The sequence below is a fragment of the Mycolicibacterium madagascariense genome (assembly GCF_010729665.1).
GTDB lineage: Bacteria > Actinomycetota > Actinomycetes > Mycobacteriales > Mycobacteriaceae > Mycobacterium > Mycobacterium madagascariense.
Genome location: NZ_AP022610.1, coordinates 4,854,960 through 5,309,415, shown reverse-complemented (window position 1 = coordinate 5,309,415; position 454,456 = coordinate 4,854,960). Strand labels below are relative to the sequence as shown.

Here is a 454,456-nt window from a genome sequence, read left to right as displayed (position 1 = left end):
AGTCCCGTTGCGCCAGAGGCGATCACGTCGTCGAGGTGGGCGTCGATCGCGTCGAGGAAGTCCAGCGAGAAGCGGTTCTCGTCATCGCCGAGGTCGAGTACGGCGATGCCATCGGCGTGGCGCAGGGTGGGGGACACGGGTCACTCCTTGGTGGTGGTGGTGGGTGGGGGCGGACCGTCGGCGAGAGTCGCCCGCACCGCCGATCCGAGGCGGACGCGGGCCCACTCGTCGTCGATGCGGTGGCGCGACAGGAGGAACGCGGTGGGCAGGTCGACGACGCACAGCGTGATGGCGTCGACGGCCGCGGCGTCCCCACGGTTCCACAGCGTGCGTGCCAGTCGGACCAGGAGGGCGACCAGCTCGGCGTCGAGCGCGGCGAGTTCGGCGCCCACCGCGTCGGAGACGCCGTCGCCAAGCAGCTGAGTTCGGTTGACGCGCACCAGGAGTCGCGCGGACTGCGGGTGGCGGCGGTAGTAGACCGCGGGGGCGTCGGCCGCCGCGACGACGGCGTCGACGGGATCGGCGGCCGGGCCCGAAAGCGCAGCCTCGACGAGATCGCCCTGTACGCACAGGAATCCGCGCGCTGCGCGCAACCACGTCTGGGCGACGAGGTCCGCGCGGGAGCCGAAGCTGTGGTAGATCGCCCCGTTGGAGACGCCGGCCTTGCTCGCGACGGCGCGGGTGGTGACGCCCGCGGGCCCGGTCGCCACGGCCAGCGACTCGGCGGCGTCGAGCACCAGATCGCGATCGTAGAGGCGGGGCCGGGGCACCCGGGTACCGTAACAGAGCGATTGCTCTGTTACCAATGCGCCGCCAGCGGGCTAGGGGCAGGTGAAGTCCAGCTCGAAGGGCTTCTTCACCGGCTGCAGCGGGTTCGACATGTCGATGCCGACGGCGTTGCCGGTGATCTTGTAGCTCTTGTCCTGCTTCTGCGCGGTCGCATCACCCTGGCCGGCCGCCACCGCGAGCGTGACGCCGTTGACGTTGCCCAGTGCGACCGACGTGACCGACGGTGAGTCCCCGTCGCCGAGCACGGCGGCGATACCCGTCGTGCCCTGGCCGATCGCGACGTTGACGTGGCCGGCCGCCGTGGCGCACACGACGTCGCCGGCGATGTCCTTGGGCTGACCGTCGATCGTGACCTTGGTGCCACCCGAACTCGCCTGCGCCGAACTCGAACTGCTCGACGCCGACGACGACGCGGACGACGACGAACTCGAGCTCGACTGCGATGACGACTTCTCCCCCGACGAACACCCCGCCGCGGCGACGATGACGATCGCGGCACCTCCCGCGACGACCAGCAGACCTTGCCTCATAGTGCTCCCCTTCGTCGTGCGCCCTTCAAGATCAACGGGGCGTCCACCGCAGTATGGAGCGCGGTCCACCCGGGGGCGTGGGAATCACCGAATTGCCGCACGGCAGATCGCAAAGAGTAGCTTCACCACCATGGAGTCGTTGCGCACCCCCGACGCCCGCTTTGCCGGCCTGACGGACTTTCCCTACTCCCCGCGGTACTGCGAGGTCGACGACCAAGAGGGTGGGCGGCTGCGCGTCGCGTGGGTGGAGGACGGTCCCGCGGACGCCGACCCGGTGCTGCTCCTGCACGGCGAACCGTCGTGGTCGTACCTGTACCGCCGCATGATGCCGATCCTGGTGGCCGCCGGACACCGCGTCGTCTGCCCGGATCTGGTCGGGTTCGGCCGCTCGGACAAGCCCACCGCCATCGCCGACCACAGCTACGCGCGGCACGTCGAGTGGATGCGGGCCGTCGCCTTCGACGAGCTCGACCTGCAGCGGGCGACGCTCGTCGGTCAGGACTGGGGCGGTCTCATCGGATTGCGCCTCGCGGCCGAACACCCCGAACGGTTCGCGCGGATCGTGGTCGCCAACACCGGCCTGCCGACGGGCGACCTGCCGATGCCCGAGATCTGGTGGCAGTTCCGCAAGGCCATCCAGGAGCTGCCGCAGATCGAGGTGGGCCGGTTCGTGCAGTCCGGCTGCGCGCGCCCCATGAGCGACGAGGTGCGCGCCGCCTACGACGCGCCCTTCCCCGACGACTCCTACTGCGCGGGCCCCCGCGCGATGCCGGGGCTGGTGCCGACGTCGCCGGACGATCCCGCCAGCGCGGCGAATCGAGCGGCGTGGAAGACGTTGTCGGACAGCCCGACTCCGATGTTGGTGGCCTTCAGCGACGGTGATCCGATCACCGGCGCGATGGCGCCCATCTTCGTCGAGCAGATGCGCGGCGCGCGGGGCGTGGAGCATCCCACGATCCACGATGCCGGACACTTCCTGCAGGAGGACGCGGGGGAGGAGCTCGCCGAGGCGATCGTGCGCTTCCTGATGTGAGAATCTATCGCCGTGAGCACCCCGCCCCCGCAGTACTTCGACGTCGAGGCTGAGCTCCCGGGAACGTCCGGTAGGGCCGGTGTCATCCACACCCCGCACGGCGACATTCGCACCCCGGCGTTCATCGCCGTCGGCACGGCGGCGACCGTCAAGGCGGTGCTGCCCGAGTCGATGAAGAGCGTTGGGGCACAGGCGATTCTGTCGAATGCCTACCACCTCTACCTGCAGCCGGGGCCGGACGTCGTCGACGAGGCGGGGGGACTCGGGGCGTTCATGAACTGGCCGGGCCCCACGTTCACCGACAGCGGCGGCTTCCAGGTGCTGTCCCTGGGAGTCGGTTTCAAGAAGGTGCTGGCGATGGATGCCGGCCGCGTCCAGGCCGACGACGTGATCGCCGAGGGCAAGGAACGGCTGGCCCACGTCGACGACGACGGGGTGACGTTCCGGTCGCACACCGACGGCTCGCTGCACCGTTTCACCCCCGAGGTGTCGATCGGCATCCAGCATCAGCTCGGGGCGGACATCATCTTCGCGTTCGACGAACTGACCACGTTGATGAATACCCGCGGCTACCAAGAGGATTCGGTGCGGCGCACGCACGACTGGGCGGTTCGGTGCCTCGCCGAACACCGTCGCCTCGGCGTGGTGCGCGCCGACAAGCCGCCGCAGGCGCTGTTCGGCGTCGTGCAGGGCGCGCAGTACGAGGATCTGAGGAGGCAGGCGGCGCGCGGTCTGACCGAGATCGTCGACGCCGAGGGCCGCGGCTTCGACGGCTACGGCATCGGCGGCGCGCTGGAGAAGCAGAACCTCGCGACCATCGTCGGGTGGGTCACCGACGAGCTACCCGACGACAAGCCGCGGCACCTGCTCGGCATCAGCGAGCCCGACGACCTCTTCGCCGCCGTCGCCGCGGGGGCCGACACGTTCGACTGCGTGTCGCCGTCGCGGGTCGCCCGCAACGCCGCGGTGTACTCGCCGACGGGCCGGTTCAACATCACCGGCGCCCGCTACAAACGCGACTTCACCCCCATCGACGCCGACTGCGACTGCTACACCTGCGCCAACTACACGCGGGCCTACCTCCGCCACCTGTTCAAGGCCAAGGAGATGCTGTCCGCCACGCTCTGCACGATCCACAACGAGCGGTTCGTGATCAGGATGGTCGACCAGATCCGTGCGGCGATCATCGCCGGCGAATTCGACGAGCTGCGCGACCACGTGCTGGGTCGGTACTACTCGACGCGCGCACAATAGGAGCATGACGCAGACCGTCGACCCGCAGGCGCTCCTCGTACAGCTGCTGGACCCGGCCAACCGGGCCAACCCCTACCCGGTGTACCGCGAGGTGCTGGCGCGCGGCCCGCTGCCGCTGCCCAAGAACAACCTGGTGGTGTTCTCCTCGTTCGCCGACTGCGGCGACGTGCTGCGCCACCCGGAGTCGGCCAGCGACCGGCTCAAGTCGACGGTCGCGCAGCGCGAGATCGCCAAGGGCGCGACCCCGCGCCCGCTCGGGCAGCCGGGCTTCCTGTTCCTGGATCCGCCGGACCACACCCGGTTGCGCAAGCTCGCCCAGCAGGCGTTCGCGCCGAAGGTGGTCAGGTCACTGGAGCCCGACGTCGAGGGCATGGTCGCCGGGCTGCTCGACGCCGTGGCCGACGCGGACGGCTTCGACGCCGTCGCCGACCTCGCCCATCCGCTGCCGGTGGCCGTCATCTGCCGGATGCTCGGCGTGCCGCTCGCCGACGAGCCCGAGTTCAGCCGGGCATCGGCGCTGCTGGCGCAGGGTCTCGATCCGTTCAGCACGATCACCGGTGCGTTGCCCGAGGACTTCGCGGCCCGCCTCGAGGCCGGCCGCTGGCTGCGTGGCTACCTCGCCGACCTGATCGCCGAGCGGCGCGCCGCCCCGCGCGAGGACCTCATCTCGGCGTTGATCGCCGCCGAGGAGGACGGCGACCAGCTCACGACCGACGAGTTCGTCGCCACCTGCAACCTGCTCCTGATCGCGGGCCACGAGACCACCGTCAACCTCATCGCCAACGCGATGCTGGCGATGCTGCGACATCCGCGGTACTGGGCCGAGCTGGCGGCGGATCCGCAGCGGGCGTCGTCCATCGTGGAGGAGACGCTGCGGTGGGATCCGCCCGTGCAGTTGGCGGGGCGGATCGCCGCCGAGGACATGACGATCGGTGAGACGCCGGTGCCCAAGGGCGACACCATGATGCTGTTGTTCGCTGCGGCGCAACGGGATCCGGCGGCGTTCGAGCGGCCGGACGTGTTCGACCCCGATCGGGAGGGACTGCGGCACTTGGCTTTCGGCCACGGCGTGCACTTCTGCCTCGGCGCGCCGCTGGCCCGGTTGGAGGCCAGGATCGCGCTCTCCGCCGTGACGGCGCGCTTCCCGACGGCCCGGCTCGCCGCCGAGCCGACCTACCGCCCCAACGTCACGCTGCGCGGGCTGGCCACCCTCCCGATTTCTCCCGCGAGCAGACGTAAACGGCCCTGAAACGGCCCTATCGAGGGCCCTTTGCGTCTGCTCGCGAGGAGATACTGAGCACGACGGCGGCCGCGGCGCGCTCGCCCGCCTCGACGGCACCCTCCATGTAGGCGCTCCACCGCGTGGCGGTATCGGTAGAGGCCCAGTGGATGGCGCCGATGGGCGCGCTGAGCGCGGACCCGAAGTTCGTCCACACCAGCGGACCGTGGTTGGCGTTGTAGCAGCCGCGGGTCCACTGCCGTTCGGACCATTCGCCGTCGAGGTAGTGAGCGGGGCGCGCCGCCTTGGCGCCGAAGTGCTGCACCAACTCCGCGGTCAGCGCGGTGCGGCGCTGCTCCTGCGGCAGCCGTCCGAACGTGCGGGCCTGCTCGCCCTCCAAGAACAGCAGGAGCACGCCGCGCCCATCGCCGGGATGGCCGCTGTCGTTCGACATCCGGGCCGGGCCGACGTCGGAGATGAGCTGACCGTTGAAACCAGCTGTGCGCCAGAAGGGTTCGTCGTAGACGAAGAACGCCTTCATCGCCGAGCCGTTCGGTGACCGCTGAATGAGCTGGTCGCGGACGCCGGGCAGCGGCGGGTCGTACATGATGCGTCCCGCCAACGTCGGGGAGATCGCGACGATCACCCGGCGCGCCAGCACGACGAGCCCGCCGCGGCAATGCACGGTGACCCGGTCGGCGTCGTGCTCGATCAGCAGCACGGGCGAGTCGAGCACGAGGTGGTCGGCGATCAGCTCGGCGAGCCGTCTGGTGATCTCGCCGGTGCCGCCGACGAACCTCGTCGTCTGGGCGCCGCCCTCGGACTCGGCGAACAGTTCGGCCGTGACGCCGCACGTCTGAATCGTGAACAGCAGGTGCAGGAACGACAACTCGGCGGTCGGCACCGCCAGGATGCCGACGGTGCAGATCTCCAGCAGGGTCCTGGCCACCGGCGAGAGCCCCTGGGCGTCATACCAGGCGGCTGCGGTGATCGCATCCCATTCGTGGGCCCGCGGCGCCAGCCACGGCGCCTCGACCGGCACGTCGGCGGCGAGTTCGTCGAGGCGGCGCAGCACGCGTTGCAGGTCGGCCAGCTCGGCGGCATGGCGATCGTGAAAGTCGTTCTCGCCCAACACGTCCGGACTGCCGATCTGGTACGACGTCTCGCCCTCGTCGTACTGGGCGAAGGTGTCCACGCCCAGTTCGGCAGCCAGCCGGAACATCCGCTCGTGGGTGTCGCCGATCCACTGCGCGCCGAGATCCAGAGGCACCCCGTCGACCACCTCGGTCAGGATGCGTCCACCGACCCGCTCGTCGGCCTCGAGGACGACGGGCACCAGCCCGGCGGCGAGCACCCTTCTGGCGGCGATCATGCCCGAGAGGCCGGCGCCGACGATGACGACGTCGGCTTCGCGGGGCGGTGCCATGGCTTCACTCTCCCAGACCGCCGCGCGTACGTTGGCGGGATGGCCGCCGAACGCGCACGGTACGTCGTCATCGGCGGTGGTGTGGCGGGTCTCGCGTCGGCCGTGTGGCTGGCCGAAGCGGGCCACGACGTCACGCTCCTCGAACGGCGCGGACACCTCGGCGGGCGCACCCATGCGATGCGCGCCGAGCGGGTCGACGATCTGCCCGACAACGGTCAACACGTCATCGCCAGCGGCTACGAGCATCTCTTCCGCTACCTCACCAGCATCGGCACCCGGCAGTTCGTCGCCTTCCCCGCCACCTCGACGCTGCGGTGGCCGGACGGCCGCAAGGTCGTCGTCCGGACCACGGGGTTCGGCGCGGTACGCCAGCTGTTCGGCGTGCATCCCGACGCCGGGGTGCACGATCGGCTGCGGGCCGCGCGGGCGACCGTGCGCCTGGGCTGGCAGGCCCTGCACCCGCCCGCGGACCTCGGGGACCTGACCACCGAGCAGTGGTTCACCAGGGTGGGCATGCCTTCGCCTGCGCGTGAAGCGCTGTGGGATTGGTTGGCGCTCGGCATCGCCGCCGAGCCCGTGTCACAGGGGTCGGCGAAGGTGTTCGCCAAGGTGCTGGCCACCGGGTTCCGCATGGGTGTGCGGCATCGTCGCGCGATCACCATCGGCTACCCGACGGTGGACCTCGACACCCTCCTCGTCTCGGGTGCGCTGTCGTTCTTCGCCGCCCACGGGGTGCGGGTGCGCTACCGCGCGGTGGCGCGCCGCATCCGGATCGAGGGCGGCGCGGTCACCGGTGTGCAGCTGACCGACGGCACGGTCGTGCCCGCCGACGGCGTGGTCTGCGCCGTGCCCAACTCGAACGTCGGCGGACTGCTCGACGACCTGCCCGAGCATGCCGAAATCGATTCAGCGGCAGACACGTTGAGCTACACGCCCATCGTCAGCACCAACCTCTACCTGGACCGGCCACTGGGGACCGAGTCCGCCTTCGAGGGGCTCATCGGTGGCACGGGTGTCATCGACGAGGTGTTCGACCGACAGCTCATGCACGGCAGGAGCACCGAGCGCGGGTGGCTTTACTGCCTGACGACCAGCGGGGCCTACGAGCAGATCCACCGCACCAGTGACGCCATCGTCGCCGAGCAACTGGCATTGCTGCGCCGGTACTACCCGGCCGCCAGGGACGCCGAGGTGCTCGAGGCGCAGGTGGTCAAGATGCCGCGGGCCACCTTCTCACAGGTGGTCGGCATGGATTCGCTGCGTCCACCCCAGCGGACGTCGGTGCCGTCGCTGGTGCTGGCCGGGGACTGGACCGCCACCGACTGGTCGGCCACCATGGAGAGCGCGGCCCAAAGTGCCTCCGCCGCAGTGGAACTGCTCCTTGCGAGGAAATACGAGGCCTAGAGCGGGTTGAGGATCCGGTCGAGGAACTGGCGGGTGCGCTCCTCCTTCGGATCGCCGATCACCTCGTCGGGCGTGCCGCGTTCGAGGATGAGGCCGTCGTCGGTGAAGAGCACCTGCTGAGACACCTGCTTCGCGAACTGGATCTCGTGGGTGACGATCACCAGCGTCCACCCCTCGACGGCGAGATCCTTGATGACGGAGAGGACTTCGCCGACGAGCTCGGGATCCAGCGCGGAGGTCGGCTCGTCGAACAGCAGCAGCTGGGGTTTGAGCGCCACTGCCCGTGCGATGCCGACGCGCTGCTGCTGACCGCCGGACAACTGATAGGGGTAACGGTCCTGCTTGTCGGCCAGCCCGACCTGATCGAGCAGGGCGACGGCCTCGGCGACGGCTTCGTCCCTCGGCCGCTTCTGCACGAACACCGGGCCCTCGATCACGTTCTGCAGCACCGTCCGGTGCGGAAACAGGTTGTGGCCCTGGAACACGAAACCGCTGCGGGACTGGAACCTTCGCACGTCGGGCTTGGACACGGGTGTGCCGAAGTCGAGTTCGACGTCGTCGACCCTGATGACCCCGGCGTCGGCGCGGTCCAACGCATTCAGGGTGCGCAGCAGTGTCGTCTTGCCGGAACCGGACGGCCCGATGATGGCGGTCGCGGTGCCGCGCCGCACCGTGAACGAGACCCCCTTGAGCACCCGATTGGCGCCGAACGCCTTCTCGACGCCCGCGGCCACCACCCGATACTCGTCCTCGGCCGAACCGGTCATCGCGCCACGTACCTCTCCAGTCGGTGTTCCAGGCGGTTCTGGCCGAATGACAGCACCAGGCAGATCACCCAGTAGTACACGGCGGCCGTCCCGTAGAGCGCGAAGAACTCGAACGTCGGCGCCGCCGCGACCTGTGCGGTGCGCAGCAGTTCGGTGACCAGGATCGTCGACGCCAACGAGGTGTCCTTCACCAGCGAGATGAGGGTGTTGGACAGCGGCGGGACCGCCACCCTCGCGGCTTGCGGCAGGATGATGCGCCGCAGCGCGCCCGCGTAGTGGTAGCCGATGGTCTCGGCGGCCTCCCACTGACCCTTCGGAATGCTCTGGATCGCCGAACGGATGATCTCGGCGGCGTAGCCCCCGACGTTGATGCTGAACGCGATGACCGCGGCCGGGAACGGGTCGAGCTTGATGCCGGCCTGCGGCAGCGCGAAGAAGATGATGAAGAGCTGCACCAGCAGCGGGGTGCCGCGGATGATCGAGATGTAGAAGCGGGCGACGCTGGAGATCACCCGGTTCGACGACAGCCGACCGAGCGCCACGATCAGCGCGAGCACCAGGCCGATGACGAAGCTGATGACCGTCAGCGGGATCGTGACCGTGATCGCCGCCTTGGCCAGCGGCCACAGGTTGGCGCCGATGAGTTGCCACGCCGATCGGGTCGCGGGTTGCGCGCCGCCTGCCGCCGGGCCGCCGGACGCGTCCGCCTTGAGGTACTTCTGCGAGATCGACGCCAGTGTGCCGTCGGCCCGCAGTTCGTCGAGCGCTTTGTTCAGCTCGGGCAGCAGACCGCTGTTCTTGCGGGCCGCGAAGGCCTGCTCACTCCGCTGGGGAATCGTCGCCGCGATCTTCACCGACTGGTCGTTGGTCTCGGCCTGGTAGGCGTGGAAGGCGATGCTGTCGTTGACCACGGCGTCGACGCGACCCTGGTTGAGCAGGGTGATCGCCTGCGTGAATCCCTCGACGGGAGCCAGCGTCGCGCCGGCGTCACGGGACACCTGGGCCCAGTTGCTGGTGACGGTCGCGCCGACGGTCTTGCCCTTGAGGTCGGCCACCGACCTGATCGAGTCGTCGTTCGCGCGGGTGATGACGACGCCCTCCCCGACCGAGTAGGGCTCCGACAGGTCGTACTTGCTTGCGCGCTCCGGGGTGATCGTCACCTCGTTGGCGACGACGTCGAAGCGGTTGGCCTCGAGCGCGGCGAAGATGGAATCCCAAGGCGTCTGGACGAATTCGACCCTCTTGCCGAGCTTGGCGCCCACCGCGTTCGCGACGTCGACGTCGTAGCCGGCCAGTTTCCCGGTCGCGGGGTCCTGAAAACTGAACGGCGCGTAGGTGCCCTCGGTGCCCACTCGGAGCACTCCGGAGGACGGTGTGGTCTGCCCCGCGTGCTGGCTCGACCCGCACGCGGCGGCGGCGAGCGCGACGAGCAGCAGCAGCGCCGGCACAGCTCTGCGGAGGTGGTAGCTCACCGGCGGAACCTAGCAAGCAGCTGCCAGGAGGCCAATGGTTGCGCTCACCGGGGGACGAATGTCCAGGGCGCACGGGGCAGCCGCGCCGGATCGAATTCGGCCAGCATCCCCTCCGGCGTCGTGGCACTGAACCCCAGCGACGCGGCGATCTGCGCCATCGCCCGCGGCGCGCCGATCTCGCCGACGGTGACGGCGCCGTCGCGTTTGGCCAGTCGCCGGCCCTCGGCGTTGAGCACCAGCGGCACGTGGGCGTAGACCGGCTGCGGGTGGCCCAGCAGCGAGCCGAGGTAGGCCTGTCGTGGGGACGAGGGCAGCAGGTCGTCACCGCGGACCACCTGGTCGACGCCGGCGGCCGCGTCGTCCACCACCACGGCGAGGTTGTAGGCGGGCACGCCGTCACCGCGGCGCAGCACCATGTCGTCGACCACGCCCGTATACGTGCCGTGTAGCAGGTCGGTGACCGTGAATTCTGTTGTCTGCGAACGCAATCGCAGCGCCGGCGGTCGACCCTCGGCACGCCGTTCGGCGCGCTGGGCCGCGGTGAGGTCGCGGCAGGTGCCGGGGTAGGCGCCCTCGGGTGCGTGCGGTGCGCGGGGCGCCTGGGCGATGTCCCTTCTGCTGCAGAAGCATTCGTAGGTCAGCCCGCGATCGACGAGGTCGGCGATCACCGCGTCGTACCGATCGCGGTGCGCCGTCTGGTATTCCGGGTCCGCGTCCCAATCGAGGCCGACGGCGGCGAGGTCGCGCAGCTGCCTGGCGGCGACGTCGTGGGAGCTGCGGTCGTCGAGATCCTCGACGCGCATCAGGAAGCGCCGGCGGCTCGAACGGGCGAACAGCCACGCCAAAACCGCCGTCCGCACGTTGCCGATGTGCAGGTCCGCCGACGGGCTCGGTGCGAAGCGGCCGGCGGGGCTCATACGGGCAATCTAGGCGACGGCGTTGCTCTGCAGCGCGACGGTCGCGGTGGCGGCGGGGGACTGCACGCCGATGCCCTGGCCCTGGACCGTCACCGCGAGCCGGGTGCGGTCACCGCGGAACAGGTCGCGGGAGTACTCGCACGGCGCCCCGTCCTGGTCGTAGGCGATGCGGGTGATGAGCAGCAGCGCCGACCCGGGTTCGATGGCCAACAGGGACGCCTCGTCCGGCGTCGCGTTGACGGCCTCGATGCGCTCGTCGGCGTGCGAGGTGACCAGCCCGTAGTCGCGCTCCAGGATTTCGTAGAGCGATCCGCCGAGCTGCTTCTCGAGCAGGCCGGGAAAGGCCTCGGCGGGAAACTGGGCCAGCTCCAACGAGATTGGTGATCCGTCGGCCAGCCGGACGCGTTGGATCTCGACCACGAAGTCGTCCGGGCCGAGCCGCAGCGACGTCTGCGCGATGTGGTCGGGCGCAGTGATCTTCGTCGCCAGCACGCGGGTCCCGGCGACGTACCCCTGGTTGGCCAGGAACGCGGGGACGCCGACGACGTCGGACAGGCTGCGCTGCACCTGGGTGTGGCTGATGAAGATGCCGCCCGAACGGCCGATGGCGCGATGCACCAGGCCCGCCTCCTCCAGCGCTGCGAGCATCTGGCGCAGGCTCGAGCGGCTGGTCGAGTACCGCTCGGCGAGTTCGCGCTCGCTGCCCAGCTTCGCGCCGGGAACGCCCGCGTTGATGTCGGCGACGATGCGTCGCCGCAACTGCTCGGTCGGTTTGACCACGGAAGACCCCTACTGCTCGCCGATCGCTTCTTGGGACTCGGGCAGCACCTGGCCGCCGTCCACGACGAGCGACTGCCCGGTGATGAAGCCGGCCTCGTCGGTGGCGAAGAACAGCGCGGCATTGCCGATGTCGGCCACGCTACCCAGGCGCCCCGCGGGGATGGCCGCGGTCATCCCGTCCATGTACTCCTGGCCCATCTCGATGAGGCCCTCGGTGACGATGTTGCCGGGCAGCACGGCGTTGATGGTGATGTTCTTCGGCGCCAATTCCATTGCGGCGGTGCGGATGAAGCCGAGCTGGGCGGCCTTGCTGGCGCCGTAGTGCGACCAGCCGGGAAAGCCGGTGATGGGCCCGGTGATCGACGACGTCACGATGATCCGGCCGTGCCCGCTGTCGGTCAGTGCGGCCAGCGCCGCCTGCACGATGTACACGGTGCCCTTGAAGTTGACGCCGATGACCTCCTCGATGTCGTCGGGCGTGAGGTCCTCGATCCGGCCGGACGGGAAGATCCCGGCGTTGGCGCAGACGATGTCCAGTGCGCCATGGCGTTCCACGGCGGTGGCCACGACGCGGCGGCAGTCCTCCTGGCTCGTCACGTCGGCCTTCACCCCGCTCACCGCGCCGGGCTTGCCCGCCAGCGCGGCGACGCAGGCGTCGACGTCGGATTCGGTGCGGCCGGTGACGACGACGTTGACCCCGGCGTCGGCGAACGTCTCGGCGATGCCGCGCCCGATGCCCTTGCTTCCTCCGGTGACGATGGCCGTGCGGCCCTGCAGCGAGGTGAACATGTTCGGTGCCCTTCGGTTGGAGTCAGTGGGTGGTCAGATAACGTTCTGCGAGTTCGCAACTGCCCTTGGCGTAGGTGACCGAGATCGCTTGCGATTCCCGGGAGTGGCTGTGCGTCCCCATCCAGGCCAGCAGCAGCAGGCGGCGCAGCAGCACGAACGACGGCAGCATCGCCTCGTCGCGCGCAGACAGTTCCCGGCGGGTGCGGTACCCGGTGACCCAGGCGTCCTGCCATTCGGGCACGGCCGGGTCGTCCTCGAAGAAGGACACCGCGGTGCCGAAGTCGTAGAAGTACCAACCGAATCCGCAGTCGTCGAAGTCGATGACCGTGATGCGGTCCCCGTCGACGAGGAGGTTGGCCAGGCGCAGGTCCGCATGCACCAGGCCGTAGACGTCCGTTCCGGTGCCGTAGTCCTCCAGGCGGCGGCGCAACAGCTCGCTCGCGCGGCCCAGCACGTCGGCCTCGGCGTCGCCGACGCCGACGGCATCGCGCCACCGCCCCCAGCGGGGTTGGTCGCCGAGGCTGTGCTCCCAGTCCCACGCGAATCGCTCAAACTCGTTGGGGCGCTGCCAGTTCCGCGAATGGTCGTGCAGGGCGGCGGTGATCCGGCCGAGGGTGTGGAAGTCCTCGACGGTCAGCGTCGTCTCGTCGGGCTCGGCACCGGCGACCATCTCGAAGTGCACGACGTGGCGTGGCGTGCCGTCGTGGTCGACGGTGACCACGCGGCGCCCGTCGCGCGTCGCCAGCACGGTCGGCACGGCGACGTCGCAGTCGCGGCGCAGCGCGTCGAGCCAGGCGAGCTCGGACTCGATCTCGTGCTGGCGGTGGTAGCCCTTGCGGTGCACCCGCAGGATCGACCGCGCTCCGGTGCCGGCGTCGGTCAGCTCGTAGGTCGCGTTCTCCGACAGGTTGAGCAACCGCAGGGTCGAACCGGGGGCGACGTCGTAGGCGGCGAGTGCGTGCGCGGCGACCTCGACGTCGTCGGAGACGAACGGTTCCTCGTCGTCGGAGACGAACGGTTCCTCGTCGTCGGAGACGAACGGTTGCTCGGCCACCGCGTCACCCGACCGAAGCGGCGGTGGCTGCCGTGCTCACCGCGACGGCCAACCGTGCCAGGACGTCGTCGCACAGCTCCCTGGTGAGCAGCAGACCGGGCTTGAACTGCAGGACGCGGGGATCGAGCGTGGAGAAGATGGCCCACACGCCGTTCTCGTACAACTCGCGCATCACGAACTTGGCGCCCTCGGGATGGTCGAACTCCAGGCCGATCACCACGCCATTCTGCCGGATCCCGACGAACCAGTCCGGATGGTCGGCCTGTATGCGCGCGAGTCCGGTGGCGAACACGTCGGTGATCGCGTGGACGTTGGCCCGCACCTCGGGCCGGCTCGTGATCTCCAGCGTCTTGATCGCGGCGACGCAGCCGAGTTCGGCACCGCCGAACGTCGAGATGTGGCCGAAGCCGTCCTCGTCGAGCCACTGGGCCGCCCGGTCGCTCAGCATCGCCGCGGTGATCGGGTACATGCCGCCGGACAATCCCTTGCCCGCGACCATGATGTCGGGCTCGATGCCGTGCTTGGTGATGCCCCACATCTCGCCGGTGCGCATCAACCCGGTCTGCACCTCGTCGGCGATGTAGAGCGCGTCGTGGCGCTCGGTGAGCTCCTTGACGGCCTCGAGGTAACCCGTTGGGGGCAGCGGGAATCCGTAGGTGGCGGGGATGGTCTCCATGATGACGGCGGCGACGTCGCCACCGGAGAGCGCGCGCTCCATGGCGTCGACGTCGCCGAACGGCACCTGGACGAACTCGTCGGGTCGGTCGGAGAGGAACAGCTTGGCGAAGCGGTCGTCACCGGTCGCGACGGCCAGGCCGGTGTGCCCGTGGTAGGCCTTGATGACCGAGACGATCTTGCGCCGCTTGGTGGCGTGCCGGGCGCTCTTGAGCGCGATGTCGATGGCCTCGCCGCCGCCGGATCCGAAGGCCACCTTGGTGATCGACGCCGGAGCGGAGTCGACGAGACGCTGCGCGAGCGCGGTGCGGGCCACCGACGGGAAGTGGTGGTTGCCGATGTCGAAGTGCTGCATGCCCTCGATCAGTGCCGCCATGATCTCGGCGTTGCGGTGGCCGAGGTTGTAGGTGCCGCCGTTGAGGTGCATGTCGATGAGCCGGCGGCCGCCCATGTCCCAGAGGAAGTAGTCCTCCCTGCGGTCGATGACGAGGTCGACGCCGGCGTCGGTCCAGAACTGGGTCTTGTCCGGATTCCAGTACTTCTTGGACTGCTCGAGGACCTGCGCCTTGGATTCGAACGAGAAAGTGCCGTAGTCGTACACCGGGGCTCCCTGACTGAGACGGCCGGCGGTTTGGCCGCAGGAGTCGAGAATAAAAAGGTCAACCATTTATGTCAATTGGAGTGCCGAAACGGTTGCGCAGTCCGACCGGCGGTGTCACGATACGACTCGGCACGAGCCCCCCACTGCCTTCTGGAAGGTACTTCACAGATGACCGATCACGTCGTCACGCGAGACGAAGACACTGGTGACTCCATTCAACGGCTGAAGAGGAACGCCGTCGGCACGGTCGGCGTCATCTTCATGGCGGTCGCCACGGCTGCGCCCATCACGGCGATGGTCGGCAACGTGCCGATCGCGGTCGGGTTCGGAAATGGTTCACACGCACCCGCGGGTTACATCGTCGCCACGGTCGTGCTCGGACTGTTCGCGATCGGGTACGCCACGATGGCCAAGCACATCACCGCCACCGGCGCGTTCTACGGATACATCTCCCACGGTCTGGGCCGCATCATCGGCATGGCCAGCGGACTCCTGATCACCATGGCCTACATCGTGTTCGAGGCGTCGCTCATCGGCATCTTCTCGTTCTTCTTCCAGAACCTGTTCAAGTCCCAGTTCGACGTGAGCGTGCCGTGGCTGGCGCCCGCGCTGCTGATGATGGTGCTGAACTGCATCCTGACCTACTTCGACGTCAACCTCACGGCCAAGGTGCTGGGCGTCTTCCTGGTGACCGAGATCGTGATGCTGTCCCTCGGTGCGCTGGCCGTGGTGGTCAAGGGCGGCGGGCCCGACGGCTTCGCGGTCGCCGAGACGCTCAACCCCGTCGGCGCCTTCACCCCGGCCGCGGTCGCCGGAGCCAGCGCCGGGCTGGGCCTGTTCTTCGCGTTCTGGTCGTGGGTCGGCTTCGAGTCCACCGCGATGTACGGCGAGGAGTCCAAGGACCCGAAGCGAATCATCCCGCGCGCCACCATGATCAGCGTCCTCGGCGTCGGTCTCTTCTACGTCTTCGTGTCCTGGATGGCGATCGCGGGCACCGGCCCCCAGCGCGCCGTCGACCTGGCCCAGAACGCCGACACGTCCTCGGAGATCTTCTTCGGCACGGTGCGGTCGACCTACGGGGAATGGGCCATCACGCTGTTCAACATCCTGCTGGTGACCGGTTCGTTCGCCTGCGGCATGGCCTTCCACAACTGCGCGTCGCGGTACCTCTACGCGATGGGTCGCGAGGGTCTGTCCGGCGGACTCCAGAAGACCATCGGCGCAACGCATCCCACGCACGGGTCGCCCCACATCGCGTCGTTCGTCCAGACCGGCATCGCGCTGGTGCTCATCCTGGCGTTCTACTTCGCCGGCATGGATCCCTACATCCACATGTACACGCTGCTCGCGATCTTGGGCACCATGGCGATCCTCGTCGTGCAGTCGCTGTGTGCGTTCGCGGTCGTCGCCTACTTCCACTTCCACAAGAACCACCCGTCGAGCGCACACTGGTTCAAGACGTTCCTGGCACCGCTGCTCGGCGGGATCGGCATGCTGTACGTGGTGTACCTGCTGTGGGTGCACAAGGACGCCGCCGCGGGCGCTGCATCGGGCACGCTGCTGTTCCAGCTGACGCCGTGGATCGTGGTGGGTCTGTTCGTCCTCGGGGCGGCCATGGCGCTGTACTTCAAGCTCCGCGACCCGCGTCGTTACGAATTGATCGGTCGAATCGTGTACGAGGACAACGTCGTTCGCGACTGAGGCCACCCGAGCACCCGGTTCGGTGAGAGGATGACGGCGTGACTGACGACCCGGCTCGCGACGCCGACCTCGACCTGGGCCGGATGCGCGTGCTCGACGCGAAGCCGGTCAATCTGGACGGGTTCAGCGCCGCCGACCCCCACCTCGGGCTGGTGGCGATGCACAGCCCGTTCGACCCGGAGCCCTCCCTGGTGATGCGCGACGGTGCGGTCGTCGAACTGGACGGCAAGCCCGCCGCCGAGTTCGACGTCATCGACGAGTTCATCGCGCGCTACGGGCTCGATCTCGCGGTGGCCGAGGAGGCCATGGCGCTGCCCGACCGGGACCTGGCCTGCATGGCCGCCGACTTCACCGTCCCGCGGGCGGACGTGGTCCGCCTCGTCGGCGGCATCACGCCCGCGAAGCTGGCCCGTGTCGTCGCGCTGCTGACGCCGGTGGAGATGCAGGCGGCGATGGCGAAGATGCGCGCGCGGCGCACGCCGAGCAACCAGGCGCACGTCACCAACCAGCTCGACGACCCGCTACTGATCGCGGCCGACGCGGCCAGCGCCGTCGCCTACGGATTCCGGGAGGTCGAGACGACGGTGCCGGTGCTCGGCGACGCCCCGTCCAACGCGGTCGCACTGCTGATCGGCAGCCAGGTCGGCACGCCCGGCGCGATGGCGCAGTGCTCGATCGAGGAGGCGCTCGAGCTGCGGCTCGGCCTGAGGGGTCTGACCAGCTACGCCGAGACGATCTCCATCTACGGCACCGAGCAGGTGTTCGTCGATGGCGACGACACACCCTTCAGCAAGGCCATCCTGACGTCGGCCTACGCCTCGCGCGGCCTCAAGATGCGGGTGACGAGCGGTGGCGGCGCCGAGGTGCTCATGGGTGCGGCGGAGAAGTGCTCGATCCTCTACCTGGAGTCGCGCTGCGTCTCGCTGGCCCGGGCCCTGGGGTCGCAGGGCGTGCAGAACGGCGGCATCGACGGTGTCGGGGTGGTGGCGTCGGTGCCCGACGGCATGAAGGAACTGCTCGCCGAGAACCTCATGGTGATGATGCGCGATCTCGAATCCTGCGCCGGCAACGACAATCTCATCTCCGAGTCCGACATCCGCCGCAGCGCCCACACGCTGCCCGTCCTGCTGGCCGGTGCCGACTTCATCTTCTCCGGGTTCGGTTCGATCCCGCGCTACGACAACGCCTTCGCGCTGTCGAACTTCAACTCCGACGACATGGACGACTTCCTGGTGCTGCAGCGCGACTGGGGCGTCGACGGCGGGCTGCGCACGGTGTCGGTCGAACACCAGGCGCGGGTCCGGCGACGGGCCGCCACCGCGGTGCAGGCGGTCTACCGCGACCTCGGGTTGGCCGACTTCGACGACGAACGGGTCGATGCGGTGGTGGTGGCCAACGGATCCCGCGATCTGACGGTCGACGACCCGAAGGCGGTGGCCGAGGCGGCCACCGCGATCGAGGCCAAGCAGCTGACGGTCTTCGACGTCATCGCCTCGCTGCAGCGGACCGGCTTCGCCGAGGAGGCCGAGGCCATCACGCGGCTGACGCGCGAGCGGCTGCGCGGTGACCAGCTGCAGACCTCCGCGATCTTCGACGGCGAGTTCCGCGTGCTGTCGAAGATCACCGACCCGAACGACTACGCGGGCCCCGGCACCGGTTACGCCCCAACCTTCGAGCGCCGCAGCGAGATCGACGCGATCCGCCAGTCGCGCACGGCCGCGGAGTTGACGGCCGATCAGGCCGAGCACCACGGCCACGTCACGCTGACCGAGGTCGAGGACGCCCGGCAGGGCAGCGACCCGCGCGAGGTGTGCATCGGGTTGTCGCCGGCGCTCGGGCGCACGGTGTGGCTGTCGCTGTGCGGCCTCACCGTCGGCGAGGTGCTGCGGCAGCTCGCCGCGGGGCTCGAGGAGGAGGGCTGCGTGCCGCGCTGGGTGCGGGTGCGTTCGACCATCGACGTCGGGCTGATCGGACTGACCGCCGCGCGGCTGTCCGGCTCGGGCATCGGAATTGGCTTGCAGGGCAAGGGCACCGCGCTGATCCACCGGCGCGACCTGGCGCCGCTCGCGAATCTCGAACTGTTCAGCGTCGCGCCGCTGCTGACCGCGAAGATGTACCGCGAGCTGGGGAAGAATGCGGCCAGGCACGCCAAGGGGATGGCGCCGGTGCCGATCCTCACCGGCGGCACCGACGAGTCGATCTCGGCGCGCTACCACGCCCGTGCCGTCGCGCTGGTCGCACTCGAGCGCGAGGCCTGCGAGCCCGGCCGCCCGCCCGTCACCGTCCGGGTGCGGCGCCCGTGAGCGACGAACGGATCACGGTGCGGGCTGCGGTCGACGGCGAGCTGGGCCTGGCCGACCTGCGGATGGACCCGGCGACGCTGGCGCACCAGGCCGTCGTCGCGGAGGAGGGCGGCAACCCTCAGCTGGCCGAGAACTTCCTGCGCGCAGCCGAACTCGCGACGATCGACGACGAAGAGGTGATGCAGCTGTACGAGGCGCTGCGGCCGCACCGCTCGACGGCCGAGGAACTCGACGCGCTGCGCACCTCGCTCGAGACACGGGGTGCCGCGCGCTGCGCCGAACTGGTGCGCCAGGCCGCCGTCGTCTACGCGAGGCGGGGTCTGCTGCGGTGAGCGTCGTGGTGGCCGGTGTCGACGTCGGCAACCACACGACCGAGATCGTGCTGGCCAGAACGGGTCTGGGCGGGCCCGAGCAGATTACCCACGGGCAGGGTCCGACGCGTGGCAGGAAGGGTTCGCGGGAGTCGCTGGAGGGTGCGGCGGCCCTGCTGCACCAGCTGGAGGTCGAGTCGGGCGTCGTCGTCGACGAGGTGCTCCTGGCCGCCCTGCGGCCGGTGGACACCGCGACGGCACCGCTGCCGCCACCGGCGTCACCGCGCTCACCCGTGCGCAGCCTGCGCTCGGCGACGGCCAGCACGCCCGCGGGGACCGGCTTCGGAGTCGGTCGGCACGTGCCGCTGGCCGACCTCGACGGTGCCGTAATCGACCGTCCGACAATCGTTTCCGTCGACGCATCGACCGACTTCGAGGTGGCGGCGGCGGTCGTCTCGGCGGCGGCCGACCGCGGCTGGCAGATCGCCGGGGTGATCGCCGCGCAGGACGACGCCGTGCTCATCCGCAACCGCATCTCGATCGACGTGCCCGTCGTCGACGAGGTCGACCTCGACGGGCTGATGCCCGGGGCGCTCGTCGCGGTGGAGGTCGTCGCCGAGGGCCGCGCCTACCGCAGGATGGCCGACCCGATCGCGCTGTGCGTCGCACTGGCACTCGGTCACGACCGCCTACGGGACGTCGCGGAGTTCACCCGCGAGCTCGCGGACTCGCCCGCCATCGCGGTCACCGAGCGCACCGGGCCGCCCGACCCGCCGGCGGTCGACGACGACTACGTCGACTGCCTCGAGAACGGCCGCGAGGTGCGCTACACCGTGGCGCAGGCGCACAGCGTGCTGCGGCAGGCGCCGCCGGGCAACGTGGTGCGGGTCCGCCTGCGGGCGGTCCGGACGGCGCGCGACGGCATCGCGGTCGACGACGCCTACTTCACCGATCTGTCGTCGATCGACGACGGTGCGTGGCTACGCCGCGGGGTGGCCGACACCAGGGGCACCGTGGTGGCGCTGCTGGCCGCCGACCTCGTCGCCGACGCCGCAGAAACGTTGCAGCACTTGACCAATCGGCCGACCCGCACGCTCGCAGGCGAGCCCGAGGCGGCCGCGGTCGGCGCCATGACGACGCCGGGCCTGCCACCGGGCACCGTGGTCTGCGACATCGGCGGCGGCACCATCGACCTGATCGGCGCGGGCCGGGCCGTCACCGCGGCGGGCGCGGGCGAGGCGATCACCACGGCCGTGGCGCGGGTGCTCGGGGTTCCGCGCGCGCTCGCCGAACGGGTCAAGCGGACACCGGCGCTGCGGGTCGAGGGTCCGCACGTCGCGCACGAGGAGGACGGCCGCAGGCTGTTCCTGGACAGTCCGGCGTCGGCCGACGCGATCGGCCGGTTGTGCACGCGGGGCAGCGCAGGGCTGGTGCCGTTCTCGAACCGGCTGGCCGCCGAGGAGTGGCGGAGTCTGCGGCTCGCGATCAAACGGGAGACGGTCGCGACGAACATCGTGCGGTGCCTGCGCGCGTTCCCCGATCCGCCGCCCGCGCTGGTGCTGGCGGGCGGCGGGGCGCTCGACGACGAACTGCTGCGCACGGTCTCCGACGCCCTGCGCGCGACGTCGATCGTCGTGGGGCGGGCGGACATCGACGGTGTGCACGGCCCGCGGTACGCCGTGGCGTCGGGCCTGGTGCACCTGTACGGCTAGCCGAGGCCGGGCAGGATGTCGTCGAGCTTGAACGTGACGGGCTGCTCGAGCTGGTCGTAGGTGCACGAGCGGGGATCGCGATCGGGCCGCCAGCGGTTGAATTGCGCCATGTGCCGGAACCTTTCGCCCTCCATGTGCTCGTAGCGGACCTCGACGACGCGTTCGGGGCGCAGCGGCACGAACGACAGGTCCTTGCCCGCGTTCCACCGCGAGCCCGCGCTGCGGGGCGTCGTCCGTGCGCCCTGCTGCGCGCCCCAGTTCCACGGGTGGTCGTCGAATTTCGTGACCAGCGGCTGCAATTCGTCGAACAGCTCGCGCCGCCGCGCCATCGGGAAGGCGCCGATGACGCCGACCGACGCGAGTGTGTCGTCGTCCCGGTAGAGACCGAGCATCAGCGACCCGATGGCGTCGGCGCCCGACTTGTGCAGACGGTAGCCCGCGACGACGCAGTCAGCCGTCCGCTGGTGCTTGACCTTGAACATCACCCGCTTGTTCGGCTGATAGGTCCCCGCCAGCGGCTTGGCGACGACGCCGTCGAGGCCCGCCCCCTCGAACTCGTCGAACCATCGCCGTGCCACGGCCGCGTCGGTGGTCGCCGGCGTCACGTGCACGCCGCGGCCGGCGGGCACCGCCGCGACGAGGGCGGCGCGACGCTCGGCGAACGGTCGCGACGTGTAGTCGTCGTCGCCGAGTGCGAGCAGGTCGAACGCGATGAACGCCGCGGGGGTTCGCTCGGCCAGCAGGCGGACCCGCGACGCGGCGGGATGCAACCGCAGCTGCAGTGCGTCGAAGTCGAGCCCGCGTTCACCGGCGACCACGATCTCGCCGTCCACGACGCACCGCGGCGGGAGCGCCTCCCGTACGGCGTCGACCACCTCGGGGAAGTAGCGGGTCAGTGGCCGCTCGTTGCGGCTGCCCAGCTCGACCTCGTCACCGTCGCGAAAGCAGATCGACCGGAACCCGTCCCACTTCGGTTCGTACGACAGCGCCGGCGGTCCGGCGGGCAGGTCGGGAACCGACTTGGCCAGCATCGGGGCCACCGGCGGCATGACGGGCAGGTGCACCCGGCTCATTCTCCCGGCACGTCGACGTCGAACGCGTTGAGCAGCACCGAGACGAGGGTGTACGCCCCGACCAGATAGATCAGCTCGGCGGCCCCGTCGCGGCCGAACGCGTCGACCGCGGCCCGGTACGTGGCGTCGGGGAGGACCCCACCACGGTTGAGGGCGGCCGCCACGTCGTAGGCGACGCCTTCCTTGGCCGTCAGATCGGCAGGCCGTTCGCCCGCGCTGATGGTGGCGATCTTGGCGGCGTCCAGATCGGTCGACGCGGCGACGCGCTCGTGGGCGTAGAGCTCGTAGCGCGCACCCGCGGCGGCCCCGGTGACGAGGATCGCGACCTCGTGCGGGTCCTTGGGCAGCGTGGTGTGGTCGATCAACGACTTCGTGAACGCCCATGCCGGTCCGCCCCAGGCCGGGAAGTGCAACATGGCCGCGAACGGTCCGACCAGGGCGCCGTCGGGACGGTCGGACGTGAATCCCCGCAGGTGTTGGTGGATGACGCCGGTCATGTCGTCGTACAGCGCGCGCTGCTCGGCGGACAGGTCCTCGGGCGGGATCGGCGGCAGTCGCATCGGCGGGTCTCCTTGGGACGTGGTGGGGAGTTTCGGCGGTGCCGGGGATCGAAGGCACCGTCGACACGCTGAATGCCCAGGGCCGCACCGAACTAACACGCACGTTGCTCGCCGCCCCGGGTCTACGTGAGGATGGACCGCGTGGACCTCCCCGTCGTTCCGCCCGTCGAACCCATGCTGGCCAAGGCCGCGGCCGCGGTGCCCGAGGACCCCGGAGTGTGGTCCTACGAGCCGAAGTGGGACGGCTTCCTTCACTGAACTTGTCAACGTTTAGTTGGGCTCGTCAATCTTTGAACTCTCGTCGACGTGTTTAGCGGATGATCCCCGTGCAGTGGGTGCACTCAGCATGCACGACTAGAAAAAGAGATCGACTACGCGAGCGTAAGGAACAGCTTCTCGAGTTCGGCCTCTGTCATGGGTGCGGTGTTGCCGTTGCGGTCGGCGACGATGCATTCGCGTAACCCGGTGGCGACGATCTTGAACCCTGCTCGGTCGAGTGCGCGGGATACGGCGGCCAACTGGGTGACGACGTCCTTGCAGTCACGCCCTTGTTCGATCATGTTGATTACGCCGTTGAGCTGTCCCTGGGCGCGGCGCAGCCTCCTGAGGATCGCGTCGATGCTTTCTTGATCGTCGATCATGTGTTCCTCCGAAGTAGTCCGTTGATTTCAGCATACCCGCATGGGTATCGACCACGGTTTACGGCGCACTGGGCGAGACGGGCTCGCGAACCGAAGGGATCGGCCTTTTGCGGATGTTGAGGGCCACCAGAACCAGCGAGCGAGAAGCGCAGCGATGGAGGGGGTCATCAGCGAACGCACGATGAGGGTATCGAAGAGTAGCCCCAGGCCAATCGTGCTGCCCGCCTGTCCTATCGAGCTCAGATCGCTGGCGACCATCGACATCATGGTGAACGCAAAGACCAGCCCCGCCGCAGTGACCACGGCGCCGGTCTGACCCATGGAGCGGATGATCCCGGTCTTTAGCCCGGCTCCCATTTCCTCCTTGAAGCGGGAGACGAGAAGCAGGTTGTAGTCCGAGCCGACGGCTAGCAGGATGATCAGCCCGAAGACCGGGGCGATCCAGTTCAGGTCTAGACCGAACAGGTACTGCCACACCAGGACGGTGAGTCCGAAGGCGGCACCGAGCGAGAGCAGGACGGTGCCGACGATCACCAGGGACGCCACCAGTGCTCGGGTGATGATCACCATGACAGCGAATATCAGTGTCAAGGCTGCTATTCCGACGATGAGGAGGTCGTAGTGTGCGCCCGACTGGATGTCGCGGTAGATGGCGGCGGTGCCGGCGAGGTAGAACCGTGCATCGGTCAGCGCGGTGCCCTTGACCGCTTGGTGGGCGGCGTCGAGTTCGGAGGTGACCGACGCGATGCCGGCGGGGGTCGCCGGATCGTGATCGTGGGTGATGATGAAGCGGGCCGCTTTGCCATCGGGTGAGAGGAAGAGCTTCAGTCCGCGTTGAAAGTCCGGGTTCTGGAAGGCCTCTGGCGGTAGGTAGAAGTAGTCACCGCTCTTGGACGCGTCGAACGCCTGTCCCATCGCGCTGGCGGTGTCGGTCATCTGGGCCATCTGAGTAATGAGGCCCGAGAAGGTGCTGTGCATGGTCAGAAGGGAATTGCGCATCGACTGCGCGACACCGATGATCGGTCGAAACTGGGTGACCACGTCGGACACGCCACCGTCGGCATCGCCGATGTCGGTCATCAAAGCGGTCATGTCATCGCTGAACGTGTCGACCCCGTCGATGGCCTCGAATACCGACTTGGCGCCCGAGCAAATGGAAATGTCGAAGCAATGCGGTTCCCAGTAGAGGTAATTGCGCAACGGTCGCACCGTGTCGTCGAAATCGGCGAGGTGGTCTCGAATCTGGTCGAGGGTCGCCTTCATTTCGCCCGTGTCCCCGACCAGGCGGTGGGTGGCACCGCCGATGCGGGCCAGCGAGGTCTCGATCCGCTTCATGGAACTGATCATCGCGCCGAGGTCATCGCTCATCGCGAGCATGTCGGCGACCCTGTCCCGCACGAATTGCAGGTTCTGCTGGATCGGTATCGATTGGGCGCTGATTTGAAAGGGAATCGAGGTGTGCTCGATCGGCCCGCCCAGGGGGCGGGTGATGCTCTGCACCATGGCAATTCCCGGTGTCCGGAAGACCTCGGTGGCGATCTTGTCGAGGACGATCATGTCCGCACTGGTCCGCATGTCGTGATCGCTCTCGATCATCAGGATGTCGGGATTCATCGTCGCGGCGCTGAAATGCTTTTCCGCAGCCGCATATCCAACATTGGACGGAGCGTCGTCGGCGATGTAGAAGCGGTCGTTGTAGCTGATCTGCATGGTCGGCACGACGGCGATGCCGACGACGGCGATGGCCAGGGTGGCGGCAAGCACCGCGCCGGGCCATCGGACCGTCGCGGTGCCAATGCGATGCCACCGTCGGACGTTCGACTCCCGCTTGGCGTCGAGTAGGCCGAAGCGGCTGGCCACCGCCACGACGGCGGGAGCCGCGGTCAGCGCTCCCGCGACGACGACCAGCAGGCCTATCGCCGACGGCAGCCCGAGGGCCTTGAAGTAGGACAATCGGGCGGAGTGCAGGCACAGGGTCGCACCTGCGATGGTCAGTCCCGAGCCCAGGATGATGTGATGGGTGCCGCGAAACATGGTGTAGTACGCGGCTTCCCGGTCCTGGCCGGCTCGGCGTGCCTCCTGATAGCGGCCGACGAGGAATATCGCGTAGTCGGTTCCGCGGCGATCGCCAGCGTGGACAGCATGGCGACGACGAAGGTGGAGAAGCCCAGGACGTCGTGCGCGCCGAGCAGCGCGACGACTCCTCTGGCAGTGCCCATCTCGAAGCCCACCATGACCAGCACCAGCAGCATGGTGACCAGCGAGCGGTAGGTGATCAGCAGCATGATCATGATGACCAAGCCGGTCACGCCCATCATGATGAGCATGCTCTTGTCGGCAGCGTGGTTCATGTCCGTGGTCAGCGGTGCTGGCCCCGTGACGTACACCTTCAGACCCGCCGGTGGAGACGAACGAGCGACGATCTCTCGCAGCGCTTCGACGGAGGCGTTGCCTGCCGTGCTGCCCTGGTCCCCGGCGAGATTGAGCTGCACGTAGGCGGCTTTGCCGTCGCGACTCTGTACCCGGCCGCGGTGAGGGGATCTCCCCACACGTCTTGCACGTGCTGCACGTGTTCGGGGTCGGCGTGCAGCTCGCGAACGAGAGTGTCGTAGAAGCGACGCGCCTCATCACCCAGCTCGCGGTCACCTTCGAGGACGACCATCGCGATGCTGTCGGAGTCCGACTCGTGATAGGTCGCACCAATGCGCTTGGCCGCGATCATCGCCGGAGCATCCTGCGGTGACATCGTCACCGCATGGTCCCTGGCCACCGACTCGATGGGCGGGATCAGGACGTTGACGGCGACGGTCAGCAGCAGCCACGCCACCAGGATCGGTACCGCAAAGCGTCGAATGAACCGCATGAACGCCGGACGGGCCTCGGAGTCCTGGGTCACGCGGCCTTCGCCAAACAGGAGGTCTGGGCGTGGTGTCCGTCTGCCCGGCCTTCGTCCTTGACCTCACCGTTGACCGTGATTCGGCATCCGATGGAGTCACCGTCGCCTTGCGCCACCACACTTGCCAGTACCGCGGGCGCGGACGTCGAGACGGTGACGCTCCAGGGCAGTCCGGTGAAGTTCGCCTGGTGCGCTTGGGCGTTCGCGTCCAGATAGTTGACGCTTCCGATCATGTCACGAGATCCATAGAGGTCGTAGGTCACGTATTTGACGTGAGCCTGTTCAAGGGGTTCGGCGTCGGCACCCGAGGCGGAGAAGATCGCCTCGGAGCCGAACGCGCCGCGCAACCTGACCACGGTCACACCGCCGAGGACGACTGCCACCACGACGACCACCGGTACCCAGCCCTTGGCGAGCACGCTCACCGCTGACGTTCTCCGTGTCACGTCAGTGCGTGGTTGGCGCAGCCGCCAATTCCCAGAGCGCTCGCCAGTCCCGTTCTTCGTCCTGTTTGTCGTGATGGAGCTCGACCGACGGAGCGGCCAGGTGGATCGCGGGGTGGGGCAGGGTGAAGAAATCGCCCTGCCCTGGGCTGAGGCACCACCGCCGACGTCGACGTAGCAGAACCCCTCGCCGGACAGAGCGCTGGTGGCATCGGTGATACCGAGATGGTTGAGCACGTTGGCCGCCGCGGCCTTCGCACCGTTCTTGGCGAAGATCGCGGCCTTGGGCAGGGGGCGTCCCGACGGGGACGTGACGGCGGTGGTGTCACCAATCGCGTAGATGCCGGGATAGCGCGTCTGCATCGTCGCGTTGTCGACACCGATCCACCCGGGCTCGCCGAGCGTCAGGGCGGGCTCGTGGGGCGGCACGAACACCAAGAGGTCGTAGTCGGCGGTCGAACTGTCGGCGAAGTGGACCGTCCGGTGCTCGGCATCGACTCGGTCGACGGCATGTTCGGCGAAGAACGCGATGCCCTTGTCGTTGAGCAGAGCGACCAACTCCGGGCCGGCGAAGGGGCCCGCCGATGGCATCGGTTGCGGCTCCGGGCTGTGCACCGAGATCTGGGTGGCGGTCCGTACTCCGTTATCGTGCAACAAATCGGCTGCCAGCATCGCTCCCTCATAGGGCGCCACGGGACATCGGTACGGCAGCGCGGTGACCAGGAATACCAGTTTGCCGCCGGTGAACTCACTGAGCGCTCGGTTGGCGTCGGCGGCGGCGTCGGCGCTGTAGTAGTGCACGGCGGTGTGCGCGTCGACGGCGTCCTGCAGTCCCGGAACCCGTCCGATCGCGTTTCGCGCGCCGGTGGCGATGACCAGGGCATCGAAGGACACCAGTTCGCCCGTGGCCAGCGTCACCACACGCGCTTCGGGATCGACGTGTTGGACCGCTCCGGTGATGGTTTCGACGTCCGCCAACGCATCTGCGGTCGGACGGATCGCGACACTGTCGCGGTCACGCCAGCCACGCATGACCCAGGGCAGGGTAAATCCGAGGAAGTGTGAGAAGTCCTCGTCGATCACGGTGACGTCGAGGTCGGCGAGGTCGACCCCGGTTTCGACGAGTTCGTGGACAACGCTGAGGCCACCGATCCCGGCACCCAGAATCAATAGTTTCTTAGTCATGTTCATCGACCTTTCTTGAACGGGAATGATCTACGATGTGGCGGCGTCTCGTGCCCGTCACACCACTGTTCGGTTGGTACGGACTTCTTGACGGCTTCGACGTGTGCACCGCAGCCCGACCACGTCGTCTTCTGGCAGACTTTGCATCGGATGGCGTGACACATCTCAGTGCGATCCCTGGGACGCGCGGGGCCGTTCGAGTTGGCTGAATTGGGGCGTGTTCGCCAACGCGGTGATCGCGTCGAACAGCGCCCGATGCGTGTGGCGATCGGGGACCGAGGTGAGCACCGGACCGAAGAGTGTCCGTCCGCCGATCGTCACCATTGGGCTGCCACCGCTCATCCCCAACGCCTCCTGGCTGGCTTCATGCGATCGGCGGACCGTCGCGTCCAGGGAGGCATCCGACATGGACGACACCGTGGCCACCTGAGCCCCTGCGGTCTTCAACACCTGCGTGGCGAGGTGCTCGTCCACCGCCACGTCGTGGTCGAAGTAGGCCGTACCGAAGGCGAAATATGCTGCCGACAAACCGCTCTGGCCGAGTTCACCCTGGATGGCCGCCATCAGCCTGCCGATGCGACGTGAATCCTCCATCCGGGCCTGCGCAGGAGGCGGCAACGTCTGACCCTCATTGAGCACCGCGAGGCTCATCAAGTGCCACTCGATGTCGAACTCGCTGGCCTCGGCGACCTCGGCCAACCACCTCGCGGTGTTCCACGAGAACGGGCACACCGGATCGAGCCACAGTTCGACAGCGGGATCGAGCGTTCCGGCTTCACGTGTTGGTTGCATCTGATCTCCTCAGCCTGGTCTTCGAGGGAGGGCGCGGTTCGGTGTCCGTACGTCTCTGAAATACCATACCCCCTATAGTATCAATCGCACCAGCAGAATGCGGATTGCTGATACCTGACGGCGTTGCTCGTGCGCGAGTACAGCACGCGACGGTCTCGACCTAGGTGGCAAGCCCAGGGAGAATGTCGCCCAAGGCGAACGTCAGTGGTTGCTCGAGTTGGGCGTAGGTGCACGAGCGCGCATCGCGGTCGGTTCGCCAGCGATTGAATTGGGCCGTGTGGCGAAACCGTTCCCCTTCCATGTGGTCGTAGCGGACCTCGACCACCCGCTCGGGTCGCAACGGCACGAACGAGAGGTCCTTGCCCGCATTCCATCGGGAGGCTTCGTTCTTGCGAGGGGTGCGTTCGCCGGCGTCGTGCGCGGCCCAGTTCCACGGGTGGTCATCGAAATTGGTTACCAGCGGCTGCATTTCGGTGAACAACTGCCGCCGCTTGGCCATGGGGAACGCACCGATCACGCCGACCGAGGCGAGGGTGCCGTCATTCGTGTAGAGACCTAGCAGCAGTGAGCCGATCGCTTCGTCGCTGGACTTGTGCACGCGGTAGCCGGCTACGACGCAGTCGGCCGTCCGCTGATGCTTGACTTTGAACATGACGCGTTTGTCGGGCTGGTAGGTGATCGTCAGCGGTTTGGCGATCACTCCGTCGAGACCGGCTCCTTCGAATTCTTCGAACCACCGTCGGGCGGTCGTGAGGTCGGTGGTCGTTGGTGTGAGGTGGATTGAGGGACCGGAGTGGGCCAAGGCTTCGACGAGTGCGGCGCGGCGCTCGGTAAAGGGCCTTCGGGTGTAGTCCTCGTCGCCCAGGGCCAGGAGATCGAACGCGATGAACGATGCAGGAGTCTTCTTGGCGAGCATCCGCACCCGCGAATCGGCCGGGTGGATGCGTTGTTGCAGCGCCTCGAAGTCCAGCCCGTGGTTGGTGGGGATGATGATCTCGCCGTCGATGACGCAGCGCTCGGGCAGCTCGGCGGTGACCGCGGTGACCAGTTCGGGAAAGTACCGGGTCAGAGGCCGCTCGTTGCGGCTGCCCAGCTCGACGTCGTCGCCGTCGCGAAAGCAGATCGATCGGAAGCCGTCCCACTTGGGTTCGTATGACGCGTCGGGTGGAATCGTCGGGACCGACTTGGCCAGCATCGGCGGGACCGGCGGCATGACGGGCAGCTTCACCGACTCATTGTGGCTCCTGTGTGGTGAACAGGTTGCTTCCCTGCGAAAGTCGTTGATGCGCTTCGGCTTGTCGGATGCGGAGATGCTTGATGCTTTCCTCTAGCGCGGCGACCTCGCCGAGCCACGCACGGTCCTTGGCCTCGACGAGGCGCTGCTCGGCGTTCTCGGTCATCTCGTCGATGCGGCCCAACTGGGCGGGATCGACGCGCAGGAACCGGCATCGAGTGCAGGCGTGTTCGTGCACGCACGCCGTTCCGTACGGGCGGTGACATTCGCCGAGCGCCACTCGGCGCAGCAGGAAGTGGTTTTCGAACTCCGACCATTCGTCGTCCTCGGCGACCCGGTCTTCACCGCTCGGGCGCAACTGCCGTCGGCGTTCGATGAACGCCTGGTGAGCGGCGATGAGGTGCTCGGGGAACACCGCGGTGTATCCGCGGGTGGTGTCGAGGTCCAAGTGGCCCAGCAGTGCAGCGGCGATGTGCAGCGGCAAACCATTGTTGACCGCATCGGTGGCGAACAAGCGTCGAAAATCATGTGGCGTGAATCGGATTGGTTGACCGGCATCGCTGAGTCCGGCTACCACGGCTAGGTGGTTGAGGATGCTGCGCAGGTACTGCCCGGATAGCACTTCCTGACGCACTCCGACCTTGCGAGAGAACAAGTGCGGAAACGGTTGTCCGTGCATCTTCTCGGTGACGTCGTAGCGCACCGACAATGGCACGTGGTCGTGCCCGTCCTTGGCTCGCCGGAGCACCTCCAACAGGATTTGCACCAGCTCGGGAGTCATCGGGATGAGCCGCTCGCAGTCGGTCTTGCTGGGCACGATGTGCAGCAGCGGAACCAGCGTCCCTGTCGTCGATGCGGTGTAGTGGCGCAGGGACAGCTGCGTCAGCTCCATGAGTTCTTCGATTCGAATACCCGTGTGACGCAGTGTTTCCGCGACAGCCCAACACCAGAACCCGTCCTCCTCCACCGAGGTGACGTCGATGCGTTGCGCCACTCCGCGGATCCACAGCGGCCGTGGTTGACCCGGAGCGAGCCGGGCCCACACGCGAGCCCGTTCCAGGACGGCCAGTCGCTCCGGCGGCGAATCCCGCACGAACGTGAATCCGTCGACCACGAACTCATCGTGGTCGCCGGCTGCTCGAGCCTCCTGCAGGAACAGCGCACTGCGCTGCTTGTGTTTGTTAACCGCTGTCAGGAACGTCGGCAGCAACGGCGTGAGCATGCGGGTGCGACTCTGCATCTGACTTCTTTGGCGCCGTTTGTATTTGGCCGCTGCACGACTGAGTGACCGCGGGACTGGGCACGGCGCCACCCACACGCCCCAGCGCACGGGATCGTCGTGCGACCACTCGGCCAGATCGCGGTAAAAGCCACGGATGGCGAACAGGATCGAGTGGGTTTCCCGACGTTCACGCCCGTCAGTCGTCAGCGCCAGTCTCTCGCGCCACGTGGTGGTGACCTCTGCCGACAGCTGTAAATCGGCCTGCTGCGGGTTGATTTGCAGGACCTCCCACCAGAACAGACGCACCAGTCGGTAGGCCAGGCTGTCCAGTGAGCCGTAGTCCATGCCAGGGCGGATCTCTTCGAGATAGTCCACCAGCAGATCCCTCACGCCCGAGGGTGGGATTCCGTACCGGTCGACGAGGGTGGCGGCCGAATGCTGACGGGTGTTGCCCTTTGCCGACCACGCGGCTCGCAGCGTCGGAGCTTCCGCGGCCAGTGGCCCAAGTCGCACCAGCAATTCCCAAAGGAGGTGTTCGCGACGTGCGCGTCCGGAGGTCTGCACCACGTCGGCGTAGTACAACAGATCATCCCCGGTGATCTGCTCGATGGTCTGACCGGTGCGGATCATCACCCTGGCCAGCCCTGCTTCGGCGTCGCGCCGATGACGATGCATCGCTGCTTGGTACTCGGGTAGCTGCCGCAACTCGGCGAGGGCGCTGCCACCGTTGACGTCGAGGAATCGAGCGGTGTTGACCTTTGCTCTGGAGTCGAGCATCCAGCTGTAGGAAGGTCGTAGCACCCGGAGTTGCAGTAGCGAGTTCATTCCCATCAGCGTGGGTGACCAGTGGTCGTAATGCGGAAGGTCCTGATGGTCCATCCAGGTCCTTGGCGCGGCGTCCGAGCCGCTGGCCAGCCACCGTTGTTCCCACGTGTCACCGGAAAAGCTCATCAGTCGGGTTAGTAGCGCTCGCGTCCCACGAACGATTGTCTGTCGGCGCGGAGGTTTGGAGGAGCGATGGTGCCGATCGACCACTTCACACAATTCTTCGACGGTGTGCCGTTGCATCACGGACCCAGAGGCATCGTCAGGTAGATCGGGAGGCGGCTGACTTGCGTCGCATCCCTTCATGATTCGCAATTTGCCGGTCCGACCAAACCGATCGTCCGGCGGGATCGCTGCTAGGTGAGGGGAGTCGGGCCGTGACAGCAGTTGAATCGACGGGGCCGCCGCCGCACGGGTCGCGGCGGCCTGCCGCCGCGGCTGCGGTCGGGTGTCCTCGTCCTCGATGGTCACGACGGCGGAAGTCCCAACAATTCGCGGACCGCGGCCGCGTCATAGCTCGGTTCAATAGTCGGCGTCGATGTTGGCGGACGGGCGTAGTGCTCGAGCACCTTGCCGACCAAATCCTCCAGCCGCGGCTGGGCGTAGATCTGTGTGGTCGTGACGCTGGCATGCCGCAGCACCGTCTGTACGTCGACCAACGTGAACGCCGGGTCGGCGAGCAATCGCGCCGCCGCCGTGTGACGGAAATCGTGAAGCGACCAGTTCGTTCCCAACGCGTCATTCGCCCGGCGAAGCACCGCGCGCATAGCGTGATAGTTCAACGGTGCCGACTTGGATCGCCGTGTCCACCACACCGGACCGCCCGGACTCATTGGCGGCTGCTGCTCAGCGAGATAGAGCGCCAGCCACACGAAGGAGTCCACCGATGCCGGCACCACCTCCCGCGCCCGACTGCCCTTGCTGGTGACCGTGATCGTGTAACGGCCGGCATCGAGGTCGCCGTGACACAGTCCCAACAACTCCGAAGCCCGGACTCCCGACGACAGGTAGAAGCTGACCAGAGCCCGGTCGCGGTGGCTGCGCAACGCTGCGAACAACGTGGTGGCGGCCTCGTCCGGGATCCCCCGCCAGACGGGGCGCGGCGTCTTCTGCCGGTAGTTCGCACGCTTGTGAATCACGAAGTCCTGCATGGGATTGTGGTGCGCGTACGGACGTCCGCCTCCGCGAGTCCGTTGTGCTGGTACCGGGTTGACCAGAGGTCCCAGGTTGGCCGCGCAGGCGTGATCGTAGAACCCGAACAATACCGACAACTGATGATTGATCGTGCGTGCCGCGTACTTCACGGTCAGCTCGGACTTGCCGGTCACGGCATTGACGGAGCCGGGCAGAGGCCCGTCCGGTCGCCGGCGCAGACGCTGCGGATTCGGCGTCTCGCGCAGATACTCGACGAATGCGCGGACATCGACGCGCTCGGCTCGCTCCCACGAGATCAGACGCTCATGCAGGAACCGGAACCACCGCAGTAAATCGAACGCGTAACTTCGAATCGTGAGTGGACTGCAATCCGATGCCGCGAGCTCCCGCAGGTACGACGTCGCCCCACGGTGCTCCGCGTCGGGGAAGACCACCCGCCATGGCAATCCACTCGGCACTGACTCCACTCGACCCAAGGCCGTCACAATGCGATCCTCCGTCTGCAGCCCTCCTCGCATCGAGAGGCTCGCCGAAGTTCAGTCAACTAGACGCGCGCTGGTGTTCCGCGACGGCGACGACGTCGTGCTGCTGTCCCGCAGCGGGAAGGACCTCGGCCGGTACTTCCCGGAGCTGCTGACCTCCCTGCGGGACGGGGTGGCCCGGCGCTGCGTCCTGGACGGCGAGGTCGTCGTGCCGCGGGAGGTGGACGGCCGCGTCCGACTGGACTGGGAGTCGCTGAGCCAGCGCATCCACCCCGCGCAGAGTCGCATCACCAAGCTCGCCGAGGAGACTCCGGCCCACTTCATCGGATTCGATGCCCTCGCGACGGGGCAGGTGTCCCTGATGAAGGAATCGTTCCGTACGCGGCGCACGGCGCTGCTCGAACTCGTCGACCAGACGGCGTGGTGTCACGTCACCCGCACCACCGAGGACCCCGAGCTCGGCACCCAGTGGCTGACGACCTTCGAGGGCGCCGGTCTGGACGGGGTGATCGCCAAGCGGCTCGACGGGAACTACCTTCCCGGCAAGCGGGACATGATCAAGGTCAAGCACGCCCGTGACGCCGACTGCGTGGCCATCGGCTACCGCATCCACAAGAGCGGGGAGGGCATCGGGTCGGTTCTGCTCGGACTGTACCGAGACGACGGTGAGCTCCAGATGGTCGGCGGCGCAGCGTCTTTCACCGCCAAGGACCGGGTCACGATGCTCGCGGAACTCGAACCGCTGCGCGAGGGCGACCAGGTCAACGACGGAGAAGCGAGCCGATGGAACTCCGCGGCGGACAAGCGGTGGATTCCGGTGCGTCCGGAGCGGGTCGCCGAGGTGGCCTATGACCAGATGGAGGGCAACACCGTGGACGGTCGACGCTTCCGACACGCGGTGAAGTTTCGGCGCTGGCGACCCGACCGGGAACCGTCCAGCTGCACCTTCGCTCAGCTCGACGTACCGCTGAACTACGATCTGTCCGACGTGCTGGAGGGCTGACATGGCCGAGAAGTTCGGTGCGGCAACCGAAGTCGACGTCGACGGGGTGGCGGTGCGGCTGACCAGTCCCGACAAGGTGTACTTTCCCGAGCTCGGGTCGGCGGGGACCAAGCGCACGCTATTCGACTACTACCTCGCGGTCGCCGCGCCGATGGTGGCGGTGCTGCGCGACCGGCCCACGCATCTGCAGCGCTTCCCCGACGGCATCGACGGGGAGGAGATCTACCAGAAGCGGGTTCCCGCAAAGCATCCCGACTATCTGAAGACCTGCGAGGTGACCTTCCCCTCCGGCCGAACGGCCGACGCGCTGAAGGTGACGCATCCGTCGGCGATCGCCTGGGCCGTGCAGATGGGCACCGTGACGCTGCACCCGTGGCAGGTCCGCTGCCCGGACACCGAGCATCCCGACGAGCTGCGCGTCGATCTGGACCCGCAGCCGGGCACCGACTTCGAGGACGCCCGCGAGATCGCCGTCGACGTGCTGAAGCCGGTGCTCGAGGAACTCGGCCTCGTCGGTTACCCGAAGACGTCGGGGGGCCGCGGGGTGCACGTATTCATCCGCATCGCGCCGGAATGGGACTTCATCGAGGTTCGGCGGGCCGGCATCGCGCTGGCGCGGGAGGTCGAGCGTCGCGCACCGGATCGGGTGACGACGTCGTGGTGGAAGGAGGAGCGGGGTCAGCGGCTGTTCATCGACTACAACCAGAACGCCCGCGACCGCACGTTCGCCTCGGCGTACTCGGTGCGGCGCACCGCCATCGCGACGGTGTCGACACCGCTGACGTGGAAGGAGCTCGCGACGGCCGACCCCGACGACTACACCATCGCGACGGTGCCGAAACTCGTTGCCACGCGCGATGATCCGTGGGCCGAGATCGAATCGGTGGCCCACTCGATCGCGCCGCTGCTGGAGCTGGTCGCCGCCGACGAGGAGCGTGGCCTCGCCGATCTGCCCTACCCGCCGAGCTACCCGAAGATGCCGGGCGAACCGCCGCGCGTGCAGCCGAGCAAGAAGGTGGCCGCGCATTGGGACGACGACGGCAACCCCGTCGCCGACGGCTGATCCGTCAGCGCAGCGGAACGACGACGCCGTCGAAGGCGCCTGCCCCCAGCCACGAGTCGGGCACGCTGGAATCGTGGCGCCAAGACTTTGCCGCGGCGTACACGACGACGGAGCTGACCTCGACGACCCCGAGGATCATCAGCGGCCACACCAGCCCGGCGAGCAGGCTGAACGCGAACGTGCTGCGGGGGGTGGTGGGGCCGTCGGCAAGGCGACGGCTGGCCACGAAGGTCAACCCGGTGGTGACGATCCAGCCAACCAGGTAGACCAGCACGAAGGTCGTAAGCACGTCAGATCCCCTAGCCCGTCGAATCGGTATGTGACGCAATGTAACGCTGGTCACACGCACCTGACAAGCTGGGCGCGCCCTGGCCCGCCGGGCCGGTATCGCGACCGTTGTGCCTGGCAAGGTGGCACAAGTTAGCTGGCGGCGACGACGCCACGGGGCAGGATCAGCGGTAGGTCGGCGTAGGTGACGATGCCGGGCGGCGCGGCGACGACCGCGGGGATCGCGTTGAGCGGCGGGGTCGCGGTCATGATGTGCCCCAGCACCATGAACTCCTCGAGGGTCGTGGCCTCGAAGTCCGGCGGTGGCAGGAAACCGACCTTCATCGTCACCGTCGGGCGCCCGGCCACCTCGATGACCCAGCCGTCCTGCTCGATCTTCCAGTCGGGGACCAGCGTCTGGCCCTTGCGCCACCGGACGTTGATCTCGACGACCGACCGCCCGGCCACGATTCCCTGCCAACTGGCGAAGACGCCGGCGACGCAGCCGGCGGGGATCGTCCACGAGCCGAGATCGAGGTCCTCGGTCGTCTGGGCGTACTCGGCCTCGCAGCGCACCTCGTCCAGCTCGACGCCGAGCGCGTCGGCGACCATGCGCACCGCCTCGCCGAACACGCCGGTGCCGTGCGCGGTCATCGCCTGCAGGTCGGGATTGTCGATCGGCTGGCCGAAGCCGACGGGTTTCTCGGTCGCGGGCGAGTCGTAGAACGTGGTGTCGGCGGCCTCGTTGACGGTGATCTTGTCGACGCGATCGCAGATGCCCGCCGCCACGATCGACAGCTGATTGACGTAACCGGGGCTGATCCCGGACCCGAACATCGACACGCCACCCTGGGCGCAGGCCGCCGCGATCCGGTCGCGGCCGTCGCCCTGGTTGTGGCCGGTGATGAAGGACGCCGTCGCCACGACGTTGACCCCCGCCGAGAGGATCGTCACCAGCTCGTCGACGTCGATCCACATCGGGTTGTAGACCACGACGTCGGGCTTGAGCGCCAGCAGGGCGTCGACGTCGTTGGTCGCCGTGACGCCGAGCGGTGCGATGCCGACGAGCTCGCCGACGTCGCGGCCCACCTTGTCCGGCGACCAGGCGTAGCAGCCCACCAGATCCAGTGACGGGTTCTTGGCGATCGCCGCCACGGAGCTCTTGCCGACGTTGCCCGTCGTCCACTGCACGACGCGGTAGGAAGAAGTGTTTGGCACTCGCTCAGCATAGGGAGGGCCCGGCTGTGGCCAGGACCTTTTCGCCGAACTAGGACGACAGCGTCGCCTTCCCGGTCAGCTGCTGGCCGGCCCGGTTGATCCACACCAGATCGACGACGTCACCGGAGTAGTGGCGGTCCAGGACGTTGGTCAGCGCGGTCGCGGAGTTCAGCTGTTCGCCGTCGATGCTCAGCAGGACGTCGCCGTCGTGCAGCCCGGCCTGCTGGGCCGGACCACCCGGCAACACCTCGAAGATGATGACGCCCGGCAGGTTGTCGGGTTGGTTCTTGCCATTGACCCCCACGCCGAGCAGCGTCGGCGGCCCGATGTGCACGGTGTCGGTCGCCTGCCGCGACCGGATCTGGTTCGCGGTGGCCAGCGCATCGTTGATCGGGATCGCGAAGCCGGAGCCGCCCGGGTCCATCCGGAAGTTGACCGTGGCCGCCGTCGTCACGCCGACGACCTGGCCCGCACTGTCGACGACCGGACCACCGGAGTCACCGGCGCGCACGGGCGCGGCGAACTCGATCAACCCGGTCGCCTGGTTCGAGGCGCCCGTCAGCTCGTCCTTGGCGTTGATGGTGCGCCCGAACCCGACCACCTGGCCGGCCTCGCGGGTCAGCGGACTGCCCGACCCCCTGGCGTTGCCGAGCGCCACCACGGGATCGCCGACGGCCAGCCGAGAGGAGTCGCCGAGCTGGGCAACGGGCAGGCCGCCCGCACCGCGCAGCTGGATGACCGCGATGTCCCGGTTGCGGTCGTACCCCACCAGGTCGGCGGGGTAGGACCGCCCCTCGACCGTCCCGGTGATGGTGTCCGCACCCTGCACGACGTGGAAGTTGGTGAGCAGCGTCCCGCTCGGGTCGAGCACGATGCCCGTACCCGCGCCGATCGCGTGCTGGTAGTTGATCGTCGTGTCGATGCGCGCGACCGTGGGTTCGGTCTGCGTGGCCACGGCGGACAGGTCCTGCGGGGCGGCGAGGGCCGACGTGGGCGGAGCCACCAGAGCCGCCGAGGCGACCGTGGCCACCACCGCGACGACCATCCGCCACCTGGTGTGGAACCTGCGCATGGGCCGCCTTCCGACGCGTGTAGCTGGGGACTTACCCACAATTCTGACGTTGACACCGTGGGTTGTCGACGCACCGACGCGACGGGTCAGTCGTCGAGGGCTACTCCGCGGCGCGAACGCCCGAACAGCCGCGACGTCGACTTGCCCTCCGGACGCCGGTTGCGCAACGTGCTACCGGATGCATCGGCATCGGAGGCCTCGGCGTTACCGAGGTCGGGTTCCGCATCCTCTGCGGTGTCGCTGACCTCGGCCGATTCGGTCTTCCCGACACCGGCCGGCACGGGCGTCTCGTCGGCCTCGGTGGTCTCGGTGGTCTCGGTGGTCTCGGTGATCTCTGCGGTCTCGTCGGTGGCTGCGCCGTCTTCGGTGGTCTCGGTGATCTCGTCGGCGTCTTCGGTGTCGGTGGCCTCGTCGTCGGCAGCGGCGCCGCGACCCCGGCGACGGGTGCGGCCCTTGGGTCGCAGCGGCTTGGGCGGTGGTGGCGGCAGTTCGGCGGCGAAGGCCAGGTAGAACGCCAGCGCGCCCAGGATGGCGATGGCGGCCGCCGCTCCGTAGATGGCGAACAGGCTCTGGCCCGCCGTGTCGAGGCTCACCCAGATCTCGCTGATGGCGGCGCCGACCACCAGCGCGCCCGCCAGGACGTGCAGGACGATCGACCACAACCGCAGGGTCAGCGCGAGCCGGGGGGTTCCGAATTCGGGCCTGCGGGTGCGCAGCAGCGTGAACACGACGGGAAGGGCGGCCAGGCCGAGGAGTGCTCCGCACAGGATGCGCATCGCCAGGCCGAGGCTGCTCGACCATTCACCGGTCAGCTCGAACCAGCGGGGCAGGACGAAGAAGAAGTAGAGAGCCGCCGCGATGACGAAGAACGATGCGTGCCACAGGACCGCGATCCAGCGCCGCATACTCCTCCTCGAGTCAGTGGGCCACGACTCCTCGAGCCAGGGGACCGTCGTCGGACCGAACGCGACCAGGCCTCGACGGCCTGGTCGCACCCGGACCAGCGCGGAGGATAGGGGATTTGAACCCCTGAGGGCTATTAACCCAACCCGCGTTCCAGGCGAGCGCCATAGGCCACTAGGCGAATCCTCCGCGGGCCATGGTAGCCGACCGGAGCACCTGCTCCTCACGAGCTGCCGCGGTCGGCGGGGTACTACACTGCTCGTGGACCCCGCGCGGCGTCCATCCTGTGAACTCCCCCAGGGCCGGAAGGCAGCAAGGGTCAATGGGCTCTGGCGGGTGCGCGGGGTCCCCTTTCGTTCTTCCCTGATCTTCGGGTCGTCTGCCCCACGTTGAAAGGCACGCCGTGTCGTTCCCGTCCCTCGGCCGCGACGAACTCCAGGCGCAGCACGAGGCGCAACGTCGCAGCTACGCCGAGCTGCAGGCCAAGAAGCTGAGCCTGGACCTCACGCGCGGCAAGCCGTCCCCGGCCCAGCTCGACCTGTCCAACGAGCTCCTGGCGCTGCCCGGCACCGAGTACCGCGACGGTGACGGCACCGACACCCGCAACTACGGCGGGCTGCACGGACTGCCCGAACTGCGGGGCATCTTCTCCGAACTGCTCGGCATCCCGGTCCCCAATCTGATCGCCGGCAACAACGCGAGCCTCGAGATGATGCACGACGCCGTGGTGTTCTCCCTGTTGCACGGCGCCGTCGACTCGCCGCGGCCGTGGCGAGACGAGCCCGAGCTGAAGTTCCTCTGCCCGGCCCCTGGCTACGACCGACACTTCGCCATCACCGAGAGCTACGGCATCGAGATGGTGCCGGTGCCGATGCTCGAGGACGGTCCCGACGTCGGGCTGATCGAGGAGATCGTCGCCGAGGACCCGGCCGTCAAGGGCATGTGGTGCGTCCCGGTCTACTCCAACCCGACGGGCACGACCTACTCCTGGGAGAACGTTCGTCGCCTGGTCCAAATGCGCACGGCCGCAACAGATTTCCGACTGTTCTGGGACAACGCCTACGCCGTGCACACGCTCACCCACGACTTCGTCAAGAACGTCGACGTGCTGGGCCTGGCCGCCAAGGCGGGCAACCAGAACCGGCCCTACGTGTTCGCGTCGACGTCGAAGATCACCTTCGCCGGGGCGGGCGTCAGCTTCTTCGGCGGGTCGCTCGGCAACATCGCCTGGTACCTGCAGCACAACGGCAAGAAGACGATTGGCCCCGACAAGGTCAACCAGCTGCGGCACCTGCGCTTCTTCGGTGACGCCGACGGGGTGCGGTTGCACATGCGCAAGCATCAGCAACTCCTGGCGCCCAAGTTCGCCCTCGTCGCGCGGATCCTGGAGGACCGACTGGGCCCGTCGAAGATCGCGTCCTGGACCGATCCCAAGGGCGGGTACTTCGTGAGCCTCGACGTGTGGCCGGGGACCGCGCGCCGGACCGTGGCGCTGGCCAAGGATGCGGGTATCGCGGTCACCGAGGCGGGAGCGTCGTTCCCGTATCGAAAGGACCCGGAGGACAAGAACATTCGGATCGCACCGTCGTTCCCGTCGACACCGGATCTGACCGAGGCGATCGACGGTCTCGCGACGTGCGCGCTGCTGGCCGCGACCGAGGTTCTGCTCACGGGTGACTAGGCCGTCACGCGTCGGCCACCCTGGGTAGCCTGCATCCGTGGCTCTCTACCGGAAGTATCGACCCGCGTCCTTCGCCGAGGTGGTCGGCCAGGAGCACGTCACCGAGCCGCTGTCGACCGCGCTCGAGTCGGGCCGCATCAACCACGCCTATCTGTTCTCCGGGCCGCGCGGGTGCGGCAAGACGTCGTCGGCGCGCATCCTGGCCCGCTCGCTGAACTGCGAGAAGGGGCCGACGCCGACGCCGTGCGGGGTGTGTGACTCCTGTGTCGCGCTGGCCCCGAACGGCCCGGGCAACGTCGACGTCGTCGAACTCGACGCGGCCAGCCACGGTGGCGTCGACGACACACGCGAGCTGCGCGACCGCGCCTTCTATGCACCCGCCCAGTCGCGCTACCGCATCTTCATCGTCGACGAGGCGCACATGGTCACCACCGCGGGCTTCAACGCGCTGCTGAAGATCGTCGAGGAGCCGCCGGAGCACCTCATCTTCGTGTTCGCGACGACGGAGCCCGAGAAGGTGTTGCCGACGATCCGGTCGCGCACCCACCACTATCCGTTCCGGCTGCTCGCCCCCAAGACCATGCGGGGCCTGCTCGAACGCATCTGCGCGCAGGAGGACGTGCTCGTCGACGACGCGGTGTACCCGCTGGTCATCCGGGCCGGCGGCGGCTCGCCGCGAGACACCCTGTCGGTACTCGACCAGCTGCTGGCCGGTTCCGACGGCAATCGCGTGGTCTATGCGCGGGCGCTGGCCCTGCTGGGGGCGACCGACCTGGCGCTGATCGACGCGTCGGTGGACGCGTTGGCCGCCGGGGATGCCGCGGCGCTGTTCGGCGCCGTCGAATCGCTCATCGACGCGGGCCACGATCCCCGGCGCTTCGCCACCGACCTGCTCGAACGGTTCCGCGACCTCATCGTCCTGCAGGCCGTGCCCGACGCGGCGGCACGCGGCGTCGTCGACGCTCCGGACGACGTGCTCGAGCGGATGCGCGACCAGGCGGCCCGGCTGGGCCCGGCGACCCTGACGCGCTACGCCGAGGTGGTGCACGCCGGGCTCGGCGAGATGCGCGGCGCGACCGCACCGCGCCTGCTACTGGAGGTGGTGTGCGCGCGTCTGCTCCTGCCGTCGGCGAGTGACACCGAGGCGGCTTTGCTGCAACGCATCGAGCGCATCGAAACGCGGATGAACGTGTCGATCCCCGCGGGCGAGGCATCGCAGGCCGCGGCAGCCGTGCAGGCGGCCCCCGCCAAGCAGTTCACCCGCAGGAGCCACGCCGTCGAGCCGGCCGCCCCGGCCGGTCCCGTCGCACCTGCCCCACCCGCACCGGCCGAACCCGCGCCCGCCGTCACCGTCGCGGCCGCCGAACCCGCACCGGTCGCAGCGGCCCCGCCCGTCCCCGAGCCGGCGCCGGTGACACCCGCCCCGGTCGCGTCGGCCGCCTCCGGTCAGCCGGACGCGGCGGCCGTGCGCACCATGTGGCCGACGGTCCGGGAGAAGGTCCGCGAGCGCAGGCGACCCACCGACGTCATGCTCGACGGCGCCATCGTCGTCGCGGTCGAAGGCGACACCCTGGTGCTGAGCCACGTCTCCGCGCCGCTGGCGAAGCGCCTCAACGAGACCCGCAACGTCGAGATCATCAGGGACTCCCTGAAGGACGCGCTCGGGGTGAACTGGAACATCCGCTGTGAGGCCGGGTCGCCCACCGAGGCGGCGGCGCCGACACGCCCCCAGCAGCAACCGGTCGCCGCACCGCCCCCTCCGCCGGAGGAGGACGACGAGGAGAGCATGCTCGCTCAGGCCGTCCACGAGGAGACCGGACCGCGCCGCGACCCCGAGGAGGTCGCGCTGGAACTCCTACAGAGCGAGCTGGGCGCCCGCCGGATCGACGGCTAGGCGGACCACCACGGGCGCAGCGGCAGGCCGCCGTCGCCACCGTGATTGTCGAGCTTGACGGCCAGGATCTGGTGCAGCTGAACGACATTCGTCTCGAAGCCCAGCCGCGACCCGGCCATGTACAGGCCCCACACCTTCGCGGTGGGAAGCCCGACCTCGGCGACGGCCTCGTCCCAATGCTCGACGAGGTTCGCACACCAGTCGCGCAGCGTCATCGCGTAGTGGTGGCGCAGGTTCTCCTCGTGCACGACCTCGAGCCCGACGTCCTGCGCCTCGGTGATGATGCGCCCGGACCCCGTGAGCTCCCCGTCGGGGAAGACGTAGCGGTCGATGAAACCGCCTGCCGTGGCTCCCGCGCGGTTGTCCGGCCGGGTGATGCAGTGATTGAGAAGCAAAGCGCCCGTGCGCATCTTGGACTTCAGGAAGCGGAAGTACGACGGGTAGTTGTGCACGCCGATGTGTTCGGTGAGCCCGATCGAGGACACCGCGTCGAATCCCGACTCGCGCACGTCGCGGTAGTCGCCGTGGCGCACCTCGGCCAGGTGGGACAACCCCTCGTCGGCGATGGCCTTCTTGGCCCAGGCCGCCTGCTCCTTCGACAGCGTGACGCCGACGGCCTTGACGCCGTGACGCGCGGCGTAGCGCACCATGCTGCCCCAGCCGCAGCCCACGTCGAGCAACCGGTCACCCGGCTGTAGCTTCAGCTTCTCGAACACCAGGCGGTACTTGTTCTCCTGCGCCTCTTCGAGAGTCGCGTCGGCCTCGGGGTAGCAGGCGCAGGTGTAGGTCATCGACGGGCCAAGCACCCACTCGTAGAACGTATTCGAGACGTCGTAGTGGTGGTGGATGGCGTCGGCGTCACGAGTCTTGCTGTGTCGCAACCCTTCTGCAATACGACGCCAGCGGGGCAGCGCCTCCTGCGGCGGCGGGGCGATGGGCCGCAGGTGCTCGAAGCCGATCGAGCGGACGATGTTGGCGAGCAGCCGGGCCGGGGGCCGCTTGAAGTCGAGCTTGTCGGTCAGCGCGCGCAGCAGATCGTAGGGGTCACCCGGGTGCACGCCCAGCGGCTCGAGGTCACCGGACACGTACGCGCGCGCCAACCCGAGGTCACCGGGAGCGGTGGCGAGGTAGGTGGTGCCGCGCGGCGTCTTCAGGTCGAGTCCGAGCTGAGCGTCCTGCGGGCCCGTGGAGCTGCCGTCGTAGGCGGTGAACTTCAACGGCAGGGCATCGCCCGAGGTGAAGATCTCGAGGATCTCGGCCAGCGTGAGCTTGCCTGCGCCGGCATGCGCCGCGTCTTCCTTGTACGTCGTCATCGAGCTCTCCTCGTCATCGCCTCTGTACCGCCTTCGCATACAGATCGAGCAGCCGTGAATCCGGGTCGTAGGTCTTCTTGACCGTCGCGTAGGTCTCCCCGCCATAGAGTTCGCTGAACTCTTCGGGGGAGTAGTAGGCGTCGGAGTACAGAGACTTGTGACCATCCAATTCGCTGACCTTCTGCTCGATCAGACGATTGGTCTGGCCTTCGGTGGCAGTCGCCGGCACCGATGACCAGAAGCCTATGTTGACGTAGGTGTGATGGGCCGCAATGGGGTACAGCGGCCAACCCGCGTCGTCGCGCAGCCGCAGTGGGCACAGCCAGATCGGCTCGATCGGCACGTTCTGGAGGAACCAGTCGACGAACTCGGCCGTCCGGCCGATGGGCACCTCGATGTCCTGCACGACCCGCTCCAGCGGCGGCCTGCCCTGGCGCTTCTCGAGGCGGTCGGCGATGTCGAAGCGGCGGTCGTAGGCGATCAGCTTCCAGTAGAAGCTGCTGCGGCGGAAGCGCCGCGGCCAGAACCGGCGGATCGTCGGGTTCTGCGCGCCGAAGGCCCGCGAGCACCAGAACCAGTCGGTGTCCCAGCGCCACAGATAGTCGTGGATGGTGAGCCGGTCGTGCTTCTCGCCGCTCGCATGCTGGATCGACCGGTAGTAGACGTCCTGTCCGGTGTAGTCGCTGACCGGGCCCGGCGTCGACGTCTGCACGCCCACGCACAGGTAGGACTCGTCGGCGCTGAACACCACCCCGTCGAGGTAGTCGACTGGCGTGCCGTCCAGGCCGCCCGTCTCGACGATGCGCTCCATGGCGTCGACCAGGTCGGCCACCGACGTGAACCGCAGGTGCCGCAGGGCGACGAACGGCTTCACGGTCTCCAGCTCGATCTTGAGCCGAACCGAATAGCCAAGCGTCCCATAGGAATTGGGAAAGGCGCTGAAGAGGTCGGCGTGCTCATCCCGGCTCGCGGTGACGATCTCGCCACTGCCCACCAGGACGTCCATCTCCAGCACCGACTCGTGCGGCAGACCATTGCGGAACGACGCGGACTCGATGCCGAGCCCCGTCACCGCGCCGCCCAGGGTGATGGTCTTGAGCTGCGGGACCACCAGCGGCGACAACCCGTACGGCAGCGTCGCCGCGACGAGGTCCTCGTAGGTGCACATGCCGGCGACGTCCGCGGTGCGGGCATCCGGATCGACGGAGATGACACCCGTCAGGCCGGAGACGTCCAGACCCTTCGCGGTCGCCTTCTCCCGCGCACGGAACAGGTTCGAGGTGGGCTTCGCCAGCCGGACGGTGGCATTCTGGGGGATGGCGCGATAGCTCGCCAACAGTCTCTCCACGCCAGCTGCGTGGGCCGACTGCGCTTCTACGGATGCAACAGTCACACATATACGCTAGTCCCCGGCCGCACTCGATGCGACCGCACCGACCCCGGGGACCACCCCGTTCACCCCCACACCGAGGAGTCTTCACCGATGGGACAGGTCAGCGCCTCCAGCACCGTCTTGATCAAGGCCGAGCCCGACGCCGTGCTCGAGGCCGTCATGGACTACCGGACGGTGCGCCCCAAGATCCTGTCGTCGCACTACCGGGACTACGCGGTCCTCGAGGGTGGCCAGGGCGCGGGCACCGTCGCCACGTGGAAGCTGCACGCCACCGAGTCGCGGGTCCGTGACGTGAAGGCCAGCGTCGACATCGCTGGACACACGGTGATCGAGAAGGACGCAAACTCCACGATGGTCACCAACTACACCGTCGCGCCGGCCGGCGACCACAGCGCTTCGGTCACCGTGAAGACGTCGTGGCAAGGAGCGGGCGGCGTCAAGGGCTTCTTCGAGAAGACGTTCGCCCCGCTCGGTCTGCGCAAGATCCAGGCCGAGGTGCTGGGCAACCTGAAGACGCTGATCGAGAACGGCTAGCTGGGCTGCACCGCGGTCCGCGCGGGCCTGGTCGCCAGGAAGCTGGCGATGCCGCGTACTACCGCGTCGGCGTACTTCTGGCGGCCGTCGGGACTCTCGATGAGCGCCGCGTCGGCGGGGTTCTTCATGTTGCCGAGCTCGACGAGGACGGCCGGATACTGCGCGAGGTTCAACCCGGTCAGGTCCGAGCGCGGATACAGCCCGCCCTGGCCGATGTAGTTGGCGGGCATCAGGCCCGCGGCCTGCAACTGGTTGCGCATGGTCTGGGCCAGCTGCAGCGACGGGCCCGCCTGCGCGGCGTTGAGCGGCGGAGACGAGTAGTTGACGTGGAAGCCGCGCCCGGTGGGCGGTCCGCCGTCGGCGTGGATGGACACGATGGCGTCGGGCGCCAGCGCGTTGGCCATCGCGGCGCGTTGGTCCACGCAGGGGGCGACGCCGGTGTCGTCACCCCGCGACATGGCGGTGCGCACGCCCAGCTGGGTCAGCTCGGCGCGGATGCGCAGCACGGTCTCCCAGTTGAAGGTGTGCTCGGGGTAGCCGCTGTCGGTCGCCGTCCCGCTGGTCTGACAGTCCTTGGTGCCGCCGCGCCCCGTCGGGACCTGCGTGGTGAGGGACGCGTCGTTGGCGCCGTTGTGGCCCGGGTCGAGGAACACGATCATGCCGGCGATGTTCGAGGGGGCCGCCGCAGCGATCGGCGCCGACGAAGCGGCGACCAGCACGGTGGCGGCCAGAGCTGCGCCAACACGCAAGAAGGCAGGTACGTGCACGGCGCCAAGCTAGCTCGCGCGACGACTACGCTGGCGGCAGGAAACGCCGCGCGCGTACGACAGCAATCAGTCCGAGACCGATACGCAAGGGGATCGTCATGCAACCCGGCCAACAGCCAGACATGTCGGCGCTGCTTGCGCAGGCGCAGCAGATGCAGCAGCAGCTGATGGAGGCCCAGGAGTCGCTCGCGGTCGCCGAGGTTCAGGGGCAGGCGGGCGGCGGCCTGGTGCAGGTGACCATGAAGGGCAGCGGCGAGGTCACCGCCGTGACGATCGACCCCAAGGTCGTCGACCCCGACGACGTCGAGACGCTGCAGGATCTCGTCGTCGGCGCCGTGCGGGACGCCGCCCACCAGGTCACCGTGATGGCGCAGAGCAGGCTCGGCCCCCTCGCGGGTGGGCTTGGCGGCCTCGACATTCCGGGGCTCTGACTTGTTCGAGGGTCCGGTCCAGGATCTCATCGACGAACTGGGCAAGCTGCCGGGCATCGGCCCGAAGAGCGCGCAGCGCATCGCCTTTCACCTGCTGTCGGTCGAGCCGCCCGACATCGACCGGCTGACGGCCGTGCTCGCCAGGGTCCGCGACGGGGTGACGTTCTGCGCGGTGTGCGGCAACGTCTCCGACCACGAACGCTGCCGCATCTGCTCGGACACGCGACGGGACGCCTCCCTGGTGTGCGTCGTCGAGGAGCCCAAGGACGTGCAGGCCGTCGAGCGCACCCGGGAGTTCCGCGGGCGCTACCACGTGCTGGGCGGAGCGTTGGATCCCCTCTCCGGCGTGGGACCCGAACAACTGCGAATTCGCGAGCTGCTCAACAGGATTGGCGAACGGGTCGACGGCGTCGACGTCGCGGAGGTCATCATCGCAACCGACCCCAACACCGAGGGCGAAGCCACCGCGACCTACCTGGTGCGGATGCTGCGCGACATACCCGGGCTGACCGTCACCCGCATCGCGTCGGGCCTGCCGATGGGTGGTGACCTGGAGTTCGCCGACGAGCTGACGCTGGGACGCGCTCTCACCGGCCGTCGGTCGATGGCCTGATTCGCGGCTCCGCCGCGGTGGCCTGATTCGCGGCTCCGCCGCGGTGGCCTGATTCGCGGCTCCGCCGCGGTGGCCTGATTCGCGGCTCCGCCGCGGTGGCTTAGTGTGGCGATCATGTCCGACGAGGAGTTCAAGGTCGAGGTCGAACTCGGCGACGAGGCGCACCATCTGTCGTTCTGGGGCCGGCTGCGATCCCTCGACGTCGACGACGAAGCCAGGCAGCGGTTGGGCAGCCGGGTCACCGTGACGCGCGACGGCAACTTCATTCAGCTCTACACCCGCACGCTGCAGGACGCCCGCGAGGCCGAGCGCACGGTCCGCGAACTGGTGCAGGCCGACGACATCACCGCCGAATACACCATCACGCGCTGGGATGCGGACGCCCAGGCGTGGGTCGACCCCACCGACGGCGACGCCGTCCCCGACGACGCGCCCGACGCCCCCGTTCCCGACCCGAGCTACGTCATCCTCGAGGCCTACAAGCCGGAGTTCCTGCGCGACCTGGGGTTGTAGGGGCGTCGAGATTGCACTCAGTCGACGGAAGTGCGAGAGCGCCGTCGACTCACTGCAGTCTCGCGGGAATCAAGGCCGCCAACCGCGGGCCAGGAGCGCGCCGCGGACGCTGCGGATGATCTCGTCCGGCCGGTCCTCCTTGATCACGTACGTCACGTTCCATCGCAGCCGTGCGAGCTGGCGCTTGACGCGGACGTCCTTGGCGTACTGCCTGCGGTCGGTTCGGTGCTGGTCGCCGTCGTACTCGGCGCCGACGAGGTAGTCCTCCCAGCCCAGGTCGAGCACCTTCACCAGCGACTGCCCGTCGAAGATCCGGTATTGGCTGGAGGGCTGCGGCAGCCCGGCGTCGACGAGCAGCAAGCGCAACCACGTCTCCCGGGGCGACGCAGCACCGACGTCGACGAGCGGCAGGACGCTGCGCAGCGACCTGACGCCCCGCGCTCCCCGATACCGCTCGATCAGCGCCATCACGTCCGCCTCGTGGAAGGCCGTGGCGCGTTTCAGCGCGTCGAGCCGCGCGACGGCGTCGCCCCTGCCGAGATGCCTGCCGAGGTCGAAAGCCGTCCGCGTGCGCGTGGTGACGGGGAGGCCCGCGACGAGGGTGACCTCGTCGTCGGCGATCGTCTCGTTCCTGACGATCACGCCGGCGGGCGGGCGGCCACAGGTCCAGATGAGCTCGATGGGTTCGGTGGCGTCGACCCAGTCGGCGCCGTGCAGCGCGGCGGCGGCAAGGCCCGCGACGACGGCCCGCCGCTTGGACCACAGCCAGGCCGCGACCGTGCGATCGCGAAGCGTCGGGGTCCACGACGCGGGCGCGTAGACGTCGGGCAGCAGCCGCTGGTGACGGCGGGCCAATTCGTAGGGCGTCAGCCCGCTCTCGCTGCCGATGAAGACGGGGCTCCTCATGGCATGAACGTGCCACTGCCGTCCGACATCTCGCGAGATTGCGCTCAGTCGACGAAAGTGCGAGAGCGCCGTCGACTCACTGCAATCTCGGCGACGCGCTAGGCCCGGCGGGGCGCTGCCAGCCGTTCCCGCCGCAGCCGGTCGACCTCGTCGAGCTGCAGCGGGGCCAGCTCACCCACCACGCGCGCCAGCAGGTGGTCGGCCAGTTGCGGGTTGCGGGCCAGACACGGGCCGTGCAGATACGTGGCGACGATGCTGCCCTGCACCGCACCGTCGACACCGTCGCCGGCGCGATTGCCCGCGCCGCTGAGCACGGTGGCCAGCGGCCGGGCGTCAGGCCCCAAAGTCGTTCCGCCGCGGTGGTTCTCGAAGCCGGTCAGGCGTTGGTCGAGGCCGGGCAGCAGGGGCTGGGACACCACCTCGCCGATGGTCCGCTTCGGCTGCGGCGACGTCGTCACGTCGAGCACGCCCACCCCGTCGACCCGTTCGCCGGACGACGTCTCGTACCAGTGGCCGAGCACCTGGATCGCCGCGCAGATCGCGAGCACCGGCGCACCCCGCTCGATGGCCCGCTGCAGCCCGGGGTGGCGGACCAGATGCTTGGTCGCCAGCCGCTGGGCGTAGTCCTCGGCGCCGCCGAGGGTGTACAGGTCCAACGACTCGGGCACCGGGTCCGCCAAGTTGATCTCGACGACCTCGGCGTCGAAACCCCTGAGCCGCAAGCGTTGTCGAAGGACCACGGCGTTGCCGCCGTCGCCGTAGGTGCCCATGACGTCGGGCAGCACCAGCCCGATGCGGACGGTCGACTCACTCACGATCGTCCCCTCGCGCAGCGGGCAACCGTCGGTTCAGTTGCAGGAACGCCGTGTAGTTGGCGATCACCTCGACGTGACCGGGCGGACACGACGCGATGGCGGCCAGGGTGTCGTGCACCAGGGTGTGGTCGACGCCCGCGTAGCCGAGCCGTACCGCGAGGTCCGTCCCGCGCTCACCGGCCGCGACGACCGCGGTGTCCTCGAAGTGCTCGAAGGCGACGTCCCATAGCCAGGACAGATCCTCGCCGTCGGGCACCCGACCGTTGACGGCGATCACGACGCCCGCGCCGTGCTTGTCGACCATCGACAGCGCCTCCTGCCAGCCCGCCGGATTCTTGGCCAGCAGCACCCGGGCGGTGTGCGGCCCGAGTCGCACGGTGCGGTAGCGGCCGGCGACCTCGTCGACGCCGGACACCGCCGCGACCGCGGCGACGGGATCGGCGCCCAGCGCCACGGCGGCCGCGATCGCCTGGGTGGCGTTGCCACGGTTGACGGCGCCGGGCAGCGCGAGCGTCATGGGCAGCATCAGACCACCGGGTCCGTGGACGTGCGTCTCGTCGAACCACCAGTGCGGGGTGGGCCGCGCGAAGGTCGTGCCCGTCGAGTACCAGTGCGAGCCCTCGCGAACGATGACCTCGCCGCTGCGCGGGCAGCTCACCGAGTCGTTGGCCCAGCTGCCGCCGGCGGCCACCCACACCACGTTCGGGCTGTCGTAGGCCGCCGACGTCATGAGCACGTCGTCGCAGTTGGCCACCACGACGGCCTTCGGATGACGCGCGAGACCGCCGCGCAGCGTGCGCTCGATGTGGTTGATCTCACCGACGCGGTCGAGCTGGTCGCGGGAGAGGTTGAGCAGGACGATGACGGCCGGGTCGACGGCGTCCGCCACGTGCGGCACATGCATCTCGTCGACCTCGAGTGCGGCCAGCGTCGCCTTCGGCGCACCCGCCAGCGCCGCGATGAGGCCCGCGTCCATGTTCGCGCCCTCGGCGTTCGTGGCGACGGGGCCCAGGGTTGCCAGCGCGGCAGCGGTCATCCTGGTGGTCGTCGACTTGCCGTTGGTGCCGGTCACGACGACGGTTCGGCGGCCCGCGCCGAGCTGCCCGAGGATCGTCGGTTCCAGCGTCATCGAGACCAGACCGCCGATCATCGCCCCGGCTCCGCGGCCGGTCACGCGTGAGGCCCACCGCGCCGCGGATCCGGCGCTCAGGGCGAGACGCCCGCGTGCGGTGACCATCCGGGTGAGTCTAAGAGGGCGAAAGTCGGGCGGCGACACGCGGCGTCCCGGCCCGGGCTTGTCGGGCCTGCGTGCCATCCTCGAAACGTGACCCCGACGTTCGGCCGACCCGCCACCGAGCCCGGCACGGGCTGGGCGGTGGTCGACGTCGAGACGACGGGGTTCCATCCGCGTCAGGCGCGCGTCGTCAGCGTGGCCGCCCTCGCGGTGGGCGACGACGGAAACGTCGAGGGCAGCTTCTCGACGCTGCTGAATCCCGGCGTCGACCCGGGACCGACCCACGTCCACGGACTGACCGCGGACATGCTGGAGGGCCAACCCACCTTCGGCGACGTCGTGGATCAGCTCGCGGCAGTGCTCGCCGGACGCACGCTGGTCGCGCACAACGTGGGCTTCGACTACGCGTTCCTGGCCCACGAGGCCGAACTCGTCGGCGCCGAACTGCCCACCGACACCGTCATGTGCACCGTCGAGCTGGCCCGCCGGTTGGACCTCGGCATCGAGAACCTCCGGTTGGAGACGCTCGCCGCGCACTGGGGGGTCACCCAGATGCGGCCCCACGACGCACTCGACGACGCGCTGGTGCTCGCCCAGATCCTCAAGCCCGCGCTCGCGGGCGCCCACGACCGCAAGGCGTGGTTGCCGGTCCGTCCCGTGCACCGTCGCTGCTGGCCCAACGGGCACGTCACCCACGACGAGCTGCTGCCGCTGAAGGCGGTCGCGGCCCGACTGCCGTGCGACTTCCAGAACCCGGGCCGGTTCGTGGCGGGCCGACCGCTGGTGCAGGGCATGCGGGTGGCTCTGTCGGCCGAGGTGGCGCACACCTACGAGGAGCTCATCGAACGCATCCTGCACACCGGGCTGGCCTACACCGACACCGTCGATCAGCAAACGTCCGTCGTCATCTGCGACGAGGCCGCCCCCACCCAGGGACGAGGATTCCAAGCCCTCGAGATGGGGGTGCCCCTGCTGTCGGACGCTGACTTCATGGCCCTGCTCGACCGCGTCGTCGGTGGCACCGACGTCGAGGAGTTCACCGACGCCACCCTCAGCGGCGACCAGTTCGCGCTGTTCTAGCCGCGGGCCGCCCGGTTCACCGCGGAGACGACCGCCCGTAGCGACGCCGTCGTGATCGAGGTGGCGATCCCGACGCCCCACACCGTCTTGCCGCCGACCGAGGCCTCGACGTACGCGGCGGCCTGCGCCTCGACGTCCGCCGACAGCGTGTGCTCGGAGTAGTCGAGCAGGTTCACGTCGTAGCCGACGGTCGACAGCGCGTCGACGAACGCGGCCAACGGACCGTTGCCGGTGCCGACGATCTCGCGCTCCTCGCCGTCGACCTTCACCACCGCGGTGATCGTGTCGGTGCCGCCGTCCTCCTCGGCGGCGTCGACCCGCTGCCGCATGCGTTCCAGCGGACGGATCGGTGCCAGGTACTCCTCGGCGAAGACGTCCCACATCTCCTTCGGGGAGACCTCGCCGCCCTCGCCGTCGGTGATCTTCTGGATGGCCTGACTGAACTCGATCTGCAGCCGTCGCGGCAGCGACAGGCCGTGGTCGGCCTTCATGATGTAGGCGACGCCGCCCTTGCCGGACTGTGAGTTCACCCGGATGACGGCCTCGTAGGTGCGACCGACGTCCTTGGGGTCGATCGGCAGATACGGCACCTGCCACAGCATCTCGTCGACGTCGCTGCCTGCGGCGTCGGCGTCGACCTTCATCGCGTCGAGGCCCTTGTTGATGGCGTCCTGGTGGCTGCCCGAGAACGCGGTGTACACCAAATCGCCTCCGTACGGGTGCCTTTCGTGTACGGGCAGCTGGTTGCAGTACTCGACGGTGCGGCGGATCTCGTCGATGTTGGAGAAGTCGATCTGTGGGTCGACGCCGCGGCTGAACAGATTCAGCCCGAGTGTGACGAGGCAGACGTTGCCGGTCCGCTCGCCGTTGCCGAACAGGCAGCCCTCGATGCGGTCGGCGCCGGCCTGGTAGCCCAATTCGGCTGCGGCGACGGCAGTTCCGCGGTCGTTGTGCGGATGCAGGGACAGGATGATGGAGTCGCGGCGGGCCAGGTTGCGACTCATCCACTCGATCGAGTCGGCATAGACGTTGGGCGTGGCCATTTCGACGGTCGCGGGCAGGTTGACGATCAGCGGGCGCTCCGGCGTCGGCTCGACGATGTCGGCGACCGCATCGCACACCTCCTTGGCGTACTCCAGCTCGGTGCCGGTGTAGGACTCGGGGGAGTACTCGAAACGCCATTGCGTCCCAGGGTGTTTCGCTGCTTCGGCGACGCAGAGCCGGGCGCCCTCGGTCGCGATGGCCTTGACGGCATCGCGGTCGGCGCGGAACACCACGCGCCGCTGCAGGATCGACGTCGAGTTGTAGAAGTGGACGATCGCGCGCGGGGCGCCGGCGCACGCCTCGAAGGTCCGGGTGATCAGCTCGGGCCGGCACTGCGTCAGCACCTGGATCGTCACGTCGTCGGGGATCGCGCCCTGCTCGATGATCTCGCGCACGAAGTCGAAGTCGGTCTGCGAGGCCGAGGGGAAGCCGACCTCGATCTCCTTGTAGCCCATGCGGACCAACAGGTCGAACATGCGGCGCTTGCGTTCCGGGCTCATCGGATCGATGAGGGCCTGGTTGCCGTCGCGCAGGTCGACCGCGCACCACATCGGCGCGGTGCGAACGATCTGGTCCGGCCACGTGCGGTCGGCCAGCGTGATCGGCTCGACCTCTTCGGCGAAGGGACGGTAGCGGTTCACGGGCATCGACGTACCGCGCTGGGTGTTCCACGCGGGTTGGCCGGGATGCGGCGCGCCCGCGGGCATGCTGATCGTGCGCGCCGAGGTGTAGGCGTCGATCGAATGGGGGTTGGGGTTGTTCACGGTTCCTGCTCCGGATTCGTCTGTTGGGATTTCAGACCGGCGCATCACGAACCCCCGCGACGGAGAGCCAGTCTGGTTCAGACTCCGTCGCGGCGTCCGAGGAGGAGCACCCGCTGCACGCCGGTCACGTTACTCCCGACCCGCCACACCACCAAACGGGGGTCAGACCTGCGAATCGGGGAACGCGACGACCGACAGGAAGCGGATCGGCAGCTGCACCAGGTCGACCGGGCCGTGGGCGCCCTCCCCGTCGAGCTGCAGGGAATCACCAGGATGCAGCTGGTAGACCGACCGGCTGTGGCTGTAGTCCATGACGCCCTCGAGCATGTAGATGAACTCGGTGCCGGGGTGCTGGAACAGCGGGTAGGTCTGGCTCTTCTCGGTCAGCGTCACCTCGAGGCACTCCAGGCGCTTGTGCTCACCGCGCAGCGAACCGAGCAGCTGGTACTCGTGCCCCTCCCTGGTGCCGTTGCGGACGATGCGCGCACCGGTGCCCGCCTTGACGAACGCGGCGGGCCGCTCGACGTCGGCGCCACGGAACAGCGTCGTGACGGGCACGTCGAAACCCTTGGCCAACAGCGCGAGCGTCGACAGGCTGCAGGAGGTCTGGGCGTTCTCGATCTTGCTCATCATCGCCTTGGAGATGCCGACGCGGGCCGCCATGTCGGCGACCGTGAGGCCCTGCTGCTGGCGCAGCTGGCGCACGTTGCGTCCGATGGCGGCCTCGAACTCCAGGTCTTCTATCGCTTCGCTCGGATCGCGGTCGCGGGCGGTGCCGGACTCGTTGCGGAGCAGGGGAACGTCGGTCATCTATCGCATCTCACCAGCCCCCACGTACGGATAGGGCGTCTTCAGTAGATCACCCTCGGCGAATCGGGACAGCCGGAAGTCGGTGTCGGGGATGCGGGGGTCGGCGCTGCGTCCGTCGACCACCAGGTCGGCGACCAGGTTGCCGACCGCGGGTGCGATCTTGAAGCCGTGCCCACTGAACCCGGCCGCCACCAGCAACCCGTCGACGTCGGTGCGCGAGATCACCGGATTCCAGTCGGGGGTGACGTCGTAGCAACCGGCGTAACTGCCGGTGATGGTGGCCTCGCCGAAGCCGGGGAAGCGGGTCCCGACGCGGTCGATCGTGACGTCGACGAAGTCGTCGGTGGCGCGGTTGAGGTAGGCGTCGGGGTCGGCCTCCTCGCCGTGGGCGAGATCGCTGTTGCCGAAGAGCAGTTCACCGCCCGGCTCGGGCCGGATGTACTGCAGCGACACCAGATCGGAGAACACCGGCACGTCGCCGACGTCGACGCCGGGTGCGATCATGACGAGCTGCTCGCGGACGACCCGAATCGGTACGTCGATTCCGTAGCGGGACAACAGGTCTCGCGTCCACACGCCGGTGGCGACCACGACGGTGCCCGCGGAGATCTCGGTGCCGTCGGCGAGGCGGACGCCGGTGACCCGGCCGCCGTCGAGCAGCAGGTCCGTCATCTCGGTGCCCTGCCGGATGCGCACCCCGGCGCCGCGGGCCGAGACCGCGAACGCCTGCGCCGTCTGGTAGGCGTCGCCGAATCCGCCGCGCGGCTCGAAACCGAAGGCGGCGAACGGTTCCAGATCCGCGTGTGGCCACATCGTCGCGACGTCGGTGACGTCGATCTCCTCGGTCTGCACACCGACGGCGCGCTGGGCGGCGAGGCTCTTGCGCAGCGCGTCCACGTTCGGCTCGCCGACGCCGACGACGTAGCCGGTCTGGCGAAAGCCGATGTCGGTGCCGAACAGCTCCTCGGCGTTCTCGAACACCTCGAGCCCCACCGTCGCCATCGCGGCCAGCGAACTGACGCCGTAGTGGCAGCGGACGATGCCCGAGGACTTGCCCGTCATGCCCGATCCGACGGTGCCGCGCTCCACGACGAGCACGTCGGTCACCCCGCGCCGGGCCAACGCCCACGCGGCCGCGGCCCCTTCGATACCGCCTCCGACGATGACGACGTCGAACGTCTCGCTCACCGCGCGTCACCCCCGCGATTCGTGTCGGTGTGGGAGCGGCGACCGCGACGGAAGTGACACGAATCGAACGTCTCGCTCACCGGCCCGGGATCCAGTCGGTCCCGGCGAGCGGCACCCGCGCCATCGCGGCCGCCTCGATGCTGGTGGCGACGAGGTCCTCGGGTTCGAGATGCCGCACGTGGGCCTTGCCGCACGCGCGGGCGATGGTCTGCGCCTCCAGCGTCAGCACCCGCAGATAGTTGGCGAGCCTGCGGCCGCCCTCGACCGGATCGAACCGGGCGGCCAGCTCGGGATCCTGAGTGCTGATGCCGGCCGGGTCGGTGCCGTCCTGGTAGTCGTCGAAGAATCCGGCTGCGCTGCCGAGCCTTTCGTACTCCGCGGCGTAGCGCGGGTGGTTGTCGCCGAGCGCGATCAGCGCCGCGGTCCCGATCGCGACGCCGTCCGCGCCGAGCGCCATGGCCTTGGCGACGTCGGCGCCGTTGCGGATGCCGCCGGACACGATCAGCTGCACCTCGCCGTTGGCGGCGCCGGACCGGTGCACGCCCAACTCGGCCAGCGCCTGCACGGCCTGCGGGATGGCGGCGAGCGTGGGGATGCCGACGTTCTCGATGAATACCTCCTGGGTGGCCGCGGTGCCCCCCTGCATGCCGTCGACGACGACCACGTCCGCGCCGGCATGCACGGCCAGCTTGACGTCGTAGTACGTGCGCGACGCGCCGATCTTGACGTAGATCGGCTTCTCCCAGTCGGTGATCTCGCGCAGCTCGTTGATCTTGATGGTCAGGTCGTCCGGCCCGGTCCAGTCGGGATGGCGGCATGCCGACCGCTGGTCGATGCCCTCGGGCAGCGTACGCATTCCGGCCACGCGCTCGGAGATCTTCTGCCCCAACAGCATTCCGCCGCCACCTGGCTTGGCGCCCTGGCCGAGCACGATCTCGATGGCGTCGGCCCTGCGGAGGTCGTCGGGGTTCATGCCGTATCGCGACGGCAGGTACTGGTACACCAGGTGCTTGCTCTGGTCGCGTTCCTCTGGCGTCATGCCGCCGTCGCCCGTCGTGGTCGACGTGCCCACCTCGCTGGCCCCGCGGCCGAGCGCCTCCTTCGCCGGTCCAGAGAGCGCCCCAAACGACATGCCTGCGATCGTGACTGGAATGTCAAGGTGCAGAGGGTGTTTGGCACTGCGACTGCCGAACGTCACGTCGGTGTCGCAGCGCTCGCGGTACCCCTCCAGTGGATAGCGCGACATCGACGCGCCGAGGAACAGCAGATCGTCGAAGTGGGGCAGCGGACGTTTGGCGCCCCAGCCGCGGATGTCGTAGATGCCGGTCTCGGCCGCCCGCTGGATGGCCGCGATGGCGTGGCGGTCGAAGGTGGCGGACTCGCGCAGACCCCAGGTCGGATTCATCAGTAGCTCCCGGCGTTGTCGACGTGGAAGTGATAGAGACTGCGGGCGGACCCGTAGCGGGTGTAGGAGTGGGTGTCGTCGTCACCGAAGCCCGCGGCCTTGAGCAGGGCGCCCAGCTCGTCGTGGTGTTCGGGCCCCATCTCCTTGGCCACGCAGTCCGCGCCGAGCGACTTCGGGGTGCCGCGGACGTAGATGCGGGCCTCGTAGATCGAGTCACCGAGCGCATCGCCCGCGTCGCCGCGCACCACGAGCCTGCCCGCCTGGGCCATGAACGCGCTCATGTGGCCGATGTTGCCGCCCACCACGATGTCGACGCCCTTCATCGAGATGCCGCACCGCGCAGCGGCATCGCCGTCGATCACCAGCAGGCCGCCGTGGGCCGTCGCGCCCGCCGACTGCGAGGCATTGCCCTTGACCCAGACCGTGCCGCTCATCATGTTCTCGGCGACCCCGGTGCCGGCGTTGCCGTCGATGACGATCTCGGCGCGCTGGTTCATCCCCGCGGCGTAGTACCCGACGTGGCCGAGGACCGTGACCTTGACGTCGGCGTCGAGGCCCACGGCGACGTTGTGGGCGCCTGCGGGATTCTCGATGACGAACTCACCGCGCAGATCTGGCGTGTGCAGTGCCGAATTGACCTCGCGCAGTGGGGTATTGCGGAGATCGAACGTGGTCACCTGGTCCACGCGTACACCACCTCGGGCTCGGGTTCCCAGATCGCGGCCTTCTCGACGCCGGGCAGGCCCGACAGGGCGCGGTACTCGCTGCCCATCGCGACCCAGTCGGGGGTCTCGGCGATGACGGCCGGCTTGCACGCAATGGCGTCGCGGACCACGGCGAACGAATCGCGGTTGGAGACCAGCAGCGTGTAGAAGCCGTCGAACGTCGCGCACAGTTCCTTCAACGCGGTCTCGACGTCGCGGCCCTCGGCGAGGCGGCTGGCCACGAACCGGGCGCCGACCTCGGTGTCGTTCTCGCTGTCGAAATGCACTCCGGCAGCGCGCAGTTCGCGGCGGATGGCCGCATGGTTGGCGAAGGATCCGTTGTGCACCAGGCACTGCTCGGGGCCGACGGCGTAGGGGTGGGCGCCGCTGGGGGTGACGGCGGACTCGGTCGCCATCCGCGTGTGCCCCACGCCCTGCCAGCCCTGCGCATCGGTCAGCCCCCACGAGGCCGTGAGCGTCCGCGGGTCGCCAACGCCCTTGAGCACGGCCAGGTCTGCGCCGAAGCCGGCGACCAGGACACCCGGGTACGCCGCGCGGGCCGCCGCGAGCAGCGTCTCGGACCCGGCGTCGGCGCTCAGCTGAAACGTGTCGCCGATCATGGCGACCTCGACCTCGGCGCCGAGCTCGGCACCCACGCGGGTGGCGACGCCGTCACGGTCGTCCCCGACGTCGAGCAGGGAGACAGACCCGCGGCCCGGCGGACTCCAGCGGGGGTCGCCGTACACCGCGACTCCGGCCGAGTCGCTTCCGCGGTCGGACATCTCGCACAGCATCCCGGTGAGCAGCTCGCCCAGTCGCGGATAGAGGTCGGGTGTGCGTAGGTGCAGCCCTACGATTCCGCACATCGGTGGTCTCCCTTCGAGTTTCGATCAGAATGCGGTGAGGTACTGCTCGACCTCCCACGGGCTCACCGTGCCGTGGTAGGCGAAGAACTCCTCGCGTTTGAGGTCCCCGAAGTAGGCCGCCACTCCCTCGCCGACCGCGTCGAGCACGCCGGCGACCACGTCGTCGGCCGCCAGCTCGTCGACCGCGTGCAGCAGCGTCGGGGGCAGCGGACGACCCCCGTCGGCGACGGCGCCGATGGGGCCGGGATCGAGCTGGCGGGTGATTCCGTCGAGACCGGCGCCGAGTGCCGCGGCGATCGCGAGGTACGGGTTGGCCGAGCCGTCGCCGCCGCGCAGTTCGATCCGCTGATCATCGGGGACCCGGATGTAGTGGGTCCGGTCGTTGCCGCCGTAGGTGGGTTGCCGCGGCGCCCAGGACGCCCCCGAGGCAGTGGTCAGTGCGCCGGTTCGCTTGTAGGAGTTGACCGTTGGTGCGATGACGGCCTGCAGCGCGCACGCGTGCTCGAGGATGCCCGCGACGAATGAGTAGGCGACCGGGGACAGCCCCAGGCCGTGACCATCGGAGGCGGCGTCACCGGGGAACAGCGCCGCGCCACCCGCGGTCAGCGAGAGATGCAGGTGCAGGCCACTTCCCGTGCGGTCGCCGAACGGCTTGGGCATGAACGTCGCGATCATGCCGCGCTCGGCGGCGATCATCGACAGCAGGTAGCGCAGCGTGATGACGCGGTCCGCGGTGGTCAGCGCGTCGGCGAACTGGAAGTTCTGCTCGAACTGGCCGTTGCCGTCCTCGTGGTCGTTGGCGTAGTTGGACCAGCCGAGCTGGTTCATCGCCGACGAGATCGTCGTCAGGTGGTCGTACATCCTGGTCACGCCGCGGGCGTCGTAGCAGGGCCGAGCCGCGGTGTCAGCGCTGTCGGCGGTCGCCAGCGTGCCGTCGGGATCGCGCGTCAGGAGGAAGTATTCGACCTCGGCGCCGACCCACGGCTCGTACCCGGCGGCGGTGGCTCGCGCGACGAGCGACTTGAGGATGTTGCGCGGTGCGTACGGCCATGGTGCGCCCAGGACGTGCGGGTCGCAGTGGACGAGCGCCAGCCCCTCCTTGACGAAGGGCACGGGGGTGAAGGACGCCGGGTCCGGCATCGCCATCAGGTCGGGATCCTTGGGCTCCTGCCCGATGGCGCCGACGGCGTAGCCGGCGAAGCCGACGCCCTCCGTCGCGAGTTGCTCGACGGCCTCGATCGGGACGAGCTTGGCGCACGGTTTGCCCCGCAGGTCGACGAACAGCGCGAGGATGAACGTGGTGTCGGTGTCTCGCGCGAGATCGACGAGGTCGGTGCTGGCCATGGAACGCGTCCCTGTCTCTTGTCCGGAATCAATGTATCAGCTTGGGAAACCCGCCGTCACGCGAAGGGCCCCGGCCGGTGCGGGGCGAAGCGCACCGGCCGGGGCCAGTCTCTAGGCGGGCGACAGCTCGTAGGCCGCGTCGCGGTGCAGTACGGCGTCGATGCCGCTCTCCTCGTCCTCCGGCGCGACGCGGATGCCCATCGTCTTCTTGATCGCGATGGCGATGACGTACGCCACCACGAACGAATAGACGAGTACGGCGCCCGCTGCGACGGCCTGGCGCCACAGCTGGTCGAAGCTGCCGCCGTAGAACAGCCCGTTGACCTTGTTGGGCATGCTGTCGCTGGCGAGGAACCCGATGAGCAGGGTGCCGATGACGCCGCCGACGAGGTGCACGCCGACGACGTCGAGGCTGTCGTCATAGCCGAACTTGGACTTCAGCCCGACGGCGTAGGGGCAGATCGCGCCCGCGACGACGCCGAGGATGATCGCGCCGACGGGAGTGACGGCGCCGCAGGCCGGGGTGATCGCGACCAGGCCGGTGATCGCACCGGCCGCCGCGCCGACACCGGTGACGTGCCCGTCCTTGAACTTCTCCACGGCGAGCCACGCCAGGGTGGCCGCGCAGGTCGCGACGAACGTGGTGACCATGACGATCGCGGCCGAATTGCCCGCCGCGAGCGCCGATCCGCCGTTGAACGCGTACCAACCGGCCCACAGCAGACCCGCGCCCAGCAGGGTGAGCGGGACGTTGTGCGGCCTGCGCAGCTGGCCCCAGCTCGCGGACTTGCCGAGCACGATGGCAACGGCCAACGCCGCGGCGCCCGCGTTGATGTGCACGGCCGTTCCGCCGGCGAAGTCGATGGCCTTGAGGTTGTTGGCAATCCAGCCGCCGGTCGCGTCGGGGGTGACGGTGCCGTTGACCGCGAAGACCCAGTGCGCGACGGGGAAGTAGACCAGGACGGCCCAGAAACCGGCGAACACCATCCACGCGCTGAACTTCATCCGGTCGGCGGCAGCGCCGGAGACCAGTGCCACGGTGATGGCCGCGAACAGCGCCTGGAACAGTGCGAACAGGCTGACCTGCAGTCCGGAGATCGTGGTCTGGGAGGCCAGCAGGTCCTTCATGCCCGCGAATTCGGTGATGCTGCCGACGAACCCGCCGTAGGACGTCCCGAAGGCCATCGAGAACCCGAACAGCACCCACAGCACGCCGACGAGGGCGGCCGAGCCGAAGGTCATCATCATCATGTTCGTCGAGCTCTTGACCGAGACCATGCCGCCGTAGAACAGCGCGAGGCCGGGAATCATCAGCGTGAGGCCGATGATGCAACACAGCATGAAGGCCGTGGTTCCTGTGTCCATCGAATTTCCTCCAGTGGTGCGGCCCCACGTGGGCCGATCACTGGCAGTAACCTATGTTTCTGTTACGTAGACAGGATTGGCGTGTTGCGCGTGCGTTACGCCTCGTGTGAGGAACTCGTTACGAACCGTTCACGCCGGGAGACGGGTGGGTAATCCGTGCGCCGCACGGTATACGGCCATGGACACCGCGCAGACCGCCGTCGCCACCCACCACGAGTCGGGCCTCGGCGAGGAGTACGAACGAGAACCCGTTCCCGCGTCCGCGCGAAAGTCCCTGTTCTCGGTGTCCGCGGTGTGGGTGGGCTTCCCGATGATCATGACCTCGGCCGTGTTCTCCGGCATCGTCGTCTACGACCTCGGCTTCGTCACCGGACTGCTCGCGATCCTCGTCGGGGACGCCGTGCTGATGGGCTACGTCGGCACGCTGAGCTACCTCGCCGGACGGTCCGGAAAGAACTTCGCGCTGACCGCGGCAGACACGTTTGGCGCCAAAGGATTTCGCATCGTGTCGGCATTCCTGTCGACGTTGGTGATCGGCTGGTTCGCGTTCCAGACGGGGATGGTCGGCTCGACCCTGAACGTCTCGATGGGCTGGCCCGCCGGGTGGACGACGCTGGGCGCCGGGGTCCTGTTCGTCGCACTGACCTTCGTCGGCATCCGAGCGATCTCGTGGATCGGCGTCGTCGCGTCCGCACTGTTCCTGCCGCTCGGCATCGTCGCGGTCGTGATGGCGGCCGCAGGCAGCGGCGTCGGCTCGGCGTTCTCGTATCACGGGGGAGCCGGTGCCGGTGCGATCAGCTTCGGCGTCGCGGTCACGATGGTGATCGCCTGCTTCGCGGACTCGGGCACCATGACCGCCGACTTCACCCGCTGGGCCCGCACCGGCAGGCAGGGTGCCATGGCCGCATTCGCCGCCTTCCCAGTGGCCTACTTCATCGCGCAGTTGGTGGGCGCGTTCGTCGTCGCGCTCGGCGCCTCGGCCGACCCCGCGAAGACCGGTGGTGACTTCCTGCACGTGCTGGTCGGTCACGGCGGCATCCTCGTCCCGCTCGCCATTCTCTTCGTCTTCGTCAACCTCGGCAGCGTCTGCGCGCACTGCCTCTACAACGGCGCGGTGGGCTACGGCAACATCACCGGAAAGACCATGCGGCAGTTGACGATCGTGCTCGGCGCGATCGGCATCGCCGCCGCGGTGGCGGGCATCTGGTCCTACTTCGAGACGTGGCTCGACGTCCTCGGCGTGCTCGTCCCGCCGATCGGCATCGTCCTCATCCTCGACCAGGTGGTGTTCGCCCGTCGACGAGCCCGCACGGCCAGCGGGGTGTACTGGAAACCGTTCGCCGCGTGGGCAATCGGCGCCGCCGTCGCGCTCGGGACCCACTTCGGCGCACCGCAGCTGTCGGACGCCATCGTCGCGATGGTCACCGGGGGACTGGCCTTCACCGCGCTGTCCTACCTCCCCGCCCCCGCCGCGCGGCCCGCCATGGAGGGCGAGCCCGCATGAGCGTCACGATCGACGCCACGCCGTACGCCTGGCCCTACGACGGCGACATTCCGCGTGGCCGAACGGCGTTGATCAACATCGACTGGCAGGTGGACTTCTGCGGCAAGGGTGGCTACGTCGACGCCATGGGGTACGACCTGTCGCTGGTGCGGACGCCGCTCGGCCCGGCGCAGCAGATCCTCGCCGCCGCCCGCGACGCCGGACTGTTCGTCGTCCACACCAGGGAGGGCCACCGGCCGGACCTGTCCGACCTCCCCGCGAACAAGCGGTGGCGCTCCGCCCGGATCGGCGCCGAGATCGGCTCGCTGGGCCCCTGCGGCCGGATCCTCACCCACGGCGAGCCGGGATGGGAGATCGTGCCGGAGATGGCGCCGCTGCCCGGCGAACCCGTCATCGACAAGCCGGGCAAGGGCAGCTTCTACGCCACCGACCTCGAGCTGATCCTGCGCAGCAATGACATCACCCACATCGTCTTCACCGGCATCACCACCGACGTGTGCGTGCACACCACGATGCGCGACGCCAACGACCGCGGTTATGAATGCCTGGTCGTATCCGATGCCACCGGCGCCACCGACTACGCCAACCACGTCGCGGCGCTGCACATGATCACGATGCAGGGCGGCGTCTTCGGCGCCCATGCGACGAGCAGCGCCGTGCTGGCCGCGCTCGACGCCCTGCGGGTGCCTGGCGCGCCGCAACCCGCGACGGCGTGACGCTCGGGCCCCTCCCCGGCGGCTCGGTGACGTCCCGAACGCGGATGTGTCAGCATGAAGCGTGAGACGAGTGCGGCCGTTGACGACGGTGATCATGGTGGCGGCCCTGGCGATCGGCGCGGGCATCTGGTGGCTGTTCTTCAGGGGGCCGTCCTCGGCCGCCTGCGCGCCGGTGCGGGAGTTGTTGTCGTTCAACAAGACTCAGATCGACGCGATGAACGCCAAGACCCACGACCCCGCCCCGGGATCCTACGAGAAGGCGACCGAGCCCAGCGACCTCGACTACCAGGCGTGGTCCGACGGTCTCAACGACCGGGCGGCGAAGGTGACCGACAAGGACCTCAGCGGGCCCGCCAAGGACATGGCCAGGACCGCCGGCTGGCTGGTCGAGGCGCGACTGAACTTCAACGAGCAGGCCGCGCACACCGCGCCGGGCGCCCCGATGCCGCCCGCGGGCATGGCCGTCAAGGTGTTCAACGAGCAGTTCGACGCCCAGGCTAGACAGCTGGCGCAGACGTGCCCGCCGTGAACGGCGACCCCCAGCTGCCGCTGAACGCCACTTCCTCCAGCGGCAACCGTTCGCGCGGGCGCGTGTCCCGCTCGACGATCGACTCGTCGGCCGCGGCGTAGTCGCCCAGCGAACCCACCGCAAGCACCGCGACCGGCCGCACCCCGTCGGGGATCCCGAACGTCGCGCACGCCGCAGCGGCGTCGAAGCCGGCCATGGCGTGGGCGACCAGACCCCGGGCGACCGCCTCGATGCTGGCGTTCGCGATCGCTGCCCCCGCGTCGACCAGCGAATACATGGCGGTCTTCTCGTCGGGACCCTGATCCGCGCACACCAGGATCAGCGCGCCCGCGGCCAGCGCATAGGAGTTGCCGCGCTTCAGCGTCGCCCCGAGAGCGTCGAACGTCGCGTCGCCGCGCAGGCCCACCAGGAAGCGCACCGGCTGCCGACCGCCCCAGGTCGCAGCCCAGCGGGCCGCCTCGAGCAACGCCGTCACCGGCTCCGGACCGACCGTCGCCGCCGGGTCGAACGCCCGTGGACTCCAGCGGGCGGCAATCGGTTCGTGAATCGCCACGCGGGTGTCGGCCAGTCGGTTGGTCACGGTGGCTCACGCTACCGGCGGACGCGACGGGGAAGAACGGGTCCGCCGACCCCTTATCCTTGACGGGACTTCACTCAGGGCAGAAAGGCTAGAAGTGGCGCTCGTCGTGCAGAAATACGGCGGATCCTCGGTGTCGAACGCCGACCGCATCCGCCGCGTCGCCGAGCGCATCGTCGAGACCAAGAAGGCGGGCAACGACGTCGTCGTGGTCGTCTCCGCCATGGGTGACACCACCGACGACCTGCTCGACCTCGCCCGCCAGGTGAGCCCGGCGCCGCCGCCGCGCGAGATGGACATGCTGCTGACCTCGGGGGAACGCATCTCCAACGCCCTGGTGGCGATGGCGATCCATTCGCTCGGCGCCCAGGCGCGGTCGTTCAGCGGCTCGCAGGCCGGGGTGATCACGACCGGCACGCACGGCAACGCAAAGATCATCGACGTCACCCCGGGGCGGCTGCGCAGCGCGCTCGACGAGGGCCTCATCGTCCTGGTCGCCGGCTTCCAGGGCGTCAGCCAGGACAGCAAGGACGTCACCACGCTCGGGCGCGGCGGCTCCGACACCACCGCCGTCGCGCTGGCCGCGGCACTGGACGCCGACGTGTGCGAGATCTACACCGACGTCGACGGCATCTTCACCGCCGACCCGCGCATCGTGCCCAACGCCCGGCACCTGGACACCGTCAGCTTCGAGGAGATGCTCGAGATGGCGGCGGCGGGCGCCAAGGTGCTGATGCTGCGCTGCGTGGAATACGCCCGCCGTTACGACGTTCCGATACACGTCCGCTCGTCGTACTCCGACAAGCCGGGCACGCTCGTCAAAGGATCGATGGAGGACATCCCCATGGAAGACGCCATCCTCACCGGGGTCGCCCACGACCGCGGCGAGGCGAAGGTCACCGTCGTCGGGCTGCCCGACGTTCCCGGCTACGCCGCCAAGGTGTTTCGTGCCGTGGCCGACGCCGACGTCAACATCGACATGGTGCTGCAGAACGTCTCCAAGATCGAGGACGGCAAGACCGACATCACGTTCACGTGCTCGCGCGAGAGCGGCCCCGGCGCCGTCGAGAAGCTCAGCGCGCTGCAGCGCGAGATCGGCTTCAGCGCCGTGCTGTACGACGACCACATCGGCAAGGTGTCCCTGATCGGTGCGGGCATGCGCAGCCATCCCGGCGTCACCGCCACGTTCTGCGAGGCGCTGGCCGCGGTCGGCGTCAACATCGACCTCATCTCGACTTCGGAGATCCGAATCTCGGTGTTGGTCAAGGACACTGAGCTCGACAAGGCGGTCAGCGCGCTGCACGAGGCATTCCACCTCGGCGGGGACGAGGAAGCGATCGTGTATGCGGGGACGGGGATCTGACATGGTGAGCATCGGAGTGGTGGGAGCGACCGGTCAGGTCGGTCAGGTGATGCGCCGTCTGCTCGAGGAGCGCGACTTTCCGGCGACCAGCGTGCGGTTCTTCGCCTCCGCGCGGTCGCAGGGCAAGAAGTTGGAGTTCAAGGGCCAGCAGATCGCGGTCGAGGACGCCGCGACGGCCGACCCGTCGGGCCTCGACATCGCGCTGTTCTCGGCCGGGGCCACGATGTCTCGCGTCCAAGCGCCGCGGTTCGCGGCGGCGGGCGCCGTCGTCGTCGACAACTCCTCGGCCTGGCGCAAGGACCCCGACGTCCCACTCGTGGTGTCGGAGGTCAACTTCGAACGCGATGCGGCCAACCGACCCAAGGGCATCATCGCCAACCCGAACTGCACGACCATGGCCGCGATGCCGGTCCTCAAGGTGCTGCACGACGAGGCGGGCCTGGTCCGCATGATCGCCTCGACCTACCAGGCGGTCTCGGGCAGCGGGCTGGCCGGCGTCGAGGAGCTCTACGGTCAGGCCCGCGCCGTCGTGGAGGACAGCGAGCAGCTGGTGCACGACGGGTCCGCTTTGACGTTCCCCGCGCCCAACAAGTACGTCGCGCCGATCGCCTTCAACGTGGTGCCCTTGGCCGGATCGCTGGTCGACGACGGCTCCGGTGAGACCGACGAGGACCAGAAGCTGCGCAACGAGAGCCGCAAGATCCTCGGCATTCCCGATCTGTCCGTCAGCGGAACGTGTGTGCGGGTGCCGGTCTACACCGGCCACTCGCTGTCGCTGAACGTCGAATTCGCACAGCCACTGTCGCCGGAGCGGGCGAAGGAGCTCCTGGCGTCGGCGCCCGGCGTTCAGCTGGTCGACGTGCCGACGCCGTTGGCCGCCGCAGGCACGGACGACTCCCTCGTCGGACGCATCCGCACCGACCCCGGGGTGCCCGACGGGCGTGGGCTCGCCCTGTTCGTCTCGGGTGACAATCTCCGAAAGGGCGCGGCGCTCAACACGATTCAGATTGCCGAGCTGCTCGCCGCACAGTTGTGATCAGGGCGGTGGCCGTGGCGCTCTCCTGCGCCCTGGTCCTGCCGCTGCCCCTGCCCATGCCCGATGCGCACGCCGATCCGCCGGCGCCCGCACCGCAGCCCGTCCTCGCGCCGCTGGCGCCCGGGCAGGTGATGCTCATCGGAGCCTCCGCGGGAACGGGCACGGCGACGGGCGATTACGGCATCGGCGCCACGGATCTGTGCGAGTTCATGGAGTTTCCCAGCGGCCTACTGCAGGTCTGTGGGGACAGCTTCGCCGGACAGGGTGTGGCCTTCGGACCGCACTTCGCGCCGATCGCCCTGCACGTCGACATGGACTCCGTCGACGAGCCGACGGGCGTGCGGTACTACGGCGTCACCGGAACGGACGCACCGCTGCTCGCCGACCCCAGCCCACCGGGAGTCTCGCAACTGCCCGCAGGCATCGTGCAGATCAACCGCGAGAACTATCTGCTGGTGACGACCACCAAGGATCTGGTCCCCTCGACTTCCCGCCTGGTGAAAGCCTCTGCTGCACAGGGTAATTGGCCGACTGTACCAGGCTCGCAACGACCGGCGAGCTATGCGCATGGCAGGCAGTCGCAGATCAGTGGTTACTACGATCCGATTCCCACGCCGGACTCGCCGCGCGGATGGGTGTACGTGGTCGCCAACGACTTCGACCGCAGCGCACCGGTCGAGCTGTACCGCGCCACGCCGCAGCGGTTCACCGACCGGTCGAGCTGGCAGGCCTGGTCCGGCGACGGTGTCTGGGGCAAGGCGCCAAAGCCGTTGTGGGGAGACAAGATCGGCGAGATGAGCATCCGACAGGTCGACGGCAAGACCGTACTGTCGTACTTCAATGCGAGTACGGGCAACATGGAGGTGCGCGTCGCGAACGACCCGACGAGCCTCGGGACCGCGCCGGTCACCACGGTCGTGTTCGCGGGCGAGTGGCCCGAGGATGCCGACGCACTTCCGCCCCCCGACGACAACCAGCTTGCTCAGCCCTACGGCGGTTACCTCTCACCGGGGTCGACACTCGACGAGTTGCGGGTGTTCGTCAGCCAGTGGGACACGTCCCCGCAGGCCGACCACGCGCCCTACCGGGTGATTCAGTTCGCGGTGAATCCGTTCAAGCCGTAGGCGGGGGGTGACGGAACTAGCGGGAGGCCGCCGCTGGCCCGGATGACTTCGTCGACGTGCCGCCTGCGCCCGCCTGGACCGACTTGAAGAAACCGGCGGGATTCGTGCGGACCTCTTGGATGGCACGATCTTGTCGTGCTGGGCCGTTCGACTCGCGCTGTTGCTTGCTCATGCCAAGCCCTCCTGGATCCCGGTGTGCATCAAGCTACCACCCCTGATTACCCGAGAGCCTGCCCTAGGGCACCGACACCCGCGGGGCGGATGCGCAGATCAACGCTGGTCATAAGCCGCTGCGTAGGAGATCGCCGCGATCGTCGCAAGCACGCGGACGATGTTGATGTCCCGTTCCTCCGACAGGTCACCAGTGCGGGGCGCATCCACCGTGAGCACACCGTAGACGTGCGTGCCGTCGGTGATCGGATGCGTCAGGAAGGTCTCGTACGCCAGGCCTTGGTCGGGATCGACCTGATCGACGAACCGGTACTGAGCGGCGAGGGCCTTGTCCATGGTCGGGTCCCCGGGGCGAAACACCCGCTGCGATTTCTGGCCGCGGCCGTGGAACAGCTTGGGGCGCATGCAATGTCCGCCTGACTCGGGTTCGGTCTCGAAGAGGTTGGCGCGAACGTTGGCCGACCCGACGATGACGCTCGCCGCGACGACCACCGCACTACGCACCTCTCCCGCGGTCTCCCGGCGCTTGTCGGCGTCGACCGTGGCGACGAGTTCCGCCACCAACTGCAGAACGGGGCTCAGTTGACCGTCGATGACGCTCTGGCTCTCTTCGGCCTCTCGAAGCCGCTTGGCGTCCATCGCCTCGTCCATCTTCTCTCGGCGGTGCTCCCGAGCCAGGGAGAACAGCACTCCTCCAACCAGGGCGACGGCGGAGACGAGGTACCACGCCACCTTCTGCCCGTGGGAATCGACCAAGCCGCCGCCACCCGACGACAGCGTCGCCGCTGCGCCCAGAGCCAGCGGCCACCCCACTGAGGACCGCTCCATGAACCGTGGCCAGCGGCTCTCCTCGACCCCGTCGCCGCCGTCAGACACAGCCAGAGACCGTACCGCCGAGCCGCGACGACTATCGCCGTCGATCTGGTGAGCGGACTACGTGACGGAGATAGTTCGGGCAGTGGGACAGCGCCGACCCCTCAGGCCGGACGCTTCCGGTATTTCTGGTAGGCGTTGCCGCGCGCCATCCCGAGGTGGTCGCCGATGATGCCCCACGGGATGCCCGCCTCCCGGGCGGCGGCCACCGCGTCGCGCAACCCGTCGCCGGACACGTCGTCCGCGCCGCCCTCGCGGGCACGGACGATCGCCGCGTCGAGGACGGCCAGCACATCGTCGGCCGATCGGGGGGACGGTGCGGCAGCAGCCAGCCATGGCGCACGGGCATCGGCAATCTCGGTCATCTCGTGACCCCTTCGATCTCGGCGCGAAGCGGGTGGCAGGGCGCCGCGCTCCCTCAATTTAGCAATCAACGTAAGTAGTTGCTGGTCACGTCATCAATTTGTTATGACCTTGGCGATCGAGGGGATCGGGTTTTGCTACGTTTCGTCGGAAATTTGTCGATGCGTCTGCTGGCCGCCCGGTGCGCCGGGGTCTTCGTCCTTGCGGTCCAGCTCGTCTTGCAACTCGCGCTGCTCGGCCGTCGCCTTGGTCGCGTCCTTGGGTGTCGCCGGCGGAATGTTCTGCTGCTCCATGGGAGGAAGGTTTCCCTTTGACCGATCGGCAAACCCGCCGCGGCTCGCAGCCGATTCACGAGGAATTTGATGAGTCGCTCCCCGAGGGACGACAATCATTGACCTATGAGCGAAACAGTCGATTACCCCGGTGAAGCTCCCACGGGCCCGCAGACCGCGGTGCATCCAGAGGGTCCGTACTCGCAGATGCCGCCGCAGGGCTACGGCTATCCGCCCATGCAGCAGGGTCCGCCACCGCCGCGGCAGGACAGGCCCAGCCGGCTCAACAAGGTGGCGGCGTGGATGGGCATCGCCGCCGGCGCGCTCGTCATCATCGTCGTCCTGTTCGGTTCTGGGTTCTACTTCGGTCGGGAGACCGCACCCCAGCCGGTCGACCGCAGCGCGGCCGGCACCGGTCCCGACCAGCAGGGGCCGCTGATCTTCCCGGTGCCGCGCGGGCAGTTCGATCGCCCGGGCCCGGGCATCGTCATCCCGAGCATCCCGAACGGGCCGACGTTCCAATTGCCCAACATCTTCCCGCAGTTCCCACTGCAGCCGCAGGGTCCCTCGACCAGCCCGTCGTCACCCGGTTCGCCGCCGAGGTGAGCCGTCCGCGGTCATAGCCGATTCATAGCGAACTCATGATCACCGCATCAACAGCGCGCCGATCATCGACGTCATGAGTGAAACACCAGTAACCCCAGAACCAGCCACGGGCCCCATCGACACCACGACGGCGCCCGTGGTCCACGAGACTCATGAGGAGGACACCCGAGTCCGACGGCGCAGTCGGCTCAACGTCGTCGCTGCGTGGGTCGGCATCGTCGCCGGGACGGTCTTCGTCGTGGCCGTCATCTTCTTCAGCGGCTTCGTGCTCGGCGCTAGCGTCGGCGGCGGACACCATGGCCACCATCACCACCACGGTGGCGGTGGAAGCGGGCAGACCCACCACCAACACCACCACGACTGGCAGGGCGGCCCCGGCGGCGGCGGCTTCGGACCCGGCGGGCGCGACGGCGGTGGCGGCTTCGGTCCTGGCGGAGGCCCCGGCGGTGGCTTCGGTCCCGGCGGCGGCTTCGGTCCCGGTAACGGGCCCGGCTTCCAGGGTGGTCCCGCAGGCCCCGGCAACGGTGGCCAGAACCCGGCCGCTCCACCTGCGACACAACCCAATCGCTGACGACCAAGAATGGAACACGGTGCCCCGCTCGCCTCAGGCGTGCGGGGCACCGTCGTGGGGATAGAAACTCAGCTGCGTTGGGTAGACCCGAAGGGTGGGGTTGAGTGCGGCCCAGCCCAGAAGGCCGCGACCACGGAGAGATGAGTGACTACATGACGGAGAAAATCGCAACGACCGACGGCGGCGCTCCCGTACCAAGCGTCGAACACTCGCTGAGCGTCGGCCCCGACGGACCCCTGCTGCTCCAGGACCACTACCTGATCGAGCAGATGGCGAACTTCAACCGCGAGCGCATCCCGGAGCGTCAGCCCCACGCCAAGGGCGGTGGCGCGTTCGGCGTCTTCGAGGTGACCAACGACATCAGCCAGTACACGAAGGCGGCGTTCCTGCAGCCGGGCGTCAAGACCGAGATGGTGGCGAGGTTCTCCACCGTCGCGGGTGAGCGCGGCAGCCCAGACACGTGGCGGGACCCGCGCGGCTTCTCGCTGAAGTTCTATACGTCCGAGGGCAACTGGGACATGGTCGGCAACAACACGCCGGTGTTCTTCGTGCGCGACCCGATGAAGTTCCAGAACTTCATCCGCAGCCAGAAGCGGATGGCCGCCAACAACCTTCGCGACCACAACATGCAGTGGGATTTCTGGACGCTCGTACCGGAATCGGCGCACCAGGTCACCTACCTCATGGGCGACCGCGGCATCCCCAAGACGTGGCGTCACATGAACGGCTACTCCAGCCACACCTACAGCCTGGTGAACGAGGCCGGCGTGCTGTCCTGGGTGAAGTACCACTTCATCTCCGACCAGGGCGTCGACTACCTGACGCAGGAGGACGCCGACCGCATCGCCGGCGAGGACGGCGACTACCACCAGCGCGACCTCTTCGACTCCATCGAGGCGGGCAACCATCCCAGCTGGACGCTGAAGATCCAGGTCATGCCGTTCGACGACGCGAAGACCTACCGCATCAACCCGTTCGACCTGACGAAGGTGTGGCCGCACGGCGACTACCCGCTCATCGAGGTCGGCAAGATGACGCTCAACCGCAACGTGGTCGACTACCACGCGCAGGTCGAGCAGGTCGCGTTCGAACCGAACAACCTCGTCCCTGGCACCGGACTCAGCCCCGACAAGATGTTGCTCGCACGCGGGTTCTCCTACGCCGACGCGCACCGCGCCCGACTTGGGGTGAACTACAAGCAGATTCCGGTCAACGAGCCCAAGGTCGAGGTCAACGCCTACTCCAAGGACGGCGCGATGCGCATCAAGCTCGCGACCGACCCGGTCTATGCGCCGAACTCGATGGGCGGCCCCGTCGCCGAGGATCCGAAGAAGGTGGCCGAGGTGCACTGGGCCTCCGACGGCGACATGGTCCGCACGGCGTATGCGCTGCGCCCCGAGGACGACGACTGGAGCCAGGCGGGTTCACTGGTCCGCGACGTCTTCGACGACGACGCGCGGGAACGCCTGGTCGGCAACATCGTCGGCCACGTGCTCGACGGCGTGAAGGAACCGGTGCTGTCGCGGGTGTTCGAGTACTGGACCAACATCGATCCCGAGATCGGCAAGAAGGTCGAGGAGGGCGTGCGCGCCCAGTCGGGCAGCTAGGCCCGCACCCCGATCCGCGAAACTGCGGGGAGACGACGTTCTCCCCGCAGTTTCTGCGTTCGAGGGGCGCGACACGCCGAGGCGAATCCCATGGCTGTCATTTCCTTGGGGTCTGTGAGACCATTGAGAACTTTGGGGTTGGAGTGGTTTCACCCATCGATCCGTGACAGTGTCGCTAACCATGACGCGCATGTCCGTAGCCAGGGCGGTGGCGATCGCCGCCATGGGCGCGCTCCTGTTGGCCGGCTGCGCCACGCACGCCCCGGAGGCGCAACGGGGACTGGCGAAGGTGTTCTCCGTCGGTGACTGCGTCTCGATCCCGTCGGAGGCCCCCGCCACGCTGAGCGCGCACGAGGTGCCGTGCAGTGCCGATCCCAGCTACACCGTCGGCGCGGTCGCCGATGCGTCGGGCTCGTGCCCGAGCAACGAATATCAGCATCTACCAACGACATCCGCCGATCCGGCCACGTCGCGGCTGTGCCTGGTGCCGAACCTGGTGGCCGACCACTGCTACGTGATGGACATGCCGATCGGCATGCTGCAGCTGGCCAACTGCGCCGAACGGGGGCAGGAGGGGTTGCTCGTCCAGGTGACCCAGCGCCTCGACGTCCGCGACCAGCGGGCGTGCCCGTCGGCGGCCGGCCGGTACGCGTGGCCGTACCCCTCACCGCCCCGCACCTACTGCACGCTGACGATCTTCTGACGGACCGGTCGGTGTCGGCCGCAGCTGGCATGATCGAACGCATGAGCATCGAAGTCGTCTACACCGCAGAATCCACGGCCACCGGCGGCGGCCGCGACGGTCACGTCACCTCCGCCGACGGCAAGATCGATCTCGACACCCGGCCGCCCAAGGAGATGGGCGGCAGCGGTGAGGGAGTCAACCCGGAACTGCTGTTCTCGGCCGGCTGGTCGGCCTGTTTCCTCGGCGCGCTGCGCCTGGTGGCCAAGAACGAGAAGATCACCATCGACGACGCCACCGGCATCACCGCGCAGATCGGTTTCGGCAAGGACTCCGAGGGTGGCTACGGACTGACCGCCAACCTCATCGGGTACCTGCCCGGCCTCGAGCAGGAGGCTGCCGAGGAGCTCATGGAGAAGGCGCACGGCGTCTGCCCCTACTCCAAGGCCACCCGCGGCAACGTCGACGTCACGCTGTCGGCCAAGGTCTGACCGGAATGCGGGCGACCGTCGCCGCGCTCGGCGTCGGCGCGGTGCTCGCGGTCGGGGTCGCCCCGCAGGCGCAGGCCCGCCCGTCCGACCCGGGCGTGGTGTCCTACGCGGTGCTCGGCAAGGGGTCGGTGGGCAACATCGTGGGCGCGCCCATGACGTCGGGATCGTCGTTCACCGAACCCTTCCAGGCCTATTACGTCGACACGCCGGAGTGCAACAACTGGGCCGACATCGGGCTGCCCGAGGTGTACCTGGACCCGGATCTGGCGTCCTTCAACGGGGCCGTCGCCCAGCGGGCCGCCAACGACGACACCAACCTCGTCAAGCAGGCGGTGGGCGTCTTCGCCACGACCGACGCCGCCAATCGGGCGTTCCATCGCGTCACCGACCGCACGGTCGGCTGTGCGGGCCAGACCACCGCGATGCACCTGGAGGACTTCACGACCCAAGTGTGGACCTTCTCCGGCGCAGCGCCGACTGCCACCGACGCCGTGTGGGTGAAGCAGGAAGCGGGTACAGACCGGCGGTGCTTCATCCAGACCCGGTTGCGCGAGAACGTTCTGCTCCAAGCGAAAGTCTGCCAACCCGGCAACGGCGGACCCGCGGTGAACGTGCTGGCCGGGGCGATGCAGAACGCGTTGGGTCAGTAGCCGGGCGCACGATTGCGTTCCCGAGGGCGTTCTTCGGCGCGAATCCGCACGACTTTGTCGGTCCGCTCTGGAAGATGGAGAAGGCCCCACCCGTCGAGCGGGCCGGGAGAAGGGGATCGTTGGCATGACCACCACCGCGGACCTGTGCGGCACCCGTGGCGATGAGTCGCCGGGCGCCCTGCTCGACAGCGCCTCCGACGCCGCACGGCACATCGCCGGCGAATGCCTGCGGGACGGACCGATAGGGCAGGTCGGACTCGAGATCGAGGCGCACTGCTTCGACCTGGACGACCCGATGAAACGGCCGTCCTGGGATCGCATCACCGACGTCGTCGCCCAGGTGCCTGCGCTGCCGGGCGGCAGTGCGATCACGATCGAGCCAGGAGGCGCCGTCGAGCTGTCAGGCCCGCCCGCCGATTCGGCCGCGGCCGCCATCGCCGCGATGCAGACCGATCGCGCCGTACTCCGCGAAGCCTTCGCCGCCCACGGCCTCGGGCTGGTACTCCTCGGTGCCGACCCGCTGCGGCCGCCGAGGCGGGTCAACCCCGGCGACCGCTACCAGGCCATGGAGCAGTTCTTCACCGCGAGTGGCACGTCGGACGCCGGCGCGGCGATGATGACGTCCACGGCGTCGGTGCAGGTCAACCTGGACGCCGGCCCGCAGGAGGGGTGGGCGGACCGGGTGCGGCTCGCGCACGCCCTCGGGCCGACCATGGTCGCCATCTCGGCCAACTCTCCGTTGCTCGGCGCCGAGTTCTCCGGCTGGCGCAGCACCCGTCAGCGGGTGTGGAGCCGCCTGGACTCCGCGCGGTGCGGCCCCGTGCTCGGTGCCCGCGGTGACGACCCTGGCGACGACTGGGCCCAGTACGCGCTGAAGGCGCCGGTCATGCTGGTCCAGGGTGAGGTCACGGTGCCGATGACCGAGGTGGTCCCCTTCGCCGACTGGGCCGACGGGCGCGAGCTGCTCGGCGGTCGCCGACCCACGCGGGCCGACCTGGACTACCACCTGACGACGCTGTTCCCGCCGGTGCGGCCGCGCGGCTTCCTCGAGATCCGCTACCTCGACAGCACGCCCGACCACGTGTGGCCCGCCGTGGTCTTCACGCTCGCGACGCTGCTCGACGACCCCGAGGCCGCGGAGGTGGCCGCCGCGGCCACCGCGCCGGTGGCGACGGAGTGGGACCTCGCCGCGCGGACCGGACTGGACGACGAGCGCCTGCGCGCGGCCGCCGTCACGTGCGTGCAAGCCGCGGCCGAGCGTGCGCCCGCGGAAATATCCGAATCCATGCAGCAGTTGCTGACTCAGGTGCAGCGGGGCAGGAGTTCGGCCGACGACTTCACCGACGTGGTCGTGGGCGTCGGCGTCGAGCCCGCGGTCCGGCGGTTGGCGGCGGAGGGCGCGGCGTGAGCACACGGGAGGCGCTGGCCAGGGATCTGACCCTCGCGCGTGACCGCACTATGCGGCTGGTCGAGATCGATGACGCCGAACTGCTGCGCCAGTACGACCCGCTGATGAGCCCGCTGGTGTGGGACCTCGCCCACATCGGGTGGCAGGAGGAGATGTGGCTGCTGCGCGGCAACGATCCTCGCAGGCCGGGCTTGCTGTCGACCGACGTCGAGCGGCTGTACGACGCGTTCGAGCACTCGCGCGCCAGCCGCGCCGCCCTGCCGCTGCTGCCGCCCGGCGACGCACGCGCGTTCTGCGACACCGTGCGCGCCAAATCCCTTGACGCCCTTGATGTTCTGCCCGAAGAGGACGGCACCGGCGTCGACCCGGCCTTCGTCTTCGGGTTGGTGGTCAGCCACGAGAACCAGCACGACGAGACGATGCTGCAGGCGCTGAGCCTGCGCTCGGGCCCACCGATCCTCGGAACGGGCACGCCACTGCCCCCCGGCCGGGCGGGCGTGGCGGGCACCTCCGTTCTGGTGCCCGGCGGTCCGTTCGTGCTCGGCGTGACGGCGGCCGAAGAGCCGATGTCCCTGGACAACGAGCGCGACGCCCACGTGGTCGACGTGGCGTCGTTCCGGATCGGACGCGTGCCGGTCACCAACGGGGAGTGGCGTGAGTTCATCGCCGACGGTGGCTACCGCGAACCGCGCTGGTGGTCGGCGCGCGGTTGGGAGCACCGGCAGCAGGCCGACCTGGTCGCGCCGAAGTTCTGGAGCGCCCGCGCGGACACCAGGACGCGCTTCGGGCACGTCGAGGACATCCCCGCCGACGAGCCGGTCCAGCACGTCACGTACTTCGAGGCCGAGGCCTACGCCGCGTGGGCGGGTGCGCGGCTGCCCACGGAGATGGAGTGGGAGAAGGCCTGCGCATGGGACCCCGCGACGGGTTCGCGACGCCGATTCCCCTGGGGCGCTTCGGAGCCCACTGCGGCGCTGGCCAACCTGGGCGGCGAGGCGCTGCGGCCCGCGCCGGTGGGCGCCTACCCGGCGGGAGCCTCGGCCTATGGGGTCGAGCAGCTTCTCGGCGACGTGTGGGAATGGACGTCCTCACCACTGCGGCCATGGCCAGGGTTCACCCCGATGCTCTACGAGCAGTATTCCCAACCGTTCTTCGACGGTGACTACAAGATCCTGCGCGGCGGGGCGTGGTCGGTGGCTCCGAGCATCCTGCGCCCCAGCTTCCGCAACTGGGACCATCCCATCCGGCGGCAGATCTTCTCCGGGCTTCGGCTTGCGTGGGACGCCTAGGGCATGTGCCGTCACCTGGGCTGGCTGGGCAACCCGGTCTCGTTGTCCGCGCTGATGCTGGAGCCGGCACACGGCCTCGTCGTGCAGTCGTATGCGCCGCGCAGGCAGAAGCACGGGTTGGTGAACGCCGACGGCTGGGGCGCGGGTTTCTTCGACGGGGACACCCCGCGACGCTGGCGCAGTGCGGCACCGCTGTGGGGGGACGCGTCGTTCGCCTCGGTGGCGCCCGCGATCCGCAGCACGTGCGTCGTCGCGGCGGTGCGGTCGGCCAGCGTCGGGATGCCGGTCGAACCGTCCGCATCCGCGCCGTTCACCGACGGACGGTGGCTGCTGTCGCACAACGGTCTGGTGGACCGGTCGGTGCTGCCGGCGTCCTCGACGGCCGAGTCGGTCGTCGACAGCGCGGTGCTCGCCGCGCTGATCTTTCACCGTGGCCTCGACGCGCTCGGTGACACCGTCGCCGAGGTGGGCGCAGCCGATCCCGGTGCGCGGCTGAACATCTTGGCCGCCAACGGTTCTCGCGTGCTCGCCACGACGTGGGGCGACACCCTGTCGGTGCTGCGGACCGATGACGGCGTCGTGGTCGCCAGCGAACCCTATGACGACGACCCCCGCTGGGAGGACGTGCCCGACCGCCATCTGGTCGACGTCACCGACTCGTGCGTGAAGATGATTCCCCTGAAAGGATCTGCATGACCATCTCGATCGCCAACTACCTGGCCGCCGACTCCGCCGCCACGGCGCTGCGGCGCGACGTGCGCGAAGGACTCGCCGGTACCCCGAAGTCGTTGCCGCCCAAGTGGTTCTACGATTCGGTGGGCAGTGACCTGTTCGATCAGATCACCCGGCTCCCCGAGTACTACCCGACCCGGGCCGAAGCGCAGATCCTCCGGACGCACGCCGTCGACGTCGCTGCCGCGTCGGGCGCCGACACCCTGGTCGAGCTCGGCAGCGGCACGTCGGAGAAGACGCGGCTGCTGTTGGACGCCCTGCACCGGGCCGACTCGCTGCGCCGCTTCATTCCCTTCGACGTGGACGCGTCCATACTCCAGTCGGCAGGTGCGGCGATCTCCCAGGAGTACCCGGACGTCGAGATCGAGGCCGTCTGCGGCGACTTCGAGGAGCATCTCGGCAAGATTCCGCTGCAGGGCCGTCGGTTGGTGGTCTTCCTCGGGTCGACGATCGGCAACCTGACGTCCGGCCCACGGGCGACCTTCCTTAGCGCGCTGGCGGACAGCCTGCAGCCCGGTGACACCCTGCTGCTGGGCACCGATCTCGTCAAGGACGTCGACCGGCTCAAGCGTGCCTACGACGACGCCGCGGGCGTCACCGCGCGGTTCAACAAGAACGTCCTGACGGTGGTCAATCGGGAGCTCGGCGCCGACTTCGACCTCGACGCGTTCGAGCACGTGTGCAAGTGGAACGCCGACGAGGAACGCATCGAGATGTGGCTGCGCGCCAATACACTGCAGCGCGTGCACATCTCGGGCTTGGAGTTGGACGTCGAATACGCCGCCGGTGAGGAGATGCTCACCGAGGTGTCGTGCAAGTTCCGGCCCGAGGGCATCGCGGCCGAACTGGCGGCGGTGGGGCTGAACCGCACGCACTGGTGGACCGACGACGCCGGCGACTTCGGACTGTCGCTCGCGGTCAAGTGACCGCCGACCTCGAATCCTCCTGGCGCAACGCCAGACCGGCGATGGCCGGCGTGCACCTCGACAGTGCGGCGTGCTCGCGACAGTCCCATGCCGCGATCGACGCCGCCGCCGCGCACGCCAGACACGAGGCGGAGGTCGGCGGGTACGTCGCCGCCGAGGCCGCCGAGCCCGTGCTCGCGGCGGGTCGGTGCGCCGTCGCCGCACTCACCGGTTTCGACGCCGACGACGTCGCATTCACCACGGGCTCCAGCCACGGCTTGGACCTACTGCTCGCCGGGTGGCAGGGTGCCAGGACCGTGGCGTGCCTGCTCGGTGAATACGGGCCGAATCTGAAGGTGATGGCCCGGCACGGCTTTCAGGTCGCGGTACTCCCGGTCGATGCGGACGGTCGGCTCGACGTCGACGCCGCGGCCGCGACGCTGGCGGCCGACCCACCCGGGCTGGTCCACCTCGTGCTGCTCGGCAGTCACCGCGGCATCGTCCAGCCGGTGGCAGCACTGGCCGACGTGTGCCGCCCCCTCGGCATCCCGGTGATCGTGGACGCCGCCCAGGCGTTCGCCCACGTCGACTGCGCGCACCTCGGGGCCGACGCGGTGTACTCCTCGTCGCGCAAGTGGGCGGCGGGCCCGCGCGGGGTGGGCGTGCTGGCCGCGCGTCGGGGCCTGGTGAGCGACGAGACGCTCGCCGAACTCGCTCACATCGAGGCGAATGTCGCTGCGCGCGTAGGCTTCTCGGTGGCGATCGGACTGCACGTCGCCGCCGGACCGGAGCGGATCAGGGCCCGGCTCGCCGAGGTCGGGGCGCTGACGCGCGCCACGCTCGCGGAGCTGCCCGGGTGGCGGGTCGTCGAAGCCGTCGACGAGCCGAGTGCCATCACGACGGTCGTGCCGCCCGAGGGCGTCGATCCCGTTGCCCTGCGCAGCTGGTTGATCGCCGAGCACCGCATGGTCACGACGTGCGCGGGCGTCGAACGCGCACCGTGGGAGATGACGCGGCCCGCGCTACGGGTCTCGCCCCACGTCGACGTGACGGGCGAGGAGCTCGACGCGCTGGTCGCCGCCCTGCGCGCCCATCCGGTCGGGTGAGTCAGTCCGCCCGGTGCGCCGTCAGCAGGAACGCGGGCATCTTCATGCGGCCCTGATCGTCGTGATCGTGGGGTGGCAGCTGCATCGGCGCGTCGGGACCCTCGGGCATGTTGGCGTGGATGAACGCCGGCCGGACCTCGTCGATCTCCCAGTACTTGCCGACCGCGGCGCGCAGTTCGGCCTCGTCGACCTCGTTCGGCGTGTGCTGGGCCTCGGCGGGGAACGCGCCCTTGGCGAACACCAGGATGTAGTACCGCGCGCCGGGTGCGGCGGCGCGATGCACCGACTGCTGATACCCGTCGCGGCCCTCGACGGGCAGCGAATGGAACAGCGTCGAGTCGATGATCGTGTCGAAGCGGCCGTCGAACCCGGTGAACGACGTGATGTCGTCCTGCACGAACGTCGCGTTCGACAGCCCGCGGTCCTGCGCGGCCCTGGTGGCGGCGGCGACGGCGGCAGCCGTCAGTTCGATGCCGACCACGGTGTGGCCCCTGGCGGCCAGCGCCAGTGACAGCTCGGCGTGCCCGCAGCCGGCGTCGAGCACCGTGCCGTGCACCTCGCCCGCGGCGATGAGGGCAGCCAACTCGGGCTGGGGCTCACCGATGTTCCACGGTGGTGCGCCGTCGAAGTCGCCGTCCTCGCGGTAGGCGTCCTCCCAGTCGATGGCGTTGGAGGTCGAATCACTCATGCCGCCACGCTACGCCGGGCCGTCCCAGGTGTGGACCGGCTCGTTGGCGTGCATGCGCTCGCAGTAGAGGCGCACCATCTCGGCGAGGGCCTGCGGTCGCGCGAGGCCGCGCTGCTGCAGGCCCTGCACCGTCCGCACCTGCCACGCCGCACCGTTGCGGCCCGTCTTCGCGCGGCCCTCGATCACGCCGAGGTAGCGGTCGCGCACCTCGGCGGGCACACCCCAGCGCCGGAGTCCCTCGTGGGCCAGGGGCAACAGCTCGCGCAGGACCAACTCGTCGGGGGTGACCTCGCCGAAGCCCGGCCAGTACAGCCGGGCAGCCATGCCGTCGCGCGCCGCGGAGAGGAAATTGCGTTGTGCCGCAGCGAAACTCAGCTGCGTCCAGATGGGGCGGTCGTCCTCCGAGAGCGCGCGCAGGGCGCCGTAGTAGAACGCGGAATTGGCCAGCATGTCGATCACCGTCGGGCCCGCGGGCAGCACGCGGTTCTCGACCCGCAGGTGCGGGCGGCCGTCCACGACGTCGTAGACGGGACGGTTCCACCGGTAGATCGTGCCGTTGTGCAGTCGCAGCTCCGACAGCGCGGGTGCGCGGCCGGCCGCCAGCTCGGCGACGGGATCCTCGTCGGACACCTCGGGCAGCAACGACGGGAAATATCTGACGTTCTCCTCGAACAGATCGAAGATCGACGTTATCCATCGCTCTCCGAACCACACTCGCGGCCGCACGCCCTGCGTCTTGAGTTCCTCGGGCCGGGTGTCGGTCGCCTGCGCGAACAGCTCGATGCGGGTCTCGGCCCACAGGTGGTGACCGAAGAAGAACGGCGAGTTGGCGGCCAACGACAGCTGCGGACCGGCGAGCACCTGCGCCGCATTCCAGTTCTGGGCGAACTCCGCAGGCGAGACCTGCAGATGCAATTGCATACTGGTGCAAGCGGATTCGGGTGCGATCGACGCGGACTGCAGCGTCAGCCGTTCGGGGCCGGCGATGTCGATCATGATGTCCTCGCCGCGGGCGGTGAAGATCGAGTCGTTGAGGGCCTGGTAGCGCGTCGACTCGCTCATCCAGTTGTCCGACAGGTGCTCGGGCATCAGCGTGGGCAGGATGCCGATCATCACGATGTGCGCGCCGCTGGAGTTGGCCTTGGCCTCCGCGGCGTTCAGGCTGGCGCGGACGTCGCGCTCGAGCTCGAGGCCCGCCCGCCCGCCGAGCGGCCGGGGTGGAACGTTGAATTCGATGTTGTAGGCGCCCAATTCGGTCTGAAACGCCGGATCGGCGATCGACGCGAGCACCTCCCGGTTGTTCATCGCCGGCTGGTAGTCGCCGTCGACGAGGTTGCACTCGATCTCCATGCCCGTCAGCGGACGGTCGAACTCGAAACTCGCCTGGGCGAGCATCGTCTCGAAGACGTCGAGGCTGAGCTGGACCTTGCGCCGATACAGCAGCCGGTGTTCGCGGCTGAATTCGGTCTGCGTGACGTCGTCACCCATTAGTGGCACCCACGGGATGAGCCTACGGACGCGACGCCACCGCCACCTGCGGACCGAGCAGACCGACGCGCACGTCGATCTCGATGGCCGGGTCGGCATAGGCGGCCAGTGCCCGCAGCGCCGACGGGCTGTAGGTCCGCAGGGAACTGACCAGTCCGTCGTGGACGACCGGGAGGAACGGCACGAATGGGGCCATGGTCGCGAGCCGCAGTAGGTGCAGCGGAGCGGGTGGGCGCGGCAGGTCGATGAGGACGAGCCGGTCGGCGACCCGCGTGCCCTCCGCGATGACGCGTGCGGCCAGCGCGGGCGGCAGACGATGCAGAGCCAGCGCCAACACCGCGAGGTCGAACGTGCCGTCGGCGGCGTCGACGTCGGTGGCGTCCATGGTGCGGACGGTCACGCGCGGATCGCTGCCGAGCGGGCCCGCGGCCATGGCCGCCACCGATTCCGCGTCACCGTCGGCGACGGTGACGTGCGCCGTCGGGTGCATCTCCAGCAACGCGGACGATAGCTCGCCGCGGCCTGCCCCCAGGTGCAGGACGTGCGGATCGGGAACGTCGGCGATCTCGTCGAGCACCAGGTACGCGAACCGCTGGTGGTCGCCGAACCACCTGCCGTAGTCGCGGTCGACGTACTCCTGCCGGTCGGTCTCGAGCAACCGGTCCAGACACGACGCCCGCGGACCGCCCCGGGGCAGGCGGTCGATGGACCTCTCACCCATCGTGGCTCCGCCCCGCGATTCGTGGAGTCTGCGTTGCGGCGACCGCGACGCAGACTCCACTCATCGTCGCCGTCACGGCGCGAAGTCGGCGGGCAGCTCGATGTCGGCGACGGCGAGGTTCTCCTCGAGGTGGGCGACCGATGACGTGCCGGGGATCAGCAGCACGTTGGGGGCCACCGCCAGCGTCCACGCCAGCGCGATCTGCGCGGGCGTGCGGCCGAGGTCTGCGGCGGCCTGCTTGACCGCGGGGTTGCCCAGCACCGGATTGTCGGCGCTGAAGCCGGAGCCGAGCGGGAAGAACGGGACGAACGAGATGCCACGCTCGGTGCACATGTCGAGCAGCGGTTGCGCGCTCCGGTCGACGAGGTTGTAGGCGTTCTGCACCGTCACGATCTCGGTCCGGTCGAGCGCGTGCTTCAGGTGCTCGACGGTGATGCTGGACAGGCCGATGCCGCCGATCAGGCCCTCGTCGCGGGCGGCGATCATCGCGGTGAGCTGGCGGTCGAAGGTCTCGTGGTCGATCTCTGACGGCGCGCTGGGATCGTCGGAGTTGTGGATGCGCAGGTTGACCGCCGCGAGCTGATCGACGCCCAGTTCGCGCAGGTTGACCTCGATGTCCTCGCGCAGCTCGTCGGGCGCCCCGGCCGGGGTCCAATTGCCCTCGTCGTCGCGGCGGGCGCCGACCTTGCTGACCAGTGCCAGCCCGGCCGGGTAGGGATGCAACGCCTCGCGGATGAGGGCGTTCGCCACGTCGGGCCCGTAGAACTGCGCGGTGTCGATGTGGTCGACGCCCAACTCGACGGCCCGCTTGAGCACCGCGATCGCCTGGTCGTGGTCCTTGGGTGGGCCGAACACGCCGGGGCCGGGGAGCTGCATCGCGCCGAAGCCGATGCGGTTGACGGTGAACGTGCCGAGTTGGAAGGTGCTCATACTTACTCCCTACACCGATTCGGCGCGGTTTCATCCGCCGAGCGAACGAAACCGCGCCGAACTGGCGAATTACTCGGATTCGCCGAGGATGCCGTAGATCTCGCGGCGGGCATTGTTGACGATGTCGACGATGCGCTGCTGCTGCTCGGCAGAGCCCGCGAAGGCCGACTGCCGGACGGCGCCCATCAGGGCGACCACGGCGGTGCGCAGGTTGACGGCCGCGGGGTCGGCACCTTCGGTGATCTCGTCCCAGGGTGCGGTCTCGATCTTCTCGGCTGCGGCGCGACCGGCCTCGGTGAGCTCGAACAGCTTCTTGCTGCCGTCGCTCTCGGTGCCGGCGATCAGGTCTTCGTCGACGAGCAGCTGCAGGGTCGGGTACACCGAGCCGGGGCTCGGCTTCCACAGATCCTGGCTGCGCTCGGCGATCTCCTGGATCATCTCGTAGCCATGCATGGGGCGCTCGGCGAGCAGCGTCAGGATGGCGGCGCGGACGTCACCGCGGCGACCGCGACCGCGGCCACGGCCGCCGCCACGTGGGCCGCCGCGCCCGCCACGGCCGAAACCGGGGCCGCCGAAGCCGGGGCCACCGAAACCGGGACCACCGAAACCGGGACCGAAGCCTCGGCCGAAGCCGGGACCGAAGCCGCCGTCGAACGGGCCGCCGCCGTGTTCGCGAACCTCGTCGCGGAAGGCGCGCCTGGCGTGCCGGCGATGCTCGTGCAGCCGGTCCGCGGGGCCGAAGCCGAAGGGGCCGGTGGGGGGTGTGAATGGGGTGTTCATGTGAGTGTCTCCTCGGGGTAGGGAAACGCCTCGTGCGTTTCCGATACGTTGACGATATATCGGAAACTATCGCGATGCAACCACTCGATGCGTTCGAGTGTGTGGGTAGCCGTCGATGATCGGCCCGTTCGTCGACGTGTTACTGCACGGTCGACGTCTCCGTCTGGCGTTCGTCGAACGCGCTGACCAGCGATCGGGCCCAATCGCCCTCCATCTGGGCGATGCGGAGTCCGTAGTCCAGCGCCGCACCGCCGAAGAACTCCGCGGCGCTGTCGCCCCACGGCGTCAACGAGTCCCGCAGCTCGGTTAATCGGGCGAGTTCGGATTCGGCGTGGGCGGCGACCCCGACGAGGTGTTGGCGGGCCTTCTCGGGTGGGATCTCGCCGAGCAGGAATACGCGCAGCAGCGAGGCGCTCCGATGGGGCGGGTCGTCGCCCGGGTGGGTCATCCACCGCACCAGTTCGGTCCGGCCCGCGGCCGTGACCTGGTATTCCTTGCGCCCCCGCGGCCCGACGTCGGTGACCTCGATGAGACCGTCGGCGGCCAGCTTGTTCAGCTCGCCGTAGAGCTGGCTCTGGGTGGCGGGCCACACGTTGGCCATCGACTGCTCGAACCGCCGCAGCAGGTCATAGCCACTACCGGGATGCTGGGCGAGGAGGCCGAGGGCGGCGAAACGAAGACTCACGCGCACAGCGTACGGCCCGACATTCCAATTATGGAATGTCGGGCCGGGTGCTCAGGCGCTCTCGGAGTCCACCAGGGTGGCGCCCTCGGCGACCCGCAGCGCGGTCATCTTCCACGGGCCATTGGTGGCGAGTACGCGGTAGATGGCCAGCGCGACACCGCAGCCGATGAACCAGCTGTACTGCGCCGCGCCCGCCATGCCGACGATGACGCCACCGAAGAGCACCGGGATGACCGCGAGGACGGCGCCGACCAGGGTGGCGAGCACCGCGGCCGGGTTGTAGCCCTTCCGGTACCAGTAGTTGGCGGTCGGCGACATCGTGAACAGGTCGTCGACGACGATCTTCTGCTTGCGCACCAGATAGAAGTCGGCGAGCAGGACGCCGAACAGCGGCCCGATGAACGCGCCGAGCGTCTCGAGCGTGTAGTGGATGACTTCGGGATTGCTATAGAGGTTCCAGGGCGTCAGCAGGACCGAGCCGACGGCGGCGATCATGCCGCCCATCCGCCAGCTGATCCGCTGCGGGCTGACGTTGGAGAAGTCGAACGCGGGCGAGATGAAGTTGGCGACGATGTTGATGCCGATGGTCGCGATCGTAAACGTCAACGCGCCCAACACGATTGCGGTCACGCTGTCGATCCGCGCGACGGTGGCCACCGGATCGGTGAGCAGTTCCCCGAACACGGGCACGGTCGCCGCCGCGGTGACGACGACCAGCAGCGAGAACACCAGGAAGTTGACCGGCAGACCGAGGAAGTTGCCCTTCTTGACCGACTGGAAGCTCTTGCCGTAGCGGGCGAAGTCGCCGAAGTTCAGCATCGGACCCGAGAAGTAGGACACCACCAGGGCGATGGCGCCGAGCATGACGACGAGCGTGTTGCCCTTCTTCTCCCCGCCGAGATTCAGGCTGACGTGCCAGCCCGACTTCCACAGCAGGTACCCGCACAGGATGAACATGACGACGTAGACGGCGGGACCGCAGAAGTCGATGAACTTGCGGATGGACTCCATGCCGCGCCAGAACACTGCCGCCTGCAGGATCCACAGCAGCGTGAAGCTGCCCCAACCGAGCAGCGACAGACCGGTGAAGCCGTACTGGTCGACGTCGGCGTACGGCGCCAGTCCGGGGAACAGCTTGAGCAACACGACGTCCAGCGCCGCCGAGGCCAGGTAGGTCTGGATGCCGTACCACGCGACGGCGATCAGCCCGCGGATGATGGCCGGGATGTTGGCGCCGAGCACGCCGAACGGTCCGCGGCACACCACGGGGTAGGGGACGCCGGCCTGCTGGCTGGGCTTGGCGACCAGGTTGCAGAGGAAGTAGACGATGACGATGCCGACGAGCAGGGCGATGAGCACCTGCCAGCTGGCCAGGCCCAGTGCGAACAGGCTGCCCGCGGTGACGTAGCCGCCGACGCTGTGCACGTCGGACATCCAGAACGCGAAGATGTTGTACGACGACCACGACTGCTTGGCCAGCGGAGCCAGGTCCTCGTTGGTCAGCCGGGGGTCGTAGTGCTCCTTGATCAGGCCGCTGCCGACGGGGTGTCCCGCGGCTTCGACGATGTCGCCCGCGGCGATCACGGCGCTGGGTGGTGGTTCTTTGACGTCTGTCACGGCTGGCTCCTGATCTGCGTGCATTCAGCGGTGGAAACACGGTAGCGACGACGTATTGCCGAATCGTTGCGGTGAAGATATATCTTCGCCGCTTTCGGCGCGGCTCAGCCGTCGCCGACGATCAGTCCGGTGTCGGCGGGCAGGGTGGCGACGACCTCGTTCAACAGGCGGTGGTGGGCGGCGCTGCAGGCGAGCAGGCGCTCGGCGTCGCCGGTGAGGAAGGCGTCCAACATCTCTCCGTGATCCTCGTGCAAGCGAGCGCGGTGGACGGGCGCGACGTGCACCATCGCTTGAACGGGTTCGGTGACGTTCCAGGCGGATTCGAGCATGTGCATCAGCCGCAGCATCCCCGACGGCCGAGCCAACCCCATGTGGAAGACCCGGCTCTGCCGGTGGTAGGACTGCGAATCATCTTGGGACACAGCCAGTTCCAACAGTTGGTTGACGTGGATGACGTGCGCTCGGTCGGCGTCGGTGGCGCGCACGACCGCGGCCGCGAGGGCAGCCGACTCCAGGGTCTCGCGCACGACGTACATCTCGGCGAGCTCGGTGACCGTCAACCGTGCGACGGAGTAGCCGACGTTGCGCTGATGGGTGACGAGGCCCTCGCTGGTGAGGGTCATGAGGCTCTCGCGGACCGGAATGTGGCTGACGCCGAACAGGTCGGCCACCTCGCCGACCGGGATCGGGGTGCCGGGCGGCACGGCGCCGTCGAGGATGACGCGGCGCAATTCGTCGACGACGGTCTGTTGCGACGCAGCGCCGCCGCGGCGGATCGCGAGCCGGAAGGCCCAGGCAGAGTGGCGACGGTCCGGCATCCCGACATCTTCCTACTGTGCAACCGCTTAGAGAGCACATTCCCAGACATTCCACCATTGACATGTCATTGGTGGAGTGTCATGGTGGAAGCATGACCGACACCACCGAGTCCGAGATCCTTGGCACGGGCGAGTTCTTCCGGCGGGGCAACTTCGCGCCCGTTCCCGACGAGCTGAGCGACGTCGACCTGACCGTCACGGGCACCATCCCGGCCGAACTCGACGGCTGGTATCTACGCAACGGACCGAACCCGCGGCAGGCCGGCGGACACTGGTTCACCGGTGACGGCATGATCCACGGCGTGCGCATCGAGAACGGGCGCGCCGCGTGGTACCGCAACCGCTGGGTGCGCACCGACAGCTTCGAACACGACATCCCGCTCTACAACGAGGACGGCACGCGCAATCTGCGATCCGCCGTGGCGAACACCCACGTCGTCAACCACGCGGGGAAGACGCTGGCGCTGGTCGAGTCGTCGCTGCCCTACGAGGTGACCAACGACCTCGAAACCGTCGGCGCCTACGACTTCGGCGGCAAGCTGGTCGACTCCATGACCGCGCACCCGAAGATCTGCCCGACGACCGGGGAGATGCACTTCTTCGGCTACGGCAACCTGTTCGAGCCCTACGTCACCTACCACCGCGTGGACGCCGCCGGCGAGCTGACCGTGAACCGCCCGGTGGACGTGCCCGCGCTGACGATGATGCACGACTTCGCCCTGACCGCCCGACACGTCGTCTTCATGGATCTGCCGATCGTGTTCGACGTGGACGCGGCGGCCTCCGGCGACATGCCGTTCCGCTGGAGCGACACCTACGGCGCTCGGCTCGGCGTCCTGCGCCGCGACGACCCCCACGGTCCGATCCGCTGGTTCGACATCGACCCGTGCTACGTGTTCCACGTCGCCAACGCCTACGACGCGGGCGACTCCATCGTGCTGCAGGCCGCGCGCTATCCCGAATTGTGGCGCCACGACGGCGGTTTCGGCGCCAACGCGATGATGTGGACGTGGACCATCGACCTCGCCACCGGGGTCGTCCACGAAGCGCAGCTCGACGACAGATCGGTGGAGTTCCCCCGCATCGACGACCGGCTGGCGACCCTGGCCGCGCGCTACGCCGTCTCCGTGGGCAACGACGCGCTGGTCCGCCACGACCTCACCACCGGCTCCGCCGTCGAGCATCGGTTCGGCGAATCGGCGACGCCGGGAGTTCCCGGCGAGGCGGTGTTCGTGCCGTCCGACGGCCCGGCCGACGAATCCGCGGGCTACTACCTGGGCTACGTGTACGACCCCGCGCGCGACGGCAGCGACCTGGTGATCCTCGACGCCTCCGACTTCGCCGCGGACCCCCTGGCGACGATCGCGCTGCCGCGACGGGTGCCCTTCGGGTTCCACGGCAATTGGATTGGTGCGTAGGACAACGACTTTCACCACTCGGTGGTGTTACCTCACCAATCTCGCGCAGTTGCACGGTGGCACGTGAACGGACTGAATGTATGTCGGTCACGCGGGATAGCGTCGAATGATGATTGACGTGAGAACGCACCGGAGATCGCCGCTGTCGTGATTCGGCGAGAACAGCAAGGAAGACAGGAACTCCGGAAGGCGCAGCGGACGGCAGCGGCTGAAATCGCCTCGGAGCGAGGAAGCTACCGGCCACCGCGTCGCAACGCGTGCCGCGAACGATCATGGGAGTCCGCCGCCGACGACGCGAATACGGTTCGACTGGAGAATCGCACCTGGCACCTCGGCAAGCATCTCACCGAATTCGTCATCAACGCCCAAGTGCTCACGGCTGAGGGTTGGCGGACGATCGAATACGTGGATTGTTGCCATGGGTCGTGTCATCACCATCCGCAGAACGGTGCCGACCCACGGCACATCGCACGACTAGACGCGATTCAAGACGTGACGGAGGCGTTTCGCCTGGCACAGGATCTGATGTACGAGCGGCTACGCATCATTCGACGATGAGAGGACAATCGCAGCGTGACCAGAATCAGTCAGAAGCAACTCGACGCGTTCCGCATGGAGGTCGACTGGAATCTCGCCTGCGGCTGCCTCGCCGAATACGAGTTGCCCGTGACGAGCGACGAGGGTGGGCACCCGGTAGTCGTCGCGTTCGATTCTGAACGCCTGTCGGTGTTGCTCGGCCGCATCCGTGCCGTAGGCGGTTACGCCAACGTGTTCGTGCGCGGCCGCAGCGGGGTCCGAATGGCGTCGGTGATGAGCGACGCCTGTGCGATCGCCGAGCCCAATCAGATGACCGGTGACGAGGCCCCCGGGGCCGACGCGACCGTGGGAGCGTTCCTCGACTACGTCAGTCACCACCCCGAGGGCGTCGCGGTGTCGGCTGCGGTCGGACAACCGGCGCGTGCACGCGATGCGCGCGCGGTCGACTTCGCGGTCGCCATGTAGCCAGCGGACCTACGGATCGATGTGGTACTGCGGTTCGTGGATCGGGTATTCGCCGGGGCCGACCGTGTAGCAGCTGTAGGTCGTCGGGTAGATCATCTGTCCGAACGCGGTCTGCGCCCCGTAGGCCACCGAGCAGCGGTTCCATTTTCCGTCGTCGCCGATGGGTCCGTCGCAGAACCGGGCGTAGGTCTGTTTCTCGCAGCCGGCGCTGGCCGGCGCGGCGAGCGCGACGCCGGAGGCAGCGGCCAGCACGGCAGCGGCCAGCAGCGGCCTGGCCCAGCGAATGGTGCGCCCCATGGGTGCGGAGTCTACCCAGGGGAGCGACGGCACGTCAGACGGCCGGCGCCGCCGGTGGGGGTTTGCCGTGGCAACCTCTGAACCGGGCGCCGCTGCCGCGAAGCCTGGCTCGCGGCAGTACGTGGACGCGGTCTCCGCGGGCGCGATCGACGGCATCCGGCAACTGGATGCCTCCTGCCAGCCACCCCGTTTATCGTGTCTCGGATGGCAGTCAAGTGGCTCGACGCCCCCGAGGATCACGACTACGCCGCAGCAGCGGACTATCTCAGTCTGATCGGGGAGGACCACGCGGTCGGCACGACGGTCGCCGCGCTGCGCTCCGCGGACTCGACACTGCGCAAGGCCAAGGACATCCTGCGGGCCGCGCGTCTGGATCTGCTGCCAGCGACCAACGCGCGCGTCAAGGGCGACCTCTCGAAGATCGACTCCGGCAAGAAGCTCTCACCCATCCTGCTGGTGCGCGGCGACGGCGTCACCGGTGCCGCACTTCAGATCGCCGACGGATACCACCGCGTGTGCGCGAGCTACCTGACCGACGAGGACACCGACATCCCGTGCCGCTTGGTGTCGTGGCAGTCGTGACGACCTGACGTGTCGCACTTCGGGTTTCACACGCTGGCGCTGCTCGTCCTCGTCGGCATGGCGGGACCACTGCTGGTGGCCATCCCGCGACTGCGCATCCCCGTCATCATCGGCGAGCTGGCGGCCGGAATCGTCATCGGGAGAACGGGTTTCGGCATCGTCGACCCCGATGATCCGACGTTCGCGCTACTCGCCAACATCGGCTTCGCACTCGTCATGTTCGTCGTGGGCACGCACGTCCCGGTGCGCGATGCGTCCCTGCGGGCTGGCCTGCCCAGGGCGGTGCTGCGCGCCGCGGTGGTCGGCGTGGTCGCCGCGGTGCTGGGTGTCGTGCTCGCCCGGGTGTTCGGCACCGGTCACGCGGCGCTGTACGCGGTGCTCATGGCGTCCTCCTCGGCAGCGGTCGCACTGCCGATCATCGACGGGTTGAAACTCTCCGGACCGTCGGTGCTGTCGGTCAAGGCGCAGATCGCGATCGCCGATGCGGCGTCGATCGTGTTGTTGCCCTTGGTCATCGACCCATCGCGGGCACCCAAGGCGGCGCTCGGCGCCGTGGCGATCGCGGCGTGCGCCGGTGTGCTGTTCGTCGTGCTGCGACACTTCGAGCGCCGCGGCACCCACGAGCGGCTGCGAGAGTATTCGAAGCAGCACGATCTGGCCCTCGAGTTGCGTCTCAGTCTGCTGATGCTGTTCGCCCTCGCTGCCCTGGCGACCGCCACGCACGTGTCGATCATGCTGGCCGGCTTCGCACTGGGGTTGGTGGTCAACGGAATTGGTGAACCACGGCGCCTCGCGCGCCAACTCTTCGGCATCACCGAGGGGTTCTTCGGCCCACTGTTCTTCGTCTGGCTGGGCGCGTCCCTGCAGGTGCGCGAGTTGGGGGAGCGGCCGGAGTTCATCGGACTCGGGGTGGCGCTCGGCGTCGGAGCCGTCGTGGCGCACGGCGCGGGACGCGTGCTCGGGCAGCCTCTGACGCTCGGCGCCATGGCGGCGGCGCAGCTCGGCGTGCCCGTCGCCGCCGCCACCCTCGGCACCGAACTCAAGCTGCTCGGCCCGGGAGAGCCGTCGGCCCTGATCCTCGGCGCGCTCATCACGATCGCGGTGACGACCGTCGCCGGGGTGGTTTTCGGGAGGCACGCGCCTGCGCCGCAGGCGTAGGGCCCAACCCGGGTGCTACCCGGCCCGACGGAACGACCACGCGACGACGGCCGCCGCGAGCAGCACCAGCACGGCGGCGATGGTCGCCGTCGGGGCGATGCCCGCGTCGAACGCGGTTCGCGCGGAGTCCATCAGGCGACCGCTCATCGCCGGTGGCAGCGTGCCCGCGACCGACGCTGCGCCGCCGATGCTTTCGCGCGCGTCCGCGGTCTGCAGGTCGGTCAGCCCGCCGGGCAGTTCGACACTGGCGCGGTAGTACGCCGTGAAGATCGTGCCGAGTGTCGCGGTGCCGACCACCGCGCCGAGCTCGTACGCGGTCTCCGAGACAGCCGACGCCGCACCGGACTTGGCGGCCGGTACCGACGCCACGATGGTGTCGTTCGAGATGGTCTGCGACATGCCGACACCGATCTCCAGGATGGCGAAGGAGGCGATGATCGCGACGACGTCGAGGTCGTGGCGCACCAGCAGGATGGCCACGAAGCCTGCCGCGACGAGGATCAACCCGACGATCATCAGGACATGTGGCGCAACGCGTTTGGCCACCGGCACGACGGCGATGCCCGCGATCATCGACAGCACGGCACCGGGCAGCGTGACCAGGCCGGCGGCCAGCGGACTCAATCCCAGTACCAGCTGCAGGTGCTGCGAGACGAAGAAGATGAAGCCGATCAGTCCGACGATGGACAGGAAGTTGGCCAGGATCGACGACGTGAACGGCGCGCACCTGAAGAGTTCGACGTCGAGCATCGGTGTCGCGCTGCGTCTTTGACGACGCACGAACGACACGCCCGAGACGATCCCGACGAGCAGTGCGGCCACGGCGAGCCACGAGATTCCGTCGTGCGCAGCGGACTTGATGGCCCACACCACCGGAAGCATCGTCGTCAGGGTGAGCAGCACGCTGAGCGGATCGACGGGGCCGGGATGGGGGTCCCGCGACTCGGGCACCAGGCGCGGCGCCAGCACCAGCAGCGGCAACAGGATCGGTACGGCGATCAGGAACACCGCACCCCAGTGGAAGTGCTGCAGCAGGGCGCCCCCGACGATCGGCCCGAGCGCCGAGCCCGCGGTGAAGCACGAGGCCCACAGCGCGATCGCGAGGCGGCGGGCCGAGGCGTCGAGGAAGATGTTGCGGATCAGCGACAGCGTCGAGGGCATCAGCATCGCGCCGAACACGCCCAGCAGGGCGCGGGCTGCGACCAGATACTCCGCACTCGGTGCGAACGCCGCGGCGGCCGAGACCACCGCGAAGCCGCTCGCGCCGATCATCAGCAGCCGTCGCCTGCCGATGCGGTCGCCGAGACTGCCCATCGTCACCAGGAGGGCGGCCAGCACCAGCGAGTAGACGTCGACGATCCACAGCTGCGTGGTAGCGGCGGGACGGAAGTCCTCGGCGATGCTGGGCAGCGCGAAGGCGAGCACGGTGTTGTCGACGGCGATGAGCACCACCGGAAGCACGAGGACCGCGAGCGCGACCCACGCGCGGCGCGGTGTGGAGATGGACGCCGAGGGGACGTCCACGTGAAGAGACATTGGAGCTACTCCTGAGAACGACGTCGGGCGAACGCCCCTGACGTCACGGGTGGTGGGGATTGATGGTGCCGGTGGTAAGACTGGCCATGATGGCGTCGACCACCTGCACCCTCGGGGTGCCTTTGCGGGCGGCGTCGTAGCCGGCGGTGAGCAGTGCCCAGAACACCAGCCGGGGCCAACCGGGGGGTCCGGCCGAGCCCTGGGTGGCGGCCCGGTCGAGCACCTCGACGATGACCTCGTCACCCGTGTCGAGCTCGGCGGCGATCTGCGGATCCGCCAGGATCGTGGGCTCGTTGTAGACGAACGGCACGATGGGCCCGAGGTCCAGCTGGCACTCGACGACCCGGCGCAGCGCCTCGACGGGCGGCCCGCAGTTCGGCTCGGCCCGCGCGATCGCGGCGTTGCTGAGGGCGTGGACGTGCAGGGCGAGGGCCCGCAGCAGGTCGGTGCGCTCGGAGAAGTATCGGTGCAGCGTGCTGCGGCCGACCTCCGCAGCCGTGGCAACGTCGGCGAGCGAGGCGCCCGGGTCAGCAGCGAAGACGGTCATCGCGGCGTCGAGGATCGCCCGGCGCGTCCTCGAGCGCGAGCCGCCCTCGGCCGCTGACGGTGCATTCATGTCGTCTAATGTAGCACGCGTGGTCCACAGTGGGACATGGATGTCCCACTAGTCGGGGGCGATGAAGCCTCCGGGGGCGGCGACCGGCGGCGCCTGGGCCGACGGCGGCGCGTGGGTCGGCGGTGGCGCGGGGGTGAAGGGCGGCGCGTGGGGGAGTGGCGCCTGGGCCGGGGGCGGCGTGGCGGCCCGAAGCCGGGCCAGTTCGCGGCGGTGGCGCTCGGCGAGGACGGCCGCGAGCACCAGGGGCGGCGGCGCGTCGGCGGGAGGGGGTGGGGACACCTGCGCCAGGACGTCGACGTAGATGCGGTAGGCCATCTGGTCGCGGACGGTGGGCTCCAATTGGCTTGCGCGACTGAGGAACTGACGAGCCAGCTCGGCCTGCTGCGACCGCAGGCCAGACAGCTGAAGCGACGCCGCCCACCACGCCAGTGCCGGAGGCATGGGCACGGGCGCGGGCAGCTTGGGTGCGCGCTCGCTGATCACCATCGTGCCGGCGAACACGTCGCCGATGCGCTTGCCCCTCGCCGAGAGCATGCTGCAGATGACGGCGGGCCCACCGGTCAGCGTCCAGAGTTCGACGAAACCCGCCAGTGCTCGAAACAGGGCCTGGCGGAAGCGTTCTGGGCCACCGTCGTCGGACACGACGCGCAACCCGAGCGCCATCTTGCCCAGCGAGCGGCCCCGGGTCGTCGTCTCCATGACGACGGGATAGCCCAGGATCGTGACGACGGTGAAGACGACGAGCACCGCGGCCGACAGGGCCGAGTCGAACCCGGACAGCGTCAGGGCCCACAGCAGGACGCCGACGACGTAGCCGGTGCCCACCACCGCGAGGTCGATCAGAGCCGACAGCACGCGCACGGGCAACTGGGCGATCTGGACGTCCAGCGCCACGGCGTCACCCGTGACCATCGCCTCGGGTTGGGCCGCCACCCCGCCCACGCTACTAGGCTGCACCAGGTGGACGTCGACGCCTTCGTGCTGACCCACCGCCCGTCGTGGGACCGGTTGGAGCACTTGGTCAAGCGCCGCCGCAGGCTGACGGGCGCCGAGGTCGACGAGATGGTCGACCTCTATCAGCGGGTGTCCACGCACCTGTCGATGGTGCGCAGCGCCTCGGGTGACGGCGTGCTCGTCGGCAGGCTGTCGGGGCTCGTCGCGACGGCGCGCGCGGCGGTCACCGGCGCTCGGGCTCCGCTCTGGAGCGAGTTCGCCCGCTTCTGGACGGTGTCGTTCCCCGTCGTGGCCTACCGGTCGTGGCGCTGGTGGCTCGGCTCCGCGGTCGCGACCCTCGTCGTGGCGGTGGTGATGGGCGTCTGGGTCGCCGGCAGTCCCGAGGTGCAGGCGGCCGTCGGCACCCCCGCGGACATCGCGCACATCGTCGACCATGAATTCGCCGCGTACTACAGCGAGAACCCGGCGGGCTCGTTCGCTCTGCGGGTCTGGACCAACAACGCGTGGGTGGCCGCGCAGTGCATCGGCTACGCCGTCGTCCTCGGCCTGCCCATTCCGTACGTCCTGTTCCAGAACGCGGCGAACCTCGGCGTCGTCGGCGGGCTGATGTTCGACGCGGGTCGGGGTGACGTGTTCTTCGGCCTGCTCACCCCGCACGGGCTACTCGAGCTGACCGCGGTGTTCCTCGCGGCGGCGGCGGGGATGCGCCTGGGTTGGTCGGTGATCGCGCCGGGGGACCGACCGCGCGCCCAGGTGCTCGCCGAACAGGGCCGCGCCGTGGTGTCGGTCGCGGTCGGGCTGGTCGTCGTGTTGCTGGTGTCCGGGTTGATCGAAGCGCTCGTCACGCCCTCGGGATTGCCGACGTTCGTCCGCATCGCCATCGGCGTCACCGCCGAGGTCGGCTTCCTCACCTACGTGATCCACTTCGGCCGCAAGGCCGTTCGCGCCGGGGAGACCGGCGACCTCGACGACGCGCCCGACGTGCTTCCGACGGGCTGACGTTCCCCCCGCGAGCAGCCGCAAATCTGCGCGACACGCCGCAGAAAGTGGCATGTTTGCGTCTGCTCGCGGGGGAATTAGAGGCGGCCGGCGGCCTTCATCGCCAGGTAGCGGTCGGCCAGGGCGGGCGCCAGTTCCTCGGGCATCGCATCGACGACGTCGACCCCGTGACGGCGCAGTCGGGTCGCCACGTCGCCGCGATCGTTGCGGGCGCGCTCGGCCGCGGCGGCGTCGTACACCTGCGCGGCGTCGGAGCGGCCCGCCGCCAGCCGGTCCCATCGCGGGTCGCCGACCGCCGCGACGATCACGTGGTGTCTGGCCGACAGTTGGGGCAGCACGGCCATCAACCCCTCGTCGAGAGCGAACGGGTTGAGGTCGGTCAGCAATACGACGAGCGCCCGCTGCCGGACGCGACGCCGCACGGTCGCGACCATGGCCGCGGCGTCCGACTCGACGAGTGCGGGTTCGAGCGGTGCCATCGCCTCGACGAGTTGGGGCAGCAGTTCGTTGCGCGTCGCGCGGTGTACACCGGCGCGGGGGACCCTGTCGTGGGCGATGAAGTCGACGTGGTCACCGGCGCGAGAAGCCAACGCCGCCAACAGGAGTGCGGCGTCCATCGACCAGTCGAGCCGCGGCCACCCGCTCGGGTCGCCGGCCATGGGGTCGACGCCGACGCGGCCCGCCGACGTGCGGCCGGTGTCGAGGACGATGACCACCCGGCGATCGCGCTCCGGGCGCCAGGTGCGCACCACGACGTCGGATCGCCGTGCGGTCGCGCGCCAGTCGATCGAACGGACGTCGTCGCCCGCGACGTACTCGCGCAAAGAGTCGAACTCGGTGCCCTGCCCCCTGATGAGCACCGGGATGGCGCCGTCGAGCTCGCGCAGCTTCGCCAGCCGCGAGGGCAGGTGCTTGCGCGACAGGAACGGTGGCAGGATGCGCACCTGCCAGGGCACCCGGTGCGAGCTCTGTCTGCCCGCCAGCCCGAGCGGGCCCACCGACCGCGCGGTCACCAGCGCGGACCGCTGATCGCCCCGACGCACGGGACGCAGCACGGTGTCGAGGCGAACCCGTTGTCCCACGGCGAGATTCGTCTCATGGGTGCGCGGTGCGGCGCGCGCCGACGGTGCCCACGCGTCGCGCACGACGCCGCGGAACCGGCGCCGCCCCCGATTCTCGACGATGAGTCCGGCGGTGACGGACTCGCCGAGGCGGGCCGTGGCGTCACCCGCGCGGCTGAACCCGAGGTGCGCGGTGCTCGCCGCCAGTGCGGCATCGACGACGACCGCCAGCAGCAGCAGAGCGAGCAGGACTACGAAAGTCGTTGCGGGCCAGGGCGAGACGGCGATCGGCAGGACGCCGACGACGGCGATCTGACCGATGCGGCCGGTGAGGACCATCTAGCGCGGCACCGCAACCGCGGACAGGATGCCGTCGAGAACGCCATCGGGGGTGGCGCCCTCGAGCTCGGCCTCGGGCCGCAGGGCGATGCGGTGGCGCAGCGTCGGCCGGGCCATGGCCTTGACGTCGTCGGGGGTGACGTAGTTGCGGCCCGACAGCCACGCCCACGCCCGCGACGTCGCCAGGAGTGCCGTTGCACCGCGCGGCGAGACGCCGAGCTGCAGGGCGGGCGAGTGCCGCGTCGCGCCCGCGAGGTCGACGATGTACCCGGTGACCTCGTCGGCGACCAGGACGCGCCGGACGCCGTCACGACCCGCGGCCAGCTGGGCGGGACCGGCGACGGGCCGTATCCCCGAGAGGTCCTGAGGGTCGAAACCCCTTGCGTGCCTGGTGAGTATCGCGATCTCGTGCTCCCGCGGGGGCAGGGGCACGTTGAGCTTGAGGAGGAAGCGGTCGAGCTGCGCCTCGGGCAGCTGGTAGGTGCCCTCGTACTCGATGGGGTTCTGCGTGGCGGCGACGATGAAGGGGTCGGGCAGCGGCCGGGCCTCCCCGTCGACGCTGACCTGCCGTTCCTCCATGGCCTCCAGCAGCGCGGCCTGCGTCTTGGGCGGTGTCCGGTTGACTTCGTCGGCGAGCAGCAGGTTCGTGAACACCGGACCGGCGCGGAACTCGAACTCGCTGGTGCGGGCGTCATACACCAGGGACCCCGTCACGTCGCCGGGCATCAGGTCCGGCGTGAACTGCACCCGCTTGAAGTCCAGCTGCAGCGCCGCGGACAGCGTGCGCACCAACAGCGTCTTCGCTACGCCCGGAACCCCTTCCAGCAGGACGTGTCCGCGGCACAGGAGCGCGATCACCAACCCGCTGACGACGGCGTCCTGTCCGACGACCGCCTTTGCGATCTCGGTGCGCAACGCCAGCAGCGCAGCGCGGGCGTCGTCCTGGTCGGTCGGATTCGGTGCATCGATCACGAAGCTGAGACCTGCCTTTCGATGTCGTCGAGGAGTCGGGAGAGGTCGACGAGTTGGTCGTCGTCGGTGGGGATCGGACCGTAGAGGGCATACTGCACGGCTGCGGGGTCCGCGCCGGTGCGTTGCGCGATGGTCCCGACGACGGCGGCGGGATCCGACCGGTCGCCGAGGCCGAGCCGGGGGACGAGGCGTTGCAGCGCCGCGGTCCGCAACGCGGGCGCCGCGCGGTCACGGGCCCGGTGCGACCGGTACAGCCTGCCGCGTCCCTCGACGGTCTCCGAGGCGCGGACCACGACCGGCAGGTCCTCTGCGACGAGGGGACCGACGCGGCGGACGCGCCACAGCGCCACGCAGGCGACGGCCAGGACGAGCTGCAGGACGATCCAGCCGACGCGCGGCGGGATGAGGTCGGTGATCGACGTGGCGCCGTCGGACTCGCCCTCGATGCGCTTGGGGGTGTACCAGACGACCCTGGGCCGCTCACCGGCCAGGTTCATCGCCAGTGCGGCGTTACCCTCTTGCAGCAGAGCCGAATTCGTCATGAAGTCGGCGCTGCCGACGACGGTGACGGTGCGCCCGTCGGCGGTGTAGCGCACCAGGGCGCCGCCGTAGCACCGGGTGACCGTGGCACCGTCGACGGCCTCGAAGGTGTCGCTGCTGCCGAGTTGGATGCGCCCGGCCCTGGTGGCCGCGCGCAGATCGCAGTCCGGTTCGCCCCCGAAGCTGGACTCCGAGGCGGGACGGATCTTGGGCGCGAGTGACTCCCTGATCGCCGAGAGTGGCTCCACCAGCAGCACGTCACCGGGTAGCTGGTTCAGCCGGCGCAGGCCGGCGTCGTCGACGAGGTACGCCGTCGGGGCGACGAGCAGCAGCGCATCGGGACGCATCGACCGTTCGACGGACGCGACGTCGTCGGCGGGGATCACGTCCACGCCGCGCTCCCGCAGCAGCTGGACGAGCGCGTGCGCGCCCTCGGGCGAGGTCGCATCGGGGTCCATCCGGCCGCCCGTGGCCGGGGTGGTCAGCAGGGCGGCGACGATGGACACGGCGACGATCGCGGCGAGCGCGAGCAGCACCCAGCGCAGGCTGCGCCACCGCTGCACGACGGTGGGGCCGACGCGCGACTGGGTCGTGGTCACCGCACCTCGGCCCAGCCGTCGCGGGTTGCCCGGGCCGCGTCGTCCGGCGCGCTGCCGGCGGCGTGGGCGCACACGTGGTCGTCGAGGGCGGCGACGAGCCGGTAGCCGGGTTCGGTGCCGGGTAGTTCACCGTAGGTGACGTCGTTGAACGACGTTGCCGCACCGTGCAATTCGAGGGCCAACCCGGGCAGCTCGCGGCCGGCGTCGCGGGCCAGCTCCGACGCGGTGCGGCCGGGGATGGGGAGCAGGACGCCGGTCTCCTCGAGATGGCGTGCGATGCCGCGCACCCGGTGACGTATCGCCGCGGCCCAATCACCTTCTGCCGCAGCATGTTCGGCGGCCGACCGGTGCTGGGTCGAGCTCATCTCGGTCGTCCCGAACAGCGCGTCCTGATGGCCGCGGCGGGTGCGCATGGTGCGCCGCGTGATGCGGATCGCCGCGACGGCGGCCACCGTCAGGAGGAGGAGCAGGACTATGATCGTCAGCCATCCGCCGGGCACCGACGCCGCGCGGGAGACCAGGCGGGCCAATACGTCGTCCAGCCACTGGAGCACCAGGCTCGGCAGCGAACCGTGCGGGTAGATGGACTTGCTCAGCTCGTGCTGGGCGGCGTCGTGGGCGGCCTCGCGGTCGATGTCGATGGTGGCCACGTCAGCGTCGCGGGGTCAGCCACAGGTCGTCGGTGGAGTGCACCATCGGCGAGGCGCCGGTCTGCAGCACCAGATCGAACGCCTCGGCGCGAATGCGCCGGTCGGTGTAGAGCAGGACGACGACGCCCGCGGTGAAGGGGGCCGTGACGATCTGACCGACGGCGCTGCCGACGCCGGCCAGCACCACGGCGGCGACCGCGGCGCCGGTCGACTCGTCGACGAGCTGCAGGACCGAGCCGACGACGGCGAACGGCATCGTGACCGCGAAGGAGACGATGCCCGCGGCCACCGCCGCCAGCAGCCGAATGCCGAACACCCGCCAGAAGTCGTGCCGCACCAGGGCGATGGACCGGGCGAGGGCGGGCAGCACGCCAATGCGCTCCAGCACGACCAGGGCGGGCGCGAAGCTCAGCACGGTGTAGAGGTAGACGAGCAATGCGACGAGTGCCAGCGCGAGCACCGCGCCCACCGCGAAAGCCGCTGCGTCGCCGACGATTCGGTCGACCGCGGCGACGAGTCCGACCGCGACGGCGATCAGCAGGGCGGCCCCGGCCGCCTCCAGCACCGTGACCCCGAGCAGGGGCAGCAGACGTCCGCGGGCCCGTCGCCACGCCTCGCCCATGCCGATCGTCGCGCCGAACACCGCGCGCCCGACCACGACCGTCAGCAGACCGCTCAGGACGATGGCGGCCAGGACGCTGGTGACCACGCTCGCCGCCTCCGAGGCGAGCAACCCGACGAGCGCGGAGTCGGAGAACCCCGACTGACCGTCGCGTCCCTGCGCCAGCACGTCGGCGGACGTCAGCGGGCCGATCTGAAACAGGAGCGCGACCACCTGGGACGTCACGACCACGATGGCCGTCAGTCCGAGGGTGGCTCTCGGGTTGGCGCGGACGTAGGCGACCGCCCCGTTGAAGACGTCGGACAGCGTCAGCGGGCGCAGCGGAATGACGCCGGGGCGTACGACGGGCGTGGGCCACATCGGCGCGGAGTAGCCAGGCGGGTGAAACCCGGGGGGCGGGTAGTAGCCGCTCATGCCCACCATCCTGTCGATCGCCCGTGCGATTGTCGACGTCGACGGCCCCGGGTGCGGGCGTACCGTCTAGGCCATGGCGGAACTGAAGGACCGATTGCGGGCCGATCTGACGGCGGCGATGAAGGCCCGCGACAAGCTGACCACGGCCACCTTGCGGATGCTGATCGCGGCCATCCAGGAGGAGGAGGTCAAAGGCAGCCAGGTGCACGAGCTGTCCGACGACGAGGTCCTCAAGGTGCTGGCGCGCGAGTCGCGCAAGCGCGGTGAGGCCGCCGAGGTCTACGTGTCCAACGGCCGGGGCGATCTCGCCGCCAACGAGCGCGCCGAGGCCCAGGTGATCGACGACTACCTGCCCGTGCCGTTCAACGACGACGAGGTGGCCAACGTGGTGAACACCGCCATCGCCCAGGTCACCGAGGAGCTCGGCCATCAGCCGGGGATCAAGCAGATGGGCAAGGTCATGGCGGCCGCCACCGCGATCGCCGAGGGGAAGGCCGACGGCGCCCGTCTCTCCGCCGCGGTCAAGGAGCGTCTGTAGTCGGTTTTCGACTCGGTCACGCGCGGGTAGAACTCAGCCATGACACGATTCGGCTACACCCTCATGACCGAGCAGAGCGGTCCCAAACAGCTTGTGGAATACGCGGTTTCGGCCGAGCGGCTCGGTTTCGACTTCGAAGTGAGCAGTGACCACTACTCGCCGTGGCTCGCGGCGCAGGGCCACGCGCCCAATGCCTGGACGACTCTGGGCGCGGTGGCGCAGGCAACCGAGCGGGTCGAACTGATGACCTACGTGACGTGCCCGACCATCCGCTACCACCCCGCCGTGGTGGCCCAGCAGGCCGCGACGTTGCAGATCCTCGCCGACGGGCGGTTCACGCTCGGCGTCGGCAGCGGCGAGAACCTCAACGAGCACGTCGTCGGCCAGCGGTGGCCGACGGTGCTTCGCCGGCAGGACATGCTGCGCGAGGCCGTTCAGATCATCCGCGAGCTGTTCACCGGCGAGCTGGTCGACTGGAAGGGCGAGTACTTCGAGGTCGACTCGGCGCGCCTGTGGGATCTGCCGGACGTTCCGGTTGCCATCGCCGCGGCCGTGTCGGGCGAGCGCTCGGTCGAGACGTTCTCCCCGCTGGCGGATCACCTCATCGCCGTCGAACCCGATGCCGACCTTGTCAAGGGGTGGCACGGCGCGCGCAAGGCGACGGGGTTGCCGGGAGACTCACGGGTCATCGGGCAGATTCCCATCTGCTGGGACACCGACAGGGATGCGGCCGTCACCAGGGCCCACGAACAGTTCCGGTGGTTTGCCGGCGGCTGGAACGTCAACGCCGACCTGCCGACCACCGCCGGTTTCGCCGGAGCGACGCAGTTCGTCAAGCCCGACGACGTCGCCTCGTCCATCCCGTGCGGACCCGATCTCGACGCGATCGTCGAGGCGGTCAGCGAGTACTGGAAGGCGGGTTTCACCGACATTGCGCTGGTCCAGGTCGGTGACGAGGGCCAGGACCGCTTCCTGAAGGAGGCGGCTCAGCCGCTGTTGGAGAAGCTGCGCGCCGCCGCGGCCTGACCGCCTCGGATTGAAAGTGCGCTAACGTGGGAACTACGTTTGCCCGCAGCAAATCAACGAGGAGGCGCTCGTGACGTGGAACCTGATAGTGGGGTACCTAACGATGGCGCTCGTGGCGGCGGTCGTGGTGTTCGTGGTGAGCGCCCGGCTCGGTGACGAGCGGCGACCCCTGGGCCAGCGGACGTTCCTGAGCCTGGCGGCCGGACTCGTCTGGCCCGTTATCCTGCTCGGCGTGGCGGAGGTGAGTTCGTTCGCGGTCTATGCGAAGGCTCACGAGCACGACGACGAGGAGGAGCGGGTGCTGGTCGTCGCCTGACCCCGCAACCCCAACGACGAGGGCTCCGACCATTGCGGTCGGAGCCCTTGTCGTTGCCTACGCGGTCGGGGTAGCGGGATTCGAACCCACGACCTCTTCGTCCCGAACGAAGCGCGCTACCAAGCTGCGCCATACCCCGCGATGAGCCCGGCTAGCGTATCGCACCCGGCCCGGCGGAAGCCAAATGGCCCAGCCCGTCCCGGCGGCGTCGCGTGGGTCACGAACGTGATTAGTCCCGGAGCGGATGGGTAGACAACGCACAGGTTGACATGCTGACGCGGAATGCAATTGCCCGTCGGCGACGTTGTCCCCAGCACGACTTCGATTCGTTCGAGAGAGGCAGTCACCATGACGGTTCTGGGAGCCACCATCTACTTCGGGTTGTTCGCCATTGCTGCGCTGTGGCTGTTCGCAACCTCCGATCGCTTCCGCCGCGGCGCGTTCCAGAGCGGCGATCAGGTCCAGCGGCCCGAGCGCTCGAACTCTTGGAGCACCGCCTCCGACGACGAGGGCTCCAGCCCGCGGGTGCTCAGCCACTCCTCGTCGAAGTAGGTGTCGGCGTAGCGTTCGCCGCTGTCGGCGAGCAACGTCACCACCGAACCGCTGAGTCCCTGAGCGACCATCTCCGCTAGCAGTCCGAACGCACCCCACACGTTGGTGCCCGTCGACGGACCCACTCGTCGGCCCAGCACCCGGCTGATGTGGTGGGCGGCGGCAACCGAACCCGCGTCAGGCACCACCATCATGCGATCGATGACGTCGGGCAGGAATGACGGCTCGACCCGCGGTCGGCCAATGCCCTCGATGCGCGACGACTGACCCGCGACGTCGCGTGCGCCCTGCGCGTAGGACGGGAAGAACGCAGAGTTCTCCGGGTCCACGACGCACAGTTGGGTCGGCAGCCGCCGATAGCGCAGATAGCGACCGATCGTGGCGCTGGTGCCTCCGGTGCCCGCCCCGACGACGATCCACTCCGGGATGGGAAACGGCTCCTCCTGCATCTGCTCGAAGATCGATTCGGCGATGTTGTTGTTCCCACGCCAGTCGGTGGCCCGCTCGGCGTTGGTGAACTGGTCGAGGTAGTGGCCCCCGGTCTCCTCGGCGAGGCGCTCGGCCTCGGCGTACACCTGACCGGACTCGTCGACGAAATGGCAACGCCCGCCCTGAGATTCGATGAGAGCCACCTTCGCGGCACTCGTCGACGACGGCATCACCGCGACGAACGGCAGCCCGAGCATCGCGGCGAAGTACGCCTCGGACACCGCCGTCGAACCCGACGACGCCTCGATGATGGTCGTGCCCTCCCCGACCCAGCCGTTGCACAGCGCGTATAGGAACAGCGAGCGCGCGAGTCGGTGCTTGAGGCTGCCGGTGATGTGGGTGGTCTCGTCCTTCAGATAGAGACGAACGTCGACCGCACCGCCGGGCGAGCACCACGACATCGGCAGCGGATACCGCAGCAGGTGAGTGTCGGCACTGCGTCGGGCGTCTGCCTCGATGAGGCGGATCGCCTCGTCCACCCACCGGCGGGAGTGCCGTCGAACGGCAACCTCGGTGGGGTCGGTCAATGCGCCGAGACCGTGGGGTGGGACAGATCGGCGCGGCGTCCGAGGCTGCCGCCGCCGGTCGGAGAGGCCACCAGCGTCAACAGCGTCGCCTCGGGTCGGCAGCAGAAGCGGTACGGCGCGTACGGCGACGTGCCGAGCCCCGCCGACACGTGCAACTGCATGTGCGACCCCCATCGCGACGGACCCTTCGCGCGCGACGGGTCGAGGTCGCAATTGGTGACGACGGCGCCGTGGAACGGCAGGCACAGTTGGCCGCCGTGGGTGTGACCGGCCAGCACGAGCTGATACCCGTCGGCCGCGAAGCGATCCAGCACCCGCGTGTACGGCGCGTGCACCAGGCCGAGGGTGAGGTTGGCTGCGGGGCTCGCGGGCCCGGCGATGGTGTCGTAGCGGTCGCGCGAGAGGTGCGGGTCGTCGACGCCGGCGACGGAGATCAGCTGCCCCTTGACCTCGATCTCGCGGCGGGTGTGCGTGACGTCCAACCACCCGCGTTCGCTGAATGCGGCCCGCAAATCCTGCCACGGCAGCGGCTGACCGATGACGCGATGCGACGGCCGGAACAGGTAGTTGGCCGGGTTCTTCGGCTTGGGACCGAAGTAGTCGTTGCTGCCGAAGACGAACAGACCGGGTACCGCGAGCAGGTCGTTGAGGGCCTGGACCACCGACGGCACCGATCGCGGATGGGCCAGGTTGTCCCCGGTGTTGATGACCAGATCGGGTTCCAACCCCGCCAGTTCGCGAATCCACGCCTGTTTGCGGCGCTGGCCAGGCGTCATGTGGAAGTCGCTGAGGTGCAGCACCCGCAGCGGCAAGGACCCCGGCGTGAGCACCGGCATCGTGGTCTCTCGCACGACGAACGCATTGCGTTCGATGAGCGTGGCGTAGCCGATCCCCGCGGCCAACGAACCGGCGGCGACCGAACCGGCCAACCTGGCGGACTTATTCACAACCGTCGAACGGGCGAGCATGGTTGCAGCCTACTGCTACCGCCGGACACTCACCCGTCCCATTGCACGCAGTCCTCGACCGGACACCCGGTCTACGGAGGTGGCGGCCCCAGGATGGGGACCGTGATCGGCGGCAGCCCGGGGATGTTGATGACCGTCGAGCCGACCGGGGCCGGAACTGCGTTCGGGTCGTTGGGGTCGAACGGCAGCGCACCGGGCGGCGGCGGAGGCGGAGCCGGCGGGATGCCGTTGCTCGTCTGGATCGTGATGATCGACCCCGGGACCGTCTGACCCGACGGCGTGGTCCCCACCACGGCCCCGGCCGGGGCCGCGCTGTTGACCGGCGTCGGCTGGTCGGCGACCTGGAACCCGGCGTCCTTCAGCCGCTGCCGCGCCATGTCGGGGGTCATGCCCGCCACGCTGGGCACCTTGGAACCGGGCGCACCGTCGACGTACCGCGGATCGGTCGGGGGCAGCACGACGTCGTCCGGGGTGAACTGCTTCATCGCGGTGTACCACGTGCGCGCCGGCTCGTTACCGCCGTAGAGGTTGCCCGAACTGCACTGGCGCAGCGGCGAGGTGCACAGGTCCGACGGCGAGCTCGAGTCGTCGAAGATGTAGTTGGCGGCGGCGTAGGCGCTGGTGAAGCCGAGGAACCCGGCGGACCGGTGGGCTTCGGTGGTGCCCGTCTTGCCCGAGACCGGCAGGGTCCAGCCCGCCGCTCCCGCGGAACCGGCCGACGTGCCGCCGCCGGTGTCGTCCTTGCTGAGGGCGTTCGCCATGGTGTTGGCCAGGCCCTCGGGCACGACCTGCTCGCACGTCTCGGTGGTGACCGATACTTCCTTGCCGTTGCGGTCGTAGATCTTGTCGATCGGGTTCGGCGGGCACCACGTGCCGCCCGAGGCCAGCGTGGCCGCCACGTTGGACAACTCCAGCGGGTTGACCTCGATGGGGCCGAGCGTGAAGGACCCCAGATTCTGGCGCTTGACGAAGTCGGCCAGGCTCTCGTTGCTGTTGGGGTCGTAGTCGCGCGCGGTGCCGGGCAGGGCGTAGGAGCGCAACCCCAGCTTGACCGCCATGTCGACGGTGCGCTGCACGCCGACCTGCGAGATCAGCTTGGCGAAGGCCGTGTTCGGCGAGGTCGCGAGCGCGTCGGTGACGCTGAGCTGGCCGCGGTAGTTGCCGTCGTTCTGCACGCACCACGTCGCGGGCGGGCATCCCTTGGCGCCGCCGCTGCCGAGGCCCTTCGCCTCGAACCGCCCTGGCGCATCCAGCGTGGCGTTCACGCCCATGCCCATCTCGAGCGCGGCCGACGTCGTGAAGATCTTGAAGATCGATCCCGCGCCGTCGCCACCGAGGGAGAAGGGCTGCGGCTGCATCGTCTCACCCGAGTCGGTGTCCAACCCGTAGGTGCGATTGGACGCCATGGCCACGATGGGGTGGGAATCCTTGCCGGGCTTGATGACGCTCATCACGCTGGCCACACCGTTGAGGTCCGGCGCCGCGATGCCGTCGATCGACGACTTGACCTGGTTCTGGATGTCGGGGTCGAGCGTCGTCTTGATCAGGTAGCCGCCCTTGGCGACCTGCTCTTTGCTGATTCCGGCGCGGGCGAGGTAGTCGAGGACGTAGTCGCAGAAGAAGGCGCGGTCGCCGGCGGCGATGCAGCCGCGCGGCAGCTCATTGGGTTGCGGCAGCACGCCGAGCGGCTGCTGCTTGGCCGCCCGCAGCGCGTCGGCTTCCTGCGGGATGTTGTCGATCATGGTGTCCAGCACCACGTTTCGACGTTCCAGCGCACCCTCGGGGTTGGTGTAGGGGTTCAGCGTGCTGGTCGACTGGACCATGCCGGCCAGGAGCGCGGCCTGCTGCCAGTTCAAGTCGCTCGCGTTGATGCCGAAGTAGGTCTGCGCAGCGTCCTGCACGCCGAAGGCGCCGTTGCCGAAAGACACCAGGTTGAGGTAGCGGGTGAGGATCTCGGGCTTGGTGAACGTCTTGTCCAACGTCAGGGCCATGCGGATCTCGCGCAGCTTGCGAGCGGGGGTGGTCTCGACGGCGGCCCGCTTCTCGGCGTCCGTCTGGGCGATCACCAGCAACTGGTAGTTCTTCACGTACTGCTGCTCGATGGTCGAGCCGCCGCGGGTGTCGGGCGCACCGGACACGTAACCGGACAGCCCCGTCAGCGTGCCCTTCCAGTCGACGCCGTTGTGGTCGGCGAACCGCTTGTCCTCGATCGAGACGATCGCGAGCTTCATGGTGTTGGCGATCTGGTCGCTACGCACCTCGAAGCGGCGCTGGTTGTAGAGCCACGCGAGCGTGTTGCCCTTCGCGTCGACCATCGTCGACACCGCGGGGACCTCGCCCTCGACGAGCTGAGCCGACCCGTTGGCGACGACGTCGGAGGCGCGATTGGACACCAGGCCGAACCCGCCCACGAGCGGGAACATGATGCCGGCGGCGATGACGCTGGCGAGCAGGATGCACCAGGCGAGCTTGATCACGGTGACCGTGGGAGGCACTCGCCTCGGCGGCGGCGTCGCCTGCGGTCGGTCTGGCATGGCTACAGAGTAGCGACGTATCCACCCACCAGCGTCGCAGCCGCCCGTTTAGCCCAGGTGGGGGTCGTGCGCAACCGTTTCACGTGCACGAAGGCGGATCACGGCACGGTCGTCCCATAAATTTGCGCTCGGGCTGTTGCGCAAAACCCCCCTGACCACCTAGCTTTGACTGACATTGCGATCTAGGTAACACTCGCAAACGCAATGTGGCGTAGATCGCAGTGGCGATCTATACCGAAGACCGAGCCGTCGCAGGGGGCGGCTGGACGAAGGGATCGCTGGTGTCAGGAACACGGCCCGCGGCGCGCAGGACAATCACGAGTTCCCCGGTCAATGGTGTCGTAGTCCACGGCGCGGAGGCAGAAGCCCGCATCGCGTGGGTCTCCCAGGCACGGTGCCGCCAAGCCGACCCCGACGAGTTGTTCGTCCGCGGCGCCGCCCAGCGCAAGGCCGCGGTCATCTGCCGACACTGCCCGGTGATCACCGAGTGCGGGGCCGACGCCCTGGACAACCGCGTCGAGTTCGGCGTGTGGGGCGGCATGACCGAGCGTCAGCGCCGCGCCCTGCTCAAGCAGCACCCCGAGGTCGTGTCCTGGGCGGAGTTCTTCGCCGCCCAGCGCAAGCACCGCAGCGCCGTCTGATCTCAGGCCGCGTCGGAGTCGCCGGTGATCTGATCGGCGATCGCCCGCAGCGCCTCCAGATCCGACACGTCGAACGGCAACGACGGCACGCCGACGATCGCGACGTGCGGGTTGGCCCCGGTGAAGCGCGACAGCAACCTCACCTCGCGCTTGGCCGTCTGCGCCCGGTCGGCGTGGATCCGCAGCACGCCGGCCGCCACGGCGTTGCCGTCGCCGTCGGCGTCGAGATGGTCGGCCGCCTCCCTCGCCTTGTCCGACTGCAACTCGCACAGCGTCGGGTGGGTGCGGTTGAGGATCAGCCCGGCGAGCGGCATCCGCTCCTGTGACAGACGGTCGACGAAGAACGACGCCTCGCGCAGCGCATCGGGCTCGGCGGCCGACACCACGACGAACAGGGTGCCCGGACGCTTGAGCAATTCGTAGGTGCGATCGGCCTTTTCGCGGAACCCGCTGAACGTCGAGTCCAGCGCCTGTACGAAACCCGCTGCGTCGGAAAGCATTTGGGAACCGAGCACGGTCGACAGCGCCTTCATGGCCAGACCCACGGCGCCCGTGACGAGCTTGCCGATGCCCCGGCCTGGTGCGAGCAGCAGCCGCCACAGGCGACTGTCCATGAAGCTGCCGAGACGCTGTGGCGCATCGAGGAAGTCGAGCGCGTTGCGGGACGGGGGCGTGTCGACGACGACGAGATCCCACTTGTCCTCGGCGAGCAGCTGACCCAGCTTCTCCATCGCCATGTACTCCTGCGTGCCCGCGAGCGACGTGGCGACGGTTTGGTAGAACTGGTTCTCCAGGATGGCCTCGGCGCGGTCACCGCCCGAGTACTGGATCACCATCTCGTCGAACGTGCGGCGCATGTCGAGCATCATCGCGTGCAGCTCGCCGGTCACCTCGGGGGCGAGCGGCACCCGCTGCGGGGTGTTGCCGAGATCCTTGATGCCCAGCGCCTGCGCGAGCCGCTTGGCCGGGTCGATGGTCAGGACGACGACGGTGCGGCCGTACTCCGCCGCGCGCAGCGCCATCGCCGCCGCGGTCGTGGTCTTGCCGACACCGCCTGCGCCACAACACACGACGACGCGGTTGGCGCGATCGGTGAGGAGTGTCCCCATGTCGAGGGTCTTGGGTGCGGGGCTCATCTATCGAACTCCTTGCTGGCTCAGTGCTTCCGCGAGTTCGTACAGGCTGCCGAGGTCGACGCCGTCGGTGATGGCGGGGAGTTCGAGCCGCGGGATGTCCACGGCGTCGAGCTGCGCGGCGCTCTCCGCGCGGGCGGTGATCCGCGTCGCGTGCTCGATGGTCTCGGTGAGCAGGCCCGCGAAGTCGTCGTCGCTCAACGTGATTCCGGCCTCGGTCAGCCCGGCCCGGACCGCGTCGGCGTCGATGGCGCCCTCCGCGGCCTTGGCGACGTCACCCGCCCCGAGGTAGGCGGGGATGTTGCGGTTGACGATCACGCTGCCGATCGGCAGGCCCAACTCCTTGAGTTCGTCGATGGCCTCGACGGTTTCCTGGATGGGGAGCGCCTCCAGCAGCGTCACCAGGTGGATGGCGGTGTACTCGGAGTGCAGCAACTTCACGACGCCCTCGGCCTGGGAGTGCACCGGCCCGCCCTTCGCGAGGTCCGAGACGGCCTTGGTGACGTCGAGGAACCGGGCGATGCGGCCGGTCGGCGGCGAGTCGACGACCACGGCGTCGTACACGCCCTGCCCCGACGTGCCCCTGGCCTTCTCCTGCTGGGACCGCACGACGATCTCCTTGACCTTGCCGGTGAGGAGCACGTCGCGCAGCCCGGGCGCGATGGTCGTGGCGAATTCGATGGCACCGATGCGCCGCATCGCTCGACCGGCGATGCCGAGGTTGTAGAACATGTCGAGGTATTCGAGGAACGCGGCCTCGGTGTCGATGGCCAGCGCGTTGACCTGACCGCCGGCATCCGCCGTGGCGATCTTCACCTCGGAGTAGGGCAGCGGCGGCACGTCGAAGAGCTGCGCGATGCCCTGGCGCCCCTCCACCTCCACCAGCAACACCTTGCGGCCGCCGGCGGCGAGGGCGAGCGCCAGCGAGGCGGCGATCGTCGACTTGCCGGTTCCGCCCTTGCCGGTGACGAAGTGCAGGCGCGCCTTGCTGAGCCGGGACGGCCAGCCGACGGACGCGGCGCCAGCGTGGTCGGGAACGTCGGTGGTCACCACTGCATGCTATCCGCGGCGCGGGTCGTGCCCGATAAGCTCAGCCACATGAGCGAACCGACCCGTTGGGAATACGTGACCGTGGCACTCCTGACGCATGCGACCAAGCAGATCCTCGACCAGTGGGGCGAGGACGGCTGGGAGCTGGTCTCGGTGGTGCCCGGTCCGACCGGCGAGCAGCTGGTGGCCTACATGAAGCGGCCCCGGTGACGGTCTCCGCGCGGCTCGCGGAGCTCGGCATCGAGCTGCCCGAGGTCGTCGCCCCGCTGGCGGCCTACGTGCCCGCGGTGCAGACCGGCAACCTGGTCTACACCTCGGGCCAGCTGCCGATGGTCGGGGGCAAGCTGGCTGCGACGGGCAAGGTCGGCGACGGCGTCAGCCCGGAGGACGCCAAGGATCTCGCCAGGGTGTGTGGGCTCAACGCGCTGGCGGCCGTACACGCGCTCGTCGGGATCGAATCGGTGCGCCGCATCGTCAAGGTCGTCGGATTCGTCGCTTCCGCACCGGGTTTCACCGGTCAGCCCGGCGTCGTCAACGGCGCCTCCGAACTGTTCGGTGACGTCTTCGGCGACGCCGGGGTCCATGCCCGCTCCGCGGTCGGGGTGTTCGAGCTGCCGCTGGACGCCCCGGTCGAAGTGGAGATCGTCGTCGAGGTCGCGTGAGCTCGGGCGGGCCGCAGCAGGGGCCGGGCGCGGAGCACCCGGCCTACGGCCGACTGCGCCGCGTGACCGACACGGCGTCGGTGCTGTTGTGCGACAACCCCGGTCCGCTGACGTTGGACGGCACCAACACGTGGGTACTGCGCGGGCCGGGCAGCGACGAGCTGGTCGTCGTCGACCCTGGTCCCGACGACGACGCCCACGTCGACCGCATCGCGGCGCTGGGACGGATCGCGCTGGTGCTCATCAGCCACAAGCACGGCGACCACACCGACGCGATCGACCGACTGGTCGACCGTACGGGCGCCGTCGTGCGCGCGGTGGGCAGCGGCTTCCTGCGCGGTCTGGGCGGACCGCTGTCCGACGGCGAGGTCATCGACGCAGCGGGCCTGCGCATCAAGGTCCTTGCGACGCCGGGACATACGGCCGACTCGCTGTCGTTCCTGATCGATGGGGCGGTGCTCACCGCCGACACGGTGCTCGGCAGGGGCACGACCGTCATCGACAACGAGGACGGCAGCTTGCGGGACTATCTCGAGTCCCTGCGACGGCTGCACGGCTTGGGACCGTTGGCGGTGCTGCCGGGCCACGGCCCGGATCTCGCCGATCTCGAGGTGGTGACGCAGACCTACCTCGACCATCGCGAGGAGCGACTGAATCAGGTGCGCGACGCGCTACGGGTGCTTGGCGACGATGCCTCGGCCAGGCAGATCGTCGAACACGTCTACACCGACGTCGACGAGAAGCTGTGGCCGCACGCGGAGTGGAGCGTGCAGGCGCAACTGAACTATCTGCGGGAGTAGGCCGGTGGACGCTAGCGGGCTCGGCGGGCCAGCCGCTCGGAGTCGCTGATCAACACGCTCTTGCCCTCCAGGCGAATCCACCCGCGGTGGGCGAAGTCGGCCAGCGCCTTGTTGACGGTCTCGCGGGACGCGCCGACGAGCTGGGCGATCTCCTCCTGGGTCAGGTCGTGCGTCACGCGCAACGCCCCGCCCTCCTGGGTGCCGAACCGCTGGGCCAACTGCAGCAACTGCTTGGCGACGCGACCGGGGACGTCGGTGAAGATGAGGTCGGCCAGATTGTTGTTGGTCCGGCGGAGGCGACGGGCCAGGACGCGCAGGAGTTGCTCGGCGATCTCGGGCCGGTCGGCGATCCACGCGCGCAACGCATCGCGGTCCATCGAGACGGCGCGCACCTCGGTGATGGTGGTGGCGCTGGAGGTCCGGGGGCCCGGGTCGAAGATCGACAGCTCGCCGAACATGTCGGACGGTCCCATGATGGTGAGCAGGTTCTCGCGACCGTCGGGAGACCGCCTGCCGATCTTCACCTTGCCGGAGATGATGATGTAGAGCCGATCGCCGGGCTCGCCCTCGGCGAACACCGTGTGCCCACGCGGAAAGTCGACTGGCTGCAGCTGCTTCGTCAGCGCGGAGACCGCAGTCGGTTCGACGCCCTGGAAGATTCCGGCCCGCGCCAGGATCTCGTCCACGTTCACCCTCTCAAGCCGTCAGAGTCATTCACACACGCGAAGGCCACCCGGTCTGGACGGCGAAAATCAGTCTAAGCGTAGGCAGCTTCGCGACGTGCCAACGCTACACACGATGGGCGTGGCGGGTCGGCTGAAATTCGGTTTTGGATCCGTGGTGGACGAACACCCGCGTCGGCAAACCCGGAGCGGGCTCGGCGAGAACGGCTTCGGGGTAGTCGTCGAAGCCGTCGTCGAGCAGTTCGTAGGAGGGGGTCTGGGTGCGCGGCGCGGCCGGTTTGGCGCAGTCTGCCTTGGCCTGTTCGAGAAATGCGGTGACGTCGGCGGGGGACACGGCGTCGCCGTCGAGGCTGGCTTCGATGCGGTCGAGCCCGAAGGTTGCCAACATCAGCAACCCCGGGATGAACGCAACGAGCAACCAAGTCACACGGCGAAGTAAACACGCCGAAGGTCTCAGTGGGATCACAGAACGCCACCAGTCCGCGCGTACGCTTGTCAGTTTCGTCAGTAGTCTTGTGGCGTGGCCAAGAGTGCAGCGGCAGCCCCCCGTTCGACGAAGTTCGACGCCGAGACCCACACCGGTCTCGTCCGACGGGCGCGACGCATGAATCGCACGCTCTCCCAAGCCTTTCCGCACGTCTACTGCGAGCTGGACTTCACCAATCCGCTGGAGCTCACCGTGGCGACCATCCTGTCCGCCCAGAGCACCGACAAGGGCGTCAACCTGGCGACGCCCGCGCTGTTCGCGAAGTACCGCACCGCGGCCGACTACGCGGGGGCCGATCGCGAGGAACTCGAGGCCCTGGTCCGCACCACGGGCTTCTATCGGAACAAGGCCAATTCGCTGATGCGGCTTGGCGAGGAGCTCGTCGCCCGGTTCGGCGGCGAGGTGCCCAACACCCTCGACGAGCTCGTCACGCTGCCGGGCGTCGGTCGCAAGACCGCGAACGTCATCCTCGGCAACGCCTTCGGCATTCCGGGCCTGACGGTCGACACCCACTTCGGCAGGCTGGTCCGCCGGTGGCGCTGGACCGAGCTGGAAGATCCGGTCAAGGTCGAGTTCGCGGTCGCGGAGTTGATCCCCCGCAAGGAGTGGACCCTGCTGAGCCACCGCATCATCTTCCACGGGCGCCGCGTGTGCCACGCCAAGAAGCCGGCGTGCGGGGTGTGCGTGCTGGCGAAGGACTGCCCGTCCTACGGCCTCGGCCCTACCGATCCGCTGACCGCCGCGCCGTTGGTGAAGGGACCCGAGACCGAGCACCTGCTGGCGCTGGCCGGACTCTGAGCGTCGCCGCCGGCATGCGGACGTCGACCAGGTGGACCATCGCGGTCCTCGTGGTGATCGTCGCGCTCGCGGTGGCGCTGTGGCGCGAGGTCGGTTCCGACGATGCCGACGGCACCGGGGGTGGCGCGGACGTCGGCGCGGCTCGCGAACACCGCGACGCCGACGACCCGCAGGCGCTCGCGGGCCCCCGCGCCAAGGCCGACCTGCCGCCGTGCCCGGCGCCCGCTGCCGGCCCCGCGCCCGCCGCGCTCACCGGCGTGACGGTGCAGTGCGCGGCCGACGGGTCCCGCGTCGACGTGGGGCGCGCGGTTGCGGGACGCAACGTGGTGCTCAACCTGTGGGCCTACTGGTGTGGCCCGTGCGCCGACGAGCTGCCCGCGATGGCGGAGTACCAGCGGCGGATGGGCACGCAGGTCACCGTGCTGACCGTCCACCAGGACGAGAACGAGACCGCGGCGTTGCAGCGACTGAGCGAACTCGGCGTGCGGCTGCCGACCCTGCAGGACGGTCGGCGGCTCGTCGCGGCGGCGCTGCAGGTGCCCAACGTCATGCCCGCCACCGTCGTGCTGCGCGCGGACGGTACGGTGGCCCAGATCCTGCCGCGCTCGTTCACCAGCGCCGATGAGATCGCAGCGGCGGTGAATCCACGGATGGGAGTGCGGGGTTGAACGTCACCGGTGACGGGGCTGCGGCTCTCGACGTCTCGGTCGCCCCGGCCTGGCTCGAGCCCCTCCTGCAGAACGCCGCCGAGATTCCGCGCGCCTACCGCAGGCGGGTGCCCGACGACGTGCTCGCGGCGATCAGCGCGGCCAACAGCACCGCGACGCGCACCGGCGCCAAGCGCGACGCCGCCGTCCTGGTCCTGATCTCCGGACCGTCCGAGTCGCCCGCCGGTGGGCCGCCCGGCTCACCTCCTCCCGACGCCGACCTGCTGGTCACCGTGCGGGCGTCGACGTTGCGCCAGCACGCCGGGCAGGCCGCCTTCCCCGGTGGCGCGGCCGATCCGGGCGACGGCGGCCCCGTCGGCACGGCGCTGCGGGAGGCCCGCGAGGAGACCGGCATCGACACCGCGCGAATCCATCCGCTGCTGACTCTCGATCGGATGTTCATCCCGCCGTCGGGCTTCCACGTGGTGCCCGTCCTGGCCTACTCACCCGACCCCGGTCCCGTCTGCGTCGTCGACGAGAGCGAGACCGCGATCGTCGCCCGCGTGCCGCTGCGCGCGTTCATCAACCCGCAGAACCGGCTCATGGTGTACCGCGAGGACAACACCCGACGGTTCGCCGGACCCGCGTTCCTGCTCAACCAGATGCTGGTGTGGGGCTTCACGGGCCAGGTCATCTCCGCGATCCTCGACGTCGCGGGCTGGGCGCAGCGGTGGGACGGTGACGACGTGCGCGAATTGAGCGCGGCAATGGCGCTCGTCGGCGGCGGCAGCGATTACCGTGAGGGCCAACAATGACACCGTCGCAGTGGCTTGATCTGGCCGTCCTCGCCATCGCCTTCGTCGCCGCCATCTCTGGCTGGCGCTCCGGGGCGCTGGGCTCGCTGCTGTCCTTCGTCGGCGTCATCCTCGGTGCGGTGGCGGGCGTGCTGTTGGCGCCGCACGTGGTCGGACACGTCCAGGGCGCCCGGACCAAGCTGTTCGTCGCCCTGTTCCTAATCCTCGGGTTGGTGGTGATCGGCGAGATCGCCGGCGTCGTCCTCGGCAGGGCCGTGCGGGGGGCGATCCGCAACCGGGGGCTGCGCACCATCGACTCGGTCGTCGGCGTGGGACTGCAGCTCGTCGCGGTCCTGGTGGCGGCGTGGCTGCTGGCCACCCCGCTGACATCGTCGGATCAGCCGAATCTGGCTGCGGCAGTGCGTGGTTCGCGAGTGCTCTCCGCCGTCGACGGGGTGGCGCCGCCGTGGCTGAAGCGGGTGCCGACGCGACTGTCGTCCCTGCTGGACACCTCGGGCCTGCCCGACGTGCTGCAGCCGTTCGGCCGCACGCCCATCGTCAACGTCGACGTGCCGGACGCCGCCCTGGCGAACGATCCCGTGGTCGCGGCGACGCGGCCCAGCGTGCTCAAGATCCGCGGGGTGGCGACGAGCTGCCAGAAGGTGCTCGAGGGCAGTGGCTTCGTCGTCGCGCCCGACCGGGTCATGTCGAACGCCCACGTCGTCGCGGGGGCGGAGAGCGTGACGGTCGAGTCCGGCAGCAAGACCTACGACGCGACCGTGGTGTCGTACGACCCCGACGCGGACATCTCCATCCTCGACGTGCCCGGGCTGCCCGCCGCGCCGCTGCAGTTCGACATGCAGGAGGCGCCGACCGGCACCGACGCGGTCGTGATGGGCTACCCGGGCGGCGGCGAGTTCACCGCAACCCCCGGCCGGATCCGCGAGATCATTCAGCTCAACGGGCCGGACATCTACCACACCACGACGGTGACGCGCGAGGTCTACACCATCAGAGGCACTGTGCGACAAGGCAATTCGGGTGGTCCGCTGATCGACAAGGACGGCAAGGTGCTCGGCGTGGTGTTCGGGGCGGCCGTCGACGACGCCGACACCGGGTTCGTGCTGACCGCGAGCGAGGTGGCCAAGCAGATGGCGAAGGCCGGCAACACCCAACAGGTGTCGACCGACACCTGCATCTCCTAGGTCAGGCCCCCCGACCCGCCGGCGATGAACCTCGTCAGGTGTTCGTTGACGGCGGCGGGATTCTCCTCGTGCGCGAAGTGTCCCGCGCCCGCCACCGACACGTAACGGCCGTGCGGCGCGAAGCGCTGCGTGCGGTGCACCGGGTCGGCCAGCACGTACGGATCGGCGTCGCCGCGCATGTGCAGCACCGGCACCGCGACCGGGCGCCGCATCGACCGCATGAAGCGCCTGCCCTCGCCGCGCAGCTGGCTGCGCACGGCCCACCGCTGGTACTCCAGCGCCGAGTGTGCGGCCGACGGGATCTGGATGGCCCTGCGCAGGTGATGCATCGTCTCGGCGAAGTCTTCGGTGCCGATCCACCCGTTGCCCGCGCGGTCGCGGACCATGGCCTCCAGCGCGGCGCCGTCGTCGCGGGTCAGCGTCCGCTCGGGCCATCGCGGCGGCTGATACCGGAGCAGGCACGGCAGCAGCGCCAAGCCCTGATCGCGACGGGTCAGCGCCGAGGCCCGCAGCGCGACCGGGTGCGGTGAGCTGACCAGGCCGATGGCCCGCACCGCCCGTGGGTGCAGCACGGCCGTAGCCCAGCACACCAATCCACCGTCGGCGTGGCCGACGAGCGTCGCCGTCTCGTGGCCGAGCGCGCGCACCAGTCCCGCGACGTCACCGGCCAGCGTCCAGCCGTCGTAGCCGCGGGGCGGTTTGTCGCTACCGCCGTAGCCGCGCAGGTCGACAGCCACGACCCGGGCGTCGGACAGCCCGCGGAGCTGATGCCGCCAAGACCACCAGAAGGAGCCGAAGCCGTGCAGCAGGATCACCAGCGGCTGGTCGACCCCCACCGATGCGTCCGCGGTCGCGACGGGGGTGGCCTCGACGACGTGGAAGCGAATTCCGTTGGCGTGCACGTCCAGATGCCGCCACGGGCCGGAGATCCGGGTGGTCGACGGGTCCGGCGGGGGCCGTTTGGTGGCGCCGCGGGCACGGCGTGCGGCCATTACCAGCCGGAGGGATCCGTGGTCGACGGTGCGCCGTTGATCGAGAGCTTGTCACCGGGCTTGTCGCCGCCGGGCACCAGCGCCACCCTGGCCTCCTTGACGGACGCGATCGTCTGCTGCGGGCCCCTGATCTTCTTGACCTTGCGCCACCCCAGCAGGGCGAGCAGCGCCGTCGTCAGCACCATCAGGCCGAAGACGATGAGGATGCCGGACCACACGTAGAAGTGCAGCCACTCGTGCAGCAGGGCCGCGATGAACGCGAAGAAGAAGAACGTCGAGTAGAACAGCACGACGAGCGCCAGGATGAAGTAGACGCTGCCCGTCAGGCCCTTCTTGACGTCGCGGGTGATCTCGGCGCGCGCGAGTTCGACCTCGGCCCGCACCAGCGTCGACACTTGTGACGTCGCGTCCTTGACCAGGTCGCCGATGGACGGATCCGGCTTGGGCGCATGCGGATTCACCAGCGGAATCGAGGTCACCGTAGTCGGAACGCCGCTCTTGCGGTCGCCATTGCTCACGGACACGTCCTTCCCGCCGGATGTATTGGAGGCCCATGTTGCCATGTCGCGGCCGCCGCAACGATCCCGGCCGACGTTAGACTGACGCTCATCGATCGCGGGCCGGGGCTGTCACGAGGGGTTTTCTTGCTGGTACGACGGAGTCGGCGCGGTCAGGTCCCGTGGCCCCTCGCCTTGGGCGTTGCGCTCCTGCTCCTGTCAACGGCCCTGGCGGCACCGCTGACGGCGCACGCGCGGGCCGATGACCAGGTGATCCTCGGCGGCGGCTCGGGCATCGTCATCGACGGCGACACGTTCTGCACGTTGACCTCGATCGGCCACGACCGGTTCGGCAACCTCATCGGGTTCACCTCCGCACACTGCGGTGGGCCCGGCGCGCAGATCGCCTCCGAGCGCGCGCAGAGCGCGGGGATCGTCGGGACGATGGTGGCCGGCAACGAGAGCCTCGACTACGCGGTGATCCAGTTCGATCCCCGCAAGGTCCAACCGGTCAACAGCATCGACGGTTTCGAGATCGACGGCATCGGCCCCGATCCCTCGTTCGGCGACGTCGCCTGCAAGCTGGGGCGCACCACCGGGCAGTCGTGCGGCGTGACGTGGGGGCCCGGTGACAAGCCGGGCACGATCATCAACCAGGTGTGCGGCCAGCCGGGCGATTCCGGCGCCCCGGTGACCGTCAACAACCAGCTGGTCGGCATGATCCACGGCGCGTTCAGCGAAGACCTGCCGACGTGCGTGGTGAAGTTCGTGCCGCTGCACACCCCCGCGGTCACGATGTCCATCAACGCGATCCTCGGCGACATCGACGCCAAGAACCGGCCCGGCGCCGACTTCGTCCCGATCGGCGCCGCACCACCCGCTGCCTGACGGGCGCCTCGTCGAGATAGCGCCCACAGTCGCCGATCGGCGTCGCAGCGACTGTGCGCGCTACCTGAACGACCGGCCTAGAAGAAGCCCTGGGCCTTGTTGCTGTAGGACACCAGCAGGTTCTTGGTCTGCTGGTAGTGGTCGAGCATCATCTTGTGGTTCTCGCGACCGATGCCGGACTGCTTGTAGCCGCCGAACGCCGCGTGCGCCGGGTAGGCGTGGTAGCAGTTGGTCCAGACCCGGCCCGCCTTGATGTCGCGGCCCGCGCGGTAGGCGGTGTTGCCGTCGCGGCTCCACACGCCAGCCCCGAGGCCGTAGAGCGTGTCGTTGGCGATCGAGATGGCGTCGTCGTAGTCGGTGAACGACGTGACCGCGACGACGGGCCCGAAGATCTCCTCCTGGAACACCCGCATCTTGTTGTGGCCGGTGAAAATCGTTGGGGCGACGTAGTATCCGCCGTTGAGATCGCCACCGAGCTCGGCGCGCTCGCCGCCGCACAGCACCTTGGCACCCTCGTCCTTGCCGATTTCGATGTAGGACAGGATCTTCTCGAGCTGATCGTTGGATGCCTGCGCGCCGATCATGGTCTCGGTGTCCAGCGGGTCACCCTGCCGAACGGCCTTGGTGCGGATGGCCGCCTGCTCGAGGAACTCGTCGTAGATGTCGGCCTGAATCAGGCTGCGCGACGGGCAGGTACACACTTCACCCTGGTTGAGGGCGAACATCGTAAAGCCCTCCAGCGCCTTGTCCTGGTAGTCGTCGAGCGCCGCCATCACGTCGTTGAAGAAGATGTTGGGGCTCTTGCCGCCGAGCTCCAGGGTCACCGGGATCAGGTTCTGGGACGCGTACTGCATGATGAGGCGGCCGGTCGTGGTCTCGCCGGTGAACGCGATCTTCGCGATCCGGTTGCTCGACGCCAGCGGCTTGCCCGCTTCGACGCCAAATCCATTGACCACGTTGAGGACTCCGGCGGGCAGCAGGTCGCCGATCACCGAGAGCAGGTAGCAGATCGAGGCCGGGGTCTGCTCGGCGGGCTTCAGCACGACGGCGTTGCCGGCGGCCAGCGCGGGCGCCAGTTTCCACACGGCCATCAGGATCGGGAAGTTCCAGGGGATGATCTGTCCGACGACGCCCAGCGGTTCGTGGAAGTGGTAGGCGACGGTGTCGTCGTCGATCTGCGACAGCGAACCCTCCTGCGCGCGGATGGCGCCCGCGAAGTAGCGGAAGTGGTCGATCGCGAGCGGGATGTCGGCGTTGAGCGTCTCGCGGATGGGCTTGCCGTTGTCCCATGCCTCGGCGACGGCGATCGACTCGAGATTCGCCTCGATGCGGTCGGCGATCTTGTTGAGGATGACCGAACGCTCCGCCGGTGACGTCTTGCCCCAGGCGGGCGCCGCGGCGTGGGCGGCGTCGAGGGCCTTCTCGACGTCGGATTCGTCGGAACGGGCGACCTCGCAGAAGGTCTGGCCGGTGACGGGCGTCGGGTTCTCGAAGTAGCGGCCCTCGGTGGGCGGCACCCACTGACCGCCGATGTAGTTGTCGTAACGGGCCTCGAACGTCATCAACGAGCCCTCGGTGCCCGGCCGCGCGTAAACGGTCATGGTGTTCCTCTCCAGCGGTGGCGACAGAGTGTGTCGGTCGTCACCGAAGATAGGGCAGCAGACGTTGCATCACGGTTGCAATGGCAGGACCCGTCGCAGCTACTTGCTGGCGCGGATGGCCTCGAAGACGCTGGGGTCCACCAGGGTGGAGGTGTCGCCGAGTTCGCGGCCCTCGGCGACGTCGCGCAGCAGCCGGCGCATGATCTTGCCGCTGCGGGTCTTGGGCAGTTCGGGGACGACGTGGATCTCGCGCGGCCGGGCGATGGGGGAGATCTCGGTGGCGACCTGTTTGCGCAATTCGTCGACCATCTGGTCGCGGTCCTCGTTGGCGGCGCGGGCCTTGAGGATGACGAACGCGCAGATCGCCTGTCCGGTCTGCTCGTCGGTCGCGCCGACGACGGCGGCTTCGGCGACCCCGGAATGCCCGACGAGGGCGGATTCGACCTCGGCGGTGGAGATGCGGTGCCCGGAGACGTTCATGACGTCGTCGATGCGCCCGAGCACCCAGATCTCGCCGTCGCTGCCGTAGCGGGCGCCGTCGCCGGCGAAGTACCAGCCCCGCTCGGCGAACCGGGACCAGTAGGTCTCGGTGAACCGTTCGGGGTCACCCCAGATGCCGCGCAGCATCGACGGCCACGGCTTGTCCAGGACCAGGTAGCCGCTGACCTGTTCGCCGTGCCCGGTGCCGGGCTGCAGTTGGTTGCCCTCGTCGTCGACGATCATCGCCGAGATGCCCGGCAGCGGTGTCATCGCCGACCCCGGCTTGGTCGAGGTCACCCCGGGCAGTGGGGAGATCATGATCGACCCGGTCTCGGTCTGCCACCAGGTGTCGACGATGGGGGTGCGGTCGGCGCCGAACACGGTGCGGTACCAGCGCCACGCCTCGGGGTTGATGGGCTCACCGACCGAGCCGAGCAGCCGCAGGGAGGACAGGTCATGCTCGGCAGGGATCTGGCGACCAAGCTTCATGAACGTCCGGATCAGGGTCGGCGCCGTGTAATAGATTGTCACGCCATACTTTTCGATGATCTGGAAGTGGCGGTGCTCGTCGGGGGAGGTGGGGGTGCCCTCGTAGACGACCTGGGTGACGCCGTTGGACAAGGGCCCGTAGACGATGTAGGTGTGCCCGGTGACCCAGCCGATGTCGGCGGTGCACCAGAACACGTCGCGCTCGGGCTTGACGTCGAAGACGTTGACGTGGGTGTAGGAGCTCTGGGTGAGATAGCCGCCGGTGGTGTGCACGATGCCCTTGGGCTTGCCGGTGGTGCCGGAGGTGTAGAGCAGGAACAGCGGGTGCTCGGAGTCGAAGGCCTCCGGATCGTGCTGTGGCGACGCATCATTCACGACGTCGTGCCACCACAGGTCGCGCCCGTCGGTCCAGTCGACGTCGATGCCGGTGCGGCGCACCACCAGCACGTGCTCGACGCTGTCGGAGGCGGCGACGGCCTCGTCGACGGCGGCCTTGAGGGAGGCGGCCTTGCCGCGGCGGTACTGCCCGTCGGCGGTGATGACCAGCTTGGCCTGCGCGTCCTGGATGCGGGCGGTCAGCGCGGAGGCGGAGAATCCGGCGAACACCACCGAGTGCATCGCGCCCAGGCGCGCACACGCCAGCATCGCGACGATCGCCTCGGGGATCATCGGCAGGTAGATCGCCACGCGGTCGCCCGCGACGAGGCCGAGTTCGGTCAGCGCGTTCGCCGCGCGGGACACCTCGTCCTGGAGTTGGGCGTAGGTGATGGTGCGTTCGTCGTCGACGGGCTCACCGACCCAGTGAATCGCGACGCGGTCACCGTGGCCGGCCTCGACGTGGCGGTCCACGCAGTTGTAGGCGACGTTGAGCCGGCCGCCGACGAACCACTTCGCGACGGGCGCGTCCGACCAGTCCAGCACCTCGGTGAACGGCGTCGCCCAGTGCAGGCGTCGGGCCTGTTCGGCCCAGAACGCCAACCGATCCCGCTCGGCCTGCTCGTACAACTCGGCCGACGCGTTCGCCTGCTCGGCGAAACCAGCGGGAGGCGGAAAGGACGCGGCGACCTCGGCGGGGGTGTCAGGCATGGGTGTGAGCGTAGTCACCGCCGGGCCCGTCGGCGCTGAGGACTCCGCCGTCGCGTGCCGCCGCGTCGGAGGCGCGCACTAGCGTGTCCTCGTGACCGCTCCGGATCCTCTCGCACCCCTGGTGGAACTGCCCGGCGTGGCAGCTGCGGGCGAAGAGGCCCGGGAGTCGCTGGCCCTGGCCCACCGGCACAAGGCGAACCGTCGGGGCTGGCCGGCCACGGCAGCGGAGGCGGCGATGCGGGCCGCCCGCGCGTCCTCGGTGCTCGACGGCGGGTCCCTCGTGCTCGGTCCGGACGGCGAACCCGACGCCGTGCTGTCCGGCGCACTCCGCGTTGCCGAGGCCCTGGAGGGGGGCGCGACCACGCTGGTCGGCGTCTGGCAGCGCGCGCCGCTGCAGGCGATCGCCCGGCTGCACGCCCTGGCCGCGGCCGACCTCACCGACGACGACCGGCTCGGCAGGCCGCGCGCGGATCCCGGGGTCGGGCGGCGGCTGGAGATGTTGGCCGACGTCGTCACCGGCACGCGCGCGCCCGCGCCGATCGTCGCCGCGGTCGTACACGGCGAACTGCTCACCCTGGAGCCCTTCGGCGTCGCCGACGGGGTGGTGGCGCGCGGGGTCGCCCGGTTGGTCACGATCGCCAGCGGTTTGGACACGCACGGGCTCGGCGTGCCGGAGAAGTCCTGGATGCAGAAGCCTGGCGACTACCGTGCGGCCGCCCGTGGATTCGCGTCCGGGACGCGCGAGGGGCTGGCGGCGTGGTTGATTGCCTGCAGCAAGGCTTTGCGTGCGGGCGCAAGAGAAGCGTTGGCCATTGCCGAGGCGGCGGGCAAGTGACATCCAGCAAATGAAGCGGGCGGCGCTCCGAATGACTCGGCTCGCCGCCCGCTAGCACGGAACTCTGGATACCAAGCGTGCTCAGTAGGTTGCGTGGGTGGCCTCGGCGTCGTCGCGATGCGCTACGGCTGCCGATCCCACCCAAGGGATCCCGGCTTGGCGTTCGCTCTTCGCTATTACGCAGGCCCGCAACACTTCTGCCATTATCGCGGCGTGGGCTCCGCGTGGGTTCGCAGGTTCCGTGCTGGGACGTCTGGCTTGGGAGGACGAACCTTCTCTTCCGATTCGGCCTTGGCCTCACCCGACTTCCGTGACTCCTTTGTACTCCGTGACCGCTGTCACATCAAGGGTCAATTCGGTCGAGTCGTCAGATCGTTATTCGACGCGTCAGCAACGCGCGCCGGGTGATTAGAAGAAGAACCGGCGCAGCAGCGAGTACGTCACGGCGCCCGCCGCGAGCGCGCTGACGCCGACGGCCACCGACGTCGCGACCGCGGCACCGGACGGCGCGCCGATCCGGTCGCGCAGCGACACCGGCCGGGAGAACGTCAACACCGGCCACTCCCGGCCCGCCGCCTCCTTGCGCAGCGCGCGATCCGGATTGACGACGGTCGGGTGACCGACCGCCTCGAGCATCGGCAGGTCGGTGATCGAGTCGGAGTAGGCGTAGCAGTGGTCGAGTGAATAGCCCTCGCGCGCGGCCAGCTCGCGGATGGCCTCGACTTTGCCCTCGCCGTAGCAGTAGAACGCCACCTCGCCGGTGTACTTGCCGTCCTCCACGACCATGCGGGTCGCCATCGCGTGGGTGGCGCCCAGTGCCCTGGCGATGGGCGCCACGATCTCCTCGCCGGAGGCGGAGACCACGACGACGTCGCGACCGCACAGCTTGTGGTCGGCGATCAGGTTCGCCGCCTCGGCGAACACCAGTGGATCGACGATGTCGTGCAGCGTCTCGCCGACGATCGACTTGACCTGTTCGACGTTCCAGCCCTTGCACATCGTGGTGATGTAGGACCGCATCCGGTCCATCTGTTCGTGGTCGGCGCCCGACATCAGGAACAGGAACTGCGCGTAGGTCGACTTGAGGACGGCCTGCCGGTTGATGAGCCCCTGATCGAAGAAGGGTTTGCTAAAGGCCAGCGTGCTCGACTTCGCGATGACCGTCTTGTCGAGGTCGAAGAACGCCGCGGTCCGAATCAGCGGATCGGTGGCCGGCGCGATGCGCGGCTCTGCCGCGTCCGCCGACGCGGCGCCGGAAGCAGTCACGGGTCTCAGCATAGGCGTGGAGGGTGTCGGGCGGGTCGGCGCGCTCATCGAAGTGGCAGCGACGGTCACCTGACGGCGGCTGTAACTTTCCAGGTCACCGTGTTATTTCAGGGCGGTTGCACAGCAGGGCGAGCCCTTGCGCTGCTCATCGTCTTCGTGTGTATAGTGAGCATTACTCGGCTTATGGCCGGGTGTGGATCAGCCCGACCCCCCGGGGCTGATACACGACGACCTCCGCCTCCTCCCCCCTGGCGGGGGTCGTCCCTTTTTCCGGACCATTTCAGTCCCGTCCTTCCGGTCGGCGAACTGACGTGCGCCAGGGTTTGCGCAGACTCGGTCATCCACAGCCGCTCGTTCATCCACAGATCCCCGAATGGGGATGGCGTCCTGTCGGACCCGGCCCGCAGAGTCGAGGCGTGAACACGTCCCCACCGCGCTCCGGCGTCCTCGTGCTCGTCGGCGACGCCGATCTGCGCGGGCACGTCGATCGAGCGGCGGCCGCCGCCGGAGTCCGGGTGGTCGCTGCCGCCGAACCGTCGAGTACGAAGGTGTGGACGTCCGCATCGGCCGTCGTCGTCGACGTCGATGGCGCCCGACGATGCGCGCAGCGCGGGCTCCCGCGCCGCGACCGCGTCCTGGTCGTCGGCCCCACCGAGCCCACCGCCGAGGATTGGCAGACCGCTATTTCCGTTGGCGCGCAACGGGTTCTGTCGATACCCGAGGACGAGGGCCGGCTGGTCTCGGAGCTGACCGACGCGGCCGACGCCGCCGACGACGTGCGCCGCGGTGCGGTGCTCGCCGTCCTCGGCGGCTGCGGCGGCGCGGGCGCGACGGTGTTCGCGACCGCACTCGCCCTCGTCGCCCCCGACCCGCTGCTGGTGGACGTCGACCCGTGGGGCGGGGGAATCGAACTCGCGCTGGGCAGCGAGCGCGACGCCGGACTGCGCTGGCCTGATCTGGCCCTGGGCGGCGGGCGCGTCGGTCACGCCGCCCTGCGCGCGGCGCTGCCGTCACGGCACGGCGTGGCGGTGCTGTCGGCGAACGGTGAGACCCGCGACGTCGACCCGGTGGCTCTCGCGGCCGTGCTCGACGGCGGATGCCGCGGCGGCGGCACGGTCGTGTGCGACCTCCCGCGGCGTGCCACCGCCGCGGCCGGCGTCGTGCTCGACGCGGCGGACCTCGTCGTGCTGGTGACGCCTGCGGACGTGCGGTCGGCCGCCGCCGCGACGGCCGTCGCGCGCTGGGTGGTGCAGAACAATCCCAACGTGGGTCTCGTCGTGCGGGGTCCCGCCCCCGGCGGCCTGCGGGCGGCCGACGTCGCCCGCATCTGCGGCCTACCCCTGCTGGCGGCCGTCCGTCACCGGCCAGGGCTCGCAGCCGAACTCGAGCGCGGCGGCCTGCGGCCCCGGCGCCGATCGGCACTGACCTCGGGAGCGCGCCGCGTGCTCCGCGTGCTGCACCGCCAACCCGGTCAGACCGATGAGCGGGACGTCTCGTGAGCGCATCGCTGATCGACCGGGTCAGGGAACGGCTGGCGGCCGAGGCCGCGCCACTGCGGCCGAACGTGGTGGCCGAGGCGATACGCGCCGAATCCGCGGGCGTGCTCGGCGATACCGACGTCCTGAGCACGCTGCGGCTGCTGCAGACCGAGCTGACGGGCGCGGGCATCCTCGAACCGCTGCTGTGCGCGGACGGGGCCACCGACGTCCTGGTCTCGGCACCGGACTCGGTCTGGGTGGACGACGGGGACGGACTGCGGCGCACCACGATTCGATTCACCGACGAGGCCGCGGTCCGACGGTTGGCCCAGCGGCTGGCACTGGCGGCCGGACGCAGGCTCGACGACGCCCAGCCCTGGGTCGACGGTCAGCTGACGGGGCTGGGATCAGGGGGCTGCACCGTGCGGTTGCACGCGGTGCTGCCACCGCTCGCGCCCGCGGGCACGTGCCTGTCCCTGCGCGTATTGCGGCCCGCCACACAGGATCTCGCCGCCCTGGTCGCATCCGGTGCCATCGCCCCTGCGGCCGCCACCCTCGTCGGCGGCGTCATCGCGGCGCGCCAGGCGTTCCTGGTCTCGGGTGGCACCGGCGCGGGGAAGACGACGCTGCTGTCCGCGGCGCTCGGGGCGGTGGCCGCGGACGAGCGGATCATCTGCGTCGAGGACGCACCGGAACTGGCACCACGGCACCCGCACCTAATTCACCTCGTCGCCCGCTACCCCAACGTCGAGGGCGTGGGCGAGGTGACGGTGCGCGATCTGGTGCGCCAGGCACTGCGCATGCGTCCGGACCGGATCGTGGTCGGTGAGGTTCGCGGCGGTGAGGTCGTCGATCTGCTCGCCGCCCTCAACACCGGTCACGACGGGGGAGCGGGCACCGTGCACGCGAACAGCCCGGCCGAGGTGCCCGCCCGGCTCGAGGCGCTCGCCGCCGTCGGCGGCCTGCAGCGGGCGGCACTGCACAGCCAGTTGGCCGCCGCGGTCCGCGTCGTGCTGCACGTCGGGCGCAACCGGGCCGGGCGCCGACGGCTGGAGGAGATCGCGGTGTTGCGGCGGGGTGCCGACGGGCTGGTGTCGGCGCTGACCGCCTGGCACGTCGAGCGCGGATTCGGCTGTGGCCGCGAGCAATTGGATGCCATGCTGTCGACGGGCGGACTCCCGTGACCGCGGCGGCGCTGCTCCTGGCGGTGGCGGTGCTGGTGGCGCCCGGCGTCCCGCGTCACCGGATCCCGACGCGGCGTCCGGGCAGGCCGAGATCCCTCCGCGGCGCGGGCGCCTGCGCCGTGGTGGGAGCGGCGGCGCTGGCCGTGCTCGCCCCGCCGCCGGTGACGCTGGCCGTCGGGGTGGTGGCGGTGACGGTGGCGCTGCGCCGCCGCGACGGCCGCACGATGGCCAGGCGCACCGCGGAGGCCGTGGCGCTGCAGGGTGCGCTCGGCGTCCTGGTGGGCGAACTGCGGGTCGGCGTGCACCCGGTGCTCGCCTTCGAGACCGCGGCCGACGAGACCGGTGGCGTGGCCGCGGAATCGCTACGAGCGGTCGCCGCCCGCGCCCGGCTCGGCGGGGACGTGGTGGCGGGATTGCGCGCGGCCGCAACCCGATCGGCGGTGCCGGGGCACTGGGAGCGGCTGGCGGCGTGCTGGTCGCTCGCACAGACGCAGGGCCTCGCGATCGTCGCGCTGGTCCGGGCCGCCGAACGCGACATCGTCGAGCGCGAGCGGTTCGCCTCGCAGGTGACCGCGGGCATGGCGGGCGCGCGGGCGACCACGGCGATCCTGGCAGGACTGCCCGTGCTCGGCGTGGCGCTGGGTCATCTCATCGGTGCGCAACCCCTGCGCTTCCTGCTGGGCGACGCCGTCGGCCGGTGGCTGCTGCTGGTCGGCGTGACGCTGGCCTGTGCCGGACTGTGGTGGTCGGACCGCATCACCGGTCGGATACTGAGATGAGCCTGGCCGCAGTGCTTCTCGCGCTCGCCGTACTGCTCACCGGTGGCCGGACGCGCGCCGGAGTGCGGGTCGTTCGGACCGACGCGCCGGCGCCCCCGGCCGAGGACCCCCTGGCCGTGGCGTCGAGTCTGGGCGTGTTCGCTGCGTGTCTGTCCTCCGGCATGGCGGTGGCGGCTGCCGCCAGGGCGAGCGCCCCGCACTCGCCGCGTCCCCTGGCCGACGTGTTGGAACGGGCGGCCGACCTGCTGGCCCTCGGCGGCGATCCGGCCAGCGCCTGGTCGACCGCCGCGGGCACCGGCGACGAGCACGTCGACGCACTATGCCGGCTGGCGAGGCGCTCGGCGACGTCGGGAGTTGCTCTGGCGCAGGCAGTCTCGGAGTTGGCCGATCAGTCGCGGTTGGATGCTGCGGACGCGGCGCGGGCGTCCGCCGAGCGGGCGTCGGTGTTGATCGCAGGCCCACTCGGCGTCTGTCATCTGCCGGCGTTCGTGTGTCTCGGGGTCGTCCCGGTGGTGGTCGGGTTGGCGGGGGACGTCGTGAGATCCGGCGTCTGGTGAGCAAGGGCGCGTTCCGCGGAGAGTCCGCGGATGGTGAAGGTGAGGAGTTCGACGATGCAGATCACGCTGTGGGACAGAGTCTTTGGGTGGATGCGGGAGCGGGCGACGGTGCTCGCGGTCGACGAGTCGGGCATGTCGACCGTGGAGTACGCGATCGGGACGATTGCCGCCGCGGCGTTCGGGGCGATCCTGTACACGGTGGTGACGGGCGACTCGATCGTGACCGCGCTGACCAACATCATCACCCGGGCACTCGACACCAAGGTCTGAGCGGAGAGGAGGGTGGCGTCACGGTCGAGGCGGCGTTCGCCATCGCGGCGCTGGTCGTCGTCCTGGTGCTGTGCCTGGGCGGCCTCGGTGCGGTCGCGATGCAGGTGCGATGTGTCGACTCCGCCCGCGAGGCAGCACGATTGGCGGCTCGCGGAGACGAGGGCGCCGCCGCGGAGGCGGTCCGTCGCACGGGTCCCGCCGGCGCGCGACTGGCGCTGCACCGCGACGGTGAATTCGTCATCGCGCGGGTCAGCTCTCAGGCGGCGCGGTTCCTGCCGGTCACCGTCGCCGCGGAGTCGGTGGCGATGGTCGAACCCGGGGTCTGACCGCGGTTCGGCCAGCGTGCTCGCGGCCGCGATGATGAGCGTGCTGCTGGTGGTGACCGGCGGGGCCGCGGTGGTGGGCTCGGCCGTGATCGGCCGACACCGGGCGCAGGCGGTGGCCGATCTCGGTGCCCTGGCCGCGGCGAACCGGCTGGCGTCGGGCCCGGGGTCGGCGTGCGACTGGGCTGCGGCGGTGGCGTCGGCGTCGCGGGCCACGGTGGCGGGCTGTGTGGTCGACGGGCTCGACGTCGTGGTGACGGTGCAGGTTGGCGTCCGGCTCGGCAGGTGGGGCGTCGGGCTGGCCAGCGCGAGTGCCCGTGCGGGACCAGCGTGACGAGCGGCGGCCGGCGTGACTAGTGGCGGGCGGCGCGCTCCGCGCGGGCCCTGGCGCGCCGGGTGACCTTGCGCGGGCGGGGCTCGTCCTCGTCGGGGCGGGGCAGCCGCAGCGACAGCAACCCGGCCGGCGCGTCCTCGCCGACGTCGACGCGGTGCAGCGTCACGTGGATTGGCGTCCAGTCGCCGTCCTCAGTCCGCAACCGCAGCACCCGGGATGCCTCGCCGGTGTCGAAGTCGATCGTCATCGCGGCCATCTCGGGCCCGTCGTCGGGGTGCACGATGGGCTGCCCGTCGCGTTGGTCGCGCCAGTCGAAGAACGGGCACGGCTCGTCGAGCCACCTGATGAGCTTCCACGTCTGCAGGTCGACCAGCGCCCGGTGCACGCCGGGGCGGGGATGGTCGTCGAGCAGCGACTGGCCGCGGTCGCGCGGCGCTGCGGTGTCGGCGCGCACTCCGCGCCAGTTCATCGCCCGGCATATCAACCCGGTGCGGCCGCTGTCGTCGGGTTCCTCGAGCACACGGGCGACGAACCCGACGGTGATCGGCCTGCCCTTGAAGTCGGCAACGTCCCAGGTGGTGCAAAAGGCCCGTCCGGCAACGGGTTTGATGGCGGCCGACAGCACCTCGGCCTCCCGCGCGCTCAGCGGCCGCGCCGGCAGGTCCTCGGCGAAGGCGCGACCCTGGGTGGCCTCGGCCGAGGGGTCCAGGCCGCCGTTCATCAGCGACTCGGGGGTGTCGGTGGCGACGCGATTCGTCAGGTCCCACTTGAGAGGTCCGGGCAGCACCCGGTCGGGCGGATCCTCGTCGAGCGTGCCGATCCATACGTGCACGCCGTGGATGCGGCCGTCGGTCATCTGCACCACCTCGGTGCGGATGACCCGGTCGCTCTTGGGGGTGAGGCTGCTGAGCGGCTTGCCCGCCTGCACGGTCTCGTTGATCGCCGTCTGAATGGCCATCAGGTTGGGGTTGCGGCGAAGGAAGGCGCTCACGGGAACGAGGTCCTCGGTGTGCTGACCTTGCGCGACCACGGCCGGTTCGGCGCCGAGTGTCTCCACGAGGAGCCAGTCGTGGGTCATCCCGGCATTCTACCGTCGGGAAGCCGCCGAATTAGCCGATGCGGTCGATCGCGACGGCGTCCCGGCGGGCCGCCGCCGCGGCGGGCCGACCCGCAAACGGCCGGCGTCGCCGCAGGACAACGCACGATTCGTGCCGCGCCGCCGGGGACCGCGACCGCCGATCCTCGGAATCGTCTCCACGTGTGTGGTGGATTCACTGGAGGGGCTCAGGCGTGGGCGGACAACTCGTCGACGACCAGTCGCAGCACGGTGATGGCACCCGCCTTGTCGAGTGGATCGTTGCCGTTTCCGCACTTGGGTGACTGCACGCACGACGGGCAGCCCGCCGGGCACTCGCACGCCTCGATCGCCGCGGCCGTGGCGTCCCACCACGTGATGATCTGCTCGTGACCGCGCTCGGCGAAACCCGCACCCCCGGGGTGGCCGTCGTAGACGAAGATCGTGGGCGTACCCGTCTCGGGTCCCACGGCGGTGGACACCCCGCCGATGTCGCCGCGGTCGCAGCTGGCCACCAGGGGCAGCAGTCCGATCGCGGCGTGCTCGGCGGCATGCAGCGATCCGGGCACGCTGGTGTCGCCGATGCCCTTGTCCTGCAACGCCTCCGGCTCGATCGCGCACATCACCGCCATGGTCTGCAGGCTGTGGGTGGGCATGTCGAGGTCGACGAAGTCGATGACCTCGCCGTCGAGTCGCCTGCGCAGGAAGCCGACCACGGTGTGGCTGACGCAGACCGGCACGAAGCCCACCGTGACGGGTCCGATCGTGCGGCGCTCGCCGGGGCCGGTCACCGTGATGTCGGTCAGTTCGCGCGCCGAGGTGGAGTATCCGGGATCCTCGGCGTGCACGAAGGCGACGCCGTCCTCGAAGTCCAGCGCGTCGACCACGTAGCTCTCGCCCTGGTGCAGGTACACCGCGCCGGGATGCACCGACGAGGGGGCCTGGCCCGCACCCGTGCTGCCGAGCATCCGGCCGGTGCCGGTCTCCAGGATCGCGATCTGGCCACCCGTGGAGCCCCGAATGTCCACGGCGGCATGGGGATCGAGCCCCGGCGCGGGAAAGTAACCCGACGGTCGCCGCCGCAGCAGACCGTCGTCGACGAGTTCGTCGGCCACCGCCTCGGCGTCCCACGTCCGCACCTCGGCCTCGGTGAGCGGCAGCTCGGTTGCGGCGCAGAGTAATTGGGGCCCGAGCACGTACGGATTGGACGGGTCGATCACGACGCGCTCGATGGGACGCTCGAGCAGGGCCGCTGGATGGTGAACCAGGAAGGTGTCGAGCGGATCGTCCCTGGCGATCAGGATGATCAGTGCGCTCTGCCCGCGTCGGCCCGCGCGACCGGCCTGCTGCCAGAACGACGTCACGGTGCCGGGGAAGCCGGCCAGGACGACGGCGTCCAGACCGGCGATGTCGACGCCGAGTTCCAGCGCGTTGGTGGTGGCCAGGCCGCGCAGTTCGCCGTCCAGCAGGGCCCGCTCCAGTGCCCTGCGATCCTCGGCGAGGTAGCCCGCCCGGTAGGACGCCACCAGCTCGACGAGGTCGGGTGCGACGTCCTCGAGCCTGGCCCGTGCGCCGAGTGCGGTCAGCTCGGCTCCCCGTCGCGAGCGGACGAAGGTCAGGGTGCGGGCGCCCTCGGCCATCAGGTCGGCCATGACCCGTGCCGCCTCCGAGCCCGCGGACCGGCGCACCGGCGCCCCGTTTTCGCCCGTGACGTCCTGGCGCAGCGCGGGTTCCCAGAGGGCCACCGTCCGGCCGCCCTGCGGGGAGCCGTCGTCGGTCACCTCGGTCACGGTGTGCCCCAGCAGTTCCGATGCGGTGGCCGCGGGCGACGACGTCGTCGCACTGGCGAAGATCACGGTGGGGCCGACGCCGCCGGGGGCGTACCGGGCGCACAGCCGGACCAGCCTGCGCAACACCATGGCGACGTTCGACCCGAAGATGCCGCGGTAGTAGTGGCATTCGTCGACGACCACGAACTTCAGGTTGCGCAGGAACACCGCCCAGCGGGCATGGTTGCGCAGCAACGACAGATGGATCATGTCGGGGTTGGAGAAGATCCAGCGTGAGCGCTCCCTGGCGAACCGGCGCGCGTCGGTCGAACTGTCGCCGTCATACGAGCAGGGCGCGACGTCGGACAGCGATGCGACCGCGTCCGTCAACGACTGGGCAGCGCGCAGCTGATCGTGCCCGAGCGCCTTGGTCGGCGCGAGGTACAGCGCCCGAGCCCTGGGGTCCGCGGCGAGCGTGGTGAGGATCGGGAGTTGGTACCCGAGGGACTTGCCCGACGCGGTGCCGGTGCTGAGCACCACGTGGCGGCCCGAGTAGGCCAGGTCCGCGGCCTGCACCTGGTGCGTCCACGGCACGCCGATGCCGCGGTCGGTGAAGGCGCGCACGACGTCGGGATCGGCCCACTGCGGCCATGCCTGGGTGCGCGCGCGCCGGGCGGCCAGGTCCGACACGTGCCGCAGCGGGTGCTCGTCGGGGTCGGTGCCGTCGACGGCGCTGGCGAGCAGCTCGCGACCGAAGTCCGCGGGCCCGCCGGCGAGCGCGTTGCTCACGTCGTCCCCCTCCCGTCACCCATTCGATTCTCCGCACGTCCACGATCACCATGCCCGGTCGGTACGACGGCGGCCATCGGGACGGGTCGGACGCGCACGCGGCACGGTGCGCGGTGGGGCGGCGTCGCTGGCCTAGTGTCGGAACGTGACGAGCGCCCGGGTGAGGACCCCGGCGCTCTTGACGAGCGCGTGCGCGAGGAGCCAAGGATCATGAGTCAGCTGTCCTTCTTCTCTGCCGAGGCGGTGCCGCCCGCGGTCGCCGACCTCACCGGGATCCTCGCCGCGCCGGGACAGGTGGTGCTGGTGGGCCACGGCGACGAGCGCGCCGCCCGCCTGTCGGTCGTGGTCGACGGACTGTGGCGGGCCGAGGCGCTCGCCGAGATGATCGCCGAGGCCGGCCTGGAACCCGAGATCGGGCAGACCGACGAGCACAGTCCGCTGGTGCGCACGGCGCCCGATCGGCGGCTGTCGCCGATCGCGGCGAACTGGACGCGCGGCGCGGTCAAGACCGTGCCGCCGCAGTGGCTGCCCGGACCCCGCGAATTGCGGGCCTGGACGCTGGCCGCGGGCGTGCCTGAGGCCGACCGGTACCTGCTGGGCCTGGACCCGCACGCCCCCGATACGCATTCCGCACTCGCGTCCGCATTGATGAGGGTGGGAATCGCACCCACCCTGATCGGCACCCGCGGGATGCACCCCGCGCTCCGGATCAGCGGTCGCAGGAGGCTATCGCGGCTGGTAGAGAACGTGGGGGAACCTCCGGACCACGTCGAGGCGTTGCAGCTGTGGCCGCGTACCCAATGACGTCCGCGGGTTAGGCCAGTTTGCGTACGCTCGCCCGGAGTGCGAAATTGTCACTTGCCATGGGCCGGTGGGGCCGCTGATTCAGTGGTCCCGCGCTCACTGGCCAGGTATGGAGTGGAGCGTAGACACAGTTGGCTGACCGGAACGGTGGCAGCGGCAACGGCACGATCAGGCGACTCGTCATAGTCGAGTCGCCCACCAAGGCGCGCAAAATCGCTGGATACCTCGGCTCCAGCTACATCGTCGAATCCTCGCGCGGCCACATCCGCGACCTGCCGCGCGCCGCGGCCGACGTCCCCGCGAAGTACAAGTCGGAGCCGTGGGCCCGGCTCGGGGTCAACGTCGACGCCGACTTCGAGCCGCTCTACATCATCAGCCCCGAGAAGAAGAGCACGGTCACCGAACTCAAGGGCCTGCTCAAGGACGTCGACGAGCTGTACCTCGCGACGGACGGCGACCGCGAGGGCGAGGCCATCGCCTGGCACCTGCTCGAGACGCTCAAGCCGCGGATCCCGGTCAAGCGCATGGTGTTCCACGAGATCACCGAGTCGGCCATCCGCGCCGCCGCCGACGACCCCCGCGACCTCGACATCGACCTGGTCGACGCGCAGGAGACCCGGCGCATCCTCGACCGGCTCTACGGCTACGAGGTCAGCCCCGTGCTGTGGAAGAAGGTCGCCCCCAAGCTGTCGGCGGGCCGCGTGCAGTCGGTGGCCACCAGGATCATCGTCCAGCGCGAGCGCGAGCGGATGGCCTTCCGCAGCGCCGGCTACTGGGACGTCACGGCCGACCTCGACGCCAGCGTGTCCGACCCGTCGGCGTCGCCTCCGACGTTCACCGCCAAGCTCAACACCGTCGACGGCAAGCGGGTGGCCAGCGGTCGCGACTTCGACTCGCTCGGCGTCGTGCGCCGCCCCGACGAGGTCATGGTGCTCACCGAGAGTTCGGCGTCGGCGCTGGCGGGCGGGCTGCGGGGCGCCCAGCTCAGCGTGGCCTCGGTCGAGCAGAAGCCCTACACCCGCCGGCCGTACGCCCCGTTCATGACCTCGACGCTGCAGCAGGAGGCCGGTCGCAAGCTGCGGTTCAGCTCGGAGCGCACGATGAGCATCGCGCAGCGGCTGTACGAGAACGGCTACATCACCTATATGCGCACCGACTCCACGAACCTGTCGGAGACGGCCATCAACGCGGCGCGCAACCAGGCCAGACAGCTCTACGGCGACGAGTACGTCCACCCGACGGCCCGCCAGTACACCCGCAAGGTGAAGAACGCGCAGGAGGCGCACGAGGCCATCAGGCCCTCGGGCGACGTCTTCCAGACACCCGGTCAGCTGCACAGCAGGCTCGACAACGACGAGTTCCGGCTCTACGAGCTGATCTGGCAGCGGACCGTCGCCTCCCAGATGGCCGACGCCCGCGGCACCACGCTGAGCCTGCGGATCGCGGGCAGCGCCCGCACGGGCGAGCAAGTCGTCTTCAACGCCAGCGGCCGCACCATCACGTTCGCCGGCTTCCTGAAGGCCTACGTCGAGAGCCTCGACGACCAGGCCGGCGGCGAGGCCGACGACGCCGAGAGCCGCCTGCCCAATCTGACCCAGGGCCAGCGCGTCGACGCCACCGACCTGACCGCCGACGGGCACACCACCAGCCCGCCCGCGCGCTTCACCGAGGCGTCATTGATCAAGTCGCTCGAAGAGCTCGGCATCGGCAGGCCGTCGACCTACTCCTCGATCATCAAGACCATCCAGGACCGCGGCTACGTCCACAAGAAGGGCAGCGCGCTGGTCCCGTCGTGGGTGGCGTTCGCGGTGACCGGTCTGCTCGAACAGCACTTCGGCAGGCTCGTCGACTACGACTTCACCGCCGCCATGGAGGACGAGCTCGACGAGATCGCCTCGGGCAACGAGCGAAGGACCAACTGGCTCAACAACTTCTACTTCGGCGGCGAGCACGGGGTCGACGGGTCGATCGCCAGGTCCGGCGGGCTGAAGAAGCTCGTCGGCGGCAACCTCGAGGAGATCGACGCCCGAGAGATCAACTCCATCAAGCTGTTCGACGACGACCAGGGGCGTGCGATCAACGTCCGGGTCGGCCGCAACGGCCCCTACCTGGAGCGGATGATCGTCGGCGAGGACGGTGAGCTCACCCCGCAGCGCGCCAACCTCAAGGACGAGCTGACGCCCGACGAGCTCACCCTCGAACTCGCCGAGAAGTTGTTCTCCACCCCGCAGGAGGGCCGCTCGCTCGGCGTCGACCCCGAGACCGGCCACGAGATCCTGGCCAAGGACGGGCGATACGGGCCGTACGTCACCGAGGTGCTGCCCGCCCCGCCGGAGGACCCCGAGGACGGTGCGCCCGCGAAGCGGGGCAAGAAGCCGCCGACCGGACCCAAGCCGCGCACGGGCTCGCTGCTGCAGTCGATGGATCTGGAGACCGTCACGCTCGAGGATGCGCTGCGGCTGCTGTCGCTCCCGCGCGTCGTCGGCGTCGATCCCGCCAACGGCGAGGAGATCACCGCGCAGAATGGCCGCTACGGCCCATATCTCAAGCGCGGCACCGACTCTCGGTCACTGGCCAACGAAGAGCAGATGTTCACCATCACGCTGGACGAGGCGCTGAAGATCTACTCCGAGCCCAAGCGGCGCGGCAGGCAGGGCGCGGCGACGCCACCGTTGCGCGAGCTCGGCAACGACCCCGTCTCGGAGAAGCCGATGGTGATCAAGGACGGCCGCTTCGGTCCGTACGTCACCGACGGCGAGACCAACGCCAGCCTGCGCAAGGGCGACGACGTCATGTCGATCACCGATTCGCGAGCCTCCGAGCTGCTGGCCGACCGCCGCGCCCGCGGCCCGGTCAAGAAGAAGGCGCCGGCGAAGAAGGCGGCGACCAAGAAGGTCGCCGCGAAGAAGGCACCGGCGAAGAAGGCCGTCAAGAAGGCGGCGGCGAAGAAGGCCTAGCGCGGCCGGGTCAGCCCTGCACCTGGCTCGGAAACTGCCGCGGCGCAGCCAGATTCAGCGGTCGAGCCAACTGGGTCGGAAACGACCGGCCCCGCAGTTCGACGATCTCGCCGACGTCCCAGCAGAGCGCCTCGGCGTCCAGTGCACCGCTGACCGCGATCGCCGAGGCCAGTACGTGGCCGACTTCGAGCTTGGCCAGCTCGGTGAGACGGGCGGCCTCGTTGACCGGGTCGCCGATCACGGTGTACTCGAACCGGGCCTGGGCGCCGATGTGCCCGGCGATGGCCCGGCCCGCCGAGACGCCGATGCCGAACTCGGTCTGCCCCAACACTTCCAGCAGTTCGTCGTGCAGCTCGCGCGAGGCGGCCAGTGCGCCACCGGAGGCGTCGGGATGCTCGATGGGCGCGCCGAAGATGGCCAGGGCGGCGTCACCCTGGAACTTGTTGACGAACCCGCCGTGCCGGTTGACGGTGTCGACGATGACGCGGAAGAACTCGTTGAGCAGGCTCACGACCTCCGACGCCGGCCGCGTGGACGCCAGCTGCGTCGAACCGACCAGGTCGACGAACAGCACCGCGACGTCGCGTTCCTGGCCACCCAGCTCGGTGCCGCGCTCCAGCGCTCGGCGGGCGACGTCCTCGCCGACGTAGCGGCCGAACAGGTCGCGAAGCCGTTGCCGCTCCGCGAGATCGCGGACCATGTCGTTGAATCCGGCTTGCAGCAGCCCCAATTCGCTGGCGTCGTAGATCTGCATGTGGGCGTTGTAGTTGCCGCGCTGCACTTCGCCCAGCGCCCAGCGCAATTGGCGCAGCGGGTCGGCGATCGACATCGCGACGAGCACCGTGCCCGACAGGCCGATGACGAGTGCGGCGATCGCCAGCAGCAGGATGGGCGTGTTGAGCCGTGCCGCGGGCGCGGTGAGGATCTCGAACTTGCTGGCCACCAGCGCCAGCACGATGGCCAGGATGGGCACGCCCGTCGACAGCACCCAGGTGAGCACCTGACGCTGGATCACGCCGGGGGCCTTGAAGCTCTCGGGGATGCCGCCGCGCAGGGCCGCCACCGCGACGGGACGCAGCACCCGCTCGGACTGCAGGTAGCCGATGATGGCCGTCGCGGTGGCGCCGAGTGCGGTGGCGACCGCCACGACGGGCGCCGAGCGGCTGGCGACCGGCCAGCTGGCGACGATGAAGACGATCGAACCGAGGCACCAGTTCGAGACGCTGATCATGGTCCGGTAGTAGGGCATGCGGAGGGCCCGGACGCGGGCCACCGCGGTCACGCTCGGATCGCTGCCCCCGAGGAGGCTGTCGCGGCGCTGCCAGCGGATCACCGGCAGCAGCAGGCGCAGCGTCAGGTACGCGCCGACGGTGAACGCGACGAACAGGTAGCCCAGGAAGATGGCCAGGTTGAAGGCGGGCAGGTCCTGCAGTTGGACCCGGTCCTCGGACGGCAGCCCGAACCGGAGGAAGCCCAGCACGAACAGGGCGCCGATGATGTCGGCCTGCAGCATGCCGAGGGTGAAGACCGGCCAGGGGGTGCGCGCCGCCCACCGGACGAATGCGGTGATTCGCCCGATCGGTGCTGCTGCCTGCCCGGTCACCTCATAACCGTATCGGTCCGGGCGGACGGACATGGCGCTGTCGTTCGAGCATGCCCGGGGACGTGTCGCCGCGGAGCACTAGAGTCGGCGATCGATGAGCAGTGTTTTCTCGCGTCTGGTGGGTCAGGACGCCGTCGAGGCCGAACTGGTCGGGGCGGCGTGGGCGGCTCGCGGTGATTCGGCTCACAACACCCTGGCCACCGGGGCGGCCGGGGGCCGCATGACCCATGCCTGGCTGATCACCGGGCCGCCGGGGTCGGGCCGCTCGATCGCGGCGGTGTGCTTCGCCGCCGCGCTGCAGTGCACCTCCGACGGGCCGCCGGGGTGCGGTGAATGCCGGGCCTGCACGACGACGATGGCCGGCACGCACGCCGACGTCCGGCGGATCATTCCCGAGGGTCTGTCGATCGGCGTCCGGGAGATGCGCGACATCGTGCAGATCGCCTCCCGGCGGCCGGGGACCGGACGGTGGCAGGTCGTGGTGGTCGAGGACGCCGACCGGCTCACCGAGGGCGCGGCGAACGCGCTGCTGAAGGTGGTCGAGGAGCCGCCGGCGTCGACGGTGTTCCTGCTGTGCGCGCCATCGGTGGACCCCGAGGACATCGCGATCACGCTGCGCTCGCGCTGCCGCCACGTCGCCCTGGTGACCCCGCCGCTCGCGGCGATCGCCAAGGTGCTGATCGAGACCGACGGCATGGCCGAGGCCGACGCGCGATGGGCGGCGTCGGTCAGCGGCGGCCACGTCGGCAGGGCGCGGCGGCTCGCCACCGACGAGCAGGCCCGCAGCCGCCGGGAACGCGCGCTCGGCCTGGCCCGCGACGCGGCCACGCCGACGCGGGCCTACGCGGCCGCCGAGGAACTGGTGGCCACCGCCGAGGACGAGGCGAAGGCCCTCACCGGTGACCGCAACGAGGCCGAGACCGAGGAACTGCGCACGGCACTGGGCGCGGGTGGCACCGGCAAGGGCGCCGCCGGTGCGCTGCGGGGCGCCACCGGAGCGCTGAAGGACCTCGAGAAGCGGCAGAAGTCGCGGCAGACCCGGGCGTCGCGCGACGCCCTCGACCGTGCGCTGATCGACCTGGCCACCTACTTCCGGGACGCGTTGCTGGTGTCGTCGGGGGCCGGGGCCGTGCAGCCCAACCACCCGGACATGGCGGACAAGGTGGCCGGGATGGCGGGGCACGTGCCACCCGACCGGCTGCTGCGCTGCATCGAGGCCGTGCTCGAGTGTCGGGAGGCGCTGGCGGTGAACGTCAAGCCGAAGTTCGCCGTCGACGCCCTGGTGGCGACGGTCGGACAGGCGCTGCGCGGCTGATCCGACCGGCGAATTGGGTCCGCGCGGACGCCTGCCGTAGACTCGTCCCGCCCAGCGCGCACCGTGCGGGCATGCCGCCTTAGCTCAGTCGGTAGAGCGTCTCACTCGTAATGAGAAGGTCCCGGGTTCGATTCCCGGAGGCGGCCCCACGGAGGTCTGCGGTCTCCTGCGTTCGCCCCGGTGTCCCGCCTGTCTGGCAGGCATACCGCTTTGGTGGCCGTCAACGAATGATGACGTCAACAGATGATGACGCCTTTCGGCTCGGACCATACCGAAGACCCCAAGCCTGCGACCCCGCCTCACTCCTGCGCGAGCGCCTTCGTCGCCACGTTCTTGGCGGTGGCCGCGGCGGGGAACCCGGCGTAACCGCTGGCGTGGTAGATCACCTCGGCGAGTTCGTCGTCGGTCAGACCGTTGGTGCGGGCGATCCGGAAGTGGGCGCTCAGCTCGTCGGTGGCGCGCAGGGCGATGAGGATGCCGAGGGTGACCAGGCTGCGCTCGCGCCTGCTCAGCCCGTCGCGCGTCCACAGCTTGCCGAACACGCTCTCGACCCCGATGTCCAGCAGTTCGGGGGCGAAGCCGTCGGCGCCGAAGTCGACGTCCCCGTCGGGGAGCACGCCGGGAAGCATTTCTCGAAAGACCCGCAGGCCTTCGTCGCGCAAGTTCGTCATGGCCCGAGCCTACGGCGGGGCGACGTAGCCGACGGGGCCCGACGCCAGGCACACCGACAACGCCGACGTGTTGGCCCGCGCCAGCACGGCATCGCCTGCGCCGGACAGCCGGACGAACACGCGGTTCAACCCAGGATGCACCGGCACCCTGGTCTGGTCGCCGTCGGACAGGGCGAACGTCATCGAACCATCGCTGTTGGCAAGGTAATTGATCTCGGCGGTCCACTCGGTCGGCAGCATCGGACCGTCGAGCGGCATCCGGACGGGCTTGTCGGGCTGAACCAGGTAGCCGCACTGGGGATTCGGGCCCGGCAGCGTGTGTCTGACCCAGGTGACCTGGGCGTCGACCAGGTGGCCCTTGCGGTCGAAGGTTCGCAAATCGGTTGTGCTGGTGCTGAATTCGGGTCTGTCACGCACCAGGGCGAAGACGTGGCTGAAGAGGTCGTCGGGCCAGGCGAAGCGCTGCAGGATCAGCGGATCGACCTCCTGGTCGAGCAGTGGCGCCTTGGTGGTGGCGTTCGCGGTGGCGAGGCTGGCAAGCACGTTGTCCAGGTACGCCCGGGTCGGATTGGTGCGCCAGCTGGTCATGAACGTGGCCGTCGAGTAGCCACAGCTGACGAGGTACAGCACGACGCAAGCCACCACGGCGGCCGTCCTGGCCCGGCTCGCGTCCAGTCGGCGCGCGGTCACCCGGTTGGGTGCGCACAGGGCCACGGCCGCCAGCAGGGCCAGCACCACGGCCAGGTCGGGGAGGTAGCGCAGCGTCTGCGCGAGCACGATCGCGGTGAACCGCGACGACCGCATCAGGTAGATCGGCACCTGGCAGACGACGACGTAGCCGGCCGCCGCGAGCCACAGCAGCCGCGCGTGCTCCTTGCGCGCGAACGTCACCGCGACGACCGCCGCCAGCACCAGCCAGCCCACGACCATGACGGGCCACTGCGGTAGCGCCCACGGCGACGACGGCGCCCAGCGGTCCCACCGCCACGGGCCACCGACCAGGGCGGGCACGATGCCGTGGGTCACCGATCGAACCAGTAGCTCGCCGGTCATGCGCAGGTCCAGCGTCCAGCGGCCCTGGTCGACGACCACGAGGTACAGGGCGATCCAGGCCGCCGTCAGCGCTCCGGAGGCGAGCCACAGGCGACTACCGTTGCGCCACACGGTCTTCCATGCTCCGCGATCGCCGGTGACGTAGAGCAGCAGCGTGGTGATCGCGAAGGCGACGAACGGGATGACCGCGGCCTTCTCGAAGAACAGCAGCCCACCGAAGAAGACGAGCGTGCCGCTGATCGCGTACCGCTGGTTGCCGGTGCGCACCAGCAGGATCGCGTCGCCGCACACCCATGCCAGCGCCGCGACCATGGGCAGCGCGTTGAGCGCCGCGGCCCACCACGCGAAGGCGGGCAACCCGAGCGGGCTGAAGAGCGCGAACGTCAGCGGCACCAGCATCGTGGGCCGCCAGCCCAGGATGACGACCAGCGTCCGCAGCAGGGCCAGCGACGCGACGAGCTGCAGCACCACCAGGCTGATGGCGGGACCGGTCCAGTCGAACGGCGCGATCTTGGCGATCGCGCCCGCGACGAGGAAGGCGGCGGGCATCACGTGGCCGTCGTGATCGTCGAACAGATACGACGGCGACCACAGGGCGTGGGTGCCCGCGCGGGCGATGAGAATCAGGTCGTCCCAGTAGAAGTACCCGCCGAACGCCAGCGCCGCCCGAACGGCCAATTGCCCGGCGACGAGTGCAACTGCCGCCCAGATGACCCATCGCGCCCCAGGTCGCTGTGCTGCTGCCCGACGAATCACCGTTGCCGACTGTACGGGTCGGTATGGTGACCCCGTGCGCACACTCGTCACCGGGGCGGCAGGCTTCATCGGATCGACGCTGGCGGACCGACTGCTGGCAGACGGGCACGTCGTCATCGGCGTCGACGACCTGAGCTCGGGCAACAGCGTCAACATCGTCGGCGCGGAGCGCCACGACACCTACGAGTTGGCGAAGGCCGACATCGTCGACGCCGACCTCATCGGGCTGGTCGAGGAGACGCGGCCGGAGGTCATCTTCCACCTGGCCGCGCAGATCTCGGTCAGCCGTTCGGTCACCGACGCGCAGTTCGACTCGAGCGTCAACGTCGTCGGCACGGTGCGCCTCGCGGAGGCCGCCCGTCGCGGCGGGGTGCGCAAGATCGTGCACACCTCGTCGGGTGGGTCGGTGTACGGGACGCCTCCGGTCTTCCCGACCAACGAGGACGTTCCCGTGAACCCGGCGTCGCCCTATGCGGCCAGCAAGGTGTGCGGCGAGGTGTACCTCAACATGTTCCGCAACCTGTACGACCTCGACTGCTCGCACATCGCGCCCGCCAACGTCTATGGGCCGCGCCAGGATCCGCACGGCGAGGCCGGCGTCGTCGCGATCTTCTCGAAGTCCCTGCTGTCGGGCAGACCGACCAAGATCTTCGGCGACGGCTCCGACACCCGCGACTACGTGTTCGTCGACGACGTGGTCGACGCGTTCGTCCGCGCCGGCGGCGAGGCGGGCAGCGGGCAGCGGTTCAACGTCGGTACCGGGATCGAGACGTCGACGCGCCAGTTGCACACCGCGATCGCCGCGGCCGCGGGCGCCCCCGACGATCCGGAGCTGGCCCCGCCACGGCTGGGCGATCTGCGACGGTCGTGCCTGGACAACAGCCGGGCCCGCGACGTGCTGGGCTGGACGCCGCAGACCGGGTTGACCGGGGGCATCGCCCGCACGGTCGAGTTCTTCCGCGCCAACCCGTAGCGGCCGCTAGTCGTCGGCGGGGGTGCGGGCGCCCTCGAGGGCGACGGCGCGGGCCAGCTGCGCGTACCGCAGTTCGAGGTCCTTGAACCGCATGTAGGTGCTGATGGTGGTGAACAGGAACGCCACGATCAGGGCGTACTCGAGCAGGTCGGCGCCGCGGGCGACGCCCAGCCAGTTCGCCACGACCGTGGTGTCGTTGGGCCGCACGATCGCATAGATGGCGGCGACGACGAACAGTACGTAGCCGACCTTGACCCACGCCTTGGCCTGGGCGCTGCGCCGCGACCGCAGCAGGTAGACCATCAGCGTGACGATCGCGAGGATCAGCAGGACCTGAATCCAGTTCATCGGCGCATCCTCTTTCGCAGCAACCCGTCGAAGACGATGTTGACGCCGTTGACCAACGGTTGACCCTTCGACATCGAGTAGTCGGTGTAGAGGATCTCGACGGGTTCCTCGGCGACACGCCACCCGTGTTCGACGATCTCGGCGACGATCTCGCTCGCGTGGGCCATGCCGTTCATCGTGAGGTTGAGGCCGTCGGCGACGGTGCGGTTGAAGACGCGCAGGCCGTTGTGCGCGTCGGTCAGACCGAGTCGGCGACTGGCGGGGCTGAGCTTGGCGATCAGCGGGAACAGCAGCCGCCGCAGGACGGGCATGCCCACCGGCGCACTTTCGGCGAACCGGGTGCCCACCACGATGTCGAGGTCCTCGGTCACCAGTCGCTTGATCATTCGGACGACGTCCTGCACCCGGTGCTGCCCGTCGGCGTCGAACGTCGCGAATACCGCGGCGCCGGGGCGGCTGCGGGCGTACTCGACGCCGGTCTGGATCGCGGCGCCCTGGCCCAGATTGACGGGGTGGCGGACGACGTGGGCGCCGGCGCGCCACGCGCGGTCGGCGGTGTCGTCGCGGCTGCCGTCGTCGACGACGACGACGTTGGCGAACACGGACGTGACGTCGGCGACGACGTCGGAGATGACGGTCGCCTCGTTGAAGGCGGGGATGACGATCCACGCATCCTCGGAGCGGGTTCCCATGTCGATGCCGACAAGATACCCGGTCACGCCCCGGGCGCCCGGGCCAGCGCCACCACGTGGACGGCGATTCCGACGAGCGGGCCGCACAGCAGCGCCACCACGGTCCTGGTCTCCAGGGGTAGCGGCAGCAGAAGCAGCAACACCGACGCCGCCGTCGCGATGACCCAGCCCGCCGCGTACGCGCGGTGTCGGGCCGCGGCGACGGCGGCGGCACCGGTCAGCGTCAGCAGCGCGATCGCCACCGCGGCGAACGTGAACCAGGCCAGCAGCGCGCCACCGGCCTGGTACTCGGGTCCGAACGCGGTGCGCAGCAACCACGGCCCCGCGAGTCCCGCGACGAGCACGGCCGCCGCACCGAGTACGGCCAGCGCCGCGACCGGGGCGATCAGCGATCGCAGCCGTCGCTCGCGTTGGTCGACGAAGTGGGCGATGAGGTTGCCCTGCATCGCGGTCAGGGGCACCAGCAGCGGCGCCCGCGTCAGCGTCACCGCGAGGATCACCACCCCGCCCGTCGCGCCGAGATCGGCCGAGGTGGCCTTGAGGAGCACCGGGAAGCCCATGACGAGGATCGCGCTGGCGCCCGCCGCCGCGATGGAGTGCGAGGCTCCGCGCAGGAACGTCACCATGGTGCCCGGCGTCGCCAGCGCGACCGCGGCTCGCGCGGTGGGGGACGCCAGCAGGACGACGAGCCAGGCGATGGACCCCGCCACGGTCGCCCACAGGTATCCGACGAGCTGCCAGCCGACGAGGAACGTGGCCAGCGCGACGGACACCCGGCCGATCGCGTCGCCCATGATGAGCGCCCCGTACTGGCTCCACCCGTTCGCCCCGGCCAGCACGCCGAGCAGCGTGGCGTGCATGCAGAACCCGGCGATGCCCGCGCTGAGCAGGCCGACGCTGAGCCACCGGGCGTCGGCAAAGACGTGCCCCGACCACAGCGGAGCGCTCGCCGTGACGGCCACCGCGGCGAGCACGCCGACCAGCGCTGCCACCCACATCGGGTGGATGCGCGGGCCGTCGGCCGTCGGGGCGCGCAGTGCCTGCCTGACCTCGCGCGTCGACTCCTGCAGCAGCCCGTTCGATGCCCCGGCCAGCAGCCCGAAGGCGCCCCAGAACACGGCGAACACCGAGAAGCCCGCCGGCGCGAGATCGCGGGCGGCCAGGTAGAGCACCGCGTAGCCGCACAGCGCGCTGACCACGGTGGCCGCGCCGACCCGCACGACGCTGCCCCGGGTGACCGGTCCCTGACTGGGGACGGTCGACGCGTCGGTCACGGGTGGGGGACGTCCGTCGAGTACAGCCAGGCCCGCCACAGCGGCCGCAGGGACTCCTCGGCGTAGTTGGCGGCCAGCCCGGTGAAGTCGTCGGTGACGGCCGTCGCGTGCCGGTGCCGCGCGGTCCAGTCCCGCAGCAGGTCGAAGAACCGGTCGTCGCCGATGGTGCGGCGCAGCGCGTGCAGGGTGAGCGCGCCGCGCTTGTAGACCCGGTCGTCGAACATGTCGCGCGGCCCCGGGTCGGCCAGCAGCAGGTGCTGCGACGAGTGCCTCAGCCGCTGGTGGTAGTGCTTGGCCAACTCGTCGGCGGTGCGGCCGCCGGAGTCCTCCGACCACAGCCATTCGGCGTAGCAGGCGAACCCCTCGTGCAGCCAGATGTCGCGCCAGCGCCGCACGGTGACCGAGTTGCCGAACCACTGGTGCGCGAGTTCGTGCGCGATCAGTCGTTCGGCGCTGCGGTTGCCGCCGCAGTGGTTCGCTCCGAAGATCGAAATGCCTTGGGCCTCAAGGGGAATCTCGAGATCGTCGTCGGTCACCACGACGGTGTACCCGTTCGACAGCGGGTAGGGCCCGAACAGTTTGACGAACAGCTTCATCATCTGCGGCTGGCGCCCGAAGTCGTGATCGAAGTTCTGCCGGAGTCGTTGGGGCAGAACGGCATTCATGACGACCGGCGACTTCGTCAACCGGTGTTGCTGGTATTCGCCGATCTGCAGCGTGACGAGGTAGGTCGACGTGGGCTCGGGCTGCTCGTAGGTCCACGTCGTCATCGCGGCCCTGGTGCGGCGCGACACCAGCTCGCCGTTGGCCAGCGCGTAGTAGGGGTTCTCGGTGGCGATCGCGATGCGGTAGCTCGCCTTGCTGCTGGGATGGTCGTCGCACGGAAACCACGAGGCGGCGCCGTTGGGCTGGCCCGCGACGAGGGCGCCGCTGGTGAGCTCCTCGAAGCCGACGTCACCCCACAGCGACCGGATGGGCCTCGGGGTGCCCGCGTAGCGCACGGTGATCGTCAGCGCCGCCCCGGCAGGCAGCGCCGCGGACAGCGTGACGTCGAGTTTGCCCTTGCTGCGGGCGAAGTGGGCGGGCCTGCGGCCGTTGACCGACACCTTGGACACCGCGAGCGCGTCGGACAGGTCGAGGCTGAACGTCGAGAGCGACGCCAGCGTCACCGCGGTGATGGTCGCGGTCCCCGCCAGCCGGTTGATGTTCACCTTGTACTCGAGGTCGAGTTCGTAGCGCGACACCCGGTAGCCGAAGTTGCCGTTGCCGGGGAGGTAGGGGTCGATGACCGGTCGCTTCGAATCCCGGCTCACGCAGCGCTCTTGTTCTTCGCGTTCGAGCCGGCCCGCTTCTTGCGCTTGGGTCCCCACGGTGCGATGGGGTTGCCCTGCCAGCGCGACGATGCGGGCACCTCGTCGCCGCGCATGACCAGCGACGCGGGCCCGACGGTCGCGCCCGCCCCGATGCGGGCGGCGGGCAGCGCCACGCAGTGCGGCCCGAGCGTCGCGCCCTCGTCGATCGTCACGGTGTCCAGCCGCATGATGCGGTCGTGGAACAGGTGGGTCTGCACGACGCAGCCGCGGCTCACCGTCGCACCCGCGCCCACGGTGACGAGGTCGGCCTCGGGTAGCCAGTAGGTCTCGCACCAGACGCCGCGTCCGATCCTCGCGCCGAGCGCCCGCAGCCACAGGTTCATCACCGGGGTTCCGCTCGCGGCGCGCGCAAACCACGGGGCCGCAACGGTTTCCACGAAGGTGTCCGACACCTCGTTGCGCCAGACGAACGACGACCACAGCGGATGCTCCACCGCGCGGATGCGCCCCACCCATAGCCACTTCGCGATGACGGCGACCGTGCCCGCGACCGCGCCGGCGGCCAACAGCACCAGGCCGCCGAGCAGCGACGCGCCCAGCCAGCCGAGTTCGCGTGCCAGCGCCTCCAAGCTCGCCAGCACGCCGACCCCGATCGCGAACGTGATGATGAGCGGCAGCAGTCGGCACGTCTCGACGAGACCGCGCTTGACCTTCAGCTGGCGCGACGGATGGAACGTGCGCAGCGCGTCGGCCGCAGTCGGTTGCCTGCGCAGCCGGATCGGCGGACTGCCCAGCCACGACGAGCCCGCCTTGGCCTTGTGCGGCGTGGCGCTGAGCACCGCGACGAGACCGTCGTCGGGGACGCGCCGGCCCGGCTGGGTGATCCCCGAGTTGCCGAGGAACGCCCGCTTGCCGACGGTCGCGGTGGCGACGTGGATCCAGCCGCCACCCAGCTCGTAGGACGCGACCATGGTGTCGTCGGCGAGGAACGCGCCGTCCTCGACGACGGTGAACTTGGGCGTCAGCAACGCCGTCGAGATCTCGGTGCCCGCACCGACCCGCGCCCCCAGCAGCCGCAGCCAGGCCGGGGTCAGCAGGCTGGCGTAGATCGGGAACAGATAGTTGCGGGCGGCGTCCATGAGCCGTTCGGTCGCCCACAGCTGCCAGCCCACCCGGCTGCGGACCGGGTGGTAGCCCTCGCGCAGTCCCAGTGACAGCGCGCGCACCCCCAAGACCGTCAGCACCGCGTAGACGACCGCGGCGACGAGGGTCGCGACCGGCGTCCAGGCGAGCGCCGGCCCGACCGCACCGCCCAGCGTGGCGGTGCCGCGGACCGCCAGCCCGAGGACGGCGAGCCCGGCGCCGAGGGCGACCAGCGGCACCGCTCCGAGCGCGATGGACGTCAGGCCGTACATCGCCACCCAGACCGAGGCGCGGGCCGGCCGCTCGTCGGGCCACGGGTGCCTGGCCTTGCCGGACTTCACGGCGGGCGAGCCCTTCCAGTACTGGCCCGCCTTGACCTTGCCCACCACACCCGAGCCCGGCGCGACGTCGGCGTTCTTGCCGACCGAGGAGCCGGGCAGCAGCGTGGTCCGCGCGCCGATGGTGGCGTCGTTGCCGACGGTGATCTCACCGACGTGGAAGAGGTCGCCGTCGATCCAGTGCCCGGTGAGGTCGACCTCCGGTTCGATCGAGCAGCGGTGTCCCAGCGTCAGCATGCCCGTCACGGGCGGTGCCGAGTGCAGATCCACGCCCTTGCCGACGCGGTTGCCCAGCGCGCGGGCGTAGTAGACCAACCATGGTGCGCCAGCGAGGTTTTCGGCCCCGCTGGCCTCCCCGAGGCGCTCGGCGAGCCACACCCGCAGGTGCACGCCTCCGCCACGCCGGTACGTGCCCGGCTGGAGATTGCCGACGAGGATGCGGGCGCCGAACACCGCGATGGCCATGCGGCCCAGCGGGGAGACGAACAGGACGAACCCGGCGAGCAGCAGCCATCCGTTCACCGGGACGGCCCACGGCACGATCCCCGCCGCCAGGTAGTTCAGCAGCGCCAGCCAGACCACCCACTGCATGCCCGCCAGCGTGGCCAACGGGACGGACGCGAGGGTTTGCGCCAGCCCGGTCAACCGGGACACCGGGGCGACGGTCCTGGGCTCGACGGCCGGTGGTGGGTCGAGCTCGTCGAGGTAGCCGGCCAGCGAGCCGAGGCGGGGATGGTCGTACAGGTCGGCGACCGTCACCTCGGGGTAGCGGGTCCGCAGCGCGGCCACCAGCTGCGCCGCCGACAGCGAACCGCCGCCAAGGGCGAAGAAGTCCTCCTCGGGCCCACCGACCGGGGTGGCGAGGACGTCGCGCCAGAGACCGGCCAGCCACCCCGTGGTGCCGCCCAGCTCGGGACCGTCCTCGGTGGCGGAGTCCGGCAGGGGCCATGGCAGCGCGTCGCGGTCGACCTTGCCCGACGTCCGCGTCGGCAGCTCGTCGAGCAGCACCAACCGCGGCACCAGCGCGGCGGGCAGGGACTCGGCGAGATGCTTGCGGGCCGCGGCGAGGTCGAAGTCGGGGTCGGCGCTCGCGACGTATCCGACCAGCAGGGGGGTGCCGCTGGCGGTCCGGCGCACGGCCGCCGCGCCGCCGCTGACGCCGGGCAGGTGGACGAGCGCCGAGTCGACCTCGCCGAGCTCGATGCGCCTGCCGCCGACCTTCACCTGATCGTCGGCGCGGCCCTGGAAGTACAGCCCGTCGCGCTCCAGCCGGACGAGGTCGCCGCTGCGGTAGGCCCGCGACCAGCCCAAGGTCGGCATCGGCGCGTACTTCTCGGCGTCCTTGTCCGCGTCGAGGTAGCGGGCCAGCCCGACGCCGCCGATCACCAGCTCGCCGACGTCGCCCACCGGCACCGGGTGGCCCTCCTTGTCGACCACGGCGAGGTCCCACCCGGGCAGCGGCAGGCCGATGCTGACCGGCCCCCCGCGCAGCCGGGCCAGGCACGCCACGACGGTGGCCTCGGTGGGTCCGTAGGTGTTCCAGACTTCGCGACCCTCGACGGCGAGTCGCTCGGCGAGCTCGGGCGGGCAGGCCTCTCCGCCAAAGATCAAGAGCCGCACCGCTTCGAGCGCCTCGGCGGGCCACAGCGCCGCGAGCGTCGGCACCGTCGAGACCACCGTGATGTCGCGCGACACCAGCCACGGGCCCAGATCCATGCCGCTGCGCACCAGCGAGCGCGGAGCGGGCACCAGGCAGGCGCCGTGGCGCCATGCCAGCCACATCTCCTCACACGACGCGTCGAACGCCACCGACAGCCCGGCGAGGACTCGGTCGCCGGGCCCAATCGGGTTGTCCTGCAAGAAGATCTGAGCCTCGGCGTCGACGAAGGCGGCCGCGTTGCGATGGGTCACCGCCACGCCCTTCGGCGTGCCGGTGGACCCCGAGGTGAAGATGATCCACGCGTCGTCGCGGATCATCGGCGGCCCCGCGCGCCAGCCGCGCGACGAACCGGGCCCGCGGACGAGCCCGAGCTCGGTGATGATCGCCACGACCTGGGCCTCGCCGAACACCAGGTCGGCGCGCTCCTGCGGGTCGTCGGCGTCCACCGGGACGTAGGCCGCGCCGACGGCGAGCGCCGCCAGGATCGCGACGTAGAGGGCGTAGCTGCCCGACGGCATCCGGATGCCGATGCGGTCGCCGCGGCCGATGCCGCGGGCGGCCAGCCACGCCACGCTCTCGTCGATGTCGGCGATCAGCTCGGCGTAGGTCAGCTGCACCTCGCCGTCGTCGAGGGCGGGGGCGTCGGGGTAGCGCGCAGCGGTGGCCTGCAGGACGTCGATCAGCGTGCGCGCTGGTGGCGCGGACGGCGACGACAGGTACTGCGCGGGAATGTCCGGGCGTGGGTCCGTCGTCACGACTACAAACTACTAACCCGGCATCGGCCGCCCGGCAGCGCCGCACGGGGTTCATCGCCCTGGATTCCGCGTGATTGCAACCATCGCGGGTCGGCGTCGGCGCGCGTACCGTCCCCGGCGTGCGGCTATTCGTGGTGGACGGCGCTGACGGCGACTGGAGTGAACTGACCTCCGGGGGTGACGCCGGCGGTGATGCGGTGCGCCTGGTGGCCCCGGACCTGCAGCGCGCCCAGCGCGGGCGCCACCGGATTCGCTCCGAGCGGCCCGACGCCGAGGTGATCCTCGACGTCACGGTCGCGGTGGCGCCCGACTTCCACTCCGTGCGCGACCTCGCCGCGATCGACGACGGCACGCTGCGGTATGCGGGCACCGTCGACGGGCTGACCGGGTTGATCGCCGACATCGGTGCGGCGGGGGTCGCCGACGGGGTGACCCTGATCTCGGGCCCGGGTCGGGTGGACCTGCGCGGGCTGGGGTACGACGTGCTGGCGCGGTTGGCGCTGCGCGGGAGGAAGACGGCCTAGCTGGACGTCACGGCGAGCCGGGCGGCACGACGGGCGTCACCAGGCGTCCCGTGGCGAGGAATTCGTCGAGGTTGCGCAGCGTCAGCTCCTCCATGGCCGCCCGCGTCTCGACCGTGGCGCTCCCCACGTGCGGTAGCAGCACCACGTGGTCCATCGCGATCAATTCGGCGGGCACGTGGGGCTCGTCGGCGAACACGTCGAGCCCGGCCCCGGCCAGTCTGCCGTCGGACAGGGCGTCGATCAGCGCGGCCTGGTCGACGACGCTGCCGCGGGCGATGTTGACGAGGTAGCCCGACGGGCCGAGTGCGGCGATGACGTCGGCGTCGACCAGGTGCTCGGTGCCGCTGCCGCCGGCGGCCGCGATCACCAGGACGTCGACGCCGCGGGCCAGCTCGACGGGCGACTCGGCGTACTCATACGGCGCGTCGGGCTTGCGGTGGCGGTTGTGGTAGGAGATGACGCAGCCAAAGGCGTTGAGCCGCTTGGCAATCGCCGATCCGATGCGGCCGAGCCCGATGATGCCGACACGCCTGCCGCTCACCCGGTGGGTTAGTGGATAGTCGCCGTCGGTGACCCAGCGCCCGGCGCGGACGTAGCGGTCGGCGGCCGAGAATCCGCGCATCACGTCGATCAGCAGTCCCACCGCGGTGTCGGCCACGCAGTCGGTCAACACGTCGGGGGTGTTGCTGACGCCGACCCCCCTCGCCGCGGCGGCGTCGACGTCGGTGGTGTCGTAGCCCACCCCGAAGTTCACGATCGCCCCGAGATTCGGCAGCGCGGACAGCAGGGCGGCGTCGACCCCGGTGCGTCCCGACGTGACGGCCGCGGTGATCTCGGCGCCGTGCGACGCCAGGAACGCCTCGCGCTCGGCGGGCTCGGAGGGCAGGACGTAGGCGCCGTAGTCCTCGGCGAGGGTGCGTTCCAGCGAGTCCTTGAGCGGTCCGACTCGAAGGACGGTGCGACTGCGGGGTGGAGTGCTCATGATGTCGTCCACGCTACGACGGGTTTGTACAGTGCGAGGCAATGGAACGCTTCCGGTACTGCGTCATCGGGGCAGGCATCGTCGGCCTGTCGACGGCACACCACCTGCTGCTTGCCGAACCGGACGCGTCCGTCGTCGTGCTGGAGGGGGCCACGTCGCCGGCCGCGCACCAGACCGGCCACAACAGCGGCGTCATCCACTCCGGCATCTACTACGAGCCGGGCAGCCTCAAGGCGAGGTTCTGCCGGGCGGGGGAGCGTGCGACCAAGGAGTTCTGCGCGCAGCACGGCATCGCCTTCGACGAGTGCGGCAAACTGATCGTCGCGACGACGCCCGCCGAACTGGACCGCATGACCGCGCTACGGGAGCGCGCCGCGGTCAACGGCATCGAGTGCCGACGGCTGAGCCGCGCCGAACTGATCGAGTTCGAGCCGAACGTGACGGGCCTGGGCGCGCTGCATCTGCCGCGCACCGGCATCGTCGACTACCGGCAGGTGGCCCGTCGCCTCGCCGACCTGATCGTCGCGGCCGGGGGTGCGGTGCGCACCGGTCAGCGGGTGGTGGGGATCGTCGAAGACAGTGCGGGAGTGCGAGTTTCGACGTCATCGGCGACGGTGAGTTGCGACCGGCTGGTGGTGTGCGGTGGTCTGCAGGCCGACCGGCTGGCCGAGATGGCCGGTGTCCCCATCGACGTGCAGATCGTCCCCTTCCGCGGTGAGTACTTTCAATTACCCTCCACGCGTTCGGGTTTCGTGCGCAGACTGATCTATCCGGTACCCGATCCCGAGTTGCCGTTCCTCGGGGTGCACCTGAGCCCCACCATCGACGGCCGCATCACCGTGGGACCGAGTGCCGTGCTCGGGCTGGCCCGCGAGGGTTATCCGAAGTTCTCCGTCGACCCGCGGGACGTGGCGAGAATGGCGGCCTTTCCCGGGTTGTGGCGGGTGGCCAGGGCCAACGTCCGGCTCGGCGTCACCGAGATCGGCAACTCGCTCTTCAAGCGCCGCTACTTGCGCGAATGCCGCAAGTACGCACCGGCTTTGACGACGTCCGATCTGCTGCCGTATGAGGCGGGCATCCGGGCCCAGGCCGTGCGCAGGGACGGCACGCTGGTGCACGACTTCGTCATCGAACGCACCGCCAGGATGGTGCACGTGCTCAACTCACCGTCGCCCGCGGCGACCGCCGCCCTGCCCATCGGCGCGCATCTGGCCGGACTGGTGAGGACCTAGGTCCGCCAATCAGGCGCTGGCGTCCCAGCTCTCGCGGATGCCCTGCAGCCCGTCGGCGGTGAGGCTGCCGAACAACCGCAGCCGGGCCATGCCTCCGTCGGGGTGGATGTCGAGCCGGGCGTCGGTGATCGGGCGCTCGTCGCGGATCAGGAAGCGGTGCCGGGTGTCGGGCAGCAGGTCGGTCGGCGGCAGCAGCTCGAACCAGTCGCCATTGCCGTCGCGTCCGGAGAGGCGGCCGACGCCGGGGGCGTTGCCGACGAAGTAGGACGTGTCGAGTTCGGCGGCGTTCAGCGTGCCACGGCCCGCCAGATGCACCTCGACCCAGTCGTTTCCGGCGTCGCGGCGTCGCGAGGTCTCCCAGCCGTCACCCATCGTCCGCGCAGTCCCCGGCAGCAGGAGGTTGTTGGGCGAGCTGTAGAACATGTTGGAGCAGGCCGTGATTCGGCCTCCGTTCTCCAGTGCCGCCAGGTCGATCGTCATGCCGTCGGCGAAGTCCGGGTTCAGCACGCCCTCGCCGTGGACGCGGAAGCGTGCCACGCCGCCGTCGGGATAGATCGACAACCGCACGTGCGACCAGCGCCGCGGGGAGTCGACGGGGAACGGGTTGCGGGTGTCGCCGTTGACGCCGGTGCGCTCCACCAGCGTCGTCCACTGCGTCTTCTCGACGAGGTCCTCGACCGACGGGTAGCCGTCGACGAACGCGGCCTCCACCGAGATCTGGGGCGGGTAGTTGCCGGTGAACCAGGCCGTGTCGACCACGACGCCGCGGACGATGCCCGCGACCCCGAGTCGGACGATCGCCGCGTCGGCGGCATCGGGTCCGAGGTCGCGGCGCCTGCGGGTCTCCCACCCGTCGTAGACCTGGCCCTTGTGGCCGAAGGTCGCCGGCCGGAACTCCGCGGACCCCGGCGTGATCAGGTTCTCCTTCTCGGCGAACAACTCGTCGTTCGCCCACAGGACGGCACCGCCGGCCGACCGCGCGGCGAGGTCGGGAAGGGACAGGAAACGCGACTGCGATCGGTTCTTCTCAGACGGGGTGCTCACTCACAGGAGCCTAGGCGACGGCGGCCGCGTCACCAGTTCTGGTAGCCGCCCTCGGGACCCAGCATGCGCTCCAGCCGGGAGCGGTTGATCTTGGCCAATTCGTTGCGCAGGACCTTGCGTTCGGTTTCCAGGTCGTGGTGCAGCCGGTCGTCGATGTTGGTGAGCACGGTCTTGGCGTCCAGACCGCCGACGAACATCACGAAGCCGAAGCCGAAGGTGTCGGCGTAGGTGCGCGCGGACTGTGCGAGCTGCGCCATCACCGCGGCGTCGTCGTCCCACAGGGCGCACTGCTCGGCCTGCGACTTCTCGCTGCGCGGGCGCTTGCCGACGTCGGGGCAGGCGTCCAGGATCTGGTCGACCGCGGGCTCGGGAAGGGCGAACAGCAGCGCGTCGGCCCGCCGGAACAGCGCGGCGTGGCTGTCGTAGGGCCGGCCCCGTGCCAGGTGGCGGGCCATGGTCACGCTGTTGCAGCACTCGAACAGGGCGTGGACGGCCTTGCGCTCGGGGAGCGCGTTGAACGCCTCCAGCCCGATCCCCTGATGCAACAGCACGTTCTCAGGATGGCCAGCCGATGGCACGAGCGGGTTACCCCGTGTTACGGGCGTGCTAAATCACCCGGGATCAGTGCCCGGAGGAGCCGAACCGCTCGATCGATCGCTGGAGCTCGGCCTCGGCCTCCTCGCGGCCCGCCCAGTCGGCGGCCTTGACGAACTTGCCGGGCTCGAGGTCCTTGTAGTGGACGAAGAAGTGCTTGATGGCCTCGAGTTCGAACGGGGGCACGTCGGCCAGATCCTGCACGTGGTCCCACCGCGGGTCGCCCGCGGGCACGCACAGCAGCTTGTCGTCGCCGCCTGCCTCGTCGGTCATCTTGAACATCGCGACGGGCCTGGCCTCGACGACGCAGCCGGGGAACACCGACTCGGGCAGCAGCACCAGGGCGTCCAGCGGGTCGCCGTCCTCGCCGAGGGTGTTCTCGAAGAAGCCGTAGTCGGCGGGGTAGCCGAACGCCGTGTAGAGGTAGCGGTCCAGCTTGACCCGACCGGTCTCGTGGTCCACCTCGTACTTGTTGCGCGACCCCTTCGGGATCTCGATGACGACGTCGAACTGCACCGCCGCGACTCCTTCACGTCCGCAAAGCATCCTGGGGTCGTCGGCTGACGACGCGGTCCACCATAGACGAGCGATTACCCTTCCCTTGCGGGCTCGGTACGGGTCGGCTCGGCCAACCACGGATCAGGAGAGCGACCATCGGAATCCCGCGTCCCACTCGGTGGCGGCGATCCACGCACGTGTGGGTCGGCGTCGTGGTGCTGCTCGCGGTGGCCGCGGTCGTCGCCGTCGGCGCGGTGGCCACCTCGAGCGGCACCAGCCCCGCCGCCTCGCCGACTGCGAGCGTGGCGGCGCGACCCGCCCCGCCCACCGTCCGACCGGCCCTGACGCCGCTGGCCGACTCGGCGCCTTCGCCCACCCCGGCGGTGCTGGCGGCGACGTTGGCGCCGTTCGTCGCGAACCCGGATCTGGGGGCGATGACGGGCCGGGTCACCGACGGCGTGACGGGCCGCGAGCTGTGGTCGCAGGGCGGGAACGTTCCCATGCAGCCGGCGTCGACGAACAAGGTGCTGACGACGGCGGCGGCGCTGCTGACCCTGGACCGCGACGCGCGCCTCACCACGACGGTGATCGCGCCGGATCAGACCGCGTCGCCGGGCCTGGTCGTCCTCAAGGGCGGCGGAGACCCGACGCTGTCGGCGGCCCCACCGGGCACCGACACCTGGTACCGCGGTGCCGCCCGCATCAGCGACCTCGCCGACCAGGTGCGCCGGTCCGGCATCACCCCGAAGTCGGTGCAGGTCGACGCGAGCGCCTACAGCGGACCGACGTTGGCCCCCGGCTGGGATCCCGTCGACATCGACGGCGGGGACATCGCGCCTATGGAGGCCGTCATGCTCGACGGCGGCCGCACCCAGCCCGTCAGCGTCGACTCGGCGCGGTCGCGGACGCCCGCGCTGGACGCGGGCCGAGCCCTCGCGGTGGCCCTCGGGGTCAACCCCGCCGCCGTCACGATGTCGAGCGCGCCCGTGCAGGGGCAGCAGATCGCCGCGGTGCAGTCACCCCCGCTGATCGAACGCCTCCGCCAGCTGATGAGCGAGTCCGACAACGTCATGGCCGAGTCGACCGGACGCGAGGTGGCCGCCGCCGTCGGCAAGCCGCAGAGCTTCGACGGCGCGGTGCAGGCGGTGCTCGGCCAGCTCGGCAAGGCGGGCATCGACACCGCCGGGGCCACCCTCGTCGACTCCAGCGGGCTGTCGGTGAACGACCGGCTGACGGCCGACACGCTCGACGGGGTGATCGCCGCGGCGGCCGCCGACGACGAACTCGACGGTGACCACGATCTGCGACCGCTCGTCGACCTGCTCCCGATCGCCGGCGGCAGCGGCACGCTGTCGAACCGCTTCCTCGACACCGACGCGGGCCGCGCGACGCTGGGCCTGCTGCGGGCCAAGACCGGGTCGCTCACCGCGACCAATGCCCTGGCCGGTTTCCTCACCGACGCCAGCGGCCGGGTGCTGACGTTCGCGTTGATCTCCAACTCCGCAGGCCCGACGGGCCGCACCGCGATCGACGCGGTGGCCTCGGCGCTGCACGGCTGCGGGTGTGCCGCGTGAGCCCGGCCTCGCCGGTGACCGTCGGCCGCACGGTCGACTGGGACTTCGCGGCCACCGTCGGCGCCAAGCTCGTCAGGCCCGCCCCGCCCGTCACCGACTACACCCGCAACCAGGCGATCGAGGAGCTCGCGGATGCCGCGCGCCGCGCCGAGGAGCCCGTCCGCGACGTCGCGGGTCTCAGCGAGGGTGCCGAGGTCACCGAGGCGCGCATCGTCGACAGGGTCGAATGGGTAAGGGCGGCAACCGAATCCATGCGCGTCATGACCGGCGGCACGCGCGACGGTGTCTCCGGCGGGCGCATCGCGCGCCGGGTCACGGGCGCGCAGACCGGTGCGGTGCTGGCGTTCGTGTCCTCCGGCATCCTCGGCCAGTACGACCCGTTCGCCGCTCCCCGGGGAGAGCTGCTGCTGGTGTATCCCAACGTGATCGCCGTCGAGCGCCAGCTGCGGGTCTCACCGGCCGACTTCCGGCTGTGGGTGTGCCTGCACGAGGTCACCCACCGCGTGCAGTTCCGCGCGAATCCGTGGCTGGCCGAACACATGTCGCAGTCGCTGGCCGTCGTCACCGACGACAGCGGACAGGACCTGACCCAGGTGGTGTCGCGGCTCGGGGAGTTCGTCAAGGCCAGGAGAAGCGCCAACAGCCATGCGGCGCAATCGAATTCGGAGGGCATCGTCGGGCTGCTGCGGGCCGTGCAGTCCGAGCCCCAGCGCGCGGCGCTGGACCGGCTCCTGGTGCTGGGCACGCTGCTGGAGGGTCACGCCGACCACGTGATGGACGCCGTCGGCCCGAAGGTGGTGCCCTCGGTGGCCACCATTCGCAGGCGGTTCGACGAGCGCCGCCGGCACCGGCAGCCACCGCTGCAGCGGGTGCTCAGGGCGCTGCTGGGCTTCGACGCCAAGATGAGTCAGTACACCCGCGGCAAGGCGTTCGTCGACCACGTCGTCGGCGCGGTCGGCACGGCCGCCTTCAACACGGTCTGGACGAGCCCCGAAACCCTGCCGCTGCCAACGGAAGTCGACGAGCCGCAGCGATGGATCGACCGGGTCCTCTAGCGATCGTGCGCGCGGCGGTCGACGACTTCGCCGCCGCGCACCACGCCGCCACCGAGAGGTGGTGCGTGGCCCTGTCCGGGGGCGCGGACTCGCTGGCGCTGACGGCGGCCGCCGCGGCGTGCCGTCCCACGGTCGCGCTCGTCGTCGACCACGGCCTGCAGCCCGGTTCCGCCGAGGTGGCCGACACCGCCCGCGAGCAGGCGATCGGGCTGGGGTGCGTCGACGCCCGGGTGCTCCGCGTCGAGGTCGGCGGCACGGGCGGGCCCGAGGCCGCGGCGCGGACCGCGCGCTACGCCGCCCTCGACGGCGCCCGCGACGGGGCGCCGGTCCTGGTGGCCCACACGCTCGACGACCAGGCCGAGACCGTGCTGCTCGGACTGGGCCGCGGGTCCGGTGCCCGCTCGATCGCCGGCATGCGCCCGCACGACCCGCCGTGGGGGCGGCCGCTGCTCGGCGTGCGCCGCGCCGACACCCTCGCCGCGTGTGCGGAGCTGGGCCTGCTGCCGTGGTCGGACCCGCACAACGCCGACCCCAGGTTCACCCGGGTCCGGCTGCGCGGCGAGGTGCTCCCGCTGCTGGAGGACGTGCTCGGCGGCGGCGTCGCGCAGGCGCTGGCCCGCACGGCCGTCGCGCTACGCGAGGACACCGACACCCTCGACGCGCTGGCCGACCGCGCGCTGGCGACGCTGCGGACCGGCGCCGGCCGGGAGGCGCGCCTCGACGCCCACGAGCTGGCGGCGCTGCCCGCGGGGCTGCGCGGGCGGGTCATCCGGCGCTGGCTGCTCGACGGCGGCGCGGGCGGCCTGACCGACGGCCAGATCCGGGCGGTGGACCGGTTGGCCGCGCAACGTCGCGGGCGCGGAGGGGTCGCGGTGGGATCAGCCGAGCGCCGGCAGCGGCTGTTCGCCGACCGCGCGGGCCCGGCCCTGGTCCTGCGCACCGAACCGGTGTGAGCGCGGGTCGGCGCGGCACGTGTTGGTCGCCGACGCGCGGGCATGGCACGCTGTTGCCGTGCCCGAGCCATCAGCCGTGGACCCGTATCCCGGCGACATCGAGTCGGTGCTCCTCTCCCAGGACCAGGTTCAGGCGCGCGTCGCCGAGCTGGGCGCCGAGGTCGGCGCCCACTACCGGCGCGAGGAGGGCGACGGCCGCGACGACCTGTTGCTGGTGACCGTCCTCAAGGGGGCGGTCATGTTCGTCACCGACCTCGCGAGGGCGATCCCGCTGCCGACGCAGCTGGAGTTCATGGCGGTCAGCTCGTACGGCTCGTCGACGTCGTCGTCGGGGGTGGTCCGCATCCTCAAGGACCTCGACCGCGACATCCACGACCGCGACGTGCTGATCGTGGAGGACATCGTCGACTCCGGTCTCACGCTGTCCTGGCTGCTGCGCAACCTCGCGACGCGCCATCCCCGCTCGCTGCAGGTGTGCACGCTGCTGCGCAAGCCCGAGGCGATCCGCGCCGACGTCGAGATCACCTGGTGCGGTTTCGACATCCCGAACGAATTCGTCGTGGGCTACGGCCTGGACTACGCCGAGCGCTACCGCGACCTGCCCTACATCGGCACGCTGGATCCGAAGGTGTACGAGGGCGCCTAGCCGTTAGGTCAGCTCCCACACCACGGTCACCGAGAAGCCGACGGTCTGCTGACCGGGTGACAGCGGGACGGCCGCGGCCCGCGCGTCGACGCGGGGCAGCGGCGTGGGGGGTGGCGCGCCGCTACCGGTCTCCGAGATCGACAGGACCTTGCCGAGGCTCAGCCCCGACAGCTGCGCGTACTGCTGAGCCCGGTTCCTGGCGTCGTCGAAGGCGCGCTGGCGGGCATCCCGCACGTACTGCGAGTCGTCCTCGATCGAATACGTCACCGAGTCGATGCGGGTGGCGTCACCGCCCGCGGTGGTGATCGCCCCGAGCACCTGGGGTCCGGTGTCCACCCGTCGCACCTTCACGTCGACGGAGTTGCTCGACTGGTAGCCGACGATCGTCGTGCCGTCCTGCCCGTACTGCGGTTGCAGGGTGACCGACGTGGTGGCCACGTCCTTGCGGTCGACGCCCTGACCGGCGATGGCGTCGGTCACCGCGGCGATGCGGCTGCTGGCCAGGTTGGACGCACCGATCGCGTCGGGTGCGGTGGCGGCGATCGACAGGCCGATGGTCAGGGTGTCCGGCGTGCCGTCGACCTTGCCCTCGCCGACGACGGTCACCTGTCGCGGCGCGGTGGTGCCGGGGACCGGGCTCGGCGCCGACGACGACGTATCGCACCCGGCGACGACGAAGAGGGCGATCGCGGCCGCGGCGACCGTGCGGCCGACGGTGCGGACGGACGTCGAGGGTGGCGTGGGCATGGGGAGCACCCTAAACGTCACGACCGGCCCTCGGCGAGGACGTGGAGCGGACGTCGAGCAGGGTGCCGTTCACCCGTCGGGAACCTCCGGTCGTTGGTCTAGCGGTAGCCTGAACGAACTCAACCTGCGCACCTCGGAAGGACGTGGCCGTCGCGATTCTCCTCGCAGACCCGCTGGCCAGAGACAACGAATGAACCGAAAGAACGTCATCCGCACCCTCACCGTGATCGCGGTGGTGCTGCTAGTGGGTTGGTTTTTCTTCTTCTTCAGCGATGACACGCGCAATTACGCGCCCGTGGACACCTCGGTGGCGATGGGACAGATCAACGCCGACAACGTGAAGTCCGCCCAGATCGACGACCGCGAACAGCAACTGCGCCTCGATCTGAAGAACGGCAACGGTGACACCGACGGCAAGTCGCAGGTCATCACGAAGTACCCGACGGGGTACGGCGTCGACCTGTTCAACGCGCTGAGTGCGAAGAACGTCAAGACCAACACCGTCGTCAAGCAGGACAACGTCTTCGGATCGCTGCTGCTGTACCTGCTCCCGCTACTGCTGCTCGTCGGTCTGTTCGTGATGTTCTCCCGCATGCAGGGCGGCGGCGGCCGGATGGGCTTCGGCTTCGGCAAGTCGCGCGCCAAGCAGCTGTCCAAGGACATGCCCAAGACCACGTTCGCCGACGTCGCGGGCGTGGACGAGGCGGTCGAGGAGCTCTACGAGATCAAGGACTTCCTGCAGAACCCGACGCGCTACCAGGCGCTGGGCGCCAAGATCCCCAAGGGCGTGCTGCTCTACGGCCCACCCGGTACCGGCAAGACATTGCTGGCCAGGGCCGTCGCGGGCGAGGCGGGTGTGCCGTTCTTCACGATCTCCGGTTCGGACTTCGTCGAGATGTTCGTCGGCGTCGGCGCCTCCCGGGTGCGCGACCTGTTCGAGCAGGCCAAGCAGAACAGCCCGTGCATCATCTTCGTCGACGAGATCGACGCCGTCGGACGTCAGCGTGGCGCCGGCCTCGGCGGCGGCCACGACGAGCGCGAGCAGACGCTGAACCAGCTGCTGGTGGAGATGGACGGCTTCGGCGAACGCCAGGGCGTCATCCTGATCGCCGCGACCAACCGGCCCGACATCCTCGACCCCGCGCTGCTGCGCCCCGGCCGCTTCGACCGCCAGATCCCGGTGTCGAGCCCCGATCTGGCGGGCCGCCGCGCCGTGCTGAAGGTCCACTCCGCGGGCAAGCCGATCGCCCCCGACGCCGACCTCGACGGTCTCGCCAAGCGCACCGTCGGCATGTCCGGCGCCGACCTCGCCAACGTGATCAACGAGTCGGCCCTGCTCACCGCGCGCGAGAACGGCACCATCATCACCGGCGCCGCGCTCGAGGAGGCCGTCGACCGCGTCGTCGGCGGACCCCGCCGCAAGGGCCGCATCATCAGCGAGCTCGAGAAGAAGATCACCGCCTATCACGAGGGCGGCCACACCCTGGCGGCCTGGGCGATGCCCGACATCGAGCCGATCTACAAGGTGACGATCCTGGCGCGCGGACGCACCGGCGGCCACGCGATGTCGGTGCCCGAGGACGACAAGGGTCTGATGACGCGCTCGGAGATGATCGCGCGCCTGGTCTTCGCGATGGGTGGCCGGGCGGCCGAGGAACTGGTCTTCCGCGAGCCGACCACGGGGGCGTCCTCCGACATCGACCAGGCCACCAAGATCGCGCGGGCCATGGTCACCGAGTACGGCATGAGCGCCAAGCTCGGCGCCGTCCGCTACGGCACCGAGCACGGCGATCCGTTCCTCGGCCGGTCGATGGGCACCCAGGCCGACTACAGCCACGAGGTCGCCCAGATCATCGACGACGAGGTGCGCAAGCTCATCGAGGCCGCCCACACCGAGGCGTGGGAGGTGCTCACCGAGTATCGCGACGTCCTCGACACGCTGGCCGGCGAGCTGCTCGAGAAGGAGACGCTGCACCGAGCCGAGCTGACGGCCATCTTCGCCGACGTGAAGAAGCGGCCCCGACTGACCATGTTCGACGACTTCGGCGGCCGGGTGCCGTCGGACAAGCCGCCGATCAAGACGCCGGGCGAGCTGGCGATCGAGCGCGGGGAGCCGTGGCCCCCGCCGACGCAGGAGCCGGCGTTCAAGGCCGCCATCGCCGCGGCCAGCAAGGCGGCCGAGGCGCGCAACGGCAGCTACGGCGCCAACGGCAACGGCTCACATGGCAACGGCGCCAACGGAAATGGCAACGGCACCAACGGCAATCCGGCGCACGTGGGCGGCGCGCCGACGAACGGAGCGAACGGCGCTCCCGGCCCGGTGCCGCCGAACTACGGGGCGCCCGCGGGGTGGCACGCGCCGGGCTGGCCGCCCCAGGGCCCCGGCCAGTATCCGCCGCCACCGCCGCCGTCGGCCTGGGGTCCGGCACCCCAGCAGGGCGGCTACCCGCCGCCGTATCAGCCCGGCCCGCCGCCGTATCAGCCATACCCGCCGCAGGGGCCGAATCCGCGCGAGGACAATCAGGGCCACGACCCGCGCCGCGACGACCGGCAGATGCCGCCGGACCACGGCTGACCCACAGGAGGCCCCGATGACGAAGCCCGGCTCCCTCGCGCCCGGCTCCGCCGCTTTCGTTCCCGCCGAATTCGATCAGCCGCGTGCGGAGAAGGCCGTTCGGGAACTGCTCTACGCCATCGGCGAGGACCCCGACCGCCAGGGTCTGCTCGACACCCCGGCGCGCGTGGCCCGGGCGTACAAGGAGATGTTCGCGGGGCTCTACCTCGACCCGGACGACGTGCTCAACACGACGTTCGACGAGCAGCACGACGAACTGGTCCTGGTCAAGGACATTCCGATGTACTCGACGTGCGAGCACCACCTCGTCGCGTTCCACGGGGTCGCGCACGTGGGCTACATCCCCGGCAAGGACGGCCGCGTGACCGGCCTGTCGAAGCTGGCGCGCGTCGTCGACATGTACGCCAAGCGCCCGCAGGTGCAGGAGCGGCTGACCGGGCAGGTCGCCGACGCCCTGATGCGCAAGCTCGATCCGCGCGGCGTCATCGTCGTCATCGAGGCCGAGCACCTCTGCATGGCGATGCGCGGCATCCGCAAGCCGGGCGCCACCACCACGACGTCGGCGGTGCGTGGGCAGTTCAAGACCGACAAGGCATCGCGTGCCGAGGCGCTGGATCTCATCCTGCGCAAGTGACGTACAGCCCGAAGGTCCCACCCAGGACGCGCGTGCAGGTGATGGGCGTCGTGAACGTCACCGGCGACTCCTTCTCCGACGGCGGCCAGTATCTCGACCCCGACCGCGCGATCGCCCACGGCATGGCACTCGCGGCCGCCGGTGCGGCGATCGTCGACGTCGGCGGCGAGTCGACCCGGCCCGGCGCGACCCGTGTCGAGCCGACCGTCGAGACCGCCAGGGTCGTTCCGGTCATCGAAGCCCTTGCCGCCCAAGGCATTACGGTCAGCATCGACACGATGCACAGTGCGGTCGCCCGGGTGGCGCTGGAGAGCGGCGCGTCGATCGTGAACGACGTGTCCGGCGGCCGGGCTGATCCGGACATGGCGCCGCTCGTCGCCGAAGCCGGCGTGCCCTGGATCCTCATGCACTGGCGCTCGGTCCACGCCGATCGGCCGCACCAGGTGCCCGAGTACCACGACGTGGTGGCCGACGTCCGCGACGAGCTACTGGCCGGCGTGGACGCCGCCGTCGCCGCGGGCGTCGATCCGGCGAACCTCATCATCGATCCCGGCCTGGGCTTCGCGAAGTCGGCCGAACACAATTGGACGCTGCTCGCCGCGCTGCCGGAGTTCGTCGACACGGGCTTCCCGGTGCTCATCGGCGCGTCCAGGAAGCGGTTCCTCGGGGCGCTGCTGGCCGACGCCGACGGCGAGCTGCGGCCGCCGGCCGGCAGGGAGACCGCGACCGCGGTGATCTCGGCGCTGGCGATGATGCACGGCACGTGGGGTGTGCGCGTGCACGACGTCGGCGCGTCGGTCGACGCGCTGCGGGTCGTGGAGGCCTGGGAGGCGGCACCCACCTGGGAGGGTGAGGGTGGCTGATCGAATCGAGTTGCGCGGCTTGGTCGTTCGCGGCCACCACGGTGTGTTCGACCACGAGCGGCGCGACGGTCAGGACTTCGTCGTCGACGTCACGGTGTGGATCGACCTGGCCGCGGCGGCCGCGAGTGACGACCTGGCCGACACCGTCGACTACGGCGCGCTCGCCCAGCGGGCCGCGGCCATCGTGGCGGGACCCCCGCGCAACCTCATCGAGACCGTCGCCGCCGAGATCGCCGACGCCGTCATGGACGACGAGCGGCTGCACGCCGTCGAGGTCACCGTGCACAAGCCGGATGCCCCGATCCCGCTGGTGTTCTCCGACGTGGCGGTGGTGGCGCGGCGGTCGCGACGCGGGCGCGGGGTGCGCGATGACTGAGGTCGTGCTGTCGATCGGCTCCAACCTCGGTGACCGGCTCGGACATCTGCAGTCGGTGGTCGACGGCCTCGGGCGCGCGGTGGTGGCCGTGTCGCCGGTGTACGAGACCGACGCGTGGGGCGGCGTCGAGCAGGGACCGTTCCTCAACGCCGTCGTGCTCGCGACCGACCCGGCGCTGGACTGCCGCGGCTGGCTGCACCGGGGGTGGGAATTCGAGCGGGCCGCCGACCGTCGTCGCGAACGGCGGTGGGGGCCGCGGACCCTCGACGTCGACCTGATCACCTGCCGCGACGGCGAGCACGAGGTGCTCAGCGCCGACGAGGAGTTGACCCTGCCGCACCCGCACGCCCATCAGCGGGCGTTCGTCCTGGTGCCGTGGCTGGCGGTCGACGCGACGGCGACACTGACCCGGCACGGCGCCCCGCGACCCGTGGCCGACCTGCTCGCCGAGCTCGACGCGGCCGAGCGCGACGGCGTCCGTCCGGTCGACGCGGCCCTGGTGCGCTGAGGTGGGCCCGACGCGCAGGCGCGATCTGGCGGTGACGGCCGTCGTCGTCGCGGTCCTCGGCTACGTGGCGGTGAGCCTGCTGTACCGGTGGTTCCCGCCGATCACCGCGTGGACCGGGGTGTCGCTGCTGGCGGTCGCGGTGGTCGAGGCGGCCTGGGCCTTTCACGTGAGGGCCAGGATCGGCGACGGCAAGATCGGCGACGGGCCGGGCCGGCTGCATCCGCTCGCGGTCGCCAGGGCCGTCATGATCGCCAAGGCGTCGGCCTGGGTGGGGGCGGTCGCCGTCGGGTTCTGGGCCAGTGTGCTGGCCTACGTGTGGCCGAGGCGGGGGGAGCTCAAGGTGGCGGGCGAGGACGCCCCCGGGGTGGTGGTCGCGGTGCTCAGCGCGCTGGCGCTGGTGTTCGCCGCGCTCTGGTTGGAGCATTGCTGCAAGTCACCGGACGACCCGTCCGAGGATGCCGACGGCGTGTCGGGGCGGCTGCCGGGAACAGGCTGACCAGGAGAATCGCCGGTGTGGGCAATACCCGATGAGACCCGTCGCAGGTACAGTCGGCCCATGACCGAACCGACTCGTGGAACCCGCGCGCGCCGCGGTCACCGCAGGCCGGGATCGCTGCTCCTGACGGCGTTGCTGGTCCTCGCGATCGTGGCGAGTTCGGCGCTGGTCTTCACCAATCGGGTCGAGTTGCTGAAGCTCGCGGTCATCGTCGCGCTGTGGGCCGCGGTGGTCGCCGCGTTCGTGTCGTTCATCTACCGCCGCCAGTCCGACGTCGACCAGGCGAAGACCCGCGACCTCAAGCTGGTCTACGACCTGCAACTAGACCGGGAGATCTCCGCGCGCCGCGAATACGAGCTGTCGATCGAGACGCAGCTACGGCGCGAGCTCGCCGCGGAGATGCGGGCGCAGTCGGCCGACGAGGTGGCCAGCCTGCGCGCCGAACTCGCCGCACTGCGCGCCAACCTCGAGATCATCTTCGACACCGATCTGCAGAGCAGGCCCGCCATCGAGACCGAGCGCACGACCGTGCACCGCTTCGGGAACTGGGACGCCGTCGCGCCCGGCGCGGCGACGGCCGAGCGCGCCGAGCCCTCCTACGGGCCCGGCCGGGTGATCAGCAGCCGCATCGACGCCGAGGCGCAGGACGACTCCGACCCCAACACCGAGGAAAGTCCCATCATCGACGTCCCGGCCGAACCGCAGCCGCCCGACGACGAGTGGTCGCCCCAGGTGTTCGGCGGTGCCCACCGCCGCGCGTTCGAACGGGAGCCCGCCGCCGACTGGCGCGGTGCGCAGCAGGAAACCCCGCGGCCGGAACCCGCGCCGCAGGAGGGCAGGCGACGGGCACCCGAGCCCGAACCCGTCGCAGAGACCCGGCTGCCGTGGCTGCCCCAGCCCGAGCCGTCACCCCCGCCGCCCCCGCCGGCCCCGCGCCCGGAGCCCGAGCGCCCCGGCAGGCACGGCCCGGCCGGTTCCGGCTGGCGGCCCGCCCCCGCCGAGGGTCGCTTCATTCCGGCCGGCGCGCCGGGCAGCAACTGGACCGCGGCGCAGGACGATGGCGCCGCGACGCCCAGTACCCCAACGCCGAGCACCCCGGCGCCCAGCACCCCGGCGCCCGCCCCCGTGCCCAACACCCCCGTGCCCAGCACCCCAACGCCTGCTCCGGCGATGACGCCGCCCCCGGTCGAATCACCGCGTGGCGGAAGGCATTACCCCGCCGCCGCCGCCGAGACCCCCGTCGAGACGCCCGAGACGCCCGCCGAGGCGGCCACCCGCGCTCGTCACTCCGCGCCCGACGACGTCGATCCCGGGCGACGCACGCCGCCCACCCTGGCCAGCCCGCCGCCACCCGCACCGGAGACGGCCCGCCACCGCGGGCCCGACGACGAGGCATCCGCCACCCCCGCCGAGGACGATGCGGAGCCCGCGGGCCAGCACATCGGCGGTCAGCCGGTGTCGGAGCTGATGGCCCGCCTGCAGGTGGGTTCCAGCGGTGGTGGCCGTCGCCGCCGCCGCGAGGAGTGAGTTAGTCTCGACGCGATCGTCCGGTACCGGCAAAGACGGACCGGAACGCCAGCACTCCGACATGCGAGGTCGTCTGCGATGGTGCAGCCCGACGGACTGCGTCCGGCCCGGCTCACGGTGGGCATCGTCTCCGCCGGCCGCGTCGGCACCGCCCTCGGCGTGGCGCTCGAGCGCGCCGAGCACGTCGTGGTGTCGTGCAGCGCCATCTCCCGCAGGTCCCGCGAGCGGGCCGAGCGCCGGCTGCCCGACACCAGGGTGCTGCCCGTACCCGACGTGGCCGCCAACGTCGAGTTGCTGATCCTCGCGGTGCCCGACGTCGAACTGGCGAGCCTGGTGGCAGGGCTGGCCGCGACCGGCGCGGTGCGCCCCGGCACCATCGTGGTGCACACCTCGGGGGCCAACGGCATCGGTGTGCTGGCGCCGCTGGCCGCCCTGGGCTGCATCCCGCTCGCAATCCACCCGGCGATGACGTTCACCGGTTCCGACGAGGACGTCATTCGGCTGTCGGGCGCGTGCTTCGGCATCACCGCGGCCGACGAGGTCGGCAGTGCCGTGGCGCAGTCGCTGGTCCTCGAGATCGGCGGGGAGCCGTTCGGCGTGCGGGAGGAGGACCGAGCGCTCTATCACGCCGCGCTCGCGCATGGCGGCAACCATCTCACCACCGTGCTGCTCGACGCCGTCGAGGCGTTGCGCTCGGCGCTGCGCGGGCAGGAGCTCCTGGGTCAGGAGGCGGTCGGCGACGCCCCCGGCGGGATCGCCGAACGCGTCATCGGACCGTTGGCCCGGGCGTCGCTGGAGAACGCCCTGCAGCGGGGCCAGGCCGCGCTGACCGGACCCGTCGCGCGTGGTGACGCGGCGATGGTGACGGCGCATCTGCGAGCGTTGGAATCCGTGGATTCGGCTCTCGCGCAAGCATATCGGGCCGATTCGCTGCGCACGGCGCAGCGCGCCCACGCCCCCGTCGAGGTGTTCACCGCACTGACGGGGCCGACCGAGGGGGAACGACCGTGATCACGAAGAAGCCACCGGCCTTCACCGCAGGCGAGCTGAACCTCTACCACGATCCGGCGGCGACCTCCGACGTGTGCCGGGCGCTGCGGACCACGGGGCGGCGCGTCGTCCTGGTGCCCACGATGGGCGCCCTGCACGACGGCCATCTGGCGCTGGTGCGGACCGCCAAGCGGGTGCCCGGCGCGGTCGTCGTGGTGTCGATCTTCGTCAACCCCCTGCAGTTCGGGGCGGGCGAGGACCTCGACGCCTACCCGCGGACGCTGGACGCGGACCTGGCGGCGCTGCGCTCGGAGGGCGTCGAGATCGTCTTCGCGCCGTCCGCCGCGCAGATGTATCCGCGCGGCGCGCGGACCACCGTGCTGCCCGGCCCGCTCGGCGCCGAACTCGAAGGTGGTTCTCGGCCACGGCATTTCGCGGGCATGCTGACCGTCGTGCTGAAGCTGCTGCAGATCGTGCGGCCGGACAACGCGTACTTCGGCGAGAAGGACTACCAGCAGCTGGTGCTCGTCCGGCAGATGTCGGACGACCTCGATCTCGGCGTCAAGATCGTCGGCGTCCCCATCGTGCGCGAACCCGACGGGTTGGCGATGTCGTCGCGCAACCGGTACCTCGACGAGGTCGAGCGTGAGCAGGCGAGCGCGCTGTCGGCGGCGCTGCTGGCTGGCATGTACGCGGCCTCCCACGGCGCGTCGGAGGCGCTGGACGCGGCGCGCGCGGTGCTCGACGAGGTGCCCGCGCTGGACGTCGACTACGTCGAGGTGCGCGACAACTGGCTGGGCCCGGCGCCTGTGGAGGGCCCCGCGCGGCTGCTGGTGGCGGCGCGGCTCGGGCGCACCCGGCTGTTGGACAACATCGCCATCGACGTCGGCGCGGCGGCGGGCATCGACGGGCACTCCCGCGTCGAGCCCGGCCGCAGCCACGAATTGCCCTGGAGGAACTGAACGCCGTGCTGCTCGCGATCGACGTTCGCAACACCCACACCGTCGTCGGATTGATCTCCGGAATGGGCGAGCATGCAAAGGTGGTGCAGCACTGGCGGATTCGCACCGAGGCCGAGGTCACCGCCGACGAGCTGGCACTCACCATCGACGGTCTCATCGGCGAGGACACCGAACGCCTGACCGGCGCGACCGCGCTGTCGACGGTGCCGTCGGTGCTGCACGAGATCCGCGTCATGCTCGACCAGTACTGGACCTCGGTGCCCCAGGTGCTCATCGAACCGGGCGTGCGGACCGGCATTCCGCTGCTCGTCGACAACCCCAAGGAGGTCGGCGCCGACCGCATCGTCAACTGCCTGGCGGCCTATCAGCGCCACGCCGCGCCGGCGATCGTCGTCGATTTCGGCTCCTCGATCTGCGTCGACGTGGTGTCGGCGAAGGGCGAGTTCCTCGGCGGGTCGATCGCGCCGGGCATCCAGGTGTCCTCCGACGCGGCGGCCGCCCGTTCGGCGGCGCTGCGCCGGGTCGAGCTGACGCGGCCGCGGTCGGTGGTCGGCAAGAACACGGTGGAGTGCATGCAGTCCGGCGCGGTGTTCGGGTTCGCCGGACTGGTCGACGGTCTGGTGCACCGGATCCGTGAGGACGTGGCGGGTTTCGCGGGTAGCGACGTCGCCGTGGTGGCCACCGGGCACACCGCCCCGCTGTTGCTGCCCGAGCTGCGGACGGCGACGCAGTATCACCCGCATCTGACCCTCGAGGGTCTGCGACTGGTGTTCGAGCGCAACCAGAAGCGCTGACGCCCCCGGCACGCCCGTACGGCTCTCCTGTTGACGCGGCGTGCCCGCGGGAGAATCATGTGTTGCGTACTGCACTGCGCGTTGCGCATCATGCAACAGTCGGAGGATCTCGTGGCCGGTCCCAAGGTCGTCGTCATTGGCGCGGGCATCGTCGGCAGTTCGCTCGCCGACGAGCTGACCGCCCGCGGGTGGACCGACGTCACCGTGGTCGACCGCGGCCCGCTGTTCGCTACCGGTGGGTCGACCTCACACGCCCCCGGCCTGGTGTTCCAGACCAACCCGTCGAAGACCATGTCGGAGTTCGCGAAGTACACCGTCGCCAAGTTCGGCGGCCTCGCCCCCGACGGCGGCTGGGCCTTCAACCCCACCGGTGGTCTCGAGGTCGCCTCGACCCCGGAACGCTGGGCCGACCTGCACCGCAAGGCGGGGTGGGCGCAGTCCTGGGGGATACCCGGGGAGCTGCTCACCGCCGGTCAGTGCGCCGAGCTGCACCCGCTGGTCGACGCCGATCGCATCCTCGGCGGATTCCACACGCCCACAGACGGTTTGGTCAAGGCGGTGCGCGCGGTGCAGGCCCAGGCCGCCGCGGCGACCGCGCGCGGCGCGACGTTCCTGCCGAACACCGAGGTGCTCGGGGTCGTCGACGACGGCGCGAAGGTGACGGGCGTCCGAACCGCCGATGGCGTGCTGCCCGCCGACGTCGTGGTGTGCTGCGCCGGTTTCTGGGGTGCGCAGCTGGCCAAGCAGGTCGGCCTGGTGGTGCCGCTGGTGCCCATGGCGCACCAGTACGCGACGACCGGACGCATCGAGCCGCTCGTCGGTCGCAACACCGAGGCCACCGAGGCGGGTCTGCCGATCCTGCGCCACCAGGATCAGGATCTCTACTTCCGCGAGCACGTCGACCGCATCGGCATCGGCTACTACGGCCACCGGCCGATGCCCGTCGAGGTGGCGAACCTCGCCGCCGACACCGCGGGTGAAGAGATGCCGTCGATGCTGCCGTTCACCGACGAGGACTTCGTGCCCGCCTGGCGGGAGTCGGTCAAACTGCTTCCGGTACTGCAGGATTCGAAGATCGAACAGGGCTTCAACGGCATCTTCTCGTTCACCCCCGACGGATTCTCGATCATGGGCGAGCACCGCGAGCTCAGCGGCTTCTGGGTCGCCGAGGCGGTCTGGGTCACGCACTCGGCCGGCGTCGCCAAGGCCACCGCGGAGTGGATCGTCGATGGCACCCCGTCGACCGACGTCCACGAGTGCGACCTCTACCGGTTCGAGGACGTCGCCCGCACCGACGATTTCGTCATGACGACCAGCTCGCAGGCGTTCGTCGAGGTGTACGACATCGTGCACCCGCATCAGTACCGCGAGGCGCTGCGCGGCTTGCGCACCAGTCCCTTCTACGGCAGGCAGCAGGAACTCGGGGCCTATTTCTACGAGGGCGGCGGCTGGGAGCGCCCAGCCTGGTACGAGGCGAACGCCCAACTGGCGCAACGGCTTCGCGACGACGGTCTGGCGTTCCCCGAGCGCGACGAGTGGTCGGCCCGGTTCTGGTCACCGATCTCCATCGCCGAGGCCCACTGGACCCGCGAACACGTGGCGATGTACGACATGACCCCGCTGACCCGCTACGAGGTCACCGGACCCGGAGCCGCGGCGCTGCTGCAGTGGCTCACCACCAACGACGTCGACAAGAGCGTCGGCTCGGTCACCTACACCCTGATGCTCGATGAATCCGGCGGCATCCGAAGCGATCTGACGGTCGCCCGGTTGGCGCCCGACCGCTTCCAGGTCGGCGCCAACGGGCCGCTGGACCTCGACTGGATCACCCGGCACCTGCCCGACGACGGCAGCGTCACGGTGCGCGACGTCACCGGGGCCACGTGCTGCGTCGGGGTGTGGGGTCCGGCGGCCCGCGACCTGGTGGCGCCGCTGTGCGGCGATGACCTCTCCCATCGGGGGTTGAAGTACTTCCGTTCGCTGCGCACCCATCTCGGCGCCATCCCGGTGACGATGATGCGAGTGTCCTACGTCGGGGAACTCGGCTGGGAGATCTACGCCGACGCCGCCTACGGCGCCGCGCTGTGGGACCTGCTGTGGACGGCGGGCCAGGCGCACGACGTGATCGCCGCGGGCCGCATCGCGTTCAACGCCCTGCGGATCGAGAAGGCCTACCGGGCCTGGGGAACGGACATGACCGCCGAGCACCTGCCCGGTGCAGCGGGTCTGGACTTCGCGGTCCGGATGGCCAAGGGCGACTTCGTCGGCCGGGCCGCACTGGAGCGGGCGTCGGCACCGCAGCAGACGTTGTGCAGCATCGTCTTCCACGATCCGACGGCCGTCGTGCTCGGCAAGGAGCCGGTGTACCTCGACGGCGGCGATGCCTGCGTCGGCTACGTGACCAGTGCCGCCTACTCGGCGACGGTCGGACGCTGCCTGGCCTACGCGTGGCTGCCCGCGGGCACCGCACCCGGCGACGTCGTCGCCGTCGACTACCGCGGCAGCCGGTACGGCGCCACCGTCCACGCCGAGCCGGTGGTGGACCCCGAGATGAAGCGGATCAGGCGATGACCGAAACGACCGCGACCGACCACCCGCCCGCGCTGCTGCCGACCCTGCCCGGTGACTTCTACACAAGCGCTTCGGTATTCGCGGCCGAGCAGGAGCAGATCTTCGAAGCGACGTGGTGCTGCGCGGCCCGGTCCGACGAGCTCGCCGAACCCGGTCGCTTCAAGAACGTTCAGATCGGCCGCGAGAGCGTGCTCGTCGTCCGGGGGCGTGACGGCGTGCTGCGGGCGTTCCTCAACGTGTGCCGGCACCGCGGCGCGGCGCTGTGCACGGAGCCCGAGGGGCAGGTCAGACGAAACCTGCGGTGCCCGTACCATGCCTGGACCTACGCACTGGACGGCAAGCTGGTCGCCGCGCCCAACCTGGCGGCGCTCAAGGAGCCGACGGGTGAGGGCATCGACCGCTACCGCTACGGGCTCATCCCGGTCGCGCTGACCGAGTGGCTCGGCTACGCCTGGGTGTGTCTGGCCGACGAGCCGCCGTCGTTCGCCGAGGAGGTCGTCGGCGCCGTCACCCACCGCCTCGGGGACCCGACGGCGATCGAGCACTACGGCATCGAGGACCTGACCGTGGGCAGGCGGGTGGTCTACGACGTGGCCGCCAACTGGAAGCTCATCGTCGAGAACTTCATGGAGTGCTACCACTGCGCCACCATCCACCCGGAGCTGACCGAGGTCCTTCCGGAGTTCGCGAAGGGACTGGCCGCGCAGTACTACGTCGGGCACGGCGCCAAATTCGGTTCGGAGATATCGGGTTTCACGATCGACGGGAGCGCAGGCTTCGAGACGCTGCCCGGCGTCACCGCGGACCAGGACAGACGGTACTACGCGATCACGGTCAAGCCGGCGGTGTTCGTCAACCTGGTGCCCGACCACATCATCTTCCACCGGATGTATCCGCTGGCCGCCGATCGCACCGTGGTCGAATGCGACTGGCTCTACACCCCCGACGTCGTCGCGCAGGGCCGCGACGTCTCGCGCTCGGTCGAGCTGTTCCATCGCGTCAACGAACAGGACTTCGCGGCCTGCGAACGCACGCAGCCCGCCATGTCCTCGCGGGCCTACCGCCACGGAGGCGTCCTCGTTCCCTCCGAACACCACATCGCGGAGTTCCACGAGTGGGTAGTGTCCCGAGTCGGACCCGGTGACGCGAGGTGACATGTGAACGGTGAACCCGACCTCTTCGTCGGCGGCACATGGGTCCACGCGTGCGACGGCGGGACGCGCGACGTCGTGAACCCCGCCGACGGGAGCGTGATCGCGACCGTCGACGAGGCTGCCGACGCCGACGCCCGCGACGCCGTCCGCGCTGCGCGCGCCGCCTTCGATGACGGGGCCTGGCCCGCGACGCCCGTCGCGGAACGGGCCGCGCTGCTGGACCGCATCGCCGACCTCCTGCAGCGCGACAAGGAGGAGCTCGCGGTCCTGGAGACCCGCGACACCGGAAAGACGTTGGCGGAGAGCAGGATCGACGTCGACGACGTGACGTCGGTGTTCCGCTACTACGCCAAGCTGGTCGGCGTCGAGGCCGACCGGGTGGTCGACGTCGGCGACCCGACCGTCATCAGCCGGGTCGTCCGCGAGCCGATCGGCGTGTGCGTGCTGATCGCGCCGTGGAACTATCCGCTGCTGCAGATGTCGTGGAAGATCGCGCCCGCACTGGGTGCCGGCTGCACGATGGTCGCCAAGCCCAGCGAGGTCACGCCGCTGTCGACGATCGCGTTCGTGCACCTGCTCGAGGAGGCGGGGGTGCCTCCCGGGGTGGTCAACCTGGTGCAGGGCAGCGGTGCGGTGCTGGGCGCCGCCCTGACCGACAACGCCGACGTCGACTTCATCTCCTTCACCGGCGGTCTGGCCACCGGCAGGACCATCTCGCGGGTCGCCGCCGAACACGTCACCAAGGTGGCCGTCGAACTCGGCGGCAAGAACCCGCACATCGTGTTCGCCGATGCCGAGTGGGAGTCCTCCGTCGACCAGGTCCTCACGGGTGTCTTCCTGCACTCCGGTCAGGTGTGCTCGGCGGGCACCCGGCTGATCGTGGAGGAGTCCATCGCCGACGACTTCGTGGCCGCCCTCGTCGAACGGGCCGAGAAGATTCGGATGGGCGACGGCATGGACCCGGCCAGTGAGACCGGGCCGCTGGTGTCCGAGCAGCACCGCGCCAAGGTGGAAGCCCATGTGGCGACGGCGATCTCGGAGGGCGCGAAGCTGCTGACCGGTGGCTCGCGGCCGACCGATCCGGCACTGGCGGCGGGCAGTTTCTACCCGCCGACGATCTTCGACGGGTGCGACCGGTCGATGGCCATCGTTCGGGAGGAGACGTTCGGTCCGATCCTGACGGTGGAGCGGTTCACGTCCGAAGCCGAGGCGATCGGTCTCGGTAACGACACGGAATACGGTCTCGCGGCGGGCGTTCGGACGTCCGATGCAGCGCGGGGCGAACGTGTGGTGCGCGCGCTGCGGCACGGCACGGTGTGGCTGAACGACTTCGGTTACTACACCGCTGCCGCGGAGTGGGGCGGATTCAGGAAGTCGGGCAACGGCCGCGAGCTCGGACCGACCGGGTTGGCGGAATACCAAGAAATCAAGCACATCTGGCACAACACCGCGCCGAAGTCCGCTGGCTGGTTCACCGGGGAATAGCTCGCTACCGGCACGACCTCTTGAGAAGGGACGCACATGTCTGTCGAAACGGGTTCCTCGAGCGCCGATAGCGGTGGCCTCGACGACTTCGGCTACCGGGAATCCCTGGACCGCAGCATCGGCAAGTTCGCGAGCTTCGCGGCCGGGGTCAGTTACATCTCGATCCTCACCGGCACGTTTCAGCTGTTCTACTTCGGCTTCAGCAGTGCCGGCCCGGCCTATCTGTGGTCGTGGCCGCTCGTCTTCGTCGGGCAGATGGCCGTCGCGCTGTGCTTCATGGAGCTCGCCGCGAAGTATCCGGTCGCGGGCTCGGTCTACAACTGGTCCAAGAAGCTAGGCAGCAAGATCGTCGGGTGGTCGTCGGGCTGGCTGATGCTGACCGCGTCGATCGTGACGATCTCTGCCGTGGTGCTGGCCTACCAGCTCAACCTGCCGCGGCTGTGGAGCGGCTTCCAGATCATCGGGGACGGCACGGGCGAGTATGACTTCGCCGCCAACGCCGTGGTGCTCGGCACCATCCTCATTGCGTTCACCACGCTCGTCAACGCACTCGGCGTCAAGCTGATGGCGATGATCAACAGCGCGGGCGTGTTCATCGAACTCATCGCCGCGTGTCTGATCGCGATCATCCTGGCATGCAGCGCGACTCGTGGTCCGTCGGTGTTCTTCCAGACCGGCGGTTATGGCGCGGGTCTGCCCGGCGGGTACCTCGGGGCGTTCCTGATCGCCTCGCTCGCTTCGGGTTACGTAATGTATGGCTTCGACACCGCGAGCTCACTCGGCGAGGAGACCGTCGAGCCGCGCCGCACCGCGCCCAAGGCGATCCTGCGCGCCATCCTGGCCTCGTTCGTCATCGGTGGCGCGATCCTGGTGTTCGCGGTGATGTCCGCCCCCGATCTCAATGATCCGAAGATCGGCGAGAGCAGCGGCGGACTGCAGTACATCGTCGAGCAGGTGATGTGGGGTCCGCTGGGCAAGGTGTTCCTGGTGTGCATCGTCGTCGCGGTGACGGTCTGCACGCTGGCCGTGCACACCGCCGCCATCCGCCTCACCTTCGCGATGGCCCGCGACAACGCACTTCCGTTCGGCGAGAAGCTCGCTCGCGTGAATCCGAAGACGCAGACCCCGATCATCCCTGCCGTCGTCATCGGCGTGATCGCGGCCATCATCCTGATCATCAACATCGGGCAGCCCAAGATCTTCACCGTGCTCACCTCGATCGCGATCATCATGATCTACCTGGCGTACCTCATGGTGACCGGGCCCATGCTGAAGAAGCGCTTCCAAGGGCAGTGGCCGCCACGGGATCTCAAGGAGGGCGGCTACTTCACGATGGGCCGCTGGGGTCTGCCGGTCAACGTCGTCGCCGTGGTGTGGGGCGTCGGCATGGCCGTCAACCTGGCGTGGCCGCGCGTCGCCGTGTACGGCGACCCCTGGTACAACACGTGGGGCGCGTTCGTCTACATCGGCGTGATCCTGGGCGCCGGGCTGCTCTGGTACGGGCTCAAGGGCCGCCACCACATCGGCACGCTGGAATCGCATGCGGCGGCGAGCAAGGCCGAGGCCGTGGAGCCGGGGCCCTTCGGCGTCCAGGGGCAGCACGGTGGCTGAGGCGGGAACGTTCGACTACGTCATCGCCGGCGGGGGGACGGCCGGCTGCGTGCTGGCCGCCCGCCTCTCGGAGGATCCGTCGGTGACGGTGTGTCTGCTCGAGGCGGGGCCGTCGGACGTCGGCGACCAGAACATCCTGCCGCTGTCGGAGTGGATGCACCTGCTCGACTCCGGTTACGACTGGGACTATCCCGTCGAGCCGCAGGAGAAGGGCAACAGCTTCATGCGGCATGCCCGCGCGAAGGTGTTGGGCGGCTGCTCGTCGCACAATTCGTGCATCGCGTTCTGGCCGCCCGCCGAATGTCTCGACGAGTGGGTCGACATGGGCGCGGTGGGGTGGAGTGCGGCCGAGATCCTGCCCCTGGTCAAGAGATTGGAGACCAACACCGCCCCGGGCGACCACGGTCGCGACGGTCCGGTGCGGCTGCAGGACGTCCCGCCCGAGGACCCGTGCGGCAGGGCGGTTCTCGAGGCGGCGGCGTTGGCCGGGTTGCCGACGGTCGCGTTCAACCGCGGTGAGACCGTGCGCAACGGGGCGGGCTGGTTCCAGATCAACGTCGGCGAGGACGGCACCCGCATGTCGACGTCGCACGCCTACCTGCACCCGATCCTCGACACCCGCACCAACCTCGACGTCCGCACCGGCTGCTGGGTCTCGGAGATCCTCTTCGACGACGCCAAGAACGCCACCGGCGTGCGCTATCAACGCCCCGACCTGACAGGGTACGACGTGGTGTCGGCGCGTCGCGAGGTCATCGTGACCGCGGGATCGATCGACACGCCAAAGCTGTTGATGCTCTCCGGCATTGGGCCCGCCGAGCACCTGAGGGAGATCGGCGTCCCGGTGCGCGTCGACTCGCCGGGGGTGGGGTCCAACCTCGACGACCACGTCGAGGGCCTGGTGTTCTGGGAGGCGTCGAAGCCGATGGTCACCACCTCGACGCAGTGGTGGGAGATCGGGCTCTTCACCACGATCGACGAGGGCACCCCGCAACCGGACCTCATGATGCACTACGGCAGCGTGCCGTTCGACATGAACACGCTGCGCCGGGGCTACCCCACCACCGACAACGGATTCTGCTTGACGCCCAACGTGACTCAGGGTCGTTCGCGCGGCACGGTCCGGTTGCGCAGCCTGGACTTCCGGGACCGGCCGAGGGTCGACCCGCGCTACTTCACCGACCCGGAGGGCTACGACGAGCGGATCATGCTGACGGGCCTGAAGCTGGCCCGCACGATCGCCGATCAGGTGCCCTTGAAGGAGTGGGTCGCACGGGAATTGGCGCCCGGGCCCGACGCCGTCACCGACGACGAGCTACTCGACTACGTGCACCAGACGCACAACACCGTCTATCACCCGGCGGCCACCGCGCGGATGGGCGCGGTCGACGATCCGATGGCGGTCCTGGACCCCCAGTTGCGGGTCAAGGGCGTACAGCGGCTGCGGGTGGTCGACGCGTCGGCGATGCCGAAACTGCCTGCGGTGAACCCGAACATCACCGTGATGACCATGGCCGAGAAGTGTGCGGACCTGATCCGGGGGAGCTGAGCGCGTTCCTCGGCGAGCACACGCCGTTCCAGACCATGTCCGACGGCGAGCTCGCCGAGCTGGCCGCCCACTCGTCGGTGGTGTTCGTCGACCGCGGCGAGGTGATCGCCGACTACGCGACGCAGGTGCCCGACGAGGTCTGGATGGTGTACTCGGGCCACGTCGCCCTGCAGGCCGCCGACGGGTCCACCGTCGACGTCGTCGAGCCCGGCGGCATCTTCGGCTACACGCCGCTATTGACTGGCGGCGGAATGGAATTCGTCGCGCGGGCGACCGAGCCGAGCACCCTGATCCGGCTGCCCGGCGACGGGGTGCGGGCGCAGTTCGCCAAGCCGGCGGGACTGGCGTATCTGGCGTCGTCGGCATGGAGCCCGCTGCCGCGCGAGCGGCCCACCCTCGTCCCGGTCGCCGACGGCAGGCCGGTCGGCGACCTGGTGACCGGCGCCGCGCTGGTGGTCGCACCGGACGTCTCGGTGCGCGACGCCGTCGTGCAGATGACCGAGCGGCACGTGTCCTACGCCCTGATCGGGTTGCCGGACGGCGAATTCGGCATCTTCACCGATCGCGACCTGCGGACGCGGGTGGTCGCCGCGGGGCTGTCGGTGGACGTGCCGATCACCCGGGTCATGAGCGCCCCGGCCCGGCGCGTGACCGCCGACCTGACGGCCGAGACCGTGCTGATGCAGATGCTCGAGAGCGGGCTGCGGCACATGCCGGTCACCACGACCCGCGGCGAGATCCTCGGCGTCATCGAGGAGGCCGACCTGCTGGCCGCGTCCGCGCGGCAGAGCTTCGTGCTGCGCCGGTCGATCGGGCTGGCCGCCGATGCCGCCGAGCTGCAGACCGCGGCGCGGCGGGTCACTCACGTCGCGAGTGCGCTGTTCCGCAGCGGCCTGAACGCCACGGCGACGAGCAGCATCCTCTCGATCGTCATCGACGGCGTCGTCCGACGGGCGCTCGAGCTCGCGATCGACGAGGCCCCGGACACCCCGGCGTCGGGGTTCGCGTGGCTGACGCTCGGCAGCATCGCCCGCCGCGAGGCCATGCCGTCCTCCGACGTCGACAGCGCGCTGTCCTGGCGCGACGAGCTGACCCCGGCGGCCGAGCGGCTGCGGGCCGTCGCCCGTCGCACCCACGCCATCCTCGATGGGTGCGGACTGCCGTCGGACAGCAACGGCGCGATCGCGGCGAGCCCCAATTTCAGCCGCTCCCAGAGTGATTGGGCCGCGGCGGCCAGGCGTTGGCTCGAGGATCCGCTCGTCGACAAGGGCATCGTCCTGTCCTCGCTCCTGCTCGACGGCAGGGTGGTGTGGGGTGACGCCGCGCTGCACACCGTCCCCGCGGCGTACCGCAGGATGCGCGCCGAGCACCCCAATGCGCTGCGGCTGCAGCGGCTCGACGCGCTGTCCGGTCGGGTCCGCACGCGCTCGCTGCGCGACGTGCTGTCCCGCCGGGGCGGCACCTTCGACCTCAAGAGTCACGCGGTCACGCCGATCGTCAACCTGGCGAGGTGGGGTGGGCTCGTCGCGGACGTCGCCTCCGCGTCGACGCCCGCGCGCCTCGTCGCGGCCGCCGACAGCGGTGCGCTCACCGAGCGCGATGCCGCCACCCTCGGCGAGGTCTTCGCGATGCTGCAGCGCCTGCGGATGGCGCACCAGGTGGAACAGCTCGACGCGGGCCAGCGCCCCGGGGACGTCGTCACCATGTCGGAGCTGTCGCCGCTGAACCGCAGCCTGCTCAACGACGGGCTGCGCGAGATCGCCGCCGTGCAACGACGGCTCGGCAACGCCGGCATCGCGGCCGTATAGGGTCGGCGACGATGGGCGAGGGCGACCGGACGGACGACGCGAAGTCCGCCACCGTGCAGTCGGTCGACCGGGCGCTGCTGGTGCTGGAGATCCTGGCCCGACTCGGCCAGGCGGGTGTCACGGAGATCGCCGCCGAGCTCGGGGTGCACAAGTCGACCGTGTCGCGGCTGGTGTCGGTGCTGGAGGCCCGCGGCTACGTCGAGCAGCTGTCCGACCGCGGGAAGTATCGGCTCGGCTTCGCCGTCGCACGGCTCGCGCGCTCGACGAGCGCCCAGCTCGACCTGGTCAAGCAGAGCCAGGCCGCCTGCGACGCGCTGGCCGTCGAGTCCGGGGAGACCACCAACCTGGCCATCCTCGACGGCGACCGCATCGTCAACGTCGCCGAGGCCATCGGCGCGGCGGGCATCGCGCTGCGCACCTGGGTCGGGCAGAGCTGCCCGGCGCACGCCACGTCGAGCGGGAAGGTGCTGCTGGCCGGGCTGGACGTGGCCGGGGTCCGCGAGCGCCTCCCCGAACGTCTCGAATCGTTCACCGAGCTGACCGTGACCGAGCGCTCGGAGTTGCAGGCGCAGCTCGACGTCGCGCGCGAACGCGGCTGGGCCAGTGTGCGCGAGGAGCTCGAGGTGGGGTTGAACGCCGTGGCGGCGCCGGTCTTCGACGCCGACGGCCGCGTCGTTGCGGCGCTGAGCGTGTCGGGGCCCGCCTACCGGCTCGGCGAGGACGACTTCGAGGCCACCGCCAAGCGCACGATCGCGGCCGCCGACAGCATCAGCAGGCGGCTCGGGTGGGTCGACCTCGGCCCGCGCTGACCCGGCCTCAGAAGAAGGTGCGCACCAGGTCGACGACCCGGCCGTCGTCGTCGAGCAGCGGGATCACCTGCCACTTGTCGAACGTCGTGCACGGATGCGACACCCCGAATCGCAGCCACGATCCCACGTCGACCCGCTCGCGGTCGGCCGGCCCGACGCGCAGGTAGGCGTGCTGGTCGTTGAGCGCGGTGACCTCGGCGTCGGACAGCCCGTAGGGCACCGGCAGGCCGGCGTCGAACGACACGTCGCGCCTGCCCATGGTGAGCAACGCCAGACCCGGTTCGGGGCGGGAGACGACCTGTGCCCACACCGACAGCGCCGCCCGCAGCCCGCCCGGCCCGGCCAGGGGTGAGCTGCGCCCGTAGAGGCCGTCGTCGTGGGTGAGGTAGCACCCGCTGCGCAGCACGGTCCGGACCGCGAGGTCCGCCGGCCAGCCGGTGAGCTCCTCGACGACGAGGTCGAAGTACGAGCTGCCACCCGCGGTGACGAGGATCTCGTCGGATTCGACGAGGCCCGCCAGCCGCACCACGGCGGCCCGCATCTGCCCGAGGTAGGCCCGGACCGTCTCAGGCGGGTCGGCGGTGGCGGCCTCGTAGCCGGCGACGCCGACCAGGCGCAGCCGCTCGGAGGCCGCCGCCGCGCGCGCCACGGCATCGACGTCGTCGGCACTGCGGCAGCCCGTCCGCCCGCCGGCCATGCCGACCTCGACGCACACCTCGACGGGCCGGGTCGCGCCGGCGTCGGCCAGCGTGGCCGTCATCGACTCGACCCCGCGTACCGAGTCCACCCAGCACACCAGGTCGACGTTCGGGTTGGCATCCAATTCGCTTGCCAGCCAACGTAATCCGGCGTCGTCGACGAGCTCGTTGGCCAGCACGAAGCCCTCGACGCCGAAGGCCCGGAAGGTGCGCACCTGGCTGATCGTCGCCACGGTCACCGCGCAGGCCCCCGCGTCGAACTGCCTGGCCAGCAGCTGCGGGGCCATGTGCGTCTTGCCGTGCGGTGCCAGCTCGACCCCGTGGTCGCGACACCACCGCGCCATCGTCGTCAGGTTGTGGTCCAGCGCCGCGGCGTCGAGCACGCACAGCGGGCCGACGGCGTCCTCGTCGAACGGCCGCACGCGATCGGCGCACACCGCGGCAGGCGTGCGCCCCCACCACCTCGACGGCAGGCCCTTGTAGCGCCAGTCGAGCGGCTCGTCTCCCCACGCGCTGACCGCGGTGTGCAGGCGGCGTGCATCGGGATGAAAGCGCATGTGCTTCATTTAAGCTGGCACGTCGTGACCTCTGCTGATGACCACGACGCCGATCTCCCCGAGCAGTTCCGCATCCGCCAGGCCAAGCGTGAACGGTTGATTGCCGCGGGGCGCGATCCGTATCCGGTGGAGGTAGCCCGCACCCATACCCTCGCCGAGCTCCGCGCGACCCACGCCGACCTCCCCGTCGACTCGAAGACGGGACAGCAGGTGGGCATCGCGGGCCGCGTGGTCTTCGCCCGGAACTCGGGGAAGCTTTGCTTCGCGACGCTGCAGGAGGGCGACGGCACGCAGTTGCAGGCCATGGTCAGTCTCGACGGCGTCGGTCAGGAGTCCCTGGACGCGTGGAAGTCCGACGTCGACCTCGGCGACATCGTGTTCGTCCACGGCGAGGTGATCAGCTCGCGGCGCGGCGAATTGTCTGTGCTTGCAGATTCTTGGCAAATCGTCTCGAAGGCGCTGCGGCCACTTCCCGTCGCGCACCGGGAGCTCAGCGACGAGACCAGGGTGCGGCAGCGCTACGTCGATCTGATCGTGCGACCCGAGGCCCGCACCATTGCCAGGCAGCGCGTCGCCGTCGTGCGCGCCGTGCGCTCGGCCTATGAGCGACGAGGCTTCCTGGAGGTCGAGACCCCGATGCTGCAGACGCTCGCCGGCGGGGCCGCGGCCCGGCCATTCGTGACGCACTCGAATGCGTTCGACGCCGACCTGTTCCTTCGCATCGCCCCCGAGTTGTTCCTCAAACGCGCCTTGGTGGGCGGTTTCGAGAGAGTGTTCGAGTTGAATCGGAACTTCCGAAACGAAGGTGCCGATTCCACCCATTCGCCGGAATTCGCGATGCTCGAGACATATCAGGCCTATGGCACCTACGACGATTCCGCGAGGGTGACGCGTGAGGTAATTCAAGAAGTCGCCGACGAGGCCATTGGGACGCGCCAGGTGCCGCTGCCCGACGGAACGACCTACGATCTCGACGGGGAATGGGCCTCGCTGGAAATGTATCCGTCACTGTCGGACGCCCTCGGCGAGGAGATCACCCCGGACACCGCGGTGGACCGCCTGTGGGCCATCGCCGAGGCCCGCGGCGTCGAGATCCCGCGCGACCGCGGCTACGGCCACGGCAAGCTCGTCGAGGAACTGTGGGAGCACGCGGTGGGCGCAACCCTGTGGGCCCCCACCTTCGTGCGCGACTTCCCGGTCGAGACGACGCCGCTGACGCGCGCTCACCGCGCCATTCCCGGCGTCACCGAGAAGTGGGACCTCTACGTCAGGCGCTTCGAACTCGCGACCGGCTACTCCGAACTCATCGACCCCGTCGTGCAGCGGGAGAGGTTCGCCGCGCAGGCGCGGGCGGCGGCCGCCGGCGACGACGAGGCGATGGTCCTCGACGAGGACTTCCTGGCCGCACTGGAGTACGGGATGCCACCGACCACCGGTACGGGAATGGGCATCGACCGTTTGTTGATGGCGCTGACGGGCCTGTCTATTAGGGAGACCGTTTTGTTTCCGCTCGTGCGCCGACAGGGCGCGTGACGTTAATTCGTACTTTTGTGTTGAATTGCCCAGGCCGATATGCGAACATTGGGCCGGGTTTGGGAGCGGAGTGCGTCTGCGTGCCCGGTGTGAAAGGTCAGTGAGCCATGGCGAAGAAAGTCACCGTCACCCTCGTCGACGATTTCGACGGTGAAGGCTCGGCCGACGAGACCGTCGAATTCTCCCTCGATGGCGTGAGCTACGAGATCGACCTTTCGTCCAAGAATGCCCAGAAGCTGCGCAGCGACCTCAAGCAGTGGGTGGAGGCGGGCCGCCGGGTCGGCGGCCGTCGCCGCGGCCGCTCGGCCGGTTCGGGACGGGGCCGTGCCTCCATCGACCGCGAGCAGAGCGCAGCCATCAGGGAGTGGGCGCGCCGCAACGGCCACAGCGTCTCGACGCGGGGACGCATTCCGGCCGACGTCATCGACGCCTTTCACTCGGCAACCTAAGCGCACGTAGCCAGCGCCTCGATCGGCAAACTGACGGTCGGCACGGCTTTCGCTAGGGGCGAACCTCGTCGCGGTCGGTTGCGGGAAACGAACCCGGGCGCCCGTGCGTTGGGGCTGGAGCAGCCGGGGAACGACCCCCACCGCCCTTTCACCACGAGAGGACAAGCGGGGCACCCCGAGCCGCCGCCCACTACAGTGGACGGCAGGTGCAGAGCACGGCGCGCCGTGCAGGCTTAGATCACGAGCTGCGCTATCTACGGAGGGCAGGTAACCACCGATGTTCGAACGCTTCACTGACCGCGCACGCCGCGTCGTCGTCCTGGCTCAAGAAGAGGCCAGGATGCTGAACCACAACTACATCGGGACCGAGCACATCCTCCTCGGCCTCATCCACGAGGGTGAGGGCGTCGCCGCAAAGTCGCTCGAGTCGCTCGGCATTTCGCTGGAGGGCGTCCGCAGCCAGGTCGAGGAGATCATCGGTCAGGGCCAGCAGGCGCCGTCCGGCCACATCCCCTTCACCCCGCGGGCGAAGAAGGTCCTCGAGCTGAGCCTGCGCGAGGCGCTGCAGCTCGGCCACAACTACATCGGCACCGAGCACATCCTGCTCGGCCTCATCCGCGAGGGTGAAGGCGTCGCCGCCCAGGTGCTGGTCAAGCTGGGCGCCGAGCTGACGCGCGTGCGCCAGCAGGTCATCCAGCTGCTCAGCGGCTACCAGGGCAAGGAGACCGCCGAGACCGGCACCGGCGGGCGCGGTGGCGAGGCGGGCAACCCGTCGACGTCGCTGGTGCTCGACCAGTTCGGCCGCAACCTGACCGCTGCCGCGATGGAGGGCAAGCTCGACCCCGTCATCGGCCGCGAGAAGGAAATCGAGCGGGTCATGCAGGTGCTGAGCCGCCGCACCAAGAACAACCCGGTGCTGATCGGCGAGCCCGGCGTCGGCAAGACCGCCGTCGTCGAGGGCCTGGCGCAGGCCATCGTCCACGGTGACGTGCCGGAGACGCTGAAGGACAAGCAGCTCTACACCCTCGACCTCGGTTCGCTGGTCGCGGGCAGCCGCTACCGCGGTGACTTCGAGGAGCGCCTGAAGAAGGTCCTCAAGGAGATCAACACCCGCGGCGACATCATCCTGTTCATCGACGAGCTGCACACGCTCGTCGGCGCGGGTGCCGCCGAGGGCGCGATCGACGCCGCGTCCATCCTCAAGCCGAAGCTGGCCCGCGGCGAGCTGCAGACCATCGGCGCGACCACCCTCGACGAGTACCGCAAGTACATCGAGAAGGACGCCGCCCTGGAGCGCCGCTTCCAGCCGGTCCAGGTGGGCGAGCCGTCAGTCGAGCACACCATCGAGATCCTCAAGGGTCTGCGCGACCGCTACGAGGCGCACCACCGGGTGTCGATCACCGACGCCGCCGTGGTGGCCGCGGCCACGCTGGCCGACCGCTACATCAACGACCGGTTCCTGCCCGACAAGGCGATCGACCTGATCGACGAGGCCGGCGCCAGGATGCGCATCCGCCGGATGACCGCACCGCCAGACCTGCGCGAGTTCGACGAGAAGATCGCCGACGCCCGCCGGGAGAAGGAGTCCGCGATCGACGCGCAGGACTTCGAGAAGGCGGCGAACCTGCGCGACCGCGAGAAGACGCTGGTCGGTCAGCGGGCCGAGCGCGAGAAGCAGTGGCGCTCGGGTGATCTCGACGTCGTGGCCGAGGTCGACGACGAGCAGATCGCCGAGGTGCTCGGCAACTGGACCGGCATCCCGGTGTTCAAGCTCACCGAGGCCGAGACCACGCGCCTGCTCCGCATGGAGGACGAGCTGCACAAGCGGATCATCGGCCAGGAGGACGCCGTGCGCGCCGTCTCGAAGGCCATCCGCCGCACCCGTGCGGGGCTGAAGGACCCGAAGCGTCCGTCGGGGTCGTTCATCTTCGCGGGCCCGTCCGGCGTCGGCAAGACCGAGCTCTCCAAGGCGCTGGCGAACTTCCTGTTCGGCGACGACGACGCGCTCATCCAGATCGACATGGGCGAGTTCCACGACCGCTTCACCGCGTCGCGGCTGTTCGGTGCCCCTCCGGGGTACGTCGGCTACGAAGAGGGCGGCCAGCTCACCGAGAAGGTGCGCCGCAAGCCGTTCTCGGTCGTGCTGTTCGACGAGATCGAGAAGGCCCACCAGGAGATCTACAACACCCTGTTGCAGGTCCTCGAGGACGGCCGCCTCACCGACGGCCAGGGTCGCACGGTCGACTTCAAGAACACCGTGCTGATCTTCACGTCGAACCTCGGTACGTCCGACATCAGCAAGGCGGTCGGTCTCGGCTTCACCCAGGGTGGCGGCGAGAACAACTACGAGCGCATGAAGTTGAAGGTCAACGACGAGCTGAAGAAGCACTTCCGGCCGGAGTTCCTCAACCGCATCGACGACATCATCGTCTTCCACCAGCTGACGAAGGACGAGATCATCCGCATGGTCGATCTCATGATCGGTCGGGTGGGCAACCAGCTCAGGGCCAAGGACATGACCATGGAGCTGACGGACAAGGCGAAGGCGCTGCTGGCCAAGCGCGGCTTCGACCCGGTGCTGGGGGCGCGCCCGCTGCGGCGCACCATCCAGCGCGAGATCGAGGACGCACTGAGCGAGAAGATCCTCTTCGAGGAGGTCGGTCCCGGTCAGGTCGTCAGCGTCGACGTGGACAACTGGGACGGCGAGGGCACCGGCGAGGATGCGGTGTTCACGTTCGTCGGGACCCAGCGGCCCGTCGTCGACGACGCGCCCGACCTGGCCAAGGCCGGCGCTCCGGGGCCGTCGACGAACGAATAGCCGAGCACCGGCACGGCGCGCAGCTGAGAAGATTGGGCGGTACCCCGCGGGGTACCGCCCAATCTTCGTCTAGGGAAAGGCCCTCAGCATGCTCGTGGTGACGATGAACGACCTGCCCGGCTGGGAGATTCAGCGCGTGTGCGGCGAGGTGTTCGGACTGACCGTGCGGTCGCGAAACGCCTTCTCGCAGATGGGCGCCGGGTTCAAGAGCCTGTTCGGCGGCGAACTGCAGGGCATGACGAAGAACCTCGCCGAGAGCCGCAACGAGGCCATGGCCCGCCTCATCGCCGAGGCCCAGACGCGGGGCGGCAACGCGATCATCTGCATGCGGTTCGACACCACCGAGCTCGGCGACGTGTGGACCGAGATCTGCGCGTACGGCACCGCGGTGCAGGCCGTTCCGGTGACCGACGCGGCGAAGTACACCGCCCAGCAGTTGGGGTACGGGGTAGCTGGGTAGCTGGGCGGAGCAGTGAGCCGACGGGCTATGCTCCGCGGGTAAGCATCGAACGCCGGAATCCTGGTGAAAGTCCAGAACGGTCGCGCCACTGTCACAGTCAGACCCGACGTTCGAACCACCGCAGTGATACGGGACGCGAACTCCCGAAAGGACACCTGACATGACGTCTTCCCAGGCTCGCCGGAGTGCGGCGCCCGCCATCGACTTCTCCGCCACCAGGGCTGCGCTCTGGCTGTCGCTGACCGCCTTCCTCGCCCTCGTCGTGCTGTACTTCGGCGGCGTCGACCAGGGAGCGACGTCGGTGTTCGGAGACAACATGTACATCCACGAATTCGTGCACGACGCACGCCACCTGCTCGGGTTCCCCTGCCACTGATCGGCGGGGAGCGAACCATGGAGAAGACCATCATCGGGCGTGGCCTCGTGGCCGGCGCCCTCGCAGGGGTATTCGCTTTCGCGTTCTCGAAGATCTTCCTCGAGCCCGTGATCGATCGTTCCATCGGCTACGAGGACGGCATGTCGGCCGCCCACGAGGGGATGGAGATGGCCGCGGGTGGACACGGCCACGGCGAGGCCGGTGGCGAATTGTTCAGCCGCGGCGTGCAGTCCACCGTGGGCATGGGCTTCGGCGTGCTGGCGTTCGGCGTGGCCATGGGCGCACTGTTCGCCGTGGTGTTCGCCGTGACCTACGGCCGGTTCGGCAACCTGTCGGCCCGCGCGCTGTCGGTCGTGGTGGCGGGCGCGATGCTGATCTCACTGTGGATCGTGCCCGCGCTGAAGTATCCGCCGAACCCGCCGGCTACCAGCGAGGCGGCCACCATCACCCAGCGCACCCTGCTGTACCTGCTCGTGGTCGGCCTGTCGGCGCTGCTGATGGTCGCCGCGGCCTACCTCGGCAGGCAGCTCGTTCCGCGGCTGGGTGCCTGGAATGCCGCGCTGGTCGGCGGGGCGTCCTACGTCGTCGCGGTCGCCGTCGTGATGCTGCTGCTCCCCCCGATCAACGAGACACCGGGACCGTTGCGCAACGGCGACGGCGTGATCGTCTTCCCGGGCTTCCCGGCGGGGGACATGTACCAGTTCCGGCTGTACGCGCTGGGCACCCAGGTCGTCATCTGGACGACGATCGCCCTGGTGTTCGGTGCGCTGATCACGAAGGTGCTGGACGGCGAACGACGCGAACCGAGCGCCGTCGCTGCGTGAGCGCCCGTGGGTGAGATCGTCCGGCTGACCCTCGTGTCGCATGCCATGACGGATGCGATGGCAGCCGGACGATTTCCCCGCGACGAGCCGCTGAACGCCCTCGGTCAGCGTCAGGTCGACGCGACCGTCGACCTCGGCCTGGTCGACGCGGCCGTGTGCGCACCGGAGGCGCGGGCCCGGCAGACGGCCGAACTGCTCGGCTTGCGCGCCGACGTGGAACCCCTGCTGGCCGACCTCAACTGCGGGGCGTGGCGCGGCAGTGTGCTCAACGGCGTCGGGCCCGCCGAACTCACGGTGTGGCTGACCGACCCGACGCAGGCCCCACACGGTGGAGAGTCGATCGTCGACCTCGTCGAACGTGTGCGGGGCTGGCTCGACTCGCTGGCGGAGCGGCGCGGCCGGCTGGTCGCCGTCACCCATCCCGGCATCGTCCGCGCAGCGATCCTCGTCGCACTCAGCGCTCCGCCAAAGGCGTTCTGGCGCATCGACGTTGGACCCGTCACCCGTACCGTCCTGCACCTGCGCGGGGGCAATTGGACGTTGCGTTCGACCGGGTGATCAGGCGGGCTGGACGAGGGCGAACGCCTGGCTCGCGATCGACAGCAGCCAGGTGGCGGCCGTCAGGCTGCGGAACTTCGGCCAGGTGAGCTGGAAGCTGACCACCCACGCCTGCCCCGTCGCGTCCCTGGCGTACCAGCTGAACCCGATGTCGCCGGGCAGGTTTCCGCCCTTGGCGCCGATGTACGTCCACTTCGCCTTGTCGAGCTCGATGCCGGGGGTCGCCGCCAGGATGTCGCGCACCGGCGTGGCGGGACCGACGGCCGCCGCCTGCAGCGCGGCGTGCACCCGGCAGATGTCCCCGGCAGTGCCGTACCACTCGACGCCGTAGGGCGAGGCGGGCGTGTGGGTGCGGTTCGGATCCGGTACGTAGTGGCGGCCATCCGTCTGGGCGAGGAGGGCGGCCCGGCCCTGCGGTGAGGCGGCCTTCCACTGCTCGCGCAGATCGGGCTCGCCCCAGCCGACGGAGAACAATTCGTGCGTCGTCGGGAACGGGGTCAGGCTCGCGGGGTCGTGATGACCGGCGTGCACCAGCGCCGCCGCCATCGCGCGGGGGCCGAGACGCATCATCAGGAGATCGGTCGCCATGTTGTCACTGGCCGAGATCATCTGCTGCGCAGCGCTCTTCACCGTTACCTGCGACCCGGGGGGAAGGGTGTCGAAGCCCGCCGAACCGACGGCCTTGGCCTCCTTGGTGATGGTCAACGGGTCGTCCCAGTGGACCGTGCCCGCATTGACCGCATCGGCGAGGCCGAGCAGCACGTAGAGCTTGAAGATCGAGGCGAGGGGGAGAGCGTCGTCGACGTTGCTGCCCGCCACCGGCGTGCACGTCGTGCCTGCGACCTTCGACACCTGGTACGAGTAGCGCGCGCCGGACCTCTTGATGACCGCGTCGACGTCGGACCACTGCTTGATCTCGGGCTTGCGCAGGGTGACCTCGAAGCGGTCCACCATGCCCTCGTCGTTGGTCCGCAACTCGACGTCCTGCCCGACGCCGTAGGACGTCAGCAGGTGCAGGTCCGCCGAGCCCGCGCCGACGTCGATGCCGGTGACGGTGAACGGGCGGTCCCACCACATCCTGTCCATCACGAAGGCGACGTCGTTCACCTGCTTGGGCGCGGCGAGCGTGGCGACGTTGTCGGGGCCGATGGGCCAGTCCGAGTTCAGCATGTCGACGGTCTGCTTGGCGCGCAGCCCCTGCGGGGTGTTGGTTTCGATGCGGGTGCCGTACGCGGCCTCGGCGGACGGCGTGCCGGTGTGGGCGCAGCCGCCGGCCAGGACGACGACCAGTGATAGCGAGGCTGCGGTGCCCGTCGCCTGCCGTGCCGCCCGGCTAAGCCTGGTCGCCGGTCGACGCAAGGCAGGTTCCCACGCGGCTACGATTCCGCTCGCTCGACGTTCAGCACGACCTCGAACTCGAGCAGCGACGCACCCGTCGCGACCGGGCTGCGCTGGCCTGCGTGCGCCTCGATCGCCGGACCACTGGCCCAGGCCTGAAACGCCTCCTCGGACTCCCACTGGGTGACCACGAAGTAGCGGTCCTCGCCCTTGACGGGACGCAAAAGCTGGAAGCCGAGGAACCCCGGCTGATTGTCGACGGCGTGGGCGCGGTGCGCGAAGCGCTTCTCCAACTCCGGGCCTGCGTCGGGGGGAACTTCGATCGCGTTGATCTTCACCACGGGCATGAGCCCAAGGTTACCGGTTCGTTATCTCCGGGCCGACCCGTGCTCCTGTCACTATGTCGGTCATGGCTACCTCACTGCTGACGGCCCGGGGTGGGCGCGGTGAGCCCATCGTCCTGGTGCACGGCCTGATGGGCCGGGGCGCCACGTGGTCGCGGCAGGTGCCGTGGCTGACCCGTTTCGGCGAGGTCCACACCTACGACGCGCCATGGCACCGCGGTCGTGAGGCCGCCGACCCCGCCGACGTCGGCACGGAGCGCTTCGTCGAGGAACTCGCCGGTGCGGTGGCCGAATTGGGCAGGCCCGCCACGCTGATCGGCCATTCGATGGGCGGTCTGCACTCGTGGTGTGTGGCGGCGGCGCGGCCCGAACTGGTGACCGCGGTCGTCGTGGAGGACATGGCGCCGGACTTCCGCGGCCGCACGACCGGTCCGTGGGAGCCGTGGCTGGCCGCCCTTCCTATCGAGTTCGACTCCGAGGCAAGGGTTCTCGACGCGTTCGGGCCCGTCGCGGGACGGTACTTCCTCGAGGCGTTCGATCGTACGGCGACCGGGTGGCGGCTGCACGGGTATCCGCAGCGGTGGATCGAGATCGCGGCCGAATGGGGCACCAGGGCCTACTGGCAGCAGTGGCGCGCGGTGCGGGCGCCGGTCCTGCTGATCGAGGCGGGCAACTCGGTCACGCCGCCGGGGCAGATGGTCCAGATGCACGAAACAGGTGCTCGGACTAGCTATCTCAAGGTTCCCGAGGCCGGGCACCTCGTCCACGACGATGCGCCCGCGGCCTACCGCGCGGCGGTCGAGGAGTTCCTATCGACGTTCGTCCGTCACGCCTGACACGGGCCACGTCGGGGTGTGCTCGAAGCGCGTGCGGGCCGCGTCGGCGTCGTGGCGGACGCGGTAGTAATCCGGGTCGCCGAACTCGCGGAGCAGGCCGCTGCGCACGGCGTCGTTGCGGTGGCTGGCCCAGCTGAGCAGGGCGGCGAGTGCGAAGGGAGCGGCGAGGATGACGAAGGCGAGCAACACGTTCATGGCAGCAATTGTTCGATGAATGATATTCCGCCACCAGTGGCAGTTCGGCCGTGGTGCGATAAGATCCTGCCATGGTCAAGACCGTCTCGGCCCTGGTGCTCGACGGCGTCGCGCCGTTCGAGTTCGGCGTCGTCTGCGAGGTCTTCGGCATCGACCGGTCTGCGGACGGCGTGCCGAACTTCGACTTCAAGGTCTGCGGCGTCGAGCCCGGCGTGCCGCTGCGCACGTCGGTGGGCGCCTCCCTGACCCCGGATCACGGGCTCGACGCCCTGGTCGGCGCCGACCTGGTGGCCATCCCCGCCATCACCCGATCCGACTATCCCGACGTGGCGCTGGCCGCGGTCCGGGAGGCGGCCGACGGCGGGTCGATCATCCTCACGGTGTGCTCGGGTGCCTTCGTCGCCGGTGCGGCCGGGCTGCTCGACGGGCGCAAGTGCACCACGCACTGGATGCACGCCGACGCCCTCGCCGCCCGCCATCCCACCGCCCAGGTCGACCGAAACGTCCTCTACGTCGACGACGGCAACCTGATCACCAGTGCCGGAACCGCCGCGGGCATCGACGCCTGCCTGCACCTGGTGCGCCGCGAGTTGGGCAGCGAGGTCACCAACCTCATCGCCCGCCGCATGGTCGTGCCGCCCCAGCGCGACGGCGGTCAGCGCCAGTACATCGACCAGCCCATCCCGCTCCGGTGCTCGGAAGGCTTTGCCGCCCAACTGGATTGGATACTCGAGCACCTCGACGAGCCACACACCGTCGCAGCCCTGGCGAAGCGGGCCAGCATGTCCGCGCGGACCTTCGCGCGCCGGTTCGTCGACGAGACCGGCCGCACGCCCATGCAGTGGGTCACCGACCAACGGGTGCTCTACGCCCGCCGACTGCTCGAGGGCACCGATCTGGACATCGACCGGGTGGCCGAGAAGTCGGGCTTCGGCACCGCCACCCTGCTGCGGCACCACTTCCGCCGCGTCGTCGGCGTCACGCCGTCGGACTACCGTCGGCGTTTCGCCCGCGGTGAATCCGACCGTGCGGCAATGGTTTAGCGGTCACAGCGCGTAGACGCACCAGCGGCCGGGTACGCCCTTGAGCTCGTGCTCGCCGCGGTCGGTGAACGTCCGGTGCGACCCGGTGACGATCTCGCGCACCGTCGAGGACGTCAGCACCTCACTCGGGCCGGCCAGCGCGGCGATCCGCGCGCCGATGTGCACCGCCATGCCCGCGATGTCCTGCCCGCGGACCTCGACCTCACCGGCATGGACGCCGACCCGCACCTGGATGCCCAGCGCGGAGACCGCCGCGACGATCTCGTCGGCGCAGTCCAGCGCAACGCTGGGGCTGCTGAACGTGGCGACGAAACCGTCACCGGCGGTGTTGACCTCGCGTCCGCCGAAGCGCCGCAACTGCCTGCGCACGGCGTTGTCGTGGCTGTCGAGCAGATCACGCCAGCGGTCGTCGCCGAGTGCCGCGGCCCGCTGCGTCGACCCCACGATGTCGGTGAACACGATGGTGGTGAGCACCCGTTCGGCGTCGGCGCCGCCGCGCGACCCGGTGACGAACTCCTCGATCTCGGACAGGACCGGCGTCGCGTCGCCGACCCAGTAGAGGGTGTCGGCCCCCGGCAGCTCGACGTAGCGGGCGCCGGCGATGTGGTCGGCCAGATACCGGCCGTGCGCGGCCCCGACGAACGTCGCCTGTCCGCGATGCAGGATCAGCGTCGGCGACGTGATGAGCGAAAGTCGTTCGCGCGCATCGCCGTCGACGAGTGCCTGACCGGACCGCCGGGCCATGCTCGGCGACGCGGCGCGGTTCCCCGCGGCATCCCACCACGTGCGGAACGCCTCGTCGTGGGCCACCGAGGGGGCGACGGCCTGCAGCACGTCGACGCCCTGCTCGACCGCGTCGGCCTCCATGGCGATGGTGGTGAACGGGCTCGCCGCGCTGGGGTGGGTGCCCGGTTCGTAGTCCGGCGCCCACAGCACGCGGGCGGCGCCGTTCACGATGACCAGATTGCGCACCCGCTCGGGTCGGTCCGCGGCCAGGTACAGCGCACTCATGGCGGTGAAGCCCGAGGCGAAGATCGTCGCGCTCTCACACCCGACGGCGTCCATCACCGCGACGGCGTCCTCGGCCCAGCAGGCCGGGGTCACCTTGTCGGCCCCGATGCGCGAGGACATTCCCATCCCGCGGTGGTCGAACCGGATGACGCGGCAGAACGACGAGAGGCGGCGGTAGAAGCGGTACATCGACGGTTCGGAGTCGATCGAGTCGATCGGGATGAACGGTCCCGGCATCGCCAGCAGATCCGTCGGGCCCTCGCCCAGCACCTGGTAGGCGATGTCCAGGTCTCCGCGTGAGGCGTAGCGAGTCCGCGGAGCCCGCGAAACGGGTACAGCCACCCGCCCGAGGTTAGTCGACCGGGCCGGTCTGCGGCTCGAAACCACCCTCACCCGCCAGCGCGAAGAGCCCGTCGGCCGTCTGCTCGACGAGCCCGTCGACGAGCAGCGAATCCAGGGCGCGGTCGCGCTGGGCCGGGTCCGTCAGCCACGCCACGTCCAACTGTGCTCTGCTCACGGGAGCGTCGTTGGCGCGCAACACATCCAGCAGTCGGCCGCGCACCTGTCGATCCGTGCCCGCGTACCGCTGCAGCCGGCGGGCCGGGGTGGTCGACGGCGGGTAGCCCGCGGACCGCCACGCGCACACGCTGAGCGGGCACACCCCGCAGCGCGGCGAGCGGGCCGTGCAGACCGTCGCACCGAGTTCCATCAACGCGATCGAAAAGACCGGTGCGCGAGCATCATTGGGCAGGATGGCGTCCACGTCGCCGAGGTCGCGGACACTCGCGGGCGAGTCGGCCCTGCCGTGGATGGTCCGTGCCACCACGCGCCGGACGTTGGTGTCCACGACGGGGACGCGCTTGCCGTAGGCGAAGCAGGCGATCGCGCGTGCGGTGTAGGCGCCGACCCCGGGCAGGGCCAGTAGCGCATCCAGGTCGTCGGGCACCACGTCGCCGTGCTCGGTCGCGATGACCGTCGCGCACTCGTGCAGCCGCTTGGCCCGGCGCGGGTAGCCGAGCTTGCCCCACGCCCGCAGCACGTCGGCCGCGCTGGCCGCGGCGGTCGCCGACGGAGTGGGCCAGCGCGCCACCCACTCCCGCCAGATGGGCTCGACCCTGGCGACGGGGGTCTGCTGCAGCATGAACTCACTCACCAGGATTTGCCACGCTGGAACTCCGGGCCGTCGCCAAGGCAGGTCCCGCTGTTCTCGTGAATACCACATGAGCAACTCACCCACGTCGAACATCTAGAGCCGTCCCCAGGCAGAATGTGGCCATGCCAAACACGAGCCCGATAACCGCATGGAAGGCACTCAGCGAGGGTAACGAGCGCTTCGTCGCCGGTACGCCGCAGCATCCCAGCCAGAGCATCGAGCACCGCGCGAGCCTGGCCGACGGACAGAAGCCGACGGCCGTGGTGTTCGGTTGCGCCGATAGCCGGGTGGCGGCCGAGATCATCTTCGACCAGGGCCTCGGCGACATGTTCGTGGTGCGCACCGCGGGACACGTGCTGGACTCGGCCGTGCTCGGCTCGATCGAATACGCGGTGACGGTGCTCGACGTGCCGCTGATCGTCGTGCTCGGCCACGACAGCTGCGGCGCCGTGAAGGCGACGCTGTCGGCGCTCGAGGACGGTGAGGTGCCCGGCGGTTACGTGCTCGACATCGTCGAACGCGTCACGCCGTCGATCCTGCTCGGCCGCAAGGAGGGGCTCACCCGGGTCGACGAATTCGAGGCGCGCCACGTCACCGAGACGGCCAAGCAGCTCGTCGGCCGCTCCAAGGCGGTGTCCTCGGGCGTGGAATCCGGCTCCCTCGCGATCGCCGGCGTCACCTACCACCTCGCCGACGGGCGCGCCGTCCTGCGCGAACACGTAGGGGACATCGGCGTGGCTTGACCGGCGACACGCCGGGCGAGGTCGGACGACATGGCGTGGCCTCGCCTTACCGTGTAATCGTGCTGGAGACCGAACCGCATAACCCGTTGCCGCCGGAGATCTACCGGCGCAGGCGGTTTCTGGCGCTCGGGGTCGCTGCGCTGGTACTCGTGATCGTCATCGCCGTCGTCGTGGTGGTGTTCTCCAACAGCACCAGCGACACCAAGGCGCCGCAGGCGACCACGTCGAGCGCACCCACGCCGCTGCCCGGTGACAATCCCCAGGTCAAGACCCCCATTCTGCCGCCGGCTCCGCAAACCCCCGCACCGACGCCGACGCCGGTCTCCGCGGTCGTCCCGCCGCCGGTGCTCAAGGAGGGCGACGACTGCCCCGACTCGACGCTGGCGGTCAAGGGCATCACCAGCCAGCCCGACTACGTCGTGGGCGATCAGCCGAAGTTCACGATGGTCGTGACCAACATCGGATTGGTGGCGTGCAAGCGCGACGTGGGTGCGGCGGTCCTCGCGGCCTACGTCTACGGTCTCGACAACACCCGGCTGTGGTCCAACCTCGACTGTGCACCGTCCAACGAGACGCTGGTCAAGACGTTCAATCCGGGTGAGCAGGTGACCACCGAGGTGACGTGGACCGGCATGGGTTCGGCACCCAACTGCCCGCTGCCGCGGCAGCCGATCGGTCCCGGCACCTACAACCTCGTGGTCCAGCTGGGCAACCTGCGGTCGGCGACGGTGCCATTCGTGCTGGCGGCACCGGGTTCGACGCCGCCGGCCGGTGACACCGCTGCCCCCGCGCCTGCTCCCACCGATGCGCCGGCACCCGCACCGGCCCCTGCCGACGCGCCCGCACCGGCACCCGCTCCCGCCGGCTGACGACCCCGGCGAGGCTGCTCAGGCCAGCTGATCGGCGATCGTCGACTCCGCCAGCTGAGATAGTCCCTCACGGATGTGGCGCGCCCACATCGAGCCGATGCCGTCGACCGACTGCAGGTCGTTCGCACTGGCGGCCAGGACGCCCTGCAGCGAGCCGAACGACCTGACCAGCAGGTCGACGTGGGCGAACTGCAGTCGCGGAATGCCCGCCATGGCGCGGTAGCCGCGTGAGCTCATCGCCGAGTCCTGCGCCTCCAGGGTGGAGGGGTAGCCGAACACCCGCGCCAGTGCGGTGAAGTCGAGCAGTTCGTTGTCGCTGAGGGTGTCCAGCTCGTCGAGGGTGCCGGTCACCTGAGCGGTGGACGGCGGGTCGGGGTTGGCGTGGTAGTCGCGGACGATCAGTTCGCGGGCCGTGTCGTTGTCACCGACCAGTTCCTCGAGCTGCAGCTTGAGCTGGCGGCCATTGGTGCCCAATTCGACGACGTCGGCGTCGATCTCGAGGCTGATGCGGCGCACCATCTCCAACCGCTGGGCCACCGTCATCACGTCACGCAGGGTGACGAAGTCCTCGATCTCGGCGGTCGACAGCTGCCGGTTGACCTCGTCGAGGCGGGCCTTGTAGCGCTCCAGGGTCGCGATCGTCTGATTGGCCCGCGACAGGATGGTGGCGGAATCGGGCACCACGTGCCGCTCACCCGCGACGTAGACCGTGACGATGCTCATCGAATGGCTCACGGAGACAACGGGATAGCCCGTCTCGACGGCCGTGCGTTCGGCCGACCGGTGCCTGGTGCCCGACTCCTCGGTCGGGATCGACGGATCCGGGACGAGTTGGACGTTGGCGCGCAGGATGCGGGTGCCGTCACTCGACAGCACGACGGCGCCGTCCATCTTGGAGAGCTCCCGCAGCCGCGTCGGGGCGTAGGCGATGTCGAGGCTGAACCCGCCGTCGCAGATCGCCTCCACCGAGTCGTCGTAGCCCAGCACGATCAGGGCACCGGTGCGGCCGCGCAGGATGCGCTCGAGACCGTCGCGCAGCGCCGTCCCCGGCGCCAGTTGGCCGAGGGTCTCCCGCAGGGTCGGTCGAGCGATCTGAACGACGTTGCCGCGCCCCGCTCTGGCAGCCTTCACGGTGATCACCCCTCTACGTGTCGACTGCCATTGTCCGCGAAGGTCTGCAGCACCCGCAATGCCCCCGAGATGTCGTCTGCGGACAGCACCCGCAGGCCGGCGGGGGCGTCCTTGACACCGGGCGGCACGACGGCGCACGTGAACCCCAGGCGGGCCGCCTCGGCGAGGCGGCGTTCCATGCCCGTCACCCGACGCAGGTCACCGGCCAGGCCCACCTCGCCGATCGCGACCACGGTCGTCGGCATCGGGATGTCCCGGTGGGCCGAGGCGATCGCCAACGCCACCGCGAGGTCGGAGGACGGGTCGGTCAGACGCATCCCGCCCACGGTCGACAGGTAGACGTCGTTCTGCGCGATGCGCATCCGGGCGCGCTTGTCGAGCACGGCGGTGATCATGGCCGCGCGGGCCGAGTCGATGCCGCTGACCGCGCGCCGCGGGATGCCGGTGGACGCCGCGGTCACCAGCGCCTGCACCTCGCCGATCATGGGGCGCTTGCCGTCGAGGGTGACGGTCACCGAGGTGCCGGACACCGGAGCCGGGCGCTGGTCGAGGAACAACCCCGACGGATCGGCCACGCCCTCTATTCCGTTGTCGTGCAACAGGAAACAGCCCACCTCGTCCGCGCCGCCGAAGCGGTTCTTCACACCCCGCACCATGCGCAGCGCCGAGGACCGGTCGCCCTCGAAGTGCAGCACCACGTCGACGAGGTGCTCCAGGGAACGCGGGCCCGCGATCGCGCCGTCCTTGGTGACGTGGCCGACGAGGATGATCGCGACGCCCGTGGTCTTGGCCGCCATGGTGAGCGCGGTGGTCACGGCCCGCACCTGGGTGACGCCGCCCGGCACGCCGTCGACCTCCGCGGTCGACATGGTCTGCACGGAGTCGACGACGATCAGGGTCGGGCGGACCTGCTCGATGTGCCCGAGGGCGGTCTGGAGGTCGGACTCGGCGGCCAGGAACACCTCGTCGTGGGTGCAGCCCGTCCGTTCCGCCCGCAACCGCACCTGGCCCGCGGACTCCTCACCGGACAGGTAGAGGGCCCGGCGGCCCGACTGCGCCCAGCGATGGACGACCTCGAGCAGCAGCGTCGACTTGCCGACGCCGGGGTCACCGGCGAGCAGCGTCACCGAACCGGGCACCAGACCGCCGCCGAGCACCCGGTCGAGTTCGGCCACCCCGGTCCGAAAGTGCGTGGTGTGCCCGGGATCGATCGAGCTGATGGGCACCGCGGGCGAACTGGGGGCGACGGCGCGACCCGACGCGGCCGCCGAGATGGGCGTAAGGACCGCGATCTCCTCCACCGTGCCCCAGCTGCCACAGTCCGGGCAGCGACCCACCCACTTGGCGCTGACGTGGTGGCATTCCGAGCAACGATGTTGCGAACGTGCTTTCGAACCGGCCACGCGATGACGGTAGCCGCCGGCACCGACACGATGGCGTCACCGCCGTCGGCGCGTCCCCGATCGGCTCAGCTGCCGGCGGCTTGGGCCTCTCGGCGGGGCGCCTCGCCCGCGGAGATCGGCACCGAGACCTGGCTCTGGCCGGACCGCTCGAAGGTGAACGTGAAGGGGTAGTTGAGCCCGTTGGTGATGGGCTTGGCCAACGCGACGGCGGCCTCGACGGTGCTGGCGCCCTCCGTCGCGTTCAGCGCGCTCGGCGCACCGTCGGGGGTGCCGACGATCAGCGTGCCGCCGGCGGGCACCCGGAGGTCACCGGTGAGGGCCACCGTGCCGATGGGGGAGGTGACCGACACCAGGCGGTCGGGCAGCGTCGCCGATTCGTTGACGGCCGCGAACAGCAACTCGACGTTGGTGCCCGGCTGGACGTAGTCGGACTGCTGCGGGGCGCGCAGGTGCACGTTGCGCAGAGCGATGCCGGTCGCCGGATTGCCCACCCAGGTGAGGGTTCCGTTGACGGCCGGCTGCTGATTGGCGGTCTGAGAGATCTGGCCCGCGCTGCACCCGGACAGTGCGACGGTGGCGGCGAGGCCGCACGCAGCTACTGCGACGGCGGTTGACCGCGATTTCGAGAGCGTCACTCAAGCCTCCTGCTCGGGCGACGGGACCACCGTGACGTGCATCCCGTGTGTCGACTATGGAGAGTAGTAGGTGGCCGGTGGAGGGGGAAGCCGAGGGCTCGCGAAGGGTCGCCCGACACCGTGCGCGTTGCATGGATTCGCCACCGTGTCAACCCCTAGTCTTCACCGTCGGGGCCCCTGACCTGCACCGTTGTGCGACGCGTGTCTTCGCTGCGTGCTAACATTGCCTTGTGAAAGGGGCTCGAAACTGATGATTTTCAAGGTCGGAGACACCGTCGTCTATCCACATCACGGTGCTGCATTGATCGAGGCGATCGAAACCCGGACCATCAAGGGCGAGCAGAAGGAATACCTCGTCCTCAAGGTCGCTCAAGGCGATCTGACCGTTCGAGTTCCCGCAGACAACGCCGAGTACGTCGGTGTTCGCGACGTGGTGGGTCAGGAAGGTCTCGACAAGGTCTTCCAGGTGCTGCGTGCCCCGCATACCGAGGAGCCGACCAACTGGTCGCGCCGGTACAAGGCCAATCTGGAGAAGCTTGCCTCCGGTGACGTGAACAAGGTGGCCGAGGTCGTCCGCGACCTGTGGCGCCGTGACCAGGAGCGTGGCCTGTCCGCGGGTGAGAAGCGCATGCTCGCCAAGGCGCGGCAGATCCTGGTGGGCGAGCTCGCGCTCGCCGAGAACACCGACGAGGAGAAGGCCGAGACCATCCTCGACGAGGTTCTGGCCGCCGCTTCCTGACGGTCGTGGCGCACTGCGTGGTGCGGCATTGAATACCAGAATCGGTCTGGGGACCGACGTCCACCCGATCGAGCCGGGTCGTCCGTGCTGGCTGCTGTGTCTGAAGTTCGACGACGCCGACGGCTGCGCGGGTCACTCCGATGGTGACGTGGCGGCGCACGCGCTGTGCGACGCCCTGCTGAGTGCCGCCGGTCTGGGTGATCTCGGCTCGGTCTTCGGCACCGATCGCGACGAATGGCGCGGGGTCGGCGGCGCCGCGATGCTGCGGCACGTGCACGGCCTGCTGGCCGCCGAAGGGTTCCGGGTCGGCAACGCCGCGGTGCAGGTCATCGGCAACCGGCCCAAGGTGGGACCCCGTCGGGTCGAGGCGCAGAACGTGCTGTCCGCGCTGTTGGACGCGCCGGTCTCGGTGTCGGCGACGACGACCGACGGTCTCGGGCTGACGGGCCGCGGCGAAGGCTTGGCGGCGATTGCGACCGCCCTGGTGCTTGGGATGGACGATTGAGCTCTGACAGGCCGGTAAGCTGGCCCGTCGTGACCGAACGCGGGGGCCGTCCCGAGGGCCTCAGACTCCACGACACCATGACCGGTGCCGTGCGTGCCTTCACGCCGCTTCGCGACGGACACGCGTCGATCTACCTGTGCGGCGCCACCGTGCAGGGCCTCCCGCACATCGGGCACGTGCGCAGCGGCGTCGCCTTCGACGTCCTGCGCCGCTGGCTGACGGCGAAGGGCTTCGACGTCGCGTTCGTCCGCAACGTCACCGACATCGACGACAAGATCCTCACCAAGGCCGCCGACGCCGGTCGCCCGTGGTGGGAGTGGGCCGCGACATTCGAGCGGGCGTTCACCACCGCCTACGACGCGCTCGGCGTCCTGCCGCCCTCGGCAGAACCGCGGGCGACCGGGCACGTCACCCAGATGGTCGAGCTGATCGAGCGCCTGCTCGAGGCCGGTCATGCCTACGTCGGCGGCGGCGACGTCTACTTCGACGTCCTGAGCTATCCCGACTACGGCCAGCTGTCCGGGCACCGGATCGACGACGTGCACCAGGGTGAGGGCGTCGCGACCGGCAAGCGCGACCCGCGCGACTTCACGCTCTGGAAGGGCGCCAAGCCGGGCGAACCGTCCTGGCCGACGCCGTGGGGTCGCGGCCGCCCCGGCTGGCACACCGAGTGCGTCGCGATGTGCGAGACGTACCTGGGCTCGGCGTTCGACATCCACGCCGGCGGCATGGATCTCGTCTTCCCCCACCACGAGAACGAGATCGCTCAGGCGCGGGCGGCGGGCGACGGCTTCGCCTCGTACTGGCTGCACAACGGCTGGGTCACCATGGGCGGCGAGAAGATGAGCAAGTCGCTCGGCAACGTGCTGTCGATCCCCGCGGTGCTGCAGCGGGTGCGGGCCGCCGAGCTGCGCTACTACCTCGGCAGCGCGCACTACCGCTCGATGCTCGAGTTCTCCGAGACGGCGTTGCAGGATGCGGTCAAGGCCTACACCGGCATCGAGGACTTCCTGCACCGGGTCCGCAACCGGGTGGGGCCGGTCGTGCCGGGGGACTGGACGCCCAAGTTCGGCGCGGCGCTCGACGACGATCTGGCGGTGCCCGCCGCGCTGGCCGAGGTACATGCGTGCCGTGCCGAGGGCAACCGGGCCCTGGACGCAGGCGACCACGACGCGGCCATGTCGCACGCCAGGTCGATCAGGGCGATGATGGGCATCCTCGGCTGCGATCCCCTCGACGAACGATGGGAGTCGCGTGACGAGACGTCGGCCGCGCTCGCCGCGATCGACGAGCTGGTGAAGTGGGCGCTGGCGGGTCGGGCCGAAGCGCGCGAGCAGCGGAATTGGGCGCAGGCCGACCGAATTCGCGACCGGCTCAAGGCGGCTGGCATCGAGGTCACCGACACCGCCGACGGGCCGCAGTGGACGCTTCTGGACGGGGACAAGTAGATGGCTGGCAATTCCCAGCGGCGCGGCGCAGTGCGCAAGGCGGGCACCAAGAAGGGCCCGCAGGTCGGTTCGGGCGGCGTGCGCCGCCGCGGCCTGGAGGCCAAGGGTGCGACGCCCCCTGCGCACGCCCGGCCCCACCACCCCGCGGGCAAGCGGGCCGCGGCCGCGGCCCGAAAGGACCAGGGGCGGCACAAGAAGACCGACGAGACCGAGGTCGTCCTCGGCCGCAACCCGGTCCTGGAATGCCTGCGCGCGGGGGTGCCCGCCACCGCGCTGTGGGTGATGCTCGGCGCCGAGTCCGACGAGCGCCTCACCGAGTCGGTGCAGCGCGCGGCGGACACGGGGATCGCGATCCTCGAGGTGCAGAAGCACGATCTGGACCGCATCGCCGCCAACGGCCTGCACCAGGGCATCGCGCTGCAGGTGCCGCCCTACGCTTACGCCCATCCCGACGATCTGCTGCGGGCGGCGACCAACGACTCGACGCCCGCACTGCTGGTGGCGCTCGACAACATCTCCGACCCGCGCAACCTCGGCGCGATCGTGCGTTCGGTGGCCGCGTTCGGCGGGCACGGCGTCCTGATTCCGCAGCGCCGATCGGCGTCGGTCACGGCGGTCGCCTGGCGTACCAGTGCCGGCGCGGCGGCACGGTTGCGCGTCGGCCGGGCCACCAACCTGACCAGGACGTTGAAGAGCTGGTCCGACGAGGGCCTGCAGGTGGTGGGCCTGGACGCCGGCGGCGACACGCACCTCGACGAGCTCGACGCCTCCGGCCCGACGGTCGTGGTCGTCGGCTCGGAGGGCAAGGGCCTCTCGCGGCTGGTGCGCGAGAACTGCGACGCGATCGTCTCCATCCCGATGGCGGGGCCGACGGAGTCGCTCAACGCGTCGGTCGCGGCCGGCGTGGTGCTCGCCGAGATCGCCCGCCAGCGCCGGTAGTTCTGGGGGTCAGCCCCACGGGTCGGCGCGCTCCCAGAGCGTCGGAAGGTGAAGGGGCAGGCCATCTTCGGCTGCCAGCCGGGTGAGCGCCCGCATCGACGAGTCGAGGTCGTCAGCGGCATACGGCAGCGCCCGCACCGGCTGGTGCAGCGGCCGGAAGAAGTCGTCCCAGTGGATCAGGACGACCCGCCGCGCGCCGACGGTCCGGACCGCCTCGGTCCAGTAGTCGACGACGTAGCGTTCGGGCTGCAGCCCCAGCTGACCGACGCCGAGGTAGACGACGTCGGCGCGGTGACCGTTCAACGCGCCGGGCACGAAGCCGGCGCTGCCGACGATGAGCAGGCGCCGGTCGGTGGCGCGGTGGCGGATCAGCGTCGACCAGGCTTCGCCGCAGCGGTACGCCGAGGCCTTCACCGGCGGGACGACGGGTCCGGTGATCGTGCCGGGGAAGCGGTCGGGCGGGCAGTGATCGCCGAGGATCAGCGTGACGTCGTAGGCGCCGAGCTCCATGGTCGATCCGGGCGTGGCGACGACGAGCCGGTCCTCGGGCAGTCCGGCGCCGCGTCCGAGGTGCGCCGCCGACGTACCACCGACCAGCGCCGCGCCGGTGCGCCCGGCGACCACGGCGGAGTCCATCGCGTGGTCGAAGTGGGTGTGGACGGGCAGGACGGCATCGAGTCGCTGCACGCCGAGGCGGGCCAGGCTGCCGTCGATGCGGGGCAGTGACGGCGCCAGCGTGCGGGCGCCGACGGTCAGCAGCGACGGGCGCGAGAAGAAGCCGTCGGTCAGCAGCGCCGAGTGGCCGTCGTCCATCAGCAGCGTCGTGACGCCGGCCCAGGTGACCGTGAGCGGGGAGCTCGACGTCGCGACCGGTTGGTCGAACCGGTCGCGGTAGTCGTCGAGGTTGGGCCTGCCGAGCTTGAGTCGCATCAGGTGAATGCCTCCAGGGTGACGCCGTCGGCAGCGAGCCGGTCCCGAACGGCGGTGGCGATCCGGACGGCTCCCGGCGAATCCCCGTGCACGCACACCGATTTCACGGTGATTGGGATGGTCGAGCCGTCGACGGCGCGTACCCGGCCGTCGCCGACCATCGAGGCGACCCGGTTCGCGATGTCGTCGACGTCGTGCAGCACCGCGCCGGGCTCGCGACGCGACACCAGCTGCCCGTCGGGGCGATAGGCCCGGTCGGCGAAGGCCTCCGGCACGGTGCGCAGCCCGAGTTCCTCCGCCGCGGCGAAGAAGGCCGAACCCGCGAGGCCCAGGACCGGCAGCCGCGGATCGACCGCGTGCACGGCCGCGGCGACGGCGTCCGCCTGGGCGCGGTCGGTGACGATCGTGTTGTACAGCGCCCCATGGGGTTTGACGTAGGTCACCGTCGTTCCCGCCGCGGTGGCCAGCGCCTGCAGGGCACCGATCTGGTAGATCACGTCGGCGGTGAGGTCCTCGGGTGCCATGTCGATGTAGCGCCGGCCGAAGCCGGCCAGGTCGCGGTAGCTGACCTGCGCCCCGACGCGCACCGAGCGCTGCGCGGCCGCCTGGCACACCCGAGCCAGTTCGGCGGGGTCGCCGGCGTGGAACCCGCACGCCACGTTCGCGCTGGTGACGATGTCGAGCATGGCGTCGTCGTCACCCAGTCGCCACACCCCGAAGCCCTCGCCGAGATCGGCGTTGAGGTCGACGGTCGGCTTGGGCACGTCGACAAGCGTACGTTCGGGGCGTGCGCTCCGAGGTACTGATCACGGCTAGCGAACTGGCCCGGCTCGTCGACGACGGAACGCCGCCGGTCCTGCTCGACGTCCGGTGGCAGCTGACGCAGCCCGACGGCCGCGCCGCCTACGCGGCGGGCCACCTGCCGGGCGCGGTGTACGTGTCGCTGGAGGACGACCTGACCGACCACTCGGTGACCGGTCGGGGCAGGCATCCGCTGCCGTCCGGGCCGGCCGTTCGGGAGGCCGCGCGGCGGTGGGGCATCGACGCCGACAGCGCCGTCGTGGTCTACGACGACTGGAACCGCGCGGGTTCGGCGCGCGCCTGGTGGGTCCTCAGGGCGGCGGGTCTCGCGAACGTCCGCATCCTCGACGGCGGGCTCGCCGCGTGGCGGGGCGCACTCGAGTCCGGCGTGGTCACACCGGTCCCCGGCAACGTCGACGTCGCTCACGCCGACCTCTACGCAGGAGCGTTGCCGACGGTGGGGGCCGACGCCGCGGCGTCACTCGGCGCCCGGCTGCTCGACGCCCGGGCCCCGGAACGGTTCCGCGGCGAGGTCGAACCGGTGGATGCGGTCGCCGGTCACATCCCCGGTGCGCGCAACGTGCCCAGCACCTCGTTGCTCGACGCCGGCGGCGCGTTCCTGCCCGACGCCGCCCTCGAGGACCTTCTGACCGGCATCGACGCTGCGTACTGCGGGTCCGGGGTGACCGCGTCGGTGGCCGTGGCGGCGCTGGCGGCCATCGGGGTCGACGCGGCGCTGTTCCCCGGCTCGTGGTCGCAGTGGTCCGGTGAGCCGGGCCGGGCCGTCGCCACCGGAGCCTGACCGACCCGCTGCCCGCCGGGGGGCATGGGGTGTCGGCTGGCTGAAACGTAGGGAAATCCCTGATTCGCTGGACCCGGTCCGTGGGTCATCATCTACGAGGACGATGTGACAGGGGGCAACCGGGAGGGTCGCCTGAGGCGGTGCCTCCGACGCGTCGTCCAGGGGAGTCCGGGCCGGGGGGACCGGAACCGAAGAGGGAGCTCGGGGTGGTGTCGTCTGGGGGGTCGACGCCATCCACGGGGGCGAGCTCCGTCGAGGCCGGGTCGGGGTCTGACGCCACGTCGTCGGACCCCGATCGGGCGTCGGGCCCGTCGCCACCGAGAATCGCAACCCATCGGCTAGCGTCATGGAGCATGTCCAGGGGTCCCGTGCCGCGCCGACGCGCCACCCTGGCCTCCCTCGCCGCGGAGCTCAAGGTCTCCCGCACCACGATCTCCAACGCCTACAACCGTCCCGACCAGCTATCGGCCGATCTCCGCGAGCGCGTGCTGGAGACCGCCAAGCGGCTCGGGTACGCCGGGCCCGACCCGGTGGCGCGCTCACTGCGCACGCGGCGGGCGGGCGCGGTGGGACTGATCATCACCGAGGCGCTCAACTACTCCTTCCGCGATCCCGCGGCACTGGACTTCGTCGCGGGGCTCGCCGAATCGTGCGAGGACGTCGGGCAGGGGCTGCTGCTCGTCGCGGCGGGCCCGAACCGCAGCGTCAGTGACGGTACCGCCGCGGTGCTCTCGGCCGGGGTCGACGGATTCGTGGTGTACTCGGCGTCCGACGACGACCCGTATCTGCAGGTGGTCGCGCAGCGTGCGCTGCCGGTCGTCGTTGTCGACCAGCCCAGGGACGTGCCCGGCGCGTCGCGGGTGTGCATCGACGACCGCGCCGCGATGCGCAGTGTCGCCGAGTACGTGATGGGTCTCGGGCACGCCGAGATCGGGCTGCTGACCATGCGATTGGGGCGCGACTGGCCGCACGGGTCCGCCACGACCGCGGTCGCCGATCCCGAGCGTCTGCAGACGCCGCACTTCCACGTGCAGCGCGATCGCATCCACGGGGTGTTCGATGCGATGAAAGCGGCTGGCCTGCAACCGGATTCGTTGACGGTGGTGGAGAGTTACGACCACCTGCCGAGCTCCGGTGGCGCGGCGGCCGAGCTGGCGCTGGAGATCAATCCGCGCATCACGGCGTTGATGTGCACCACCGACGTGCTCGCCCTCTCGGCGATGGACCACCTGCGCGCCAACGGCATCTACGTGCCCGGCCAGATGACGGTGACCGGATTCGACGGGGTGCCGGACGCGTTGGCGCGGGGGCTCACCACCGTTCGGCAGCCCGGTGTCGAAAAGGGCCGTCGCGCAGGCCATCTGCTGCACGACCCCCCGCGGTCGGGGCTTCCGGTCGTCGAGGTGCTGGACACCGAGCTGGTGCGCGGCCGCACCTCGGGGCCAAGGGGCTAGCCCAGCGCATTGGTCGCGGCGATGCCTCGCTCGAGTTCGTCGAGGAATTCGTCGATCTCGGTGATGACCGCATCCGTTCGAATGAGTGCGATCACTTCGCGACTGAGGGGCACGGAGGGGGAGGCGACCGGTACGACCGCCAGACGCTCGGCGTTTCCGATGCCGTTCACGACGGTGGCCGGTATCAGACCGACGGCCAGCCCCGCGGCCACGGCCTCGACGCCGATGTGAAAGTCGTCCGTCTCGAACGCAATTCGGGGCTCGGTGCCGAGGCTTGCGCACCATCGTTCGAGCAGCCGGCGATCGGCGAACTGCGGCCCACCCGCCACCCATCCGCTGTCGAGGCAATGCTGCAGCGTCCGTTGGGGTTCGGGTAGCCCAGCCGAGACCGCGATCTGCACCGGCTCGATGCCGAGGGTGCGGACGCGCAGTCGGCTGGAGTGGCGGAGGCGATCCTCGGGCAGGTAGCGGTGGGCGATCAGGACGTCGAGTTCGCCCTGCTCGACCAGGGTCAGTCCGTCGGCCGGTTCGGCTTCGATGGCGCGCAGCGGCGTGGGCCTGCCCTCGGCGCGCATCGTCTGCATCGCCGGGATGAGGAGATGGCTCAGCGCCGAGCCGTAGGAACCGACCCGGATCTCGATGCCGGTGCCCATCGAAAGCGTCCTGGCACCGTCGGTGAACACCGTCGCGGCCGTCAGGAGGTTGGAGGCATGCTCGAAGAGGGTTCGGCCGGCGGCCGTCAGCTGCAGCTGGGCCCCGGGGTTCCTGATGAAGATCGGCGTGCCACCCAGCGCCCGCTCGAGTGCCGAGATGTGTTGAGAGACAGCGGAAGGGACGTATCCGAGCTCGCTGGCGGCGGCACTGATCGAGCGCAGTCTGGCCACGCGGATGAAGCTCACCAGCAGCTTCAAATCCGGTATTTCAAGATTATTGATGCGCGGCGTCACGATTCGTCACTTTACTTGACGGGTCCGGTCCTTCACGCTGAACGCACGCACACCGACGTGCCGCCGACGACGCCATGTCGCTGTACGTATCGGCTCGTCGCAGTGCGGCAGCCCGAGATCCTGGAGTGATCCGATGAGTTCTGCACCACCCGCCCACCCCGCCCCCTCGGAACCTCGGCTGAAGGCCAACTCGATGAGTTGGGTCGGAGCGGGCCTGATGGGGGCGGTCATCATGTCGCCCGCCAGCGGTCTCTACTTCAACTTCGCCCCCACGTCGATGGCGGCGGGCAACGTCGTGCCGCTGATCTTCCTGATCGCGATGCTGGTCACGCTGCCCACGGCACTGTCCTATGCCTCGATGTCGCGGTCGCTGCCCAGCAGCGGCAGCGCCTACACGTGGATGCGGCGCGCGGTCGGACCGGTGTGGGGCGTCTACACCGGATGGATCCTCAACGGGTTCTATCTGCTGGCGCAGGTCGTGCTGCCGGGTATCGGGGCGCTGTACTTCAACGCGATCCTCGCCCAAATCGGCGTTCCCACGGGCTTTCTCACGTGGGTGGTGGGCGTGCTCCTGATGGCCGCGATCGTGGTGGCCGTGAACTACCGGGGGATCGACGTCAGCGTGAAGAGCACGCTGATCTTCATGCTCGTCGAGTCGATCGTCGTGCTGGCGCTGATGATCACGATCTTCGTGGTGAAGGGCAGCGCCGGTCAGTTCGGCCTCAGCGATGCCGCGCACACCTTCACTCCCGGTGCGGCGACCGGCGGTACGGCCGCCATCTTCGTCGCCCTCATCTTCGGCATCCAGGGCAACGTGGGGTTCGACGCCATCGCCGGCATGGCCGAGGAGACCCACTCACCGCGCAAGTACATTCCGATCGCCACGATCGTCGGCGTGGTGGCAGTCGGCACGTACTGGATGGTCACCGGCGTCGGGTTCGTCGCGGCACTGTCCCCTACCGAGGTCGCCGACGTCGTCAACGGCGGGGGCACCACGGCTTCGGCCATCGCCCAACGCTATTGGGGCGGTGCCGGGGATCTGGTCATCTCGGTGATCGCGTTCACGTCGATCCTGGCCATCTTCGTCTCCCAGAACGTGGCGAGCAGCCGCGCCCTGTACGCCATGGGGCGCCAGGGCGTCGCGCCGCGATGGCTCGGAGTCGTCGACGCCAAGGCCCGCGTGCCACGCCACGCGATGACCCTGGGGCTGGTCGTCACCGTGGTCGTCACGGTGCTGCTCGGCGCGCTCCTCGGCACCAGCAACCAGTACAACTGGTCGGCCACCTTCGCATCGTCGCTCGCCCTGCTGACCTATCTCGCGGTGAACGTCTCGAACATCGTCTTCCACCTGCGCCATCGACGCGCTCGGTTCCACGTCGTCATGAACGGCGTGGTCCCGGTGATCGGCATCCTCGTCGTCGGCTTCGTGGTCGAGAAGTCCTACCTCGGGTCGCTGTGGCAGTCCGGCTGGACCTATGGAGGCTCCGTGCAGGTGGCGGTCGTCGTGTGGCTGATGCTGGGTGGCGCCTGGCTGCTGTATCTGCGCCTCAGACACCCCGAGGTGCTCGCGGCCGATGCCGACGTCGCCACGGCGGCCGAAAACGACGAACAGCGCGATGTCGCCTTCGAGCCGAGTGACCTACCACGATGACCACCGCGCGAACGTTGATCGACCTGTCCATGCCCATCAGCCCGACGATGCCCACCAATCGCCCGGATCACGTTGCGCCACGGCTTGATTCGTACTCCACCATCGAGGAGAACGGGTGGGACGGCACGATGATCACGATCGACTCGCACTGCGGCACCCATCTCGACGCACCGTCGCACTTCGTACCGAACGGAGCGACGGTGGAACGACTTTCGCTCAGCGTGCTCATCGGGCCGGCCCAGGTCGTCGACGCCCGGATCGCCACCGTCGGCCGCCGCATCACCCTGCGCGGATTCCCTCCGATCACGTCCCGGCGGGTCATCCTGCACACCGGGTGGAGTGAGCGCGCCAACGACGGTACCGACGACTACTTCCGCAACCACACCTTCATCGATCCGCCGCTGGCGCGACACCTCGTGGATTCCGGCGTCGTCCTGGTGGGCATCGACGGTCCGTCGGTCGATGCCGACGGCGCCGAGGCCCACCACATCCTGCTGGGCGGTGGCGTCCTCATCGTGGAGAACCTGGCCGCGACGGCGTTGCTGCCCCCTCAGATCGAACTGATCGTCATGCCGCTGAGGCTCGTCGGTCTCGACGGGAGTCCGGTGCGGGCCGTCGCGATGGTGGACCGATCGTCATGAGAGCGGACGACCCGGTACGGATCCGCGACGTCGCCGTCACCCGGCTGGGGCTGGGTACCGCCCCGTTGGGCGGACTCTTCGACGCGGTGAGTTCGGTTGCGGCGCACGCGACCATCGAGGAGGCGCACCGGGCGGGGATCGCGTTCTTCGACACGGCTCCGCTCTACGGCTACGGTGTGGCCGAGCGCAGGCTGGGCGAGGTGCTGGTCCGGATCGACCGGGGCGCCTACGCCGTCGAGACCAAGGTGGGCAGGCTGCTGCGGACGGGCGCCGACCCGGCCGAGGACCCGAACGTCGACGCACCGCTGTTCGGCGGGGAACCCCTCTACAAGGACACCGGCGAGGCCGTTCCGGTGTTCGACTTCTCCTACGACGCGGCGATGCGCTCGATCGAGGAGAGCCTGGACCGGCTGGGTCTGGATCGCGTGGACATCGTCCACGTGCACGATCCCGACGACTACGTCGACGCCGCGATCGAGGGAGCGTGCCGGGCCATGTGCGCGCTGCGCGAGCAGGGCGTGGTCGGGGCGGTCGGCATCGCCACCGACTTCACCGAGACCGCCGTGCGGGTCGTCCGCGAGGCGGACGTCGATTGCGCGTTGATCGCCGGTCGGACGACGCTGCTCGACCACGGCGCCGTCACCACGCTGCTGCCGTTGGCCTACGAGCGCGGGGTCGACGTCATCGCCGCCAGCGTCTTCAACAGCGGCATCCTGGCCGATCCCTGGCGAAACCTGGCCTACGCCTACGCCCCGGCGTCACCGGAGCACGTGCAGCGGGCGCGCCGGATGTCCGAAGTCTGTGCCGGACACGACGTTCCGCTCGCCGCGGCCGCCCTGCAGTTCTCGTTCCGGCACCCCGCGGTGGTCAGCGTCCTGGTCGGCTGCCGCACCCCGGAGGAGGTGCGCGCGAACGTCGACTGGCTGAGCCTGTCCATTCCGGAGGAGCTCTGGTCCGCCCTGGACCGGGAGTGCGGGGTGCCGCAGCGCCTGGTGCCGTCCGCGTGACCGCCGGCTCCGCGGCCGAACGCGCCTCCTCCCTGGTCGACCCGCCCCCGGCGGGTTCGGCACTGCGCGGTTTCGCCAGCGACAACTGTTCCGGCGTCCATCCAGAAGTGCTCGCCGCCATCGCGGCCGCCAACTTCGGACACCAGTACAGCTACGGCGCGGATGCGAATTCTCAACGGCTGCAGGCGATCTTTCAACGACACTTCGGCAGCGCGGCCCAGGCCTTCCCGGTGTTCAACGGCACCGGCGCCAACGTCGTTGCGCTGCAGGCGATGACGACGCGGTGGGCGGCCGTGGTCTGCTCATCGGTGGCGCACGTCAACGTCGACGAGGGCGGCGCGCCGGAGAGCGTCGGCGGGCTGAAGCTGCTCGCCGTCCCGACGGACAGCGGCAAGCTCACGCCCGGACTGTTCGACGCCGCCCTCCCGCGTCGCGACGGCGTCCACCAGGCCAGTCCGCAGGTGCTGAGCCTCACCCAGTCCACGGAGCTCGGCACCCTCTACTCGGTGGACGAGCTGGCGGCCCTCTGCGATCGCGCCCACCGGGCCGGCATGACCGTGCACATGGACGGAGCGCGGCTCTGCAACGCGGCCGCGACCCTGGACCGTCCGCTGCGTGCCATCACCACCGACGTGGGCGTCGACGTGCTGTGCTTCGGGGGCACCAAGAACGGACTGCTGCTGGGCGAGGTCGTGGTGGTGCTCAACCCGGAGGCGGCGCCCGGCCTGGAACGAGCCCGCAAGACCTCGATGCAGCTGGCGTCGAAGATGCGTTTCATCTCAGCGCAATTCGACGCCCTGCTGGGCACGGATCTGTGGCTGCGCAACGCCCGGCACGCCAACGCCATGGCGCAGCGACTGGCGACGGCGGTCGCCGAGCTGCCCGGGGTCACGGTCCAGCACGAGGTCGACGCCAACGCGGTGTTCGCGGTGCTGCCCGCCGACGCCGAGGCGGCGCTGCGCACGCGGGTGAGCTTCTCGGACTGGAACACCGCGGGTGCGGCGGTGCGGTGGATGACGTCGTTCGACACCACCGAGGACGACGTCGACCACTTCGTCGCCACCCTGGGCGAGGTGCTCGCCGGGGGCTAGCGGTCGCGTCGTCGTCGCAGCAGATGCTCCAGTGCGGCCGCGACGTCGTCGGGTGACGAAACCCGGTGTCGCGCAAGCGTTTCCCCGGATCCGACCTTGACCCCGACGTCGGCGGTGCGCATCCGGCGGAAGGCCTTCTCGTCGGTGACGTCGTCGCCGAAGAACGTCACGGCGGTGGCGGTGGTCTGCTCGCGCAGGATGTCGACGGCCTCACCCTTGTCGGTGGAGATGACGGCGAACTCGAGAACCGCCTTGCCCGAGGTGATCTCGGTGCCCGCGGCCTCGCCGACGGCGCGGGCCTCGTCCAGTGCCGCCGCCCCGTCCTCGGCGGAGGCGTTGCGGACGTGCACGGCGACGCTGGCGGGCTTGGTCTCCACGGTCACGCCGGGTCGGCCCTCGGCGATGGTCTCGAGTTCGGCGGTGATCGTGGCGAGCAACGCGTCGTCGACGTCGTGGGCGAAGCCGGTGTCGAATTCCGCGCCGTGGCTGCCGACGAGGTGCACGCTCGCCGGCATCCCCGAGTACTCGCGCAGCACGGCCAGCGCACGTCCCGAGACGAGTGCGACGTCGGTCGAGGGCAGCTCGGCGAGCGCGACGAGAGCCGCGGCGGCACGCGCCAGCGGCCGGGCCTTGGCGGGGTCGTCGACGATGGGTGCGAGGGTGCCGTCGAAGTCGGAGGCGACGAGTAGGCGCGGGGTGGCCGCGGCGTCGTCGAGGGCCTTCTCGAGATCGGACGGCAGGTTCGTCACCGCTCAGATCTTAGGGTGCTCGCCGTCGCCGATGAGGAGCCGCACGGCCAGATCCAGACGCTTGCTGACGTCGGTCGCCGATGCCCGCCGGGTCAGCCAGGCGAGCAGGTTCGACAGCCACACGTCGGAGATGACGCGGGCGATGTGGTACTGGTCCTCGGTCGGCTCGCCATCGCTCATCGCCCTCGCGAACATGGAGTCCATGAGCTTGCCGACGTGATCAACCTCACCTGCGGCGGAGGCGTCGGCGAACACGAAGGCCCGCGTCATGGCCTCGGTCAGCAGCGGGTTGCGCTGCATCGAGCGATTCAACTTCCCGACCATCATGTTGAGCCGTTGGTACGGGGTGCCGCCGGTCAGGGAGGCCCGGTCGGTCTTGGCGTCGATGCGTTCGAACTCGCGGCCGAGCGCCGACACCAGCAGGTGCACCTTGGACGGGAAGTACCGGTACAGCGTGCCGACGGCGACGTCCGCGCGCTCGGCGACCGCACGCATCTGAACTGCCTCGTAACCGCCCTTCGAGGCGATAGCGAGGGTCGCGTCGAGGATCCGCTTGCGGCGTTCGCGCTGCGCTTCTGAGCCGAGTTCCGACTCGGCGAGGACGGCCACGTTCGTCACCTGGCGCGGGCCTGCGGCGCTACCGGAACCCGATCCCGGGTCGGTAGCTGCGGGCTCCCTTGCTGAGATTGATGAGCTGGACATGGGGCGGGCAGCTCCTTCGTAGTACGCACTGGGTGAAAACGATACGCACGCGATCCCGAAATTTCCCACCTCCGTGCCCCCGGACAGTCGACGTGTGCTGCTGCGATACCAGTCGACTTGACGTTCGAACGATGTCACCATTAGAACACGTTCTAGTGAGAAGCATGGCCTTCTCTCCGAGGCCAAGGAGGGCCCGACGATGGCTCACACAGGTGCGGTATCCGCCACGATTACCGATGAGCAGTTTGCTGCGCGGGACTTGGTGCGCGGTTGGGCTGCCACGTCGGGCGCCATCGCGGCGGTCCGCAGCGTCGAGCGGGGCGACCCCGAGGGCTGGCGCGCGGGCTACGACGGTCTGGCCGAGTTGGGCATCTTCGGCGTCGCCGTGCCCGAGGAACTCGGCGGTGCGGGCGCGGGGGTGGAGGACCTCTGCGTCATGGTCGACGAGGCCGCCGCGGCCCTGGTGCCCGGCCCGGTCGCCACGACCGCGCTGGCGACCCTGGTGATCACCGACGAGAAGGTGCTCGACGCGCTCGTCTCGGGACGGCGGACCGCGGGCGTCGCGATGTCCTCCGACATCGCCTTCGACGGGTCGACGGCCACCGGTTCGGCGAAGTTCGTGCTCGGCGGGGTCGTCGACGGGGTGCTCGTCCTGCCCGCCGGACAGGACTGGATCTACGTCGACGCCACCGCCGCGGGCGTGACCGTGCAGAGGTTGGAGGCCACCGACTTCTCGCGTCCCCTGGCGAGCGTCGAGCTGTCCGCCGCACCGGCCACCCGAATCGATCTGTCCCATCAACGCGTCGTCGACCTCACCGCGACCGTGCTCGCGGCGGAGGCGGCCGGGCTCGCCCGCTGGCTGCTCGACACGGCCACCGAATATGCCAAGGTACGTGAGCAATTCGGCAAGCCCATCGGTAGCTTCCAGGCCGTCAAGCACATGTGCGCCGAGATGCTGTTGCGCACCCAGCAGATCGTCGTGGCGGCGGCGGACGCCGCGGGCGCCGTCGACGATGCCGACCCCTCGCAGCTGTCCATCGCCGTGGCGGTCGCCAGTGCGATCGGCATCGACGCCGAGAAGCTGAACGCCCGCGACTGCATCCAGGTGCTCGGCGGCATCGGCATCACGTGGGAGCACGACGCCCACCTGTATCTGCGGCGGGCCTACGCCAATGCCCAGTTCCTCGGTGGACGGTCGAAGTGGTTGCGCCGCAGCGCCAGGCTGACGCGCGACGGCGTGCGCCGGCAGCTGTTCGTCGACGTCGCCGACGCCGAGAGCATCCGGCCCGAGGTCGCGGCCACGGTCGCCGACATCGCCGCGCTGCCCGAGGCCGAGCGTCAGCGCGCACTGGCCGAGACCGGGCTCATGGCGCCGCACTGGCCAAAGCCGTACGGGCGCTCCGCATCTCCGGCCGAGCAGCTGGTGATCGATCAGGAGCTGACCGCCGGTGGCGTCGTCCGTCCGGAGATCTCGATCGGGTGGTGGGCGGCGCCGACGATCCTCGAGCACGGCACGCCCGAACAGATCGAGCGGTTCATTCCCGGCACGCTGACCGGCGACGTGTACTGGTGTCAGCTGTTCAGTGAGCCGGGGGCCGGCTCGGACCTGGCGTCGTTGCGCACCAAGGCCGTTCGCGCGGAGGGCGGGTGGAAGCTGACCGGCCAGAAGGTCTGGACGTCCAACGCGCACCGCGCCGACTGGGGCGTCTGCCTGGCGCGCACCAACCCGGATGCGCCCAAGCACAAGGGCATCACGTACTTCCTGGTCGACATGCGCTCGCCGGGCATCGACATCCGGCCGCTGCGCGAGATCACCGGCGACGAGCTCTTCAACGAGGTGTTCTTCGACGACCTCTTCGTGCCCGACGAGATGGTGGTCGGCCCGGTCGACGGCGGCTGGCCACTGGCGCGCACGACGCTCGCCAACGAGCGGGTCGCGATGGCGTCCGGCGGCGCGCTCGACAAGGGCATGGAACACCTGCTCGACGTCGTCGACGGACGCGAGATCGACGTCGCCGAAGAGGATCGGCTCGGCGTGCTCATCGTCGCGGCACAGGTGGGGGCACTGCTGGACCGGCTCATCGCGCAGATGGCCGTCGGCGGACACGATCCCGGTGCCGCGTCGAGCGTGCGCAAGCTGATCGGCGTGCGCTACCGGCAGTCACTGGCCGAGACGATCATGGACTCCCACGACGGGTCGGGCATCGTGGACTCACCCGACGTGCGGTACTGGCTCAACACCCGCTGCCTGTCGATCGCGGGCGGCACCGAGCAGATCCTGTTGACCGTCGCCGGCGAGCGACTCCTCGGCCTGCCGCGCTGATCGCTCAGGCGGGGCGGAAGGTCATCGCGACGCCGTCCATGCAATAGCGCAGCCCGGTCGGCTGGGGGCCGTCGTCGAATACGTGGCCGAGATGCCCACCGCACTGTCGGCAGCGAATCTCCGTGCGCGACATGCCAATCGAATCGTCCTGCTTCTGAATCACCGCGTCGTCCAAGGGCTTCCAGAAACTCGGCCAACCGGTGCCACTGTCGAACTTGGTGGTCGAGGAGAACAGGTCGAGTGCGCAGCCGGCGCAGCCGAACGTGCCCGCTCGGTGCTCGTCGTTCAGCGGACTGGAGTACGGCGCCTCGGTGCCGGCGTTGCGCAACACGTCGTACTGCTCGGGGGTCAGGAGTTGGCGCCACACCGCGTCGGAATGGCTGACCGGGAACGTCTCCGTGGAGTCCTTCGGGGTGTCCGCGCCCGCGACGTCGCGCAGCGATCCGCAGCCCGCGACCGCGCCGACCAGTACCGCGCCCACCAGCAGGTGTCGACGGGTCAGGGCTGCGCGTGGTGGGGCCGTCATGGCGTCCACGCTAGGCGGCGCCGGCGGGCGGGCCCGTTTTCGTCAGCATCCGGTAACAACCGTCGGTGGTCTTGTCCCGGTGCCGGCTGGACACTGGTGGGATGGCGAAGAACCGTGCCCGGCTGGCCGTCGGCAGTGGACTGGCGGTGCTCGGCGTGGCGGCCGCAGCGTTCCTCGGCGTCCAGTCGGGGACCCTCCCCACTCCCGCGGTGCTCGCCGGCATCGACGAGTCGTCGCCCCGCGTCGTTCCGGCTCCCGCCGTCGACGAGCCCGTGACCGGCGCCCACTCGGAGACCGCGGTGCTGGCCGGCGGGTGCTTCTGGGGCGTGCAGGGGGTCTTCCAGCACGTCGTCGGCGTGACGCAGGCCGAGTCCGGTTACGCGGGCGGCACGAAGGACACGGCCGACTACGAGACGGTCAGCACCGGCACCACCGGGCACGCCGAGTCGGTGCGCATCACCTACGACCCCACCCAGGTCACCTTCGGGCAACTGCTGCGGATCTACTTCTCCGTCGTCACCGATCCCACCGAACTCGACCGGCAGGGGCCCGACGAGGGGACGCAGTACCGTTCGGCGATCTTCGCGCAGAACCCGACCCAGCAGCGCGTCGCGGACGCCTATCTCGCTCAGCTGTCGAACGCGGCGGTCTTCCCCGATCCGATCGTCACCAAGGTCGCGCCCGACACCGGATTCTTCCCGGCCGAGCAGTACCACCAGGACTTCTTGAACTCGAACCCGTCGTACCCGTACATCGCGATCAACGACATGCCCAAGATCGATGCCCTCAAGCAGTCGTTCCCCACCGAGTACCGCGCGCAGCCGGTGCTCGTCGGCAAGATCGACCAGTAGCGACGGCTCAGGCGTAGGTGGTCTGCGCGCAGGCGTCCGGCGAGGTGAGGTTGACGGCCCCGTACACGATCTGGATGTGGGCGCAGACGATGTAACCGGCGTCGGTCCGCGGTTGACCCGTGCTCCAGTCGACCGTGCGGGTGTTGCCGTGCACCATGAACTTCTCCGGCGGACCGCCGCCGAAGTACACGGTCGCGAACTCGACGTCGTTGATGGACTTGAACATTCGCGTGTTGGGGGCGTTGAAGTCCGAGTCGGCCACGTACACCAGTCGATCGGTGGAGCGCACGGTGGTGTTCTGCCGACCGTAGACGTCGTCGGGGAACGGGAGGTAGGCGCCGTCGGCCCCGCGCAGGTTCGCCGCGGTGTCGAAGTAACACTGGTTGTCGGCCTTCACGCAGTTGGCGGTGGTGTGGATCTCCAGCGTCGTCGTGTCGTCCACGGCGATCGATCTCACCGCGCTATTGGTTGCCGCGGCGCACTGGGCAACCGGCGAGACGGCGGCGAGCGCCAGCACCGCCACGAGACTTCCCGCGAACCGATTCACGTCTCCTCCAAATTTCAGCGAATGCTAGCCCGCGCGTCATTCGTCATAGGTGACTTCGACGGAATCCGATGCGGGCCGGGCCTGGCACGCCAGGATCAGGCCCTCGTCGAGGTCGGATGCCTCGAGGACGTCGTTGACCTCCATGTCGACCCGGCCGTTCTTGACGAGTACGGCACAGGCTCCGCAGTGCCCCTCACGACACGAGAACGGCGCATCGAGACCCGTGTCGAGCAACACGTCGAGCAGCTTGGCGCTGCGCGGCCAGCGCACCTCCTGGGTTACGCCGTCGAGCGTGACCACGGCCGTCGCCGGGCCCTCGTCGCCGTCGTCCTCCTCGATCACGACGGCGGCGAACGGGTCGGACTCCAGCGACTTGAACACCTCGACGTGAATCCGTTCCGGCGCGGCGCCGGCGGCCACCAGCGCCTGTTCGGCGGCCACCATGAACGGGCCCGGCCCGCACAGGAACGCCTCGCGATCGGCGAACGGGCGCACCAGGTTGGTCAACGCCGCCGCGGTCGGAAGTCCCTGCACGCTCTCGATCCAGTGCACGACGGTCAGGCGGTCCGGGTGCTCGGCGGCCAGGTCGCGCAGCGCGGCGGCGAAGATCACCGACTGCTCGTCGCGGTTGGCGTAGAGCAGCGTGACCGTGCCGGTGCCCTCCGACAGCGCCGACTTCAGGATCGCCATCATCGGGGTGATGCCGCTGCCCGCCGCCAGCAGCAGGAAGTCGGAGTCGAGGTCCTTCGGGACGAAGGTGCCCGACGGGGCGAGCACGTGGACGAGCATGCCGGCGTGGGCGTTGTCGCACAGCCAGTTCGACGCGTAGCCGCCAGCCGTGCGCTTGACCGTGACGGTCAGGGCCTCGTCGGTGTACGGCGAACTCGACAGCGAGTAGCAGCGGGCGACCGAGCCGGTGCGCTCGCTGGGCACCCGCAGCGTGAGGAACTGACCGGGGGCGTGGCGCAGCCTGTCGGCGGGAATCTGCGCCCCGTCCGGCACCGTGAACACCAGCGACCGGGCGTCGGCGGTCTCGTCGATGACGCGGGCCAGCTGCAGCTCGAGCACGTGGGTGCCGAGCGGCTCGTCGATCACGGTCGATCCTCCATCTGCCGAGGGGTCCGGCGGGTCAAAACTAGAACATGTTACAAAAACCTGCTTCCGCAGGTCTAGCCGCCGCAGGAAAGCCATACTCGACACGAATCGTAACGTGTTCTAATCTTTGTTGAGTTCGGCTACCAGCCCCACAGCGTTCGGAGGCAACCAATGACGTCCATTGAACAACGCGACGTGCAATCGGTCCTAGACGGCATCGACGACTTGTTGCCGCTGATCGCCAAGCGGGCGCAGGCCGCCGAGGACCTTCGCCGCATCCCCGACGAGACGATCGCCGACCTCGACGCGGCCGGATTCTTCAAGCTGCTGCAGCCCGAGCAGTGGGGTGGGCTGCAGTGCGATCCGACCGTCTTCTACGAAGCGGTGCGCCGACTCGGCAGCGCGTGCGGATCCACCGGCTGGGTGAGTTCGATCATCGGCGTGCACAACTGGCACCTCGCGCTGTTCGACCAGCAGGCTCAGGACGAGGTCTGGGGCGACGATCCGACGGTCCGGGTGTCCTCGTCCTACGCCCCCATGGGTGCGGGCACCGTGGTCGACGGCGGCTACCTGGTCAGCGGCGCGTGGCAGTGGTCGTCGGGATGTGACCACGCGACGTGGGCCTTCCTCGGCGGTCCCGTCATCAAGGACGGTCGCCCCGTGGACTTCGGCAGCTTCCTCATCCCGCGGACCGACTACCGCATCGACGACGTCTGGCACGTGGTGGGACTCAAGGCCACCGGCAGCAACACGATCGTCGTGAAGGACGTGTTCGTGCCGCGACACCGGTTCCTGTCCTACAAGTCGATGAACGACCGCACCGCCGGCGGACTGACGAACAACACCGCGCCGGTCTACAAGATGCCTTGGGGCACAGTGCATCCCACGACCATCTCGGCGCCGATCATGGGCATGGCCTACGGCGCCTACGACGCGCACGTCGAGCACCAGGGCAAGCGCGTGCGCGCGGCGTTCGCCGGCGAGAAGTCCAAGGACGACCCGTTCGCCAAGGTCCGCATCGCCGAGGCGGCCAGTGACATCGATGCGGGCTGGCGTCAGCTGATCGGCAACGTCGGCGAGGAATACGCACTCCTCAAGGAGGGCAAGGAGATTCCGTTCGAGCTGCGCGCCCGCGCCCGCCGCGACCAGGTGCGCGCCACCGCCCGCGCGATCTCGTCGATCGACCTGCTGTTCGAGGCGTCGGGCGCGACGGCGCTCGAGACCGACAAGCCCGTGCAGCGGTTCTGGCGCGATGCCCACGCCGGTCGCGTGCACGCCGCGAACGAGCCCGAGCGCGCCTACCTCATCTTCGGGAACGAGGCGTTCGGGCTGCCTCCCGCGGACACGATGGTCTGATGACGTCCTTCGCGCAGGAAGTCGAGAACCAGCAGGAGATCACCTTCGAGTCGACGTCCCGGTACGCCCAGGTGCGCGACGACATGCGCCTGCATTATCACGAAGCGGGCGTAGGCAATTCGGAGACCGTCGTCCTGCTGCACGGGGGTGGACCCGGGGCGTCCAGCTGGTCGAACTTCTCGAAGAACATCGCGGTGCTGGCCCAGCACTTCCACGTCCTCGCGGTCGATCAGCCGGGATACGGGTTCTCCGACAAGCACACCGAGCACGAGCAGTACAACCGCTACAGTGCGACCGCGCTGCTGAACCTGTTCGATCAGCTCGGCATCGAACGTGCTGCGCTGGTGGGCAATTCGCTGGGCGGCGGTACCGCGGTGCGGTTCGCACTCGACAACCCGAAGCGCGCGGGCCGGCTGGTGCTGATGGGTCCCGGCGGCCTGAGCATCAACCTCTTCGCCCCCGACCCCACCGAGGGCGTGAAGCTGCTCGGCAAGTTCGCGGTCGACCCCACCCGCGAGAACCTGGAGAAGTTCCTCCGCATCATGGTCTACGACCAGAAGCTCATCACCGAGGAACTGATCGACGAACGCTTCGCCATCGCCAGCCAGCCCGAGTCGCTCGCGGCGACCAAGGCGATGGGAAAGTCGTTCGCGGGCGCAGACTTCGAGCTCGGCATGATGTGGCGTGACGTCTACAAGCTGCGCCAGCCGGTGCTGCTGATCTGGGGTCGCGAGGACCGAGTCAATCCCCTCGACGGCGCGCTGGTCGCCCTCAAGCAGATCGCCCGCGCGCAACTGCACGTCTTCGGGCAGTGCGGGCACTGGGCGCAGCTCGAGAAGTTCGACGAGTTCAACAAGCTGACAATAGATTTTCTAGGGGGATCCTCGTGAGCATCCGATCCTTGGGATACCTGCGCATCGAGTCGACCGACGTCCCCGCCTGGCGCGAGTACGGGCTGAAGGTGCTCGGCATGGTCGAGGGCTCCGGTCAGACCGAGGGTGCGGTCTATCTGCGGATGGACGAATTCCCCGCCCGCCTGGTGATCGTCCCCGGTGAGCACGACCGGCTGATGCAGTCGGGCTGGGAGACGGCCAATGCCGCTGGCCTGCAAGAGATTCGCAGCGCCCTGGACGTGGAGGGCACGCCGTACAAGGAGGCCACCGCGGCCGAGCTCGCCGACCGCCGCGTCGACGAGATGATCGTCTTCCAGGACCCGTCGGGCAATACGCTCGAGGTGTTCCACGGCGCCGCTTTGGAGCACCGCCGGGTCGTCAGCCCCTACGGCCACAAGTTCGTCACCGAGGAGCAGGGTCTCGGTCACGTCGTGCTGACCACGAAGGACGACGCGGAGTCGCTGCACTTCTACCGCGACGTGCTGGGCTTCAGGCTGCGTGACTCGATGCGACTGCCCCCGCAGCTCGTCGGTCGCGAGGCCGGGGACCCGCCCGCGTGGCTGCGCTTCTTCGGCGTCAACCCGCGCCACCACAGCCTGGCGTTCATGCCCGGCGAGACCCCCAGCGGCATCGTCCACCTCATGATGGAGGTGGAGAGTGCCGACGACGTCGGGCTGGCGCTCGACCGCGCGCTGCGCCGCAAGGTGCCGATGTCGGCGACGCTGGGCCGTCACGTCAACGACAAGATGCTGTCGTTCTACATGAAGACCCCGAGCGGCTTCGACGTCGAATTCGGTTGCGAGGGACTCGAAGTCGAGGACGACAAGTGGGTCGCCCGCGAGAGCACCGCGGTCAGCCTGTGGGGTCACGACTTCAGCATCGGCTTCAAGTAGTCCCGTGACCGCCTCGATCGACCCCCGCGCGTTCCGCAACGTGCTCGGTCAGTTCTGCACGGGCATCACGATCATCACCACCGTGCACGAGGACGTGCCCGTCGGGTTCGCCTGCCAGTCCTTCGCCGCGCTGTCGCTGGATCCGCCGCTGGTGCTGTTCTGCCCGACCAAGGTGTCGCGGTCGTGGCAGGCCATCGAGGCGAGCGGTAAATTCTGCGTCAACGTCCTGCACGAGAACCAGAAGGACGTCTCGGCTCGCTTCGGTTCGCGCGAACCCGACAAGTTCGCCGGAATCGATTGGCATCCCTCGCATCTGGGGTCACCGGTGATCGACCGCACGCTGGCGCACATCGACTGCACGGTGGCCTCGGTGCACGATGGCGGCGACCACTTCGTCGTGTTCGGCGCAGTGCACGCACTGTCGGAACCTCCGAAGACGAAGCCCCGGCCGCTGCTGTTCTACCGCGGGGAGTACACGGGCATCGAGCCGGACAAGAACTCGCCCGCCCAGTGGCGCGACGACCTCGATGCGTTCCTCACCACGACGACCGCGGACACCTGGCTGTAGCGGGGTCTTGGTGTTCAGTAGTGGTAGCGAGCCTTGAGGATCTTGACCTCTTCGTCGTCGGCCCGATAGGCCAGTCGATGCTCATCGTCGATCCGTCGCGACCAATAGCCGGAGAGCTCACCTTTCAGTGGTTCAGGTTTGCCGATCCCGTCGAAGGGGTCGCGCTGAATCTCTCCGATGAGGCGTGTGATCCTTCGGGCCGTCTTCCGGTCGGAGGCGAGCCAGTAGAGAAAGTCCTCCCACCCGTCAGGGTCGAAGGAAATTGCCCTCACTCCGCGCCGCCGGCCATCCCCTCGAGCTCGTCGATTGTCGTAATGCGCTGAACCGAGGGGGAGTGGTCGCTCGCCTTGTCTCGTGCAACGGCTTCCATGAGACGACGCGCGTTCTCGGGTGAACGCAAGAGGTACACCGTTTCTTGCCACGAGTCGTAGTCGGCGCCGGACATGAGCACGGCTTCCCCGGCCTACGACGAAATGCGGACGGGCTCGTGATCGTTGTTGACCTGCTCGAGCAGGGGAAACAAGCGCTGCCGAGCCTCACTAGCGCTGATCGTCATGACTGAATCGCTCCTGGTGTACCGATTGGTGGTACGAGTATTGTACGGCTTCCCCCGTACGCCCTGACGGTCTCGAAACTGATTCTCGCGACGGTTTACCTGCATGACGCGTCGGGAGGTTCAGCCTCGCGGGAACGAGGTCGAAGTACACCCGTGTAATTCATCCACACTGTGCACAACTGCTGTGGATGAACTCCACGATCGCCGCCGCGACCTCGCGGTGGGACACGTCGTTGAGGATGTCGTGGCCGCCGCCCTCGACCTCGACGAGTGACAGCGGCTCGATCTGATCGGCATAGGCCCGCAGCGCGCCGACCGGGGCGATCGGGTCGTTGCTGCCGTGCACCGCGAGCGTCGGCACGGTCAGGGTGGGGAGCAGTTCGCCGAAACCGTCCCAGCCGCGGTTGAGCTCGCGAGCGAGCGGTCCACCGTCGGCGTCGACGAAGGCCAGCGGGTCGTTCTCGATCGCGTCGAGGTAGAACGGGTCGGCCGACAGTTGATTCGGCGCGATCTCGAACGTCGAGGTCGCGTCGGCCAGTGCGGGTACCGGGACCAGCGGAGCGCCCGAAACGACCCCGGCGCGATAGGTCTCGGGCTCGCCGAGCAACAGGAAGAGCGTCGCCACCGCGCCGAAGGAATGGCCCTGCAGCACGAGGGGAACGTCGTCGGCTGACGCGAGATCGGTCAGCGCCGCGGCGAGTGCGCCGCTGTCCTCGAGCGTGCCGAAGTCGCCCCGGTCACCCGGCGTGAGGCCGTGACCGAACTGGTCGACGGCCCAGAGGTCGATGCCGGCGGCGTTGAGGGCGAAGCCGTAGCGGTGGTAGAGCCCGGTGTGCTCGCCGAACCCGTGGAGGAAGACGACGGCGGCACGCGGTTGCGGCGAGGCCCAGTGGCGGAAGTACGCGCGGCCGCGCTCGGTCTCGAGGAAGGGCATGCCTCGACCTCAGCAGGTACGTGTGTCACCCGCAAGACATCGGCGCATTGCGACGCACAGGGCGTGCCATGGATACTCATAGCCGCTCGTGGTGTGCATCACAGGCTGGAGGGAGTGGGCGATGGGCAAGCCGATACCGACGGGGTTGCGCAGGGTCGTCGTCGCCTCGATGGCGGGCACCGTCGTCGAGTGGTACGAGTTCTTCCTCTACGGCACCGCGGCCACCCTGGTGTTCAGCAAGGTCTTCTTCTCGGCGAGCACCAGTGACCTCGACGCCATCCTCGCCGCATTCGTCACCTACGCGGTCGGTTTCGTCGCCCGACCGCTCGGCGGCGTGGTGTTCGGCCACTACGGCGACAAGTACGGCCGCAAGAAACTACTGCAGTTCTCGCTGCTGCTGGTCGGTGCGACGACGTTCCTGATGGGGTGTCTGCCGACCTTTGGGCAAATCGGCTACTGGGCACCCGCGATGCTCGTCCTGCTGCGCTTTCTGCAAGGGTTCGCCGTCGGCGGGGAGTGGGGCGGTGCCGTGCTCCTGGTCGCCGAGCACAGCCCCCGCCAGGAACGCGGGTTCTGGGCTAGTTGGCCGCAGGCCGGGGTACCCGCGGGCAACCTCCTCGCGACGATCGTGCTGCTGGTGCTGACGACGACGCTGTCAACGGCGGACTTCCTGTCCTGGGGTTGGCGGGTGGCATTCTGGCTGTCCGCGGTGGTGGTGTTGATCGGCTACTACATCAGGACCAAGGTCACCGATGCACCCATATTCGTTGCGGCACAACGGGAAGCCGAGCGGATCAAGGCAACGTCGTTCAGCGTGATCGAGGTGTTGAAGCGCTATCCGCGCGGCGTGTTCACCGCGATGGGGCTGCGATTCGGCGAGAACATCATGTACTACCTCGTCGTCACGTTCTCGATCACCTATCTCAAGGTCCACGTCGGAGCAAACACCACGTCGATCCTCTGGTATCTGCTCGTCGCGCATGCCGTCCACTTCGCGGTGATCCCGTTGGTGGGCCGGCTCGCCGACCGATATGGCCGGCGACCGGTCTACTTCGCGGGTGCGGTACTGGCGGCCACCTGGGGCTTCTTCGCGTTCCCCATGATGGACACCGGGAACTATGCCGTCGCGACGGCGGCGGTCACGATCGGGCTGATCTTCCACGCGATCATGTACGCGCCGCAGCCGGCGCTGATGGCCGAGATGTTCCCGACGAGGATGCGCTATTCCGGTGTCTCCCTTGGCTATCAGGTCACCGCGATCGTCGCCGGGTCGCTGGCGCCGATCATCGCGGTCAAGCTGCTCGAGGTGTACGACTCCTCGGTGCCCATCGCCGCCTATCTCGCCGCCGCCTGCGCCGTCACGTTGGTGGCCGTGGTCTTCACCCGTGAGACCAAGGGCATCGACCTGGCGTCGCTCGACGTCGCCGACGCCGATGACGTCGCCGCAGCGCGACGTACGACGGTCTGATGGGCGACCTCGACGGGCGCACGGCCCTGGTGACCGGCGGTGCGAGCGGTATCGGTGCGGCATGTGCGCGGGAGATCGCGGGCCGCGGCGCGACGGTCATCGTCGCCGACGTCGACGCTGACGCTGCCACGGCTGTGGCGGACGAGATCGGTGGAAAGCCCTGGGCGGTCGACTTTCTCAACGTCGGCAGCCTGGAAGATCTGCGGCTCGACGTCGACGTCCTGGTCAACAACGCGGGCATCCAGTCCATCGCGCCGATCGCGGAGTTCGAGCCGCAGCGGTTTCGCGCGATGCTGGCGCTCATGGTCGAGACACCGTTCCTCCTGATCCGGGCCGCCCTGCCCCACATGTATGACCAAGGGTTCGGTCGGATCATCAACGTCTCGTCGGTACACGGACTGCGCGCATCGGAGTTCAAGGTCGCCTACGTCACCGCCAAGCACGCGCTGGAGGGCCTGTCGAAGGTGACCGCGTTGGAGGGCGGAGCCAGGGGTGTCACCAGCAATTGCGTGAACCCGGGGTACGTCCGAACTCCGTTGGTGGAGAAGCAGATCGCCGATCAGGCCCGTGCGCACGGCATCCCGGAGCAGGACGTCATCGATCGAATACTGTTGTCGGAGAGCGTCATCAAGCGACTGGTCGAGCCCGGGGAAGTGGCATCACTGGTCGGCTGGCTGGCCTCGACGGAGGCCGGCATGGTCACCGGGGCGTCCTACACGATGGACGGCGGCTGGAGCGCGCGCTGACGCTCCGGCGCGTGCAAATGAGTAGGTGCCGAATCTTCTAGGTGCCGGTTGGCCTGGATTTTCTTTCCGGGTTTGCCTAACTGCGGAGACGTCGGGGGTGTTCGGCGGACGTGTGACTGAGGTGCTCTTGCACAGTCGCTTTCGTGAGGTGTCGATGTTAATTTCCGCCGCACGCGAAAAGCCGACCACGGGAATGGAGCATCGAGATGAGCAAAGGTCTATTCGTCAGCCCGAGCAGAAGGCGTACGCAGAAGTTTGCAGCGGGGGCGGTGGCGTCCGCAACGTTGGTGGCCGGCGCGCTGGGACATGCACCAGTAGCTGGGGCCACGTGTTTGTCGATATCTGGTTTCACCCTCGGAAGTGGTTGCAAGAGTTCGGCATTCGGCGTGGCCATTGGTATCGGCGACGGTGCCGTCGCCAACGCCAACCGGCCGTTCAGCTTCGACGTTCGTGTGGCGCATGGGCCCAAGACGCCGTCGAAGACACTGTCCCAAGAGATCATGGATGTCGTCGGCGGCCTCTTCAAGGGACTGAAGCCGTTTGGTGGCGGGTCTGCCGACGACAAGGCGAAGAAGAAGGCCCCTGTCGAGGCGGCGAAGAAGGACGAGGCGGCTCCGGCGCCTGTTGACGGCGTATTTAACGGCCCGTGCCCCGAATGCGACGCGACGGGGGTGTTGGTGGACGAGGCGGCGAAGAAGGAAGCCGACGAGGAGGCGGCGAAGAAGCAGGAGGCTGACGAGGCGGCGAAGAAGGACGAGGCGGCTCCGGCGCCCGTTGACGGCGTATCCAACGGCCCGTGCCCCGAATGCGACCCGACGGGGGTGTTGGTGGACGAGGCGGCGAAGAAGCAGGAGGCGGAGGACAAGGCTGCTGAGGAGGCGGAGGCGAAGAGGGCGGATGAGGAGTTCGAGAAGTTCGGCCGGCTGCTAGATGATTTGGGCCGTCAGGCCGAGGCGAATGACGCGGCTGACGAGGCTCCCCAGGCCATGGCCGTGCGCGGAGACGCGCCCGTCACGAAGGACGGCAAGGCTGGGTCGATGGAGCCCGAGGCCATAGGGCCGGAGAAGACGGGTTCTCAAGGGCCACACGCCGAGACGACGGCCGGAGATCATGCGTCCGAGTCCGCGTCCAATGCCGGCGGCGAGAAAGAGGCAGACACTCACTCCGACGCCGGGCAGCATTCGAACGCGTGACGACGTGGTGGGCGGTCGCTCTGGCATGAGCCACGGCGACCGGCCCGCCGCAATCGGCGTCAACGCTGAGCGGCCAGCCAGGGCCCCATCCGCGTCAACGCCTCGGCAATGTCGGACGTGGCGCCGGCAAACGACAGTCGTACGTATCCGCCGCCGTGCACGGTGTCGAAGTCGATGCCCGGTGCGATGGCCACCCCCGTGTCGGCCAGCAGTCGAGCGCAGAAGTCCAGCGAATCCGTCGAATAATCGGACACGTCGGCATAGACGTAGAACGCGCCGTCGGCCGGGGCAAGTCTCGGCAAACCGATCTCCGGTAGACCGCGCAGCAGCATCTCCCGATTGACCGCATAGCCCTCGACGAGCGCGTCGGCTTCTGCGAGAGATTCGGGTGTGAACGCCGCAACGGCCGCCAGCTGCGGCAGCGTCGGCGGGCAGATCGAGAAGTTACCCGTCAACCGGTCGACGGCACGGTGCAGCGCCGGCGGTACCAGCAGCCAGCCCAGCCGCCACCCCGTCATGGCGAAGTACTTCGAAAAGCTGTTCACCACAATGGCTTCGCCCGAGGTCTCCCACGCACAGCTCGTTGCGGGAGCGCCCGGGTAGACCAGACCGTGGTAGAGCTCGTCGCTGACGAGCTGGACGCCGTTCGTTTCACACCACGCGGCGATCGCCGCCAGGTCGGCAGGCGGGATGACGGTGCCGGTGGGGTTGGCCGGACTGGCGAGCACCACGCCCTTGACGGGCGGTTGGATCGCGGCGAGCATTTCGACGGTCGGCTGGAACCGGGTGTCGGGACCGCACGGTAACTCGACGACCTGGCATCCCAGCGCCGACAGGATGTTTCGGTAGCACGGATAGCCCGGACTGGGCACGGCCACGCGATCGCCGACGTCGAAGCACGCCAGGAACGACAGGAGGAACCCACCGGTCGAGCCCGTGGTGACCACGACGTCCTCCGGGTGCACGGTGATTCCGTACCGCGTGGCGTAGGACTCGGCGATCTCGGTGCGGAGTTCCGGAATGCCCAGTGCGACGGTGTATCCCAGGTTGTGGTGCGCCAGTGCGTCGGCCGCCGCGGCGCGAACCGGGGCGGGAGCGTGGGCACTCGGCTGACCGGCGGACAGGTTCACCAGATCGCCGTGACTGCGTTGGCGCTCCGCCGCCGCCAGCCATACGTCCATGACGTAGAACGGCGGTATTCCAGCTCGTTGCGCGACGCGATCACTCACCCGAGCCAGGCTAGCCGGTCGGCCTTGCGCCCCTCAGGCGGCGAGGAGGTCGCTGAGGTGGATTTCGATGCCGCTGGCCTTGAGGGGGACCAGGTCACCGAGCAGGGGTGGGGCGGTGGAGTGATGGGTGGCGCCGGTGGGGGTGGTGAATGCGGCGGTGTGGCGGCCCTGGTGGTCGCAGAAGGTGCGTACCCGCCAGCCGGGGGCTTCCTTGGCGTAGTTGCAGGCCTCGCATTCCCCGAGCCCGTTGCGCAAGCTCGTCGCCCCGCCCGCGGCGTGGGGGGTGGCGTGATCGGTGTGGCGGATCGGGGCGTCGCAGTAGGGGGTGCGACACGTGTCGTCGCGCACCGCGATGAAGCGCGCCATGCCCGCCGGGAACCGCCGCGCCCGGGACTCCATGGCCACCAACGCCCCGGAGGTGGGGTGGCGGTAGAGGCGGCGCACGGTGGCCTTGGAGCGCGCGTCGGCGGCGGCGTCGGCGGCCAGGCGGCAGGCCACCGCGGCCGGGATCGGGCCGTAGCCGGGGACCCGCCCCGGGGTGGGGTCCCCGCCCAGCAGCGTCTCGTCGGTGATCACCAATTCGACGGCGACCGGGACCGCGACGTCGGCGGGGCGCCCGGTGATGCGTTCGACGAGGGTGTCGGCCATGACCTGTCCGCGGCCGCGGCCGTCCCCGCAGGTGTCGGCGGTGCGGCGCAGCGCGGCGTAGACCGCGACACCCTGGGGCATCGGCAGCAGTGCGGTCACGTAGGTCATGCAGTCCGGGGCCGGGCGGATCCACACCGAGCGTTCCTGAGGTGCCCGCACCGCCCGATCCACGACCGCCTGGGGGTCCAGGCGGTAGGCGATGGCCTTGGCGTCGGCTTCGATGCGCTTGTCGCCCTTGCCTTCCAGGGCGTTTTGGTCGGCGCACATCCGTTCGTCCAACCGGGCGCGGTCCTCTACCGACAGGCACGCCGATTCGCGCACGATCAGCGTCGCCCGCCATTCCGAGAGCGCCCCGGCCTTCAGCGCGGCCAGGGTGTGGGGCATCTCGTACACCAGGGCGCGGGCGAAGCCGAGGTGGCGTCCGCCGCGGTTCGGGGAATCGCGCCGGGCCAATGCCACTTCACTGGCCAGGCCCTTGCCGCGCTGGGACGCGGGCACCCCGGCAGCGGCCTCGCGAGCGCGGCGCGCCGCATCCAATGCCATGGTCAACTCGGCTTGCTCGGCCGCCGCGGCGCACTTGGAGACCTCCAGCGCCGCGATGCGCTCCACCAGCGCCGCCTCGGACAGGTCGTCGAACATGTGTTCGATCATGCCACGGCCCTACGACACGTCAGAGCACTTCATGTTCGAGGCGCCGGAGGTGATCCCGCGGCGGGCCCATCAGCTGAGCGCTCCCGTGTGCCCGCTTGAAGTACAGCTGAATGTCGTACTCCCAGGTGATGGCGACGCCACCGTGCATCTGGATCGACTCGGCCGCCACGCGACTGAATGCCTCGCTCGCCGACACCCGCGCCAGCGCCGCTGCCGTCGGCGACGGCTCGGCGACGGCATCGTCGACGAGGGCCTTGGCCGACTGCACCAGAACGTAGAGATCCGCCATGCGGTGCTTGAGCGCTTGGAAGCTGCCGATCGGCCGGCCGAACTGAACGCGATCCTTGGTGTAGGCGACCGTCAGGTCGAGGCATCGCGCGGCGGCGCCAATCTGCTCCGCCGCCAACAGGATCGACGCGGTATCGGCGAGCCCCGGGTCGGGGCCGATGACCGCGGTCTCCCCGGGCCGGACGCGCGCCAGCCTGCGAGTGGGATCCATCGTGACGAACGGCTCGGCGGTGAAGGTCGTCCAGCGGGCCAACCCGCCGTCCTCGACCCCGACCACCACGTCGGCCACGTCACCGTTGACCACGTAGCCGGGATCGAACACGACAGCGCCGATCGACGTGCCCTCGGCCAACGTCTCCAGAGTGTCGGCATCGGGGTCGTCGGCCGACAGCAGCGCCAGTTCGGCGAGCGTCGTGCCGAGCAGCGGCGTCGGCACCAGGGCGCGGCCCAGCGTCTCGATGACCACCGCGGCATCGGCGAGTTCGCCTCCCGCGCCACCGAATTCCTCGGGGACGACGAGTGCGGCCGCTCCGACCTGTTCGCACAACAGCGTCCACAGCGACTCGTCGTACCCGCGTTCGGACTCCATGGCGCGGCGCACCGCTTCGGGGGAGGCGTGCTTCTCGACGATCGTTGCGACGGTGTCGCGCAACATCTCCCGCTCTTCTGTCATGCGCGATCCGCTCCGCTCCTCGCTACCGGTCATGCGCGATCCGGTCACAGCGCCTCCAGCACTCGGCGGCGGTGCCACGTCGGATCGCCCCATGCCGACCGCAGCGCCTGCACCCGCAGGATCAGCAGCGACAGGTCGTGTTCCTGGGTGTAGCCGATGGCGCCGTGGGTCTGCAGCGCGGTGCGGGCCGACAGCAGTCCGGCGTCGGCAGCGGCGGCCGCGGCCGCACTCACGTCGCGGGCGGTGTCGGGGGAGCCGCTGCCGAGCGACAGCGCTGCGCCGTAGATCAGTGGCCGGGCCATCTCGACGGCGATGTGGACGTTGGCCAGCGCGTGCTTGATCGCCTGGTAGGAGCCGATGACGCGGCCGAACTGGCTGCGCTGCTTGGCGTATTCGACCGAACCGTCGAGCATGGCCTGGCCCGCGCCGATCAGCTGCGCCGCGGTGATCAGCGCGCCATACTCGAAAGCCGTTGCGGTGTCGGTCTTCTGCGTATCGCCAGTGGCCGTGACGTCGAAGAGCTTGCGGGCCGGATCGACCGAGTCGTGCCGGTCGGAAGTCGCACCGAGACCCACCTCGCCGTCCGATGCCAGCAGCACGAGACCCGCCACGTCGGCGTCCACGGCGCGCGGCACCCGCGGCGGCATGGCCACGGTCGCGATCGACTCGCCGGATGCCAGTGCACCGCAGCGCTCGTCGTCGGCGAGCAGGATCGGTGCGACGGCGATCGACTCCGCGACCGGACCGGGAACGCCCCAGCGGCCGAGCCGTTCGGCGGCGACCACCAGGTCGACCGGGTCGGCGCCGATGCCGTCGAACTCCTCCGGCACGGCGAGCGCGGTGACGCCGAGGTCGGCGAGCGTCGCCCACACCTTGCGTCCAGGTCCGGTGTCGCCCGCGGCCCACGCGCGGATCGCAGCGGGCACGTCGGCAGCCGCCATGGCGCCGTCGATGCTGGCCGCGAAGTCCCGCTGGGAGGCGTCCAATTCGAAGTTCACGTCGGCTACCCCTTACTTTCGCGGGGCAGACCCAGTAGGCGCTCGGCGATGATGTTGCGCTGAATCTCGTTGGTGCCCGCGTAGATTGGGCCACCGAGTGCGAACAGCAGACCGTCGGTCCAGGACTCGGACAGTTCGGCGTCGGCTCCCCGCATGTCCAGCGCCGTCTGGTGCAGCGCCACGTCGAGATCCGACCAGAACACCTTCGTCACCGATGATTCCGCGCCGAGCTCACCGCCCGCAGCGAGTCGGGTGACGGTGCCGAACGTGTGCAACCGGTAGGCCTGCGCCTTGATCCAGGCGTCGGCAACCCGATCGGCGTAGGCGGGATCGCGCTCCTTCTGCCACTCTTGAACCAGTCGTTCGGCCGGCGCCAGGAAGCGGGCGGGGCTGCGCAACGACATCCCACGCTCGTTGCTCGAGGTGCTCATGGCCGCACGCCAACCGTCGTCGACGCCTCCGATGACGTCCGCGTCGGGCACGAAGACGTCGTCGAGGAAGATCTCGCCGAAACCGGTGTCACCGCCGAGTTGGGCGATCGGACGCACCGTGACGCCGTCGGCCTTGAGGTCGAACATGACATAGGTCAGGCCCTTGTGGCGCTGCGCCTCCGGATTGGAGCGGAACAGCCCGAATGCCTTGTCGCCAAACGGTGCTCGCGAGCTCCAGATCTTCTGGCCGCTGAGCTTCCATCCGCCGTCGGTGCGCGTCGCCGTCGACCGCAGCGAGGCCAGGTCGCTGCCGGAATCGGGTTCCGACCACGCCTGCGCCCAGATCTCCTCACCGCTGGCCATCTTGGGCAGCACCCGCGCCTGCTGCTCCTCGGTGCCGTGCGCGAACAGCGTCGGCCCGAGCATCGAGGTGCCGTTGGCACTGGCCCGGCCCGGTGCGCCCGCGCGAAAGTACTCCTCCTCGTAGACGATCCACTGCAGGAGCGTGGCATCGCGGCCACCGTACTTCTCGGGCCACGCGATGACCGACAGTCCGGCGTCGAACAACACCTTGTCCCAATGGCGATGCTGCTCGAAACCCACGGCGTTGTCGTAGGACTCCGTGGGGAACTCCGACCTGTTGGCGGCGAGGAAGTCGCGGACTTCGGCGCGGAACTCCTCGGTCGCGTCGTCGAACGTCAGATCCATCAGACCATCTCTCGCAGCAGTGGTTTGACCACTTTTCCTCCGGGGTTGCGGGGCAGCACGTCGACGAAGGCCACCGACCGCGGGGTCTTGAAGTTGGCGAGGTGCTCACGGGTGTAGGCGATCACGGAGGCCTCGTCCAGCCGAGCGCCCGCCCGCGTGACGACGAACGCCTTGCCAACCTCACCGAGACGCTCGTCGGGGACGCCGATGACGGCACTGTCGGCGACGCCGTCCAGCCGGGCCAGCACCTGCTCGATCTCGGCGGGATACACGTTGAATCCGCCGCAGATGTACATGTCCTTCAGGCGATCGGTGATGGTGAGATTGCCTCTGTCATCGAGCTTTCCGACGTCACCGGTGTGCAGCCAGCCGTCGGCATCGATCGCCGCCGCGGTGGCCTCGGGGTCATCGAGGTAGCCCAGCATCACGTTCGGACCGCGCAGCAGCACCTCGCCTTCGTCGTCGCCGTCGATCCTGAGCTCGAAGTCGGCAATGGGCCGGCCACAGGTCGTCGCGACAGTGACGGCGTCGTCGTCGGCCGAGCACATCGTGCCGAAACCGCTTGCCTCCGTGAGCCCGTACGCGGTCAGCACGATGTCGATGTCGAGTTCGCTCTGCATGCGCTCGATCAGGATGACGGGGACGACGGCCGCGCCGGTCACGGCGAACCGCAGCGACGTGAGGTCGTAGTCGCCGCGCTTGGGGTGATCGAGCAGAGTCTGGTAGATCGTTGGCGGCCCGGGCAATACGGTGATGCGCTGGTCCTGCACGGCCTGCATCGCCCGCTCGGGGTCGAACGTCAGCTGCGGAATGAGCGTCGCGCCCATCTGGAGGCACGTCAGGATGCCGGCCTTGTAGCCGAAGTTGTGGAAGAACGGGTTGATGCAAAGGTAGCGGTCGGCGCTGGTGAGTCGGCCGCACGCCGCCCAGGCGGCGGGGGCGTCGAGTGACTGCCGGTGCGCGCACAGCACGCCCTTGCTCCGACCCGTGGTGCCGGAGGTGAACAGGATGTCGGACACGTCGTCGGGGGTGACGGCGCCGGCGCGGGAGTCGACCGCCGCGAGATCGGTGCCGCGGGCGACGAATTCGTCCCAGGTTCCGTCGTCCTCCTCGATCGGGATGCGCACGACGTGTCGCAGCGCGGGCAGGGCCGCGCGGTCCAGTTCGGCCGTCCGGTCCGACCCGAGGAATCGGCCCATGCCGATCAGCAGGGGCGCCTCGGTGCGGGCGAGGATGTCGCTGGCCTCACTGGCCGTGTACCGGGTGTTGAGCGGGACGACGACGGCGCCCGCGTAGTGCGTGGCCAGGCATGCGACGACCCAGTGCCAGGTGTTGGGCGACCAGATCGCGACCCGGTCACCGGCGCGCACGCCCAGGTCGATCATGGCCGCGGCGACGCGTCTGACCTCGGTCTTCAGCTCCGCGTAGGTGAGCGTCCGGTCGTCGGTGACCAGTGCGGGGTGATCGGAGAACTCGTCGCTGATCCGGTCCAGGACCCCAGGAATGGTCCTCGGATGGGTCATCATTGACGCTCCCTCTAACAAAGCAAGTGCTTGGTAGGTTAGCCTACAGGGGTGATAGAGGTCCAGGAGTTCCGGGCCGAGGTCCGGCAGTGGCTCGCCGACAACCTGGTCGGCGACTTCGCCGCGCTCAAGGGTCTCGGCGGTCCGGGTCGCGAGTACGAGGCATTCGACGAGCGGCGCGCGTGGAATCAGCACCTTGCCGCGGCCGGGCTGACGTGTCTGGGCTGGCCCGAGGAACACGGCGGACGCGGGCTCTCGGTGGCCCATCGAGTGGCGTTCTACGAGGAGTACGCGCTGGCGAACGCCCCCGAGAAGGTCAACCACCTCGGCGAGGAACTCGTCGGGCCGACGCTGATCGCCTACGGGTCGCCCGAGCAGCAGCAGCGCTTCCTGCCGCGCATCGTCGACGTCACGGAGCTGTGGAGCCAGGGCTATTCGGAACCCGGAGCGGGTAGCGACCTCGCCAACGTGTCCACGTCGGCCGAATTGGTGGGCGACGAGTGGGTCATCAACGGGCAGAAGGTGTGGACGTCGCTGGCGCACTGGGCGCAGTGGTGCTTCGTCATCGCGCGGTCGGAGAAGGGCTCCAAGAGGCACGCCGGTCTGTCGTATCTGCTCGTCCCGCTGGACCAACCGGGCGTCGAGATCCGACCGATCGTGCAACTGACCGGCGACTCGGAGTTCAACGAGGTGTTCTTCGACGACGCCCGCACTGACGCGTCCCTGGTGGTGGGTGAGCCCGGCGACGGGTGGCGCGTGGCGATGGGCACGCTGACCTTCGAGCGCGGGGTGTCCACGCTGGGTCAGCAGATCCGTTATGCGCGTGAGCTTTCCGGCATCGTCGACCTCGCCAAGAACACCGGCGTCATCGACGATCCGTTGATCCGTGAGCGGCTGACGAACTCGTGGGTCGGGCTGCAGACGATGCGGTCCTACGCGTTGGCGACGATGGACGTCGAGCGCCCTGGTCAAGATTCCGTGTCGAAGCTGTTGTGGGCCAACTGGCATCGCGAACTCGGCGAGATCGCGATGGACGTCCAGGGCAAGGCGGGTCTACTCCTGGACGACGGGGCCTTCAGTGAATGGCAACGGCTGTATCTGTTCTCGCGGTCGGACACCATCTACGGCGGGTCGAACGAGATCCAGCGCAACATCATCGCCGAGCGGGTGCTCGGCCTACCGCGGGAAGCGAGGGGCAACTGATGAGCGCTCGCGTGCAGAGGAGAACGTCATGACCCTGTCGATCGCGCCGAAGGAGATCGACGGCCACGGCCTGCTGACGGGCAAGGTCGTCCTGGTGACGGCGGCAGCGGGCACCGGCATCGGATCGTCGGCGGCCAGGCGGGCGCTCGCGGAGGGTGCCGACGTCGTCGTCTCCGACTTCCACGAGCGGCGTCTGGGCGAGACCCGTGACGAGCTGGCGGGTCTCGGCTTGGGCCGCGTCGAGTCGGTGGTGTGCGACGTGACGTCGACGCCGGCCGTCGACGCGCTCATCACGTCGTCGGTCGAGAAGATGGGTCGACTCGACGTCCTGATCAACAACGCCGGCCTCGGTGGGCAGACGCCGGTCGTCGACATGACCGACGAAGAATGGGACCGCGTCCTCAACGTCACGCTGACCTCCGTCATGCGTGCCACCCGCGCGGCCCTGCGCTACTTCCGCGACGCCAAGCACGGCGGCGTGATCGTCAACAACGCGAGCGTGCTCGGCTGGCGGGCCCAGCACTCGCAGTCGCACTACGCGGCGGCCAAGGCGGGCGTGATGGCGCTAACCCGTTGCAGCGCAATCGAAGCCGTCGAATACGACGTGCGGATCAACGCCGTGTCGCCCAGTATCGCGCGGCACAAGTTCCTGGAGAAGACCAGCTCTGCCGAACTGCTCGACCGGCTCGCGGGCGACGAGGCCTTCGGTCGCGCCGCCGAACCGTGGGAGGTGGCGGCCACGATGGCGTTCCTGGCGAGCGACTACTCGAGTTACCTGACCGGCGAGGTCATCTCGGTGTCGAGTCAACGCGCATGACCACCCCCGCGCCGAGTCGCCGCGACGAGTTGCTCGACCTCGCCGCGACGATGTTCGCCGAGCGCGGCCTGCGCGCCACGACCGTCCGCGACATCGCCGACTCGGCGGGGATCCTGTCCGGCAGCCTCTACCACCACTTCAAGTCCAAGGAGCAGATGGTCGAGGAGGTCCTGCGCGACTTCCTCGACTGGCTCTTCGGCAGGTACCGGGAGATCGTCGAGACCGAGACCGATCCGCTCAAGCGCGTCGAGGGCCTGTTCATGGCGTCGTTCGAGGCGATCGAGCACCGTCACGCCCAGGTCGTGATCTATCAGGATGAGGCCAAACGACTTTCGGTGCTGCCGCAGTTCGCGTTCGTCGAGGAGCGCAACCGGGAACAGCGCACGATGTGGGTGGACGTCCTCAAGCAGGGCGTCGCCGAGGGCTGTTTCAGCAGCGAACTCGACGTCGACCTCGTCTACCGGTTCATCCGCGACACCACCTGGGTGTCGGTCCGCTGGTACCAGCCGGGCGGACCCCTGACTGCCGAAGAGGTCGGCAGACAATACCTCGCCATCGTCCTTGGCGGAATCACGATGAAGGAGAATGACCATGGGTGACGCGTACATCATCGATGCCGTACGCACCGCCGTCGGCAAGCGCAACGGCGGCCTGTCCGGCGTGCACCCCGTCGACCTCGGGGCCGCAGCGTGGCAGGGGCTGTTCGATCGCAACGACGTCGACCCCGGCGCCGTCACCGACGTGATCGCGGGCTGCGTCGACGCCGTCGGCGGCCAAGCGGGCAACATCGCCCGATTGTCCTGGCTTGCAGCAGGTTTCCCCGAAGAGGTGCCTGGCGTCACCGTCGACCGGCAGTGCGGTTCCAGTCAACAGGCCATTTCCTTTGGCGCACAGGCGATCATGTCCGGTACCGCAGACCTCATCGTCGCGGGTGGCATGCAGAACATGAGTCAGATCCCGATCAGCTCCGCGATGATCGTCGGCGAGCAGTTCGGCTTCACCTCGCCGACGAACGAATCGAAGAGCTGGCTGCAACGCTATGGCGATCAGGAGATCTCGCAGTTCCGCGGCTCGGAGTTGATCGCCGAGAAGTGGGACATCTCGCGGGAGGAGATGGAGGAGTACGCGCTGAACAGTCACCAGCGTGCGCAGGAGGCCATCCGCTCTGGGTACTTCGAGAACGAGATCATCCCCGTCGACGGTTTCGCGACCGACGAAGGGCCGCGCGAGACGTCGCTGGAGAAGATGGCCGGCCTCAAGACGCTCGTCGAGGGCGGTCGACTGACCGCGGCGATGGCGAGCCAGATCTCCGATGGCGCAAGCGCAGTGCTGCTGGCGTCCGAGCAGGCCGTCAAGGACCACGGGCTGAAGCCCCGCGCGCGCATCCACCACATCAGCGCGCGCGGCGCCGATCCGGTGTTCATGCTGACGGGTCCCATCCCCGCCACGCAGTACGCGCTGGAGAAGACCGGCCTGTCGATCGACGACATCGACACCGTGGAGATCAACGAGGCGTTCGCCCCGGTCGTCATGGCCTGGCTCAAGGAGACCAAGGCCGACTACGACAAGGTGAATCCGAGCGGCGGCGCGATCGCGCTCGGGCATCCGCTGGGGGCGACGGGCGCCAAGCTGTTCGCGACGATGCTGAACACGCTCGAGCGCACCGGCGGGCGCTACGGCCTGCAGACGATGTGCGAGGGCGGTGGCACCGCGAACGTGACGATCATCGAGCGCCTGTAGGGGCTGGGTAGCGCGAGACTGAATCTGACGACGATTTCGACGACATTTCGTCGTCAGATGCAGTCTCGGCCTGTGGAGCCTGTGGATAAGCCGCGCTGAGCGGGGGATCCCGTCGGTCGGCCCCCACATGATGCGGGCATGCACGACCTCCCGTGGCCCTTCCTCGGCGCCGAGGCACTCGCGAACCGCCTCATCCCCGAACGCGCGATGCGCGCGTCGTACCAGCCGGTCTATCCCGACGTGTTCGTTCCCCGCGGCGTTGAACTGACGGCGCGTCAGCGAGCCGAGGCGGCCTGGCTGTGGTCGGGCCGACGCGGTGTCGTCGCGGGCTCTTCTGCTGCGGCGATGCTCGGTGCCCAGTGGGTCGACGGTGGGCAACCGGCCGAGTTGATTCACGACAACCCGCGGCCCCCACGGCGACTCGTCACCCGGAACGAAACGCTCGGCGTCGATGAGTCGTTCGACGTCGGTCCGATGTGCGTAACCACGTCCGCTCGAACGGGTTCGACATCGGGAGGCACACCGTGTTACGCGTGCAGGCGGTGCAACGGCTCGATGCCTTGGCGAATGCCACCGGGGTGACGGTGCCCGCGGTACACGCCGTGGCCACGGCTCACCCCGGCGTGCGTGGGCTCAACAGGCTGCGCGGTGTGCTGCCGTTGGTCGACGCCGGCGCCGAGTCGCCGCAGGAAACGGTCGCACGGCTGGCGCTCGTCGACGCGGGCCTCCCCGCGCCGCAGACGCAGTTCCGAGTGTTTGGTCGCCATGGCGAGATCATCGCTCGGACCGACATGGCCTATCCCGAGGTCAAGGTGGGCATCGAATACGACGGTCCGCAGCACTGGACCGATCCGGCGGTTCGACAGCGTGACATCGACAAGGCATTCGAGCTGACGGCCCTGGGGTGGTTCATCATTCGGGTCAGCCGCGACCTGCTGAAGTACCGGCGAGCCACGTATGTCGCGCGGGTCGAGCACGCGCTGCGCGAACGCGGCTTCGCGTTCCCGCCGAAACTGCATCTCACGACGGAAGTCCGCCCCAAAGCGTCGTGACGTTCAGTCTCGCGCCATGGACGACGCCGCCTGCAGGTGCTTCACCGCTTCGTCGACGAGCGACGGGACCAACTCCGCGCACGACGGCAGGTCGTCGAGGATGCCCGCCACCTGACCCGACGCCAGCACCCCCGCATTGGTGTTGCCGTCGACGAGGCCGGCCTTCAGCAGCATGGGCGTATTGGCCGCCATGACGATCTGCGACCAGGTCAGTGCCTTGCCGTGGCGCATCGCGAGGCCGTCCTTGACGATCGACGCCCACGTCATGCCCGACATCTTCTTGAACTTCTGCGCGTTGCCCACCGCCGCAGTGAAACCCCTGATGCGCGAGCCACTCTCGAGTTTCTCGACCAGGCCGGTGCGCAGCACGCGATGGGGCATGCCGTCGACGCGCTTGGACACCACCGTCGCGTCGAAGGCCGAGTCCAGATAGCGCTGCTTGACCGAATCGGGCACGGTCGAGTCGGTCGTCAGCAGGAAGCGGGTACCCATGGCGACACCGGCCGCACCGTAGGACAGCGCCGCGGCTAGCCCGCGCCCGTCGAAGAAGCCACCCGCGGCCACGACCGGGATGTCCACGGCGTCGAGCACCGACGGCAGCAGCAGCGTGGTCGCGACGGGACCGGTATGCCCGCCGCCCTCACCACCCTGCACGATCACCGCATCGGCGCCCCAGCCAGCCACCTTCTTGGCGTGCTTGGCTGCCCCGACCGACGGAATGACCACCACGCCAGCCTCTTTCAGCTTGGCGATGAGGTCGGGCTTGGGCGCCAGTGCGAACGACGCGACCCGCACACCCTCGCGGATCAGCAGGTCGACCCGTTGACCGGCGTCGCCCGCGTCGGCTCGGATGTTGATGCCGAAGGGCTTGTCGGTGGCGGCCTTGACCTTGGTCACCGCGGTCGCCAACTCCTCGAGCGTCATGGTCGCCGAGGCCAGGATCCCGAGACCGCCGGCGTTGGACGTGGCCGCCACCAGCCGGGCGCCTGCGACCCAGCCCATGCCGGTCTGCACGACGGGGTGTTCGATGCCGAGCAGCTCGGTCAGCGGCGTCTTCAGATGACTCATGCCCGGACCTCCTTGTCCCGCAATGACTTCGGGTCGACGACCTCCCGGATCAGCGTCAGCTCGTCGGAGGTGGGCAGTCGGGACTCCGCCGCCGACTCCAGATCGTGCACCTCGAAGGACGTGTTCTCCGCGACCTGGTCGGCCTCGACGCCGGGATGCAGTGACACGGCGCGCATCTGGTGGTCGGGACCGTTGAAGTCGAACACGCCGAGGTTGGTCACCACGCGATACACGTCGAGGAACCGGAAGGCGGGGTTTGCCGGATCGACCTTGTCCCAGCCGACGCCGGAGACGATGTCGACGGACTCACCGAACACCCGCTTGGAGTGGTTGCCCACCCAGTAGCTGGTGGCGTGGTTGATGGCGTTGCCCGGTGCGCCGCGAACGCCGAACATCTGGCGCGTCGGATGCTGGACGGGCCCGAACGCCGACAGATTCTGGTTGCCGTAGCGGTCGATCTGGTTGGCGCCCATGACGACGTGGCGCCTGCCCCACGACAGCGTCTCGAAGACGCGACCGAACGGCATCCACCCCTCGATCGCGGCGGGCGCCCCGATGGCGGGGGTGTCGGCGATCAGCCGGGCCTCACCGTCGGTCAAGAGAATGTCGGGGGAGAACGTCAGCCGGGCCAGCCTGGCGCCGATGGAGACGATGGTGGTCATCGGGCTGACCATGATTTCGCCTGCGTCGCGGAACAATTCGGCGCACGCGACGGCGCACACCTCGGCACGGGTCGGGTCGCTCATGCTCGTGCCTCCTTAGCTGAATTGCTCCTCGCGTCCGCAGTGAATGCCCGGACGGCCGCCTGGTAGTCGTCCTCGCTACCCGACAGATAGGTCGACGTGAACTCGGCCCACGTCTCGTCCGACCCCGCGGCCTCGGCGTAGTGCCGCTGGAACTTCTCGTCGCGGCGGTAGTCGGGCTCGTTGACGGTGAAGTGCGCGCCACCCGGCGCTTCGACGACGGCGTCGACCATCATCCTGTTGACCAGGAGTGCCTGCGGCGGAACGGCTTTGATCAACTCGTCGGTCGAGACCAAGCGCTCGACCGACAGGAAGCGCTGCTGCGCGGCCATGAGATACAGGTCGTCGAAGTACGGGTCGATGCCGGTGTAGGCGGCGTTGCCGCGCTCGTCGCCGAGGTTGAGGTGGACGAATGCCGCGTCGAGCGTCAGTGCGGGCATCGCGATGAGTTCCTCGTAGCCGGAGCCGGTGGGGTAGGGCGACGTCACGGTCTTGAGCTCGTCGCCCCAGAACGCGCGGACGTCGCTACCCAGTCCCGCGCGGATCGGCAGGAACGGCAGGCGCTGGGCCGCTGCCTGCAGGCCGCAGCGCAGCATGCCCTCGTCCATCTCGCGGGCCTCGATGGCGCCGGTGGTGCGCGCCTTGGCGAACCACGGGTCGTAGAACGGCGGCGAGTCCAGGGACACGAAGCCGTAGTAGACGCGCTTGACCTTCCCGGCCGAGCACAGCAGCCCGACGTCGGGTCCGCCGTAGCTCACGATCGTCAGGTCGGTGACGGCGGTGCGCAGCAGCGCCCTCACGAAAGCCATCGGCTTGCGCCGTGAACCCCAGCCGCCGATGCCGATGGTCATGCCGGATTCGATCGACGAGACGGCCTCGTCGAGGTTACTCAGCTTGTCGGTCACTCTTTCCCCTTCGAGGTCCCCGCGAACGCGTCGCGGTGTTCGTCGGCGACGCCGGCCAGGTTGAGCTCGAACGTAAACCCTTGTTCCATGCGGTAACTCGAATTCACCCGTTGCACGTCGATGAGGTTCAGGGCCTCCTTGGCCGCGCGGATGACGCGGGTGTCCTTGACGGCGATGTCGCGGGCGACGCGCAGCGCGGCCTCGTCGAGATCGGCGCGCGGCACCACCTCGTGCACCGAGCCGAACTGGTGCAGCGTCGCGGCGTCGACGGTCGCGGCGGTGAAGAACAGTCGGCGCATCATGTGCTGCGGCACCAACCGGGACAGGTGGGTCGCCGCGCCGAGGGCACCGCGTTCGACCTCGGGCAGACCGAACTTCGCGTCGTCGGAGGCGATGATGACGTCGGAGTTGCCGACCAGGCCGATGCCGCCGCCGACGCAGAAGCCGTTGACCGCGGTGACGACGGGGACCTCGCACTCGTACACCGCGCGGAAGGCGTGGAAGCAACCGCGGTTGGCGTCGATCAGGGCGGTGAAGCCCTCGGTGTTCTGCATCTCCTTGATGTCGACGCCGGCATTGAAGCCGCGGCCCTCGGCGCGCAGGATCACGACGTGGGTGTCGTGGTCGCGGCCCGCCGCGGTGATGGCATCGCCGAGTTCGAACCAGCCGCGCGAGGGGATCGCGTTGACGGGTGGGTAGTCGACGGTGACCGAGACGATCCCCGGTTCCACGGTCTTGGTGGTGATGGTCATCGATGACTCCTGGGGTGGCTACCTAAGCAAGCACTTGCTTGGTACGCTAGCACAGTGACCAACGCCGCTGACAGTGGATTCAACCTGCGTTTGCAGGGCCGCGTCGTGCTGGTGACCGGCGGCGTTCGAGGGGTCGGCGCTGGCATCAGTGCGGTGTTCGCACATCAGGGTGCCACCGTGGTGACCTGCGCCCGACGCCCCGTCGACGGCTCGCCGTATGAGTTCCTGCCGTGCGACGTCCGCGACGACGAGTCGGTCACGACGCTCGTCGACACCATCGTCGAACGGCATGGCCGGATCGACGTCGTGGTCAACAACGCGGGCGGGTCGCCCTACGTGCCCGCCGCCGACGCCTCGGCGAAGTTCAGCACCAAGATCATCGAGCTCAATCTGCTTGCGCCGCTGTCGGTGTCGCAGCACGCCAACGCGCACATGCAGAACCAGGCCGGCGGCGGTTCGATCGTCAACGTCGCCAGCGTCAGCGGCCGCAGACCCACCCCGGGGACGGCGGCCTACGGTGCGGCCAAGGCCGGCGTCGAAAGTCTCACCAGCACACTGGCTGTCGAATGGGGGCCGAAGGTGCGGGTGAACTCACTCGTCGTGGGCATGGTCGAGACCGAGCAGTCCGAGCTGTTCTACGGCGACGCCGAGTCCATCGCCGCGATCTCGGCCAACGTCCCGCTCGGCCGACTCGCCACCCCGGCCGACGTCGGCTGGGCCGCAGCATTTCTCGCCAGCGACGCGGCGTCCTACATCAGCGGGGCGTCACTCGAGGTGCATGGCGGTGGCGAACCGCCGCCCTACCTCGCCACCACTACCGCCATCAAATAACCGAGGAGACAACGGAAATGGGCTTGCTGGACGGCCGAGTGGTCATCGTCACGGGATCGGGCGGCGGAATCGGGCGGGCGCACGCGCTGGCCTTCGCCGCCGAGGGGGCCCGCGTGGTGGTCAACGACATCGGCGTCGGCCTCGACGGGTCACCGGCCGGTGGCGGCAGTGCCGCGCAGGGCGTCGTCGACGAGATCACCGCGGCGGGAGGCGAAGCCGTCGCCAATGGCGCCAACGTGGCGGACTGGGCACAGGCCGAGGGTCTGATCCAGGCGGCGGTCGACGCGTTCGGCGGACTCGACGTGCTGGTCAACAACGCGGGCATCGTCCGCGACCGGATGTTCGCCAACACCAGTGAGGAGGAGTTCGACGCCGTCACCGCCGTACACCTCAAGGGCCACTTCGCGACGATGAAGCACGCCGCCGCCTACTGGCGCGCGCAGTCGAAGGCGGGTCACGCCGTCGACGCCCGCATCATCAACACCAGTTCCGGTGCCGGCCTGCAAGGCAGTGTGGGACAGGCGAATTACAGTGCGGCCAAGGCGGGCATCGCGGCGCTGACCCTGGTGGCGTCGGCCGAGATGGGCCGCTACGGCGTCACCGTCAACGCCATCGCCCCGTCGGCGCGGACCAGGATGACCGAGACGGTGTTCGCCGACATGATGTCCACCCAGGACTCCGCCTTCGACGCGATGGCACCGGAGAACGTCTCACCGCTGGTCGTGTGGTTGGGCAGCGTCGAGTCGCGCGACGTGACGGGAAAGGTGTTCGAGGTCGAGGGCGGCATCATCCGCGTCGCCGAGGGCTGGGCACGCGGGGCGGAGGCCGACAAGGGCGCGCGCTGGGATCCCGCCGAGCTGGGCCCCGTCGTCACCGACCTGCTGGCCAAGTCGCGGACGCCGCTGCCGGTGTTCGGCGCCTAGGCCGGCTCGCACACGACGAGCGGGATCTTCCGATCGGTGGCGTCGCGATACCCCTTGTACGGCGGGTACATCTTGATGAGCACCGGCCAGTAGCGCCTGCGCTCCTCGTCGGTCGCATCGCGCGCCGTCATCGACAGGTGCTCGTCGCGAACCTGAACCCGCACAGCCGGATTCGCCTTCAGATTGAGGTACCACGCCGGGTTGCTCTCGCGGCCGCCGAAGGACGCGGGCAGGATCACCCGCTCGCCGTCGCGCAGGCATAGCGTCGCCGTGGTGCGCTGCTGACCCGACTTGCGGCCGGTCGTGGTGAGCAGCGCGGCGGGGAACCACAGCAGCTGTGCCCCGAGCCTGCCGTTGGTGCGCTGATACACCGCGATGTGGGCGCGGGAGAAGTACTTCAGGGCGACGGCCAGGACCGACGAGTTGCGGACGCGGTCGGCGAGTTGGCTCATTCCACCTAGATAACCAGGTGGGGGGCGCCGCAAACTACGGGTCGCAGATGACGATCGGGATCTTGCGGTCGGTGTAGGAGCGGTAGTTGGCGAAGTCGGGATACATCGCGTCGAGCTTGGGCCAGTACTCGTCGCGCTCGGCGTCGGTGGCGTCGCGCGCCGTGAGCGAGTACGTGCCGTCCTTGGTCTGGAACGTGACCTTCGGGTTGGCGACGAGGTTGAGGTACCACATCGGGTTGGTGGCTCGGCCGCCCTGCGAGGCGACCAGCACGATGCGCTCGCCCTCCCGCAGGAACAGCAGCGGACTGTCGCGGGGTTCGCCCGACTTGCGGCCGATGGTCGTCAGGATGCCGACCTCGGTGCCCTTGAGGAACTTGTTGCCGACCTTGCCCCTGGTCTTCTTGAAGACGAAGGTCTGCGCCTTCGACATCCACTTGATGGCGGTGCCGACCTTCGCCGAGTTCAGGCTCTCGATCTGCTTCGGTTTGAGCGGGCGCGACGGGTTGGCCATCGGGTCACCCTATCGCTGAACGAAGGGCCGGATGCTGGCCCGGATGTGGCGGATCTTGCCGTCGGCGGTGAAGGCGAATGTCTCGTCGACGTGCGCGCAGACCCGCATGCCTGCCAGCGTCGGCCTGGTGATCACGTCGAACCTGGCGCGCAGACCGTCGGGGACCGCGGAGAACTCCGGTGCCGTCGTCGTCTCGATGATGCGGTACTGCAGGCCTCGATTCAGGCTGCGGCGCAGGTGATTTCCCGAGAAGCCGGTCTTGACGCCGACTTCGACGCGCGTGCAGTCCGGAGCGAACGGGACGTCGTCGGCGCGGTGGGTGGCGAGCGCGCTGATGTAGGCCTGCGCGGCGGCGACGCGTGCGGTGTCGAGCTGGGCGGATTCCCCGGTCGCTCCGCTCCTGCCCTCCGCCGGAGCCACTAGATCCGCTCGATGATGGTGCCGGTCGACAGCGCACCACCCGCGCACATCGTGATCAACGCGGTGGACTTGTCGGTGCGCTCGAGCTCGTGCAGTGCGGTGGTGATGAGGCGGCTGCCGGTGCTTCCGACGGGATGGCCGAGTGCGATCGCGCCACCGTTGACGTTGACGGTCGCCATGTCGGGCTCGTGCACCCTGGCCCAGGACAGCACGACGGAGGCGAACGCCTCGTTGATCTCGGTGATGTCGATGTCGCCCATCTTCATCCCGGCCTTCTCGAGCACCTTGGCCGTCGATTGCACGGGCCCGTCGAGGTGGTAGTACGGCTCGGAGCCGACGAGGGCCTGGCTGACGATGCGGGCCCGTGGGGTCAGGCCGAGCGCGCGCGCCTTGTCCTCGTCCATCCACAGCACCGCGGCGGCGCCATCGGAGATCTGCGACGAGGTGCCCGCAGTGTGAATCCCGCCCTCCAACACCGGCTTTAGCGCGGCGAGACCCTCGAGCGTGGTGTCGCGCAGACCTTGATCGCGGGTGACGAGCGCGTACTCGGACGTCGGCTGCTTGTTCTCGTCGAGCACCGGCGCGGAGATCGGGCTGATCTCACGGTCGAAGCGACCCTCGGCCCACGCCTGCTTGGCCTTCTGCTGCGACGCGAGGCCGAACGCGTCGATGTCCTCGCGAGAGATGCCGCGCCGCTTGGCGATTCGCTCGGCGGCGGTGAACTGGTCGGGCAGGTCGATGTCCCACGACGCGGGCCGGATGATGCTGCGGTCGGGGCCTGCGTTCGCGCCGAGGCCGACGCGGCTCATCGCCTCGATGCCACACGCGATGCCGACGTCGATGGCGCCGGCGGCGATGAGTCCGGCAACCAGGCCGTTGGCCTGCTGGCCGCTGCCGCACTGGCAGTCCACCGTCATCGCACCCACGTGCTCGGGCAGACCGGCTACCAGCCACGCCACCCGGGAGATGTTGTTGGACTGCTCGCCGAACTGCGTGACACAGCCGCCGATGACCTGCTCGACCTCTCCGGCGTCTATCCCCGCCTTCTCGACGAGCGCTCGCTGGGTGGCACCCAGCAACTCGGTGGCGTGCAGTCCGGACAGCCAGCCCTTGCGCCGGCCGATGGGGCTGCGGGTGGCTTCGACGATGACAGGGTTACCCATTGCGCCAGGCTAGAACACGTTTCATTAGTCTGACAAGCGGCGATGCTGCCACGCCTTTGATCTGCGGTGGAGGCGTGTTTTACTGGCACTAGAACACGTTGCATTCTCGTTGTTGAAGAGGAGCCCGTCCTTCATGACCTCCCCCAATATCCCAGCTGAGTTCGACTTCCTCGACTCCGCCCTGAACCTCGAGCGGCTGCCGGTGGAGGAGCTGGCCGAACTGCGCAGGACCGAACCGATCCACTGGGTCGACGTGCCCCGCGGCACCGGCGGATTCGGCGACAAGGGTTACTGGCTGGTGGCCAAGCACGCCGACGTCAAGGAGATATCGCGGCGCAGCGACGTCTTCGGCAGCTCACCCGACGGCGCCATCCCGGTCTGGCCGGATGCGATGACGCGCGAGGCGATCGATCTGCAGAAGGCCGTGCTGCTCAACATGGACGCGCCGCAGCACACCCGGTTGCGCAAGATCATCTCCCGCGGCTTCACCCCGCGCGCGATCGGACGCCTGGAGGAGGAGCTCGCGCAGCGCGCGCAGAACATCGTCAAGACCGCCGCGGCTGCGGGCGGCGGGGACTTCGTCGAACAGGTGTCGTGCGAGCTGCCGCTGCAGGCCATCGCCGGTCTGCTCGGGGTGCCGCAGGAGGACCGCGACAAGCTCTTCCGCTGGTCCAACGAGATGACGGCCGGCGAAGACCCGGAGTACGCCGACGTGGACCCGGCGCAGTCGTCGATGGAACTGATCATGTACGCGATGGCGATGGCCGACGAGCGCGGCAAGAATCCGACCGACGACATCGTCACGACGCTGGTGCAGGCCGACATCGACGGGGAGAAGCTGACCGACGACGAGTTCGGCTTCTTCGTCATCATGCTCGCCGTCGCGGGCAACGAGACCACCCGTAACTCGATCACGCACGGGATGATCGCGCTGGCGAACAACCCCGATCAGTGGGAGCTCTACAAGCGGGAGCGCCCGTCGACGGCGGCCGACGAGATCGTCCGCTGGGCCACGCCGGTGTCGGCGTTCCAGCGCACCGCGCTGCAGGACGTCGAACTCGGGGGCGTGCAGATCAAGAAGGGGCAGCGGGTGGTGCTGTCCTACCGTTCGGCGAACTTCGACGAGGACGTCTTCGAGGACCCGCACACGTTCAACGTCCTTCGCGACCCGAATCCGCACGTCGGCTTCGGCGGCTCCGGTGCGCACTTCTGCATCGGCGCGAACCTCGCTCGCATGACGATCAACATGATCTTCAACGCGGTCGCCGATCACATGCCCGATCTCAAGCCCATCGGCGAGCCCGAGCGGTTACGGTCGGGTTGGCTCAACGGGATCAAGCACTGGCAGGTCGATTACACCGGCACGTCTGCCTAGCGCGTAAGCCACGGGAATCAAGGAGGATTCGAGTGGACTTCAGTCCAGACGAGGGTCAGCAGGCCGTCGCCGACGTGGTGACGTCCGCGCTCGAGCGGGACAACGGCTGGGAGGCACTCGTCTCCGGCGGCGTCATCGCGTTCGGCGTTCCCGAGCGGCTCGGCGGTGATGGACTCGGCCTGGCCGAGATCACGACGGCGCTGACCGAGATCGGTCGGCACGGCACGGTGAGCCCGGCCCTCGCGACGCTGGGGCTCGGTCTCATTCCGCTGCTGGACCTGGCGACCGAGGAACAGCAGGACCGTTTCCTGGCGGGCGTCGCCAAGGGTGGCGTGCTGTCCGCCGCGCTCAACGAGCCGGGCGCGTCGCTACCGGATCGTCCGAGGACGTCGCTGTCCGGCGGCAAGCTCACCGGCACCAAGATCGGGGTTCCCTTTGCCGCGCAGGCGGATTGGCTCGTCGTCACGACTGACGGCGGAGTCGTCGTGGTGTCGCCGACGGCCAGCGGGGTGACGCTGACCAAGACCCCGACGGCCACTCACTCCGACGAGTACGTCGTGGAGTTCGACGACGTCTCCGTGCCCGACGGCGACGTGCTCGCGGGCGCGCAACCCCACCGGGTCAATCAGTTGGCACTAGCCGCGACGGGCGCGTTCGCGGCAGGCCTCGTCGCCGGGGCGCTGCGGCTGACGGCCGACTACGTGGCCAAGCGCGAACAGTTCGGGCGGCCGCTGTCGACGTTCCAGACCGTCGCCGCCCAGCTCGCCGAGGTCTACATCGCCTCGCGCACCATCTCGTTGGCCGCGACGTCGGTGGTCTGGCGGCTGGTCGAGGGCCTGGACGCCGACGACGACCTCGCCGTGCTGGGCTACTGGCTGACCTCGCAGGCGCCACCCGTGATGCAGATCTGCCATCACCTGCACGGCGGAATGGGCATGGACATCACCTATCCCATGGACCGCTACTACTCGACGATCAAGGACCTGACCCGGTTGCTCGGCGGGCCGGCGCATCGCCTCGAACTGGTGGGAGTCTAGACATGTTCATCGACCTGACCCCCGAGCAGCGTCAGCTGCAGGCCGAGATGAGGGAGTACTTCACGACCCTCATCTCGCCGGAGGAAGCCGCCGAGATGGAGACCGACCGGCACGGCAAGGCCTACCGGGCCATCATCAAGCGGATGGGGTCTGACGGCAAGCTCGGCGTCGGCTGGCCAAAGGAGTTCGGCGGGTTGGGCTTTGGCCCCATCGAGCAGCAGATCTTCGTCAACGAGGCCGCCCGCGCCGACGTGCCGCTGCCCGCGGTGACGCTGCAGACCGTCGGGCCCACGCTGCAGGTGTACGGCACCGAACTGCAGAAGAAGAAGTTCCTGCCCGGTATCCTCGCCGGCGAGATCCACTTCGCGATCGGCTACTCCGAGCCGGAGGCGGGTACCGACCTCGCGTCGCTGCGGACCAGCGCGGTACGCCAGGGCGACGAGTACATCGTCAACGGACAGAAGATCTGGACCACCGGCGGTCACGATGCCGACTACCTGTGGCTGGCCGTGCGCACCGACCCGGAAGCCGTGAAGCACAAGGGCATTTCGATCCTCATCGTCGACACCACCGACCCCGGCTACTCCTGGACGCCGATCATCCTGTCCGACGGCGCGCACCACACCAACGCCACGTACTTCAACGACGTTCGGGTGCCCGCCGACATGCTGGTGGGCGAGGAGAACGCCGGGTGGCGGCTCATCACCACCCAGCTCAACCACGAGCGCGTCATGCTCGGACCCGCGGGCAAGGTGGCGGGCATCTACGACCACGTGCACGAGTGGGCCTCCAAGCCCGGCGCCGACGGCGTCACGCCCATCGAGCAGGACGACGTGCGCCGACTGCTCGGCGAGATTCGCGCGATCTGGCGGATCAACGAACTACTCAACTGGCAGGTCGCCGCGGGCGCCGAGACCATCGAGGTCGCCGACGCCGCAGCCACCAAAGTCTTTGGCACCGAACGCATTCAGAAGGTCGGGCGGCTGGCCGAGGAGATCGTCGGCAAGTACGGCAACCCCGCCGAGCCGGCGACCGCGGAGCTCTTGGAATGGCTCGACTCGCAGACCAAGCGCAATCTGGTCATCACCTTCGGTGGCGGCGTCAACGAGGTGATGCGGGAGATGATTGCGGCGTCGGGGCTCAGGGTTCCGCGGGTGCCGCGGTGAGCGGTGTCGACGACATCAAGGCGGCCGCCGAACGCGTCAAGGCCGAGGGCAAGAGCAAGCCGCGCCAGGGTCGGCATCCGGTGAACCAGCCGATGATCGACCACTGGACCGACGCCATCGGTGACGCCAATCCGATCTACCGCGACGAGGCCGCGGCCCGCGCCGCCGGGCATCCCGGTACCGTCGCCCCGCCCGCGATGATCCAGGTGTGGACCATGATGGGCCTCGGCGGCGTTCGCCCCGACGACGATCCGCTCGGCAAGATCCTCGACCTGTTCGACGAGGCGGGCTACGTCGGCGTCGTCGCCACCAACTGCGAGCAGACCTACCACCGGTACCTGCGGCCTGGTGAAGAGGTCAGTGTCGCAGCGGAATTGACCGACGTGGTCGGGCCGAAGCGGACGGCACTGGGTGAGGCGTTCTTCATCACGCAGACCATCACGTGGCACTGTGGTGACGACGACGAGAACCCAGTCGCCGAGATGATGTGGCGCATCATGAAGTTCATCCCGGCGGACGGGCAGGACGCCGCACCGGTGAGCTCGGTGCCGGACGACCTCGACGCCGACGCGGCGATGCGGCCCGCGTCGTCGAAGGACACCAGGTTCTTCTGGGACGGTGTCAACGCCCACGAGCTGCGCATCCAGAAGCGTGACGACGGAACGCTTCAGCACCCGCCGGTGCCCGCGCTGTGGCTGGACAAGGAGCAGGAGACCGACTACCAGGTCGCCAAGGGGACCGGCGCGGTCTTCAGCTTCGTCGTGCACCACGCGCCCAAGGTGCCCGGTCGCACACTGCCGTTCGTCATCGCGCTCGTCGAACTCGACGAGGGGGTCCGGATGCTGGGCGAGCTGCGCAACGTCGACCCGGCGACGGTGGAGATCGGAATGCCGGTGCGCGCCATGTACATCGACTTCCCGGAGAATGCCGTCGGACCCGCCTGGACCAACTACGCATGGGAGCCTGCCTCGTGAGCGCGCCAATCCTGGAGGTCGGCACGACGCTGCCCGAGCTGACGCTGTACGGCGACCCGACGTTCATCGTGTCGACGGCGATCGCCACGCGCGACTACCAGGACGTGCACCACGATCGGGACAAGGCGCAGGCGAAGGGTTCCAAGGACATCTTCGTCAACATCCTCACCGATACCGGTCTGGTGCAACGGTTCATCACCGACTGGGCCGGCCCGAACGCGGTCATCAAGTCGATCGGGCTGCGCCTCGGCGTGCCGTGGTACGCCTACGACACCGTCACGTTCCGGGGCGAGGTGACGGCGGTGGAGAACGGCATGGTGACGCTTAAGGTCACCGGCACCAACAGCCTTGGCGATCACGTCATCGCGACGGCGACGCTGACGATGGGGGAGGGCGCGTGAGCGGCCTGTCCGGCAAGGCCGCGATCGCCGGCATCGGTGCCACCGACTTCTCGAAGAACTCCGGTCGCAGCGAGTTGCGACTCGCCGCCGAGGCGGTGCTCGACGCCCTGGACGATGCGGGACTGACGCCCGCGGACGTCGACGGCATGACGACGTTCACGATGGACTCCAACACCGAGGTCGCGATCGCTCGCGCCACCGGCATCGGCGAGCTGAAGTTCTTCTCCAAGATCCACCACGGCGGTGGGGCGGCGTGCGCGACCGTGCAGCACGCCGCGATGGCCGTCGCCACCGGGATCGCCGACTGCGTGGTGGCCTACCGGGCGTTCAACGAACGCTCCGGCATGCGCTTCGGCCAGGTCCAGATGCGGCTGGTGGAGAATGCCGACTCGACCGGGGTCGACAACTCGTTCTCCTATCCACACGGATTGTCCACGCCCGCAGCGCAAGTCGCGATGATCGCCAAGCGCTACATGCATCTGTCGGGGGCGACGAGTCGGGACTTCGGCGCGATCTCCGTCGCCGACCGCAAGCATGCCGCCAAGAACCCGAAGGCGTATTTCTACGAGAAGCCGATCACCATCGAGGAGCATCAGGCCTCGCGCTTCATCGCCGAACCGCTGCGACTGCTCGACTGCTGTCAGGAGACCGACGGCGGCGTCGCGCTCGTCATCGTCTCGGCCGAGCGCGCGAAGGACCTGAAGAACCGCCCCGCCGTCATCGAGGCGGCCGCCCAGGGCGCCAGCCCCGACCAGTATTCGATGGTCAGTTACTACCGACCCGAGCTCGACGGGCTGCCGGAGATGGGTCTGGTCGGCAGGCAGATGTGGGCGCAGTCCGGGCTGACGCCGGACGACATCCAGACCGCGATCCTCTACGACCACTTCACGCCGTTCACCCTGATTCAGTTGGAGGAGTTGGGCTTCTGCGGCTGGGGCGAGGCGAAGGACTTCGTCGCCGACGGCGCCATCGAGATCGGTGGGCGGCTGCCCATCAACACCCACGGCGGTCAACTGGGCGAGGCGTACATCCACGGCATGAACGGCATCGCCGAGGGTGTGCGGCAGCTGCGTGGCACGTCGGTGAATCCGGTGCCCGACGTCGAACACGTGCTCGTCACCGCCGGCACCGGGGTGCCGACGTCGGGTCTGATCCTGGGCTAGCCGCTCGACCGCGCGGAGGCTAGATCGCCTCCGCCACCTCGTCGAGCAGGGCGAGCAGGTAGGCGCCGTAGCCGGACTTGTAGAGCAGCTCGCCGCGCTCGCGAAGATGGTCGTCGCTGATGAAACCCCGGCGCCACGCCGACTCCTCCGGCACGCCCACCTTCAGGCCCTGCCGTTGTTCGATGGTGCGCACGTAGGCGGCGGCGTCGAGGAGTGAGTCGAATGTTCCGGTGTCGAGCCATGCGGTGCCGCGGGGCAATACCTCCACGGACAGTTCGTTCCGGTCGAGGTAGGCGCGGTTGACGTCGGTGATCTCGTACTCGCCGCGATCCGAGGGCTTGATCTCGGTGGCGATGTCGACCACCTGATTGTCGTAGAAGTACAACCCGGGAACCGCGTACTGGGACTTGGGCCGCTTGGGCTTCTCCTCCAGCGACACGGCGCGACGGTTCTCGTCGAACTCGACGACGCCGTACGCCGTGGGGTCGGCGACCCGGTAGGCGAAGATGGTGCCACCGCTGAGCGCGCCGAAGCGGCCAAGCTGGGTGCCCAGCCCGGCGCCGTGAAAGATGTTGTCGCCGAGCGCAAGTGCCACACTGTCGGTGCCGATGTGGTCCCGGCCGATGGTGAATGCCCGCGCCAGGCCGTCGGGCACCGACTGCACGGCGTAGGTGATCGAGATGCCGAACTGCGAGCCGTCCCCGAGTAGCCGTTGGAACGCCGGCCCGTCGACCGGAGTCGTGATGACGAGGATGTCGCGAATGCCGGCGAGCATCAGCGTCGACAACGGGTAGTAGATCATCGGCTTGTCGTACACCGGCAACAGCTGCTTGCTGGTTCCGACGGTGATCGGATGCAGTCGCGAGCCGGTCCCCCCGGCCAGGATGATTCCACGCATGCGGCCAAGTGTGACTGCTCCGGCCCGCAAACACCAGTCGAAGCGTGCAAAAAGTGATTTGCCTAGGAAACGACTGGCTATTTTCCGGCCACAGTGATCATGAATCGGTGTCGGAGCGCACCCATCCCGCGGGGCGTCCTGGCGTACGGGGGCACCACCCACCTCGCCGTCCGCCCGGTCGCCTCACCGCCTGCCTTGGTCGGAGGGTGTGCACGGGATGCGGCACCGGTCGAGAATTAACGCCGCTGTGCAGTTCTAGTACATAACTGACGCACACGTCACGTACGCCAGAAACCGGCGTCGCACCAGTACAGCGGCCCTGTGACCTCATAAAAACAGCACGGCTTGCTGATTTTGGCAAACTAACGCATACTATGTGCCATCAGTCGCGGGCGGACGAAATGCCGGTCGCGTGGGGCCGTAGGTCGGGGAAGGCGTGGGGGCGATGACACCGCTTCAGGACGGGTGCTCACGACCGCCGCTCGACGCGCGGGTCACCTCGTCAAGTGGACGACGGGTCGACGAACCGAACAGGGTGACGAAGATTTCAGTGAAGCCTTTAGCAATAGCTATCAAGCGCGGTGCACAATCTCGGACGGTGGCTTCGACATGAGGGAGTCCGCAGAGCGGTCACGTCCGCCGGCGGCCGACGGTGACGGCGCCACGGGCAAGATCCAGTCGCTGAGGATCGGCGCGACCTCGCAGATCCTGCCGTTGCTCGCCAGCTACGGCCTGAACCTGCTCGCGACGCCGTACGTGGTCAGCCAGCTAGGGCTGCACGACTTCGGCATCTGGGCGATGACCGGTGCGATGGCCCAGTACGCAGCCCTGCTGGACATGGGCGCCGCGCGGGCGGCCCAGCGGTTCGTGGCACTGTTCCACGCTCGCGGAGAAACCGAGAAGGATCGCGCGGTCGTCGGAATCTGCGTCACCCTCGCGCTGTGTCTCGGGACCGTGCTGGCACTGATCGCGTTCTTCGGAGCGGATCTCGCTCGAAACGTCTTGCACACCGGCGATTCCGCGCTGACGCGCTTCCTGCTGCTGTGCTCGGTGTGCATCCTCACGTGCGGTCTGGTGGCCCGGGTACTGGCTGCCGCCTCCTTCGGGCGCGGTAGGCAGCTGCCGCCCAACGTCGGACTGGCTCTGCTGGGGGCGGCACAACTCGCCGGCGGCGTCACGGCACTCGCGATCGACGGCACGCTGCGCAGCTTCGCCATGGGCACCGCCGCGGGTGCCATCGTCGGACTCTGCGTGGTCACGGTCGTGATCTACATGGACGAGGGTCGCATCACCATCGGCCGCCCCAGAATCGACCTGGCGCGCGAAATCGTGGTGTTCGGCGTGCACAGCCAGGTCGCCGGCGCGGCGGACGTCGTGCTGTTCCAATCGGGCAAGCTCATCGCCGGCATCGTGATCGGCCCCGCGGCCGCCGGCGCCTACGAGCTCGGAATCCGTTTGATCCAAGGGGTTCAGGCGTTCGGCGGCGCCGTCTCGGTCGCCATCAACACCCACCTCACCAGAGCGTATGCGACGGCCGGGATGGACGGCATCCGCGCACAGTTCGCGCGGCTCACCCGCCGCAACGCCGCCGTTGCGATCTTCCTCCCCTTCCTCCTCGGTGCCACCGCGTCCTCGGCCGTGCCGCTGTGGCTGGGCCGGGGTCACGTCTCGGCGATCATCGTCGCCAGCGGTCTCGCCTTCGGCATCGCGGTCAACGTGGCCACCGGCGTGTGCGCGGCCACCATGTACGCCATCGGGCGACCCGACCTCGCGGGCATCGAGGGTGCGGTCTACGCCGCGCTGTCCGTCGTGCTGGCCATCCCGTGCGCCCTGGCGTTCGGCTTCAACGGGCTCGTCGCCGCCTACGCCTGCTGGATACCCCTCGGCAACCTACTGGGGGTGTGGTTCCTGCAGTCACGGGTCGGCATCTCCCTGAAGACCTTCGCGCGCGCGGTCGCGGGACCGTTCGCGGTGGCACTGCTCGCCACCGCACTGGCGCTACCGATCAACCTGCTGGCGGCACCACAGACGCGTGCCGACGCCATCGTCCCCTTCCTGGCCTCGAGCGCGGTCTTCTGCATCGTCTACATCGGTCTCGGCACCAAACTGGACTACCTGCCGAGTCTGCCCGTCGGAGCAGTCATCTCGCGTCTGCGCAGGAACGCCCACGCCGCCGCCGATGGTGCGGTGCCCAACCTCGTCGCCGACTCCGCGCGTCACGAAACGGCCCGGTGACGGACATGCCCGCGCTGCTCAGCATCAACAACTACCACTACCGCCGTGGCGGCTCCGACGGCGTGTACCTCGACCACGCCGAACTGATGGAGAGCCTCGGCTGGCGGGGCGCCTTCTTCTCCATGCGACACCCCGAGAACCTACCGACCCCGTGGAGCCGGTACTTCATCGACGAGTTGGAGTTCGGCGGGGACTACTCCCTGCCGCAGAAGATCTCGATGGCGACGAAGTCGGTGTACTCCTTCGAGGCGCAGCGCAAGCTCCGAATGCTGTTGCGCGACTTCGAGCCTGACGTGGCGCACCTGCACGGCATCTATCACCACCACTCGCCGTCGATCCTGCCGGTGCTGACCGAGGCGGGCATACCCGTCGTGATGACGGCGCACGACCTCAAGATCGCCTGCCCCAACTACAAGATGCTCAACCGCACCGGGGTGTGCGAGCGCTGCCGAACCGGTTCGGTGCTCAACGTCATCCGCAATCGCTGCGTGCGGGACTCGCTGTCGGCCAGTGTGATCGTCGCGGCGGAGAGCGGGCTGCAGCGCTCGATGCAGACCTATCGCAAGCATCTGACGAAGGTCGTGGCGCCGAGCCGGTTCTTCGTCGACAAGTTCGTCGAGTGGGGCTGGCCGCGTGAGCAATTCGTCCACATCCCGAACTACGTCGACGCCGCCCGCTTCGTCCCCGACTACGAGCCCGGCGACTACTTCCTCTACTTCGGTCGGCTGGCGCCCGAGAAGGGCATCGCGACGCTGATGCGCGCGGCCCGGCTCGCCGGGGTCAAGCTGAAGATCGCCGGCAGCGGACCGATGGCAGCCGAGCTGACGGAACTGCAGGGCCAACTACGCGGCGACACCGAGTTTCTCGGCTTCCAGACCGGTGCCGACCTGCACGCCCTGGTGCGCGGTGCGCGTGCCGTCGTGCTGCCGTCGGAGTGGTATGAGAACGCCCCCCTGAGCGTGCTGGAGAGTTTCGCGCTCGGAAAGCCGATGATCGGGGCGCGCATCGGGGGCATCCCGGAGACCATCGACGAGGCGGAGAACGGCTGGACGTTCGCCAGCAAGGACATCGCCGGCCTGGCGCAGCTGCTGAGCACCGTGGCGGCGATGCCCGACGCGCAGGTCGCGCGGGCCGGACGAGCAGCGCGCGAGACAGTCGAAAAGCGCTTCAACGCCGAGGGTTACGCCGACGCGATGCTCTCACTCTATTCGAGCCTTGGTGTCAAGACGTCGTCAAGGGGATTGGTCCGTCAAGAGAGGAACACATGAGAATATATGTTGCTGGCAGTGGCGGAATGCTCGGAGAGGCGATGCATCGCGTGCTCTCGGAGCGCCACGAGCTCGCGTGCACGGACATCGACCTGAACGTGCCGTGGCTGCAATACTGCGACTTCCGGGACTTCGGGGCGTACAAGGCGTCCGTCGAGGAGTTCCAACCCGACATGCTCTTCCACCTCGGGGCGCACACCAATCTCGAGTACTGCGAACAGAATCCGGATGACGCGTACCGCACCAACACGCTGTCGGTGGAGCACGCGGCGACGTTGGCCAACGCCCACGGCATCCCGCTGGTCTACATCTCGACCGCGGGCATCTTCGACGGCGAGAAGCAGCTCTACGACGACTGGGATGCGCCTGCTCCGCTCGGGGTCTACGCCCGCAGCAAGCATCTCGGCGAGATCCTGGTGCAACGGCGCGTCGACAAGCACTTCATCTGCCGCGCCGGCTGGATGATGGGTGGCGGGCCCGGCAAGGACAAGAAGTTCATCTCCAAGCTCATGAACCAGCTCGCGGCCGGCGCCAGGGTGCTGAACGTCGTCGACGACAAGCTCGGGACGCCCACGTACACGGTCGATTTCGCCCGCAATCTCGAGACCCTGATCGGCACGGAGTTCTACGGCCTCTACAACATGGTCTGCGGCGGCGAGACGGGTCGGTTCGAGGTCGCCGAGGAACTGGTCAGCATCCTCGGTCTCGAAGATCGGGTCGAGGTCAGGGCCGTCGGCTCGGACTTCTTCGCCAGGGACTACTTCGCGCCGCGGCCGCCGTGCGAACGGCTGGTCAACAACAAGCTGAACCTGCGCGGTCTCAACCAGATGCGGGACTGGCGAATTGCACTGCGGGACTACATCTCCGACTACTACGCTGAATTCGCCGAGGACTTCGCGCCAGAATTTCAGCTGCAGCTCAAGGTGAGTTGATGCGCCCGCTACGCATCGCGGCGTTCGGCTTCCGCAGTTACCCGCCGCGCGCGGGCAGCGCCGGTGCCGACAAGTTCGCGATGGAATTACTGCCTCGCCTCGCCGCCCGGGGTCACAAGGTGATCGCCTACAACCGACTCTATCCCGGCATGGAGCCCACTGAGCCGTCCGACACGCAGGGCGTCGACGTCCTGACGTTCCGCACGACGAACCGCAGTGGTTTCGACACCTTCCTGCACTCGGCGAAGGTCACCTACGACATCATCAGGCACGACCGGGCCGACGTGGTGCATATCCAGAACGGGGGCAACAGCATCTTCGGGGCCGTCCTGCGCCTGTTCGGGAAGAAGACGTTCCTCAGCCAGGATGGTCTGGACTGGAAGCGCGACAAGTGGTCCTGGTACGCGAAGGCGTTCCTATGGTTCTCGTCGCTGTTGACGGCCCACGTGCACAACGCCGTCATCTTCGACAACATCTACGCGCGTGAGGCGTTCGAGACGCGGTTCAAGAAGAAGTACGACTTCATCCCGTTCGGCGCCGACGTCAAGTACGACGAGGACGCCGAAAGGGTGTTGCAGCGCCTGGGTCTCGAGCGCGGCGCGTACTTCCTCTTCGTGGGACGGTTCATTCCGGACAAGGGACTGCACTGGCTCATCCCCGGTTTCGAGGCGCTGGACACCGACAAGAAACTGGTGCTCGTCGGCGGTTCGCCGAACGGTTCGGAATACGAGGACCAGCTCAAGGCGACCAGTGATCCGCGCGTGGTCTTCGCCGGGTTCCTCTACGGCCCGGAGGTCCACGCGCTCATGCGCAACGCGCATGCGTACGTGCAGCCGTCGGCCATCGAGGGGTTGTCGCCGGTCATCCTGGAGGCCGCCTACGTGGGTGCGCCGATCGTCTGCAGTGACATTCCCCAGAATCGTTATGGCATCGCCGAATTCGGCACGTACTTCAGCACCGGTGACGTCGAGGACCTGACGAAGACGTTGGCGTGGACACTGGACGCGCCCGACGACCTGGCGCGGTTGGCGGCCGACGGTTCACGCCACGTGGCGCGGAACTTCAGCTGGGACACGGTCGTCGACAAGCACGTCGACGTCTTCGGTCGCTGACCCGTGATGGTTGACTCCCGGACCCGCACCATGGCGGTGCTCATCGTCGCGTACCGCTCGGCGGACAAGCTGAACAGCTGTATCGCGTCGGTGCGACGGTATCTGCCCGAACTCGAGGTGCACGTCTGGGACAACTCGGGACCGCAGTGCTCGGACGTGCGCCGGCTGGCCTCCGACGTGCCCGACGTGCACTGGCATCTCCACGGCGACAACATCGGGTTCGCGGCCGCGGTCAACCGGCTCGCGGCGATGGTGCCCGGCCAGGACCTGCTCCTGCTCAACCCGGACGCCGAACTCGTGGGCCCGCTGACACATACGCGCGCGGCGATCGCCGAAGGGGACACCGCCGCCGCGGCACCGATGCTGTCTGACGACGGGGGTGACGAACCGGAGCCGTCGAGGCCGCTGTCACGCACGCACCAGCCGTGGGACGTCGCGCATCGGCGTCGCACGGTGCTCAACGCACTCGGCGAGGTGGCCATGGCTGCCGAGCGATCCCGAGGCACGTGGCTCTCCAACCTCTACTGGTCGCAGCCGGGGGACGTCGACGGATATCTGACGGGCGCCTGCCTGGCCATCCGCCGCGAGGCGTGGGATGCGTTGGGACCCTTCGACGAAGAGTTCTTCCTCTACGGCGAGGAGGCCGACTGGCAGCGCCGCGCGATCGCCGCGGGTTGGCGGATTCGCCTGGCCGACGAGCGCGGTGTCCGACACTCGGCCCAGGGCACGGTCGCCGGTGACGCGAAGGCCTCCACCCGGTCGTCGGATCTGGTGCATGCCAGCGTGGCACTGCAGCTGGAGTATCACCATGGCGCCGCGGCGGCGGACCTCTACGCGGCGGGCGCCTACGGCATCGACGGTCTCAAGCGTGCCCTGCACCGCGACGATTCTCGTCGACCCCAGTCCGACGCGGTGCTCGTCGTCGATGGTCCGCAGTCGCCGTCGGCGGACGAGATCGTCTCTCGCGCAACGGTATTGGCCGACGAGGGTCTCGACGTGACGGTGGTGTCGCTGCGAGGTCTCGGAAGCCTCCCGCGCGAATTGCCGCCGGCGGTCCGGTTGCTCCGGCGGTCCTGGTGGTGGCCGCGAACGTGGCCGGGTGATGCGCCCACCACGCTGCTCGCGGGAGCGACGGGCCGAGAACGAGCAGCCGCGCGGCTCTTCCGACTGCGCCGACGGGGCCTGCGCGTCGAGTCGATCGAGCCCACCGGTCGACCGGCGCCATCCCGTCCGATGACCACCGTCCCGAACCTGGATTTGGAGAGTATCTGATGCGCATCCTGCTCTTGGCCCCGTGGTTGCGCCCCATGGCGCGGATACATGCGGAGAATCTGCAGGCACTGGGCGCGGAGGTCATGCTGATCACCTCCAACCTCCACTTCGAGTCCGACCGCGCGCGCCCCTATGAGACGGTGCTCCTCGGGCGGCCCATTCCCTGGGCGGGGTGGCGGGAGTTCTCCGCGGCCTACCGCGCCGCGCGACGTTTCCAGCCGGACGTGGTCGTCACCGAGATGTTCCGCGATCCGAGGTGGCGTCTGCTGGCCGGGCTCGCGCCGCGCATCCGGATGCTGCACGACGACAAGCCCCACGACGAGACCCACGTCGCCCCGTGGTGGAACCGGATGTTCTTCGACCGCTGGGATGAGCAGGCCGACGCGACCATCGTCTTCAGCAACTACGTCGCGGACAGCCTGCGGGCGCAGGGGCGGGCGCGGGCGCCGCTCTACGTGGCACCGCTGATCAGCGATCTCGCCCCGGCCATGATGCCGGAGTTCGTCCCGGCCGAGGCGCGCAGGAACTTCCTCCTGATCGGCCGCCAGCAGCCCTACAAGAACCACGACGTGGTGTTCGCCGCGTGGGAGGCCCACACCAGTGGCCCGTCCTGGCAGGGGGACGAATTGGTACTGCTGGGAAATGGGGATCTCTCGGGTCCGCTGCCGAAACACGTTCGGTGGCAGCGCTCGGAGTTCCAATATCGCGAGGTGCTCGAGGAGCTCGCGCGCGCGAAGGGCTCCATCGCGCACTACCGCACCGCCTCGCAGAGCGGGGTCCAGGTGTTGGCCATGCAGCTCGGTGTCGCGACGTTGGCGTCCACCGCGGGCGCGCTGCCCGAATTCCAGCCGGACGGCGGGAGTGTCACGGGCATCGACGACGTCGAGGGCCTGACGCGCGCGCTGGACGCGCTCGCCAATCCCGAGGAGGCGGTGCTGCAGGGCAAGGCGGCCCAGGAGCACTACCGCAATCACTACGATTCCCCGGTGGCGGCCCGGCGACTGCTGGAGATCTTCGCCGACGTGGTCGCTCACACCCCCGCGACGTAGCGCGCCCCCCAGGCGATCTGGCGGACCCGGTGCTGGCGGATTCCGGCTCACCGTGCCCATGATGGAGGCGACAGGGTGAGTGGCTGGGTGCGTCCTCGGCGCGTCGCGCAGTCCGCAGACCGCACTACGAACCGGAGTTGACGCGACTTTCATGGCCCACCAACCACGTCCGCGGCGGCGGCTGCGTTCCGCGCGGCTCGGAGGTGGCGTGCTCGTCGTCGTCCTCCTGCTCGTCGGACTGGCGATCGCCGGCGCCCACTCGATGCAGCGGTCCACCGGGCCGGCGTCGGACGATGCGTCGGCCGCCCTCCCCCCGCCGAAGCCGCCCCCCGGCCGCGTGGCGTTCCACGTCTCACCCGACGGTGACGACGCCAATCCCGGCACCCTCGACCGGCCGTGGAAGTCGATCGCGAGGGCGATGGCGCAGAACTACACCGCGGGCGATCAGCTCCTGTTCCGGCGCGACGCAGTGTATTTCGGCAGCATCGATCGCGTTCCCACGCCGGATGGCGATCACCGGTTCCTGATCGGCGCCTACGGATTGGGCGCCAAGCCCGTCATCACCAACGCCAAGATCCTGAACGTCCCGGCGGCGTGGACGACGACTGCACCCAACGTGTGGCGCATCGATCTGAACGACCCTGCGACGCATGGCGGATGGACCGACGCGGGCGCGAACATCGGCTTCCTGGCGACCGGGAACGTCATCCACGGCGCGAAGAAGGCTGCGCTGACCGACCTTCGGGCGCCGTGGGACTTCTTCGACGACGGCACCGCTCTCTACGTGCTGTCGCCGGGCAATCCCACGACGCTCGCCCCGGATCTGCGGGCGGCGCCCGACGCCGTCCTGATTCGGCTGCATTCCAACACCGAAGTCGACGGCATCGAGCTGAGGGAGTGCGGCGGGCACGCGATCCGCGGTCAGGACGACCCGGTCGTGAACGTCCGCATCACCAACGACGACATCCACCACATCGGGGGATCGTTCCTCATTGGCTACGCCGACGACAAGGTCAGGTACGGCAATGGCATTGAGTGCCTTGATTCCTGCGCGAACTGGGTGGTGCAGGGCAACGAGGTGTACGAGGTGTACGACTCGGCCTTCACCTGTCAGGGATCCGGCACGACGACCGACATTCGGGTCACCAAGAACTCGTTTCACGACAACTCGCACAACCTCGAGTTCTGGACCGCTCAGCCCGGCGGGGGACTCCACCACGTCCTGATCGACGACAACGACCTCGCCGACGGCGGGGGCGGATGGGGTGGTGCGGCCAGACCCGACAAGGAGAACCGGGCGCAATTGACGTCCTACGGTTGGGATCTGCCCGCGGACGTCGTCGTGACGAAGAACCGCATCACGCGGGCGTCGGGCGCCTACGTCTATCACGCACCCGTCGCGTCATCGCCTGCGGGATTGGTGTTCAGCGACAACGACATCGCGCTGGTGTCGGGCACGCCGATGCAGTACGGGCAGCCCTACACGATCGACGACGCCGCCGCCTGGGCGCAGGCGAACCGGACCGAAGCCGGGTCGACGTTCCGGGTCCTGCCTGGGCCCTGACGCCTGCGTCCGGTTGCTTGCAAAGCCAATCATGTCGTTGCTCCAGTCGCTCCAGCAAACTGGAACCCAACCCGAATGCATGTTATCGTCGTGGGGAATCAGCCGCTTCCGGTGAATTTCGCAAAGGTAGGGTCATGAGTCTCAGTACGTTGTGGCGACGATTGGTGCGACGGCCGATCGTCCTGGTGATCATCGTCGTATTCGCTGCATCCGCAGGCTACGTCGGTTTCAAGAGCACGAACGGCGAGGCTCAGAGCCAGATGTCGGTCCTGGTGGTGCCGCCCTGGTACCTGGAGGACCAGTCGGTGCCGAACCCGATGCTCAACCTCACCGATCGCACGACCCAGCTGGCAAGTACCTTGGTGGTTGCGCTGCAGTCCTCCGACACCGCCGCGTTCGTCGAGGGTGCAGGGGCGACGGGCTACTCGGTGACCAACCTGCGGGACAACCTCCGGTTCCCCGAACCCACGTCGGTGATCCAGTTCGACGTCACGGGTCCCAACGAACAGAGCGCGCATGCCGGGGCCGAGCGCCTGTCCGTCAAGGCGGGCCAGCTGCTCACCTCCCTGCAGATCGACGCAGCGGTCGGCCAGCCGACGAACATGGCCAAATTGCAGGAGATCGTGCCGCCGCAGGACACCACGTCCGGCGTCGCGAAGGCGCAGGTGCGCGCGGCTGCCATCTTCGCCGCGGCGGCCCTGCTCGCCGGCCTGCTGGTGTCGTGGACCGTGGAGACCCTCATCGATCGCCGACGCCGTTCTCGCCCAAGGGATGTCGAGGAGCCCCGCGTCCAGGAGGACGAGGAGCTGCCCGAGCGCGGAGGGGTGCAGGGCGCCCACGCGCTGGTGAGGAATGGACACGCCCTGCAGCAGTCGGCTGGCTGGCCGGAGTGAGCACGGGGACGCCACGATGACGACGCGGTTCCTCGACGCTCCCGTCGGTGCGCGGCCGTCCGAGGGATACGCCCCTCCCGGCGAGGCCGGATCGCGGGTGTTGGCCGTTACGGCGTTCCTGCTCATCGGCTTTCGTCAAACGGATCTGCTGCCCCTGGTACCGCTGGGTCTCAGCCCCGCCCGTTTCCTCCTGTTCGCGGGGGCCGGCCTGTGGGTGCTCACCCGCCTGACGGGGCAGCGGTCGCCGTACCGGCTGGCGATCCTCGGCCCGGTCCTGACCATCTACGCGCTGAGCGTGATGGTGGCCTACGGCGCGCAGATGACGCGTCCGACCCCGGCACCGAACATCGATCCGATCTTCGTCGTCCAGCTCCTGCTCGTTCTCGTGGTGTTGTTCGTGTTCACCGTGATCCACAGTGCTGCCGGGCTGCTGCGCGTCATCAAGGGACTGGTGGCGGGCGCCTGCCTGAGTGCCACGCTGGCGCTGCTGGCCATCGTCACCGGCTCGGCGACCGGTCCGGTGCTTCGCATCCCGGGAACGGTCGACGGCGCGGGCATCCCGTTCACCGTCGACGACGTGTTCCGCGGCGGGATGATCCGCGCGCAGGGAAGTGCCTCGCACCCACTGGAACTCGCATGCGTGCTCATCGTCATCTTCCCCCTGGCGCTCGCCATGACCCTGAGCTTGCGCGCCCAGGGCAAGCGGTGGTGGCCGTGGGCCGTCGCGTCGGCCGTCATCGTGGCGGGCAGCGCCGCCACGCTCTCCCGATCGGGCACGGTCGGATTGGTGGTCAGCATGGCAGTCATGGCCTGCTACTGGCCGATTCGTCGTACCGTCACCATCTTCGCGAGCTGCGCCGCGGTCATCGGCGCCGCCCTGCTGCTCCAGGTGCCCTTCGTCACCAAGTACGCCACGATCTTCAGCGCCGACAGTTCGGTCGCACAGCGGGCCGCCGTGACGAGCGCGCTGCCCTTCGACATCACGCCCTTCGGGATGTACGCCCGTGCGACCGGGGCGAGCTCGTCCGGCGCGGGCGTGCCGACCCTGGACGATCAGTACCTGAAGGCGTTGTCCGAGACCGGCGTGTTCGGCTTCCTCGCCTACGTGCTGCTGATCGGCACGACCGTCGTCCTGGCCTTCCGGGCGTTCCGCAATGCGCGCGCCGGGCGGTGCGACCGTCAGCGCGCCCAGCTGTTCATCGGGATCGCCGCGTCGATCTCGGCGTACGCGGTCGTCAGCCTGTTCCTCGACATGGCGGGATTCCTTCAGATCTGGACGCTCATGTGGGTCCTGATCTCCCTGACCGCCGTGGCGTACCGACTGTCGCGGACCCCCGGCCGCGACACCTGAGTCGACGGCCGGGAGCACCAATCAGTTGCCGCGCACGGCCTTTCGCGCCTTCGCGCGTGCCGCGCGCACGGCGTCGCGCGCCCGGTCCCTGCCACGCTTGACCGGCAGGGTGGCGGCATCGGCCGCCATCGCCAGCTTGAAGACCGGTCGCGTCGGGTCGACCGCGCGGTAGCAGTTGGTGATACCGGCGAAGCTGTGGGTGCGGACGAAACCGGCTGCGCGGAGCCGATGTTCGACGTCGTGGACGTCGTCGTAGAGATGCCACTGCGAGCCGTGGGCGTCCTTGCGGATGTCGAAGTTGGCCAGGAGGTACCCGCCGTCGCGGATGGCGCGACGGAGGTCGCGGGCCGTCGCGTCGAAATCGGTGACGTGGACCAACGTGTCGAGCGCGGTGATGACGTCGTAGGCATCGGTGGGTAGCTCGTCGGTCGTCAACAGGATCCGCTTCGCCTGGTCGCCATGGCGTTCCACGCGCCAGCCGGCGTAGGTCAGCAGCGGCTCGGAGATGTCGGCCATCGTGGTGCGAAAGCCGAGGCGCGCGAAGAGTTGCGCGGTCGTGCCGGTACCCGAGCCGAAGTCCAGATGATCGCGACCCGTTCCCACCGCCTGGGCGAACCGCGCGGCGATCACCGACGCCGGATAGCCGTCACCGGTGGTCTGCAGGTAGGCGTACCACATGAGGTCGAATGCCCACGACTGCACGGACTGGTAGAACTCCTGGATGCCCTCCGGAGTCGAACGGTCGGCGGCCGCCCACTCCTCGACGCTCCAATCCTCCCAGTGCAGACAGCGTTTCAGGCATTCATCGGGCGTGTACCCGTGGTACTCCGACAGCTCGTGCAGAATCGAGGTGCGCACGTCCTGGTCGCCCACGACGAGCACCGACCGGAAGGTCTCCATCTCCGCGCTGGCGAGTGCCTCGTCGACGTCCGGATGCCACGACCGACGGGGAAGCGGCTCCGGCGTCGGATCGACGTGAACGCCCTGCGACGGCAGCGTGTCCTTCTGCTTCACGGTGGGTCTCCTCTGAACGGGAAGCGATGCGCGTGCGGCTGCACGCGCACGTCAGGCGTCGATCACCCGGTGACCTCGAGGCCATCGCGGCGCCCGGTGACGACGTAGCGCAGATTGGCCCGCAGGCTGGCCATGCGTTCGTGCCTCCGTGGGCGAGGTGTCGCAAGGAACGCCTTGGGAAGGGCCGCAAGGGTTCTCAGCCAGATCAGCAGGGCGCGCAGGCGCAGTCGCGACTCGAGCGCGTCGGAGCGGATGAGGCTCGAGAGCACCCACAGCTTGTCGAGGGTGGTCGTTCCGGCGAACTGGTCGGTGGCGGAACCGGCGTGGTGCCACCGCACCGACAGTTCCTCCTCGATGAACGCGGCCTCGCTGCGGCACAGCACGCGCAACCACGTGTCGATGTCGGACAGTTGGGGCACCTCCGGTGGGAGACCGCCTGCCGCCACGAGGGTGTCTCGTCGCAGCATCACCGTCGTCGGTTCACCGATGGGGTTTCCGTTCCCGCCCGCGGTGAGGTACTTGCGGATCAGGTCGCGACCCTCGTTCACCGGCGCGAGCGGCTGCAGCGGACCGTCGAGGATGCCGAAGTGTTCCTTCCACCAGGTGTTCGTCGTCTCGACCTGTCGGCGCGCGAAAGCCATTCCCACCGCCGGTGATTGGAAGGCCGGCACCAGGAGTTCGAGGCATTGCGGAAGCAGCCAGTCATCGCCACCGACGAATTGGATGAGGTCGCCCTGGGCCATCCGCACGCACTTGTTGTGGTTGCCGATCATGCCGAGGTTGACCTCGTTGCGGACGAGTCGGACGCGCGGATCGGTGAATTCCGCGACCGCGTCGGCCGTCCCGTCGGAGGAATGGTCGTCGATGACGAGACATTCGATGTTCGGGTAGGTCTGGGCGAGGACGCTCTCGATGCTCCGCTTGATCGTGTCGACGCTGTTGTACACGGGAATGCAGACGCTCACCTTCGGCACGAAGGCATCCTCACCGACGGTGTCGGCCATGGGGCCGATGGCAGCTCCTCGCAGCATGCGATGCGGTCCTGACGTCTTCTGCTGACTCGCCAATGATGCAGTCTCCACGGCACTTGCCCTCCCGACCCTGTCGTCCACCAGCTTCCCCCCGCTGGGCCAGGCAATATTAACCACATTGCCAGAAGCACGCAACGCTGCACGTTCACGGCCCGTTCACAAAGAAAACAGCAGCTAACAGCTGTGTAAAAACCGGTGCACTGGCTGCCATCGCGACCTTTAAACGCTCGCCAGGAGGAATATAGCAAACTTCATGCCGAGTGCGACAGCTCGTGTGCGGTAGCTGGTTTCCCATCGGTCAGGCGGTCGCTTCGGTGGCTCGCGTCAATTCGGCGCCGTCGAGGTGGTAGCGGCGTCCGCAGGGGCACGCCAGCTCCGCCGGCAGGCGGCTGCCGCATTCGCAGGCCCAACCGATGGGCCGACCGGGATTGCCGACGACGAAGGCGTGAGCGGGAACGTCGCGGGTGAGGACCGTCCCGGCGCCCACGAAGGCGTACGCGCCGATCGATATTCCGCACACGACGACGACGCCCGCTCCCAGCGTCGCGCCGCGCTCGACCAGGGTGGCACTCAACTCGGATCCGCCGCGCTTGACGAAGGCGCGGGGCCGCAGGTCGTTGGTGAAGATCACACCGGGGCCGAGGAACACGTCGTCCTGCACGGTGACGCCTTCGAAGAGCAGGACGCGGTTCTTGATCGTCACGCGGTCGCCGACCGTCACCCCCTGCTCGACGTATGCGTGATCGCAAATATTGCAGTCATTGCCAACGGAAGCGCCGTCGAGGACGTGGGCGAATGCCCAAACCCTCGTTCCGGCACCGACGTCCGTGCTTTCGCAAAGTCCGAGCGGGTGCACGAAGACTTCGCTATTGGCTGCTCCAACCATGTCTTCACCACCGCTCTAGCTGTAATTAACCGAGGTCGAGAGCAGGTTACCACCGTATGGATTGGCAGAACGGGTCTCATGGACTTAGTATTGCCGTGCACGACGTTGCAGAGTTAGCGAAAATTGACGCCATCGTAGTTCGAATGGGGGATTTCCATGATCAGGCAGCGATATCGCATTGCCGTGATCGGTGTGGGCTACTGGGGGCCGAAGTTGGTTCGCAACTTCCGCAGCTCGCCGGACTGGGACCTGGTGGCCGTGTGCGACCGCGACGAGCGCCGGGCCAGGGAAGTCGTCGGGCCCCGCTCGACGGTGGAGATCGAAACGTCCGTCGAGCGGTTGCTGGCTCGCGACGACATCGATGCGGTGGCCATCGCGACGCCGGCCCAGAGTCACGCCGCGCTCACGTTGGCCGCCTTCGACGCGGGCAAACACGTCGTCGTCGAGAAGCCACTGGCCCCGACCTCCGAGGAGGCGGCCGTCATGATCGAGGCCGGGACGGCGGCAGGCCTGACGCTGATGGTCGATCACACCTACTGCTACACCCCGGCCGTCGAATACATCCACGACATCGTGGCCAAGGGCATCCTCGGCCACGTCCTCTACGTCGACTCGACGCGGATCAACCTCGGCCTCGTCCAGCCCGACGTCGACGTGTTCTGGGATCTCGCACCGCACGACCTCGCGATCCTCGACTACGCCCTCCCCGGCGGCCTCGTCCCCGAGCACGTCTCTGCCACGGGCGCCGATCCGCTCGGCGCAGGCAAGGCGTGCATCGGGTACGCGACGATGCCGCTCGCCAACCGGGGCGTCGCGCACGTCAACGTCAACTGGATGTCGCCGACCAAGATTCGGCGCATGGTCATCGGCGGCAGTCACCGCACCCTGGTGTGGGACGACCTCAACCCGCACCAGCGCGTCGCGATCCACGACCGCGGGATCGACCTGGCCGCGAGCGCCGACGTCGGAGACGTGAACAAGCGCCGCGACTCCGCGGTGTCCTATCGGCTGGGCGACATCACGGTGCCCGCCCTGCCCGAGACCGAGGCGCTGTCGTCCATGGTGACCGAGTTCGCTTCGGCCATCAGGGAACAACGCCCACCCCGCACCGACGGCCTCGCCGGACTGCGGGTGCTCTCGGTACTCGAGGCGATCTCGGAGAGCCTGGCCGCCCACGGCCAGCCGGTGCGCCCCGGTGAACCCGACCTGCTGCTGAACGGAGTGCTGTCGTGAGCGATCTGGCCGGCGCGTCCGTCCTCGTCACCGGCGGAGCGGGCACCATCGGTTCGACCATCGTCGACCAACTGCTCGACGAGGGTGTCGGTCGGGTACGCATCCTCGACAATCTGGTCCGGGGCCGACGCGCGAATCTGACTGCTGCGCTCGAGGATCCGCGGACGGAGTTGATCGTCGGCGACCTGCGCGACGTCGGCCTCGTGCACGACGTCGTGAAGGGTTGCGACATCGTGTTCCACCAGGCCGCCATCCGCATCACGCAGTGCGCCGAGGAACCGCGCCTCGCACTCGAGGTCCTCGTCGACGGTACGTTCTCGGTGCTGGAGGCGGCCGCCCGACACGGGGTGGACAAGGTCGTCGCCGCGTCGTCGGCATCGGTCTACGGCATGGCCGAGGAGTTTCCCACCGGCGAACGCCACCACCACCACAACAACGACACCTTCTACGGCGCCGCGAAGAGCTTCAACGAGGGCATGCTGCGCAGCTTCCGCGCCATGAATGGTCTGGACTACGTCGCCCTGCGGTACTTCAACGTGTACGGGCCGCGGATGGACGTCCACGGGCTCTACACCGAGGTGCTGGTGCGCTGGATGGAGCGCATCGCCGACGGCAAGCCGCCGCTGATCTTCGGCGACGGAACCCAGACGATGGACTTCGTCTACACCGAGGACATCGCGCGGGCCAACCTCCTCGCGGCCAAGAGCGACGTCACCGAGGGCGTCTACAACATCGCCAACCAGGTCGAGACCAGCCTCAACGATCTGGCGAAAGCGCTTCTGCAAGCGATGGACTCGAATCTGCCGATCGAGTACCTCCCGCCGCGCGCGGTCAACGGAGTCGAACGCCGCCTGGCCGATACGTCGGCCGCGCGACGCGACCTCGGGTTCAGCGCCGACGTCTCGCTCGACACCGGACTGCGGCGGCTCGTCGACTGGTGGGCACCGCAGCGCGACGAGATCGCCGCCGCCAGAACCGCGCCGGCCCGATGAGCCGCGTCAACGTCATGAAGCCGTGGCTGGGCGCCGAAGAGGTCGCGGCCGTGTCGGCCGTGATCGAATCCGGCTGGATCGCCCAGGGCCCGCGGGTGGCCGAGTTCGAGCGCGCCTTCGCCGCAGCCATGTCGACCGAGCGGGCGGTGGCCCTGTCGAGTTGCACGACGGCCCTGCACCTCTCGCTCGTCCTGGCCGGCATCGGCCCCGGTGACGACGTCGTCGTTCCGTCGTTCTCCTTCATCGCCACCGCGAACGCGGTCGTCTATACCGGGGCGCGCCCGGTGTTCGCCGACGTCGACCTCGTCACGGGCAACGTCACCGCAGAGTCGGTCGCGACGGCGCTGACGCCGGCGACGCGCGCGGTCATCGCCGTCGACCAGGGCGGTGTCCCCGTCGATCTCGCCGCCATCCGCGGGGTCTGCGATCCCCGGGAGATCACCGTGATCGAGGATGCGGCCTGCGGTGCCGGATCGCGCTACCGCGACCAGCCGGTCGGGGTCGGCGCCGACGTCGCGGCGTGGTCGTTCCACCCGCGCAAGATCCTGACGACGGGGGAGGGCGGCATGCTCACCACCGCGCGTGCGGACTGGGCGGACCGGGCCACGCGGCTCCGCGAGCACGGCATGAACGTCGGTGCCGCCGAACGTCATCGCAGCACGCTGCCCGTCGCCGAGGGGTACGTCGAGGTCGGCTACAACTACCGGATGACGGACCTGCAGGCGGCCATCGGGCTCGTTCAACTGGACCGACTGGGGCACGTGATCGCCCGCCGACGCGCGCTCGCCGGGGTCTACCAGGACCGGTTCGCCGGCGTACCCGGGCTGCGCTGCGTCACCGACCCGCCCTACGGCGAGACGAACTACCAGTCGTTCTGGGTCGAGATCGGACCGGACTTCCCCATCGGACGCGAACAGCTCCTGGAAAAGCTGGCGGCGTCCGACATCTCGGCGCGGCGCGGCATCATGTCCGCCCACCGCCAACCGGCCTACGCCCACCGCGACTGCGGCAGTGCCTCGCTGTCGGTGACGGAGTACCTGTCCGATCACACGCTGATCCTGCCCCTCTACCACGAGATGACCGACGACGAGCAGCAGCGGGTGATCGATGCCGTACTCCAATGACATTGCGGCTCAGCACCATACGGTGGTGACGAGCGCATGAGAGTGCCACTGGTGGACCTCGTCGCCCAGCAGCGCGAGATCGCCGACGAGGTCGGGCCGCGGCTGCAGGCCGTCTTCGACAGTGCGGCGTTCATCGGCGGCGCGGCGGTCACCGAGTTCGAGGACGCCTACGCACGACACATCGGTGTCGAGCACGTCGTCGGCGTCGCCAACGGCACCGACGCGCTCGAGTTGGCCCTGCGGGCCGCCGGTGTCGGTGTCGCCGACGAAGTCATCGTGCCCGCCAACACGTTCATCGCGACCGTCGAGGCGGTGAGTCGGATCGGTGCGGTTCCGGTCCTCGTCGACGTCGATGCCCGTCAGCTTCTCATCGATCCGGTCGAGGCCGAGCGGGCCATCACCGCCCGCACCAAGGCCATCGTGCCCGTGCACCTCTTCGGGCAGACCGCGCCGATGGAGCGGCTGTCGAAGCTCTCCGAGGAGTACGGCGTCGTCCTCGTCGAGGATGCCGCCCAGGCGCAGGGGGCACGCCGATCCGGGCGTCCCGCAGGCGGTTTCGGCATCGCCGCGGGCACCAGCTTCTATCCGGGCAAGAATCTCGGGGCGGCGGGTGACGCCGGTGCGGTCCTGTCCAACGACGCCGACGTGGCCGCGCGCGTCCGCACCATCGCCGCGCACGGCAGCGACCGCAAGTACGTCCACGACGTGGTCGGCTTCAATTCGCGCCTGGACGCCGTGCAGGCCGTCGTGCTGCACGCCAAGCTCGGCCGGCTCACCGAGTGGAACCGGCTGCGCCGCAACGCCGCCGCCCGCTACGTCGAACTGCTGGCCGACGTCGGGGGGCTGGGCCTTCCCGTCTCGGACCCGATGAACGACGACGTGTGGCACCTCTTCGTCGTCCAGGTGGACGAGCGGGATCGCGTGCTCGCCGAACTCAACGCCGCGGGCATCGGCGCGGGCATCCACTATCCGACGCCGGTGCACCTGACCGGTGCCTACGCACACCTCGGGCGCGGTGTCGGCGACTTCCCGACGACGGAGGCTGCCGCCCAACGCATTCTGTCGCTCCCGCTGTATCCGCACATCACCGCGCACCAGCAGGAGTACGTCGCCGACGTGCTGACCCGAGCCTGCCGGCCGCGGCCCTGACATGAGCGGCCTGAGGCGAGCCGTCGGCAAGGTACGGGTGCGGCGGCATCATCTCGCGGCGGCCCGCATGTGCTGCGAGCGCAACGTCATGGCCGTCGCCGCCCGCCCGCGTCCCGTCGCGCAATCCCGGATCCTCGCCTATCACGCGGTGGGGACGCCGTACGTCGGCAACAACGACCTGGCACCCCGCCGCTTTCGGCAGCAGCTCGAGTTCGCGCTCGACGCCGGGTACACGTTCGTCCCGGCGCACGAGATCACCGAGGGGACCGCGCCCGCCCACGCGCTGGCCATCACGTTCGACGACGGAATCCGCAGTGCGGCAACGACGGCGGCACCCGTGCTCGCCGAGCTCGGGATCCCCTGGACGCTGTTCGTCGTCAGCGGGTGGGCCGACGGCGATGCCCGCGACTGGGCCGGTGACATGCTGATGGACTGGACCGACGTCGAACGTCTGGCGTCCCAAGGCGTGCACATCGGCAGCCACTCCGTCACCCATCCCAACTTCGCCCACATCGACACCGGCCAGGTGGCCTTCGAACTGGAGGAGTCGCGCCGCGTCATCGAGGCGCGTCTCGGCATCGTGGTCGACGACTTCGCGATCCCGATGGGCCAGTCGAAGGATTGGACCCAGCAGGCGGCCAAGGCCGCGGCCGAAGCGGGCTATCTGCGGGTGTACTCGCAGGCCGAGGACGGTCGATTCCCCGGCACGGTGGGGCGCACGTTCATCACGCGGTGGGACAACCGCCTCGTCTTCCGCGCTGCGCTGTCCGGCGTGTACGCCGGGTGGGAGGAGTGGTACTAGCGCGACTGTGCAAGCGAGGAGGCTAGCCTGCCTCGCGCGTCGAGCGGTATCTTTGCCGGTCTCAGCATCGACGCTGAAACCTGGAGTCGGACATGCCATCTCACCGTGCCGTGCGCCACGGCCGATCGACCACGGCCATCTGGTCGGGTACCGTCGCCGCCCTCGGCGGCATGGCCATGGTGGTGGCGGCGCCGGAAGCGGCGGCACTGATGCTCGCGGTGCCGGCGCGGGCGGAGACGGTATGCGACGGCATCGAGTCACCGACCCGTCCGCCGTGCGGCAGTCACCGTCGCGACGCGTCCGGCGGATCGGTACACCTGGACCTCCCCACCCCGGACGAGGCACTCGACGCCGCCGGTCGCATCCCCGGGCTCAACCGGTACGTCGGCAACGGCGCCGACGGAACCGCCGCCCATCCCGACGGTGCGGACGGCGGATCGTGGATGGGCAACGGCGGCAACGGTTTCAGCCCCGACACGGCCGGTGCGTCCGGCGGCAACGGCGGTAACGGCGGGTGGTTGGCCGGTGATGGCGGCGACGGTGGCAGTGGTGGGCCGGCGGAGCGCGGCGGCGAGGCGGGCGACGGTGGTCGGGGCGGCGACTCGGGATACCTGTTCGGCAACGGTGGGCACGGTGGCGCCGGCGGTGCCGGCGGCGGAGGGACGGACGTCGTCAACCCGGTCGCCCCATCGACGGCACCGACGAACCGCCACGGCGTCGGCCTGCAGGACGGCGGTCCGGGCGCCGACGGATACACCGGATGGAAGTACGCCTACCCGCACTCGTTCTCCCCTGATGGTGGTGGACGGGGTGGACCCCTCGGCGGCAACGGGGGCGACGGTGGGCATGGCGTGGACTCGAACGGCTTCTTCTTCGCGGGCCCCGGTGCTGACGGCGGCGATGCGATGGCCAACGGTGGTCGCGGCGGCGCCGGCGGACGCGGCGGCAACGACCTCTCCGAGCAATATCGCAGCGCGGGCGGCCGAGGCGGGCGTGGCGGCAACGGCGCAGGCGGAGCCGACGCGGGTACCGATGCCGATGGCGGCGCGGGCGGCCGTGGCGGGGCGGGCGGCAGCGGCGGTCGGGTCTCTGGCCTGGGCGGCGATGGCGGCGCCGGTGGCGCGGGCGGTGTCGGGGGCCGGGGCGCCGCGGGCGGTGACGGTGGCCGCGGTGGCAATGGCGGCATGGGCAGCGGCTACCACCTCTTCGCCGACGGCGGTGACGGCGGCGTCGGGGGGCACGGTGGAGCCGGTGGCCGCGCCGGCAACGGAGGCGATGGCGGCAGCGGCGGTGCGGCGGGACGCGGGGCAAGCGGAGGCGGCAAGGCCGGGCCCGGCGGTGCGGGCGGTCGCGGCGGGACGGGCGGAACCGGCGGGCACGGCGGCCGCGGTGGCTACCCGGGCGGCACGGCTCCCGAGGGGACGGGCAACTGGGGGCGGTCCGGCGCGAACGGCCCCGGCGGTGCCGGCGGACCGGGCGGCCACGGCGGCAGCGGTGGTGTCAGCGGGTCGGGCCGCGCGGGCTCCGCGGGGGATGCCGGCGCCGACGGTCATTCACCCGTAGGCACCGACCCCGGCGAGGGCGGCGACGGCGGACTCGGGCGCGCGGGCGGTGCACCCTAGCGCCCGCTACGTCGACACGAGTTCCACGCCCGAGAGCACCACGGCGTCGTCGCGGTCCGGCGCCGTAAGCACGGCGACCAGCGTGCCGCCGTCCTTCCAGACGCGCGCCGTCAGGGTCTCACCGGGGAACAGCACCCCCGCGAAGCGCGCCCCGTAGGAGCTGACGCGGGTCACGTCGCCGTCGAGGAATTCGTCGACGAGCGCCTTGGCCCCGATGCCGTAGGTGCACAGCCCGTGCAGGATGGGCGTGGGAAAGCCTGCGGCAGCGGCGAATTCGGGATCGGAGTGCAACGGGTTGCGGTCCCCGCACAACCGGTACAGCAGCGCCTGCTGGGGCAGCGTCGGGATGGACAGTTCGACGTCGGGCGCGCGGTCCGGCGGCTCCGCCGACGTCGAGGGGCCCCGCTCGCCGCCGAAGCCACCCTCGCCGCGGGCGAAGATGGACCGCTTCTGCGTCCACAGCGGGTCGCCCTCCGGTGTGGTGACCGTGGTCTCCGACCAGATGACCGCGGCCTTGCCCTTGTCCCAGATGTCGGTGAAGCGCGTGACGGCCCGTCCGGTGCCCGACGGGGGGATGGGGCCCGGGACGGTGATGGCCTCGCTGGCGTGCAATACCCGCGACAGTTCGATGTCGATGCCGGGAAACTTCACCGTCGGCGCGGACGTCATGTGGAAGCTCTGCGCGACGTTGCCGAACGTCGGCAGCACCTGCGGGGTGTCGTCGACCAGGTAGCGCAGCTCGCGCTGATCGAGCGGGTCGGCGCCCGCCCCGAGGCCGAGGTGGTAGAGCTGGACGTCGCTACTGCTCCAGGAGAATTCGACCGCGGGGAGCTCGGCGCCGATGGCCTCGTCGAGGTTGATCGGCACGTCAGGACCCCGAGCCGGAACGGGAGGTCGCCGCCGCTTCGGCCAGGTGCAGGGCCGCCAGGTACCCGAACGTCATGGCGGGCCCGATCGTCCCGCCCGGGCCGGGATAGGTGTGCCCCATCACCGGTGAGCTGACGTTGCCCGCGGCGTAGAGCCCCTCGATGATCGAACCGTCGTCGCGCAGCGCCCTGCCGTGCACGTCGGTGCGCACGCCGCCCTTGGTGCCGAGGTCGCCGGGCACCAGCTTGGCCGCGTAGAACGGTCCGTGGCTGATCTCGCCGAGGTTGGGGTTGGGCTTGTTCGTCGGGTCGCCGTAGTAACGGTCATACGCGCTCTCGCCGCGGTGGAAGTCCTCGTCGACCCCCGAGCGGGCGAACCCGTTGAACCGTTCGACGGTGTCCTTGAACTCTCCGATGGGCAGGCCGGTCTGCTCGGCCAGCTCCTCCAGGGTGTCGGCCTTCTGCACGACGCCGGACTCCAGCCACTTCTTCGGAATGCGTTGTCCCGGTTGCAGACCCGCGAAGATGTAGCGGTCGCGGTACTGCTGGTCGAAGATCAGCCAGGAGGGCACGTTCTCACCGGGCCCCTCGCCCTGGCCGAACTCGCCGCCGTACATCCAGTGGCAGGCCTCGACGTAGGGCATCGACTCGTTCATGAACCGCTTGCCGCTGGTGTTGACGATGATCGATCCGGGGGAGTTGCGCTCGGACAGTGCGAACCACGGCGCGCCGACGAGCGGGACCGTCGGCCCCCACCAGGAGTCCTCCATGACTTCCAGTGCGGCACCGAGCTTTTCGGCGGCCAGGATGCCGTCACCGGTGTTGGCCACCGCGCCGACCGTCCACTCGGTGGTGATCGGCGCGCGCTGGTACTTCACCCGCATCTGCTCGTTGTGCTCGAAGCCGCCACTGCCGAGGATGACGCCGCGGCGGGCCTTGATGAGCCGTGGTTCGTCGGATTCCGGCGCGGTGGTGTCGCGGACGTAGACGCCGCGGACGACGCCGTCCTCGACGTACAGGTCGGTCAGAGCGGTGTTGAGAAGCACTGGCACACCGGCCTCTTGGAGCCCGATGCGCATGGGTGCGATGAGCGCACGGCCCATGCCGACCAGGTTCTTGCCGGTGACCTTGCCCCACGTCGCGCGGATGCCGACCTTGAGGCTGCGCAGCACGCCGCGCGGATGGCGCTTGAGCTGGTTGAGCCGCACGTAGTCCTGCTGCATCACGACCATGTTCATCGGCACCTTGCCGTACGGCGGCTCGAGGCCGGGCAGGTCGGGGCCCAGCTTCTTGGCGTCGAACGGCTTGGGCTCCACCGAGCGGCCCGTCGGCTTTCCTCCCGCCGCCTCCGGGTAGTAGTCGGAGTAGCCCGGCACCCAGCAGAGCTTGAGCGGCGAGTGCTTCAGCACGAACGACAGCATCTCCGGGCCGCGCTCGAGATAGGTGTCGATCTTCTCCGGGGGCACGACGTCGCCGATGATGGTGTGGAGGTAGGTGCGGGCCGCGTCGGCGGTGTCCTTCACCTTGGCGCGCTTGAGGACTTCGTTGTTCGGAATCCACACGCCGCCGCCGGAACGGGCCGTCGATCCTCCATAGTGTGGAGCCTTTTCGACGACTACTGTCGAGAGTCCCTGATGGGCCGCGGTCAGCGCCGCCACCATGCCGGCGGCGCCGCTGCCGACCACGACGACGTCATACTCCTGCTGAGTCATGTAGAACACGTTATAGAATTGCCCGGCTGACCCACAACTGTGCCGGTCGACGAGACGAGGGGACTTCACCGATGTTGTCCGTTGATGTGCGAGACGAGTTGGCTGCGCAACTTGCCGAAGCCGAACGCAGCAAGGCGCCGACGACGCCGCTGACCGACGGTTACGCCGACATCGACGTGGTCGACGCCTATGAGATCCAGCTGATCAACATCCGCCAGCGGGTGGCCGAGGGCGCCCGGGTCGTCGGCCACAAGGTCGGGCTCTCCTCGGAGGCCATGCAGAAGATGATGAACGTCGACGAGCCGGACTACGGTCACCTGCTCGACGAGATGGAGGTCTTCGAGGACGTCCCCGTCGCGGCGGGCCGGTTCCTGTATCCGCGGGTGGAGGTCGAGGTGGGGTTCATCCTCGCCGACGACCTGCCCGGGGAGGGCTGCACCGAGGACGACGTGCTGGCCGCGACGGCGGCGTTCGCGCCGTCGATCGAGTTGATCGACACCAGGATCACCGACTGGAAGATCAAGCTGTGCGACACGATCGCCGACAACGCGTCCTCGGCGGGGTGGGTGCTGGGCAAGGAGCGGGTGTCGCCCAAGGACGTCGACATCAAGGGCATCGGGGCGACGCTGACCCGCAACGGCGAGGTCGTCGCGCAGGGCCGCAGCGACGCCGTGCTGGGCAACCCCGTCACCGCGGTGGCGTGGCTGGCGCGCAAGGTCGACCAGTTCGGGGTGCGGTTGCGGGCCGGGGACATCGTGCTGCCCGGATCGTGCACGCGTGCGATAGATGCCCGTCCCGGTGACGATTTCGTAGCCGAGTTCGACGGGCTAGGTTCAGTCCGTCTTTCCTTCGAATAGGGAGTGCACATGCCCGACAAGACATCCGTCGCGATCGTAGGGTCCGGCAACATCAGCACCGACCTGCTCTACAAGTTGCTGCGCTCGGAATGGCTGGAACCGCGCTGGATGATCGGCATCGACCCGCAGAGCGAAGGCCTGGCCCGCGCCCGCAAGCTCGGGCTGGAGACCTCCCACGAGGGCGTGGACTGGTTGCTCGCCCAGGACGAGAAACCCGATCTGGTCTTCGAGGCCACCAGCGCCTACGTGCACCGTGACGCCGCGCCGCGCTACGAGGAGGCGGGCATCCGCGCCATCGACCTGACCCCGGCCGCCGTCGGTCCCGGGGTGATCCCGCCGGCCAATCTGCGCGCCCATCTCGACGCGCCCAACGTCAACATGGTCACCTGCGGCGGGCAGGCGACCATTCCGATGGTCTACGCGGTCAGTCGCGTCGTGGACGTGCCGTATGCGGAGATCGTGGCCTCGGTGTCGAGTGCGTCGGCGGGGCCGGGCACGCGGGCCAACATCGACGAGTTCACCAAGACCACCAGCGCAGGCGTTCAGCACATCGGCGGTGCGCGGCGGGGCAAGGCGATCATCATCCTCAACCCGGCCGAGCCGCCAATGATCATGCGCGACACCATCTTCTGCGCGATCCCCGAGGACGCCGACCAGGACGCCATCACCGCGTCGATCAAGGAGGTGGCCGCCGAGGTGCAGACCTACGTGCCGGGCTACCGCCTGCTGAACGATCCGCAGTTCGATCCGCCGTCGGTGCACTCGGGCGGCCAGGCCGTCGTCACGGTCTTCGTCGAAGTCGAGGGGGCGGGTGACTATCTGCCGCCGTACGCGGGCAACCTCGACATCATGACCGCCGCGGCGACGAAGGTCGGCGAGGAGATCGCCAAGGAATCGCTCGCCGCCACTGCCGGAGGTGCCCACGCATGAGCGACGTCTACTTCAACCCCATCTGGGACGTCCGGATGACCGACACCTCGCTGCGCGACGGGTCCCACCACAAGCGCCACCAGTTCACCAAGGACGAGGTGCGCTCGATCGTCGCGGCACTCGATGCCGCCGGGGTTCCGGTCATCGAGGTCACCCACGGCGACGGGCTGGGCGGGTCGAGCTTCAACTACGGGTTCTCCAAGACCCCCGAGCAGGAGCTCATCAAGCTGGCCGCCGAGACGGCGACCGAATCCAAGATCGCCTTCCTGATGCTGCCCGGTCTGGGCACCAAGGAGGACATCAAGGAGGCCCAGCAGAACGGCGGTTCGATCTGCCGCATCGCGACGCACTGCACCGAGGCCGACGTGTCGATCCAGCACTTCGGGCTGGCGCGCGAGCTGGGTCTGGAGACCGTCGGGTTCCTGATGATGGCCCACACCATCAGCCCGGAGAAGCTGGCCGCGCAGGCCCGCATCATGGCCGACGCCGGGTGTCAGTGCGTGTACGTCGTGGATTCGGCGGGCGCGCTGGTGCTCGAGGGCGTGGCCGACCGCGTCGCGGCGCTGGTCGCCGAACTCGGTGACGACGCGCAGGTCGGCTTTCACGGGCACGAGAACCTCGGCCTGGGCGTGGCGAATTCGGTCGAGGCGGTGCGGGCGGGCGCCAAGCAGATCGACGGCAGCACCCGCCGGTTCGGCGCCGGCGCGGGCAACGCGCCGGTGGAGGCGATGATCGGGGTGTTCGACAAGATCGGCGTCAAGACCGGCATCGACTTCTTCGAGATCGCCGACGCCGCCGAGGACGTCGTGCGCCCGGCGATGCCCGCCGAATGCCTGCTGGACCGCAACGCACTGGTCATGGGCTACTCGGGGGTGTACTCCAGCTTCCTCAAGCACGCGATCCGCCAGGCCGACCGCTACGGCGTACCGGCCCATCAGCTGCTGCACCGCGCGGGTCAGCGCAAGCTCATCGGCGGCCAGGAGGACCAGCTCATCGACATCGCGCTGGAGATCAAGCGCGAGCAGGACGCAGCGGCCCCGGCCTAGCCGCCGAGGCTGCATCTCACGACGCTCCGGGCGCCACGGCGTCGCGAGATTCAGCCTCGAGCCAGAAACGAGGGGCAAGATGGGCGCGTGACTTCGGCCCCCACTCGACCGGTCCCCACCCGACCGGCCAACACCAAGCGACGGGTCGGTTCGCTCGAGGTGTTGTTGCTGGGCCTCATCGCGCTCGCGGTGTCCGCCGGCACGGTCAGCGCGTACGTCGCGGGTAGCCCGAACCTCAGCACGGCTGCGACGGTGTTCTGCGGCGTGTTCGTCCAGGCGCTGCCGTTCCTGGTGCTCGGGGTCCTCGTCAGCGGCCTCATCGCGGCGTTCGTCAGCGCCGAGCGCCTGGCGGGCTGGCTGCCGGGCCGTCCCGCATTCGCGGTGGTGGTCGCCGGGGTCGGCGGCGCCGCGCTGCCCGGCTGCGAGTGCGGTTCGGTCCCCATCGCCCGCCGGCTGTTCGGGCCGGGGACCAACGGCGCCGCGGCCCTGACGTTCATGCTCTCGGCGCCCGCGATCAACCCGGTCGTCCTCATCGCCACCGCCGTCGCGTTCCCCGGGCAGCCGCTCATCGTGCTGGCCCGGTGCGTAGCGTCACTGACCACGGCGGTCGTCATGGGGTTGCTGTGGTCACGGTTCGGCCGGCCCGAATGGGTGACCCGCACCCTGCCCGACGAGGTACCCGACGGCGCGTCGCGGTGGACGGTGTTCAACGAGGCGGCCCGCCATGACTTCCTCACCGCCGCCTCCTACCTGGTGGTGGGTGCGGCGGCGGCCGCGGCGCTGCACGTCCTGGTGCCGGCGTGGGTGTTCGAACACCTCGCGGGCAACCTCGTCGTCGGCGTCGTGTCGATGGCCCTGCTGGCCGTCGTGTTGGCGCTGTGCTCGGAGGCCGACGCGTTCGTCGTCGCCAGCCTGACGATGGTCCCGCTGATCCCACGACTGGTGTTCCTGGTCGTCGGGCCCGCGGTCGACGTCAAGCTCTGCGCGATGCAGGCGGGGATGTTCGGGCGCCGCTTCGCCCTGCGTTTCGGCCCGGCCACGTTCGTCGTGGCGACGGTCGTCGGCACGCTGGTCGGGCTGGCCGTCCTCGGCGGTGCCGGATGAGCCGCGGCGCCCAGAACCTGGTCCTACTGCTGATCGGGCTCGCGACCGCGGTGATGCTGGTGAAGGGCACCTACCTGAACTACGTCAGGCCGATGCTGCTGCCGTGGTTGGCGGCGGCTGCGGCGGGACTCATCGCGCTGGGGCTGGTGGCCATCGTCACCGACCTGCGCAACGCCCACCACGAACACCAGGACGCGGACGACGGACACGGCCATCGGCATCGGACGTGGCTGGGCTGGTTGCTGCTGGTGCCGATCGCCATGGTGGCGTTCGTGGTGCCGCCGGCGCTGGGTGCCAACGGCGCCAGCGCGGCGCCCGCCATCAGCCAGCCGCACCGTCGCGCCTTCCCGCCCCTGCCTGCGGGGGACGCCCCGACGGTGTCACTGCCCGAGGTGGTGATGCGCGCCGCCGCGGACTCCACCAATTCGCTGGTGGGACGGTCGATCACGCTCACCGGATTCACGCTGCACCGGCCCAACGGCATCGACCTGGGCCGGGTCGTCATCGTCTGCTGCGCCGCCGACGCCCAACTGGCCCGCGTGCACCTGACCGGACCCGGCGCGGCCGCGGCGGCGGGGCACGCCGATGACAGCTGGCTGCGCATCAAGGGTCAGATCGTGCCCGGCTCGTCGCATTCCGACGACGGCTTCATCCCCACCATGACCGTCACCGACGTCACCAGCATCGACAAGCCGGCGAACACCTACGCGTACTGAGCATGCTTGGATGGCGGCGGTGAACGCTTTCCCAGGCTTTGCCGACGAGGGCTTCGGACCGGTCGCCGATGCCTTCGCCGACAACTTCCGCCGCGGCACCGAGATGGGCGCGGCGTGCGCGGTCTACCACCGCGGGCGGCTGGTGGTCGATCTGCACGGCGGCATCGCCGACGCCGTCACCCGACGACCGTGGACCGCCGACACCGTCACCATCGGGTTCTCCGTCTCCAAGGGCCTGATGGCGCTCTGCGGGTATCTGGCCAGTGAGCGCGGGCTGCTCGACTTCGACGCGCCCGTCGCCTCGGTGTGGCCGGAATTCGCCGCACAGGGCAAGGGCGACATCGTGATTCGCGACGTCTTCGCCCACCGCGCCGGGCTGCTGGCACTCGACGCCGACCTGTCCCTCGCCGAGGTGCTGGCGTGGGAGCCGGTGATCCGCGCCATCGAGGCGCAGCGGCCACTGTGGTCGCCCGGCACCACGTACGCCTACCACGCGCTGACCTACGGCTGGCTCACCGGCGAGATCCTGCGCCGCGCCACGGGGCTGATGCCCAGCGCCCTGGTCGCCGACTACCTGGCCGGGCCGACCGGAGCCAATGCGTGGATCGGGCTGCCGGCCGAGCAGGAGCACCGGGTAGCTCGGATGCATGCGCCGCGTTCGAGGGCGCTGCGCGCGGGCTACCGGGTCTTCTCGACCGTCCTGCGACGGACCGGCCGGGCCGCCGCGGTGCGGGCCGTCACGATGGGCTCGGCGTTCCCGTTCTCGCTGATCGACGGGTGCGACGGCGACTTCAACACCCCCGCCGTCCACGCCGCGCAGATTCCCGCGGCCAACGCCATCGTCGACGCCCGCGCGCTGGCGGCCATCTACGGCGCCGCAGTGTCCTCCGTCGGCGCGGGCCCGCTGCTGAGCGGGGCGTCGATCGCCGACGCGCTCACCGTGCGGTCGGCGGGGCCCGGCTGGCGGGGCGCGGTCAACGCGCCGGGCAGTCGCTTCTCGACGGGGTTCCTCATCAACGGCATCCCGTTCCGGCCGCTGATCTCGGACTCGTCGTTCGGGCACGACGGCGCCAGCGGCAGCCTCGGCTTCGCCGACGCCGACAGCCAGACCGGCTTCGGCTACGTCAACAACCTGATCGCGCTGCGCGATCAGCGCGCGAACCACCTGACGGCCGCCCTGCGGCGCTGCCTGCATGATTGAGTGATGACCCCCACCCGTTCCCGTCGCTGCGCGCGCCCGTGATCCGCGCGGACGCGCAGACCATCCTCGAACAGCTCGCCGGACCGCACGCCGTCCTGCGCGACGACCAGTGGGTCGCGATCGAGGCGCTCGTCGTCCAGCGCCGTCGCGCGCTCGTCGTGCAGCGTACCGGCTGGGGCAAGTCGGCGGTGTACTTCATCGCCGCCAAGCTGCTGCGGGCCGCGGGCTTCGGGCCGACGGTCATCGTCTCGCCGCTGCTGGCGCTCATGCGCAACCAGGTGGCCGCCGCCGACCGGGCCGGCGTCCATGCCGCGACCATCAACTCGAGCAACGTCGCCGACTGGAGTGAGATCCACGACCGCGTCCGCGGCGGCGAGCTCGACGTGCTGCTGGTCAGCCCGGAACGCTTGAACAATCCGGACTTTCGCGATCAGGTACTGCCCGCGCTGGCGCAGGACGCCGGACTCGTCGTCGTCGACGAGGCGCACTGCGTGTCGGACTGGGGGCACGACTTCCGGCCCGACTACCGCCGGATCCGCACGCTGCTGGCCGATCTCGGTTCCGACGTCCCGGTGCTGGCCACCACTGCGACCGCCAACGACCGCGTGGTGGAGGACGTGGCCAGCCAGCTCGGCGTCGGCGGGAAGGACACGCTGGTCCTGCGCGGAGGGCTCGACCGCGAATCGCTACGGCTGTCGGTGGTCACGGCGGGCAACCCTGCTCAGCGTGCGGCTTGGCTTGCCGCACACCTGGATTCGCTACCTGGCTCGGGCATCGTCTACACGCTGACGGTGGCGCAGGCGAACGACGTCGCCACGCTGCTGCGGGATCGGGGGCACGCGGTCGCGGCCTATACCGGCGCCACCGAGACCAGCGAGCGCGAGCAGCTGGAGGGCGATCTACTGGCCAATCGCGTCAAGGCGCTCATCGCCACGTCGGCGCTCGGCATGGGCTTCGACAAACCCGACCTCGGCTTCGTCGTCCATCTCGGCGCACCGTCGTCGCCCATCGCGTACTACCAGCAGGTCGGCCGGGCCGGGCGCTCGACCGACAGCGCCGAGGTGGTGCTGCTGCCCGGTCGCGAGGACCAGGACGTGTGGCGCTACTTCTCGTCGGTGGCATTTCCCTCGGAAGCCATGGTGCGCAACGTGATCGGCGCTCTCGAGCGCGACCGTCCGCAGTCGACGCCCGCGCTGGAGCCGCTGGTGGACCTGGGCCGGACGCGGCTGGAGATGGTCCTCAAGGTGCTCGACGTCGACGGCGCGGTCCGTCGCGTCAAGGGCGGCTGGGTGGCGACCGGCGAGCCGTGGGAGTACGACGAGGCGCGCTACCGCAAGCTCGACGAGGCGCGCCGGCGCGAGCAGCAGGCCATGCTCGACTACCAGGCGACCGACGGTTGCCGGATGGCGTTCCTGCGGCGCCAGCTCGACGATCCAGAACTCGGGGCCGACGAACGCTGCGGGCGTTGCGACAACTGCACCGGCAACCGCTACGACGCCGCGGTCGATCCGTCGTCGGCCGAGGAGACCCGGCAGCGGCTGATGCGCCCCGGCGTCGAGATCAGCCCGCGCAAGCAGTGGCCGTCCGGCCTGGCCAAGCTCGGCGTGCAGCTCAGCGGGAAGATCGGCGACGGTCCCGCCCCGGGTCGAGTGATCGGGCGGCTCACCGACCTCGGCTGGGGTGCGCGGTTGCGCGCCCTGCTCGACGCGCCCGATGCGCCGGCGAGCGAGGACGTCGTCAAGGCCGCGGTCGCGGTGCTGGCGTCCTGGGGGTGGACGACGCGGCCCACCGCCGTGCTCGCGATGGACTCCGACCGGCACCCGCTGCTGATCTCCTCACTGGCCTCCGAACTCGCCAGGCTGGGCAGGCTCACCGACCTCGGGGTCCTGCGGTACGCACCGGAACGCCGTCCGGTGACGGCCGCCAACTCGGCGTATCGCGTTGCGGCGCTGCAGGATTCGTGGCAGCCGCCCGATGCGTCGGTCATCGGCGCCGCGGGCGGGCCGGTGCTCCTCGTCGACGACATGACCGACACCGGGTGGACGCTGACGATGGCGGCGCGCGTGGTGCGTGCCGCCGGCGCGCCCGACGTGCTGCCGTTCGCGCTCGCGAGCACCAGTTAGCCGGTGCCCAACCACCGTTGGCTCACGGCCGCGAAGGTGCCGTCGTTGGTGATCAGGTTCAGCCACTGGTCGATCCACTGCTGGAGCATCACGTCGGCGCGCGGCACGAGATAGGCCTTCTGCGAGAACGTGAACGGGTGGTCGACGGCGACGCCGCACAGCAGCGGGTTGCGCGCCGTCTGCCAACGGACTTCGCTGGCGTCGGTGATCATGACGTCGGCGCGGCCCTGGACGAGCTGCTCGAAGATCGTGTCGTTGTCCGGGTACTCGACGATCGTCGCGTTCTTCAGGGTGGCGTGGTCGAAGTCGGCGTTGGTCCCGCCGGGGTTCACGACGACCCGCACCTCGGTGCGGTCGACGTCGGCCAGTGACCGGTACCTGGCGGCGTCGGCGCAGCGCACCGCGGCGGCCTTGCCGTCGCGCAGGTAGGGCGTGGAGAACCGGGCCTTCTTCGCCCGGTCGAGGGTGATGGTGATGCCGCCCATCGCCAGGTCGCAGTGGTCGTCGAGGTCGCGCATCAGCGACGACCACGTGGTGGGCACCAGGTCGAGTCGCACGCCGAGGCGGGTGGCGAGATCGTGGGCGAGGTCGACGTCCAGGCCGCTCCACCGGCCCTGCGGATCGCGGTAGGTGAAGGGGCGGTAGTCGCCGGTGCTGCAGACCCGCACCACCTTCGCCCCGACGATGCGGTCGAGGTCGGACCCCTGCGCCGGCGCGGCGGGTGGCGCCTGGCACGCCGACGTGGCCATGGTGAGCAGCGTCAGCAGGCTGGCGAGGAGCGCACGCGACGGCACCGGACCAGGGTCGCATGCCCGTCTAGCGGGCACCGCTGAGCCGTCGGGTCAGGACCTCGGCGGTGTCCACCACGCCACGCGCCAGCCTGCCGATCTCCACGTCGGTGACCGCGCGCCCGATCCGCAGGGACACCACCATCGCCTGCCGGTGGTGGTGGTCGAACACCGGCGCCGAGACGACGCTGATGTCGGTCCGCTGCCGGGCGCCGCCCGCGCCGGGCAGGTACACCCGCTCGCCGATGTCGGAGACCATCTCCCCCAGCAGCGCCTGCAGTTCCTGGGGGAGCGTGTCCGACATGCCCGCCATGAGGGCGTAGAGCCGGCGCCCACCCGGGGTCAGCCGTTCGACGAGGTAGCCGCTGCGGCGGCATTCGGTGATCACGTGATCGAGTCGGTGGGAGTCGGTGCGCAGGGGGATCGTCGGCTCCTTGGCGAGCCAGTCGCGCAACGCGTGGTCGTCCCACAGCACGAACATCAATCCGACCGGCGGAGCGAACGGATAGCTCTGCCCCACGCGGACACCGACGTCGGAGGGTCCGACCAACTCCAGGAGCGTGATGCGGTCGTCGATCACCGCCGAGAGGGCGGCGGTGGTGTCGAAGGCGGCCGACAGGCGCCGCAGCTCCTCGCGCGCGCTCGGGTCGACGCGCATGGACTCCTGGGCGGTGTGCCCGAGCGAGATCAGTTGCGGGCCAAGCCGATAGCGCTTGTCGACGCCGTCGCAGACCAGGTAGCCGGAGTCGGTCAGCGTGGTCAGGATGCCGAGGCAGGTCGGCTTGCTCAACGCCAGTCGCCGGGCGAGCTCGGAGAGCCCGAAGCGGTCGTGCGGGTGGCGTGCCAGGAAGTCGAGGATCGCGACGACGCGCTCGGTCGGGGGCGACGTCCGGTCCGCCATGCTCACCCCGCCCGTTGACTCGAATTAGAACACGTTCTACTGTCGAGCAGAAGAATCTACCAGCTCGGTCCAATATTGGACCAGTGCGGAAATGCAGAGGACGCCGCCGTCATGCACCCATCAGCTCGCACGTCGCAACCGCTGGCCGACGCCATCGCCGAAGCCGAGAGCCTCGTCGCCGCAGCGCCGTTCATCGAGACCGAAGCCGACCTGCTCGAGGGGTTGCAGTATCTGGCCGGCTGCATCGCCGCCTGCACGCACGTCGCCTTCGACTACGACCGCGACCACCCCTTCCTGCACAGCGGTACGGGTCCGTTCACGAAGATGGGCCTCGACAACCCCGACACGATGTACTTCGGGACGCGCGTGCAGCCCGGCCACGAGTACGTCGTGACGGGGCGCCGCGGCACCACGACCGACGTCAGCTTCCAACTGCTCGGCGGCGAGTACACCGACGACAACGTGCCCGACAGCGAGACCGCGTTCGACGACCGCCAGCTCGACATCACCGCCGACGGCACCTTCGAATGGCGATTCATGCCGAAGACGCCCGCGCAGTTGGTGATTCGCGAGGTCTACAACGACTGGTCCGCGCAGCGCGGCACCTTCGCCATCGCACGCACCGACACCGCGGGCACGGCACCCCCACCGCTGACCCGCGAGCAGATCGAGAAGCGCTACGCGGTCGCGGGCAAGCAGCTCGTCCAGCGGGTCAAGACGTGGCTGCAGTTCCCGCAGTGGTTCTATCAGGACAGCCCGCCCAACACGATGGTGCCGCCCCGCCTGACGCCGGGCGGACTGGCCACCCAGTACTCCTCGGTCGGTCAGTTCGATCTCGCCGAGGACCAGGCGCTCGTCCTCGTGCTGCCCGCGACCGACGCGCCCTATCTCGGGTTCCAGCTCGGCAGCCTCTGGTACATCTCGCTGGACTACATCAACCACCAGACGTCCCTGAACGGCACACAGGCGCAGGTGGATCCGGATGGGAAGATCCGGATCGTGGTGTCCGACCAGAACCCCGGCGTCACCAACTGGGTCGAGACGCTCGGCCACCGCCGGGGCTTCCTCCAGTTCCGCTGGCAGCGCGTGTCGCGCGAGATGGGTCCGGCCGACGGCCCGACGGTGCAGCTGGTCGGCGTCGACGAGGTGGCCGGCGCCCTGCCGTACTACGACGCCAACAAGATCTCCGACGACGACTGGCGCGCACGGATAGCGTTGCGGCAGAAGCTGATTGGCGAGAGGATGGTGGGTTGACCATGGCCGGACTGCTGCAGGACAAAGTCGTCGTGATCAGTGGGGTCGGTCCTGCGCTGGGCACGACGCTGGCGCGGCGCTGTGCGCAGGAGGGCGCCGATCTGGTGCTGGCGGCGCGCACCGTCGAGCGCCTGGAGGACGTCGCCAAGCAGATCGCCGACCTCGGACGGCGCGCGGTGTCGGTGGGTACGGACATTACCGACGATGCCGAGGTCGACCACCTCGTCGAGGAGACGCTGTCGGCGTACGGCCGCGTGGACGTCCTGATCAACAACGCCTTTCGGGTGCCCTCGATGCGGCCGCTGGCCAACACCACCTTCGAGCACATGCGCGACGCCATCGAGCTGACGGTGTTCGGCGCCCTGCGGATGATCCAGGGCTTCACGCCGGCGCTGGCCGAGGCGAACGGGTCGATCGTCAACGTGAACTCGATGGTCGTGCGCCACTCGCAGGCCAAGTACGGGGCGTACAAGATGGCCAAGTCGGCGCTGCTGGCGATGTCCCAGTCGCTGGCGACCGAGCTGGGCGAGCAGGGCATCCGCGTCAATTCCGTTCTGCCCGGTTACATCTGGGGCGGCACGCTGCAGAGCTACTTCGAACACCAGGCGGGCAAGTACGGCACGTCGGTGGACGAGATCTACCGGGCCGCGGCCGTCAACAGCGATCTGAAGCGGCTGCCCACCGAGGACGAGGTGGCCTCCGCGATCCTGTTCATGGCCAGCGATCTGGCCACCGGAATCACGGGCCAGGCGCTCGACGTGAACTGCGGGGAGTACAAGGCGTGAGTCCCATCCGCACCGATCCGGGCACCGTCGACGATCTGCACGCCTCGGCCGTGAAGGCCTGCGGGCTCGACGACTTCGGCTCCGACGACGACGGTTACCGCGAGGCGCTCGGCGTCCTGCTCGAATCGTTCCGGCGCGACGCCGATCTCACCGAGTTCGGCAGCAAGATGCAGCGGTTCTTCGTGCGCAATGCGCTGGTGGCCCGGCTGGTCTCGGAGGCGGCGTTCAAGCAGTACCCGGAGCACGTCGACGTGCCGATCGAGCGGCCGATCTTCGTGACCGGTCTGCCGCGCACCGGCACCACGGCGATCCACCGGCTGCTGACGGCCGACCCGAGGCATCAGGGACTCGAGCTCTGGCTGGCGGAGTTCCCGCAGCCGCGTCCGCCGCGCGAGGCGTGGTCGCAGAACCCGGCGTTCCAGCAGCTCGACGCGCAGTACGCCAAGGCGCACGCGGAGAATCCGGACTACACCGGCCTGCACTACATGACCGCCGACGAGGTCGAGGAATGCTGGCAGCTGCTGCGCCAGTCGCTGCACTCGGTGTCCTATGAGACCCTGGCGCACATTCCGACGTACTCGCGGTGGCTGGCGCAGCGGGACTGGACCAAACCCTATGCGCGCCATCGCCGTAACCTGCAACTGATCGGTCTGAACGACGTCGACAAGCGCTGGGTGCTGAAGAACCCCAGCCACCTGTTCGCCCTCGACGCGCTGTTCGCGACCTACCCCGACGCGCTGGTGGTGCAGTGCCACCGCCCTGCCGAGACCATCATGGCGTCGATGTGCTCACTGGCGCAGCACACCACGGAGGGCTGGTCGAACGTCTTCACCGGCGAGGTCATCGGCCAGGATTCACTCGAGACGTGGTCGCGCGGGCTGGAGTTGTTCAATGCCGAACGGGCCAAACATGATTCGTCGCACTTCTACGACCTCGACTACTTCGAACTCGTCAAGGATCCCATCGCGGTGGTCGCCGACGTGTACGACACGTTCGGCATCGAGTTCACCGACGATGCCCGTGCGGCCATGGTCGCGAGCCACGCGGAGAGCCGCCAGGGTCCGCGCGCGCCCAAGCACACCTACTCGCTCGCGGACTACGGGCTGACCGACGAACAGGTCAGGGAACGCTTCGCCGGTCTGTGACCGGGTCGCTCAGCCGTCGCCGGGGGAGGGGGCCGTCGACTCCTCTTCCAGGCAACCCTCGGCGACGGCGTGCCTGATGCTGTCGACGAGTTTGGGGCAGGACCGACAGCGACTGGTGTCCCCGCCTTCGGCACGCACGTCTGCGAACGTCGCGCAGCGCTGCGTGGCCTCCGAACTCCACTGCACCGCAGTGTGTTCCGGGCCGAGCTTCTTGACGGCGACGGTGACGTGGCAGAAGCGGCAGTCGACCGGCGTCAGCCCGGCGGTGAGGTAGCGTTCCCGATCCCGGGCCGACGCCTCCCTGACCGCCGCCGCCCGCTCGGGGTCGGCCGCGAAATCTGGTGCCTTGGACCATGTTCCGCCCCCGCGCCCGGTGTCGACGGCGGGTTCGTCGTCGTCGTGACCGAGCAGGTTGAGCATCGAGCGCGCCAGCTGATCGACCGGATCACCGTCGGTGGAGCCGACTGCGTCACCGTCGGCGGAGCCGACAATTGGACCACCGTCGGGCGCCGAGGTCATGTGGCGGGCTGCTCCTCGGCCTCCTGCTGGCGCAGATTCTCGGCCACCCGCAGATTCTCCTGCACCTCGACGTTCCACTTCTCGTTGGCCGCCGAGGTGTCGACCTCGATCTCGAAGCGGTCGGTCATGTCCGGCGTGACGTCGGCGACGTCGACGTAGAACTGCTGATACCAGCGGCGCATCTGGTAGACCGCGCCGTCCTCCTCGACCAGCAGTGGATTGTCGATGCGGGTCTTGTGCTTCCAGATCTCGACGTCCTGCAGGAAGCCCTTGCTGACGCCCTCGGTGAACGCCTTGGAGAGCTTGTCGGACATCTTCTCGTCCATGCCCTTGGGCTTCTCGACCATCACGCCCCACTGCAGCACGAACGAATCCTGTGTCACCGGGTAGTGGCAGTTGATGAGGATCGACTCGGCCTTGAAGCCGCCGTAGTTGTTGTGCAGCCAGTTGATCATGAAGGACGGGCCGAAGTACGACGCCTCCGAGTCCAGGTGCGCGTCGCCGTAGGCGGTGCCGAGGTCGTTGACGTCGGGACGGCCCACGTTGTGGAGGTACTGCGAGGCGACGTGGCCCTCGAAGACGTTCTTGAAGTAGGTCGGCAGGCCGAAGTGGATGTAGAAGAAGTGCGCCATGTCGGTGACGTTGTCGATGATCTCGCGGCAGTTGGCGCCCTCGATGAGGATCGAGTTCCAGCGCCATTGCGTCCAGTCGTCGCTGTCGAACTCCGGCAGCTCGGGGATGCGCACCTCCGCCGGCGGCGGGTTGCCCTCGTGGTCGTGCCACACGAAGAGCAGTCCGCTGCGGACGTCGGTGGTCCAGGCCCGGGTGCGGGCCAGGCGCGGTGTCCGCTTGGCGTAGGGGACCAGTTTGCACTTGCCGTCACCGCCCCAGCGCCAGTCGTGGAACGGGCAGGCGACCTCGTCGCCCTTGATGGTGCCCTGGGACAGGTCGCCACCCATGTGCCTGCAGTAGCCGTCGAGGATCTTGACCTCGCCCTGCGAGTCGGCGAAGACCACCAGCTTGGTGCCGAAGATCTGCACGGAATGCGGCTTCCCGTCGCGGTAGTCCGCAACCGGGCCGAGGCAGTGCCAGCCCCTGGCGTAGCGGTCCGGCAGCGCGCCGGTGTCGATCTCGCGCACGCCTGCGGTTTCGGTACTCACGGTGGGGCCTCCCGTTGCTCGGCTCTCTAACTAGAACACGTTACAGTTTTTCTCCCTTGGCGCGCAATGTCAGGTCTCTCAGCTGCGGTATACCTAGACGATGCCGCTGTACGCGTTCGAGGGCAGATCGCCCGTCGTCGACCCCTCCGCCTTCGTCGCTCCGACGGCCACGCTGGTCGGTGACGTGCACGTCGAGGCGGGCGCCTCGGTGTGGTTCAACGCCGTGCTGCGAGCCGACTTCGCCCCCATCATCGTCCGCGAGGGCGCCAACGTGCAGGACTGCTGCGTCCTGCACGCCCCTCCCGGCATCCCCGTCGACGTCGGCCCCGGTGCGACCATCGCCCACGGCTGCGTCATCCACGGCGTCCACGTCGGTCAGGAGGCCGTCATCGCCAACCACGCGACGGTGCTCGACGGCGCCGTGATCGGGCGCCGCAGCCTGGTGGCCGCGCACTCGCTCGTCACCGGCGGCACCAAGATCCCCGACGAGGTGTTCGTCACGGGTGCCCCGGCGAAGGTGCGCGGACCCATCGCGGGCACCGGCGCGGAGATGTGGGTCAACGTCAACCCCGGCGCCTACCAGGACCTCGCCCGACGCTACGCCGACGGGCTGGTGCCCGTCGAGGGCTGAGCCGCTACTCGGGGCCGGCGAGCCCGGCGCGCAGCGCGATGTCCTGCATCTTGGCCACCGCCGTGGCGCGGCCCTCCTTCGTGGGGTCGCCGGTCGCACTCTGGAACTCCAGTCGGACCAGGGCCTTGCCCTCGGCGAAGAAGATCAGGGTGACGGCCTTGTCCTCGGTCGGGTGGGCGCCCGAGACGATGACCCCGTCGGTCCCCACCGGCAGCGGCTTGGGCGTGCCGCCCTTCACCAGGGTGGGCAGCGTGCCGGCGGCCTGCGTCAGCGTCGCCGCCGCCGTGGCCGCGTCCGGGTAGACCAGGAAGGTGTCGACGATGGCCCGGCTGTCCTTGGCGTTGACGAAGAACGCACTGGCGCCCGGCGAGCCATTGGGATTCGCGTTGCTCGACTGCTCGGTGAACGTGTCCTCGGCATCGGTCAGGTCGGCGGCGCTGAGCAGGAGACGGCGGTAGTCGACCGGCTGCGGCGCCGCGGTCGTGGAGGTGGTCGTGGAGGTGAAGGGGATCGTCGGCAACGTCGGCGCGGCGCTGTGCGAGGTGCTGGCGGTGGTGCCCCCGCCGGGCGGCGCGCATCCGCCGAGAGCAATCGCGAGCAGCGCGCTCACGGCGGCGAACAGGTATCGAGGCAACGGTGACCGCAGTGACGACCTGGTGAAAGGGCGGTAGCGGTAACGGGTTTGGCACGACATGTGCCTCGACGCTACGCCGCCCGGTTCATGGCGAGGTAATCACGCGGTGGGTTTGTCGGCCCCCACCACCCACATCGAGTAGTACTGCGAACCGCCGCCGTAGGCGTGCCCGAGAGCCTTGCGGGCGCCGGGCACCTGGTGCTCGCCCGCCTTGCCCATCACCTGGATCGCGGATTCGGCGAACCGGATCATGCCCGAGGCGCCGATCGGATTGCTCGACAGCACGCCCCCGGAGGGATTGAACGGGATGCGGCCACCGATGGCGGTCTCGCCGGCCTCGGTGAGCTTCCACCCCTCGCCCTCGGCGGCGAAGCCGAGGTTCTCCAGCCACATCGGCTCGAACCACGAGAACGGGACGTACACCTCACCGACGTCGATCTCGTCGATGGGCGAGGTGATGCCGGCGTCGCGCCACAGTGCGGCCGCGGCGTCGCGACCGGCTTGCGGATTGACCTGATCGCGGCCGGAGTAGGCCAGCGGTTCGGTGCGCAGGGCGGTGGCGTGCACCCACGCGACGGGATGGCCGTCGGAGACCCGTGCGTCGGCGATCCGCTCGTTGCCGATCACCAGCGCACACGCGCCGTCCGACGACGGGCAGGTCTCGTCGAACCGGATCGGGTCCCACAGCATCTGCGACGCCATGACCTTCTCCAGCGTGATGTCGGGTTGCTGCAGGTGCGCCAGCGGGTTCTTGGCGCCGTTGAGACGATCCTTGACCGCCACCATCGCGCCGATGTGCGTCGGGGCGCCCGAGCGCCGGATGTAGGACCGCACGTGCGGCGCGAAGTAGCCACCCGCCCCCGCGCCGACCGGCTTTGTGAACGGCACCGGAATGCTCAACGCCCACATGGCATTCGACTCCGACTGCTTCTCCCACGCCATCGTCAGGACGCGCTCGTACTTGCCCGACTGCACCAGGCTCGCCGCGACGACAGCCGTCGACCCGCCGACCGATCCCGCGGTGTGCACCCGGATCAGCGGCTTGCCCGTCGCTCCGACCGCGTCGGCCATGAACAGCTCCGGCATCATGACGCCCTCGAAGAAGTCGGGCGCCTTGCCGACGACCACGGCGTCGATGTCGTCGAACGTCGAGTCAGAATCCGCCAGCGCCTTGTCGATGGCCTCGCGGACGAGGCCGTTCATCGAGACGTCCTTGCGCTTGGCGACGTACTTCGTCTGCCCGGTGCCCAGCACCGCGGCGAGCTGTCCAGCCATTACCTGCCCTCCATGACCGCGACCAGATTTTGTTGCAGCGCAGCACCACTCGTCGCGTGCGCCAGCACCCGCGAGGCGGAGCCGTCGAAGACGTGCCTGGCCGCGAAGCCGATGCGCTCCAGTCCCGTCGAGAACATCGGGTTGGCCGACAGCGCGCCACCGGACGGATTGACCTTCGTGTCGCTGTTCAGCCCGATCGCCTCGGTGAGGATGAGGTGCTGATGGGTGAACGGGGCATAGATCTCGGCCACGTCGATCGACCCGGCATCCCCGCCGAGGGCCGCCTTCGCTGACGCCGCCGTCGACGGCGACGTGGTGAGGTCGCGGGCGCCGAGCACCGGGGTCTCGATGCGGTGTTCGATGCCGGTGATCCACGCCGGACGCTCGCGCAGTTCCCTGGCCCGGTCACCGGAGGCCAGCACGATCGCCGACGCGCCGTCGGTGATCGGCGCGATGTCGTGGCGGCGCAACGGATCCGCGAAGTACGGCCGGTCGAGCAGCTCGTCGACGGAGTCCGCGAGTTCGAGGGAGTCGGTCCGGCCGCCGGCCGCCATGGCGTCGAGCGCGACCTGAGCCATCTGCTCGGCGGTCCACGTCCCGGCGTCCAGACCGAGGCGCGCCTGCAGCCCGGCCGTCGACACGGCGTCGGGCACCAGCGGCGCGACGGTGTATGGGTCGGTCTGCAGGGCCAGCACCCGGCGCAGTATGCCCGCCGACGACTTGCCGAAGCCGTAGACCAGCGCCGTGTCGACCGAACCCGTCAGGATCTTGATGTAGGCCTCATACAGCGCCCACGCGGCGTCCATCTCCACGTGCGACTCGTTGATGGGCGGCACCGCACCGATCGAATCGATGGCCGACAGGAACGAAAAGGCCCGTCCGGCAAGGTAATCCGACGATCCGGAGCACCAGAACCCGATGTCGGTCTGTTCGATGCCGAGGTCGGCGTATAACTCGGCGAAACACGGCATCAGCATCTCGACGCCGTTGGTGGTCCCCTCGGTGCGGCGCACGTGCGGGGCGTGGGCGAAGCCGACGACGGCTACTTCAGTCATGCGCGATCCCGCTCCGCTTCTCGCTGTCAATCATTGGTAGAGCGACCCCTCACTGGTGGTGCTTGTACGTGTCGTAATCGGCGTCGGGCTCACCCGTCGGCCGGAAGTAGTCGATGTTGTCGATGCCGAGCCCCCACTCCTCGCGGGGCTTCCACACCGCCTCGACGCGCATGCCCATCCGGACGTCGGCCGCGTCGATCTCGGTGACGAGGTGCAGGAAGGGGATGTCGGCGCCGTCGAGCAGGACGTAGGCCGCCACGTAGGGCGGCTTGATGCGCTGCCCGGCGAACGGGATGTTGATGATGGCGAACGTCGTCACCGTACCCTTGTCCGGCAGCTCGACGAACTCGTCGAGCTGTTGGCCGGTGGCCGGATCCGCTTCGCGCGCAGGGAAGTACACCTTTCCGCCCGCGCCCGTCCTGGCGCCGACGAGCCTGCCCTCCTCCAGCGCGCGCAGGAACGTGCTCTCGGGATGGGAGGCGGTGTGCTGGATTTCGAGCTCGGTGGGGACGACGAGCATGGTCACCGGGTCGCGGTCGTCTGCCACCTCGGGCACGTCCTCCGCCGTGTCGCCGAGTGCGAAGTAGGCGATGTCGGTGATCGCGCCGACCGGCTCGTCGACCCAGTGCACGTGCACCCGGGCCCCGGTGCTGATCGCGTCGGGGGAGCCGGCGTCGACCGCGTGCAGCAGTGCGGTGTCGGCGCCGTCGAGCTTGACGAGCGCCCATGCGAACGGGCGGTCGAGCGGTTGGCCGGCCAGCGGCGCCGGCTGCCAGCTCCACGAAACGACCGTTCCCACGCTGGCCACCGGTACGATCTCGCTCAGCGGCGCGTAGTCCACGGGGTCGAACTCGGCAGGCGGAACGTGCACTCTGCCATCCGATCCGCGGACGCCGACGACGTGCCGTCCGCGCAGTTCGGTGAAGAACCGGCTGAGCACCGGTCCGACCGAACGGGTGTAGTCGAATGACAGCTTCAGCGGAGCTGAAAGTGGCGGCTCGTGGTCTTCCGTATGTGGTCGGACATGGGCCGGGCTACTTTGGCTGGCGGTCACGGCATCGAGTAGAACAGGTTCTAACTATCGTGGCAAGATCCGGGAAGGCGTCCACATGAAGCTTGGCTTGCAGCTTGGATACTGGGGCGCGCAGGCGCCCACCAACCACGCCGAACTCGTCGCCGAAGCCGAGGCGGCCGGTTTCGACACCGTCTTCACGGCGGAGGCATGGGGTTCGGACGCCTACACCCCGCTCGCCTGGTGGGGCCGCGAGACCACCCGGCTGCGGCTCGGCACGTCGGTCATCCAGCTGTCGGCGCGGACCCCCACGGCGTGCGCGATGGCCGCGCTGACGCTCGACCACCTTTCCGGCGGGCGACACATCCTCGGCCTCGGCGTCTCGGGGCCACAGGTCGTCGAGGGGTGGTACGGCGCGAAGTTCCCGAAGCCGTTGGCGCGCACCCGCGAATACGTCGACATCCTGCGCCAGGTGTGGGCGCGCGAGGCGCCGGTGCACAGCGACGGACCGCACTATCCGCTGCCGCTGACCGGCGAGCGCACCACCGGTCTCGGCAAGAACCTCAAGCCCATCACCCACCCGCTGCGCGCCGACATCCCCGTGATGCTGGGCGCCGAAGGCCCGAAGAACGTCGCGCTGGCGGCCGAGATCTGCGACGGCTGGCTGCCGATCTTCTACTCGCCGCGCATCGCCGACATGTACAACGAGTGGCTCGACGAGGGCTTCGCCAGGCCGGGTGCGCGCCGGACGCGGGAGACCTTCGAGATCTGCGCGACGGCCCAGGTCGTGGTGACCGACGACCGGCCCGGCGTGATGGAGTTGATGAAGCCGCATCTCGCGCTGTACATGGGCGGAATGGGGGCCGAGGACACCAACTTCCACGCCGACGTGTATCGCAGGATGGGGTACTCCGACGTCGTCGACGAGGTCACCGCGCTGTTCCGTAGCAACCGCAAGGACGAGGCGGCCAAGGTCATCCCCGACGAGCTCGTCGACGACTCGGCGATCGTCGGCAACCTCGACTACGTCCGCGAGCAGATCAAGGCGTGGGAGGCCTCGGGCGTCACGATGATGGTGATCGGCGCCCGGTCGCCGGAGCAGATCCGCGACCTCGCCGCCCTGGTGTAGCTGCTCGTCCCCGCGAGCAGACGCAAACGGCCCTGAAATGGCCCTCTCGAGGGCCTTTTGCGTCTGTTCGCGGGGATCGAAGTAGACACTTGTTGCAACTTGTCTAGAACACGTTCTAGATTCAGCGTGTGACCGAGCACACGATCGCAGGCAGCGTCGTCACGATGCCCGTGCGGGTGCGCGCGGCGACTCAGCACATGGCGATGTTCTCCGTCGATGCCGACGCCGCCCAGCGCCTCGTCGACTACAGCGGACTGCGGGTCTGCCGCTACCGGCCGACCAAGGCGATCGTCGTGCTGATGCTGATGGAGTACGTCGACGGCGACCTCGGCCGCTATCTCGAGTACGGCACCAACGTCATGGTCAACCCGCCGGGATCCGACGCGACCGGTCTGAAGGCACTGCAGTCGGCGGGCGCCTTCATCCACCACCTCCCCGTCGACGGGGAGTTCACCATGGCGGCGGGTCGGTCGATCTGGGGATATCCGAAGGTGTTGGCGGACTTCGCTGTTCGCGATGGAAGGCGGTTCAGCTTCGACGTCGGCATCGACGGCCAGTTCGCCGTCGGGATGGACTTCCGTCCGGGACTTCCGGTGCCGTCAGCCTTCACCGGCAAGACGCAGGTCCATCCGACCTATTCGCATCTGGACGGCGTGACCCGCGAAACCGCCGGGGAGATGCGCCTTTTCGGCGTCCGCTACCGACCCGGCGGCGTGCGCGTCCGGCTTGGCGAACATCCCTACGCGAGGGAGCTCGCGTCGCTAGGCTTCCCCAAGCGCGCGATGTTGTCGAGTTCTGCCGACAACGTGGAGATGACGTTCGGCGACGCCAAGGAGATCGCATGAGAACCGTTCTGCCGGAGCAAGATTCGGCGACGAAGCCCGACGTGGACCTGACCGACGGCACGTTCTACGCCGACGGGAACGCCCGCGCGGCCTATCGCTGGATGCGCCTGCACCAACCGGTGTTTCGCGACCGCAACGGGTTGGCCGCCGCCGCAAGCCATCAGGCGGTGCTCGACGCCGAGCGCAATCCCGAGCTGTTCTCCAGCACCGGCGGCATCAGGCCCGAGACGCCGGGCATGCCCTACATGATCGACATGGACGATCCCGCGCACGTCGTGCGGCGCAAGCTCGTCAACTCCGGCTTCACCCGCAAGCGCGTGATGGACAAGGTGCCGTCGATCGCCACGCTGTGCGACACGCTGATCGATTCGGTGTGCGAACGCGGGGAGTGCGACTTCGTCCGCGACATCGCCGCCCCGCTGCCCATGGCGGTCATCGGCGACATGCTCGGCGTGCTGCCCGAGGAGCGCGGCATGCTGCTGGAGTGGTCCGACGATCTGGTCACCGGGCTGAGCTCGCACATCGACGAGACGTCGGCGCAGGCCATGATGGCGGCGTTCGCGGGATACACCGCCTTCACGATGGACATCATCGCCAAGCGTCGGTCCGAGCCTACCGAGGACCTGTTCTCGATCCTCGTCAACGCCGAGGTCGAGGGCCAGCGGATGTCCGACGACGAGATCGTCATGGAGACGCTGCTCATCCTCATCGGTGGTGACGAGACCACGCGGCACACGCTCTCCGGTGGCACCGAACAGCTGCTGCGACACCGGGATCAGTGGGATGCACTGGTGGCCAACGCCGACCTGCTGCCCGGCGCGATCGAGGAGATGCTGCGGTGGACCTCGCCGGTGAAGAACATGTGCCGCACGCTCACCGCGGACACCACGTTCCACGGCACCGAGCTGCGCGAGGGCGAGAAGCTCATGCTGATGTTCGAGTCGGCCAACTTCGACGAAGCCGTGTTCGGCGACCCCGAGAATTTCCGCATCGACCGAAATCCGAATGGACACATGGCGTTCGGCTTCGGCGCGCACTTCTGCCTCGGCAACCAGCTGGCCCGCCTCGAGCTGTCGATGATGACCAGGCGCGTGTTGGAGCGCCTCCCCGATCTGCGGCTGGCCGACAACGCCCGGGTCCCGCTGCGGCCGGCCAACTTCGTCAGCGGTCCCGAGGCCATGCCGGTGGTGTTCACGCCGACGGCGCGGGTGCTCGACTAGACCGGGTTGATCTCCTCCAGGTTGCGCCGTGAGGTCCGCGGGCCGACCCACGCGACGACCCCCGCGGCGATGCCGAGTGCGACGAGGACGACGGTGAACATCGCGCCGGCACCATAGTCGTCGAGCACCGGGATGAGAACGAACGGCAATGCTGCACTGGACAATCGGGACAGCGAGTAGGTCCAGCCGACAGCGGTCGCCCGCACGTCGGTGGGGAAGATCTCGGCCTGATAGACGTGGTAGACGTTGGAGAAGACGTTGCTCGTCGCGGTGGTGAGGAAGCCGAACAGGACGATCAGGGCCGGGCTGGGAACCGTCGCGAACAGGAGGCCGAAGGCCGCCAGGGCGGCGATCGTCGCCAGCACCAGGTACTTGCGCTCGACTCGCTTGAAGAGCGGCACCGACAGTGCCGATCCGACCGGGTAGCCCAGGAACGACAGCGCCGTGTAGAGCAGCGACGAGGTGACGTCGTACCCGCGGCTGACGAGCACCAGCGCCGCGAGCGTGCCGAACCCGTAGTAGCCGAACGCCTGGCAGACGTGGAAGACGCCCAGCATGCCGAGGCGTTCGGGATACGGCGAAATGCGCAGTCGTGCAATGGGATTGGTGGCTACTGCGGGTGCGGGTGCGGGCTCGTCAGGTGCGGCGGGTGCGGGTGGCGCGCCGGTCTCGAACTGCGCGAGCGCGGCCCTGGCGTCGGCGTCGCGTCCGACACTGGCCAGCCAGCGCGGTGATTCCGGCAACCCTCGGCGCATCAGCATCACCAGCACGGCGCCGACGGCTCCGAGCACCAGGAGCAGCCGCCACCCCGGGATGCCGAGGAGGCTGCGCTTGGTCAGCGCCAGCGACAGGAACCCGAGCGCGGGCACGGCCACGAACGACCACGTGTAGGCCCACGCCGCCAAGCGTCCGCGGTCCGTCTTGGGCAGCACGTCGGACAGGTAGGCGTCGGCGACCGGATACTCCGCGCCGACACCGATGCCGGCGAGGAACCTGGTGGCGACCAGAAACCATGGCGCGGGGGAGAAGGCGCCGATCAGCGACCACGTCGAGAACCAGACGAGGTTGAACAGGAAGGCCCGCCGCCTGCCGATGCGGTCGGCGAGCCCGCCGAGTGCGGCCGACCCGATGAACATGCCGACGAAGGTCGACGCCAGCAGCAGTTTCAACGTGGTGCCGTCGAGGTCGTACTGCGTCTTGAGGGTGGTGCTGATGGTGCTGGACAGAAAGATCTCGTAGATCTCGAAGAACAGGCCCAGCCCGATCGCGACGACCACCCTGCGGTGCATCGGTCCGACGGGCAGGTGGTCGAGGCGCTGACCGATCTCGGTGAGCGCGGTGTTGTGCTGTGCCACCGGCCCATCATTCGCCAGCGGTCCCGACGCGTCCGCCCCACCCCTCGCGAGCAGCCGCAAAGGTGCCGCGACACGCCGGAGTAAGGGGAGTTTTGCGTCTGCTCGCGCGGAGAAAGTGAGCCCGGGAGTGCAGCTACTTCATCTGGAAGTTCGGGGGCCGCTTCTCCTTGAACGCCCGCGGGCCCTCCTTGGCATCGTCGCTGAGGAACACCTCGATGCCGATCTTGGTGTCGATCTTGAAGGCGTCGTTCTCGTGCATGCCCTCGGTCTCGTGGATCGACCGCAGGATGGCTTGCACGGCCAGCGGGCCGTTGGCGTTGATCAGCTCGGCGATCTGCAGCGCCTTGTCCAGCGCGGTGCCGTCGGGCACCACGTAGCCGATGAGTCCGTAGGACAGCGCCTCGGCGGCGGTGATGTGCCGCCCGGTCAGCAGCAGGTCGCACGCGATCGTGTACGGGATCTGCCGGACGAGCCGCACCGCGGAGCCGCCCATCGGGTACAGGCTCCACTTCGCCTCGGAGATGCCGAACTTCGCGCTCTCGCCGGCGATGCGGATGTCGGTGCCCTGCAGGATCTCGGTACCACCGGCGATCGCGGGGCCCTCGACGGCGGCGATGAGCGGCTTGGTGAGGCGTCGGCCCTTGAGCAGACCGTCGATGCGCGACGGGTCGTAGGCGCCGCTCTTGAACGAGTCCCCCGGGGGCGCCTTGGTGGCGGCCTTGAGGTCCATGCCCGCGCAGAAGTAGCCACCCGCGCCGGTCAGAATGCACGAACGGATCTCCGGATCGCTGTCGACGCGGTCCCATGCCTCGACCATGATCGAGAGCATCTCGGTCGACAGCGCGTTGCGGGACTCGGGCCGGTTGAGCGTCAGGATCAGGGTGTGTCCGCGCTGCTCGATGAGGGCATCGGGGCTTCCGTCGGCCTCGCTCACTGGTGCCTGCCTTTCAGCTTCGTCGCCACAGACTTGTCACGAAATGTAACACGTTCTAGTTTAGGTGCCGTGGCCCTCAACATCGCCGATCTCGCCGAGCACGCCATCGACGCCGTGCCAGACCGCGTCGCCCTGATCTGTGGCGACCAACGGCTCACCTATGCCGAGTTGGAGGAGCAGGCGAACCGCTTCGCGCACTACCTCCTCGACCAGGGAGTGCAGAAGGACGACAAGGTCGGCCTGTACTGCCGCAACCGCATCGAGATCGTCATCGCGATGCTCGGCACCGTGAAGGCGGGCGCCATCCTGGTCAACGTCAACTTCCGCTACGTCGAGGGCGAACTGCGGTACCTGTTCGAGAACTCGGACATGGTGGCGCTCGTCCACGAACGTCAGTACGCCGACCGCGTCGCCAACGTGCTGCCGGACGTCCCCGCCGTCAAGACCATCCTGGTCGTGGAGGACGGCAGTGACGCCGACTACCAGCGCTACGGCGGCGTCGAGTTCTACTCGGCGATCGCCGGGAGCTCGCCCGAGCGCGACTTCGGTCCGCGCAGCGCCGACGACATCTACCTGCTCTACACCGGTGGCACGACGGGCTTTCCGAAGGGCGTCATGTGGCGCCACGAGGACATCTACCGAGTGTTGTTCGGCGGCACCGACTTTGCGACGGGCGAGCCGATCGCCGACGAGTACGACCTGGCGAAGCAGGCCGCCGCGAACCCACCGATGATCCGGCTGCCCATCCCGCCAATGATCCACGGGGCCACCCAGTCGGCCACCTGGATGTCGCTGTTCTCGGGCCAAACCGTGGTGCTCGCACCGGAATTCAACGCCGACGAGGTGTGGCGGGCCATCCACGAGCACAAGGTGAACCTGCTGTTCTTCACCGGTGACGCGATGGCGCGGCCGCTGCTCGACGCACTGCTCGCACACCAGGCGAAGGGGACCGAGTACGACCTCAGCTCCCTGTTCCTCCTGGCCAGCACCGCGGCGCTGTTCTCGACGAGCATCAAGGAGAAGTTCCTCGAACTGCTGCCCAACCGCGTCATCACCGACTCGATCGGCTCGTCGGAGACCGGGTTCGGCGGCACCAGCATCGTGGCGAAGGGCCAGTCGCACACCGGCGGTCCGCGCGTGACGATCGACAAGAACACCGTGGTGCTCGACGAGGACGGCAACGAGGTCGTCCCCGGCTCGGGGGTGCGCGGCATCATCGCCAAGCGCGGGCACATCCCAGTGGGCTACTTCAAGGACGAGAAGAAGACCGCGGAGACGTTCCAGACCATCAAGGGCGTGCGCTACGCGATCCCCGGCGACTACGCGCAGGTCGAGGCCGACGGCAGCGTCACGATGCTCGGTCGCGGCTCGGTGTCGATCAACAGCGGTGGCGAGAAGATCTATCCCGAAGAGGTCGAGGCCGCGCTGAAGGGTCATCCCGACGTCTTCGACGCGCTCGTCGTCGGCGTGCCCGACGCCCGCTTCGGCCAGCACGTCGCGGCCGTCGTGCACCCCCGCGAGGGCGCCAGGCCGACGCTGGCCGAGCTCGACGCGTTCGTGCGCAGCGAGATCGCGGGGTACAAGGTGCCGCGCAGCCTCTGGTACGTCACCGAGGTCAAGCGGTCACCCGCGGGCAAGCCCGACTACCGCTGGGCCAAGGACGTCACCGAGGCCGGGCCCGCCGATGAAGTGCACGCCAAACACGTTGGGGCAGGAGCGTAATGCGTACCGAACTGTGTGATCGCTTCGGCATCGACTACCCGATCTTCGTCTTCACCCCGTCGGAGAAGGTGGCCGCCGCGGTCACCCGCGCCGGTGGTCTCGGCGTCCTGGGCTGCGTGCGGTTCAACGCCGCCGACGACCTCGAGCGGGTCCTGCAGTGGATGGACGAGAACACCGACGGCAAGCCCTACGGCGTCGACATCGTCATGCCCGCCAAGGTGCCCACCGAGGGCACCAGCGTGGACATCGACAAGCTGATCCCGCAGGGCCACCGCGACTTCGTCGCCAAGACGCTCGCCGACCTCGGCGTCCCACCGCTGCCCGAGGACGAAGCGCGTTCGGAAGGCGTTCTCGGATGGCTGCATTCGGTCGCGCGGTCCCACGTCGAGGTCGCGGTCAAGCATCCGATCAAGCTCATCGCCAACGCGTTGGGTTCACCGCCCAAGGACGTCATCGACCAGGTGCATGCGGCGGGGGTGCCGGTCGCGGCCCTGGCCGGCAGCGCCAAACATGCTCGGCGCCATGCCGACAACGGCGTCGACATCGTGATCGCCCAGGGCCACGAGGCGGGCGGGCACACCGGTGAGATCGCCTCGATGGTGCTGGTGCCCGAGGTGGTCGACGCGGTGGGGGACACGCCCGTCCTCGCCGCCGGTGGCATCGGGAGTGGGCGTCAGGTCGCGGCGGCGCTTGCCCTTGGGGCGCAAGGGGTGTGGATGGGTTCTGCGTTCCTCACCGCCGCCGAGTACGACCTCGGCGAGCGGTTGCCGTCGGGGCGTTCGGTGATCCAGGAGGCCATGCTCGCCGCGACGTCGAGTGACACCGTGCGCCGGCGCATCTACACCGGCAAGCCGGCGCGGCTGCTCAAGAGTCGGTGGACCGACGCCTGGGATGCCGACGGCGCACCGGAGCCGTTGCCGATGCCGCTGCAGAACATCCTCGTCAGCGAGGCGCACCAGCGCATGAGCGAATCCGCCGATCCGACCGCCGTCGCGATGCCGGTCGGTCAGATCGTGGGGCGGATGAACGAGATTCGGCCCGTCGCCGACATCATCGCCGAACTGGTCACGGGTTTCGAGGACGCCACCACGCGACTCGACGGGATCCGCGGCTAGCTGCTGGACGGGTCGGTGATGGTGGTGCCGCGGTCGATCTCGTCGGTGGCGGCGGCAAGCACCTGGCTCGCCGCGACGGGTCCATCGAAGTTCAGCTGCAGCACGTAGAGGCCGTCGGGCGCGGGCACCTCGATCGTGGTCTGCGCGATCGAGCGCGTCGCCCCGCCGCGGACGAACGTCCCGCCGAGCGTGTAGGAGGGGTGCCCGCCGAGCGTGCCCGCCTCGCCCGCGTTCGTGGGCACGTAGTTCGGCAGGTTGCGCAGTTCGCCGGGGGCGAGTTCGAGGATCTTCCGCGGGTCGACCTGACCGCTCAGCTTCGACCAGAGCGCGACGACGTTGGGCGGGTCGGCCGCGAACTCGGGGGCGCCGTAGACCAACGCCTCGAAGGCGTAGTCGGGCAGCTTGTCCTTGTCGACGGTCGACCATCCTGCGGGCACGGGGATCTTCACCGCGGGGGCCTTGGGGTCGTCCACCTTGATCCCGGCTTCGGTGATGCCGCTGTCCTTGATGTAGCTCGCGATGGTCGGGTTCGGGCCCGACGCGGGCGGCGCGGTGCTCGTCGTCGGGGTGCTGCTCGCGGCCGAACTGGTGCTGCCCGTCGCGCTCGTGGCGTTCGAGCCGCAGCTGGACAGGACGACGGCGGCCAGAGCGGTCGCGGCGGTGGCCGCGAGCAGCCGTACGGACGAACTCATGACGTGACTCCTCGATGTGGTGACTCGCGGACCGTCGGACCGGCCTCGAGGGCGTCAGACTAGTTTGCGTGCCTGTCCGGTTCCTTTACGGCGGGCAACTGCGGACGGTACGGCCGTCGATCGCGATGACCCGATCGTCGCAGTCCAGCGCCTGCGCCGACAGCACCCGCTTGAGCACCTTGAACGTCTCGGTGCGGGGTAGCGCGGTGGCGATTCGCACGAAGGCGGGCCACTGCTTGGGACCCAGGTCGCTCTGCTCGGAGAGGAACGTCTGGAAGTCGTCGGCGTCGAACGTGGCCCCCGGCACCAAGACGACGGCGGCCATCACCCGGTCACCGACCGCGGGATCGGGGATCGGGTAGACGGCGGCCTCGAGGACGTCGGGGTGACGCAGCAGGATCCGCTCGATCGGTGCGGTGCCGAGGTTCTCGCCGTCGACCCGCATCCAGTCGCCGAGACGGCCTGCGAAGTAGACGTATCCGGCGTCGTCGCAGTAGGCGAGGTCGCCGCTGTGGTAGACCCCGCCCGCCATGCGCTCGTCCTCGGCGGCCGTGTCCCGGTAGTAGCCGCGAAACCAGCCCCGCCCCTTGGGGTTCACCAGCTCGCCGACCCGGCCCGGCGGACACGGCTCACCGGTGTCGACGTCGACGATGGCGACCTCGTCGGTCAGCGGTCCGAGCGAGCCGTCCGGGGTGTCGGGGGTGCGACCGATCGCGATGCCGCCCTCGGTCGAGCCGAAGCCGTCGACGACGACGGTGTCGAACCGCTCGGCGAACCGCGGCAGGTCGCGCGGGGCGCCCTCGTTGCCGTACATGATCCGCAGCGGGTTGTCGGCGTCGTCGGCGCGGGGCGGGGTGGCCAGGACGTAGGACAGCGGCTTGCCGACGTAGTTGGCGTACGTGGCGCCGAAGCGTCGCACGTCCGGGATGAACTGCGAGGCGGAGAACTTGCGCCGCAACGCAATCGACCCGCCCGCGGCGACGGCGACCGCCCAGCCCGCCATGATGGCGTTGGAGTGGAACAGCGGCATGGACAGGTAGAACGTGTCGTCGCGGGTGAGCCCGAACCGCTGTGCGAGCATCGTGCCGGGAAAGGCCACCTTCTCGTGCGTCACGCGGACGGCCTTGGGCTCACCGCTGGTGCCCGAGGTGAAGATCAACATGAAGAGGTCGTCGGGGCCGAGGTCGGCGACGCTCACCGGGGTACCGCGGTGGGCGGCCAATTCCTCTGTCCACGAGGGTGATCCGACGTCGACGACGTCGACGCCCCGCGGTGCCGAGGCGGCGTCGTCGGTCAGGACGAACTGGCAGTCGGCCCTGTCGACGTCACGGGCGAACGCGTCGCCGCGCCGCGTCGGATTGAGCCCGACCGGCACCAGCCCGGTGAGTCCCGCCGCCACCAGGACCGTCGAGAAGAACGTGGTATTGCCCAGCAGCACCCCGACGTGCGGCGGCCTGGCCGGATCGAGGCGAGCCCGCAGGGCCGCGGCCAGCTGAGCGCCCGCCAGCAGGTGATCACGCCAGCAGACGAACGAATCCCGTTCGTGGACACCACGATCGGTGACGTCGACGAGGGGTGTCAGCAGATCGGCGACGGTCGGGTTGCGCGCCTCGGTCACCGGTCAGGCGGGCGTCTCGGCCAGTTCGCGGCCGATGCGCAGCAGCTGGCCCGTCGCTCCGCCGACCGCGAACTCGGTCTGCTTGGCGGCCAGGAAGTAGCGGTGCACGGGGTGGTCGACGTCGATGCCGACGCCGCCGTGCACGTGGACCGCGGTGTGTGCGACGCGGTGGCCCGCCTCGGCGGCCCAGAACGCGGCGGTGCCGACCTCCAGATCCGACGGCAGGTCCTCCGACAGCCGCCAGGCCGCCTGCGTCACCGTCAGGCGCAGTCCCTTGACGTCGATGTAGCCGTCGGCGAGGCGTTGGCCGACGGCCTGGAAGCTGCCGATGGGCCGGTCGAACTGCTCACGCTCCCTGGCGTACTCCGCGGTGAGCTCGAGCGCACGCTCCAGGACCCCGAGCTGAAAGGCGCTGCGGCCCAACGTGCTTCGCGTGGTGAGCCACGCCGCGACCTCGTCGCCACCGACGACGCGAGTGGCGTCGACCTCCACGCCCTGCAGGTCGAGGTGCCCGACGCTGCCGTGGCCGGTGGTGTCCAGCGAGCTGACCGAAACGCCGGAATCCCGGGCCGAGACGAGGAACACCCGGGTGCCGGCGTCGGTCTCGGCGGGCACCAGGAAGGCGTCGGCGACCGGTGCGTAACCGACCAGTGCCCTCGAACCGGTGAGCCGGTGACCCTCTCCGGAAGTCGTGGCCCGTACCGGACCCTGCCCCATCTCGCCGTCGAGTGCGACGGTCAGGATCTTCTCACCCCGTACGGCGGGGGCGGCCCAATCCTGCTGCAGCGCCTCGGATCCGAACGTCGCCAGGGCCCCTGCGGCCAGCACGACCGACTCGAGGTAGGGCACGGCCGCGATCTGCCGTCCCAGCGCGACCAGGACGGCCGTCTCCTCCAGAACCCCGAAACCGCCGCCGCCCAACGACTCCGGCGCCGTCGTGGACAGGACGTCCGCGGCGATCAGCTTGGACCACAGCTCGCGGTCGAAGCGCTCGTCGAGCGTGTCCAGTTCGCGCTGCCGGTCCGGCGTGCAGACGGTGTCCACGATCGAACGGGCCAGTCCACCGAGATCGCCTGCGGCCTCGGTCGTCGAAAAGTCCATGTGAGTCCTCGCTCCGTTACCGGTTCACTCGGGGCAGGCCGAGGGCGACCATGCCGATGATGTCACGCTGAATCTCGTTGGTACCGCCGCCGAAGGTGAGGATGAGGCAGGACCGGTGCATGCGTTCGACCCGGCCGCGTAGCAGCGCACCCCGCGAGTCCGAACGCAGGGTGGCCGCCGTGCCGAGCACCTCCATCAGCAGGCGGTAGGCCTCGGTGGCCATCTCGGTGCCGTAGACCTTGGCCGCCGACGCGTCGGCGGGTGAGGGGGCGTCGTCCGTCGCGGACGCCAGCTCCCAGTTGATCAGCTTGAGCACCTCGGCCTTGGCGTGCACGCGCGCCAGGTTCAGCTGCACCCACTCGGAGTCGATGAGCCGGTTGCCATGTACGTCCTTGGTGTTCTGCGCCCACTCGCGGACGGCGCCGAGCGCGGCGAACACCGGTTGGGCGGAGACCAGCGCGACGCGTTCGTGGTTGAGCTGGTTGGTCACCAGCTTCCAGCCGGCGTTCTCCTCGCCGACCAGGTTGGTCGCCGGGATCCGCACGTCCTGGTAGTAGGTCGCGCTGGTGTCGACGCCGGACATCGTGTGCACCGGGGTCCACGAGAAACCCTCGGCGGTGGTCGGCATGATCAGCATCGAGATGCCCCGGTGCTTCTTGGCCTCCGGGTTGGTGCGCACCGCGAGCCACACGTAGTCGGCGTAGGCGATGAGGCTGGTCCACATCTTCTGGCCGTTGACGACGTAGTCGTCGCCGTCGCGCACCGCGGTCGTGCGCAGTGCGGCGAGGTCGGTGCCCGCGCCCGGCTCGGAGTAGCCGATCGAGAAGTGCAGCTCGCCCGCCGCGATCTTGGGCAGGAAGAACTTCTTCTGCTCGTCGCTGCCGAAGTGCATGATCGTCGGCGCGACGCTGTTGATCGTCAGGAACGGCACCGGCACGTTCGCGATGGACGCCTCGTCGTTGAAGATCAACCCGTCCATGGGCGTGCGTTCCTGGCCGCCGTACTCCTTGGGCCAACTGAGGGTCAGCCACCCATCGGTGCCCATCTGCTTGACGGTGTCGCGGTAGACGTTGCCGCGGCCCATCTCACCGCCGTCGCCCGCGCTGAGTGCCTCGGCCCGCTCCGGGGTCATCAACCTGGCGAAGTACGAGCGCAACTCGCGGCGCAAGTCCTCTTGCTCGGGGCTGTAGCCGATCCGCATCGCTGCCGTCCTATCCTGTGCGCATTGCTCCGGGGTGGCACTGGGCCTTCCCGGTTGTAACACGTTCTAGTCTTGGAATCCAGGCACGGTTATTCTGTGCCGACGCTGGGCGGGACGTCCGCACCACGTGGCGAGGAGGTTCTGATGCGGGTGGAGGTCGATCGTGACCGTTGCGAGGGCAATGCGGTGTGCGTGGGGATAGCCCCGGACCTGTTCGATCTGGACGACGAGGACTACGCCGTGGTCACCGCCGACCCGGTGCCCGACGACCAGGTGGCCCTGGCCGAGCAGTCCATCGCCGAGTGCCCGCGGGCCGCCCTCCTTCGCAAGGACTAGAGGTATTCGTAAAGTGAGCACTGCATCGACGGATTTGAGCGGCCGCGTGGCCGTGGTGACGGGCGCGGCCGCGGGGCTGGGACGGGCCGAGGCGATCGGCCTGGCGCGTGCGGGCGCGACGGTCGTCGTGAACGACGTCGCGGGGGCCCTCGACCGGTCCGACGTCCTCGACGAGATCGCCACCGTGGGCGCCAAGGGCGTCGCGGTGGCCGGTGACATCAGCGCGCGCAGCACCGCCGACGAACTCGTCGCCACGGCCGACGGTCTCGGCGGGCTGGCGATCGTCGTGAACAACGCGGGCATCACCCGGGACCGGATGCTGTTCAACATGACCGACGAGGATTGGGACGCCGTCATCGCGGTGCACCTGCGCGGTCACTTCCTGCTCACCCGCAATGCCGCGACCTACTGGCGCGACAAGGCCAAGCAGAATGGCGGCACCGTCTACGGCCGCCTCGTCAACACCTCGTCGGAGGCCGGTCTCGCGGGCCCGGTGGGGCAGGCCAACTACGGCGCCGCCAAGGCGGGGATCACGTCCCTGACGCTGACGGCGGCGCGTGGCCTCGGCCGGTACGGGGTGCGGGCCAACGCGATCGCGCCGCGCGCCAGGACGGCGATGACCGCCGACGTGTTCGGCGACGCCCCCGAGCTGCCGGAGGGGCAGGTCGACGGGTTGTCCCCCGAGCACGTCGTCACCCTGGTGCACTTCTTGTCCTCGCCCGCGGCCGAAGGCGTCAACGGCCAGCTCTTCATCGTCTATGGTCCGACGGTGACGTTGGTGGCGGCGCCGACGGCCGAGAAGCAGTTCACCGCGGATTCGGACGCCTGGGCCGTCGACAACCTAGGGTCAACGCTTGGTGACTACTTTGCTGATCGTGACCCCGAGTTGGGATTCTCGGCCACCGCACTGATGTCGTCGCGAGACTGACAGTCTCGATTGTCAGTCTCCTGTGAGCACTAGAACACGTTACAGAATGACCTTGGTCACACCTGCTCTGACCAGCGATGATAGGTCGATCTTGGGCAATTTCTCCGTTCTTTGACACTGTGAACACGTTCTAGTTAATATGATCCGGCTCACTCAGGGCAGCGCTCGACCGCGGGGTAGGGGAAGCGTCGCGGCTCCGAGTCGGCGAAGATTCGCCAAAAGACTTCTCGACCCCGTCGGAGAGAATGGAGCCTAGGTTGAAGGAACAGCTGACGGCTCCGGCTCGGGCCGTTGGCGGCTTCTTCGAGATGTCCCTGGACACCTTCGTCAAGATCTGGCGCAGGCCGTTCCAGTTCCGCGAGTTCCTCGAGCAGACGTGGATGATCGCGCGCGTCTCGCTCATCCCGACGCTGCTGGTCGCCATCCCGTTCACCGTGCTGGTGGCCTTCACGCTCAACATCCTGCTGCGCGAGATCGGCGCGGCGGACCTCTCCGGCGCCGGTACGGCGTTCGGCACCATCACCCAGCTGGGCCCCGTGGTCACGGTGCTCGTCGTGGCCGGCGCCGGGGCGACCGCGATCTGCGCCGACCTCGGTGCCCGCACCATCCGCGAGGAGATCGACGCGATGCGGGTGCTGGGCATCGATCCGATCCAGCGACTGGTGGTGCCCCGCGTGCTGGCCTCCACGCTGGTGGCGCTGCTGCTCAACGGTCTGGTGTGTGCGATCGGCATCTCCGGTGGCTACGTCTTCTCGGTCTTCCTCCAGGGCGTCAACCCGGGCGCCTTCATCAACGGGCTCACCATCCTCACCGGGCTCGGCGAGCTCGTCCTCGCGATGTTCAAGGCGCTGCTGTTCGGCTTGATGGCCGGCCTCGTCGGCTGCTACCGGGGGCTGACGGTAAAGGGCGGCCCCAAGGGCGTCGGCGTGGCCGTGAACGAGACCGTGGTCTACGCGTTCATCTGCCTGTTCGTCATCAACGTGATTCTGACGGCGGTCGGGGTCCGAGTGTTGGCCCGCTGATGAGCGCTTGCGCGAAGAAGAGACGGTCATGATGAGCGCTTGCGCGAAGAAGAGACGGTCGCGATGAGCGCTTGGGCGAAGAAGAGACGGTCGCGATGAGCTACGACGCCACGCTGCGCATCCGGCGGTTCTTCCGCGGGGTGCCCAAGGCCGTCGACGTCATCGGCGAGCAAGCCCTGTTCTACGGGGAGTCGGTACGGTACATCCCCAACGCGCTGACCCGGTACCGCCGCGAGACGATCCGGCTGATCGCCGAAATGACCATGGGCGCAGGCGCTTTGGTGATGATCGGCGGCACGGTCGGCGTCGCCGCCTTCCTGACCCTGGCCTCCGGCGGCGTCATCGCGGTCCAGGGTTATTCGTCGTTGGGCAACATCGGCATCGAGGCGCTCACCGGATTCCTCTCGGCGTTCCTCAACGTCCGCATCGTCGCGCCGGTCATCGCGGGCATCGCCCTGGCCGCCACCATCGGTGCGGGCACCACCGCACAGTTGGGCGCGATGCGCGTGGCCGAGGAGATCGACGCCGTCGAGGCGATGGCCGTGCACTCGGTGTCCTACCTCGTCTCGACCCGGATCATCGCGGGCCTGATCGCGATCGTCCCGCTCTACTCCCTGTCCGTGCTCGCGGCCTTCTTCGCGGCGCGGTTCACCACCGTGTTCATCAACGGACAGTCCGCGGGTCTCTACGACCACTACTTCAACACGTTCCTGGTGCCGACGGATCTGCTGTGGTCGTTCCTGCAGGCCATCGTCATGTCCATCGCCGTGATGCTGGTGCACACCTTCTACGGCTACAACGCGTCCGGCGGACCGGTCGGCGTCGGCATCGCCGTCGGGCAGGCCGTGCGGACCTCGCTGATCGTCGTCGTCACGATCACCCTGTTCATCTCCCTGGCCGTCTACGGCGCGTCGGGCAACTTCAACCTGTCCGGATAGAAGGGTCGAGAGATGGGTGACGCCAAGCGCAGTCACGTGCGGATCGCCGCGGCGATCCTCGCGGCCGTGCTGCTCGTCGCCGTCGTCTTCACCTACCTGTCCTACACCGCGGCCTTCACCCCCACCGACACCATCACGGTGACCGCGCCGCGCGCCGGCCTGGTGATGGAGACCGACGCCAAGGTCAAGTACCGCGGCATCCAGATCGGGAAGGTGTCGGCGATCGACTACGCCGGCGACCGCGCGAAGCTGACGCTGTCGGTCGACAGCAGCGAGCTGCGCTACGTGCCCGCCAACGCCAAGGTGCGCATCGCGAGCACCACGGTGTTCGGCGCCAAGTCGGTGGAGTTCCTGACCCCCGAGCAACCGGAGGGCGGCTCGCTGCGGCCGGGCACCCAGGTCGCCGCGCCCGACGTGCAACTCGAGGTCAACACGCTCTTCCAGTCGCTCACCGACACCCTGCAGAAGATCGACCCGATCGACCTCAACGCCACGCTCAGTGCGCTGGGCGAAGGTCTGCGCGGCAACGGCGACGACCTCGGCGCGTCGCTGTCCGGGCTGAGCACGTTCCTGCAGAAGTTCAACCCGAAGCTGCCCGAGCTCCAGCAGGTCTTCCAGCAGACCGGCCAGGTCGGCAACGTCTATGCCGACGCCGCACCCGATCTGGTGACGGTGTTCGACAACCTGCCCACCATCAGCAAGACCCTCGTCGATCAGCAGGACAACCTGAACGCCACGCTGCTGGCCGCGACCGGGTTGGCCAACAACGGCACCGCGACGCTGCAGCCCGGCGCCGAGGACCTGATCGCCGCCGTCCAGCGACTGCGGGCCCCGCTCAAGGTGGCGGGTGACTACTCACCGGAGATCGGGTGCATCCTCAAGGGCACGTCGATCGCGGTCGACCGCTTCGCCCCGATCATCGGCGGCATCCGGCCCGGCCTGTTCGTCGCGTCGAACTTCCTGCCCGGCGCACCGGCGTACACCTACCCGGAGAGCCTGCCCATGGTCAATGCGTCCGGCGGGCCCAACTGCCGGGGCCTGCCCGACGTGCCGAGCAAGCAGTACGGCGGGTCGTGGTACCACACGCCGTTCCTCGTCACCGACAACGCCTACGTCCCGTTCCAGCCGAACACCGAGCTGCAGTTCGACGCTCCGTCCACGCTGCAGTTCCTGTTCCACGGCGCCTACGCGGAAAGGGATGACTACTGATGAAGCGCGATCGCACGCTCCTCAACGTCAGCATCTTCACCGTCGTCATGCTGCTGGTGGCCGCGGGCCTGGTGGTGGTGTTCGGCCAGTTCCGCTTCGCGTCGGGTCGCACGTTCCACGCCACGTTCACCGAGGCGTCGCGGCTCAAGCCGGGCCAGGACGTCCGGATCGCCGGGGTGCCGGTCGGTTCGGTGGAGGGCGTCGACCTCAACCCCGACAACACCGTCGACGTGACGTTCGACGTCGACGACCGCTATCAGCTCTACACCTCCACCCGGGCCGTGGTGCGCTACCAGAACCTGGTCGGTGATCGCTACCTCGAAATCACTTCTGGCCCAGGCGAATTGCGCAAGCTGCCGGTCGGTGCGACCATTCCGAAGTCGAACACGCAGCCGGCGCTGGACCTCGACGCGCTGCTCGGCGGTCTGCGTCCCGTGCTCAAGGGTCTCGACGGCAACAAGGTCAACGAGGTCAGCAACGCGATCATCGAGCTGCTGCAGGGGCAGGGCGGCTCGCTGGCCACGCTGCTGGCCAGCACGTCGTCGTTCACTCAGGACCTCTCGGCGCGCGACCAGCTCATCGGCGACACCATCAACAACCTCAATGCGGTGCTCGGCACGATCGACGCCAAGGGCGCCCAGTTCGACTCCAGCGTCAACCAGTTGCAGCAGCTCATCACCGGCCTCGCCCAGAACCGCGACCCGATCGCGGGCGCCATCCCGCCGCTGGCCTCGGCGACCAGCGATCTGACCGACCTGTTGCTCCACGGCCGCCGACCGGTGCAGGGCGTCATCGAGAACCTCCGCCCGTTCGCCCAGCGGATGGACGAGCGCAAGGCCGACGTCAACAAGGTCATCGAGCCGCTCGCCGAGAACTATCTGCGGCTTAACGCCCTTGGCGCCTACGGGTCGTTCTTCAACATCTACTACTGCTCGATCCGGATCAAGATCAACGGCCCGGCGGGCAGTGACATCCTGATCCCGTTCGGTGGGCCGCCCGATCCGTCGAAGGGGAGGTGTTCCGACAATGGCTAAACCCGGCGAAGGCAATCCCGTCCGCACCGGAATCTTCGGCATCGCCCTGGTCACGTGCCTCGTGCTGGTGTCGTTCGGCTACACCGGTCTGCCGTTCTGGCCGCAGGGCAAGAACTACGTCGCGTACTTCACCGACGCGGGTGGCATCACCCCCGGCAGCGACGTCAGCGTGTCGGGCATCAAGGTCGGCAAGGTGTCCTCGATCGAATTGGCCGGCGCTTCGGCCAAGGTGAACTTCACCGTCGATCGCAAGGTGCGCGTCGGCGACCAGTCGCTGGTGTCGATCAAGACCGACACCGTGCTGGGGCAGAAGTCGCTGTCGGTGGCTCCGAAGGGCGCGGGCAGCTCGACGGTGATTCCCTTGGGCCGCACCACGACTCCGTACACCCTCAACACCGCGCTGCAGGATCTCGGCGAGAACGCCGGCGAGCTGGACAAGCCGAGGTTCGAGCAGGCGCTGCAGACGCTGACCGACACGCTGCACGACGCGACGCCCGAGCTGCGCGGCGCCCTGGACGGCGTGGCGGGTCTGTCGCGCAGCCTGAACAAGCGCGACGAAGCGCTCGAACAGCTGCTCGCCCATGCCAAGAAGGTGTCCGACACCCTCGCCCAGCGGGCCGGTCAGGTCAACCAGCTGATCACCGACGGCAACGAGCTGTTCGCCGCACTCGACGAGCGGCGGCAGGCGCTCAGCGAGCTCATCGGTGGGATTCAGGGTGTCTCCCAACAGCTCTCGGGCTTCGTGGCCGACAACAAGCGCGAGTTCAACCCGGCCCTGCAGAAGCTGAATGCGGTCCTGGACGACCTGCTGGCGCGCCGCGACCACATCGGCGAGGCGCTCAAGCGCCTGCCGCCCTACGCGACGGCCCTCGGCGAGGTCGTCGGATCGGGTCCCGGCTTCCAGATCAACCTCTACGGACTGCCACCCGCGACGCTGTCGGAAGTGCTGTTGGACACGTACTTCCAGCCGGGCAAGCTGCCGGACAGCCTCGCCGACTATCTGCGCGGGTTCATCTCCGAGCGCCTGATCATTAGGCCGAAGTCGCCATGAGCCAACACAGTTCGCCGTCGTCGACCCCCCGGGTGCTGCGCATCGCCGTCATCGCGATGCTGGTGGTCGGGCTGCTGGGTGGCGCGTACCTGGTGTGGCCGCAGGCCAAGAGCCACCAGGTCACCGCGTACTTCCCGTCCACGGTGGGCCTCTACCCGGGTGACGACATCCGGGTGGTCGGCGTGCCGGTCGGCAAGATCCGCTCCATCGAACCGCGGGCGGAGGACGTCAAGGTCACGATGGACGTCGACAGCGGGGTCAAGCTGCCCGCCGACGCCCGCGCGATCATCATCGCGCCAAACCTGGTGTCGGCCAGGTTCATTCAGTTCACCCCGGCCTACACCAACGGCCCGGTGATGGCCGACGGCGCCCAGATCGGCCTCGACCGCACCGGCGTGCCCGTCGAGTGGGACGACGTCAAGAAGCAGCTGACCGAACTGAGTGCGTCGCTCGGTCCTCAGCAGGGCGACCTGCAGGGTCCGCTGGCCGCCTTCGTCAACCAGGCGGCCGACACGTTCGACGGCAACGGCGACTCGTTCCGCAATGCGCTGCGCGAACTGTCCCAGACGGCGGGCCGCCTCGGCGATTCCCGCGCCGACCTGTTCGGCACGGTGCGCAACCTGCAGGTGCTCGTCAACGCACTGTCCAACAGCAACGAGCAGATCGTGCAGTTCACCAACCACGTCGCCTCGGTGTCGCAGGTGCTCGCCGACAGCGGCAAGGACCTCGACCAGACGCTGGGCGCGCTGAATCAGGCGCTCGTCGACGTCAGGGGTTTCCTGAACCAGAACAATCAGGCCCTTATCGCCCAGATCGGCAAGCTCACCGACTTCACCAACATCCTGACCGAGCACAGCGACGACATCGAGCAGATCCTGCACATCACGCCGAATGGGCTGGCGAACTTCTACAACATCTACAACCCCGCGCAGGGCACCGTCGGCGGCCTGCTGTCGCTGCCCAACTTCGCCAACCCGGTGCAGTTCATCTGCGGCGGCACGTTCGACGTCGGCGCGTCACCGGACAACTACAAGCGCGCGGAGATCTGCCGCGAGCGGATGGGCCCGGTGTTCAAGCGCCTTGCCGTGAACTACCCGCCCATCCTGTTCCATCCGATCAACAGCATCACGGCGTACAAGGGCCAGATCATCTACGACACCCCCGCGACCGAGGCGAAGGCCCAGACGCCCGTGCCGTACCTGCAGTGGCAGCCCGCGCCCGGCGTGACGCCGCCGACCATCGGACCCGACGGTCGGATCAGTGACCTGCTGCTGCCGCCGCCCCCGATACCGGGTCAGGTGTCGCAGGCGGGTGCGCCGCAGATGGGGTACAGCACCCCGCCCGACGGTGCCGGACCGTTGCCGGGACCCGCGCCGGACCCGGGCCCCGCCGCCGGCCCGCCAGCCGCCGCCCCGCCGCCGGCCGCGCCACTGCCTGCCGAGTCGGGAGGTAACTGATGCCGAAATCGTTGTCGCGCACGGCGTTACGCCTCGGTCGCAACTCCGTGGTCATCGGCTCCGGCGCGGTGCTGCTGGCCGGCTGCGCCTTCGGTGGCCTCAACTCACTGGACATGCCGGGCACCGAGGGGCACGGCAGCGGTTCCTACACCGTCACCGTCGAGCTGCCCGACGTCGCGACGCTGCCGCAGAACTCGCCGGTCATGGTCGACGACGTCACCGTCGGCAGCGTGTCCGGCGTGGAGGCCCGGCAGAAGCCCGACGGCAGCTTTTATGCGGCGGTCAAGGTGTCGTTGAACGGCAGCGTCGACCTGCCCGCCAACGCGACCGCGAAGGTCGCCCAGACCTCGCTGCTGGGGTCACAGCACATCGACCTCGCGCCGCCGGTGGACCAACCGCCCGACGGCAGGCTGCGCGACGGTTCGAACATCCCCCTCGAGCGGGCCGGTCGCTATCCCACCACCGAGGAAGTGCTGTCGTCCCTCGGTGTCGTGGTCAACAAGGGCAATCTCGGTGCGCTGCAAGACATCACCGACGAGACGTTCGCGGCCGTCGCCGGCCGCTCCGGACAGTTCGCCGACCTCATCCCGCGGCTGGCCGAGCTGACCACGTCCCTCGAGCAGCAGACCGGTGACATCATCTCCGCTCTCGACGGGCTGAACCGCTTCGCCGGAATCCTGGCCAAGAGCAAGGACAGCCTCGGGCGCGCGCTGGACAGCCTGCCCGCCGCGCTCAAGGTGCTCAACGACAACCGCACCAACATCGTCGACGCGTTCACCGCCCTGCGGACCTTCGCCAACGTGGGTGCCCACGTGCTCTCGGGCATCAAGGACGACTTCGCGGCCGACTTCAAGGACCTGTATCCAGTCATCAAGGCGCTCAACGACAATGCCGACGACTTCATCAAGGACCTCGAGTTCCTCCCGACGTTCCCGTTCCACTACAAGTACCTGCGCAACGCGGTGCGCGGTGACTACCTCAACGTGTTCGTGACGTTCGACCTCACGGTGCGCCGCACGGGTGAGTCGGTGTTCACCACCTCCAAGGGCCTCGACCCGAACATGAAGCACCTCGACGAGGTCGTCAACCCGCCCGACTTCCTCACCGGGGCAATGGCGAATCTGTCCGGACAGGCCGCCGATCCGTTCAAGATCCCGCCGGGCACGGCGACCCAGCACGACGGGGGGAAGCCCTAGTGCTGGACCGTCTCACCCGCATCCAGTTGACGATCTTCGCGATCGTCACGGTGATCTGCGTCGGCCTGATCTCCACCTTCTACCTGCACCTGCCCGCGGCGGTCGGTCTCGGGGCCTACCGCGTGACGGCGGACTTCAAGGCGGGCGGCGGGCTCTATCAGAACGCCAACGTCACCTACCGCGGCGTGACCATCGGACGCGTCGAGCAGGTGGGCCTCGACAAGGACGCCGTGGTCGCCACCATGCGGCTCAACACCGACACGCCGGTGCCCGACAACGTCACCGCCACCGTGAAGAGCGTGTCCGCCGTCGGTGAGCAGTACGTCGACCTGGTGCCCCCGGCCGACCCCTCGAAGCGAATGCTGGCCGACGGCGCGAACATCGGCCTGGACCGCACCGCGATCGGTCAGGACATCGACGACCTTCTGACGCAAGCGAATTCGTTGGTCAACAGCGTCGGGAACAGCCGCCTGCAGGATCTGCTGCGCGAGACGTTCAAGGCGTTCAACGGATCCGGGCCCGAGCTGTCGCGCATCATCCAGTCGACCCGGCTGATCGTCGACGAGGCCAACGCCAACTCCGGCCAGATCAACCAGCTGATCGACCAGGCCGGTCCCTTCCTCGACGCCCAGATCCGCAGCGGTGACGACGTCAAGTCACTCGCCGACGGGCTGGCCAGGTTCACCACCGAGGTCACCCACGCCGATCCGCAGCTGCGCTCGGTGCTGCAGACCGCGCCGGGTGCGGCGCAGGCGGCCGACACCACGTTCGAGGGCATCCGGCCCAGCTTCCCCGTGCTGGCGGCCAACCTCGCGAACGTCGGCCGCATCGGCGTGATCTACCACAAGTCGATCGAGCAGGCCCTGGTCATCTTCCCCGCCCTGCTCGCCGCGTTGAACACGGTGGCGGGCGGCGTGCCCACCGACGAGGGCGGCAAGCTCGACTTCAAGGTCGACCTCGGCGATCCGCCGCCCTGCTCGGTCGGGTTCATCCCCCCGCCGCTGATCAGGACGCCCGCCGACACGACGCTGCGCGACCTGCCGACGGACCTCTACTGCAAGGCCGCCCAGAACGATCCGTCCGTGGTGCGCGGCGCACGCAACTATCCCTGCCAGGAGTTCCCCGGCCGCCGGGCGCCGACGATTCAGCTGTGCCGCGACCCCCGCGGGTACGTACCGCTGGGCAGCAACCCGTGGCGCGGTCCGCCGGTCCCGTACGGCAGCACGCCCGTCACCAATGACCGAAACATCACCCCGCCCAACAAGTTTCCGATGATCCCACCGGGTGCGGACTACGACCCCGGACCACCGGTGGTGCAGCTGCCGCCCGGCGTCGCACCCGGCCCGGGCCCGGCGCCGAATGCGCCGTTCCCGCTGCCCTACCCGCCGAGTGACCCGGGGCCACCGCCGCCGCCGCACCCGTTCGACGCGCCGCCGGACCAGATCGTGCCGCCCTACGGCAGACCCGCGCCCGACGCCCCGCCACCCCCGGCGCCCGCTCCGGCTCCTGCACCAGCTCCGGCACCGGCCGACGTGCCGCCGGCGCCCGCCGACGGGACGCCGCCGCAGGCGAGCGCTCCCGCCACGACGACGTACGATTCCAAGACCGGCGTATTCGTCGACCCCGCGGGGGGAACGGGCGTCTACGCCAGCGGCATGGACAAGGTCAACTCCGCAGAGACGTGGGTCGACCTGATGTTGGATCCGAGGCAGGCGTAAGTGAGTGAGACACCCGATTCGGGGACGAAGACTGCCCCGCGCAGGCGGGCGTCGCGGGCCGCGGGCCCGGCCACCGGCGTCGTGCCCGAGGCGCCGACGCAGGTGGTCGTCGACTCACCCGCGGTCGTGCGGGTGCGTCCCGCCAAACCCGTTGGGCCGCCGCCGCGGCGCCGGTCCCACGGCGCCCTGGTGGCCGCGCTGGGCGTCGGCAGCACCGCCGTCCTCGTCGCGGTCATCGGCGGGTTGGTCGCTCTGCTCCTGGTGCAGCAGCGGCACGCCGAGGCGGCCACCGCCCGGGATCAGCGATTCGTCGACACGGCGTCGCAGACCGTGGTCAACATGTTCAGCTACACCCAAAACACCATCGACGAGAGCGTGAACCGGTTCGTCGACGGCCTCAGCGGACCGCTGCGCGACATGATGAGCCAGGGCAACAACGTCGACAACCTCAAGGCCATCTTCCACGACACGAACGCCAGTTCGGAGGCCGTCATCAACGGCGCCGCACTGGAGAAGATCGACGAGACCGCCGACAACGCCTCGGTGCTGGTCTCGGTGCGGGTGACCGTCACCAACATCGACGGCGTGAACGCGCCCTCCAAGCCCTACCGGCTCCGGGTCATCGTGCACGAGGACGACAACGGCCGCATGACCGGCTACGACCTGAAGTATCCCGACGGAGGCAACTGATGGGCCGCCTGCAGTCCAGGCTGGTGGTGCTCGTCGGCGCGCTGCTCGCGCTGGCGTTCGTGGTGCTGAGCGGCGTCGGCGGCATCCTGTACTGGAACCGCGTCGAGCGCGTCGGCGCTCAGGAGACCAGCGCCGAGCTACCGGGGCTGGCGGCCCAGCAGATTCCGATGATCCTGGGCTTCGACTACCAGACCATCGAGCGCAGCCGCATCGACGCCGCCAAACTGCTGACCCCGGACTTCCGTCGCGAGTACGAAGAGGACACCACCAAGAACGTGGTGCCCGCGGCCAAGGACCGCCAGATCGTCAGCCAGGTCAACGTCGTCGGCGTGGGAATGCTTGCCGCACACCGCACGTCGGGCTCGGTGATGGTGTTCATGAACCGCACCCTCACCGACAAGACCAAGCAGCCGCTCTACGACGGCAGCCGCCTGCGGGTCGACTACCAGAAGGTCGGCCGGGACTGGCGGATCCAGGACATCACTCCGATCTGACGGTGTCCTTCGTCGCGGTGAGGGCGTCGAGGAACGAGCGGGCCCACCGGTCGACGTCATGGGCCAGCACCTGACGGCGCATCGCCCGCATGCGGCGGCGGCCCTCCTCGGGCGACTGCGTCAGCGCCGCCTCGATCGCGTCCTTCACCCCGTCGAGGTGATGCGGGTTGGTCAGATACGCCTGGCGCAGTTCGGCTGCGGCGCCGGTGAATTCGCTCAGTACGAGCGCACCGCCGAGGTCGCTGCGACAGGCGACGTACTCCTTCGCGACGAGGTTCATGCCGTCGCGTAGGGGAGTCACCAGCATGACGTCGGCCGCCACGAAGAACGCAATGAGCTCGTCGCGCGGCAGCGCCCGGTGCACGTAGTGCACGACCGCATGCCCGACCTGGCCGTACTCGCCGTTGATGTGACCGACCTGGCGCTCGATGTCCTCGCGCATGGCCTTGTAGCTCTCGACGCGCTCCCGGCTCGGGGTCGCCAGTTGGACGAGCACGGTGTCGCTCGCGTCGACGCGGCCCTCGTCGAGCAGCTCGGAGAACGCATGCAGGCGGACGTCGATGCCCTTGGTGTAGTCCAGCCGGTCCACGCCGAGGAGCACCTTGCGCGGATGTCCCAACTCCGCGCGAATGTCCTTGACGCGCTGACGGACGTCGCGGTGGCGCGCCTTGGCGTCGAGGTCGTCGGAGTCGATCGAGATGGGGAACGCACCGACCTTGACCGTGCGGAAGCCGACCTGGATCTCACCGAACCGGGAGCGCACGCCCACGCTGGCCCGCGACGTGTTGGCGCCGACGAGCCGTCGGGCCAGGATCATGAAGTTCTGCGCGCCGCCGGGCAGATGGAAGCCCACCAGGTCGGCGCCGAGGAGGCCCTCGATGATCTCGGTGCGCCACGGCATCTGCATGAACAGCTCGACCGGGGGAAACGGGATGTGCAGGAAGAAGCCGATCGTCAGGTCCGGGCGCAGCATGCGCAGCATCTTGGGCACCAGCTGCAACTGGTAGTCCTGCACCCACACCGTGGCGCCGTGCGCGGCTGCGCTGGCGGTGGCCTCGGCGAAGCGACGGTTCACCTCGACGTAGCGGTCCCACCACGAGCGGTGATACACCGGCTTGACGATCACGTCGTGGTAGAGCGGCCACAGGGTCGCGTTGGAGAAACCCTCGTAGTACTCGGCGAAGTCGTCGTCCGACAGGCGCACCGGGCGCATCTCGAGCCCGTCTTCGAAGATCGGTTCTTCGTCGCCGTCGGTGATCCCGGGCCAGCCGATCCAGGCGCCGTGCCGCTTGCGCAGCAAGGGTTCGAGCGCCGTCACGAGGCCGCCAGGACTGCGCTTGTAGTCGGTGCTGCCGTCGGGCAGGCGCACCATGTCGATCGGCAGCCGGTTGGCGACCACCACGAAGTCGGAGTTACCGCCCTCGGTGTCGTCGGAGCCGGAGATCCCGGAGTCAGCTGGTTGGCCTTCCTCCGGATTCACCTATGCCTCGAGTTTCGCCGGTCCGATGCCGAGCATCGACAGGAAGACCCGGCATTCGTCGGCGTCGGTCGCGTAGGCGGCGACGACGCGCCGCGCCTGACGGGCCGTGCTGTCGGCGAGTGGTTCGACGTCGCCGATTTCGGCGGGATCTGGTTTGGCAGCCATGGCATCAACTCTAGGCGACTCGTCGAATCGCCTGGTCCGATCGCCGCTACTGGCCGTCGATGCTCGTTGGGGGCTGCTGGAACTGCGGCGCGTCCTCCTGCAGTCCGATGCACTTGCCGGTGTCGCCACCCGTGCACGGCACGCCGTCGACCGCCGACAGCGAACCACCCGGGATCGGGTCGACCGCCGAGCCGCCGCCCGCGGGCGAACTCGGCGCGGTGTGGGGCAGGCAGGCGCCCGAGTAGAGGTCCTCCTCCTCGCCCGGCTGGCACGACGTCACGGCGCCCGCGATCGCCGGCGTCGACAGCGCGACCACCGCCGGTCCGCCCGCGAGCACCAGCGCGAAGCCGCCGGCGAGGATCATGCGTCGTAGGGAGATGTCACAGTGCGCCATGGTCACGCTTTCTCGAGATCGCGGGAAGGTACGCCGATAATTGACGCCCCGTCCAGGGAATTCTAGGGACGTTGCAGGAAATCCGCACCAGATCGGCAGGTTGCCCGCTCAGCGGGTCAGTTCGTCGAGCCCGTGACGGTGGGACTCGACCCGATGGTCGACTCGGGCGCGACGTACTGCGGGGCGTCCTCGGCCAGCCCGATGCACGCGCCGGAGTCGCTGCCGGTGCACGGGACGCCGTCGACCTCGGGCACGTCGGGGTTGGCCGCGGTGGTCGTGAACGGCGCCGGCGAGTTGGGGACGGCGAACGGCACGCATTCGCCCGTGTATGCGTCGGCGTCCTCGCCGACCGCGCAGTCGGCCAGCGGCGCGGATGGGGCGGCGAGCGCCGAGATAGCAGGCCCGGCGGAGACGGCGAGCATGAATGCGCCGGCGATCAGGAGGCGGCGGACGGAAGATCCGGAGAGCGACATGCGGGGATCGTACGGAAGCTGGCAGCGCTCTGCGCAGATACCGCTAGTTCACTGGGTGCGTGTCGGAGCGAGCAGCTAGTCGGTGGAGCCGTGGACGGTGGGGCTGGACCCGATCGTCGAGTTGGGCGCCTGGTACTGCGGAGCGTTCTCGGACAGGCCGATGCACTGCCCGGAGTTGCCGCCCGTACACGGGATGCCGTCGACGGCGGGCAGCGAGGACGAGTTGGGCACGAGGTCCGGGGTGCAGACGTTGGTGTAGGTGTCGGCGGTCTCGCCGTTGACGCACGCCCCGAAGGTGGGCGCCGCGGGCGTCCCGGAGAACAGCGCGGCGGCGGGGGCGGCCGCGATCGCGACGGCGAAGCCGCCGGCGAGGAGCAGTCGTCGGGATGAGGTCTGTCGGGGTGTCGTCCGGGTAGTCATCGCCACGCCTTCCCTTGGGTGAGCCGTCACGGGCTGGTCCTTACACAGGTGACAATACGCTGATGAGCGCCGATGGCAGCGGTCTTCGCGCGAAGAAGTGGTGCGGTCGTACGGTTTCTGGGAGCTGACTTCGCGGCGGCTGTGACGGCGAGCCACCCTCGCTGGCCCCCCGAGGACCGCCGTGGTTCCATTACGAGAACGTGTTCTAGTTTTCCTCGAGGGGCAACGATGCATCTTTCGCTGGCGGATCGCACCATCATCGTCACCGGCGGTGGCAGCGGCATCGGCAAGGGCGTGGCCGCCGCGGTCGTCGCCTCCGGCGGTGACGTCATGCTGGTCGGCCGCAACGCCGACCGCCTCGCGGCCGCGCGCGACGAGATCGCGGCGCAGGCCCCCGACGGAGCCGGCGAGGTCCGCTACGAACCCGCCGACGTCACCCACGAGGACGAGGTGAGCGCCATGGTGGAGGCCGCCACGGCGTGGCACGGCAGGCTGAACGGCGTCGTGCACTGCGCGGGCGGATCCGAGACGATCGGCCCGATCACCCAGGTCGACTCCGAGGCGTGGCGCCGCACCGTCGACCTGAACGTCAACGGGAGCATGTACGTGCTCAAGCACAGCGCCAAGGAGATGGTGCGCACCGGCGGCGGTTCGTTCGTCGCCATCTCGTCGATCGCGTCGAGCAACACCCACCGCTGGTTCGGCGCCTACGGCGTCAGCAAGGCCGGCATCGATCACCTCGTGCAGCTGGGCGCCGACGAACTCGGGGCGTCCCGGGTGCGGGTCAACTCCATCCGCCCCGGTCTCATCCGCACCGATCTCGTGGCGCTGGTGCTGGATTCACCCGAGCTCAGCGAGGACTACCGCATCAACACCCCGCTGCCGCGGGTTGGCGAGGTCACCGACGTCGCGGCCGCCGCGGTGTTCCTCCTCAGCGACGCGGCGAGCTGGATCACCGGGCAGGTCATCAACGTCGACGGCGGCCAGCAACTGCGCCGGGGACCGGACTACTCCTCGATGCTCGAACCGGTGTTCGGCGCCGACGGCCTGCGCGGCGTGACGGGCTGACCGACCCGACCCGACCCGCCGTCACCCGCGGTGGATGCGCGTGTCCACCTCGGCCAGCGGACGGCCGCCACCGCCCCAGCGTTTGGCGATGATCTCGGCGACGATCGACACCGCCGTCTCCTCCGGGGTGCGAGCGCCGAGATCGAGTCCGATGGGACTGGCCAGCCGACTCATCTGCGCGTCGGTCAGCCCCTCCAGCCGCAGCCGGTCGAGCCGGTCGACGTGGGTCTTGCGCGATCCCATCGCGCCGACGTACCCGACCTGCGGCAGGCGCAGCGCCACCGACAGCACCGGCACGTCGAACTTGGGATCGTGGGTCAGCACGCAGATCACGGTGCGCGCGTCGATGGCGCCCATGGCCTGCTGGGCGGCGAGGTAGCGGTCGGGCCAGTCGACGACGATCTCGTCGGCGGTGGGGAAGCGGGCCTGCGTCGTGAAGACCGGCCGGGCGTCGCACACCGTGACCCGGTAGCCGAGCAGCGCGGCCTGCCGGGTGAGCGCGGCGGCGAAGTCGATGGCGCCGAAGACGATCATCCGCGGCGGGGGTGCGTAGCTCGCGACGAAGACCGCCATCCCGTCGCCCTGACGCTCGCCATCGGGACCGTAGGTGAGCACCGTGGTCCGGCCCGCGGCCAGCAGTCCGCGGGCGTCGTCGACGACGGCGTCGTCGGCCCTGCGCGAGCCCAGCGAACCCGCGGCGGCGGTCTCGTCGAGGACGATCCGGCGCCCGACGCGGTCGGCGTCGGGATGTCCGATCACCGTGGCCGTCGCCGTCGGTCGGCCCGCGGCGATGGCTTGCGCCACCGCGTCCAGCTCGGGGAACGTGCGTCGGGAGACGGGTTCGGCGAAGACGTCGATGATGCCGCCGCAGGTGAGCCCGACGGCGAACGCATCGTCGTCGGTGATGCCGTAGCGCTGCAGCTGCGGCGTTCCGGTCTGCACCACGTCGTTGGCCAGCTCGTACACCGCGGCCTCGACGCAGCCGCCGGACACCGAGCCCGCCACCGAACCGCTGGGGGAGACCACCATCGCCGCGCCCGCCGTGCGAGGGGCGGATTCGATCGTGCGCACGACGGTGGCCAGGCCGGCGGTCCCTCCGGCCCGCCACACCGAGAGCAGCTCGTCGAGCACGTCGCGCACGTAGTCGAGTCTAGGTGCGTCGACCGATCGGGGCTCGGGCCCGAGCGGTGGGACCTAGTCGGCGCGCTGCCACAGACAGTCGCCGCTCATCTCGATGGTGAAGAGCACCGGCACCACGTCGAACGACAGCGGCTGACCGGCCGCGGCCCGGTCGACCCGTGGCGGACCCACCGTCGGACTTCCCGGGATGACGGCAGATTGCGTTGCACTGCAAGCACTTTCGGGACTCAACGGGGTGGCGGTCCAGACACCCGAGAGGAGGTTGGGGTTGGGCCTGCCCTGGCCGTGCAGCGTCATCGACGGGCCGTAGCTCGCCCACTTCGCGCTGATCGGGTAGGGATCGGTGACCGGTTCCCATCGTCCGTCGGCGCATCCGAGGGGCGCCTTGGCGCCGACGGGCCACGTCAGCGCACCGTCGACGTCGGCGGCGCACGGTGCGTCGGGGGCCGGCGGCAGGGGGTCGGCGCGGGCCGCCCCGGACGGCGACGCCAGCAGCGCGGCCACCGCAGCGCCAATCACCAACGAGCACTTCACGATTCGCCGCCTACACCTTGGTCAGATCGGTCTTCATCAGCATGACGTTGTACTCCGAGTACAGCGACAGGTTCCAGTACAGGTCGGTGCCCGTGCCCATCGTGGACGGGGACCACGGGTGCATCATCGGGGCGTAGATGCCGCCGGACTGCTGTGCCATCAGGACCTTCGCCGCCGACCAGGTGCCCTGCGGGGTGTCCGACGTCCGCATGACGATGTTGTTGAACTGATCGCCGTAGAGGACCACGTACTTGTTCAGCAGCTTGTTGTACTGCACCGACATCTCGCTGACCTGGGTGCCCGGCGTCGCGACACCGCAGGCGCCGCTGCTCTGGCCGAACATCGCCGACGCCTTCGCGGGCTGGTTCTTGTACCAGCCCGCCTTGACGGCGCCGATGCCGAACCAGCCGCCCGCCGAGCCCTTGTTGTAGTACTCGTACTTGGTCGTGTCGAGGATGTCCTTCTCCGCGACGCGGGACACGTAGGCCGCGCCCTGGCGGCCGTTCGGCGTGCCGTAGCTGTAGACGTAGCCGTCGCCGGGCCGGACGAAGGCGCCCTGCTGGAACTTGGCGTTGCCGCTGAAGGGATCGTTGTAGCGGACCGACGACGGTGCGACGGTCCAGTTCTCGCCGTTGTCGGTCGAGTACGCGATCGCCGAGTAGTTCGTCGTCCACGTGCCGGGGGCGCCCCAGTTCGTCACCGACATGAAGTTCAGGTACTGGGTGACGCCGAACTGGGTGCCCGGCGTGGGGATCGAGACGCCCGCCGTCGGGATCAGCGTGATGCCGGCGGGCAAGCCATCGGGGTGGATGATCTGGCGGGCGGTGGTGGGGCTGCTCAGCGGGGTACCGCCAAACATGTTGCCGTTGAACCACTCTCCGTTGGGGATGGTCTCCCCGTCGGACAGATCGGTGTCGGCGCTGCGCAGCAGCACGTTGAAGCGCCAGTTGCCGGTCATGTTCGGGCCGCTGAACGTGTCGCCGAACGCCATCAGCACCTGGTGCTCGTCGTACGGCGTGCTCGGATCGTCGACCATCCCGTTGTCCCACGTGACGCCGACGTCGGTGCCGTCGATCCCGAAACGGCTCAACGTGTTCGCGATCAGCGGGTTGCCGGTCTGGTAGTTGCCGGTGAGCCACTGGACGAACTGCGTCGATGGGCTCAACTGCGCGCCCGGCAGCGGGAAGCCGGGCAGGTTGACCGCCGCCTGCGCCAGGGCGGTCGTCGCAGCGGCCAGCGTCAGCGTCGGCGCCGACACCTGGGTGGTCCGGCCGGTCACCGCGGTGACGAAGTCGTCGAACTCGCGCCGCGCGAAGGCCAGTAGCGACCACGCCAGCGGCGGGGCGGGCGGCGCGGCGGGCCCCGACCCGAGGAGCGGGCCCAGCGCCCAACCCACGACCGTGGACACGACGCCGCGCACGACCTCGAGCGGGGTCGGCAGCGCGACCCTCGGTGCCGGCGCGGGGGTGAGGACGACGGCGGCCGTCGGTATCGAGATCGACTGGGCGACGGCCACGTCGGCGGCGGCCGCGGACTGGGCCGCAATCGTGTTCTGCACCTTGGGGGTTGGCGAGGGCGACGCCGCGGTGGTCTTCGTTGCGGTGACTGCGGGGGTGGTGACCGCGGGGGTGGTGGCCGCCGGCGTGGTGGCGGTCGGGTGGGTGGTCTTCGACTCGGCTGCCTTCGTGGGCGTGGGCGTGGGCGTCGGCTCGTGGGTGGGGTCTGGGGTGGCGCTGGGCGCCGCTCCCGACGTCCCCGTCGTGCTTTGCGCGCTGACCACGACGCCGTCGCCGACGGTCGTGGAGGTGGTGCTCGACGCGGGTGCATTGGTCGACGAGGTGGGCGCCGGGGTGGACTCGCCTGGCGTGGATGCGGGCTTGGTGGTCGGCTCGGACTTGGTGGTCGGCTCGGACTTGGTGGTCGGCTCGGGCTTGCTGGTCGACTCGGCGGGGGTGCTCGCGGCCTGGCCCGTGCCCGACGCCGAGGCGTCCGCCCCCGTGGTCTTCGCGTCCGAGCCGGCCGAGGTGCCGGCCTTCGAGTCCGACGTGCTCGAGCTGGCCGAGGGGCTCGACGCGGAATCCGCGACGGCCACCCCGGATCCCGTCGCGATCGCGGTTCCCACGCCCAGCGCGACGGCCAGGGTCCCCACTCGACCGATGTACGCGGACGCTCCCATGCAGGGCCCTTCTGACGGTGGAACGGGGTCGACACGCCCCACTCGCAGCTTTCGCCACACGTGCCCCGCGCGTTACCGGGCGACGCCTGGCTGAACCGTCAGTCGAGTGCGCGAAGGGCCTCATCGTAGAGCGCGTAAGCCTCCGGGAGGCCGTTATTGACCCACGCGTCGACGATGCCCACCCGGTCGGCCACCAGCTGGATCTGGGTGACCCACTGCTGGAACGTCGCGTCCTCCCGGAGCGCGTCGAGCTGCTCGGTGCTGCCCTGGATCAGGATGAAGCCGCCGAGTTCGGTGCTCTGCGGGCGCAGGATCGCGGCGTCGTGGCGTTCGATCCGTCCGTCGCGGCGCAGCTCGTCGAGATAACCCGTGGTCGAGGTCTTGAGCAGCTCCAGCGCCCGACGCTCGCGCCCGCGGGTGGGGATGCCCCAGACGATCCAGAATCCAGCCTCCGCCACGGCGCCCCCTTCGCTCCGGGGGAGTGTAGCGGTCCGACGGGACGGACCAGCGAGAGCCGATGTCGGCGGGTCAGCGTGCGGTCGGCGTCCCCTCGAGCGGAAGCGACAACCGGAACCGGGCGCCCGAGCCGTGCGCGACGCAGACGAGGTCGCCGCCGTGGGCGCGGGCCAGCGCGCGGGCGATCGGCAGACCGAGCCCGGCGCCGCCGCCGTCGCGCGCCCGCGCCTCGTCGAGGCGGACCAGTCGCTCGAAGATCCGCGACCGCTGACCCTCGGGCACGCCGGGTCCGGTGTCGGTGACGGTCACCTCGGCGCGCCCGGCGGCGGATTGCACGTCGACGTCGATGGTGCCGCCGGCGGGGGTGTGGCGGCGGGCGTTGTCGAGCACGTTGGCGAGGATCTGCGCGATCCGGCTCGGATCCGCCGTGATCGTCAGCGACGGGACGCCGACGCGTCGCACGGTGATCGCGGGCGCCAGCATCGCGCTGCGATCGCGTTCGGCCTCGGCCAGCGCGACGAGGTCGCACCGCTGCAGGTCCAGGGGGAGCCCCGCGTCGATGCGGCTGAGGTCCAGCATGTCGCCGACGAGCCGGCCGGCCTGGCGGGCTTCGGTGAGCACCAGTTCGGCGCGATGCCGCTGGGCGGCGGCCTCCTCGTCGTCGCGTTGGCTGGCCGCCTGCACGATCAGCTCGGCGCCGGCCTGTATGCCCGCGATCGGGGTGCGCAGCTCGTGCGCGGCGTCGGCGAGGAAGGCCCGCGTCGCGGATTCGGCCTTGGCGGCGGTGTCGGCGGCCGTCCTGGCGCGGCTCTCCGAGGACTCCAGGGCGTCGAGCATGGTGTCGAAAGCCGTTGCGGCGCGGCCTAATTCGGTGCTCGGACGGTCGGGGCGCACGCGACGTCCGCGGTCTCCGCCGGTGATGGACTCCGCGACGCCGGTGAGCCTGTGCAGGGGCACCATCGCGCCGCGGACCACCAGCGCCACCCCGATCGCCGCGATCACCAGCACGGCGAGACCCGAGGCGACCAGGATGATGCGAAGCTGCTGCAGCAGTTTCGTCGTCGACGTGGTGTCGGCCACCAGGATCACCTTCCCGCCGCCGGGCAGGGGACGGATCGTGGCCGTTGCGCTCGCGTCGGGAGGCGGTGGCGGCGGCCGCGGGGGACCAGGTCCGCCGGGTTCGGGTCCGCCGGGTTCGGGTCCCCCGGGCTCCGGTGGCGGGGGTGGTGGGGGCAGCGGCGCGACGGCGCCGTCGGTGAGATCCGTTGACACGGACTGATCCCCGTAGGTGCTGCCGTCCGGGGCGACGAGCAGGGCCCTGATGCCGCCGCCGTTGAGTTCGGCCGCGACCTGCGCCGGCGGGGTCCCCGCGGTCACGAGGGCATTGGCCCGGGCGACGCCCGCCATCATCCGGTCGTGCATGTCGCGACGGGCCTGGGCGCCGATCAGGAGGTCGATCACGACGCCCAGCAACACCAAGAGCACCGCCAGCAGGACGAGGGCGCCGAGGATCACGCGTCGCCGCAGTGACGGCGTGGGTGTCGGTGTGCCCGTGGTCACGGGCGGGCTGCCTGCAGGCGGTAGCCGATGCCCCGGGCAGTGTGCACGATTCGGGGGCCGTGGGCCTCCAATTTCCTTCTGAGACTGCTGATGTGGACGTGCACCAGGTTGTCGTCGTAGGAGGCGTATCCCCACACCGCGTTGAGGATCTGGTTCGCACTGACGGTGCGGCCGCGCTGGTCGAGCAGGAAGTCGAGCAGCCGCAGCTCGGTCGCGGTCAGGTCGAGTCGCGCGCCCGCCCGCGCGGCAACCCCGGCGCCCCTGTCCACGACGAGGTCGCCGACCTGAATGGTGGCGGGCAGCCGGCCGCGGCGGCGCAGGACCGCGCCGACCCGGGAGACCAGCTCCGACATCTCGAAGGGCTTGACGACGTAGTCGTCGGCGCCGCCGTCGAGCCCGCGCAGGCGGTCGGGCAGGCCGTCGCGTGCGGTGAGCATGATGACGCCCACCTCACCCCAGCTGCGCACCACGTCCATGAGGGCGAAGCCGTCACGCCCGGGCAGCATGACATCGAGGACGACCAGATCGGGGCGGTGTCCGTCCAGCGTCTCCTCGAGCCCGTCGCCGTCGACGCGCCCAATGCAGACGTACCCCGCGGCGCCGAGGGCCTCCACGACCATCTCGCGAATCGCATCGGAGTCCTCGACGACGAGGACGCGGGCCGTACGGCGATCGTCGTCGGAGGTGGCGGCCATGCACCCATTCTGACGTGGCCCTCCTGAACTCAGTCTGAAGATGTGGCGGGCTTCAGGTTGGCTTCACCCTCCGTCATTAGCGTCGCGGCCATCGGCACACGAAGAGAATGGGAGTCGCTGATGAGCAATGACGAAGCAGCACATGATGTTTCGAGTGAGAGGGAGGGCGACGAAGCCCCCACCGCCCAGTTGTACGGAACCGCAGAACCGGCGCAGGCCCGCGAGCCGGAGGTGGAGCCGGAGCGGCGACGCGGTCGGTGGGAGTCGGTCACCGCGCCCGCCCGCCAACACCCGGTCGGGGTGGCGGTCGGGTCTGCGCTCGTCGGTCTGGTGGTCGGCCTGTTCGGCGGCTGGGCGGTCGACGCGCACCCGATGATGTCGTTGACGGTCGGCACCGCGGCCGTCGACCAGCCGGACCCCGGGTTCGGCCCCGGATACGGGCCCCAGGGTCCGCCACCGCCGCCGGGAGCGCACCAGCCCGGTTTCGGCGGCCCGGGTGGACCCCACGGACCCGGCGGACCTGGCGGACCCGGTTTCGGCGGGCCGGGTGGGCCCGGTGGACCCGGTGGGCCGGGTGGGCCCGGTGGACCGCCGCCACCTCCGTCCGGTGGACCCGGATTCGGCGGACCCGGGGGACCCGGAGTTGGTGGACCCGGCGGACCGGGTGGGCCCGGCGGGCCGCCGCCTCCCCCGCCCGGTCAAGGACCCGGCGGCCCCGGCGGACCCGGTCAGGGCCCCGGTCAAGGCCCCGGTCAGGGACCTGGCGGACCCGGTCAAGGACCCGGCGGACCCGGGGCAGGCGAGCAAGCCCCGCCGCCACCGCCGTCGGGCGGGTCGGCCCCGGCCGCGCCGGGAGATTCTTCCGCGCGCCCGCCGGCCAACCCCAACCCGGGTGACACCTCGCAATTGCCGCCGCTGCCCGCCGAGCGTGGCGGGTCGCAGCGCTAGAGAAGAGGTATCGGGCATGCGTCGGCGTAGCGCGCCAGCGCATGCCCGTGCTCGGAGGTGGAGCCCCCTGTCGGGATTGAACCGACGACCTACGCTTTACAAGAGCGTTGCTCTACCGCTGAGCTAAGGAGGCACTGGTAGGGATCGTATCGGGTCATTCGTCGGTGTCCACGATCCGCTGCGAGGTCACCGGCCGGGGCGTGGGGCGACGTGTGCGAGACCGCGGCAGGGGAATGCGGCCCGCGATGTTGCTCAACGGGTTGACCACCTGACTGAGCGTGATGACGGCCTCGTGCAGGGCGTCGATCGTCGGCGCCAGGGCCTCCAGTCCGGGAGCGAGCCGGTTGAGGGTGTCGGCAACGTCGGCGAGTTTCAGCAGCGGCCCCTGCTCGGCGGTCAGGGTGTCGAGCAGACCGCCCTCGGAGAGCAGCTTGTCGGCAACGCCGTCCTCGCGGAGCACGCGTTCGATGAGCCCGTCGTTGGCGAGGAGTTGATCGGCCAGGCCGCCGGGCGCAATGAGTCGGGAGATCGCGCCGTCGTCGGTGGTGAGCCGGTCGGCGAGGCCACCCTCCGAGGTCAGCTGATCGATCAGTCCGCCGGGGGCGACGGCACGGGCGACGGGTCCGTTCTCCGCCGTCAGCCGGTCGAGCAGTCCGCCCTCGGCGGTGAGCTGATCGACGATGCCGCCCGGGCGGAGCAACCGGTTGATGGGGCCGTCGGGGGCCAGCGCGCGCCCGAGCGGGGCGTCGTCGTCCATGAGGTGGGCCAGTCGATTGGCGCGCTCCACCGCCTCTTCGAGGCCGAGCATCTGGGCGAACGAGGACCGCCCGGTGGGGACCGTGCCGTCGCCGATTCCGCGCTGGACGACGTGCAGCGTCTCCCCGGCGATCCCGAGGCCCACGTCGGCAACGGCCAGCCCGATGCGGACCGGCGCGGTGACCGCGTCGACGAGCGCTCTGCCGAGGTTCATGGCGCTCAGTCTATGGCGGGGCTCACAGCAATCGGCGAGAAGATAGCCACGGGAGTGACTCACAGGAAGCTCACAGTCCCCCCGCAGCGTCAATGGACAGAAATTGGAGGACATTGATGGCATGGCCATGGCTGCAAGCACGGAATCGGTCCCAGAAGCGCGCGTGCTCGTCGTCGACGACGAAACGAACATCGTCGAGCTGCTCTCGGTGAGCCTGAAGTTCCAGGGCTTCGAGGTGCACACCGCGTCGAGCGGGCCTGCCGCACTGGACAAGGCGCGCGAGGTCCGCCCCGATGCCGTGATCCTCGACGTCATGATGCCGGGCATGGACGGCTTCGGCGTGCTGCGTCGGCTGCGCGCCGACGGCATCGACTCGCCTGCGCTGTTCCTCACCGCGCGCGACTCGCTGCAGGACAAGATCGCCGGCCTCACGCTCGGCGGCGACGACTACGTCACCAAGCCGTTCAGCCTCGAAGAGGTGGTGGCGCGGCTGCGCGTCATCCTGCGGCGGTCCGGCCGCGGCGTGGAGGAGCCCCGCAGTGCGCGGCTGACCTTCGCCGACATCGAACTCGACGAGGACACCCACGAGGTGTGGAAGGCCGGCGAACCCGTGTCGCTGTCGCCGACCGAGTTCACCCTGCTGCGGTACTTCATCATCAACGCGGGCACGGTGCTGTCCAAGCCGAAGATCCTCGACCACGTCTGGCGCTACGACTTCGGGGGCGACGTCAACGTCGTCGAGTCCTACGTGTCGTACCTTCGCCGCAAGATCGACACCGGCGAGAAGCGGCTGCTGCACACGCTGCGCGGGGTGGGCTACGTGCTGCGCGAGCCGCGCTAAGCACCCTGGATGCGCGAGATCGCTCGGCAACGGCCTCGCTTTTTGCACAATGGGGGAATGGCAGGTTTGCGTGCGCGCGGCATCCCCCTTCGGGTGGGGCTGGTCGCAGCGACCCTGGTGCTGGTGGCCTGCGGTTTGCTCGCCTCCGGGATCGCCGTCACCTCGATCATGCGGCACAGCCTGATAAACCGCGTCGACGAGACACTGCTCGACGCCTCGCGGGGCTGGGCGCAGGCGCCGCGCCGCATGCCCACCACCCCGATCGAGGATCCGAACCCGGCGCGGCCACCGTCGAACTTCTACGTCAGGGGCATCGACTCCGACGGCCGCATCTGGATGGCGGTCAACGACCGCGAGGCCGAGCCCGCACTGCCCGATAGCAACGACGTCGGTCCCGTCCCGGTCACCGTGGGGTCCATCGACCATTCGAACGTCCAGTGGCGGGCGATGACGGTGCGGGGTCTGCACGGCGAACTGACCACCGTGGCGATCGACCTGTCCGACGTGTCGTCGACCGTGCGGGCCCTGACGTGGTCGCAGGTGGGCATCGGCGTCGCGGTGCTGCTGGTGCTCGGCATCGCGGGCTTTGCCGTGGTGCACCGCAGCCTGCGTCCCCTGGTCGAAGTCGAGCAGACCGCTGCGGCGATCGCCGCCGGCGAGCTCGATCGCCGCATCCCGCAACGTGATTCGCGCACCGAGGTCGGCCGGCTGTCCCTCGCGCTGAACGGCATGCTCGCCCAGATCCAGCGCGCGGTCGCCTCGTCCGAGGCGTCGGCGGAACAGGCGCGCACGTCCGAGGACCGGATGCGGCGCTTCATCACCGACGCGAGCCACGAACTGCGCACCCCGCTGACGACCATCCGCGGCTTCGCCGAGCTGTACCGCCAGGGTGCCGCGCGCGACGTCGAGCTGCTGATGAGTCGCATCGAGAGCGAGTCGCAGCGCATGGGTCTGCTGGTCGAGGATCTGCTGCTACTGGCCCGCCTGGACGCGCAGCGGCCACTGGAGCAACGCCGAGTCGATCTGCTGGCGCTGGCGAGCGACGCCGTGCACGACGCCCGCTCGATCGCGCCGAAGCGCAGCATCACGATGGAGGTGTTCGACGGGCCGGGCATCCCCGAGGTCGTCGGGGACGAGGCGCGGTTGCGGCAGGTGCTGGGCAACCTGGTGGCGAACGCACTGCAGCACACCCCGGAGACCGCGAGCATCTCGATCCGCGTCGGCACCGAGGAGGACCACGCGATCCTCGAGGTGTGCGACGAGGGGCCGGGCATGAGCCGCGACGACGCCCACCGCATCTTCGAACGGTTCTACCGGACCGACTCCTCGCGGGCGCGCACCAGCGGTGGCTCGGGGCTGGGGCTGTCCATCGTCGACTCGCTGGTGAGCGCCCATGGCGGCACGGTCGGCGTCACGACGGCGCCGGGGTCCGGCTGCCGGTTCACCGTGCAGCTGCCGCGGATCGCGGACGTGGCCGCCGCGGACGTGCCCGCCGCCGTGGGCTGAGGGCTGCTCTGGGCTGAGGACCGCCGTGGGGGGAGGGCCGCCCACCTCAATCCTGTTGTGCCAGTGCGGCCTTGATCTTGGTCTGCGCCTCGTCGAGGGATTCCGGTGACGGGTTGCGGTCGACGTTGGCGAACCCGAAGTCGGCCAGGTCGCGGGCCGGGAACACGTGGACGTGCAGGTGCGGCACCTCGAGCCCGGCGATGATCAAGCCCGACCGCTCGGTGCCGAACGCCGTCGACACGGCGCGGCCGATGCGCTGCGCCACCGCCATCACGCGCTGAAAGGCCGCCGGGTCCACGCTCTGCCAGTTGTCGATCTCCTCGCGCGGGACCACCAGCGTGTGCCCCTGCGTCATGGGTTCGATCGTGAGGAAGGCGACGACGTCGTCGTCCTCGTAGACGAATCGACCGGGGATCTCGCGGTTGATGATCTTGGTGAAGACGGAGGCCATGGGTCGAGCATGCCAGCCCGGGGACGGGCACGACGTTGCGGGCCGCTCGATGACCCGGGACGTCGAGCAAACCTGCTGACAGTCGGTTCTCAGCGCCGGGGCAGAGCGGTGGCAGCTTGCGTCGGGACCGTGGAATCGTGACCGACCTGGCGAAGTCGACCAAGGCCGGCGGCCTTACCTGGTCCTCGTCGCGACCCAGTGAGCCGAGCTATGTGCTCGACGTCGTCATCCCGGTGTTCGACGAAGAACGCGCACTCGGCGACTGCATCCGTCGGCTGTCTCGGTTCCTGGCCGCGGAGGTGCCGTATCCGGCCCGAATCACCGTGGCGGACAACGCAAGTACTGACGGCACGCTGGCCGTCGCGCGACGTCTGGCCGAAGAGCTGCCGCACGTCTACGTCATGCACCTGGGTGCGAAGGGGCGCGGTGGTGCGCTGCACGCGGCGTGGACTGCGTCGCCCGCCGACGTGGTCGCCTACATGGACGTCGACCTGTCGACCGATCTGACCGCGCTGATGCCGCTCGTCGCCCCGCTGGTGTCGGGTCACTCCGACGTCGCGATCGGCACCCGGCTGACGGCGTCCTCCCGCGTGATACGCGGTCCGAAACGCGAATTCGTCTCCCGCAGTTACAATTTGATGCTCCGCGGCATGCTGGGGGCGCGCTTCTCGGATGCGCAGTGCGGTTTCAAGGCCATCCGCGCCGACGTGGCCCGCCAGCTGTTGCCGCTGGTGGTCGACACCGGCTGGTTCTTCGACACCGAGCTGCTGGTCATCGCCGAACGGGCCGGCCTGCGCATCCACGAGGTGCCGGTCGACTGGATCGACGACCCCGATTCGCGGGTCGACGTCGTGCGCACCGCGGTCGAGGACCTCAAGGGTTGTTGGCGGGTGGGCCGCGCACTGGCTACCGGGGCGCTGCCGCTGCGCGAACTGCAGGCCGCGCTCGGGCGCGAACCGCTGGTGCCCGGTGTCCCGAAGGGGATGGTCGGCCAACTGGTCCGGTTCGGCATCGTGGGGGTGGCGAGCACGCTCGCCTACGCCCTGCTGTACCTGGTGCTGCATCCGGTGCTGGGTTCGCAGGTGGCCAATCTCGTCGCACTGCTGGTGACGGCCATCGCCAACACCGCGGCCAACCGCGCCTTCACCTTCGGCGTGCGCGGTGCCACCGGCGCCGCCCGACATCAACTGCATGGGTTGGTGGTGTTCGCCTTCGGTCTGGCGATCACCAGCGGCTCACTGTTCGTGGTGCACCGGTGCCACCTGCCCATCGGCCGGGTGGGCGAACTGTCGGTCCTGGTGGTGGCGAACCTGGTGGCTACGCTGGTGCGCTTCGTGGCGCTGCGCCGCGTGTTCGGCGTGCACCGGCGCTAGTTAGACGCCCAGCGTCGACTTGATCATCTCGGGGCAGTAGGACCGCACGGCCAGCCCGGTGAACGTGGTGGCGACCTCGCGCGGGACGCCGCCGGCGACCACGCCCGACACCGTCCAGGCAAACGACTTGGCGCCCTTCTTCAGCGACGGGCAGACGCTGTGTGCGACGGTCCTGGCGACGGTTTCGTTGACTCCGATGCCCGCGGCGCCCAGGGCGGCAAAGAAGGCGTCGTCGGCGCCGTCGGCGTGGGCGGGCGCGACGGCGATCGGCGCGGCGGCCACGGCGAGCCCAGCGGCTGCTGCCAGCAAACGAGGCTTCAGGGATCGGGGAGAACGGTTCATCACTAGACGACCATGACGCATCTTTGCTGACTTGTCCAGTTCTCAGGCCTCGCCGCGGTTGCCCAGCACACCGTCCAGCTCGGCCGGCGACCACGGTGGCGCGTCGTGGTGATCGCGGTAGGCGAGCACGCTGGGCGGCCGCCGGTCGAACCGGCCGACGAACCCGCCAGCGGCGACCAGGATTTGGCCGGTGACGTGCTTCGCCAGATCACTCGCCAGGTACGCGTACAGCGGCGCGGCGTACTCGGGCGGCGCGGCGTCGAGCGCACCCCTGGTGCTGACCTCGTCGAGAAGTCCGCGCCGGTGCAGATCGGCGATCTGGGCCTCGTACTCCGGCCCCTCCGACAACCGCGTCTTTGCGCCAGGGCACACGACGTTGGCGCGCACACCGGCTGACTTCAGCTCGGCAGCAATTGCCAGCGTCAGGCTGTTGACGGCGCCCTTGCCGGCCGGATAGCCGGTTCCGCCGTAGTCACCGAGGAACGCGAACGAGCTGGTGTTGACGATGGCGCCGCCGCCGCGGGCCACCATCTCGGGCGCGGCCGCCCGGCAGGTCTCGAACACCGTGCCGAGGTGCGCGTCGAGCAGATCGTGGAACTGCCCCGACGTCACGTTGAGGATCGAGGACCCCGCAGGCTCGGCGATGCCGGCACAGTTGATCAGGGCGTCGACGGAATCGAATTCACTCAGGCAGGTCGCGACGAGCGCGTCGGCGATCTTCGGGTCGGCCGGCGAACCGGGCAGGCCGATGGCGCTACCGCCGACCCGGGCGACGGCGGAGGAGACGGCCTCGTCGTCGCGCCCGTTGATCACCACCCCGACGCCGTCGGCGGCCAGGAGTTCGGCCACCGCGAGCCCGATTCCCCGGGAACCGCCGACGACGACGGCGCCGTTCAGTCTTCCTGCCCAAACTCCATGGCATCCATGTTCCAGTAGCCGCGAAGGTTGGTGATGAGGCCGGCGTCGTCGACCCGGTAGGTGAACACCCCGCGTACGGTCGCGGTGAACCCGTTCGGAAAGACGGTGTGCAACACCAGGATGTAGGCGATCTCGGTCGGCGAGCTCGACGGGAAGGTCGCCTCGCGCGTGACCGTCAGACGGTTCGGCCCGATGTTGGCGTCGTAGAACGCCGCGACCGCCTCCTTGCCGCGGATGCCGCGACCGTCGGGATTGGTGACGGCCTCGCCGATCGGGTCCTCGATGACGACGTCGTCGCTCATCAGCGCGAGCCAGCCGGCGCGGTCACCGGCCTGCACGCACCGCCACGACGCCTCCGACGCCGTCGCCACCGGCGCTTGTTCGACGGTTGTCACGGGACTACCTGTCGGCGTCGGTGAAGCGGATGACGCCGCGGATGTTGCGACCCTCGAGCATGTCGGTGTAACCGTCGTTGATCTGCTCCAGCTTGTACTGCCGGGTGATCATGTCGTCGAGGTTGAGCTTGCCCGCCTTGTACATCGACAGGAGCTGGGGGATGTCGAAGTGCGGGTTGCCGCCACCGAAGATGGTGCCCTGCAAGCGCTTCTGCAGCAGGGTGAGCATCGCCAGGTTGAGCGACACGTCGGTGTCCATCATGCTGCCGATGGCCGTCACGACGGTCGTGCCACCCTTGGCCGTCAGGTTGACGTAGTTGTCGACGTCCTTGCCGTGCAGCTCGCCGACGGTCACGATGACCTGCTTGGCCATGAGTCCCTGGGTCACCTCGGCGACACCGGCGAACGCAGCCTCCATGTCCGGATATGCATGTGTCGCACCGAACTTCAGTGCTGCGTCGCGCTTCCACTCGACCGGCTCGACGACGAAGAGGTTGCGTGCGCCCGCGTTGACCGCACCCTGCAGCGCGGACATGCCGACCCCGCCGACGCCGATGATCGCGACGTCGTCACCGGGCCGGATGTCACCGGCGCGCACGGCCGAGCCGTAACCGGTGGTGACGCCGCAGCCCACCAGGCAGGCCACCTCGAAGGGGATCGACGGGTCGATCTTCACGACCGAGCTGCGGTGCACCACCATGTACGGGCTGAACGTGCCGAGCAGGGTCATCGGGAAGACGGGCTGGCCGTTGGCCGTGATGCGGTGGGTGCCGTCGGAGACCGCGGTGCCGCCCAGCAGTCCGGCGCCCAGATCGCAGAGGTTGCGCATGCCGGCCTGACAGGACGGGCACTTGCCGCAGGACGGGATGAACGACAGCACGACGTGGTCACCCGGCGCGATGTCCTCGACGCCGGGACCGACCTCGGTCACGACGCCGGCGCCCTCGTGGCCGCCGAGCACCGGGAAGCCCATCATCGGAATGCCGCCGGTAACGAGGTGATGGTCGGAATGGCACATGCCCGCCGCTTCCATCTGGATCTTGACCTCGTCCTTGACGGGGTCACCGATCTCGATCTCCTCGATCGACCACGGCTTGTTGAATTCCCAGATCAGAGCGCCCTTGGTCTTCATCTGAACCTCTCTCGACTCGGTATGTGATCACAGACTAGAGCCTCTAGTTAACTGCGTCACAGCCACCCCAAGCAACTGCTTGGTGGGATCGTCACCAGATCGGCACGGGGCTCTGACCGAGCGGGTAGTAACCCGGCAGTTTCTCGCCCGCGACGCTGCGCTCGATGCGCTTCTGCATGGTCGGCGTGAGGTCCCCGGAGCTGATGAGCTGACCGAACATGTGGGCGACGTGGCCGAAGTCGAAGAAGTCGCGCTGCCATTCGATGAGCAGCTGGTCGTCGAGCCGGAACCAGCTGCCGCCGATCCCGTAGATCTCGTCGCGTGAGCCGTCGCCCTTGTTCACGATCTGCTTCCAGAACCCGACGATCTCGCTCTGCTGTTCGTCGACGAGCACCTTCTGGTATTCGTAGACCCAGTTTTCCAGGCCCTCCATCTCCAAACCCAGTGCGATGTCCCGGATTTCGTCCTTGCCGATGCACATGACGTCTTCCTTGGGCCCGATGTTCCAGCCGTAGGTGGCGTCGTCGGCGTAGAAGTCGGCCAGCGGCTTCCAGTCACCGGCCTTCTCGGCGTCCGCGTTGGCCTGCAGCCAGCGCTGCACCCAGTCGTCCAAGGCTGCGCGTGTGGATGCCATCGTCAGTCCTTCTCCTTCAGTGAAAGTGCTTGGGTGGGACACATCTCGATCGCCCGCTCGACGTCCTCGCGGATGTCGTCGGGTGGCTCTGCCTGAAGGATCTCTACGACCCCGCGTTTGGGCACGGAAAACACCTGCGGTGCCTCCAGTTCGCACATCGCGTGGCCCTGGCAGAGGTCGTCGTCGAGCTCGACGCGGTAGCACCCCATGGGTTCAGGCCCGCCTGCGGTAGCGCACCTTCGCCGGCTGGGCCAGCTGCACGACCATCTTGGAATGATCGTTGCGGTAGCTCTCCGACGGCTGGGACATCTCGAACTCGTACTCGCGCAACAACACCGAGAAGATCGCCTTGATCTGCATCTGCGCGAACGCCGCGCCGACGCACCGGTGCTTGCCCGCCCCGAAGGGAATCCACGTCCACCGGTTGGCCAGATCCTCCTGCCGCGGCTTCTCGTAGCGGTCGGGGTCGAAGTCATCGGGGTTCGGGAAGTCCTCGGCGATCCGGTTGGAGATCGCCGGCGACGCAGCGACCATCTGCCCCTGGTGTATTGGATAGCCCGCGACCTCGAACTCGTCCTGCGCGACGCGCATCAGGATGATCAGCGGCGGGTGCAGGCGCAGCGTCTCCTTCAGCGAGTTGTCGAGTCGCGGAATCTGGCGCAGCGCATGGAAACTCACCTCTTGGCCGTCGGCGTAGAGCTCGTCGAGCTCGCGCTGCACGTCGGCGTACACGTCGGGGTGACGCAGCAGCTCGATCAACGTCCACGACGAGGTGCCCGAGCTGGTGTGGTGACCCGCGAACATCAGCGAGATGAACATGCCGGTCACTTCGTTGGCCGTGAACCGGGGGTTGCCGTCGTCGTCCTTGATCGACACCAGGACGTCGAGCAGGTCGCGGTCCGCCTTTCCCTTGGGCGGGTTGGCGATTCGACCATCCATGATCTCCTGCACCAGCGCGACCAGCTTGACGCGGGACTCGTCGCGGATGCGGAAGCTCTCGATGTCGAGGTAGGGATCGACGTAGCACAGCGGATCGGTGCCGCGCTCCAACTGGTGGTAGTACTCGGCGAACCGACGGTCGAGCTGCTCGCGGAACTTCAGCCCGATGAGGCACGCCGTCGAGGTGTAGATCGTCAGCTCGGAGAAGAAGTCCAGCAGCTCGATCTCACCCTGCTCGCCCCAGTCGGCGATGATCTTCTTGACCTCGTTCTCGATGGTCGCCGCGTGGCCCTTCATCTGCTCACCGCGCAGCGCGGTGTTGTGCAGCATCTCGGCCCGACGCTCGGGGTCGGCGTCGAACACGACGCCCTCGCCGAAGATGGGCGTCATGAAGGGGTAGGCCTCGGCCTGGTTGAGTTCGGCGTCGCTGGAGCGGAAGAAGAACTCGTTGGCCTCCGCGCCGGACAGCATGACGACCTGCTTGTCGGCCAGCTGGAACCAGCCGACGTCACCGCATTCGGACCGGATGCGGTGCATCAGCCCGATCGGGTCGGTGCGGAATTCCTCCAGGTGTCCGTATTCTTCTTCCCCGCCCGAGACGCGGGGCACGTCCTTCGTCGCCGCAGTGGGAGATGTCGCAGTGGGAGATGTCGCAGTGGGAGATTCGGTCATGACGGCATTCCCTCCTCGCCGAGGGCGAGCTTCTGTCGGCCCGTGGTGGTGGCCAACGGCGCTTCCGGTTGGAGTTCCATGTTCGCGATGAACCCGCCGCGCGGGGTCTCGGCGACGAAGGTGATCGCACGGGCGAGGTCCGAGGCGCGCAGGAAGTAGTCGTGCCGGGCCTGTCCCCACTTGGCCCAGTCCTCCAGCGCGGGACCGATCAGTTCGGCCGGCAGGCTCCAGCCCATCGACGTCTTCGTGGGCCCCGGGTGCACGATCGATGCGCGAACGCCCGTGCCCTCCAACTCCATCTGGAAGTTGGTGACCATCGCGACGAGGGCGGCCTTGGCGGCGCCGTAGGCACCCATGTGCGGCCGCTGGCGCAGCGCGACGTCGGAGCCGACGAAGATGAGGTCACCGCGCTGGCGTTCGAGCATGCCGGGCAGCACCGCCGTCGCCAGCCGGTTGGCCCCGACGAGGTGGATCTGCAACTGCGAGTCGAAGTCATCGCTGCTGATGTCGGCCAGCTTGCCGAAGTAGGTGTCTCCGGCGCCCGCGACGAGCACCTCGATCTCACCGAGGGCGTCCTCGGCCTGCGCGACGAACGACCGCACCGAGTGGGGGTCGGTGACGTCGAGGTGAAAACCCACGGCCTCGCCGCCGTCGGCGGTGATCTTGCCGACGAGGTCGTCGAGCTTCTCGACCCGGCGGGCGCCGAGCGCGACGGGAAAACCGCGTCTGGCGAGCTCGATGGCGGTGGCCTCGCCGATGCCGGCGGAGGCACCCGCCACGATGGCCGGCCGACGATCGGGCAGTGGGGCGAAACGGGGCATCTATCGGGCCTTCACGCTGATGGGGAGGTGGGCGAATCCGCGGACGTTGCTCGAGTGGACGCGGACGGCGTTGGCCTCGTCCACCTCGTATCCCCGGATTCGGGTGAACAGCTCGGCGAGCGCCACCCGTGCCTCCATGCGGGCCAGATGGGCGCCGAGGCAGAAGTGCGCACCGCTGCCGAAGCTTTGGAGCTTGGCGCCGATGTCGCGACCGATCAGATACTCGTCGGGCCGCTCGAAGGCGCGCTCGTCACGGTGGGCCGACCCGGGCAGCAGCAGCAGGACGTCGCCATCGGGAATCGTGGTGTCGTACAACGTCATGTCGCCGGTCACCAGCCGCGCCAGGATTTGGCTGGAGGTGTCGTAGCGCAATGTCTCCTCGACCCACAGCGGGATGCGACCCGGATCGTCGTATAGCGGCTCGATCTGATCGGGGTTCTTGGCACCCCAAAAAGCGGCATTCGCAAGCAGTTTCGTGGTCGTCTCGTTACCCGCGATGACCATCAGGAACATGAAGCCGATGATCTCGTCGTCGGTGAGCCGGTCGCCGTCGATCTCGGCCTCCAGCAGTGCCGACGTCAGATCCTCGGCGGGCTTCTTGCGTCGCTCGGCAACCATCTCCTGGTAGTAGACGATGAGGTTGAGCGAGGCCTCGATCGCCTCGGGCGGGACGTCGGTGACGCCGTCGTCGCGGTGCATGACGCCGTCGGCCCAGGCCCGCACCCGGTCGCGGTCGGGCTCCGGCACGCCCATCAGCTCGCTGATGACGTCCATGGGCAGCTTGCCGGCGAATTCGGCGACGTAGTCGACGGTGCCACCGTCTGCGGCCCGTTCCATCATGACGTCGAGATGTCGTACGGCGATCTCGGTGACCCGCGGTTCGAGCTCGCGGATCCGGCGCGGGGTGAAGCCCTTCGACACCAGGGTGCGCAACCTGAGGTGGTCGGGGTCGTCCATGGCGAGGAAGGACATCGTCTTGGACGCGTGCTTGTTGCGCGAGACCGGATCCAGCGACACGCCCTCGCGATTGGACAGCGTCGTGCTGTTGCGGAAACCGGCGAGGACGTCGGCGTGCCGCGACAGCGCCCAGAAGCCGAGCTCGTCGTTGCGGTAGAGCGGCGCCTCGTCGCGCAGCCGCTTGTAGTACGGGTAGGGGTCCTCGTGGAAGTCGTAGTCGTAGGGGTCCAGCAGCACCCCCGTGCCGTCGACGGTCATGGAGCGTCTCCCAGGATGAGGCCGACCGCGTATGCCAGCCGGTCGGCGATCTGGTGGTAGGTGAAGTAGCCGCTGCCCGCCTGGACGAGGGCGCCGAAGAACGTCATCTCCAGCGCCGACAGCAGCCGGTGGTCGGGCTCCGGGCCGTAGGCCGAGGTGATGCGGCGGTGGATCTCGGCGCCGATGCGCTCCCGCACGCGGCCGACGGCGTCGTCGTTGCCGCCGCCGAGCAGGGCGGTGGTGCAGGCGGCGGCGACCTCGGGCTCGTCGGCGACGGCCAGCGCCAGGCTGCGCAACGTCCTGTCCACGCGCGTCACGCGGCTCTCGTTGACGTCGGTGAAGTACGGCGCCTGGCGGATCAGATCCAGATACACCTCGGCGATGAGGTGATTCTTCGACGAGAAGTAGGTGTACGCGGTGGCGGGGGCGACCTTGGCGCGGGCCGCGACGGCCCGCACGGTGAGATCGGCGTAGGACGACTCGCGCAACATCTCCACTCCTGCGGCGAGCACCTTGCGGAAGGTCTCCTCCTGCCTGCGGTTGCGCGGCGCCTCACCCGCACCCGCCGTCGACCCATCTGTGATCGCAACCACGGCATCACTGGACACATGTCCAAGTTATCCGACGGTCGTGCCGCTCGGCAAGTCGATTCACTGAAAGCACTGCTGTCTCGGGCTTTTGACCGCTGAACGCCGTCTTTCCTTGCCACCGGCACGTCGCGGCGGTTATGGTTCGTTCTCAGACAGCCGGACAGTTGTCCAGGAAATGAACGGGAGTGTGCATGGCGTTACTGGGCTCCGCCGAGAGTCGACTGTTCATCGACGGCACGCTGTCGGCGGGCCATGCGGGCACGTTCCCCACCGTCAACCCGGCCACCGAAGAGGTGCTGGGCGTGGCGGCCGATGCGGACGCCGCGGACATGGACGCCGCGATCGGCGCCGCGAGGCGCGCGTTCGACGACACCGACTGGTCGACCGACGTCGAACTCCGGGTCCGCTGCATCCGGCAGCTCCAGCAGGCGATGCGCGACCACGTCGAGGAGTTGCGCGCACTGACGATCGCCGAAGTCGGGGCGCCGCGGATGCTCACCTCCGCCGCACAACTGGAGGGCCCGGTCGCCGATCTGTCGTTCTGCGCCGACACCGCGGAGAACTACCAGTGGACGACCGATCTCGGCATCGCGTCGCCGATGGGCATGAAGACCCACCGCACGGTGGCCAGGGAGGCGATCGGCGTCGTCGGCGCCATCACCCCGTGGAACTTCCCGCATCAGATCAACCTGGCCAAGATCGGACCCGCGCTCGCCGCGGGGAACACGCTGGTGCTCAAACCGGCTCCCGACACCCCATGGGCCGCAGCGGTCCTCGGCGAGTTGATCGCCGAACACACCGAGTTCCCGGCCGGCGTCGTCAACGTCGTCACCTCCAGCGACCACGGTGTCGGCGCGCTGCTGTCGACGGATCCGCGCGTGGACATGGTGTCGTTCACCGGTTCGACGAGCACCGGCCGGGCCGTGATGTCCGACGGCGCTGCGACGCTGAAGAAGGTGTTCCTGGAACTCGGCGGCAAGTCGGCGTTCCTGGTGCTCGACGACGCCGATCTGGCTGGCGCGTGCGCGATGTCGGCGTTCACCGCGGCCATGCACGCCGGGCAGGGCTGCGCCATCACCACCCGACTGGTGGTGCCCCGGGCCCGCTACGACGAGGCCGTCGAGGCGGCCGCCGCCACGATGGGCGGACTCAAGCCCGGAGATCCGAACGATTCCGGCACCATCTGCGGGCCGGTGATCTCCGCACGGCAGCGCGACCGCATTCAGGGTTACCTCGACTCGGCGATCGTCGACGGCGGCCGATTCGCCTGCGGCGGTGGACGACCCGCCGATCGCGACAGGGGGTTCTTCATCGAGCCGACCGTGATCGCCGGCCTCGACAACGACGCGAAGGTCGCGCAGGAGGAGATCTTCGGCCCGGTGTTGACCGTCATCGCCCACGACGGCGACGACGACGCGGTCCGCATCGCCAACGACTCGCCCTACGGCCTGTCCGGCACGGTGTTCTCCGGTGACGACGAGCGGGCCGCGCGGATCGCCGCCCGACTGCGCGTCGGCACGGTGAACGTCAATGGCGGCGTGTGGTATTCGGCGGACATGCCCTTCGGCGGGTACAAGCAGTCCGGCATCGGCCGGGAGATGGGCCTGGCCGGCTTCGAGGAGTACCTCGAGACCAAGGCCATTGCGACGCTGGCGAATTGAGGAGAGAACCCATGGCAATGTACGGAGACCAGTTCACCGACAAGGTGGCCATCGTCACCGGCGCCGGCGGCGGCATCGGGCAGGCCTACGCCGAGGCGCTGGCCCACGAGGGTGCGGCCGTCGTCGTCGCGGACATCAACCTCGAGGGCGCGCAGAAGGTGGCCGACGGCATCACGGGCGAGGGCGGCAACGCCCTCGCGGTACGCGTCGACGTGAGCGACCCCGACTCCGCCAAGGAGATGGCGGCCCAGGCGCTCTCGGAGTTCGGCGGCATCGACTACCTCGTCAACAACGCCGCGATCTTCGGTGGCATGAAGCTCGACTTCCTGATCACGGTCGACTGGGACTATTACAAGAAGTTCATGAGCGTGAACATGGACGGCGCGCTGGTGTGCACGCGCGCGGTGTACCGCAAGATGGCCAAGCGCGGGGGCGGCGCGATCGTCAACCAGTCGTCGACCGCCGCGTGGCTGTACTCGAACTTCTACGGTCTGGCGAAGGTCGGCATCAACGGGTTGACCCAGCAGCTGGCCACCGAACTCGGCGGCCAGAACATCCGCGTCAACGCCATCGCGCCGGGGCCCATCGACACCGAGGCCAACCGGACCACGACGCCGCAGGAGATGGTCGCCGACATCGTCAAGGGAATTCCGTTGTCCCGCATGGGCGAAGTCGACGACCTGACCGGCATGTGCCTGTTCCTGCTGTCGGATCAGGCGAAGTGGATCACCGGCCAGATCTTCAACGTCGACGGCGGACAGATCATCCGCTGATGACTGAATCGAGACTGGGGTACATCGGGCTGGGGAACCAGGGTGCGCCGATGGCGAAGCGACTCGTCGACTGGCCGGGCGGACTGATCGTCTACGACGTCCGCACCGAGTCGATGACGCCGTTTGCCGAAGCCGGTGCCACGCTGGCGGACAGCGTCGCCGACGTGGCCGCCGCGGACGTCATCAGCGTGACCGTGCTGACCGACGCGCAGGTGCGCGACGTCGTGGACGAACTCGCCGCGCACGCAGCACCGGGCACGGTCATCGCGATCCACTCGACGATCGAGCCCACTACCGCGAGCGAGCTGGCCGAGAGGTTGCGGCCCAAGGGGATTCACGTCGTCGATGCGCCCGTCAGCGGTGGCGCGGGCGCGGCGGCCAAGGGTGAGCTGGCCGTCATGGTCGGGGCCGACGACGAGGCCTACGAGACGGTCAAGCCGGTGTTCAAGCGGTGGGCCTCGATGGTGGTCCGGGCCGGTGAGCCCGGGGCGGGCACCCGCATGAAGCTGGCGCGAAACATGTTGACCTACATCGGCTTCGCGGCCGCGTGCGAGGCGGCCAAGCTGGCCGAGGCCGCCGGCATCGATCTGCAGAAGCTGGGACGCGTGGTGCGGCACAGCGACGCGCAGAGCGGCGGGCCCGGCGCCATCATGGTCCGCGACGACACCGCGCCGCTGCCGCCCGACCACTTCGTGTACGACATGTTCGTGCACACGCGCGGGCTGGCCGACAAGGACCTGCGGTTGGCGCTCGAGCTGGGTGCGGCGATGGGAGTGGACCTGCCGCTCGCCGAGATCGCCCTGCGTGACCTGGCCGCCGGACTCGGTGTGCCGCACAGCGCGTCGACGACGAAGGAGTGAGCATGGACGAGCAGCGCAAGAAGGGCCTCGAGAAGATGAACGAGGTCTACGGCTGGGAGATGCCGAACATCGAGGGCGATCCCTACTTCGACCTGACCGTCGACCACCTCTTCGGCTCGATCTGGACCCGCCCCGGTCTGTCGATGCGCGACAAGCGATTGCTCACCTTGGCGGCGGTGACGGCGCAGGGCCGCCAGGACCTCGGCGAGGTCCAGGTCAATGCGGCGCTGTTCAACGAGGAGTTCACCGAAGAGGAACTCAAGGAGGTCGCGATCTTCCTGACCCAGTACGTCGGCTTCCCGCTCGGCTCGGGGCTCAATGGCACCGTCAGCAAGGTGGTCGCCAAGCGCCGCAAGGCCGCCGAGAAGGGCGCGGGTGAGGACAAGAGGGCCAACGTCAACGCCGCCGTGAAGATGAATACGGGGACGTCGCTCGATGACGAGTAGGTACGCTGCGCTGACGCGTGCCGAATTGGCCACGCTGGTACCGGAATTGCTGCTGATCGGTCAGCTGATCGATCGCTCCGGCATGGCGCACTGCATCAGCGCGTGGGGTCGCGACGAGATGCTGCAGATCGCGATCGAGGAGTGGGCGGCGTCCAGCCCGCTGTACACGCGGCGGATGCAGAAGGCGCTGAACTACGAGGGCGTCGACATCTTCACGCTCTTCAAGGGGCTGCAGCTCGACATCGGTGCGCCACCGCAATTCATGGACTTCCGGTACACCGTGCACGACCGGTGGCACGGCGAGTTCCACCTCGACCACTGCGGTGCGCTGCTCGACGTCGAGCCGATGGGCGAGGACTACGTCCACGGCATGTGCCACGACATCGAGGACCCGACGTTCGACGCCACCGCGCTCGCCACCAACCGCAAGGCCCAGGTGCGCCCGATCCATCGGCCACCGCGCGTGCCCGCCGGTCGCACCCCGCACTGCGCGTGGACGGTCATCATCGACGAGTCCTACCCCGAGGTGCCGTTCATCCCGGCGATGGACGTCGTCGCCGCGAGCCGAGCGCACGCGTGCGAGCTGGACCCGATCGATCCCTCCGACGAGGGAAATGCCGACTACTCGGGCGAGCTGCTCGCCGACGTCGACTTCGGCGCCTTCTCCCACTCGGCCCTCGTGCGCATTGCCGACGAGGTCTGCCTGCAGATGCACCTCCTGGTGCTGTCGTTCACCCTCGCCGTCCGCGCTCGCGCGAAGGACGATGTGGCGCTTGAGGAGTCGATCCGCACCAAGCAGCTGATCGGCATCGCCGGGGTGGCCGCCGAGCGCATTCACCGGGCGCTCCACCTGCCCGGTAGCGTCGAGGGCGCGCTGCGCGTGCTCGAACTGCACCCGCTGCTGAACCCGGCGGCCTACGTCACGGCTGACATCGGTCCCACCGCCATCCACGTGCGCCCGTCGCCGGCCTACGAGGATGGCTCCTGGATCTCGCTGGTGTCCCCGGCGTCGGACACGCCGCTGCAGGCCATCGTGCAGGCCGTCGATCCGCGCCTGCGGGCGGAGGTGACGGGTACCGCCTCGGACTGGACCGTGCGCGTGATCGAGACCGATACGCCCGCGAAGGAGCTCGGCGAGGTGGCCGTGACGAAGTTCTCCGGCGGTGCGTCGTGGGTGTTCGAGCACCGAAAGTCGTTGCCGCTCACCGTGGTCTGACCGTTCCCTCGGGGGCGTGGAAGCGGCCGCTGCGTCCTCGGCGCGGGTGTGGCCCTGGGAGTCGTCACCATTCGTTGACGGCGTCGGACGCTTCACCCTTGGTCAGGTCCCCCCGGCCCCGGCCCCGTCGCCCTGGGAGTCGTCACCATTCGTTGACGGCGAATGCACGTGGCTCAGGTGATTTTAGGTCAGCGCCCCGCCCACCCACCGGCGCAGATAGTTGCGCAGGTCGGCACCCGTGCGCGGCGGACGACCGGGGTCGATGACGAACGACTGGATGATCCGCAGCAGATGTTCGGCGAGCTCGTCGAGCTCGTCGTCGACGAATCCCGCTGCCGCCCAATCGACGTCGAAGCGGCGGATCATCGCGTTGGCGAAGCGCAGCGCCACGTCCGACGTGACCGACGCGGTGTGTTCGTCGGCCTTGCCCGGCGCCACCAGCAGACCGATGTGCTTGTCCTTCGGCAACCATTCCAGCGCGGTGGCGATGGCCTCGGTGACGGCGCCGACGGGATCGGTGATGCCGTGCAGGTGGTCGGCGAGCCGGTCGAGGAAGTCGTCGGCCGCGTGGACGGCCGCGGCGACCAGCAGCGCGTCCGTGCTGGGGAAGTAGCGGTAGACGGTCTGACGGGTGACGCCTAGCGTGCGGGCGACGTCCGCGATGCCCACGTCGGCGCCCCGTTCGTCGATCGCGCTACCGGCGGCAGCGAGAATGCGCGCAACGGCCTCGTCGTCCGTTGCCGGGGCCGAGCCGGACCAGCCATGGGTGCGCACACCCCAGAGCCTAGTTCAGCCCCGATAGGAGACCGCGAGTTCCTTGACGCCGTTGATCCACCCCGACCGAAGCCGCTGCGGCTCGGCCACTTTGGCGATGTCGGGAACCTGACGGGCGAGCTCGTCGAAGATCAGCTTGATCTCCATGCGCGCGAGGTTCGCACCGATGCAGAAGTGGGCGCCGTTGCCGCCGAAGCTCAAGTGCGGGTTGGGGTTTCGCAGGACATCGAACTCGAACGGCCGGTCGAACACCGTCTCGTCGAAGTTGGCGGAGCTGTAGAACAGGCCGGCCCGGTCGCCCTCGCGGATCGTCGCACCCCCGAGTTCGACGTCGCGCAAAGCGGTGCGCTGGAAGCAGTGCACCGGGGTGGCCCACCGGACGATCTCGTCGACCGCGGTGGCGGGCCGGTCACGCTTGAACAGCTCCCACTGGTCGGGGTTGTCGAAGAACGCGTTCATGCCGTGCGTCATGGCGTTGCGGGTGGTCTCGTTGCCCGCGACCGCGAGCAGGATGACGAAGAAGGCGAACTCGACGTCGCCGAGCGCCTCTCCCGCGTCGGCCCCGAGGTCGGCCTGGATCAGCCGGGTGACGATGTCGTCGGCCGGGCAGCGCCGACGCTCCTCGGCCATGGCGTACGCGTAGCCCATCAGCTCGGCGTTGGCGACCGTGGGATCGGAGTCGAAGTCGGGGTCGTCGGTGTTCATGATGCTATTGGTCCAGCGAAACAGCTTGTCGCGGTCGGCTTCTGGGACACCGATCAGGTCCGCGATCGCCAGCAGGGGGAGCTTGGTCGCGACGTCGTCGACGAAGTTGCCACCGCCCTGGGCCGCGGCCTCGGCGACGATGTCTCGTGCGGCCGCCGCCAGCTTCTCCTCCAGCGCGGCCACGGCGCGCGGGGTGAACAGCCGCGAGATGATCCTGCGCAGCCGGGTGTGCTCGGGCGCATCGTGGTTGATCAGCAGGGCCTTGGTCAGGTCGAGTTGCTCGGCGGTCACGCCGTCGGGCAGTCGCATCACCGCGCCCTTGCGGTTGGTCGACCACAGCTCGCCGTTGCGCGAGATGGACTTGACGTCCTCGTGGCGCGTGATCGCCCAGTAGCCGCCGTCGCCGAAGATCGACTCCTGCTGGCGCACCCACGACACGGGCGCGGTCCTGCGCAGTTCGGCGAATTCGGCGACCGGGATGCCCCGGAGCAGGACGTCGGGGTCGGTGAAGTCGTACCCGGAGTCGAACGGGCAGCCAGTGGTCGTCGTCACACTGAGACCATACACCGCTGCGATATGTGTATGCCCGTAGTCGAAGGTTTAGGGTGATGATCCGTGCGCGTCCTCGTAATCGGATCCGGTGCCCGTGAACATGCGCTCCTGCTCGCGCTGCGGCGCGACCCCGAGGTCGACGCCCTGGCGGTGGCACCCGGCAACGCGGGCACGGCAGCGGTCGCCGAGCAGTACGACGTCGACGTCACCGCTGGTGACGACGTCGTCGCCCTCGCCAAGCGGTTTGCTGCCGACCTCGTCGTGATCGGCCCCGAGGTGCCCCTGGTGCTCGGCGTGGCCGACGCCGTGCGCGCCGCGGGCATCGCCTGCTTCGGCCCGTCGCGCGACGCCGCCCGCATCGAGGGCGCGAAGTCCTTCGCCAAGGACGTCATGGAGGCGGCCGGGGTGCGCACGGCCCGAAGCGAGATCATCGACAACCCGGCGCGTCTGGACGCGACCCTCGACCGGTTCGGACCGACGGCGGGCGACCCGGCCTGGGTGGTCAAGGACGACGGCTTGGCCGCGGGCAAGGGCGTGGTGGTGACGGCGGACCGGGAGGCGGCCCGCGCGCACGCCGCCAGCCTGCTCGACTCGGGCCACCCGGTGCTGCTCGAATCGTTCCTCGACGGGCCCGAGGTGTCGCTGTTCTGCGTCGTGGACGGCGAGACCGTCGTCCCGCTGCTGCCCGCGCAGGACTTCAAGCGCGTCGGTGACGGCGACACCGGGCCCAACACCGGCGGGATGGGCGCCTACACGCCGCTGCCGTGGCTGCCGCCGGAGGTGTTGACCGCAATCGTCGAGCATGTCGTCAAACCCGTTGCCGCCGAAATGGTCTCGCGGGGATGCCCCTTCTCCGGCCTGCTCTACGCCGGGCTGGCCATCACCTCGCGCGGCCCCGCCGTCGTCGAATTCAACTGCCGCTTCGGCGATCCCGAGACCCAGGCCGTGCTGGCGCTCTTGGACAGCCCACTCGGGCAGCTGCTGCTGGCCGCCGCCACGGGCGACCTCGCGGCGCAACCGCCACTGCAGTGGAGCGACGGCGCCGCGGTGGCCGTGGTGCTGGCCGCCGAGAACTACCCCGGCAGGCCCCGCGTCGGCGACGTCATCGCCGGTTCCGAGGCACCGGGGGTGCTGCATGCCGGCACCGCCAGGCGTGACGACGGCGCGGTCGTATCCTCGGGCGGCCGGGTGCTGTCGGTCGTCGGCACCGGTGCCGATCTGACCGCCGCCCGCGCGGCGGCCTATGACGTCATCGGCTCGATCAAGCTGCCCGGCAGCCACTTTCGCACCGACATCGGGCTGGACGCCGCCGAGGGACGGATCGGCGTCTAGGTCGTCAGAATCGGTGCCAGCCAACTGATCTCGGCCGGCAGCTGCGAACTCCAGAAGGCACCGTCGTGCCCGCCGGGGGAGAACCCTCCCGAGGGCGGCGTCGGCAACTGCGCGATGAACTGCTTGGTGGCCGAGTAGAACGGATCGCTGTCACCGCAGTCGATTCGGATGGGGATCGCGCCCAGATTGGGCTGTCCCCAGACGCTGTTGGCGGCGTAGTCGTCCGCGCCGTCGAACGCACCGGGCGCCGCCGCGCCGGAGGACGTCCACAGCGCAGGGCTCACCGCGCAGATGGCGGCCGTACGGGCGGGACCCAGTCGCGAGCCGAGCAGGAGGGCGCCGTAACCGCCCATCGACCAGCCGAGGAAGCCGACCCGCGACGTGTCCAAGCCCTGCCCGCCCAGCATCGGGATCAGCTCGTCGAGCACCATCGCGCCGGCGTCCTCGCCCGATGCCCGCTTGTGCCAATACCCTCCACCGCCGTCGACGGCGACGACCGCGAACGGCGGGATGCCCGCCGCCACGGCCTGGGCGAGTCCGTCCTCGACGCCGCCCGCCATCACCCCGGCGGCGTCCTGCCCCTTGCCGTGGAGCGCGATGACCGGTCGCAGCGGTGCGGTCTGGCCCGGCGGCCGGGCGATCGCCCAGTTCGTGTCGATCCCACCCCGGGCCGCCGAGACGAACGATCCGGTGACGTACGTCGGCGCGGGAGCGGCCGGCGGCGGGGCCAGGGGTGGGGGCGGGGCCAGTGGTGCGCCGACGCTCGTCATCGCGACGGGAGGAGCCGACGACGCCGGCTCGCGGAAGGTGGGTCCGAGCGCCACCGCGCCCGCGGCACCCGCTGCCGCGCCGACGCCGAGTCGCAGAATCGCGCGGCGACTCAGCTGTCCAGACACGAGCGCCATCATGCCATCGCCCAAATGAGGAGACTCCTCAGGTTGTCGGAAAGGGCTATGCCGAACTGCGCTTGCTGGCACCATGCAAGGCGTGACGGCAGCAGTCACCCCGAAGGGTGAAAGGCGACGGTACGCGCTGGTCAGTGCGGCCGCCGATCTGCTTTGCGAAGGCGGCTTCGACGCCGTCCGCCACCGCGCCGTGGCCCGCCGCGCCGGGCTGCCACTGGCGTCCACGACGTACTACTTCTCCTCCCTGGACGACCTCGTGGAACGGGCCGTGGAACACGTCGGGCTCCGCGAAGCCGAGTTGCTCGACTCCCGCGTCGCCGCGCTGTCGCGGCGCCGCCGGGGCGCGGAGTCCACGGCCGACGTACTCGTCGATCTGCTCGTCGGCGACGGCCCCGGCACCCGGGTGTCCGAACAGTTGATCTCCCGCTACGAGCGCTACATCGCCTGCGCCCGACAGCCGGGTCTGCGCGACGTTCAGCGTCGCATCATGAAGCAGCGCACGCAGGCCGTCGTCGAGGTGGTCGAGCGGTCGGGACGCTGCGTGCGCGCCGAGGCGATGACGGCGCTGGTGTGCGCGGTCGACGGCGCGGTCGTCGCATCTCTGGTCGGCGTTGGGGACGGTCCCCGCGCGACGGCCCGCGCGACGCTCGTCGACGTCATCGACGTGCTGGCCCCCTTCGGCTGACCGGCGTTCAAAGACCCTGTGCTGCAACCGATTCGACTGCTAGCCTGACAGCTTCTCGAGCCGGGCCTGCAGCTGGCTGACCCGATGCTCGTTGCCCGTCAGCGCCACGTAGCGCTCGCCGAACTTCGCCAGCAGCGCATCATCGAGGCGGCGGACGGCGCCCGCCGGATAGCGGTAGTCCATCTTGGCGTTGACGGCGTCGGTGTCGAGTCCGGTGAGCAACTCGTCGAGATCGTCGAGGGAATCGATGCCCAACTCCAGGAGCAAACCCGAGATCCACGCATAGTGGTCGGTGCGCGACCATCCCGCGTCGGGGAAGCGGTTGCCGAGGTAGGTGGCGAGGACCGGCGTCCCGATGCGCGGATCGCTGGACTGCTCGGACCGCTGCGCCGGCGGTGAGGACTTCAACCGCTCGCGGATCGCGCTGAATTCGCGGTCGGCCAACTCCAGCAACCCGGCGGCCAGCGTGAAGCGACGGTCGAGGTCGGGGGCGTCCTCCTCGGGGATCGAGCCCTTGTAGCGGATGTCGTGCTCGAACTCCGCCCAGGCGTGCTGAAGTACCGTGCGCACTTGGATCGAGGCCGGTTGCTGCTCACCCTCGACGGCGACCAGCAGATGACGGCTGGCGTACCCCCACCGGCCTTCGCGCGCCGTCTCCTGGCCCATGTCACGGTCGTCGAGCAGCTGCATCTCCTCGGCCAGCAAATTGGCGACCGTCGTGACGTCGTCGCGCAGGAACGTGATCACCCGCAGCCCGATCAGGTCGGTGATCTCCGACAGCGGATCGGCGAACAGGCGCCTGCCGTCGACGCTGCGGTCGGCCTTCTCGGCGAACGACGCGACGGTCTTCGTGCGGGCCGTGACGTCGAGGTAGTTGATGCCCGCGTCGTCGAGCAGCGTCGTCACCAGGGCCAGGTAGCGGTCGGTGGCCCCCAGCAGACCCGGGCGCCGATCGACGTACTGTGCGATGGCGTCGCGCACCGCGCCCGGGGTCGGCTCCGGCGGCGCGGGGCTGAGGTCCGGCGGCAGCGTCGGCGTGATCGTGGCGCCCGACTCGGCGTCGCCGTACACCGTGACGTCATCCGGCCTGCGGGTCGCGAACAGCGCCACGTACGCGCAGACCACGGCGTCGACGGGATCCTCGGCGCGGCGCAGTTCGCTCTTGCGTTCGGCGGTCTCCACCAGTCGGCGCAGCTCGATCCAGCCGTCGTGGTCGGCCACCCGCAGCGGCGGCGTGGCGTGCGCCAGCGTCTCGACCAGGTCCATCAGGCGCAGCAGCTCCGAACGCAGCTGAGCGAAGGTGCGGCCCGGCTTGGACTTGTACTTCAGCGTGCGGCCGAGTCGGAACAGCGCGATCGTCGCGGGGTGCGGGTACACCTCGATGGCCCGCCGGCCGGACTGCGAGAACGGGTCGATGTCCAGGTCCAGGGCGGCGGCGAGCCGGGCCGCTCGCGGCAGACTCGCGAACTCGGGTTTGCCGGTGTTGGTGGGATGGGCGCCCGCCTCGAACTTGGCGAAGTCGCGGTTGAGCGCCGCCTCGCTGGGTCGCTGGCCGGTCGGGTTGTTCACCACCAGGGGCGCGTCGAAGGCGACCAGGCAGTCGCCCTGCACGTAGGGCGCCACGGCCGCCCTGATGCTGGGGTCGTCCTGCGCGATGCCGAGGTAGACCAGCGCACCCGCATCGTCGACGACGGCGACGCCCGTGGGTTTGCGCTCCCCCCACGCGAGGTCGAGTCCGACGAAGTGCACGGGACCAGCTTGCCTCAGCCGGGTCGTAAGCTGTGCATTCGTGACGATTCCGAATGTCCTGGCCAACCGCTATGCCAGCGAGGAGATGGTGGCCATCTGGTCACCCGAGGCCAAGATCGTCGCCGAACGGCGGCTGTGGATCGCCGTACTCCGCGCGCAGGCCCAGTTGGGCGTCGCGGTGCCCGACGGCGTGATCGCCGACTACGAACGGGTTCTCGACCACGTCGACCTGGCCTCGATCAACGAGCGCGAACGCGTCACGCGCCACGACGTCAAGGCGCGCATCGAGGAGTTCAACGCACTCGCCGGGCACGAACACGTGCACAAGGGCATGACGAGCCGCGACCTCACCGAGAACGTCGAGCAACTGCAGATCCGGCGTTCGCTCGAGCTGGTGCACGCCCACGGGGTGGCCGTCGTCGCGCGGCTGGCGTCGCGGGCGTCGCAGTACCGCGACGTCGTGATGGCGGGTCGGTCGCACAACGTGGCGGCGCAGGCGACGACGCTCGGCAAGCGGTTCGCGTCGGCGGCGGAGGAGACGCTCGTCGCGCTGCTGCGCATCGAGGAGCTGATCGACCGTTACCCGCTGCGCGGCATCAAGGGCCCGATGGGCACGGCCCAGGACATGCTCGACCTGTTCGACGGGGACACCGAGCGGCTGGCCGCCCTGGAGGATCGCGTCGCCGAATTCTTGGGCTTCGCAAGCGGATTCGTCAGCGTCGGGCAGATCTACCCGCGCTCGCTGGACCACGACGTGCTCTCCGCGCTGGTTCAGCTCGGCGCCGGACCGTCGTCGCTGGCGCACACCATCCGGTTGATGGCGGGCCACGAACTCGTCACCGAGGGCTTCGCGCCGGGCCAGGTCGGATCGTCGGCGATGCCGCACAAGATGAACTCGCGGTCCTGCGAACGCGTCAACGGGCTGCAGGTCGTACTGCGCGGGTACGCCTCGATGGCCGCGGAACTGGCCGGCGCGCAATGGAATGAGGGCGACGTCTTCTGCTCGGTCGTCCGACGGGTCGCGCTGCCCGACGCGTTCTTCGCCATCGACGGCCAGATCGAGACGTTCCTGACGGTGCTCGACGAATTCGGCGCCTACCCCGCGGTGATCCAGCGCGAACTCGACCGCTACCTGCCGTTCCTGGCCACCACGCGCATCCTCATCGCGGCGGTGCGCGCCGGCGTCGGACGCGAGACGGCACACGAGGTCATCAAGGAGCACGCGGTCGCGGTGGCCCTGGCGATGCGTGAAAGGGGTTCGGAGCCAGACCTTCTCGATCGATTGGCGGCCGACCCGCGACTGCCCCTCGACCGCGCGGCCCTTGATGCGGCGCTCGCCGATCGCGCGGCCTTCACCGGCGCGGCGGCCGCCCAGGTCGACACGGTCGTCGCGGCGGTCGACGAGCTGGTGGCCCGCTATCCCGACGCGGCCAAGTACACGTCGGGCTCCATCCTCTAGGGATTTCGGCGCGGTTTCGCTCGCGTCTCGGGCGTTAGCGCGCCGAAATCGCGCGCCTAACTTCTGCGAGCACCCGCTCCGGATACTCGGTCAGATCGAGCCACGTAAATCTGAGCACCTGGAAGCCCGCCAGCGCGATGGCGTTCTGCTTGATGCGGTCGTGCTGAAAGTCGTCGCTGGCGCTATGGAAGGCGAACCCGTCGATCTCCACGGCCAGTCTCTCAGCGCGAAACACGAAGTCCACTTCGTAGCCCGCTACGCGGGCTACGAAGTCCACTTCGTAGCCCGCTACGCGCTGATTCGCCGTCCAGCCGGTGATGCCGGCCTTCGTCAGCAGCCGCTTGAAGAGGCGCTCGGCTTCCGACTTCGCCCCGCCCTCGGCGGCGTGGAGGAGACGGCGTGCCGCAGGCGACCCGTAGCGACCCTTGTTACGCACATGAGCTGCCCACAGCGGCTGCAACTCGGTGTGTCGTCGAAGGGCAGCATCGACGAGGGCGGGGCCGCCTCCACGCCGGACGGCCGCTTCGATGACCGTCAGCGGTAGTGCCGTCACCCGCAATCCACGTCGCTCGACGACGTCGGTTCGGACGAGGTCTCGCCGCCGTACGCGACAGCCCGCTCGGCTACGACCGTGACTGTTGCGGGGCATCGTCACTTCGACGACGTGGGGCGCGAACGTGGTCAGCGAGTGCCAATAGGCCGCCGCCAGCCCGCTCGCGGCAGCGCGATCACCGTGACCCCAGACCGCGGCACGAATGCGCGCGGCGTCGGTGAAGGGGCGGTCGTCGACGAAGTACACCCCGCGAGAGCATCGTCGCCAGTGACCGGACTGAACCCGTCGCCGGACGGCCTTCTCGCTCAGCCCCACCCGCAGGGCCTGGGCGAGGGTGATGACCCCATCGTGGTGACGTACGTGATCGTCGAGCATGCGGTTTGGACGGTGGGGCTAGCGCACACGGTTCCTTCAACGGCGACTTCGGCGCGGTTCCGGACCTACGAGGGCGGGAAGCGCGCCCAAATCGCAGCGAGTCAGGAACGTCGGCGGGCGACCCCCGAGCTCCGCAGCTCCAGGTTGGCCAGCCCCCGGATCGCGATCGCATCCTCGCGGCGCCAGGCACCGACGGGATCGATGCTCACCGCCGCGAGCTTGGCCAGTGGCCGGTTGGCCAGCGCGCGCAACGCCAGGAGTTGTTCGCCCGCCGGGGTCGCGGCCAGCGTGAGCACCATCCACTTGCGCCGAAAGAATCGAATCCGCAACGCCAGCCACGGCAGCGCGATGAACAGGATCGGCGGGGCCGCGACGGCGATGCCCAGGACGATCGCCAGCCAGGACGCCGTGGTGTCCAGGCTGTGGCCGGCCCCGGCGATGTCGAGCGCGGCCCGGCTCGCCGCGCGCAACGGCTTGCTCAGCTCGTCGCCGAACACCGGAAAGCCCGCGGTGCTGTCACCGGCGGAGTTCAGATTGCGCGAGACGCCGGTGGCGCCGTCGTTCACCTGCCTGCCCACCTCGGCGATCGAGTCGACCGCGGTGTGCACGGCCAGCCCGACCAGCACCCACGCAAACGACCACAGCACGACGACGACGTCGCTGGTCAATTGCGCGAGCAGTCGGCCGGGGGTGGTGGCGTACGGGACGTAGCGAGAGCTCATCCCCCGATCCCAGCAGATAGTCTGACCCGATGCGTCCAGCTCTGACCGACTATCACCATCTGGCCAGCGGCAAGGTTCGTGAGCTCTACCAGATCGACGCAGACCACCTGCTGTTCGTGGCCAGCGACCGCATCTCCGCCTACGACCACATCCTGGACAGCCACATCCCCGACAAGGGCCGCATCCTCACCGCGATGAGCGTGTTCTTCTTCGACTTCCTCGACGCGCCGAATCATCTGGCGGGCCCGCCCGACGACGAGCGGATCCCCGAGGAGGTCCTCGGCCGCGCGCTGGTGGTCCGGCGGCTGCAGATGATGCCCGTCGAGTGCGTGGCGCGCGGCTACCTCACGGGGTCGGGCATCGTCGACTATCGCGCGACGGGCCGGGTGTGCGGCATCGAGCTGCCGGCGGGGTTGACCGAGGCCAGCAAGTTCGCCGAGCCGCTGTTCACCCCCGCCACGAAGGCCGAGTTGGGCGAGCACGACGAGAACGTCAGCTACGAGGCCGTCGCCGAGCTGGTCGGCGACGAGCATGCCGCGCAGCTGCGCGACCTCACCCTGCAGATCTATCGGCAGGCCGCCGAGCATGCGCTGAGCAAGGGAATCATCATCGCCGACACCAAGTTCGAGTTCGGTGTCGACGTCGACGGTCAGATGGTGCTCGCCGACGAGGTGTTCACCCCCGACTCGTCGCGGTACTGGCGGGCCGACGCCTACCAGGAGGGCGTCGTGCAGGAGAGCTTCGACAAGCAGTTCGTCCGCAACTGGCTGACCGGGCCGGAATCCGGCTGGGACCGGCACGGCGACGCGCCGCCCCCACCGCTGCCCCGGGACGTCATCGAGGCCACCAGGGCGCGTTACATCGAAGCGTACGAACGTATTTCGGGTTTGCAATTCACTGACTGGATCGGAGCCACATGAGCGGTGCCCCGCCGATTGCCAAGCGTGTCGAGCACCGTCGCGAGCACCACGGCGACGTGTTCATCGACCACTACGAATGGCTGCGGGACAAGTCCAACCCCGAGGTGATCTCGTACCTGGAGGCCGAGAACGCCTACGCCGACGAGCAGACCGACGCGCTGGCGCCGCTGCGGCAGAAGATCTTCGACGAGATCAAGGCCCGCACCAAGGAGACCGACCTGTCGGTGCCGACCCGCCGCGGGGCGTGGTGGTACTACGGCCGCAGCGTCGAAGGCAAGCAGTACGGCATCCACTGCCGCTGTCCCGTCGCCGATCTCGACGACTGGACGCCGCCCGTCCTCGACGAGAACGCCGACGTCCCCGGCGAACAGGTCCTGCTCGACGAGAACGTCGAAGCGGAGGGACACGAGTTCTTCTCCCTCGGCGCGGCCTCGATCAGCATCGACGGCCACACTCTCGCCTTCTCCGTCGACGTCGTCGGTGACGAGCGATACACCCTGCGGTTCAAGGACTTGCGCACCGGCGAGCTGTACGACGACACCATCGTCGGCATCGGCTCCGGCGCGACGTGGGCGGCCGACGACCACACCATCTACTACGTCACGGTGGACGACGCCTGGCGCCCGGACACCGTGTGGCGCCACCGCCTCGGATCGGGCCAACCCGGCGAGAGGGTCTACCACGAACCCGACGAGCGGTTCTGGGTCGGCGTCGGACGCTCGCGCAGCAACAAGTACGTGTTCATCGCGTCGGGCAGTTCGGTGACCACGGAGATGCTGTACGCCGACGCCGCCGACGGCGACGCCGAATTCGTCTCGATCCTGCCGCGTCGCGAGGGCGTCGAGTACTCCGTCGAGCACGCCGTGGTCGGTGGCGAGGACCGGTTCCTGATCCTGCACAACGACGGCGCGGAGAACTTCACCCTCGTCGAGGCTCCGGTCGCCGAACCCACTGCCTTCCACACGCTGATCGCGCACCGCGGGGACGTCCGCCTCGACGGTGTCGACGCGTTCGCCGGTCACTTCGTCGTCAGTTACCGCAGTGACGCACTGCCGCGAATTCAGTTGTGGCCCATCGGTTCTGACGGCAGCTATGGCACGCCGGAGGAGATCACCTTCGAGACCGAGCTGACGTCGTCCGGCCTGTCCGGCAACCCGAACTGGTCGGCGCCGGTGCTGCGCGTGGGGACGACGTCGTTCATCGTGCCGGTGCGCATCTACGACATCGACCTCGAAACGGGCGAGCGGACGCTGCTGCGCGAGCAGGCCGTGCTCGGCGACTACCGGCCGCACGACTACGTGGAGTGCCGGGACTGGGCCGTCGCCCCCGACGGCACCCGGGTCCCGGTGTCGATCGTCCACCGCGCGGGACTGGAGTTTCCGGCGCCGACGCTGCTCTACGGGTACGGCGCCTACGAGTCGTGCGAGGATCCGCGCTTCTCCATCGCGCGGCTGTCGCTGCTCGACCGTGGCATGGTCTTCGCCGTCGCGCACGTGCGGGGCGGTGGCGAGATGGGCAGGCCGTGGTACGAGCACGGCAAGATGCTCGAGAAGAAGAACACCTTCACCGACTTCATCGCGGTCGGCGCGCACCTGGTCGGCACCGACGTCACGCGGCCGGAGCAGCTGGTCGCGATGGGTGGTAGCGCCGGCGGGTTGCTGATGGGTGCGGTCGCGAACATGGCGCCGGACCTCTTCGCGGGCATCCTGGCGCAGGTGCCGTTCGTCGACGCCCTCACCACGATCCTCGACCCGTCGCTACCGCTGACCGTCACCGAATGGGACGAGTGGGGCAACCCGCTGGCCAACGAGGACGTCTACCACTACATGAAGTCCTACACCCCGTATGAGAACGTCGACGCCAAGGACTATCCCGCCATCCTGGCCATGACGTCGCTCAACGACACCAGGGTCTTCTACGTCGAGCCAGCGAAATGGGTTGCCGCGCTTCGGCATAGCAAGACCGACGACCACCCGGTGCTGCTGAAGACCGAGATGAGCGCGGGCCACGGTGGCATCAGCGGACGGTACGAGCGCTGGAAGGAGGCGGCATTCATGTACGCCTGGGTGCTGGCCACCGCAGGCGGGGTAGCGTCGGGCGCATGAGCCTCACCGACATCCCCCTGACCACCCTCGACGGCCGGTCGACCTCACTGGCCGAATACGCCGACAGCGCAGTGCTTCTCGTCAACGTGGCGTCCAAGTGCGGGCTCACGCCGCAGTACACCGCCCTGGAGCAGCTGGCCAAGGACTACCGCGACCGCGGGCTCGTGGTGATCGGCGTGCCCTGCAATCAGTTCATGGGTCAGGAACCGGGCACTGCCGAGGAGATCCAGGAGTTCTGCTCCACCACCTACGGCGTGACCTTCCCGCTGCTCGCCAAGACCGACGTCAACGGCGCCGACCGGCACCCGCTGTACGCCGAGCTCGTGCAGACCGCCGACGCCGACGGTACCGCGGGTGACGTGCAGTGGAACTTCGAGAAGTTCCTGCTGGCGCCCGGTGGCCGGGTCGTCAAGCGGTTCCGGCCCGCCACGGTGCCCGACGCGCCCGAGGTCGTCGACGCGATCGAAGCGGTCCTGCCCAGCTAACCCCGAAAAGCCATCTGGCGCCCACGTGTCAGACACCTCGTGCACACCTGACGTTGCCATACTGGTTGCGTGGCTGGAGAACTGATCGTCTCGATCTCCGGAATCAAGGACCGCACGCTCGCCGACGTCGCGGCCTTCCGCGACGAACTCGCCGAACGCGGCGTCCCCGCGTCGTACCTGGTGGCCCCTCGGCTGAAGGGCGGCTACCGACTCGACCGCGACGCCGACACCGTCGAGTGGCTGACCGCGCGCCGCGCCGACGGTGACGCCGTCGTCCTGCACGGATACGACGAGGCGGCCACCAAGAAGCGCCGCGGCGAGTTCGCCGCGCTGCCTGCCCACGAGGCCAACCTGCGGCTGATGGGCGCCGACCGGGTCCTCGAGCATCTGGGTCTGCGGACGCGGTTGTTCGCCGCACCCGGTTGGACGGTGTCGCAGGGCACGCTGACGGCGCTGCCGCGCAACGGCTTTCGCCTCGTCGCCGAGCTCGGCGGCATGACGGACCTGGTGCGCGGAACGACGGTCCGGGCCCGTGTCGTCGGCATCGGCGAGGGGTTCCTCACAGAGGCCTGGTGGTGCCGCACCCTGGTGCTGTCGGCCGAACGCACCGCGCGGCGGGCCGGAACCGTCCGGATCGCCGTGGCTGCCACGCAGCTGCGCCGCTCGGGACCGCGGCAGGCGATGCTCGACGCGATCGACCTCGCTCTGCTCCACCACCGTGCGCCCGCGGTGTACCGCTGGGAGCCACAGCCCGCGCTGACAGACGCCGCCTAAGCACGACGGCTAACGTCGTTGGCATGGCTGATGCTGACGTCATCGTGGTCGGAGCTGGGCTCGCCGGTTTGGTCGCGGCCGGGGAGGCCCTGGACCGGGGCCGGTCGGTCCTCGTCGTGGACCAGGAGAACGCCGCCAACCTGGGCGGCCAGGCGTACTGGTCGTTCGGCGGGCTGTTCTTCGTCGACAGCCCCGAGCAACGCAGGCTCGGGGTGCGCGACAGCCACGAGCTGGCCCTGCAGGACTGGCTCGGCACCGCGGGCTTCGACCGGCCGGAGGACCACTGGCCCCGCCAGTGGGCCCACGCCTACGTCGACTTCGCGGCGGGGGAGAAGCGCAGCTGGCTGCGTGAGCGCGGGCTGCAGACGTTCGCACTCGTCGGGTGGGCGGAGCGCGGCGGCTACGGCGCCCGCGGCCACGGCAACTCCGTGCCGCGCTTCCACATCACGTGGGGCACCGGGCCCGCGATCGTCGACGTCTTCGCCCGCAGAGTGTTGGCGCCCGGCGCCAAGGTGCGCTTCGCCCACCGGCATCGCGTCGACGAGCTGATCGTCGAGGACGGCGCGGTCACCGGCGTGCGCGGGGCGGTGCTCGAGCCGTCGAGCGCGGCCCGCGGCGTCGCCTCGTCGCGAAACATCATCGGCGACTTCGAGTTTCGGGCCGGAGCCGTGATCGTCGCCAGCGGCGGCATCGGCGGCAATCACGACCTGGTGCGCAAGAACTGGCCCCCGCGCATGGGCCGCGTGCCCGAACAGTTGCTCAGCGGCGTGCCGGCACACGTCGACGGCCGGATGCTCGGCATCGCCGAGGCCGCCGGGGCGCGCATCATCAACGCCGACCGCATGTGGCACTACACCGAGGGCATCACGAACTACGACCCGATCTGGCCGCGGCACGGGATCCGCATCCTGCCCGGCCCGTCGTCGCTGTGGCTCGACGCGACGGGCAAACGCCTGCCCGCGCCGCTGTACCCCGGTTTCGACACCCTCGGCACGCTGGAGTACATCGCGCAGACCGGCCACGACTACACGTGGTTCGTGCTCAACGAGCGCATCATCGAGAAGGAGTTCGGGCTGTCGGGCCAGGAGCAGAATCCCGATCTGACCGGCAAGAGCGTGCGCCAGGTGCTCTCGCGGGTGCGCCCCGGCCCGCCGGCGCCCGTGCAGCGCTTCGTCGACCAGGGGGTGGACTTCGTCTCCGCCGCGACGCTGCGCGAACTCGTCGCCAAGATGAACGACGTGCCCGACGTCGAGAAGCTTGACTACGACGTCGTCGAGGCGGAGGTCACGGCCCGCGACCGCGAGGTCGTCAACTCCTACACCAAGGACAGTCAGATCACCGCGATCCGCGGGGCGCGCAACTACCTGGCCGACCGGGTGGCCCGCGTCGTCGCGCCGCATGCGCTCACCGATCCCAAGGCCGGCCCGCTGATCGCCGTGAAGCTGCACATCTTGACGCGAAAGTCGTTGGGCGGCTTGGAGACCGACCTCGGCTCCCGGGTGCTCACCCCGGGCGGCGCGCACTTCGCCGGGTTGTATGCCGCCGGCGAGGCGGCCGGGTTCGGCGGTGGCGGCGTGCACGGGTACCGGTCGCTGGAGGGCACGTTCCTCGGCGGGTGCGTCTTCTCCGGCCGTGCCGCGGGCCGGGCCGCCGCCCGAGAGACCGCCTAGCCCGCGAGCTTACGGTCGATGCGCGAAATCAGCTCAAATTGCGCAACTTTCGTAGTCTCGGCCTACGGCAGGTCGATCGTCGTCGTGACCGACACCAGCTGCGGTGCCGCGGGCGCCGAGGAGAAGCCGAACCGCACCGGCGGCTCCAGCGGCGCGAGCGCGCCGAGGGGCGTCCCGCGGAAGTCGCCGTCGATGCCCACGATGCGCCGGGTCCGACACACGCCGTAGTACTCCCGGCGGCCGTGCCCGGCGCTGCCCGCGGTGCGCACGCCGCGCACCAGGCGCGAGGCGACGGGATTGATGGCGCGCAACCACAGCGGCGCCCTCGCCAACGGTGGCGGCACCATGCGCAGCAGCCAGTCGAACTGCGCGGGGCCGCCGAGGTAACCCGTGACGGCGAGCCCCGGCGCGGTGACGGTGAAGCCGTCGGGCGGCTGCTCCGCGGTAACCGGACCGATCTCGACGTGGTCGAAACCGTATGTGGTCGAAACGAATTCAGCGACCTCCTCCGACGGCGCCAGCAGGGTCCGCTGCCCGTCGGCGGTCTCCACCATCACGTCGGCGAACTGGCCGAACGGCGACTCCGACCACATGCCGATGACCATCCGCACGCCCGAGGTCGTGCCGAGACCCGCGATGTGACCGCCGAACACCCGCCGATCGCCCACTAGCCCAACCCCCGTCGCTTCGCTCGCCCCACTAGCCCACACCCCGTCGCTTCGCTCGCCCCACTAGAACTCCGTACCGCTCTCCTCGTCCAGCACTTGAAAGTCGGTGTCGGTCATGTCCGACAACCGCCCGTAGTACACGCCGCGCGCCTCCTTGGCGACCACGGCCTGGTGGATCGGCACCGCCCGCGTCGGGGCCACCGCCCGCAGGTAGTCGACGGCCTCGGAGATCTTCATCCACGGCGCGGCGGCCGGGGTGGCCAACACGTCGACGGGTTCGCCAGGGGTGAACAGTGCGTCGCCGGGATGCATCAGGCGGGCGGGGTGGCCGCCGTCGCCAACGAGGTAGGAGATGTTGTCGATGACCGGGATCTCGGGGTGGATCACGGCGTGCGTACCGCCGACCCCGCGCACGTTCAGATGCCCGACCGCGAAGGCGTCGCCCGCGTGCACGGCCGTCCAGTTCCCGCCGAGCTGGGCAGCGGTCATCGGGTCGCAGTAGAGCGCCGCCTGCGGGTTGGCGTCGAGCAGCGCCGGCAGCCGTTCGACGTCGGCGTGGTCGGGGTGCTGGTGGGTGATGAGGATCGCCGAGAGCCCGGTGATGCCCTCGAAGCCGTGGGAGAAGTTGCCGGGATCGAACAGCACGGTGGTCTCGTCGTCGCCGTCCCGGAAGCTGGCGAGCAGGCAGGAGTGTCCGAAGTGGGTCAGTTGCATGCCTCCATTGTGGCGCTCCCCGCCGCCGGTAGAGTGAACGCCGATCAATCCCCCTTTCAGACAGGAGCCGCGCGTGGCCCGCGTCGTAGTGCACGTGATGCCCAAGACGGTCATCCTCGATCCGCAGGGACAGGCGATCGCCGGGGCGCTGGGTCGCCTCGGCATCTCCGGGATCTCGGACGTCCGGCAAGGCAAGCGTTTCGAACTCGAGGTGGACGACACCGTCAGCGACGAGACCCTCGGTGAGATCGCCGAGTCGCTGCTCGCGAACACCGTCATCGAGGACTGGACCGTGACGCGGGAGGACAAATGAGCGCTCGCGTCGGCGTCATCACGTTCCCCGGCACGCTCGACGACGTCGACGCTGCCCGCGCGGTCCGGCTGGCCGGTGCCGAGTCGGTCGACCTGTGGCATGCCGACGCCGACCTCAAGGGCGTCGACGCGGTCGTCGTCCCCGGCGGCTTCTCTTATGGCGACTACCTGCGCTGCGGAGCCATCGCCAAGTTCGCGCCCGTGATGGGCGAGGTGGTGTCCGCGGCCGCCAATGGATTGCCAGTGTTAGGGATTTGCAACGGTTTTCAGGTGCTGTGCGAGGCGGGGCTGCTGCCGGGTGCGCTGACGCGCAACGCGGGCCTGCACTTCATCTGCCGCGACGTGTGGCTCGAGGTGGCGACGACGTCCTCGGCGTGGACGACCCGTTACGAGCCGGGTGCCGATCTACTGGTGCCGCTGAAGTCCGGCGAGGGCCGCTACGTTGCGTCCGACGCGGTGCTCGAGGAGCTCGAGGGCGAGGGTCGCGTCGTGTTCCGCTACCGCGAGAACCCCAACGGTTCGCTGAACGACATCGCGGGCATCAGCTCGGCCAACGGTCGCGTCGTCGGCCTCATGCCGCACCCCGAGCACGCCACCGAGGCCCTGACCGGCCCGTCCGACGACGGGCTCGGCCTGTTCCTCTCGGCGCTCGATGCCGTGCTCGCGGCCTGACTTCTTCCGCTGAGCAGACGCAAGTGGCCCTCGAGTGCGGCAATTGAGGGCCATTTGCGTCTGCTCGCCAGGGTTAGGCGACCGGGCGTAGCGCCTGCCCGCCGCCACCGACGGTGAGGATGGCGCCGTTCACGTAGCTCGCCGCCGGGGACGCGACGAAGGTCACGACGTGGGCGATCTCCTCGGCCTCGGCCGTACGTCCGAGTGCGGTGCCACGTCCCAGTCCCTCGATGAGGTCGGCCTCGAACGCGGCGGTGCCGGGCGTCTGCGTGGGGCCCGGGGCAACGGCGTTGACCCGCACGCCACTGGTCCCGAACTCATCGGCCCACAGCTTGGTCAGCGATTCGAGGGCCGCCTTGCTCGCACCGTAGATGCCGGCGCCGGCGGCGGGGGTCGACGCCACGACCGTGGTGATGTTGACGACGTTGCCGCCGCCGCGCGCGATCATGCCGGGCACCAGTTTCTGCACCAGGACGTATGGCGCCCTCAGGTTGGTGTCGATCTGGTCGTCGAAGTCGGCGTCGGTCGTGTCGACCGTCGGGGCGAAGCGGTAGATGCCCGCGTTGTTGACCAGGATGTCGACGTCGCCCGCCTCGTCGGCGAGCCGACGGACGTCGGCTACGTTGGAGACGTCGGCGGCCACGAAACGTGCCTTGCCCCCGGCGTTTTCGATGTCCTGGACGGTCTTGGCGCCACGCTCGGCATTGCGGCCGTGCACGACGACCTCGGCGCCCTCGGCGGCCAGTTGGACGGCGATCGCGTAGCCGATGCCAGCGGTCGCTCCCGTGACCAATGCGGTCTTCCCGGTGAGTGTGTTCGTCATGGGGCTCGCCTCCTGGGCGTTGATGTGGTGATGAAGCCGAACACCAGAACCCAGGTATTGGACCGCATATTCCATAACCCCGGAGTGCCGCGAGCGTGCGCGGCGTGGGCTAGTGGGTCAGCGGGACCGACGCCTCGGCGGTGTAGCAGAGGAACGTCAGCGTCTCCTCGAGGTACAGCTGCACGGTGACCGCATCGTGGGTGAGGTAGCCGATCGACACGTCGGTGCCGAGCTGCAGGTCGAAGTCCCCGCCGCGGGTCGACAGCACGAACGCGCCGTCGATCGCGGGCGCCCAGATGATGTCACCGTCGACGAGCCGGTTGATGTGCTCGAGGATGGGATAGCCGTTCGCGGTGGTCTCGCTGACCTTGGTGTACACCTCGGCCGACAGCAGCACCGCGTACGGACCGTCCACGCCGGCGAGCCGCAGCGCTGACAGCGCCTGGGAGATGACGTCGGGGATGTCGCGGGGATCCTGCGGCAGCGTCAGTGCGGGGTTCGAGCTCGCCGCCCGGACGCCCTGGATGCCGGCCGCCTCGTAGCCCTCGAAGATGGCGCGGTCCTCGGCGAACGCCAGCTTCTTGGCCGCGGCCTTGACGGGGTCCCAGTCGGAGTCCTGGGAGCCGCGCTCGACGTCGTCGATGTCGACGCGCGCAATCGTGAACGGCTCGAGCAGGCGCACCAGTGGCTTGCTCTCCCGCAGGTGGGCGACGATGCCGTCACCGGGGGCCGCGACGTCGAGCAGATGGCCGGTGCCGACTGCGGCGGCGGTGGGTCCGCCCGGGTCGCTGACGTCGACGACGCGACGACCGGCGATGTGCCGCTTGAACGTTCGCGTCGCCTCCTGCTCGATCTCCCGCCAGGCCGCCTTGGTGACCGGGGCCAGATCGCGATAGAAGTCGTTCATTGGGGTCGTCCTTTCAAACTGCCGATCGACAGGGAGCCGTCTAAGGGTGGGGTCGGTGCGGGTGGGCCGGCGGCGACGGCGGGCAGCGGCGGCGGGTCGTCGAGGAAGTCCGCGGTGGGGACGAAGAACGTGGTGCCGGTCCGCGCGGTCGAGAAGTCCAGGATGCGATCGGTGTTGCCAGGCGGGTCCCCGAGGAACATGTTGCGCAGCATGCGCTCCGGCACGGCCGGATCCGCCGCGTAGGCGATGTAGTAGGTGCCCGATTCGCCGTTGCCCAGGGTGCCGAAGGGCATGTTGGCCCTGACGATCTGGAGCTCGTTGCCGTCGGCGTCGGCGATGACGTTGAGCGCGAGATGGGAATTGGCGGGCTTGACGTCGTCGGGCAGCTCGATGTCCTCGAGCTTGGTGCGACCGATCACGAGCTCTTGGTCGTTGACGCTCAACGCATTCCACGCGTCCATGTCGTGAACGTACTTCTGCACGACGACGTAGCTCGCCCCGGCGAAGTCCGGGTCGTCGTCACCGATCTGCACCGCCTCGACGGCGTCCGGCCCGTCCGGATTCTCGGTGCCGTCGACGAATCCGAGCAGGTCGCGCTGCTCGAAGAACTTGAAGCCGTGCACCTCGTCGACGACCGTCACCGCGCCCGCCATCGAGGCCAGCACGCGACCGCCGAGTTCGAAGCACACGTCCATCGACTCGGCGCGTACGTGGAAGAGGAGGTCGCCCGCCGTGGACGGCGCGTTGTGCCGCTCGCCGCGCAGTTCGGGGAACGGGTGCAGCGCCGCCGGGCGCGGGCCGTCGAAGAGGCGATCCCACGCGGCCGAGCCGATGCCCGTCACGAGGTTGAGATGTGCTGCGGGATTGCGGAATCCGACCGCGCGCACCAGACCGGACAGATCGGCGAACGCGTCGTGGACCGTCTCCTCGCCGCCGTCGTCCACGGTGACCACGAGGAAGATCGCCGCGGGCGTCAGCGCGGTGAGAACGGGCTGCGGACGGCGGGTCACGAGGTGACCCTACTGCCGCGGCGGCCCCGTGGTGGGGTAAGGATGGGCTCATGTCAAGCGCCCCGTTCGACGCGTCGCCAGAGGGTCTCTGCGCGTTCGTCGACGCGTCACCGTCGCCCTTCCACGTCTGCGCCACGGTCGCGGACCGACTGCGCGCGGCGGGCTTCGTCGAACTGCGGGAGGCCGACCCCTGGCCGGGCGGGGACGACGACTACTTCACCGTCCGCGCTGGCTCCCTGGTGGCGTGGAAGGCGGGTGAGGCGGGCGCCCCGTTCCGCATCGTGGGCGGCCACACCGACAGCCCGAACCTGCGGGTCAAGCAGCACCCCGACCGGGTGGTCGCGGGCTGGCAGGTCGTCGCGCTGCAGCCGTACGGGGGCGCCTGGCTGAACTCCTGGCTGGACCGCGACCTCGGCATCAGCGGGCGACTGTCGCTGCGGATCGGCAACGGCATCGAGGACGTGCTGGTCCGCATCGACGATCCGATCCTGCGGGTGCCGCAGCTGGCGATCCACCTCTCCGAGGACCGCAAGGGTGTCGAGCTCAACCCGCAGCGCCACCTCAACGCCGTGTGGGGGACCGGGGGCGCCACCCGGTCCTTCGTCGACTACGTCGCCGAGCGCGCCGACGTGGACCCGCGAGCCGTGCTCGCCGCCGACCTGATGACCCACGATCTGACCGGATCGACGCTCGTCGGTGCGGACCGCGACCTCGTCAGCGCGCCGCGGTTGGACAACCAGGGCACCTGCTATGCCGGGCTGGCCGCGTTCCTGGCCGCCGAGCCCGCCGGGTACGTGCCGGTGCTGGCGCTGTTCGACCACGAGGAGGTCGGCTCCACCTCGGATCACGGTGCCCAGTCCGAGCTGCTGCCGACGGTGCTCGAGCGGGTGGTCCTCGCCGCGGGCGGCACCCGCGAGGACTTCCTGCGTCGGCTCGCCGGATCGATGGTGGCCTCGGGCGACATGGCGCACGCCACCCATCCGAACTATCCGGAACGGCACGAGCCGAGCCACCTCATCGAGGTCAACGGCGGCCCGGTGCTCAAGGTGCAGCCCAATCTGCGCTATGCCACCGACGGACGGACCGCCGCGGCGTTCGCGCTGGCATGCGCGCAGGCCGGGGTGCCGCTGCAGCGCTACGAGCATCGCGCCGATCTGCCGTGCGGTTCGACGATCGGGCCGATGACGGCCGCGCGCACCGGGATTCCGACGGTCGACGTCGGCGCCGCGCAGTTGGCGATGCACTCGGCGAGGGAACTGATGGGCGCCTCCGACGTCGTCGCCTACGCCGCCGCGCTGCGGGCGTTCCTGGCGCCCGGCTGACCGGTTCCGCCCGCTCGTGCAGTCGACCGGGCCGGAGCCAATAGACTGATCTTCGTGACGTCCGGGTCAACCCACGAAGTGGACACTGTCGAGCAAGCCGCTACCACCCCCGACCAACCGCAGCCGTTTCGCGAACTCGGTCTCAAGGACGACGAGTACGAACGGATCCGCGGCATCCTCGGCCGTCGGCCCACCGACGCCGAGCTGGCGATGTACTCCGTGATGTGGAGCGAGCACTGCTCCTACAAGTCCTCCAAGGTGCACCTGCGCTACTTCGGTGAGACGACCACCGACGAGATGCGGTCCTCGATGCTCGCGGGCATCGGCGAGAACGCCGGCGTGGTGGACATCGGCGACGGCTGGGCGGTGACGTTCAAGGTCGAGTCGCACAATCACCCGTCCTACGTGGAGCCCTACCAGGGCGCGGCGACCGGGGTCGGCGGCATCGTCCGCGACATCATGGCCATGGGCGCGCGCCCGGTCGCGGTGATGGACCAGCTGCGCTTCGGAGCCGCCGATGCCCCCGACACCCGCCGCGTCCTCGACGGCGTGGTGCGCGGCGTCGGCGGATATGGAAACTCCTTGGGGCTGCCCAACATTGGCGGCGAGACCATCTTCGATCCGTCCTACGCCGGCAACCCGCTGGTGAACGCGCTGTGCCTCGGCGTGCTCCGCAAGGAGGACCTGCACCTGGCCTTCGCGTCGGGCACCGGCAACAAGATCATCCTGTTCGGCGCCCGGACCGGGCTCGACGGCATCGGCGGCGTGTCGGTGCTGGCGTCGGAGACCTTCGGCGGTGACGAGTCCGGATCCGGCCGCAAGAAGCTGCCCAGCGTGCAGGTCGGTGACCCGTTCATGGAGAAGGTGCTCATCGAGTGCTGCCTCGAGCTGTACGCAGCCGGCCTGGTGATCGGCATCCAGGATCTCGGCGGCGCCGGATTGTCCTGTGCCACTTCCGAACTCGCGTCGGCCGGTGACGGCGGCATGGCGATCGAGCTCGACAAGGTGCCGCTGCGGGCCAAGTTCATGACCCCCGCCGAGGTGCTGTCCAGCGAGTCGCAGGAACGCATGTGCGCGGTGGTGGCGCCCGAGAACGTCGACGCGTTCATGGCGGTGTGCCGCAAGTGGGAGGTGCTGGCCACCGTCATCGGCGAGGTCACCGACGGTGATCGCCTCCAGATCACCTGGCACGGCGAGACCGTCGTCGACGTGCCGCCGCGGACGGTCGCGCACGAGGGCCCGGTCTACGAACGCCCCGTCGAGCGGCCCGACACGCAGGACGACCTCAACGCCGATACGTCGGCCTCGATTCCGCGGCCCTCCACCGGTGAGGACTTGCGCGAGACGCTGCTGCGACTCCTGGGCAGCCCGCACCTGTGCAGCCGGGCGTTCATCACCGAGCAGTACGACCGCTACGTCCGCGGCAACACCGTGCTCGCCGAACACGCCGACGGTGGCGTCCTGCGCATCGACGAGGCCACCGGCCGCGGCGTGGCCATCTCCACCGACGCCTCCGGCCGCTACACCTACCTCGACCCCTACACCGGAGCCCAACTCGCGCTCGCCGAGGCCTACCGCAACGTCGCGGTCACCGGCGCGACGCCGGTCGCCGTCACCAACTGCCTCAACTTCGGCTCCCCCGAGGATCCGGGCGTCATGTGGCAGTTCTCCCAGGCCGTCCGAGGTCTGGCGGATGGCTGTGCGGCCCTTGGCATTCCGGTCACCGGCGGCAACGTGAGCTTCTACAACCAGACCGGGACCACCGCCATCCTCCCGACGCCCGTCGTCGGGGTACTTGGCGTGATCGACGACGTCCGCCGGCGCATCCCCACGGGGTTCGGCACCGAGCCGGGGGAGACGCTGATGCTGCTCGGCGACACCCGCGACGAGTTCGACGGTTCGGTCTGGGCCCAGGTCACCGCCGACCACCTCGGCGGCCTACCCCCGCAGGTCGACCTGGACCGCGAACGACTGCTCGGCGAGGTCCTCGTCGCGGCATCGCGCGACGGGCTGGTCTCGGCCGCGCACGACCTGTCCGAGGGCGGACTGATGCAGGCCGTCGTCGAGGCCGCGCTGGCCGGCGAAACCGGTTGTCGCATCGTCATTCCCGAGGGCTTTCAGCAGGACGGGGGCCCGTTCACATTCCTGTTCTCGGAGTCGGCGGGCCGGGTGCTGGTCGCCGTGCCGCGTACCGAGGAGAGCCGCTTCCGCGCCATGTGCGAGGCGCGCGGTCTGCCCGCCGAGCGCATCGGCGTGGTCGACGAGGGCAGCGATTCGATCGAGGTCCAGGGCCAGTTCACCGTGAGCCTGGACGAACTGCGCCGCACCTCCGAAGGCGTGCTGCCCGCCCTGTTCGGGTGACCGCCGTCCTGGGAGGCTAGGGGCATGGCCGCTCGACCCGCCGCGGATCCGACGAAGACGCGCGCCGCGGTGTCGGCACTGGCCGACTGGTTGCGCGACGACACCGTGGCGCCGCCGGAGCGGGCCGTCCTCGCCGAGGCGGTGCGGCTCACCGCTCGCACGCTGCCGGTGCTGGCCCCCGGGGCCAGTGTCGAGGTGCGGGTGCCGCCCTTCGTTGCGGTGCAATGCATTTCGGGTCTGTCACACACCCGCGGGAACCCGCCGAACGTCGTCGAGACCGATCCCCGCACCTGGCTCCTGCTGGCCACCGGTCTGCTCACCGTGGCCGAGGCGACCGCGCGCGGGGCGGTGCAGTCCTCGGGATCGCGCGCGGGCGAGATCGCCGACTGGCTACCGCTCGTCGACCTCCCGAAATGAACGGCCGACCCGGCGCGTTGCACCGTGCACCGACACGTCGCTCCGATTCCCCCTTCGCGGCGCGTTGACCGTAGACTGAGCCACGCCGCCACAGCCCCAGGGAGCAGACTGATCGTGACCGCCGAGCACATCGAGCAGACGGAGAACGACCCCAAAGAGGAATGTGGCGTCTTCGGCGTCTGGGCACCCGGCGAGGACGTGGCGAAGCTCACCTACTACGGCCTGTATGCCCTGCAGCACAGGGGCCAGGAGGCGGCGGGCATCGCCGTCGCCGACGGCTCGCAGGTGCTGGTGTTCAAGGACCTCGGCCTCGTCAGCCAGGTGTTCGACGAGCAGACGCTGGCCGCGATGGAGGGCCACGTCGCGATCGGCCACTGCCGCTACTCGACCACCGGCTCGACGACCTGGGAGAACGCGCAGCCGGTGTTTCGCAACACCGCGGCCGGAACCGGCGTCGCCCTCGGACACAACGGCAACCTCGTCAACACCACCGAACTCTCGACCCGCGCCCGTGACGCCGGCCTGATCGGCATGCGCGGGGCGACGGCCGCGACCACCGACTCCGACATCCTCGGGGCGCTGCTGGCCCACGGCGCGGCCGACGCCACGCTCGAGCAGGCCGCACTCGAACTGCTGCCGACCGTCCGCGGCGCGTTCTGCCTGACCTTCATGGACGAGAACACGCTCTATGCCGCCCGCGACCCCCACGGCGTCAGGCCGCTGTCACTCGGCAGGCTCGACCGCGGCTGGGTGGTGGCATCCGAGACCGCGGCGCTCGACATCGTCGGCGCCGCCTTCGTGCGGGACATCGAACCCGGCGAGCTGCTGGCGATCGACGCCGACGGCGTGCGCTCGACCCGCTTCGCGAACCCGACGCCCAAGGGCTGCGTGTTCGAGTACGTCTATCTCGCCCGGCCCGACAGCGTCATCGGCGGACGCTCGGTGCACGCCACCCGCGTCGACATCGGCAGGCGGCTGGCCAGGGAGGCCCCCGTCGAGGCCGACCTCGTCATCGGCGTACCGGAGTCCGGCACCCCGGCGGCCGTCGGCTACGCGCAGGAGTCCGGCATCCCGTTCGGCCAGGGCCTGATGAAGAACGCCTACGTAGGACGCACGTTCATCCAGCCCTCGCAGACCATCCGGCAGCTCGGCATCCGGCTCAAGCTCAACCCGCTGAAGGAAGTCATCCGCGGCAAGCGCCTCATCGTGGTGGACGACTCGATCGTGCGTGGCAACACCCAGCGCGCGCTGATCCGGATGCTGCGCGAGGCCGGCGCGGTCGAGGTCCACGTCCGCATCGCGTCCCCGCCGGTCAAGTGGCCCTGCTTCTACGGCATCGACTTCGCCACGCCCGCCGAGCTGATCGCCAACGCCTCGAACTCCGGTGCCAACGAGGACGAGATGCTCGACTCGGTCCGCCGCGCCATCGGCGCCGACAGCCTCACCTACATCTCGCAGCAGGGCATGATCGCCGCCACCGAGCAGCCCGCGTCGCGGCTGTGCTCGGCGTGCTTCGACGGCAACTACCCGATTGAGCTGCCCAGCGAGTCCGCGCTCGGCAAGAACGTCATCGAGCACATGCTGGCCAATGCCGCCCGCAGCGGGATGCCGGTGCAGGTCGACAACGACAACGCCTCCGCGCTTCGTCGCCCCTGACGGCTCCGCCGTCGCCTTACTGCGGTGCCGTCGAGCTGAACCTGATCAGGTGGCGGTGGCCGTTGCCCGCGGTGCCGTCGCTTTGCAGCGCCTTGCGCACCGAGTCCCGGTAGTTGGTCAGCCCGCCCTCCGGCGGCGGAATGACGCCGTCGATGTCGTGCTCAGACATGACCGCGTCGTGCTCCAGCGATTCCACCAGCGGACGCGCCAGACCGGACGGGATGGGCGTCACCAGACCCACCCACCAGCTGGCGATGCTCGGGGTCAGCAGGGGGAGCGCGACGATGACGCGCCGGCGCAGACCCGCCTCCTCGGCGTAGATCTGCATGGCGTCGCCGTATTCGAGGACGTCGGGGCATCCGACGTCATAGGTGCGCGACTCCGGCACGTCGGCCGTGGCCGCCTCCGCGAGGTAGTACAGCACGTCGTCGATCGAGATCGGCTGGATCTTGTTGCGCACCCACTTGGGGGTCGTCATGACCGGCAGCCGGTCGGTGAGGTGGCGGATCATCTCGAACGACGCCGAACCGGAACCGATCACGATGCCGGCCTGCAGCACGACGGTCTCGACACCGGACTCGATGAGGATCTTGGCGACGGTGTTGCGCGACTGCAGGTGCCGCGACAGTTTGCCCTCGGGGTGCAGACCCGACAGGTAGACGATGCGACGGACGCCCGCCGCCTTGGCTGCCTTGGCGACGTTGTGGGCGGAGCGCTCCTCCTCCTTGACGAAGTCCGACGACGTCCCCATGGAGTGCACGAGGTAGTAGACGACGTCGACGCCGTCGAACGCCGCGACGAGGGAGTCGGGGTCGGTCAGGTCGCCCTTCGCGACCTCGACCTTGTCGTGCCAGGCCGCGTCGCGGAGCTTCTCGGGCGTGCGGGCCATGGCCCGAACCGTATGGCCGCGCTCAACCAGCAAAGCAGCGAGGTTGCCGCCGATGTAGCCGGTCGCACCGGTGACGAGGGAGCGCGTTTGCGTGTCTGGCATGTGCTACAGATGTCCGTCCAACGGCCTACTCAAACGGGTAAGCGGGATTCGGTGCGTCCTGGCCGGCGCCCGGGGCCGCCGCAAGACGTACACGCGGCGGAAACCATGGTGTGTGCAACGCGTTCGACGTGACCGGTACCCTTGGGCGCGATGAGCGAGGATCAGACGGCCGAGGGCGGCGGCGCCTCCTACGCAGCTGCCGGCGTGGACATCGAAGCAGGTGACCGCGCGGTCGAACTGTTCAAACCGCTGGCGCGGAAGGCGACCCGACCCGAGGTGCGGGGTGGCCTCGGCGGTTTCGCCGGCCTGTTCGCCCTGCGGGACGGCTACCGCGAACCGCTGCTGGCCTCCTCGACCGACGGCGTCGGCACGAAACTGGCGATCGCCCAGGCCATGGACAAGCACGACACGGTCGGGCTCGACCTGGTCGCGATGGTCGTCGACGACCTCGTGGTGTGCGGCGCCGAGCCGCTGTTCCTGCAGGACTACATCGCGGTCGGTCGCACGGTGCCCGAGCGGGTGGCCGAGATCGTCTCGGGAATTGCCGACGGCTGTGTCATCGCCGGCTGCGCGCTGCTCGGCGGCGAGACCGCCGAACATCCCGGGTTGATGGCGCCCGACCACTACGACATCTCGGCCACCGGCATCGGCGTGGTGGAGGCCGACGACGTCCTCGGTCCGGATCGGGTCAAGCCGGGCGACGTCCTGATCGGCATGGCGTCGACCGGCCTGCACTCCAACGGCTACTCGCTGGCGCGCAAGGTGCTGCTGGAGATCGACCGGGGCAACCTGGCCGGGCACGTCGAGGAGTTCGGTCGCACCCTCGGCGAGGAGTTGCTCGAGCCGACCAGGATCTACGCCAAGGACTGTCTGGCGCTCACCGCCGAGACGCAGGTGCGCACGTTCTGCCACGTCACCGGTGGTGGGTTGGCGGGCAACCTGGAACGCGTCATCCCGAACGGGCTGTGCGCCGAGTTGGATCGCGGAACCTGGACTCCCGCACCGGTTTTCGCGATGATCGCGCAGCGCGGTCGCATCGAGCGCGCCGAGATGGACAAGACGTTCAACATGGGCGTCGGCATGGTCGCCATCGTCGCGCCGGAGGACACCGACCGTGCGCTGGCCGTGCTGACCGCGCGCCACCTCGATTGCTGGACTCTCGGCACCGTCAAGAAGGGTGGCAAGGGGGAGTCGCGCGCTCAGTTGGTCGGGCAGCACCCGAGGTTCTGAGCGTCGTCGAGGACGTGGTTCGGGAGAACCTCAGCGGCGCCAGTCATCGTCGTCGACCCAACGGTCGTCCAGTGCACCGTCACCGTTGAGACCATCCGGCTCGGGGGAACCGGAACCGCCCAGTTCCTGCTGTAACCGTTGGAAATCGGTTTGTGGCGAGCTGTACTTCAGGTCACGAGCGACCTTCGTCTGCTTCGCCTTCGCCCGGCCGCGGCCCATGGGGGACCCCCTCGCGCAATAACGGAGCGGCCCGATCAGCGGGCGGCTCCGATCTGAGTGTGTTTATCGTCCTGTCAACACTTTACCGTGCCTGACGGTCTGATGCTGGCAGGGCCATCCCCACGACGGGCGCGGCGACGTTCAACGTCAACGCTGATTGCTTCGCAGACGTTCCACGGCCAGGCGTCCGGCCCCGATTCCGGTGTCCGCGGGCAGCGAATCGGCGTCGATCAGGGCGCTGACGGCATGCTCGCCGCCGGTGGTCAGCTCGACGTCGGCGGGCACACCGCGCTTCAGTAGGGCGGTCGCGATCGGGCCGAGGTCGACGTGGTCGACGACCGTCCCGAGCCGCCCGATGGCGCGCCCACCCGCGAGCACCGGATCACCCGTCGCGGGCCGGTCGGCCGACCCGTCCAGGTGCAGCAGCACCAGCATGCGGGGCGGTTTGCCGAGGTTGTGCACGCGCGCGACGGTCTCCTGGCCGCGGTAGCACCCCTTGTCCAGGTGCACGGCGCCTTCGCCGGGCCCGCCGATCCAGCCCACCTCGTGGGGGATGGTCCGCTCGTCGGTGTCGACGCCGAGACGCGGCCGCAGCAACGCCACGCGGTGTGCTTCGTAGGCCCAGACGCCGACGGGTCGCACCCCGGCGGCCACCAGCCGGTCGCGCCACCGGGCGATCTCGGCGCGGGGCACCACCAGGTCGACTTCCTGCTCGCGCAGAGTCCTGACGAAACCCCCGCCCGGCAGCGGCACCGCGGTGGCGACGGCGGGTAGCGCGCTCACCCCGATCGCGTCGAGCACCGCGGCGTCGCCGATGCGCGGGCCGAGCAGCGACAGCACCGCGAGTTCGGCGGGTTCGGCGACGACGTCGGCCCAGAAGATCATCTTGCGCAGGTAGGCCAGCAGGGGTTCGCCGCGCCACGGTTCGGTGTCGATGATCGTCACCCCGTCCAGCTGGGTCTGCAGCCAGTGATCTTCGACACGCCCCTGGGCGTCGAGGCTGAGGTTCTCCACGACCGCACCGTCGGGCAGGTCGGCGACGTGCTGGCTCGAAATCGTGTGGAGCCACGAGCGGCGGTCGGCTCCCGTCAGCGCGATCGTCGGCCGGTGCGAGCGGTCCACCAGCACGACACCGCTCTGCGCGGCGCGCTGCTCACCGAACGGGTCACCGAAGTGCCAGGTGGCGCCGGCGTCGGGACTGTGCTCGGGAACGGGGATCGCGGACATCCTTCCAGCCTACGACCGTCGGGCCGGGCTACCCTCTGGCCCCATGACGACCCGAAGCCCGCTCGTCGTCACGCTGGACGGCAAAGTGGCCGCGCCGGGTGAGCCCTTCGTCGCGATCGACGATCCGATGGTGGCCCGCGGCGCCGGGGTGTTCGAGACGCTGCTGCTGCGCGCCGGCGTGCCCTGCCTGCTCGCCGCTCATCTCGAACGGCTGGCGGGGTCCAGCGCGATCGTCGGCTTGCCGCCGCCCGACGCCGCACGGTGGCGCGCCGCGGTCGCCGTCGCGTGCGACCGCTGGCCCGACGCCGACGACGCCGTGATGCGACTGGTGTCTGGTCGCGCGACGGGTTTCGTCATGGTGTCGGAGTTGCCGGCGCGGGTCGTGCAGGCGCGCGGACACGGGGTCTCGGCCGTGACGGTGGACCGCGGCCTGCCCGCGGCGCCGGGGGCGGGGTGGTCGATCGCCGGCGCGAAGTCGCTGTCCTACGGCATCTATGCTGCCGCGCTGCGCCACGCCGAACGTCTCGGCGCCGGTGACGCCGTGCTCGTCAGCTCCGACGGATTCGTCTTGGAGGGGCCACGTTCCAGCGTCGTCGTCCTCGATCGGGACGGGGTGCTGCTGACGCCTCCGACGACGCTGCCGATCCTGCCGGGCATCACCGCGCGGGCGCTGTTCGACGTCGCCCGCGGGCGCGGTGTCAGCTGCGTCGAACGCTCGCTGCGGATCGCCGATCTTGAAGCAGCGCACGGTGTTTGGCTGGTGTCGAGCGTGACGCTGGCAGCCCGCGTGCACACGTTGGACGCGCGGCCGTTGGACACGACGCCGCCGATGATCGACGTCCCCGCGCTGATCGACGAGGCGATGGCCGCCCGCCCGTGAACGACCCGTCTAAATCGGTTGTCGGCCCGCGCATTCGGGAGTACTTTCGCTGGTACACGAGAAGGGAGGTGGTCCGAGAAATTGATTGACTCATGGACATGTGAGGTGGCTGCCCGCTAGCAGCACCGGGTGTTGACCAGCGTGCGCTGGCGAATTCCCGGCAGTCACCCGGCCCCCGAGCCCCTTGGTTCGTCCAACCAGGATCCACGGCTCGGGGGCCGCTCCATGTCTGGGGACGTCGTGTCTAGGGACGTCGAAGTGGTGTCGTCAGCCGACGTGTCGTGAGAGGCGAGCCGACAGATGGGGCACCAGCCCGCCGTCGGCGTCGACGCGCTCCTCGACGTAGGCGAGGTCGCCGCCCTCGATGATTCCGTACAGCCGCTTGGCCCCGCCGACGAGAACGCCGGACTTGCTACGCGCCAACGCGTCGGTGGCCAGTTCCCAGGACGCCTGGTTGCGCGGATGCCCGTAGAACAGTTCGACGTAGCCGGCCGAGTGCGCCAGGAGCAGTTCGATGGCCTGGGATTCGGCCGGATCCTCCGGGTCGTTGACGAAGCGCCAGAAGCCCGACTCCCGCAACGCCGGTCCCTCGTACTCGCCGGTCTCCGACAGCAGCCAGGACCGTGCCTCCCAATTCAGGTACTCACCGCCGTCGTGCGACACGACGATCTGCTGCCCGAACGGGTAGTCGCCCTCGGCGCCGCGCCCGGTGCCCTCGCCGCGCCAGACGCCAACGAGCGGTAGCAGCGCCAGCAGGGCGTCGTTGAGGTTCACGCCCTCGCGAAGGTTCGCGGTGTCGGCGGGAATGGGCAGATCGTCGAACGAGGGCAGGTTGCGCGCCGCCGTCACCTTGGCACGCTCGGCAGCGGCGGCTACCGCACGGTCCGCCGACCCGGGAATGATCGAACCCGTTCCCTCACCGGGGCTTACGGGGTTCTCGTCTGCCGTCACAACTCGTCGGTGATCAGCCGGTACACCGCATAGAGCGCGAACCAGGTGATGACGACGACCGCCGCGACGAGCAGGATCTCGTAGAAGAGCACCACACGTCGAGTCTAGAGCGTCGCGCAGCCCCGAATGCGTCGGGGCACCTCACCGCATCGCGGCCACGCCGGGTCGACTAGGCGACCTTGACGTCGACCTCGTGGATGCCCGCGCCCGACGGCGCGATGCTGGCGTCACCGTTGCCCGCGGGGGACAGCGCGCGCAGCGTCCAGGTGCCCGGCGCGGCGAAGAACCGGAAGTCACCGGTGGCCGACGCGACGACCTCGGCGGTGAATTCGTCAGAGGCGTCGAGCAGACGGACGAAGGCGCCGCCCACGGTATGACCGGAGCCGTCGACGACGCGACCGGTGATCACGGTCTCCTTCTCCAGGTCGACGCTGGAGGGCAACGTCAGTCCTTGCTTCGGTGCAGAGCACATATCAACTTCCCAACTCGATCGGGGCCCCCACCAGGGAGCCGTATTCGGTCCAACTGCCGTCGTAGTTCTTGACGTTTTGGTGGCCGAGGAGTTCCTGCAGGACGAACCAGGTGTGCGACGAGCGCTCACCGATCCGGCAGTAGGCGATGGTCTCCTTCGTGCCGTCCAGGCCGGCCTGCGCGTACAGCTTCTCGAGGTCCTCGTCGGACTTGAAGGTGCCGTCCTCGTTGGCGGCCTTGCTCCACGGAACGTTGATGGCAGTGGGGATGTGCCCGGCCCGCTGGCTCTGCTCCTGCGGCAGGTGCGCCGGGGCCAGGATCTTGCCGGAGAACTCGTCGGGGGAGCGGACGTCGACGAGGTTCTTGGTGCCGATGGCCGCGATGACCTCGTCGCGGAACGCGCGGATCGCGTGGTTCGGGGCAGCCGCGGTGTAGGAGGTCGCCGGGCGCTGCACGGGCTCCGAGGACAGCGGACGCCCGTCGAGCTCCCACTTCTTGCGGCCGCCGTCGAGCAGCCGGACGTCCTGATGGCCGTACAGCTTGAAGTACCAGTACGCGTACGCAGCGAACCAGTTGTTGTTGCCGCCGTAGAGGACCACGGTGTCGTCGTTGGCGATGCCGCGGTCGGACAGCAACTTGGAGAACTGCTGCTGATCGACGAAGTCGCGCTTGACCGGGTCCTGCAGGTCGGTCTTCCAGTCCAACTTCACGGCACCGGCGATGTGCCCGCCGTCGTAGGCGCTGGTGTCCTCGTCGACCTCGACGAAGACGACGCCTGCAGCATCGAGATTGCTCTCGGCCCAGTCGGCGGTGACCAGGACGTCGGAGCGTGCCATGAATGAGATCCCTTCGGTTGCTTGGGTCGCGGCGCTCAGGCCGGGTTGGGCTTGTTCGGTGTGGTGAAACGGGAGACGAATGGGTAGAGCCGGCAGCCGAGGCAGATGCCGAACGCTGCGTTGAGGAAGGCCGCGACGAGTGCCAACGCGGTGAGGACGAGGCCGACGGTGAACAGGCCGGTCGCGAAGGCCAGGGTGCCCGCGGCGGCGAAGCCGAACCCCACCAGCTGAGCGAACTTCAGCGGCGCGACGGGTTCGCGCTCGGTGACCGGCCCGAGACGCGGGGCGACCACGCTGGCGAACACGCGGCCGTAGGGGTGCCTGCGCGGGCCCCCGATCGCGCCGATGGCGAACACGACGGCCTGCAGTCCCAGCACTACCGCCGCGGCCGCGGTGCTGAACGCCGATACGACGAGGGTGGCGACGATGACGACCGTGGTGACCCAGGCCGTGAAGCGCGGTCCCCTGACGTCGACCTGTCCCGGGTCGGTGGTCGGGTGTGGCACGGAATGCTCCTGCTGATGTCGAGACTGGACGTGGGCATGCCAGATTGGCTGCTTGCGAGGCAACGCGAGAAAGGACGCGCAGCTACTCAGCAGCTACAACAACAACAGCGGCAACCCGCGACGCGGCACAGATCGACTGCGCGGCGCTTGGTGAGCTGGAGCTCGTGGCGGGTGAACACGGCGGCCATCGTACCCAATGAGAGGCCCGTCAGGCCAATAGCGGCTGGAGGGCCGAGCGCAGGTCAGCCGCCTTCGGAACCCCCGAGGCGCGGTAGCGCTGCTGCCCGTCGGCGTCGAAGACGAAGGTCGTGGGCAGGGAGGACACCGAAAGCTCCCGGGCCGCGGCCGGATTGGCGTCGAGGTCCAGTTCGACGTGGGCCACCGTCGGCAACGTCGCGCAGACGTCGTCGACCACTCGCCGGACCGCGCCGCACGGCCCACACCACGGCGCGCTGAAGTGCACGATCGCCGGCGTTCCCGCCGGCAGGTCCAGACCGCCGGCCCCGGCCCCGGTGGCACCGCTCGTCGCGTCGCGCAGCACCCCGTCGCGCCGGGTGAGCAGGCGTCCGACGACCACGGACACCGCGAGTGCCGCGATCAGGACCACGCCCACGGCGACTACCGAATTGCTCATGACTGCCTGAACCCGTCGAGGGCCACGGTTACTCCCGTGGTGATGCCCTCGATGATGATGTCGGACCCTCGCGCGCCCTCGTGGGTGGGCGAGACGCCGAACGGCAACTTCATCCCCGGCATCGTGGTGCCGAACGCGGCCAGGACCGCGGCCTTCCTGTCCTCCGGCACGGGCTGGTCGGCGGTGCCTGCGCCGGTGAGGACGCCGGTCGCGGTGAAGACGAGGGTGGTGTCGTCGCCCTCGGGGATGGACAGGTCCACCGACACGCTGACCCGCTTGTCGAACCCGGCCTTGACGGGGGTGCCGGTGAACACCAGCCCATGGCTGTCGGAGATGCCCGACTCCGTCGTCCCACCGGTGGCGTCGTTGGTCTCGCGCGACGGCGCTTCGACGAGCAGGTCCTTGATTCCCATGAAGCGGCCGACGTGGGTCGAGTCGATGTTGATGCGGCTCTCCAGCTTGCCCGCCGGGAGCTTCGCGTCGGGACCGATCAGCCACGACGTCTGCGCGACGTCGACGGAGTGCAGCGTCGCCTCCAGGGAGACCTTGCCGACGACGGGATGGTCGACGCCGGCGGCGCGGATCTCGACCTGGTGGTACTGATGGCGCATCGCCTGCGCGACGAACGGGAAGCCCAGGATGCCCACCCACGGGTCGAACGGCAGGTGATTGGCGGCCCGCACCGCCCGCGCCCAGTGGAACTCCGCGTAGATGGCGGTGCCGAAATCCGCGCCGACGGCGCCGAGGGCAACCGTCGTCACCGTGGCGGCGAGTCCGATCAGCAGCTTGCGCACCCGGACATTCTGGCCTACCGGGGTGCCCGCTCGGCGGGCAGGAGCGAAGCGCCGGAAGAGTGCACGAGCCGCTCGACACGGCTAATCAGCAGGTTGCACGCTATCGTTATGCCTGCGTCGGCCGGTAACGACCGCGTGTCAGCCATGAATCTGGGAGATTGCCCGGACGTGTCGATGTTGATGTCGTCGGGGGATCTTCCCGGGATGCGCTGGAGGACCTGTTGGATCTTTTGCTACTGACCGTCGACCCGCACCCGGAGTCGGTCCTGCCCTCGTTGGCGCTGCTCGCGCACAACGTGCGGGCGGCCCCGACGGAGGTGTCCTCGCTCTTGGAGGCGGGCACCGCGGACGTGGCGATCGTCGATGCCCGGACCGACCTCGCCGCGGCCCGCGGGCTGTGCAGACTGCTCGGCACCACCGGCACGTCCGTCCCCGTGGTGGCCGTCGTCAACGAGGGTGGATTGGTAGCGGTGAACGTCGAGTGGGGCCTCGACGAGATCCTGCTGCCCAGCACCGGCCCCGCCGAGATCGACGCCCGGCTGCGGCTGCTCGTCGGCCGCCGCGGTGGCTCCGCCGACCAGGAGAGTGCGGGCAAGGTCAATCTCGGCGAACTCGTCATCGACGAGGGCACGTACACGGCCCGGCTGCGTGGCCGACCGCTGGACCTCACCTACAAGGAATTCGAGCTGCTGAAGTATCTGGCGCAGCACGCGGGTCGGGTGTTCACCAGGGCGCAGCTACTCCAAGAGGTGTGGGGCTACGACTTCTTCGGTGGCACCCGCACCGTCGACGTGCACGTGCGCCGACTGCGCGCGAAACTGGGACCCGAGTACGAGTCGCTGATCGGCACGGTGCGCAACGTGGGCTACAAGGCGGTGCGGCCGGCCCGGGGTCGCCCGCCCGTCGCCGGCGCCGACCTCGACGACGAGTTCGACGATGCCGAGGCCTACGAACAGGACTCGGCCGCGTTCCCCGAGGCCCTGAGCGACCCGCTTCGCGCCAAGTGAGCGAAATCGGTTGGAGCGCAACCCTATCCGGTGCTGACCTAACGGAGATCGAAGCGCTGTTCGCCGCCGCCACCGCGCGTGACGGCACACCTCCGGTCGGCGATCAGGTGGTGCGCGAGCTCCGGCACGACCGCACCAGACACCTCCTCGCCCGCGTCGACGGCGCGGTCGTGGGATACCTCAACCTCGCGCCGCCGACTGCGGACGCACCGCCGATGGCCGAGGCCGTCGTGCACCCCGACGCTCGTCGCGGCGGCATCGGATCCGCGCTGGTGCGCACCGGTCTCGCGGAGGGCGGCGACGGCGCCCGCGTGTGGGCGCACGGCAACCTCGAGCCGGCGCGGGCAACGGCCGCCGCACTCGGTCTGGTCGCGGCGCGCGAACTCCTGCAGATGCGCCGCCCGCTCGCCGACCTGCCCGCGACGCAGCCGTCCGACGGCGTGACGTGGAGGACCTACGCCGGGTCCGACGACGACGCCGAACTGCTGCGGGTCAACAATGCGGCCTTCTCCTGGCATCCGGAGCAGGGCGGGTGGTCGGAGGCCGACGTCGCCGAGCGGCGGGGCGAGTCGTGGTTCGACCCCAAGGGGTTGTTCCTGGCGTTCGATGAGACGACCGGCCGGTTGCTCGGCTTCCACTGGACGAAGGTGCACGGCCCGGCGCTCGGCGAGGTCTACGTCGTCGGCGTCGACCCGGACGCACAGGGACGGGGGCTCGGCCGGGCGCTGACGCTGATCGGTCTGCACCATCTCGCGGACCGGCTCGGTCCCTCCGCCGAGGTGACGCTCTACGTCGAAGCGGACAACGAGGCGGCGGTCAAGACCTACCGGCGGCTCGGTTTCGAGGTCTTTGCCAGAGACGTGGCGTACACCGTTCGTTAGCCCGTCAGCTGTGAAGTCGCTGGGGCTGTTCACCGCTCGTTCACGTTTCGTCCGTGAGCCGTCCACGAGGGCCGCATACGTTCCCGTGGAGTCCTGAGGCAGACGAATCGAAAGTGGGATCAGTGAAGCTCAATGGCTTTGGCAAGGGTGTCGGTGCTCCGCTACTGGCACTGTCGGTGGCGGCCGTAACCGCCATGACGATGACTGCGTGTGGCAGTGACAACAACTCGGGTTCGTCGTCGAGCGCGGCGGGATCGTCGTCGGCGTCGGGTCCGGCCAACTGCGGCGGCAAGAACTCGCTGACCGCGGAGGGTTCGACGGCTCAGCAGAACGCCATCGCGGAGTTCAACAAGGCCTGGGGTCAGACGTGCCCCGGCAAGTCGCTCTCCTACAACCCGACCGGTTCGGGCGCCGGCGTCACGCAGTTCATCGCCAAGCAGGTCGACTTCGCCGGCTCCGACTCGGCGCTGTCGGCCGATCAGACCGCACCTGCCGCCGCGCGCTGTGGCGGCAACCCGGCGTGGAACCTCCCGCTGGTGTTCGGCCCCGTCGCGATGGCCTACAACCTCGAAGGTGTCGACAAGCTCGTCGTGAACGCCGACGTCATCGCCAAGATCTTCACCGGCGCCATCACCACGTGGAACGACCCGGCGATCGCCGCGCTCAACAGCGGCACGAACCTGCCCGCCACCAAGATCACGCCGATCTACCGCTCCGACTCGTCGGGCACCACCGACAACTTCCAGCAGTACCTGGTCGCGGCCGCCCCGCAGTCGTGGACCAAGGGTGCGGGCAAGGAGTTCCAGGGCGGCGCGGGCGAGGGCGCTCAGAAGTCCTCCGGCGTCGTGCAGGCCGTGCAGGCGACCCCCGGCGCCATCGGCTACGTCGAGAAGAGCCCGGCGGCTGCGGCCAACCTGACCACCGCTCAGATCGACAGCGGCGCGGGCCCCGTGGCCCTGACCGACGACTCGACGGGCAAGGCCGTCGCCAGCGCCAAGTTCAAGGCCGACGGCATGGACCTCGCGCTCGACCTGAAGCAGCTGTACGCCTCGAAGGACGCGGGCTCCTACCCGCTGATGCTGGCCACCTACGAGATCGTCTGCTCGAAGGGTTACGACGCCGACACCTCCGCGGCGGTCAAGTCGTTCCTCACGACGTCGGCCAACCAGGGCCAGGCCAACCTGTCCAAGGCCGGCTTCGTCCCGCTGCCCGACTCCTTCAAGCAGCGTCTGCTCAAGTCCGTCGACGCAATCGCCTAGTTGCCTGGCATTCATGCTCCAACGCGGTGAGGATGGGTTCTGGAATCGATGACCGACAACGGGATGACAGTGACGACACCAAACCCATCCGGTGCGGGCGCCGGTGAAGTGATCGCTTCACCGGTTCCCACTCCGGAACCCATCTCCACCAACCCCTCCAAGGGCGCCAAGGTACGGCTGGGCGACCGTATCTTCGGTGGCCTCGCGGAGGGCGCCGGCATCCTGGTCGTGGTCCTCATCGCCGCGATCGGCGTGTTCCTCGTGTGGCGGGCCATCCCCGCGCTGGCTCGCAACGAGGAGAACTTCTTCACCTTCGGTGGCAGCTGGGTCACCACCGACACCTCGGCGATGCACTTCGGCATCCTCGACCTCCTCCAGGTCACGGTGTTCGTCTCGCTGTTCGCGCTGGTGCTGGCCATGCCGGTGGCGTTCGGCATCGCGATCTTCCTGACCCAGTACTCGCCGAAGCGACTGGCGGGCCCGCTGGGTTACGTCGTCGACCTGCTGGCCGCGGTGCCGTCGATCGTCTACGGCGTCTGGGGCCTGTACGTGCTCGCGCCCGTGCTCAAACCGTTCGCGCTGTGGCTCAATCACAATCTGGACTGGCTGTTCCTCTTCAAGACCGGCACGGCATCCGTCGCAGGCGGCGGCACGATCTTCACCGCGGGCATCGTGCTGGCGGTGATGATCCTGCCGATCATCACGGCGGTCTCGCGCGAGGTGTTCATCCAGACACCGCGGGGACAGATCGAGGCAGCGCTGGCGCTGGGCGCCACGCGGTGGGAGGTCGTCAGGACGACGGTCCTGCCGTTCGGATTGTCCGGATACATCAGCGGTTCGATGCTCGGCCTCGGCCGTGCGCTCGGTGAGACCATCGCCCTGCTGATCATCCTGCGCGGGACGCAGACGGCGTTCGGTTGGTCGCTGTTCGACGGTGGATACACCTTCGCCAGCAAGATCGCCGCCACCGCAAGCGAATTCAACGACCAGTACAAGGCGGGCGCCTACATCGCCGCGGGCCTGGTGCTGTTCATCCTCACGTTCGTGGTGAACTCGCTGGCACGCGCCGCGGTCGCCGGGAGAGGGGCCAAGTGATGAGCGCCCGCGCGAAGAAGGGGAGTGCCTCGTGACCGCTACACTCGACCGGCCGGTCAAGGCGCCGACCTTCCAGGGCGTCAGCGCCCGCCGCAAGATCACGAACAACGTTGCGACGGTGTTGGTTTCGGCGTCGGTACTGGTGGCCCTGGTTCCGCTGATCTGGGTGCTCTACTCGGTGATCAGCAAGGGCATCGCGGCGGTCACCTCGCCGACGTGGTTCACCAACTCTCAGGCGGGCACGACAGCGTTCTCCGCGGGCGGCGGTGCCTACCACGCCATCATGGGCACCCTGCTGCAGGGCATCGTCTGCTCGCTCATCTCGATTCCCGTCGGCGTGATGGTGGCCGTATACCTCGTCGAGTACGGCGGCGGCACCCGATTGGGCAAGATCACCACGTTCATGGTCGACATCCTGACCGGTGTGCCGTCGATCGTGGCAGCACTGTTCATCTATGCGCTCTGGGTCGCCACGCTGGGGTTCCAGCGCTCCGGCTTCGCGGTGTCACTTGCGTTGGTGCTGTTGATGATTCCGGTCATCGTGCGCGCCACCGAGGAGATGCTGCGCATCGTACCGATGGATCTACGGGAGGCCAGTTACGCACTGGGCGTGCCGAAGTGGAAGACCATCGTGCGCATCGTCATCCCGACGGCGCTGTCGGGGATCGTCACCGGCATCATGCTGGCCCTGGCCCGCGTGATGGGCGAGACCGCACCACTGCTGATCCTGGTCGGCTATGCCGCGTCCATCAACTTCGACATGTTCGCCGGCTTTCAGGGCTCGCTGCCCGGCATGATGTACGACCAGATCTCGGCGGGCGCGGGGGCCAATCCCGTTCCCACCGACCGGATGTGGGGCGCGGCGCTGACGCTCGTCCTGCTGATCGCCCTCCTCAACGTCGCGGCGCGGCTCGTCGCAAGGATCTTCGCCCCCAAGAAGGTCTAGTCATTCAGCAGAATCGGAGCTAGCCGTGGCCAAGCGCCTCGATCTCAAAGACGTCAACATCTATTACGGGTCGTTTCACGCCGTGTCCGACGTCGCGCTGTCGGTGCAGCCGCGCAGCGTGACGGCCTTCATCGGCCCCTCCGGCTGCGGGAAGTCGACCGTACTGCGGACGCTCAACCGCATGCACGAGGTCATCCCCGGGGCCCGCGTCGAGGGCTCGGTGCTCCTCGACGGTGAGGACATCTACGGCGCGGGTGTCGACCCCGTCGGCGTGCGCAAGACCATCGGCATGGTGTTCCAGCGCCCGAACCCGTTCCCCACCATGTCGATTCGCGACAACGTGGTGGCCGGCCTCAAGCTGCAGGGCAGGCACAGCAAGAAGACGCTCGACGACGTGGCCGAACGGTCGCTCAAGGGAGCCAACCTCTGGAACGAGGTCAAGGACCGGTTGGAGAAGCCCGGCGGCGGACTGTCCGGCGGCCAGCAGCAGCGTCTCTGCATCGCCCGCGCCATCGCCGTGCAGCCCGACGTGCTGCTCATGGACGAACCGTGCTCGGCGCTCGACCCCATCTCGACCCTGGCGATCGAGGACCTCATCGCGGAGTTGAAGCAGGACTTCACGATCGTCATCGTCACGCACAACATGCAGCAGGCGGCCCGCGTGAGCGATCAGACCGCGTTCTTCAACCTCGAGGCGACGGGCAAGCCGGGCAAGCTGGTCGAGATCGACGACACCGAGAAGATCTTCTCCAACCCCACGCAGAAGGCCACCGAGGACTACATCTCGGGCCGCTTCGGCTGACCGCTGGCCCCGCGAGCAGACACAAACGGCCCTCGTTTGGCCATATTGAGGGCCCGTTGCGTCTGCTCGGCGGGGCTCAGGGGGTCAGGACGACGCGGGTTCCCGAGGGCTCCGCGGCGGTCCACGCCTCGGCGACCTCGGCGAGTGGGCGCGCCTGGGTGCGCAACTGCAGGGTGCCGTCGGCCACCATGTCGAACAGCGCGGGGAGTGCCTCGGTGCGGGCGCGACCCACCACCTCGGGTGGCACGCTGCCAATCCCGATGCCGGACAACGTGATTCCGTTACCGCGGAGAATGCCCGCCGGCAGGGTGATGTCCTGTCCGGTCATCGAGCCGATCTGCACGAACCGCGTGGCGTGGAAGTGGGCGGCGGGGTGGCTGTCGGCCAGTGCGGCGAGCACGGTCTCGGCGGAGGCGCCCCAGAGGTAGTCCAGCACCGCGTCGAACGGTCGCTCGGCGTGTAGCGCGGCAACCCTGGCGCCCAGGTCCTCGGTCGTCATGGCGATCGCGTCGTCGGCGCCCACGGTGCGCAACCAGTCCAGTCGCGCGGTGTCGCGCCCGGTCACGACGACCTTGCCCGCCCCGAACATGGACTTGGCCAGCTGCGCGGCCATCGAGCCGGTGACGCCGGTCGCGCCGATCACCAGCACGTGGGCACCCGGTGTGATCGCGGCGCCGTAGTCCAGGGCCATCCATGCCGACATCCCGGGATTGGGCACTGCGGCGGCGGTCACCGAGTCGACGTGGTCCGGTAGCTCGATCGCGCCCGCGGGATGCATCGCCGCGCGTTCGGCCATCAGTCCGTAGGACCCGATGCCGCCGGTGTAGAACCGCCTGCCGTCCTCGAGGCGGGCCACCCCGTCGACCCCCGGGATGGCGGGCAGCGCAATCTCCTTGCTGGCGTAGTGCTTTCCCGACATCAGCGCTCGGGTGAGGTTGGTCAGCGCGGAGGCTTCGACCGTCGCGATCACCGCGCCGTCGCGTGCCGTCGGTTCGGCGAAGTCGCCGTAGACCGGTACCTGACCCCATCGTTCGACGATCGCAGCCTTCATGATGACCTCCCATTGTTTCCGTAGATATCGTTTCCGTAGAAACAATGTACGAGACGACCGGCGCGATGGCAAGATCGTTTCCGTGAAAACCAAGTCGGGGCTGATCGCCGACATCAACGAGCTGTTGGTGGCGGTCGGTGACCGGTTCGACGCCGACGAGGACGGCGACGCCGAACGCGACTTCCTCGTCGAGCGGTGTCCGGACCGGCTCGCGCCCGCGCTGCGGACGCTGCCGACGCTCTCGATGCACCTGCTCGCCGCGATCGCCGAGGGCCCGGTCAGCGTCGTCGGCCTGGCCGGGCGGACCGGCCAGCTGAAGGGCACGGTGTCCAAGCACGTGCAGCGGCTCGTCGAGGCGGGCCTGGTCGTCCGCACCCCGGTGCCGGGCAATCGCAAGGAGATCCAGCTGGGCCTGACCGCCGATGGGGAGGTGGTCGTCGACGCGCATCAGCGCCTGCACGACGAGATGGCCCTCGGCAGGCAGGACTTCCTGCAGGCCTACAGCAGTGCCGAACTGCAGGTGCTGGCCACGGTCCTACGAGACCTGTTGTCGGCCAAGCGCGTTGGGGTCCGACTGGCCCGCGGCTAGGACGCGGACATGACCTCTTCGTCGGGGAAGCGGCCGGTCACCTGGAAGATGACGCGGCGGGCGACCTCGACGGCGTGGTCGGCGAACCGCTCGTAGAACCTGCTCAGCAGCGTGACGTCGACGGCCGCGGTCACGCCATGCTTCCACTCGCGATCCATCAGCACCGAGAACAGGTGGCGATGGAGATCGTCCATCGCGTCGTCCTCTTCGCGGATGCGGGCGGCCTTCTCGGGATCCCGGCTGACGAGCACCTCCTGGGCGCTGTGCCCGAGATCGACTGCGACGCGCCCCATTTCGGCGAAGTAGCCGTTGACCTCCTCGGGGAGGGTGTGCTGCGGGTGGCGCCTGCGGGCGATCTTGGCGACGTGCAGGGCCAACGCCCCCATCCGATCGACGTCGGCGACGATCTGGATGGAGCTGACGATGGCGCGAAGATCCCCGGCGACGGGTGCCTGCAGGGCCAGCAGCACGAACGCGGCCTCCTCGGCACGGGTGCTCGCCGAGCTGATCTGCTCGTGATCGGTGATGACCTGTTCGGCGAGCACCAGATCGGCTTGCAGCAGAGCCTGCGTCGCACGCTCCATCGCCACGCCGGCCAGCCCGCACATCGCACCGAGCTGGTCCGTCAGGGCGGCCAATTGCTCGTGGTAAGCGGTACGCATGCCCCAAAGCCTACGGGCTGGGACTGCAGATCGTTACGCCCTCGTCGGTGAACGAACGGTGAATGCCGCCCGCCGCAACGGTGGTCGACTCCCCGCGACGTGGCTCGTCGGGGGTGTCACTCGCAGGTGGTGTCGGCGGCGTTGGTGACCGACAGGTCGGCCGGCAGGTGCGACGTCGTGCCGCTGGTGTCGCGCAGGACGTGGACCTGCACCGGCGAGCCGCTGGGCCACGGCGCGTTCACCGTGTTGAAGTCGTGTCCGAGCACGACGCGAATGACGTTGCCCATGCCGGACACCCGCTCGATGGCCGGGACCGTGGGGTTGGCGAACGACGACGCGACCGTCGCGGCGGCCTGCTCGTTGCCCTCGGAGAAGAACACCGTCGTCGAGTCGAGCGGACCGGGATAGTCGTCGGGGGTGTCGACGCTGAATCCGTGCTGACGGAGCTCGTCGGCCGCGGTCGACGCGAGACCGTTCTCGCCCGTCGAGTTCGACACCCGCACGGTGATGTTGTCGGGGCTCGTCGTCACGGCGTCGACCAACTCGCCGGTGGCGACGGGGTCTGCCGGTGCCGCCGGAGCTGGCCCAGCCGGGCTGGGGTCCGGGGTCTTGGGCACCGGGGTGTTGTCGGCGTTCCTCTCCTCGGGCAGCGGGTCGTCGTTGATGATCGCGTCGAAGAGGGCGCGCATGTCGTCGTCGCGGGGCACTTCGTTGCCGTACTCGTCGGCGTACCCCACGGTCGGAATGGTCACGAAGGTGATGCGGCCGGCGCTGACGCCCTGGACGGATTGGCCGAGGTCGACCAGATCCTTGGTCTGGATGTTGTCGACGTAGCTGTCGTTGATGAACAGGTTGACGACGTCGTTGAGCTTGCCCAGCGAGAAGAACGTGTCCTTGGAGATCAGCGAGCGCAGCAGCGACGACAGGAACAGCTGCTGGCGCTTGATCCGGCCGTAGTCCCCGTTGCCCTCGGTGGTGACCTGCCGCGCGCGGACGTACTGCAGCGCGGTGCGGCCGTCGATGACCTGTCGGCCCGCATTCGCGAGCACCGTGCCCAGTTCGTAGTCCTCCAGCGGTGTGGTGCTGCAGACCTCGACGCCACCGAGGGCGTCGACCATCTTCGCGAACCCGGCGAAGTCCACGGCCATGAACCGGTTGATCGACAGCCCGGACAGCTTCTGGATCTCCTTCACCAGACACTTCGGCCCGCCGACCGCGTAGGCGGAGTTCAGCTTGGTCTCGGTGTAGACCTTGTCCATTCCGTAGACGGGCGAGTCCGGATCGGTGGCGGGTCCGTACTTGAAGGTGGTGGGATCCCAGTGCTCGCACTGCATGGGAGTGATCGACAGATCGCGCGGAAAGGACACGGCGACAACGCGTTTGCGGCTGGCCGGGATGTTGACGAGCATGATGGTGTCCGACCGCGCGCCGGCGGCGTCATCGGTGGTGCCCGCCCCCATCTCGCTGTTCTCCCCGAGGCGACTGTCGGTGCCGACGATCAAGAAGTTCTCGTCGCCGAACTGCCCGGCCGGGTCGACGATGTCGTGCGAGTCGGGATCGAGGGCCGCCACCTTGTTCAGGCTGTGGTTCTTCGAGGTCTGCCACTGCCAGGCGGCGCCGGTCGACGCGAGGGCGAACACCGCGATCAGCGCGACGGCCACGCGGCCCAGGACCATCGCCGCCCGTCGGCTCCGGCGCGTGGTGGGTTCTGCCGATTCGTCGGAGACCTGTTCCGGGGCATCGGACTCGGTGGGCTCGACGGGCTCGATGCGGGCATCCGACAGCACCGGCAATTCGGAGGCGTGCGATGGCACGACGGGGATGACCTCGGTGGAGGGTTCGACGCCGGACACCTTCGCGATCAGGTCCGCGACGGTGACGCCGTCGGTGTGATTGCCCTCCGAGGGCGGCTCGGGCTCGGGTGCGGGCGGCTCCGGTGGGGCGCTCTTCGACATTCCTGCGCGCTCCCACGGCGCGGCGCCTGGAGTTGGCCGCGCCGATCGGGTAAGCCAGTCGTTGGTGGTACTTGGGGCGTCCGCCGGGTCGGATTCGTCGGGCCCGGGCGGCCGACGACCGGGGGCGGCGCTGTCGCCGTCACTCATGTCCCACCGGCCTCCGACTGTCGGGAACGCGACGCGGTGACGCGCCGTGATCGTGGCTGCTGCATCCTCGTGGCAGCACGCGACGAGCGCCGCCAGTCGGCGCCCGCGTTAGTGGAGTCTCATCGTACTGAGACAACCTGAGTTCGATCTAGTCGAGCAATGCGTCATTGATGTCTCGATGACGTCTCGACGCCGTGTCCGCGACGTGTCGACTAGCCGCCCGAATTCACCAGATCTGCGCCGGCGGGCACCGTGCAATCGTTGGGGTCGGCGAGCCATCCCTCGGGCAGCGACACCGATCCCGGCGACCCCTGCCTGCCGCGCGGGCCCTCCGCCGCGTGCGGGAAGGGCACGTCGGGGTCGAGCTGAGCCAACAGCTCGTCGAGCTCGGAAAGGGTCTTGACCAGCGCCAACGCGCGCCGTAGGTCGGCCCCGGCGGGGAATCCATGCAGGTACCAGGCCACGTGCTTGCGCATGTCACGCATGCCCTTGTCCTCGCCGAAGTGGTCGGCGAGCAACTCGCCGTGGCGGCGCGCGATGGAAGCGACCTCACCCAGCGTCGGGGGCGTCGGACATGGCCGGCCGGTGAACGCGGCGGACAGCTCGGCGAACAACCACGGCCTGCCGAGGCACCCGCGTCCGATCACCACTCCGTCACATCCGGTGACGGCCATCATCTTGAGCGCATCGTCCGCGTCGAAGATGTCGCCGTTGCCCAGCACGGGGATGCCGGTGACGTGTTGCTTAAGCTCGGCGATGCGGTCCCAGTCCGCGCTGCCCGAGTAGCGCTGCGCGGCCGTGCGCGCATGCAGGGCGACGGCGGCGGCGCCCTCCTCGGCGGCGATGCGGCCCGCGTCGAGGTGGGTGTGGTGGTGGTCGTCGATGCCGATGCGGAACTTCACGGTGACGGGGATGCCGGTGCCCTCGGTGGCCCGTACTGCGGCGGCCACGATCTGCCCGAACAGCTTGCGCTTGTACGGCAGGGCCGCGCCGCCGCCGCGCCGCGTCACCTTGGGCACGGGGCAACCGAAGTTCATGTCGATGTGGTCGGCCATGCCCTCGTCGACGATCATCTTGGCCGCGGCATGGGTGGTGGCCGGGTCGACGGTGTAGAGCTGCAGCGACCGGGGCGACTCGTCGGGCCCGAACGTCGTCATGTGCAGCGTGCTGGGATTGCGTTCGACGAGGGCCCTGGCCGTCACCATCTCGCAGACGTAGAGCCCGCTGACGGTGCCGGCGCGGGCGAGTTCCAGTTCGCGACACAGGGTTCGGAAGGCGACGTTCGTGACGCCGGCCATCGGCGCGAGGACCACCGGGGAGCGCAACGCGATCGGCCCGATCTGCAAGGCAGACCGGGCCGGCGCGAAGGGCTCCGTCACGACGACGATGACGACACCAACAGGTTTTTCATGGCCTTCTTCTCGGCCATCTTGCGTTCGCGCTCCAGGCGGCGTTCCTTGGCCACCTCGAACTTCACGCACGTGTCCTCGAGTTCTTCGACCAGCTTGCCGAGGTCGTCGCGCATCTCGGCGGCCTCACCGGTGAAGTCCTCGCGCTCGAAGATGCGCCACTTCTTCAGCACGGGCATCACGACGTCGTCGAGGTGGATGCGCGGGTCGTACACGCCGCCGACGGCGATGATGACCGCCTTGCGTCGGAACTCCGGCACCGTGTACCCGGGCATCTTGAAGTTGCGCAGCACCCGGTGCAGCGACTTCATCGCCTGGTTGGGCGCGAGGTCGAGCCCGGCAGCGCTGACGTCGCGGTAGAAGATCATGTGCAGGTTCTCGTCGGCCGATACGCGCTGCAGCAGCTGGTCGGCGACTTCTTCCTCGCACGCCTTGCCGGTGTTGCGGTGCGACACCCTGGTCGCCAGCTCCTGGAAGGTCACGTAGATGACCGAGTCGAAGAGGCTCTCGGCGAACAGATCGCCCTGCTCGCCCTGGCCCGGGCTGAACCCGCGGGTCACCTGCTCGATGCGCAGCTCCTCGAGCTCGAGCGGATCGATGGCGCGGGTGACCACGAGGTAGTCGCGCAGCGCGATGCCGTGGCGGTTCTCCTCGGCGGTCCAGCGGTTGACCCAGAAGCCCCACGGCCCGTCCATGCTGAAGTTCATCGCGATCTCGCGGTGGTAGGACGGCAGATTGTCCTCGGTCAGGAGGTTCTGCAGCATCGACACCTGAGCGACCTCGGACAGCTTCGACTGCTCGGGATGCCAGTCCTGGCCGCCGAGTGCGTAGAAGTTCTTGCCGTCCGACCACGGGATGTAGTCGTGCGGGTTCCAGTCCTTGCGCATCCGCATGTGGCGGTTGATGTTCTGCTCGACGACCGGTTCGAGCTCGTGCAGCAGCTGCAGGTCGGTCAGCTCGCTCGACATGACAGTGTCCTCTCGCGGCGGTGATGCCCTCACGGTTATCTGTGCCCGTTGGTAGCAATCAATGTATCTGTGTCTTCCGGTGACATCAAGTTCTTGCTGTCCGGAGTGTCGGCGGCGGTCTGGCGCGAAGGGTTGCACAGGCGCTCACCAGGAGGCGAGGTCGTCGTGTGCAACTGACTCACAGGATGCCGCCGAAAAGTCGTTATGGTCCCGCGGACACGACGACGAAAGGTCCGCGACCGTGAAGAAGACTTTGGCCGTGACGATGGGCGCGTGGGTGTGCGCCGCGCTAGCGCTGGCGGGTGCGACCGGGACCGCGTCGGCCGCCGATGGCGTCGTCGGCGAGACGTACAAGCACGCGAAGTCGGCGCTCAGCAAGCAGGGCAAGTCGGCGCACGTCGTCGCCACCGTCGGAGACCGCAGGGAATGGAACGACTGTCTCGTCGTGACCGCCGTGCCCGCTCCGGAGCTGAACGCCTTCGGCAAGAAGCGCGGCGGCCATCGCGTGAACCTGAGTCTCAACTGCTACGCCTCCTTCTCGACGTACCTCGAGCCGGGATATTCGCTCGAGAGCCCCGAGGGCCGGCAGATGTACGAGGAGGCGCTGGCGAAGTACCGGGCGGCCCACGCCGCCGACGGGTAACCCCGATCGCCCCAGCCGAGACGCCACCGGCCGCCAGGATTTTCCCAGCTTCGCTCGCCCCTGCATGAAACTCACAGGAGGTCATGCGCCGACCTACAGGTGGCGGTAGCATGCCGCGGACAGGCAATGCGACTCCGCGGACAGGTAGGGCGAGTAGTGAACAAGCTCATCGTTGTTGGTTCTGGCGCCATCGGTGCGCTGGCTGTGTCGGCACTCATCGGCGGGGCCGTGGCGTCCGCGGACAGCTATGCCGGTCAGAAGTACTCCGACGCGTCGTCGGCTGCCAGCGATGCCGGCCAGACCGTGGTCGTCGCTTCGCGCGTGGGCGACAAGCTGAGTCAGGACGACTGCATCGTCGAACGGTCCCAGACGGCCCCGTTCTCCAGCGCAAACGATGGCGTGCACGTCAGCAACCAGGTGCAGTTCTACTTGAACTGCAACGGCGGCTACGCGACGGCCACGACGCCGGGCACGTCGATGGGCAGCCAGGAGGGTCGGGCGGCCAAGGCCGCCGCCGATCAGGCCGCGGCGCAGCAGAACGAGCAGGACGAGCTGGCCGCCGCGGATCAGACGCCGGGTGCGCCGGGAGAGTAGTCCCGCGCGGCCGCCCGGCTGAGCAGCATGTCGACGCAGTAGTCGATGAACTGTTCGCGGGTGGCCGCCAGCCTGCCGCCGAGATAGGCGGTGAAGAGCGCTGTCAGGGCCCCTACGAGTCCGGTCGCCACCATGGCCTGGGTGGCCTGATCGGTGATGCCCGTCAGCCTGCGCTGCAGCAACTCGATGAAGCTCGGCATCCACTGTGCGCCCGACGTGGTCAGTACTGGTTCGCGTCCCGGTGCGATCAGGAGCACCCGACCCCGCGCGGGATCGTCGACCACCAGGGCGACGAAGCGTTCCACGGCGTCCCGCGGCGTCGGCGACGAGGTCAGCGCGGTCATCGCGGTGGTGCACACGTGGTCGTAGACCGCTCGGACGAATTCGTCTCTGTCACAAAAACTTTCGTAGAAGTAGCGTTCGGTGAGCCCCGCCGCGCGACAGACGGCGCGCACGGTGAGGACTGACCCGCCGTCCCCGCCGAGCACGCCCACCCCCGCGCGGAGCAGCGCGTCGCGCCGCAGTGCCTGGCGGTCCTCCAGCGGCACGCCCGACCAGCGGCCCCGTCGTTGACCGGAAGGCACATCACTCCTAAGCTGCTCGGTGACAACGCGTGTAGTCAAAGTTGGTTCGCTCCCAGGGAGGTCACCCGGTGACTCAAGATACGTCCGAGACGTGCCCGGTGACCAGCGCGATGGACGCTTCGTCGACCCCGTCGATCGACTCCGGTTGCCCCGTGGCGCCCGGCGGATACGACCTCCCTCCGGTGCCGCTCGGGCCCGACTCATTGACGTGGAAGTACTTCGGTGACTGGCGCGGCCTGCTGCAGGGCCCGTGGGCGGGCTCGATGCAGAACATGCACCCTCAACTGGGCGCCGCGGTCGAGGAGCACTCGACGTTCTTCCGCGAGCGGTGGCCGAGGTTGCTGCGCTCGCTCTACCCCATCGGCGGGGTCGTGTTCGACACCGACCGGGCGGCGCGGACGGGTGCGGAGGTCCGCGACTACCACGTCGACATCAAGGGCGTCGACGCCAAGGGCCGTCGATACCATGCGCTGAATCCCGACGTCTTCTACTGGGCGCACGCCACGTTCTTCGTCGGAACGCTGATCGTCGCCGAGCGACTCTGCGGGGGCATCAGCGAGGCGCAGAAGCGGCAGCTGTTCGACGAACACGTCCAGTGGTACCGCATGTACGGGATGAGCATGCGTCCGGTTCCCGCGACGTGGGAGGACTTTCAGAGGTACTGGGATCACATGTGCGCGAACGTGTTGGAGGACAACTACGCCGCGCGGGCCGTGCTCGATCTGTCCGAGCTGCCGAAACCGCCGTGGGCGCAGGCGATGCCGGACTGGATGTGGCGTCAGCAGCGAAAGGCGTTGGCGCCCTTCTTCGTCTGGTTCACCGTGGGTCTCTACGACCCCGCGGTGCGCGACCTGATGGGCTACGCGTGGTCGGACCGCGACGAGTGGGCCCACCGACAGTTGGGCAGGCTGGTCCACGTCGCCTTCTCGCTGCTTCCGCGACGCGCGCGCATGCATCCCAGGGCGCGAGCCGGCTGGGACAGGGCCACCGGCCGACTGCCCGCCGACGCGCCGTTGCCCGAGACGCCAGAGCGCAACCTGCCGCCCCTCGACGAGCGGGACAACCCGATGCACTACTGCCCCAGGGTGTGACCGGACGTCAGGAGTCGCAGAGTCCGGCGGCCCTCTCCTCGGCGACGATCTGCGCGACGGGCTGGCCGAGATGCGAGGCGAAGTCGTCGGTCGGCTTCATGAGCCAGGCGCCGTCCTGATACTCCATGAAACGGAACCGCTCGACGCCGTGGGACTGCATGCTGACGGTCGCCCGGGTGTCCGAGTCCAGGCTCACCCCGGTGACGTCGATCGCTGGGCCCGGCTTCTTGCACGTGCGGTAGAACGCGACGAAGTCCGCCTCGCCGATCTGCCGACGGACGTCCGCGGTCATGTGCTCCCACACGCCGGCGAAGTCGCCCGCGGTGAACCGGTCGACGTTGGCCTGCGCCGCAGCGGTCGCGGCGCCCAGCGTCACCTGTACGTCACCCTCGAGGGCCGTGGGGGCGGCCGTAGGGGCCCGCAGCACCGACGATCCCGACTCGCCGTGCGACGTGCCGCAGGCCGAGCAGAACACCAGCCCCACCAGGGCTGCCAGGACGGCTACCGCCTGCTTCATGGCGGTTAGGGTAATGCGGATGCCACCGGCGTGGAGGTCTTCGTCGGGCGACCTCGTCGTTCGGAGAGGCCGCGACGGCGCGTCGTCGGTTTCGACGGGGCGGCAGCGGGCAAGATCATCGCAAACCAGTGCTGCGGAGGACCTCGGCATCACCCCATACCGGAGGGTCTCCTTGACGCCAATACCGCCAATGCCACGTGCTCCCCGCCGTCCCGGCGGAGGACGTGGGTGACGACCATCGAGGAATCCCTGGTCGAGGCCATCGGTGATGCCACGGGTGTCGCCGCCGCCGACCGGTTGTGCGAGGCGTGTGTGGGCTTGCTGGACGTCGATGGTGCCGCGGTCTCGCTGGTCTTCGACGGCGCCAACGTCGGTACGTTCGGCGTCAGCGGACCCAGCGCCCGGATGTACGACGAGGTCCAGTTCGTCATGGGGGAGGGACCCTGCCTCGAGTCGGTGGCCCGGCGGGCTCCCGTCATGGTGGACGATCTCGCCGACCCCGCCGAAAGTCGTTGGCCCGGTTACGGAGCCGCAATGATCGAACACGACATCCGGGGGGTCTACGCGATCCCCGTGGTCGTCGCGGGTGAGTACATCGGCGCCCTCGACCTGTTCCGCGCCACGCCCAACGGTCTGGTGCCGGAGCAGATCGCCGGGATGGCCGTCGCTGCCGCCCTGATGCGCCACCCGCTGGTGGATTTGCTCAACCGTGACATGCAGGCTGCGGTCGCCGACCCCGACAGCAACGAGTGGGCAGAACTCAACGCGTTTACTCGCACCGAGGTCAGTCAAGCCACGGGGATGTTGATGGCGCAGTTGGGCATCGACGCCGCCGGCGCGCTGGCTCGACTACGGGCCTACGCCTATGCCGACGGACGCAGCGCGACGAGCGTGGCACGTGACGTCATCGATCGCCGGCTGCGCCTGGACGCAGACTGAGTACAGACGGAGAGACCGAGCGATGGACACACCCCGGGAGACGCGCGTACTGCGCGCGGTCGTGACACTGGTGGACAGCCTGCTCGACGACTTCGACGTCGTCGAACTCCTCACCGACCTCACCGAGCAGTGTGCCCGGCTGCTGGACGTGGAGGCGGCCGGGCTGCTGCTGACGGGCTCGCAACGGGGTCTGCACCTCATGGCGGCGACGTCGTCGAGCTCGCACGATCTCGACATGATTCAGCTCCAGGCGGCCGAGGGTCCCTGCCTGGACTGCTTCGCGACGGGTGAGCTGGTCTCGGTGCCCGACCTCGCGCTGGCCGGTCCGCGCTGGCCGCGCTTCGCCGCAGCGGCGTCCGACGCCCACGTCGTCTCCGTGCACGCGATCCCCATGCGGGCGGCGGGCACCACGTTGGGTGCGCTTGGGTTGTTCGGTACCCGGGTCGGTGCGCTCAGCGACGCCGACCTCCTCGTGGCGCACAGCCTCGCTCACGTCGCGTGCGTTGCGCTGCTGCAGGAGCATCGCCGCACACCGGAATCGATACTGGCGCCGCTGCGATCGGCGCTGACCGACCGCGTCGTCGTCGATCAGGCCACCGGGTACGTCGGCGAACGGCTCGGAGTGTCGATGGAGATCGGGTTCGGTCTGCTGCGCGCCTACGCCAAGGCCCATGGCCAGCACCTGACCGAGGCGGCGCGGCGCGTCGTCGCGGGATCGGACGAGGTGCGCGCCGACATCGTCGCCGCGATCATCGGTTTGTCGAATTGACTGAAACTACTTCGCGCGCAACGACTCTCGTCAGCCCGTCGGCTCTGGGGCGTTGTCGGTAGCGGTGTCGTCCGGCGCCGGGTCGCGACCATTCTCGTCGCGTCCCTTCGGCGAATCCGCGCGATCCGGGCCGGGCTGATAGGTATGGCGGTGCTCGCGCGGTTCGTCTTCGTAGATCCCCTTGCCTACCGGCATGATCCGCTCCGTCCGTCGACGAGGACTGTCGTCGTGGCGTGATTCCCCGGTGAACGCCGGCCAAACCCGGGTGTTCGGTGTTCCGACGTTTTCCAGCACCGCATCGACGGGCACGTCTGCTCCGACCGGCCGAACGGACTCGATGGAGCACTGCATGATGACCATCCTCGGCGACGACGTCGCCAGTCGACCCGCCCCCCTGAGCATTGCCGCGGGAGTCTATCCACCACAGGAGGATTCGGCGCTGCTCGTCGATGCGCTGTGCGCCACGGGGCGCGTGTCGGACAGCCGGGTGGCCGACTTGTGTTCGGGCAGCGGGGTAGTGGCCCTGGCAGCAGCCGAGCAGGGCGCGGCGTCGGTGCCGGCCTTCGAGCTCAGTCGGCGCGCCGTGGCGTGTGCCCGCGCCAACGCGGCGGCCGCCGGCCTGGCTGTCACCGTGCACAGGGGATTATGGTCGCGGGCCATCGAATTCGAGCCCTATGACATCGTCACCTGCAATCCGCCCTACGTGCCGTTCTGCGACGACGCCGACGACCGGCCGATCTCCGCCGACGCGGGGCCGCAGCTGGCCCGGAATGCCGGGCGCGACGGCCGTCAGGTACTGCATCCGCTGTGTCGGCACGCTCGCGATCTCCTGGCCGACGGCGGCACGATGCTCATCGTCCAATCCGAGTTCGCCGACGTCGACCGTACGGTGCGTGATCTGCGCTCGACTGGGCTACGGGCCGAAGTCGTTGCCGAAGAGCGGATCCCCTTCGGCCCGGTAATGACGGCCCGGGCGCACTGGCTCGAGCGGGAGGGGTTGCTAGCGGCGGGGAGGCGCGAGGAGCGGATCGCCGTCGTGCGCGCCGACCGCGACTATTCACACGTTCGCTGGTGCCCCCACCAGGGCTCGAGCCTGGGACCTGCGGATTACTGGACGCATCTTCTCAGTTGGTCGCGTTGCGTGCTGAGACTGCCTGCTCACACGCGGTGCACAAAGGCTGTTCCCTACCGACACCGCGCAGGGATTCCCGACCGTTCTCGGGGGATATCCGTTGAATATACGTAAAGTCGCTAGCGTCAGAGACCTAAAGAAGCGGAGGCCGATACCCATGCCGGAGAGCACTGAGAATATCCACGATGAGGTCAACCGACTGACGGTCGAGGCCGAGCGGGCGCTTCTCCAACAAATCATTGAGTTGGCGCCCAAGTCCGGGCTTGGGCGCATAGAAGAGGCGGCTCGCGCGTTTGCCTTGGTCGTCGGCGCTCGGCCTGGCGTGCTGCCCGGCGGCCCGCTTTCTGTGAAGAGCTGACACGTCGACTCTCGGCTCCGCAGCGGGCGAAGGGACAACCTCCGCAAGTATCGGTCGCTTACAGCGAGCCTTGGGAGTATTATGTCGGCCCCCGTGGTTACTATCTATGAGTGGGGGCAAACGGGGGCAGCAAGAGGTGGAGGTGGGGTCGGTGTCCGTTCATAAGACAGATCCCGCTTGGCTGACGAACGACGCCATTGCCAGTTACGCGGAACAGGTTGGGGTCAAGAACGGAATCTACGAACCCACCGGTCGCGCCAACATTGACTTACTTTTGCGTAGGTTGGGAGGTCAGCTCGCAAATGCGATTGACGAAGAATCCTCGCATGTTCGCGAACGTGGTGCCTTTACGATCTTTGTCCCGCAACTTACTTCTGCCCGTCGCGATCGCTTTACGATTGCGCATGAACTTGGTCACTATTTCTTACATTATCTTCACGCCAAAGAGCAGGGTGAGAAGAGTTTTAGTCGAGGTGGGCGAGACCGCGCCGAAACAGAGGCGAACGTATTCGCTTCAGCATTGCTGATGCCCGCAGAAGCATTCAAAGCTGCCCATCGGGCCTACTCTGGAGACACATGGAAGCTCGCGGCGCACTTCGACGTGTCGCCTCGCGCTGCTGAGGTACGGGCACAGGTTCTCGAGCTTCTGTGACCGAGCCGGAAAACGAGCCTGTCTCGATCATCTTTCTGTCCTGCGATTTGACTGGGTCCACGAAGTACAAACAACGGCAGGACCTGAGGGAGCCCTGGCAAAAAGCTTTCCTTCAGTTCTATCGTGAGTTTCCGCAGCGGATCGCGATGACGCAGGTGGAGCTCGGCACTGATCTCGAATTTCAGTTATGGAAACCCATTGGCGACGAACTTATCTACTCTTGTGTCGTACGCGCCGAAGCGGATGTCTACGACGCGGTTCGCGTCTGGTTGAAAGCTATGCGCGATTACGAGTTGCAATCGCTGGACGGCACTGACATGGGCACCAAGGGCGGGGCCTTTATTGCGACATTTCCAGGCCCGGACAGTCGATCCAGCGTTCCGAGATCTCCTGACTCTGAGGTTTCGGACCGACCGGTCATCACCCTAAATCGAGAGGCACTCAAACTCCAGAACAATGACGCGTTCGTCTACGATTACTTCGGGCCTAGCATCGACACCGGATTCCGAGTGATCGGGAAGTGCACACCTCGATACTTCACTCTGTCTGTTGAGGTTGCGCTGGCAATCTTGGGGCTCAGCGTAGTAGGTACCGCCGCCGGCGGAACAGATGTTGTTCCGAACACGGACAACTTCTTGTTACGGGAATTTGTCGAGTTGAAGGGGGTTTGGGGCGAGAGGCCCTACCCGATAGTCGCTATAGACACGCGGCACGATGACCCTGTCAATCAGGCCTATAGTGCTTTCGAGCGCCGCGGGACGGTGCACGAAATCTATGCCTTAGTCAAAGCCTGCTATGACAGCTATGACGTCGGCAACCCGCCGTCACAGCTATACCTGCCCGTTGCAGTTATCGACCACTTCAAGAGGGCTCCCGGCGAGGATCCGCTGAAAGCTTTCGTCGAACCATCCGCTGCGGGGGCGGAACAGATCGCCGACGACGAGCCCGAAGATGCGAGCGACGACCTGGGGGACGACCTGGACTTCGGAATGCCCCGAAAAAGGGAGATTTCGGAGGGCTTCCTTCTTGGCGACCATCAGATCCATGGCTACGTGCCGGATGGCGCCGTCCTCTGTGGAGGCTTAGGCGACGGTGGGACCGATCCGTACCTGCCTCCCGATTCCTGCAACTCCGGCGGGCCAGACGTCGTGGACTTCGACCCCAGCCACCGCGATGCTTGCGTGCCTTGCGCGGATATCTGGAACGAGTTGCCGGACTGAGCCGAGGCGCCAGAACGCAGCTGCGCGCAAGGTAGCTCAAGCGGTCATCACCCCCATCTCCACTCGTCCTCGGGGTGCCGGGCACCCTTGGCGATCACGGAGTGGTGCGGACCGCACCCGACTCGCACCCCGTAGCGCTTCGCCAGTGCCGACGCCAGGATGTCCGCGCCGACGGGGCACATAGGTCGGCCTGCGCGACCAGGTGCTCGATGCGGAAGTGGTGGGCGATCCACTCCAGACACCCGCGCCGGCCATCATGTCGGTGTTCCAGCGCTCGTTGACCGGCCCCTCCGTGGAGACTGGGCCCGAGACGATCGCGGACTCTTGGCCGTATCCCGCGGGCGTTCTCACGACCCTTGATCATCATGGCGTGGCGCACCGCGTCGCTTTCGGCTGGGAACATGAAGAAGCCTGACCGACAATGAGAGTCGTGCGGCGCGCAAGCGGTGCGCACTTCGGGGTCAGCTATGGCGTGAGGTCGGGAGTCAGCGGCGCCGGGAGGACGTCGGACCCGTGGCGCACCAGCCAGATGCGCCAGCCGGTGCGCGGGCCGTGTCGGATTGCGCGTGGCTCCCAGACCCGAAGCGGTCGCACGTCCGGTTACCAGACGCTGTCGGGGATGTTTTAGTCCGATGAGGGTACAGACGCCGCGGCGGCCGCGAGGTCGAAGGCCATCAGCGTCGACACCGCCAGGTCGATTCGACGCTTGGAGTACTTGCCGTCTTCTGTGATGCGCACGCCGCGCGATTCCTGTTTCAGGACAGTGTTCCCCATGTGTCGGGCCAGCCGCGGGTCCCCGGAATGCGTGAGTCCGTCTCCGACCACCTTGGGCGCGGAATGTGGTTAGCGCGCTGCCGATTTCGAGATGCCGACGGTGTTACCCGCACGGTCGAGCGTCGGGGATCATCGGGTAAGGATGACGACAACGGGTGTGCTGCCGAGGACATGCTCGTCGAGTCCCCGAAGGATCGGCGGCCGCCGGGGAGTGTCGGGGGAGGTGTCGCTCGACACGAAGATCTCGGTGCTGGTGGACCAGCACATCGCGCTGCTCGAGGACGCCGGAAAGTCGCCGGCCACGCTCACCACCTATCGGAGCGCGGCGCGGAAGCTGCTGAAGTTCTCGGAGTCGGTGCGCGTAGGCGAAGCGACCCCCGGTCGGATGAAATTGGTCATCAGCTCGATGAAGAAGGCGCACGGCGCGAACATGGCCCGTAACGGTCGGACGCTCCTGCGCGGGCCCTCCAGATCGCCGTGCTGGACGACGTCTTCGGCGCAAACCCCATTGCCCAGGTGTCCCGGATCGAGTCCACCCGGAGGCCCACAGGTGCACGTTCACTCGACGTCGACCAACTCCGCGACCTCATGGGCAAGATCAAATTGTCCGAGGACTGCCAGCGGGCGGATCTCGTCGACCCCATCGTGTTGCTAATCGGCACCGGGCTGCGTCGCTCAGAACTATTGGCCTTGCGGTGGGAGGACTAAAACGAGAAGCGCGGCACCATCGTCATCGCCGGCAAGGTGGTCCGCGTACCCGGAAAGGGACTGCGGCGCCTCGACAGCGGCAAGACGGACGCCTCGGGCCCGCACCGGCCGTTGCCGGCGTTTCACGATCGCCACGCTGGAGGATCGGCGCGGTCGCGCCTTCTGGGGGGCAGAAGATGATCTTCCCGTCGTCGGTCGGCACCAGCCGCGACCCCGACAATTTCAACAAGCAATGGCGGGCGGTCCGGGATGACCTCGGCGTCCCAGACGTCACCAGCCACTCGTTCCGCAAGTCGGTGCGACGATGATCGACGACGCCGGGATGTCCGCGAGGATCGGTGCCGACCAGCTCGGGCACTCGCGAGTATCGATGACGCAGGACAGATACATGCGTCGGGGCAAGGTTTACAGCGAAGTTGCGGCGCTGCTCGAAGCCGACATAAACGGCGAATAGACGCCAAATTCACCCTAAAATACGTGCCCCCACCAGGGCTCGAACCTGGGACCTGCGGATTAAAAGTCCGTAGCTCTACCAACTGAGCTATAGGGGCGCGGTGGATAAGGATACTTGGCCCGCCCGCGGGCTCGGCACGGGAGCGATGCCGGGGGGCCGTTTGAGGAATCGTGGGTTCGTACCCTAAGCTATCGAAGCTCCCAACGCGTGCGCGATGCGAGTACCCCGGAGAGATTCGGATAGGCCCCCATCGTCTAGTGGCCTAGGACGCCGCCCTTTCACGGCGGTAGCACGGGTTCGAATCCCGTTGGGGGTACACGCAGCACCCGCGGAGGGAGTTGCACAGAGCAAGGCCCTGTGGCGCAGTTGGTTAGCGCGCCGCCCTGTCACGGCGGAGGTCGCGGGTTCGAGTCCCGTCAGGGTCGCCAAACGGCGACGCAGATGAACAGTGCCGTCCCGGCCAGGTAGCTCAGTTGGTACGAGCGTCCGCCTGAAAAGCGGAAGGTCGCCGGTTCGATCCCGGCCCTGGCCACTCAGTATCGATGCAATTCAAAGCATCGCTGCCCACCTCGCCACTTTTCCGAGCCGATCCACGTCGAGCTCATAGGGCGAAGTTCCGCGATGGTGACGGATCCGTGGCGCGCATCAGCCATCGGGTGAGGCAGTGCCGATTCTTCGTTGAGTTGAGACGGACCTAAGCGGTGGCGCGGCCGTCTAGCAGGCTGCCGTAACCGTTGCGGCGCAGGCTGTACTCCATGCCGGGGCTCGGTTCGTGATCCTTCAGCCATGTCTGGATACGAACTGACCGGTCACGTTCTGAGGCGTCGGTCAGCTCCAATGTCCGAAGCAGCCCGGCCACGGAGCTCGGCTGCACGCTGCCGCGGGGTTGCAACGGGAAGTCGTCGTCCCACTTACCCATCGCTCACCTCCGCTTCGACCACAGGAACGCTACGTTTCCGGTCGACTGGAAGGATACGTACAACCGGCGTGACCCAGCTGCTGAGCTCCAATGCTGCCGGACATCGCGCGTCGATGACGGTGGCCTGCTCGGGCACCTGAAGCCGTCGTCAGATGGCTCCTCGCCGACCATCGAGAGCATGCGCGAGGTAGGGCCGCACGACCATCCACCCGGCAGCTAGGTCAACCTTCGTTCGTCGCCGTTACCCTCGACGGGTTGAAGACGTTGAGAGACAACCCATTCGAGCCCCCCAGCCGACGTCAGGCAATCATCGGGTCGATCGCCGACCGCGGCACCAGCACCTGCAGGGGACCCGCTGGATCGGGGAGCAGCACGCCCTGGTCGAAGAAGAAGATCACCCCGTCGTTGACCACCGCGAAGTTCTGGTAGTTGGCCGGGTTGTAGAGGGCGGTCGTCGCGATGGGCAACGGCGCCGGCGGTGGTGGCGGCGTCGTGGTCGTCGACGCGGCGGGCTGTCCCGGTTGCGTGGTCGGGGTGGGGGTAGCGGCCGGAGGCGGCGGCGCGAGCTGCTGCTGCAGTCCGGCCTGAACGAGCGGGGCGACGGTGGCGAGTGGGTTGTCCACGCGCCACAGCGGCGTCATCGTCTTGTCGTCCGACGCGGGGGCGTAGGCGATCGTCTTGCGGTAGGTCTGATCCCAATTGAAGGCCTTGAACGTGGTCTGCGGGCGGGCGCCGGCGTCCTGGTAGACCTTGAACACGACGGCCTGGGTGCCGCGCGGGGGGATCGACGACGTGTACTCCGATGGCGTGATGTTCAGCTGGTACGGGGTGCTGCGGGGCGGGGCCGCCTTAGCCGCGTTCACGAATCCGTCGCGGGTCTGCGAGATGTAGTCGGCGACCGACTTCTGATCGGGGTAGTCCAGCGGAATGCTGATGTCGACGCTGTACGCCGGGTCGGACAGCTGGATGACGCACGAGCTGCCGGTGTTGCTGCCCTTGAGGTTCGCGCAGTAGTCCGTGGGCGCGGCGACCGCCACGCCGGAGGACCCGAGGACCGCGGCGGTCACCAGCACGGCCACGTTGAGAGAACGCATCGAAGAACCTCCTAGCAAACGCGGCGCTCGCCGCAGACGACAGATTAGCGTGCAGCGCGAGGTCGCCCGCGGCGGGAGGCGGCCGGTCAGGCGTCCTCGGCAGGACCCGTCGGCGTCGCGCCGCCCTCGTCGGACCAGTCGCTGCGATCCTCGGCGCCCTTGGCCGGGTCGCTCTGCACGTCCGGCGCGCCGGCGGGGCCCGAGTCGGATTCGCTGGTCTTGGGGTCTGTGGTCACGAGCACGGCGATACCCGCATCGTCGGGCTCGGAAACCGTGAGCACGGCCTCGCGGATCTCGGGCACGTCGTCCTCGAAGCGGTGCTCGAGCATCCGCAGCGTGCGCGCGACGGATGACTCGACGGCGTCGCCGATGAGGTCGACGCTCGCGATGACGAAGATCTGCTTGGGCCCGATGAACTCCGGGCGCAGGAAGCGGACCGACGCAACCTCGGGAAAGCTTGCGAGCCTTTCGCGCAGCGCTTGCTGCAGTCGTTCGGGTCCGGCCTCGCCGGTGAGGAAGATCCGGTTGCGGTTGATGAGCACGAGGGCCACCCCGCCGAGCACCAGGCCGACGAGTATCGAACCGAGCGCGTCCCACACGACGTCGCCGGTGAGCTGGTGCAGCAGGATGCCCGCGAACGCGATGAGGATGCCGATGAGCGCCGCGCTGTCTTCGGCGAACACGGCCCGCACCGTGGGGTCGGAGGTTTCGAAGGCGTACCTCAGCACGTCGCTCTTCAGGTGCTCGGCGTCGCGGCGCAGTTGGCGCAGCGACTGCAGCAGCGACGTGCCCTCCAGGACGAAGGAGACCGCGAGCACGATGTAGGCGATGCGGTAGTCCTCGGCCGAGTCGGCGCCGTGCAGCAACTCGGAGACACCGCGCCAGATGGACACCGCGGCGCCCACGACGAACAACCCGACCGCGGCCAGCAGCGACCAGACGTAGGCTTCGCGACCGTAGCCGAGGGGTCGCCGTTCGTCGGCATCGCGGGTGCTGCGGCGGTTGGCGATCAGGAGGAAGATCTCGTTGCCCGTATCAGCCCAGGAATGGGCAGCCTCCGCGGTCATCGAGGCCGATCCGGACAGTACGCTCGCGACGGTCTTCGCCAGGGCCACCGCCAGATTGGCGGCGAATGCGACGACGACGGTGACCGTGCTGTCGCCTCCGGCCTTCACCACGGGGGTCAGTCACCCCTGCGCTGCAGTTGGGCCATCCAGTCCTTGGGCAGGCGCTCGCTGGGGCCGGGCACGGTCTGCTCCGGCGGATGACTCTCCGGCGGCGCGAGTTCGGGGCCGTCGTAGTACTCGTTGGTCTCGTAGTTCCAGAACCAATCCTCGCCCGGCTCGAACGAGCGAATGATGGGATGGCCGGACTCCCGCCAGTGCGCGGCGGCGTGCCGGGCGAGTGAGTCGTCGCAGCAGCCGATGTGCCCGCACGCCGAGCAACGGCGCAGGTGGAACCACCACCCGTTGGCCGCCTCGCACTCGACGCAGCCGGGACCGCTCGGAGGGACGGTCGGATCCACCGCATCGCTCATGGGTCGAGCCTAGACGTGCGCCACCGGGCCCACGTGGTCGGTGGCGCTATTTCTTTTCGCGCCAAACCCTTTCGAAGGGCAGCCGCCAGGCATTGGGCGCGATGAGCTGATGGATGGCGTTGGGCCCCCACGTCCCGGGTTGATACGACTTCACCGGCGGCGGATCCAGCAGCAGTTGTTCTGAACGCTCCCAAAGGGATTCGATGCCCTCGGCAGTCGTGAACAGCGTGTGGTCCCCGCGCATCGCGTCGAGGATGAGGCGCTCGTAGGCCTCCAGAACGTCGCCGAGGGACTCGGTCTCCTGGGTGGAGAACTGCATGGACATCTTGTCGAGCTTCATTCCCGGCCCGGGCCGCTTGCCGTAGAACGACAGCGACACCTTGGACGCGTCGGCCAGGTCGAACGTCAGGTGATCGGGCCCCTGCGAGCCGACGCCGGATCCGGCGGGGAACATGGTGCGCGGTGCTTCCCGGAACGCGATCGAGATGATGCGCATGCCCTCGGCCATCTTCTTGCCGGTCCGCAGGTAGATCGGAACGCCGGCCCAGCGCCAGTTGTCGATGCCCACCTTGAGCGCAATGAACGTCTCGGTGTCGGAGTCGCGCGCGACACCGTTCTCGTTGCGGTAGCCGGTGTACTGACCGCGGACGACCTCGCGCGGATTGATCGGCAGCATGGATCTGAACACCTTGTTCTTCTCCTCGCTGATGGCGCGCGGCTCCAGCGCGGTCGGCGGTTCCATCACCACGAAGGCCATCACCTGCATCAGGTGGGTCACCACCATGTCCTTGTAGGCGCCGGTGCTCTCGTAGAAGTTGGCCCGCTGGTCGAGGCCGAGCGTCTCGGGGATGTCGATCTGGATGTGGTCGATGAAGTTGCGGTTCCAGATCGGCTCGAACAGTCCGTTCGCGAACCGAAACGCGAGGATGTTCTGCGCCGCCTCCTTGCCGAGGAAGTGGTCGATGCGGAAGATCTGGCGTTCCCGAAACGTCTGGTGGACGAAGTCGTTGAGCTCGATCGCGCTGGCAAGATCGGTGCCGAACGGCTTCTCCATGACCACCCGGGAGCGTTCGACGAGGTTGGCGTCGGACAGCATCGTGATGACGGCACGGGCCGCCTTGGGGGGAACCGAGAGGTAGTGCAGGCGGCGAACCTGTGGAGTCTCGGTGGTGGCGCCGTCGACGGGGGCGCCGAGTTCGGCTTCGGCCTTGGCGACCGCGGCGGCCAGCGCCTCCGGGCCCGCTCCCTGCGGCACGTAGGTGATCCGACTGGCGAAGCCATCCCACTGGTCCTTGGTCAGCTTGTGGGTGCCGAACGAATTCACGGCCTCCTTGGTGAGCTTGCGAAACTCGTCGTCGCTGAGATTTTCCAGCGACGTACCGACCACGCGGATCTCCGGCGCCAGCGCGGACTGCACGAGATAGGCCATGCCGGGGAGCAATTTGCGCTTGGCGAGGTCGCCGGTCGCTCCGAACAACACGATGACGTGCGGCGCGAGGGCATCGACGTCGCGACGGTGGGGGCGGGCGCCGTCGGCCGGGTAGGCGATGGTCTGCGCGAGGTCTGGGTTGTCTAGTGGCACGGAGTGGATGTTTCCACCCCTTGGTGAACGGCGCAGAACACCGCCGAATGAGATCGATGAATCGCGGTCACCGCCCCCTTCGGGCTGGCTAGTGTCGCGTCATGGCAACCAGTGATTCGCGTGAAGTCGTCATCGAAGCAACTCCGGAGGAGATCCTGGACGTCATCGCCGACGTCGAGGCCACGCCCGACTGGTCACCGCAGTACCAGAAGGCCGTGATCCTGGAGAGCTACCCGGACGGGCGGCCCAAGCAGGTCGAGATGACCGTCAAGGCCGCGGGTCTGACCGACGTCATGGTGATCGAGTACACCTGGAGCGACGACGGCGTGACCTGGACGCTGGTGAAGTCCGGTCAGCTGAAGGCCCAGGATGCCGGCTACACCCTCACCCCTGAGGGCGCGGCGACCAAGGTGCGGTTCGACATGAAGATCGACCTGTCCATCCCCATGCCCGGATTCCTGCTCAAGCGCACTCTGAAGGGTGGGATGGAAACCGCGACCGACGGGCTGCGCAAGCAGGTGCTCAAGGTCAAGAAGGGGTCATGAAATTGTTAGCTAGTAGATACTCTGCTCAGGGGATTATCGTCGTTTAGTATTTGCCCATGGCGGTCCGTGCCACTCGCGAAATCGTGTTCGACGCCTCCCCGGAGGCGATCCTCGATGCCCTCGCCGACATCGAGGAGGTGCCGTCGTGGTCGACGCTGCACCGGCACACCGAGGTCGTCGACCGGCACGCCGACGGCCGCCCGCACCACGTCAAGGCGACGGTCAAGATCATGGGCGTCACCGACAAGGAGGTGCTGGAGTACCACTGGGGCCCGGACTGGGTGGTGTGGGACGCGAAGGACACCTTCCAGCAACGGGGTCAGCACGGCGAGTACAACCTGACCAGGGTCGGGGACCAGACGGTGGTGCGGTTCGACATCATCGTCGACCTGGCGGCGCCGATCCCGGAGTTCCTGATCAGGCGGGCGAAGAAGATGGTGCTCGACGTCGCGGTCGATCGGTTGCGCTGCCGGGTGACCCGCAACCACGGCTGACGCTCGTCAGGCCCTCAGGTCGGGGTGCTCGCGGTAGACCTCGTCCAACACCGAGAGGTCGAACAGGTCGCCGGCGGAGACGTCGAGCTTGGCGGCCTTCAGCGCAGCGATGTTGTCGTCGATCAGGGTCTTGGTCATGGTGAACAGCCCGTTGTCCGCGGTATCGGCCGAGACCACCAACCCCTGCTGCGCCTTCGCCTCCTCGGTTTGTTCGGCGACGTCGAGGTTCTGGTCCTTGCCGTAGACCTGAGCGGCGAGGCGGGCGGACTCGGCGGGATCCTTGATGGCGTCTCGCCACCCCTTGATCTCCGCGACGAGGAACGCCTTGAGCTTGTCGCGCTCGTGGTCGATCGTCTCCTGCCTCACCGTGAACGACTCGCCGACGAGCGGCAGCTTGAAGTCGGCGAACAGCATCGCGTGGTTCTTGAAACCCTTGGCTGCCAACGTGATCGGCTCATTGGTCACGTAACTCACCCAACCGTCGACCTCGCCGTTGGCCAGCGGGCTCGGATCGAACTGGGCGGGCACCACCGTGATCGACCCGGCGTCGATGCCGTTGGCGTCCAGCAGCGCGCCGAACACCAGCTGATTGGAGTCTTGCACGCCAATCTTTCTGCCCACCATGTCTTCTGGAGTGTTGATGGGCTTGTCCGCCGAGCTGACGATCGCGAACGGATTCTTCTGATACGTCGCGCCGACGATCTTGGCGGGCAGTCCGTTCAGCACCGCCGGGGCGGTGAGTTGCGGTGCCGACATCCCGATCCAGATCTTGCCGGTGTCCAGACCCGCTTCGACGCCGGTGCCCGCCGCCCCACCCGCGACCAGGTCGACGGTTCCGAATCCGCCGTCCCGGTAGTAGCCCTTCTGGAGCGCGAAGTACTCCCCGGCGAATTCGATGTTCTTGATCCACGACAGTTGCACCGCAACGTTTCCGAACGTCGAACCGTTCGCCGCGGAACCACTGGTGGACGTCGCGGGATCGTTCCCACCGCACGCGGCCAACAAACCGGCGCCGCCGACGGCGATGCCCCCCAGAGTGGCGTAGCGGAGGAAGTCTCGACGATGCACGGCAGCAGGTGTCATCGTCGCAGACTAAGGGTCGGGCGCAATGTTGTCAGGACGTCCTGTCGGCGCCCGGCGCGAAGCGCGCGAGCACCAGGTTCTCCAGCACACCGACGACGGCGTACAGCACGATCGAGACGATCGTCACGGAGGCGATCGACGCCCACAGTTCGTTGTACTGATATCTCGGAATTGCCCTGATCAGACTGGATCCCAAACCCTCACCGCTGCCGAGCCATTCGCCGATGAGGGCTCCGATCAGGGCGCCGGGCACCGAGATTCGGGCCGCCGCGAACAGTGCGGGCAACGCCGAGGGAATCGCCACCATGTGCAACGCGGTCCAGCGGTTGCCGCCGTACGCCGCGACGAGTTCCCGCGCCTGCCGCGGCGCTTCGCGCAGGCCGGCCATGACCATCACCAACGCGGGAAAGAACACGACGATCGAGGCCATCACCGCCACGCCGATCAGACCCCGCCCGAACACCAGCACGATGATCGGCGTCATGGCGACCAGCGGCACCGATCTCAGCAGGACCGCGATGGGCAGCAGTGTCTGCTGCAGACTGGCGAACGAGACGAACACCGCGGCGACGACGACCGCGGCGATGAGACCCGACGCGAAGCCGATTGCCCCGTCGCGCAACGTGATCTGCAGATTGTCGACGAGGTTGGCCCGCGCGGTGTGACTGGCCGCTGAGGTGAACAGGTAGCGCCACACGTCGACCGGCGACTTGCCCACCCGCGGGCCGACCTGGGGGAAGGCGACGAGGAACAGGTACCACAGCGCGATCAGCAGGGCCATCGACACGGCCAGCGGGCCGAGGAAGCGCGCGATGCGGCGCAGGGTTGCCCTCATCGTCGAGCACCCCGCGCCGACGTCCACGGCGCGACGAGTCGGGCGACCGCGGCGACGATGCCGTAACCGGCGCCCGCCATGGCCGCCGCGGCGATGGCCAGCCCCCACGTGCGCGGCACGTCGTAGGACGTCTGGGCGGCGGTGAGCGCGACCCCGACACCGCTGTCGACGCCGCCGAGGTACTCCCCGAGGATGGCGCCGAGCACCGCGGACGGCGCCGCTATCTTCAAGGCCGCGAACGTGTTTGGCGCCGCGGAGATCAACCGCACCCTGACGAACTGCTGCCACCGTCCGCCGCCGTAGGCCGCGACCAGATCGAGGCTGGCCCCGTCCGCCGAGCGCAGTCCGGCCACGGTGCCGACCATGGTGGTGAAGAAGCAGTACATCGCGGCGAGGAAGATCGTCGGGGCGCGACCGCCGAAGACGACCAGGATGATCGGACCGAGCGCCAGCAGGGGTGTGCAGTAGCTGAGGATCGCGAGCTGGGTGGCGAGGGATTCGATGGGAGGGACGAGGACCACCAACACCGCGACCGCGATCGCCAGACCGTTGCCCCACAGGAAGCCCTGCAGCGCGCCGCGCGACGTCACCGCGACGTTGGGTCCGTAGAGCGCCAGGCCGTCGTGGGCCATGCCCGACACGACGGCCGCGGGCGTCGGAATCGTTCCGCCCGCGACGCCCAGCGCGGCCGCCAGCCACCAGAGCGCGAGCACCCCCACGAGCCCGACGACCCCGCCGAGTCGGGCATTCACGCGATGCCCTCGGCGCCGTCGGCCGGTGCGAACAGGAGCTCGGTCAGGTGGTCGCAGATGCGGTGGAACTCGGGGGACCGCATGACGTCCGGCGTCCGTGGGCGGGGCAGGTCGATCGGCACCACCTCCAGCACCCGGCCCGGCCGCGGGCTCATCACCGCGACGGCATCGGAGAGGAACACCGCCTCGGCGATGCCGTGCGTCACCATCAGCGTCGTCGCGGGCTTCTCGGTCCAGATGCGCAGCAGTTCCAGGTTGAGACGCTGTCGCGTCATGTCGTCGAGCGCGCCGAACGGTTCGTCGAGGAGCAGGACGGTCGGCTTGACCACCAGCGCGCGGGCGATCGACACCCGCTGTCGCATGCCTCCGGAGAGCTGGGCGGGTTTGGCCTTCTCGAACCCGTCGAGTCCGACGAGCCGAACCAGGTCCTGGATCAGGCCGGGGTCGGCGGGCAGGCCCGCGACCTGCAGTGGGAGCTTGATGTTGGACACCACGCTGCGCCACGGCAGCAGCGCCGAGTCCTGGAACGCGATGCCCAGGCCGTGGTGCTTGCGCAACGCCGTCGGGGACTCCCCGTTGATCAGGGCGGAGCCGCTGGTGGGCTCCTCGAGGCCGGCCAGGATGCGCAGCACCGTCGACTTGCCGCAGCCCGACGGCCCGAGCAGCGCGAGGAACGCGTCCTTGGGGGTGTGCAGGTCGACCGCGTGCAACGCCTGCACCGACCGCCGACCGGCGGTGAAGGTCTTGGTCAATGCGGTGATGTCGATCCCGGTCGCGGGGCTCGCAGTCGTCGCCGGATCCAGCATGGTCGGGACAGTATGGGCATGGCACCGTCGCCTCCGCACGCCGAGACGACGGGGGAATGCGGCTCTTGCACACTCCCGTTGTGCAGGACATGGTCACCGGAGTAGTCCTCAATCCCAGCCCGTCCGCCACCAACGCCGTCGACGACGTCGTCGAGCAGGCACGCCGCGCCTTCGAGATCGGCGTCCGCCAGGTGTGGTTCTCCCAGCAGTTCAGCCACGACGCGATCAGCCTTGCGGGTCTGGTCGGTGCGGCCGTCCCCGGACTCGGCGTGGGGACGTTCGTCGTCCCCATCAATCCACGGCACCCGCTGATCGTCTCGACCCTGGCGCAGACCGCGCAGGCGGCCGCGCACGGCAACTTCAGCCTCGGGCTCGGCCTGGGCGCGAAGGCGATCGAGACGGCGGCGTTCGGGACGGCGTGGGCCAACCCGGCGGGCCGGCTGCGCGAGCACCTCCAGGTGCTGCGTTCCATCTTCGACACCGGCGCCGTCGACTTCCACGGCACGGAGATCTCCACGACCGCGGCGCAGTGGCCCGTCACCCTGCCCGGTGGCACGCCGATCCCCATCTACGTTGCGGCCATGGGACCCAAGGCTTTACGCGTCACGGGCGAGCTGGCCGACGGCACGCTGCCGTACCTGGCCGGCCCGCGGACGCTGCAGGAGTTCATCGTGCCGACCATCTCGGAGGCCGCGGCATCGGCGGGCCGGCCCGCGCCGCGGATCATCGCCGCGGTACCGGTCGTGGTGTCCGATGACGAGGACGACGCCCGCCGGATCGCCACCGAGGAGCTGGCCTTCTACGAGTCCATTCCCTCCTACGCCACCGTGATCGCACGGGAGAACGCCTCCAGCGCAGGCGAACTCGCGGCCGTCGGGCCTGCTGCCGCGGTGCGCGAGCAGCTTCGGCGCTACCTCGATGCGGGCGCCACCGATCTGGTGCTCTCCCCGATGCGGTCGAACACCGCCGATCCCCGACGGCTCTGGGAGATCGCCGCCTCGATCTGACCCGTCGGGCCGCTCCGCGCGAACCCCGGACGTGCTTGGATGGCTCCGTGACGGAGCCCGAGATCGTCGAACCGGAACCTCCCGCGATCGTCGCGCGTGCCCTCGCGGTGCGAGGTCCGTGGGGGCCGGTGTACGGGCCCCTCGATCTGGAGGTGGCGCGCGGTGGGCTCACCGTGCTGACGGTGACGCCCGGTTCGGGTGCCACCGCGCTCCTCGCGACGCTGGCCGGCCGGATGACACCGACGAGCGGAACGCTCGACGTCATGGGGCAGACCCGCGCGCCGGCGATCTTCGGGCGCAGCGCGCTCGCCGGTGTCGAGGACCTCGACGGCGTATCCGATTCCGTCACCGTCGGTGACCTCCTCACCGAGCAGATGCGTTGGGACGCCCCGTGGTATCGCCGGGTGCGCCGAGCCGACGCCGGCGATCTGACGCGCGTGTGCGCTCCGGTGTTCGGCCCGCTGCCGCTGCCCGCGCTGAACGCCTACGTCGACGAACTGACCGAGCTCGACGCGCTGCTGCTGCGCATCTCCTTGGCCAACACGGCCACCCCGCCGTTGCTGGTGGTGGGCAGCCTCGATCAGGTGGACGAGGACGCGAGTCGCGCCGAACTGGTGCGCCGACTGGTCGCGCTCGGCGAACGGCAGACCGTCGTCACCGCGTCCGCGAATGCGGTGCCGCCGGGTCTTGGTGTCCGAGTACAGGTGTCGGTCGATGAGAAGGGTGGGGAATGATGCTTGCCGCACTGTCGCTGGGCACCGACCTGAAGCGCTATTCGCGCGGCGTTCTGCCGCGCGTGGCGCTGGTCACGATCGTCCTGCTGCCCCTGCTGTACGGGGCGATGTACCTGTGGGCGTTCTGGAATCCCTTCGCCGCCGTGGACCGGGTGCCGGTCGCACTGGTCAACGAGGACCAGGGTGCCGTCGTCCAGGGGCAGCCCCTGCGCGCAGGCGACGAGGTCGCCACCGCCCTGCTGCAGTCCCGCCAACTCGATCTGCGTCCGATGTCGGCGGCCGACGCTGCGAACTCCGTCAGGGCGGGCAAGACGTACTTCTCCGTCACGCTGCCCGCCGACTTCAGCGAGGCCATCGCATCTCCCGCGACGCCCCATCCCCGCCAGGCCGAGATCCGCTTCGACTTCGACGACGCCAACAACTATCTGGCCTCGGTGATCGGGCAGAACGCGTCGCGCGAGGTGCTCAACCAGGTCAACGCCCGCGTCGGCGAGCAGGTCATCGGCAAGGTGCTGATAGGGCTCACCGCCGCCGGGGACGGCATCAAGAAGGCCGCCAACGGGGCCGACCAACTCGCCGCCGGACTGACCACCGCCAACGACGGGTCCCACCAATTGGCCAGTGGCGCAGACACACTCGCCAGTGGTCTGGCGACGGCCCGCTCCGGCTCGGCGGCGCTGGCCGCGGGCGCCCACCAGCTGTCCACGGGCATCGGGAAGTCGACCGGCCCGTTGGTCGACGCCCTGGACCGGGTCCAGCGGCTCGATCTGAACCCCGACGACGTCGCCGCTCTCGCCGCGCGGATCAGTGACGGGGTCGCGACGGCGAGTGACCGGATCGCCGCGCTGAACGTAGACCACCAGTTGGCAGCCGGGATCGTCGATCAGGTGGTCGGCGGTCTGCAGGCCAACGCCGATCCGTCGGCACGGGGTCTCGGCGAGGTGCTGGGGGGAGCGCAGAAGATCCTGAACTCCGAGGGTCTCGATCCGACGACCCACGACGGCCTGACGCGGATCGGTGAGAACGCCCGACAGCTCGAGGCCGAATTCGGCGACCCGAATAGCCAAGCGCGACAACTGCTCACGCAGACGTTGAACGGGCAGCTGAAGGCCGACGTCGTACGGTTGCGCGACGGTGCCGCCCAACTCGACGGTGGCGCAGCCACACTCGAGGCCGGACTGGTGAAGCTGACCGACGGTGGCCGCCGACTCGCCGGGGGCGCCCATCAGCTGGCCGCGGGTACGCAGCAGCTCAGCGACGGCTCCCGCCAGCTCGCCGACGGACTCGACAAGGGGGCTGCGCAACTCCCGACGCTTAACGACCAGCAGCGCACCGCCATCGCCAAGACGGTCGCCAGTCCCGTGGTGACGAGGCAGGCTACCGCCAACGAAGCTCCGACGTTCGGTACGGGCTTCGCGCCGTTCTTCCTTCCGCTCGCGCTGTTCATCGGCACGCTCATCATTTGGATGTTGTTGACGCCGTTGCAGTCTCGCCCCATCGTGGGCGGCCTCGGTGCGCTGCGCGTGGTGCTCGCGTCCTACTGGCCCGCGCTGACGGTGGCCGCCTGCCAGGTGGTGGTCATGTACGTCGTCGTCCACTTCGGGGTGGGACTGCACGCCAGGTACGCCGTCGGCACCATCGCGTTCCTGCTCCTGGTGTCGGCGACCTTCCTGGCGATGATCCAGGCGTTCAACGCCGTCTTCGGCGTGGCCGTCGGGCGCGTGGTCACGCTGGCGTTCCTGATGATTCAGCTGGTGTCCTCCGGCGGCATCTATCCGGTGGAGACCACCGCGAAGCCCTTCCAGCTCATCCACCCGTTCGATCCGATGACCTACGCGGTCAACGGGTTGCGCGAGCTGACGGCCGGAGGCGTCGAGACCCGGCTGTGGGTGTCGATCGTCGTGCTGGTCGGGGTGCTCGCGGTGTCGTTGACGGCCAGCGCGCTGGCGGCCAGACGCAACCGGCAGTACACGATGGAGCGACTTCGTCCGCCGATCGAGGTCTAGCCCTTGAGCACCTGAAGCCGCCTGATGGCCTCCTCCATGGTGTCGTCGCGCTTGCAGAAGGCGAAGCGCACCAGGTGATTCCAGTCGCCGAGGTGCGGCGAGTCGGGGTCGCAGAACGCCGACATCGGGATGGCTGCGACGCCGGCGCGCTCGGGCAGTTCGGCGCAGAACGTCGTGCTGTCGGTGTACCCGAGCGGGCGGGGATCGGCGCACAGGAAGTAGGTGCCGACGCTGTCGAGGACGTCGAAGCCGATGTCGGACAGGGCGCTCGACAGTCGATTGCGCCTGCGCTGGAACGACTCTCGCAGGGTCACCGTCCACGCGTCCTCGTGGTCTAGCGCCTCGGCGACGGCGGGCTGGAAGGGGGCTCCGCCGACGTAGGTGAGGAATTGCTTGGCCGCCCGCACCCCGGCGATGAGTGGCGCGGGTCCGCAGGCCCAGCCGATCTTCCAGCCGGTGACGTTGAACATCTTCGCCGCGCTGGAGATGGTGATCGTCCGCTCCGCCATGCCCGGGTAGCCGGCCAGCGGGAGGTGAGTCCTGCCGTCGAAGACCAGCGCCTCGTACACCTCGTCGGTGATCACCAGCAGGTCCTTCTCGACCGCCAGTTCGGCGATGGCCGCCAACTCGGCATAGGAGGCGACCATGCCGGTCGGGTTGTGCGGCGAGTTGACGATGAGCGCCCGGGTGCGGGGAGTGACGGCGGCGCGCAGGGCATCGACGTCGATCGCGAAGCCCCGCCCGTCCCGGACGAGTGGCACCGCGACGCGATGACTGCCCGCCATGGCGATCACCGGCGAGTAGGAGTCGTAGAACGGTTCGATCAGCAGGACGTCGGAGCCCGGTTCGACGAGCCCGATGACGGCCGCCGCGATCGCCTCCGTGGCCCCGACGGTGACCAGCACCTCGGTGTCGGGGTCGTAGGTGATGCCGTGGCGGCGTTGCCGCTGCGCGGCGATCGCCTGGCGCAGCGCCGGAATGCCTGGCCCCGGCGGATATTGGTTGATCCCGTCGGCGATCGCCTGCTCCGCCGTCCGCAGCATCGGCTCGGGCCCGTCCTCGTCGGGGAAGCCCTGGCCGAGGTTCACCGCCCCGATGCGCGCGGCCAACGCCGACATCTCCGCGAAGATCGTCACCGCATAGGGCTGGAGCCGGGCAACCGGAGCCGGGCCACCGGCGACACGGGACTTCGTCATGGCCGTCGAGCCTAGTGACCGGGAATGAATGACCCCCCATCCGCGCTGACAGCGGCGTGGCCTTCACCTTCGATCACGACGCGACCCTGCTGAAGCCGATTCGGGTCGGGGACGTCCCGGCACGGAACCGGCTATTCATGGCACCGCTGACTCGCTCGCGTGCCCACGCCGACGGCACGCCGTCGGATCTGGCCGTGCGGTACTACGCCCAGCGCGCCGCGGCGGGCCTGATCATCTCCGAGGCGACCGCCGTGTCGGCCGGAGCCAACGGCGCCTACGTCAACACGCCCGGCATCCACACCGACGGCCACCAGGCGAAGTGGGCGCAGATCGCCGAGGCGGTGCACGCCGAGGGCGGATCGATGTTCGTGCAGCTGTGGCACGTCGGCCGCATGGGTCATCCCGACATCAGCGGCACCGAGACCGTCGCGCCGTCGGCGATTGCCGCCAACATGTCCGCACACACCCCGTCGGGCAAGAAGCCGCTCCCGGTGCCGAGGGCGCTGCGCACCGACGAGCTGCCCGCGATCGTCGACCAGTTCCGCGCGGCGGCCCGGCGCGCCGTCGACGCCGGCATGGATGGCGTGGAGATCCACGGCGCCAACGGCTACCTGCTGCACGAGTTCCAGTCCGACGTCGTGAATCAGCGCACCGACGCCTACGGCGGCTCGTCGGAGAACCGGGCCCGGCTCACCGCCGAGATCGTCGAGGCCGTCGCCGACGAGATCGGCGCCGGTCGGGTGGGCCTGCGCATCTCGCCCGGCGGCACGGCCGCAGACATGCGCGAGAACGACGTCGTCGGCGTCTACCAGGCGCTGCTGGATCGGATCGCGCCGCTCGGGATCGCCTACCTGCACGTGCTGATCGACCCGACCGCCGAGACGTTCGGCGCGATCCGCGCGATCTGGTCGGGCACCTTCGTGCTGAACACCGGCCGCGAGATCGACACCGACTTTTGCCAGCTGGAGAGCTTCGCCGAGTGGGGCGCGATCAGCGCGGCCGCCGTGGGCCGCCCGTTCCTCGCCAACCCCGACCTCATCGATCGGCTCATCGTCGGGGCCGAGCTCAACGAGCCCGACGTGGCGACGTTCTACACGCCGGGACCCGTCGGCTACGTCGACTACCCGACGCTGGCCGAGGTGGAGGAGTCCCGCTCGGCCTGAGGGGTGAGCCCCTCGACAGCCCCCCAACAGCGCCTCCCAACCAGCCGGTTGGGAGGCGCTGATATTCTTCGGTTACTGGCGCCTCCCCCATCACCAAGAAGAGGAATCCACCATGTCCGAAGAAGCCTTCATCTATGAGGCGATCCGCACCCCGCGCGGCAAGCAGCGCGGCGGCTCGCTGAACGAAGTCAAGCCCGTCAACCTCGTCGTCGGTCTGATCGACGAGCTCCGCGCGCGGCACCCCGACCTCGACGAGAACCTGATCGGCGACGTCATCCTCGGCGTCGTGTCACCCGTCGGCGACCAGGGCGGCGACATCGCCCGCACCGCCGCGCTGGTGGCCAAGCTGCCCGAGACCACCGGCGGCTTCCAGCTCAACCGCTTCTGCGCCTCGGGTCTCGAGGCCGTCAACACCGCCGCCCAGAAGGTGCGCTCCGGGTGGGACGACCTGGTGATCGCCGGCGGCGTCGAGTCGATGAGCCGCGTCCCGATGGGTTCCGACGGCGGCGCCTGGGCCACCGACCCGGAGACCAACTACCGCCTCGGCTTCGTACCCCAGGGCATCGGCGCCGACCTGATCGCCACCATCGAGGGCTTCTCCCGCGAGGACGTCGACGCCTACGCCGCGCGCTCGCAGGAGAAGGCCGCTGCGGCCTGGTCGGGCGGCTACTTCGCCAAGTCCGTCGTTCCGGTGAAGGACCAGAACGGTCTGGTCATCCTCGACCACGACGAGCACATGCGCCCCGGCACGACCGTCGATAGCCTCGGCAAGCTGAAGACCGCCTTCGGCGGCATCGGCGCCATGGGCGGGTTCGATGACGTGGCGCTGCAGAAGTACCACTCGGTCGAGAAGATCAACCACGTCCATACCGGCGGCAACAGCTCCGGCATCGTCGACGGCGCCGCGCTGGTGCTCGTCGGCAGTGAAAGTGCCGGTGCCTCACAGGGTTTGACCCCGCGGGCCCGTATCGTCGCCACCGCCACCAGCGGCGCCGACCCGGTCATCATGCTGACCGGCCCGACCCCGGCCACCCGCAAGGTGCTCGACCGCGCGGGTCTGTCCACCGAGGACATCGACCTGTTCGAGCTGAACGAGGCCTTCGCCTCGGTGGTGCTGAAGTTCCAGAAGGACCTCAACATCCCCGACGAGAAGCTCAACGTCAACGGCGGCGCCATCGCGATGGGCCACCCGCTTGGCGCCACCGGCGCCATGATCACCGGCACCATGGTCGACGAGCTCGAGAGGCGCAACGCGCGGCGCGCCTTGATCACGCTGTGCATCGGCGGCGGCATGGGCGTGGCGACCATCATCGAAAGGGTTTGATCATGGCAGAGAACACGATTCACTGGGACCAGGATGCCGACGGCATCGTCACGCTGACGCTGGACGACCCGACCGGGTCGGCCAACGTGATGAACGAGCACTACCAGCAGTCCATGCAGAAGGCCGTCGAACGCCTTGTCGCCGAAGCGGATTCGATCACCGGCGTCGTCATCACCAGCGCCAAGAAGACGTTCTTCGCCGGCGGCGACCTGAAGGGCATGATCACCCTCGGCCCCGAGAATGCCGGTGAGGCGTTCGACATGGTGGAGGCCGTCAAGGCCGATCTGCGCAAGCTGGAGAAGCTGGAGAAGCCCGTCGTGGCCGCCATCAACGGCGCGGCACTCGGCGGTGGCCTCGAGATCGCGCTGGCGTGCAACCACCGCATCGCCGCCGACGTGAAGGGTAGCCAGATCGGCCTGCCCGAGGTCACGCTCGGCCTGCTGCCCGGCGGCGGTGGCGTCACCCGCACCGTACGCATGTTCGGCATCCAGAAGGCGTTCATGGAGATCCTCAGCCAGGGCACGCGATTCAAGCCCGCCAAGGCCAAGGACACCGGTCTGGTCGACGAACTCGTCGGCTCCGTCGAGGAATTGGTGCCCGCCGCCAAGGCGTGGATCAAGGCCAACCCCGACGCGCACACGCAGCCCTGGGATCAGAAGGGTTACAAGATGCCCGGCGGCACGCCGTCATCGCCCGGTCTGGCCGGCATCCTGCCGTCGTTCCCCGCACTGCTGAAGAAGCAGCTCAAGGGTGCGCCGATGCCCGCACCGCGCGCCATCCTCGACGCCGCGGTCGAGGGCGCGCAGGTCGACTTCGACACCGCCAGCCGCATCGAGAGCCGCTACTTCACCCAGCTCGTCACGGGCCAGGTCGCCAAGAACATGATCCAGGCGTTCTTCCTGGACCTGCAGTCGATCAACTCCGGTGGGTCGCGGCCCGACGGGATCGGCAAGACGCCGATCACCAAGATCGGCGTGCTCGGCGCGGGCATGATGGGCGCCGGCATCGCCTACGTCTCGGCCAAGGCCGGATTCGACGTCGTGCTCAAGGACGTCAGCCTCGAGGCCGCCGAGAGGGGCAAGGGCTACTCCGAGAAGCTCGAGGCCAAGGCGCTCGAGCGTGGGCGCACGACGCAGGAGAAGAGCGACGAGCTGCTGGCTCGGATCACGCCGAGCGCCGATCCGGCCGACTTCGCGGGCGTCGACTTCGTCATCGAGGCGGTGTTCGAGTCGGTCGAGTTGAAGCACTCGGTGTTCCAGGAGATCGAGGACATCGTCGAGCCCAACGCGCTGCTCGGGTCGAACACCTCGACGCTGCCGATCACCGAGCTGGCGACCGGCGTGAAGCGTCAGGACGACTTCATCGGCATCCACTTCTTCTCACCGGTCGACAAGATGCCGCTCGTCGAGATCATCAAGGGCGAGAAGACATCTGACGAGGCGTTGGCCCGCGTGTTCGACTACACGCTGGCCATCGGCAAGACCCCGATCGTCGTCAACGACAGCCGTGGCTTCTTCACCAGCCGCGTCATCGGCACGTTCGTCAACGAGGCGCTCGCCATGCTGGGCGAGGGCGTCGCGCCGGCGAGCATCGAGCAGGCCGGTAGCCAGGCCGGCTACCCCGCGCCCCCGCTGCAGCTGTCCGACGAGCTCAACCTCGAGCTGATGCACAAGATCGCCGTCGCATCGCGCAAGGGTGTCGAGGACGCGGGCGGCACCTACGAGCCGCATCCCGCCGAGGCGGTCGTCGAGAAGATGATCGAGATCGGTCGCCCGTCGCGGCTCAAGGGCGCGGGCTTCTACGAGTACGCCGACGGCAAGCGCGTTGGGCTGTGGTCGGGTCTGAAGGACACCTTCAACTCAGGCAGCACCGAGATCCCACTGCAGGACATGATCGACCGAATGCTGTTCGCCGAGGCGCTCGAGACCCAGAAGTGCATCGACGAGGGCGTGTTGACGACCACCGCGGACGCCAACATCGGCTCGATCATGGGCATCGGCTTCCCGCCGTGGACGGGTGGCTCCGCGCAGTTCATCGTCGGCTACGAAGGGCCGGCGGGAATTGGCAAGGAGGCCTTCGTGACTCGCGCCAAGGAGCTGGCCGCCCGCTACGGCGAGCGCTTCGAACCGCCGGCGTCGCTCACCTAGTCGACGGCTCGCGCGAAAGTCCCCGGAACAACGGCGTTTCGGGGACTTTTGCGTTGGGCGCTCCTAGAGCTCCTCGACCCAGAACTGCTCGGTGATGTCGTCGAACGACGTCAACGCCAACTCGTCCTCGGCGACCACCAGGGTGCCGCCGACCTTGGCCTGCACGGCCGTGCCGTCGAGGTGCGCCAGCTGCACGACGTGATCGGCGTTGTCCTGCATCGCGGCGATGGGTGATCGCCCGTCGGTGACGGGCCCAAAGATCTCGGGATAGGTCAGGGTCAGCACGAGCTCCGGGGTGTGCCCCAACATGTCCGCGAACGCCCAGTTGGCGAACACGATCGTGCCGTCTCGAGCCAATCCCAGAACGGGCACGTCCATCCATTCGAGGACCGGCAGCGCGGTAAGCCCGTGCAGCAACGTCATGGCCGGGGAGGCCCGACGCGTGATCGAGCGGCCCCGGTGTGACGGCGGCTGAGGTGAGATGGGTGAGATGGGGCTACTCCGCAGCCGCGCTGAGCACCGCCGTCGTATCGGCGCCGTCGACCACGTCGCGAGCCAGATCGGCGAGCCGCCGGTTGGTCCTACGGGCATGGGAACGCAGGAGATTGAAGGCGCGGTCCATGTCGACGGCACCGCGTTCGGCCAGCACGCCCTTGGCCTGCTCGATGATCAGCCGGGTGTTCAACGCCGTCTGCAATTGCTGGTTGACGACCTCGGATCTCGAGAGCACCCGCTGGTGCAGGATGCCGATCGTCGCGACGTCGGCAAGCGCCTGGCCCACCGCGAGATCCTCGTTCGCCAGTGGACCCTCCGTGTCGAGGAACAGGTTCAGGGCACCGACCCGTTCGGTCCGCAGCCGCAGGGGCAAAGCGGCGACCGCCCGGAATTCGTACTCTCCGGCACGCTCCACGAACGCCGGCCACTGCGCGGTGTGTTCGACGAGATCGTCGGCGAGCACCGCGACCCCGCTGCGGTAGGCGTCCAGACACGGTCCGACGTCGGCCTCCACCTGCAGGAGCTCGAGCAACCTGGATTGCTCGCTGCTGGAGGCGAAGACGTGCAGCTCGCCCTTGGCGTCGCCGAGCAGGATGCCCGCGGCCTTGATGGGCAGGAGCGACATCGAGCTGTCGATCAGCTGCTGCGCCAACTCGACGACGTCATAGTCGGCGACCAGGGTGTCGGCCAGCGTGACGAACGCGGCCGCCAGTCGTTCGTAGCGTTCCTTCACGTGCCCGTTTCCTCTCCATGGCCCCCGCGGTGACGCTGGCGTTCGCACATCTTTCCATTCACCGTTTCACCCCTTGCGTCATTCGGGTCCGCACCGGGGTCGGGCCGCGCAGAGCCCGCTCGACCAGCACGGGCAACGTCGCCGAGCGTCACCCCGGAGGCGACGGCAACGCTCGCACTCGGCGGCCCGGCCGGTACCCGGCGGCCGCGAGCACGGTTACTCCAGCTTCGACACTACGGTGATGCACCGCCCAACGACAGGTTCTGGTGCGGTCGCGTCGCCTAGAGTCGCACGCATGCGCTTCGGGCTCTTCATACCCCAGGGTTGGCGGCTGGACCTGATAGACATCCCCACCGCGAGTCAGTGGGAGGTCATGCGGGATCTCGCCGCCCACGCCGACGCCGGACCCTGGGACTCGCTGTGGGTGTACGACCACTTCCACACCGTTCCGGTGCCCACCCGTGAGGCCACCCACGAGGCCTGGACGCTGATGTCGGCCTACGCCGCGACGACGTCGCGCATCAAGCTGGGCCAGATGTGCACGGCGATGAGCTACCGCAATCCGGCATACCTGGCGAAAGTTGCTGCGACGGTGGACATCATCTCCGGCGGCCGGGTGCAGATGGGCATTGGCGGCGGGTGGTACGAACACGAATGGCGCGCCTACGGTTACGGATTCCCGTCGGCGGGGGTGCGGCTGGCCCGCCTGGACGAGGGCGTGCAGATCATGCGTGACGCCTGGCGCGACGGGATCGTGAGCCTAGACGGCAAGCACTACCAGGTCGACGGCGCCATCGTCGAGCCGAAGCCGTTGCAGGAGAACGGTATTCCGCTGTGGATCGCCGGTGGCGGCGAGAAGGTCACGCTCAAGATCGCCGCCAAGTACGCGCAGTACACCAACTTCACGTCCGAGCCCGACGGTTTCCGGCACAAGTCCGCGGTGCTCGAGGGGCACTGCGCCGACGTCGGCACCGATTACGGCGCCATCGTGCGATCGGCGAACTTCAACGCGATCGTGGGGACGTCCGAGGCCGAGGTGTCCGACCGCGTGGAGCAGATCCGGGCGCGACAGCAATCGAAGGCCGACCCGCAGGCGGTGGAGGCCATGCTGTCGAACGCGACGTCGCCCGACTCGGCCACGGGAACACCCGAGCAGGTGATCGAGCGACTGACCCGGCTGCGCAAACTGGGATGCGACTACGCCATCATGTACTTCCCCGACGCCGCCTACGACCGTTCCTCCCTCGAACTGTTCGAGCGCGAGGTCATTCCTGCGCTTAGCTGAGCGCATCGACTCCGCGCCGTCGGGGCCGACTGCCGATCGCGCCACAGCACAACCTTCAAGACGTCCTCCGTCAGGCTGTCGTCGTCACGGGCGGGGTGCTCGTCGTCGGTGGGTGGCGACATGGGCGCACTTCGTTCACCAACGAAAATGCCGGCGGCGACATTAACTGTCGCTAGCGTCAAAAGCGGGTTGACCAGCTTTCAGGTGACGCTCAGCAAGTACCTAGTTTGCACGGTAGTTGCGCTTGCAACAACCGGCCGGTGACGTTGACGGAAATGTCGCGGTCGCGGAGCCAGGGCTGTCTACGCTCGCGAAGCTGACGAAACACAACCACGCTCAGCAACCACGACGGAGCCTCGGACGACGCTGAGGGAGCAGCGGGAGCGACCACGTACAAGCGTCGCTGACAGGCCTCCAACCACCAAATCCAGACGACTGCGAGCAGGCCACTGAGCGAGGTCGTCACTGAGCGCGCGCGCAAGAGACACCGGAGTCGAGCACATGTCTGCAAACACATCGAGGCACCGCGTCGGGCGCAGCGGGAGAGCGTTCCCGCTGTCATTCGACGCCGCGGCACAGTCCGGTCGCCCCAGGCATGCGATCGCGGCGTCGACGAGCTACGCCAGATACGTGGGCCGGGTGGGCGCGCTCGCCGTGTCACTGGGCGTGGGAATCGCCGTGGCCACCGCTCCCGGAATGGCCCACGCCGCCACCGAGTCCGACGCCGACGCCGGTCCGACGTCCACCGGTGACAGTGGCGAGCACACGTCCCCGCAGCCGTCGGTCGGACCATCGACGACCACCTCGACGCCCGGCGCTTCTGCCTCGACCACTTCCGGCACGGGCGGGCGGCGCACGCCGAAGACGCACGTGAGCAGCTCGGGTGGCGCGCACACCTCCACCCATGGCACCCTCGCCGGCGAGACGGCGCCCTCGTCCAGCGACGCGGCGCCCTCGTCCGACGACCACTCCACGACCTCGGCAACGGCCCCGATCGAGGCGTCCGACCCCGCGACCGATCCGTCGCCGATTCCGGTGTCCGACAAACCCTCCGAGCCGCAGGCGTCGGACGCGCCAACATCGTCTTCGACGTCCACGCCGAGTCATGCTGGCGGTTCGACCCGCTCGAGCGCCAAGCCCAAGAAGGCCAAGGCGCCCAAAACCACTGCACCGGTTGCCGACTCGACCGTCAGCGGTACCGAGTCGACGTCGTCCGCACATCTCGAGGCCCCGGCGGTCACCGCCAACGCGGCGAGTGTCCACGTGCTGAGTGCCCACGCGGCGAGTGCGCCCGTGGCGCCAACGCTGACTCCCGCCGCACCCGGCGCGGCACTGCTGGCGACACCCGGCTCGGTTGCCGGCGCGTTCTCTAGCTTCGTCGGCGCCCTGCTGGCGCCGTTTCTGGCGCCGAGTCCCACGGCGCCCGCACAGATGCCCGTCCTATGGACGGTCCTGGCCTGGGTGCGACGCGAGATCGTCCACACGTTCTTCAACCGCAGCCCCATCGCCGCGCCCATTCAGACCGGGCAGACCCTCGCCGGCGTCGTCACCGGCAAGCTCAACGCCAGCGACCCGAACGGCGACCCGCTCACCGCCACCGTCACCCGCCAGGGTGCTTTCGGCACCGTCGGGCTGGCCGCCGACGGCACCTACACCTACACGCCGACCGTGACCGTTCCCGCGACGGGGCTCACCGACTCGTTCCAGGTCGCGATCGACGACTCCGGCGGCGCCCACCTGCGCGGCGTCCTCGGCGCCGTCGAGCAGTTCTTCCACTCGGTGGCGCTGGCGGTCGGACTCGCCCAGCCCGACACCGTGGTCAAGACGGTGAACGTCGTCGTCGCCGGATCGGTCGTCGGCGGGAGCATCCCGTCGGTCGTGCTGACGTCGGGGCCGCTGGTGTATCCGTCGACGGGTGGGCCGAAGCCGCTGGACCCCGCGGTGACCGTCGTCGACGTCGACTCGGCTCAGCTGTCGGGCGCCAAGGTGAGCATCAGCGTCGGCTACGACGCGCTGACCGATTCACTCGGATACTCGTCGGCGGGCGGTCCGGTCACGGGCAGCTTCGACGCCGCGACCGGAACTCTGACGCTGTCCGGGACGGCCACGGTGGCGCAATATCAGGCGGCGCTGCGGTCGGTGACGTTCACCTCGACCGCGGCAGACCTCGTCGGGGCGCGGACCGCTTCCATCGTCGTGACCGCCGACGGCGTCGACAGCCTGCCCGGTCTGGTGGCCGTGGTGATGGCGGGCGTGCCGGTGAATGTCCCGTCGGTGGTGTTGGCGTCCCCGGTCAAGCTCTACACCGGCAACGGCACGCCAGTGGTGCTGGATTCGAATGTGATTGTCGCCGATGTCGATTCGACGCAAGCCACCGGCGCGACGGTGACGATCGGTGCCGGCTACACCGCGGGGGTGGACACCTTGGGATACACGGGTCCGTTGTCGTCATCCTTTGATGACGCCACCGGCACCCTCACCCTCACCGGCGCCGCCTCGGTCGCGGATTACCAAGCGGCCCTGCGGTCCGTGACGTTCGCCTCCACCGCGACCGTCGGGGTCAAGACGGTGTCGATGGCGGTGACCACGGACGGCACGGTGGGGACGCCGGGGGTCATTGCAGTGACGGTGGCGGCGTTGCCCCCGGTGGGTCTGCCCTCGGTGGTGTTGACGACCCCGGCCACGCTCTACACCGGGAACGGGACGCCGGTCGTGCTGGACTCCAATGTGATTGTCGCCGATGTCGATTCGACGCAGGCCACCGGCGCGACGGTGCAGATCGGCGCCGGGTACACCGCGGGGGTGGACACGTTGGGATACACGGGTCGGTTGTCGTCATCCTTTGATGACGCCACCGGCACCCTCACCCTCACCGGTGACGCCTCGGTCGCGGATTACCAAGCGGCATTGCGGTCGGTGACGTTCGCCTCGACCGCGACCGTCGGGGTCAAGACGGTGTCCATGTCGGTGATCACCGACGGCACGGTGGGGACGCCGGGGATCATTGCAGTGACGGTGGCGGCGCTGCCCCCGGCCACCGGCCTGCCGTCGGTGGTGTTGACGTCCCCGGCCACGCTCTACACCGGGAACGGGACGCCGGTGGTGCTGGACTCGAACGTGATTGTGGCGGATGTCGATTCGACGCAGGCCACTGGTGCGACGGTGACGATCGGCGTTGGCTACTCGGCCGGGGTGGACACGTTGGGATACACGGGTCCGTTGTCGTCATCCTTTGATGACGCCACCGGCACCCTCACCCTCACCGGAGACGCGTCAATAGCGGATTACCAGGCGGCGTTGCGGTCGGTGACGTTCGCCTCGACCGCGACCGTTGGCGTGAAGACGGTGTCGATGTCGGTGGTCACCGACGGCACGGTGGGAACGCCGGGGGTCATTGCGTTGACGGTGGCGGCGCTGCCGCCGGTGGGTCTGCCCTCGGTGGTGTTGACGACCCCGGCCACGTTGTACACCGGTAACGGCACGCCGGTCGTCCTGGACTCCAATGTGGTTGTCGCCGATGTCGATTCGACGCAAGCTACCGGCGCGACGGTGCAGATCGGCGCCGGGTACACCGCCGGGGTGGACACGTTGGGATACACCGGTCCGTTGTCGTCATCCTTTGATAACGCCACCGGCACCCTCACCCTCACCGGCGACGCCTCGGTCGCGGATTACCAAGCGGCCCTGCGGTCGGTGACCTTCGCGTCGACCGCCATGGCCGGCGTGAAGACCGTGTCCATGTCGGTCATCACCGACGGCGCGACCGGCACGCCGGGCACGATCGTGGTGACCGTCGCCGCACCGCCCGCGTCGACCGGCCTGCCGTCGGTGGTCCTCACGACCCCAGCCACGCTCTACACCGGGAATGGAACGCCGGTGGTCCTGGACTCGAATGTGATTGTCGCCGATGTCGATTCGACGCAGGCCACTGGTGCGACGGTGACGATCGGCGTCGGGTACACCGCCGGGGTGGACACGCTGGCGTACACCGGTCCGTTGTCGTCATCCTTCGATGACGCCACCGGCACCCTCACCCTCACCGGTGACGCCTCGGTCGCGGATTACCAAGCGGCCCTGCGGTCGGTGACGTTCGCGTCGACCGCGACCGTCGGGGTCAAGACGGTGTCGATGGCGGTGGTTACCGACGGCACGACCGGCACCCCGGGCACGATCGTGGTGACCGTCGCCGCACCGCCCGCGTCGACCGGCCTGCCGTCGGTGGTCCTCACGTCCCCAGCCACGCTGTACACCGGCAACGGAACGCCGGTGGTGCTGGACTCCAACGTGGTTGTGGCGGACGTCGATTCGACGCAGGCGACGAGCGCCACGGTCAAGGTGACCACGGGCTACGCCGCGGGGGTGGACACGCTGGGATACACGGGTCCGTTGTCGTCATCCTTTGATGACGCCACCGGGACGTTGACGTTGTCCGGTGATGCCTCGGTCGCGGACTATCAGGCGGCATTGCGGTCGGTCACGTTCGCCTCCACCGCGACCGTCGGGGTCAAGACGGTGTCGATGGCGGTGATCACCGACGGGGCGACGGGCACGCCGGGGATCATCGCGGTGACCGTCGCCGCCCCGCCCGTGTCGACCGGTCTGCCGTCGGTGGTCCTCACGTCCCCGGCCACGCTGTACGTCGGGAACGGCACGCCGGTGGTGCTGGACTCGAACGTGATTGTCGCTGATGTCGATTCGACGCAGGCGACGAGCGCCACGGTCAAGGTGACCACAGGCTACACCGCGGGGGTGGACACCCTGGGATACACGGGTCCGTTGTCGTCATCCTTTGATGACGCCACCGGCACCCTCACCCTCACCGGCGACGCCTCGGTCGCGGACTACCAGGCGGCGTTGCGGTCCGTCACGTTCGCGTCCACCGCGACCGTCGGGGTCAAGACGGTCTCGATGTCGGTGATCACCGACGGCGCGGCCGGCACGCCGGGCACGATCGTGGTGACGGTGGCCGCCCCGCCCGTGTCCACGGGCCTGCCGTCGGTGGTGTTGACGACCCCGGCCACGTTGTACACCGGAAACGGGACCCCGGTGGTCCTAGACTCCAACGTGGTTGTCGCTGATGTCGATTCGACACTGGCGACCGGCGCGACGGTGACGATCGGTGCCGGGTACACCGCCGGGGTGGACACCTTGGGATACACGGGTCCGTTGTCGTCATCCTTTGATGACGCCACCGGCACCCTTACCCTCACCGGAGACGCGTCAATAGCGGACTATCAGACGGCTCTACGGTCGGTCACGTTCGCCTCGACCGCCACGGCCGGGGTGAAGACGGTGTCGATGGCGGTCATCACCGACGGCGCGACCGGCACCCCGGGCACGATCGTGGTGACCGCCGCCGCGCCGCCCGCCGCGACGAACGTCCCGCCCCTCGTGGTGACGTCCGGTGCTCTCACGTACACGGCCGGCGGCGCGGCCGTGGCCCTCGACCCGGGCATGACCGTGGTCGACATCGACTCACCGACGCTGGCAGGCGCGACCGTCTCCATCGCTATCGGCTATGTGCCGGGCACGGACTCGCTGAACTATTCGACGATCGACGGCATCGGTGGCGTCTACGACGCAGGTACCGGCGTTCTGACGCTGACGGGCGTGGCCTCGGCCGCGCAGTACCAGCAGGCGCTGCGCTCGGTCACGTTCGCCACGACCGCTTCGGCACTCGCGGCGATCAAGGCGGTGTCGGTAGTGGTCACCGACGGCACGGCCGCCAGCATCCCCGGCACCGTGGCGGTAACGGTGCTGGCGCTGCCCGTCGACGTCCCGCCCCTGGTCGCCACGTCACTGCTGTCGGCGGTGCCGTACACGGCTGGTTCCGCTCCGGTGCAGTTGGACCCGTCGGTGACGGTGACCGACCTCGACTCGACGTTCCTCTCGGGCGCCCAGGTCTCGATCACGGGCGGGTTCGCTGCGGGTGACACCCTGAGCTTCACCCAGGGCAACGGCATCAGCGGGACCTACGACTCGAGCACGGGCGTCCTGACACTGAGCGGTGCCGCCACGGTCGCGAACTATCAGCAGGCGCTGCGCTCGGTGGCGTTCGCGACGAACTCCTCGGCGATCGCAGCCCTGAAGACCGTGTCGATGGTGGTGACCGACTTCGACGGCGCATCGAGCGTTTCGCTGCCGTTGACCGTGGCCGTCGCATCGTTGCCGATCAACGTGGCACCGGTCGTCGTCAGTTCCCTGGCCAATCCCGTTCCGTACACGGCGGGGAATTCACCGGCAGTGCTCGACGGCGCGGTGACCATCCTCGAGGACTCCAACACCCTGACGGGTGCGACGATCTCGTTGGGGATCACCAAGCAGTCCGGCGACACGCTGGCATTCACCCCACCATCGGGCAGTTCCATCACCGGCACCTACGACGCCACCACGGGCGTCCTCACGCTGACCGGCACCGGAACCGTCGACCAGTACCAGACGGCGCTCCGCTCGGTCACGTTCGCCACTACCTCAGCGGGCTTGGTCGGATTGCGCACGGTGACCATGGCGGTGACCGACGGCTCTGGGGCGCAGAGTATCTCAGTGCCGTTGGCCGTCACGGTGGTGGCCAACACGGCTCCGGTCGTGTCGACGACGTTGGTCAGTGCGCTGGTCTACACGACGGGGTCCGGTCCGACGCCGCTCGACCCAGGGTTCGGCGTGGCCGACTCCTCGACCTTCATGTCCGGGGCCACGGTGTCGATCACCGCCGGTAAGGGGTCGAGTGACGCGCTCACCTTCACCCCGGCCAACGGGATCACCGGCAGCTACAACGCCGCCACGGGGGTGCTCACCCTCAGTGGCACGGCCACGGCAGCGCAGTATCAGTCGCTGTTGCGTTCGGTGAACTTCTCGACCACCACGTCCACGTTGTTCTCGGCTGCCAGGACGTTCGCGGTCGGCGTCACCGATCAGCAGGGTCTGACCGGCACGGTGGTGTTGCTGATGACGGTGCTGGGCTTGTGATCAGGAGCGATGGCCGAGCACGTTGACCACGTTGCCCGCCGGGTCTTCGAAGAAGAACCGCCGGACGCCCCACTCCTCGTCGCGCAGCGAATGCACGATGCGCAGACCGGCCGCCACCGCCGCCGCGTGGGCGGCGTCGACGTCGTCGACCTCGACCGACACGTCGGGATCGACCGGGGCGGTGAGATCGGTTGTCATCAAACTGATTTGGTGACGGCGGTCGGCGTCGGCCAGGGTGACGATCCAGCCGTGGTTCATCACCTCGGTCAAGCCCAGTGTCTCGACGTACGCGTCGCGCGTCCGTTCGAGATCGTCGACCACCAGGTTCGGCACGACCCGCCGTACCGTCATACGGCCGGGCCGAGCAGATCGTCGGCGTCCTTGATGACGTAGCCGTACCCCTGCTCGGCGAGGAAGCGCTGCCGGTGGGCGGCGTACTCGGCGTCGAGGCTGTCGCGCGACACCACCGAGTAGAAGATCGCACCGCCACCGTCGGCCTTGGGGCGCAGCAGTCGGCCCAGCCGCTGGGCCTCTTCCTGACGGGACCCGAAGGTGCCCGAAACCTGAACGGCCACACTGGCTTCCGGGAGATCGATGGAGAAGTTGGCGACCTTGGACACCACCAGCGTGCGGATCTCGCCGGTGCGGAACGCCTGGAACAGCGTCTCGCGCTCGGCGGTCTTGGTCGACCCCTGGATCACCGGGGCGTCGAGTTCGCGGCCCAATTCGTCGAGCTGATCGAGGTAGGCGCCAATCACCAGGGTGGGTTCGCCGGGATGGCGGTCCAGGATCGACTTCACGACCGCGACCTTGGTGTGCGCCGTGGAGCACAGCTTGTAGCGCTCCTCCGGTTCGGCCGTCGCGTAGAGCATCCGCTCGTTCTCGGTCATCGTGACGCGGACCTCGATGCACTCCGCGGGCGCGATCCACCCCTGCGCCTCGATGTCCTTCCACGGCGCGTCGTAGCGCTTCGGCCCGATGAGGCTGAACACGTCACCCTCGCGCCCGTCCTCGCGGATCAGCGTGGCGGTCAGGCCGAGTCGGCGCCGCGACTGCAGGTCCGCCGTCATGCGAAAGACGGGGGCGGGCAACAGGTGCACCTCGTCGTAGATGATGAGCCCCCAGTCGCGGCTGTCGAACAGCTCCAGATGCTTGTACTCGCCCTTGGTCCGGCGGGTGATCACCTGGTAAGTCGCGATGGTGACCGGGCGAACCTCCTTGCGCTCGCCGGAGTACTCGCCGATCTCGTCCTCGGTGAGCGACGTGCGCGCGATCAACTCCCGCTTCCACTGCCTGCCCGCCACGGTGTTGGTGACCAGGATCAGCGTCGTCGCGCCGGCCTTGGCCATGGCGGCGGCGCCGACGATCGTCTTGCCCGCGCCGCAGGGCAGCACGACCACGCCGGACCCACCCGCCCAGAAGGAGTCGGCGGCCATCTCCTGATAGTCGCGCAGCTCCCAGCCGTCCTGCGCGAGGGAGATGGGGTGCGCCTCGCCGTCGACGTAACCGGCGAGATCCTCGGCGGGCCAACCGATCTTGAGCAGCATCTGCTTGATGTGGCCCCGCTCGCTGGCGTGCACGATGATCGTGTCGTCGTCGATGCGGGCGCCCAGCATGGGGGCGATCTTCTTGTTGCGCAGCACTTCTTCGAGCACCGCGCGGTCCAGGCTCACCAGCACCAGACCGTGCACGGGGCTCTTCACCAATTGCAGGCGACCGTAGCGCGCCATGGTGTCGACGATGTCCACCAGCAGCGGCTGCGGCACCGAGTAGCGCGAGAACGACACCAGGGCGTCGACGACCTGCTCGGCGTCGTGCCCCGCGGCCCGCGCGTTCCATAGCGCCAGGGGCGTGATGCGGTAGGTGTGGATGTGCTCGGGCGCGCGTTCGAGTTCGGCGAAGGGAGCGATCGCCGCCCGCGCCGCACCCGCGAGCTCGTGGTCGACTTCGAGCAGCACGGTCTTGTCGGACTGCACGATCAGAGGGCCGTCGGTCATACCGGGTCCCCGCTTCTCGCTGTGAACGTCATTCCACCCATTATCCCGGTTCGGCCGACACGACCGACGTCACGCGGTGGATCGCGAAGTCCCGCACCCGGCCCGCGGCCGGATCGTAGGCGGTCAGCTGCCCGCCGCGGACGTTGATCGGCGCCACCACGCGCTGGGTGGCGACCCCCGCGGGGTCGACGTAGCCGATCACCACCGACTCCTGACGGTGGGCCGCGTCGTGCAGCTGTGCCATCGCCTCGGCGGGGTCGAGCCGGTTGCCGTCGTTCGGAGCGCTCGCCACCTTGCGCAGTACGGCGACGATGGCGCCGAGCGTCTGGGTCGACGGCCCCTGGGGCGGACGGTAGCCCCGCCGGCGGCCGGGCGTCGGCACCCTGGCCCCGCGCGAGCGGATGTCGACGATGGTGCCCGACGAGTCCTCGGCGGCGGGGGCGAAACCCGCGGTGCGCAGTGCGGCGAGCACCTCGTTGATCGGCGCCATCGACACCGCCACGGTCGGGGCGAGCGACCGCACCTCCAGCCGATCCATCGCGGGTGCCGAGATCGCCTGCGCCAGCAGCGCGGGATCCTCGCAGCGGACGAAGGACGCCGCCATTCCGACCCGCAACTGGCCGTGTCGGCGAGCCACGTCGTCGATCAGATACGTCAACCCCTGCGGCACCGGCGTCTTCGAGTGCTTCGTGAAGAGCGCATGCAGCTCGCTGGCGCTCATGCCGGTGTCCAGGGCCCGGCGGATCGACTGCTCACTGATGCGGTACACCATCGCCGCACCCGCCGACTCCACCGTCGCAACGGCCGAAAGTTGTTCGGCCAGAGCACGATCCAGCGGTCCGGGCACCACGACGGTGAGATCGGCCTGCAGGAGGAAGTGGTCGATGGGCGCGGGCACCACCTTGGTCATCGCCGCGACGACGTCGTCTTCGGTGGCCTGGTCCAACATCAGCCGCGCGGGAGTGGTGATCGCGCCGCGGCCGATCACGCCGACGGCGTGCGCCTCGGCGAGCAGGTCGGAGACCGGCTTGGGCTGCAGCCGCGCCGCCCATCGCGGCCGCCGCCACGTCATCGCCCGTGACGCTCCCGCGGCGTCGACGCTGGTCCCCGGCGGCAGATCGGCCAGCATGGCGAGCAACAGTCTGCGGTCCAGGGGCGCCGCAGTGGAATAGAGCGAATCCGACAGTGCCGCATAGGGTTTGCCGTCGGGGCCGCGTTCGCCGACCAGGCTGGGCCTGGCGGGCAGGTCGAGCCAGGCCGACGCGACCAGCTGCCACCGCGCCGCGGTCGGTGACTCGATGAACCGGTCGGCGGCCAGCGTCGGCGCCCAGTGGGGTCCGGCGCCGTCGAGCGGATCGGGCTCGGGGATGCCCGCGGCGATCAATCCCGCGACGGAGGCCACCTCGAGTATGAGGGCCAGGCGATCCTCGTCGACCCCGGTGCCCTTCGCCAGTCGCTTGAGTTCACGCACGCCGAGACCGCCGTTGCGCAGCTCGGGGATCGGCGCCGTGGAGAGCGTCTCGAGCACGACGTCGACCTCGCGCAGCAGATCCATCGCCGAGCCGGCCGCAGCGGCGTCGACGTCGGCGACGGAGGTCTCGGTCACCTTGGGGTCGGGCGGGGTCAGTCCGACGGGTCCCGGCGCCTCGCCGCGCATGACCTGACCGACCAGTCGCGGCAGGATCACCGTGTCCGCGTCGACCTGTCGCAACAGGCCGGCTGCGAGCAGCCGCTGTACCGGGCGATCGGGCGGGGTCCCCGGCGCCGCGTCGCGGGTACGGCCGATCGGGGACCCGTCGACGAGTCGCTCGAGCAGTTCGCGCTGCGCGTCGTCGACGGTCTCGAGGAGTTCGGCGATGCGATCGGCGTCGAGCCCGTCCGTCTCGAGGGTCACCTGCCCGGGGTGCCAGGGCAGCCCGACCGCCGCCTCGGGCACCACCCGCAGCGCCGCGTCGCCCCAGATCAGGGCGCGGTCCCGCAGTTCGTCGATGGCGGCCGTCACGTCGTCGCCACCGGCGCGCTCGCCGATCAGCGCCGTCAGCTTGCCCAGCGGGACGCCGCCGCCGTCCGCCCGCAACACCAGCAGCGCGTCGAGCACCACCAGGGCGGGATAGTCGAGCCCGTCCGTCGCAGCCTTCACCGATTGCCGGGACTGCGCCCTGGCGGCCAGCGCGGCGACCGACCCCGGCGGGGGCTGGGCGAGGTCGGGCCGAAGCTCGAGGAGTCGGACGAGTTGCTCGTCGGTCAGCTCGGCCAGCCATGCGCCCAGCGGCACGACGGGAGCGGATTCGGACATTGCCTACCAGCCTAGGCCAGGTCGTCGTATGCATCCCAGGCCAGCGCCTGCCACAATGTGAGGCGTGGCTGACAAGAAACCGCAGAAGAACCACTACGTCGACAACGGCTGGCCCGCCAGCGGCGAAGACGACCACCCCGTCAGCGAGCTTGCTGCCGACCGCACGGGCGCACTGTCGCCGTTCGGCGACCTGACGTTCCCGCTGCCCGCGGAGGACCTGCCCTACACGCACCCGGTGACCCAGATAAACCGGTAGTCGTGACGGCCCGCCCCGATCGGCTGTCGCACCTGGACGACTCGGGCGCGGCCCACATGGTCGACGTGACCGCGAAGGACGCCACCAAGCGCACCGCCGTCGCGACCGGAGTACTCCGGACCCGTTCCGACGTCGTCGACCTCATCACCACCAACGGGTTGCCCAAGGGCGACGCCCTGGCGACGGCACGGATCGCCGGCATCCTGGCCGCCAAGCGCACCAGCGACCTGATCCCCCTGTGTCACCAACTGGCGCTGACGGGGGTCGACGTGGAGTTCGCCATCGGCGCAACCGACGTCGGGATTACCGCGACGGTGCGCACCACCGATCGCACCGGGGTCGAGATGGAGGCGTTGACCGCCGTCAGCGTCGCCGCCCTCACCCTCTACGACATGCTCAAGGCCGTCGACCCCGCCGCGACCATCGACGGCATCGCCGTCGTCCGCAAGGACGGCGGAAAGACGGGCACCTGGGAGCGGACGTGACGCGCTCGGCACGGGTCATCGTCGCGTCCACCCGGGCGGCGGCAGGCGTCTACGAGGACCGCACAGGCCCCGTCATCGTCGACTGGTTGACGCAGCGCGACTTCGAGGTGCCCCCACCCGTCGTGGTGTCCGACGGCCTGGCCGTCAGCCGCGCACTGCTCGCGGCTCTCGGAGACGACGTCGACGTCATCCTGACCTCGGGCGGCACCGGTATCTCGCCGACCGACGGCACCCCGGAAGCCACCGCCAACGTCGTGGACTATCAGATCCCGGGGTTGGCCGACGCCATCCGGCGGTCTGGTCTGCCACACGTGCCGACCTCGGTCCTGTCGCGAGGGGTCTGCGGCGTGCGCGACCGCACCCTAATCGTCAACCTGCCGGGCTCCCCGGGAGGCGTGAAGGACGGTCTCGGCGTGCTGGCCGACGTGCTGGACCACGCACTGGACCAGCTCGGCGGCGGGGACCACGCGCGGTGAGCGCGATCGTCGTCCGCGCCGAACTCACCGACTACGCGATCGCGCTGGCCGAACACGAAGCGCTGGTGGCACACCGCGCCGCGGGCGCCGTCGTCGGCTTCGTCGGCGCGGTCCGCGACCACGACGGCGGGCGGTCCGTCACGCGACTCGAATACTCCGCGCACCCGAGCGCACCGCAGACGCTGGCCGAGGTGGCGGCCGAGATCGCAGCGACCGCGACCGGGGTGCGGTCCATCGCGGTCAGTCACCGCATCGGCACGCTGGGCATCGGTGACGCGGCACTGGTCGCGGCGGTCGCCGCCGACCACCGCCGGGCAGCCTTCGAGACGTGCGCCTCGCTGGTCGACCTCGTCAAGGCGCGGCTACCGGTCTGGAAGCACCAGATCTTCGCCGACGGTTCCGACGAGTGGGTGGGCTCGGCCTAGGACGCGGGCGCCGGCGCGGGGAGCGCAGGGTCGGCGGGGGCCGGAGCACCCGGGGAGACCGGCACGTTCGGACCCGGATCCTGCGTCGGGTACGGAGTGTCCAGACCGCGCTGCGCCAACCCCATCATGAGGGCTTCCTTGCCACTGATGTCGTGGTTCTGGACGGCCTGCCACAGGTTCTTCAGGTAGCTGACGTTCGGGCTGTCACCACTGGCGGCCGTCGGGTCCATCGTCGAGCCCGGCGGGAGTGCGTCCGGGCTCGCGAGGTGCGGGATGCCGTTCGGCGGCGGCGTGGGGATCTCGCCCGAGATGAGCTGGTTGGCAGCGTCGTAGGCGGGTGCCGGCACGTTGATCGCGTTGAGCGGCGCCATCGGGTCGGGTGCGGGTGCGGCGGGTGCCGGCGCGGCAGCGTCGGGCGCGGGGATGGGAGCCGCGGGAGGCGGGGTGTCGAGGGGGAGCGGCGCGACGTGCAACGCCCACTGCTGGGGCTGGTTGGCCGGGGCCGGACCCTGCGGGGCGCCGTCCCAGTTGGCGGCCTCGACGACCGGCGGGGCCGGCGGCGCGGGGGCGTCGGCGGGAGCGGGGGCGTCCGGCGCGGGAGCGACGGGGGCGTCCAGCGGTGCTGCGGCGTCCGGCGCGGGAGCGGGCGGGGCGTCCTGGGGGGCTGGCGCGTCCGGTGCGGGAGGGGCCGGGGCGTCCAGGGGTGCTGCGGCGTCCGGTGCGGGAGCGGGCGGGGCAGGATCCGCGGGCGGCGGAGGCGGCTGCGGGGCGTCGAAGCCCACGTTGACCGCGTCGGCGGGCGGAGGCGGTGCGATCGGACCGTCGGCGGGCGGCGGAGGCTGAGGAGCGTCCAGCGCGTCGGCCGGGGGTGCGGGATCGCCAGGGGCGTCCGCGGGCGGCGGCGGTACGTCGCCGCCGAGGGCGGGGTTGTCCAGGGGCGCGACGTCGTCCTTGACGACGTTGCGGGGAGTGGCACCGGAGAGACCGTGGCCGCAGACGGGCCAGGCGCCGCGGCCCTGGCCGGCCAGCACGCGCTCGGCGACGGCGATCTGCTCGTCCTTGGTCGCGAGATTCGCGGCGGGCGCGAACTCTCCGCCTCCGTGTGACGACCAGGTTCCGGGGGAGAACTGCAGGCCACCCTGGTATCCGTTGCCGGTGTTGATGGCCCAGTTACCGCCGGATTCACAGCCGGCGACTCGATCCCATTCGCTGTCGGTCGCCGCGGCGGCGTGTCCGGCGAGGGCGAGGCTGCCACTACCGAGCACAGCGCCGGTGAAGGCGATCTTCGCGACGCTCTTGGCCGATGTAGTGGTCTTGCGATGCCGTCCACTCATGGGTACAGAAGGTCCTCTCGTCCACGCCTACGAGGTCAGCTGTCGGGTTCGGACTTGAGAGGTCGCCCGGCCTCGGCCTTTCGGCTTCGGCTTCACCCCAAGGAATCGCATGCGATTCCGGGTCTCCGTACTTCGGTGGACCGGTGGGTCCCCCGCCTCCATCCCTGAGGTAGGTCTCGTCCACACCCAACGGATGGAGCTAGGCGTAACTGGGTGTGGTGGGCCACTGATTAGGGTCGAGCGGCTTGGGATCAGACCGTAACGGGTACATCCCTCTACGTCACCTCGCGTAGGCGACGGCGTTTCGCTGCCCAGCAAATCTTGTGAGGATCTTAAAAGAGCAGCACGGCGTGACGTTTACGCAGCAAATCCTGGCGGTGAACTGCGCGTGTGACAATCCGTGATCATTCCGTGATGTGACGCATATCACTGCTATCCGCCCGCGAATGGCGGTAACACATCGACGGTCGCGCGCGTTCCCAGCGCCGTTCGAAGGTCCCGGACGGCGACGCCGTCGCAGAGGAACGAACACCGAGCGAGGACGACGGCCAGCCGCGGGCCCCGCGCGCCGAGCGTGGTCACGAGATCGCCGATCGTCGTGTCCGGCTGCACGTGCACCGTCTCGGACTCCAGGCCTGCCGCCGCCCGTGCCGCGGCGAAGTACCGCACGGTGACCTCGTTCGTCACCGTCAGCCGCCGATGGCGCTCATGGGCCGTACCGGCTGCACGAAACCCGGATCGTTGATGCCGTGCCCGGCGGGCTTGGCCCACATCGCGGCGCGCCACGCGGCCTCGACGGCGTCGTCGTCGGCCCCACGGCGCATCAGCAGCCGCAGATCGGTCTCCTCACGGGAGAACAGGCAGCTGCGCACCTGGCCGTCGGCGGTGAGCCGCGTGCGGTCGCAGGCACCGCAGAACGCATGGGACACCGAGGCGATGACGCCCACGACGCCGGGTCCGCCGTCGACCCGCCACAGCTGCGCGGGTGCCGACCCTCGTTCCGCGGTGTCGGGCTGCAGGTCGAAGTGGCGGCGCAGGGCGTCGAGGATGCGGTCCGCGTCGAGCGTCTGGTCGCGACGCCACCGGTGGCCGGCGTCCAGCGGCATCTGCTCGATGATGCGCAGCTGATAGCCGTGGTCCAGGCAGAAGCGCAGCAGCGACACGGCGTCGTCGAGACCGCTCTCCGGGTCCAGGACGGCATTCACCTTGACCGGGGTCAGGCCGACGGCGTGCGCGGCGGCCAGCCCCTCCAGGACGTCGCCCAGGCGGTGGCGACGGGTGATGCGGGCGAAGCGGTCGGCGTCCACGGTGTCCAGCGAGACGTTGACCCGGTCCAGGCCCGCGGCCTTCAGGCCCGCGGCGCGGCGGGCGAGTCCGATGCCGTTGGTGGTGATCGAGGTCTCCGGCCGCGGACGCAGCGCGGTGGCCACCGCGATGGCGCCCTCCAACGTCCTCGACACCAGGGGCTCGCCGCCGGTGAAGCGGACGTTCGTGATGCCCAGCCGGGTCACCGCGATCGTGATCAGCCTGGCGAGTTCGTCGGGTCGCAGCAGGTCGTCGGCGGGCAGCCAGTCCAGCCCCTCGGCGGGCATGCAGTACGTGCAACGCAGATTGCAGCGATCGGTCAGCGAGACCCGCAGGTCGGTGGCGGCCCGGCCAAAGGTGTCCAGCAGTGGCCCGGCGGTGGGAGCGTCGGCGGGATCGGGTGTCGGCGTCCGGATCGAGGGGACGCCGAGGGACGTCAGCGTCACGCGAGGGCGCCCTGGGTGGTCGGCACGATCTCCTTGCCCATGGGGAACAGCGACACCGGAATGAGCTTCAGGTTCGCCAGCGCCAGGGGGATGCCGATGATCGTGACGGCCATCGCGATCGCGCTCAACACGTGGCCGATCGCCAGCCAGATGCCGAACAACACCACCCAGATCACGTTTCCCACCAATGCGCCGGGGCGAGCGCCCGGCTTGTCGACCACGGTGTACCCGAACGGCCACAGCGCATACACGCCGATGCGGAACGCCGCGAAACCGAACGGGATCGTGACGATCAGGACGAAGCACAGGATGCCGGCCAGGAAGTACCCCAGCGCCAGCCACAGGCCACCGAAGATCAACCAGACGACGTTCAGGATCAGGCGCATTTCTCCTCCAGCGGTCATTCCAGGGTACTGGTCGCCGAATGCGTCCTAGTAGGATCATTCCATTCGCGTCCTGCATCGGCGGGACGCGTTCATTGCGAGACGAGCGGGTGAGACAAGTGCCGACCGGCAAGGTGAAGTGGTACAGCGCCGAGAAGGGCTTCGGCTTCGTGTCCCAGGAGGAGGGTGAGGACGTCTACGTGGGGTCCTCGGCGCTCCCCGCCGGAGTCCAGGAGCTCAAGGCCGGTCAGAAGGTCGAGTTCGGCATCGCCGCGGGCCGCCGCGGACCGCAGGCGCTCAGTCTCAAGGTCATCGAACCCCCGCCCAGCGTCCTACGGACTCGCCGCGAGGCCTCCGCACCCGAGCACAAGCACACCCCCGACGAACTGCACGGCATGGTCGAGGACATGATCACGCTGCTCGAGGGTTCGGTGCAGCCCGAGTTGCGCAAGGGCCGCTACCCCGACCGCAAGACCGCTCGCCGCATCTCCGAGGTCGTCAAGGCGGTCGCGCAGGAGCTCGACGCCTGAGTTCGTCCGTCGGTGCGTACTAGTTCGGTTTCGCGGGAAGACTCGTCCCCGTGGCATACGTAGCGCCCGAGGGCGAGTTCAACCGCGATACCCAGTACATCGAGACCCGCATCACGGCCGATGGCCGCGACGGCTACCCCGTGGAACCCGGTCGGTACCGACTGGTGGTGGCACGCGCCTGCCCGTGGGCCAACCGCGCGATCATCGTGCGGCGGCTCCTCGGCCTCGAAGACGTTCTCTCCATTGGGTATTGCGGCCCGACCCACGACGAGCGCAGCTGGACGTTCGATCTGGACCCCGGCGGCGTGGACCCCGTGCTGAAGATCCCGCGGCTGCAGGACGCCTACTTCACGCGATTCCCCGACTACCCGAAGGGCATCACGGTCCCCGCGATCGTCGACGTCCCGACGGGTGCGGTCGTCACCAATGACTTCGCGCAGATGACGCTGGACTTCTCCCTCGAGTGGGCCGAATACCACCGGCCCGGCGCGCCACAGCTGTACCCCGAGCCGCTGCGGGCCGAGATCGACGACGTCGCCAAGCGCATCTACACCGAGGTGAACAACGGCGTGTACCGCTGCGGGTTCGCCGGCTCCCAGTCGGCCTACGACGCGGCCTACGACCGACTCTTCACCGCGCTGGACTGGCTGTCGGAAAGGCTTGCCGCCCAGCGGTTCCTGGTGGGTGACACCATCACCGAGGCCGACGTGCGTCTGTTCACCACTCTGGTGCGATTCGATCCGGTCTACCACGGTCACTTCAAGTGCAATCGGCAGAAGCTCGCCGAGATGCCCGTGCTGTGGGCCTACGCACGGGACCTCTTCCAAACGCCCGGGTTCGGCGACACCGTGGACTTCGGGCAGATCAAACAGCACTACTACCTCGTGCACACCGACATCAACCCGACGCACGTCGTCCCCAAGGGGCCCGACCTCTCGAACTGGCACACCCCGCACGGCCGAGAAAGCTTGGGCGGCAGGCCGTTCGGTGAGGGCACCCCACCCGGTCCGGTCGTCGACTAGGACCAGACGGTCGCCACCGACCACTCGGCGTGCGGCCACGGGAACTCATTGCCCGCCTCGTCGCGCACCAGCGTGGGCAGCTGCACGGCGATACCCGTCAGGCGCCCCCGGCGCGGATCGACGGTCGGAATCGTGACGGCGATCCTGGCGCCGGGGCGAAACTCGTCGACGGCGGAATCGCCGTTGCCCTCGTACGCACGGATCAGCACCCAGGGCGCCCGCGCGATGGCGGGAGGAACCGACAGCTGCACGGGATCTCGCGACGTCACGCTCAATTGCCCGACGGTCTCCGGTACGTCGCAGGTCGTGATCTTGAAGACGTCGCAGTAGCGGTAGGGGCCCACCCGCACCAGCTGACCGTGGGAGTAGGCACTGATCTCGGGGTGCTTGGGGGCGGGATCGCGGGTCAGTCGCCAGATCAGCGCACCGGTGGCCAGCGCGGCGACGACGGCCACCGCGAGCAGCGACCCGATCACGCGCTTCACTCGAGCACCGCCGACGCCGTACCGCGGCTCTCCTGTTGCGCGAACACCGGCCGGTTGCCGCCGAACCCGGGGATCAGCGAGTCGCCGCTATTGCTGACCAACGTCTGGGCCAACCCGAGGATCAGCACCGCGGTGATCCCGGTGAAGCCCACCCACAGATCGGTGTAGATGAGCACACCCATCGCGCCCCCGGCGACCCAGGCCAGCTGCAGCAGCGACTCCGAGCGCCCGAATGCCGAGGCGCGTGACTCCTCGGGCAGGTCGTCCTGCAGCGAGGCGTCCAACGATGCCTTCGCGACGGCGCTCGCACCCGAGGTGATCAACGTGGCCAGCGCGGCCACGTACAGGTTGCCCGAGACGGCGGTGGCCAGGGCCATCACGGTGACGGCGGTGGCGGCGCGCACGACGAGGCGCGACGGGTTCCCGAGCTGCATTCGGGCGGCGGTGAAGTTGCCGATGAAGTTGCCGACCCCGGCGGCGGCACCGATCAGGCCGAGGATGCGCAGCTGTTCCCAGCCGCTGGCGTCGTGCGACTTGGCGACGAACGCCGGATAGAGGAACAGGAAGCCGACCATGACCTTGATGGTGCAGTTGCCCCACAGCGAGGTAATGATGTTGCGCCCCAACGGTTGTCGGGTCTTGTGCGTGAGCGACGGACCGGACGGGCGGCGGAAGTGCTCGGTCGGCCCGTGATAGGTCAGCGTCGTGGGCACCTCACCCTCGGTGACCTCCACCCACTTCGGGATGCGCATCGACAGCGCCGCGCCGATCACCGTCACCGCGACGATGACGTAGAGCGCGCCCGGCAGATGCAGCAGGCCGAAGAGGTACTCGACGCCTGCGGCGACGGCACCGCCCAGGATCGTGCCGCCCAGCAGTCCGAACATGGTGAGGCGGGAGTTCACGCGGACGAGGTCGATCGACGGTGGCAGCACGCGGGGGGTCATGGCGCTGCGCAGCACGCTGAAGGACTTGGAGAGCACCATCATTCCGAGGGCGCACGGGTAGAGGATCCAGGGCGGGTAGCTGCCGGTGTTCGAGTCGAAGTTCGCGATGAGCAGGAGTGCGAGCGCGGTGCGGCCGGCGAACGAGGTGGCCAGCGCAACGCGGCGGCCGTGCTGCACGCGGTCGAGGGCCGGACCGATCAGCGGGGCGATGACGGCGAACGGTGCGATGGTGATGACGAGGTACAGCGCGACCTTGCTCTTGCTCTCCCCGGACGCCGCGGCGAAGAACAGCGTGTTGGCCAGGGCGACGGCCATCGCTGCGTCCGCCGCGAAGTTGGCCATCACGGGATAGGTCAGCGCGGTCAAGCCCGACTTGTCGGCGCCGTCGGCCGTGGCCGCCTTCTGGAAGAGGCCGTACATCTTCGAGCCGACTTCGCGACCGCGGCCGGCGCGCGTCTTCTGGCCGACGCCGTCGAACGACGTCCGGTATTCGCCGCGCCCGGTGGCGCCGGGCCTCTCCTCGATCGGGGGCAACCAGCGGTTGGCGCTCCCGGGCCGCGACTGCCCGGACGGGTTGCTCGGATAGTTCGCCATGCCGGGATGCTCATCGCGCCGGGCGCCAGGCGGACGCGGCGGATGATAAGGAGGCTCATCCCGCGATCCGGTCACGCCATCGATTGTTCCCCATCGCACCGACAGTCGCCCGCAGGGCAGCCGGTGTGGCTTTGCCAATGGTGCGTCAGGCAGTATTGGGAGTGATGGACAGCATGATCGAGCGCACTGAGCAGGGCTCCGAGGAACTGACTGCGGTGCTGATGGGTGCGGTCGACGCTGCGCGGACCGCAATCCTGGAATTCGAAGGCGGCGCCGCCGACCGCGTCGTCGGCGAATACCTCGGCGGAGCGCTCGAAGACCCGTTCGCCGTGACGCATCGGTTCCTGGCCACCATCCCCGGC

The 454,456-nt window shown here is 69.2% G+C and carries 444 protein-coding genes, 8 tRNA genes, 1 other RNA gene, 5 pseudogenes and 1 riboswitch (2 of these 459 only partly in view); of the genes and pseudogenes, 238 read left to right on the top strand and 220 right to left on the bottom strand.

All coding sequences use genetic code 11. The annotated features are described in order from the left end of the window. The 3 genes in view from G6N60_RS25185 to G6N60_RS25175 are tightly spaced (at most 51 nt apart) and all read right to left on the bottom strand, a layout consistent with a single transcriptional unit that may run on beyond the window. A protein-coding gene (locus tag G6N60_RS25185; RefSeq protein ID WP_163742459.1) for an enoyl-CoA hydratase-related protein crosses the window boundary here: on the bottom strand, nt 1-137 show its beginning. It extends 523 nt beyond the left edge of the window; 137 of the gene's 660 nt are visible here — the first part of the coding sequence; its start codon is at nt 135-137; the stop codon falls past the left edge of the window. Nucleotides 138-140: 3 nt separating this feature from the next. Next, nucleotides 141-770: a TetR/AcrR family transcriptional regulator gene (locus G6N60_RS25180; RefSeq protein WP_163742456.1), complete on the bottom strand. Its 630-nt coding sequence runs from the start codon at nt 768-770 to the stop codon at nt 141-143. 51 nt (nt 771-821) lie between these two features. Continuing rightward, nucleotides 822-1,319: a lipoprotein LpqH gene (locus G6N60_RS25175; protein ID WP_163742453.1), complete on the bottom strand. Its 498-nt coding sequence runs from the start codon at nt 1,317-1,319 to the stop codon at nt 822-824. 130 nt (nt 1,320-1,449) lie between these two features. Here G6N60_RS25175 and G6N60_RS25170 point away from each other — a divergent pair, with 130 nt between their 5' ends. From G6N60_RS25170 to G6N60_RS25160, 3 genes are read left to right on the top strand one after another with little or no spacing between them, the layout of a single operon-like run. Beyond that, nucleotides 1,450-2,352: a haloalkane dehalogenase gene (locus G6N60_RS25170; RefSeq protein ID WP_163742450.1), complete on the top strand. Its 903-nt coding sequence runs from the start codon at nt 1,450-1,452 to the stop codon at nt 2,350-2,352. Between the two features lie 12 nt (nt 2,353-2,364). Next, a complete protein-coding gene (gene tgt / locus G6N60_RS25165; RefSeq protein ID WP_163742446.1) occupies nt 2,365-3,606 on the top strand; it encodes a tRNA guanosine(34) transglycosylase Tgt in 1,242 nt (413 codons plus the stop codon). Between the two features lie 4 nt (nt 3,607-3,610). Further along, entirely contained in the window at nt 3,611-4,855 is a 1,245-nt protein-coding gene (locus G6N60_RS25160) for a cytochrome P450 (protein WP_163742443.1), read from the top strand. 7 nt (nt 4,856-4,862) lie between these two features. Here the strand turns inward: G6N60_RS25160 and G6N60_RS25155 are convergent, their stop codons facing one another. Then, a complete protein-coding gene (locus tag G6N60_RS25155) occupies nt 4,863-6,251 on the bottom strand; it encodes a flavin monoamine oxidase family protein (RefSeq protein WP_163742440.1) in 1,389 nt (462 codons plus the stop codon). Nucleotides 6,252-6,290: 39 nt separating this feature from the next. On the opposite strand from G6N60_RS25155, the gene hpnE reads away from it, so the two are divergent. Further along, on the top strand, nt 6,291-7,655 hold the full coding sequence (gene hpnE / locus G6N60_RS25150; protein WP_163742439.1) for a hydroxysqualene dehydroxylase HpnE: 1,365 nt from the start codon (nt 6,291-6,293) through the stop codon (nt 7,653-7,655). On the opposite strand, the gene G6N60_RS25145 is transcribed toward hpnE, so the two are convergent. The 7 genes from G6N60_RS25145 to G6N60_RS25115 are packed head-to-tail and all read right to left on the bottom strand — an operon-like array spanning nt 7,652 to nt 14,710. Further along, a complete protein-coding gene (locus G6N60_RS25145) occupies nt 7,652-8,422 on the bottom strand; it encodes an amino acid ABC transporter ATP-binding protein (protein WP_163742436.1) in 771 nt (256 codons plus the stop codon). The two genes, hpnE and G6N60_RS25145, sit on opposite strands and share 4 nt — an antisense overlap. Next, a complete protein-coding gene (locus tag G6N60_RS25140; RefSeq protein ID WP_220100374.1) occupies nt 8,419-9,894 on the bottom strand; it encodes an ABC transporter permease subunit in 1,476 nt (491 codons plus the stop codon). The genes G6N60_RS25145 and G6N60_RS25140 overlap by 4 nt, the downstream gene beginning before the upstream one ends. 44 nt (nt 9,895-9,938) lie before the next feature. Continuing rightward, the gene (gene gluQRS, locus G6N60_RS25135) at nt 9,939-10,811 is read right to left on the bottom strand and encodes a tRNA glutamyl-Q(34) synthetase GluQRS (RefSeq protein WP_163742433.1); all 873 of its coding nucleotides are present in this window, start codon (nt 10,809-10,811) and stop codon (nt 9,939-9,941) included. Between the two features lie 9 nt (nt 10,812-10,820). Next, nucleotides 10,821-11,591, bottom strand: coding sequence for a GntR family transcriptional regulator (locus G6N60_RS25130; RefSeq protein WP_163742430.1), 771 nt, complete (start codon nt 11,589-11,591; stop codon nt 10,821-10,823). A 9-nt stretch (nt 11,592-11,600) separates the two neighbouring features. Beyond that, the gene (fabG, locus tag G6N60_RS25125) at nt 11,601-12,380 is read right to left on the bottom strand and encodes a 3-oxoacyl-ACP reductase FabG (protein ID WP_163742427.1); all 780 of its coding nucleotides are present in this window, start codon (nt 12,378-12,380) and stop codon (nt 11,601-11,603) included. A gap of 22 nt (nt 12,381-12,402) precedes the next feature. Then, nucleotides 12,403-13,434 carry a phosphotransferase enzyme family protein gene (locus G6N60_RS25120; protein WP_163742424.1) on the bottom strand — a complete coding sequence of 344 codons (1,032 nt, stop codon included), beginning with the start codon at nt 13,432-13,434 and terminating at the stop codon, nt 12,403-12,405. A gap of 4 nt (nt 13,435-13,438) precedes the next feature. Beyond that, nucleotides 13,439-14,710, bottom strand: a complete 1,272-nt coding sequence (locus tag G6N60_RS25115; protein ID WP_163742421.1) for a class-III pyridoxal-phosphate-dependent aminotransferase — start codon at nt 14,708-14,710, stop codon at nt 13,439-13,441. Between the two features lie 168 nt (nt 14,711-14,878). Here G6N60_RS25115 and G6N60_RS25110 point away from each other — a divergent pair, with 168 nt between their 5' ends. The 4 genes from G6N60_RS25110 (at nt 14,879) to G6N60_RS25095 (ending at nt 20,737) form a co-directional block, all read left to right on the top strand. Continuing rightward, a complete protein-coding gene (locus tag G6N60_RS25110) occupies nt 14,879-16,411 on the top strand; it encodes an APC family permease (RefSeq protein ID WP_163742419.1) in 1,533 nt (510 codons plus the stop codon). An 83-nt stretch (nt 16,412-16,494) separates the two neighbouring features. Continuing rightward, nucleotides 16,495-18,714 (top strand): propanediol/glycerol family dehydratase large subunit, encoded by a 2,220-nt coding sequence (locus G6N60_RS25105; RefSeq protein WP_163744528.1) that lies wholly within the window; start codon nt 16,495-16,497, stop codon nt 18,712-18,714. 62 nt (nt 18,715-18,776) lie between these two features. Continuing rightward, nucleotides 18,777-19,046, top strand: coding sequence for a diol dehydratase small subunit (locus G6N60_RS25100; protein WP_276027986.1), 270 nt, complete (start codon nt 18,777-18,779; stop codon nt 19,044-19,046). 5 nt (nt 19,047-19,051) lie between these two features. Then, nucleotides 19,052-20,737: a diol dehydratase reactivase ATPase-like domain-containing protein gene (locus tag G6N60_RS25095; RefSeq protein ID WP_163744526.1), complete on the top strand. Its 1,686-nt coding sequence runs from the start codon at nt 19,052-19,054 to the stop codon at nt 20,735-20,737. Here G6N60_RS25095 and G6N60_RS25090 read toward each other — a convergent pair. Continuing rightward, on the bottom strand, nt 20,734-21,801 hold the full coding sequence (locus G6N60_RS25090; RefSeq protein ID WP_179969818.1) for an ATP-dependent DNA ligase: 1,068 nt from the start codon (nt 21,799-21,801) through the stop codon (nt 20,734-20,736). The two genes, G6N60_RS25095 and G6N60_RS25090, sit on opposite strands and share 4 nt — an antisense overlap. 5 nt (nt 21,802-21,806) lie before the next feature. Continuing rightward, the gene (locus G6N60_RS25085; protein WP_163742413.1) at nt 21,807-22,370 is read right to left on the bottom strand and encodes a carboxymuconolactone decarboxylase family protein; all 564 of its coding nucleotides are present in this window, start codon (nt 22,368-22,370) and stop codon (nt 21,807-21,809) included. A gap of 132 nt (nt 22,371-22,502) precedes the next feature. On the opposite strand from G6N60_RS25085, the pseudogene G6N60_RS25080 reads away from it, so the two are divergent. Then, nucleotides 22,503-22,619, top strand: a pseudogene (locus tag G6N60_RS25080) (ATP-dependent DNA ligase); the annotation flags it as partial. 122 nt (nt 22,620-22,741) lie between these two features. Here the strand turns inward: G6N60_RS25080 and G6N60_RS25075 are convergent. The 8 genes and pseudogenes from G6N60_RS25075 to G6N60_RS25040 all read right to left on the bottom strand — a co-directional run bounded on the left by G6N60_RS25075 (nt 22,742) and on the right by G6N60_RS25040 (nt 33,197). Beyond that, nucleotides 22,742-23,011 (bottom strand): metal-sensitive transcriptional regulator, encoded by a 270-nt coding sequence (locus G6N60_RS25075; RefSeq protein ID WP_163742410.1) that lies wholly within the window; start codon nt 23,009-23,011, stop codon nt 22,742-22,744. A 27-nt stretch (nt 23,012-23,038) separates the two neighbouring features. Next, nucleotides 23,039-25,874: pseudogene (locus G6N60_RS25070) on the bottom strand (MMPL/RND family transporter). A 29-nt stretch (nt 25,875-25,903) separates the two neighbouring features. After that, the gene (locus G6N60_RS25065) at nt 25,904-26,353 is read right to left on the bottom strand and encodes an MmpS family transport accessory protein (protein ID WP_246241015.1); all 450 of its coding nucleotides are present in this window, start codon (nt 26,351-26,353) and stop codon (nt 25,904-25,906) included. A gap of 1 nt (nt 26,354) precedes the next feature. Continuing rightward, nucleotides 26,355-27,541: pseudogene (locus tag G6N60_RS25060) on the bottom strand (NAD(P)/FAD-dependent oxidoreductase). Nucleotides 27,542-27,700: 159 nt separating this feature from the next. After that, complete coding sequence (locus G6N60_RS25055; RefSeq protein WP_163742404.1) at nt 27,701-28,327, bottom strand: mycothiol-dependent nitroreductase Rv2466c family protein; 627 nt, start codon at nt 28,325-28,327, stop codon at nt 27,701-27,703. 160 nt (nt 28,328-28,487) lie between these two features. Beyond that, nucleotides 28,488-29,555 carry an ATP-dependent DNA ligase gene (locus tag G6N60_RS25050; protein WP_163742401.1) on the bottom strand — a complete coding sequence of 356 codons (1,068 nt, stop codon included), beginning with the start codon at nt 29,553-29,555 and terminating at the stop codon, nt 28,488-28,490. A 4-nt stretch (nt 29,556-29,559) separates the two neighbouring features. Further along, nucleotides 29,560-31,734 (bottom strand): tyrosine-type recombinase/integrase, encoded by a 2,175-nt coding sequence (locus G6N60_RS25045; protein ID WP_246241013.1) that lies wholly within the window; start codon nt 31,732-31,734, stop codon nt 29,560-29,562. Between the two features lie 341 nt (nt 31,735-32,075). Beyond that, nucleotides 32,076-33,197, bottom strand: coding sequence for a tyrosine-type recombinase/integrase (locus G6N60_RS25040; RefSeq protein WP_246241011.1), 1,122 nt, complete (start codon nt 33,195-33,197; stop codon nt 32,076-32,078). A 52-nt stretch (nt 33,198-33,249) separates the two neighbouring features. On the opposite strand from G6N60_RS25040, the gene G6N60_RS25035 reads away from it, so the two are divergent. Both G6N60_RS25035 and ligD read left to right on the top strand, forming a co-directional pair. Next, nucleotides 33,250-34,248 (top strand): ATP-dependent DNA ligase, encoded by a 999-nt coding sequence (locus G6N60_RS25035; RefSeq protein WP_163742397.1) that lies wholly within the window; start codon nt 33,250-33,252, stop codon nt 34,246-34,248. Between the two features lies 1 nt (nt 34,249). Beyond that, nucleotides 34,250-35,311, top strand: coding sequence for a non-homologous end-joining DNA ligase (ligD, locus tag G6N60_RS25030; RefSeq protein WP_163742394.1), 1,062 nt, complete (start codon nt 34,250-34,252; stop codon nt 35,309-35,311). Nucleotides 35,312-35,315: 4 nt separating this feature from the next. On the opposite strand, the gene G6N60_RS25025 is transcribed toward ligD, so the two are convergent. From G6N60_RS25025 to G6N60_RS25005, 5 genes are all read right to left on the bottom strand, one after another. Next, nucleotides 35,316-35,600: a hypothetical protein gene (locus tag G6N60_RS25025; RefSeq protein ID WP_163742392.1), complete on the bottom strand. Its 285-nt coding sequence runs from the start codon at nt 35,598-35,600 to the stop codon at nt 35,316-35,318. Between the two features lie 131 nt (nt 35,601-35,731). Beyond that, nucleotides 35,732-36,796, bottom strand: coding sequence for an NAD(P)H-dependent amine dehydrogenase family protein (locus tag G6N60_RS25020; RefSeq protein WP_163742389.1), 1,065 nt, complete (start codon nt 36,794-36,796; stop codon nt 35,732-35,734). A gap of 49 nt (nt 36,797-36,845) precedes the next feature. Next, nucleotides 36,846-37,868 (bottom strand): S1C family serine protease, encoded by a 1,023-nt coding sequence (locus tag G6N60_RS25015; protein WP_163742386.1) that lies wholly within the window; start codon nt 37,866-37,868, stop codon nt 36,846-36,848. A gap of 86 nt (nt 37,869-37,954) precedes the next feature. After that, nucleotides 37,955-38,773 carry a lipid uptake coordinator LucA gene (locus G6N60_RS25010; RefSeq protein WP_163742384.1) on the bottom strand — a complete coding sequence of 273 codons (819 nt, stop codon included), beginning with the start codon at nt 38,771-38,773 and terminating at the stop codon, nt 37,955-37,957. A 101-nt stretch (nt 38,774-38,874) separates the two neighbouring features. Beyond that, nucleotides 38,875-38,960, bottom strand: a tRNA-Ser gene (locus G6N60_RS25005). Nucleotides 38,961-39,031: 71 nt separating this feature from the next. On the opposite strand from G6N60_RS25005, the gene ffs reads away from it, so the two are divergent. The 3 genes from ffs (at nt 39,032) to G6N60_RS24990 (ending at nt 42,346) form a co-directional block, all read left to right on the top strand. After that, nucleotides 39,032-39,126: signal recognition particle sRNA small type (gene ffs, locus G6N60_RS25000), an RNA gene on the top strand. A 48-nt stretch (nt 39,127-39,174) separates the two neighbouring features. Then, nucleotides 39,175-40,452: an aspartate aminotransferase type Ic gene (locus G6N60_RS24995; RefSeq protein WP_163742382.1), complete on the top strand. Its 1,278-nt coding sequence runs from the start codon at nt 39,175-39,177 to the stop codon at nt 40,450-40,452. A gap of 37 nt (nt 40,453-40,489) precedes the next feature. Continuing rightward, on the top strand, nt 40,490-42,346 hold the full coding sequence (locus G6N60_RS24990) for a DNA polymerase III subunits gamma/tau (protein WP_163742379.1): 1,857 nt from the start codon (nt 40,490-40,492) through the stop codon (nt 42,344-42,346). Here G6N60_RS24990 and G6N60_RS24985 read toward each other — a convergent pair. Both G6N60_RS24985 and G6N60_RS24980 read right to left on the bottom strand, forming a co-directional pair. Continuing rightward, nucleotides 42,343-43,659, bottom strand: coding sequence for a class I SAM-dependent methyltransferase (locus G6N60_RS24985; RefSeq protein WP_163742376.1), 1,317 nt, complete (start codon nt 43,657-43,659; stop codon nt 42,343-42,345). The genes G6N60_RS24990 and G6N60_RS24985 overlap by 4 nt on opposite strands. Before the next feature lie 13 nt (nt 43,660-43,672). Beyond that, on the bottom strand, nt 43,673-45,052 hold the full coding sequence (locus G6N60_RS24980; protein ID WP_163742374.1) for an FAD-binding oxidoreductase: 1,380 nt from the start codon (nt 45,050-45,052) through the stop codon (nt 43,673-43,675). A 90-nt stretch (nt 45,053-45,142) separates the two neighbouring features. On the opposite strand from G6N60_RS24980, the gene G6N60_RS24975 reads away from it, so the two are divergent. Beyond that, nucleotides 45,143-45,586, top strand: coding sequence for an SRPBCC family protein (locus tag G6N60_RS24975; RefSeq protein WP_163742371.1), 444 nt, complete (start codon nt 45,143-45,145; stop codon nt 45,584-45,586). Here the strand turns inward: G6N60_RS24975 and G6N60_RS24970 are convergent. Next, nucleotides 45,583-46,353 carry an Rv3717 family N-acetylmuramoyl-L-alanine amidase gene (locus tag G6N60_RS24970; RefSeq protein ID WP_197746964.1) on the bottom strand — a complete coding sequence of 257 codons (771 nt, stop codon included), beginning with the start codon at nt 46,351-46,353 and terminating at the stop codon, nt 45,583-45,585. The two genes, G6N60_RS24975 and G6N60_RS24970, sit on opposite strands and share 4 nt — an antisense overlap. Before the next feature lie 98 nt (nt 46,354-46,451). Between G6N60_RS24970 and G6N60_RS24965 the strand changes: the two genes are divergently transcribed. The 3 genes from G6N60_RS24965 to G6N60_RS24955 all read left to right on the top strand — a co-directional run bounded on the left by G6N60_RS24965 (nt 46,452) and on the right by G6N60_RS24955 (nt 47,910). Beyond that, on the top strand, nt 46,452-46,784 hold the full coding sequence (locus G6N60_RS24965) for a YbaB/EbfC family nucleoid-associated protein (RefSeq protein ID WP_163742368.1): 333 nt from the start codon (nt 46,452-46,454) through the stop codon (nt 46,782-46,784). Between the two features lies 1 nt (nt 46,785). Further along, on the top strand, nt 46,786-47,397 hold the full coding sequence (recR, locus tag G6N60_RS24960; protein ID WP_163742365.1) for a recombination mediator RecR: 612 nt from the start codon (nt 46,786-46,788) through the stop codon (nt 47,395-47,397). Between the two features lie 114 nt (nt 47,398-47,511). After that, nucleotides 47,512-47,910 carry a hypothetical protein gene (locus G6N60_RS24955; protein WP_163742362.1) on the top strand — a complete coding sequence of 133 codons (399 nt, stop codon included), beginning with the start codon at nt 47,512-47,514 and terminating at the stop codon, nt 47,908-47,910. Nucleotides 47,911-47,979: 69 nt separating this feature from the next. On the opposite strand, the gene G6N60_RS24950 is transcribed toward G6N60_RS24955, so the two are convergent. From G6N60_RS24950 to G6N60_RS24940, 3 genes are all read right to left on the bottom strand, one after another. Then, the gene (locus G6N60_RS24950; RefSeq protein WP_163742359.1) at nt 47,980-48,816 is read right to left on the bottom strand and encodes a type IV toxin-antitoxin system AbiEi family antitoxin; all 837 of its coding nucleotides are present in this window, start codon (nt 48,814-48,816) and stop codon (nt 47,980-47,982) included. Nucleotides 48,817-48,914: 98 nt separating this feature from the next. Next, nucleotides 48,915-49,631, bottom strand: coding sequence for a type 1 glutamine amidotransferase (locus G6N60_RS24945; protein WP_163742356.1), 717 nt, complete (start codon nt 49,629-49,631; stop codon nt 48,915-48,917). Next, nucleotides 49,624-50,868 carry a Mur ligase family protein gene (locus G6N60_RS24940; RefSeq protein ID WP_163742353.1) on the bottom strand — a complete coding sequence of 415 codons (1,245 nt, stop codon included), beginning with the start codon at nt 50,866-50,868 and terminating at the stop codon, nt 49,624-49,626. Before G6N60_RS24940 ends, G6N60_RS24945 begins: the two co-directional genes overlap by 8 nt. A gap of 87 nt (nt 50,869-50,955) precedes the next feature. Between G6N60_RS24940 and G6N60_RS24935 the strand changes: the two genes are divergently transcribed. Further along, nucleotides 50,956-51,945, top strand: a complete 990-nt coding sequence (locus G6N60_RS24935; RefSeq protein ID WP_163742351.1) for a DEDDh family exonuclease — start codon at nt 50,956-50,958, stop codon at nt 51,943-51,945. On the opposite strand, the gene leuA is transcribed toward G6N60_RS24935, so the two are convergent. From leuA to G6N60_RS24895, 8 genes are all read right to left on the bottom strand, one after another. Then, nucleotides 51,942-53,798, bottom strand: coding sequence for a 2-isopropylmalate synthase (gene leuA, locus G6N60_RS24930; RefSeq protein ID WP_163742348.1), 1,857 nt, complete (start codon nt 53,796-53,798; stop codon nt 51,942-51,944). The genes G6N60_RS24935 and leuA overlap by 4 nt on opposite strands. Nucleotides 53,799-53,915: 117 nt before the next feature. Then, nucleotides 53,916-54,563, bottom strand: a complete 648-nt coding sequence (locus tag G6N60_RS24925) for a type II toxin-antitoxin system RelB family anti-toxin (RefSeq protein WP_163742344.1) — start codon at nt 54,561-54,563, stop codon at nt 53,916-53,918. After that, complete coding sequence (locus G6N60_RS24920; RefSeq protein ID WP_163742341.1) at nt 54,564-55,751, bottom strand: NAD(P)/FAD-dependent oxidoreductase; 1,188 nt, start codon at nt 55,749-55,751, stop codon at nt 54,564-54,566. A gap of 76 nt (nt 55,752-55,827) precedes the next feature. Continuing rightward, nucleotides 55,828-57,156, bottom strand: a complete 1,329-nt coding sequence (locus G6N60_RS24915; protein WP_163742338.1) for an FMN-binding glutamate synthase family protein — start codon at nt 57,154-57,156, stop codon at nt 55,828-55,830. Then, the gene (locus G6N60_RS24910) at nt 57,156-57,842 is read right to left on the bottom strand and encodes a GltB/FmdC/FwdC-like GXGXG domain-containing protein (protein ID WP_163742335.1); all 687 of its coding nucleotides are present in this window, start codon (nt 57,840-57,842) and stop codon (nt 57,156-57,158) included. Before G6N60_RS24910 ends, G6N60_RS24915 begins: the two co-directional genes overlap by 1 nt. After that, nucleotides 57,830-58,726, bottom strand: coding sequence for a class II glutamine amidotransferase domain-containing protein (locus G6N60_RS24905; RefSeq protein ID WP_163742333.1), 897 nt, complete (start codon nt 58,724-58,726; stop codon nt 57,830-57,832). Before G6N60_RS24905 ends, G6N60_RS24910 begins: the two co-directional genes overlap by 13 nt. 24 nt (nt 58,727-58,750) lie before the next feature. Continuing rightward, nucleotides 58,751-60,070, bottom strand: coding sequence for a type III glutamate--ammonia ligase (glnT, locus tag G6N60_RS24900; protein ID WP_163742329.1), 1,320 nt, complete (start codon nt 60,068-60,070; stop codon nt 58,751-58,753). A 111-nt stretch (nt 60,071-60,181) separates the two neighbouring features. Continuing rightward, nucleotides 60,182-61,435, bottom strand: coding sequence for an ammonium transporter (locus tag G6N60_RS24895; RefSeq protein WP_163742327.1), 1,254 nt, complete (start codon nt 61,433-61,435; stop codon nt 60,182-60,184). Nucleotides 61,436-61,613: 178 nt separating this feature from the next. On the opposite strand from G6N60_RS24895, the gene G6N60_RS24890 reads away from it, so the two are divergent. The 3 genes from G6N60_RS24890 (at nt 61,614) to G6N60_RS24880 (ending at nt 64,184) form a co-directional block, all read left to right on the top strand. Next, nucleotides 61,614-62,939 (top strand): cytosine permease, encoded by a 1,326-nt coding sequence (locus G6N60_RS24890; RefSeq protein ID WP_163742324.1) that lies wholly within the window; start codon nt 61,614-61,616, stop codon nt 62,937-62,939. After that, entirely contained in the window at nt 62,936-63,655 is a 720-nt protein-coding gene (gene biuH / locus G6N60_RS24885; protein WP_163742321.1) for a biuret amidohydrolase, read from the top strand. The genes G6N60_RS24890 and biuH overlap by 4 nt, the downstream gene beginning before the upstream one ends. 70 nt (nt 63,656-63,725) lie before the next feature. Beyond that, nucleotides 63,726-64,184 carry a hypothetical protein gene (locus G6N60_RS24880; RefSeq protein ID WP_220100373.1) on the top strand — a complete coding sequence of 153 codons (459 nt, stop codon included), beginning with the start codon at nt 63,726-63,728 and terminating at the stop codon, nt 64,182-64,184. On the opposite strand, the gene G6N60_RS24875 is transcribed toward G6N60_RS24880, so the two are convergent. After that, entirely contained in the window at nt 64,153-64,764 is a 612-nt protein-coding gene (locus tag G6N60_RS24875) for a nitroreductase family protein (RefSeq protein WP_163742314.1), read from the bottom strand. The genes G6N60_RS24880 and G6N60_RS24875 overlap by 32 nt on opposite strands. Nucleotides 64,765-64,858: 94 nt before the next feature. On the opposite strand from G6N60_RS24875, the gene G6N60_RS24870 reads away from it, so the two are divergent. Genes G6N60_RS24870 through G6N60_RS24860 form a run of 3 tightly spaced genes read left to right on the top strand, consistent with a single transcriptional unit; the run spans nt 64,859 to nt 68,284 of the window. After that, nucleotides 64,859-66,124, top strand: a complete 1,266-nt coding sequence (locus G6N60_RS24870; RefSeq protein WP_163742312.1) for an aspartate kinase — start codon at nt 64,859-64,861, stop codon at nt 66,122-66,124. Between the two features lies 1 nt (nt 66,125). Next, nucleotides 66,126-67,160, top strand: a complete 1,035-nt coding sequence (locus G6N60_RS24865) for an aspartate-semialdehyde dehydrogenase (protein ID WP_163742309.1) — start codon at nt 66,126-66,128, stop codon at nt 67,158-67,160. A 56-nt stretch (nt 67,161-67,216) separates the two neighbouring features. Beyond that, on the top strand, nt 67,217-68,284 hold the full coding sequence (locus G6N60_RS24860) for a DUF4185 domain-containing protein (RefSeq protein ID WP_163744513.1): 1,068 nt from the start codon (nt 67,217-67,219) through the stop codon (nt 68,282-68,284). A 270-nt stretch (nt 68,285-68,554) separates the two neighbouring features. Here G6N60_RS24860 and G6N60_RS24855 read toward each other — a convergent pair whose 3' ends face one another. The 3 genes from G6N60_RS24855 to G6N60_RS28195 all read right to left on the bottom strand — a co-directional run bounded on the left by G6N60_RS24855 (nt 68,555) and on the right by G6N60_RS28195 (nt 69,984). Continuing rightward, complete coding sequence (locus tag G6N60_RS24855) at nt 68,555-69,331, bottom strand: GAF domain-containing protein (RefSeq protein WP_163742305.1); 777 nt, start codon at nt 69,329-69,331, stop codon at nt 68,555-68,557. A 101-nt stretch (nt 69,332-69,432) separates the two neighbouring features. Then, on the bottom strand, nt 69,433-69,693 hold the full coding sequence (locus G6N60_RS24850) for a hypothetical protein (protein ID WP_163742302.1): 261 nt from the start codon (nt 69,691-69,693) through the stop codon (nt 69,433-69,435). A gap of 135 nt (nt 69,694-69,828) precedes the next feature. After that, complete coding sequence (locus G6N60_RS28195; protein WP_170312576.1) at nt 69,829-69,984, bottom strand: hypothetical protein; 156 nt, start codon at nt 69,982-69,984, stop codon at nt 69,829-69,831. A 105-nt stretch (nt 69,985-70,089) separates the two neighbouring features. Between G6N60_RS28195 and G6N60_RS24845 the strand changes: the two genes are divergently transcribed. The 11 genes from G6N60_RS24845 (at nt 70,090) to egtE (ending at nt 80,010) form a co-directional block, all read left to right on the top strand. Next, complete coding sequence (locus G6N60_RS24845; protein ID WP_163742299.1) at nt 70,090-70,569, top strand: hypothetical protein; 480 nt, start codon at nt 70,090-70,092, stop codon at nt 70,567-70,569. Between the two features lie 73 nt (nt 70,570-70,642). After that, the gene (locus G6N60_RS28330; protein ID WP_163730782.1) at nt 70,643-71,140 is read left to right on the top strand and encodes a hypothetical protein; all 498 of its coding nucleotides are present in this window, start codon (nt 70,643-70,645) and stop codon (nt 71,138-71,140) included. A 152-nt stretch (nt 71,141-71,292) separates the two neighbouring features. Continuing rightward, a complete protein-coding gene (locus G6N60_RS24835; protein ID WP_163742296.1) occupies nt 71,293-72,747 on the top strand; it encodes a catalase in 1,455 nt (484 codons plus the stop codon). A gap of 190 nt (nt 72,748-72,937) precedes the next feature. Next, nucleotides 72,938-73,450: a hypothetical protein gene (locus G6N60_RS24830; RefSeq protein ID WP_246241009.1), complete on the top strand. Its 513-nt coding sequence runs from the start codon at nt 72,938-72,940 to the stop codon at nt 73,448-73,450. 41 nt (nt 73,451-73,491) lie between these two features. Continuing rightward, nucleotides 73,492-73,920: an organic hydroperoxide resistance protein gene (locus G6N60_RS24825; RefSeq protein ID WP_179969744.1), complete on the top strand. Its 429-nt coding sequence runs from the start codon at nt 73,492-73,494 to the stop codon at nt 73,918-73,920. Nucleotides 73,921-73,925: 5 nt separating this feature from the next. After that, nucleotides 73,926-74,570 (top strand): sensor domain-containing protein, encoded by a 645-nt coding sequence (locus tag G6N60_RS24820; RefSeq protein WP_163742290.1) that lies wholly within the window; start codon nt 73,926-73,928, stop codon nt 74,568-74,570. A gap of 124 nt (nt 74,571-74,694) precedes the next feature. Then, nucleotides 74,695-75,978 (top strand): ergothioneine biosynthesis glutamate--cysteine ligase EgtA, encoded by a 1,284-nt coding sequence (egtA, locus tag G6N60_RS24815; protein WP_163742287.1) that lies wholly within the window; start codon nt 74,695-74,697, stop codon nt 75,976-75,978. Continuing rightward, on the top strand, nt 75,975-77,267 hold the full coding sequence (egtB, locus tag G6N60_RS24810) for an ergothioneine biosynthesis protein EgtB (protein WP_163742285.1): 1,293 nt from the start codon (nt 75,975-75,977) through the stop codon (nt 77,265-77,267). Before egtA ends, egtB begins: the two co-directional genes overlap by 4 nt. 3 nt (nt 77,268-77,270) lie before the next feature. Beyond that, the gene (egtC, locus tag G6N60_RS24805; RefSeq protein WP_163742282.1) at nt 77,271-77,963 is read left to right on the top strand and encodes an ergothioneine biosynthesis protein EgtC; all 693 of its coding nucleotides are present in this window, start codon (nt 77,271-77,273) and stop codon (nt 77,961-77,963) included. Then, nucleotides 77,960-78,925 (top strand): L-histidine N(alpha)-methyltransferase, encoded by a 966-nt coding sequence (egtD, locus tag G6N60_RS24800; protein WP_163742279.1) that lies wholly within the window; start codon nt 77,960-77,962, stop codon nt 78,923-78,925. The genes egtC and egtD overlap by 4 nt, the downstream gene beginning before the upstream one ends. Further along, a complete protein-coding gene (gene egtE, locus G6N60_RS24795) occupies nt 78,922-80,010 on the top strand; it encodes an ergothioneine biosynthesis PLP-dependent enzyme EgtE (protein ID WP_263992787.1) in 1,089 nt (362 codons plus the stop codon). The genes egtD and egtE overlap by 4 nt, the downstream gene beginning before the upstream one ends. A gap of 1 nt (nt 80,011) precedes the next feature. Here egtE and G6N60_RS24790 read toward each other — a convergent pair whose 3' ends face one another. The 8 genes from G6N60_RS24790 to G6N60_RS24755 form a co-directional block, all read right to left on the bottom strand. Beyond that, nucleotides 80,012-80,698 carry a class I SAM-dependent methyltransferase gene (locus tag G6N60_RS24790; protein WP_163742276.1) on the bottom strand — a complete coding sequence of 229 codons (687 nt, stop codon included), beginning with the start codon at nt 80,696-80,698 and terminating at the stop codon, nt 80,012-80,014. Nucleotides 80,699-80,707: 9 nt separating this feature from the next. After that, nucleotides 80,708-82,186 (bottom strand): glutamate-cysteine ligase family protein, encoded by a 1,479-nt coding sequence (locus G6N60_RS24785; RefSeq protein WP_163742273.1) that lies wholly within the window; start codon nt 82,184-82,186, stop codon nt 80,708-80,710. A gap of 22 nt (nt 82,187-82,208) precedes the next feature. Further along, entirely contained in the window at nt 82,209-82,907 is a 699-nt protein-coding gene (locus G6N60_RS24780; RefSeq protein WP_179969743.1) for a class I SAM-dependent methyltransferase, read from the bottom strand. Between the two features lie 72 nt (nt 82,908-82,979). Then, a complete protein-coding gene (locus tag G6N60_RS24775) occupies nt 82,980-83,837 on the bottom strand; it encodes an oxidoreductase (RefSeq protein WP_163742268.1) in 858 nt (285 codons plus the stop codon). 69 nt (nt 83,838-83,906) lie between these two features. Beyond that, entirely contained in the window at nt 83,907-84,617 is a 711-nt protein-coding gene (locus tag G6N60_RS24770) for a PadR family transcriptional regulator (RefSeq protein WP_163742265.1), read from the bottom strand. A gap of 139 nt (nt 84,618-84,756) precedes the next feature. Continuing rightward, nucleotides 84,757-85,302, bottom strand: a complete 546-nt coding sequence (locus G6N60_RS24765; RefSeq protein ID WP_163742262.1) for a PadR family transcriptional regulator — start codon at nt 85,300-85,302, stop codon at nt 84,757-84,759. 51 nt (nt 85,303-85,353) lie between these two features. Beyond that, nucleotides 85,354-86,919, bottom strand: coding sequence for an NCS1 family nucleobase:cation symporter-1 (locus G6N60_RS24760; protein WP_163742258.1), 1,566 nt, complete (start codon nt 86,917-86,919; stop codon nt 85,354-85,356). A gap of 104 nt (nt 86,920-87,023) precedes the next feature. Further along, nucleotides 87,024-87,737 carry a GntR family transcriptional regulator gene (locus G6N60_RS24755; protein ID WP_163742255.1) on the bottom strand — a complete coding sequence of 238 codons (714 nt, stop codon included), beginning with the start codon at nt 87,735-87,737 and terminating at the stop codon, nt 87,024-87,026. A gap of 92 nt (nt 87,738-87,829) precedes the next feature. Here G6N60_RS24755 and G6N60_RS24750 point away from each other — a divergent pair, with 92 nt between their 5' ends. Both G6N60_RS24750 and G6N60_RS24745 read left to right on the top strand, forming a co-directional pair. Beyond that, on the top strand, nt 87,830-89,155 hold the full coding sequence (locus G6N60_RS24750) for a carotenoid oxygenase family protein (protein WP_163742252.1): 1,326 nt from the start codon (nt 87,830-87,832) through the stop codon (nt 89,153-89,155). A gap of 573 nt (nt 89,156-89,728) precedes the next feature. Next, nucleotides 89,729-90,157 (top strand): hypothetical protein, encoded by a 429-nt coding sequence (locus G6N60_RS24745; RefSeq protein WP_163742249.1) that lies wholly within the window; start codon nt 89,729-89,731, stop codon nt 90,155-90,157. A 9-nt stretch (nt 90,158-90,166) separates the two neighbouring features. Here G6N60_RS24745 and G6N60_RS24740 read toward each other — a convergent pair whose 3' ends face one another. Next, nucleotides 90,167-90,454, bottom strand: coding sequence for a CDGP domain-containing protein (locus tag G6N60_RS24740; RefSeq protein ID WP_163742245.1), 288 nt, complete (start codon nt 90,452-90,454; stop codon nt 90,167-90,169). A gap of 204 nt (nt 90,455-90,658) precedes the next feature. Here G6N60_RS24740 and G6N60_RS24735 point away from each other — a divergent pair, with 204 nt between their 5' ends. Continuing rightward, nucleotides 90,659-91,036, top strand: coding sequence for a hypothetical protein (locus G6N60_RS24735; protein ID WP_163742242.1), 378 nt, complete (start codon nt 90,659-90,661; stop codon nt 91,034-91,036). 57 nt (nt 91,037-91,093) lie between these two features. Beyond that, nucleotides 91,094-92,194, top strand: coding sequence for a cation:proton antiporter (locus tag G6N60_RS24730; protein WP_163744504.1), 1,101 nt, complete (start codon nt 91,094-91,096; stop codon nt 92,192-92,194). A 15-nt stretch (nt 92,195-92,209) separates the two neighbouring features. On the opposite strand, the gene lfrA is transcribed toward G6N60_RS24730, so the two are convergent. The 3 genes from lfrA to G6N60_RS24715 are packed head-to-tail and all read right to left on the bottom strand — an operon-like array spanning nt 92,210 to nt 95,279. Continuing rightward, on the bottom strand, nt 92,210-93,730 hold the full coding sequence (gene lfrA, locus G6N60_RS24725; protein WP_163742239.1) for an efflux MFS transporter LfrA: 1,521 nt from the start codon (nt 93,728-93,730) through the stop codon (nt 92,210-92,212). 43 nt (nt 93,731-93,773) lie between these two features. Then, the gene (locus G6N60_RS24720; RefSeq protein ID WP_163742236.1) at nt 93,774-94,346 is read right to left on the bottom strand and encodes a TetR/AcrR family transcriptional regulator; all 573 of its coding nucleotides are present in this window, start codon (nt 94,344-94,346) and stop codon (nt 93,774-93,776) included. A 48-nt stretch (nt 94,347-94,394) separates the two neighbouring features. Beyond that, a complete protein-coding gene (locus G6N60_RS24715) occupies nt 94,395-95,279 on the bottom strand; it encodes an RDD family protein (RefSeq protein WP_163742234.1) in 885 nt (294 codons plus the stop codon). 27 nt (nt 95,280-95,306) lie between these two features. Between G6N60_RS24715 and G6N60_RS24710 the strand changes: the two genes are divergently transcribed. Beyond that, nucleotides 95,307-96,299 (top strand): stage II sporulation protein M, encoded by a 993-nt coding sequence (locus G6N60_RS24710; RefSeq protein WP_163742231.1) that lies wholly within the window; start codon nt 95,307-95,309, stop codon nt 96,297-96,299. 77 nt (nt 96,300-96,376) lie between these two features. Here the strand turns inward: G6N60_RS24710 and G6N60_RS24705 are convergent, their stop codons facing one another. Genes G6N60_RS24705 through G6N60_RS24685 form a run of 5 tightly spaced genes read right to left on the bottom strand, consistent with a single transcriptional unit; the run spans nt 96,377 to nt 101,496 of the window. Continuing rightward, a complete protein-coding gene (locus G6N60_RS24705) occupies nt 96,377-97,699 on the bottom strand; it encodes a DUF58 domain-containing protein (RefSeq protein ID WP_163742228.1) in 1,323 nt (440 codons plus the stop codon). Next, entirely contained in the window at nt 97,700-98,671 is a 972-nt protein-coding gene (locus G6N60_RS24700; RefSeq protein ID WP_246241007.1) for an AAA family ATPase, read from the bottom strand. It abuts the gene before it with no gap. Then, nucleotides 98,668-99,810: a DUF4350 domain-containing protein gene (locus tag G6N60_RS24695; RefSeq protein ID WP_163742226.1), complete on the bottom strand. Its 1,143-nt coding sequence runs from the start codon at nt 99,808-99,810 to the stop codon at nt 98,668-98,670. Before G6N60_RS24695 ends, G6N60_RS24700 begins: the two co-directional genes overlap by 4 nt. Beyond that, the gene (locus G6N60_RS24690; RefSeq protein ID WP_163742223.1) at nt 99,807-100,460 is read right to left on the bottom strand and encodes a DUF4129 domain-containing protein; all 654 of its coding nucleotides are present in this window, start codon (nt 100,458-100,460) and stop codon (nt 99,807-99,809) included. The genes G6N60_RS24695 and G6N60_RS24690 overlap by 4 nt, the downstream gene beginning before the upstream one ends. 1 nt (nt 100,461) lies before the next feature. Further along, the gene (locus tag G6N60_RS24685) at nt 100,462-101,496 is read right to left on the bottom strand and encodes a DUF7847 domain-containing protein (protein ID WP_163742220.1); all 1,035 of its coding nucleotides are present in this window, start codon (nt 101,494-101,496) and stop codon (nt 100,462-100,464) included. A gap of 73 nt (nt 101,497-101,569) precedes the next feature. Here G6N60_RS24685 and G6N60_RS24680 point away from each other — a divergent pair, with 73 nt between their 5' ends. From G6N60_RS24680 to G6N60_RS24670, 3 genes are all read left to right on the top strand, one after another. Continuing rightward, entirely contained in the window at nt 101,570-102,034 is a 465-nt protein-coding gene (locus G6N60_RS24680) for a GatB/YqeY domain-containing protein (protein WP_163742217.1), read from the top strand. 39 nt (nt 102,035-102,073) lie between these two features. Then, complete coding sequence (locus tag G6N60_RS24675; protein ID WP_163742214.1) at nt 102,074-103,060, top strand: LLM class F420-dependent oxidoreductase; 987 nt, start codon at nt 102,074-102,076, stop codon at nt 103,058-103,060. Nucleotides 103,061-103,130: 70 nt separating this feature from the next. Further along, the gene (locus G6N60_RS24670; protein ID WP_163742212.1) at nt 103,131-103,376 is read left to right on the top strand and encodes a hypothetical protein; all 246 of its coding nucleotides are present in this window, start codon (nt 103,131-103,133) and stop codon (nt 103,374-103,376) included. A 65-nt stretch (nt 103,377-103,441) separates the two neighbouring features. Here G6N60_RS24670 and G6N60_RS24665 read toward each other — a convergent pair. The 4 genes from G6N60_RS24665 to ponA2 all read right to left on the bottom strand — a co-directional run bounded on the left by G6N60_RS24665 (nt 103,442) and on the right by ponA2 (nt 108,446). After that, a tRNA-Pro gene (locus tag G6N60_RS24665) sits at nt 103,442-103,515 on the bottom strand. A gap of 316 nt (nt 103,516-103,831) precedes the next feature. Beyond that, nucleotides 103,832-104,944, bottom strand: a complete 1,113-nt coding sequence (cds1, locus tag G6N60_RS24660; RefSeq protein WP_163742209.1) for an L-cysteine desulfhydrase Cds1 — start codon at nt 104,942-104,944, stop codon at nt 103,832-103,834. After that, nucleotides 104,941-105,912 (bottom strand): metallophosphoesterase, encoded by a 972-nt coding sequence (locus tag G6N60_RS24655; RefSeq protein ID WP_163742206.1) that lies wholly within the window; start codon nt 105,910-105,912, stop codon nt 104,941-104,943. The genes cds1 and G6N60_RS24655 overlap by 4 nt, the downstream gene beginning before the upstream one ends. A 71-nt stretch (nt 105,913-105,983) precedes the next feature. Beyond that, a complete protein-coding gene (gene ponA2, locus G6N60_RS24650) occupies nt 105,984-108,446 on the bottom strand; it encodes a transglycosylase/D,D-transpeptidase PonA2 (RefSeq protein WP_163742204.1) in 2,463 nt (820 codons plus the stop codon). A gap of 281 nt (nt 108,447-108,727) precedes the next feature. Here ponA2 and G6N60_RS24645 point away from each other — a divergent pair, with 281 nt between their 5' ends. Continuing rightward, nucleotides 108,728-109,087 (top strand): WhiB family transcriptional regulator, encoded by a 360-nt coding sequence (locus G6N60_RS24645; RefSeq protein WP_163742200.1) that lies wholly within the window; start codon nt 108,728-108,730, stop codon nt 109,085-109,087. Between the two features lie 2 nt (nt 109,088-109,089). Here G6N60_RS24645 and G6N60_RS24640 read toward each other — a convergent pair whose 3' ends face one another. Both G6N60_RS24640 and G6N60_RS24635 read right to left on the bottom strand, forming a co-directional pair. Continuing rightward, nucleotides 109,090-110,223, bottom strand: a complete 1,134-nt coding sequence (locus G6N60_RS24640; protein WP_163742197.1) for an ATPase BagB — start codon at nt 110,221-110,223, stop codon at nt 109,090-109,092. Then, entirely contained in the window at nt 110,224-111,270 is a 1,047-nt protein-coding gene (locus G6N60_RS24635; protein WP_163742194.1) for an ATPase BagA, read from the bottom strand. It abuts the gene before it with no gap. Between the two features lie 48 nt (nt 111,271-111,318). Between G6N60_RS24635 and G6N60_RS24630 the strand changes: the two genes are divergently transcribed. The 3 genes from G6N60_RS24630 to G6N60_RS24620 are packed head-to-tail and all read left to right on the top strand — an operon-like array spanning nt 111,319 to nt 112,732. Further along, a complete protein-coding gene (locus G6N60_RS24630; protein ID WP_163742191.1) occupies nt 111,319-111,480 on the top strand; it encodes a Sp36 family protein in 162 nt (53 codons plus the stop codon). Beyond that, nucleotides 111,477-111,932 (top strand): RidA family protein, encoded by a 456-nt coding sequence (locus G6N60_RS24625; protein WP_163742188.1) that lies wholly within the window; start codon nt 111,477-111,479, stop codon nt 111,930-111,932. The genes G6N60_RS24630 and G6N60_RS24625 overlap by 4 nt, the downstream gene beginning before the upstream one ends. Then, nucleotides 111,929-112,732 carry an MBL fold metallo-hydrolase gene (locus tag G6N60_RS24620; RefSeq protein WP_163742185.1) on the top strand — a complete coding sequence of 268 codons (804 nt, stop codon included), beginning with the start codon at nt 111,929-111,931 and terminating at the stop codon, nt 112,730-112,732. The genes G6N60_RS24625 and G6N60_RS24620 overlap by 4 nt, the downstream gene beginning before the upstream one ends. A gap of 11 nt (nt 112,733-112,743) precedes the next feature. Here G6N60_RS24620 and crp read toward each other — a convergent pair whose 3' ends face one another. Both crp and G6N60_RS24610 read right to left on the bottom strand, forming a co-directional pair. Continuing rightward, nucleotides 112,744-113,418: a cAMP-activated global transcriptional regulator CRP gene (gene crp / locus G6N60_RS24615; RefSeq protein WP_003883807.1), complete on the bottom strand. Its 675-nt coding sequence runs from the start codon at nt 113,416-113,418 to the stop codon at nt 112,744-112,746. Nucleotides 113,419-113,521: 103 nt separating this feature from the next. After that, nucleotides 113,522-113,842: a hypothetical protein gene (locus G6N60_RS24610; RefSeq protein WP_163742183.1), complete on the bottom strand. Its 321-nt coding sequence runs from the start codon at nt 113,840-113,842 to the stop codon at nt 113,522-113,524. 93 nt (nt 113,843-113,935) lie between these two features. On the opposite strand from G6N60_RS24610, the gene nth reads away from it, so the two are divergent. Genes nth through marP form a run of 4 tightly spaced genes read left to right on the top strand, consistent with a single transcriptional unit; the run spans nt 113,936 to nt 117,346 of the window. After that, nucleotides 113,936-114,700 carry an endonuclease III gene (gene nth / locus G6N60_RS24605; RefSeq protein WP_163742180.1) on the top strand — a complete coding sequence of 255 codons (765 nt, stop codon included), beginning with the start codon at nt 113,936-113,938 and terminating at the stop codon, nt 114,698-114,700. A gap of 14 nt (nt 114,701-114,714) precedes the next feature. Continuing rightward, nucleotides 114,715-115,368: a TlpA family protein disulfide reductase gene (locus tag G6N60_RS24600; RefSeq protein WP_163742177.1), complete on the top strand. Its 654-nt coding sequence runs from the start codon at nt 114,715-114,717 to the stop codon at nt 115,366-115,368. Further along, nucleotides 115,365-116,162 carry an NUDIX hydrolase gene (locus tag G6N60_RS24595; RefSeq protein WP_163742174.1) on the top strand — a complete coding sequence of 266 codons (798 nt, stop codon included), beginning with the start codon at nt 115,365-115,367 and terminating at the stop codon, nt 116,160-116,162. Before G6N60_RS24600 ends, G6N60_RS24595 begins: the two co-directional genes overlap by 4 nt. Beyond that, the gene (gene marP, locus G6N60_RS24590) at nt 116,159-117,346 is read left to right on the top strand and encodes an acid resistance serine protease MarP (RefSeq protein WP_163742171.1); all 1,188 of its coding nucleotides are present in this window, start codon (nt 116,159-116,161) and stop codon (nt 117,344-117,346) included. The genes G6N60_RS24595 and marP overlap by 4 nt, the downstream gene beginning before the upstream one ends. On the opposite strand, the gene G6N60_RS24585 is transcribed toward marP, so the two are convergent. Together G6N60_RS24585 and G6N60_RS24580 are read right to left on the bottom strand one after the other, a co-directional pair. Beyond that, complete coding sequence (locus G6N60_RS24585) at nt 117,343-118,338, bottom strand: alpha/beta fold hydrolase (RefSeq protein WP_163742168.1); 996 nt, start codon at nt 118,336-118,338, stop codon at nt 117,343-117,345. The genes marP and G6N60_RS24585 overlap by 4 nt on opposite strands. After that, entirely contained in the window at nt 118,338-118,856 is a 519-nt protein-coding gene (locus G6N60_RS24580; protein ID WP_163742163.1) for a phage holin family protein, read from the bottom strand. Before G6N60_RS24580 ends, G6N60_RS24585 begins: the two co-directional genes overlap by 1 nt. Nucleotides 118,857-119,030: 174 nt before the next feature. Here G6N60_RS24580 and G6N60_RS24575 point away from each other — a divergent pair, with 174 nt between their 5' ends. Next, on the top strand, nt 119,031-119,723 hold the full coding sequence (locus tag G6N60_RS24575; RefSeq protein ID WP_372511031.1) for a chymotrypsin family serine protease: 693 nt from the start codon (nt 119,031-119,033) through the stop codon (nt 119,721-119,723). Nucleotides 119,724-119,800: 77 nt separating this feature from the next. On the opposite strand, the gene adh is transcribed toward G6N60_RS24575, so the two are convergent. Together adh and acs are read right to left on the bottom strand one after the other, a co-directional pair. Beyond that, a complete protein-coding gene (gene adh / locus G6N60_RS24570; protein ID WP_163742160.1) occupies nt 119,801-121,324 on the bottom strand; it encodes an aldehyde dehydrogenase in 1,524 nt (507 codons plus the stop codon). Between the two features lie 99 nt (nt 121,325-121,423). Continuing rightward, a complete protein-coding gene (gene acs / locus G6N60_RS24565; RefSeq protein WP_163742157.1) occupies nt 121,424-123,379 on the bottom strand; it encodes an acetate--CoA ligase in 1,956 nt (651 codons plus the stop codon). Between the two features lie 91 nt (nt 123,380-123,470). On the opposite strand from acs, the gene G6N60_RS24560 reads away from it, so the two are divergent. Beyond that, nucleotides 123,471-124,214: an oxidoreductase gene (locus G6N60_RS24560; protein ID WP_163742155.1), complete on the top strand. Its 744-nt coding sequence runs from the start codon at nt 123,471-123,473 to the stop codon at nt 124,212-124,214. A 408-nt stretch (nt 124,215-124,622) separates the two neighbouring features. On the opposite strand, the gene G6N60_RS24555 is transcribed toward G6N60_RS24560, so the two are convergent. Then, entirely contained in the window at nt 124,623-125,492 is an 870-nt protein-coding gene (locus G6N60_RS24555) for an HAD-IB family hydrolase (RefSeq protein ID WP_163742152.1), read from the bottom strand. A gap of 404 nt (nt 125,493-125,896) precedes the next feature. Between G6N60_RS24555 and ssd the strand changes: the two genes are divergently transcribed. The 7 genes from ssd to G6N60_RS24520 all read left to right on the top strand — a co-directional run bounded on the left by ssd (nt 125,897) and on the right by G6N60_RS24520 (nt 130,405). Continuing rightward, entirely contained in the window at nt 125,897-126,979 is a 1,083-nt protein-coding gene (gene ssd, locus G6N60_RS24550) for a septum site-determining protein Ssd (RefSeq protein ID WP_163742149.1), read from the top strand. After that, nucleotides 126,976-128,142 (top strand): TadA family conjugal transfer-associated ATPase, encoded by a 1,167-nt coding sequence (locus tag G6N60_RS24545; RefSeq protein WP_163742146.1) that lies wholly within the window; start codon nt 126,976-126,978, stop codon nt 128,140-128,142. Before ssd ends, G6N60_RS24545 begins: the two co-directional genes overlap by 4 nt. Further along, nucleotides 128,139-128,921, top strand: a complete 783-nt coding sequence (locus tag G6N60_RS24540) for a type II secretion system F family protein (RefSeq protein WP_163742142.1) — start codon at nt 128,139-128,141, stop codon at nt 128,919-128,921. Before G6N60_RS24545 ends, G6N60_RS24540 begins: the two co-directional genes overlap by 4 nt. Next, nucleotides 128,918-129,478: a type II secretion system F family protein gene (locus G6N60_RS24535; RefSeq protein ID WP_163742139.1), complete on the top strand. Its 561-nt coding sequence runs from the start codon at nt 128,918-128,920 to the stop codon at nt 129,476-129,478. The genes G6N60_RS24540 and G6N60_RS24535 overlap by 4 nt, the downstream gene beginning before the upstream one ends. A 90-nt stretch (nt 129,479-129,568) precedes the next feature. Beyond that, the gene (locus G6N60_RS24530) at nt 129,569-129,748 is read left to right on the top strand and encodes a DUF4244 domain-containing protein (protein ID WP_163744495.1); all 180 of its coding nucleotides are present in this window, start codon (nt 129,569-129,571) and stop codon (nt 129,746-129,748) included. A 65-nt stretch (nt 129,749-129,813) separates the two neighbouring features. Next, nucleotides 129,814-130,074 carry a TadE family type IV pilus minor pilin gene (locus tag G6N60_RS24525; RefSeq protein WP_308206276.1) on the top strand — a complete coding sequence of 87 codons (261 nt, stop codon included), beginning with the start codon at nt 129,814-129,816 and terminating at the stop codon, nt 130,072-130,074. Further along, on the top strand, nt 129,977-130,405 hold the full coding sequence (locus G6N60_RS24520; protein ID WP_281355774.1) for an Rv3654c family TadE-like protein: 429 nt from the start codon (nt 129,977-129,979) through the stop codon (nt 130,403-130,405). Before G6N60_RS24525 ends, G6N60_RS24520 begins: the two co-directional genes overlap by 98 nt. Nucleotides 130,406-130,424: 19 nt before the next feature. Here the strand turns inward: G6N60_RS24520 and G6N60_RS24515 are convergent, their stop codons facing one another. Both G6N60_RS24515 and G6N60_RS24510 read right to left on the bottom strand, forming a co-directional pair. Further along, nucleotides 130,425-131,483, bottom strand: coding sequence for a PAS domain-containing protein (locus tag G6N60_RS24515; protein ID WP_163742136.1), 1,059 nt, complete (start codon nt 131,481-131,483; stop codon nt 130,425-130,427). A 206-nt stretch (nt 131,484-131,689) separates the two neighbouring features. Continuing rightward, nucleotides 131,690-134,038 carry a DNA 3'-5' helicase SftH gene (locus tag G6N60_RS24510; RefSeq protein ID WP_163742133.1) on the bottom strand — a complete coding sequence of 783 codons (2,349 nt, stop codon included), beginning with the start codon at nt 134,036-134,038 and terminating at the stop codon, nt 131,690-131,692. Between the two features lie 210 nt (nt 134,039-134,248). On the opposite strand from G6N60_RS24510, the gene G6N60_RS24505 reads away from it, so the two are divergent. Next, a complete protein-coding gene (locus G6N60_RS24505; RefSeq protein ID WP_163742130.1) occupies nt 134,249-134,842 on the top strand; it encodes a hypothetical protein in 594 nt (197 codons plus the stop codon). A gap of 131 nt (nt 134,843-134,973) precedes the next feature. After that, a complete protein-coding gene (gene topA, locus G6N60_RS24500; RefSeq protein WP_163742127.1) occupies nt 134,974-137,799 on the top strand; it encodes a type I DNA topoisomerase in 2,826 nt (941 codons plus the stop codon). A 10-nt stretch (nt 137,800-137,809) separates the two neighbouring features. On the opposite strand, the gene G6N60_RS24495 is transcribed toward topA, so the two are convergent. Next, nucleotides 137,810-139,435: an adenylate/guanylate cyclase domain-containing protein gene (locus tag G6N60_RS24495; protein WP_163742125.1), complete on the bottom strand. Its 1,626-nt coding sequence runs from the start codon at nt 139,433-139,435 to the stop codon at nt 137,810-137,812. Between the two features lie 61 nt (nt 139,436-139,496). Here G6N60_RS24495 and G6N60_RS24490 point away from each other — a divergent pair, with 61 nt between their 5' ends. After that, a complete protein-coding gene (locus tag G6N60_RS24490; protein ID WP_163742123.1) occupies nt 139,497-140,717 on the top strand; it encodes a DNA polymerase III subunit delta' in 1,221 nt (406 codons plus the stop codon). A gap of 73 nt (nt 140,718-140,790) precedes the next feature. Continuing rightward, nucleotides 140,791-140,866 (top strand) — tRNA-Thr (locus G6N60_RS24485). 150 nt (nt 140,867-141,016) lie between these two features. On the opposite strand, the gene G6N60_RS24480 is transcribed toward G6N60_RS24485, so the two are convergent. Together G6N60_RS24480 and G6N60_RS24475 are read right to left on the bottom strand one after the other, a co-directional pair. Then, nucleotides 141,017-141,388, bottom strand: coding sequence for a carboxymuconolactone decarboxylase family protein (locus G6N60_RS24480; RefSeq protein WP_163742121.1), 372 nt, complete (start codon nt 141,386-141,388; stop codon nt 141,017-141,019). Nucleotides 141,389-141,397: 9 nt separating this feature from the next. Continuing rightward, nucleotides 141,398-143,266 carry a hypothetical protein gene (locus G6N60_RS24475; protein WP_179969741.1) on the bottom strand — a complete coding sequence of 623 codons (1,869 nt, stop codon included), beginning with the start codon at nt 143,264-143,266 and terminating at the stop codon, nt 141,398-141,400. On the opposite strand from G6N60_RS24475, the gene G6N60_RS24470 reads away from it, so the two are divergent. Beyond that, nucleotides 143,232-144,170 (top strand): NAD-dependent epimerase/dehydratase family protein, encoded by a 939-nt coding sequence (locus tag G6N60_RS24470; protein WP_179969740.1) that lies wholly within the window; start codon nt 143,232-143,234, stop codon nt 144,168-144,170. The two genes, G6N60_RS24475 and G6N60_RS24470, sit on opposite strands and share 35 nt — an antisense overlap. 6 nt (nt 144,171-144,176) lie before the next feature. Here the strand turns inward: G6N60_RS24470 and G6N60_RS24465 are convergent, their stop codons facing one another. The 5 genes from G6N60_RS24465 to G6N60_RS24445 are packed head-to-tail and all read right to left on the bottom strand — an operon-like array spanning nt 144,177 to nt 151,693. After that, nucleotides 144,177-144,518, bottom strand: a complete 342-nt coding sequence (locus G6N60_RS24465) for a DUF2304 domain-containing protein (protein WP_163742115.1) — start codon at nt 144,516-144,518, stop codon at nt 144,177-144,179. Continuing rightward, complete coding sequence (locus G6N60_RS24460; RefSeq protein WP_163744488.1) at nt 144,515-145,210, bottom strand: polyprenyl-phospho-N-acetylgalactosaminyl synthase PpgS; 696 nt, start codon at nt 145,208-145,210, stop codon at nt 144,515-144,517. Before G6N60_RS24460 ends, G6N60_RS24465 begins: the two co-directional genes overlap by 4 nt. A gap of 23 nt (nt 145,211-145,233) precedes the next feature. Then, entirely contained in the window at nt 145,234-146,484 is a 1,251-nt protein-coding gene (locus G6N60_RS24455; RefSeq protein WP_163742113.1) for a hypothetical protein, read from the bottom strand. Next, a complete protein-coding gene (locus tag G6N60_RS24450; protein ID WP_163742112.1) occupies nt 146,481-147,797 on the bottom strand; it encodes a M1 family metallopeptidase in 1,317 nt (438 codons plus the stop codon). The genes G6N60_RS24455 and G6N60_RS24450 overlap by 4 nt, the downstream gene beginning before the upstream one ends. Continuing rightward, nucleotides 147,794-151,693, bottom strand: coding sequence for a Pls/PosA family non-ribosomal peptide synthetase (locus G6N60_RS24445; RefSeq protein WP_163742111.1), 3,900 nt, complete (start codon nt 151,691-151,693; stop codon nt 147,794-147,796). Before G6N60_RS24445 ends, G6N60_RS24450 begins: the two co-directional genes overlap by 4 nt. A 119-nt stretch (nt 151,694-151,812) precedes the next feature. Here G6N60_RS24445 and G6N60_RS24440 point away from each other — a divergent pair, with 119 nt between their 5' ends. After that, a complete protein-coding gene (locus G6N60_RS24440; RefSeq protein ID WP_179969739.1) occupies nt 151,813-152,217 on the top strand; it encodes a hypothetical protein in 405 nt (134 codons plus the stop codon). A 7-nt stretch (nt 152,218-152,224) separates the two neighbouring features. On the opposite strand, the gene G6N60_RS24435 is transcribed toward G6N60_RS24440, so the two are convergent. After that, nucleotides 152,225-153,199, bottom strand: coding sequence for a 2-hydroxyacid dehydrogenase (locus tag G6N60_RS24435; protein WP_163742110.1), 975 nt, complete (start codon nt 153,197-153,199; stop codon nt 152,225-152,227). Between the two features lie 41 nt (nt 153,200-153,240). On the opposite strand from G6N60_RS24435, the gene lhgO reads away from it, so the two are divergent. Further along, nucleotides 153,241-154,431 carry an L-2-hydroxyglutarate dehydrogenase gene (gene lhgO / locus G6N60_RS24430; protein ID WP_163742109.1) on the top strand — a complete coding sequence of 397 codons (1,191 nt, stop codon included), beginning with the start codon at nt 153,241-153,243 and terminating at the stop codon, nt 154,429-154,431. Between the two features lie 9 nt (nt 154,432-154,440). On the opposite strand, the gene alc is transcribed toward lhgO, so the two are convergent. The 3 genes from alc to G6N60_RS24415 form a co-directional block, all read right to left on the bottom strand. Continuing rightward, on the bottom strand, nt 154,441-155,475 hold the full coding sequence (gene alc, locus G6N60_RS24425) for an allantoicase (protein ID WP_163742107.1): 1,035 nt from the start codon (nt 155,473-155,475) through the stop codon (nt 154,441-154,443). A gap of 29 nt (nt 155,476-155,504) precedes the next feature. After that, entirely contained in the window at nt 155,505-156,026 is a 522-nt protein-coding gene (locus tag G6N60_RS24420) for a 2-oxo-4-hydroxy-4-carboxy-5-ureidoimidazoline decarboxylase (protein WP_163742105.1), read from the bottom strand. 70 nt (nt 156,027-156,096) lie between these two features. Beyond that, nucleotides 156,097-156,585, bottom strand: coding sequence for an inorganic diphosphatase (locus G6N60_RS24415; protein WP_163742103.1), 489 nt, complete (start codon nt 156,583-156,585; stop codon nt 156,097-156,099). A 179-nt stretch (nt 156,586-156,764) separates the two neighbouring features. Here G6N60_RS24415 and dacB point away from each other — a divergent pair, with 179 nt between their 5' ends. From dacB to hpt, 4 genes are read left to right on the top strand one after another with little or no spacing between them, the layout of a single operon-like run. Further along, nucleotides 156,765-158,141, top strand: a complete 1,377-nt coding sequence (gene dacB, locus G6N60_RS24410) for a D-alanyl-D-alanine carboxypeptidase/D-alanyl-D-alanine endopeptidase (protein WP_163742101.1) — start codon at nt 156,765-156,767, stop codon at nt 158,139-158,141. Further along, nucleotides 158,138-159,196 carry an Rv3626c family coenzyme F420 biosynthesis-associated protein gene (locus G6N60_RS24405; RefSeq protein ID WP_163742098.1) on the top strand — a complete coding sequence of 353 codons (1,059 nt, stop codon included), beginning with the start codon at nt 158,138-158,140 and terminating at the stop codon, nt 159,194-159,196. Before dacB ends, G6N60_RS24405 begins: the two co-directional genes overlap by 4 nt. Then, a complete protein-coding gene (gene tilS, locus G6N60_RS24400; RefSeq protein ID WP_163742097.1) occupies nt 159,175-160,149 on the top strand; it encodes a tRNA lysidine(34) synthetase TilS in 975 nt (324 codons plus the stop codon). The genes G6N60_RS24405 and tilS overlap by 22 nt, the downstream gene beginning before the upstream one ends. Before the next feature lie 58 nt (nt 160,150-160,207). Then, a complete protein-coding gene (gene hpt, locus G6N60_RS24395; protein ID WP_372511013.1) occupies nt 160,208-160,795 on the top strand; it encodes a hypoxanthine phosphoribosyltransferase in 588 nt (195 codons plus the stop codon). A 3-nt stretch (nt 160,796-160,798) separates the two neighbouring features. Here hpt and G6N60_RS24390 read toward each other — a convergent pair whose 3' ends face one another. Further along, complete coding sequence (locus G6N60_RS24390; protein WP_163742095.1) at nt 160,799-161,542, bottom strand: SIMPL domain-containing protein; 744 nt, start codon at nt 161,540-161,542, stop codon at nt 160,799-160,801. A 190-nt stretch (nt 161,543-161,732) separates the two neighbouring features. Between G6N60_RS24390 and ftsH the strand changes: the two genes are divergently transcribed. The 17 genes from ftsH to G6N60_RS24305 all read left to right on the top strand — a co-directional run bounded on the left by ftsH (nt 161,733) and on the right by G6N60_RS24305 (nt 182,254). Continuing rightward, nucleotides 161,733-164,117 carry an ATP-dependent zinc metalloprotease FtsH gene (ftsH, locus tag G6N60_RS24385; protein ID WP_163742093.1) on the top strand — a complete coding sequence of 795 codons (2,385 nt, stop codon included), beginning with the start codon at nt 161,733-161,735 and terminating at the stop codon, nt 164,115-164,117. A 16-nt stretch (nt 164,118-164,133) separates the two neighbouring features. Further along, nucleotides 164,134-164,751: a GTP cyclohydrolase I FolE gene (gene folE, locus G6N60_RS24380; protein ID WP_163742091.1), complete on the top strand. Its 618-nt coding sequence runs from the start codon at nt 164,134-164,136 to the stop codon at nt 164,749-164,751. Nucleotides 164,752-164,792: 41 nt separating this feature from the next. Further along, complete coding sequence (gene folP / locus G6N60_RS24375) at nt 164,793-165,614, top strand: dihydropteroate synthase (protein ID WP_163744482.1); 822 nt, start codon at nt 164,793-164,795, stop codon at nt 165,612-165,614. Next, nucleotides 165,607-165,990, top strand: coding sequence for a dihydroneopterin aldolase (gene folB / locus G6N60_RS24370; protein ID WP_163742089.1), 384 nt, complete (start codon nt 165,607-165,609; stop codon nt 165,988-165,990). Before folP ends, folB begins: the two co-directional genes overlap by 8 nt. After that, on the top strand, nt 165,983-166,498 hold the full coding sequence (folK, locus tag G6N60_RS24365) for a 2-amino-4-hydroxy-6-hydroxymethyldihydropteridine diphosphokinase (RefSeq protein ID WP_163742087.1): 516 nt from the start codon (nt 165,983-165,985) through the stop codon (nt 166,496-166,498). Before folB ends, folK begins: the two co-directional genes overlap by 8 nt. 1 nt (nt 166,499) lies before the next feature. Beyond that, entirely contained in the window at nt 166,500-166,994 is a 495-nt protein-coding gene (locus G6N60_RS24360; protein ID WP_163742085.1) for a DUF3180 domain-containing protein, read from the top strand. A gap of 60 nt (nt 166,995-167,054) precedes the next feature. Beyond that, on the top strand, nt 167,055-168,521 hold the full coding sequence (locus tag G6N60_RS24355; protein WP_163742082.1) for a DUF6779 domain-containing protein: 1,467 nt from the start codon (nt 167,055-167,057) through the stop codon (nt 168,519-168,521). A gap of 78 nt (nt 168,522-168,599) precedes the next feature. After that, nucleotides 168,600-169,532 carry a Rossmann-like and DUF2520 domain-containing protein gene (locus G6N60_RS24350; RefSeq protein WP_163742080.1) on the top strand — a complete coding sequence of 311 codons (933 nt, stop codon included), beginning with the start codon at nt 168,600-168,602 and terminating at the stop codon, nt 169,530-169,532. Then, the gene (gene panC, locus G6N60_RS24345) at nt 169,529-170,473 is read left to right on the top strand and encodes a pantoate--beta-alanine ligase (protein WP_163742078.1); all 945 of its coding nucleotides are present in this window, start codon (nt 169,529-169,531) and stop codon (nt 170,471-170,473) included. The genes G6N60_RS24350 and panC overlap by 4 nt, the downstream gene beginning before the upstream one ends. Nucleotides 170,474-170,478: 5 nt before the next feature. After that, complete coding sequence (locus G6N60_RS24340; protein WP_163742076.1) at nt 170,479-171,267, top strand: type III pantothenate kinase; 789 nt, start codon at nt 170,479-170,481, stop codon at nt 171,265-171,267. A gap of 111 nt (nt 171,268-171,378) precedes the next feature. Next, nucleotides 171,379-173,838, top strand: coding sequence for a GcvT family protein (locus G6N60_RS24335; protein ID WP_372510912.1), 2,460 nt, complete (start codon nt 171,379-171,381; stop codon nt 173,836-173,838). Then, entirely contained in the window at nt 173,835-174,992 is a 1,158-nt protein-coding gene (locus G6N60_RS24330; RefSeq protein ID WP_163742072.1) for an aromatic ring-hydroxylating oxygenase subunit alpha, read from the top strand. The genes G6N60_RS24335 and G6N60_RS24330 overlap by 4 nt, the downstream gene beginning before the upstream one ends. A 3-nt stretch (nt 174,993-174,995) precedes the next feature. Next, nucleotides 174,996-176,477, top strand: coding sequence for an aldehyde dehydrogenase family protein (locus G6N60_RS24325; RefSeq protein WP_163742070.1), 1,482 nt, complete (start codon nt 174,996-174,998; stop codon nt 176,475-176,477). Nucleotides 176,478-176,513: 36 nt separating this feature from the next. Beyond that, the gene (locus G6N60_RS24320) at nt 176,514-178,088 is read left to right on the top strand and encodes an APC family permease (RefSeq protein ID WP_163742068.1); all 1,575 of its coding nucleotides are present in this window, start codon (nt 176,514-176,516) and stop codon (nt 178,086-178,088) included. Next, the gene (locus G6N60_RS24315; RefSeq protein ID WP_163742066.1) at nt 178,081-179,637 is read left to right on the top strand and encodes a GMC family oxidoreductase; all 1,557 of its coding nucleotides are present in this window, start codon (nt 178,081-178,083) and stop codon (nt 179,635-179,637) included. Before G6N60_RS24320 ends, G6N60_RS24315 begins: the two co-directional genes overlap by 8 nt. 35 nt (nt 179,638-179,672) lie before the next feature. Then, nucleotides 179,673-181,445: a putative nucleotidyltransferase substrate binding domain-containing protein gene (locus G6N60_RS24310; protein WP_163744480.1), complete on the top strand. Its 1,773-nt coding sequence runs from the start codon at nt 179,673-179,675 to the stop codon at nt 181,443-181,445. An 11-nt stretch (nt 181,446-181,456) separates the two neighbouring features. Next, complete coding sequence (locus G6N60_RS24305) at nt 181,457-182,254, top strand: IclR family transcriptional regulator (RefSeq protein WP_163742063.1); 798 nt, start codon at nt 181,457-181,459, stop codon at nt 182,252-182,254. A 7-nt stretch (nt 182,255-182,261) separates the two neighbouring features. Here G6N60_RS24305 and G6N60_RS24300 read toward each other — a convergent pair whose 3' ends face one another. Then, nucleotides 182,262-183,509, bottom strand: a complete 1,248-nt coding sequence (locus G6N60_RS24300; protein WP_163742061.1) for an alanine racemase — start codon at nt 183,507-183,509, stop codon at nt 182,262-182,264. Between the two features lie 24 nt (nt 183,510-183,533). Between G6N60_RS24300 and lysS the strand changes: the two genes are divergently transcribed. From lysS to G6N60_RS24265, 7 genes are all read left to right on the top strand, one after another. Then, complete coding sequence (gene lysS, locus G6N60_RS24295; protein WP_163742059.1) at nt 183,534-185,042, top strand: lysine--tRNA ligase; 1,509 nt, start codon at nt 183,534-183,536, stop codon at nt 185,040-185,042. Nucleotides 185,043-185,149: 107 nt separating this feature from the next. Next, nucleotides 185,150-185,491, top strand: a complete 342-nt coding sequence (lsr2, locus tag G6N60_RS24290; protein WP_163742057.1) for a histone-like nucleoid-structuring protein Lsr2 — start codon at nt 185,150-185,152, stop codon at nt 185,489-185,491. Nucleotides 185,492-185,768: 277 nt separating this feature from the next. Continuing rightward, nucleotides 185,769-188,309 carry an ATP-dependent protease ATP-binding subunit ClpC gene (gene clpC1, locus G6N60_RS24285; protein WP_163742055.1) on the top strand — a complete coding sequence of 847 codons (2,541 nt, stop codon included), beginning with the start codon at nt 185,769-185,771 and terminating at the stop codon, nt 188,307-188,309. A gap of 88 nt (nt 188,310-188,397) precedes the next feature. After that, entirely contained in the window at nt 188,398-188,769 is a 372-nt protein-coding gene (locus G6N60_RS24280; protein WP_163742052.1) for a YbjQ family protein, read from the top strand. Nucleotides 188,770-188,929: 160 nt separating this feature from the next. Beyond that, nucleotides 188,930-189,145: a CbtB domain-containing protein gene (locus tag G6N60_RS24275; RefSeq protein WP_163742049.1), complete on the top strand. Its 216-nt coding sequence runs from the start codon at nt 188,930-188,932 to the stop codon at nt 189,143-189,145. Nucleotides 189,146-189,162: 17 nt separating this feature from the next. Next, nucleotides 189,163-189,969 carry a CbtA family protein gene (locus tag G6N60_RS24270; protein ID WP_163742047.1) on the top strand — a complete coding sequence of 269 codons (807 nt, stop codon included), beginning with the start codon at nt 189,163-189,165 and terminating at the stop codon, nt 189,967-189,969. Between the two features lie 6 nt (nt 189,970-189,975). Next, the gene (locus G6N60_RS24265; RefSeq protein ID WP_163742045.1) at nt 189,976-190,527 is read left to right on the top strand and encodes a histidine phosphatase family protein; all 552 of its coding nucleotides are present in this window, start codon (nt 189,976-189,978) and stop codon (nt 190,525-190,527) included. Here G6N60_RS24265 and G6N60_RS24260 read toward each other — a convergent pair whose 3' ends face one another. Both G6N60_RS24260 and mhuD read right to left on the bottom strand, forming a co-directional pair. Then, the gene (locus tag G6N60_RS24260) at nt 190,528-191,886 is read right to left on the bottom strand and encodes a serine hydrolase (RefSeq protein WP_163742043.1); all 1,359 of its coding nucleotides are present in this window, start codon (nt 191,884-191,886) and stop codon (nt 190,528-190,530) included. Nucleotides 191,887-191,903: 17 nt separating this feature from the next. Further along, entirely contained in the window at nt 191,904-192,212 is a 309-nt protein-coding gene (gene mhuD / locus G6N60_RS24255; protein ID WP_163742041.1) for a mycobilin-forming heme oxygenase MhuD, read from the bottom strand. Nucleotides 192,213-192,274: 62 nt separating this feature from the next. On the opposite strand from mhuD, the gene G6N60_RS24250 reads away from it, so the two are divergent. After that, a complete protein-coding gene (locus G6N60_RS24250; RefSeq protein WP_163742039.1) occupies nt 192,275-193,045 on the top strand; it encodes an alpha/beta fold hydrolase in 771 nt (256 codons plus the stop codon). On the opposite strand, the gene G6N60_RS24245 is transcribed toward G6N60_RS24250, so the two are convergent. Next, nucleotides 193,019-193,240: a hypothetical protein gene (locus tag G6N60_RS24245; RefSeq protein ID WP_163742036.1), complete on the bottom strand. Its 222-nt coding sequence runs from the start codon at nt 193,238-193,240 to the stop codon at nt 193,019-193,021. The two genes, G6N60_RS24250 and G6N60_RS24245, sit on opposite strands and share 27 nt — an antisense overlap. A gap of 71 nt (nt 193,241-193,311) precedes the next feature. Between G6N60_RS24245 and G6N60_RS24240 the strand changes: the two genes are divergently transcribed. Further along, nucleotides 193,312-194,283, top strand: a complete 972-nt coding sequence (locus tag G6N60_RS24240; RefSeq protein WP_163742034.1) for a helix-turn-helix domain-containing protein — start codon at nt 193,312-193,314, stop codon at nt 194,281-194,283. A gap of 3 nt (nt 194,284-194,286) precedes the next feature. On the opposite strand, the gene G6N60_RS24235 is transcribed toward G6N60_RS24240, so the two are convergent. Both G6N60_RS24235 and G6N60_RS24230 read right to left on the bottom strand, forming a co-directional pair. Then, nucleotides 194,287-195,636, bottom strand: a complete 1,350-nt coding sequence (locus G6N60_RS24235; protein WP_163742032.1) for a bifunctional lipase/adenylate cyclase LipJ — start codon at nt 195,634-195,636, stop codon at nt 194,287-194,289. A gap of 10 nt (nt 195,637-195,646) precedes the next feature. Beyond that, complete coding sequence (locus G6N60_RS24230) at nt 195,647-196,540, bottom strand: iron-sulfur binding domain-containing protein (RefSeq protein WP_163742030.1); 894 nt, start codon at nt 196,538-196,540, stop codon at nt 195,647-195,649. Between the two features lie 29 nt (nt 196,541-196,569). Between G6N60_RS24230 and G6N60_RS24225 the strand changes: the two genes are divergently transcribed. Beyond that, on the top strand, nt 196,570-197,190 hold the full coding sequence (locus G6N60_RS24225) for a carbonic anhydrase (protein WP_163742027.1): 621 nt from the start codon (nt 196,570-196,572) through the stop codon (nt 197,188-197,190). A gap of 59 nt (nt 197,191-197,249) precedes the next feature. After that, the gene (locus G6N60_RS24220; protein WP_179969736.1) at nt 197,250-198,059 is read left to right on the top strand and encodes a hypothetical protein; all 810 of its coding nucleotides are present in this window, start codon (nt 197,250-197,252) and stop codon (nt 198,057-198,059) included. An 18-nt stretch (nt 198,060-198,077) separates the two neighbouring features. Here G6N60_RS24220 and disA read toward each other — a convergent pair whose 3' ends face one another. From disA to G6N60_RS24205, 3 genes are all read right to left on the bottom strand, one after another. Then, nucleotides 198,078-199,196 (bottom strand): DNA integrity scanning diadenylate cyclase DisA, encoded by a 1,119-nt coding sequence (disA, locus tag G6N60_RS24215; RefSeq protein WP_163744478.1) that lies wholly within the window; start codon nt 199,194-199,196, stop codon nt 198,078-198,080. After that, a complete protein-coding gene (gene radA / locus G6N60_RS24210; protein WP_163742023.1) occupies nt 199,196-200,593 on the bottom strand; it encodes a DNA repair protein RadA in 1,398 nt (465 codons plus the stop codon). Before radA ends, disA begins: the two co-directional genes overlap by 1 nt. A 65-nt stretch (nt 200,594-200,658) precedes the next feature. Continuing rightward, nucleotides 200,659-201,228 carry a copper chaperone PCu(A)C domain-containing protein gene (locus G6N60_RS24205; protein WP_163742021.1) on the bottom strand — a complete coding sequence of 190 codons (570 nt, stop codon included), beginning with the start codon at nt 201,226-201,228 and terminating at the stop codon, nt 200,659-200,661. Between the two features lie 250 nt (nt 201,229-201,478). Between G6N60_RS24205 and carD the strand changes: the two genes are divergently transcribed. From carD to rlmB, 4 genes are read left to right on the top strand one after another with little or no spacing between them, the layout of a single operon-like run. Then, nucleotides 201,479-201,967, top strand: a complete 489-nt coding sequence (carD, locus tag G6N60_RS24200) for an RNA polymerase-binding transcription factor CarD (RefSeq protein ID WP_163742018.1) — start codon at nt 201,479-201,481, stop codon at nt 201,965-201,967. Nucleotides 201,968-201,995: 28 nt separating this feature from the next. Continuing rightward, nucleotides 201,996-202,472, top strand: a complete 477-nt coding sequence (ispF, locus tag G6N60_RS24195; protein ID WP_163742016.1) for a 2-C-methyl-D-erythritol 2,4-cyclodiphosphate synthase — start codon at nt 201,996-201,998, stop codon at nt 202,470-202,472. 29 nt (nt 202,473-202,501) lie between these two features. Beyond that, entirely contained in the window at nt 202,502-203,920 is a 1,419-nt protein-coding gene (gene cysS, locus G6N60_RS24190) for a cysteine--tRNA ligase (RefSeq protein WP_163742014.1), read from the top strand. After that, complete coding sequence (gene rlmB / locus G6N60_RS24185; RefSeq protein ID WP_163742011.1) at nt 203,921-204,859, top strand: 23S rRNA (guanosine(2251)-2'-O)-methyltransferase RlmB; 939 nt, start codon at nt 203,921-203,923, stop codon at nt 204,857-204,859. 9 nt (nt 204,860-204,868) lie between these two features. Here rlmB and G6N60_RS24180 read toward each other — a convergent pair whose 3' ends face one another. Both G6N60_RS24180 and G6N60_RS24175 read right to left on the bottom strand, forming a co-directional pair. Continuing rightward, nucleotides 204,869-205,789 carry an MBL fold metallo-hydrolase gene (locus tag G6N60_RS24180; RefSeq protein ID WP_163742009.1) on the bottom strand — a complete coding sequence of 307 codons (921 nt, stop codon included), beginning with the start codon at nt 205,787-205,789 and terminating at the stop codon, nt 204,869-204,871. After that, entirely contained in the window at nt 205,789-206,553 is a 765-nt protein-coding gene (locus tag G6N60_RS24175) for a LamB/YcsF family protein (protein ID WP_163742007.1), read from the bottom strand. The genes G6N60_RS24180 and G6N60_RS24175 overlap by 1 nt, the downstream gene beginning before the upstream one ends. A 23-nt stretch (nt 206,554-206,576) precedes the next feature. Here G6N60_RS24175 and G6N60_RS24170 point away from each other — a divergent pair, with 23 nt between their 5' ends. Next, on the top strand, nt 206,577-207,392 hold the full coding sequence (locus G6N60_RS24170; protein WP_163742005.1) for a sulfurtransferase: 816 nt from the start codon (nt 206,577-206,579) through the stop codon (nt 207,390-207,392). A gap of 353 nt (nt 207,393-207,745) precedes the next feature. Next, nucleotides 207,746-208,846, top strand: a complete 1,101-nt coding sequence (locus G6N60_RS24165) for an Rv3575c family transcriptional regulator (protein WP_163742003.1) — start codon at nt 207,746-207,748, stop codon at nt 208,844-208,846. Here the strand turns inward: G6N60_RS24165 and G6N60_RS24160 are convergent. Then, complete coding sequence (locus tag G6N60_RS24160) at nt 208,843-209,745, bottom strand: LysR family transcriptional regulator (RefSeq protein WP_163742001.1); 903 nt, start codon at nt 209,743-209,745, stop codon at nt 208,843-208,845. The two genes, G6N60_RS24165 and G6N60_RS24160, sit on opposite strands and share 4 nt — an antisense overlap. Before the next feature lie 181 nt (nt 209,746-209,926). On the opposite strand from G6N60_RS24160, the gene G6N60_RS24155 reads away from it, so the two are divergent. Genes G6N60_RS24155 through G6N60_RS24140 form a run of 4 tightly spaced genes read left to right on the top strand, consistent with a single transcriptional unit; the run spans nt 209,927 to nt 214,183 of the window. Further along, nucleotides 209,927-211,444, top strand: a complete 1,518-nt coding sequence (locus G6N60_RS24155; protein WP_163741998.1) for an APC family permease — start codon at nt 209,927-209,929, stop codon at nt 211,442-211,444. Then, nucleotides 211,441-212,085 carry a cyclase family protein gene (locus G6N60_RS24150; protein ID WP_163741996.1) on the top strand — a complete coding sequence of 215 codons (645 nt, stop codon included), beginning with the start codon at nt 211,441-211,443 and terminating at the stop codon, nt 212,083-212,085. The genes G6N60_RS24155 and G6N60_RS24150 overlap by 4 nt, the downstream gene beginning before the upstream one ends. Next, nucleotides 212,082-213,092, top strand: a complete 1,011-nt coding sequence (locus tag G6N60_RS24145) for an aldo/keto reductase (RefSeq protein WP_163741994.1) — start codon at nt 212,082-212,084, stop codon at nt 213,090-213,092. Before G6N60_RS24150 ends, G6N60_RS24145 begins: the two co-directional genes overlap by 4 nt. Beyond that, nucleotides 213,089-214,183: a threonine aldolase family protein gene (locus G6N60_RS24140; protein ID WP_308206208.1), complete on the top strand. Its 1,095-nt coding sequence runs from the start codon at nt 213,089-213,091 to the stop codon at nt 214,181-214,183. Before G6N60_RS24145 ends, G6N60_RS24140 begins: the two co-directional genes overlap by 4 nt. Here the strand turns inward: G6N60_RS24140 and otsB are convergent. Then, entirely contained in the window at nt 214,180-214,932 is a 753-nt protein-coding gene (gene otsB, locus G6N60_RS24135; RefSeq protein WP_163741982.1) for a trehalose-phosphatase, read from the bottom strand. The two genes, G6N60_RS24140 and otsB, sit on opposite strands and share 4 nt — an antisense overlap. Nucleotides 214,933-214,935: 3 nt before the next feature. After that, nucleotides 214,936-215,634 (bottom strand): cholesterol catabolism transcriptional regulator KstR, encoded by a 699-nt coding sequence (kstR, locus tag G6N60_RS24130; RefSeq protein WP_163741980.1) that lies wholly within the window; start codon nt 215,632-215,634, stop codon nt 214,936-214,938. A gap of 199 nt (nt 215,635-215,833) precedes the next feature. On the opposite strand from kstR, the gene G6N60_RS24125 reads away from it, so the two are divergent. After that, the gene (locus tag G6N60_RS24125) at nt 215,834-217,957 is read left to right on the top strand and encodes an acyl-CoA dehydrogenase family protein (RefSeq protein WP_163741978.1); all 2,124 of its coding nucleotides are present in this window, start codon (nt 215,834-215,836) and stop codon (nt 217,955-217,957) included. A gap of 4 nt (nt 217,958-217,961) precedes the next feature. Here G6N60_RS24125 and msrB read toward each other — a convergent pair whose 3' ends face one another. Beyond that, on the bottom strand, nt 217,962-218,483 hold the full coding sequence (gene msrB / locus G6N60_RS24120; RefSeq protein WP_163741976.1) for a peptide-methionine (R)-S-oxide reductase MsrB: 522 nt from the start codon (nt 218,481-218,483) through the stop codon (nt 217,962-217,964). 101 nt (nt 218,484-218,584) lie between these two features. On the opposite strand from msrB, the gene msrA reads away from it, so the two are divergent. Then, nucleotides 218,585-219,334, top strand: a complete 750-nt coding sequence (gene msrA, locus G6N60_RS24115; RefSeq protein ID WP_163741974.1) for a peptide-methionine (S)-S-oxide reductase MsrA — start codon at nt 218,585-218,587, stop codon at nt 219,332-219,334. Nucleotides 219,335-219,341: 7 nt separating this feature from the next. Here msrA and G6N60_RS24110 read toward each other — a convergent pair whose 3' ends face one another. After that, nucleotides 219,342-219,881, bottom strand: coding sequence for a hypothetical protein (locus tag G6N60_RS24110; RefSeq protein WP_163741972.1), 540 nt, complete (start codon nt 219,879-219,881; stop codon nt 219,342-219,344). Between the two features lie 36 nt (nt 219,882-219,917). Continuing rightward, nucleotides 219,918-220,976: a ferredoxin--NADP reductase gene (locus tag G6N60_RS24105; RefSeq protein WP_246240999.1), complete on the bottom strand. Its 1,059-nt coding sequence runs from the start codon at nt 220,974-220,976 to the stop codon at nt 219,918-219,920. A gap of 171 nt (nt 220,977-221,147) precedes the next feature. Between G6N60_RS24105 and hsaA the strand changes: the two genes are divergently transcribed. Genes hsaA through hsaB form a run of 4 tightly spaced genes read left to right on the top strand, consistent with a single transcriptional unit; the run spans nt 221,148 to nt 224,686 of the window. Further along, entirely contained in the window at nt 221,148-222,332 is a 1,185-nt protein-coding gene (gene hsaA, locus G6N60_RS24100; RefSeq protein ID WP_163741970.1) for a 3-hydroxy-9,10-secoandrosta-1,3,5(10)-triene-9,17-dione monooxygenase oxygenase subunit, read from the top strand. Further along, a complete protein-coding gene (gene hsaD / locus G6N60_RS24095) occupies nt 222,332-223,222 on the top strand; it encodes a 4,5:9,10-diseco-3-hydroxy-5,9,17-trioxoandrosta-1(10),2-diene-4-oate hydrolase (RefSeq protein ID WP_163741968.1) in 891 nt (296 codons plus the stop codon). The genes hsaA and hsaD overlap by 1 nt, the downstream gene beginning before the upstream one ends. Then, a complete protein-coding gene (gene hsaC, locus G6N60_RS24090; protein WP_163741966.1) occupies nt 223,219-224,118 on the top strand; it encodes an iron-dependent extradiol dioxygenase HsaC in 900 nt (299 codons plus the stop codon). Before hsaD ends, hsaC begins: the two co-directional genes overlap by 4 nt. A 4-nt stretch (nt 224,119-224,122) precedes the next feature. After that, nucleotides 224,123-224,686, top strand: a complete 564-nt coding sequence (gene hsaB, locus G6N60_RS24085; protein ID WP_163741963.1) for a 3-hydroxy-9,10-secoandrosta-1,3,5(10)-triene-9,17-dione monooxygenase reductase subunit — start codon at nt 224,123-224,125, stop codon at nt 224,684-224,686. 14 nt (nt 224,687-224,700) lie between these two features. Here the strand turns inward: hsaB and G6N60_RS24080 are convergent, their stop codons facing one another. From G6N60_RS24080 to G6N60_RS24070, 3 genes and pseudogenes are all read right to left on the bottom strand, one after another. Continuing rightward, nucleotides 224,701-224,958 (bottom strand): Txe/YoeB family addiction module toxin, encoded by a 258-nt coding sequence (locus G6N60_RS24080; RefSeq protein ID WP_163741961.1) that lies wholly within the window; start codon nt 224,956-224,958, stop codon nt 224,701-224,703. Next, a pseudogene (locus G6N60_RS24075) lies at nt 224,955-225,242 on the bottom strand (type II toxin-antitoxin system Phd/YefM family antitoxin). The gene G6N60_RS24080 and the pseudogene G6N60_RS24075 overlap by 4 nt, the downstream one beginning before the upstream one ends. Before the next feature lie 160 nt (nt 225,243-225,402). Further along, nucleotides 225,403-226,176 (bottom strand): alpha/beta hydrolase, encoded by a 774-nt coding sequence (locus tag G6N60_RS24070; RefSeq protein WP_163741959.1) that lies wholly within the window; start codon nt 226,174-226,176, stop codon nt 225,403-225,405. Nucleotides 226,177-226,297: 121 nt separating this feature from the next. On the opposite strand from G6N60_RS24070, the gene G6N60_RS24065 reads away from it, so the two are divergent. From G6N60_RS24065 to G6N60_RS24055, 3 genes are all read left to right on the top strand, one after another. Beyond that, nucleotides 226,298-227,644, top strand: a complete 1,347-nt coding sequence (locus G6N60_RS24065; protein ID WP_163741957.1) for an MFS transporter — start codon at nt 226,298-226,300, stop codon at nt 227,642-227,644. Next, the gene (locus G6N60_RS24060; RefSeq protein WP_163741955.1) at nt 227,644-228,390 is read left to right on the top strand and encodes a 3-hydroxybutyrate dehydrogenase; all 747 of its coding nucleotides are present in this window, start codon (nt 227,644-227,646) and stop codon (nt 228,388-228,390) included. The genes G6N60_RS24065 and G6N60_RS24060 overlap by 1 nt, the downstream gene beginning before the upstream one ends. A 386-nt stretch (nt 228,391-228,776) precedes the next feature. Then, complete coding sequence (locus G6N60_RS24055; protein WP_163741953.1) at nt 228,777-229,583, top strand: hypothetical protein; 807 nt, start codon at nt 228,777-228,779, stop codon at nt 229,581-229,583. Between the two features lie 59 nt (nt 229,584-229,642). Here the strand turns inward: G6N60_RS24055 and G6N60_RS24050 are convergent, their stop codons facing one another. From G6N60_RS24050 to fadD3, 6 genes are all read right to left on the bottom strand, one after another. After that, a complete protein-coding gene (locus G6N60_RS24050) occupies nt 229,643-230,764 on the bottom strand; it encodes a pyridoxal phosphate-dependent aminotransferase (RefSeq protein ID WP_163744471.1) in 1,122 nt (373 codons plus the stop codon). A gap of 81 nt (nt 230,765-230,845) precedes the next feature. After that, nucleotides 230,846-232,099, bottom strand: coding sequence for a 13E12 repeat family protein (locus G6N60_RS24045; RefSeq protein ID WP_179969815.1), 1,254 nt, complete (start codon nt 232,097-232,099; stop codon nt 230,846-230,848). Nucleotides 232,100-232,130: 31 nt separating this feature from the next. Continuing rightward, nucleotides 232,131-233,072, bottom strand: coding sequence for an acyl-CoA dehydrogenase IpdE2 (gene ipdE2 / locus G6N60_RS24040; protein ID WP_163741949.1), 942 nt, complete (start codon nt 233,070-233,072; stop codon nt 232,131-232,133). A gap of 44 nt (nt 233,073-233,116) precedes the next feature. Then, nucleotides 233,117-234,070, bottom strand: a complete 954-nt coding sequence (locus G6N60_RS24035) for an acyl-CoA dehydrogenase family protein (protein WP_163741946.1) — start codon at nt 234,068-234,070, stop codon at nt 233,117-233,119. A 5-nt stretch (nt 234,071-234,075) separates the two neighbouring features. Further along, nucleotides 234,076-235,209 (bottom strand): acyl-CoA dehydrogenase family protein, encoded by a 1,134-nt coding sequence (locus G6N60_RS24030; protein ID WP_163741944.1) that lies wholly within the window; start codon nt 235,207-235,209, stop codon nt 234,076-234,078. Beyond that, on the bottom strand, nt 235,209-236,735 hold the full coding sequence (fadD3, locus tag G6N60_RS24025) for a 3-((3aS,4S,7aS)-7a-methyl-1,5-dioxo-octahydro-1H-inden-4-yl)propanoate--CoA ligase FadD3 (protein WP_163741941.1): 1,527 nt from the start codon (nt 236,733-236,735) through the stop codon (nt 235,209-235,211). The genes G6N60_RS24030 and fadD3 overlap by 1 nt, the downstream gene beginning before the upstream one ends. 48 nt (nt 236,736-236,783) lie before the next feature. On the opposite strand from fadD3, the gene ipdE1 reads away from it, so the two are divergent. The 5 genes and pseudogenes from ipdE1 to G6N60_RS24000 all read left to right on the top strand — a co-directional run bounded on the left by ipdE1 (nt 236,784) and on the right by G6N60_RS24000 (nt 241,544). Next, a complete protein-coding gene (gene ipdE1, locus G6N60_RS24020; protein ID WP_163741939.1) occupies nt 236,784-237,935 on the top strand; it encodes an acyl-CoA dehydrogenase IpdE1 in 1,152 nt (383 codons plus the stop codon). Between the two features lie 28 nt (nt 237,936-237,963). Continuing rightward, nucleotides 237,964-238,752 (top strand): (5R,7aS)-5-hydroxy-7a-methyl-1-oxo-2,3,5,6,7,7a-hexahydro-1H-indene-carboxyl-CoA reductase, encoded by a 789-nt coding sequence (ipdF, locus tag G6N60_RS24015; RefSeq protein WP_163741937.1) that lies wholly within the window; start codon nt 237,964-237,966, stop codon nt 238,750-238,752. Then, nucleotides 238,749-239,351, top strand: a complete 603-nt coding sequence (gene kstR2, locus G6N60_RS24010) for a TetR family transcriptional regulator KstR2 (protein WP_163741935.1) — start codon at nt 238,749-238,751, stop codon at nt 239,349-239,351. Before ipdF ends, kstR2 begins: the two co-directional genes overlap by 4 nt. Continuing rightward, the gene (fadA6, locus tag G6N60_RS24005; RefSeq protein WP_163741933.1) at nt 239,344-240,492 is read left to right on the top strand and encodes a steroid 3-ketoacyl-CoA thiolase FadA6; all 1,149 of its coding nucleotides are present in this window, start codon (nt 239,344-239,346) and stop codon (nt 240,490-240,492) included. Before kstR2 ends, fadA6 begins: the two co-directional genes overlap by 8 nt. Nucleotides 240,493-240,630: 138 nt before the next feature. Continuing rightward, nucleotides 240,631-241,544, top strand: a pseudogene (locus G6N60_RS24000) (endonuclease domain-containing protein). Nucleotides 241,545-241,547: 3 nt separating this feature from the next. On the opposite strand, the gene ipdC reads toward G6N60_RS24000, so the two are convergent. Genes ipdC through echA20 form a run of 4 tightly spaced genes read right to left on the bottom strand, consistent with a single transcriptional unit; the run spans nt 241,548 to nt 245,012 of the window. Next, complete coding sequence (gene ipdC, locus G6N60_RS23995; RefSeq protein WP_163741931.1) at nt 241,548-242,612, bottom strand: (3aS,4S,5R,7aS)-5-hydroxy-7a-methyl-1-oxo-octahydro-1H-indene-4-carboxyl-CoA dehydrogenase; 1,065 nt, start codon at nt 242,610-242,612, stop codon at nt 241,548-241,550. Further along, nucleotides 242,609-243,358: a cholesterol ring-cleaving hydrolase subunit IpdB gene (gene ipdB, locus G6N60_RS23990; protein WP_163741930.1), complete on the bottom strand. Its 750-nt coding sequence runs from the start codon at nt 243,356-243,358 to the stop codon at nt 242,609-242,611. Before ipdB ends, ipdC begins: the two co-directional genes overlap by 4 nt. Then, nucleotides 243,355-244,260, bottom strand: a complete 906-nt coding sequence (gene ipdA / locus G6N60_RS23985; protein ID WP_163741928.1) for a cholesterol ring-cleaving hydrolase subunit IpdA — start codon at nt 244,258-244,260, stop codon at nt 243,355-243,357. The genes ipdB and ipdA overlap by 4 nt, the downstream gene beginning before the upstream one ends. Then, nucleotides 244,257-245,012 carry a (7aS)-7a-methyl-1,5-dioxo-2,3,5,6,7,7a-hexahydro-1H-indene-carboxyl-CoA hydrolase gene (gene echA20 / locus G6N60_RS23980; RefSeq protein WP_163741926.1) on the bottom strand — a complete coding sequence of 252 codons (756 nt, stop codon included), beginning with the start codon at nt 245,010-245,012 and terminating at the stop codon, nt 244,257-244,259. The genes ipdA and echA20 overlap by 4 nt, the downstream gene beginning before the upstream one ends. 54 nt (nt 245,013-245,066) lie before the next feature. Between echA20 and G6N60_RS23975 the strand changes: the two genes are divergently transcribed. Both G6N60_RS23975 and G6N60_RS23970 read left to right on the top strand, forming a co-directional pair. Then, nucleotides 245,067-245,843 carry an SDR family oxidoreductase gene (locus G6N60_RS23975; protein ID WP_163741924.1) on the top strand — a complete coding sequence of 259 codons (777 nt, stop codon included), beginning with the start codon at nt 245,067-245,069 and terminating at the stop codon, nt 245,841-245,843. 17 nt (nt 245,844-245,860) lie between these two features. Continuing rightward, entirely contained in the window at nt 245,861-246,766 is a 906-nt protein-coding gene (locus tag G6N60_RS23970; protein ID WP_163741922.1) for an SDR family oxidoreductase, read from the top strand. Here the strand turns inward: G6N60_RS23970 and G6N60_RS23965 are convergent. From G6N60_RS23965 to G6N60_RS23950, 4 genes are read right to left on the bottom strand one after another with little or no spacing between them, the layout of a single operon-like run. Further along, the gene (locus G6N60_RS23965) at nt 246,763-247,218 is read right to left on the bottom strand and encodes a nitroreductase family deazaflavin-dependent oxidoreductase (RefSeq protein ID WP_163741920.1); all 456 of its coding nucleotides are present in this window, start codon (nt 247,216-247,218) and stop codon (nt 246,763-246,765) included. The genes G6N60_RS23970 and G6N60_RS23965 overlap by 4 nt on opposite strands. Nucleotides 247,219-247,252: 34 nt before the next feature. Then, the gene (locus G6N60_RS23960) at nt 247,253-247,729 is read right to left on the bottom strand and encodes a nitroreductase family deazaflavin-dependent oxidoreductase (RefSeq protein WP_163741918.1); all 477 of its coding nucleotides are present in this window, start codon (nt 247,727-247,729) and stop codon (nt 247,253-247,255) included. A gap of 9 nt (nt 247,730-247,738) precedes the next feature. Beyond that, on the bottom strand, nt 247,739-248,149 hold the full coding sequence (locus G6N60_RS23955) for a DUF8021 domain-containing protein (protein ID WP_163741916.1): 411 nt from the start codon (nt 248,147-248,149) through the stop codon (nt 247,739-247,741). Next, the gene (locus G6N60_RS23950) at nt 248,149-249,312 is read right to left on the bottom strand and encodes a steroid 3-ketoacyl-CoA thiolase (protein ID WP_163741914.1); all 1,164 of its coding nucleotides are present in this window, start codon (nt 249,310-249,312) and stop codon (nt 248,149-248,151) included. The genes G6N60_RS23955 and G6N60_RS23950 overlap by 1 nt, the downstream gene beginning before the upstream one ends. A 133-nt stretch (nt 249,313-249,445) precedes the next feature. On the opposite strand from G6N60_RS23950, the gene G6N60_RS23945 reads away from it, so the two are divergent. From G6N60_RS23945 to G6N60_RS23920, 6 genes are read left to right on the top strand one after another with little or no spacing between them, the layout of a single operon-like run. Further along, on the top strand, nt 249,446-250,687 hold the full coding sequence (locus G6N60_RS23945; protein WP_163741911.1) for a cytochrome P450: 1,242 nt from the start codon (nt 249,446-249,448) through the stop codon (nt 250,685-250,687). A 32-nt stretch (nt 250,688-250,719) separates the two neighbouring features. Further along, nucleotides 250,720-251,724, top strand: coding sequence for an acyl-CoA dehydrogenase family protein (locus G6N60_RS23940; protein WP_163741909.1), 1,005 nt, complete (start codon nt 250,720-250,722; stop codon nt 251,722-251,724). Nucleotides 251,725-251,726: 2 nt separating this feature from the next. Beyond that, nucleotides 251,727-252,890 (top strand): acyl-CoA dehydrogenase FadE29, encoded by a 1,164-nt coding sequence (gene fadE29 / locus G6N60_RS23935; protein ID WP_163741907.1) that lies wholly within the window; start codon nt 251,727-251,729, stop codon nt 252,888-252,890. Further along, nucleotides 252,887-253,864, top strand: coding sequence for a bifunctional MaoC family dehydratase N-terminal/OB-fold nucleic acid binding domain-containing protein (locus G6N60_RS23930; protein ID WP_179969735.1), 978 nt, complete (start codon nt 252,887-252,889; stop codon nt 253,862-253,864). The genes fadE29 and G6N60_RS23930 overlap by 4 nt, the downstream gene beginning before the upstream one ends. Further along, nucleotides 253,861-254,265, top strand: coding sequence for a MaoC family dehydratase (locus G6N60_RS23925; protein WP_281355768.1), 405 nt, complete (start codon nt 253,861-253,863; stop codon nt 254,263-254,265). The genes G6N60_RS23930 and G6N60_RS23925 overlap by 4 nt, the downstream gene beginning before the upstream one ends. Before the next feature lie 5 nt (nt 254,266-254,270). Further along, complete coding sequence (locus G6N60_RS23920; RefSeq protein WP_163744469.1) at nt 254,271-255,428, top strand: 17-hydroxy-3-oxo-4-pregnene-20-carboxyl-CoA lyase; 1,158 nt, start codon at nt 254,271-254,273, stop codon at nt 255,426-255,428. 19 nt (nt 255,429-255,447) lie between these two features. On the opposite strand, the gene rfbA is transcribed toward G6N60_RS23920, so the two are convergent. Beyond that, nucleotides 255,448-256,326 (bottom strand): glucose-1-phosphate thymidylyltransferase RfbA, encoded by an 879-nt coding sequence (rfbA, locus tag G6N60_RS23915; protein WP_163741901.1) that lies wholly within the window; start codon nt 256,324-256,326, stop codon nt 255,448-255,450. 609 nt (nt 256,327-256,935) lie between these two features. On the opposite strand from rfbA, the gene G6N60_RS23910 reads away from it, so the two are divergent. The 9 genes from G6N60_RS23910 (at nt 256,936) to G6N60_RS23870 (ending at nt 268,002) form a co-directional block, all read left to right on the top strand. After that, entirely contained in the window at nt 256,936-258,561 is a 1,626-nt protein-coding gene (locus G6N60_RS23910) for a lipopolysaccharide biosynthesis protein (protein ID WP_163741898.1), read from the top strand. A gap of 5 nt (nt 258,562-258,566) precedes the next feature. Continuing rightward, nucleotides 258,567-259,829, top strand: coding sequence for a glycosyltransferase family 4 protein (locus tag G6N60_RS23905; protein ID WP_163744466.1), 1,263 nt, complete (start codon nt 258,567-258,569; stop codon nt 259,827-259,829). Further along, complete coding sequence (locus G6N60_RS23900) at nt 259,826-260,761, top strand: SDR family oxidoreductase (RefSeq protein ID WP_163741896.1); 936 nt, start codon at nt 259,826-259,828, stop codon at nt 260,759-260,761. Before G6N60_RS23905 ends, G6N60_RS23900 begins: the two co-directional genes overlap by 4 nt. Further along, the gene (locus G6N60_RS23895; RefSeq protein ID WP_163741893.1) at nt 260,761-261,873 is read left to right on the top strand and encodes a glycosyltransferase family 4 protein; all 1,113 of its coding nucleotides are present in this window, start codon (nt 260,761-260,763) and stop codon (nt 261,871-261,873) included. The genes G6N60_RS23900 and G6N60_RS23895 overlap by 1 nt, the downstream gene beginning before the upstream one ends. Nucleotides 261,874-261,879: 6 nt before the next feature. Then, entirely contained in the window at nt 261,880-263,145 is a 1,266-nt protein-coding gene (locus G6N60_RS23890) for a glycosyltransferase family protein (protein ID WP_220100372.1), read from the top strand. Nucleotides 263,146-263,150: 5 nt separating this feature from the next. Further along, nucleotides 263,151-264,194, top strand: a complete 1,044-nt coding sequence (locus G6N60_RS23885) for a glycosyltransferase family 4 protein (protein WP_163744464.1) — start codon at nt 263,151-263,153, stop codon at nt 264,192-264,194. Between the two features lie 151 nt (nt 264,195-264,345). Continuing rightward, the gene (locus G6N60_RS23880; protein ID WP_163741888.1) at nt 264,346-265,758 is read left to right on the top strand and encodes a right-handed parallel beta-helix repeat-containing protein; all 1,413 of its coding nucleotides are present in this window, start codon (nt 264,346-264,348) and stop codon (nt 265,756-265,758) included. Nucleotides 265,759-265,892: 134 nt separating this feature from the next. After that, on the top strand, nt 265,893-266,651 hold the full coding sequence (locus G6N60_RS23875) for a YveK family protein (protein ID WP_163741886.1): 759 nt from the start codon (nt 265,893-265,895) through the stop codon (nt 266,649-266,651). Nucleotides 266,652-266,667: 16 nt separating this feature from the next. Next, nucleotides 266,668-268,002, top strand: coding sequence for an O-antigen ligase family protein (locus tag G6N60_RS23870; protein ID WP_163741885.1), 1,335 nt, complete (start codon nt 266,668-266,670; stop codon nt 268,000-268,002). Between the two features lie 21 nt (nt 268,003-268,023). On the opposite strand, the gene G6N60_RS23865 is transcribed toward G6N60_RS23870, so the two are convergent. From G6N60_RS23865 to G6N60_RS23855, 3 genes are all read right to left on the bottom strand, one after another. Next, entirely contained in the window at nt 268,024-269,016 is a 993-nt protein-coding gene (locus tag G6N60_RS23865) for a class I SAM-dependent methyltransferase (RefSeq protein WP_163741883.1), read from the bottom strand. A gap of 62 nt (nt 269,017-269,078) precedes the next feature. Then, on the bottom strand, nt 269,079-270,020 hold the full coding sequence (locus G6N60_RS23860; RefSeq protein WP_163741881.1) for a glycosyltransferase family 2 protein: 942 nt from the start codon (nt 270,018-270,020) through the stop codon (nt 269,079-269,081). A gap of 325 nt (nt 270,021-270,345) precedes the next feature. Beyond that, complete coding sequence (locus G6N60_RS23855) at nt 270,346-270,933, bottom strand: acyltransferase (protein WP_163741879.1); 588 nt, start codon at nt 270,931-270,933, stop codon at nt 270,346-270,348. Nucleotides 270,934-271,089: 156 nt separating this feature from the next. Between G6N60_RS23855 and G6N60_RS23850 the strand changes: the two genes are divergently transcribed. The 6 genes from G6N60_RS23850 (at nt 271,090) to G6N60_RS28950 (ending at nt 277,855) form a co-directional block, all read left to right on the top strand. Then, a complete protein-coding gene (locus G6N60_RS23850; protein ID WP_163741876.1) occupies nt 271,090-272,166 on the top strand; it encodes a Gfo/Idh/MocA family protein in 1,077 nt (358 codons plus the stop codon). Further along, entirely contained in the window at nt 272,163-273,158 is a 996-nt protein-coding gene (locus G6N60_RS23845; protein ID WP_163741874.1) for an NAD-dependent epimerase/dehydratase family protein, read from the top strand. The genes G6N60_RS23850 and G6N60_RS23845 overlap by 4 nt, the downstream gene beginning before the upstream one ends. After that, entirely contained in the window at nt 273,155-274,282 is a 1,128-nt protein-coding gene (locus G6N60_RS23840) for a DegT/DnrJ/EryC1/StrS family aminotransferase (RefSeq protein WP_163741872.1), read from the top strand. The genes G6N60_RS23845 and G6N60_RS23840 overlap by 4 nt, the downstream gene beginning before the upstream one ends. Before the next feature lie 36 nt (nt 274,283-274,318). Then, nucleotides 274,319-275,431: a DegT/DnrJ/EryC1/StrS family aminotransferase gene (locus G6N60_RS23835; RefSeq protein ID WP_163741870.1), complete on the top strand. Its 1,113-nt coding sequence runs from the start codon at nt 274,319-274,321 to the stop codon at nt 275,429-275,431. 1 nt (nt 275,432) lies between these two features. After that, entirely contained in the window at nt 275,433-276,233 is an 801-nt protein-coding gene (locus G6N60_RS23830; protein WP_163741869.1) for a polysaccharide deacetylase family protein, read from the top strand. 92 nt (nt 276,234-276,325) lie between these two features. Beyond that, nucleotides 276,326-277,855, top strand: coding sequence for a PGRS repeat-containing protein (locus G6N60_RS28950; RefSeq protein ID WP_163741866.1), 1,530 nt, complete (start codon nt 276,326-276,328; stop codon nt 277,853-277,855). Nucleotides 277,856-277,861: 6 nt separating this feature from the next. On the opposite strand, the gene G6N60_RS23820 is transcribed toward G6N60_RS28950, so the two are convergent. Together G6N60_RS23820 and kstD are read right to left on the bottom strand one after the other, a co-directional pair. Continuing rightward, nucleotides 277,862-278,722 (bottom strand): enoyl-CoA hydratase ChsH3, encoded by an 861-nt coding sequence (locus G6N60_RS23820; protein ID WP_163741864.1) that lies wholly within the window; start codon nt 278,720-278,722, stop codon nt 277,862-277,864. Between the two features lies 1 nt (nt 278,723). Then, nucleotides 278,724-280,433, bottom strand: coding sequence for a 3-oxosteroid 1-dehydrogenase (gene kstD / locus G6N60_RS23815; protein ID WP_163741862.1), 1,710 nt, complete (start codon nt 280,431-280,433; stop codon nt 278,724-278,726). 71 nt (nt 280,434-280,504) lie between these two features. Here kstD and G6N60_RS23810 point away from each other — a divergent pair, with 71 nt between their 5' ends. The 7 genes from G6N60_RS23810 (at nt 280,505) to G6N60_RS23780 (ending at nt 288,410) form a co-directional block, all read left to right on the top strand. Then, a complete protein-coding gene (locus G6N60_RS23810) occupies nt 280,505-281,290 on the top strand; it encodes a 2-keto-4-pentenoate hydratase (protein ID WP_163741860.1) in 786 nt (261 codons plus the stop codon). A 9-nt stretch (nt 281,291-281,299) separates the two neighbouring features. After that, nucleotides 281,300-282,220, top strand: a complete 921-nt coding sequence (locus tag G6N60_RS23805; protein ID WP_163741858.1) for an acetaldehyde dehydrogenase (acetylating) — start codon at nt 281,300-281,302, stop codon at nt 282,218-282,220. Beyond that, nucleotides 282,217-283,266: a 4-hydroxy-2-oxovalerate aldolase gene (gene dmpG, locus G6N60_RS23800; RefSeq protein WP_163741856.1), complete on the top strand. Its 1,050-nt coding sequence runs from the start codon at nt 282,217-282,219 to the stop codon at nt 283,264-283,266. The genes G6N60_RS23805 and dmpG overlap by 4 nt, the downstream gene beginning before the upstream one ends. A gap of 87 nt (nt 283,267-283,353) precedes the next feature. Next, the gene (locus tag G6N60_RS23795) at nt 283,354-284,370 is read left to right on the top strand and encodes a permease (protein WP_163741853.1); all 1,017 of its coding nucleotides are present in this window, start codon (nt 283,354-283,356) and stop codon (nt 284,368-284,370) included. Beyond that, entirely contained in the window at nt 284,367-285,086 is a 720-nt protein-coding gene (locus tag G6N60_RS23790) for a TIGR03943 family putative permease subunit (protein ID WP_163741851.1), read from the top strand. The genes G6N60_RS23795 and G6N60_RS23790 overlap by 4 nt, the downstream gene beginning before the upstream one ends. A gap of 19 nt (nt 285,087-285,105) precedes the next feature. After that, nucleotides 285,106-286,287, top strand: coding sequence for a serine hydrolase domain-containing protein (locus G6N60_RS23785; RefSeq protein ID WP_197746961.1), 1,182 nt, complete (start codon nt 285,106-285,108; stop codon nt 286,285-286,287). Beyond that, on the top strand, nt 286,284-288,410 hold the full coding sequence (locus tag G6N60_RS23780; RefSeq protein WP_246240991.1) for a RecQ family ATP-dependent DNA helicase: 2,127 nt from the start codon (nt 286,284-286,286) through the stop codon (nt 288,408-288,410). The genes G6N60_RS23785 and G6N60_RS23780 overlap by 4 nt, the downstream gene beginning before the upstream one ends. On the opposite strand, the gene G6N60_RS23775 is transcribed toward G6N60_RS23780, so the two are convergent. Both G6N60_RS23775 and G6N60_RS23770 read right to left on the bottom strand, forming a co-directional pair. After that, nucleotides 288,407-289,204, bottom strand: a complete 798-nt coding sequence (locus tag G6N60_RS23775) for a transporter substrate-binding domain-containing protein (protein ID WP_246240987.1) — start codon at nt 289,202-289,204, stop codon at nt 288,407-288,409. The genes G6N60_RS23780 and G6N60_RS23775 overlap by 4 nt on opposite strands. A gap of 22 nt (nt 289,205-289,226) precedes the next feature. After that, the gene (locus G6N60_RS23770; RefSeq protein WP_163741847.1) at nt 289,227-290,099 is read right to left on the bottom strand and encodes an IclR family transcriptional regulator; all 873 of its coding nucleotides are present in this window, start codon (nt 290,097-290,099) and stop codon (nt 289,227-289,229) included. Nucleotides 290,100-290,210: 111 nt separating this feature from the next. On the opposite strand from G6N60_RS23770, the gene G6N60_RS23765 reads away from it, so the two are divergent. From G6N60_RS23765 to G6N60_RS23755, 3 genes are read left to right on the top strand one after another with little or no spacing between them, the layout of a single operon-like run. After that, entirely contained in the window at nt 290,211-291,353 is a 1,143-nt protein-coding gene (locus G6N60_RS23765) for a hypothetical protein (protein WP_163741845.1), read from the top strand. A 2-nt stretch (nt 291,354-291,355) separates the two neighbouring features. Beyond that, entirely contained in the window at nt 291,356-292,138 is a 783-nt protein-coding gene (locus tag G6N60_RS23760) for an SDR family oxidoreductase (RefSeq protein WP_163744458.1), read from the top strand. Next, on the top strand, nt 292,135-293,283 hold the full coding sequence (locus G6N60_RS23755) for a sulfotransferase family protein (RefSeq protein ID WP_163741843.1): 1,149 nt from the start codon (nt 292,135-292,137) through the stop codon (nt 293,281-293,283). The genes G6N60_RS23760 and G6N60_RS23755 overlap by 4 nt, the downstream gene beginning before the upstream one ends. 9 nt (nt 293,284-293,292) lie before the next feature. Here G6N60_RS23755 and G6N60_RS23750 read toward each other — a convergent pair whose 3' ends face one another. Both G6N60_RS23750 and G6N60_RS23745 read right to left on the bottom strand, forming a co-directional pair. Beyond that, the gene (locus G6N60_RS23750) at nt 293,293-293,703 is read right to left on the bottom strand and encodes a hypothetical protein (protein ID WP_179969814.1); all 411 of its coding nucleotides are present in this window, start codon (nt 293,701-293,703) and stop codon (nt 293,293-293,295) included. 95 nt (nt 293,704-293,798) lie between these two features. After that, on the bottom strand, nt 293,799-294,962 hold the full coding sequence (locus tag G6N60_RS23745) for a 3-ketosteroid-9-alpha-monooxygenase, oxygenase component (protein WP_163741841.1): 1,164 nt from the start codon (nt 294,960-294,962) through the stop codon (nt 293,799-293,801). A 100-nt stretch (nt 294,963-295,062) separates the two neighbouring features. Between G6N60_RS23745 and G6N60_RS23740 the strand changes: the two genes are divergently transcribed. Further along, nucleotides 295,063-295,593, top strand: a complete 531-nt coding sequence (locus tag G6N60_RS23740) for a gamma carbonic anhydrase family protein (RefSeq protein WP_163741839.1) — start codon at nt 295,063-295,065, stop codon at nt 295,591-295,593. A 4-nt stretch (nt 295,594-295,597) separates the two neighbouring features. Here G6N60_RS23740 and G6N60_RS23735 read toward each other — a convergent pair whose 3' ends face one another. From G6N60_RS23735 to G6N60_RS23720, 4 genes are all read right to left on the bottom strand, one after another. Beyond that, nucleotides 295,598-296,203 (bottom strand): hypothetical protein, encoded by a 606-nt coding sequence (locus G6N60_RS23735; RefSeq protein ID WP_246240985.1) that lies wholly within the window; start codon nt 296,201-296,203, stop codon nt 295,598-295,600. A 123-nt stretch (nt 296,204-296,326) separates the two neighbouring features. Next, nucleotides 296,327-297,502, bottom strand: a complete 1,176-nt coding sequence (locus G6N60_RS23730) for a thiolase family protein (RefSeq protein ID WP_163741837.1) — start codon at nt 297,500-297,502, stop codon at nt 296,327-296,329. Then, entirely contained in the window at nt 297,502-298,557 is a 1,056-nt protein-coding gene (locus tag G6N60_RS23725; RefSeq protein WP_163741835.1) for a thiolase family protein, read from the bottom strand. Before G6N60_RS23725 ends, G6N60_RS23730 begins: the two co-directional genes overlap by 1 nt. Before the next feature lie 49 nt (nt 298,558-298,606). Then, a complete protein-coding gene (locus G6N60_RS23720; protein ID WP_163741833.1) occupies nt 298,607-299,611 on the bottom strand; it encodes a Zn-ribbon domain-containing OB-fold protein in 1,005 nt (334 codons plus the stop codon). A gap of 55 nt (nt 299,612-299,666) precedes the next feature. Between G6N60_RS23720 and G6N60_RS23715 the strand changes: the two genes are divergently transcribed. From G6N60_RS23715 to G6N60_RS23705, 3 genes are all read left to right on the top strand, one after another. Then, on the top strand, nt 299,667-300,698 hold the full coding sequence (locus G6N60_RS23715) for an LLM class F420-dependent oxidoreductase (protein WP_163741830.1): 1,032 nt from the start codon (nt 299,667-299,669) through the stop codon (nt 300,696-300,698). A gap of 128 nt (nt 300,699-300,826) precedes the next feature. After that, nucleotides 300,827-301,543, top strand: a complete 717-nt coding sequence (locus G6N60_RS23710; protein ID WP_163741827.1) for an acetoacetate decarboxylase family protein — start codon at nt 300,827-300,829, stop codon at nt 301,541-301,543. Further along, nucleotides 301,540-302,763: a cytochrome P450 gene (locus G6N60_RS23705; RefSeq protein ID WP_163741825.1), complete on the top strand. Its 1,224-nt coding sequence runs from the start codon at nt 301,540-301,542 to the stop codon at nt 302,761-302,763. The genes G6N60_RS23710 and G6N60_RS23705 overlap by 4 nt, the downstream gene beginning before the upstream one ends. Here the strand turns inward: G6N60_RS23705 and G6N60_RS23700 are convergent. Together G6N60_RS23700 and G6N60_RS23695 are read right to left on the bottom strand one after the other, a co-directional pair. Beyond that, nucleotides 302,760-304,118: an MFS transporter gene (locus G6N60_RS23700; protein ID WP_246240983.1), complete on the bottom strand. Its 1,359-nt coding sequence runs from the start codon at nt 304,116-304,118 to the stop codon at nt 302,760-302,762. The genes G6N60_RS23705 and G6N60_RS23700 overlap by 4 nt on opposite strands. A 133-nt stretch (nt 304,119-304,251) precedes the next feature. Then, a complete protein-coding gene (locus tag G6N60_RS23695; protein WP_163741823.1) occupies nt 304,252-305,052 on the bottom strand; it encodes a crotonase/enoyl-CoA hydratase family protein in 801 nt (266 codons plus the stop codon). A gap of 69 nt (nt 305,053-305,121) precedes the next feature. On the opposite strand from G6N60_RS23695, the gene G6N60_RS23690 reads away from it, so the two are divergent. After that, nucleotides 305,122-306,774, top strand: coding sequence for a medium/long-chain-fatty-acid--CoA/3-oxocholest-4-en-26-oate--CoA ligase (locus tag G6N60_RS23690; RefSeq protein ID WP_163741821.1), 1,653 nt, complete (start codon nt 305,122-305,124; stop codon nt 306,772-306,774). Continuing rightward, nucleotides 306,774-307,889, top strand: a complete 1,116-nt coding sequence (locus tag G6N60_RS23685) for an NAD(P)H-dependent flavin oxidoreductase (RefSeq protein WP_163741819.1) — start codon at nt 306,774-306,776, stop codon at nt 307,887-307,889. The genes G6N60_RS23690 and G6N60_RS23685 overlap by 1 nt, the downstream gene beginning before the upstream one ends. Here the strand turns inward: G6N60_RS23685 and G6N60_RS23680 are convergent. The 4 genes from G6N60_RS23680 to G6N60_RS23665 all read right to left on the bottom strand — a co-directional run bounded on the left by G6N60_RS23680 (nt 307,886) and on the right by G6N60_RS23665 (nt 312,501). Continuing rightward, nucleotides 307,886-308,581, bottom strand: a complete 696-nt coding sequence (locus tag G6N60_RS23680; protein WP_163741817.1) for an LpqN/LpqT family lipoprotein — start codon at nt 308,579-308,581, stop codon at nt 307,886-307,888. The genes G6N60_RS23685 and G6N60_RS23680 overlap by 4 nt on opposite strands. An 85-nt stretch (nt 308,582-308,666) precedes the next feature. Continuing rightward, complete coding sequence (gene fadD17 / locus G6N60_RS23675; RefSeq protein ID WP_163741815.1) at nt 308,667-310,199, bottom strand: long-chain-fatty-acid--CoA ligase FadD17; 1,533 nt, start codon at nt 310,197-310,199, stop codon at nt 308,667-308,669. 3 nt (nt 310,200-310,202) lie between these two features. Beyond that, complete coding sequence (locus G6N60_RS23670; protein ID WP_163741813.1) at nt 310,203-311,300, bottom strand: acyl-CoA dehydrogenase family protein; 1,098 nt, start codon at nt 311,298-311,300, stop codon at nt 310,203-310,205. A 16-nt stretch (nt 311,301-311,316) separates the two neighbouring features. Then, nucleotides 311,317-312,501 (bottom strand): acyl-CoA dehydrogenase family protein, encoded by a 1,185-nt coding sequence (locus G6N60_RS23665; RefSeq protein WP_163741811.1) that lies wholly within the window; start codon nt 312,499-312,501, stop codon nt 311,317-311,319. A 144-nt stretch (nt 312,502-312,645) separates the two neighbouring features. Between G6N60_RS23665 and G6N60_RS23660 the strand changes: the two genes are divergently transcribed. The 12 genes from G6N60_RS23660 (at nt 312,646) to G6N60_RS23605 (ending at nt 324,574) form a co-directional block, all read left to right on the top strand. Continuing rightward, nucleotides 312,646-312,837 (top strand): ferredoxin, encoded by a 192-nt coding sequence (locus G6N60_RS23660; protein ID WP_163741809.1) that lies wholly within the window; start codon nt 312,646-312,648, stop codon nt 312,835-312,837. A gap of 13 nt (nt 312,838-312,850) precedes the next feature. Then, nucleotides 312,851-313,765, top strand: a complete 915-nt coding sequence (locus tag G6N60_RS23655) for a 3-oxoacyl-ACP reductase (protein WP_163741807.1) — start codon at nt 312,851-312,853, stop codon at nt 313,763-313,765. A 308-nt stretch (nt 313,766-314,073) separates the two neighbouring features. Beyond that, a complete protein-coding gene (locus G6N60_RS23650) occupies nt 314,074-314,787 on the top strand; it encodes an MlaE family ABC transporter permease (protein ID WP_372510995.1) in 714 nt (237 codons plus the stop codon). A 95-nt stretch (nt 314,788-314,882) separates the two neighbouring features. After that, on the top strand, nt 314,883-315,725 hold the full coding sequence (locus tag G6N60_RS23645) for an MlaE family ABC transporter permease (RefSeq protein WP_163741804.1): 843 nt from the start codon (nt 314,883-314,885) through the stop codon (nt 315,723-315,725). A gap of 12 nt (nt 315,726-315,737) precedes the next feature. Then, entirely contained in the window at nt 315,738-316,934 is a 1,197-nt protein-coding gene (locus G6N60_RS23640; RefSeq protein WP_163741802.1) for an MCE family protein, read from the top strand. Then, nucleotides 316,934-317,968, top strand: coding sequence for an MCE family protein (locus G6N60_RS23635; protein ID WP_163741800.1), 1,035 nt, complete (start codon nt 316,934-316,936; stop codon nt 317,966-317,968). Before G6N60_RS23640 ends, G6N60_RS23635 begins: the two co-directional genes overlap by 1 nt. Beyond that, nucleotides 317,961-319,019 carry a virulence factor Mce family protein gene (locus G6N60_RS23630; protein ID WP_163741798.1) on the top strand — a complete coding sequence of 353 codons (1,059 nt, stop codon included), beginning with the start codon at nt 317,961-317,963 and terminating at the stop codon, nt 319,017-319,019. The genes G6N60_RS23635 and G6N60_RS23630 overlap by 8 nt, the downstream gene beginning before the upstream one ends. Beyond that, nucleotides 319,016-320,476, top strand: a complete 1,461-nt coding sequence (locus G6N60_RS23625) for an MCE family protein (protein ID WP_163741796.1) — start codon at nt 319,016-319,018, stop codon at nt 320,474-320,476. The genes G6N60_RS23630 and G6N60_RS23625 overlap by 4 nt, the downstream gene beginning before the upstream one ends. Next, on the top strand, nt 320,476-321,672 hold the full coding sequence (locus G6N60_RS23620; protein ID WP_163741794.1) for a virulence factor Mce family protein: 1,197 nt from the start codon (nt 320,476-320,478) through the stop codon (nt 321,670-321,672). Before G6N60_RS23625 ends, G6N60_RS23620 begins: the two co-directional genes overlap by 1 nt. Continuing rightward, nucleotides 321,672-323,390: a virulence factor Mce family protein gene (locus G6N60_RS23615; RefSeq protein WP_163741792.1), complete on the top strand. Its 1,719-nt coding sequence runs from the start codon at nt 321,672-321,674 to the stop codon at nt 323,388-323,390. The genes G6N60_RS23620 and G6N60_RS23615 overlap by 1 nt, the downstream gene beginning before the upstream one ends. Next, a complete protein-coding gene (locus tag G6N60_RS23610) occupies nt 323,391-324,080 on the top strand; it encodes an Rv1363c family protein (RefSeq protein WP_163741790.1) in 690 nt (229 codons plus the stop codon). Beyond that, nucleotides 324,080-324,574, top strand: coding sequence for a mammalian cell entry protein (locus G6N60_RS23605; protein ID WP_163741788.1), 495 nt, complete (start codon nt 324,080-324,082; stop codon nt 324,572-324,574). The genes G6N60_RS23610 and G6N60_RS23605 overlap by 1 nt, the downstream gene beginning before the upstream one ends. On the opposite strand, the gene G6N60_RS23600 is transcribed toward G6N60_RS23605, so the two are convergent. The 5 genes from G6N60_RS23600 to G6N60_RS23585 all read right to left on the bottom strand — a co-directional run bounded on the left by G6N60_RS23600 (nt 324,561) and on the right by G6N60_RS23585 (nt 327,506). Continuing rightward, nucleotides 324,561-326,018: an alpha,alpha-trehalose-phosphate synthase (UDP-forming) gene (locus G6N60_RS23600; protein ID WP_246241302.1), complete on the bottom strand. Its 1,458-nt coding sequence runs from the start codon at nt 326,016-326,018 to the stop codon at nt 324,561-324,563. The two genes, G6N60_RS23605 and G6N60_RS23600, sit on opposite strands and share 14 nt — an antisense overlap. A 36-nt stretch (nt 326,019-326,054) precedes the next feature. Further along, complete coding sequence (locus G6N60_RS28180; RefSeq protein WP_170312574.1) at nt 326,055-326,219, bottom strand: hypothetical protein; 165 nt, start codon at nt 326,217-326,219, stop codon at nt 326,055-326,057. A 46-nt stretch (nt 326,220-326,265) separates the two neighbouring features. Beyond that, nucleotides 326,266-326,613: an intersectin-EH binding protein Ibp1 gene (locus tag G6N60_RS23595; RefSeq protein WP_163744448.1), complete on the bottom strand. Its 348-nt coding sequence runs from the start codon at nt 326,611-326,613 to the stop codon at nt 326,266-326,268. 116 nt (nt 326,614-326,729) lie between these two features. Then, entirely contained in the window at nt 326,730-327,086 is a 357-nt protein-coding gene (locus G6N60_RS23590; protein WP_163741785.1) for an intersectin-EH binding protein Ibp1, read from the bottom strand. 75 nt (nt 327,087-327,161) lie between these two features. Continuing rightward, complete coding sequence (locus G6N60_RS23585; RefSeq protein WP_163741784.1) at nt 327,162-327,506, bottom strand: intersectin-EH binding protein Ibp1; 345 nt, start codon at nt 327,504-327,506, stop codon at nt 327,162-327,164. Between the two features lie 228 nt (nt 327,507-327,734). Between G6N60_RS23585 and G6N60_RS23580 the strand changes: the two genes are divergently transcribed. Further along, a complete protein-coding gene (locus tag G6N60_RS23580; protein WP_163741781.1) occupies nt 327,735-328,574 on the top strand; it encodes an SDR family oxidoreductase in 840 nt (279 codons plus the stop codon). A gap of 21 nt (nt 328,575-328,595) precedes the next feature. Here G6N60_RS23580 and G6N60_RS23575 read toward each other — a convergent pair whose 3' ends face one another. The 6 genes from G6N60_RS23575 to G6N60_RS23550 form a co-directional block, all read right to left on the bottom strand. Next, entirely contained in the window at nt 328,596-329,714 is a 1,119-nt protein-coding gene (locus G6N60_RS23575) for an XdhC family protein (protein ID WP_163741779.1), read from the bottom strand. Nucleotides 329,715-329,768: 54 nt separating this feature from the next. Continuing rightward, entirely contained in the window at nt 329,769-330,248 is a 480-nt protein-coding gene (locus tag G6N60_RS23570) for a hypothetical protein (RefSeq protein ID WP_246240981.1), read from the bottom strand. 10 nt (nt 330,249-330,258) lie between these two features. Further along, nucleotides 330,259-332,424, bottom strand: a complete 2,166-nt coding sequence (locus G6N60_RS23565; RefSeq protein ID WP_163741777.1) for a glycoside hydrolase family 183 protein — start codon at nt 332,422-332,424, stop codon at nt 330,259-330,261. Nucleotides 332,425-332,522: 98 nt separating this feature from the next. Beyond that, nucleotides 332,523-332,882 (bottom strand): hypothetical protein, encoded by a 360-nt coding sequence (locus G6N60_RS23560; RefSeq protein ID WP_163741775.1) that lies wholly within the window; start codon nt 332,880-332,882, stop codon nt 332,523-332,525. Between the two features lie 70 nt (nt 332,883-332,952). After that, nucleotides 332,953-334,440, bottom strand: coding sequence for a sensor histidine kinase (locus tag G6N60_RS23555; protein WP_163741772.1), 1,488 nt, complete (start codon nt 334,438-334,440; stop codon nt 332,953-332,955). Next, complete coding sequence (locus G6N60_RS23550; protein ID WP_163741770.1) at nt 334,437-335,135, bottom strand: response regulator transcription factor; 699 nt, start codon at nt 335,133-335,135, stop codon at nt 334,437-334,439. The genes G6N60_RS23555 and G6N60_RS23550 overlap by 4 nt, the downstream gene beginning before the upstream one ends. A gap of 120 nt (nt 335,136-335,255) precedes the next feature. Here G6N60_RS23550 and G6N60_RS28325 point away from each other — a divergent pair, with 120 nt between their 5' ends. Further along, nucleotides 335,256-336,083 (top strand): hypothetical protein, encoded by an 828-nt coding sequence (locus G6N60_RS28325; RefSeq protein WP_179969734.1) that lies wholly within the window; start codon nt 335,256-335,258, stop codon nt 336,081-336,083. Nucleotides 336,084-336,141: 58 nt separating this feature from the next. Here the strand turns inward: G6N60_RS28325 and G6N60_RS23540 are convergent. Both G6N60_RS23540 and G6N60_RS23535 read right to left on the bottom strand, forming a co-directional pair. Next, nucleotides 336,142-336,216 (bottom strand) — tRNA-Thr (locus G6N60_RS23540). A 21-nt stretch (nt 336,217-336,237) separates the two neighbouring features. Continuing rightward, nucleotides 336,238-337,053 (bottom strand): hypothetical protein, encoded by an 816-nt coding sequence (locus G6N60_RS23535; protein ID WP_163741768.1) that lies wholly within the window; start codon nt 337,051-337,053, stop codon nt 336,238-336,240. A 121-nt stretch (nt 337,054-337,174) separates the two neighbouring features. Here G6N60_RS23535 and G6N60_RS23530 point away from each other — a divergent pair, with 121 nt between their 5' ends. Together G6N60_RS23530 and G6N60_RS23525 are read left to right on the top strand one after the other, a co-directional pair. Continuing rightward, nucleotides 337,175-337,894, top strand: a complete 720-nt coding sequence (locus tag G6N60_RS23530; RefSeq protein ID WP_163741766.1) for a response regulator transcription factor — start codon at nt 337,175-337,177, stop codon at nt 337,892-337,894. A 57-nt stretch (nt 337,895-337,951) separates the two neighbouring features. Continuing rightward, complete coding sequence (locus G6N60_RS23525) at nt 337,952-339,400, top strand: sensor histidine kinase (RefSeq protein ID WP_163741764.1); 1,449 nt, start codon at nt 337,952-337,954, stop codon at nt 339,398-339,400. A gap of 46 nt (nt 339,401-339,446) precedes the next feature. Here G6N60_RS23525 and G6N60_RS23520 read toward each other — a convergent pair whose 3' ends face one another. Continuing rightward, nucleotides 339,447-339,851: an HIT family protein gene (locus tag G6N60_RS23520; RefSeq protein ID WP_163741762.1), complete on the bottom strand. Its 405-nt coding sequence runs from the start codon at nt 339,849-339,851 to the stop codon at nt 339,447-339,449. 137 nt (nt 339,852-339,988) lie between these two features. Between G6N60_RS23520 and G6N60_RS23515 the strand changes: the two genes are divergently transcribed. Beyond that, complete coding sequence (locus tag G6N60_RS23515) at nt 339,989-341,224, top strand: bifunctional glycosyltransferase family 2/GtrA family protein (RefSeq protein ID WP_372510994.1); 1,236 nt, start codon at nt 339,989-339,991, stop codon at nt 341,222-341,224. Here G6N60_RS23515 and G6N60_RS23510 read toward each other — a convergent pair whose 3' ends face one another. The 10 genes from G6N60_RS23510 to G6N60_RS23465 form a co-directional block, all read right to left on the bottom strand. After that, complete coding sequence (locus G6N60_RS23510; RefSeq protein WP_246240978.1) at nt 341,225-341,533, bottom strand: DUF732 domain-containing protein; 309 nt, start codon at nt 341,531-341,533, stop codon at nt 341,225-341,227. It abuts the gene before it with no gap. 75 nt (nt 341,534-341,608) lie between these two features. Further along, nucleotides 341,609-342,463: an SDR family NAD(P)-dependent oxidoreductase gene (locus G6N60_RS23505; RefSeq protein ID WP_163744441.1), complete on the bottom strand. Its 855-nt coding sequence runs from the start codon at nt 342,461-342,463 to the stop codon at nt 341,609-341,611. After that, a complete protein-coding gene (locus tag G6N60_RS23500; RefSeq protein WP_163741758.1) occupies nt 342,460-342,879 on the bottom strand; it encodes a nuclear transport factor 2 family protein in 420 nt (139 codons plus the stop codon). The genes G6N60_RS23505 and G6N60_RS23500 overlap by 4 nt, the downstream gene beginning before the upstream one ends. Before the next feature lie 4 nt (nt 342,880-342,883). Beyond that, nucleotides 342,884-344,011, bottom strand: coding sequence for an NDMA-dependent alcohol dehydrogenase (locus tag G6N60_RS23495; protein WP_163741755.1), 1,128 nt, complete (start codon nt 344,009-344,011; stop codon nt 342,884-342,886). Nucleotides 344,012-344,102: 91 nt separating this feature from the next. Beyond that, a complete protein-coding gene (locus G6N60_RS23490; protein WP_163741753.1) occupies nt 344,103-344,645 on the bottom strand; it encodes a nuclear transport factor 2 family protein in 543 nt (180 codons plus the stop codon). 2 nt (nt 344,646-344,647) lie between these two features. Then, nucleotides 344,648-344,854, bottom strand: coding sequence for a ferredoxin (locus G6N60_RS23485; protein WP_163741751.1), 207 nt, complete (start codon nt 344,852-344,854; stop codon nt 344,648-344,650). Nucleotides 344,855-344,858: 4 nt separating this feature from the next. Then, nucleotides 344,859-346,256: a lanosterol 14-alpha demethylase gene (locus G6N60_RS23480; protein WP_246240973.1), complete on the bottom strand. Its 1,398-nt coding sequence runs from the start codon at nt 346,254-346,256 to the stop codon at nt 344,859-344,861. After that, entirely contained in the window at nt 346,253-347,077 is an 825-nt protein-coding gene (locus tag G6N60_RS23475) for an SDR family oxidoreductase (protein ID WP_163741749.1), read from the bottom strand. Before G6N60_RS23475 ends, G6N60_RS23480 begins: the two co-directional genes overlap by 4 nt. Beyond that, nucleotides 347,078-348,292, bottom strand: coding sequence for a cytochrome P450 (locus G6N60_RS23470; protein WP_163741747.1), 1,215 nt, complete (start codon nt 348,290-348,292; stop codon nt 347,078-347,080). Then, the gene (locus tag G6N60_RS23465; protein WP_163741744.1) at nt 348,289-348,900 is read right to left on the bottom strand and encodes a TetR family transcriptional regulator; all 612 of its coding nucleotides are present in this window, start codon (nt 348,898-348,900) and stop codon (nt 348,289-348,291) included. Before G6N60_RS23465 ends, G6N60_RS23470 begins: the two co-directional genes overlap by 4 nt. 173 nt (nt 348,901-349,073) lie before the next feature. Here G6N60_RS23465 and G6N60_RS23460 point away from each other — a divergent pair, with 173 nt between their 5' ends. From G6N60_RS23460 to G6N60_RS23440, 5 genes are read left to right on the top strand one after another with little or no spacing between them, the layout of a single operon-like run. Beyond that, nucleotides 349,074-350,543 (top strand): aldehyde dehydrogenase, encoded by a 1,470-nt coding sequence (locus tag G6N60_RS23460; protein WP_163741742.1) that lies wholly within the window; start codon nt 349,074-349,076, stop codon nt 350,541-350,543. An 11-nt stretch (nt 350,544-350,554) separates the two neighbouring features. After that, a complete protein-coding gene (locus G6N60_RS23455; protein ID WP_163741740.1) occupies nt 350,555-351,316 on the top strand; it encodes an SDR family oxidoreductase in 762 nt (253 codons plus the stop codon). Continuing rightward, on the top strand, nt 351,316-352,176 hold the full coding sequence (locus tag G6N60_RS23450) for an NAD(P)-dependent oxidoreductase (RefSeq protein ID WP_163741737.1): 861 nt from the start codon (nt 351,316-351,318) through the stop codon (nt 352,174-352,176). Before G6N60_RS23455 ends, G6N60_RS23450 begins: the two co-directional genes overlap by 1 nt. Nucleotides 352,177-352,178: 2 nt before the next feature. After that, complete coding sequence (locus G6N60_RS23445; RefSeq protein ID WP_163741736.1) at nt 352,179-352,622, top strand: carboxymuconolactone decarboxylase family protein; 444 nt, start codon at nt 352,179-352,181, stop codon at nt 352,620-352,622. Beyond that, on the top strand, nt 352,612-353,838 hold the full coding sequence (locus G6N60_RS23440; protein WP_163741734.1) for a hypothetical protein: 1,227 nt from the start codon (nt 352,612-352,614) through the stop codon (nt 353,836-353,838). Before G6N60_RS23445 ends, G6N60_RS23440 begins: the two co-directional genes overlap by 11 nt. Before the next feature lie 183 nt (nt 353,839-354,021). Here G6N60_RS23440 and G6N60_RS23435 read toward each other — a convergent pair whose 3' ends face one another. Next, the gene (locus tag G6N60_RS23435; protein WP_163741733.1) at nt 354,022-354,612 is read right to left on the bottom strand and encodes a TetR/AcrR family transcriptional regulator; all 591 of its coding nucleotides are present in this window, start codon (nt 354,610-354,612) and stop codon (nt 354,022-354,024) included. A gap of 15 nt (nt 354,613-354,627) precedes the next feature. Next, nucleotides 354,628-355,869: a cytochrome P450 gene (locus tag G6N60_RS23430; protein WP_163741731.1), complete on the bottom strand. Its 1,242-nt coding sequence runs from the start codon at nt 355,867-355,869 to the stop codon at nt 354,628-354,630. Between the two features lie 63 nt (nt 355,870-355,932). On the opposite strand from G6N60_RS23430, the gene purD reads away from it, so the two are divergent. Next, the gene (purD, locus tag G6N60_RS23425; protein ID WP_163741729.1) at nt 355,933-357,201 is read left to right on the top strand and encodes a phosphoribosylamine--glycine ligase; all 1,269 of its coding nucleotides are present in this window, start codon (nt 355,933-355,935) and stop codon (nt 357,199-357,201) included. Here purD and G6N60_RS23420 read toward each other — a convergent pair. Continuing rightward, on the bottom strand, nt 357,198-358,097 hold the full coding sequence (locus G6N60_RS23420; protein WP_372510993.1) for an alpha/beta hydrolase: 900 nt from the start codon (nt 358,095-358,097) through the stop codon (nt 357,198-357,200). The genes purD and G6N60_RS23420 overlap by 4 nt on opposite strands. 82 nt (nt 358,098-358,179) lie before the next feature. Here G6N60_RS23420 and G6N60_RS23415 point away from each other — a divergent pair, with 82 nt between their 5' ends. Beyond that, nucleotides 358,180-358,791, top strand: a complete 612-nt coding sequence (locus G6N60_RS23415; protein ID WP_163741724.1) for a TetR/AcrR family transcriptional regulator — start codon at nt 358,180-358,182, stop codon at nt 358,789-358,791. Nucleotides 358,792-358,830: 39 nt separating this feature from the next. Here the strand turns inward: G6N60_RS23415 and relZ are convergent, their stop codons facing one another. Then, nucleotides 358,831-360,540, bottom strand: coding sequence for a bifunctional ribonuclease/(p)ppGpp synthase (gene relZ / locus G6N60_RS23410; protein ID WP_163741721.1), 1,710 nt, complete (start codon nt 360,538-360,540; stop codon nt 358,831-358,833). Nucleotides 360,541-360,580: 40 nt separating this feature from the next. Between relZ and purB the strand changes: the two genes are divergently transcribed. After that, nucleotides 360,581-361,999, top strand: a complete 1,419-nt coding sequence (gene purB / locus G6N60_RS23405) for an adenylosuccinate lyase (RefSeq protein WP_163741718.1) — start codon at nt 360,581-360,583, stop codon at nt 361,997-361,999. A 34-nt stretch (nt 362,000-362,033) separates the two neighbouring features. Here purB and G6N60_RS23400 read toward each other — a convergent pair whose 3' ends face one another. Continuing rightward, a complete protein-coding gene (locus G6N60_RS23400; RefSeq protein ID WP_163741716.1) occupies nt 362,034-362,927 on the bottom strand; it encodes a type IV toxin-antitoxin system AbiEi family antitoxin domain-containing protein in 894 nt (297 codons plus the stop codon). 101 nt (nt 362,928-363,028) lie between these two features. Then, entirely contained in the window at nt 363,029-363,649 is a 621-nt protein-coding gene (locus G6N60_RS23395; protein ID WP_163741714.1) for a hypothetical protein, read from the bottom strand. A 29-nt stretch (nt 363,650-363,678) separates the two neighbouring features. Between G6N60_RS23395 and G6N60_RS23390 the strand changes: the two genes are divergently transcribed. From G6N60_RS23390 to G6N60_RS23370, 5 genes are all read left to right on the top strand, one after another. After that, a complete protein-coding gene (locus G6N60_RS23390; protein ID WP_163741712.1) occupies nt 363,679-364,569 on the top strand; it encodes a phosphoribosylaminoimidazolesuccinocarboxamide synthase in 891 nt (296 codons plus the stop codon). Continuing rightward, on the top strand, nt 364,566-366,674 hold the full coding sequence (locus tag G6N60_RS23385; RefSeq protein WP_163741710.1) for a S9 family peptidase: 2,109 nt from the start codon (nt 364,566-364,568) through the stop codon (nt 366,672-366,674). Before G6N60_RS23390 ends, G6N60_RS23385 begins: the two co-directional genes overlap by 4 nt. Then, nucleotides 366,671-367,159 carry a glutathione peroxidase gene (locus G6N60_RS23380; protein ID WP_163741707.1) on the top strand — a complete coding sequence of 163 codons (489 nt, stop codon included), beginning with the start codon at nt 366,671-366,673 and terminating at the stop codon, nt 367,157-367,159. Before G6N60_RS23385 ends, G6N60_RS23380 begins: the two co-directional genes overlap by 4 nt. A 69-nt stretch (nt 367,160-367,228) precedes the next feature. Beyond that, nucleotides 367,229-367,933: a DUF2334 domain-containing protein gene (locus G6N60_RS23375; RefSeq protein WP_163741705.1), complete on the top strand. Its 705-nt coding sequence runs from the start codon at nt 367,229-367,231 to the stop codon at nt 367,931-367,933. Between the two features lie 23 nt (nt 367,934-367,956). After that, nucleotides 367,957-369,603 carry an FAD-binding dehydrogenase gene (locus G6N60_RS23370; protein WP_163741703.1) on the top strand — a complete coding sequence of 549 codons (1,647 nt, stop codon included), beginning with the start codon at nt 367,957-367,959 and terminating at the stop codon, nt 369,601-369,603. A 62-nt stretch (nt 369,604-369,665) separates the two neighbouring features. On the opposite strand, the gene G6N60_RS23365 is transcribed toward G6N60_RS23370, so the two are convergent. Together G6N60_RS23365 and G6N60_RS23360 are read right to left on the bottom strand one after the other, a co-directional pair. Further along, a complete protein-coding gene (locus G6N60_RS23365) occupies nt 369,666-370,271 on the bottom strand; it encodes a hypothetical protein (RefSeq protein WP_246240971.1) in 606 nt (201 codons plus the stop codon). Nucleotides 370,272-370,334: 63 nt separating this feature from the next. Beyond that, nucleotides 370,335-370,985 (bottom strand): MBL fold metallo-hydrolase, encoded by a 651-nt coding sequence (locus G6N60_RS23360; protein ID WP_163741701.1) that lies wholly within the window; start codon nt 370,983-370,985, stop codon nt 370,335-370,337. A gap of 73 nt (nt 370,986-371,058) precedes the next feature. On the opposite strand from G6N60_RS23360, the gene purS reads away from it, so the two are divergent. Both purS and purQ read left to right on the top strand, forming a co-directional pair. Beyond that, complete coding sequence (gene purS / locus G6N60_RS23355) at nt 371,059-371,298, top strand: phosphoribosylformylglycinamidine synthase subunit PurS (RefSeq protein WP_163741699.1); 240 nt, start codon at nt 371,059-371,061, stop codon at nt 371,296-371,298. Continuing rightward, nucleotides 371,295-371,969 (top strand): phosphoribosylformylglycinamidine synthase subunit PurQ, encoded by a 675-nt coding sequence (purQ, locus tag G6N60_RS23350; protein ID WP_163741697.1) that lies wholly within the window; start codon nt 371,295-371,297, stop codon nt 371,967-371,969. Before purS ends, purQ begins: the two co-directional genes overlap by 4 nt. A 73-nt stretch (nt 371,970-372,042) precedes the next feature. On the opposite strand, the gene G6N60_RS23345 is transcribed toward purQ, so the two are convergent. From G6N60_RS23345 to G6N60_RS23335, 3 genes are all read right to left on the bottom strand, one after another. After that, complete coding sequence (locus tag G6N60_RS23345) at nt 372,043-372,792, bottom strand: SDR family NAD(P)-dependent oxidoreductase (RefSeq protein WP_163741696.1); 750 nt, start codon at nt 372,790-372,792, stop codon at nt 372,043-372,045. A gap of 109 nt (nt 372,793-372,901) precedes the next feature. Beyond that, nucleotides 372,902-373,699 carry a family 1 encapsulin nanocompartment shell protein gene (locus G6N60_RS23340; protein WP_163741694.1) on the bottom strand — a complete coding sequence of 266 codons (798 nt, stop codon included), beginning with the start codon at nt 373,697-373,699 and terminating at the stop codon, nt 372,902-372,904. Next, the gene (locus tag G6N60_RS23335) at nt 373,696-374,709 is read right to left on the bottom strand and encodes a Dyp-type peroxidase (protein WP_163741692.1); all 1,014 of its coding nucleotides are present in this window, start codon (nt 374,707-374,709) and stop codon (nt 373,696-373,698) included. Before G6N60_RS23335 ends, G6N60_RS23340 begins: the two co-directional genes overlap by 4 nt. A 50-nt stretch (nt 374,710-374,759) precedes the next feature. Between G6N60_RS23335 and G6N60_RS23330 the strand changes: the two genes are divergently transcribed. The 4 genes from G6N60_RS23330 to purF all read left to right on the top strand — a co-directional run bounded on the left by G6N60_RS23330 (nt 374,760) and on the right by purF (nt 380,465). Continuing rightward, nucleotides 374,760-376,031 (top strand): M18 family aminopeptidase, encoded by a 1,272-nt coding sequence (locus G6N60_RS23330; protein ID WP_163741690.1) that lies wholly within the window; start codon nt 374,760-374,762, stop codon nt 376,029-376,031. Nucleotides 376,032-376,085: 54 nt separating this feature from the next. Continuing rightward, nucleotides 376,086-378,392 (top strand): phosphoribosylformylglycinamidine synthase subunit PurL, encoded by a 2,307-nt coding sequence (gene purL, locus G6N60_RS23325; protein ID WP_163741687.1) that lies wholly within the window; start codon nt 376,086-376,088, stop codon nt 378,390-378,392. Nucleotides 378,393-378,416: 24 nt separating this feature from the next. After that, nucleotides 378,417-378,809 carry a sterol carrier family protein gene (locus G6N60_RS23320; RefSeq protein ID WP_163741685.1) on the top strand — a complete coding sequence of 131 codons (393 nt, stop codon included), beginning with the start codon at nt 378,417-378,419 and terminating at the stop codon, nt 378,807-378,809. A gap of 114 nt (nt 378,810-378,923) precedes the next feature. Further along, nucleotides 378,924-380,465 (top strand): amidophosphoribosyltransferase, encoded by a 1,542-nt coding sequence (purF, locus tag G6N60_RS23315; RefSeq protein WP_163741683.1) that lies wholly within the window; start codon nt 378,924-378,926, stop codon nt 380,463-380,465. A 16-nt stretch (nt 380,466-380,481) separates the two neighbouring features. Here the strand turns inward: purF and G6N60_RS23310 are convergent, their stop codons facing one another. Beyond that, on the bottom strand, nt 380,482-381,456 hold the full coding sequence (locus G6N60_RS23310; protein WP_163741681.1) for an NAD(P)H-binding protein: 975 nt from the start codon (nt 381,454-381,456) through the stop codon (nt 380,482-380,484). Between the two features lie 150 nt (nt 381,457-381,606). Between G6N60_RS23310 and purM the strand changes: the two genes are divergently transcribed. Continuing rightward, on the top strand, nt 381,607-382,686 hold the full coding sequence (purM, locus tag G6N60_RS23305; RefSeq protein WP_163741679.1) for a phosphoribosylformylglycinamidine cyclo-ligase: 1,080 nt from the start codon (nt 381,607-381,609) through the stop codon (nt 382,684-382,686). 30 nt (nt 382,687-382,716) lie between these two features. Here purM and G6N60_RS23300 read toward each other — a convergent pair whose 3' ends face one another. Together G6N60_RS23300 and ygfZ are read right to left on the bottom strand one after the other, a co-directional pair. Next, on the bottom strand, nt 382,717-382,905 hold the full coding sequence (locus G6N60_RS23300) for a DUF3073 domain-containing protein (protein ID WP_163741677.1): 189 nt from the start codon (nt 382,903-382,905) through the stop codon (nt 382,717-382,719). Between the two features lie 147 nt (nt 382,906-383,052). Next, nucleotides 383,053-384,132 (bottom strand): CAF17-like 4Fe-4S cluster assembly/insertion protein YgfZ, encoded by a 1,080-nt coding sequence (gene ygfZ, locus G6N60_RS23295; protein WP_163741675.1) that lies wholly within the window; start codon nt 384,130-384,132, stop codon nt 383,053-383,055. A 43-nt stretch (nt 384,133-384,175) separates the two neighbouring features. Between ygfZ and G6N60_RS23290 the strand changes: the two genes are divergently transcribed. After that, entirely contained in the window at nt 384,176-385,012 is an 837-nt protein-coding gene (locus tag G6N60_RS23290; protein ID WP_163741672.1) for an aminodeoxychorismate lyase, read from the top strand. 267 nt (nt 385,013-385,279) lie between these two features. Here the strand turns inward: G6N60_RS23290 and G6N60_RS23285 are convergent, their stop codons facing one another. From G6N60_RS23285 to lmeA, 7 genes are all read right to left on the bottom strand, one after another. Next, nucleotides 385,280-385,963: a heme-binding beta-barrel domain-containing protein gene (locus G6N60_RS23285; protein ID WP_179969733.1), complete on the bottom strand. Its 684-nt coding sequence runs from the start codon at nt 385,961-385,963 to the stop codon at nt 385,280-385,282. A 169-nt stretch (nt 385,964-386,132) separates the two neighbouring features. Then, on the bottom strand, nt 386,133-386,435 hold the full coding sequence (locus G6N60_RS23280) for a DUF1416 domain-containing protein (protein ID WP_163741670.1): 303 nt from the start codon (nt 386,433-386,435) through the stop codon (nt 386,133-386,135). Between the two features lies 1 nt (nt 386,436). Beyond that, nucleotides 386,437-387,270, bottom strand: a complete 834-nt coding sequence (locus G6N60_RS23275) for a sulfurtransferase (RefSeq protein WP_163741668.1) — start codon at nt 387,268-387,270, stop codon at nt 386,437-386,439. A gap of 35 nt (nt 387,271-387,305) precedes the next feature. Further along, a complete protein-coding gene (locus G6N60_RS23270) occupies nt 387,306-387,776 on the bottom strand; it encodes a DUF4395 domain-containing protein (RefSeq protein WP_163741666.1) in 471 nt (156 codons plus the stop codon). Nucleotides 387,777-387,862: 86 nt separating this feature from the next. After that, nucleotides 387,863-387,964: an Ms5788A family Cys-rich leader peptide gene (locus G6N60_RS29065; protein ID WP_372510991.1), complete on the bottom strand. Its 102-nt coding sequence runs from the start codon at nt 387,962-387,964 to the stop codon at nt 387,863-387,865. Between the two features lie 20 nt (nt 387,965-387,984). Further along, complete coding sequence (locus tag G6N60_RS23265; RefSeq protein WP_163741665.1) at nt 387,985-388,410, bottom strand: thioredoxin family protein; 426 nt, start codon at nt 388,408-388,410, stop codon at nt 387,985-387,987. Continuing rightward, nucleotides 388,407-389,204: a mannan chain length control protein LmeA gene (lmeA, locus tag G6N60_RS23260; RefSeq protein WP_163741663.1), complete on the bottom strand. Its 798-nt coding sequence runs from the start codon at nt 389,202-389,204 to the stop codon at nt 388,407-388,409. The genes G6N60_RS23265 and lmeA overlap by 4 nt, the downstream gene beginning before the upstream one ends. Nucleotides 389,205-389,425: 221 nt before the next feature. On the opposite strand from lmeA, the gene G6N60_RS23255 reads away from it, so the two are divergent. The 6 genes from G6N60_RS23255 to pstB all read left to right on the top strand — a co-directional run bounded on the left by G6N60_RS23255 (nt 389,426) and on the right by pstB (nt 395,194). Continuing rightward, nucleotides 389,426-390,211 (top strand): winged helix-turn-helix transcriptional regulator, encoded by a 786-nt coding sequence (locus G6N60_RS23255; protein ID WP_163741661.1) that lies wholly within the window; start codon nt 389,426-389,428, stop codon nt 390,209-390,211. Then, nucleotides 390,208-391,092 carry a mycothiol synthase gene (mshD, locus tag G6N60_RS23250; RefSeq protein WP_163741659.1) on the top strand — a complete coding sequence of 295 codons (885 nt, stop codon included), beginning with the start codon at nt 390,208-390,210 and terminating at the stop codon, nt 391,090-391,092. The genes G6N60_RS23255 and mshD overlap by 4 nt, the downstream gene beginning before the upstream one ends. Before the next feature lie 122 nt (nt 391,093-391,214). Then, on the top strand, nt 391,215-392,351 hold the full coding sequence (gene pstS / locus G6N60_RS23245; RefSeq protein ID WP_163744431.1) for a phosphate ABC transporter substrate-binding protein PstS: 1,137 nt from the start codon (nt 391,215-391,217) through the stop codon (nt 392,349-392,351). Between the two features lie 48 nt (nt 392,352-392,399). Next, nucleotides 392,400-393,446 (top strand): phosphate ABC transporter permease subunit PstC, encoded by a 1,047-nt coding sequence (pstC, locus tag G6N60_RS23240; RefSeq protein ID WP_163741657.1) that lies wholly within the window; start codon nt 392,400-392,402, stop codon nt 393,444-393,446. 31 nt (nt 393,447-393,477) lie between these two features. Then, nucleotides 393,478-394,392: a phosphate ABC transporter permease PstA gene (pstA, locus tag G6N60_RS23235; RefSeq protein ID WP_163741655.1), complete on the top strand. Its 915-nt coding sequence runs from the start codon at nt 393,478-393,480 to the stop codon at nt 394,390-394,392. A 25-nt stretch (nt 394,393-394,417) separates the two neighbouring features. Then, complete coding sequence (gene pstB / locus G6N60_RS23230; RefSeq protein WP_163741653.1) at nt 394,418-395,194, top strand: phosphate ABC transporter ATP-binding protein PstB; 777 nt, start codon at nt 394,418-394,420, stop codon at nt 395,192-395,194. A 76-nt stretch (nt 395,195-395,270) separates the two neighbouring features. Here pstB and G6N60_RS23225 read toward each other — a convergent pair whose 3' ends face one another. Further along, nucleotides 395,271-396,245 (bottom strand): quinone oxidoreductase family protein, encoded by a 975-nt coding sequence (locus G6N60_RS23225; RefSeq protein ID WP_163741651.1) that lies wholly within the window; start codon nt 396,243-396,245, stop codon nt 395,271-395,273. An 82-nt stretch (nt 396,246-396,327) separates the two neighbouring features. On the opposite strand from G6N60_RS23225, the gene G6N60_RS23220 reads away from it, so the two are divergent. Further along, nucleotides 396,328-396,834, top strand: a complete 507-nt coding sequence (locus G6N60_RS23220; RefSeq protein WP_163741649.1) for a MarR family transcriptional regulator — start codon at nt 396,328-396,330, stop codon at nt 396,832-396,834. Here G6N60_RS23220 and phoU read toward each other — a convergent pair. From phoU to G6N60_RS23200, 4 genes are all read right to left on the bottom strand, one after another. After that, nucleotides 396,831-397,496 carry a phosphate signaling complex protein PhoU gene (gene phoU / locus G6N60_RS23215; RefSeq protein WP_163741647.1) on the bottom strand — a complete coding sequence of 222 codons (666 nt, stop codon included), beginning with the start codon at nt 397,494-397,496 and terminating at the stop codon, nt 396,831-396,833. The genes G6N60_RS23220 and phoU overlap by 4 nt on opposite strands. Nucleotides 397,497-397,612: 116 nt before the next feature. After that, nucleotides 397,613-399,598, bottom strand: coding sequence for an LCP family protein (locus tag G6N60_RS23210; protein WP_163741645.1), 1,986 nt, complete (start codon nt 399,596-399,598; stop codon nt 397,613-397,615). A gap of 212 nt (nt 399,599-399,810) precedes the next feature. After that, nucleotides 399,811-400,944 (bottom strand): tRNA dihydrouridine synthase DusB, encoded by a 1,134-nt coding sequence (dusB, locus tag G6N60_RS23205; protein WP_163744429.1) that lies wholly within the window; start codon nt 400,942-400,944, stop codon nt 399,811-399,813. A gap of 29 nt (nt 400,945-400,973) precedes the next feature. Beyond that, nucleotides 400,974-401,975 carry an acyl-ACP desaturase gene (locus G6N60_RS23200; protein WP_163741643.1) on the bottom strand — a complete coding sequence of 334 codons (1,002 nt, stop codon included), beginning with the start codon at nt 401,973-401,975 and terminating at the stop codon, nt 400,974-400,976. Between the two features lie 241 nt (nt 401,976-402,216). On the opposite strand from G6N60_RS23200, the gene G6N60_RS23195 reads away from it, so the two are divergent. Then, entirely contained in the window at nt 402,217-402,618 is a 402-nt protein-coding gene (locus G6N60_RS23195; protein WP_163741641.1) for a hypothetical protein, read from the top strand. A 156-nt stretch (nt 402,619-402,774) separates the two neighbouring features. After that, nucleotides 402,775-403,212, top strand: coding sequence for a hypothetical protein (locus tag G6N60_RS23190; RefSeq protein ID WP_163741639.1), 438 nt, complete (start codon nt 402,775-402,777; stop codon nt 403,210-403,212). Here the strand turns inward: G6N60_RS23190 and G6N60_RS23185 are convergent. Next, nucleotides 403,185-403,796 carry a TetR/AcrR family transcriptional regulator gene (locus tag G6N60_RS23185; RefSeq protein WP_163741637.1) on the bottom strand — a complete coding sequence of 204 codons (612 nt, stop codon included), beginning with the start codon at nt 403,794-403,796 and terminating at the stop codon, nt 403,185-403,187. The two genes, G6N60_RS23190 and G6N60_RS23185, sit on opposite strands and share 28 nt — an antisense overlap. Before the next feature lie 110 nt (nt 403,797-403,906). On the opposite strand from G6N60_RS23185, the gene G6N60_RS23180 reads away from it, so the two are divergent. Next, nucleotides 403,907-404,887 (top strand): oxygenase MpaB family protein, encoded by a 981-nt coding sequence (locus G6N60_RS23180; RefSeq protein WP_276028065.1) that lies wholly within the window; start codon nt 403,907-403,909, stop codon nt 404,885-404,887. A gap of 7 nt (nt 404,888-404,894) precedes the next feature. On the opposite strand, the gene G6N60_RS23175 is transcribed toward G6N60_RS23180, so the two are convergent. Beyond that, a complete protein-coding gene (locus tag G6N60_RS23175) occupies nt 404,895-405,404 on the bottom strand; it encodes a hypothetical protein (protein WP_163741633.1) in 510 nt (169 codons plus the stop codon). 228 nt (nt 405,405-405,632) lie between these two features. Here G6N60_RS23175 and G6N60_RS23170 point away from each other — a divergent pair, with 228 nt between their 5' ends. After that, nucleotides 405,633-406,343 (top strand): GAF domain-containing protein, encoded by a 711-nt coding sequence (locus tag G6N60_RS23170; protein ID WP_163741631.1) that lies wholly within the window; start codon nt 405,633-405,635, stop codon nt 406,341-406,343. Between the two features lie 22 nt (nt 406,344-406,365). Continuing rightward, complete coding sequence (locus G6N60_RS23165) at nt 406,366-407,112, top strand: GAF and ANTAR domain-containing protein (protein WP_163741629.1); 747 nt, start codon at nt 406,366-406,368, stop codon at nt 407,110-407,112. 30 nt (nt 407,113-407,142) lie between these two features. Here G6N60_RS23165 and G6N60_RS23160 read toward each other — a convergent pair whose 3' ends face one another. Then, entirely contained in the window at nt 407,143-407,421 is a 279-nt protein-coding gene (locus tag G6N60_RS23160) for a hypothetical protein (RefSeq protein WP_220100371.1), read from the bottom strand. Between the two features lie 40 nt (nt 407,422-407,461). On the opposite strand from G6N60_RS23160, the gene G6N60_RS23155 reads away from it, so the two are divergent. The 4 genes from G6N60_RS23155 (at nt 407,462) to G6N60_RS23140 (ending at nt 410,474) form a co-directional block, all read left to right on the top strand. Next, a complete protein-coding gene (locus G6N60_RS23155; RefSeq protein ID WP_308206255.1) occupies nt 407,462-408,358 on the top strand; it encodes a HemK2/MTQ2 family protein methyltransferase in 897 nt (298 codons plus the stop codon). Between the two features lie 43 nt (nt 408,359-408,401). After that, nucleotides 408,402-408,602 (top strand): hypothetical protein, encoded by a 201-nt coding sequence (locus G6N60_RS23150; RefSeq protein WP_163741625.1) that lies wholly within the window; start codon nt 408,402-408,404, stop codon nt 408,600-408,602. 151 nt (nt 408,603-408,753) lie between these two features. Continuing rightward, the gene (locus G6N60_RS23145; RefSeq protein WP_163741623.1) at nt 408,754-409,254 is read left to right on the top strand and encodes an ImmA/IrrE family metallo-endopeptidase; all 501 of its coding nucleotides are present in this window, start codon (nt 408,754-408,756) and stop codon (nt 409,252-409,254) included. Then, on the top strand, nt 409,251-410,474 hold the full coding sequence (locus tag G6N60_RS23140; RefSeq protein ID WP_163741621.1) for a hypothetical protein: 1,224 nt from the start codon (nt 409,251-409,253) through the stop codon (nt 410,472-410,474). Before G6N60_RS23145 ends, G6N60_RS23140 begins: the two co-directional genes overlap by 4 nt. 903 nt (nt 410,475-411,377) lie before the next feature. Here the strand turns inward: G6N60_RS23140 and G6N60_RS23135 are convergent. Continuing rightward, nucleotides 411,378-411,551 carry a hypothetical protein gene (locus G6N60_RS23135; protein ID WP_163741619.1) on the bottom strand — a complete coding sequence of 58 codons (174 nt, stop codon included), beginning with the start codon at nt 411,549-411,551 and terminating at the stop codon, nt 411,378-411,380. 709 nt (nt 411,552-412,260) lie between these two features. On the opposite strand from G6N60_RS23135, the gene G6N60_RS28695 reads away from it, so the two are divergent. Next, on the top strand, nt 412,261-412,410 hold the full coding sequence (locus tag G6N60_RS28695) for a hypothetical protein (protein ID WP_246240968.1): 150 nt from the start codon (nt 412,261-412,263) through the stop codon (nt 412,408-412,410). 24 nt (nt 412,411-412,434) lie between these two features. On the opposite strand, the gene G6N60_RS23125 is transcribed toward G6N60_RS28695, so the two are convergent. Beyond that, a tRNA-Lys gene (locus G6N60_RS23125) sits at nt 412,435-412,507 on the bottom strand. Nucleotides 412,508-412,653: 146 nt separating this feature from the next. Between G6N60_RS23125 and G6N60_RS23120 the strand changes: the two genes are divergently transcribed. The 3 genes from G6N60_RS23120 (at nt 412,654) to G6N60_RS23110 (ending at nt 412,942) form a co-directional block, all read left to right on the top strand. Beyond that, nucleotides 412,654-412,726, top strand: a tRNA-Glu gene (locus G6N60_RS23120). 35 nt (nt 412,727-412,761) lie between these two features. Then, a tRNA-Asp gene (locus G6N60_RS23115) sits at nt 412,762-412,838 on the top strand. A gap of 30 nt (nt 412,839-412,868) precedes the next feature. Further along, nucleotides 412,869-412,942 (top strand) — tRNA-Phe (locus G6N60_RS23110). 162 nt (nt 412,943-413,104) lie between these two features. Here G6N60_RS23110 and G6N60_RS23105 read toward each other — a convergent pair. The 5 genes from G6N60_RS23105 to zwf all read right to left on the bottom strand — a co-directional run bounded on the left by G6N60_RS23105 (nt 413,105) and on the right by zwf (nt 417,542). Continuing rightward, on the bottom strand, nt 413,105-413,329 hold the full coding sequence (locus G6N60_RS23105) for a hypothetical protein (RefSeq protein ID WP_163741616.1): 225 nt from the start codon (nt 413,327-413,329) through the stop codon (nt 413,105-413,107). A gap of 299 nt (nt 413,330-413,628) precedes the next feature. After that, the gene (locus G6N60_RS23100) at nt 413,629-414,423 is read right to left on the bottom strand and encodes an RsiV family protein (RefSeq protein WP_163741614.1); all 795 of its coding nucleotides are present in this window, start codon (nt 414,421-414,423) and stop codon (nt 413,629-413,631) included. An 86-nt stretch (nt 414,424-414,509) separates the two neighbouring features. Continuing rightward, nucleotides 414,510-415,601 (bottom strand): cation diffusion facilitator family transporter, encoded by a 1,092-nt coding sequence (locus G6N60_RS23095; RefSeq protein WP_179969731.1) that lies wholly within the window; start codon nt 415,599-415,601, stop codon nt 414,510-414,512. Between the two features lie 5 nt (nt 415,602-415,606). Beyond that, nucleotides 415,607-415,960: a UBP-type zinc finger domain-containing protein gene (locus G6N60_RS23090; protein ID WP_163741612.1), complete on the bottom strand. Its 354-nt coding sequence runs from the start codon at nt 415,958-415,960 to the stop codon at nt 415,607-415,609. 46 nt (nt 415,961-416,006) lie between these two features. Then, the gene (gene zwf / locus G6N60_RS23085; protein WP_163741610.1) at nt 416,007-417,542 is read right to left on the bottom strand and encodes a glucose-6-phosphate dehydrogenase; all 1,536 of its coding nucleotides are present in this window, start codon (nt 417,540-417,542) and stop codon (nt 416,007-416,009) included. Between the two features lie 101 nt (nt 417,543-417,643). On the opposite strand from zwf, the gene G6N60_RS23080 reads away from it, so the two are divergent. Continuing rightward, nucleotides 417,644-418,087 carry an SRPBCC family protein gene (locus tag G6N60_RS23080; RefSeq protein ID WP_163741608.1) on the top strand — a complete coding sequence of 148 codons (444 nt, stop codon included), beginning with the start codon at nt 417,644-417,646 and terminating at the stop codon, nt 418,085-418,087. Nucleotides 418,088-418,143: 56 nt separating this feature from the next. Further along, complete coding sequence (locus G6N60_RS23075) at nt 418,144-418,581, top strand: SRPBCC family protein (RefSeq protein WP_163741606.1); 438 nt, start codon at nt 418,144-418,146, stop codon at nt 418,579-418,581. A 6-nt stretch (nt 418,582-418,587) separates the two neighbouring features. Here the strand turns inward: G6N60_RS23075 and G6N60_RS23070 are convergent, their stop codons facing one another. Genes G6N60_RS23070 through G6N60_RS23055 form a run of 4 tightly spaced genes read right to left on the bottom strand, consistent with a single transcriptional unit; the run spans nt 418,588 to nt 422,057 of the window. After that, nucleotides 418,588-419,664, bottom strand: a complete 1,077-nt coding sequence (locus G6N60_RS23070) for an ABC transporter substrate-binding protein (protein ID WP_163741604.1) — start codon at nt 419,662-419,664, stop codon at nt 418,588-418,590. 31 nt (nt 419,665-419,695) lie between these two features. Continuing rightward, entirely contained in the window at nt 419,696-420,499 is an 804-nt protein-coding gene (locus tag G6N60_RS23065) for an ABC transporter permease (protein WP_163741602.1), read from the bottom strand. After that, on the bottom strand, nt 420,496-421,251 hold the full coding sequence (locus tag G6N60_RS23060) for an ABC transporter permease (RefSeq protein ID WP_246240966.1): 756 nt from the start codon (nt 421,249-421,251) through the stop codon (nt 420,496-420,498). Before G6N60_RS23060 ends, G6N60_RS23065 begins: the two co-directional genes overlap by 4 nt. After that, a complete protein-coding gene (locus G6N60_RS23055; RefSeq protein WP_163741600.1) occupies nt 421,248-422,057 on the bottom strand; it encodes an ABC transporter ATP-binding protein in 810 nt (269 codons plus the stop codon). Before G6N60_RS23055 ends, G6N60_RS23060 begins: the two co-directional genes overlap by 4 nt. Nucleotides 422,058-422,146: 89 nt before the next feature. On the opposite strand from G6N60_RS23055, the gene G6N60_RS23050 reads away from it, so the two are divergent. The 3 genes from G6N60_RS23050 to G6N60_RS23040 are packed head-to-tail and all read left to right on the top strand — an operon-like array spanning nt 422,147 to nt 425,804. Then, entirely contained in the window at nt 422,147-423,064 is a 918-nt protein-coding gene (locus G6N60_RS23050; RefSeq protein WP_163744421.1) for an LLM class F420-dependent oxidoreductase, read from the top strand. A 47-nt stretch (nt 423,065-423,111) separates the two neighbouring features. After that, a complete protein-coding gene (locus tag G6N60_RS23045) occupies nt 423,112-423,798 on the top strand; it encodes a P-loop NTPase family protein (protein WP_246240964.1) in 687 nt (228 codons plus the stop codon). Continuing rightward, nucleotides 423,795-425,804, top strand: coding sequence for a YhgE/Pip domain-containing protein (locus tag G6N60_RS23040; RefSeq protein WP_163741597.1), 2,010 nt, complete (start codon nt 423,795-423,797; stop codon nt 425,802-425,804). Before G6N60_RS23045 ends, G6N60_RS23040 begins: the two co-directional genes overlap by 4 nt. Here the strand turns inward: G6N60_RS23040 and G6N60_RS23035 are convergent. Next, the gene (locus G6N60_RS23035; protein ID WP_163741595.1) at nt 425,801-427,000 is read right to left on the bottom strand and encodes a pyridoxal phosphate-dependent aminotransferase; all 1,200 of its coding nucleotides are present in this window, start codon (nt 426,998-427,000) and stop codon (nt 425,801-425,803) included. The two genes, G6N60_RS23040 and G6N60_RS23035, sit on opposite strands and share 4 nt — an antisense overlap. Nucleotides 427,001-427,056: 56 nt before the next feature. On the opposite strand from G6N60_RS23035, the gene G6N60_RS23030 reads away from it, so the two are divergent. The 3 genes from G6N60_RS23030 (at nt 427,057) to G6N60_RS23020 (ending at nt 431,634) form a co-directional block, all read left to right on the top strand. Then, nucleotides 427,057-428,163: an alkene reductase gene (locus G6N60_RS23030; RefSeq protein ID WP_163741592.1), complete on the top strand. Its 1,107-nt coding sequence runs from the start codon at nt 427,057-427,059 to the stop codon at nt 428,161-428,163. A gap of 112 nt (nt 428,164-428,275) precedes the next feature. Next, nucleotides 428,276-429,487, top strand: coding sequence for an acetyl-CoA C-acetyltransferase (locus G6N60_RS23025; protein WP_163741590.1), 1,212 nt, complete (start codon nt 428,276-428,278; stop codon nt 429,485-429,487). 2 nt (nt 429,488-429,489) lie between these two features. Then, nucleotides 429,490-431,634: a 3-hydroxyacyl-CoA dehydrogenase NAD-binding domain-containing protein gene (locus G6N60_RS23020; RefSeq protein ID WP_163741587.1), complete on the top strand. Its 2,145-nt coding sequence runs from the start codon at nt 429,490-429,492 to the stop codon at nt 431,632-431,634. Nucleotides 431,635-431,697: 63 nt separating this feature from the next. On the opposite strand, the gene G6N60_RS23015 is transcribed toward G6N60_RS23020, so the two are convergent. Continuing rightward, a complete protein-coding gene (locus G6N60_RS23015) occupies nt 431,698-432,057 on the bottom strand; it encodes a nitrogen regulation protein NR(II) (RefSeq protein ID WP_163741585.1) in 360 nt (119 codons plus the stop codon). A gap of 73 nt (nt 432,058-432,130) precedes the next feature. Further along, nucleotides 432,131-432,862 (bottom strand): GAF and ANTAR domain-containing protein, encoded by a 732-nt coding sequence (locus tag G6N60_RS23010; RefSeq protein WP_163741583.1) that lies wholly within the window; start codon nt 432,860-432,862, stop codon nt 432,131-432,133. 295 nt (nt 432,863-433,157) lie between these two features. Here G6N60_RS23010 and G6N60_RS23005 point away from each other — a divergent pair, with 295 nt between their 5' ends. After that, complete coding sequence (locus G6N60_RS23005) at nt 433,158-434,147, top strand: LLM class F420-dependent oxidoreductase (protein ID WP_163741581.1); 990 nt, start codon at nt 433,158-433,160, stop codon at nt 434,145-434,147. A gap of 617 nt (nt 434,148-434,764) precedes the next feature. On the opposite strand, the gene G6N60_RS23000 is transcribed toward G6N60_RS23005, so the two are convergent. After that, a complete protein-coding gene (locus G6N60_RS23000) occupies nt 434,765-435,244 on the bottom strand; it encodes a hypothetical protein (RefSeq protein ID WP_163741579.1) in 480 nt (159 codons plus the stop codon). Nucleotides 435,245-435,410: 166 nt separating this feature from the next. On the opposite strand from G6N60_RS23000, the gene G6N60_RS22995 reads away from it, so the two are divergent. After that, entirely contained in the window at nt 435,411-441,113 is a 5,703-nt protein-coding gene (locus tag G6N60_RS22995; RefSeq protein ID WP_163741577.1) for a beta strand repeat-containing protein, read from the top strand. Here G6N60_RS22995 and G6N60_RS22990 read toward each other — a convergent pair whose 3' ends face one another. From G6N60_RS22990 to G6N60_RS22980, 3 genes are read right to left on the bottom strand one after another with little or no spacing between them, the layout of a single operon-like run. Beyond that, nucleotides 441,114-441,464 carry a VOC family protein gene (locus tag G6N60_RS22990; protein ID WP_163741575.1) on the bottom strand — a complete coding sequence of 117 codons (351 nt, stop codon included), beginning with the start codon at nt 441,462-441,464 and terminating at the stop codon, nt 441,114-441,116. Beyond that, nucleotides 441,461-443,110, bottom strand: coding sequence for a DNA repair helicase XPB (locus G6N60_RS22985; protein WP_163741573.1), 1,650 nt, complete (start codon nt 443,108-443,110; stop codon nt 441,461-441,463). The genes G6N60_RS22990 and G6N60_RS22985 overlap by 4 nt, the downstream gene beginning before the upstream one ends. A 40-nt stretch (nt 443,111-443,150) precedes the next feature. After that, entirely contained in the window at nt 443,151-445,406 is a 2,256-nt protein-coding gene (locus G6N60_RS22980) for a helicase-associated domain-containing protein (protein WP_163741571.1), read from the bottom strand. Nucleotides 445,407-445,470: 64 nt separating this feature from the next. Between G6N60_RS22980 and G6N60_RS22975 the strand changes: the two genes are divergently transcribed. Genes G6N60_RS22975 through G6N60_RS22960 form a run of 4 tightly spaced genes read left to right on the top strand, consistent with a single transcriptional unit; the run spans nt 445,471 to nt 447,048 of the window. After that, nucleotides 445,471-445,662: a hypothetical protein gene (locus tag G6N60_RS22975; protein ID WP_179969730.1), complete on the top strand. Its 192-nt coding sequence runs from the start codon at nt 445,471-445,473 to the stop codon at nt 445,660-445,662. Between the two features lie 56 nt (nt 445,663-445,718). Continuing rightward, a complete protein-coding gene (gene moaC, locus G6N60_RS22970) occupies nt 445,719-446,147 on the top strand; it encodes a cyclic pyranopterin monophosphate synthase MoaC (RefSeq protein ID WP_163744415.1) in 429 nt (142 codons plus the stop codon). Further along, entirely contained in the window at nt 446,144-446,623 is a 480-nt protein-coding gene (locus G6N60_RS22965) for a MogA/MoaB family molybdenum cofactor biosynthesis protein (RefSeq protein WP_163741569.1), read from the top strand. Before moaC ends, G6N60_RS22965 begins: the two co-directional genes overlap by 4 nt. Beyond that, on the top strand, nt 446,620-447,048 hold the full coding sequence (locus G6N60_RS22960; protein ID WP_179969729.1) for a molybdenum cofactor biosynthesis protein MoaE: 429 nt from the start codon (nt 446,620-446,622) through the stop codon (nt 447,046-447,048). The genes G6N60_RS22965 and G6N60_RS22960 overlap by 4 nt, the downstream gene beginning before the upstream one ends. On the opposite strand, the gene G6N60_RS22955 is transcribed toward G6N60_RS22960, so the two are convergent. The 4 genes from G6N60_RS22955 to G6N60_RS22940 all read right to left on the bottom strand — a co-directional run bounded on the left by G6N60_RS22955 (nt 447,045) and on the right by G6N60_RS22940 (nt 450,519). After that, a complete protein-coding gene (locus tag G6N60_RS22955) occupies nt 447,045-448,382 on the bottom strand; it encodes a transglycosylase family protein (protein ID WP_163741567.1) in 1,338 nt (445 codons plus the stop codon). The two genes, G6N60_RS22960 and G6N60_RS22955, sit on opposite strands and share 4 nt — an antisense overlap. Before the next feature lie 9 nt (nt 448,383-448,391). Then, nucleotides 448,392-448,568: riboswitch (cyclic di-AMP (ydaO/yuaA leader) on the bottom strand. Nucleotides 448,569-448,814: 246 nt separating this feature from the next. Next, on the bottom strand, nt 448,815-449,069 hold the full coding sequence (locus G6N60_RS22950; protein ID WP_163741565.1) for a MoaD/ThiS family protein: 255 nt from the start codon (nt 449,067-449,069) through the stop codon (nt 448,815-448,817). A 2-nt stretch (nt 449,070-449,071) separates the two neighbouring features. Further along, the gene (gene moaA, locus G6N60_RS22945; RefSeq protein ID WP_163741563.1) at nt 449,072-450,133 is read right to left on the bottom strand and encodes a GTP 3',8-cyclase MoaA; all 1,062 of its coding nucleotides are present in this window, start codon (nt 450,131-450,133) and stop codon (nt 449,072-449,074) included. Then, nucleotides 450,130-450,519: a YccF domain-containing protein gene (locus G6N60_RS22940; protein WP_163741561.1), complete on the bottom strand. Its 390-nt coding sequence runs from the start codon at nt 450,517-450,519 to the stop codon at nt 450,130-450,132. The genes moaA and G6N60_RS22940 overlap by 4 nt, the downstream gene beginning before the upstream one ends. Nucleotides 450,520-450,635: 116 nt before the next feature. Here G6N60_RS22940 and G6N60_RS22935 point away from each other — a divergent pair, with 116 nt between their 5' ends. Together G6N60_RS22935 and G6N60_RS22930 are read left to right on the top strand one after the other, a co-directional pair. After that, nucleotides 450,636-451,046 carry a cold-shock protein gene (locus G6N60_RS22935; RefSeq protein WP_163744413.1) on the top strand — a complete coding sequence of 137 codons (411 nt, stop codon included), beginning with the start codon at nt 450,636-450,638 and terminating at the stop codon, nt 451,044-451,046. A 50-nt stretch (nt 451,047-451,096) separates the two neighbouring features. Then, entirely contained in the window at nt 451,097-452,068 is a 972-nt protein-coding gene (locus tag G6N60_RS22930) for a glutathione S-transferase family protein (protein ID WP_163741559.1), read from the top strand. Here G6N60_RS22930 and G6N60_RS22925 read toward each other — a convergent pair. Both G6N60_RS22925 and G6N60_RS22920 read right to left on the bottom strand, forming a co-directional pair. Beyond that, entirely contained in the window at nt 452,065-452,553 is a 489-nt protein-coding gene (locus G6N60_RS22925; RefSeq protein WP_163741557.1) for a DUF2771 domain-containing protein, read from the bottom strand. The genes G6N60_RS22930 and G6N60_RS22925 overlap by 4 nt on opposite strands. Beyond that, nucleotides 452,550-454,094: an MFS transporter gene (locus G6N60_RS22920; RefSeq protein WP_163741555.1), complete on the bottom strand. Its 1,545-nt coding sequence runs from the start codon at nt 454,092-454,094 to the stop codon at nt 452,550-452,552. The genes G6N60_RS22925 and G6N60_RS22920 overlap by 4 nt, the downstream gene beginning before the upstream one ends. 137 nt (nt 454,095-454,231) lie before the next feature. Between G6N60_RS22920 and G6N60_RS22915 the strand changes: the two genes are divergently transcribed. After that, nucleotides 454,232-454,456: the 5' end (the start) of a DUF3027 domain-containing protein gene (locus G6N60_RS22915; protein ID WP_372510978.1), read on the top strand. It continues 879 nt past the right edge of the window; 225 of the gene's 1,104 nt are visible here — the first part of the coding sequence; its start codon is at nt 454,232-454,234; the stop codon falls past the right edge of the window.

Bases quoted from the DNA above. Each gene is read 5' to 3' on its own strand.
- G6N60_RS25175 (WP_163742453.1), bottom strand. From the start codon at position 1,319: ATGAGGCAAGGTCTGCTGGTCGTCGCGGGAGGTGCCGCGATCGTCATC.
- G6N60_RS25170 (WP_163742450.1), top strand. From the start codon at position 1,450: ATGGAGTCGTTGCGCACCCCCGACGCCCGCTTTGCCGGCCTGACGGAC.
- G6N60_RS25160 (WP_163742443.1), top strand. From the start codon at position 3,611: ATGACGCAGACCGTCGACCCGCAGGCGCTCCTCGTACAGCTGCTGGAC.
- G6N60_RS25155 (WP_163742440.1), bottom strand. From the start codon at position 6,251: ATGGCACCGCCCCGCGAAGCCGACGTCGTCATCGTCGGCGCCGGCCTC.
- hpnE (WP_163742439.1), top strand. From the start codon at position 6,291: ATGGCCGCCGAACGCGCACGGTACGTCGTCATCGGCGGTGGTGTGGCG.
- G6N60_RS25145 (WP_163742436.1), bottom strand. From the start codon at position 8,422: ATGACCGGTTCGGCCGAGGACGAGTATCGGGTGGTGGCCGCGGGCGTC.
- gluQRS (WP_163742433.1), bottom strand. From the start codon at position 10,811: ATGAGCCCCGCCGGCCGCTTCGCACCGAGCCCGTCGGCGGACCTGCAC.
- fabG (WP_163742427.1), bottom strand. From the start codon at position 12,380: ATGTTCACCTCGCTGCAGGGCCGCACGGCCATCGTCACCGGAGGAAGC.
- G6N60_RS25110 (WP_163742419.1), top strand. From the start codon at position 14,879: ATGACCGATCACGTCGTCACGCGAGACGAAGACACTGGTGACTCCATT.
- G6N60_RS25105 (WP_163744528.1), top strand. From the start codon at position 16,495: ATGCGCGTGCTCGACGCGAAGCCGGTCAATCTGGACGGGTTCAGCGCC.
- G6N60_RS25100 (WP_276027986.1), top strand. From the start codon at position 18,777: ATGGACCCGGCGACGCTGGCGCACCAGGCCGTCGTCGCGGAGGAGGGC.
- G6N60_RS25085 (WP_163742413.1), bottom strand. From the start codon at position 22,370: ATGCGACTGCCGCCGATCCCGCCCGAGGACCTGTCCGCCGAGCAGCGC.
- G6N60_RS25075 (WP_163742410.1), bottom strand. From the start codon at position 23,011: ATGATCGACGATCAAGAAAGCATCGACGCGATCCTCAGGAGGCTGCGC.
- G6N60_RS25055 (WP_163742404.1), bottom strand. From the start codon at position 28,327: ATGCAACCAACACGTGAAGCCGGAACGCTCGATCCCGCTGTCGAACTG.
- G6N60_RS25045 (WP_246241013.1), bottom strand. From the start codon at position 31,734: ATGAGCTTTTCCGGTGACACGTGGGAACAACGGTGGCTGGCCAGCGGC.
- G6N60_RS25035 (WP_163742397.1), top strand. From the start codon at position 33,250: ATGCGATCCTCCGTCTGCAGCCCTCCTCGCATCGAGAGGCTCGCCGAA.
- ligD (WP_163742394.1), top strand. From the start codon at position 34,250: ATGGCCGAGAAGTTCGGTGCGGCAACCGAAGTCGACGTCGACGGGGTG.
- G6N60_RS25015 (WP_163742386.1), bottom strand. From the start codon at position 37,868: ATGCGCAGGTTCCACACCAGGTGGCGGATGGTCGTCGCGGTGGTGGCC.
- G6N60_RS25010 (WP_163742384.1), bottom strand. From the start codon at position 38,773: ATGCGGCGCTGGATCGCGGTCCTGTGGCACGCATCGTTCTTCGTCATC.
- G6N60_RS24985 (WP_163742376.1), bottom strand. From the start codon at position 43,659: ATGACGACGTACAAGGAAGACGCGGCGCATGCCGGCGCAGGCAAGCTC.
- G6N60_RS24975 (WP_163742371.1), top strand. From the start codon at position 45,143: ATGGGACAGGTCAGCGCCTCCAGCACCGTCTTGATCAAGGCCGAGCCC.
- G6N60_RS24965 (WP_163742368.1), top strand. From the start codon at position 46,452: ATGCAACCCGGCCAACAGCCAGACATGTCGGCGCTGCTTGCGCAGGCG.
- G6N60_RS24955 (WP_163742362.1), top strand. From the start codon at position 47,512: ATGTCCGACGAGGAGTTCAAGGTCGAGGTCGAACTCGGCGACGAGGCG.
- G6N60_RS24950 (WP_163742359.1), bottom strand. From the start codon at position 48,816: ATGAGGAGCCCCGTCTTCATCGGCAGCGAGAGCGGGCTGACGCCCTAC.
- G6N60_RS24940 (WP_163742353.1), bottom strand. From the start codon at position 50,868: ATGGTCACCGCACGCGGGCGTCTCGCCCTGAGCGCCGGATCCGCGGCG.
- leuA (WP_163742348.1), bottom strand. From the start codon at position 53,798: ATGCGCCGGTCTGAAATCCCAACAGACGAATCCGGAGCAGGAACCGTG.
- G6N60_RS24925 (WP_163742344.1), bottom strand. From the start codon at position 54,563: ATGACCGACGTTCCCCTGCTCCGCAACGAGTCCGGCACCGCCCGCGAC.
- G6N60_RS24915 (WP_163742338.1), bottom strand. From the start codon at position 57,156: ATGAATCCGACCTGGGGTCTGCGCGAGTCCGCCACCTTCGACCGCCAC.
- G6N60_RS24905 (WP_163742333.1), bottom strand. From the start codon at position 58,726: ATGTGCGGAATCGTAGGGCTGCACCTACGCACACCCGACCTCTATCCG.
- glnT (WP_163742329.1), bottom strand. From the start codon at position 60,070: ATGGCCAGCACCGACCTCGTCGATCTCGCGCGAGACACCGACACCACG.
- G6N60_RS24895 (WP_163742327.1), bottom strand. From the start codon at position 61,435: ATGGACACAGGAACCACGGCCTTCATGCTGTGTTGCATCATCGGCCTC.
- G6N60_RS24890 (WP_163742324.1), top strand. From the start codon at position 61,614: ATGGACACCGCGCAGACCGCCGTCGCCACCCACCACGAGTCGGGCCTC.
- biuH (WP_163742321.1), top strand. From the start codon at position 62,936: ATGAGCGTCACGATCGACGCCACGCCGTACGCCTGGCCCTACGACGGC.
- G6N60_RS24865 (WP_163742309.1), top strand. From the start codon at position 66,126: ATGGTGAGCATCGGAGTGGTGGGAGCGACCGGTCAGGTCGGTCAGGTG.
- G6N60_RS24860 (WP_163744513.1), top strand. From the start codon at position 67,217: ATGCCCGATGCGCACGCCGATCCGCCGGCGCCCGCACCGCAGCCCGTC.
- G6N60_RS24850 (WP_163742302.1), bottom strand. From the start codon at position 69,693: ATGACCGAGATTGCCGATGCCCGTGCGCCATGGCTGGCTGCTGCCGCA.
- G6N60_RS28195 (WP_170312576.1), bottom strand. From the start codon at position 69,984: ATGGAGCAGCAGAACATTCCGCCGGCGACACCCAAGGACGCGACCAAG.
- G6N60_RS24845 (WP_163742299.1), top strand. From the start codon at position 70,090: ATGAGCGAAACAGTCGATTACCCCGGTGAAGCTCCCACGGGCCCGCAG.
- G6N60_RS28330 (WP_163730782.1), top strand. From the start codon at position 70,643: ATGAGTGAAACACCAGTAACCCCAGAACCAGCCACGGGCCCCATCGAC.
- G6N60_RS24835 (WP_163742296.1), top strand. From the start codon at position 71,293: ATGACGGAGAAAATCGCAACGACCGACGGCGGCGCTCCCGTACCAAGC.
- G6N60_RS24830 (WP_246241009.1), top strand. From the start codon at position 72,938: ATGTCCGTAGCCAGGGCGGTGGCGATCGCCGCCATGGGCGCGCTCCTG.
- G6N60_RS24825 (WP_179969744.1), top strand. From the start codon at position 73,492: ATGAGCATCGAAGTCGTCTACACCGCAGAATCCACGGCCACCGGCGGC.
- G6N60_RS24820 (WP_163742290.1), top strand. From the start codon at position 73,926: ATGCGGGCGACCGTCGCCGCGCTCGGCGTCGGCGCGGTGCTCGCGGTC.
- egtA (WP_163742287.1), top strand. From the start codon at position 74,695: ATGACCACCACCGCGGACCTGTGCGGCACCCGTGGCGATGAGTCGCCG.
- egtC (WP_163742282.1), top strand. From the start codon at position 77,271: ATGTGCCGTCACCTGGGCTGGCTGGGCAACCCGGTCTCGTTGTCCGCG.
- egtD (WP_163742279.1), top strand. From the start codon at position 77,960: ATGACCATCTCGATCGCCAACTACCTGGCCGCCGACTCCGCCGCCACG.
- G6N60_RS24790 (WP_163742276.1), bottom strand. From the start codon at position 80,698: ATGAGTGATTCGACCTCCAACGCCATCGACTGGGAGGACGCCTACCGC.
- G6N60_RS24785 (WP_163742273.1), bottom strand. From the start codon at position 82,186: ATGGGTGACGACGTCACGCAGACCGAATTCAGCCGCGAACACCGGCTG.
- G6N60_RS24780 (WP_179969743.1), bottom strand. From the start codon at position 82,907: ATGGGTGAGAGGTCCATCGACCGCCTGCCCCGGGGCGGTCCGCGGGCG.
- G6N60_RS24775 (WP_163742268.1), bottom strand. From the start codon at position 83,837: ATGAGCACCTTCCAACTCGGCACGTTCACCGTCAACCGCATCGGCTTC.
- G6N60_RS24770 (WP_163742265.1), bottom strand. From the start codon at position 84,617: ATGAACACCCCATTCACACCCCCCACCGGCCCCTTCGGCTTCGGCCCC.
- G6N60_RS24755 (WP_163742255.1), bottom strand. From the start codon at position 87,737: ATGCCGGACCGTCGCCACTCTGCCTGGGCCTTCCGGCTCGCGATCCGC.
- G6N60_RS24750 (WP_163742252.1), top strand. From the start codon at position 87,830: ATGACCGACACCACCGAGTCCGAGATCCTTGGCACGGGCGAGTTCTTC.
- G6N60_RS24740 (WP_163742245.1), bottom strand. From the start codon at position 90,454: ATGGGGCGCACCATTCGCTGGGCCAGGCCGCTGCTGGCCGCTGCCGTG.
- G6N60_RS24735 (WP_163742242.1), top strand. From the start codon at position 90,659: ATGGCAGTCAAGTGGCTCGACGCCCCCGAGGATCACGACTACGCCGCA.
- G6N60_RS24730 (WP_163744504.1), top strand. From the start codon at position 91,094: ATGGCGGGACCACTGCTGGTGGCCATCCCGCGACTGCGCATCCCCGTC.
- lfrA (WP_163742239.1), bottom strand. From the start codon at position 93,730: ATGTCTCTTCACGTGGACGTCCCCTCGGCGTCCATCTCCACACCGCGC.
- G6N60_RS24720 (WP_163742236.1), bottom strand. From the start codon at position 94,346: ATGAATGCACCGTCAGCGGCCGAGGGCGGCTCGCGCTCGAGGACGCGC.
- G6N60_RS24705 (WP_163742228.1), bottom strand. From the start codon at position 97,699: ATGGTCCTCACCGGCCGCATCGGTCAGATCGCCGTCGTCGGCGTCCTG.
- G6N60_RS24685 (WP_163742220.1), bottom strand. From the start codon at position 101,496: ATGAGCGGCTACTACCCGCCCCCCGGGTTTCACCCGCCTGGCTACTCC.
- G6N60_RS24680 (WP_163742217.1), top strand. From the start codon at position 101,570: ATGGCGGAACTGAAGGACCGATTGCGGGCCGATCTGACGGCGGCGATG.
- G6N60_RS24675 (WP_163742214.1), top strand. From the start codon at position 102,074: ATGACACGATTCGGCTACACCCTCATGACCGAGCAGAGCGGTCCCAAA.
- G6N60_RS24655 (WP_163742206.1), bottom strand. From the start codon at position 105,912: ATGCTCGCCCGTTCGACGGTTGTGAATAAGTCCGCCAGGTTGGCCGGT.
- ponA2 (WP_163742204.1), bottom strand. From the start codon at position 108,446: ATGCCAGACCGACCGCAGGCGACGCCGCCGCCGAGGCGAGTGCCTCCC.
- G6N60_RS24640 (WP_163742197.1), bottom strand. From the start codon at position 110,223: ATGAGCCCCGCACCCAAGACCCTCGACATGGGGACACTCCTCACCGAT.
- G6N60_RS24630 (WP_163742191.1), top strand. From the start codon at position 111,319: ATGAGCGAACCGACCCGTTGGGAATACGTGACCGTGGCACTCCTGACG.
- G6N60_RS24600 (WP_163742177.1), top strand. From the start codon at position 114,715: ATGCGGACGTCGACCAGGTGGACCATCGCGGTCCTCGTGGTGATCGTC.
- marP (WP_163742171.1), top strand. From the start codon at position 116,159: ATGACACCGTCGCAGTGGCTTGATCTGGCCGTCCTCGCCATCGCCTTC.
- G6N60_RS24585 (WP_163742168.1), bottom strand. From the start codon at position 118,338: ATGGCCGCACGCCGTGCCCGCGGCGCCACCAAACGGCCCCCGCCGGAC.
- adh (WP_163742160.1), bottom strand. From the start codon at position 121,324: ATGACCGTTTACGCGCGGCCGGGCACCGAGGGCTCGTTGATGACGTTC.
- acs (WP_163742157.1), bottom strand. From the start codon at position 123,379: ATGCCTGACACCCCCGCCGAGGTCGCCGCGTCCTTTCCGCCTCCCGCT.
- G6N60_RS24555 (WP_163742152.1), bottom strand. From the start codon at position 125,492: ATGCTGAGACCCGTGACTGCTTCCGGCGCCGCGTCGGCGGACGCGGCA.
- G6N60_RS24535 (WP_163742139.1), top strand. From the start codon at position 128,918: ATGAGCCTGGCCGCAGTGCTTCTCGCGCTCGCCGTACTGCTCACCGGT.
- G6N60_RS24530 (WP_163744495.1), top strand. From the start codon at position 129,569: ATGCGGGAGCGGGCGACGGTGCTCGCGGTCGACGAGTCGGGCATGTCG.
- G6N60_RS24515 (WP_163742136.1), bottom strand. From the start codon at position 131,483: ATGACCCACGACTGGCTCCTCGTGGAGACACTCGGCGCCGAACCGGCC.
- G6N60_RS24505 (WP_163742130.1), top strand. From the start codon at position 134,249: ATGAGTCAGCTGTCCTTCTTCTCTGCCGAGGCGGTGCCGCCCGCGGTC.
- G6N60_RS24495 (WP_163742125.1), bottom strand. From the start codon at position 139,435: ATGTCCGTCCGCCCGGACCGATACGGTTATGAGGTGACCGGGCAGGCA.
- G6N60_RS24490 (WP_163742123.1), top strand. From the start codon at position 139,497: ATGAGCAGTGTTTTCTCGCGTCTGGTGGGTCAGGACGCCGTCGAGGCC.
- G6N60_RS24480 (WP_163742121.1), bottom strand. From the start codon at position 141,388: ATGACGAACTTGCGCGACGAAGGCCTGCGGGTCTTTCGAGAAATGCTT.
- G6N60_RS24475 (WP_179969741.1), bottom strand. From the start codon at position 143,266: ATGAAGCCTGCCGCCCCGGTGACGAGTGTGCGCACGGGGTCACCATAC.
- G6N60_RS24465 (WP_163742115.1), bottom strand. From the start codon at position 144,518: ATGAACTGGATTCAGGTCCTGCTGATCCTCGCGATCGTCACGCTGATG.
- G6N60_RS24460 (WP_163744488.1), bottom strand. From the start codon at position 145,210: ATGGGAACCCGCTCCGAGGATGCGTGGATCGTCATCCCCGCCTTCAAC.
- G6N60_RS24435 (WP_163742110.1), bottom strand. From the start codon at position 153,199: ATGAGCACTCCACCCCGCAGTCGCACCGTCCTTCGAGTCGGACCGCTC.
- lhgO (WP_163742109.1), top strand. From the start codon at position 153,241: ATGGAACGCTTCCGGTACTGCGTCATCGGGGCAGGCATCGTCGGCCTG.
- tilS (WP_163742097.1), top strand. From the start codon at position 159,175: ATGGATCGACCGGGTCCTCTAGCGATCGTGCGCGCGGCGGTCGACGAC.
- G6N60_RS24390 (WP_163742095.1), bottom strand. From the start codon at position 161,542: ATGCCCACGCCACCCTCGACGTCCGTCCGCACCGTCGGCCGCACGGTC.
- ftsH (WP_163742093.1), top strand. From the start codon at position 161,733: ATGAACCGAAAGAACGTCATCCGCACCCTCACCGTGATCGCGGTGGTG.
- folE (WP_163742091.1), top strand. From the start codon at position 164,134: ATGACGAAGCCCGGCTCCCTCGCGCCCGGCTCCGCCGCTTTCGTTCCC.
- folP (WP_163744482.1), top strand. From the start codon at position 164,793: ATGGGCGTCGTGAACGTCACCGGCGACTCCTTCTCCGACGGCGGCCAG.
- folK (WP_163742087.1), top strand. From the start codon at position 165,983: ATGACTGAGGTCGTGCTGTCGATCGGCTCCAACCTCGGTGACCGGCTC.
- G6N60_RS24355 (WP_163742082.1), top strand. From the start codon at position 167,055: ATGACCGAACCGACTCGTGGAACCCGCGCGCGCCGCGGTCACCGCAGG.
- G6N60_RS24350 (WP_163742080.1), top strand. From the start codon at position 168,600: ATGGTGCAGCCCGACGGACTGCGTCCGGCCCGGCTCACGGTGGGCATC.
- G6N60_RS24330 (WP_163742072.1), top strand. From the start codon at position 173,835: ATGACCGAAACGACCGCGACCGACCACCCGCCCGCGCTGCTGCCGACC.
- G6N60_RS24320 (WP_163742068.1), top strand. From the start codon at position 176,514: ATGTCTGTCGAAACGGGTTCCTCGAGCGCCGATAGCGGTGGCCTCGAC.
- G6N60_RS24310 (WP_163744480.1), top strand. From the start codon at position 179,673: ATGTCCGACGGCGAGCTCGCCGAGCTGGCCGCCCACTCGTCGGTGGTG.
- G6N60_RS24305 (WP_163742063.1), top strand. From the start codon at position 181,457: ATGGGCGAGGGCGACCGGACGGACGACGCGAAGTCCGCCACCGTGCAG.
- G6N60_RS24300 (WP_163742061.1), bottom strand. From the start codon at position 183,509: ATGCGCTTTCATCCCGATGCACGCCGCCTGCACACCGCGGTCAGCGCG.
- lsr2 (WP_163742057.1), top strand. From the start codon at position 185,150: ATGGCGAAGAAAGTCACCGTCACCCTCGTCGACGATTTCGACGGTGAA.
- clpC1 (WP_163742055.1), top strand. From the start codon at position 185,769: ATGTTCGAACGCTTCACTGACCGCGCACGCCGCGTCGTCGTCCTGGCT.
- G6N60_RS24280 (WP_163742052.1), top strand. From the start codon at position 188,398: ATGCTCGTGGTGACGATGAACGACCTGCCCGGCTGGGAGATTCAGCGC.
- G6N60_RS24275 (WP_163742049.1), top strand. From the start codon at position 188,930: ATGACGTCTTCCCAGGCTCGCCGGAGTGCGGCGCCCGCCATCGACTTC.
- G6N60_RS24270 (WP_163742047.1), top strand. From the start codon at position 189,163: ATGGAGAAGACCATCATCGGGCGTGGCCTCGTGGCCGGCGCCCTCGCA.
- mhuD (WP_163742041.1), bottom strand. From the start codon at position 192,212: ATGCCCGTGGTGAAGATCAACGCGATCGAAGTTCCCCCCGACGCAGGC.
- G6N60_RS24250 (WP_163742039.1), top strand. From the start codon at position 192,275: ATGGCTACCTCACTGCTGACGGCCCGGGGTGGGCGCGGTGAGCCCATC.
- G6N60_RS24245 (WP_163742036.1), bottom strand. From the start codon at position 193,240: ATGAACGTGTTGCTCGCCTTCGTCATCCTCGCCGCTCCCTTCGCACTC.
- G6N60_RS24240 (WP_163742034.1), top strand. From the start codon at position 193,312: ATGGTCAAGACCGTCTCGGCCCTGGTGCTCGACGGCGTCGCGCCGTTC.
- G6N60_RS24230 (WP_163742030.1), bottom strand. From the start codon at position 196,540: ATGTTCGACGTGGGTGAGTTGCTCATGTGGTATTCACGAGAACAGCGG.
- G6N60_RS24225 (WP_163742027.1), top strand. From the start codon at position 196,570: ATGCCAAACACGAGCCCGATAACCGCATGGAAGGCACTCAGCGAGGGT.
- carD (WP_163742018.1), top strand. From the start codon at position 201,479: ATGATTTTCAAGGTCGGAGACACCGTCGTCTATCCACATCACGGTGCT.
- rlmB (WP_163742011.1), top strand. From the start codon at position 203,921: ATGGCTGGCAATTCCCAGCGGCGCGGCGCAGTGCGCAAGGCGGGCACC.
- G6N60_RS24180 (WP_163742009.1), bottom strand. From the start codon at position 205,789: ATGCGACTCAAGCTCGGCAGGCCCAACCTCGACGACTACCGCGACCGG.
- G6N60_RS24165 (WP_163742003.1), top strand. From the start codon at position 207,746: ATGTCCAGGGGTCCCGTGCCGCGCCGACGCGCCACCCTGGCCTCCCTC.
- G6N60_RS24155 (WP_163741998.1), top strand. From the start codon at position 209,927: ATGAGTTCTGCACCACCCGCCCACCCCGCCCCCTCGGAACCTCGGCTG.
- G6N60_RS24150 (WP_163741996.1), top strand. From the start codon at position 211,441: ATGACCACCGCGCGAACGTTGATCGACCTGTCCATGCCCATCAGCCCG.
- G6N60_RS24145 (WP_163741994.1), top strand. From the start codon at position 212,082: ATGAGAGCGGACGACCCGGTACGGATCCGCGACGTCGCCGTCACCCGG.
- kstR (WP_163741980.1), bottom strand. From the start codon at position 215,634: ATGTCCAGCTCATCAATCTCAGCAAGGGAGCCCGCAGCTACCGACCCG.
- G6N60_RS24125 (WP_163741978.1), top strand. From the start codon at position 215,834: ATGGCTCACACAGGTGCGGTATCCGCCACGATTACCGATGAGCAGTTT.
- msrB (WP_163741976.1), bottom strand. From the start codon at position 218,483: ATGACGGCCCCACCACGCGCAGCCCTGACCCGTCGACACCTGCTGGTG.
- msrA (WP_163741974.1), top strand. From the start codon at position 218,585: ATGGCGAAGAACCGTGCCCGGCTGGCCGTCGGCAGTGGACTGGCGGTG.
- hsaA (WP_163741970.1), top strand. From the start codon at position 221,148: ATGACGTCCATTGAACAACGCGACGTGCAATCGGTCCTAGACGGCATC.
- hsaD (WP_163741968.1), top strand. From the start codon at position 222,332: ATGACGTCCTTCGCGCAGGAAGTCGAGAACCAGCAGGAGATCACCTTC.
- G6N60_RS24070 (WP_163741959.1), bottom strand. From the start codon at position 226,176: ATGCCCTTCCTCGAGACCGAGCGCGGCCGCGCGTACTTCCGCCACTGG.
- G6N60_RS24065 (WP_163741957.1), top strand. From the start codon at position 226,298: ATGGGCAAGCCGATACCGACGGGGTTGCGCAGGGTCGTCGTCGCCTCG.
- G6N60_RS24060 (WP_163741955.1), top strand. From the start codon at position 227,644: ATGGGCGACCTCGACGGGCGCACGGCCCTGGTGACCGGCGGTGCGAGC.
- G6N60_RS24050 (WP_163744471.1), bottom strand. From the start codon at position 230,764: ATGGACGTATGGCTGGCGGCGGCGGAGCGCCAACGCAGTCACGGCGAT.
- G6N60_RS24045 (WP_179969815.1), bottom strand. From the start codon at position 232,099: ATGTTCGACGACCTGTCCGAGGCGGCGCTGGTGGAGCGCATCGCGGCG.
- ipdE2 (WP_163741949.1), bottom strand. From the start codon at position 233,072: ATGACAGAAGAGCGGGAGATGTTGCGCGACACCGTCGCAACGATCGTC.
- G6N60_RS24030 (WP_163741944.1), bottom strand. From the start codon at position 235,209: ATGGATCTGACGTTCGACGACGCGACCGAGGAGTTCCGCGCCGAAGTC.
- fadD3 (WP_163741941.1), bottom strand. From the start codon at position 236,735: ATGATGACCCATCCGAGGACCATTCCTGGGGTCCTGGACCGGATCAGC.
- ipdF (WP_163741937.1), top strand. From the start codon at position 237,964: ATGACCCTGTCGATCGCGCCGAAGGAGATCGACGGCCACGGCCTGCTG.
- kstR2 (WP_163741935.1), top strand. From the start codon at position 238,749: ATGACCACCCCCGCGCCGAGTCGCCGCGACGAGTTGCTCGACCTCGCC.
- fadA6 (WP_163741933.1), top strand. From the start codon at position 239,344: ATGGGTGACGCGTACATCATCGATGCCGTACGCACCGCCGTCGGCAAG.
- ipdC (WP_163741931.1), bottom strand. From the start codon at position 242,612: ATGAGTCATCTGAAGACGCCGCTGACCGAGCTGCTCGGCATCGAACAC.
- ipdB (WP_163741930.1), bottom strand. From the start codon at position 243,358: ATGAGCGACCCGACCCGTGCCGAGGTGTGCGCCGTCGCGTGCGCCGAA.
- echA20 (WP_163741926.1), bottom strand. From the start codon at position 245,012: ATGACCATCACCACCAAGACCGTGGAACCGGGGATCGTCTCGGTCACC.
- G6N60_RS23970 (WP_163741922.1), top strand. From the start codon at position 245,861: ATGGGCTTGCTGGACGGCCGAGTGGTCATCGTCACGGGATCGGGCGGC.
- G6N60_RS23965 (WP_163741920.1), bottom strand. From the start codon at position 247,218: ATGAGCCAACTCGCCGACCGCGTCCGCAACTCGTCGGTCCTGGCCGTC.
- G6N60_RS23960 (WP_163741918.1), bottom strand. From the start codon at position 247,729: ATGGCCAACCCGTCGCGCCCGCTCAAACCGAAGCAGATCGAGAGCCTG.
- G6N60_RS23950 (WP_163741914.1), bottom strand. From the start codon at position 249,312: ATGGGTAACCCTGTCATCGTCGAAGCCACCCGCAGCCCCATCGGCCGG.
- G6N60_RS23945 (WP_163741911.1), top strand. From the start codon at position 249,446: ATGACCTCCCCCAATATCCCAGCTGAGTTCGACTTCCTCGACTCCGCC.
- fadE29 (WP_163741907.1), top strand. From the start codon at position 251,727: ATGTTCATCGACCTGACCCCCGAGCAGCGTCAGCTGCAGGCCGAGATG.
- rfbA (WP_163741901.1), bottom strand. From the start codon at position 256,326: ATGCGTGGAATCATCCTGGCCGGGGGGACCGGCTCGCGACTGCATCCG.
- G6N60_RS23910 (WP_163741898.1), top strand. From the start codon at position 256,936: ATGAGGGAGTCCGCAGAGCGGTCACGTCCGCCGGCGGCCGACGGTGAC.
- G6N60_RS23905 (WP_163744466.1), top strand. From the start codon at position 258,567: ATGCCCGCGCTGCTCAGCATCAACAACTACCACTACCGCCGTGGCGGC.
- G6N60_RS23900 (WP_163741896.1), top strand. From the start codon at position 259,826: ATGAGAATATATGTTGCTGGCAGTGGCGGAATGCTCGGAGAGGCGATG.
- G6N60_RS23895 (WP_163741893.1), top strand. From the start codon at position 260,761: ATGCGCCCGCTACGCATCGCGGCGTTCGGCTTCCGCAGTTACCCGCCG.
- G6N60_RS23890 (WP_220100372.1), top strand. From the start codon at position 261,880: ATGGTTGACTCCCGGACCCGCACCATGGCGGTGCTCATCGTCGCGTAC.
- G6N60_RS23880 (WP_163741888.1), top strand. From the start codon at position 264,346: ATGGCCCACCAACCACGTCCGCGGCGGCGGCTGCGTTCCGCGCGGCTC.
- G6N60_RS23875 (WP_163741886.1), top strand. From the start codon at position 265,893: ATGAGTCTCAGTACGTTGTGGCGACGATTGGTGCGACGGCCGATCGTC.
- G6N60_RS23870 (WP_163741885.1), top strand. From the start codon at position 266,668: ATGACGACGCGGTTCCTCGACGCTCCCGTCGGTGCGCGGCCGTCCGAG.
- G6N60_RS23860 (WP_163741881.1), bottom strand. From the start codon at position 270,020: ATGGCCGACACCGTCGGTGAGGATGCCTTCGTGCCGAAGGTGAGCGTC.
- G6N60_RS23855 (WP_163741879.1), bottom strand. From the start codon at position 270,933: ATGGTTGGAGCAGCCAATAGCGAAGTCTTCGTGCACCCGCTCGGACTT.
- G6N60_RS23850 (WP_163741876.1), top strand. From the start codon at position 271,090: ATGATCAGGCAGCGATATCGCATTGCCGTGATCGGTGTGGGCTACTGG.
- G6N60_RS23840 (WP_163741872.1), top strand. From the start codon at position 273,155: ATGAGCCGCGTCAACGTCATGAAGCCGTGGCTGGGCGCCGAAGAGGTC.
- G6N60_RS23835 (WP_163741870.1), top strand. From the start codon at position 274,319: ATGAGAGTGCCACTGGTGGACCTCGTCGCCCAGCAGCGCGAGATCGCC.
- G6N60_RS23830 (WP_163741869.1), top strand. From the start codon at position 275,433: ATGAGCGGCCTGAGGCGAGCCGTCGGCAAGGTACGGGTGCGGCGGCAT.
- G6N60_RS28950 (WP_163741866.1), top strand. From the start codon at position 276,326: ATGCCATCTCACCGTGCCGTGCGCCACGGCCGATCGACCACGGCCATC.
- kstD (WP_163741862.1), bottom strand. From the start codon at position 280,433: ATGACTCAGCAGGAGTATGACGTCGTCGTGGTCGGCAGCGGCGCCGCC.
- G6N60_RS23810 (WP_163741860.1), top strand. From the start codon at position 280,505: ATGTTGTCCGTTGATGTGCGAGACGAGTTGGCTGCGCAACTTGCCGAA.
- G6N60_RS23805 (WP_163741858.1), top strand. From the start codon at position 281,300: ATGCCCGACAAGACATCCGTCGCGATCGTAGGGTCCGGCAACATCAGC.
- dmpG (WP_163741856.1), top strand. From the start codon at position 282,217: ATGAGCGACGTCTACTTCAACCCCATCTGGGACGTCCGGATGACCGAC.
- G6N60_RS23790 (WP_163741851.1), top strand. From the start codon at position 284,367: ATGAGCCGCGGCGCCCAGAACCTGGTCCTACTGCTGATCGGGCTCGCG.
- G6N60_RS23770 (WP_163741847.1), bottom strand. From the start codon at position 290,099: ATGGCGGACCGGACGTCGCCCCCGACCGAGCGCGTCGTCGCGATCCTC.
- G6N60_RS23765 (WP_163741845.1), top strand. From the start codon at position 290,211: ATGCACCCATCAGCTCGCACGTCGCAACCGCTGGCCGACGCCATCGCC.
- G6N60_RS23760 (WP_163744458.1), top strand. From the start codon at position 291,356: ATGGCCGGACTGCTGCAGGACAAAGTCGTCGTGATCAGTGGGGTCGGT.
- G6N60_RS23750 (WP_179969814.1), bottom strand. From the start codon at position 293,703: ATGCTCAACCTGCTCGGTCACGACGACGACGAACCCGCCGTCGACACC.
- G6N60_RS23740 (WP_163741839.1), top strand. From the start codon at position 295,063: ATGCCGCTGTACGCGTTCGAGGGCAGATCGCCCGTCGTCGACCCCTCC.
- G6N60_RS23730 (WP_163741837.1), bottom strand. From the start codon at position 297,502: ATGGCTGGACAGCTCGCCGCGGTGCTGGGCACCGGGCAGACGAAGTAC.
- G6N60_RS23725 (WP_163741835.1), bottom strand. From the start codon at position 298,557: ATGACTGAAGTAGCCGTCGTCGGCTTCGCCCACGCCCCGCACGTGCGC.
- G6N60_RS23715 (WP_163741830.1), top strand. From the start codon at position 299,667: ATGAAGCTTGGCTTGCAGCTTGGATACTGGGGCGCGCAGGCGCCCACC.
- G6N60_RS23705 (WP_163741825.1), top strand. From the start codon at position 301,540: ATGAGAACCGTTCTGCCGGAGCAAGATTCGGCGACGAAGCCCGACGTG.
- G6N60_RS23685 (WP_163741819.1), top strand. From the start codon at position 306,774: ATGCGTACCGAACTGTGTGATCGCTTCGGCATCGACTACCCGATCTTC.
- G6N60_RS23680 (WP_163741817.1), bottom strand. From the start codon at position 308,581: ATGAGTTCGTCCGTACGGCTGCTCGCGGCCACCGCCGCGACCGCTCTG.
- G6N60_RS23670 (WP_163741813.1), bottom strand. From the start codon at position 311,300: ATGGACTTTTCGACGACCGAGGCCGCAGGCGATCTCGGTGGACTGGCC.
- G6N60_RS23665 (WP_163741811.1), bottom strand. From the start codon at position 312,501: ATGCGGATCGGCTACAGCCCCGAGCAAGAGGACTTGCGCCGCGAGTTG.
- G6N60_RS23660 (WP_163741809.1), top strand. From the start codon at position 312,646: ATGCGGGTGGAGGTCGATCGTGACCGTTGCGAGGGCAATGCGGTGTGC.
- G6N60_RS23650 (WP_372510995.1), top strand. From the start codon at position 314,074: ATGTCCCTGGACACCTTCGTCAAGATCTGGCGCAGGCCGTTCCAGTTC.
- G6N60_RS23645 (WP_163741804.1), top strand. From the start codon at position 314,883: ATGAGCTACGACGCCACGCTGCGCATCCGGCGGTTCTTCCGCGGGGTG.
- G6N60_RS23640 (WP_163741802.1), top strand. From the start codon at position 315,738: ATGGGTGACGCCAAGCGCAGTCACGTGCGGATCGCCGCGGCGATCCTC.
- G6N60_RS23635 (WP_163741800.1), top strand. From the start codon at position 316,934: ATGAAGCGCGATCGCACGCTCCTCAACGTCAGCATCTTCACCGTCGTC.
- G6N60_RS23630 (WP_163741798.1), top strand. From the start codon at position 317,961: ATGGCTAAACCCGGCGAAGGCAATCCCGTCCGCACCGGAATCTTCGGC.
- G6N60_RS23625 (WP_163741796.1), top strand. From the start codon at position 319,016: ATGAGCCAACACAGTTCGCCGTCGTCGACCCCCCGGGTGCTGCGCATC.
- G6N60_RS23620 (WP_163741794.1), top strand. From the start codon at position 320,476: ATGCCGAAATCGTTGTCGCGCACGGCGTTACGCCTCGGTCGCAACTCC.
- G6N60_RS23605 (WP_163741788.1), top strand. From the start codon at position 324,080: ATGGGCCGCCTGCAGTCCAGGCTGGTGGTGCTCGTCGGCGCGCTGCTC.
- G6N60_RS28180 (WP_170312574.1), bottom strand. From the start codon at position 326,219: ATGGCTGCCAAACCAGATCCCGCCGAAATCGGCGACGTCGAACCACTC.
- G6N60_RS23595 (WP_163744448.1), bottom strand. From the start codon at position 326,613: ATGGCGCACTGTGACATCTCCCTACGACGCATGATCCTCGCCGGCGGC.
- G6N60_RS23590 (WP_163741785.1), bottom strand. From the start codon at position 327,086: ATGTCGCTCTCCGGATCTTCCGTCCGCCGCCTCCTGATCGCCGGCGCA.
- G6N60_RS23585 (WP_163741784.1), bottom strand. From the start codon at position 327,506: ATGACTACCCGGACGACACCCCGACAGACCTCATCCCGACGACTGCTC.
- G6N60_RS23580 (WP_163741781.1), top strand. From the start codon at position 327,735: ATGCATCTTTCGCTGGCGGATCGCACCATCATCGTCACCGGCGGTGGC.
- G6N60_RS23565 (WP_163741777.1), bottom strand. From the start codon at position 332,424: ATGGGAGCGTCCGCGTACATCGGTCGAGTGGGGACCCTGGCCGTCGCG.
- G6N60_RS23550 (WP_163741770.1), bottom strand. From the start codon at position 335,135: ATGGCCGCCACCTCCGACGACGATCGCCGTACGGCCCGCGTCCTCGTC.
- G6N60_RS28325 (WP_179969734.1), top strand. From the start codon at position 335,256: ATGAGCAATGACGAAGCAGCACATGATGTTTCGAGTGAGAGGGAGGGC.
- G6N60_RS23535 (WP_163741768.1), bottom strand. From the start codon at position 337,053: ATGAACCTCGGCAGAGCGCTCGTCGACGCGGTCACCGCGCCGGTCCGC.
- G6N60_RS23530 (WP_163741766.1), top strand. From the start codon at position 337,175: ATGGCCATGGCTGCAAGCACGGAATCGGTCCCAGAAGCGCGCGTGCTC.
- G6N60_RS23525 (WP_163741764.1), top strand. From the start codon at position 337,952: ATGGCAGGTTTGCGTGCGCGCGGCATCCCCCTTCGGGTGGGGCTGGTC.
- G6N60_RS23520 (WP_163741762.1), bottom strand. From the start codon at position 339,851: ATGGCCTCCGTCTTCACCAAGATCATCAACCGCGAGATCCCCGGTCGA.
- G6N60_RS23495 (WP_163741755.1), bottom strand. From the start codon at position 344,011: ATGAAGACCAAGGGCGCTCTGATCTGGGAATTCAACAAGCCGTGGTCG.
- G6N60_RS23490 (WP_163741753.1), bottom strand. From the start codon at position 344,645: ATGGCATCCACACGCGCAGCCTTGGACGACTGGGTGCAGCGCTGGCTG.
- G6N60_RS23485 (WP_163741751.1), bottom strand. From the start codon at position 344,854: ATGGGGTGCTACCGCGTCGAGCTCGACGACGACCTCTGCCAGGGCCAC.
- G6N60_RS23480 (WP_246240973.1), bottom strand. From the start codon at position 346,256: ATGACCGAATCTCCCACTGCGACATCTCCCACTGCGACATCTCCCACT.
- G6N60_RS23475 (WP_163741749.1), bottom strand. From the start codon at position 347,077: ATGCCCCGTTTCGCCCCACTGCCCGATCGTCGGCCGGCCATCGTGGCG.
- G6N60_RS23470 (WP_163741747.1), bottom strand. From the start codon at position 348,292: ATGACCGTCGACGGCACGGGGGTGCTGCTGGACCCCTACGACTACGAC.
- G6N60_RS23460 (WP_163741742.1), top strand. From the start codon at position 349,074: ATGGCGTTACTGGGCTCCGCCGAGAGTCGACTGTTCATCGACGGCACG.
- G6N60_RS23455 (WP_163741740.1), top strand. From the start codon at position 350,555: ATGGCAATGTACGGAGACCAGTTCACCGACAAGGTGGCCATCGTCACC.
- G6N60_RS23450 (WP_163741737.1), top strand. From the start codon at position 351,316: ATGACTGAATCGAGACTGGGGTACATCGGGCTGGGGAACCAGGGTGCG.
- G6N60_RS23445 (WP_163741736.1), top strand. From the start codon at position 352,179: ATGGACGAGCAGCGCAAGAAGGGCCTCGAGAAGATGAACGAGGTCTAC.
- G6N60_RS23440 (WP_163741734.1), top strand. From the start codon at position 352,612: ATGACGAGTAGGTACGCTGCGCTGACGCGTGCCGAATTGGCCACGCTG.
- G6N60_RS23415 (WP_163741724.1), top strand. From the start codon at position 358,180: ATGCAAGGCGTGACGGCAGCAGTCACCCCGAAGGGTGAAAGGCGACGG.
- G6N60_RS23400 (WP_163741716.1), bottom strand. From the start codon at position 362,927: ATGCTCGACGATCACGTACGTCACCACGATGGGGTCATCACCCTCGCC.
- G6N60_RS23395 (WP_163741714.1), bottom strand. From the start codon at position 363,649: ATGAGCTCTCGCTACGTCCCGTACGCCACCACCCCCGGCCGACTGCTC.
- G6N60_RS23390 (WP_163741712.1), top strand. From the start codon at position 363,679: ATGCGTCCAGCTCTGACCGACTATCACCATCTGGCCAGCGGCAAGGTT.
- G6N60_RS23385 (WP_163741710.1), top strand. From the start codon at position 364,566: ATGAGCGGTGCCCCGCCGATTGCCAAGCGTGTCGAGCACCGTCGCGAG.
- G6N60_RS23380 (WP_163741707.1), top strand. From the start codon at position 366,671: ATGAGCCTCACCGACATCCCCCTGACCACCCTCGACGGCCGGTCGACC.
- G6N60_RS23370 (WP_163741703.1), top strand. From the start codon at position 367,957: ATGGCTGATGCTGACGTCATCGTGGTCGGAGCTGGGCTCGCCGGTTTG.
- G6N60_RS23360 (WP_163741701.1), bottom strand. From the start codon at position 370,985: ATGCAACTGACCCACTTCGGACACTCCTGCCTGCTCGCCAGCTTCCGG.
- purQ (WP_163741697.1), top strand. From the start codon at position 371,295: ATGAGCGCTCGCGTCGGCGTCATCACGTTCCCCGGCACGCTCGACGAC.
- G6N60_RS23345 (WP_163741696.1), bottom strand. From the start codon at position 372,792: ATGACGAACACACTCACCGGGAAGACCGCATTGGTCACGGGAGCGACC.
- G6N60_RS23340 (WP_163741694.1), bottom strand. From the start codon at position 373,699: ATGAACGACTTCTATCGCGATCTGGCCCCGGTCACCAAGGCGGCCTGG.
- G6N60_RS23330 (WP_163741690.1), top strand. From the start codon at position 374,760: ATGTCAAGCGCCCCGTTCGACGCGTCGCCAGAGGGTCTCTGCGCGTTC.
- G6N60_RS23320 (WP_163741685.1), top strand. From the start codon at position 378,417: ATGGCCGCTCGACCCGCCGCGGATCCGACGAAGACGCGCGCCGCGGTG.
- G6N60_RS23310 (WP_163741681.1), bottom strand. From the start codon at position 381,456: ATGCCAGACACGCAAACGCGCTCCCTCGTCACCGGTGCGACCGGCTAC.
- purM (WP_163741679.1), top strand. From the start codon at position 381,607: ATGAGCGAGGATCAGACGGCCGAGGGCGGCGGCGCCTCCTACGCAGCT.
- G6N60_RS23300 (WP_163741677.1), bottom strand. From the start codon at position 382,905: ATGGGCCGCGGCCGGGCGAAGGCGAAGCAGACGAAGGTCGCTCGTGAC.
- ygfZ (WP_163741675.1), bottom strand. From the start codon at position 384,132: ATGTCCGCGATCCCCGTTCCCGAGCACAGTCCCGACGCCGGCGCCACC.
- G6N60_RS23290 (WP_163741672.1), top strand. From the start codon at position 384,176: ATGACGACCCGAAGCCCGCTCGTCGTCACGCTGGACGGCAAAGTGGCC.
- G6N60_RS23280 (WP_163741670.1), bottom strand. From the start codon at position 386,435: ATGTGCTCTGCACCGAAGCAAGGACTGACGTTGCCCTCCAGCGTCGAC.
- G6N60_RS23275 (WP_163741668.1), bottom strand. From the start codon at position 387,270: ATGGCACGCTCCGACGTCCTGGTCACCGCCGACTGGGCCGAGAGCAAT.
- G6N60_RS29065 (WP_372510991.1), bottom strand. From the start codon at position 387,964: ATGGCCGCCGTGTTCACCCGCCACGAGCTCCAGCTCACCAAGCGCCGC.
- G6N60_RS23265 (WP_163741665.1), bottom strand. From the start codon at position 388,410: ATGAGCAATTCGGTAGTCGCCGTGGGCGTGGTCCTGATCGCGGCACTC.
- pstC (WP_163741657.1), top strand. From the start codon at position 392,400: ATGACCGACAACGGGATGACAGTGACGACACCAAACCCATCCGGTGCG.
- G6N60_RS23225 (WP_163741651.1), bottom strand. From the start codon at position 396,245: ATGAAGGCTGCGATCGTCGAACGATGGGGTCAGGTACCGGTCTACGGC.
- phoU (WP_163741647.1), bottom strand. From the start codon at position 397,496: ATGCGTACCGCTTACCACGAGCAATTGGCCGCCCTGACGGACCAGCTC.
- G6N60_RS23210 (WP_163741645.1), bottom strand. From the start codon at position 399,598: ATGAGTGACGGCGACAGCGCCGCCCCCGGTCGTCGGCCGCCCGGGCCC.
- G6N60_RS23200 (WP_163741643.1), bottom strand. From the start codon at position 401,975: ATGTCGAGCGAGCTGACCGACCTGCAGCTGCTGCACGAGCTCGAACCG.
- G6N60_RS23180 (WP_276028065.1), top strand. From the start codon at position 403,907: ATGGACGCTTCGTCGACCCCGTCGATCGACTCCGGTTGCCCCGTGGCG.
- G6N60_RS23175 (WP_163741633.1), bottom strand. From the start codon at position 405,404: ATGAAGCAGGCGGTAGCCGTCCTGGCAGCCCTGGTGGGGCTGGTGTTC.
- G6N60_RS23165 (WP_163741629.1), top strand. From the start codon at position 406,366: ATGGACACACCCCGGGAGACGCGCGTACTGCGCGCGGTCGTGACACTG.
- G6N60_RS23155 (WP_308206255.1), top strand. From the start codon at position 407,462: ATGATGACCATCCTCGGCGACGACGTCGCCAGTCGACCCGCCCCCCTG.
- G6N60_RS23150 (WP_163741625.1), top strand. From the start codon at position 408,402: ATGCCGGAGAGCACTGAGAATATCCACGATGAGGTCAACCGACTGACG.
- G6N60_RS28695 (WP_246240968.1), top strand. From the start codon at position 412,261: ATGATCGACGACGCCGGGATGTCCGCGAGGATCGGTGCCGACCAGCTC.
- G6N60_RS23105 (WP_163741616.1), bottom strand. From the start codon at position 413,329: ATGGGTAAGTGGGACGACGACTTCCCGTTGCAACCCCGCGGCAGCGTG.
- G6N60_RS23100 (WP_163741614.1), bottom strand. From the start codon at position 414,423: ATGCGTTCTCTCAACGTGGCCGTGCTGGTGACCGCCGCGGTCCTCGGG.
- G6N60_RS23090 (WP_163741612.1), bottom strand. From the start codon at position 415,960: ATGAGCGATGCGGTGGATCCGACCGTCCCTCCGAGCGGTCCCGGCTGC.
- G6N60_RS23080 (WP_163741608.1), top strand. From the start codon at position 417,644: ATGGCAACCAGTGATTCGCGTGAAGTCGTCATCGAAGCAACTCCGGAG.
- G6N60_RS23075 (WP_163741606.1), top strand. From the start codon at position 418,144: ATGGCGGTCCGTGCCACTCGCGAAATCGTGTTCGACGCCTCCCCGGAG.
- G6N60_RS23070 (WP_163741604.1), bottom strand. From the start codon at position 419,664: ATGACACCTGCTGCCGTGCATCGTCGAGACTTCCTCCGCTACGCCACT.
- G6N60_RS23065 (WP_163741602.1), bottom strand. From the start codon at position 420,499: ATGAGGGCAACCCTGCGCCGCATCGCGCGCTTCCTCGGCCCGCTGGCC.
- G6N60_RS23055 (WP_163741600.1), bottom strand. From the start codon at position 422,057: ATGCTGGATCCGGCGACGACTGCGAGCCCCGCGACCGGGATCGACATC.
- G6N60_RS23050 (WP_163744421.1), top strand. From the start codon at position 422,147: ATGGTCACCGGAGTAGTCCTCAATCCCAGCCCGTCCGCCACCAACGCC.
- G6N60_RS23040 (WP_163741597.1), top strand. From the start codon at position 423,795: ATGATGCTTGCCGCACTGTCGCTGGGCACCGACCTGAAGCGCTATTCG.
- G6N60_RS23035 (WP_163741595.1), bottom strand. From the start codon at position 427,000: ATGACGAAGTCCCGTGTCGCCGGTGGCCCGGCTCCGGTTGCCCGGCTC.
- G6N60_RS23025 (WP_163741590.1), top strand. From the start codon at position 428,276: ATGTCCGAAGAAGCCTTCATCTATGAGGCGATCCGCACCCCGCGCGGC.
- G6N60_RS23020 (WP_163741587.1), top strand. From the start codon at position 429,490: ATGGCAGAGAACACGATTCACTGGGACCAGGATGCCGACGGCATCGTC.
- G6N60_RS23015 (WP_163741585.1), bottom strand. From the start codon at position 432,057: ATGACGTTGCTGCACGGGCTTACCGCGCTGCCGGTCCTCGAATGGATG.
- G6N60_RS23005 (WP_163741581.1), top strand. From the start codon at position 433,158: ATGCGCTTCGGGCTCTTCATACCCCAGGGTTGGCGGCTGGACCTGATA.
- G6N60_RS22990 (WP_163741575.1), bottom strand. From the start codon at position 441,464: ATGACGGTACGGCGGGTCGTGCCGAACCTGGTGGTCGACGATCTCGAA.
- G6N60_RS22985 (WP_163741573.1), bottom strand. From the start codon at position 443,110: ATGACCGACGGCCCTCTGATCGTGCAGTCCGACAAGACCGTGCTGCTC.
- G6N60_RS22980 (WP_163741571.1), bottom strand. From the start codon at position 445,406: ATGTCCGAATCCGCTCCCGTCGTGCCGCTGGGCGCATGGCTGGCCGAG.
- moaC (WP_163744415.1), top strand. From the start codon at position 445,719: ATGGTCGACGTGACCGCGAAGGACGCCACCAAGCGCACCGCCGTCGCG.
- G6N60_RS22955 (WP_163741567.1), bottom strand. From the start codon at position 448,382: ATGAGTGGACGGCATCGCAAGACCACTACATCGGCCAAGAGCGTCGCG.
- G6N60_RS22940 (WP_163741561.1), bottom strand. From the start codon at position 450,519: ATGCGCCTGATCCTGAACGTCGTCTGGTTGATCTTCGGTGGCCTGTGG.
- G6N60_RS22920 (WP_163741555.1), bottom strand. From the start codon at position 454,094: ATGGCGAACTATCCGAGCAACCCGTCCGGGCAGTCGCGGCCCGGGAGC.